At 67.7% G+C, this 332,587-nt stretch carries 298 protein-coding genes, 3 pseudogenes, 3 CRISPR repeat arrays and 1 riboswitch (1 of these 305 only partly in view); of the genes and pseudogenes, 199 read left to right on the top strand and 102 right to left on the bottom strand.

All coding sequences use genetic code 11. From position 1 onward, the window contains the following. Both QH168_RS25370 and QH168_RS25365 read left to right on the top strand, forming a co-directional pair. Positions 1 to 190: pseudogene (locus QH168_RS25370) on the top strand (serine hydroxymethyltransferase); the annotation flags it as partial. 81 nt (positions 191 to 271) lie between these two features. After that, a complete protein-coding gene (locus tag QH168_RS25365; protein ID WP_432421163.1) occupies positions 272 to 1,264 on the top strand; it encodes a methylenetetrahydrofolate reductase in 993 nt (330 codons plus the stop codon). 81 nt (positions 1,265 to 1,345) lie between these two features. On the opposite strand, the gene QH168_RS25360 is transcribed toward QH168_RS25365, so the two are convergent. After that, entirely contained in the window at positions 1,346 to 2,767 is a 1,422-nt protein-coding gene (locus QH168_RS25360; RefSeq protein ID WP_280468276.1) for a short-chain fatty acyl-CoA regulator family protein, read from the bottom strand. A gap of 154 nt (positions 2,768 to 2,921) precedes the next feature. On the opposite strand from QH168_RS25360, the gene prpD reads away from it, so the two are divergent. The 15 genes from prpD (at position 2,922) to QH168_RS25285 (ending at position 20,709) form a co-directional block, all read left to right on the top strand. Continuing rightward, on the top strand, positions 2,922 to 4,424 hold the full coding sequence (prpD, locus tag QH168_RS25355; protein ID WP_280468275.1) for a 2-methylcitrate dehydratase PrpD: 1,503 nt from the start codon (positions 2,922 to 2,924) through the stop codon (positions 4,422 to 4,424). Then, entirely contained in the window at positions 4,424 to 5,338 is a 915-nt protein-coding gene (prpB, locus tag QH168_RS25350; RefSeq protein WP_280468273.1) for a methylisocitrate lyase, read from the top strand. Before prpD ends, prpB begins: the two co-directional genes overlap by 1 nt. After that, positions 5,338 to 6,462, top strand: coding sequence for a bifunctional 2-methylcitrate synthase/citrate synthase (locus QH168_RS25345; RefSeq protein WP_280468271.1), 1,125 nt, complete (start codon positions 5,338 to 5,340; stop codon positions 6,460 to 6,462). Before prpB ends, QH168_RS25345 begins: the two co-directional genes overlap by 1 nt. A gap of 904 nt (positions 6,463 to 7,366) precedes the next feature. Further along, a complete protein-coding gene (locus tag QH168_RS25340) occupies positions 7,367 to 9,634 on the top strand; it encodes a bifunctional SulP family inorganic anion transporter/carbonic anhydrase (protein WP_280468270.1) in 2,268 nt (755 codons plus the stop codon). A 150-nt stretch (positions 9,635 to 9,784) separates the two neighbouring features. Next, positions 9,785 to 10,216 (top strand): TIGR02611 family protein, encoded by a 432-nt coding sequence (locus QH168_RS25335; protein WP_280468268.1) that lies wholly within the window; start codon positions 9,785 to 9,787, stop codon positions 10,214 to 10,216. After that, on the top strand, positions 10,213 to 10,950 hold the full coding sequence (locus tag QH168_RS25330; protein WP_280468267.1) for a (2Fe-2S)-binding protein: 738 nt from the start codon (positions 10,213 to 10,215) through the stop codon (positions 10,948 to 10,950). Before QH168_RS25335 ends, QH168_RS25330 begins: the two co-directional genes overlap by 4 nt. Positions 10,951 to 11,208: 258 nt before the next feature. Further along, positions 11,209 to 13,278 (top strand): threonine--tRNA ligase, encoded by a 2,070-nt coding sequence (gene thrS, locus QH168_RS25325; protein WP_280468265.1) that lies wholly within the window; start codon positions 11,209 to 11,211, stop codon positions 13,276 to 13,278. Beyond that, entirely contained in the window at positions 13,275 to 13,856 is a 582-nt protein-coding gene (locus QH168_RS25320) for an HIT family protein (RefSeq protein WP_280468263.1), read from the top strand. The genes thrS and QH168_RS25320 overlap by 4 nt, the downstream gene beginning before the upstream one ends. 4 nt (positions 13,857 to 13,860) lie before the next feature. Beyond that, positions 13,861 to 14,547 (top strand): phosphatidylinositol phosphate synthase, encoded by a 687-nt coding sequence (pgsA, locus tag QH168_RS25315; protein ID WP_280468261.1) that lies wholly within the window; start codon positions 13,861 to 13,863, stop codon positions 14,545 to 14,547. Next, entirely contained in the window at positions 14,544 to 15,566 is a 1,023-nt protein-coding gene (locus tag QH168_RS25310; protein WP_280468259.1) for a phosphatidylinositol mannoside acyltransferase, read from the top strand. The genes pgsA and QH168_RS25310 overlap by 4 nt, the downstream gene beginning before the upstream one ends. Then, positions 15,563 to 16,687 carry a glycosyltransferase family 4 protein gene (locus QH168_RS25305; protein ID WP_280468257.1) on the top strand — a complete coding sequence of 375 codons (1,125 nt, stop codon included), beginning with the start codon at positions 15,563 to 15,565 and terminating at the stop codon, positions 16,685 to 16,687. The genes QH168_RS25310 and QH168_RS25305 overlap by 4 nt, the downstream gene beginning before the upstream one ends. Continuing rightward, positions 16,687 to 17,730, top strand: a complete 1,044-nt coding sequence (locus QH168_RS25300) for an NUDIX hydrolase (protein ID WP_280468332.1) — start codon at positions 16,687 to 16,689, stop codon at positions 17,728 to 17,730. The genes QH168_RS25305 and QH168_RS25300 overlap by 1 nt, the downstream gene beginning before the upstream one ends. Before the next feature lie 374 nt (positions 17,731 to 18,104). Continuing rightward, positions 18,105 to 19,043 (top strand): pyridoxal 5'-phosphate synthase lyase subunit PdxS, encoded by a 939-nt coding sequence (pdxS, locus tag QH168_RS25295; RefSeq protein WP_280468255.1) that lies wholly within the window; start codon positions 18,105 to 18,107, stop codon positions 19,041 to 19,043. A 155-nt stretch (positions 19,044 to 19,198) separates the two neighbouring features. Further along, positions 19,199 to 19,672, top strand: coding sequence for a hypothetical protein (locus QH168_RS25290; protein WP_280468253.1), 474 nt, complete (start codon positions 19,199 to 19,201; stop codon positions 19,670 to 19,672). A gap of 215 nt (positions 19,673 to 19,887) precedes the next feature. Continuing rightward, complete coding sequence (locus QH168_RS25285) at positions 19,888 to 20,709, top strand: acyl-CoA thioesterase (RefSeq protein WP_280468251.1); 822 nt, start codon at positions 19,888 to 19,890, stop codon at positions 20,707 to 20,709. Between the two features lie 16 nt (positions 20,710 to 20,725). On the opposite strand, the gene QH168_RS25280 is transcribed toward QH168_RS25285, so the two are convergent. Then, positions 20,726 to 22,528: an APC family permease gene (locus tag QH168_RS25280; protein ID WP_280468250.1), complete on the bottom strand. Its 1,803-nt coding sequence runs from the start codon at positions 22,526 to 22,528 to the stop codon at positions 20,726 to 20,728. 106 nt (positions 22,529 to 22,634) lie between these two features. Here QH168_RS25280 and pdxT point away from each other — a divergent pair, with 106 nt between their 5' ends. Together pdxT and QH168_RS25270 are read left to right on the top strand one after the other, a co-directional pair. Then, entirely contained in the window at positions 22,635 to 23,288 is a 654-nt protein-coding gene (pdxT, locus tag QH168_RS25275; RefSeq protein ID WP_280468248.1) for a pyridoxal 5'-phosphate synthase glutaminase subunit PdxT, read from the top strand. 314 nt (positions 23,289 to 23,602) lie between these two features. Next, a complete protein-coding gene (locus tag QH168_RS25270; protein ID WP_163827055.1) occupies positions 23,603 to 24,355 on the top strand; it encodes a YebC/PmpR family DNA-binding transcriptional regulator in 753 nt (250 codons plus the stop codon). On the opposite strand, the gene QH168_RS25265 is transcribed toward QH168_RS25270, so the two are convergent. From QH168_RS25265 to QH168_RS25255, 3 genes are all read right to left on the bottom strand, one after another. Beyond that, positions 24,352 to 24,858 (bottom strand): SRPBCC family protein, encoded by a 507-nt coding sequence (locus QH168_RS25265; protein ID WP_280468245.1) that lies wholly within the window; start codon positions 24,856 to 24,858, stop codon positions 24,352 to 24,354. The two genes, QH168_RS25270 and QH168_RS25265, sit on opposite strands and share 4 nt — an antisense overlap. Next, positions 24,855 to 25,214, bottom strand: a complete 360-nt coding sequence (locus QH168_RS25260) for a metalloregulator ArsR/SmtB family transcription factor (RefSeq protein WP_280468243.1) — start codon at positions 25,212 to 25,214, stop codon at positions 24,855 to 24,857. Before QH168_RS25260 ends, QH168_RS25265 begins: the two co-directional genes overlap by 4 nt. Positions 25,215 to 25,327: 113 nt before the next feature. After that, a complete protein-coding gene (locus QH168_RS25255; protein WP_280468242.1) occupies positions 25,328 to 25,534 on the bottom strand; it encodes a DUF5988 family protein in 207 nt (68 codons plus the stop codon). Between the two features lie 146 nt (positions 25,535 to 25,680). Between QH168_RS25255 and QH168_RS25250 the strand changes: the two genes are divergently transcribed. Next, complete coding sequence (locus tag QH168_RS25250; RefSeq protein WP_280468240.1) at positions 25,681 to 26,193, top strand: O-acetyl-ADP-ribose deacetylase; 513 nt, start codon at positions 25,681 to 25,683, stop codon at positions 26,191 to 26,193. Between the two features lie 14 nt (positions 26,194 to 26,207). Here the strand turns inward: QH168_RS25250 and QH168_RS25245 are convergent, their stop codons facing one another. Next, entirely contained in the window at positions 26,208 to 27,407 is a 1,200-nt protein-coding gene (locus tag QH168_RS25245) for an MFS transporter (protein ID WP_280468238.1), read from the bottom strand. 108 nt (positions 27,408 to 27,515) lie between these two features. Between QH168_RS25245 and QH168_RS25240 the strand changes: the two genes are divergently transcribed. Beyond that, entirely contained in the window at positions 27,516 to 28,436 is a 921-nt protein-coding gene (locus tag QH168_RS25240) for a LysR family transcriptional regulator (protein ID WP_280468237.1), read from the top strand. Between the two features lie 154 nt (positions 28,437 to 28,590). Then, positions 28,591 to 29,454 carry a 3-hydroxyacyl-CoA dehydrogenase gene (locus tag QH168_RS25235; protein ID WP_280468235.1) on the top strand — a complete coding sequence of 288 codons (864 nt, stop codon included), beginning with the start codon at positions 28,591 to 28,593 and terminating at the stop codon, positions 29,452 to 29,454. A gap of 63 nt (positions 29,455 to 29,517) precedes the next feature. Here the strand turns inward: QH168_RS25235 and QH168_RS25230 are convergent, their stop codons facing one another. After that, positions 29,518 to 31,404: a vWA domain-containing protein gene (locus tag QH168_RS25230; protein WP_280468233.1), complete on the bottom strand. Its 1,887-nt coding sequence runs from the start codon at positions 31,402 to 31,404 to the stop codon at positions 29,518 to 29,520. A 214-nt stretch (positions 31,405 to 31,618) separates the two neighbouring features. Here QH168_RS25230 and ruvC point away from each other — a divergent pair, with 214 nt between their 5' ends. From ruvC to ruvB, 3 genes are read left to right on the top strand one after another with little or no spacing between them, the layout of a single operon-like run. After that, positions 31,619 to 32,188 (top strand): crossover junction endodeoxyribonuclease RuvC, encoded by a 570-nt coding sequence (ruvC, locus tag QH168_RS25225; RefSeq protein ID WP_280468231.1) that lies wholly within the window; start codon positions 31,619 to 31,621, stop codon positions 32,186 to 32,188. Beyond that, positions 32,185 to 32,790 (top strand): Holliday junction branch migration protein RuvA, encoded by a 606-nt coding sequence (gene ruvA / locus QH168_RS25220; RefSeq protein ID WP_280468230.1) that lies wholly within the window; start codon positions 32,185 to 32,187, stop codon positions 32,788 to 32,790. The genes ruvC and ruvA overlap by 4 nt, the downstream gene beginning before the upstream one ends. A gap of 6 nt (positions 32,791 to 32,796) precedes the next feature. Next, a complete protein-coding gene (gene ruvB, locus QH168_RS25215) occupies positions 32,797 to 33,882 on the top strand; it encodes a Holliday junction branch migration DNA helicase RuvB (protein WP_280468227.1) in 1,086 nt (361 codons plus the stop codon). Positions 33,883 to 33,909: 27 nt separating this feature from the next. Here the strand turns inward: ruvB and QH168_RS25210 are convergent, their stop codons facing one another. Next, entirely contained in the window at positions 33,910 to 34,575 is a 666-nt protein-coding gene (locus QH168_RS25210; protein WP_280468225.1) for a TetR/AcrR family transcriptional regulator, read from the bottom strand. Between the two features lie 36 nt (positions 34,576 to 34,611). Here QH168_RS25210 and QH168_RS25205 point away from each other — a divergent pair, with 36 nt between their 5' ends. The 18 genes from QH168_RS25205 to cas2e all read left to right on the top strand — a co-directional run bounded on the left by QH168_RS25205 (position 34,612) and on the right by cas2e (position 56,844). Beyond that, positions 34,612 to 36,102 carry a flavin-containing monooxygenase gene (locus QH168_RS25205; RefSeq protein ID WP_280468224.1) on the top strand — a complete coding sequence of 497 codons (1,491 nt, stop codon included), beginning with the start codon at positions 34,612 to 34,614 and terminating at the stop codon, positions 36,100 to 36,102. 182 nt (positions 36,103 to 36,284) lie between these two features. Then, on the top strand, positions 36,285 to 36,641 hold the full coding sequence (gene yajC / locus QH168_RS25200) for a preprotein translocase subunit YajC (RefSeq protein ID WP_280468223.1): 357 nt from the start codon (positions 36,285 to 36,287) through the stop codon (positions 36,639 to 36,641). A gap of 110 nt (positions 36,642 to 36,751) precedes the next feature. Next, positions 36,752 to 38,491, top strand: coding sequence for a protein translocase subunit SecD (secD, locus tag QH168_RS25195; protein ID WP_280468221.1), 1,740 nt, complete (start codon positions 36,752 to 36,754; stop codon positions 38,489 to 38,491). After that, complete coding sequence (secF, locus tag QH168_RS25190; RefSeq protein ID WP_280468219.1) at positions 38,488 to 39,684, top strand: protein translocase subunit SecF; 1,197 nt, start codon at positions 38,488 to 38,490, stop codon at positions 39,682 to 39,684. Before secD ends, secF begins: the two co-directional genes overlap by 4 nt. 18 nt (positions 39,685 to 39,702) lie before the next feature. Next, positions 39,703 to 41,424: an ABC transporter substrate-binding protein gene (locus QH168_RS25185; protein WP_280468217.1), complete on the top strand. Its 1,722-nt coding sequence runs from the start codon at positions 39,703 to 39,705 to the stop codon at positions 41,422 to 41,424. Between the two features lie 37 nt (positions 41,425 to 41,461). Continuing rightward, on the top strand, positions 41,462 to 42,034 hold the full coding sequence (locus QH168_RS25180) for an adenine phosphoribosyltransferase (protein WP_280468216.1): 573 nt from the start codon (positions 41,462 to 41,464) through the stop codon (positions 42,032 to 42,034). Positions 42,035 to 42,125: 91 nt separating this feature from the next. Further along, positions 42,126 to 42,520: a CRISPR direct-repeat array (repeat unit 29 nt; unit sequence GTGCTCCCCGCGCATGCGGGGATGAGCCT). Positions 42,521 to 42,772: 252 nt separating this feature from the next. Next, the gene (locus tag QH168_RS25175; RefSeq protein ID WP_280468215.1) at positions 42,773 to 43,657 is read left to right on the top strand and encodes a hypothetical protein; all 885 of its coding nucleotides are present in this window, start codon (positions 42,773 to 42,775) and stop codon (positions 43,655 to 43,657) included. 160 nt (positions 43,658 to 43,817) lie between these two features. After that, positions 43,818 to 44,089: direct repeats of the CRISPR family, unit length 28 nt; unit sequence GTGCTCCCCGCGCATGCGGGGATGAGCC. Positions 44,090 to 44,285: 196 nt separating this feature from the next. Then, a complete protein-coding gene (locus QH168_RS25170; protein ID WP_280468213.1) occupies positions 44,286 to 44,744 on the top strand; it encodes a MarR family winged helix-turn-helix transcriptional regulator in 459 nt (152 codons plus the stop codon). After that, positions 44,741 to 45,979, top strand: a complete 1,239-nt coding sequence (locus QH168_RS25165; protein ID WP_280468211.1) for an epoxide hydrolase family protein — start codon at positions 44,741 to 44,743, stop codon at positions 45,977 to 45,979. The genes QH168_RS25170 and QH168_RS25165 overlap by 4 nt, the downstream gene beginning before the upstream one ends. A 263-nt stretch (positions 45,980 to 46,242) precedes the next feature. Then, positions 46,243 to 46,461: a phosphoribosyltransferase family protein gene (locus QH168_RS25160; protein WP_432421167.1), complete on the top strand. Its 219-nt coding sequence runs from the start codon at positions 46,243 to 46,245 to the stop codon at positions 46,459 to 46,461. A gap of 1,318 nt (positions 46,462 to 47,779) precedes the next feature. Then, positions 47,780 to 50,644, top strand: coding sequence for a CRISPR-associated helicase Cas3' (gene cas3, locus QH168_RS25155; RefSeq protein WP_280468209.1), 2,865 nt, complete (start codon positions 47,780 to 47,782; stop codon positions 50,642 to 50,644). Beyond that, on the top strand, positions 50,644 to 52,299 hold the full coding sequence (casA, locus tag QH168_RS25150) for a type I-E CRISPR-associated protein Cse1/CasA (RefSeq protein ID WP_280468207.1): 1,656 nt from the start codon (positions 50,644 to 50,646) through the stop codon (positions 52,297 to 52,299). Before cas3 ends, casA begins: the two co-directional genes overlap by 1 nt. Continuing rightward, positions 52,296 to 52,946, top strand: a complete 651-nt coding sequence (casB, locus tag QH168_RS25145; RefSeq protein WP_280468206.1) for a type I-E CRISPR-associated protein Cse2/CasB — start codon at positions 52,296 to 52,298, stop codon at positions 52,944 to 52,946. The genes casA and casB overlap by 4 nt, the downstream gene beginning before the upstream one ends. Before the next feature lie 27 nt (positions 52,947 to 52,973). After that, a complete protein-coding gene (gene cas7e / locus QH168_RS25140) occupies positions 52,974 to 54,095 on the top strand; it encodes a type I-E CRISPR-associated protein Cas7/Cse4/CasC (protein ID WP_280468204.1) in 1,122 nt (373 codons plus the stop codon). Then, positions 54,092 to 54,820, top strand: coding sequence for a type I-E CRISPR-associated protein Cas5/CasD (gene cas5e / locus QH168_RS25135; RefSeq protein ID WP_280468203.1), 729 nt, complete (start codon positions 54,092 to 54,094; stop codon positions 54,818 to 54,820). Before cas7e ends, cas5e begins: the two co-directional genes overlap by 4 nt. 1 nt (position 54,821) lies before the next feature. Beyond that, positions 54,822 to 55,505 (top strand): type I-E CRISPR-associated protein Cas6/Cse3/CasE, encoded by a 684-nt coding sequence (gene cas6e, locus QH168_RS25130; protein ID WP_280468201.1) that lies wholly within the window; start codon positions 54,822 to 54,824, stop codon positions 55,503 to 55,505. Beyond that, positions 55,502 to 56,452 (top strand): type I-E CRISPR-associated endonuclease Cas1e, encoded by a 951-nt coding sequence (cas1e, locus tag QH168_RS25125; protein WP_280468199.1) that lies wholly within the window; start codon positions 55,502 to 55,504, stop codon positions 56,450 to 56,452. The genes cas6e and cas1e overlap by 4 nt, the downstream gene beginning before the upstream one ends. Then, positions 56,449 to 56,844: a type I-E CRISPR-associated endoribonuclease Cas2e gene (cas2e, locus tag QH168_RS25120; RefSeq protein WP_280468198.1), complete on the top strand. Its 396-nt coding sequence runs from the start codon at positions 56,449 to 56,451 to the stop codon at positions 56,842 to 56,844. The genes cas1e and cas2e overlap by 4 nt, the downstream gene beginning before the upstream one ends. Before the next feature lie 581 nt (positions 56,845 to 57,425). Here the strand turns inward: cas2e and QH168_RS25115 are convergent. Next, entirely contained in the window at positions 57,426 to 57,629 is a 204-nt protein-coding gene (locus QH168_RS25115) for a cold-shock protein (RefSeq protein ID WP_280468196.1), read from the bottom strand. Between the two features lie 549 nt (positions 57,630 to 58,178). Further along, positions 58,179 to 58,939: a CRISPR direct-repeat array (repeat unit 28 nt; unit sequence GTGCTCCCCGCGCCTGCGGGGATGATCC). Positions 58,940 to 59,106: 167 nt separating this feature from the next. Next, positions 59,107 to 60,462 (bottom strand): cation:dicarboxylate symporter family transporter, encoded by a 1,356-nt coding sequence (locus QH168_RS25110; RefSeq protein ID WP_280468195.1) that lies wholly within the window; start codon positions 60,460 to 60,462, stop codon positions 59,107 to 59,109. A gap of 126 nt (positions 60,463 to 60,588) precedes the next feature. Here QH168_RS25110 and QH168_RS25105 point away from each other — a divergent pair, with 126 nt between their 5' ends. From QH168_RS25105 to QH168_RS25095, 3 genes are all read left to right on the top strand, one after another. Further along, positions 60,589 to 62,142 (top strand): sensor histidine kinase, encoded by a 1,554-nt coding sequence (locus QH168_RS25105; RefSeq protein ID WP_280468193.1) that lies wholly within the window; start codon positions 60,589 to 60,591, stop codon positions 62,140 to 62,142. Continuing rightward, complete coding sequence (locus QH168_RS25100; protein ID WP_280468191.1) at positions 62,139 to 62,837, top strand: response regulator; 699 nt, start codon at positions 62,139 to 62,141, stop codon at positions 62,835 to 62,837. Before QH168_RS25105 ends, QH168_RS25100 begins: the two co-directional genes overlap by 4 nt. A 195-nt stretch (positions 62,838 to 63,032) precedes the next feature. After that, positions 63,033 to 64,103 (top strand): hypothetical protein, encoded by a 1,071-nt coding sequence (locus QH168_RS25095; protein WP_280468189.1) that lies wholly within the window; start codon positions 63,033 to 63,035, stop codon positions 64,101 to 64,103. A gap of 49 nt (positions 64,104 to 64,152) precedes the next feature. Here QH168_RS25095 and QH168_RS25090 read toward each other — a convergent pair whose 3' ends face one another. Further along, positions 64,153 to 64,506 carry an MmcQ/YjbR family DNA-binding protein gene (locus QH168_RS25090; RefSeq protein WP_280468187.1) on the bottom strand — a complete coding sequence of 118 codons (354 nt, stop codon included), beginning with the start codon at positions 64,504 to 64,506 and terminating at the stop codon, positions 64,153 to 64,155. Here QH168_RS25090 and QH168_RS25085 point away from each other — a divergent pair. The 23 genes from QH168_RS25085 to QH168_RS24975 all read left to right on the top strand — a co-directional run bounded on the left by QH168_RS25085 (position 64,491) and on the right by QH168_RS24975 (position 89,058). Next, on the top strand, positions 64,491 to 65,936 hold the full coding sequence (locus tag QH168_RS25085) for an MFS transporter (protein ID WP_280468185.1): 1,446 nt from the start codon (positions 64,491 to 64,493) through the stop codon (positions 65,934 to 65,936). The two genes, QH168_RS25090 and QH168_RS25085, sit on opposite strands and share 16 nt — an antisense overlap. A gap of 5 nt (positions 65,937 to 65,941) precedes the next feature. Further along, entirely contained in the window at positions 65,942 to 66,163 is a 222-nt protein-coding gene (locus tag QH168_RS25080) for a hypothetical protein (RefSeq protein ID WP_280468183.1), read from the top strand. 157 nt (positions 66,164 to 66,320) lie between these two features. Continuing rightward, positions 66,321 to 67,268 carry a hypothetical protein gene (locus QH168_RS25075; protein ID WP_280468182.1) on the top strand — a complete coding sequence of 316 codons (948 nt, stop codon included), beginning with the start codon at positions 66,321 to 66,323 and terminating at the stop codon, positions 67,266 to 67,268. Positions 67,269 to 67,295: 27 nt separating this feature from the next. After that, positions 67,296 to 68,609 (top strand): adenylosuccinate synthetase, encoded by a 1,314-nt coding sequence (locus tag QH168_RS25070; RefSeq protein ID WP_280468180.1) that lies wholly within the window; start codon positions 67,296 to 67,298, stop codon positions 68,607 to 68,609. 55 nt (positions 68,610 to 68,664) lie between these two features. Continuing rightward, entirely contained in the window at positions 68,665 to 69,288 is a 624-nt protein-coding gene (locus tag QH168_RS25065; protein WP_280468178.1) for an NUDIX hydrolase, read from the top strand. 263 nt (positions 69,289 to 69,551) lie between these two features. Next, positions 69,552 to 71,969, top strand: a complete 2,418-nt coding sequence (locus QH168_RS25060) for a RelA/SpoT family protein (protein WP_280468176.1) — start codon at positions 69,552 to 69,554, stop codon at positions 71,967 to 71,969. Between the two features lie 260 nt (positions 71,970 to 72,229). Next, positions 72,230 to 73,918, top strand: coding sequence for a cutinase family protein (locus QH168_RS25055; RefSeq protein WP_280468174.1), 1,689 nt, complete (start codon positions 72,230 to 72,232; stop codon positions 73,916 to 73,918). 57 nt (positions 73,919 to 73,975) lie between these two features. Next, positions 73,976 to 74,887: a hypothetical protein gene (locus tag QH168_RS25050; protein WP_280468171.1), complete on the top strand. Its 912-nt coding sequence runs from the start codon at positions 73,976 to 73,978 to the stop codon at positions 74,885 to 74,887. A 15-nt stretch (positions 74,888 to 74,902) separates the two neighbouring features. Further along, a complete protein-coding gene (locus QH168_RS25045) occupies positions 74,903 to 75,778 on the top strand; it encodes a MinD/ParA family ATP-binding protein (protein WP_280468169.1) in 876 nt (291 codons plus the stop codon). Next, positions 75,775 to 76,416 (top strand): hypothetical protein, encoded by a 642-nt coding sequence (locus tag QH168_RS25040; RefSeq protein WP_280468167.1) that lies wholly within the window; start codon positions 75,775 to 75,777, stop codon positions 76,414 to 76,416. Before QH168_RS25045 ends, QH168_RS25040 begins: the two co-directional genes overlap by 4 nt. Further along, positions 76,413 to 76,862 carry a hypothetical protein gene (locus QH168_RS25035; protein ID WP_280468165.1) on the top strand — a complete coding sequence of 150 codons (450 nt, stop codon included), beginning with the start codon at positions 76,413 to 76,415 and terminating at the stop codon, positions 76,860 to 76,862. The genes QH168_RS25040 and QH168_RS25035 overlap by 4 nt, the downstream gene beginning before the upstream one ends. 61 nt (positions 76,863 to 76,923) lie before the next feature. Further along, positions 76,924 to 77,220, top strand: coding sequence for a hypothetical protein (locus QH168_RS25030; protein ID WP_014351788.1), 297 nt, complete (start codon positions 76,924 to 76,926; stop codon positions 77,218 to 77,220). Positions 77,221 to 77,228: 8 nt separating this feature from the next. Continuing rightward, positions 77,229 to 77,498, top strand: coding sequence for a hypothetical protein (locus QH168_RS25025; protein WP_163825035.1), 270 nt, complete (start codon positions 77,229 to 77,231; stop codon positions 77,496 to 77,498). Between the two features lie 68 nt (positions 77,499 to 77,566). Continuing rightward, positions 77,567 to 78,178 (top strand): hypothetical protein, encoded by a 612-nt coding sequence (locus QH168_RS25020; protein ID WP_280468162.1) that lies wholly within the window; start codon positions 77,567 to 77,569, stop codon positions 78,176 to 78,178. After that, positions 78,175 to 78,996 carry a hypothetical protein gene (locus tag QH168_RS25015; protein ID WP_280468161.1) on the top strand — a complete coding sequence of 274 codons (822 nt, stop codon included), beginning with the start codon at positions 78,175 to 78,177 and terminating at the stop codon, positions 78,994 to 78,996. Before QH168_RS25020 ends, QH168_RS25015 begins: the two co-directional genes overlap by 4 nt. 113 nt (positions 78,997 to 79,109) lie before the next feature. Then, positions 79,110 to 80,573, top strand: a complete 1,464-nt coding sequence (locus QH168_RS25010) for a hypothetical protein (protein ID WP_280468159.1) — start codon at positions 79,110 to 79,112, stop codon at positions 80,571 to 80,573. Continuing rightward, positions 80,570 to 82,060, top strand: a complete 1,491-nt coding sequence (locus QH168_RS25005; protein ID WP_280468157.1) for an SCO6880 family protein — start codon at positions 80,570 to 80,572, stop codon at positions 82,058 to 82,060. The genes QH168_RS25010 and QH168_RS25005 overlap by 4 nt, the downstream gene beginning before the upstream one ends. Before the next feature lie 7 nt (positions 82,061 to 82,067). Continuing rightward, a complete protein-coding gene (locus QH168_RS25000) occupies positions 82,068 to 84,191 on the top strand; it encodes a hypothetical protein (RefSeq protein WP_280468156.1) in 2,124 nt (707 codons plus the stop codon). Then, a complete protein-coding gene (locus QH168_RS24995) occupies positions 84,188 to 84,496 on the top strand; it encodes a transposase (protein ID WP_280468154.1) in 309 nt (102 codons plus the stop codon). The genes QH168_RS25000 and QH168_RS24995 overlap by 4 nt, the downstream gene beginning before the upstream one ends. A 16-nt stretch (positions 84,497 to 84,512) precedes the next feature. After that, positions 84,513 to 86,198: a peptidoglycan DD-metalloendopeptidase family protein gene (locus tag QH168_RS24990; protein ID WP_280468152.1), complete on the top strand. Its 1,686-nt coding sequence runs from the start codon at positions 84,513 to 84,515 to the stop codon at positions 86,196 to 86,198. Beyond that, a complete protein-coding gene (locus QH168_RS24985; RefSeq protein WP_280468150.1) occupies positions 86,195 to 86,803 on the top strand; it encodes a hypothetical protein in 609 nt (202 codons plus the stop codon). The genes QH168_RS24990 and QH168_RS24985 overlap by 4 nt, the downstream gene beginning before the upstream one ends. 36 nt (positions 86,804 to 86,839) lie before the next feature. After that, on the top strand, positions 86,840 to 88,675 hold the full coding sequence (locus QH168_RS24980; RefSeq protein WP_280468148.1) for a type IV secretory system conjugative DNA transfer family protein: 1,836 nt from the start codon (positions 86,840 to 86,842) through the stop codon (positions 88,673 to 88,675). Then, positions 88,672 to 89,058, top strand: a complete 387-nt coding sequence (locus tag QH168_RS24975) for a DUF4913 domain-containing protein (protein WP_280468147.1) — start codon at positions 88,672 to 88,674, stop codon at positions 89,056 to 89,058. Before QH168_RS24980 ends, QH168_RS24975 begins: the two co-directional genes overlap by 4 nt. 68 nt (positions 89,059 to 89,126) lie before the next feature. Here the strand turns inward: QH168_RS24975 and QH168_RS24970 are convergent, their stop codons facing one another. Further along, positions 89,127 to 89,729 carry a hypothetical protein gene (locus tag QH168_RS24970; RefSeq protein ID WP_280468146.1) on the bottom strand — a complete coding sequence of 201 codons (603 nt, stop codon included), beginning with the start codon at positions 89,727 to 89,729 and terminating at the stop codon, positions 89,127 to 89,129. Positions 89,730 to 90,134: 405 nt separating this feature from the next. After that, positions 90,135 to 91,013, bottom strand: a complete 879-nt coding sequence (locus QH168_RS24965; RefSeq protein ID WP_280468145.1) for a peptidylprolyl isomerase — start codon at positions 91,011 to 91,013, stop codon at positions 90,135 to 90,137. 199 nt (positions 91,014 to 91,212) lie between these two features. Between QH168_RS24965 and hisS the strand changes: the two genes are divergently transcribed. From hisS to QH168_RS24950, 3 genes and pseudogenes are all read left to right on the top strand, one after another. Next, complete coding sequence (gene hisS / locus QH168_RS24960) at positions 91,213 to 92,490, top strand: histidine--tRNA ligase (protein WP_280468144.1); 1,278 nt, start codon at positions 91,213 to 91,215, stop codon at positions 92,488 to 92,490. Between the two features lie 45 nt (positions 92,491 to 92,535). Continuing rightward, positions 92,536 to 93,186: a hypothetical protein gene (locus QH168_RS24955; RefSeq protein WP_280468142.1), complete on the top strand. Its 651-nt coding sequence runs from the start codon at positions 92,536 to 92,538 to the stop codon at positions 93,184 to 93,186. A gap of 10 nt (positions 93,187 to 93,196) precedes the next feature. After that, positions 93,197 to 93,613: pseudogene (locus QH168_RS24950) on the top strand (malate dehydrogenase); the annotation flags it as partial. Positions 93,614 to 93,626: 13 nt separating this feature from the next. Here QH168_RS24950 and QH168_RS24945 read toward each other — a convergent pair. The 4 genes from QH168_RS24945 to QH168_RS24930 all read right to left on the bottom strand — a co-directional run bounded on the left by QH168_RS24945 (position 93,627) and on the right by QH168_RS24930 (position 98,850). Further along, the gene (locus QH168_RS24945) at positions 93,627 to 94,664 is read right to left on the bottom strand and encodes a 2-oxoacid:ferredoxin oxidoreductase subunit beta (RefSeq protein WP_432421166.1); all 1,038 of its coding nucleotides are present in this window, start codon (positions 94,662 to 94,664) and stop codon (positions 93,627 to 93,629) included. Between the two features lie 38 nt (positions 94,665 to 94,702). Further along, positions 94,703 to 96,670: a 2-oxoacid:acceptor oxidoreductase subunit alpha gene (locus QH168_RS24940; protein WP_280468140.1), complete on the bottom strand. Its 1,968-nt coding sequence runs from the start codon at positions 96,668 to 96,670 to the stop codon at positions 94,703 to 94,705. Between the two features lie 130 nt (positions 96,671 to 96,800). Next, positions 96,801 to 97,817 (bottom strand): Rv2578c family radical SAM protein, encoded by a 1,017-nt coding sequence (locus tag QH168_RS24935; protein WP_280468139.1) that lies wholly within the window; start codon positions 97,815 to 97,817, stop codon positions 96,801 to 96,803. A gap of 31 nt (positions 97,818 to 97,848) precedes the next feature. Continuing rightward, complete coding sequence (locus QH168_RS24930; RefSeq protein WP_280468137.1) at positions 97,849 to 98,850, bottom strand: NAD-dependent epimerase/dehydratase family protein; 1,002 nt, start codon at positions 98,848 to 98,850, stop codon at positions 97,849 to 97,851. 219 nt (positions 98,851 to 99,069) lie between these two features. On the opposite strand from QH168_RS24930, the gene QH168_RS24925 reads away from it, so the two are divergent. Both QH168_RS24925 and QH168_RS24920 read left to right on the top strand, forming a co-directional pair. Then, positions 99,070 to 99,399, top strand: a complete 330-nt coding sequence (locus tag QH168_RS24925; protein ID WP_280468135.1) for a type VII secretion target — start codon at positions 99,070 to 99,072, stop codon at positions 99,397 to 99,399. Next, positions 99,396 to 101,069, top strand: coding sequence for a hypothetical protein (locus QH168_RS24920; RefSeq protein ID WP_280468133.1), 1,674 nt, complete (start codon positions 99,396 to 99,398; stop codon positions 101,067 to 101,069). Before QH168_RS24925 ends, QH168_RS24920 begins: the two co-directional genes overlap by 4 nt. Before the next feature lie 88 nt (positions 101,070 to 101,157). Here QH168_RS24920 and ypfJ read toward each other — a convergent pair whose 3' ends face one another. Next, entirely contained in the window at positions 101,158 to 102,078 is a 921-nt protein-coding gene (gene ypfJ / locus QH168_RS24915) for a KPN_02809 family neutral zinc metallopeptidase (RefSeq protein ID WP_280468132.1), read from the bottom strand. Between the two features lie 141 nt (positions 102,079 to 102,219). Here ypfJ and aspS point away from each other — a divergent pair, with 141 nt between their 5' ends. Then, positions 102,220 to 104,034 (top strand): aspartate--tRNA ligase, encoded by a 1,815-nt coding sequence (aspS, locus tag QH168_RS24910; RefSeq protein ID WP_280468130.1) that lies wholly within the window; start codon positions 102,220 to 102,222, stop codon positions 104,032 to 104,034. 51 nt (positions 104,035 to 104,085) lie between these two features. Here the strand turns inward: aspS and QH168_RS24905 are convergent, their stop codons facing one another. Beyond that, positions 104,086 to 105,030 (bottom strand): hypothetical protein, encoded by a 945-nt coding sequence (locus tag QH168_RS24905; RefSeq protein WP_280468128.1) that lies wholly within the window; start codon positions 105,028 to 105,030, stop codon positions 104,086 to 104,088. A gap of 192 nt (positions 105,031 to 105,222) precedes the next feature. Between QH168_RS24905 and QH168_RS24900 the strand changes: the two genes are divergently transcribed. Continuing rightward, on the top strand, positions 105,223 to 106,392 hold the full coding sequence (locus QH168_RS24900; RefSeq protein WP_280468127.1) for a phosphotransferase family protein: 1,170 nt from the start codon (positions 105,223 to 105,225) through the stop codon (positions 106,390 to 106,392). A 164-nt stretch (positions 106,393 to 106,556) separates the two neighbouring features. Here QH168_RS24900 and QH168_RS24895 read toward each other — a convergent pair whose 3' ends face one another. Continuing rightward, complete coding sequence (locus QH168_RS24895) at positions 106,557 to 108,215, bottom strand: alkaline phosphatase D family protein (RefSeq protein ID WP_432421162.1); 1,659 nt, start codon at positions 108,213 to 108,215, stop codon at positions 106,557 to 106,559. A 169-nt stretch (positions 108,216 to 108,384) separates the two neighbouring features. Here QH168_RS24895 and QH168_RS24890 point away from each other — a divergent pair, with 169 nt between their 5' ends. The 5 genes from QH168_RS24890 (at position 108,385) to QH168_RS24870 (ending at position 115,398) form a co-directional block, all read left to right on the top strand. Beyond that, on the top strand, positions 108,385 to 109,740 hold the full coding sequence (locus tag QH168_RS24890) for a replication-associated recombination protein A (protein ID WP_280468126.1): 1,356 nt from the start codon (positions 108,385 to 108,387) through the stop codon (positions 109,738 to 109,740). Positions 109,741 to 109,819: 79 nt separating this feature from the next. Next, positions 109,820 to 112,486, top strand: a complete 2,667-nt coding sequence (gene alaS / locus QH168_RS24885; RefSeq protein ID WP_280468124.1) for an alanine--tRNA ligase — start codon at positions 109,820 to 109,822, stop codon at positions 112,484 to 112,486. Next, positions 112,486 to 113,043 (top strand): Holliday junction resolvase RuvX, encoded by a 558-nt coding sequence (ruvX, locus tag QH168_RS24880; protein ID WP_280468122.1) that lies wholly within the window; start codon positions 112,486 to 112,488, stop codon positions 113,041 to 113,043. The genes alaS and ruvX overlap by 1 nt, the downstream gene beginning before the upstream one ends. Next, entirely contained in the window at positions 113,040 to 114,575 is a 1,536-nt protein-coding gene (locus QH168_RS24875) for an endolytic transglycosylase MltG (RefSeq protein WP_280468121.1), read from the top strand. Before ruvX ends, QH168_RS24875 begins: the two co-directional genes overlap by 4 nt. Continuing rightward, entirely contained in the window at positions 114,565 to 115,398 is an 834-nt protein-coding gene (locus tag QH168_RS24870) for a shikimate dehydrogenase (RefSeq protein ID WP_280468119.1), read from the top strand. The genes QH168_RS24875 and QH168_RS24870 overlap by 11 nt, the downstream gene beginning before the upstream one ends. 124 nt (positions 115,399 to 115,522) lie before the next feature. On the opposite strand, the gene trpB is transcribed toward QH168_RS24870, so the two are convergent. Continuing rightward, positions 115,523 to 116,764, bottom strand: coding sequence for a tryptophan synthase subunit beta (trpB, locus tag QH168_RS24865; protein ID WP_280468117.1), 1,242 nt, complete (start codon positions 116,762 to 116,764; stop codon positions 115,523 to 115,525). A gap of 183 nt (positions 116,765 to 116,947) precedes the next feature. Here trpB and QH168_RS24860 point away from each other — a divergent pair, with 183 nt between their 5' ends. Next, positions 116,948 to 117,415, top strand: coding sequence for a B-4DMT family transporter (locus QH168_RS24860; protein ID WP_280468115.1), 468 nt, complete (start codon positions 116,948 to 116,950; stop codon positions 117,413 to 117,415). Between the two features lie 32 nt (positions 117,416 to 117,447). Here QH168_RS24860 and aroB read toward each other — a convergent pair whose 3' ends face one another. The 6 genes and pseudogenes from aroB to QH168_RS24830 all read right to left on the bottom strand — a co-directional run bounded on the left by aroB (position 117,448) and on the right by QH168_RS24830 (position 124,340). Continuing rightward, positions 117,448 to 118,572, bottom strand: coding sequence for a 3-dehydroquinate synthase (gene aroB, locus QH168_RS24855; protein WP_280468113.1), 1,125 nt, complete (start codon positions 118,570 to 118,572; stop codon positions 117,448 to 117,450). A gap of 338 nt (positions 118,573 to 118,910) precedes the next feature. Beyond that, positions 118,911 to 119,432, bottom strand: a pseudogene (locus QH168_RS24850) (shikimate kinase); the annotation flags it as partial. Continuing rightward, positions 119,429 to 120,646, bottom strand: a complete 1,218-nt coding sequence (aroC, locus tag QH168_RS24845) for a chorismate synthase (protein ID WP_280468328.1) — start codon at positions 120,644 to 120,646, stop codon at positions 119,429 to 119,431. The gene aroC and the pseudogene QH168_RS24850, both read right to left, overlap by 4 nt. 96 nt (positions 120,647 to 120,742) lie before the next feature. After that, positions 120,743 to 121,261: an A24 family peptidase gene (locus tag QH168_RS24840; RefSeq protein ID WP_280468111.1), complete on the bottom strand. Its 519-nt coding sequence runs from the start codon at positions 121,259 to 121,261 to the stop codon at positions 120,743 to 120,745. A gap of 156 nt (positions 121,262 to 121,417) precedes the next feature. Further along, entirely contained in the window at positions 121,418 to 122,074 is a 657-nt protein-coding gene (locus tag QH168_RS24835) for a TetR family transcriptional regulator (protein ID WP_280468109.1), read from the bottom strand. Positions 122,075 to 122,096: 22 nt separating this feature from the next. Beyond that, complete coding sequence (locus QH168_RS24830; RefSeq protein ID WP_280468107.1) at positions 122,097 to 124,340, bottom strand: MMPL family transporter; 2,244 nt, start codon at positions 124,338 to 124,340, stop codon at positions 122,097 to 122,099. 101 nt (positions 124,341 to 124,441) lie between these two features. On the opposite strand from QH168_RS24830, the gene QH168_RS24825 reads away from it, so the two are divergent. From QH168_RS24825 to QH168_RS24810, 4 genes are read left to right on the top strand one after another with little or no spacing between them, the layout of a single operon-like run. Then, the gene (locus QH168_RS24825) at positions 124,442 to 125,569 is read left to right on the top strand and encodes a M24 family metallopeptidase (protein ID WP_280468106.1); all 1,128 of its coding nucleotides are present in this window, start codon (positions 124,442 to 124,444) and stop codon (positions 125,567 to 125,569) included. 35 nt (positions 125,570 to 125,604) lie between these two features. Beyond that, positions 125,605 to 126,168 carry an elongation factor P gene (efp, locus tag QH168_RS24820; RefSeq protein ID WP_280468104.1) on the top strand — a complete coding sequence of 188 codons (564 nt, stop codon included), beginning with the start codon at positions 125,605 to 125,607 and terminating at the stop codon, positions 126,166 to 126,168. 7 nt (positions 126,169 to 126,175) lie between these two features. Then, entirely contained in the window at positions 126,176 to 126,685 is a 510-nt protein-coding gene (nusB, locus tag QH168_RS24815; RefSeq protein ID WP_280468102.1) for a transcription antitermination factor NusB, read from the top strand. Beyond that, a complete protein-coding gene (locus tag QH168_RS24810; protein ID WP_280468100.1) occupies positions 126,685 to 126,942 on the top strand; it encodes a YciI family protein in 258 nt (85 codons plus the stop codon). The genes nusB and QH168_RS24810 overlap by 1 nt, the downstream gene beginning before the upstream one ends. Here QH168_RS24810 and QH168_RS24805 read toward each other — a convergent pair. Next, entirely contained in the window at positions 126,918 to 128,381 is a 1,464-nt protein-coding gene (locus QH168_RS24805) for a serpin family protein (protein WP_280468099.1), read from the bottom strand. The two genes, QH168_RS24810 and QH168_RS24805, sit on opposite strands and share 25 nt — an antisense overlap. Before the next feature lie 339 nt (positions 128,382 to 128,720). On the opposite strand from QH168_RS24805, the gene QH168_RS24800 reads away from it, so the two are divergent. Continuing rightward, a complete protein-coding gene (locus QH168_RS24800) occupies positions 128,721 to 129,251 on the top strand; it encodes a DUF4334 domain-containing protein (RefSeq protein ID WP_280468097.1) in 531 nt (176 codons plus the stop codon). 119 nt (positions 129,252 to 129,370) lie between these two features. Here the strand turns inward: QH168_RS24800 and QH168_RS24795 are convergent, their stop codons facing one another. Then, positions 129,371 to 130,351 (bottom strand): quinone oxidoreductase family protein, encoded by a 981-nt coding sequence (locus tag QH168_RS24795; RefSeq protein ID WP_280468096.1) that lies wholly within the window; start codon positions 130,349 to 130,351, stop codon positions 129,371 to 129,373. 84 nt (positions 130,352 to 130,435) lie between these two features. Between QH168_RS24795 and QH168_RS24790 the strand changes: the two genes are divergently transcribed. Next, the gene (locus tag QH168_RS24790) at positions 130,436 to 131,026 is read left to right on the top strand and encodes a TetR/AcrR family transcriptional regulator (RefSeq protein ID WP_280468095.1); all 591 of its coding nucleotides are present in this window, start codon (positions 130,436 to 130,438) and stop codon (positions 131,024 to 131,026) included. Between the two features lie 21 nt (positions 131,027 to 131,047). Here QH168_RS24790 and QH168_RS24785 read toward each other — a convergent pair whose 3' ends face one another. Beyond that, positions 131,048 to 131,761 carry an HD domain-containing protein gene (locus QH168_RS24785; RefSeq protein WP_280468094.1) on the bottom strand — a complete coding sequence of 238 codons (714 nt, stop codon included), beginning with the start codon at positions 131,759 to 131,761 and terminating at the stop codon, positions 131,048 to 131,050. Between the two features lie 73 nt (positions 131,762 to 131,834). Continuing rightward, positions 131,835 to 132,461 carry an alpha-ketoglutarate-dependent dioxygenase AlkB gene (locus tag QH168_RS24780; RefSeq protein WP_280468092.1) on the bottom strand — a complete coding sequence of 209 codons (627 nt, stop codon included), beginning with the start codon at positions 132,459 to 132,461 and terminating at the stop codon, positions 131,835 to 131,837. A 125-nt stretch (positions 132,462 to 132,586) separates the two neighbouring features. Here QH168_RS24780 and cycA point away from each other — a divergent pair, with 125 nt between their 5' ends. The 16 genes from cycA to QH168_RS24700 all read left to right on the top strand — a co-directional run bounded on the left by cycA (position 132,587) and on the right by QH168_RS24700 (position 151,746). Further along, on the top strand, positions 132,587 to 134,062 hold the full coding sequence (gene cycA, locus QH168_RS24775) for a D-serine/D-alanine/glycine transporter (RefSeq protein WP_280468091.1): 1,476 nt from the start codon (positions 132,587 to 132,589) through the stop codon (positions 134,060 to 134,062). Between the two features lie 227 nt (positions 134,063 to 134,289). Next, on the top strand, positions 134,290 to 134,967 hold the full coding sequence (gene pyrR / locus QH168_RS24770; protein WP_280468089.1) for a bifunctional pyr operon transcriptional regulator/uracil phosphoribosyltransferase PyrR: 678 nt from the start codon (positions 134,290 to 134,292) through the stop codon (positions 134,965 to 134,967). Beyond that, positions 134,964 to 135,920 (top strand): aspartate carbamoyltransferase catalytic subunit, encoded by a 957-nt coding sequence (locus tag QH168_RS24765; RefSeq protein ID WP_280468087.1) that lies wholly within the window; start codon positions 134,964 to 134,966, stop codon positions 135,918 to 135,920. The genes pyrR and QH168_RS24765 overlap by 4 nt, the downstream gene beginning before the upstream one ends. A gap of 70 nt (positions 135,921 to 135,990) precedes the next feature. Continuing rightward, positions 135,991 to 137,313: a dihydroorotase gene (locus QH168_RS24760; protein ID WP_280468085.1), complete on the top strand. Its 1,323-nt coding sequence runs from the start codon at positions 135,991 to 135,993 to the stop codon at positions 137,311 to 137,313. Continuing rightward, positions 137,313 to 137,810 carry a transporter gene (locus tag QH168_RS24755; protein ID WP_280468083.1) on the top strand — a complete coding sequence of 166 codons (498 nt, stop codon included), beginning with the start codon at positions 137,313 to 137,315 and terminating at the stop codon, positions 137,808 to 137,810. Before QH168_RS24760 ends, QH168_RS24755 begins: the two co-directional genes overlap by 1 nt. Beyond that, a complete protein-coding gene (gene carA / locus QH168_RS24750) occupies positions 137,807 to 138,928 on the top strand; it encodes a glutamine-hydrolyzing carbamoyl-phosphate synthase small subunit (protein ID WP_280468082.1) in 1,122 nt (373 codons plus the stop codon). The genes QH168_RS24755 and carA overlap by 4 nt, the downstream gene beginning before the upstream one ends. After that, entirely contained in the window at positions 138,928 to 142,269 is a 3,342-nt protein-coding gene (gene carB, locus QH168_RS24745) for a carbamoyl-phosphate synthase large subunit (protein WP_280468080.1), read from the top strand. The genes carA and carB overlap by 1 nt, the downstream gene beginning before the upstream one ends. 29 nt (positions 142,270 to 142,298) lie before the next feature. Then, the gene (gene pyrF / locus QH168_RS24740) at positions 142,299 to 143,123 is read left to right on the top strand and encodes an orotidine-5'-phosphate decarboxylase (RefSeq protein WP_280468078.1); all 825 of its coding nucleotides are present in this window, start codon (positions 142,299 to 142,301) and stop codon (positions 143,121 to 143,123) included. Between the two features lie 876 nt (positions 143,124 to 143,999). Next, entirely contained in the window at positions 144,000 to 144,320 is a 321-nt protein-coding gene (gene mihF / locus QH168_RS24735; protein ID WP_163825081.1) for an integration host factor, actinobacterial type, read from the top strand. Between the two features lie 21 nt (positions 144,321 to 144,341). Then, positions 144,342 to 144,914: a guanylate kinase gene (gene gmk / locus QH168_RS24730; protein ID WP_280468076.1), complete on the top strand. Its 573-nt coding sequence runs from the start codon at positions 144,342 to 144,344 to the stop codon at positions 144,912 to 144,914. A gap of 47 nt (positions 144,915 to 144,961) precedes the next feature. Further along, positions 144,962 to 145,243 (top strand): DNA-directed RNA polymerase subunit omega, encoded by a 282-nt coding sequence (gene rpoZ, locus QH168_RS24725; protein ID WP_280468075.1) that lies wholly within the window; start codon positions 144,962 to 144,964, stop codon positions 145,241 to 145,243. An 85-nt stretch (positions 145,244 to 145,328) separates the two neighbouring features. Continuing rightward, the gene (gene coaBC, locus QH168_RS24720; RefSeq protein WP_280468074.1) at positions 145,329 to 146,552 is read left to right on the top strand and encodes a bifunctional phosphopantothenoylcysteine decarboxylase/phosphopantothenate--cysteine ligase CoaBC; all 1,224 of its coding nucleotides are present in this window, start codon (positions 145,329 to 145,331) and stop codon (positions 146,550 to 146,552) included. Between the two features lie 327 nt (positions 146,553 to 146,879). Beyond that, on the top strand, positions 146,880 to 148,091 hold the full coding sequence (gene metK / locus QH168_RS24715) for a methionine adenosyltransferase (RefSeq protein ID WP_280468072.1): 1,212 nt from the start codon (positions 146,880 to 146,882) through the stop codon (positions 148,089 to 148,091). Between the two features lie 73 nt (positions 148,092 to 148,164). Then, a complete protein-coding gene (locus tag QH168_RS24710) occupies positions 148,165 to 150,309 on the top strand; it encodes a primosomal protein N' (RefSeq protein WP_280468326.1) in 2,145 nt (714 codons plus the stop codon). A gap of 124 nt (positions 150,310 to 150,433) precedes the next feature. Beyond that, on the top strand, positions 150,434 to 151,042 hold the full coding sequence (locus QH168_RS24705) for a TetR/AcrR family transcriptional regulator (RefSeq protein ID WP_280468071.1): 609 nt from the start codon (positions 150,434 to 150,436) through the stop codon (positions 151,040 to 151,042). Further along, entirely contained in the window at positions 151,039 to 151,746 is a 708-nt protein-coding gene (locus tag QH168_RS24700) for a YqeB family protein (protein ID WP_280468069.1), read from the top strand. The genes QH168_RS24705 and QH168_RS24700 overlap by 4 nt, the downstream gene beginning before the upstream one ends. 35 nt (positions 151,747 to 151,781) lie before the next feature. Here the strand turns inward: QH168_RS24700 and QH168_RS24695 are convergent, their stop codons facing one another. Next, a complete protein-coding gene (locus QH168_RS24695; RefSeq protein WP_280468068.1) occupies positions 151,782 to 152,630 on the bottom strand; it encodes an SDR family oxidoreductase in 849 nt (282 codons plus the stop codon). A 72-nt stretch (positions 152,631 to 152,702) separates the two neighbouring features. Between QH168_RS24695 and QH168_RS24690 the strand changes: the two genes are divergently transcribed. The 7 genes from QH168_RS24690 (at position 152,703) to QH168_RS24660 (ending at position 159,220) form a co-directional block, all read left to right on the top strand. Then, positions 152,703 to 153,281, top strand: a complete 579-nt coding sequence (locus QH168_RS24690; protein WP_280468066.1) for a TetR/AcrR family transcriptional regulator — start codon at positions 152,703 to 152,705, stop codon at positions 153,279 to 153,281. 149 nt (positions 153,282 to 153,430) lie between these two features. Next, entirely contained in the window at positions 153,431 to 154,078 is a 648-nt protein-coding gene (locus tag QH168_RS24685; RefSeq protein WP_280468065.1) for a PadR family transcriptional regulator, read from the top strand. A 62-nt stretch (positions 154,079 to 154,140) separates the two neighbouring features. Further along, positions 154,141 to 155,166, top strand: coding sequence for an esterase/lipase family protein (locus QH168_RS24680; RefSeq protein WP_280468064.1), 1,026 nt, complete (start codon positions 154,141 to 154,143; stop codon positions 155,164 to 155,166). A gap of 152 nt (positions 155,167 to 155,318) precedes the next feature. Further along, positions 155,319 to 155,861, top strand: a complete 543-nt coding sequence (gene def, locus QH168_RS24675) for a peptide deformylase (RefSeq protein WP_280468063.1) — start codon at positions 155,319 to 155,321, stop codon at positions 155,859 to 155,861. Beyond that, entirely contained in the window at positions 155,861 to 156,784 is a 924-nt protein-coding gene (gene fmt, locus QH168_RS24670; RefSeq protein WP_280468062.1) for a methionyl-tRNA formyltransferase, read from the top strand. The genes def and fmt overlap by 1 nt, the downstream gene beginning before the upstream one ends. Positions 156,785 to 157,272: 488 nt before the next feature. Further along, positions 157,273 to 158,601, top strand: a complete 1,329-nt coding sequence (locus QH168_RS24665; RefSeq protein ID WP_280468324.1) for an RsmB/NOP family class I SAM-dependent RNA methyltransferase — start codon at positions 157,273 to 157,275, stop codon at positions 158,599 to 158,601. 271 nt (positions 158,602 to 158,872) lie between these two features. After that, a complete protein-coding gene (locus QH168_RS24660) occupies positions 158,873 to 159,220 on the top strand; it encodes an MmcQ/YjbR family DNA-binding protein (RefSeq protein ID WP_280468060.1) in 348 nt (115 codons plus the stop codon). 22 nt (positions 159,221 to 159,242) lie between these two features. Here the strand turns inward: QH168_RS24660 and QH168_RS24655 are convergent, their stop codons facing one another. Together QH168_RS24655 and QH168_RS24650 are read right to left on the bottom strand one after the other, a co-directional pair. After that, positions 159,243 to 160,160 carry an RNA polymerase sigma factor SigF gene (locus QH168_RS24655; RefSeq protein WP_280468058.1) on the bottom strand — a complete coding sequence of 306 codons (918 nt, stop codon included), beginning with the start codon at positions 160,158 to 160,160 and terminating at the stop codon, positions 159,243 to 159,245. Then, positions 160,160 to 160,582, bottom strand: coding sequence for an ATP-binding protein (locus QH168_RS24650; RefSeq protein ID WP_280468056.1), 423 nt, complete (start codon positions 160,580 to 160,582; stop codon positions 160,160 to 160,162). Before QH168_RS24650 ends, QH168_RS24655 begins: the two co-directional genes overlap by 1 nt. Before the next feature lie 128 nt (positions 160,583 to 160,710). On the opposite strand from QH168_RS24650, the gene rpe reads away from it, so the two are divergent. Then, positions 160,711 to 161,367: a ribulose-phosphate 3-epimerase gene (rpe, locus tag QH168_RS24645; RefSeq protein WP_280468322.1), complete on the top strand. Its 657-nt coding sequence runs from the start codon at positions 160,711 to 160,713 to the stop codon at positions 161,365 to 161,367. Between the two features lie 13 nt (positions 161,368 to 161,380). Here the strand turns inward: rpe and QH168_RS24640 are convergent, their stop codons facing one another. Then, positions 161,381 to 161,875 (bottom strand): hypothetical protein, encoded by a 495-nt coding sequence (locus QH168_RS24640; protein ID WP_280468055.1) that lies wholly within the window; start codon positions 161,873 to 161,875, stop codon positions 161,381 to 161,383. Between the two features lie 143 nt (positions 161,876 to 162,018). Continuing rightward, the gene (locus tag QH168_RS24635; protein ID WP_280468053.1) at positions 162,019 to 162,504 is read right to left on the bottom strand and encodes a hypothetical protein; all 486 of its coding nucleotides are present in this window, start codon (positions 162,502 to 162,504) and stop codon (positions 162,019 to 162,021) included. A gap of 849 nt (positions 162,505 to 163,353) precedes the next feature. Here QH168_RS24635 and QH168_RS24630 point away from each other — a divergent pair. From QH168_RS24630 to QH168_RS24615, 4 genes are all read left to right on the top strand, one after another. Further along, positions 163,354 to 163,977: a riboflavin synthase gene (locus QH168_RS24630; protein WP_280468052.1), complete on the top strand. Its 624-nt coding sequence runs from the start codon at positions 163,354 to 163,356 to the stop codon at positions 163,975 to 163,977. A gap of 95 nt (positions 163,978 to 164,072) precedes the next feature. Then, positions 164,073 to 165,317, top strand: coding sequence for a bifunctional 3,4-dihydroxy-2-butanone-4-phosphate synthase/GTP cyclohydrolase II (locus QH168_RS24625; RefSeq protein ID WP_280468051.1), 1,245 nt, complete (start codon positions 164,073 to 164,075; stop codon positions 165,315 to 165,317). Positions 165,318 to 165,345: 28 nt separating this feature from the next. Continuing rightward, a complete protein-coding gene (gene ribH, locus QH168_RS24620; protein WP_280468050.1) occupies positions 165,346 to 165,825 on the top strand; it encodes a 6,7-dimethyl-8-ribityllumazine synthase in 480 nt (159 codons plus the stop codon). Positions 165,826 to 165,827: 2 nt separating this feature from the next. Then, complete coding sequence (locus tag QH168_RS24615) at positions 165,828 to 166,337, top strand: PH domain-containing protein (RefSeq protein ID WP_280468048.1); 510 nt, start codon at positions 165,828 to 165,830, stop codon at positions 166,335 to 166,337. Positions 166,338 to 166,473: 136 nt separating this feature from the next. Here the strand turns inward: QH168_RS24615 and QH168_RS24610 are convergent, their stop codons facing one another. Next, positions 166,474 to 168,423, bottom strand: a complete 1,950-nt coding sequence (locus tag QH168_RS24610) for a gamma-glutamyltransferase family protein (RefSeq protein WP_280468047.1) — start codon at positions 168,421 to 168,423, stop codon at positions 166,474 to 166,476. 192 nt (positions 168,424 to 168,615) lie between these two features. On the opposite strand from QH168_RS24610, the gene QH168_RS24605 reads away from it, so the two are divergent. The 8 genes from QH168_RS24605 (at position 168,616) to tpiA (ending at position 177,899) form a co-directional block, all read left to right on the top strand. Further along, positions 168,616 to 169,422: an NmrA family NAD(P)-binding protein gene (locus QH168_RS24605; RefSeq protein WP_280468046.1), complete on the top strand. Its 807-nt coding sequence runs from the start codon at positions 168,616 to 168,618 to the stop codon at positions 169,420 to 169,422. 107 nt (positions 169,423 to 169,529) lie between these two features. After that, on the top strand, positions 169,530 to 171,572 hold the full coding sequence (uvrC, locus tag QH168_RS24600; RefSeq protein WP_280468045.1) for an excinuclease ABC subunit UvrC: 2,043 nt from the start codon (positions 169,530 to 169,532) through the stop codon (positions 171,570 to 171,572). A 90-nt stretch (positions 171,573 to 171,662) separates the two neighbouring features. Continuing rightward, positions 171,663 to 172,616, top strand: coding sequence for an RNase adapter RapZ (gene rapZ / locus QH168_RS24595; RefSeq protein WP_280468044.1), 954 nt, complete (start codon positions 171,663 to 171,665; stop codon positions 172,614 to 172,616). Further along, the gene (locus QH168_RS24590; RefSeq protein ID WP_280468043.1) at positions 172,613 to 173,659 is read left to right on the top strand and encodes a gluconeogenesis factor YvcK family protein; all 1,047 of its coding nucleotides are present in this window, start codon (positions 172,613 to 172,615) and stop codon (positions 173,657 to 173,659) included. Before rapZ ends, QH168_RS24590 begins: the two co-directional genes overlap by 4 nt. Continuing rightward, positions 173,650 to 174,633, top strand: coding sequence for a DNA-binding protein WhiA (gene whiA / locus QH168_RS24585; protein WP_163825106.1), 984 nt, complete (start codon positions 173,650 to 173,652; stop codon positions 174,631 to 174,633). Before QH168_RS24590 ends, whiA begins: the two co-directional genes overlap by 10 nt. Before the next feature lie 217 nt (positions 174,634 to 174,850). Continuing rightward, positions 174,851 to 175,867, top strand: a complete 1,017-nt coding sequence (gene gap / locus QH168_RS24580; RefSeq protein ID WP_280468042.1) for a type I glyceraldehyde-3-phosphate dehydrogenase — start codon at positions 174,851 to 174,853, stop codon at positions 175,865 to 175,867. Positions 175,868 to 175,872: 5 nt separating this feature from the next. Continuing rightward, positions 175,873 to 177,114, top strand: coding sequence for a phosphoglycerate kinase (locus tag QH168_RS24575; protein ID WP_280468041.1), 1,242 nt, complete (start codon positions 175,873 to 175,875; stop codon positions 177,112 to 177,114). Next, positions 177,114 to 177,899 carry a triose-phosphate isomerase gene (tpiA, locus tag QH168_RS24570; protein ID WP_280468040.1) on the top strand — a complete coding sequence of 262 codons (786 nt, stop codon included), beginning with the start codon at positions 177,114 to 177,116 and terminating at the stop codon, positions 177,897 to 177,899. The genes QH168_RS24575 and tpiA overlap by 1 nt, the downstream gene beginning before the upstream one ends. 222 nt (positions 177,900 to 178,121) lie before the next feature. Here the strand turns inward: tpiA and QH168_RS24565 are convergent, their stop codons facing one another. Further along, positions 178,122 to 178,919 carry an META domain-containing protein gene (locus QH168_RS24565; RefSeq protein WP_280468039.1) on the bottom strand — a complete coding sequence of 266 codons (798 nt, stop codon included), beginning with the start codon at positions 178,917 to 178,919 and terminating at the stop codon, positions 178,122 to 178,124. 233 nt (positions 178,920 to 179,152) lie between these two features. Here QH168_RS24565 and QH168_RS24560 point away from each other — a divergent pair, with 233 nt between their 5' ends. The 3 genes from QH168_RS24560 (at position 179,153) to secG (ending at position 181,739) form a co-directional block, all read left to right on the top strand. Continuing rightward, the gene (locus QH168_RS24560; RefSeq protein WP_280468038.1) at positions 179,153 to 179,725 is read left to right on the top strand and encodes a hypothetical protein; all 573 of its coding nucleotides are present in this window, start codon (positions 179,153 to 179,155) and stop codon (positions 179,723 to 179,725) included. A gap of 138 nt (positions 179,726 to 179,863) precedes the next feature. Then, positions 179,864 to 181,462, top strand: a complete 1,599-nt coding sequence (locus QH168_RS24555; RefSeq protein WP_280468036.1) for an MFS transporter — start codon at positions 179,864 to 179,866, stop codon at positions 181,460 to 181,462. A 43-nt stretch (positions 181,463 to 181,505) separates the two neighbouring features. Next, positions 181,506 to 181,739 (top strand): preprotein translocase subunit SecG, encoded by a 234-nt coding sequence (gene secG, locus QH168_RS24550; protein WP_280468034.1) that lies wholly within the window; start codon positions 181,506 to 181,508, stop codon positions 181,737 to 181,739. A gap of 432 nt (positions 181,740 to 182,171) precedes the next feature. On the opposite strand, the gene QH168_RS24545 is transcribed toward secG, so the two are convergent. Next, positions 182,172 to 182,816 (bottom strand): formylglycine-generating enzyme family protein, encoded by a 645-nt coding sequence (locus QH168_RS24545; protein WP_280468320.1) that lies wholly within the window; start codon positions 182,814 to 182,816, stop codon positions 182,172 to 182,174. A gap of 85 nt (positions 182,817 to 182,901) precedes the next feature. Further along, positions 182,902 to 183,756 carry an SDR family NAD(P)-dependent oxidoreductase gene (locus tag QH168_RS24540; RefSeq protein ID WP_280468032.1) on the bottom strand — a complete coding sequence of 285 codons (855 nt, stop codon included), beginning with the start codon at positions 183,754 to 183,756 and terminating at the stop codon, positions 182,902 to 182,904. A 54-nt stretch (positions 183,757 to 183,810) separates the two neighbouring features. On the opposite strand from QH168_RS24540, the gene QH168_RS24535 reads away from it, so the two are divergent. Beyond that, the gene (locus QH168_RS24535) at positions 183,811 to 184,812 is read left to right on the top strand and encodes an alpha/beta fold hydrolase (RefSeq protein ID WP_280468031.1); all 1,002 of its coding nucleotides are present in this window, start codon (positions 183,811 to 183,813) and stop codon (positions 184,810 to 184,812) included. 183 nt (positions 184,813 to 184,995) lie between these two features. On the opposite strand, the gene QH168_RS24530 is transcribed toward QH168_RS24535, so the two are convergent. Continuing rightward, the gene (locus tag QH168_RS24530) at positions 184,996 to 186,213 is read right to left on the bottom strand and encodes an erythromycin esterase family protein (protein WP_280468030.1); all 1,218 of its coding nucleotides are present in this window, start codon (positions 186,211 to 186,213) and stop codon (positions 184,996 to 184,998) included. 114 nt (positions 186,214 to 186,327) lie between these two features. Between QH168_RS24530 and QH168_RS24525 the strand changes: the two genes are divergently transcribed. After that, complete coding sequence (locus tag QH168_RS24525) at positions 186,328 to 187,062, top strand: MerR family transcriptional regulator (RefSeq protein WP_280468318.1); 735 nt, start codon at positions 186,328 to 186,330, stop codon at positions 187,060 to 187,062. A gap of 231 nt (positions 187,063 to 187,293) precedes the next feature. Then, positions 187,294 to 187,962, top strand: coding sequence for a molybdopterin-dependent oxidoreductase (locus tag QH168_RS24520; protein WP_280468029.1), 669 nt, complete (start codon positions 187,294 to 187,296; stop codon positions 187,960 to 187,962). Between the two features lie 254 nt (positions 187,963 to 188,216). On the opposite strand, the gene QH168_RS24515 is transcribed toward QH168_RS24520, so the two are convergent. Next, positions 188,217 to 188,690, bottom strand: coding sequence for a hypothetical protein (locus QH168_RS24515; protein WP_280468028.1), 474 nt, complete (start codon positions 188,688 to 188,690; stop codon positions 188,217 to 188,219). Between the two features lie 187 nt (positions 188,691 to 188,877). After that, complete coding sequence (locus tag QH168_RS24510) at positions 188,878 to 191,169, bottom strand: thiamine pyrophosphate-dependent enzyme (RefSeq protein WP_280468026.1); 2,292 nt, start codon at positions 191,167 to 191,169, stop codon at positions 188,878 to 188,880. Positions 191,170 to 191,489: 320 nt separating this feature from the next. Here QH168_RS24510 and QH168_RS24505 point away from each other — a divergent pair, with 320 nt between their 5' ends. Further along, entirely contained in the window at positions 191,490 to 191,954 is a 465-nt protein-coding gene (locus QH168_RS24505) for an aminoacyl-tRNA deacylase (RefSeq protein WP_280468025.1), read from the top strand. A gap of 112 nt (positions 191,955 to 192,066) precedes the next feature. Here QH168_RS24505 and QH168_RS24500 read toward each other — a convergent pair whose 3' ends face one another. The 6 genes from QH168_RS24500 to tkt form a co-directional block, all read right to left on the bottom strand. Beyond that, positions 192,067 to 192,648 (bottom strand): hypothetical protein, encoded by a 582-nt coding sequence (locus tag QH168_RS24500; protein ID WP_280468024.1) that lies wholly within the window; start codon positions 192,646 to 192,648, stop codon positions 192,067 to 192,069. A 116-nt stretch (positions 192,649 to 192,764) separates the two neighbouring features. Next, positions 192,765 to 193,520, bottom strand: coding sequence for a 6-phosphogluconolactonase (gene pgl, locus QH168_RS24495; RefSeq protein ID WP_280468022.1), 756 nt, complete (start codon positions 193,518 to 193,520; stop codon positions 192,765 to 192,767). Then, positions 193,513 to 194,421 carry a glucose-6-phosphate dehydrogenase assembly protein OpcA gene (gene opcA, locus QH168_RS24490; RefSeq protein WP_280468021.1) on the bottom strand — a complete coding sequence of 303 codons (909 nt, stop codon included), beginning with the start codon at positions 194,419 to 194,421 and terminating at the stop codon, positions 193,513 to 193,515. Before opcA ends, pgl begins: the two co-directional genes overlap by 8 nt. Further along, entirely contained in the window at positions 194,418 to 195,983 is a 1,566-nt protein-coding gene (zwf, locus tag QH168_RS24485; RefSeq protein WP_280468020.1) for a glucose-6-phosphate dehydrogenase, read from the bottom strand. Before zwf ends, opcA begins: the two co-directional genes overlap by 4 nt. Positions 195,984 to 195,988: 5 nt before the next feature. Then, positions 195,989 to 197,119 carry a transaldolase gene (gene tal / locus QH168_RS24480; RefSeq protein ID WP_280468018.1) on the bottom strand — a complete coding sequence of 377 codons (1,131 nt, stop codon included), beginning with the start codon at positions 197,117 to 197,119 and terminating at the stop codon, positions 195,989 to 195,991. A 6-nt stretch (positions 197,120 to 197,125) separates the two neighbouring features. Continuing rightward, a complete protein-coding gene (tkt, locus tag QH168_RS24475) occupies positions 197,126 to 199,267 on the bottom strand; it encodes a transketolase (protein ID WP_280468017.1) in 2,142 nt (713 codons plus the stop codon). A gap of 469 nt (positions 199,268 to 199,736) precedes the next feature. On the opposite strand from tkt, the gene QH168_RS24470 reads away from it, so the two are divergent. Then, a complete protein-coding gene (locus QH168_RS24470) occupies positions 199,737 to 200,726 on the top strand; it encodes a heme o synthase (protein WP_280468016.1) in 990 nt (329 codons plus the stop codon). Positions 200,727 to 200,868: 142 nt separating this feature from the next. On the opposite strand, the gene QH168_RS24465 is transcribed toward QH168_RS24470, so the two are convergent. Then, positions 200,869 to 201,834, bottom strand: a complete 966-nt coding sequence (locus QH168_RS24465; protein ID WP_280468015.1) for a quinone oxidoreductase family protein — start codon at positions 201,832 to 201,834, stop codon at positions 200,869 to 200,871. A gap of 82 nt (positions 201,835 to 201,916) precedes the next feature. Between QH168_RS24465 and QH168_RS24460 the strand changes: the two genes are divergently transcribed. From QH168_RS24460 to QH168_RS24445, 4 genes are all read left to right on the top strand, one after another. Next, complete coding sequence (locus QH168_RS24460; protein ID WP_280468013.1) at positions 201,917 to 202,267, top strand: hypothetical protein; 351 nt, start codon at positions 201,917 to 201,919, stop codon at positions 202,265 to 202,267. A 149-nt stretch (positions 202,268 to 202,416) separates the two neighbouring features. Further along, positions 202,417 to 203,652 carry a PucR family transcriptional regulator gene (locus tag QH168_RS24455; protein WP_280468012.1) on the top strand — a complete coding sequence of 412 codons (1,236 nt, stop codon included), beginning with the start codon at positions 202,417 to 202,419 and terminating at the stop codon, positions 203,650 to 203,652. A 128-nt stretch (positions 203,653 to 203,780) separates the two neighbouring features. Further along, the gene (locus QH168_RS24450; RefSeq protein WP_280468011.1) at positions 203,781 to 204,251 is read left to right on the top strand and encodes a MarR family winged helix-turn-helix transcriptional regulator; all 471 of its coding nucleotides are present in this window, start codon (positions 203,781 to 203,783) and stop codon (positions 204,249 to 204,251) included. Further along, complete coding sequence (locus QH168_RS24445; protein ID WP_280468010.1) at positions 204,248 to 204,664, top strand: organic hydroperoxide resistance protein; 417 nt, start codon at positions 204,248 to 204,250, stop codon at positions 204,662 to 204,664. Before QH168_RS24450 ends, QH168_RS24445 begins: the two co-directional genes overlap by 4 nt. A gap of 28 nt (positions 204,665 to 204,692) precedes the next feature. Here the strand turns inward: QH168_RS24445 and QH168_RS24440 are convergent, their stop codons facing one another. From QH168_RS24440 to mptB, 4 genes are all read right to left on the bottom strand, one after another. After that, positions 204,693 to 205,670 carry a COX15/CtaA family protein gene (locus QH168_RS24440; protein ID WP_280468008.1) on the bottom strand — a complete coding sequence of 326 codons (978 nt, stop codon included), beginning with the start codon at positions 205,668 to 205,670 and terminating at the stop codon, positions 204,693 to 204,695. A 127-nt stretch (positions 205,671 to 205,797) separates the two neighbouring features. Continuing rightward, entirely contained in the window at positions 205,798 to 206,589 is a 792-nt protein-coding gene (locus tag QH168_RS24435) for an ABC transporter permease (protein WP_280468006.1), read from the bottom strand. Further along, entirely contained in the window at positions 206,586 to 207,518 is a 933-nt protein-coding gene (locus tag QH168_RS24430; RefSeq protein WP_280468004.1) for an ABC transporter ATP-binding protein, read from the bottom strand. Before QH168_RS24430 ends, QH168_RS24435 begins: the two co-directional genes overlap by 4 nt. Next, complete coding sequence (mptB, locus tag QH168_RS24425) at positions 207,515 to 209,197, bottom strand: polyprenol phosphomannose-dependent alpha 1,6 mannosyltransferase MptB (RefSeq protein ID WP_280468002.1); 1,683 nt, start codon at positions 209,195 to 209,197, stop codon at positions 207,515 to 207,517. Before mptB ends, QH168_RS24430 begins: the two co-directional genes overlap by 4 nt. 418 nt (positions 209,198 to 209,615) lie before the next feature. Here mptB and QH168_RS24420 point away from each other — a divergent pair, with 418 nt between their 5' ends. The 7 genes from QH168_RS24420 to QH168_RS24390 are packed head-to-tail and all read left to right on the top strand — an operon-like array spanning position 209,616 to position 216,030. Further along, positions 209,616 to 210,449, top strand: coding sequence for a helix-turn-helix transcriptional regulator (locus QH168_RS24420; RefSeq protein ID WP_280468000.1), 834 nt, complete (start codon positions 209,616 to 209,618; stop codon positions 210,447 to 210,449). Further along, positions 210,446 to 211,882 carry a Fe-S cluster assembly protein SufB gene (gene sufB, locus QH168_RS24415; protein ID WP_280467998.1) on the top strand — a complete coding sequence of 479 codons (1,437 nt, stop codon included), beginning with the start codon at positions 210,446 to 210,448 and terminating at the stop codon, positions 211,880 to 211,882. Before QH168_RS24420 ends, sufB begins: the two co-directional genes overlap by 4 nt. Next, positions 211,882 to 213,093: a Fe-S cluster assembly protein SufD gene (gene sufD, locus QH168_RS24410; protein ID WP_280467997.1), complete on the top strand. Its 1,212-nt coding sequence runs from the start codon at positions 211,882 to 211,884 to the stop codon at positions 213,091 to 213,093. Before sufB ends, sufD begins: the two co-directional genes overlap by 1 nt. 36 nt (positions 213,094 to 213,129) lie before the next feature. After that, positions 213,130 to 213,903, top strand: a complete 774-nt coding sequence (sufC, locus tag QH168_RS24405) for a Fe-S cluster assembly ATPase SufC (protein ID WP_163823830.1) — start codon at positions 213,130 to 213,132, stop codon at positions 213,901 to 213,903. A gap of 1 nt (position 213,904) precedes the next feature. Beyond that, positions 213,905 to 215,158: a cysteine desulfurase gene (locus tag QH168_RS24400; RefSeq protein WP_280467994.1), complete on the top strand. Its 1,254-nt coding sequence runs from the start codon at positions 213,905 to 213,907 to the stop codon at positions 215,156 to 215,158. A 3-nt stretch (positions 215,159 to 215,161) separates the two neighbouring features. Beyond that, the gene (sufU, locus tag QH168_RS24395; protein ID WP_280467992.1) at positions 215,162 to 215,656 is read left to right on the top strand and encodes a Fe-S cluster assembly sulfur transfer protein SufU; all 495 of its coding nucleotides are present in this window, start codon (positions 215,162 to 215,164) and stop codon (positions 215,654 to 215,656) included. Further along, positions 215,653 to 216,030 (top strand): metal-sulfur cluster assembly factor, encoded by a 378-nt coding sequence (locus tag QH168_RS24390; RefSeq protein ID WP_280467991.1) that lies wholly within the window; start codon positions 215,653 to 215,655, stop codon positions 216,028 to 216,030. The genes sufU and QH168_RS24390 overlap by 4 nt, the downstream gene beginning before the upstream one ends. Before the next feature lie 102 nt (positions 216,031 to 216,132). Here QH168_RS24390 and QH168_RS24385 read toward each other — a convergent pair whose 3' ends face one another. Then, positions 216,133 to 217,596 carry an alpha/beta hydrolase gene (locus QH168_RS24385; protein ID WP_280467990.1) on the bottom strand — a complete coding sequence of 488 codons (1,464 nt, stop codon included), beginning with the start codon at positions 217,594 to 217,596 and terminating at the stop codon, positions 216,133 to 216,135. A 6-nt stretch (positions 217,597 to 217,602) separates the two neighbouring features. After that, positions 217,603 to 219,987: a CHAT domain-containing protein gene (locus QH168_RS24380; protein WP_280468317.1), complete on the bottom strand. Its 2,385-nt coding sequence runs from the start codon at positions 219,985 to 219,987 to the stop codon at positions 217,603 to 217,605. A gap of 550 nt (positions 219,988 to 220,537) precedes the next feature. Between QH168_RS24380 and QH168_RS24375 the strand changes: the two genes are divergently transcribed. The 8 genes from QH168_RS24375 to QH168_RS24340 all read left to right on the top strand — a co-directional run bounded on the left by QH168_RS24375 (position 220,538) and on the right by QH168_RS24340 (position 228,868). After that, positions 220,538 to 222,127: an ATP-binding protein gene (locus tag QH168_RS24375; RefSeq protein WP_280467988.1), complete on the top strand. Its 1,590-nt coding sequence runs from the start codon at positions 220,538 to 220,540 to the stop codon at positions 222,125 to 222,127. Next, positions 222,127 to 222,561 carry a roadblock/LC7 domain-containing protein gene (locus tag QH168_RS24370; protein ID WP_280467987.1) on the top strand — a complete coding sequence of 145 codons (435 nt, stop codon included), beginning with the start codon at positions 222,127 to 222,129 and terminating at the stop codon, positions 222,559 to 222,561. Before QH168_RS24375 ends, QH168_RS24370 begins: the two co-directional genes overlap by 1 nt. Continuing rightward, on the top strand, positions 222,558 to 222,905 hold the full coding sequence (locus QH168_RS24365; RefSeq protein WP_280467986.1) for a DUF742 domain-containing protein: 348 nt from the start codon (positions 222,558 to 222,560) through the stop codon (positions 222,903 to 222,905). Before QH168_RS24370 ends, QH168_RS24365 begins: the two co-directional genes overlap by 4 nt. Next, positions 222,880 to 223,485 (top strand): GTP-binding protein, encoded by a 606-nt coding sequence (locus QH168_RS24360; protein WP_280467984.1) that lies wholly within the window; start codon positions 222,880 to 222,882, stop codon positions 223,483 to 223,485. Before QH168_RS24365 ends, QH168_RS24360 begins: the two co-directional genes overlap by 26 nt. Beyond that, the gene (locus tag QH168_RS24355; protein WP_280467983.1) at positions 223,482 to 224,750 is read left to right on the top strand and encodes a cytochrome P450; all 1,269 of its coding nucleotides are present in this window, start codon (positions 223,482 to 223,484) and stop codon (positions 224,748 to 224,750) included. Before QH168_RS24360 ends, QH168_RS24355 begins: the two co-directional genes overlap by 4 nt. Positions 224,751 to 224,760: 10 nt before the next feature. After that, on the top strand, positions 224,761 to 225,993 hold the full coding sequence (locus QH168_RS24350; RefSeq protein WP_280467981.1) for a cytochrome P450 family protein: 1,233 nt from the start codon (positions 224,761 to 224,763) through the stop codon (positions 225,991 to 225,993). 14 nt (positions 225,994 to 226,007) lie between these two features. Next, a complete protein-coding gene (locus QH168_RS24345; RefSeq protein ID WP_280467979.1) occupies positions 226,008 to 227,276 on the top strand; it encodes a cytochrome P450 in 1,269 nt (422 codons plus the stop codon). A gap of 341 nt (positions 227,277 to 227,617) precedes the next feature. Then, positions 227,618 to 228,868: a cytochrome P450 gene (locus QH168_RS24340; protein ID WP_280468316.1), complete on the top strand. Its 1,251-nt coding sequence runs from the start codon at positions 227,618 to 227,620 to the stop codon at positions 228,866 to 228,868. A 103-nt stretch (positions 228,869 to 228,971) separates the two neighbouring features. Here QH168_RS24340 and QH168_RS24335 read toward each other — a convergent pair whose 3' ends face one another. Further along, a complete protein-coding gene (locus QH168_RS24335) occupies positions 228,972 to 230,561 on the bottom strand; it encodes an ABC transporter permease (protein ID WP_280467978.1) in 1,590 nt (529 codons plus the stop codon). After that, entirely contained in the window at positions 230,558 to 231,469 is a 912-nt protein-coding gene (locus QH168_RS24330) for an ABC transporter ATP-binding protein (RefSeq protein WP_280467977.1), read from the bottom strand. Before QH168_RS24330 ends, QH168_RS24335 begins: the two co-directional genes overlap by 4 nt. A 125-nt stretch (positions 231,470 to 231,594) precedes the next feature. Between QH168_RS24330 and QH168_RS24325 the strand changes: the two genes are divergently transcribed. After that, positions 231,595 to 232,641 carry an alpha/beta hydrolase gene (locus QH168_RS24325; protein WP_280467976.1) on the top strand — a complete coding sequence of 349 codons (1,047 nt, stop codon included), beginning with the start codon at positions 231,595 to 231,597 and terminating at the stop codon, positions 232,639 to 232,641. A gap of 10 nt (positions 232,642 to 232,651) precedes the next feature. On the opposite strand, the gene QH168_RS24320 is transcribed toward QH168_RS24325, so the two are convergent. After that, the gene (locus QH168_RS24320) at positions 232,652 to 233,629 is read right to left on the bottom strand and encodes a helix-turn-helix transcriptional regulator (RefSeq protein ID WP_280467974.1); all 978 of its coding nucleotides are present in this window, start codon (positions 233,627 to 233,629) and stop codon (positions 232,652 to 232,654) included. 61 nt (positions 233,630 to 233,690) lie between these two features. Between QH168_RS24320 and QH168_RS24315 the strand changes: the two genes are divergently transcribed. Beyond that, positions 233,691 to 235,952, top strand: coding sequence for an excinuclease ABC subunit UvrA (locus tag QH168_RS24315; RefSeq protein WP_280467973.1), 2,262 nt, complete (start codon positions 233,691 to 233,693; stop codon positions 235,950 to 235,952). Between the two features lie 84 nt (positions 235,953 to 236,036). On the opposite strand, the gene QH168_RS24310 is transcribed toward QH168_RS24315, so the two are convergent. The 8 genes from QH168_RS24310 to QH168_RS24275 all read right to left on the bottom strand — a co-directional run bounded on the left by QH168_RS24310 (position 236,037) and on the right by QH168_RS24275 (position 244,637). Next, entirely contained in the window at positions 236,037 to 236,897 is an 861-nt protein-coding gene (locus tag QH168_RS24310) for a universal stress protein (RefSeq protein ID WP_280467972.1), read from the bottom strand. Positions 236,898 to 236,907: 10 nt separating this feature from the next. After that, entirely contained in the window at positions 236,908 to 237,906 is a 999-nt protein-coding gene (locus QH168_RS24305; protein WP_280467969.1) for an Acg family FMN-binding oxidoreductase, read from the bottom strand. 87 nt (positions 237,907 to 237,993) lie between these two features. Further along, on the bottom strand, positions 237,994 to 238,719 hold the full coding sequence (locus tag QH168_RS24300) for a hypothetical protein (RefSeq protein WP_280467967.1): 726 nt from the start codon (positions 238,717 to 238,719) through the stop codon (positions 237,994 to 237,996). A 128-nt stretch (positions 238,720 to 238,847) separates the two neighbouring features. Continuing rightward, positions 238,848 to 239,612: a L,D-transpeptidase gene (locus QH168_RS24295; RefSeq protein ID WP_280467965.1), complete on the bottom strand. Its 765-nt coding sequence runs from the start codon at positions 239,610 to 239,612 to the stop codon at positions 238,848 to 238,850. Between the two features lie 104 nt (positions 239,613 to 239,716). Continuing rightward, on the bottom strand, positions 239,717 to 241,828 hold the full coding sequence (locus tag QH168_RS24290; protein ID WP_280467963.1) for an amylo-alpha-1,6-glucosidase: 2,112 nt from the start codon (positions 241,826 to 241,828) through the stop codon (positions 239,717 to 239,719). Next, positions 241,825 to 243,033 (bottom strand): glycosyltransferase family 4 protein, encoded by a 1,209-nt coding sequence (locus QH168_RS24285; RefSeq protein WP_280468315.1) that lies wholly within the window; start codon positions 243,031 to 243,033, stop codon positions 241,825 to 241,827. The genes QH168_RS24290 and QH168_RS24285 overlap by 4 nt, the downstream gene beginning before the upstream one ends. A gap of 240 nt (positions 243,034 to 243,273) precedes the next feature. Next, entirely contained in the window at positions 243,274 to 243,576 is a 303-nt protein-coding gene (locus tag QH168_RS24280; RefSeq protein WP_280467961.1) for a hypothetical protein, read from the bottom strand. Positions 243,577 to 243,977: 401 nt separating this feature from the next. Then, entirely contained in the window at positions 243,978 to 244,637 is a 660-nt protein-coding gene (locus QH168_RS24275) for a cyclodeaminase/cyclohydrolase family protein (RefSeq protein ID WP_280467959.1), read from the bottom strand. Positions 244,638 to 244,745: 108 nt separating this feature from the next. Between QH168_RS24275 and QH168_RS24270 the strand changes: the two genes are divergently transcribed. Continuing rightward, positions 244,746 to 245,786, top strand: coding sequence for an LLM class F420-dependent oxidoreductase (locus QH168_RS24270; protein ID WP_280467957.1), 1,041 nt, complete (start codon positions 244,746 to 244,748; stop codon positions 245,784 to 245,786). A 95-nt stretch (positions 245,787 to 245,881) separates the two neighbouring features. On the opposite strand, the gene QH168_RS24265 is transcribed toward QH168_RS24270, so the two are convergent. The 7 genes from QH168_RS24265 to mftR all read right to left on the bottom strand — a co-directional run bounded on the left by QH168_RS24265 (position 245,882) and on the right by mftR (position 251,672). Further along, complete coding sequence (locus QH168_RS24265) at positions 245,882 to 246,220, bottom strand: STAS domain-containing protein (RefSeq protein ID WP_280468314.1); 339 nt, start codon at positions 246,218 to 246,220, stop codon at positions 245,882 to 245,884. A gap of 85 nt (positions 246,221 to 246,305) precedes the next feature. Continuing rightward, on the bottom strand, positions 246,306 to 248,591 hold the full coding sequence (locus tag QH168_RS24260; protein WP_280467955.1) for a SpoIIE family protein phosphatase: 2,286 nt from the start codon (positions 248,589 to 248,591) through the stop codon (positions 246,306 to 246,308). A 16-nt stretch (positions 248,592 to 248,607) separates the two neighbouring features. Next, complete coding sequence (locus QH168_RS24255) at positions 248,608 to 249,234, bottom strand: SpoIIE family protein phosphatase (protein ID WP_280467953.1); 627 nt, start codon at positions 249,232 to 249,234, stop codon at positions 248,608 to 248,610. After that, positions 249,227 to 249,607 (bottom strand): ATP-binding protein, encoded by a 381-nt coding sequence (locus QH168_RS24250; protein ID WP_175583227.1) that lies wholly within the window; start codon positions 249,605 to 249,607, stop codon positions 249,227 to 249,229. The genes QH168_RS24255 and QH168_RS24250 overlap by 8 nt, the downstream gene beginning before the upstream one ends. Positions 249,608 to 249,629: 22 nt before the next feature. After that, a complete protein-coding gene (locus tag QH168_RS24245) occupies positions 249,630 to 250,016 on the bottom strand; it encodes an STAS domain-containing protein (RefSeq protein ID WP_163823856.1) in 387 nt (128 codons plus the stop codon). A gap of 10 nt (positions 250,017 to 250,026) precedes the next feature. Beyond that, positions 250,027 to 250,920 (bottom strand): STAS domain-containing protein, encoded by an 894-nt coding sequence (locus QH168_RS24240; protein ID WP_138458732.1) that lies wholly within the window; start codon positions 250,918 to 250,920, stop codon positions 250,027 to 250,029. 86 nt (positions 250,921 to 251,006) lie between these two features. Next, positions 251,007 to 251,672, bottom strand: coding sequence for a mycofactocin system transcriptional regulator (mftR, locus tag QH168_RS24235; protein ID WP_280467950.1), 666 nt, complete (start codon positions 251,670 to 251,672; stop codon positions 251,007 to 251,009). A gap of 65 nt (positions 251,673 to 251,737) precedes the next feature. On the opposite strand from mftR, the gene mftE reads away from it, so the two are divergent. Together mftE and mftD are read left to right on the top strand one after the other, a co-directional pair. Further along, positions 251,738 to 252,436: a mycofactocin biosynthesis peptidyl-dipeptidase MftE gene (gene mftE, locus QH168_RS24230; protein WP_280467948.1), complete on the top strand. Its 699-nt coding sequence runs from the start codon at positions 251,738 to 251,740 to the stop codon at positions 252,434 to 252,436. Further along, positions 252,433 to 253,668, top strand: a complete 1,236-nt coding sequence (gene mftD, locus QH168_RS24225) for a pre-mycofactocin synthase MftD (RefSeq protein ID WP_280467947.1) — start codon at positions 252,433 to 252,435, stop codon at positions 253,666 to 253,668. The genes mftE and mftD overlap by 4 nt, the downstream gene beginning before the upstream one ends. Here mftD and QH168_RS24220 read toward each other — a convergent pair. Both QH168_RS24220 and QH168_RS24215 read right to left on the bottom strand, forming a co-directional pair. After that, entirely contained in the window at positions 253,649 to 253,867 is a 219-nt protein-coding gene (locus QH168_RS24220; protein ID WP_280467946.1) for a hypothetical protein, read from the bottom strand. The two genes, mftD and QH168_RS24220, sit on opposite strands and share 20 nt — an antisense overlap. A 37-nt stretch (positions 253,868 to 253,904) precedes the next feature. Next, on the bottom strand, positions 253,905 to 254,798 hold the full coding sequence (locus tag QH168_RS24215) for an NAD(P)-dependent oxidoreductase (protein WP_280467945.1): 894 nt from the start codon (positions 254,796 to 254,798) through the stop codon (positions 253,905 to 253,907). 138 nt (positions 254,799 to 254,936) lie between these two features. Between QH168_RS24215 and QH168_RS24210 the strand changes: the two genes are divergently transcribed. Continuing rightward, entirely contained in the window at positions 254,937 to 255,506 is a 570-nt protein-coding gene (locus QH168_RS24210) for a TetR/AcrR family transcriptional regulator (RefSeq protein WP_280467944.1), read from the top strand. 25 nt (positions 255,507 to 255,531) lie between these two features. On the opposite strand, the gene QH168_RS24205 is transcribed toward QH168_RS24210, so the two are convergent. After that, positions 255,532 to 256,062: a MarR family winged helix-turn-helix transcriptional regulator gene (locus QH168_RS24205; RefSeq protein ID WP_280467943.1), complete on the bottom strand. Its 531-nt coding sequence runs from the start codon at positions 256,060 to 256,062 to the stop codon at positions 255,532 to 255,534. 248 nt (positions 256,063 to 256,310) lie between these two features. Here QH168_RS24205 and QH168_RS24200 point away from each other — a divergent pair, with 248 nt between their 5' ends. Beyond that, positions 256,311 to 257,990 carry a fumarate hydratase gene (locus tag QH168_RS24200; RefSeq protein ID WP_280467942.1) on the top strand — a complete coding sequence of 560 codons (1,680 nt, stop codon included), beginning with the start codon at positions 256,311 to 256,313 and terminating at the stop codon, positions 257,988 to 257,990. Positions 257,991 to 258,397: 407 nt separating this feature from the next. Then, entirely contained in the window at positions 258,398 to 258,859 is a 462-nt protein-coding gene (locus QH168_RS24195; RefSeq protein ID WP_432421165.1) for a M15 family metallopeptidase, read from the top strand. 203 nt (positions 258,860 to 259,062) lie between these two features. Here the strand turns inward: QH168_RS24195 and QH168_RS24190 are convergent, their stop codons facing one another. From QH168_RS24190 to QH168_RS24180, 3 genes are all read right to left on the bottom strand, one after another. Then, positions 259,063 to 260,802, bottom strand: coding sequence for a diflavin oxidoreductase (locus QH168_RS24190; RefSeq protein ID WP_280467941.1), 1,740 nt, complete (start codon positions 260,800 to 260,802; stop codon positions 259,063 to 259,065). A gap of 7 nt (positions 260,803 to 260,809) precedes the next feature. After that, positions 260,810 to 266,224 carry a glutamate synthase-related protein gene (locus QH168_RS24185; protein WP_280467940.1) on the bottom strand — a complete coding sequence of 1,805 codons (5,415 nt, stop codon included), beginning with the start codon at positions 266,222 to 266,224 and terminating at the stop codon, positions 260,810 to 260,812. Between the two features lie 204 nt (positions 266,225 to 266,428). Further along, complete coding sequence (locus tag QH168_RS24180) at positions 266,429 to 267,073, bottom strand: TetR/AcrR family transcriptional regulator (protein WP_280467932.1); 645 nt, start codon at positions 267,071 to 267,073, stop codon at positions 266,429 to 266,431. Between the two features lie 76 nt (positions 267,074 to 267,149). On the opposite strand from QH168_RS24180, the gene QH168_RS24175 reads away from it, so the two are divergent. From QH168_RS24175 to QH168_RS24165, 3 genes are read left to right on the top strand one after another with little or no spacing between them, the layout of a single operon-like run. Then, a complete protein-coding gene (locus QH168_RS24175) occupies positions 267,150 to 267,530 on the top strand; it encodes a DUF1761 family protein (protein ID WP_280467930.1) in 381 nt (126 codons plus the stop codon). A 22-nt stretch (positions 267,531 to 267,552) separates the two neighbouring features. After that, positions 267,553 to 267,840, top strand: a complete 288-nt coding sequence (locus QH168_RS24170) for a DUF1905 domain-containing protein (protein WP_280467928.1) — start codon at positions 267,553 to 267,555, stop codon at positions 267,838 to 267,840. Positions 267,841 to 267,880: 40 nt separating this feature from the next. Further along, positions 267,881 to 268,360 carry an ankyrin repeat domain-containing protein gene (locus QH168_RS24165; RefSeq protein WP_280467926.1) on the top strand — a complete coding sequence of 160 codons (480 nt, stop codon included), beginning with the start codon at positions 267,881 to 267,883 and terminating at the stop codon, positions 268,358 to 268,360. A gap of 59 nt (positions 268,361 to 268,419) precedes the next feature. On the opposite strand, the gene rox is transcribed toward QH168_RS24165, so the two are convergent. The 4 genes from rox to QH168_RS24145 all read right to left on the bottom strand — a co-directional run bounded on the left by rox (position 268,420) and on the right by QH168_RS24145 (position 272,321). After that, the gene (rox, locus tag QH168_RS24160) at positions 268,420 to 269,847 is read right to left on the bottom strand and encodes a rifampin monooxygenase (protein ID WP_280467924.1); all 1,428 of its coding nucleotides are present in this window, start codon (positions 269,845 to 269,847) and stop codon (positions 268,420 to 268,422) included. A gap of 472 nt (positions 269,848 to 270,319) precedes the next feature. Continuing rightward, positions 270,320 to 270,784: a pyridoxamine 5'-phosphate oxidase family protein gene (locus QH168_RS24155; protein ID WP_280467922.1), complete on the bottom strand. Its 465-nt coding sequence runs from the start codon at positions 270,782 to 270,784 to the stop codon at positions 270,320 to 270,322. A gap of 65 nt (positions 270,785 to 270,849) precedes the next feature. After that, on the bottom strand, positions 270,850 to 271,500 hold the full coding sequence (locus QH168_RS24150; RefSeq protein ID WP_280467921.1) for an HD domain-containing protein: 651 nt from the start codon (positions 271,498 to 271,500) through the stop codon (positions 270,850 to 270,852). Then, positions 271,497 to 272,321 carry a hypothetical protein gene (locus tag QH168_RS24145; RefSeq protein WP_280467919.1) on the bottom strand — a complete coding sequence of 275 codons (825 nt, stop codon included), beginning with the start codon at positions 272,319 to 272,321 and terminating at the stop codon, positions 271,497 to 271,499. The genes QH168_RS24150 and QH168_RS24145 overlap by 4 nt, the downstream gene beginning before the upstream one ends. 977 nt (positions 272,322 to 273,298) lie before the next feature. On the opposite strand from QH168_RS24145, the gene QH168_RS24140 reads away from it, so the two are divergent. From QH168_RS24140 to QH168_RS24130, 3 genes are all read left to right on the top strand, one after another. Next, entirely contained in the window at positions 273,299 to 273,478 is a 180-nt protein-coding gene (locus QH168_RS24140) for a hypothetical protein (RefSeq protein WP_280467918.1), read from the top strand. Positions 273,479 to 273,589: 111 nt separating this feature from the next. Continuing rightward, complete coding sequence (locus tag QH168_RS24135; RefSeq protein WP_280467917.1) at positions 273,590 to 274,429, top strand: SAM-dependent methyltransferase; 840 nt, start codon at positions 273,590 to 273,592, stop codon at positions 274,427 to 274,429. A 349-nt stretch (positions 274,430 to 274,778) separates the two neighbouring features. Continuing rightward, on the top strand, positions 274,779 to 276,134 hold the full coding sequence (locus QH168_RS24130) for a cytochrome P450 (RefSeq protein ID WP_280467915.1): 1,356 nt from the start codon (positions 274,779 to 274,781) through the stop codon (positions 276,132 to 276,134). Between the two features lie 78 nt (positions 276,135 to 276,212). On the opposite strand, the gene QH168_RS24125 is transcribed toward QH168_RS24130, so the two are convergent. After that, entirely contained in the window at positions 276,213 to 277,949 is a 1,737-nt protein-coding gene (locus tag QH168_RS24125) for an ABC transporter ATP-binding protein (RefSeq protein ID WP_280467913.1), read from the bottom strand. Then, positions 277,946 to 279,763: an ABC transporter ATP-binding protein gene (locus tag QH168_RS24120; RefSeq protein ID WP_280467912.1), complete on the bottom strand. Its 1,818-nt coding sequence runs from the start codon at positions 279,761 to 279,763 to the stop codon at positions 277,946 to 277,948. Before QH168_RS24120 ends, QH168_RS24125 begins: the two co-directional genes overlap by 4 nt. Before the next feature lie 183 nt (positions 279,764 to 279,946). Further along, positions 279,947 to 280,043, top strand: a riboswitch (TPP riboswitch). Between QH168_RS24120 and QH168_RS24115 the strand changes: the two genes are divergently transcribed. The 4 genes from QH168_RS24115 (at position 280,037) to QH168_RS24100 (ending at position 283,355) form a co-directional block, all read left to right on the top strand. Then, positions 280,037 to 280,741 carry a TenA family protein gene (locus tag QH168_RS24115; RefSeq protein WP_280467910.1) on the top strand — a complete coding sequence of 235 codons (705 nt, stop codon included), beginning with the start codon at positions 280,037 to 280,039 and terminating at the stop codon, positions 280,739 to 280,741. It overlaps the preceding riboswitch by 7 nt. Then, positions 280,738 to 281,754, top strand: a complete 1,017-nt coding sequence (locus QH168_RS24110) for an ABC transporter substrate-binding protein (RefSeq protein WP_280467908.1) — start codon at positions 280,738 to 280,740, stop codon at positions 281,752 to 281,754. The genes QH168_RS24115 and QH168_RS24110 overlap by 4 nt, the downstream gene beginning before the upstream one ends. Continuing rightward, positions 281,732 to 282,550: an ABC transporter permease gene (locus QH168_RS24105; RefSeq protein ID WP_280467907.1), complete on the top strand. Its 819-nt coding sequence runs from the start codon at positions 281,732 to 281,734 to the stop codon at positions 282,548 to 282,550. Before QH168_RS24110 ends, QH168_RS24105 begins: the two co-directional genes overlap by 23 nt. Further along, positions 282,543 to 283,355 carry an ABC transporter ATP-binding protein gene (locus QH168_RS24100; RefSeq protein WP_432421161.1) on the top strand — a complete coding sequence of 271 codons (813 nt, stop codon included), beginning with the start codon at positions 282,543 to 282,545 and terminating at the stop codon, positions 283,353 to 283,355. The genes QH168_RS24105 and QH168_RS24100 overlap by 8 nt, the downstream gene beginning before the upstream one ends. 242 nt (positions 283,356 to 283,597) lie before the next feature. On the opposite strand, the gene QH168_RS24095 is transcribed toward QH168_RS24100, so the two are convergent. The 4 genes from QH168_RS24095 to QH168_RS24080 all read right to left on the bottom strand — a co-directional run bounded on the left by QH168_RS24095 (position 283,598) and on the right by QH168_RS24080 (position 292,146). Next, on the bottom strand, positions 283,598 to 287,938 hold the full coding sequence (locus QH168_RS24095) for an SbcC/MukB-like Walker B domain-containing protein (protein ID WP_280467906.1): 4,341 nt from the start codon (positions 287,936 to 287,938) through the stop codon (positions 283,598 to 283,600). After that, the gene (locus QH168_RS24090; protein ID WP_280467905.1) at positions 287,939 to 289,384 is read right to left on the bottom strand and encodes a TIGR02678 family protein; all 1,446 of its coding nucleotides are present in this window, start codon (positions 289,382 to 289,384) and stop codon (positions 287,939 to 287,941) included. It abuts the gene before it with no gap. Beyond that, positions 289,381 to 290,958 carry a TIGR02677 family protein gene (locus tag QH168_RS24085; RefSeq protein WP_280467904.1) on the bottom strand — a complete coding sequence of 526 codons (1,578 nt, stop codon included), beginning with the start codon at positions 290,956 to 290,958 and terminating at the stop codon, positions 289,381 to 289,383. Before QH168_RS24085 ends, QH168_RS24090 begins: the two co-directional genes overlap by 4 nt. Before the next feature lie 90 nt (positions 290,959 to 291,048). After that, positions 291,049 to 292,146, bottom strand: a complete 1,098-nt coding sequence (locus QH168_RS24080) for an XRE family transcriptional regulator (RefSeq protein ID WP_348537614.1) — start codon at positions 292,144 to 292,146, stop codon at positions 291,049 to 291,051. A 345-nt stretch (positions 292,147 to 292,491) separates the two neighbouring features. Between QH168_RS24080 and QH168_RS24075 the strand changes: the two genes are divergently transcribed. Beyond that, the gene (locus QH168_RS24075; RefSeq protein WP_280467901.1) at positions 292,492 to 292,797 is read left to right on the top strand and encodes a hypothetical protein; all 306 of its coding nucleotides are present in this window, start codon (positions 292,492 to 292,494) and stop codon (positions 292,795 to 292,797) included. A gap of 69 nt (positions 292,798 to 292,866) precedes the next feature. Here the strand turns inward: QH168_RS24075 and QH168_RS24070 are convergent, their stop codons facing one another. Next, positions 292,867 to 293,760 (bottom strand): PAC2 family protein, encoded by an 894-nt coding sequence (locus QH168_RS24070; protein WP_280467899.1) that lies wholly within the window; start codon positions 293,758 to 293,760, stop codon positions 292,867 to 292,869. Positions 293,761 to 293,938: 178 nt separating this feature from the next. Between QH168_RS24070 and metH the strand changes: the two genes are divergently transcribed. The 10 genes from metH to QH168_RS24020 all read left to right on the top strand — a co-directional run bounded on the left by metH (position 293,939) and on the right by QH168_RS24020 (position 306,721). Further along, positions 293,939 to 297,535, top strand: coding sequence for a methionine synthase (metH, locus tag QH168_RS24065; protein ID WP_280467897.1), 3,597 nt, complete (start codon positions 293,939 to 293,941; stop codon positions 297,533 to 297,535). Positions 297,536 to 297,990: 455 nt separating this feature from the next. After that, complete coding sequence (locus QH168_RS24060; RefSeq protein ID WP_280467895.1) at positions 297,991 to 299,646, top strand: serine/threonine-protein kinase; 1,656 nt, start codon at positions 297,991 to 297,993, stop codon at positions 299,644 to 299,646. A 22-nt stretch (positions 299,647 to 299,668) separates the two neighbouring features. Beyond that, positions 299,669 to 300,355, top strand: coding sequence for an HAD family hydrolase (locus tag QH168_RS24055; RefSeq protein ID WP_348537613.1), 687 nt, complete (start codon positions 299,669 to 299,671; stop codon positions 300,353 to 300,355). 140 nt (positions 300,356 to 300,495) lie between these two features. Continuing rightward, entirely contained in the window at positions 300,496 to 301,356 is an 861-nt protein-coding gene (locus tag QH168_RS24050; protein ID WP_280467893.1) for a HalD/BesD family halogenase, read from the top strand. A 30-nt stretch (positions 301,357 to 301,386) separates the two neighbouring features. Continuing rightward, a complete protein-coding gene (locus tag QH168_RS24045) occupies positions 301,387 to 302,190 on the top strand; it encodes a class I SAM-dependent methyltransferase (RefSeq protein WP_280467891.1) in 804 nt (267 codons plus the stop codon). A 26-nt stretch (positions 302,191 to 302,216) separates the two neighbouring features. After that, on the top strand, positions 302,217 to 304,031 hold the full coding sequence (locus tag QH168_RS24040; RefSeq protein ID WP_280467889.1) for a choline/carnitine O-acyltransferase: 1,815 nt from the start codon (positions 302,217 to 302,219) through the stop codon (positions 304,029 to 304,031). A gap of 92 nt (positions 304,032 to 304,123) precedes the next feature. Beyond that, the gene (locus QH168_RS24035; protein ID WP_280467888.1) at positions 304,124 to 304,387 is read left to right on the top strand and encodes a phosphoribosyl-ATP diphosphatase; all 264 of its coding nucleotides are present in this window, start codon (positions 304,124 to 304,126) and stop codon (positions 304,385 to 304,387) included. Positions 304,388 to 304,435: 48 nt separating this feature from the next. After that, complete coding sequence (gene hisG, locus QH168_RS24030; RefSeq protein ID WP_280467886.1) at positions 304,436 to 305,287, top strand: ATP phosphoribosyltransferase; 852 nt, start codon at positions 304,436 to 304,438, stop codon at positions 305,285 to 305,287. A gap of 121 nt (positions 305,288 to 305,408) precedes the next feature. Continuing rightward, positions 305,409 to 305,543 carry a hypothetical protein gene (locus QH168_RS24025; RefSeq protein WP_280467884.1) on the top strand — a complete coding sequence of 45 codons (135 nt, stop codon included), beginning with the start codon at positions 305,409 to 305,411 and terminating at the stop codon, positions 305,541 to 305,543. After that, the gene (locus QH168_RS24020) at positions 305,543 to 306,721 is read left to right on the top strand and encodes a YeiH family protein (protein ID WP_280467883.1); all 1,179 of its coding nucleotides are present in this window, start codon (positions 305,543 to 305,545) and stop codon (positions 306,719 to 306,721) included. Before QH168_RS24025 ends, QH168_RS24020 begins: the two co-directional genes overlap by 1 nt. Positions 306,722 to 306,780: 59 nt before the next feature. Here the strand turns inward: QH168_RS24020 and QH168_RS24015 are convergent, their stop codons facing one another. Continuing rightward, on the bottom strand, positions 306,781 to 307,638 hold the full coding sequence (locus QH168_RS24015; protein WP_280467881.1) for a RecB family exonuclease: 858 nt from the start codon (positions 307,636 to 307,638) through the stop codon (positions 306,781 to 306,783). Between the two features lie 102 nt (positions 307,639 to 307,740). Between QH168_RS24015 and QH168_RS24010 the strand changes: the two genes are divergently transcribed. Beyond that, positions 307,741 to 308,574, top strand: coding sequence for a tRNA (adenine-N1)-methyltransferase (locus QH168_RS24010; protein WP_280467879.1), 834 nt, complete (start codon positions 307,741 to 307,743; stop codon positions 308,572 to 308,574). A 27-nt stretch (positions 308,575 to 308,601) separates the two neighbouring features. Here the strand turns inward: QH168_RS24010 and QH168_RS24005 are convergent, their stop codons facing one another. After that, a complete protein-coding gene (locus QH168_RS24005; RefSeq protein WP_280467878.1) occupies positions 308,602 to 309,123 on the bottom strand; it encodes a hypothetical protein in 522 nt (173 codons plus the stop codon). 179 nt (positions 309,124 to 309,302) lie between these two features. Between QH168_RS24005 and arc the strand changes: the two genes are divergently transcribed. Next, complete coding sequence (gene arc / locus QH168_RS24000) at positions 309,303 to 311,063, top strand: proteasome ATPase (protein WP_280467876.1); 1,761 nt, start codon at positions 309,303 to 309,305, stop codon at positions 311,061 to 311,063. Positions 311,064 to 311,726: 663 nt separating this feature from the next. Here the strand turns inward: arc and QH168_RS23995 are convergent. Next, positions 311,727 to 312,278 (bottom strand): TetR family transcriptional regulator, encoded by a 552-nt coding sequence (locus QH168_RS23995; protein WP_280467875.1) that lies wholly within the window; start codon positions 312,276 to 312,278, stop codon positions 311,727 to 311,729. 67 nt (positions 312,279 to 312,345) lie between these two features. Continuing rightward, positions 312,346 to 312,879, bottom strand: coding sequence for a hypothetical protein (locus QH168_RS23990; protein ID WP_280467873.1), 534 nt, complete (start codon positions 312,877 to 312,879; stop codon positions 312,346 to 312,348). A 60-nt stretch (positions 312,880 to 312,939) separates the two neighbouring features. Between QH168_RS23990 and QH168_RS23985 the strand changes: the two genes are divergently transcribed. The 4 genes from QH168_RS23985 (at position 312,940) to QH168_RS23970 (ending at position 315,154) form a co-directional block, all read left to right on the top strand. Continuing rightward, complete coding sequence (locus QH168_RS23985) at positions 312,940 to 313,332, top strand: PPOX class F420-dependent oxidoreductase (RefSeq protein WP_280467871.1); 393 nt, start codon at positions 312,940 to 312,942, stop codon at positions 313,330 to 313,332. A gap of 140 nt (positions 313,333 to 313,472) precedes the next feature. After that, a complete protein-coding gene (locus tag QH168_RS23980) occupies positions 313,473 to 313,829 on the top strand; it encodes an arsenate reductase family protein (protein ID WP_280467869.1) in 357 nt (118 codons plus the stop codon). Between the two features lie 250 nt (positions 313,830 to 314,079). Further along, positions 314,080 to 314,394, top strand: a complete 315-nt coding sequence (locus tag QH168_RS23975; RefSeq protein ID WP_280237036.1) for a hypothetical protein — start codon at positions 314,080 to 314,082, stop codon at positions 314,392 to 314,394. 82 nt (positions 314,395 to 314,476) lie between these two features. Continuing rightward, positions 314,477 to 315,154 carry a TIGR00266 family protein gene (locus QH168_RS23970; RefSeq protein ID WP_280237035.1) on the top strand — a complete coding sequence of 226 codons (678 nt, stop codon included), beginning with the start codon at positions 314,477 to 314,479 and terminating at the stop codon, positions 315,152 to 315,154. A gap of 79 nt (positions 315,155 to 315,233) precedes the next feature. Here QH168_RS23970 and QH168_RS23965 read toward each other — a convergent pair whose 3' ends face one another. After that, the gene (locus QH168_RS23965; RefSeq protein ID WP_280237034.1) at positions 315,234 to 315,557 is read right to left on the bottom strand and encodes a hypothetical protein; all 324 of its coding nucleotides are present in this window, start codon (positions 315,555 to 315,557) and stop codon (positions 315,234 to 315,236) included. Between the two features lie 153 nt (positions 315,558 to 315,710). After that, complete coding sequence (locus QH168_RS23960; RefSeq protein ID WP_280468304.1) at positions 315,711 to 316,211, bottom strand: NUDIX hydrolase; 501 nt, start codon at positions 316,209 to 316,211, stop codon at positions 315,711 to 315,713. Between the two features lie 64 nt (positions 316,212 to 316,275). Between QH168_RS23960 and QH168_RS23955 the strand changes: the two genes are divergently transcribed. Beyond that, positions 316,276 to 316,656 carry a nitroreductase family deazaflavin-dependent oxidoreductase gene (locus QH168_RS23955; protein WP_280237033.1) on the top strand — a complete coding sequence of 127 codons (381 nt, stop codon included), beginning with the start codon at positions 316,276 to 316,278 and terminating at the stop codon, positions 316,654 to 316,656. Positions 316,657 to 316,989: 333 nt separating this feature from the next. On the opposite strand, the gene QH168_RS23950 is transcribed toward QH168_RS23955, so the two are convergent. Both QH168_RS23950 and QH168_RS23945 read right to left on the bottom strand, forming a co-directional pair. Continuing rightward, on the bottom strand, positions 316,990 to 317,625 hold the full coding sequence (locus tag QH168_RS23950; RefSeq protein WP_280237032.1) for a slipin family protein: 636 nt from the start codon (positions 317,623 to 317,625) through the stop codon (positions 316,990 to 316,992). Positions 317,626 to 318,022: 397 nt separating this feature from the next. Further along, positions 318,023 to 319,141, bottom strand: a complete 1,119-nt coding sequence (locus QH168_RS23945; RefSeq protein WP_280237031.1) for a helix-turn-helix transcriptional regulator — start codon at positions 319,139 to 319,141, stop codon at positions 318,023 to 318,025. Between the two features lie 235 nt (positions 319,142 to 319,376). On the opposite strand from QH168_RS23945, the gene QH168_RS23940 reads away from it, so the two are divergent. From QH168_RS23940 to QH168_RS23925, 4 genes are all read left to right on the top strand, one after another. Beyond that, positions 319,377 to 319,709 carry a hypothetical protein gene (locus tag QH168_RS23940; RefSeq protein WP_280237030.1) on the top strand — a complete coding sequence of 111 codons (333 nt, stop codon included), beginning with the start codon at positions 319,377 to 319,379 and terminating at the stop codon, positions 319,707 to 319,709. Next, entirely contained in the window at positions 319,706 to 319,858 is a 153-nt protein-coding gene (locus QH168_RS23935) for a hypothetical protein (protein WP_280237029.1), read from the top strand. The genes QH168_RS23940 and QH168_RS23935 overlap by 4 nt, the downstream gene beginning before the upstream one ends. An 11-nt stretch (positions 319,859 to 319,869) precedes the next feature. Next, positions 319,870 to 320,463 carry a PadR family transcriptional regulator gene (locus tag QH168_RS23930; protein WP_280237028.1) on the top strand — a complete coding sequence of 198 codons (594 nt, stop codon included), beginning with the start codon at positions 319,870 to 319,872 and terminating at the stop codon, positions 320,461 to 320,463. A gap of 288 nt (positions 320,464 to 320,751) precedes the next feature. Then, positions 320,752 to 321,567 (top strand): aminoglycoside phosphotransferase family protein, encoded by an 816-nt coding sequence (locus QH168_RS23925; protein WP_280237027.1) that lies wholly within the window; start codon positions 320,752 to 320,754, stop codon positions 321,565 to 321,567. Positions 321,568 to 321,832: 265 nt separating this feature from the next. Here QH168_RS23925 and yidC read toward each other — a convergent pair whose 3' ends face one another. Continuing rightward, positions 321,833 to 322,720, bottom strand: coding sequence for a membrane protein insertase YidC (yidC, locus tag QH168_RS23920; RefSeq protein WP_280237026.1), 888 nt, complete (start codon positions 322,718 to 322,720; stop codon positions 321,833 to 321,835). 96 nt (positions 322,721 to 322,816) lie between these two features. After that, on the bottom strand, positions 322,817 to 323,110 hold the full coding sequence (locus QH168_RS23915; RefSeq protein WP_280237025.1) for a DUF6412 domain-containing protein: 294 nt from the start codon (positions 323,108 to 323,110) through the stop codon (positions 322,817 to 322,819). A 465-nt stretch (positions 323,111 to 323,575) separates the two neighbouring features. Here QH168_RS23915 and QH168_RS23910 point away from each other — a divergent pair, with 465 nt between their 5' ends. Continuing rightward, positions 323,576 to 324,076 carry a CGNR zinc finger domain-containing protein gene (locus QH168_RS23910; RefSeq protein WP_280237024.1) on the top strand — a complete coding sequence of 167 codons (501 nt, stop codon included), beginning with the start codon at positions 323,576 to 323,578 and terminating at the stop codon, positions 324,074 to 324,076. 7 nt (positions 324,077 to 324,083) lie between these two features. Here QH168_RS23910 and QH168_RS23905 read toward each other — a convergent pair whose 3' ends face one another. Beyond that, positions 324,084 to 325,271, bottom strand: coding sequence for a DUF418 domain-containing protein (locus QH168_RS23905; RefSeq protein ID WP_280237022.1), 1,188 nt, complete (start codon positions 325,269 to 325,271; stop codon positions 324,084 to 324,086). 101 nt (positions 325,272 to 325,372) lie between these two features. On the opposite strand from QH168_RS23905, the gene dop reads away from it, so the two are divergent. The 7 genes from dop to QH168_RS23870 form a co-directional block, all read left to right on the top strand. Further along, positions 325,373 to 326,872 carry a depupylase/deamidase Dop gene (dop, locus tag QH168_RS23900; protein WP_280237021.1) on the top strand — a complete coding sequence of 500 codons (1,500 nt, stop codon included), beginning with the start codon at positions 325,373 to 325,375 and terminating at the stop codon, positions 326,870 to 326,872. A gap of 179 nt (positions 326,873 to 327,051) precedes the next feature. Then, a complete protein-coding gene (locus tag QH168_RS23895) occupies positions 327,052 to 327,246 on the top strand; it encodes a ubiquitin-like protein Pup (protein WP_014351559.1) in 195 nt (64 codons plus the stop codon). Continuing rightward, positions 327,243 to 328,097: a proteasome subunit beta gene (gene prcB, locus QH168_RS23890; RefSeq protein ID WP_280237020.1), complete on the top strand. Its 855-nt coding sequence runs from the start codon at positions 327,243 to 327,245 to the stop codon at positions 328,095 to 328,097. The genes QH168_RS23895 and prcB overlap by 4 nt, the downstream gene beginning before the upstream one ends. Positions 328,098 to 328,134: 37 nt before the next feature. Next, positions 328,135 to 328,920, top strand: coding sequence for a proteasome subunit alpha (prcA, locus tag QH168_RS23885; protein ID WP_280237019.1), 786 nt, complete (start codon positions 328,135 to 328,137; stop codon positions 328,918 to 328,920). Between the two features lie 288 nt (positions 328,921 to 329,208). After that, entirely contained in the window at positions 329,209 to 330,567 is a 1,359-nt protein-coding gene (pafA, locus tag QH168_RS23880; RefSeq protein WP_193364722.1) for a Pup--protein ligase, read from the top strand. Between the two features lie 125 nt (positions 330,568 to 330,692). Beyond that, positions 330,693 to 331,688, top strand: coding sequence for a helix-turn-helix transcriptional regulator (locus QH168_RS23875; RefSeq protein ID WP_280237018.1), 996 nt, complete (start codon positions 330,693 to 330,695; stop codon positions 331,686 to 331,688). Positions 331,689 to 331,833: 145 nt separating this feature from the next. Beyond that, positions 331,834 to 332,587: the 5' portion of a helix-turn-helix transcriptional regulator gene (locus QH168_RS23870; RefSeq protein ID WP_280237017.1), read on the top strand. 221 nt of this gene lie beyond the right edge of the window; the window shows 754 of its 975 coding nt (coding positions 1-754); its start codon is at positions 331,834 to 331,836; its stop codon lies beyond the right edge, outside the window.

The following is a 332,587-nucleotide window of genomic DNA, read 5'->3' as shown; positions in this document are numbered from 1 at the left end:
GGGTCTGCGGATCGGTACCGCTGCCCTGGCCACGCGTGGTTTCGGTGACAGCGAGTTCACCGAGGTCGCCGATATCATCGGCACCGCGCTGGCGGGTGGTTCCGATGTCGAGACACTGCGTGGCCGGGTCCGCAAACTGGCCAACGACCTGCCCCTGTACCAAGGCCTCGAAGACTGGAAATTCGTCTGATCGGCCATAGGCCCCGAGGCGCCTGCTGCGGGCAGGCGCCTACCGGCGACCCCGGTACGACGCGTGGCTAGGAGAGTAGCGATGACAAGGAACGGTTCGGAGCGAACCTATTGCGGTGAAACCGGCGCCACCGCAGGACATTCGGTGGTCCAGAGCCTGCGAACACATGCCGGTGCTGGCGCGGGGGTGCCGTTCTCGGTGGAGTTCAACCCGCCGCGGGACAGCGCAGGGGAGGCGCGGTTGTGGCGGGCGGTGCGCGAATTCGAGCGCATGCATCCGGCATTCGTCTCGATGACCTACGGTGCGGGCGGCTCGACGAAGGATCGCACGGTCCGCGTCACCGGTGATCTGGCGCGGGAGACGACGCTGCTGCCGGTGGCACATCTGACCGCTGTGGGACACAGCGTGGCGGAGCTGCGGTCGCTGGTGGGCGCCTACGCTGATTCCGGGATCCGAAATCTGCTGGTGCTGCGCGGTGATCCGCCGGGGGATCCGCTGGGGCCGTGGTCGAAGCACCCCGAGGGGGTGGACTATGCCGAGGAACTGGTGCGGATCGTGCGGGATCTCGGTGACTTCCACGTCGGGGTCGCCTCCTTCCCGCAGGGCCATCATCGTTCACCGGACCTGGATCACGACACGCGGTTCCTGGTGGCGAAACTCCGTGCGGGCGCCGAATATTCGATCACGCAGATGTTCTTCGAGGTCGAGCACTATCTGCGGTTGCGGGACCGGGTCGGTGCGCTGGATCCGGTGCAGGGCGCCAAGCCCATCATCCCGGAGCTGATGCCGATCACCTCGCTGCGGACGGTGGCGCGGGCCGAAGAACTCTGCGGCCGAGCCCTGCCCGAACCGGTCGTGGCGCGTCTACAACGTGCCGCGGGCCGCGGGCCGGAGCCGGATCAGGCGGCGGTACGTGCCGAGGGCATCGCGATCGCCACGGAGATGGCCGAACGTCTCATTCGCGAAGGCGCGCCGTGCTTGCACTTCATCACCCTGAACTTCGCCAAGGCGACCGGTGAGGTGCTGACCAATCTGGGTTACGGGGTGAGCGAGGCGCCGCTGCCGGTGCGGTGATCGCGACGACATCGGGTTCGTGGCCATTGGTCGTATCTGCGGCAGTCGCCACGAACCCGTCGTCGGTGCGCCGCGCGGGGATCAGGTCCGGTCGGCGGGTGTGTAGGGGATATTGGCGGCCAGATTGCCGTCGACCCGGATAGCCCGGCCCAGCTGCGGGAACGCTCGTTGTGCGCAGTCGGGGCGTTCACACACCTTGCACCCGGCGCCGATCGGTACCGCCGTGGCATCGTCGTGCAACGGCAGCCCACGCGAATACACCAGCTTTTCCGCGTAGGCGATATCGCAGCCGAGACCGATCGCGAAATCGCGTTTGGCGGAGAGGAATCCGGGCGTGCTCTCCTCGGTGGTGCGGGCCATCCACAGATATTTTCGGCCGTCGGGCATCTGGGCGATCTGGGTGCGGATGCGGCCCGGTGTGGCGAAGGCATCGTGCACCACCCACAGCGGGCAGCTGCCACCGACTCGGGAGAAGTGAAAAGCCGTGGCGGACTGGCGTTTGGAGATATTGCCCGCCCGGTCGATGCGGACGAAGAAGAACGGCACACCACGCTGCCCGGCCCGCTGCATCGTGGACAGCCGATGGCAGACGGTCTCGAAACCGACCTCGAACATCGACGACAGCAATTCGATGTCGTAGCGCAGCTCTTCGGCCGCGCTGCGGAATCGGGTGTAGGGCAGGATGAGCGCGCCGGCGAAGTAGTTGGCCAGACCGATGCGCAGCAGGGCACGGGATTCGGCGGGCATGCTCACCCCGGCGGTGATGGCCTCGATGGTGTGGTCGTGGGTGAGGAAGGCCAGCTGCGTGGCGAGCTGGAAGGCGCGCTGGCCTGCCGAGAGCCTGCGGGCGAGCACGATATGGCGTGCGACGGGATCGTAGGCGCGTTTGGGGCCGGGATCGGTCGGATCGTCGGAGCGGATGGTGGTGGTGATGCCGTGCCGCTCGTGCAGCAGCTTGGTCAGTTGCAGATCCAATCCGCCGATACTGAGCCGATTTTCGGTGAACATCGCCTCGGCGGCGCGATCGAGTTCGGGAATGTGGTTGCGGCGATCGTAGAAGAAATCGCGCACATCCTCATACGGCGTCGCGGCCGATGCTCCCGATGCCGGGGTTTCCAGACCGGCGGAGATCTGCTCGATCTGCTGGGTCGCGCTGCGCAGTTTGCGGTGCAGGCTCAGCAGCAGGTGTGCGGCGGCGGGCACCCGCGCCGTGAGGTCCTCGAGTTCGGCATTGCTGATGCTCGCGGCGTCGGGATCGTCGACGACGACGTCGTGCAGGTCGGCCAGCAGCCGCGCGTCGGTATCGGTGGCGAAGAAGCCCATGTCCAGGTCGAAGGTGGCATTGAGCTTGAGCAGCACCTGCACGGTGAGCGGGCGCTGATCGTTCTCGAGCTGGTTGATATAGCTCACCGATAGCCCGAGCAGCTTCGCCATCGCGGTCTGCGACAGCCCGCGACCCGCACGCAGCGTCCGTAGCCGCGCGCCCGCGTACATCTTCTGCATGACCCGAATCTAACACCCCGACCTTCCACAACTTTCACAAATTTGCCGGGATTGTTTGACAAATTTCGGCATTTGCAAACCATTTTGCCTGTTGGTCGAGCTGTGTAACGTGCGAAAAGACCGGTGAATATTCGACGCCTTGGAGGCCTCCGCTGTGAAGAATCATCTCGTCCGCACGCACCGTTCTGCCGAGGATTTCCCCCGTGCGGAGCATCTGGCGTGGCGTATCGCCGAGGTTGCCGCCGACGCGGTGGAGGTGCCGGTCGACACCGAGGAGATGATCGTCAACCGGATCATCGACAACGCCGCAGTCGCGGCCGCATCGATCACCCGTCGTCCGGTCGCCAATGCCCGCGCCCAGGCGCTGGCGCACCCCTACGGTCCCGGCGCGGCCGTGTTCGGTGTGCCCGGCCGGTTCTCGCCGGAGTGGGCCGCGTGGGCCAACGGTGTCGCGGTGCGCGAGCTGGACTTCCACGACACCTTCCTCGCCGCCGAATACTCCCACCCGGGTGACAACATCCCCTCGATCCTGGCCGCCGCGCAGCACACCGGTCGCACCGGCCCCGATCTGATCCGTGGCCTGGCCACCGGCTATGAGATCCAGGTGGACCTGGTGCGCGCGATCTGCCTGCACGAGCACAAGATCGACCATGTCGCACATCTCGGCCCGTCCGCCGCCGCCGGTATCGGCACCCTCCTCGGGCTGGACGCCGAGATCATCTATCAGGCGATCGGCCAGGCGCTGCACACCACCACCGCCACCCGGCAGTCCCGCAAGGGCGAGATCTCCAGCTGGAAGGCCTATGCTCCGGCCTTCGCGGGGAAGATGGCGGTGGAAGCCGTGGACCGCGCCCTGCGCGGAGAAGGTGCGCCCTCGCCCATCTGGGAGGGTGAGGACGGCGTCATCGCCTGGCTGCTCGGCGGCCCGGAGGCCGAATACTCCGTGCCGCTGCCCGGCCCGGGTGAGCCCAAGCGCGGCATCCTCGACACCTACACCAAGGAGCATTCGGCCGAGTACCAGAGCCAGGCCCCGATCGACCTGGCCCGGCGCATGCGCGACCGGATCGGCGATCTCGATCAGATCGCCTCGATCGTCCTGCACACCAGCCACCACACGCACTACGTGATCGGCACCGGCTCGGGCGACCCGCAGAAGTTCGATCCGCACGCCTCGCGCGAAACCCTCGACCATTCGGTGATGTACATCTTCGCCGTCGCCTTGCAGGACGGCACCTGGCACCACGAACGCTCCTACGCCCCCGAGCGGGCACAGCGCCCCGACACCGTGGCACTGTGGCGCAAGATCTCCACCGCCGAAGACCCCGAGTGGACCCGCCGCTATCACTCGACCGATCCGAACGAGAAGGCTTTCGGCGCCCGCGCCGAGGTCACCCTGAAGAGCGGTGAGGTGATCGTCGACGAACTCGCCGTCGCTGACGCGCATCCGCTCGGTGCGCGTCCGTTCGCGCGGGATCAGTACGTCGCGAAGTTCCGCACCCTGGCCGAGGGCGTCATCGATCCGGCCGAGCAGGATCGTTTCCTCGACGTAGCGCAGCGCACCCCGCAGCTGTCCGCCGACGAACTCGGACAGCTGAACTTCACCGTCTCCGACGAGGTGCTCGCCCGCACCCCGCAGCTGTCGAAGGGCCTGTTCTGATGACCGGCCTGCTGGCGGCCGCCACCTCGGCCGCGGACAAGCGCGCGGCCTTCCGCGCCGGGCTGAACTCCGGCCGCATCCAGCGGTTCCCCGGTGCGTTCAACCCGCTGGTGGCCAGATTGATCCAGGAGATCGGGTTCGAGGGCGTCTACGTCTCGGGGGCCGTCGTCTCGGCCGACCTCGCCCTGCCCGATATCGGGCTCACCACGCTCACCGAGGTGTCCGAGCGGGGCGCCCAGATCGCCCGCGTGAGCGACCTTCCCGTGCTCATCGACGCCGATACCGGATTCGGTGAACCGATGAGCGCGGCCCGCACGGTGACCATCCTCGAGGACGCCGGGATCGCGGGCTGCCATCTCGAGGACCAGGTGAACCCGAAACGGTGCGGACATCTCGACGGCAAAGCGGTGGTGCCGACGGCGGAAATGGTGCGCAGGCTGCGGGCGGCGGTCTCGGCCCGCCGCGACCCGAACTTCGTGATCTGCGCGCGCACCGATGCCGCCGGTATCGAGGGTATCGACGCGGCCATCGAGCGGGCGAAAGCCTATGTCGACGCGGGCGCGGACCTGATCTTCACCGAAGCCCTGTACACCGCCGCGGAATTCGAGAAGTTCCGTGCCGCCGTCGATATCCCGCTGCTGGCGAATATGACCGAGTTCGGCAAATCCGAGCTGATCGAGGCGGCCACCTTGGAGTCCATCGGCTACAACGCCGTGATCTACCCGGTGTCGACGCTGCGGCTGGCCATGTACGCCGCCGAAACGGGTCTGCGGGAGATCTACGAGAAAGGCACACAGTCCGGTCTGCTCGATCGGATGCAGCCGCGCAGCCGCCTCTACGAACTGCTCCGGTACCAGCACTACAACGAGTTCGATTCCGCCATATTCGATTTCACGCTCGGAAGGGATCAGTGATGAGCGAGATCGCCGTACCGACCATCTACAAGGGCCTGGCCGGGGTCGTCGTCGATACCACCGCGATCTCCAAGGTGGTCCCGGAGACGAACTCCCTGACCTACCGCGGTTACGCGGTGCAGGACCTGGCCGCGAACTGTGGCTTCGAGGAGGTGGCCTACCTGCTCTGGTACGGCGAACTCCCCGACAACGCTCAGCTCGAGCAGTTCACCCAGCGTGAGCGGGCCTCGCGCCGGGCCAACCGGTCGCTGCTGTCGTTGATCGCGAAGCTGCCCGACAACTGCCATCCGATGGACGTCGTGCGCACCGCCATCAGCTATCTCGGCGCCGAGGACCCCACCGAGGACGACAACACGCCGAAGGCCAACCTCGCCAAATCCATGCGCATGCTGGCCGTGCTGCCCACGATCGTGGCCGCCGATCACCGGCGCAGGCACGGCCTCGACCCGATCGAGCCGCATTCGCACCTCGGGTACGCCGAGAACTTCCTGAACATGTGCTTCGGCAAGGTGCCGGCGCCGGAACTGGTGAAAGCGTTCGAGGTCTCGCTGATCCTCTACGCCGAGCACAGTTTCAACGCCTCCACTTTCGCCGCGCGGGTCGTGACCTCGACCCTGTCCGATATCTACAGCGCGGTCACTGCCGCCATCGGCGCGCTCAAGGGCCCGCTGCACGGCGGCGCGAACGAGGCCGTCATGCACGACATGATCGAGATCGGCGATCCCGCACTGGCCGAGCAGTGGTTACGCAACAAGCTCGCCAAGAAGGAGAAGGTGATGGGTTTCGGTCACCGGGTCTACAAGAACGGTGACTCCCGGGTGCCGACCATGAAGCAGGCATTCCTCGATATCGCCGCCGCCACCGACGGCGACAAGTGGGTGCGGATGTACGAGATCCTCGAGCGAACCATGAACGAGGCCACCGGTATCGAACCCAATCTCGATTTCCCGACCGGGCCCGCCTACTATCTGCTCGGATTCGATATCGAGGTGTTCACCCCGATCTTCGTGATGAGCCGGATCACCGGCTGGACCGCCCACATCATCGAACAGGGTGAGGCCAATGCGTTGATCCGGCCGCTGAGCGAATACGTCGGCGTGCCACAGCGCGCCGTCGTCGCCTGACCGGCAGACGGCACTTCCCGGAACGGCCCGCACCACTGGTGCGGGCCGTCTCCCGTTTCGGCACGGCCCCGCCGTCGATGCCGAGACCGCAGAGGGCCCGCTTGTCGTTGTGGCGCTGTGCGCCAACCTTTCCCATAGCTGGAAAGCTAAGACTGTGGTCTGTGTCACAGTTTGATAGCGGTTGTCATCTTCGGGACTCAAAGGCTTTTCGGGAGCTTTGGTAAGTCTTTACTATTGATCTGTTCCGCGTTGCCCAGGCGTCACCGTCGGCACGGCGAGTCCGTGCCACCGCCCCGCCCGCGCTCGATCTCGATGCCAGTGCATGTTCCACCGATGAACCGGATCGGCTCCCACCGGACCGGCGAAGGAGAAATATGTCGACCGACACCGATCCCGCATCACGGACCTCGTCACACCTCGGCCACCATGTCCGGCCGCCTCGCCCCGCCTGTCGGGATGTTCCTGACCAGGTGAATCGCACCGCAGCGCAGGGTTTTCGGAGGGTCGCCCAGGCGGCGGGCATCCGGCGCGTGCGCCTCGTCGCGATGCTGTCGAACATTGCGAGATGACCGCCATTCGGCTCGTCCTGTCGCGCTCGGCGTGTGAATGGCGGCAGGGCTCGGCGTCCTCACTCGGATCTGCTCGGGGTCATGTGCCGCGAACGGTGACTGGACGCGTCATGTGTTGTGAATCACGCACCCGTCTGATTGTGGCGCTGCGTACGAAATGTCCGCTTCTCAGGCTTTGCTAAGTCTTTACCAATATCATTGTTGTGGTTTAAATCTCGGTCCGCCGCCGTACCGAGAGCCTCTTCACCGCGAGATGCCGGTTCGCGGTCCTTGCCCGACTGGACATGTTGATCGTCAACCGACCTCGGCGTTTGCCGAGTCGGCGAAGGAGAACAATGGCTACCAAGATCGATCCGAACCCCCCGCTCTCGCCGCCAGGCGATCCGGTCGGATCCACCTCCCTGTCCGAACGAATGTCGTCGATCCTGCGCTACGATCTGCCTGCTTCGATCGTGGTCTTCCTGGTCGCTCTGCCGCTGTCACTCGGTATCGCGATCGCCTCCGGTGCGCCTGTCGCCGCCGGTCTCATCGCCGCCGTGATCGGTGGTGTCGTCGCCGGAGCCCTCGGCGGTTCCGCCCTCCAGGTGAGCGGCCCCGCCGCCGGTCTCACCGTCATCGTCGCCGAATCCATCAACCAGTTCGGCTGGCGCGTCACCGGTTTCATCGTCGTCGCGGCCGGTGTGTTACAGATCCTGTTCGGCCTGAGCCGAATTGCCCGTGCCGCCCTGGCCGTCGCGCCCGTTGTGGTGCATGCGATGCTCGCCGGTATCGGTGTCACCATCGCGTTGCAGCAGGTTCATGTGCTGCTCGGCGGTGATTCGGAGAGCTCGGCCTGGGCCAACATCACCTCACTGCCCGCCCAGCTGGGGTCGCTGCACATCGGCGGCGCCTTCGTCGGCCTGGTCGTCATCGCGGTCATGCTCGGCTGGAAGTACATGCCCGAACGCGTCCGAGTGGTGCCCGGCCCGCTGGTGGCGATCCTGCTGGCCACCGTGCTCTCCCTGGTCCTGCCCACCGATGTGCAGCGCATCGAGCTGAACGGCTCGCTGTTCGACGCGATCGGGTTGCCCGCGCTGCCGAACAGTGACTGGGCCGGTGTCGCGCTGATGATCCTCACCTTCGCGCTGATCGCCAGCGTGGAAAGCCTGCTGTCGGCGGTCGCGATCGATAAGATGCATACCGGTCCGCGGGCCAACTTCGACCGGGAGATGATCGGTCAGGGTTCGGCCAACGTGGTGTCGGGTCTGCTCGGCGGTCTGCCGGTCACCGGCGTCATCGTGCGCAGCTCGACCAATGTGGTGGCCGGTGCCCGCAGCCGGGCTTCGGCAGTCCTGCACGGTGTCTGGGTGCTGTTGTTCTCGGTCGCGCTGGTCGGTCTGGTGCAGCAGATCCCGATGGCGGCGCTGGCCGGACTGCTGATCGTGATCGGTGTGCAGCTGGTCAAGACGGCGCACATCAAGCTGGCGCACCGCACCGGCGATCTGATCGTCTACGCGGTCACCCTCGCCGGGGTGGTGTTCCTCAACCTGCTCGAAGGCGTGCTGATCGGTCTGGCACTGGCGTTCGCGCTGCTGCTGTGGCGCATCGTGCGCGTCACCGTCGACGCCAAGCCGCTGGCGGGCAGCGACCGGTGGCTGGTGAGCATCGACGGATCGTGCACCTTCCTCGCACTGCCGAAGTTGTCGACCACCTTCGCCAAGGTTCCCGCCGGAGTGGACGTCACCGTCGAGATGACCGTCGACTTCCTCGATCACGCCGCCTACGAGGCCATCATCGACTGGGCCCGCCAGCACGAAGCCAACGGTGGCACCGTCGATTTCGTGGAGATCGGCTCGGCGCGGATGGAAGCCGCGACCAGCGCACCGCCCGCCCGCAGCTTCGGGCGCGTCGTCCTCGACGATGTGCTCGGCCCGTGGCGGGTGAGCGACCGGGACGAGAAGAAAGGCAGCGACGATATCGACGATCCGATCGTCAGCGGTATCGCCGCCTACCACCGCGGCCACGCGCATCTGGTGCGTCCGCATCTGGACGAACTGCGTGACCGGCAGGACCCGGATTCGTTCTTCCTGACCTGCTCGGACTCGCGAATCGTGCCCAACATCATCACCAACAGCGGTCCGGGCGACCTGTTCACCGTGCGCAATGTGGGCAACCTCGTCCCCGAGCACGGCGATCCGTCGGTGGAATCGGCGCTGGTGTTCGCGCTCCAGAACCTCAGCGTGCGCTCGGTGGTGGTGTGCGGTCACTCCTCCTGCGGCGCGATGACGGCGCTGCACTCCGGGCAACCGTGCGGGCCCGAAATCGACGGCTGGCTCGAGCACGCCAGGCCCAGCCTCGACCGGTTCCGTGGCGACCATCCGGTGCGCCGGGCGGCAGCCGCCGCCGGGTTCGGTGAGGTGGACCAGCTCAGCATGGTCAATGTCGCCGTGCAGCTCGAGCATCTGCATCAGCATCCGGTGGTGAGCCGCGCGGTCGCCGAACGCGGGGTGACGGTGTCGGGGCTGTTCTTCGATATCGCCAGTGCGCGGGTGATCGAGGTCAGCGTGGACGGGATCGCCCATATCGACGAGTCCGGCCGCCGCGTCGCGGCCCAGTTGGTGTGATCGGCCCACGGCACGACCATCAGGAGTTCCCGCCCCGCCACCAGGTGGGGCGGGAACTCGGAAACACCGGCGGCCGCGGCCTTCGGTGGCCGCGGCCATCCGCGGTTCATCGATAGGCTCGTCCGCCGCCGCACCTCTAGTCTGGGTGGTGTGAGCATCGAGCTGGACAAGCAGCCGTCCGCCAAGCCGAACTCCTGGCGCGCCTTCCGGGACCGGGTGTCCGCGCGCCCTACCCTGAACCTCGTCTACCGGATCGGGGTGGCGCTGGTCGGGACCGCCGTGCTCGTCGTCGGCATCGTCGCGATTCCCTATCCCGGACCGGGCTGGGCGATGGTGTTCGCCGGTCTCGGCATCCTGGCCACCGAATTCTCCTGGGCGCGCCGTGCCCTCGGATGGTTGCGGGACCGATACCGGCAGGTCATGGCCTGGTACGGCGGGCGGGGAACGGTCTTCAAAGCATTGGCCGCACTGGCCACCGCCGCGCTGGTCGTGGCAACACTGTGGGTTCTCGGCACATTCGGATTGATCGGCGGCTGGATCGGAGTCGAGTGGCAATGGTTGCGCAGTCCCCTGATGTCGTGAACACGGTCCCGGGCCGAACACTCACCGACCCGGACTGGCTGACGGCGCGGATCGCCGAGATGGGCGAGTCATGGGGGACCGGTTCACCGCGAATCGGCGGCACTCTGTGGTGGTGCATGGTGGCCTCGGCCCTGGTCGAACCGATCGCGCGCGCCTACGCGGCGCAGCTGCCCGCACCCTCGGCCGAACTCGACCGCATCGCCTGCGAGGTCCGCCCGGACGGCGGGGTCGACCGGATCGTGTTCGGAGCGGTTGCGGACGACGAGCCCACCGGCGAAACCCGGTCGGTCGACCCCGACGGCGATGCGTGCTCATGTACCGACACCGCCGAGCGCGCCGTGGACGAGGCGGTGCGGGACGGCAGGACCGAGGAGCCCGGCAACGGTGCGACCCCGGCGGGCACCGCGCTCCAGGAAACACTCACGGCGGTGATAGCGCAGGTGGCGGCCGTGTCCGGGGCGCGACCGGCCGCGCTGTGGGCGGTGGTCGCGGACGCGATCGGCAATCGGGCCATCGATGCGGGTGCCCCGGCGGCCGGTACCCGGTTGGCCACCGATATCGGCGGTCGGCTCCCGTCGCCGCGGTTCACCGAGATCGGCGCCAGAACGTTCGTTCGCCGCATCTCCTGCTGCCTGGTCTACGAAGTGCCCGGATGCCAGATGTGCACCTCCTGCCCGAAGCGTCCGGCCGCCGAACGGGAGCGGCTGCTCACCGAGCTGGCCGCGCGGGCCTGATCACCGGCCCTGCGACGGGAGCGGGCGCCGATACCGGCGACTCCGATCGGCGGACGGGTTCCGGCTCGGCTCGCCGCCCCGGTCCGTCGACACATGGGCACGCTCGTCCCGATAGCATGGTCGCGGCCGGGTTCCGTCCGGCCAGAGATCGACGGAGCAGCCGTCACCAGCCGGGATGAACCCGGACCGAGGCGCTGCTGCCCGACAACCGGAGCGAGCCGGAAGGACCCGGCCGCGAAAACCAAGGAGAGCGCCGCCGTGACCACCACAGCACCCCTCAGCCCAGCCGCCCTCGTCCGGGTGCCGGCCGGGACTACGGCGGGTGCCGCGGTGCGGGAGGCGGGCCTGCCAACCAAGGGGCCGGAGACCATCGTCGTCGTCCGTGACGCCGCGGGCGACCTCAAGGATCTGTCGTGGACCCCGGACGTCGACGTCGAGGTGACCGCGGTCGCCGCCAACACCGAGGCCGGACGCAGCGTCATCCGGCATTCGGCCGCCCATGTGCTGGCCCAGGCCGTGCAGCAGGAGTTCCCGGAGGCCAAGCTCGGCATCGGTCCGCCGATCAAGGACGGCTTCTACTACGACTTCCGCGTCGACAAGCCGTTCACCCCGGAGGATCTGGCCAAGCTGGAATCCAGGATGAAGAAGATCATCAAAGGCGCGCAACGGTTTTCGCGCCGGGTGGTCGAGGTCGAGGACGCGCGGGTCGAACTGGCGAACGAGCCGTTCAAACTGGAGCTGATCAGCGATAAGTCCGGTATCGACGATCCAGAGGTGATGGAGGTCGGCGGTAAAGAGCTGACCATCTACGACAATCTCGATCCGCGCTCGGGCGAGCGGGTCTGGGGGGATCTGTGCCGCGGCCCGCATATCCCCACCACCAAGTTCATCCCGGCGTTCAAACTCACCCGCAGTTCCGCCGCCTACTGGCGTGGTGATCAGAACCGCGAGGATTTGCAGCGGGTGTACGGCACCGCCTGGGAATCGACCGAGGCGCTCGACGAGCATATGCATCTGCTGGCCGAGGCCGAACGCCGTGACCACCGCAAGCTCGGCCTCGAGCTGGACCTGTTCAGCTTCCCCGACGAACTGGGCTCCGGCCTGCCGGTCTTCCACCCCAAGGGCGGCATCATCCGCAAGGAACTCGAGGAGTACTCCCGGCGCAGGCATGTGGCGGCCGGTTACGAGTTCGTCAACACCCCGCACATCACCAAGGGCCACCTGTTCGAGGTCTCCGGTCACCTCGACTGGTACCGCGACGGCATGTTCCCGGCCATGCACCTGGACGCCGAATACAACGAGGACGGCACCGTCCGCAAACCCGGCCAGGATTATTACGTCAAGCCGATGAACTGCCCGATGCACAACCTGATCTTCCGGTCCCGCGGCCGGTCGTATCGGGAGCTGCCGCTGCGGCTGTTCGAATTCGGCTCGGTGTACCGGTACGAGAAGTCCGGTGTGGTGCACGGTCTGACCCGCGTGCGCGGTATGACCCAGGACGACGCGCACATCTACTGCACCAAGGAGCAGATGCACGCGGAGCTGACCGACACCCTGCACTTCGTGCTCGGTCTGCTCGCCGATTACGGCCTCGACGATTTCTACCTGGAGCTGTCCACCAAGGACCCGGAGAAGTTCGTCGGCTCCGACGAGATCTGGGAGGAGGCCACCGAGACCCTGTCGAAGGTGGCCGCGGCCTCCGGCCTGGACCTGGTGCCCGATCCGGGCGGCGCCGCGTTCTACGGGCCGAAGATCTCGGTGCAGGCCAAGGACGCGCTCGGGCGGACCTGGCAGATGTCGACCATCCAGCTCGATTTCAACCTGCCCGAACGCTTCGACCTCGAATACACCGCCTCCGACGGCACCAAACAGCGTCCGGTGATGATCCACCGCGCCCTGTTCGGCTCCATCGAGCGGTTCTTCGGTGTGCTCACCGAGCATTACGCGGGCGCGTTCCCGGCCTGGCTGTCGCCGGTCCAGGTGGTCGGCATCCCGGTCGCGGAGGCATTCGCACCGCATCTGGACCGGGTGATCGAGCTGCTGCACGAGGCCGGGGTGCGCGCGCATGTGGATCGCAGCGACGACCGCATGCAGAAGAAGATCTTCAACAACACTGCCCAGAAGGTGCCGTTCATGCTGCTGGCCGGTGAGCGTGATGTCAACGCCGATGCGGTCAGCTTCCGGTTCCGCGACGGCACCCAGGTCAACGGGGTGCCGGTGGCCGACGCGGTGGCGACCATCGCGGACTGGATCGCCCGCCGCGACAACGCCTCACCGACCGCGGAGGGCTTCGAGATCCTGCCCGCGGGTGGCGGTGAGCGTCGATGAGCGATAGCGGCGCCGCCGCGCTCCGCGGTACCGACAACGGCGGCGATATCGTCGATCACGGTCCGGGCGAGCCGGACCGGCTACAGCGCCTGTGGACGCCCTACCGGATGTCCTATATCGCCGAGGCGGCCACCGCGCCGCCCAAGGACGCGACCGGCCATCCCTTCACCGATATCCCGAAAATGGCCGATGAGGACGGGCTGGTGATCGCCCGCGGTGAACTCGTGTACGCGGTGCTCAACCTGTACCCGTACAACCCCGGTCACATGATGGTGGTCCCATACCGTCGCGTGGCCGATCTGGAAGACCTCACCGACGCCGAGAGCGCCGAACTGATGGCGTTCACCCAGCAGGCCATCCGGGTGATGAAGCGGGTGTCACGGCCGCACGGATTCAATGTCGGGCTCAATCTCGGTGGCGTCGCGGGCGGTTCGCTGGCCGATCACCTGCACCAGCACATCGTGCCGCGCTGGGGTGGTGACGCCAACTTCATCACCGTGGTCGGCGGGGTGAAGGTGATGCCCCAATTGCTCAGGGAGACCAGGGCGCTGCTCGCGGCGGCCTGGGACGAGGTGTAGATCGGTGCTCAGCATCTTCGGTCGCGCGACGTTCGCCAAAGCCACGGCGCCGCTCGGCAGGGCACTGGTGCGCACCGGCCTCACCCCCGATGCGATGACCCTCATCGGGACCACCGCCTCGATCGCCGCGGCGGTCACGCTGTTCCCGTCCGGTCACCTGTTCTGGGGCACCATGGTGATCTGGCTGTTCGTCATGTTCGACATGCTCGACGGCGCGATGGCACGGGCCCGCGGCGGCGGCACGAAGTACGGCGCCGTACTCGACGCCACCTGCGATCGCCTCGCCGACGGCGCGATCTTCGGTGGTCTGGCCTGGTGGGCGGTCTATCACGAGCACAGCAAGCCGCTGCTGTTCGCTACCCTGGTCGTGCTGGTGACCTCGCAGGTGATCTCGTATGCGAAGGCACGAGCCGAAGCCAGCGGACTCTCGGCCGACGGTGGTCTGATCGAACGCCCGGACCGGCTGGTGATCGTGCTGGTCGGCGCCGGACTCACCGGCATCGGCGGATACTGGGGGATCGAATGGCTGACCTGGGCGGTGCACGTCGCGATGTGGATCCTCGCGGTGCTCAGCATCGTGACGGTGTTCCAGCGGGTGCTCGCGGTGCGCAGTTCGCCGGGCGCGCGCGACATCATCCCGATGGCACGTCCGCAGGAGCCGACGGCGGACTCGACGGATCGGTCGTCATGACCGCGGCCGCCATCCGGCCCTCGGCCGAGCATCCCGACGACACTCTCGCCGCCCGGATCAGGGGCGGTCTCAGCGACCGTGCCTATGGTGCGGGTTGGCGGCTGGTGCGGGCGCTGCCGGAGCGGACCGCGCGCCGACTGTTCGACTGGGGCGCCGACCGCGCGGTACGCGGTGGCGGCCCGCCACAACTGCGCCGAAACCTCGCGCGCGTGCTCGCCATGGCACCCGAAGCGGTGCCCGACGATCTGATCCGCGCGAGTATGCGCTCCTATGCCCGCTACTGGCGTGAGGCGTTCCGCCTGCCGACCATGGACCATGCGGCGCTGGCGGCCTCGGGTCGGATGCCGGTCGGCGGCCTCACCCATGTGGACGCCGCGCTCGACGCCGGCCGCGGACTGATCCTGGTGCTGCCGCATTCCGGGAACTGGGATATGGCGGGCATGTGGCTGGTGCAGAACTACGGCACCTTCACCACCGTGGCCGAGCGGCTGAAACCGGAATCGTTGTTCGAACGATTCGTCGCCTACCGGGAAAGCCTCGGCTTCGAGGTGTTCCCGCTGACCGGTGGCGAACAGCCGCCGTTTCCGCAGCTGGCGGCGCGACTGCGGGAGAACAAGATCATCTGCCTGATGGGTGAACGTGATCTGACCGGCAAGGGGGTGCCGGTGGACTTCTTCGGCGAACGCACCTGGATGCCCGCAGGGGCGGCGAAACTGGCGATCGAGACCGGTGCCGCGCTGCTGCCGGTGCACGCCTGGTTCACCGTCGACGAGTCCGGGCAGGAGGCCTGGGGCCTGGAAGCCGGTGCACCGCTGGATGTCTCGGGCGGTATCGGACCGGCCACCCAGGCGCTGGCCGATCGTTTCGCGGCCAATATCGCGGCTCACCCTGCGGACTGGCACATGCTGCAACCGCTGTGGGAGAACGATCTGTCGGAGCAGCGCCGCGCCAGAATCGCGGCCGCGCAAGCGGATCCGGACGAACCGGGCACGCCTGACGGGGGAGACGCGAAGCGATGAAGATCGGCATGATCTGCCCGTATTCGTTCGACGTACCCGGCGGTGTGCAGGCACATGTGGTAGAGCTGGCGCGGGTCATGATCGAGCGCGGACACAAGGTGAGCGTCCTCGCACCCGCCTCCGATTCGACCCCGCTGCCGGAGTTCGTCGTCTCGGCGGGTCGCGCGGTGGCCATCCCGTACAACGGTTCGGTCGCGCGGTTGTCGTTCGGGCCGACGGCCTATACCCGCATCCGCCGCTGGATCGACGGCAACGATTTCGACGTGCTGCACATCCACGAGCCGAACGCGCCGAGCCTGTCCATGCTCGCGCTCAAGATCGCCGAAGGCCCGATCGTGGCGACCTTCCACACCTCGACCACGAAATCGTTGGTGCTCAGCACCTTTCAGGGGGTGTTGCGGCCGTATCACGAGAAGATCAGTGGCCGGATCGCCGTCTCGGAGCTGGCGCGGCGCTGGCAGGTCGAGGCGCTGGGCTCGGACGCGGTGGAGATTCCCAACGGGGTCGACGTCCCGGCCTTCGCGCGTGCGCCCATGCTCGACGGCTATCCGCGCCGGGGCAGGACGGTTCTGTTCCTCGGTCGTTACGACGAACCGCGTAAGGGGATGGAAGTGCTGCTCGGCGCCCTGCCCGAGCTGGTGCGCAAGCATCCGGAGATCGAGATCCTGATCGTCGGCCGCGGCGATGAGGAGCGGCTGCGCCGGGAGGCCGGCCCACACGCCGGGCATCTGCGGTTCCTCGGCCAGGTCTCCGATGCGGAGAAGGCCTCGGCGATGCGCAGCGCCGACGTCTACGTGGCGCCGAATCTGGGTGGGGAGAGTTTCGGCATCATCCTGATCGAGGCCATGGCCGCGGGCACCGCCGTGGTCGCCAGTGAACTCGACGCGTTCCGCCGGGTGTTGCGCGACGGTCTGGCGGGTCTGCTGGTGCCCGTGGGCGATGCCACGGCGCTGGCCACGGCGCTCGACACCGTGCTCACCGATGACGCCCGGCGCGCGGAACTGGTGCGGGCGGCGACGCAGGTCGTCGGCGAATACGACTGGCCGGTGGTGGCCGAACAGATTCTGCGGGTGTACGAGACGGTGACCGTCGGCGACGTCCGGGTGCGGGCAGCCGGATGATCACCTTCTCCGCGACGACCGTTCTCGTTCTCGCCCTGATCGCCGCGGTGATCGTGGCCATCGGCCTGTGGGCCTATTCCACCGCCAACCGGCTCGACCGGCTGCATGTGCGGTCGGATCAGTCCTGGCAGGCGCTCGACGGCGCATTGGCGCGGCGCGCGGTGGTGGCGCGGGCGGTGTCGATGGCGATCGCGGGCCCCGTCTCCGATCCGGTGCTCACCGAGCACGCCAAACAGCTGGCCACACTGGCCGACCGCGCCGAACGCGCGGGCCGCGCCGACCGGGAGACGGTGGAGAACCAGCTCTCGGCGGTCCTGTCGGCGGTCGATATCGGACAGCTGCGCCCGCAACTGGTGGCCGAATTGGCCGACGCCGAGGCCAGAGTGCTGATCGCGCGCCGGTTCCACAACGACGCGGTACGCGACACCCTCGCGCTGCGCACCCGGCGCCCGGTGCGGATCCTGCACCTGGGCGGTACCGCACCGCTGCCCACCTATTTCGAGATCACCGAACGCGCCACTCCGGCCGCCGCGACCGGACTCGAGGTCGACACCATCCGCACCTCGGCCCGGGTGGTGTTGATCGATGAACAGGACCGTGTGCTGCTCATGCGTGGCAACGATCCGAAGGTGCCCGAGGTCTCGTTCTGGTTCACCGTCGGCGGCGGCGTGGAACCGGGGGAGAGTCTGCGTGCGGCGGCAGTGCGTGAGGTGTACGAGGAAACCGGGTACACCGCCGATCCGGCGGCGCTGCGCGGGCCGATCTGGCGGCGGGTGGCGGTGTTCCCGTTCAACGGTGAACTCATCCGCTCCGAGGAACTGTTCTTCGCGCTGCGGATACCGCAATTCGATCCACGCCCGGCCAACCTCACCTATATCGAGCGGCGTTCGATCACCGGGCACCGCTGGTGCTCCGCGGCCGAGATCACCGCACTCGACGCCGCCGGTGAGACCGTGTACCCCTACCACCTCGACGAACTCATCGCCGAAGCCGCCGCGGCGGCGGTCGCGGCCACCGACCCCGAGGTGCGTTCCATCCGCTGACCGATGGCTCGTACTGCGCTCTGCTTTGTTATCTGACTTTGCTATGAAACGATATGCAACGAGGTTGGTCGAATCACATTGCTATTCCCTCGATCGCTAGAATTTGTTCCCCGCGTGAGCGGGGATGATCCCTGGGCAACGTTGCGGGTAAGCAACCCGATGTGACTATCGCCTCTGTGCTCGTTGGGTCGGCCGGGTCTTTCAGGCTGGCCCAACGAGTGCACAACAAGTCGCTCGGAACCGGTCCAGTGCACACGGTGTCCGAGGAACGCGCTGGTCGTGGGAAGGCCAGTCGTCTCCAACTGGCTATCAATGGCACATCGGGGCACGCCTAGAATCGTGTCGTTCCATCGCTGACGATCGCATAGGCGCACATGACACAGGAGTTTGCCGTGACAACGCCCGAGACCACCAAGACCACCGAGGCGACCCGTGAGGCGGGTACCGCCCGCGTGAAGCGCGGTATGGCCGAAATGCTCAAGGGCGGGGTGATCATGGACGTCGTCACCCCGGAGCAGGCCAAGATCGCCGAGGACGCGGGCGCGGTCGCTGTGATGGCGCTCGAGCGGGTGCCCGCCGATATCCGCGCCCAGGGTGGGGTGTCCCGGATGAGCGATCCGGACATGATCGACGGCATCATCTCCGCGGTGTCGATCCCGGTGATGGCCAAGGCCCGCATCGGCCACTTCGTGGAGGCGCAGATCTTGCAGAGCCTCGGCGTCGACTACATCGACGAATCCGAGGTGCTGACCCCCGCCGACTACACCAACCACATCGAGAAGTGGAACTTCACCGTTCCCTTCGTCTGTGGCGCCACCAACCTCGGTGAGGCCCTGCGCCGCATCACCGAGGGCGCGGCCATGATCCGCTCCAAGGGTGAGGCCGGCACCGGTGACGTCTCCAACGCCACCACCCATATGCGTCAGATCCGCCAGGAGATCCGCAAGCTGTCGTCGCTGCCCGCCGACGAACTGTTCGTGGCCGCCAAGGAACTCCAGGCGCCCTACGAGCTGGTGCGAGAGGTCGCCGAAACCGGCAAGCTGCCGGTCGTGCTGTTCACTGCCGGTGGTATCGCGACCCCGGCCGACGCCGCGATGATGATGCAGCTCGGCGCCGAGGGCGTCTTCGTCGGCTCCGGCATCTTCAAGTCCGGCAACCCGGCCCAGCGCGCCGCCGCCATCGTCAAGGCCACCACCTTCTACGACGATCCCGATGTGCTGGCCAAGGTGTCGCGTGGTCTCGGTGAGGCCATGGTCGGCATCAATGTCGAGGACATCGCACAGCCGCATCGCCTGGCCGAACGCGGTTGGTGAACCTGCGTCCGTGATCGGGGCGGCAGTCGGCTGCCGCCCCGCCGGAACGCATATCGATCCTGCTGCCGGTATCGGCCGGATCCTTCGGTGTCGTGGTACTTTCCGAGTCTCGGTGAACCCGGTCTCGGAGTTCCACGACGCAGGGGGAAGCACAGATGAACCTTCACCGGACCGGCCTTCTCGCGATCGTCGTCCTGGCCGTCGCGCTGACGCTCGGCCCGACCGGCCCGGCCGCCGCCGATGACGAACGTCCACCACTCCCGACCGCCGAAGAGCTGTCCGATCAGCTCAGCACCGGGCTCGATCCGGTGGCTCGGGCGTGGGCGTGGGTCCACCCGGTCCGCAACGAGCACAAGCTCATGTTCGTCCAGGGCGCACAAGCCGATCCTGATCTGCCCTACCAGTTGGCGCAGATAGTGCACGAGGCGGGAGTGCGGTTGCGGGTCGTCGAGGTGGACCCGGATCCCTTCGGCGACGCGATCTACGCGACGGCGGATCTCACCATCAACGGCGTGAACAGCCCGGCCGACATCCCGTTCGTGGTCGACGACGGTACGTGGAAGGTTCAGCTGCTCTGGGCCTGCACCATGGTGTCGATGCTCGGTGAACAGTCTCCCGCCTGCGCCTGACATCGGCGCGATCGCCCATTCCGGGCCCATACGGCTCGGGGCCGCAGCGTGGTGCCCTCCTCGGCCCCGCGGGACGCCCCCTGCCGGACCCACCCCGACTGCGTGCGAACATAGAGATCCCGTCGGGGACCGGCCGGTACGTAGTTGCCGCTCGATCGCCCGCACGGTTGCGCAGTACTCACACGACCGGCCAGTGGCGCGGAGAGGCGGAGAAGTTGGCGACCATCGAAGAAGCGCTGGAGATCGATCGGCTCGAGCGAGATATCTTCCGGGGAGCCTCGCCCAAGACCCAGCTGCGGCGAACCTTCGGCGGACAGGTCGCGGGCCAGGCGCTGGTCTCGGCCGTGCGCACGGTGGACCCGCGGTTCCAGGTGCATTCGCTGCACGGCTACTTCCTGCGTCCGGGCAACCCCGACCAGCCCACCGTGTACCTGGTCGAACGCATCCGCGACGGCCGCTCCTTCTGCACCCGCCGGGTCACCGGCGTCCAGGACGGCGCCGCCATCTTCACCATGTCGGCGTCGTTCCACGTCGGTGACGAAGGCCCGAGCCACCAGGACGAGATGCCCGTGGTGCAGGCACCGGACGAACTGCCCGATGCGAAGACCACCATGAGCCCCGAACGGCTGTGGGCGATGCGGGAATGGGAGCACTGGGATATCCGGCCCGTCCCGCAGGAGTCGGTCACCCAGCGGCCGGGCGTGGTGTCGCCGCAGCAGGTGTGGTTCCGCTACCGGCACCCGCTGCCCGACGATCCGCTGTTCCACGTGTGCACCCTCGCCTATATGAGCGATATGACGCTGCTCGGTTCGTCCAAGGTCACCCACCCCGACGAACCCACCCAGGATGCCTCGCTCGATCACGCGATGTGGTTCCTGCGCCCGTTCCGCGCCGACGACTGGCTGCTCTACGACCAGTCCTCACCATCGGCGGGTTTCGGCCGCGCCCTCACCGGCGGAAAGATCTTCAACCGGGCGGGCGAACTGGTGGCCTCCGTGGTGCAGGAAGGGCTGATCCGCACCCCACGCGAGAAGTAGGGCCCCGCCGCGGAATTCAGACCGCCTGGACCCGGAGATGGCAGACGACGGTGTCGTCCATCCGTCGCAGGGTGCGTTCGAGTTCATCGCTGCGATGGCTCGGCAGCACCCGATCCCAGCCGGTGGGCGGGTCTACCTCGGCGACGACCACGATCTTGCGCCGATCCGGGAACGTCTGCCGTAGGTAGTGGGCGACCGCGCCGCCGACGGTCGCGTCCCGGTCGGGGAGCAGGACCAGTGGGACGTCGGGATGCCAGTCGTCCCAGGCGGCGGTGAATTCGTCGGCGCGTTCGTCGTCCAGGCAGACGTGTACCGCCACCACCTCACTCCCCAACGACAACGCCGTCGACAAGGCCTCGCAGGTGAGCCCGGATACCTCCGCGACGGGCACCACGACGACGGTGTCATGCGGTCGCGGGGGAGGCGGTACGGCGTCGGCGCGGCGATGGGTGCCGATCAGCCGATACGCGCGTCGCACCCGCCGCATCCCGAAAACCAGTGCGGTCAGTACGACCACGATCAACCACGCGCCCTCCCGGAACTTCATCGCCGTCGTGACGAGGGCGGCCACACCGGTGGCCGCGGCGCCGAACCCGTTGAGCGCCAACCGCAGCCGTCGGCGATCGGCCTGCGGTGTCGTCCACCAGTGGCGCACCATGCCCACCTGGGCGAGCGTGAAGCCGACGAATACGCCGATCGCGAACAGCGGCACCAGTGCGTTCATATTGCCGCGGGCGGCGATCAGCAGCACCGCCGCGCAGACCCCGAGGGCGAGCACACCGTAGCGGTATACCCGGCGCGGTGAACTCACCGCGAATCGGTGCGGCAGGCAGTTGTCATCGGCCAGCAGGCGCGTCAAGGTCGGCAGCCCTCCGTAGGAGGTGTTCGCGGCCAGCGCCAGCAGTACCACCGTGGCGAATTGCACGATGTAGTAGCCGATTCCGTGACCCAACGCCGCCTCGGTCAGCTGGGACAGCACGGTGGTGCCCGCCACGGGATGCAGCGCGAACTTCTCGATCAGCAGCGCGAGCCCGATCAACATCGTGCCGAGCAGCGCACCCAGGGCGACCTCCGCGCGCTGCGCCCGCCGAATTCCGGGTGCGCGGAAACTCGGCACGGCGTTGGCGATCGCCTCCACCCCGGTCAGCGCCGCGCAGCCGCTGGAAAAGGCCTTGAGCAGCAACAGGACTCCGACCGTCTGCACATCGGTCACCGTCGCCGCGGCGGTGGTGACGCTCGCGGGTTCGGTGCGCAGCAGACCGGCGACGATCACCGTGCAGATACCGGCCACGAACACGATCGTCGGCGCCATGAACACCCGCGCGCTGTGGGCGATGCCGAGCAGATTCACCGCCGTGATGCCGAGCAGCACCGCAAGGCACAACCGCACCGTATAGCCGTGCAGCGCCGGGAACGCCGAGGTCAGTGCCGCCACACCGGCCGCGATGGATACCGCGACATTCAGCACGTAATCCACGATCAGCGAGGCCGCCGCCACCAGCGCCGCCCGATCACCCAGCTGTGCCTTGGCCACCGCGTACGCGCCGCCGCCGTTCGGGAACACCGCGATGACCTGCCGATAGGAGGCGATCAGCAGCGCAAGCAGCACGGTGATCGTCAGCGTCACCGGCAGCGTCATCCCGAGCCCCGCCGCCCCGGCCGCCGCCAGCACCAGCACGATGGCCTCCGGACCGTAGGACACCGACGCCATCGCATCCAAGGAGAGCCCGGACAAACCCGTCGGGACGGTCAGTCCCCGGTCCGACGCGGCGCCGCCCGCGCGGGTCACCGGCTTCGATGACGGCAACACAGTAGTCATGTCAGTGAGTGTCGGTCCGGGCGTGCCGATCACCGGCAGGCCTTGACGCAATGTTGACGGCCACCGTGAGCGGGCCCACAGCCGCGCGCCTCGTAAGCTCTGCGGGGTGAACGGTTCAGCGGTCGCCGCGCCCGCGGCGCAGACCTTCGCGCGCGAGAGCGCGCAGCCGACCATCGGTGTGCTGGCCCTCCAGGGCGATGTGCGCGAACATGTGTCGGCGCTGGAGCGCTGTGGTGCGCGCCCGGTGCTGGTGCGTCGGGTCGAAGAACTCGCCGCCGTCGACGGGCTGGTGCTGCCCGGCGGTGAGTCCACCGCCATCAGCAAACTGCTCCAGGTGTTCGAGCTGCTGGAACCGCTGCGCGCCCGGCTGCGCGACGGACTGCCCGCCTTCGGATCGTGCGCGGGGATGATCCTGCTCGCCGACGAAGTGCTCGACACCCGCCCCGACGCCGAGCATCTGTCCGGTATCGATATGACGGTGCGCCGCAATGCCTTCGGCCGTCAGGTCGATTCGTTCGAAACCGATCTCGCGTTCGCCGGCCTCGACGACGGCCCGGTCCGCGCGGTGTTCATCCGGGCGCCCTGGGTGGAGCGCGTCGGCGACGGTGTCGAGGTGCTGGCGCGGGTGCCGAGTGGTCCCGCCGAGGGCCGGATCGTCGCCGTGCGTCAGCGCAATGTGCTCGCGACCTCGTTCCATCCCGAAGTCACCGGCGATCTGCGGGTGCACCGCTTGTTCGTCGATCTGGTCCGCGCCGCCTGACCGGTCGGAGACGCCAGCGCGGCGTCACCAGGTAGATCCTGGGCCAGGCAAATCGGTCACTGCCTGACCCGGTCGAGGGCCGGAGAACGGTGCGGCATCACCACGTAGGCAGAGCCGGACAGATCGGCCGCCGCGTGATCCGGGCGACGAATCGGCGGCGACGTCGACGGCCCGGTCGCGCTCGAAACCGGGCTATTCGGGCCCGCCCGCCCATGCCCGATGCGACCGCCGAGTAGTCTGGACGAGTTGTCCGCCCCGGCCCCGCCGGTACCGCAGACGACCACACGTGCCATCGACCTGAAGGAAGTAGGGGAATGAGCGGCCACTCCAAATGGGCCACCACCAAGCACAAGAAGGCGGCGATCGACGCGAAGCGCGGCAAGCTCTTCGCCAAGTTGATCAAGAACATCGAGGTGGCGGCCCGGACCGGTGGCGGTGACCCGGATGGCAACCCGACCCTGTACGACGCCATCCAGAAGGCGAAGAAGTCGTCGGTCCCCAACGACAACATCGAGCGCGCCCGTAAGCGCGGCGGTGGCGAGGAAGCCGGTGGCGCCGACTGGCAGACCATCATGTACGAGGGCTACGGCCCCAATGGTGTCGCTGTGCTGATCGAATGCCTCACCGACAACCGCAACCGCGCCGCCGGTGAAGTGCGTGTCGCGATGACCCGCAACGGCGGCAATATGGCCGATCCGGGTTCGGTGTCGTACCTGTTCCACCGCAAGGGCGTCGTGACCCTGGACAAGAACGGTCTGTCCGAGGACGACGTGCTGATGGCCGTGCTCGACGCCGGTGCCGAAGAGGTCAACGACCTCGGCGAGGCCTTCGAGATCATCAGCGAGCCCGGCGATCTGATCGCGGTGCGTTCGGCATTGCAGTCCGCCGGTATCGACTACGACTCCGCCGAGTCCGGTTTCCAGCCCTCGGTCAGCGTCGCGGTCGACGCCGACGGTGCCCGCAAGGTCTTCAAACTGGTCGACGCCCTCGAAGACAGCGACGACGTGCAGAACGTCTACACCAATGTCGACGTCTCCGACGAGGTGCTCGCCGAACTGGACGACTAACTGTCCAACTGCTGTTCGTAGTACTGCTTCATCGCGGGGTAGTAGTCGTCGAAGTCGGGGTGGTCGGTGTTCGCACGGGCCGCCCCGAGCAGGTCCAGGTAGTACTCCCAGCCCGGGCCGACCTGCGGGGCCTGGGCGATTTCGTCCTCGGTGCGCAGATGATGGGTGAAGCGGAGTTCGGTGGTATCGCCGGTTTCGGTGAGGACCACGTCCAGGAACCAGGACCCGGCCTCGTCTTCGGCGGAGATGCCGAGGTGGCGGGGCGGATCGCAGGCGTCGATCCGCATATCCATCCACGGCTGCTCGTCTTCGAAGACCATCTGCACCTGGACGGTCGCGCCCACCCGTGCCTCGCCCTTCCACGGGCCGAACCAGCGGGCGGTGCGGTCGGAGTCGGTGATGCTCGCCCAGACGTCCTCGATCGGGGCGCGGTAGGTGCGGGTCAGGACCAGATCGCGGCCCGTCTGTGCGGGGAACAGTCGTCCGGTGGGCCGGGGTGTCATGCGAGGTTCTCCTCTGTCGTCGGGGGCTGTGCGGACCGGCGCTCACGCCTGGTCCGGTAGACCTCGGTGTCGAGTGCGTCGAGGTGGTGTTCCCAGATGGCGGGCCGGGCGAATCCGGCCAGCCATTCGGTGAGCGCTTCGAGTGGCGTGGTGTCGAGCCGGTAGTAGCGCTGTCTGCCGACGAGTTCGTCGCGCACCAGCCCGCTCGCGCGTAGGACGCGCAGATGCCTGCTGATCGCCGGTCTGCTGATGGTGAACTGCCCGGCGATCTCACCGGCGGTGAGCCGGGTGCCGCGCAGCATCTCCAGGATGTCCCGGCGGATCGGATCAGCGATCGCGCTCGCTACCTCGTCCACAGCAAAAGTGTAACCATGTGGTTACGCGTTTGTCGATCGTTCGACCCGACGAATCGAGCAGGGGAGTGGGCGGCGGCCCTATCGGCGCCGCCGCCCGAAGGGATGCGGGTGGGTCACTCCGCGATTTCGGTGCGATCGCTCCAGGCGTAGACCGGCAGTCGGCCCTCGGGCGTGTCCTGCTCTCGTCCGGTGGTCTTGAAATGTTCGTAACCACCTTTGAACGGGATCTTCAGCTCGAACCCCGGCGGAGTGATCGGCACGATACGTGCGGGCAGGTCCTGCGGCCCGCCCTCGAGGACAGCCTTGGCGCCATTGCTCATGCTCGGATGGTAGAAGCGCGAGCGGCCCGAGTGCGGGACATTCGCCACCGGTATGCGCATCGGTTTGCCAACGATATGCCCGGCTGCATCGGGATCACCCGGGAAACCGGGTGGCGACGCCGCGGTCTGCCGGTGAGAATCGAGGCATGGTCGAGCTGCTGTTCGTGCGCGGAGACATCACCGAACAGGACGTCGACGCGGTGGTGAACGCCGCGAATTCCTCGCTGCTCGGTGGCGGGGGAGTCGACGGTGCGATCCACCGGCGGGGCGGTCCGGCGATCCTGGCCGCCTGCCGCGAACTGCGCGCCGCCCACTACGGCAAGGGTCTGCCGACAGGTCATGCGGTGGCCACGACGGCGGGTGACCTTCCGGCCCGCTGGGTCATCCACACCGTCGGGCCGGTCTGGTCGGCCGGTGACGACCGTTCCGCCCTGCTGGCCTCCTGCTACCGCGAATCCCTTCGGGTGGCCGATGAACTGGGCGCGGCCACCGTCGCGTTCCCGGCGATCTCGACCGGCATCTTCGGCTGGCCGATCGACGATGGCGCCCGTATCGCTGTCGAAACGGTGCGTAGCACCAGCACATCGGTGCGGGTGGCTCGCTTCGTGTTGTTCGACGAGCGCGCCTTCACCGCCTTCGCCGCCCACGCCCCGAGCTGATCCCGCCCGCGCACTCATCGCCGCGGCGCCCGGCCCGCCGCCGCGATCGGCAACGCCACGGCGGCCGCCGCGATCGCGCCCCACAGCAGCGGTCGCAGGCCTGCGGAGTCGATGACGATGCCACCGGCGAACGCGCCGAGGGCGATACTGCCGGTGAACACCCCCGCGTACAGGCCTGTCGCCTGCTCACGGTGCTCCGGTGCGGCCTGGCTCACCCAGAGCTGACCGCAGACCGACAGGCCGCCGTAGGCGAGCCCCCATACCGTCATCGCGACCACCGCGCCGACGACCGACACAGCGAGCGTGAGCACCAGCAGGGCCACGGTGACACCGCCGACCAGGACGAGCAACGTGATCCTGGCGCGGCGTGCCGCACCCGCGCCCGCCGCGAAGTTCCCGACCAGCCCACAGACGCCGTAGACCAGCAGCAGGGCCGATACCGCCGAAGCGTCGAGCCCGGCGAGATCCTCGAGCGTGGGACGCACATAGGTGTAGGCGGCGAAATGGGCGGTGACGACGAAGGCGACCGCGGCGAGTCCCGTGCGGACCGCGGGGATCCGCCACAGCCGCGGCGGTTCGCCGCCCGCTCGACCGGCGCCAGCCTGCCGGGGCAACCGCGGGAGCATGAGGACCAACGCCACACTCAACGCCAGCGCGGTCGCGGTGAGCAGAGCGAACGCGCTGCGCCAGCCCGCGAGTTCACCGACGAAAGTCCCCGCGGGGACACCGAGCACCGAGGCCGCCGCGACTCCGCCGACGACGATGGACACCGCCGTCGCGCCATGTCGTTCCCGCACCAGGCGAGGTACGACGGCCGCCGCAAGGGCCCATACCGCGCCCATCCCGATCCCGACGATCACCCGGCCCAGCGCGAGCAGGGTGAAGCCCTGGGCCAGCGCGGTCATCAGGTTTCCGACCGCGAGCACCACTGTGGCCGCCGAGAGCACGGTCCGTCGGTCGATCGCACCGATCAGTCGCACGACCAACGGAGCGGTGACCGCGGTGACGATGCCGGTGATGGCGAGGCTGAACCCGGTGCTGCCCGCCGAGATACCCAGCCCCTGCGACATCGGAGTCAGCACGCCGACCGGCAGCATCTCGGAGGTGACCACCACGAAGGTGGCCATGGTGAGCACGGCGACCGCGGGCCAGCCGCCGCGGGGGGTCACCGGATCGTCGGTGACGGTGGTGCGGATTCGATTCGCAATGGTCATGCATCCAGTCAACGAGGCGGCGCAGGGCGGAACAACGACGATCAGCTCATCGTTCGATCAGCTGAGTTCATCGGAATCGGTTCGATGAACGGCCGAGAGGAACCGTGCATGCCGGAACTGCCCCTGCGCGAGATCGAGACGCTGCTCGTACTCGCCGACGAGCTGCATTTCGGTCGGACCGCCGACCGGCTGCGGGTATCGCAGAGCCGGGTCAGCCAACTGGTGGCGGCACTCGAACGCAAGATCGGGGCCCGGCTGGTCGATCGGACCAGCCGCCGGGTTGCGCTGACCGCCTTCGGACTCGAGTTCGTCCGTTCGGTCGGGCCGCGATATCAGGAGCTGGTCGACGCCGTCGACACCGAGCGGGTCCGTGCCAGGCAGGGCGTAGCCGATCAGCTGCGGCTCGGTTTTCAGGGCACCGCCTACGAAACGGTGACCTGCGCGTTCGGTCGGTTCCGCACCGAACATCCCGACATATCGCTGACCGTGCGGGAGCTACCGCTCGGCGACCCGTTCGGCGCGTTGCGCGCCAGAACCGTCGACGCCGCGGTGGTCCTGCTGCCGGTTCGGGAGCCGGATCTGACCGTCGGATACGCGTTCCCGCCCGAATCGCGGCTGCTGGCCGTCGGTGTGGAACACGTACTGGCCCAACGGGAAAGGATCGACGCCGAGGAATTGGCCCGCGCCGATCTCATCGCCATCGCCGGTGACGCACCCGGCTACTGGCAGCAGGCGCACACACCGGCCTTCACCCCGCTCGGCCGGGTCGTTTCGTCCAGCGTCGAGGTCGCCACCGTCCAGGAGGCGCTGGCGCTCGCGGCCGCCGGGCAGCACGCGATGCTGGTGTGCGCGCCGACAGCACAACGCAACCGGCGCACCGATATCCGCTACCTACCGGTCGACGGACTCGACGAGGACTCACAGCTGGCCCTGGTGTGGCGCGGTGCGCGACCGGAGCCCAGGCTCCGGCGGCTCGCGGCATTGCTGGCCGAGGTGTTCGACGACGGCGGGCAGCGGTCGGTCGCCTGATTGTCGGCCGGGCGCGGTGTCTCGCCGGTGCATACGCTCGGTCGACGCGGTCGACCCCTGCTAGTAGCGTGCTGGGGGATCGGCTTTTTCGTTCGGAACTCCATTGCCGACGCCCGCGCGGGGCGTCCGGTGTCCGCCAGGGAAAGGCAGGGTTATGACCGGAACCATCGGTAAGGTCACCGTGCTCGGCACGGGTGTGCTCGGTTCGCAGATCGCCTTCCAGACCGCCTACAGCGGCTTCGACGTGGTCGCCTACGACATCGACGACGCCGCTCTGGAGAAGGCGACGTCCAGATTCGACGGTCTGGTGCAGACCTATCGGGAGGAGGTACCCGGCGCGGCCGACGGCAAGGCCGAACAGGGTCGCGCACGGATCCGGCTCTCCGCCGATCTGGCCGACGCGGTGCGCGAAGCGGATCTGGTGATCGAGGCGATCCCCGAGGTCTTGCAGATCAAGATCGATACCTACACCGAGCTGGGCAAACTGGCCCCACCCGAGACCATCTTCGCGACCAACTCCTCCACACTTCTGCCCAGCGATATGAAAGACGCGACCGGACGGCCGGACAAGTTCCTCGCACTGCACTTCGCCAACCGCGTCTGGGCCTTCAATACCGCCGAGGTGATGGGCACCGCCGATACCGATCCGCAGGTGTTCGCCACGGTGGTGCAGTTCGCGAAGGACATCGGCATGGTGCCGATCGAACTGCACAAGGAGAAGGCGGGCTATGTGCTGAACTCGCTGCTCGTGCCGTTCCTGAACGCCGCGGGTGAGCTGGTCGCCGACGGCTACGCCGAACCAGAGACCGTCGACAAGACGTGGAAGATCGCCACCGGCGCGCCCATGGGGCCGTTCCAGATCTTCGACATCATCGGGCTCACCACCCCGTACAACATCTCCGTACACGGCGACGAGGCCGCCCAGCGCTTCGCCGCGTTCCTGAAGGAGAACTACATCGACAAGGGCAAACTCGGCATAGCCACCGGCGAAGGGTTCTACAAGTACCCGAGCAAATGATCACGGCCCGTGCCCGGCGCGTCGGCCTCATCGCGGAATGAGACCGACGCACCGGGGCTCGGCTCAGCGTGTCCCGCGTCGGCGGATCAGCACGACGAGAATGCCGAGGGCGGCCACCACGCATACCCCGAGCGCGCTCGCGACCCACACCACCGGCGATATTCCGTCATCGTCGCCGGAATCCGCGGCGGCGACCGTCTGATCACCGCCGGGGCGATCGACCGGCTTGTCGTTGCCGAACGTTTCACCCGAGGCCTCCCGGTACTGCGGTCCGGGTTCCGGCTCGCCGCTGACATCGAGTTCCAGCTCGATCGGCACGCCCGCGGCTCGGCCCTCGCCTGCCGCGGGGCTCAATTTCACCGCGATGTAATACCAACCGGCCACGGCCTGTTTCGCGATATCGCCGTTGGCCTCGCGATTCAGATAGCGGATCGGCGCGGTCGCCAACGCGGGATCATTGGTCGGCAATGTCTTCTCCTGCCCACCGTAAGAGGTGGTGTCGGAGTCCAGTTCCTCCCGGTAGGGCGCGTAGAGCGTGGTCGCGATATTGGAGATGTTCTCGGATCCACGACCGGGCGTCTCGGCGAACCGCACCCGGTAGGCCAGCGCCTGACCCCAGTCCAGTTTCACCCGGTAGAAGACGAATTCACCGCGCTGCAAGGTATCGGTGTACCGGCCGGATTCGGGCAGGGTCGCCGCGACATTGAACGATCCGCCGCCGGTCACCGGCACCACCGGACCATCCTGGGCGGTGAACGTGACCGGCGTCGGATCGGCGGCCGCGCCGGGATCGGTCACCGCGGGCTCGATACCGACCGAGATCTCGATCGGCAGCTGCGCCGGTGCGTTATCGGCGACATGGGCCCATTCCAGGGTGAAGTAGTACCGGCCGCCGCCGGTGCATTCGGCAGTGCCCGGGCTGTCGGACTCCGGTTTCGTCGCACCCTCCCACACCGTGCCGACCGTCAACGCGACACCATCGGCCGATCGGGTGGCCAGCTCGTTCTCGTAGACATGGCAGTCGTGCCCATCGGCGCCGAAGACGCGCAGATCGAGCCGGTTGTTCGCGAACAGGGCCTCACCGCCGCGCGGGAACGAGACGGTGCCACTGAAATACGCTGTCGCGCCCTCGGGTACGTCCACCGCGTAGTAGCGGGGCTTCTCCCGCCCGAGCACATCCAGATACTGGCCGGGCTCGGCGACCGGCGCGTCCCGGTAACCGTCGGTGCCCTCGATCGGGATGCCAGCGGCGGCGTAGTTGCGCAATGCGGTGGCACTCACCCGTGGCAGCACCTGCTCGAGAGTTTCGCCGTCGACGGCGTCGGTGTAGGTGCCGCCGGTGCTCTGCGCAATACAGGTGAGCTGAGCTCGGGAGGGATCGTCGACCCCGAAACCGATGGCGTGCACGACGAGATCGGTGCCCTGCGCCTCGAGTTCACGCGCGACCTCACACGGGTCGGGCGGCGTGCAGGTGTCGAGGCCGTCGGAGACCAGGACGATCGACTTGGGCCCCTCGTCGGGCAGCGCGTCGTTGGCGGTACGCAGCGAGGTACCGATCGGGGTGTAACCGCGTGGCGCGATCTGATCGACCGCCGACGTCAGCGCGGATTTGTCGATGGCCTCGGCGGGTTCGAGCACCCGGACATCGCGACAGCCCGCATCCTTCTCCGCATCCGAATTGCCGGTCTCGGTGCCGTAGACCGTCAGGCCGACGCGAGAGGCGTCGGGCGCCGAGGCGACGAAGGTCCGCACCGCGGTCTTCGCGGCGTCCATCTTGGTTCCACCGCTGGGATCGGGCGCGAGCATCGACCCGGACGCGTCGAGCACCAGCATCGTCGGCGCGTACTGGGTTTGTTGCGGGGATTGCTGGGCGAGGGCGGGTGTGGCTACGGGAACCAAGCCGATCATCCCGGCCGCCGCCAAGCCGGTGACCTTTGTCAAAAACGACACGCTGTTCCAACTCCATTCACTACATGTACTGCCACCGCATGTCATGACATGCGGCGCACGGGACCCTACGTCACCTCTAGGGTTGGGGCCAGGTGTGGGAATCGCTCTACCGGCGGTCGCGGGGTCGCCGGGTGGATCCGTGTCGCTGGAACCGTCACCGCCGCACGTCCACTAGACTTCGAACAACTGTTCGCGTGTCCGAAGGGGTGTTTCCGTGCGGGTGATGGGTGTCGACCCCGGGCTCACGCGATGCGGGCTCAGCATGGTCGACGGCGGTGTCGGCCGGAAGGTCACCGCACTCGACGTCGACGTCGTCCGCACTCCAGCGGATATGGATCTGGCGCTGCGGCTGATGCGGGTCGCCGACGCTGCCGAGCACTGGATGGACACCCACCGCCCCGGCGCGGTGGCGATCGAGCGGGTCTTCGCCCAGCACAACGTGCGCACCGCGATGGGGACGGCACAGGCGGGCGGGGTGATCGCCCTGGCCGCCGCGCGCCGCGGTATCCCGGTCGCCTTCCACACCCCCAGTGAGGTGAAGGCGGCCGTCACCGGCAACGGCGCCGCGGACAAAGCCCAGGTGACGGCAATGGTCACCCGCATTCTCGGGCTTCAGGTCGCCCCCAAACCGGCCGACGCCGCCGACGCGCTCGCCCTCGCCATCTGTCATTGTTGGCGTGCGCCCCTGCTGGCCCGCATGGCCCGCGCCGAAGCCAAGGCCGAGCAGGCACGTAAGCAGTACGCCGAGAAGCTGGATCGACAACGGAAGGCGGTGCGCCGGTGATCGCGTCGGTACGCGGTGAGGTGCTCGAGATCGCGCTCGACCATGTGGTGGTCGAGGCGGCGGGCGTCGGATACCGGCTCAACGCCACCCCGGCCACCCTGTCCGGGCTCACCCGCGGTGAACAGGCGCGGCTGTACACGGCGATGATCGTGCGCGAGGACTCGATGACGCTGTACGGCTTCGCCGATACCGAGGCGCGCGATCTGTTCGGCCTGCTGCAAACCGTCTCGGGGGTGGGCCCCCGGCTGGCCATGGCCGTGCTCGCGGTGCTCGAACCCGAAGCGCTACGCAAGGCACTGGCGGAAAGCAATGTCGCCGCCCTCACCCGAGTACCCGGCATCGGTAAACGCGGCGCCGAACGCATGGTTGTCGAACTGCGCGACAAGGTGAATCTGGTTCCGGTGCAATCCGGTCCGCCCGGCAGTGCGCCCGCTGCCGTCGTCACGCCGGTGCGCGATCAGGTGGTCGAAGCACTCACCGGGCTCGGATTCCCGCTCAAACAAGCCGAACAGGCCGTCGACACCGTCCTGGCCGATGATCCGGCCGCCACCACCTCGATCGCCCTGCGCGCCGCGCTCGGCCTGCTGGGCAAGAACCGGTAGCCGCGCATGGACCACGACGAGTACGACAACGACGAATCCCCGGTCAGCGCACACTATTCCAGCGCCGACGGCGATATCGAGACCAGCCTGCGCCCGAAATCGCTCGACGATTTCATCGGCCAACCCCGAGTGCGCGAACAACTCGCGCTGGTCCTGCGCGGTGCGCGCGGGCGTGGTGGCACCCCCGACCACATCCTGCTGTCCGGCCCGCCGGGCCTCGGCAAAACCAGTATGGCGATGATCATCGCCGCCGAACTCGGCACCGCCCTGCGCATCACCTCCGGCCCCGCACTGGAACGCGCCGGTGACCTGGCCGCCATGCTGAGCAATCTGGTCGACGGCGATGTCCTGTTCATCGATGAGATCCACCGGATGGCACGGCCCGCCGAGGAGATGCTGTATCTGGCGATGGAGGACTTCCGGGTCGACGTCGTGGTCGGCAAGGGTCCGGGCGCCACCTCGATCCCGCTGGATATCGCGCCCTTCACCCTGGTCGGCGCCACCACCCGTTCCGGTGCGCTGACCGGTCCGCTGCGCGACCGCTTCGGTTTCACCGGCCATATGGATTTCTACGAACCGAGTGAACTGCTCGGCATCCTGTTGCGATCGGCGCGCATCCTCGGCGTCGATATCGACCATGACGCCGCCGCCGAGATCGCCGGACGTTCCCGCGGCACCCCGCGCATCGCCAACCGGCTGCTGCGCCGGGTCCGCGATTACGCCGAGGTCCGCGCCGACGGTCATATCACCCGGCCGATCGCCGCCGCCGCGCTCCAGGTGTACGACGTCGACGCCCTCGGCCTCGACCGGCTCGACCGCGCCGTGCTCGGCGCGCTGGTCCGCGGTTTCGGCGGCGGACCGGTCGGGGTGTCGACGCTCGCGGTCGCGGTGGGGGAGGAGGCCGCCACCGTCGAAGAGGTGTGCGAACCGTTCCTGGTCCGGGCGGGCATGGTGGCCCGCACCCCGCGCGGCCGCGTCGCGACCGCCACCGCATGGGAACATCTCGGCCTGGTCCCGCCGCCCGACCTGGTGTTCGGGTCGATCGAGGTCCGTGGCCGCGAACCGCATCCGACCCTCGACCTGTTCGACTGAGTCGCCGACCCGCCACCACGGCCCGGATCAGGGTTTACGCACGCCCTCGATCAACAGTCGGCGGATGGCCTCGTTCAACGCGGTGATGGCGGCCTCGTCCATATCGCGCAACCCGTGCACCACACCGGCCATCAACATGCCGGTCACCGCACGCGCGGTGTTCACGGTGTCGAGGTCCTCGCGCAGATAGCCCAGTTCGACGCCGTGCTCCAGATAGCCAGCGGTCAGCGAATCGGCGGTGTCGAGCAGGCCGTACAGGCGTTCGGTCAGCTCGTCATCGATTCCGGTGGCATGGAACAGCAGCAACTGCGCCACCCGGCGGTCCTCGATCAGGATGTGGGTCAGCGCGACGCCGATGCGGTCGATCTGCTCGCGGTACTCGTCGAGGCTGGTGGCGGCGTCGGGAGCGTTGTCGGTGCCGAGCGCTTCGATGATCCTTGCGGCCAGATCGTCGATGACATGGTCGATGATGTCGCGCTTATTGCTGAAGTACCGGTAGAAGGTGCCGTGGCCGATCCCCAGATGACCGGCGATATCGGCGATGCCGGTCGCGTGGTAGCCCTTCTCGGCGAAGCATACGAAGGCGGTATCGATGATCTCTCGGCGCAGTTCGGCCTTGCGCCGCTCGGCCCGGGTGGATGGCTTCGTCACATCTGCGATGATACTGTCGTCACAAACGGAATGATGTGTCATTCCGGTGAGTCGGTGCACAAATTCAGGAGGTTCGACGTGGCGCCTCAGTACGACGCGATCGTGGTCGGTGCGGGTTTCGGCGGGATGGGAGCGGGCATCGAGCTCGACCGGCTCGGCCTGAGCAATTTCGTCATTCTGGAACGCGAGGACGATCTCGGCGGCACCTGGCATGTGAACCGCTATCCCGGTCTGGCCGTCGATATCGCCTCGGTGACCTACTCCTATTCCTTCGAACCCAACCCGTACTGGTCGCGGCTGTTCGCGCCGGGCGCGGAGCTGAAGAAGTACGCCGAGCACGTCGCCGATAAATACGGTCTACGTCGCCGGATGCGCTTCGGCACCGTCGTCGACGGTGCGCGATGGGACGAAGAGCAGCAGCAGTGGGTCGTTTCCGTCGCCGGGGGTGAGACCCTCACCAGCCGCTATCTGCTCGCCGCCACCGGCTTTCTGTCCCAGCCGTACACCCCGCCGTTCCCCGGTATCGAATCCTTCGCGGGCACGATCATCCACACCACCGCATGGGACGACGAGGTCGATCTCACCGATCGCAAGGCCGCCGTCATCGGTACCGGCGCCACCGGCGTGCAGCTGGTCCCCGAGGTTGCCAAGAAGGTCCGCGAGCTGACCGTCTTCCAGCGCACCCCGATCTGGGTGGTGCCGAAGGTCGACGCGCCGATTCCGGCGCCGGTCCAGAAACTGTTCGCCTCCGCACCGGTCACACAGAAGGCCGCGCGCCTGGTCAACACCAGCATGCTCGAGGCATTGATGGTGGTCGGCGTACTGCACTTCAAGCAGGCCAAACTCATGAACAAGGGTGCGGCGCTGCTGGCCAAGGCGCATCTGCGCGCCCAGGTCCACGATCCCGAAACCCGCAAACAGCTCACTCCGCACTACGACTTCGGCTGTAAGCGACCCACCTTCTCCAACCACTACTTCAAGACCTTCAACGAACCGCATGTGCGGTTGGAGACCAACTCGATCGAGCGGATCGAACCCGACGGCATCGTCACCGCCGACGGGCACAAGACCGAGATCGACATCCTCATCCTGGCCACCGGGTTCAACCTGTGGGATGTGAACTTCCCGGCCATCGAGATCATCGGCCGCGACGGGGTGAACCTCGGAAAGTTCTGGCGCGACAACCGATTCCAGGCCTACGAGGGCATCACCGTGCCCAAGTTCCCCAACTTCCTCAGCCTCAACAGCCCCTACTCCTACAGCGGGCTGTCCTACTTCACCACCATCGAAGCGCAGATGAAACATATGGGCAGGCTGTTCGCCGAACTGTTCCGGCGCGGCGAGACCACCTTCGAGGTGACCGAACGCGCCAACACCGAGTTCCTGGACCGGGTGACCAGCAAACTCGATGATTCGGTGTTCTACGGTGGCGACTGCTCGACAGCGCGCAGCTACTACTTCAACCAGCACGGTGAGGCGGCCCTCCTGCGCCCGACCAGCACCATCAACGCGCACCGGGAAGCGGTGAGCTTCCCGCTCGACGACTACAGCTACGGCCGCAGCGCCTGATATTTCCACACCAGGGCCCCGCCGCCGACGTTTCGGGCGCGGGGCCCGCTGCCGCGCGCTACCGTGCAGGACGGCCCGCATGTCCCTCCGGGGTGTGCGGGTGTGGTGCCGGTGACCCGAGCTGGCAGACTGTGTGAGTACCTGTCCATTCCCACCCCACAGACTAGGGACTGACTTCGACGATGGAACTGCTGTTTCCGCTGCTGCTGGTAGCCCTGCTCGTACCGATGTTCCTCGGCGTCCGCCGCCAGAAGCGGGAAGCCGAGAAGGTCGCCACGATGCAGGAAGGCCTGAAGGTCGGCGACCAGGTCATCACCACGTCGGGTCTGTACGGCACCGTGGTCGAGGCCGATGAAACGACCGTCGACCTCGAGATCGCCGAGGAGGTCGTCACCACCTGGCTGCGTCAGGCGATCCGTGAGGTTCGCATCGAGGACGAGGCCGATGAGACGACCGGTGACACCGAGGTCGACGAGACGCCCGGTACCGCCACCGAGGAATCCGCCGAGCAGACCGAAACCCGGCTGACGAAGGACTGACCGTCCGCGTACGCGCCGGATGCCCACCTGCGGACCACCGCACGGCACCCGGCGTCATCGGCGTGTGCCCGCCTGTTCCACCTCGACTTCCGCCTAGGAGATGACCAACTGTGCCACCTTCCCAGGGATCGGCGCATCCGTTCAGATTGCTCGGTGTCTACGCCGCGCTGCTGGCCGTGATCTACGCGCTGGTGTTCTTCACCGGTGACAAATCCCCGACACCGAAGCTCGGCATCGACCTACAGGGTGGCACCCGGGTCACGCTGACCGCTCGCACCCCCGACGGCAGCAAACCGAGCCAGGACAGCCTGAAGCAGGCCCAGGGCATCATCGAGAACCGTGTCAACGGTCTCGGTGTCTCGGGATCCGAGGTCGTCATCGATGGCGACAATCTGGTGATCACCGTGCCCGGTGACGACAGTCAGCAGGCGCGTTCGCTGGCCACCACCGCCAAGCTTTACATCCGGCCGGTCGTACAGTCCGCGCCCGCCACGAACGGCGCCCAGGCCCCGCAGCCGGGCACGGGCACCCAGCCGCCGGTGCCCGGTACGCCGGGACAGGTACCCGGTGGGGTCCCGGGTCAGGTGCCCACGCCCGACGGTGTCGCGCCGACCGGTCAGGCTCCGGCCCCGCAGAACCGGGTGTTCCCGGCGCAGGCGCCGACCGAACCCGCGCCGCCACCGGCCGACGACGCCGATCTCACGCCGCAGGAACAGGCGCAGCAGGAAATCGCGAACGCGAAGAACACCAGGCAGAGCGAGGATCCGGCCACATTGCAGGCCGCGATGGCGGCCATGGATTGCACCAAGCCCGACCCGCTGGCCGGTAATGACGATCCGGCCAAACCGCTGGTCACCTGCTCGACCGAGGGCACCGAGGTGTTCCTGCTCGCGCCGAGCCGAATCGACGGCCAGGAGATCAAGGACGCCACCTCCGGTCTGAACCAGCAGCAGGCTCGCCACGAGGTGACCCTCGAGTTCAAGTCCAGTGGTAGCGACGCCTGGGCCGACCTCACCGGTGAGTACGCCCAGAAGCAGATGGACGCCAGCCGCGGACGGGTCGCGTTCGTGCTCGACTCGCAGGTGGTCAGCGCACCGGTCGTGCAGCAGGGCCCGCAGACCGGTGGCAGCACCCAGATCTCGGGCAACTTCACCGCCTCGAGCGCCAAGGAACTGGCCAACACCCTGAAGTACGGCTCGCTGCCGCTGTCGTTCCAGACCTCGGAGGCCGAAACCGTCTCCGCGACGCTCGGCCTGTCCTCGCTGCGCGCGGGTCTGATCGCCGGTGCGATCGGCATGATCGTGGTGCTGCTGTACTGCCTGCTCTATTACCGGATGCTCGGTTTCCTGGCCGGGCTGTCGCTGGTCGCGGCCGGTGTCGCCGTCTACGGTCTGATCGTGCTGCTCGGCCGCTGGATCGGGTTCACCCTCGACCTGGCCGGTATCGCGGGTCTGATCATCGGTATCGGTATGACCGCCGACTCGTTCGTGGTGTTCTTCGAACGCATCAAGGACGAGATGCGGGAGGGCCGCAGTTTCCGTTCGGCGGTGCCACGCGGTTGGGCCCGTGCCCAGCGCACCAACCTCTCGGGTAAGACGGTCAGCCTGATCGCCGCCGTCGTGCTCTACATCCTGGCCGCCGGGCAGGTCAAGGGCTTCGCCTTCACCCTCGGCCTCACCACCGTGCTCGACGTGATCGTGCTCTACCTGGTCACCGCACCGCTGATGATGCTGGCCGCGCGCTCGCCGTTCTGGGCGAAGCCGTCGGTGAACGGTCTCGGTGTGATGCAACAGATAGCCAGGGAACGCGGCGCGGGCGGACCGGCGCTGGTGAAGGAGACCGCACGATGAGCACTTCGAGCCCGACCCTGGAGCCGGACGCCCCCAACCGTTCGCGGGCGCCGCAGCACGGCTTCTTCGAACGTCTCTACACCGGTACCGGTGGTTTCGAGATCGTCGGCCGCCGCCGGTTCTTCTACATGCTGAGCGCGACCTTCCTGCTGCTGTCGATCCTGAGCATCGCCGTGCGCGGGTTCACCCTCGGCATCGATTTCGCCGGTGGTTCGCGCATCCAGCTGCCCGCGACCGATACCGCGACGACCCAGCAGGTCGAGGACGTCTACACCGAGACACTCGGCCATGAGCCGGTCACGGTGCAGAAGGTCGGTTCCGGTGATTCCGCGACCATCCAGGTCCGTTCCGAGACCCTCGACCTCGAGCAGACCGCCGCATTGCAGACCGCCCTGTTCGACGAGTTCCAGCCGAAGAACGCCGAGGGCGAGGTGACGCGCAACGCGATCAGCATCGCCGAGATCAGCGAGACCTGGGGCAGTCAGATCACCAGACAGGCGGTGATCGCGCTGCTGGTCTTCGTCGTGTTGACGATGATCTATATCGCGATCCGCTTCGAACGGGATATGTCGATCGCGGCGATCGCCTCGCTGTTCTTCAACCTGGTCGTCACCGCGGGTATCTATTCGCTGGTCGGATTCGAGGTCACCCCGGCCGCGGTGATCGGCCTGCTGACCATCCTCGGCTTCGTGCTCTACGACAACGTCGTGGTGTTCGACAAAGTGGAGGAGAACACCCGCGGCGTCCTGCATCTGACCAGACGCACCTACGCCGAACAGGCGAACCTCGCCGCCAACCAGACCCTCATGCGTTCGATCAACACCACCGTGATCGGCATCCTGCCGATCATCGGCATGCTGGTCATCGCGGTCTGGCTGCTCGGCGTCGGCACGCTGAAGGATCTGGCGCTGGTGCAGCTGGTCGGCATGATCGTCGGCGCGTACTCGTCGATCTTCTTCGCCGTGCCGGTGCTGGTGTCGATCAAGGAACGTTGGGGCCCGGTGGCCGCGCACACCAAGAAGGTGCTGGCCAAGCGGTCCGGCGCGGCAGGAGCCAAGGCCGCCGCCGCGGGCGAGCGTCGCGCGGGCACAGCTGCCGGTCGCGAGGCCTCCGCTCCACCGCGCCGCACCCGCGACACCGGCCCGCGCCCCGGCGCCCGCCCGAGCGGAAAACGACACCGTAAGAGCCACTGACGACAGGGGGTTCGGTTCATGCGACAGCCGCGAGGTTTCGCGTATCGTCTGCTCGCGACCGCGGCCGCCGCGGCGGTGGTGGCCGGACTTGCGGCCGGATGTTCGAGTGAGAGTCAGGTTCCGTCCATCGGGTTCGCCGTCGACGCGGCCGTCGCCAGCTACAACGGCGGCAGCACGCCCGGCGCGAGCACCGGCGCCACCGCGGTGTTCGGGCGGGTCCTGACCGGCTTCTTCTACACCGGCCCCGATGGTCAACAGATCGCCGACACCGATGTGGGCACGGCCAAGGAGGTGCCGGGGGAGTCCCAGACCATCCAGTACCGGCTCAATCCCGACGGTGTGTACTCCGATGGCGTACCCACCTCGTGCGATGACCTGATCCTGGCCTGGGCCGCGCGCAGCGGCCGGTTCACCCGCCCCGGCGACGGTGGCCCGCTGCCGCTGTTCGACGCCGCGAGCACGGCCGGTTACGAGGACATCGAGCGGGTGGAATGCCTGCCCGGTTCCAAGGACGCCACGGTCGTGTTCCGGCCCGACCGGCGCTATCTCGAATGGCGGAATCTGTTCACCGCCGGTGAGCTGATGCCCGCCCATATCGCCGCGCGTGCGGCCGATGTGCCGAATGTGGTGTCGGTGATGCAGTCCGGTGATCCGAACGCCATTCAGCGGCTGGCCGATTTCTGGAACAGCGGTTGGGCGCTGGCGCCGGGTGAGCTGGATGTGAGCCGGTTCCCGTCGTCGGGGCCGTACCGGATCGAATCGTTCACCGAGGACGAGGGCCTGGTTCTGGTGGCCAACGAACGCTGGTGGGGCAATAAGCCCGAAACCGGCCGGGTGGTGGTATGGCCCAAGACGACCGACCTCGCGGCCAAGGTGAGTGAGGGCGCTGTGAGCGTCGTCGATATCGGCACCGGCTCGGTCGGCGACCTCGATCTCGGTGGTTTCTCCGTCCAGCAGCTGCCGGGACGCGGCGCCGAGCAATTGGTGCTGTCCACCGGCGGTGTGCTCTCCTCCGTCGAAGCCCGACGCGCCTTCGCCCTGTGCATACCGCGCCAGGCCCTGTTCGACGAGATCGGCAAGGTACCGGAGGCCCCCGAATCCGGTCTCGGTTCCGGTCCGCTGAACTCCCGTACCGTCCAACAGGATTCGCTCTACTATCCGGCCGTCACCGGAGCCGCGGAATCCTTCCGCAACGCCGACATCACCGGATCGAAAGCGGCCCTCGCGGCAGCGGGCGTACCGGAATTGACCATCCGGGTCGGCTATCAGGCCCCCGACGATCGCCGTGCCCGAACCATCGCGAAAATCGCCGAATCCTGCAAACCCGCAGGTATCACCGTCGTCGACGCGGGCGCACCCGATTTCCGTCCCGCACAGCTCGCCGCGGGCGCGGTAGATGCCGTGCTGGCCGGTACCGCGAGCGTCCCCGGCCCCGCCGGTTCGATGGACGGCGTGGCCGCGACCAGCGCGTTGCGGACCGGTAGCGGGCTGAATTTCGGGCGATTCGGTAACGGCCGTTACGATGCGATCACCGATCAGCTTGCGGCCGACGACAACTCGACCGCACGGCTGAATCTGCTCACCGAGGCCGAGAACCTGCTGTGGGCGCAGATGCCGAGCATTCCGTTGTTCGCCACGCCGCGCACCATCGCCTTCGGCAGCGGTTTGCAGAACGGCATCGCGGCCCCCACCCAGGCGGGTACCGGTTGGAACATGGACCGGTGGGTACTGAAGCGGTGACAAGGTGTGTGGGTGATGTGACTATGGAGAGGTGTCGATGAGCAAGCACGCGGCGATCGAATCCGACGACGCAGTCGCCGAGCGGACAAGTAAGGCCGCAGCGGTCGTCCACCAGCTGACCCGCTGGCGCGAAGACTTCCCCGAACCCGGCGTCCGCTTCGCCGACCTCACCCCCGTCTTCGCCGACCCCGAAGGCTTCCGCACCGTCATCGACTGCCTGGCCGCCAGCGCCCCCGACGCCGACCTCGTCGCCGCCGTGGACGCCCGCGGTTTCCTCCTCGGCGCAGGCGTAGCCGCCACCCTCGGCACCGGCGTCCTCGCCGTCCGCAAAGCAGGCAAACTCCCACCCCCCGTCGTCACCCGCGAATACGACCTCGAATACGGCAAAGCCGCCCTCGAAATCCCCGCCGACGGCATCTCCCTCATCGGCCGCCGAGTCCTCCTCCTGGACGACGTCCTCGCCACCGGCGGCACCCTCTCCGCCGCCGCCGACCTCTTCGCCCAAGCAGGCGCCGAAATCGTCGCCGCGGCAGTGGTGTTGGAGTTGGAGGCGCTGGGCGGGCGGAAGCGCCAGGGGGAGTACCCGTTGACGGCGATCGTCACTGTTTGATCCGTGCGGTCGGTCGTCAGCGGGTTGGCGGGTTGCTTCGAAAGTGAATGAGAATCGGGTTACTCGTGGGTAGAGTGCCTGGTCGGGAAGTGTGCTCCCCGCGCATGCGGGGATGAGCCTTCAGCGCCGCGAGTTCGCGGGCTCAGCAGTGCGTGCTCCCCGCGCATGCGGGGATGAGCCTCCGCGTACCGATACAGCCGATACTCACGCTGCGTGCTCCCCGCGCATGCGGGGATGAGCCGTTGTAGCCTTCGAGGTCGTCGAGTTGGCGGGCGTGCTCCCCGCGCATGCGGGGATGAGCCGTCGGTCGATCAGATTCCAGGCCTCTCGCACCCGTGCTCCCCGCGTATGCGGGGATGAGCCGTCGGCGTGCGCGCATCGCCTGGTCGAGCAGATGTGCTCCCCGCGCATGCGGGGATGAGCCGATCTACGATCGGCCCCGCGACCCCTACGCTTAGTGCTCCCCGCGCGGGCGGGGATGAGCTGTGATGCTGGTGCAGCAGTAGTGTTTCCACCCCCGCCTATTCGGATCTCTGGCGGCGTTCGGGGCATCACTGGGGATAGCTGATTCTGATCGTGAACCTTGATGGCACCTGGTCGCAAATCTCGAGACCAGGGGTAGGCGTGTGGGGTCCAGGGACGAGAAAAGTTGCGCTGAGCTTGTCCAGGGGCGGTTGGCTGATGCCCCATCGCCGATGGTGAAATCATTGGGAGACGAGTCCTGACAGAATCGCCGCTATGAGCGTCATCCGTACCACCCCGCCGCGGCCGCTCGACGTCGCCACGGCCCTTCCTGCACTTGGCTCGCTGGCACGCCCGGCGCTGCGGTTACATCCCCGCCCCGGTTCTCCGTCGCCGCACGACAGTTCGGTCGGAGGTCCGCTGCTGTGGCCTGCGGAACACCCCTGGCCGTACTGCGACAAATGGCACGAGGGCCCGGTCTCTCCTCTGCTGCCGGTGGCTCAGCTGTATGTGCGCGATGTGCCGTTGCTGCGACCGCCCGGACGAGCTGACCTGCTCCAGGTGCTGTGGTGTCCCTTCGAGCATCCGCCGGAGTACAAGCCTCCGACCGAGCTGTTCTGGCGAACCGCCGCTGAGGTCACCCACGTCCTCGCCACGCCGCCCGCGCCGTCCGAGGTCGAATATGGCTATATGCCGGAGCCGTGTGTGCTCGCGCCGGAGCAGATCACCGAGTACCCCGACTTTTTGGAATTGAGCGAGCAACTGCGACAGCAGCTGGCGGACCGGAGCACATGGCAGGCGGCTGGCGCCGTGGTGGACGATTCCTATGCGATGGCCTGGGAGGAGTTCTACATCAACGAGTTGTCCATCGCTCCCGGCTGGAAGGTCGGTGGCTGGCCCCGGTGGGGTCTCACCGATCCCATCGCCCGGTTCTGTGTCGACTGTGGCGCCGCGATGAGCCCCCTGTTGACGATCGCCTCGAACGAATGGGACGCCAGCACCGCCAGTAGCTGGGCCCCACACGAGGATCGAGCCATCGCCGCGCTCGGTCACGCCAGCGTGGCGAACCCTCCCAAGGTTCAGGTTTCCAGAGGCAACCAGCTGCAACTCTACGTCTGCTCGAAGGTTCCGTACCATTCACACACCGACCTGATCCAGTGAGCCACTTGGGTCTCGCGGGGCCGGAAGGGCCAGTGGGAGTAGCCCTTGACGGCGATCGTCACTGTTTGATCCGTGCGGTCGGTCGTCAGCGGGGTTGCCGGGTGCTTCGAAAGTGAATGAGAATCGGGTTACTCGTGGGTAGAGTGCCTGGTCAGGAAGTGTGCTCCCCGCGCATGCGGGGATGAGCCGCTGGAGGCGTGGCGGCAGTTGCGTGCTCTCGGGTGCTCCCCGCGCATGCGGGGATGAGCCGAGGACACCCAGGTGCATGAAGTGATGCCTCATGTGCTCCCCGCGCATGCGGGGATGAGCCTGGCTGGCTGCTGTCGCCTGGGCGCTGGAGTTGGTGCTCCCCGCGCATGCGGGGATGAGCCGCACCGCGTTGTCGAACGCAAGCGCGATAGCCTGTGCTCCCCGCGCATGCGGGGATGAGCCGTAGTCGCGGACGATGGCGCCGAACGCGTCGTCGTGCTCCCCGTGTACACGGGGCTGGTCTCGCTCCAGCCTGTGGCGCGACTCGATGTCGCGAGTGCCTTGGGCGTGTGCGGGGAAAGACCCTACTAGAACTTCAGTAGCCCTACCTGTGGCCTTCGGTCCGTCATCTTGCATCGAATATTGATATAGTCCCCGGATGGATGCAGCCAATTCCATAGAGCGGCTAACTCTGTCGATCGAGAATTTCAACTCATTGTTCATCCGTCTTCCGTCCTCGGGGCGGTTGAACTTCTCCGCGCTTTCGGTGCTGCACACTCTGTCGAGGGTGGGGACGTGTCGGCTGAGCGACCTGGTGAAGACGGAGCAGATCAAGCAACCAGCGCTCACCTCGGCGGTGGCGAAGCTGGAGCGGGACGGCCTCATCGAACGCACGCCCGACCCGTGTGACAGGCGGGCCTCGATGTTGTCTCTCACGGCCGAGGGCCGGGCGCTGGTATCCCGACGTCATGCCGACCGTGTGGAGCGGCTGCGCAGTCTCATCGATCGGCTCCCGCCTGCTGACCGCACGCGGCTGTTGGGCATCGCGGGGGTCCTCGATCGGATCGTTCAGCTCTCCGACGAGCAAGACAACAACGTTGAAGGGAGCGAACCGTGAGCACCGGCGGGAACGTACTGCCGCAGACACCGATCGCCATCGAGGATCGAGTGCTCGAAGACCTGCGATCGCGGCTGCGTGCCACGATCTGGCCGGATGACAGCGGAAACGACGACGGAAGCTACGGTGTCCCGAGGGCGCTCCTCCAGGAGCTGGTGGAGTACTGGGCCGAGGGGTACGACTGGCGAGCCGCCGAACGAGCGATGAACGCCTACGAGCACTACCTCGTCGATGTGTCTGGTACTCGCGTCCACTTCATGCGCAAGCCGGGCGTCGGACCCGATCCGACACCGCTGATCCTCAGTCATGGGTGGCCCTGGACCTTCTGGCACTGGTCGAAAGTCATTGACCGGCTGGCAGATCCGGCTGCGTTCGGCGGAGACCCCACGGACGCTTTCGAAGTGATCGCCCCGTCACTGCCGGGCTTCGGCTATTCGACGCCCACCCGGCCGGACATGAACTTCTGGAAGATCGCGGACGTCTGGCACGAACTGATGACCGAGACTCTCGGCCATACCCGCTACGCCGCAGCAGGTTGCGACGTCGGCGCCCTCGTCACCGGGCAACTCGGCCACAAGTATGCCGACGAGTTGTACGGCATCCACATCGGGTCAGCCCTGAAACTCGACTTCTTCACCGGCGACCGCGCCTGGGACTTCTCCGGCGGCCGACCCATTCCACCCGACCTACCGGATGACCTGCGGCAGCGCCTGATCGAAATCGAGCGACGATTCGCCGTACATCTCGCCGCCCACGTCCTCGCGCCGAGCACCCTCGGCTACGGATTGGCCGACTCCCCTGCCGGCATGCTGGCCTGGATCCTCGAACGATGGATGAAATGGTCCGACAACGGCGGAGACATCTACACCGTCTTCACCCGCGACGACCTACTCACCCACGCGACGATCTACTGGACCGGCAACGCCATCACCAGCTCGATCCGCACCTACGCCAACAACAACCGGTACCCCTGGACCCCCTCACACAACCGAACCCCTGTCGTAGAGGCACCAACCGGCATCACCTTCGTCGACTACGAAAACCCACCCGGAATCAACACCTCGGAAGAACGCATCGAATCCTTCCTATCCAGCGACCGAGCTCCTTGGTACAACCACATCAACATCACCGCCCACCCCGTCGGGGGCCATTTCATCCCCTGGGAGATCCCGGAGCGATGGACCACAGACCTGGTTCGGACCTTCACATCACCTCCCACCTCTCGACCGGCGTAGACACCACCACTCGAACGCACCGTCAGCCCCGACAGCAGTCGGCGCGGCTCAGTTCCAAGGTCACCCGGGCCGAGTGATCTCTAGGCGCACGATGGCCGTTGAACACCGGCGCAGATTTCACGCTCCCCGCGCCCGCGGGGAATGACCCGGCTACCTGGCGGATCTGGCCGGTATGGACGTGTGCTCCCGCGCACGTGGGGATGAGCCGGAGAAGGTCGTAGAGCCCCGGGTTCAGCGGTCTAAATGAGAATGGCCCCGCACCGCTGGTTCGGGGCCATTGCCGACGGCATCTCCTTGGTCGGCCACGAGTCCTGCTCCTCGACGACTTCCTCGCTACCGGCGGCACCCTCTCGGCCGCAGCTGATCTCTTCGTCCAAGCGGGCGTCGAAATCGTGGCTGCGGCTGTGGTGTTGGAGTTGGAGGCGCTGGGTGGCGGAAACGTCAGGGGGAGTATCCGTTTGACGGCGATCGCCACTGTTTGATCTGCGCGGCCGGTCGTCAGCAGGGGCTGCCGGGTCGCTTCGGAAGTGAATGAGAATCGGTTACTACGTGGGTAGAGTGCCTGGTCAGGAAGTGTGTTCCCCGCGCGTGCGGGGATGAGCCGCCCGGCATTGCGCGCTCCCGCCAACTGGGAGCGTGTTCCCCGCGCGTGCGGGGATGAGCCGACGATCGTGCCCGGCCTGCGGAACTACAAGCTGTGTTCCCCTCGTGCGTGCGGGGATGAGCCCCAGGGGTCGTTGGCCGCGCACTTGGCCAGGACGTGTTCCCCGTGTGTACGGGGATGAGCCGCGGCAGATGGACTTCCTCTCGCCGAAGATCATGTGCTCCCCGCGTACGCGGGGATGATCCGTCCACCGGAAGCCCGCCCAAGGTGTCGATGACGTGCTCCCCGCGTAGGCGGGATGGTCCGGCCGTCGAGGTGCCGCGATCGATGCGATAGTGTGCTCCCCGCGTGGGCGGGGATGGTCTTCAATGGGAGGCAAGCCAGCGTTCGTCGTAAGTGCTCCCCGCGTGGGCGGGGATGAGCCGCTGTACCTGCGGTACGGATAAAGATGCTCCCCGCGTTTGCGGGGATGGTACGTGGATGATCTATGTCCTGCCCCGCTCTGTGGGGCAGGACATAGACATGACTGCCTTGGTTGGCGTTGAATCAGTTGAAGGTAAACTGTATCTGCGTTAGGGACTGCGCAGGCGATCGACGATTGCCCTACTTGCTCTGTGCGGCTAAGGATGATAAAACCATGCAACTTGCTGCGCCGGAACGGAACAGGAGCGCGATGCCAAACGATCGATGTCCGAAGGCAGGTGCTGTTCCTGGCCCCTCGGTCAGTGTGCGCGCCTTGGCTATCTCGATGTTCGCTATGTCGGCCGGTGTTGTGGCGGGAATCAGTTCTGGGCTTTGTGCATGGGCCCTGATTTCGCCCGTCGGGCCCGTCTGGGTGGCGATCGTTGGCGGCGTCACATCGGCGGTGAGTGCGTTCGTTGTCGTAGCGACATCCACTGCGTGCAAGCTTCGGCAGTTGGTGGTGTGAGGAGCGTGACAGGCTGTGGGCCCGGCGGTCGACACGGTCGCTGACCAGTGCGGTGATCACGTCTTCGGGGCGCGGTAGGTCGGCGCGGCTTGATCTGGGTGTGCGCCGAGAGGCGGTAGGAAAAACCTAAAGTTTGGGGTTTAAATTCAGCTTCCATGGGGTACCGTGCTGAGGGTCCTTCCGGCACAGGATATTTCTTCACTCGACAATCTGGCGGCACTCACAGCGTTCGCGCTCTGGCGACTCGCATGACGCTCGAGGAGCATCGATGGCACTGAGTTCGTCTGCTCGATCTGTGTGGGCCAAGTCCCCCGATGAGGAGGGCGCTTGGCTGCCGTTGTGGCAGCACATGGATGACTCGGCGATGATTGCCGGGGGCTTGTTCGATCGGTGGCTGGCGCCGAGTGTCGTGGGGATGCTGGCTGCGGAGTTCGGTGGGGATCGCGCGGCTGCCCGGTGCGCCGTGTGCTTCCTGGCGGGTGTACACGACCTGGGAAAAGCTATTCCTGCCTTTGCAATTCAGCATGGTGGTCTCGCACAGCGGATGCGTGAACATGGTCTGTACATGCCGAACACCCGGTATGAATTGCCCGAACGAGCCGAAGCGCATCACACGGTGGCGGGGCATCATCTGCTGATCAGATGGTTGTCCCAGCATGGGTGGGGACGTAAGAACGCTCTGGCCTGGGGTGTCGTTCTCGGCGGACATCACGGCGTTCCACCTGAACAGGATGTTCCGGCGCTGCCTGCCAGCTACCCGAAGCTGTTCGGTGAGGGGCAGTGGGTGCAGGTTCAGCGGGAACTTGCCGACCGCGTGGCGGAGCAGACCGGTGTCCTCGAGTATCTGGATCAGTGGCGGGACCACGCGTTGTCGATTCGGTTCCAGGTCATCGTGACGGGGATTGTCATCATGGCCGACTGGATTGCCAGCAATCAGGATCTACTGCCCTACCTGACCGGTCCCTTGCCCGAAGCTGTACGTGAGGATCGCCGGGCGGCGGTCGCTCTGGATCGGCTCGCCCTGCCGGTTCCCTGGTCACCGAACGATATTCCTGATGACGTCGACATATTGCTGCGCTCCCGGTTCACCCTCCCGGACGGTGCGGCACCGCGACCGGTTCAGATAGCGGCCTGCGAGATCGCCCGGCGGATGCCCGAGCCGGGTTTGCTGGTCATCGAAGCGCCGATGGGTGAGGGGAAGACGGAAGCTGCGTTGGCCGCTGCCGAAATCCTCGCCGATCGTTGGGGCGCAGGCGGATTGATGATCGCGCTCCCGACCCAAGCCACCAGCGACGCCATGTTCGGCCGGGTCGTCGATTGGCTCGACGCATTGGGCGCCGGTGGGCAGCAGGTCGGAGGTGCGATCACGCTCGGGCACGGTAAGGCGCGATTCAACCGGGTCTTCCAAGGCTTTGTCCGTGCTGGCAGATTCGGTTCGGCTGAAATCGGTTGTGACGATGAGAAAGTCGAAGGCGCGCGTGGTCGCCGTCGGGCACCGAATTCGGTGATCGCTCACTCATGGATGGTCGGCCGGAAGAAGGGCCAGCTGGCGAACTTCTCGATCGGCACCATCGATCAACTGCTGTTCGCGGGTTTGAAGGCCCGGCATCTGATGCTTCGGCATCTTGCGCTCGCGGGCAAAGTCGTGGTGATCGACGAAGTCCACGCCTACGACGCGTACATGAACTCGTACCTGACGAAGGTCTTGACGTGGCTGGGCGCATACGGTGTCCCCGTCGTCGCGTTGTCGGCCACGCTGCCCGCCGATCGTCGGCAGGCGCTGATGGACGCGTATCGGCGCGGGGTCGATCGTGACGCCGACCGTGTGGTGCTCAGTACCGTCGGCTATCCGATCGTCTCGTGGACCGAACCCGATACGGTCCACGCGCGCGTGGTGGAACCATCAGGGCGATCGATCAACGTTCGGGTCGAAGCGCTGGGCGGGGCCGTGGACAACGATCTGCCCGAGCTGACCTCGCTGTTGCGCGATGCTCTGTCCGAGGGCGGCTGTGCGGTGGTGGTTCGCAACACCGTGCGCAGGGTGCTCGAGACCGCGGCAGCACTGGAAGCGGAGTTTCCCGGGGCGGTGACCGTCGCCCACGCGCGGTTCACCGCGGCGGACCGTGCACGCAACGATCTCGGGCTGCTCGACCGATTCGGCGCGCCTGCACGGGCTACCACCCGCCCGGACAAACACATCGTGGTGGCTTCGCAGGTTGTCGAACAGTCGCTCGACGTGGACTTCGATCTCCTGATCACCGATCTGGCTCCGATCGATCTCATCTTGCAACGTATGGGCCGCCTACACCGTCATGAACGCGGCACCGACCAGTCCGAGCGCAAACCCAAGGTGCGGTCGGCGCGAGTGGTGATCGCCGGGGTCGAATTCGGTGATGGCGCACCGAAACTGGAGAAGGCAGCCGCGCGACACATCTACGGGGAGTATGAACTGCTGCGATCCGCCGCAGTGCTGCTACCTCACCTCGGAGCGTCGGTGACGCTGCCCGACGCGATCGCACCGCTCGTCCAGCGGGCGTACGGCAACAGCCCGGTCGGCCCCAACGATTGGCAGCCGACCATTGATGAGTCCCGGCAACGTTGGTCGGAGAAGGCGCAGCGGCGCGCCGAAAAGGCCGACGTGCATCAGATCCGCCCACCGGCGCGGCCGGGCCGCACGATCATCGGCTGGCTCTCGGCGAATGTCGGCGACACCGACGACGAATCCCAGGGCCAGGGCCAGGTTCGCGACGGCGCACCGAGTTTGGAGGTGGCGTTGATAGAGGAGTACCAGGGCGAATGGTTCACGCCGTCCTGGCTGTCGGACGGTGACGGTGGACGTCGGGTGCCGCGGGACGCCGCGCCATCCGACGGCCTCGCACAGATCATCGCCTCCTGCGCGTTACGGCTACCGCTCGAGTTCAGCAACGCGGACGCGGAGCAGGCGCTGTGGGCGGCGACCCCGGAGGAATGGGAGTTCTCGCCGATCTATCAGCTGCCGGTGCTGGTCGTGGACCGAGCGGGCAACGGCATGATCGGTGACCGACCGATCCGTTATACGCGGCACCGCGGACTGGACTCGAATCCGGATGCCGATGAACACCCATGCACCGCGAAAACCGGATCGGGGGAGTGATGACGCACAACGGATACAACCTTCTGGACGATCCCTGGATCGCCGTGCTCGGCACAGACGGCTGCGAGCGCGAATTGTCCATCCTGGAGGTCTTCGAGCAGTCGCCAAAATTGAACACCATCAGTGGCGAGGTTCCTACGCAGGCTTTCGCCATTACCCGGTTGCTTCTCGCCGTCCTGCACCGTGCACTCGAAGGGCCAGCTCATAGCGGTGACTGGAAGCAACTGTGGGTCGCGGGCTCGCTACCGATGGATCGGATTCGGGACTACGCCGACCGGGTGCGGCCGCGGTTCGATCTGTTCGACCCCGCGCGTCCGTTCTTCCAGGTGGCCGATCTGCGGACCTCGAAAGGAGAGGTCTCGAGCTTGGAGAAGATCGTCGCCGATGTGCCCAACGGTGAGCCGCTGTTCGCCACCCGCTCGATGAACAACCTGCGTCGCATCGACGCATCGGAGGCCGCGCGCTGGCTGGTGCACGCGCACGCCTTCGACCCGTCCGGCATCAAATCGGGCGCAGTGGGTGATCCGACGGTGAAGAAGGGGAAGGGCTACCCGATCGGCACCGGATGGTCCGGCCAAATCGGTGGAGTGCTTCCACACGGTGCGAATCTGCGTGAAACGTTGCTGCTGAACCTCATCGGCAATGAAGACAACATGTACGTCACCCTGGGCGGCGACGAAGACTTCCCGCCCTGGGAGCGGGAGCCCGACACCGCACAGTGGGTCGAACGCGGGCCTCGCGGCGCGATCGACCTCTACACCTGGCAGACCAGGCGGGTCCGGCTGATCGGCGACCGCACGGGTGTCACCGGAGTCGTGCTCGCCAATGGCGACAAGATCCAGCCGCAGAACCGTCATGGTCTCGACCCGCACACCTGCTGGCGGTACAGCGAACCGCAGACGAAGAAGCTGAAGACGACCGTCTACATGCCGCTGACCCACGATCCGGAACGCACGGTCTGGCGCGGGCTGGCGGCGATGCTTCCCGCCGGAGCCTGGAAGTGGCAGAGCAAATCGCGCCGTCCCCCGGAACGGCGAGCACCCGCCGTACTCCAATGGATCGCCGATCTGTGCTCGGACGGTGTTCTGCCGGATAGCTATCAAGCACACATTCGCGTAGTCGGCGCGGAATACGGCTCGCAGAGCGCCACGTTCGCGGAGATCATCGACGATGCGCTGCCGGTGAAAGTCGTGCTGCTGCGCACCGACCATCCCGCGGCCGGACAAACAGCGATCAATGCGGTTGCCGATGCTGAAGAATGCGCCCGGATCGTCTGGGCTCTCGCTGAGGATCTTGTCCAAGCGGGCGGGGCGGGACCGGATTCCGGGGCGGGTGACCGCGCCCGAGAGCGCGTGTACGCGGTGCTCGACGCACCCTACAGGGCATGGCTGGCGGCACTCGGTCCGGAATCCGATCTGGACGAGGTCCGCAGCGCGTGGCAGCGGATCGCGCGGAAGGCGATTCGTCCGATCATCGACGAACTTCTTGCCGCCGCGCCGCCCAGCGCGTGGCGGGGCAGGGATGTGCGGGGGCGGCACGTGAACGTCCCGCTGGCCGACGCGTGGGCCAGCGGTGCGCTGTTCAAGGCACTGCCGCTGTCGTTCGAGCGGTCGACCGACACCGTAGAAGAATCTTCGAAGGAGGTATCGGCGTGAGCACTACGAGATCGGACACCCGAACCGAGGCGACCGGTAGGCGCCTGGGACCGCTGGGGAAAGCGTTGAGCCCGCGGCTGAGTCAGCTGCAACGTAACTATCTACACCAATCCTCAACGGCCCGAGCGGAATTGGCGAAGCTTCGTCGTGGACTCGGTAAACCGGCCGGGAGCGTTCCCGAAATCTGGGAGCTGACCATCGGTGCGGCCTCGGACGCGATGATCGAGCGGGAACCCTCCCGGTATTTCGACGAGGACCTGACGACATCGGAGCAGGCGGCCCACGCGGCGCTGACGCTGTACGCCGCCCATCAGCAGTCGCGGACGGAACCGATGCACGTGCCGACAGTGACATTCGGTCGTGCGGTGCGGCAATTGGCCGATCACGACAGTCGCAGCAAGGAGGCTGTCGTCGCTCGATTCATGGCGACCGCGACCGCCGAATCAATCGACGAACTCCTCGTGCATGTCCGCGGTTTGATCAAGCAGATGCGTTCGGCGCGAATCGGTTTCGACTACGCGATGTTCGCCGACGATATCGATGGCCTGCTCCGTCCCGCTCGGGCACAGAGCGTTCGCCTCGCCTGGGGGCGAGCTTTTCACCGGCAAGAGCGGACAACCGAATCCAACGCCGACGACATCGACTGACCACACGACCCCGAAGCGGAGATGATCATGACCCGAACCCTGATCGACATCCATATCCTGCAAACCGTCCCGCCGAGCAACCTCAACCGCGATGACACCGGTAGTCCCAAGACCGCCGTCTACGGCGGTGTCCGCCGGGCACGTGTGTCGAGTCAGGCATGGAAGCGGGCGACCCGGGTGGCGTTCGATGATGTACTGGACCGCTCCGAACTCGGGGTCCGCACGCGTCGCGTGGTGGAGGTCCTCGCCGGTGAGATCGCGAGTCGCGCCTCCGAGCTGAGCGAATCGGCCAACGATCTGGCGATAAAGGTCATGGATGCTGTTGGCATCAAGGTGAAGCCGCCGAAGAAGGACCTGACCGAGGAGGCAGGCTATCTGGTGTTCCTCAGCCGGAACCAGATCACCGCTCTGGCGGAAGCGGCCATCGCTGCGGCGGGTGCGGACGACATCGCGGCGGCATTGCGTGAAGCCAAGGTGAAAGACTTGGCCAATCGGGCGCATTCGGTGGACGTCGCGCTGTTCGGCCGAATGGTCGCCGACCAGGTGGATCTGAATGTCGACGCGGCGGTGCAGGTGGCACATGCCATCAGCGTTCATCCGGTAGAAACCGAATTCGACTACTTCACCGCGGTGGACGACGCCATCGGTGACGACGAGACCGGTGCCGGAATGATCGGGACCGTCGAATTCAACTCGGCCACGCTGTACCGCTACGCGACGATCGACGTCGACCGGCTGCAAGACAACCTCGGTGACGCCGAGGCCACGCGGCGAGCCGTGGAAGCGTTCATCAGCAGTTTCGTCCGTTCGATGCCGACCGGCAAACAGAACACCTTCGCCAACCGCACTCTGCCCGAAGCGGTCATCGTCCTCGTTCGGGATTCTCAGCCGATCAATCTCGTCGGCGCATTCGAATCGCCGGTGCGGGAGTCGAACACCGTCGGAAGAGTCAAGCGCGCGGTCGACGTGCTGTTGGAAGAGGCCAAGGAAATCGAACGTGCCTATGGTGAGACCCCGGCGCACGGCTGGGTGACCCGCGTCGGATCAGATACCGAACTGCTTCGTGAACTGGGCGCCGATGTGCCGTTCGCGGAACTCGTCACCGAGGTGGGGGAGACGGTCCGTGATCGACTCGGTGACGGCTCGTGAGCGTCGTCGCATTCCGGTTGGCGGGGCCACTGCAATCGTGGGGGGTGAGCAGCAGATTCGTTCGGCGCGACACCGGCACAGTTCCGAGTAAGAGCGGGATCATCGGTATGGTCGCCGCGGCGAAGGGACTGCACCGCACCGACCCGCTGGACAAGGAGCTGCTGGATCTACGGTTGGGTGTCCGCATCGATCAGCCCGGTCAGCTGGTACGAGATTTCCAGACGGAGCAGCGTCCGAAGCGTGCCGCGGATGGTTCGCTGACCTGGACTTCGCTACCGCTGTCCTACCGGTACTACCTTGCGGACGCGGTGTTTCTGGCGGTGTTGGAGGGGCCGCAGGAAGTGGTGACCGCGATCGATGCGGCCGTCCGAAACCCTGAGTTCCCGCTGTACCTCGGGCGCCGGTCGTGTCCTCCGGCAGGGCCCATCGCGCTCGGCGTGTTCGATAGGGACCTCGAAAGCGCCCTCGCGGCGCTGCCCTGGCAGGCAGGGAAGCGGTGGCGGCGTCGGGCCACGCAGGCAAAGGTGACGCTGGAGACGGTTCGTGATCCGAAGCCGGGTGAGGCAGGTGTCGAGACAGTGCGTGACCTGCCCGTGAGTTTCGATCCGAATCGGCGCGCGTATTCGTGGCGCAGCGTCGTCCGTGCACCGGCCGTGGTCGAGAACCCCGACGGGCGAGCCGATACCGACGGCGAGCACGACCCGATGTCTGCGCTGGGAGCGTGAGATGTTTCTGACCAGGATGCAGATCAATCCGCGCCGACGCGGCGCGCGCCTGCTGCTCTCCTCGCCCCAGGCGATGCACGCGGCGGTGTGTGCCGGATTCGCCGATGCGGGGCCCACCGAGGAGGGCCGCATTCTGTGGCGAGTCGATACCTACGCAACCCATCGGGTGTTCCTCTACGTGGCGAGCCCAGAGAAGCCCGATTTCACACACATCACCGAACAGGCGGGCTGGCCGACCACCGAAACCTGGGACACCCTCCCCTACGATCGCCTGCTCGAAGGGCTGCGTACCGGGCAGCGCTGGCAGTTCCGATTGACCGCCAACCCGGTGCGCTCCGGCCGCCGCGAGGGGTGGGCGGAGACCAAGCCGATGGGTCACGTGACCGTCGCACAACAGGAACAGTGGTTGCTGTCGCGTGCTGAACGGTGTGGGTTTCGCGTACTGCCGAGAGTTGCCCCGAATGCCCAGGACGGCGAGCTGGAACTGCGCATCATCGACAGGGGCGTGCGCCGTTTTCAGCGCGGCGGAAGCCAGGTGACCATCTCTACCGCGACCTACGAGGGAGTGCTCGAGATCATCGACACCGCTGCCGCGCAGCACACGCTCACCCACGGGGTCGGCCGGGCCAAATCGTACGGGTGCGGACTGCTCACGTTGGCTCGGCAGGCCGCTCCATCGCCATGAGCACCATCGGTCGGCGGACCACTGAATCGAAAGAGCTGGTTCGCATTTCGGACCGCATCTCGTTTCTCTATCTCGAACGGTGTGTGGTCAACCGGGACAGCAACGCGATCACAGCGACCGACGAGCGCGGCACCGTCCACGTTCCGGCCGCGTCGGTCGGGGTGTTGCTGCTCGGTCCGGGAACGACGATCACCCATCAGGCGATCGTGCTCATGTCCGACAGCGGCTCGACCGTCGTGTGGGTCGGCGAGCGTGGAGTTCGGTACTACGCGCATGGTGTGAGCCTGGCGCGATCGTCTCGTCTGCTCGAGGCGCAGGCGGCGGCGGTGACCGATCCACGGGCGCGGCTACGCGTCGCTCGGGCGATGTACGGGATGCGCTTTCCCGGCGACGTCGTCTCCGGGCTGACCATGCAGCAATTGCGTGGCCGGGAAGGCGCACGAGTACGCAATCTGTACCGCGAGCACTCGGAGCGAACCGGGGTCGAGTGGAAACGTCGGCAATACGATATCGATGACTGGGAATCCGGGGAGCCGGTGAACCAAGCGCTCTCGGCCGCGAACTCATCCCTGTACGGCATCGTGCATTCGGTGATCGTCGCACTCGGCTGCACGCCCGCGCTCGGGTTCGTGCACACCGGACATCACCGTTCGTTCGTCTATGACATCGCAGACCTGTACAAGGCGGAGCTGACGATCCCGATCGCATTCGATCTGGCCGCCGAAGAGGCCGACGACATCGGCGCGGCTGCGCGTCGGGCGGTGCGGGATGCCGTATACGACGGCAAACTCCTCGCCCGGTGCGCGCGGGACGTGCAGCGATTGCTTCGCGATGAAACCGGATACAACACAGTTGATTTCGACGAACTCGAATTCGACGTGATCTCTTTGTGGGACGAACGCGAAGGGCAGGTGTCGGGCGGTGTCGGATACGGAGACGAGTTTTGACCATCATCGTGCTGACCGCCGTGCCACCCGGCCTGCGCGGGCATCTGACGCGCTGGCTGCTCGAAATCAGTCCAGGCGTGTTCGTCGGCCTCGTCTCCGTCCGCGTCCGGGAACTCATGTGGGAACGGATAGTCGAGTTCGTCGCCGAAGGCCGTGCACTCATGGTCTACGCCGCCCGCAACGAACAACGCCTCGCCTTCAAGGTCCACGGCCACGACTGGGACCCCGTCGACCACGACGGTGTGGTGCTCATGCGCCGCCGAACCGTGCCCGATTACGTCCCCGCCAGCCGCCCCCACGCTCCCGCCGATCGGACACAGAACAGTGCCGAACACCAATCCGACACAGTCTGGCGTCGCCGCTCGGCCCGCCGGAAGTTCCGGCCGAAGTAGTTGAGCGAAATCGGCACTGATGAATTCTCGGGCGTGTCGTCGAGAAATGCGCAGGTCAAGAGTGTTCCCCACGCACGTGGGGATGAGCCGGCGCACAACGAAGCCGAAGAAGCCGCCAAAACGTGTTCCCCACGCACGTGGGGATGAGCCGTGATGGTGGACATCGTCGCCTCCAGCAGGAAGGTGCTCCCCACGCACGGGGGGATGAGCCGCGCAGCACCCAGCGCACCGCGCAAGATCGTGCGTGCTCCCCACGCATGTGGGGATGAGCCGATAACATCGAACCCGGCAACCGGTGGTGCCTTCGACCGGAGGAAACCGAGACTTTCCTGAACGCCAGTGCGCCGCACCCGGCAATGGCCTACGTCGGTGCACATCACCCCATCCAGGTCGAACTCACCTTCGACCGAGCCGGGTAGAGGCGTCGTCAGCACCTCATGACCCGAGTGCGGGCGAATAGTCCTGGGGCGCAATCGTTTGCCCCATCGACAGTGTTCGGCACCGCGGCGCGGGTGGTGCTGGCGGAACGAGAAAGGCTCCGCACCGGGGAGGTGCGGAGCCTTTCTACAAGTCGCGCTTGATCAGATGGCGCGGACGTCCTGAGCCTGCGGGCCCTTCTGGCCCTGGCCGACCTCGAACTCTACGCGCTGACCCTCGTCGAGGGACTTGAAACCTGAGCCGCCGATGGCGGAGTAGTGCACGAAGACGTCAGGGCCGCCTCCGTCTTGGGCGATGAAGCCGAAGCCCTTTTCGCCGTTGAACCACTTGACAGTGCCTTGAGCCATGTTTTGTATTACTTCATTTCTTGTCGGTGAGCCGTGCAAATCACTGCGATGAGCACAATCTCGCCATCCACTATGTCATGGATCGGAGGATGTGGACACTCCGATTGCGCATAGGGCGGTCGGAGGGGCCTGCCCACTGCTGTATCTGCGGTGAAAACCTTGAGTTCGTCCGACGGTCCTGTTGCCCCAGTATCTGGCGCTGACCGTTGATCTCGGGCACGACACCGCCCGCCGGACGCCCTGGATATGGCTGCGCCGAAAATCGTGATGTAACAGTCGTCACAGTCGATTCGACCGCATGGGTGCACCATGCGTTTTCGTCCGTGAATCCCCCCAGGCCAGGAGTCCCCGATATACCCACCACCGCAACAGGCCCGTCGCCCGGGCTCTGGCCGCCGCCGTATTTCGGGTCTCTGTCCGCCCCATCCTGGCACTGGAGCGAGCATCCCCAACGTAACCGCCACACTGATGCGCGTTCTACCGCCATCGGTCGCAAACGAAAGTGAATGGGAATCCGGTTACTGATCGGTAGACTGCCTGGTCAAGAAGTGTGCTCCCCGCGCCTGCGGGGATGATCCCTTTGTCCAGCTGCCCGAGGGCCGCCCCGGACCGTGCTCCCCGCGCCTGCGGGGATGATCCCAGGCCGAGGGCGAGCGCACGGCCATCGCCGCCGTGCTCCCCGCGCCTGCGGGGATGATCCCCGCCGCCCCCGCTGGATGTGGTGTCTGCCGAGGTGCTCCCCGCGCCTGCGGGGATGATCCCCCGAGAATTGCCGCGGGCCCGGTGGCGGTGGAGTGCTCCCCGCGCCTGCGGGGATGATCCGACGGGTAACAAACCAGGTGATGAATTCCAGCTGTGCTCCCCGCGCCTGCGGGGATGATCCAGTACCGGTATTCGTACTCGGCAATCGCGCCCTGTGCTCCCCGCGCCTGCGGGGATGATCCCAAAGGCGCGCAACTTCAGCATCTACCCGGCGGGTGCTCCCCGCGCCTGCGGGGATGATCCTCAGTGTCTACGACGTCGACGAGAATGCCATCCGTGCTCCCCGCGCCTGCGGGGATGATCCGTTCGTCGACGATCGCGAGGCGCTCCAAGGCCAGTGCTCCCCGCGCCTGCGGGGATGATCCGCGGATACGTGATGCGCGGCATGTGAAATCCCCGTGCTCCCCGCGCCTGCGGGGATGATCCGTACTACCGGCGCTTCTCGCTGGTGTACCGCCCGTTCTCCCCGCGCCTGCGGGGATGATCCGGACTCGACGGTCTGACCGGCGAGGATCAGGCCGTGCTCCCCGCGCAGGCGGGGATGATCTCGTGAAGATTGCTGACGGACGATCAGTCGGCCCGTGCTCCCTGCTGGGCAGAGCTATCCGACTCAGCTAGTCGGTGGCTCGGACCCGAGCGATCGCCGGTGGCGAGTGGTGCGTGCCACCGGCGACAGCCAAGTTGTGTCTTGTTGGTACAGAAAAGCTTCGGCCTTCTATGCCCGAACCAACTTCTTCCGCTCCTCCTCAGCAGCCCGCACACCCCCATGCTCGTTCCCCATCCCCTCCTCATCGAACGGAATCTCGCGATCGAGCACCGCTCGCACCCGCGCGGGATCCGAAGTCCCCGTCCATGTGCCGATGAGCAGCGTCGCGACCGCGTTTCCGGAGAAGTTGGTCAGGGCGCGGGCTTCGGACATGAAGCGGTCGATGCCGACGATGAGGCCTACGCCGTCGAGGAGTTCGGGGCGGTGGCTTTGCAGGCCTCCGGCGAGGGTGGCCAGGCCTGCGCCGGTGACGCCTGCTGCGCCTTTGGAGGCGATGATCATGAACAGGAGCAGGCCGAGTTGCTCGGTGAGGGTGAGGGGTTGGCCCATGGCGTCGGCGATGAAGATGGAGGCCATGGTGAGGTAGATGGCGGTGCCGTCGAGGTTGAACGAGTATCCGGTGGGGACGACGACGCCGACGGTGGCGCGGTCGACGCCGATGTGTTCCATTTTCGCGATCAGCCGCGGCAGGGCCGATTCCGAGGATGAGGTGGCGACGATGAGCAGATATTCGCGTGCCAGGTAGCGGCACAGTTTGAGTACCGACACCCGTGCGACCAGTCGCAGTAGCAGGCCGAGGATGCCGAAGACGAAGACCACGCAGGTCAGGTAGAAGGCGATCATCAGGGTTGCCAGTTGGGCGACCGCCGACAATCCGGTTTTGCCGACCACGTTCGCGATCGCGCCGAACGCACCGATGGGGGCCAACCACAGAATCATCGACAGGATGCGGAACACGAGCTTCTGGATGAGTGCGATGCCGCGCAGGATCGGTTCACCGGTCGATCCCATCGCCTGGACGGCGAATCCGACCAGCAGGGCGACGAACAGCGTCTGCAACACATTGCCCGCTGTCAGCGCCGACAGCAGCGATGTCGGGATGATGCCGTGGATGAAATCCCAAGTGCCGCCCGCACTGTGCGCCTGATCGGCGTATTGCGCGCCCGAGCCCGCTGTTTCGGACAGATCCAATCCCGAGCCCGGGTCGAGCAGATTACCGACGACCAACCCGATGCCGAGGGCGACCGTCGACATCACCAGGAAGTACCCCAGCGCCAGTCCGCCGACCTTGCCGACGGTCGCGGCCGCCCGTACCGAGCCGATGCCGAGCACGATGGTGCAGAAGATCACCGGCGTGATCATCATCTTGATCAGATCGACGAACATCGTGCCCAAGGGGGCCAATGCCTGTGCGGTGCCGGGGGCGAGCCAGCCGACGAGGATGCCCGCGGCGACCGCGGCGATGACGGCGAGGTACAGCCAGTGGGCGCGGTCGCGCTTGGCTCGCCTGGTGGTGACGGTCATGGTGATCCTCCGAGTGCGGCGGGTGGAGCTGGGGTGATGTGGGTCATAGCCCGCATGCAGAATGATGACGTCCGAAGTGACGCCGGTCACTGTTTGGTGCATTAAGTTCAGTGAAGGAAATCTCGGGTGCGACGACGAAAGCTGTCACTGGCCGCGCAGCTGTTCCTGCTCCAGCTCGTGCTGCTGGTGCTGGTGATCGGCCTCGGCGCGATCGCCGCGATCGCCGATGCGCGCGGCGACAGCGATCGGACCGCGACCCGCGAGGTCAGCGCTGTCGCTGTCGGCCTGGCCGCCGCGCCGTCGACCTCGGCGGCTGTGCGCTCGGCGGATCCGACGGCGCTGCTCCAGCCGGTCACCGAGTCGGTCCGGCAGACCACGGGCATGGACTTCATCGTGGTGATGGCGCCCGACCGCACCCGGTTCACCCACACCGATCCGGCCCGGATCGGGCAACCGTTCAGCGGCACGATCGACCGCGCGTTGGCGGGGGAGGTCTTCGCCGAAACGTTCACCGGAACCCTCGGCCCGTCCATCCGTGCGGTGGCACCGGTCTATGCCGAGGGCCGGGTGGTGGCACTGGTGTCGGCGGGGGTGACCAGGGCCAGGATCGGTGAACATTTCGCGGCGCAACTGCCCGCGATCGCCGTGGTGAGCGTGGCGGGCCTGGTGGTGGCGGCGGGTGGGTCACTGCTGGTGAGTCGTCGGCTGCGACGGCAAACCCATGGGATGGCACCGGCCGAACTGCGTGCGCTCTATGAGCAGCACGACGCGGTGCTGCGTTCGATTCATGAGGGGCTGCTGGTGTTCGGGCGTGGCGGCGGTGAGGCGGATGTCGTCAACGACGAGGCTCGGCGTTTGTTGGATCTGCCCGACGGGCCGGTAGTGCGATCCCAGCTGCCGGTGTCGCTGCGCGGGCTCGGCGAGTCGATGGTGCGGGATGAAACCCATGTGGCCGGTGATCGGGTGCTGCTGGTGAATCAGGATGTGGTGCGGTGGCGGGGCGACCCGATCGGCACCGTGCTCACTGTCCGCGATCACACCGAACTGCGTGCGGTGCTCGGTGAACTCGAATCCATACGCGGATTCGCCGAGGCGCTGCGCGCCCAGGCGCACGAATCGGCGAACCGGCTGCACACCGTCGTCACCATGGTCGAACTCGGAAAGCACCGTGAGGCAGTGGCATTCGCTACCGCGGAACTGGAGTTGTCGCAGGCGCTGATCGACAGATTGCTGTCCGCGGTGAGTGATCCGGTGCTCGCCGCACTGCTGCTGGGGAAGGTGAACCGCGCCGCCGAGCGGGGCGTGGAGCTGACGATCTCGGAAGACACCGCCCTCGCTTCGACGGCGCCGCTGTCCGCGCACGAAGCGGTCACCGTGGTGGGGAATCTGATCGACAATGCCATCGACGCGGCAGCCGCCGAACGAGACGGGTGGGTGGAAGTGGCCGTATGCCATCGCGATTCGGCCCTGCGCGTCCGGGTGGCCGATAGCGGGCCCGGTATGTCGCCGGAACTGTTCGCCCGCGCCGCCGAACGCGGATATTCGACGAAGACCGATCACTACGGTCTCGGGCTCGCGCTCGTGCACCGCGTAGTCGTCCAGTACGGCGGCACGGTCGGCACCGAGACCGCCCCGGAGGGCGCGGTGACCGTCGTGCTGCCACTCGAGGAGCGACCGTGATCCGGGTATTGATCGTCGAGGACGAGCCGCTGATCGCCGAAGCTCATCGCGTCTATCTCGAGCGGCTGCCCGGATTCAGCGCCGCCGGGATGGTCCATACGGGCCGGGATGCCATGCGCCAGATCGCGGCGGCAGCGGTGGAGGGAGCGCCGATCGACCTGGTCCTGCTCGATATCGGTCTGCCCGATATCAGCGGTCTCGACGTCGCCGTCGCGCTGGGCGCCCTCACCCCGCGGCCCGATGTCATCGCGATCACCTCCGCCAGGGATCTGGGTGTGGTGCGCGCGGCCGTGGCCAACGGCGTCATCCTGTATCTGCTGAAACCGTTCGGCTTCACCGCATTTCGCGACAAATTGGAAAGCTATCGTGACTATCGCGGCGCGTTGTCCGGTGATACGGCCGCCGCATCGCAGCAGGAGATCGACCAGGCGTTGGCGGCACTGCGCACCGCCGACCATCGGGCCACCATTCCGAAAGGGTTGTCGCCGCAGACCTTGGACGAGATCATCCGTGTGGTTCGCTGCGCACCGGACGGAATCACGGCCGCCGACACCGCGGCCGCGGTCGGCGTCTCCCGCGTCACCGCGTGGCGCTACCTCGAAAAACTGGCCGACGACGGTGTCCTGATCCGAGAGTCCGACTACGGACGGGCCGGGCGACCCCGGACTCGCTACGGTTGGCGGCCTCGCGGCTGAATGCCACCGAGAGCGGCCGCCGCGGGATACCGTAGCGACCGTATCGCGCCGGTGCATCGGGCGCTGATCGGCCACTTTTGCGTTTTGGTGTCGCGTTTTCCGGTTTGCGGCAGGAATGGCCGGATGCGGTTGTGACCATCGGTGTCACGGTCGAGGCTGGCTACATATCTATTTCGGAGAATCCTTGGGAGCAGTATGACCGACAGTGCTATCCAGTCGCCGACCGCCGAAGATCCGTTGGATCAGGCCTACCGGCGGCTGCGCAGTGCCGGTCAGCGGGTGGCATTCGAGCTGCCAGGAGGGTCGGGATGGGCGACCAGCCACCGGGCGATGACCGAAGTGCTGGATGAGGCATCGTTGGTCAAGAACGCGCCGTATCGGACGAACTTGCGCGAGGGCCTCAGCGCAGCCGACCGGCCGATGCGGGCACTCACCGATCTCGAGCATTTACGCAGCCGGGACGGCGCCGACCATCGCAGGCTACGCAGGACCATCAACAAGGCGTTCACTCCCGCCCGGATCGCGGCCTTGCAGCCGCGCATCGACGAAATCGCCACCGAGCTGATGGACAATTTTCCGGCCGGTGAGACCGTCGATCTCGTGGCGTACTTCACGACGCCGCTGCCGATCCGGGTGAGCTGCGAACTGTTCGGCATCCCGCAGGCCGATCAGTGGTGGATCAAGACCTGGACGATGACGATCCTGTCCGAGACCAGTACCGGTGAGCAGGCGCGGACGGCGATGCAGTCGATGATCGCCTATCTCGCCGAACTACTCGACCGAAAGCGCCGTGCCCCGGGCGACGATATGACCTCTGCGCTGGCGGCCGACCGATCCGGCGACCTCACCGACGAGGAATTGGTCGACATGCTGCGGGTGGTGATCGTGGCAGGCCATGAGACCGCCGTGCGTCTGCTCGGCAGTGCGGTGATCATGTTGTCGGCGCATCCCGAGCAGTTGGCGACGGCGCGGTGGGAGAACCGCTGGGCCGATGTGGTGGAGGAGACGCTGTGGCACGAGTCGTCGGACGCTGACGTCTTCGATATCGGGCGGGACGACCGAGACCAGCCGGTCTTCGGTCGCGGACCGCATATCTGCCTCGGTGCGCCGCTGGCCCGGCTGGAGGCTCGGGTGGCGTTGGCGGCGCTGTACGGTCGCTTTCCCGGACTCGAACTCGGTTGTGCGCGGGAGGATATCGAGTATATTCCGCAGCTCACCACGGCCAAGCCGGTGGCGCTTCCGGTGCGGCTCGCGTCGGTGATCTGACGAAGCGGCCCGATCAGCGATCCTGGTGCACGGCGGCATCGGTACGTCATCAATCGAGCTGTGCGGAAAGCTTTTTCGGTGCCACCCGTCGGTAGCCGTCGCGGATGATCGCGTCGATCTCGCCCCAGTCCGGGTCGATGTCGAGGCGCACGCCGATCCATCCGCGGTGGCCCACGTAGGGCGGGATGAAGAATCGTTCGGGTTCGGCATCGACCAGCTCGTCCTGGACGCCGTCGGGTGCCGGGCACCACAGGGCGGGGCCGGGGGAGTGGTGGCCGCCGTCGACGTAGCTGGTGAACACGGTTTTGGCGCGCACGAAGAACGACGGTGAGCCGTGGCTGAGCCGTTCGCTGCTCTCCGGCAGGCGCAGGCAGATCGCCCGGACATGTGTCAACGGGTCCATATGCGCAGTGTAGGGGTGGTGGAGGTCGGCCGCACCGACATCGATGGGGCCGGAGCGTCGGCGGTTCACGACTTCGGGATGGCGGCGATCAGTCCGTCGATGACGTCAATGTCGCCCTGCCCGCGATCGACGCCGCGCTCGACTTCTCACCGTCGGGGCTGAGCTGGGTGATCAATGCGTTCATGGTGCCGTTCGCCGGTCTGATGCTGCTCGGTGGTCGCCTCGGCGATCTCACCGGCCGCCGCACCCTGCTACTCGGCGGCCTGGTGGTATTCGCGATCGCGAGCGCCTGGGGCGGCGCCGCGCAGCACGGCTGGGAGCTGCTGGCCGCGCGCGCCGGGCAGGGCATCGCCGCGGCGGTGCTGGCCCCGATGTCGCTGGCATTGGCGACCGCCGAGTTCGAGGAGGGCCCGGCGCGGGCCAAGGCTATGGCGGTCTGGGGCGGCGCGGCTGCGGCGGGCGGTGCGGTCGGTGTGGTGTTGAGCGGACTGCTCACCGACCATCTGGGCTGGCGGTGGGTGATGTGGGTGAACCTGATCTTCGTCGCGGCGGCGATCGTCGCGGTGGTGCGCGCGGTACCGGATGTGTCGCCGGTACGCCGCGATCCGGTGGACGTGCTCGGCGCGGCGCTGGTCACCTTCGGAACGACGGCGCTGGTCATGGCGGTGATCTCGACCGAACACCATGCCTGGATCTCCGGGCCGGTGCTCGGCTGGTCGGTGGCCGGTGTGCTCGCGCTGGCGGTGTTCGGTCTGGTGGAATCGCGTGCCGCGGCGCCGCTGGTCCCGCTGGGCTTCCTGCGGCGTCGCTCGCTCATCGGTGCCACGGTCTTCGGGTTCCTGCTGGTATCTGCGCAGATCGCCAGCTTCTACTTCGTGTCCCAGTTCTTGCAGCGCGTGCTCGGCTATACCCCCACGCAGACGGGGCTTGCGTTCCTGCCGTTCTGTGCCGGTGTGGTGGTCGGGCTGCGGCTGGCCATGGTCGCGACGCAGAAGGTGGGCCCGCGTCCGGTCATCCTGTGCGGCGGGCTGTGCGGGGCGCTCGGTCTGCTGTGGTTCGGCATGTCCGACCCCGAGACGACCTTCCTGACCGGCATTCTCGGACCGTCGCTGGTCGGCAGCATCGGCATCGGTGCGTCGATGGTCGCCATGGGCGTCGCCGCGGTCGGTGGCGTACCCGCCGAACAGGCCGGTCTCGCCTCCGGAATCCTCAACAGCGCACGGCAGTTGGGTGGCGCGTTCGGCTTGGCGGTACTGGTCACCATCGCCTCGAACATCATCGGCGACGCGACCACTCCGGCGGCGCTGACCGAGGGCTACACCACCGCACTGTGCATCGGCGCGGGTCTGCTCGCCCTCGGTGCGGTGGTCGCCACCGCCATCCTGCCTGCCGCGGTGCGGAAGGAAGAACGGGTGCCCGTCGCGGAGTGATCGCGATGATCGGGTGGCGGCACTGCTCGGGCCGGGGCCGCTACGTCCAGATCGCTCGTCGGCTCGACTCCGTGCGCCGGGTGGACCGGATCGTGGTGCTCGAGCACGGTCGGGTCGACGCGACGGGCACGCATGAGGAACTGCTCGAGCGCAGCGCGGTGTACCGGCGACTGCTCGGCGAACAAGTGGATGCGGTGACCGATCGGGATTCCGTGCCCGCGCGGTGATGTCGAACGAGATCCCGCCGGTGGAACGAGGGTTCGCCGGTGGGATCTCGGCAGACCGGACCGGTTGTCGTGGTGTGTATCTCTGCTCGGACGTCCTTGACGGTGCTTGTTTTGGTTATCTAGACTAAAACGAGTCCGAGGGAGAGGAACGATCGACATGGGATACGGACACTGGGATGACACGGCCTACCGTGCGGCCAAGACCTACCGCGCCCGGCGGGGGGTGGACGACTTCGGTTACACCGCCGAGATGCGCGCCGAACCGCATGAGAACTGGTGCGCGCATCCGCTGCTCGACCCGTTGGGCGTCGGCGTGCGGGAATGCCGCGATTCGGGTGAGCACGCGAATTCGCTGCCCATCGCGGTGCTGTTCGACGTCACCGGGTCGATGGGCCGGGTGCCGCGGATCATGCAGGCCAAGCTCGGCACCCTGCACGGCCTGCTGACCGCACGCGGCTACGCCGATGATCCGCAGATCCTGTTCGGCGCCATCGGCGACGCCGACACCGACCGGGTGCCGTTGCAGATGGGGCAGTTCGAATCGGACAACCGGATGGACGAGCAGCTGCGCGCGATCTTCCTGGAAGGCGGAGGCGGCGGCCAGAAATCCGAAAGCTACGAGCTGGCCGCGTATTTCATGGCGCGACACGTCGCCACCGACGCCTGGGACAAGCGCGGTAAGCGCGGCTATCTGTTCATCATCGGCGACGAGCTGAACAAACCGCGCCTGGCCGCACGCCATGTTCGCGGTGTCATCGGTGATCCGGTGCGCCAGGACATCTCGGTCGCATCGATCTACCGGGAGCTGGCGCAGCGGTGGCACATCCACTACATCCTGCCGAATCAGTCCAACTACTACCGGGATCCAGAGATTGCCGAGCATTGGCGCGGTCTGCTCGGGCAGCGCTTCATGAAGCTCGACGATCCCGGCGCGGTCTGCGAACTCATCGCCTTGACCATCGGGATGGCCGAGAACCGGGTCGATGTCGAGACCGGCCTCGCTGATCTGCGCGACGTCGGGTCGGTCGCCGAGGCCGATGCCGTCGGTAAGGCCCTCGATCCGGGAGCGCGGCGGATACGTGCCCTGCCGCGTGGATCGAAATAGCGCGGCGCACAGCGGAGGAGGGTGGCGATGGAGCGGGATCACCTCATCGTGATCGATCTGGGATTCGGTGACGCGGGCAAGGGCGCGACGGTCGATTGGCTGTGCTCGCCGGAGGCGGCGCTCGACGTCGCCGCCGTGGTGCGGTTCAACGGGGGCGCGCAGGCCGCGCACAACGTCGTCGCTCACGGCCGCCACCACACCTTCGCCCAGTTCGGTTCCGGAACCTTCTCCGGTGTGCCGACGCTGCTGTCGGAGCACATGCTGGTCGAGCCGATCGCGCTTGCCGCCGAGGCCGAAACGCTGGCGCGGCTCGGGATCGCCGACCCGCTCGCCCTGCTGGCCGTCGATTCGCGGGCGCTGCTCACCACGCCCATCCATATCGCGGCCAACCGTGCCCGCGAGGACGCGAGGGGTTCCTCGCGGCACGGTTCCTGCGGTCGCGGCATCGGCGAAACCGCGTGGTACGCATTCGGACACGACGCACCGACGGTCGCGGACTGCCTGCGCCCCGGCGTGCTCAGCGACAAACTGCACCGGCTTGCCGCGCACTACGCCTCGATCATCGAGCCGAGCGGTCACCGATACGAGCCGATCGAGGCGCTGGTGCAGATGTATCGCGAGTTCGCCGCGGCGGTACGCATCGTCGACGATGGGGAACTCGCCCGGCTGGCAGGGCGCGGTCGCCTGATCTTCGAAGGCGCGCAGGGCGTGCTGCTCGACGAATGGCGTGGCTTCCATCCGCACACCACCTGGTCAACGGTCGAACCGCGCAACGCACGGGCCATGCTGGCCGGGATCGGCGCCACCGGATCGGTCCTCGGCGTCACCCGCACCTACAGCACCCGGCACGGCGCCGGACCGCTGCCCACCGAGGACGCCGGGCTCGCGATCCGGGAACCTCACAATGGATACGGCCCCTATCAGGGCGGATTCCGGCTCGGACACCTCGATCCGATCCTGCTCCGATACGCGGTGACGGTGAGCGGCGGGATCGACGGCCTGGTCCTCACCCATCTGGACGCCCCGGGCACCGAACACCTGGCGAGCGCCTACCGCGTCGGCGACGAGCTGATCACCGAGCTGCCGCCGGGCCGATGGCAGGACCTCGACCATCAGCGTCGACTCACCGAGTTGCTCGCTCGGGCCGAACCGGTACTCACCGAGATCCCTGGTGACCGCATCGCGTGGCTCGAACAGCACCTCGGTACCCGGGTCGTGCTGACCTCGGACGGACCGGACCGCGCCGACCGGACTCCGCACGCGGTATGGCATCGGACGTTCCAGGTCGACCGTATCCCGTACTCGGCCGCGACCGGCTGGCGATCGGCGGGCGTGGCATAGGGCCGCCCGCGCACGGCGTCCCGCGAACGGGCGGTGGTAGGCGAGGATGGTCGACGTGGAGCAGTCGGCGGTGTCGGTGGATGTGGTCACTTTGCGGTGCTGGGGCGATGACGAGGGGGTGCGGGTCGGCATCGCCGCGCGCGACTTCGAACCGTTCCTCGGTGAGCTGGCCCTGCCCGGTGTGCTACTGGGTCGGGGCGAGCGACTGGTCGAGGCGGCGCATCGGGCCGTGCGCACCAAACTCGGCGTACCGGAGGCGGCGATCAGCGCGGCCGGTCAGCTGATCACCTTCGACGAACCCCACCGCGATCCACGCGGACCGACCCTGTCCATCGCCATGTGGGCGATCGTCACACCGCACGACGGACCAGCGGAATGGGTCGAGTTCGACGCGATACCGGCGCTCGCCTTCGACCACAACCGCATCGTCACCGAGAGTCGGACGCTGCTGGCGCGGATGCTGTGGAAGGACGTCGCGTTCACCCGCGCGCTGGCCGGGGTCGAGTTCCCCGCCACCAGGGCGGTCGAACTGACCACCGGGCTCGGCGGCGCCCGCCCCGATCCGGCCAATCTCAACCGCACCCTCGCCACGGTTCCTGGATTGACCAGGACTGCCGAGCGCAGGCGGATCAAACCGACCGGACGCCCCGCCGTCATCTGGGCATTCGACCAGGAGTGAGTTGTCCCGAGTAGCGTGCCGCCGGAGCGCTGCTCGGAACGCCGCCGCGCGCCCGGTGAGCTGCGCCTCGAGTGATCGTGTCCATGGTCACCATGGGGGAAGGAGTGGGCCCGGTTCGGCGTTGTCTATCGGTACGAAAGTGCCAGAAAATGGGTGGAGCAACCTGTTGTCGGACGGTGTGCTGGAGCGGGGGCTAGAGTTGATGGTCCGGGAGGTTGCGGTGGTCGGATGAGGTCCCGGCCACAGCGTGGAGAGGTGGTGGCATGACTCAGCATCTGGGCGAGGCGAACGTCGAGCAATCGGCTGCCTCGCGGCCCGGCGGTGCGCCGGCCACCTCGTCCGATGGTGCTGCGGCTCAGCCCGCACGGCCCGCGACCCCTGGACCCAACCCCGAAGTGGTGCGCCAAGGCGGCCCGGCGGCGGTGCCGACGTCGGCGTCGCGGCGGGTGCGGGCGCGGCTGGCCCGCCGGATGACCGGCCAGCGTGGCATCGCGGCGGTCAAGCCGGTGCTCGAGCCGCTGGCCACGGTGCATCGCGAGCTGTATCCGAAGGCGAACCTGACGCTGTTGCAGCGCGCCTTCGACGTCGCCGACGAGCGCCACTCCAAGCAGTTCCGCAAATCCGGCGACCCCTACATCACCCATCCGCTCGCGGTGGCCAACATTCTGGCCGAGCTCGGCATGGACACCACCACCCTGGTGGCGGCGCTGTTGCACGACACCGTGGAGGACACCGGCTACTCCCTCGAGCAGCTCACCGCCGATTTCGGCGCCGAGGTGGCGCATCTGGTCGACGGTGTCACCAAACTGGACAAGGTCAATCTCGGCGCGGCCGCCGAGGCCGAGACCATCCGCAAGATGATCATCGCCATGGCCCGCGATCCCCGTGTGCTGGTGATCAAGGTGGCCGACCGGCTGCACAACATGCGCACCATGCGGTTCCTGCCGCCGGAGAAGCAGGCCAAGAAGGCCAAGGAAACCCTCGAGGTGATCGCGCCGCTGGCCCATCGCCTCGGTATGGCCACCGTCAAATGGGAGCTGGAGGACCTGGCCTTCGCCATCCTGCATCCCAAGAAGTACGACGAGATCGTGCGCCTGGTGGCCGACCGCGCGCCCTCACGTGACACCTATCTGGCGAAGGTGCGCGCCGAGATCGTCAATACCCTGGCCGCCAGCCGGATCAACGCCATCGTCGAGGGCAGGCCCAAGCATTACTGGTCGATCTACCAGAAGATGATCGTCAAGGGTAAGGACTTCGACGACATCCACGATCTGGTCGGCATCCGCATCCTCTGCGATGAGGTGCGCGACTGCTACGCGGCCGTCGGTGTCGTGCATTCGCTGTGGCAGCCGATGGCCGGGCGGTTCAAGGACTACATCGCCCAGCCGCGCTACGGCGTCTACCAATCGCTGCACACCACCGTCGTCGGCCCGGACGGCAAGCCGCTCGAGGTGCAGATCCGCACCCAGGACATGCACCGCACCGCCGAATTCGGTATCGCGGCGCACTGGCGATACAAGGAGACCCGCGGTAAGCACTCCAGCGATACCGCCGAGGTCGACGATATGGCGTGGATGCGCCAGTTGCTCGACTGGCAGCGTGAGGCCGCCGACCCCGCCGAATTCCTCGAATCGCTGCGCTTCGACCTCAAGGCGCCGGAGATCTTCGTGTTCACCCCCAAGGGTGATGTGATCACGCTGCCGCAGAAGTCCACCCCGGTGGACTTCGCCTACGCCGTGCACACCGAGGTCGGCCACCGCTGCATCGGCGCCCGGGTCAACGGGCGGCTGGTCGCACTGGAACGCCAGCTGGAGAACGGTGAGGTCGTCGAGGTGTTCACCTCGAAGGCACAGAACGCCGGACCGAGCCGCGACTGGCAGGGCTTCGTCGTCTCGCCGCGAGCCAAGGCCAAGATCCGCCAGTGGTTCGCCAAGGAACGTCGCGAAGAGGCGCTCGAGAGCGGTAAAGAGCAGATCAACAAGGAAGTCCGCCGCGTCGGACTGCCACTGCAACGGCTCATGAATGTCGACGCCATGAACGCCGTCGCCAAGGAGCTGCACTACACCGATATCTCGGCGCTCTACACCGCCGTCGGCGAACACCAGGTCTCCGCCCATCACGTCGTCCAGCGCCTGATGGCGCAGCTCGGCGGCATCGGCGATGTGGAAAACGAACTCGCCGAACGGTCGACGCCATCGACCACGCCGGCGCGTCAACGCGTCTCCGGCGACGCCGGTGTGCTGATCCCCGGCGCCGAGGGCACGGTGGCCAAACTGGCCAAATGTTGTACGCCGGTGCCCGGCGACGAGATCATGGGCTTCGTGACCCGCGGTGGCGCGGTGAGCGTGCACCGGGTCGACTGCACCAATGCCGGATCGTTGCAGGCGCAGTCCGAACGCATCATCGACGTGGAGTGGGCGCCATCGCCGTCGTCGGTGTTCCTGGTCGCCATCCAGATCGAGGCGCTCGACCGCACCAGGCTGCTCTCCGATGTCACCAAGGTGCTCGCCGACGAGAAGGTCAACATCCTGTCCGCCTCGGTGGCCACCCACGGCGACCGGGTGGCGATCAGCAAGTTCACCTTCGAGATGGGCGATCCGAAACATCTGGGGCACATCCTCAACGTCGTGCGCAATGTCGAGGGCGTCTACGACGTCTACCGGGTCACCTCCGCGGCCTGACGCAGTCATCGCACGGCCGCGGCCGACCGCGGTTCGGCAGGCGTGGTCCGGGCCGTCGAGATGTCATGGGGGCTTGGCAGGCCTCCCGGCGAGTTCGGAAACTTTGGCACAGGTCCAATTCGGCGCGCCGTGGCGTATCCGGACCCGTGCGGTGGGTCCTGTAAAGTTTCCACCGCTTCAGCGGTGATAGCCGGAATCTGTTACGGTCTATTGCGTTTCACGACGCTGGGTTACTGCTGCAACACGGATTGCGGGTCGCTATGGCTGGATGCACGGCACGATTGTCGGGGGTGCTGATCGCACTCACCGTCGCTGTGTCGACCGCTACCGCCGGTACGGTCGCGAGTGGTACGGCATCGGCGCAGGCCCCCGATCTCACGGGCCCGTCGACGAATTTGCCGATCAGTAGCTGTCCCGCGCTGTACGCGTTGGGAATTCAGGGCACCGGACAGTCGTCTCCGGACGCCGCACCCACCACCGACACCGGAATGCTGTCGACGGTCTTCCTGCCGATGATGGCCAAAGCGCCAGATCACGGACTTGTCGATCGCGCTTATGTGCCTTATGAATCCGGCTTCGGCGGCGCCACCGGTGGTGGGGTCGTACCGTATTCGGAATCGGTAGCCGGAGGGTTGTCGAGGCTGCGCACCATGGCGACATCCGTGGCCGAGCGCTGCCCGGACACCAGATTCGGGATCGTCGGCTACTCCCAGGGCGCGCACGTCGCGTCGATCTTCGCCCAAGAGGTCGGCCAGGGCACCGGTGTGCTGCCCGCCGAAAAGATCGCCGCGGTCGCGCTGTTCGCCGACCCGACCCGCAACCCCGGCGCACCGCTGTTCCCCGGCGCGCCGGGCAAGGCCACACCCGATGCCGTGCCCGGGACCGAGGGTGGCGAGCTGGCCGAGATCGTCGCCCTGCCGCAGGTGCCAGCGAGCGGCGGCGGCATCGGTCCCGAACGCGACAAGGCCGAGAACTTCGGCGCGCTCACCGGCCGGGTGGCCAGTTTCTGCGCGGCAGGCGATCTCGCCTGCGACGCCCCCGGGGGCGCACCGATCCTGAAGACGGTCGCGAATATCGCGGGCCAGGCCAAACTCAGCGGCGGCGATCCCATCGCCTCGCTGATCTCGGTTGCGCAGGCGCTCGCCTACACCTCGATCAAAACCGCCACCACGGTGGTCAACGAGGATGTACAGGGCAATACGCTGGCGAATCTATCCCTCTCGCCGAAGAAATCGATCTCCCAGCGCCTGGCCGATGCCGCCGATCCACGCACCCCGCTCGATATCCCGGCCGCGCTGCGCGCCTTGCTGAAGGTCGGGATGATCGGACTCAACGCGGTCGTCACCGTGGTGCGGTCGGTGTTGAACCCGGCCGCGATCGCCGATATGGCCACGGCCGGGCTGTCGAATCCGCCCGCCGCGCTGCTGATGCTCGGCACCAAACTGATCGGCGCCATCCCGCAGCTCATGCCGCCAACCACCGGCGTCCGGCTGGTGAACCAGGCCTTCGACGCGGTGGTGCAGAACATCACCGACAACAAAGAACTGCTCGATACCACCACGTGGGTGCGGTATTGGGATACGGTGCAACGTCACAACGCCTACGGCACCGCCACCGTATCGGCCAACGGTGACGCGCCGACGAAGTTCGTCGCCGACTGGTTCGCCGCCGTCGCCCGGGATCTGGCCGGTACCTTCGGTTCCGGCGCCACGCCGCAGGCGGGTCCGGATACCGCGCGGGGCGCCCCTGTGGCTCCGGCACCGGGATTCGCCGTGCCCGGCTCCGGCGCGTCGCCTTCACCTGAGGAATCCGGTACGGGACAATTTCCGTTTGGGACAGGAGTCGACGGCGCCTCCTTTGGCGGCGCGACTGCGGACCGAACCATCGAACCGATCGCGACGACCGACCGACCCGACACACCCGCCAGCTACCCGTTCTCCACGAACTGATCGCCGAGAGGGTTCGACGATGCGATACCACGTGCCCCGATCTGCGGGAATGGGGGAATGTTGAAGTCGTACAAACAGCTCGATCGTTGGTACGGCGCGCTCGAGCCGGAGACCGGCGCGAGCGACCCGGCGCGCCCCGCCGCGGACAGCGCGCCGATCGCCGACGAGGACGACGGCCCCGCGAGGTACCCCGACTACATCCACGACGACGAGCCGGTCGACCCTCCCGACCCGCCCGTGCGGCGTAGCGAATTCACCGGCGGCTGGTCGGATTGGGTGGCCGATCGAGCGCCCGGACCCGACGACGACTACACCCCGCGCGACGGTGAGGTGGTCCGTTTCCCCTGGCCCGACGACGAACGCCCGGAGATCGCCGAACCCGTCCGGCTCCGTACACCGCGCGAACTGCGCGCCGCCGGTAAGCGTCCCGCCGCCGGACGCGGCCGTGCGCTCGCCGTACTGATCGCCACGGTGCTGCTGCTGGTCGCCGCCGCGGCCGGTGTGCTCTACCTGCTGGGCGGCTCGGGCGATCGGCACGCCGGTGAGGCGACTGCGGTGCAGTTCACCGCGGGCAGCTCCGATTCCGCCGCCGGTGCGGTGGACCGGTGCCCGACCGAACGCGGCGACGAGGTCGTACGCGGTGCGGACGCGGGCGGCACCGGCTCGGGACCCGACGCGATCCTGCGGTTCCAATACGCCTACTACGTGGACCGATCCGCGGTGCTGGCCTGGGAAGTGGTGGCGCCCGGCGCGGCCGTGCCGCCGGTGTCGGTGATCCAGCGCGGCATCGACAGCGTCGCCGAGGGCACCACGCACTGCGTGCGCGTCGTGACCCTCGATCAGGGGCGCTATTCGGTCGAGGTCACCGAGTACCGGCCCGACGGGCAACCGGCCACCTACAGCAAGCAGACGGTCACCACCGCGGTGATCGACGGCCAGACCCTCATCACGGGTATCACGGCCGGATAGAGGGAGAGCAGAGCGATGGGAGACGACTGGAGCCGCTGGCTCGACGACGCGCCGGAAGGCGACGCGCCGTCGGACCGCTCCGGGCGCACGAAGGCTCCGGTGGTGCGGTTGCGCGGTGAGCGCGGCGCCACGCGTGGCGGTCGAGGGGGGCACCGGCCGATATTGGTCGTCGGCGGTTGCGGCGGCGCCGGAACCACCACCACAGCATTGGGGCTGGCAGGTGAACTCGCCCTGTCGGGCACCCAGACCGTCGCGGTCGACGCCACCGCGGCGGGCAGCGATCTCGGTCTGCGTGGGGCCGATGAGCATCTGCATCCGATCAGCTTGCAGTCGTGGCTGTACGGGCGCGGCGGCGACGAACCGGCGCCGCTGAAGGAATGTCTGTCGCGGTCGACGTCCGGGTTCGGGTTGCTGTGGCGCGATGCGGCGCCGCTGCGCAGGCGTGCGAGTTATCTCACGGTCGGGCGCGCGGTCGACGACGCGGGCTACACCCCGGTCTACGACGGTGGCCATCCGATTGCCGGACGTCAGCTGCGGCCGCTGCTCGACGATGCGGAAGTCGCTCTGGTACTTGCCATTCCGGCCCGCACCGATGCCGCCAACCGGCTGCGGGTGACGCTGGAATGGCTCGACGACGAGTTCGGTGACACCGTCGACGGTCCGGGCAGCGGCATCGTCGGTGACACCACCATCGTCATCTCGCATCAGCAGCCCGGCGTCGATTCGCGGGTTGCCGACCATTTGCGCGAGCATCTGTCCGGGTGGGTCCGCGATATCGTCGAGATCCCCTACGACGCGCATCTGGCGCGCGGTGAACTCGTCCGGCACATCTCGTTGGACGAGCAGACGCGCCGAGCCTATGGGCGCCTGCTCGCCGGGGTGGCATCATGACCGCCGCCATGAATCTTCGCCGCCGCAGTCCCGAGCCCGCACCCGCCGGGGTGATCGCCCCACCGGAGTCCCGGCGCGCCCCCATCTGGGACCGCCCGGTGCCGGGCGCCGGGCGTGCACCGCTGGTGTGGTTGCTCGGCGTGCACGGCGGCGCGGGAGCCAGTAGCCTCGCGCACGTGCTTGCGCCCGCGGCGGATTCGGGCCGCCGCTGGCCCGGCGTCTTCGACCGCGAATCGCCCTTCGTCGTCCTGGTGGCCAGGGAGACCATTGCCGGTCTGACCCGCGCCCATGATCTGTTGCGTCAGCATCACGCGGGCTTCGCCGGACCGTCCGAGGTGCTCGGCCTGGTCACCGTGGCGGCGCGACCCGGCCGGATGCCCGCCGAGATCCGCCGCTACCGCGAGGTCGTCGGATCGCTGGCCGGACGGTTGTGGCAGGTGCCGTGGTATGAGGAATGGACTCTCGTCGAACCGGAGAAGCTGCCGGTGTGGGCGCCGGGGGTGGAGCCGCCGCTGAAGAAGCGCAGGATCGATCCGCTCGACGAAGTTCCGCTCGAGCTGCGCGATCTCGGCGCCGAGATCGTCGCGGCGGCGCGGGAGAGCATTGCGGACGAGGCGAACGAGGAGGGGGTGTCATGAGTACGACGATGGTGCTGCACGAGGGCGCACAGGCGATCCTGGCACAGATCGGGAACCCGACACCGGAGGCGCCGCCCGCACCGGATGCGGGTCTTCAGGTCGGCCGATGGGGGTTCTGGGTCCTGCTGGTGGTACTTCCCCTGGCGGCCATCGGCGTGGTGGTCTTCGTGGTCATGCGGGTATCGAACTCCGACCGGCGCAGGTCCGGCGGGCCGAACATCGCACCGGGATGGGCAGCGCCGGGGCAGCAGCACGCGGGAAATCCATACGGCCCCCAGCCCGTTCCGCCGACCGGCGCACCGGGAGGGCACCCGCAGGCCGGACAAGGCTGGAATCAGCAGGGCGCGCAGTACGCGCCGGGCTCCTTGGATCACAACGGCGCGCCACCGCAGCCGGGATGGGGACCGCAGGGGCAGCCACCCGTCACACATCCGCCGGGGCGCTGATGAGCGAACCGCAGGCGATGCCGTCGATCTCCAACCCTCCACCCATCGAGAAAGGCACCCGATGAGCACGATCCTCCTCGCCGTGCAGGACACATACGGCACCGTTCTCGCCCAGGTGGGCAATCCGACACCCGAGGCGCCTCCCGGGTCGGAGAAGATCTTGCAGCTGGTGCGCTATCTGACCTGGTTCGTCCTGCTGTCGGGCATCTGCGGCATCACCTACGCGGGCGGTAAGTTCGCCTGGGAGAAGTGGACCGGCGGTGGTCTCGAATCGCCGAAGATGGTCGCGGGCGCCATGATCGGCGGTGTGGTTGCCACCAGCGCGGGCACCATCATGAACGCCGTCATCGGCACGTGAGGTCGACGATGTCGAGTGTGCGGGCCATGGAAATGCTGGCCTACAAACAGATGCCTGCCGAAGTCGTCGAGCCGATCATGCAGTTGCTGAATTGGCTGCTGTGGTTCGTGCTGATCGGATGCCTGGCCTGGATGATCGTCTCGGCGGGCAAGCTGTGGATCGCGTTCCGCGGCGACCTGGCGATGAACGACTCCTCGCACGGCGTACTCATGAGCCTGCTCGGCGCGGGGGTGGCCAGTACGGCCTCCGGAATCGCGCTGGCATTCCTGCCTGCATGAGTCGACGGCATCGAAGCGAGAACCACGACCCGATGAACTCCACAGTGTGTGCGTCCCCGTGCAGGCAGGTGCGATGGCGCGATGCGCGCGGCCCGGTCGCGGGCGCCTTCGCCGTGACCTTGATGCTCGCCGCCGGATGCGGTGGCGGGCAGACCGGGCCGGATCTGTCCGCCGCACCATCCCAGGTGCGGTGGGAGCCGTTCCAGGGTGTCGCGTTACCGCATGCCGACCAAGGGCCCGCGCGCGAATCCGATGGCGCCGCCACGGGTTTCGACCATTCGCCGCCCGGCGCGGCGCTGGCCGCGATCACCCATGCGGTCCGGCTGTCGGTGGCCACCGACAGCCAATGGCCGAAGGTGGTCGCCGAGGAAGTGGTGCCGGGCCCGGCCAAGGACGAATGGGTGGTGAGCCGGGTGTTGCTGTCCATCACCGGACCGGCGGCGCCGGAATACGCCCCGCGGCTGCTCGGCTACAAGATCACCGGATACACCGATGAACGTTCCGCCGTGGACGTCTACACCGAGTATTCGGACAGCTCGAAGGCGGTGAACCACACCGTCGTCGAATGGTTGGACGAGGACTGGAGGTTACGTCTGCCCGACCCGGACTCGACCGCGCGACCGGTCGAGGACATCGACGAATTACCCGGCGACATCGTAATATTGGAGGCCCCACAGTGAGCGAGAAGAAGGAGTCGTACGCGCGCGACCGCGTCTCCTTCGGTCTCGTCGCGTCCGCTGCGGTGCTCACCCTCATCGTGATCGTCGGCATCCTGGTCTATGTCGGTGGTGACGACGAACCCGGTGCGCAGGCAGGCGGTGCGTCGATCGTCGACGGGCCGGCCGCCGAAGGCTTCGCCGAACCGGACGCCGATATCTTCGGACGCCGCGTCGACATACCCAACAACCCTGCGGGACAGCCACTTCCGCAGGACCCCGAGGGGCAGGCCACGCCGTCGGACCCCGACTGGCTGACGGCGGCCCCCGCGGGGACCAGACAGCCACGCGGCTGGCAGCGGGTCTACGGCGCGTCGGTCCCGTTCTCCACCTCCGACGGGCCGACACGTATCGAAGACGGCCTGGCCGTCGGATATTCGCATACGCCGCAGGGCGCGGTGCTGGCCGCGGCGCAGATCACCTACCGGCTCAACGCGCGTCCGGCCGACCGTGATCTCTACGTCCGGCAGGTGCGGGTCTCCGCACAGCAGATCGCGGCCTACGATCGCGCGCTCGAGGCCGACCGGTTGCCGCAACAGCAGCCGGAGAACGTGACCAAATACTTCGTCGCCTCGGACGCGTTCAAGATCGACGATTATGCCGACGATATGGCAATCGTGCGCCTGGCCACGCGCGCTCAGGTGGTGGACGGCAAACAGTTGTGGGTGGCCATGCGGATGATCATGGTGTGGGACGCGGGTGACTGGCGGCTGAAGCCGACCACCTCGCAGAACCCGCCCGCGGAATACATCGAATCGTTGCAGGGGTGGACGGCATGGTGACCGCGACGGACACGCAGAGCACTGATACGGCAGTACGACGATGGGAAGCTCACGAGGGTGGCAGGCGAACAGCTGGACCGGACCGATTCCCCGCACGACAACGAGGGGTTGACATGGTGAGGCGAATTGTCACGATCTTCGCGGTCATCTTCACGGTGATGATCGCGACGCCGACGGTGGCCTACGGCCAGACCTACGGCTTCGACGAGGCGTGCAACGAAATCCACAACACCCTCGACAATGTCGGCATCCCCGGTGTGTCCATCGGTGATGCCGCCTCGGCGGTGTGCAAGGCGGGCAATGCGGCGTCGCACCCCGGCCAAGCCGCCACCGCGGTGAAGGACAAGGCCTGGGATTCGACCTTCGGCAAGGTCGTCGACTCCTTGATGAACGGCCTCGGTGAGGCGATCATCCTCGCATTGACCTTCTGGATGAAGGTGCCCAACGAGGCGGTCAGCGATTCCGGTTCGCTGTTCACCAAGATCAACGACTACACCTATCAGGTGCAGATCCTGTTGCTCATCGCCTCGGTGATGATCTCCGGACTCAGATTGGCCGAAGCCAGACGCGGCGCCGTCATGAACGAGGCGGCCGAATCGTTCCGCATGTTCGCGCGCGTGGTGTTCAGCTCATGGATGCTCGGTGCGGTGATCGTGGCCGGAACCATCGCCTCCGACCGGTTCGCCGAATGGATCATCACCGACTCCACGAACGGCAATGCCAAGAACCTGGCCGAGCTGATGGTGAAAACCAGTAAGCTACAAGCCTTCTCGCCTGGTCTGGTGCTGATCATCGCGATCGTCGGATTGCTCGGCGCGCTGGCCCAGATCGTGCTCGCCATCGTCCGGCAGGGTCTGCTGGTGATCGCGGCCGGTGTGCTGCCACTGGCGGCCGCCGCCTCGGGAATGAATACCGGCAAGCAGTCGTATCAGAAGCTGGTGGGCTGGATCATCGCCTTCATGCTGTGGAAACCGGTCGCCGCGATCGTCTACATGATCGCCTTCACCACCGCGGGCCACGTCGACGAGCTGACCAGCACCTCCGGGTTGCCCGATGCCGAACAGGCACAGCGCATGCTGGTCTCGATCGTGCTGCTGTGCAGCGTCGCGTTCGTACTGCCCGCCCTGATGCGCCTGGTGACCCCGGCCGTCGCGATCGTGGGCAGTGGTGGTTCCGGTCTGACGGCGACCGGTGGCACGCTGCTGGCCGCGGCCGGTATCGGTGCGCTGGCGGGCACGAAGGCCGTCGGCGTCAAGAGCACCGCGGCACCGGGATCGGCGGGTTATGTCAGCGGTGCGGGCAGTCCGCCGCCGGGTGGCGGCGGACGCGGTGGCGGCGCACCACGACCGGCTCCGCCCCCGCGCGGCGGCGGCGGTGGCGAACCACCACGAGCCTCCGGCGGGCCCGCAGGAGCGGCCGGGGTACCGTCCGGTGCGGCCGCCGCGGCCGGACGGATCGGGGCGGCACGAGCCGCGACGGCCGGGATGAGCCGGGCAGACCAAGCCATGGGTGACGTCGCGGGCGACCGCTGGGCCAACCGCGCACCCGACCTCGGTAGGAGCACCATTCCGCGATGACGAGCACAGACACCTACGAGCGCCGTTCCTACGGCCTGTGGCAGAAACCGCGCAGTGCCGGACTTTTCGGTCTGCGCTGGGAAGAGACCGTGCTCGGTTTCGTCGTCGTGATCACCGCGCTGATCACCGCGATGGTCGGCGGCTTCCAATGGGGGCTGATCGTGGGTGGCTTCGGCGTCGCGGTGATGGTTCCACTGGTGTGGCGGACGGGGGGCCGCTCCGGCTACGAGACGGGATTGATGATGTTCAACTGGATGCGTTCACGCAATCGCGGCGAGCATGTGTACCGCGGCGGCCGATTCTCCCGGATTCCGGGCGGGGTCACCCGGCTGCCGGGGCTGCTGGCTCCGTCGAAGCTGTACGAGGGCATCGACGCCGGCGGCTACAGCTTCGGCATGATCCACCTGCCGCAGTTCGCCCAGTACACCGTGGTGTTGCGGGCCTGGCCGCAAGGACATGAGGCGGTCGACCAGCCGGTGATCGACCGCTGGGTCTCGGCATGGGGCACGTTCCTCGCCTCGGTGGGCCAGACCAGCGATATCGTCGCCGTCGTGCCCGTCATCGATACGGTGCCGGAAACCGGAAACCGGCTGCTCACCGAGGTTTCCACGATCACACGGCCGGAGGCGCCGGAGCTGGCCCAGCAGGTGATGTACGAGCTGGCCACCGAATTGCCGCAGGAGCGGGTGCAATTGCTGCCGCGCGTGGCGATCACCTTCAAGGCCACCACCGCCGAGCGGCGTAAGAACCCGGCCGAGGAGGCGGTGGAGATCGGGCGCAGGCTGCCGGGCATCTGCGCCGCGCTCGCCGAGGCGGGTGTGCGGGCCCAGCCGATGGCGGCCGATGAGGTGATCTCGTTCATCCGGCGCAGCTACGATCCGGCCGCCCAGGCCGATCTCGAGGTCGCCGCCGGTGATCCGGAAGGCCACGGCCTGGACTGGGCCGACGCGGGCCCCATCTCGCACGACGAGAAATGGGATCACTTCGTGCACGACGGCGGCCGCTCGGTCACCTGGGAGATGGACGCGGCGCCGGAGGGCGCCGTGGACGAACGGGTATTGCAGCGTCTACTCGCGCCGAATCCCGAAGTGCCACGTAAGCGTATCGCCATCGTGTACCGTCCGCATTCAGCCGCCGACGCCGCCGAGATCGTCGATGACGACTTCAAGAACGCGCTGGTGGCTCAGCAGAGCGAACGCGGAGTCGTCTCCGCGTCGGCGACACTGCGGGTCGGCGCCACCCAGCAGGCCCGTGAGGAGCAGGCGCGTGGCCACGGCGTGACCCGCTTCGGGGCGCTGGTGACCATCACCGAGCCCCTGCGCGGCGATCTGCCGCGGATCGAGGCGATCACCCGCGACCTGTCCACACAGGCGCGGTTGAAGATCCGGCGGTGCTACCGCTACCAGGCGGCGGCCTTCGCGGCCTCACTCGGCTGCGGAGTGATCCTGCCCGAACACGCGACGATTCCGAAAGCACTTGCGGGGTGAGCGATTGATGGCACGCGAGCACGAGCCACCCGTACGGGAGCGCGAGGAGACCACCCGCCGCACTCGGCGGACCGAATCCGACCACGACGAATGGGCGCGGCCCGAGCGTCGGCGCGATTCCACCAGGGAGGAACCCGCCAGGGACCGCCGCACCCCACGTACGGGCGGCCAACGTCCGCGCACCGGTGGGCCGCGCGCCGACGGTGAGCGCTCGCGTACCGATACGCCGAGAACCGATCCGGCAGCGGGCGCCACGTCCGCCACCGGCCGCGGCGGCCGTACCCGGCCCGAACGCACCGAGCCGCACCGGGCCCGCCCGGTGAAATTCGACAAGGCCGCCGACCGCGCGATGCGCACGCCGAAACAGGACCGTGCGGCCCAGCGGGCCAAGGCCAGGGCCGAGCGGCGACAACAGTCCGGGCCACCACTGCTCGATGACGAGACCCGCGCCCGGCTGGAGATGATCAGCCGCGAGCAGTCCGGGCTGCGCGCGGCGTGGGCCACCTTCCGCGTCCGCACCGATGACATCCGCCGCCGCAACTATGCCGCGCGCGCCGAACAGACCTTCGAGGACGGATTCGACCGTCAGGTCGCCGAACTCACCGACCGCGGCTACGCGGGCGCGGGCGGCGGCCGGATGAACGTGGTGGGCCGCCCGGTCGAGTATCGCGCCACCACCGCCCAGGTCGCCGGTCTGTGGCCGTGGTCGGTCGGCGCGGGCGCACCGCTGATCGGTACCCCGCTCGGCTCGCATCTGCACACCGGGGCACCGGTGTGCTTCGATCCGATGAACTGGTTCATGCGCGGCAGTTTCATCACCGCGCCAAGCCTGTTCGTGCTCGGGCTCAACGGTTTCGGTAAATCCTCGCTGGTGCGCCGGATCGTGCTCGGCGGTATCGCCCAGGGCATCACGCCGCTGATCCTGGCCGACGTCAAACCCGACTATCGCAAGATGGTGGAGATGGTCGGCGGTCAGGTGATCGATCTCGGTTACGGGCACGGCAAGCTCAATCCGCTGGCCGCGGGCGTCCTCGGTGCGGTGGTGCCGCAGCTGGATCATCTGCCCGCACTGCAATTACAGGTGCTCCAGGATCTGCGTGCCCGCCAGGTGACACTGATCGCGGGCCTGGTGGAGCTGGTCCGCGGCGCTCGGGTACGCGATTTCGAGGAGACCCTGATCTCCACCGCATTGCGCATCCTGTACCGGCCGGGGAGCGGATTCACCCCCGACCAGCCGCCCATCATGGACGATCTGCTCGAGGTGATCGTCGCGGGCGGCGAGGAGATGATGCTGGACGCGGGCGCCGACAATACCGCCGAATACCAGGTAGCGATCAAGAACCTGCGCCGGTCGTTGCGCGCACTCACCCAGGGCCCGTTCGGCGCGGTGTTCAACGGCCAGACCTCGGTGCCCATCGACACCGAATCGGTCGCCGTCTGCATCGATGTCTCGCATATCCCGCAGGGCGACAAGAAACTCAAGGCCGCGGTGATGCTGGCCTGCTGGGCGGATGGTTTCGCGGCGGTCGAGGCCGCTCATACGCTCACCGACGCGGGGATGGCGCCGCAACGCTACTTCCAGGTGGTGATGGACGAGCTGTGGCAGGTGCTCGGCCTCGGCGACTTCATGGTCGACCGCGTCGACGAACTGACCCGTCTGCAACGTGGTATCGCCACCGCGCTGATCATGATCAGCCACACCATCAAGGATCTCCAGTCGCTGGGTTCGGAAGCGGCCATCGCCAAGGCCCTCGGTTTCTTGGAACGCGCGCGCGCCAAGATCTTCGGCGCATTGCCCGCCGAGGAGATCAAACGGCTCGACAGCACGATCCCGTTCACCTCTGCCGAGGAGGAGATGGTCACCGGCTGGTCGGCGCCGCAGGCGCTCACCGGTGAGGCGCTCAAACCGGGTCAGGTGCGGCCCTCACCGCCCGGTACCGGCAAATTCCTGCTCAAGATCGGTGAGGACCGCCGCCCGGGTATCCCGTTCCACATGGAATTCACGCTGTCGGAGAAGGAAAGCGGGATCCACGACACCAATCAACGGTTCGACGAGTTCAACCGGGTGCCGGGCTCCTCGGGTGGCGCCGACCCCGGCGGTTCGGATTCGGCGGGCGGGAGCGCCGCATGATGCCGCACCGTTCCTATCGCAAGGTATCGCCGGAGGTGCGCGACGCCGCTGTCGAGCAGGTCATCGCGCTCACCGACAAGTTGCGCAGCGAGTCCGAGGCGTGCCGGGTGGTGGCCGAACAGATCGGGGTGCACACCAATTCGGTGCGCAACTGGGTGCGTGCCGCCGAGGGGACGGGACTCGAGCGGATGGACGCGGTGGCGCTGCGGCGCAAGGTCGCCCTCTTACAGCAGCAGCTGGCCGCGGCGGCGGAGATGAACCGGGCCTTGGCCGACACCCTCAACGAAGCCCGGCGCCGCACGTGAACCCTGCGAGGGTGTCATGAACGTGCGCTCCGTGCTCGCGCTGGTCGTCGGCGCGATGCTCGGGCTGATGATGCTGGTGGTGGTGATCGTGCTGCCGTCGGTGGACGATCCGTGCGAGGGTGGTTCCGTCCTCGGCCCCACCCAGACCGTGCTGCCCCCGCTGGGCGGCTACGCGCCCGGCGATCCGCGGGCCGCGGGCGCCGCACCCTCGGCGACCACATCGGCAAGCCCTGCCGCCCAGGCGAATCCGGCGATCACCGCGACGCCGTCGCTGGCCGCTGGCGTGGGGTCGCTGCGTCGCACACTGCCACTGGCCACCGGCACCTACAGCGTGTCCGATGTCTTCGGTTCCCGCGGCGGCGGGCACAAGGGCGTCGATATGGCGGCCGCCGATGGCACCCCCATCTTCTCGGTCGGTGATGGCCGGGTGGTGGCCGCGGGCCCGGCCTCCGGGTTCGGCAACTGGATCGTCGTCGATTCCGTCGACACCAATGGCCGCGCGTATTCGGCGGTGTACGGGCATATGTGGGACAGCGGGGTGCTCGTGCGGGTCGGTGAAACCGTCCGCGCGGGTCAGCACATCGGTTACGTCGGGTCGGCCGGTGAATCCAGCGGCCCGCATCTGCATTTCGAGGTCGTGCCGGGCGGACGGTTCACCGGTGGTCGTCAGATCGATCCGATGCCGTGGCTCGAGGGCGCACCCACCCCGGACGTCGGTGGCGCGCAGGCCTTCTCCACCGATCCGCAGTGCGTGCGCGGATTCGGCAGCGCCGGTGGCGCACTGGCCGACGGAAAGGTGCCGCCGGAACTCGAGATCTGGTATCGCCGTGCGGGTTCGATCTGCCCGGAAGTCACTCCGTCGCTGCTCGCGGCGCAGGGCAGACAGGAATCCGGTTACCGTCGCGGCGCCACCTCACCCGCGGGCGCACAGGGTCTGGCACAGTTCCTGCCGGGGACCGCGGCGAGTATCAATCCCGATGACGGGCAACCGTATGTGATCGACGCCGACGGCAACGGCGTGGCCAGCGTCTGGGACGACGGTGACGCCATCGTCGGCCAGGGCCGCTATATGTGCGCCATCGCGCACAAGATCTCCGGCTGGATGTCCGAAGGCCGGGTACAGGGCGATCTCGTCTCATTGACGCTGGCCGCCTACAACGCGGGCGAGGGCGCGGTGCTGGCCTCCGGCGGTATGCCGAATCAGGTTGCCGCCCACTACTCCGAGACCCACCCCTACGTCGCGAACATCCTGGCGATGGAACCGCAGTACCGCGCGCCAGGTTCACTGGGCCGGTTCACACCGGGTGAGGGCAGCGGTGGCAGCCAGGTCGTCGAAGCGGCACACGATTGGCTCGGCACACCGTATGTGTGGGGTGGTGGCGGTCCACAAGGGCCGACCGGCGGCGGGCTCGACGGCCCCGGCCTCACCGCCGCCGCCGTCTTCGCCGCGTCCTCCGGCGCGATCACCTTGCCGCGCACCGCGGAACAGCAGTGGGAGGCGGGGGTCGAGGTGTCGTTGAACGCGATCGCACCCGGTGACCTCGTGTTCAGCGAATTCGGTCCGCGAGGTCCCGCCCAGGTCGGCGTCTACACCGGTGACGGGCAGATGATCCGCTCCGCGCCCGGCGCGGACGCGCGGTCCGCGGGTGGGGTCGCCGAGGCGCCCGTTCCCGGCGACGCGCGAGCGAGGAGAGTGCTGTGAACACGCGTGCGGTAGTGCCGAACCGGCGGCGCGGGCGGTTAGCCTGGAAGAACAGGGTATCGGCGTACGCGAAACTGGTGGTGGTGCTGGTGACGGGCATCGCGATGCTGAGCGCGGCCTGCGGTCGCGAACAGGAACAGGCGGGTCCGGGCGACGGTCCCGCCACCTCGACGACCCGTCGGCTGGAAGCGGTTCCGGCGCCCGACCCGGTAACCCCCGAAGGCGTCGCGGTCGCGGCACTGCGGGAGATCTACACCTGGAAACCGGTCGGTGAGGATCAGGGCGACTCGCTCCTGCGGGCACGGAAATGGCTCGGGCCCAGCTTGATCCGTGTCGTCGACGGTTCGGCCGCCGATGATGGCACGCCGGGACCGACGCTGCGCTGGTCGGAATGGTCGAGCGCCGGCGCGCGGATCGATGCGTTCACCTTCGCGTCGGGGGAGAAGGCTCCGGCCGGCGCGGATCCGAATGTGCAGCAGTTCAAGATCGGTATCGAGCAGACCGCCGTCTATCCGGACGGGCGCGAGGAACATCTCCCGCCCGCCACCGTCATCGCCACTGTCGTCCGCACACCGGACGGCTGGCGGCTCGACGGGTATCGGTGACAACGCTTTCCACACGGGAACAATCAGGAGGCAGGTATGGCGAAAAAGAAACCGGTGAAGGATCCGGCTGCTGTCGGACCCGACGCCTCCCTCATCCTGATCTATGCGGCCGGCGCGATCCTCGCGACACTGTGGCTCGCCCTGCATCTGGGCAATATGCTCGCGGTGACCCGCCAGGACATCCCGGTGAACCCGATCGAGATCGTCGCCGATCTCATCCGCGGCAATCTGCAATGGCCGCGGGCGTCGACGGTGATCGTGCTGCTCGTCATCGCGACGGCGGTCGGGATCGTGGTCTTCCGGCGCCGCATGAAGGCCCAACGCAGCAAGGGCAGGCTCGGCGTCGACGATAAGGCCGATGTGATGGGCAACGGCGGCGCCATCGCCTCGCTCACCGAAGCCGGTGTGCGGGAGAAGGCCAAACAACTCGGTGTCCGCCTCGGCTACGACGACGCACCCGGCGTCCCGATCGGCATCGGCGTCGCCGACGGTGTGATGCTGTACGGCTCCTATGAGGATCTGCACCTCGACATCTGGGGTCCGCGCCAGGGCAAATCGACCTCCCGCGTCATTCCGGCCATCCTCACCGCCATCGGCCCGGTGCTGGCCACCTCGAACAAACGCGATGTGGTCGACGCGACCCGCGATGTGCGCGAAGCCAAGGGCAGCCCGACCTTCGTGTTCGACCCGCAGGGCGTGGCGGGCGAGGAGCCGACGTGGTACTGGGATCCGCTGGCCTGGGTCGATGCCAGACATGAGGGCTGCGAGATGCGGGCCGCCCGGCTTGCCGGTCATTTCGCCGACGGGGACGACGGTTCCGATGCCAAGACGGACGCGTTCTTCGATCCCGAGGCCGAGGACCTGCTCGCCGGCTTGTTCCTGGCCGCCGCGGTCGGCAACCGTCCGATCACGCAGGTGTGGGAATGGGTCACCGATCCGGGTGATACCGAGCCGATCGTCTTGCTGCGTAACTCCGGTCACGACTACACGGCGTCGGGTCTGTCGTCGCAGTACAACGCCGACCAGCGCACGCGAAGCGGAATCTTCGGTACCGCGAAGAAAATGACCCGCTGCCTCAAATTGACCAATGTGCATCCCTGGATCACACCCGGACCGGATCGGAGGCAGTTCGACGAACTGGATTTCATCGATCGCAACGGCACGCTGTACAGCCTCTCGCTGGAAGGGCGTGGTTCCGCCTCCCCCTTGGTGAGTGCGCTCACCGAGGCGGTCATCGATGTGGCGATGCGCAAGGCGTCGAGGTCGGCGGGTGGGCGGTTGCCGATCCCGCTGCTGGCCGTGCTGGATGAGGCGGCCAATGTCGTGCGCTGGAAGGATCTGCCCAAGCAGTACAGCCATTTCGGTTCGCGCGGCATCGTCGTGATGACCGTATTGCAGTCCTGGGCGCAGGGCGTGCGCTGTTGGGGCGATGCCGGGATGAACGCGCTGTGGTCGGCGGCCAATATCAAGGTGCTCGGCAGCGGTGTCGACGATACGAACTTCCTGCGGGAACGGTCCGAAGCGATCGGCGAGCATTCCGCGATCTCCGCCTCGGTGTCGGAATCCAAAGGCGGCAAGAGCTATTCGCGTTCACTCGGCTCCTCGAAGACGTTCACGGTTCAGGCGTTGGCGACGCTGCCGCGCGGTCGCGTCATCGTCTTCCCCTCGGGCGCGCCGCCGGTCCTGGTGCGCACGGTTCCCTGGTGGGAGGGCGAATACGCTGACGAGGTGAAGAACTCGATCGTGCAGCATGATCCACAGCGAAAGACGCTGATCACCGACCTGATCGGCTCGCCATCGCTGGTGAAGGGGACCCCACCACCCGAACAGGGTGATGGGCACGGCAAGATCGAGGAGGTCCGGCCGCTGTGAGCGAGAATCAACAAGACGGTCTGATCTATTCGGGTGTGGTCGATTTCGTCGAGAACTACCTGAGTGTGGTGTACCGCAGGCAGGTCAGCGACCTCAGCGATACGGTGTGGTGCCCGGAGTGGTGGCAACATGCCGAGGCGGTCGCTCGGCTCGATGCCCTGTGGCGGGCGTGGGAGCATTTTCGTCAGGATCCGGCGACCGGCATCAGCGTATGGTTCCTCGACCACGCCGATAAACACATGGCCAAGCTGTTCGACCCCAAGGGGCCGTTCAAATATTGCAGTGTTCGAAACGGTCACAAGGACATGCTCGTGCCCTTGCCCTTGACCACACCCGATGACCGATTCTTCAGCAATCCCACGGAGCAGGACTTCCGTTCCTGAATCGGTCGGTACATACGACAACGCCCGCTGGATCACCAGCGGGCGTTGGTCGTTGCTGCGGAGTTCGGTCAGCGGGTGCGTTCCAGTCCGCGGATCAGCTCCTCTTCCCTTGCCCTGGTCACCGCGGGCGCGTATTCGGGGCGGGTGCGGACGGCTTCGATAGGGGGTTTCGCCTGGCCTACCTCGACGAGCATGCGCACCGCGGCGAGTTCGGGTGCCACGCCGATCTTCGCCAGGTGCGCGGCGAGCGCCGTCCGGCGTTCCACCGAGTCGTACCGGATGGCGGGCTGAGCGGCCGCCGCCACCTGCCCGGCCTGGCCGGTGAACGAGAACCGGTCCTTCTCCAGGGAGACGCCCCGGCTCGGCGCTGCCTCGCGCTGTATCGCGACGGTGGCCACCTTCTCGGGTGCCGCCATCGTCTTCTCCGGCGCGGCGCGGGAAACCATCTGCGCCAGTTCGATATTGCGCGGATCCTTGGACTTGGATTCGCGGGCCTCGCGGACCTGCATCTCGCGGGCTTCTTTGATCCTGGCCTCGGTGATCTTGGCCCTGGCCTCGGCTTCCTTCTGACCGCGTTCGCGGGTCTTCAACGCGACCAGGGTCGCGATCTGCAACATGGTTTTCATCATGGCCGCGGTTTCCCGGCCGATATCGTCCAGTTCCTCGGACATGGCTGCTCCCGATGCTGCGGTGATCCCTATGGATGATTGTGGTGCTTCGTCATGAACGCCGCTTCATATGTCATCGACTTCTTACGTCATCGATACAACCGCCATGCGAACGGTACTCGCCCGGCGATGTCGTGCGTTGCCGGTACGAACACCGGGAGGCGCGTAGCCGACTTCACTACGCGCACTCCGTATTACGAGATTACCCGAGAACACCCTGGCACGGCCCTACGAGCGTGCCGCCCCTGAGCATATATCGCACATTTCCGACATGGAACGAAACTCGCCGGATGATCTTCGGCCCGTGAGCGGCGAAACCGGAGGATGACAGTGCGCGACGGTATCGCCGCCGGACAGGTCGGGCCCGGTACCGCGCTGCGATACCGGGCCCGATCCGACGGCGCCGGGTCAGTCGATGGCGACCGTGTTCAGCGTCACCGGCAGGTTCGGCTTACCGTCACCGGGGCCGTTGGACTCGTCCTGTCCGGCCTGGGCGATCTTGTCCAGGGTGGCGAGGCCACCCTCGTCGATGGTGCCGAAGATGGTGTAGTTCGGCGGCAGCTGGGAATCGCCGTAGACCAGGAAGAACTGGCTACCGTTGGTGCCGGGCCCGGCGTTGGCCATGGCGATGACACCGCGCTTGTAGGCGATGGGCTCCTGGAGACCGGGGTCGGTCGGCGCGTACTGATCGGTGGGGTACTCGTTGTCGAACTGGTAGCCCGGACCACCCATACCGGTACCGGTCGGATCACCGCACTGGAGGACCTCGAGGCCGGGGCCCTGGGTGAGGCGATGGCAGCTGGTGCCGTCGAAGAAGCCCTGCCCGGCCAGGCTGGCGAAACTGTTCACCGTGCACGGCGATTCGGCGTTGTTGAGGGTCAGGCCGATCGGACCCTGGCTGGTGTCCACGCTGATGCTCAGGGTGGCATTGTCACCGGAGGTCTGGATGCCGTCGGTGCGCGGTTTCTGCGCGGGCTTGTCGGCGGGCTTCTGGCTGTCGGGGTATGCGCAGCCGACCGTCGCCGGTTTGGCCTGCGCGGGCGGCGGCGGCGCGGGGATCGGGGTGCTCGACAGCGATGCGTCCGGCGTTTCGGAGGCGGTGTTCTCACTGTCGTCACCACGCGTCAGGAAATACACGCCGGTCACCGCCGCGACCGCGACGACGACGCCGAGCGCCGACATGGCGATGGTGAGTTGCTTGCGCTTGCGCGCCCGCGCGGCCCGGTTGGCCAGCTGGCGCTCCAGCTTGCGTTTCGCTGCCGCTCGACGCTGTTCGTTGCTCGGCACTACCACGTTCCTCCCGTGCGGCGGCCGGACTCGAGGACCGGCCGTGCGCTGTTCTTCGCTATGGCTTTCTGCACCACGCGGGTGTCGGTTTCGGCTAAGAGTGTGCCATCTCTTCCTGAGACCACCCCGGCACCGGCCGCGACCCGCCAGGAACAACCGGTTGGACGCGAGGCCCTGTGGTGAGGGAAACTGGACCATCGTGACCAAGACCAGCAGCTTCTCCGCCCCGAAGGGGGTACCGGACTACGTGCCACCCGGCTCGGCCGAGTTCGTCGCGGTGCGCGACGGCCTGATCCGCGCCGCCCGCCTCGCCGGGTACGGGCATATCGAGCTGCCGATCTTCGAGGACACCGAACTGTTCGCCCGCGGTGTCGGCGAATCGACCGATGTGGTGAGCAAGGAGATGTTCACCTTCTCCGACCGCAGTGACCGCAGCGTCACCTTGCGGCCCGAGGGCACCGCCGGAGTCATGCGCGCGGTCATCGAGCACGGGCTCGACCGCGGCCAGCTGCCGGTCAAGCTGTGCTATTCCGGCCCGTTCTTCCGCTACGAGCGGCCGCAGGCCGGGCGCTACCGCCAGTTGCAGCAGGTGGGTATCGAGGCCATCGGTGTGGACGATCCCGCGCTTGATGCCGAGGTCATCGCCGTGGCCGACGCCGGTTTCCGCGGTCTCGGCCTCGACGGTTTCCGACTCGAGATCACCTCCCTCGGCGATGAGACGTGTCGCCCGCAATACCGCGAGCTGCTCCAGGAGTTCCTGCTCGGCCTGCCGCTGGACGAGGACACCCGCCGCCGCGCCCAGATCAACCCGCTGCGCGTACTCGACGACAAACGCCCGCAGGTGCGTGAGATGACGGCGAACGCGCCGCTGATGATCGATCACCTGTCGGAGTCGGCGAAGACGCACTTCGAGCAGGTACTCGGCCACCTCGACGCCCTCGGCGTGCCGTACGTGGTCAACCCACGCATGGTGCGCGGTCTGGACTACTACACCAAGACCACCTTCGAATTCGTCCACGACGGCCTCGGCGCCCAGTCCGGTATCGGTGGCGGCGGCCGCTACGACGGTCTGATGGCCGAACTCGGCGGTCAGGCGCTGTCGGGGATCGGTTTCGGTCTCGGTGTCGACCGCACGGTGCTCGCACTGGCGGCGGAAGGCAAGACGGCGGGCGATCCGGCCCGCTGCGAGGTCTTCGGCGTGCCACTGGGAGAGGCCGCGACACAGCGCATGGTGGTGTTGGCCGCGCAATTGCGTGCCGCGGGCGTACGGGTCGATCTGGCCTACGGCGGGCGCGGGGTGAAGGGCGCGATGAAGGCGGCCGACCGTTCCGGCGCGAGATTCACCCTGGTGCTCGGCGACCGCGATCTGGCCGAGCACACCATCGGGCTCAAGAACATGGGCACCGGTGACCAGCGGCAGATCCCGCTGGGCGAGGTGGTCGGCGCGGTAACCGCCGCGCTGCACCGCCCGGAGTAGTACGGTGCCGGGGAAATATCCCGCCGTGAGGACGAATGCGTAACCGTGACCGATGCAACGCCCGGATCGGGCGAACCTGATCCGCCGATCGGGCTCGACCTGGTCGCCCCCGAGGTATACGCGCCGATGCTGCGGCGCCTGACCCTGGCCGCGCTCGGTGTCGGGATCGGCGCCGCGCTGCTGGCGGCGGTCTGGGTGAGCTGGCCGATCGCCGTACTCATCGGGCTGGTGGTCGGCGCGCCGACGGTCGGCTACGCGCTGGCGCTGCGGCGACGGCGGATGTGGCTGAGCGGAAACAGCATTCACGCGCGCAGGCTGTTCGGTGAGCGGGTGGTCTCGCTGGCGGCGGCGACCGGAGTCGAGATGCTGGTCTATCCGGCGCGGCTGAGCCGGGTGGTGCTGCGGGTGACGGCCGGGCCCGACGTGCAGATCGTGCCGCTGGCGATGTACACCGACGCCGGTAGCGGGCGCGAACTGCATCTGCTCGGACTGCGCAAACTGGCCGACGCGCTGGCCGCGAGCCAGCTGGCCGCCGCCGTCGCGGTCTCCGGGGTGCTGGTCCAGCAACTGCGCGCCGAGGCGCGTGATGCGGGGCTGGCGGAGCGTCCGCTGTACCGGGCCGTCGCGCTGGTGCGGGCCAAGGACTTCGTCTCACCGGTCGTGTTGACCGACAAAGAAGTAGCCGAACTGAGCTGACTGTCTGTTATCGGCCACCCGGTACCCGGATCTCACCCACGCCACCGTCGCCGGACGCGCGGCGCTGGAGCTGGTCGATCAGGCCTGGGTGCGCACCGACTTCCTGCCGACGGTCCAGCAGCGCGGCACCGCCATCATCGAAGCCCGCGGCGCCGCCTCGGCGGCCAGCGCGGCCAGCGCCGCGATCGACCACATCCGCGACTGGGCGCGCGGCACCTCGGGTGAGTGGGTGTCGATGGCGGTGCCGTTCAACGGCTCCTACGGCGTCCCCGAGGGCCTGATCAGCTCGTTCCCGGTGACCTGCGCGGACGGCGGATACACGATCGTGCCCGGACTCGGGATCGACGAGGTCTCCCGTGCGCGCATCGACGCGTCGGTGGCCGAACGCGATGCGGTCATCGATCTGGGATTCGCCACATCGATGTGATCACGCGATCGGGTCAGCCGACCGTCCAGGTTTCGGTGCCGGTCAGCAACTCCTGTAGATCGGTGCGGCGATGCTGTTTCGCGGCGACGGCCTGTGCGCGTACCGCGTCGTCGTAGGTGGGGCGCGAGACGTCACGGAAGATCCCGGTGACGACATGATCGAGATTCTGGTCCGACAACCGCGACAGGGCGTAGGCGTACTCGGGGACGTCCGAGCGCGCGTCGTGCACGATGATCTCACTGTCGGCGACCTGGTCGGTGCGGGCGATCGCGAGTGCGAAACCGTCCCGCACCACGGCGAATTCGCCATCGGCGCCGAAAACGATCGGCTGCCCCTCCCGCAACGGGATCAGGCGGGACGCGCTGTCGCCGCGGCGCAACACATCGAACGATCCGTCGTTGAAGATCGGGCAGTCCTGCAATATCTCGACGAACGAGGTACCGCGATGCGCGGCCGCCGCCCGCAAGACCTCGGTGAGCCCGGCGCGATCGGAATCCAGCGCACGTGCGGCGAAGGTGGCCTCGGCACCCAACGCCACCGACAGAGTGTTGAACGGATGATCCACCGAACCCATGGGCGTCGATTTGGTGACCTTGCCCGGCTCGGAGGTCGGTGAGTACTGCCCCTTGGTGAGTCCGTAGATCCGGTTGTTGAACAGCAGGATGGTCATGTTGACATTGCGACGCAGTGCATGGATGAGGTGGTTGCCGCCGATGGACAGCGCGTCACCGTCGCCGGTCACCACCCAGACCGACAGATCCGGCCGGGTCACCGCCAGTCCGGTCGCGAGGGCGGGGGCGCGGCCATGGATGGAGTGGATGCCGTAGGCGTCGAGGTAGTACGGGAAACGGCTCGAGCAGCCGATCCCGGAGACGAACATCAGGTTCTCCTTGCGCAACCCGAGTTCGGCGAGGAATCCACGCACGGTGGCCAGGATGACGTAGTCGCCGCAGCCGGGGCACCAGCGCACTTCTTGATCGGAGGCGAAATCCTTGGCGCGTCGCGGGGAATCCGAGCGCGGGACCGCCGCGGTGCCCGAGGCCTCCGGCATGCCGAGGAAGGCGGCGGGGTCGGTGGCGTCGATGATGGTCATGAGCGGCCCCCGGGTGTGCGATAGGTGGCCCGCGCCCTGGCGGCGAAGGCTTTGTCCTGTTCCATCTCGTCGATGGACCCGTCGAGTGCGGCGTCGATGACGCCGACGAGTTCCTGCGCGGAGAACGCGGTCCCGGCGATCTTGGTCCACGGGCGCACATCGACGAGGTAGCGGGCCCGCAGCAGCGCCGCGAGCTGGCCGCCGTTCATCTCCGGCGCGACCACGGTCGGGTATCTGCGCAGGGCCTCACCCAGGCCGGGCGGCAGTGGGTCGAGATGGCGTAGATGCAGATGGGCGACCGGCACACCGCGGCGGCGCGCACGGCGGCAGGCTTCACCGATCGGACCATAGGAGCTGCCCCAGCCCACCAGCAGCAGTTCCGCGCGGCCGTCGGGATCGTCGACCTCGACTTCGGGGACGGTGATCGCGTCGATCTTGGCCCGGCGCAGCCGCACCATGAGTTCGTGATTGGCCGGATCGTAGGAGATCTCGCCGCTGCCGTCGGATTTCTCCAATCCGCCGATGCGATGGGCCAGCCCGGGGGTGCCCGGCACCGCGAGCGGACGGGCCAGGGTGTCCGGGTCGCGGGCATACGGCTGGAAGGGTGCGTCACCGGAGGGTTCGGTGGCGAAGGCGGGGTCGATGGGTGTCAGCTCGTCGACGCGCGGAATCGCCCACGGCTCCGACCCGTTGGCGATCGAACCGTCCGACAGCAGCAGGACCGGGGTGCGGTAGGTGAGGGCGATACGTGCCGCCTCGATCGCGGTGTCGAAACAATCGGCCGGTGAGCGCGGGGCGAGGACCGCGACCGGTGATTCGCCGTTGCGGCCGTAGAGGGCCTGGAAGAGGTCGGCCTGTTCGGTTTTGGTCGGCAGGCCGGTGGACGGACCGCCGCGCTGCACATCGATGACCACCAGGGGAAGCTCGGTCATCACCGCGAGACCGATGGTCTCGCTCTTCAACGACAGCCCGGGCCCCGATGTGCTGGTGACGCCGAGAGCACCACCCAGGGCGGCGCCGAGTGCGGCGCCGATTCCGGCGATCTCGTCCTCTGCCTGAAATGTGGTGACGTCGAAATCCTTGTGCTTGCTCAGTTCGTGCAGGATGTCGGAGGCCGGGGTGATCGGATACGAGCCGAGGAACACCGGCAGACCCGCCAGCTGCCCCGCGGTGATCAGGCCGTAGGCAAGGGCGGTGTTGCCGGTGATCTGGCGGTAGGTGCCGGGCGCGAGGGCGGCCCGCGCCACCGTGTAGGTGGTCGCGAAGGTCTCGGTGGTCTCGCCGTAATTCCATCCGGCGTGGAAGGCCAGGATATTGGCCTCGGCGACGGCGGGGGAGTCGGCGAACTTGTCACGCATGAATCGTTCGGTGCCGCCGAGTTCGCGCCCGTACATCCAGGACAGCAGGCCGAGTGCGAACATGTTCTTGGCGCGCTGGGCGGCCTTCTTGCCGACCTCGGCGGATTCGGTGGCGGCCAGCGTCAGCGAACTCATCGGCACCGGATGCACCACGAAATCGGTGAGGGTGTCGTCGGTGCGTGGATCGTCAGTGTAGCCGACGCGGGTCAGGTTGCGGGTGGTGAACTCGTCGGTGTCGATGATGACGGTGCCGCCGCGCGGTAGGTCGGCGAGGTTGGCCTTCAATGCCGCCGGGTTCATCGCGACCAGGACATCGGGTTGATCGCCCGCGGTGAGGATGTCGTGGTCGGCGATCTGGATCTGGAACGACGACACCCCGGGCAGGGTGCCCTGTGGTGCGCGGATCTCGGCGGGAAAATTGGGCTGGGTGGCGAGGTCGTTACCGAAGGCGGCCGCCTCATGGGTGAAGCGGTCGCCGGTGAGTTGCATACCGTCGCCGGAATCACCGGCGAATCGGATCACCACCCGATCCACCGCGGTCGCGGCGAGGCGCTGGCGCGCGCCGGAATCGCCCACCCGGTCGGCGCTGTCGTGCTGCGAAACCATGTGCCTGCTTCACTTCCTGTCGAAGAGAGCTGCCCCTGGCCAACCTACTCCGCTCGACGGGTGACCTGCGCGGAAAGCGCCCGGATCGTGGGCGCGTCGCACAGCTTGCGCTCATGCGAACTCGCGGGGATCAGGCGAACAGGGCCAATTGCGGATCGACCGTCGCGGGAGCCTCCGCGACCACCTCGGACTGTTCCCGCGCCTCGCGTTTCAGACGGTGCCGCTCCAACAGCGGATCGATTCGCCCGCGTAACCAGCTGGAGTATTCGGGCGTGACGTAGGCCCCGCGCCCATAGAGCTGACGGTAGCGACGCAGCAGCGCCGGATGGGTCTCGGCCAGCCAGCCCAGGAACCAGCCGCGGGTACTGCCGCGCAGATGCATGGGAAACGCGACCACACTGTGCGCGCCTGCTTGCGCGATGGCGGCGAACAGTTCGTCGAGCTGGCCGCTGCCGTCGGTGAGATACGGAATCACCGGCGCCACCATCACATCCACCTCGAAACCGGCGTCGGCGAGTGCCCGCACCAGCTCCAGCCTGGCCTTCGGCGACGGTGTGCCGGGCTCGACACTGCGGTGCAGGTCGGGATCGAGCATGGCCAGCGATACCCCGATGTGCACCGGGACCTCGCGGGCCGCCAAGGTGAGCAGCGGGAGATCGCGGCGCAGCAGCGTGCCCTTGGTGAGGATGGAGAAGGGGGTACCGGAGTCGGTGAGTGCGCGAATGATGCCGGGCATCAGCCGGTATCGGCCCTCCGCGCGTTGATAGGGATCGGTATTCGTACCGAGGGCCACGGTGTCGCGCTGCCAGCTGCGGCGTGCCAGTTCGCGCCGCAGTACCGCCGCGATGTTGGTCTTCACCACGATCTGATTGTCGAAATCGGTTCCGGCATCCAGATCCAGGTACTCGTGGGTGCCGCGGGCGAAGCAGTACCGGCAGGCGTGCGAACAACCGCGCATCGGGTTGATCGTCCATCGGAACGGCAGGCTCGCGCCCTCCGGCATCTTGTTCAGCGCGCTCTTACAGAGCACTTCGTGGAAGGTGATGCCATCGAATTCGGGTGTCTGCACAGTGCGGACGAAGCCTGCCCGGTCCAGGCCGGGCAGCGCGCCGTCGTCGGCGTCCAGGGTCTGGCTTTGCCACCGCACCCAGCTAGTCGAACATGCGTTCTAACAGCTGTCAAGCGATCCGGCGCGATTGCGATGCGGCGCCCGTCGGGTCGGCGAAGAATGTCACAAGATCGCGCACCGTCTCCGCCAGTGGCCGTGGCCGATAGCCCAGTTCGCGCGTGGCCTTGCCGTGGTCGACGATCGGCGCCGACACCAGCGCGCCGATGGCCGCCTTCGACACGATATCGGTGCCCAGGCGCTTGCCGATCGGTTCGAGCACCGGCATGAGACCCGAGATCACCTTGGGAGAGATGACGAACCGCGGACCCTTCTTGCCGCCGAGCGTGGCCGCGGTGCGGCAGACGTCGAGCATCGAGGTCATCTCGCCGCCGAGTAGATAGTTCTCGCCCGTCCCGCCCTTTTCGCCCGCCAGGATGAGCCCTTCGGCCACATCGCGCACGTCGACCAGGTCGAATCCGCCGCCGATCATCGCGGGAACCCGGCCGAGGGAGGCGTCGCGCAGGGTGCGGTTGATCCGCGAGAGCGGGGTGCTCAGATCGCGCGGGCCGTAGACGCCGGTCGGATTGCACAGCACCGCGTCCAGGCCCTGGTCGATGACGGTGCGCAGTTCGATCTCGCCCTGCCATTTGGAGCGGTCGTAGACCGGCAGTTCCGGATCGGTCGAGCGCGCCGAGGTCTCGTCGATGCTGCCACCGCAGGTGTACTGGTCGAAGGCGTGGATGGAGCTGGCGTGCACCATCCGCCGCGCGCCGGTGGCGAGGGCGGCTTCGGCGACCACTCGCACGCCTTCGGTGTTCACCCGCCAGGCCAGATCGTTCTTCTCGGCCAGGGTGATGACCGCGACCAGGTGGTAGACGATCTCGGCGCCGTCGAGGGCCGACCGCATGGATTCCGGGTCGAGGACGTCCGCGGACACCCAGGTGACGCCCTCGGGCGCCGGTTGTTGCGGCACGACCCGGTCGATCGCCGTGATCTCGTGTCCGCGATCGGCGAGCAGGGGGAGCAGATTCGTGCCAAGGTACCCGGCTGCGCCGGTCACTGCGACCTTCATGGGACATGAGAATATAGAACTTGTTCTAAATTGCAACACGTTACAGTTTCGCGCCGCGTGGGTACGAAGGGTCGAGAGATGTCGGCGCCGTCGGCTATATTGGGCCGCAACCGAAGCGGCCGTGCCGTCGGGCGAACTCGACCTGTAGGGGCAGACGGGCGGACGTTCGAACAACGCGATGACGACACCGATGTGTGATGAGGATTGGGGGGCAGCTCGATGAGTGATGTCTCGGTAGAAACCGAAGGGCTCCGCGCGTTCGGGGCCACGAACGCCGCGATCGCGGGCGATATCGCCGGGGCGGGCAATATGGACGTGGTCGCCAGCGTCTCCGCGATGACTCCGGTATTCGGGCTGATCGGCGCCGACTATCTGCTGTCGTTCGCGGCCGCGCAGGTGCTACAGGCGCGCGATATCAACGATCTGTCCGACAAGTACTCGAAGCTGTCGCAGGCCGCGTTCAGCTCGGCCGCCAATTACGACGTCACCGATCTCGGCAATGCCGCAGATCTCGGCAAGGTCGCCGGTGAGATCGGTGGTGCGCTGTGAAGCCGCTGGACACTTCGGGCGCGTCCGGCGTCATCGCGCCCGAAGCGAATCAATCCGTGGTCGAGCAGGCGCTCGACCAGGCCGCCGCTGCCGCCCAACAGGCTTCGGCCGTACCCGTCGAGCAGCAGGCGATCCTCGATCTGCCGATGCCGCAGCTGCCCGCCGATCTCCCGCCCATCGAGCCCCCGGAATTCGTGCTGGCCCAGAAGATCACCGATGACGGCCCGGGAATGAGCGCCGCACCGGTCGGCATGCCGGGCCTGTCCGGTCTCGGCGGGCCTTCCGCGTCCGCGCCGGAAGACATCCTCGCCGGACTTCCGCCGGAGGCTTCCGCACTGGTCGGTGACGCTGGAGCGGTGATCAGCCAGGCGGCCGCGCCGATGCTGGAGGCCGCGCAGGGCGTACTCGGCCAGGCCGGTGGCGCGCTCGGCGCACCCTCCGCGGCGAGCGCCGCATCGACCGCGGCGGGTGCGGCGGCCACTCCGGCGGCGGCTGCGGCCGCGCTGCCCGCCGATCCGGTCGGCGCGTTGATGAGTGGTCTCGCGCTGCCCGCGCTGCCCGGTATCGACATGCTGTTCAAGCCGATCCTCGACCTGCTCGGCAGTTTCGGTACCGGCGTCATGGGCGCATTCGATCCCACCGCGGTGCTGAGCCAGTCCTCCAAGGTCATCGAGATGGCCATGCAGGTGGGCAAGGGCAGCCTCAGCGCGGTCGAACAGGTCTGGCAGAGCGATGCCGCCACCACCGCCCAGGACGCGGGCCAGAAAGCCAACAGCGAAGGCGTCGAGACCAGCCAGCGCGGTATCGACATCTCCGAACTCACCCAGCGCGCTGCCGCGGTGGTGCAGCAGGGCAACGCGCAGCTCACCACGATCGCCACCTCGTTCGCGAGTCAGGCCGTCGCGCTGGCCCCGGTGATCATGACCCCGCCCGCGCAGGCGTCGCTGGTGGCCACGGCCACCGAGCATCTCGGTCAAGCGGTCGGCGTCGTCAACGCCACCCGCGGTGATCTGATGGGTAAGACCGCCGAGTTGAACGGCCTGGTGAGCCAGCTGGTCGGGCAGAACGGGCCCGCACCCGCCGAGATCGCGCAGGCGGTCATGCAGAATGTCGGCGAACCGCTCATGTCGCAGGCGGAGGAGGTCGCGACCAGCGCGGCCGGATTCGATTCCGGCACCGGAACCGGCGCGGGCGGTGCATCCACCACGGCGGCCAGTTACGGCAGCGGTGGTGCCAGCGGTACCGGCGGCGGCGCCGGAGCGTTCGGAACGGGCGGCTTCGGCCGTGCGGGCGGCAGCGGCGGCTCGATGGGCCGCGGCGGCGCCGGTGGCGTGACGGGTATCCCGGCCCTGCCGGGTACCTCGGGGACGCCGGGTGGCGTCGCACTTCCCGGTGGCATGCGGGCCCCGGTCGCGGGTATGCCGATGGGCGCGGGTCTGGGAACCACACCCGCCTCCAGCTCCGGGTTCATGGGTGCCCCCGGTGCCGCAGGCGCCGCGGGCCAGCGCAACAACAACGAGGACGAGCATTCGCGCGCCGTCGACCCGTACCGCAGCCGCACCGGCAACGACGATCTCACCGGCCCGCTGGGCGAATCCACCCCCGAGGTGATCGGCGCGACCAGCACCGACGAGGGCGACGGGTCCGATTACTACCAGGACCAGTTCTAGGCTCTCCGGCTCCGGCAACAACAGCGGCCTCGCACCGAATCGGGTGCGAGGCCGCTGTTTTCGTCGCTCTACCGGCTCGAACTCCCGCTCAGCTGGCGCTCGGATTGTCCAGATCGCGCGCGGAATAGGTATCGCACGCCTGGACCTGCCCGGTCCGATATCCGGCGAGGAACCACTTCTGCCGCTGATCGGATGAGCCGTGCGTCCACGCCTCCGGATTGACCCGCCCCTGCGCCGCGCGCTGGATCCGGTCGTCACCGACCGCCGACGCCGCCGACAGCGCGTCGCGGATATCGGCATCGGTCAGCTGTTGCAGGAACGGTCGCCCGTCGCCGCCGGGGGCGGGCATCTTGTCGGCGTAATGCGCCCAGATCCCGGCGTAGCAATCGGCCTGCAACTCGGTGCGCACCGCCCCCGACTCGGGGCCGCGCGGATCGCGCTGGGCGCGCCCGATATCGCCGAGCAGGGTCTGGATGTGATGGCCGACCTCATGTGCGACCACGTATTCCTGCGCCAGCGGTCCGCCGCTGGAGCCGAACCGGTCCACCAGCTCCTGGAAGAAGCTCACATCGAAGTAGGCGGTCTGATCGGCCGGGCAGTAGAAGGGGCCGACCGCGCTGGTGGCATTGCCGCAGCCGGTGGACACCGCACCGGAGAACAACACCAGTTTCGGCTCCACATAGTCGACGCCGGTCTGTTTCGGCAGTTCGACCGCCCAGACCGCGTCGAGGCTCTGTGCGGTGAGCACCACCCGGCAGTCGACGTACCGGTTGGCATCCGCGGCGGTCCGGCAGTGCTCGGGGGTGCCGGAGGCGGGCTGCGACTGCACGTCCTGCGCGCCGGTGAACTGACCGAGCACCGAACCGGGGTCGCCGCCGAGCAGCAGCGTCAACACCAGCACGATGAGGCCGCCCGCGCCGCCGCCGAGTGCCAATTTGCCGCCCATACCCGGCCCGCCGCCGGACGATGCCCGATCGGGGTCGATCTGCAAGCCCTCGTTGAAGGTCATGAGAATCCCTATCTGTGACGTGTCCCGGTACAGCTTCGCACGCGCCGAGGCGATATCGGTTTCCGCTCGGCGAATGTGTCTCACTACGATGGCTTGCACCGGGAGGGCGTTTCCGGTGCCACATTCGTCGAAAGGAACATCGTGCTGCGCACCCACTTGGCTGGTTCGCTGCGAAGCGAGCACGCCGGTCAGACCGTCACCCTCAGCGGCTGGGTGGCCCGGCGGCGTGACCACGGTGGCGTGATCTTCATCGATCTGCGCGACGCGTCCGGAGTGGCGCAGGCGGTGTTCCGTGAGGGTGAGGCCGCCGAACAGGCGCATCGCCTGCGCGCGGAATACTGCGTCAAGGTCACCGGCGTGGTCGAGCAGCGTCCCGCGGGCAACGAGAACCCCGATCTGCCCACCGGCGCCATCGAGGTGAACGTCAAAGAACTGGAGGTGCTCAACGAGAGCGCCCCGCTGCCGTTCCAGCTCGACGAGCAGCCCGGCGAAGAGGCTCGGCTGACCCATCGGTACCTGGACCTGCGCCGTGAGGGCCCGGCCCATGCCATCCGGTTGCGGTCCAAGGTCAACGCCGCCGCGCGCCATGTGCTGGCCCGCCATGAATTCGTGGAGGTGGAGACCCCCACGCTGACGCGGTCGACCCCGGAGGGTGCCCGCGACTTCCTGGTGCCCGCGCGGTTGCAGCCCGGCAACTTCTACGCCCTGCCGCAGAGCCCGCAGCTGTTCAAACAGCTGCTCATGGTCGGTGGTATCGAGCGCTACTACCAGATCGCGCGCTGCTACCGCGATGAGGACTTCCGCGCCGACCGGCAGCCCGAGTTCACTCAGCTCGACATCGAGATGAGCTTCATCCGCCAGGAGGACGTGATCCTGCTGGCCGAGGAGATCCTGGTGGCGCTGTGGGAACTCATCGGCTACGAGATCCCCACGCCGATCCCGCATATGACCTACCACGAGGCGATGCGCCGGTTCGGCAGCGATAAGCCCGACCTGCGCTTCGGCGTGGAGATCACCGAGTGCACGGAGTTCTTCTCCGACACGCCGTTCCGGGTGTTCCAGGCGCCGTATGTCGGCGCGGTCGTGATGCCGGGCGGTGCGAGTCAGCCGCGTCGTCAGCTCGACGCCTGGCAGGAGTGGGCCAAGCAGCGCGGTGCCAAGGGTCTGGCGTACGTGCTGATCGACGACGACGGTGTGCTCGGCGGACCGGTCGCGAAGAACCTCAGCGAGACCGAACGAGCCACCCTCGCCGACCACGTCGGCGCCAAGCCGGGTGACTGTGTGTTCTTCGCCGCGGGCGCGCCCAAGGCGCAGCGGGCGCTGCTCGGCGCCGCGCGTGGCGAGATCGCGCGCAAGGTCGGCCTGATCGATGAGAACGCGTGGGCGTTCGTCTGGATCGTGGACGCGCCGATGTTCGAGCCCGCCGCCGAGGCGACCGCGAGCGGCGATGTGGCGCTGGGTTATTCGGCGTGGACGGCGGTGCATCACGCGTTCACCTCGCCGAAGCCGGAGTCGATGGACACCTTCGACACCGATCCGGGATCGGCGCTGGCCTACGCCTACGACATCGTCTGCAACGGTAACGAGATCGGTGGCGGCAGTATTCGTATCCATCGCCGTGACGTGCAGGAACGCGTTTTCGAGGTGATGGGTATCAGCCAGGAGGAGGCGCAGGAGAAGTTCGGATTCCTGTTGGACGCCTTCGCCTTCGGCGCACCGCCGCACGGTGGTATCGCCTTCGGTTGGGATCGGATCACCGCGCTGCTGGCCGGACTGGATTCGATCCGCGAGGTGATCGCCTTCCCGAAGACCGGCGGCGGTGTCGACCCGCTGACCGATGCGCCCGCGCCCATCACCGCGCAGCAGCGTAAGGAAGCCGGGCTCGACGCCAAGCCGGAAGTCAAGGGCGTGACCGAGGTTTCGGGCGTCGGGGTGGCCGAAACCGCCACGAGCTAGCGACGGACCTCACGAACGGCCGGTCCGGGAGGACCGGCCGTTCGTTGTCTCTCAGATCGCCGCCACCTGCCCACCGGTCATGGTGCGGTAGGCGTAGGTCACCGCGATGGTCGCCACCGGACCGGCCACCAGCAAGCCGAAACCACAGGCCAGTAGGCCGAGTAGCGCGACGACCATGACCGTCAGCGTGAGCAGCAGCACCGGCACCGCATTGGCGATCACCAGCTTGACGCTCGAGGTGATGGCCTCGATCGGGCCCTGGTCCTGATCGACCACGAAATGCAGCGAGAACATGCATGCCATGCCGACGGCGATACCGGGCAGCAGGCACAGTGTGGAGGCGATGCAGGTCGCCAGGAAGGCCAGCACGGCGGTCAGCAGCACGTTACCGGCGTTGCCGATATGAAAGTACGAGCCGAAAGTCGCTGGATAGCCGTTGGTTTCGTAGAGGGCGCCACGGACCATCGCGGCCTGGAGCAGCCACAGTCCGACCATCACCGCGAGGAAGATGAACAGCACCGTCAGCGCCGAACGCGGTGCGAGCAGCTGTACCACCGCGACGAACAGCAGATAGATCACCAGGCCGAGCGCGCTCACCGCCAACCACGGGCCGGGATTTCGGCGAAATTTCTCCCAGCCGTAACTGAGCGCATGGCCCACGTCGAGCGGGCTCGGGACGCCGGTGCCACTCTGACTCTGGTACCCGTAGGTCGCCGGTCGCGGGGACGGTCCGGTGCCGGGCGGACCATAGCTCGGCTGTGCTTGCGCGCCGCTGGGCGGCGGCGCCGGTTGGGCCGGCTCGTTGCCGTACTGGGCGGCGCCGGGGCCCTCGAACTGCGGGTATCCTGCGGCGCCCGGCATTTCGTGGCGGCCGTGGCCCGACGGACCGGACGGATAGGGCGCGGACGGATCGCCGCCGGGGCCCTGCCCCGTTCCGCCGCCCGGCGCGGGCTTGTCGCCGGACGGTTGCGGCGCGGCGGATGGTGTGTCGGTCACGGTGATCGACCTTTCGGGTCAGCTGGTTTGCGGTGTGGCGCACGGTAGTTGACGACCAGGAAACAGCACGGCTGCCATCGTCTCAAGTGATCGGCGCCCACTACCAGACCGACGCGCAGACACGCCGAGCGACGCGGAAAGGTTGCGCAACCGCTCGCTAGAAGTGACCCGATGCGAGTACTTTGATCTGTGATGACCGCACTATTGGCCGAACGCGCCACCGAAGTCGTGTCCGCAGCACAACAGTTGCTCACCAAGCGCATGGGTGCTCCGGTGAAGCTGAGCGATCCCATCGAACTCAGCGGCAGTGGTAGGACGACGGTCCTACGCGTGCGTGTTGCCGAGAACGCCTTCTCGCTACCTCGGACGCTGATCCTCAAACAGGTGCGCGGCACCGCGCCGATGCCACGCAACGCGGGCATCACACCCGGCGTCGCCAGCATCGACTCCGCGTTCCTCCGGGAGGCGGTGTCCTACCAGTTCACGACCGCGCTGAGCCGCGAACAGCGGCCCGGCGCCTATCTCATCGCGCACAGCCTGCCCGACCGGCTGCTCGTGCTCAGCGACCTCGGCGAGAACACCCGACTCACCAGCGTGCTGCAATCGGGCGCCGAACCGGCCACCCAGAACGCCATGATGGCGTTCGCGCAGGCCCTCGGCCGCATGCACGCCGCGACGGTGGGCCGGGAAGCCGATTTCGTCGCGCTGCTGCGCCGGGTCGATGTGGCCCACCGCATCGACGGTATCGCCCAGCAGGCCGAGGCTGCCGTCGCCGAGGTACCCGGGTTGCTGCGCCGGGAACTCGGGGTCGACGTGCCCGAGGAGCTGGCCACCAGGATCGTGCACGCCGCCCGCCTGTTCTCCGGTGGACGGTTCCGTGCGTTCAGCCCGTCGGACCTGTGCCCGGACAACGTCATCCTCAACGATGAGGGCGCCCGCATCCTCGACTACGAGTGGGGCGGCTTCCGTGACGCCACCCTCGATATCGCCTACGCTCTTGTCTCGTTCCCCGGCTGCCTGTGCGATGTGGAACTCTCGCGCGAGCGCGCCGCCCATATGGTCGAGGCCTGGCGCGCCGAGGTGGTCGGTGTGTGGCCCGCCCTCGCCGAGGACACCCTGCTCGCCGAGAAGATCCTGGAAGCGCGCCTGATCTGGGTCTGGCTGTCCACCTACTGGTTCCTGCCCGCCGATCACACCCGCATCGCCGCCGCCCGCGAACACGGACTGTCGGTGCCGCGTTCGGAGGCGCTGATCAATCGCTGGGCCGCGCTCGCCGAGGACGCACGCGTCACCGGTGACGATGTGATCGGTGATTTCGCGGAGGGGATGACGGCCGTGCTCGTGGAGCGCTGGGCGGAGTAGTAGCCGGTCCGGCTCGCCGGATCCCCCGCTGGCGCGGAACCGGAGTCCCGACCTGACGAGTCCGAGTACCGCCGAGGTGCCCGGCCGTCGGCGCGAGGACCCGAGCGCCGCGAGAAGGCCCGTCTCGACAATCGAGTCCAGCGACAGTGCGCCGCCCGGAACTATCAGGCGGGCGCGGGTCGTGGCTCGACCCGCCCGCCCGTCCGCACCGCGAACGACGCGCCGTGACGAAACCCGGTGCCGGGATCGGCGACGTCGAACACGTAGAACCAGTCCATCTGCGTCTGCGCGGCGGTGACATCGAGCACCCCGAATCCGTGCGAATCCAGCTCGACGTAGCGCAGGTGCCGGTTGACGCCCTTGATCGCCTCCTCCACCGGAACCGTTGCGGTCCGCGGCGGCGCCTGCATGAACTCACCCACGCTGGACGAGGTCACCGACGGCACCACGAACTCCGCGCCGATGCTCGGCCCGGCCGGGTCGGCGGCGTTCACCGGGAGATCCGCCGCCCAGGATGAATGGATATCGCCGGTCAGGAACACCACATCGGATACGCCGTGCTCGGTGATGGCCCGATACAGCCGCGCCCGGTCGGCGGTGTAGCCGTCCCACTGGTCGGCGTTGGCGGGCAGGCCCGACTGCGGGATACCCATCGTCCGGGTGAGCGCGGCGGTGGTGTTCGGATCCAGCGGCGGAAACACCAGCGGCGCGATCATCACCGAATTGCCCACCAGCTTCCAGGTTGCCGTCGACGACGCCAGTCCCGCGGTGAGCCACTCCATCTGGGCTTGTCCGGTCATGGTGCGTGCCGGGTTGTCCACCTCACGCCAGCCCGCACCCGGCTTCACCTCCTGATCGCGGTAGCTGCGCAGATCCAGCATCGACAGCTCGGCCAGGGTGCCGAACCGCAACCGCCGATAGATCCGCACATCAGTACCCGAACTCGACGCCCGCACGGGCATCCACTCCAGATAGGCCCGCGCGGAGGCGGCCTTGCGGTCGGCCCACGGTCCCTGGGTGGCGGGATCGTGCTTGCTGGAACCACCGGACCACGAATTGTCCGCGGACTCGTGGTCGTCCCAGGTGCAGATGAACGGCACCAGCGCGTGCAGCCGCTGGAGGTCGGGATCGGTTTTGTACTGGGCGTGCCGGATGCGGTAGTCGGCGAGGGTGACGATCTCGGTGGCCGGATCGTGCGGGCGCACCGATCCGGTACGGCCGCCGTATTCGCCGCGCCCGTATTCGTACAGGTAATCGCCCAGATGCAGGATGGCGTCGAGGTCGGCGCGGTCGGCCAGATGACGGTAGGCGCCGAAGAATCCGGCCTCCCAGTTCGCGCACGACACCACACCGAAGCGCAGCCGGTCCGGGGCGGCGTCGAGGTCGGGCGCGGTCCGGGTGCGCCCGATCGGCGATATCTGATCGAGCGCGGTGAATCGGTAGAAGTACACACAGCCCGGCGCCAGTCCGCCGACGTCGATCTTCACCGTGTGGTCGGCGGCCGCGGTGGCCGTGGTCGAGCCGGAGGCGGTGATGGAGGCGAAATCCTCGTCGGCGGCCACCTCCCAGCGCACCGTCGCGGGCGCGCCGCTGCCCGAGCCGGGGGCGGCGTCGTCGGCGACGGTGACGCGCGTCCAGATGATCACGCCGTCGGGCAGTGGATCACCGGAGGCGACGCCGTGCCGGAACACCGGCGAACCCGCACGCGCGGGGGCCGCGAACGCGATACTCGCACCGGCCGCGGCGACCGCCCCGCCCATGAGTACCGCGCGTCGCCGCACCGCGGCAGTATCTGAAACGACCACGTTTTCAGCCACGATCATTGATCACAGTCGATCGGCTCGGCACTCGCAAATCGACCTGCCGCGCGCCGCGCGACGCACCTGGCGGGCGTGTCGGACCCGGCCGGTAGCGTCAGCGGCAAATGAGCGAGCCAATGATGAACCCGGCCGAGCGGTTGCCCGCGACGCCGAGCGCCGGTGAGGTGGCGGTATGAGCGACGGACTGTTCGACGTGCCGGATGCGGCGCTTCCTGGAACCGGCGCACCCGACGCCCACACCACCTTCCACGGTCCCGGTGCTACGGCCCCGCTGGCCGTGCGGATGCGCCCCGCCACCTTGGACGAGGTCGTCGGCCAGCAGCATCTGCTCGGCCCCGGCTCACCACTACGCAGGCTGATCGAGGGCTCGGGAGCGGCGTCGGTGCTGCTGTACGGCCCGCCGGGCACCGGAAAGACCACGCTCGCCTCGCTGATCTCTCAGGCGACCGGGCGCCGGTTCGAAGCGCTGTCGGCGCTGTCGGCGGGTGTCAAGGAAGTGCGCGCGGTCATCGATATCGCGCGCAGGCGGCTGACCGCCGGTGAGCAGACGGTGCTGTTCATCGACGAGGTGCACCGCTTCTCCAAAACTCAGCAGGACGCGTTGCTGGCCGCGGTGGAGAACCGGATCGTGCTGCTGGTGGGCGCGACCACGGAGAACCCCTCGTTCTCGGTGGTGTCCCCGCTGCTGTCGCGGTCGCTGGTGCTGCAACTGCGTTCGCTGACCGAGGACGACATCCGCACCGTGCTCGGCCGCGCCATCGCCGATCCGCGCGGGCTCGACGAACAGTTCACCGTCACCGAGGCCGCGCTCGACCACATCGTGCGCATCGCGGGCGGCGATGCCAGGCGCGCGCTCACCGCGCTGGAGGCGTCGGCGGAATCCTCACTCGACGGCACCGTCGACGTCGATCTGGTGGAGGCCAGCGTCGACAAGGCGGCCGTCCGCTACGACCGCGCCGGTGATCAGCACTACGACGTGATCAGCGCCTTCATCAAATCCATTCGCGGCTCCGATGTGGATGCCGCACTGCACTACCTGGCCAGGATGCTGAGCGCGGGGGAGGACCCGCGATTCATCGCCCGCCGGTTGATGATCCACGCCAGCGAGGACATCGGCATGGCCGACCCGACGGCGCTACAAACCGCCACCGCCGCCGCGCAGGTGGTGCAGCTGGTCGGGCTGCCCGAATGCCGACTGGCCCTGGCGCAGGCCACCATCCATCTGGCGACCGCACCCAAATCGGGTGCGGTGGTCGCGGCGATCGGCGCCGCCATGACCGATGTGTCGGCGGGTAAGGCCGGTGCGGTGCCGCCGCATCTGCGCGACGGCCATTACGCGGGCGCCGCCCAGCTGGGCCACGCCAGGGGCTACCGCTATCCGCACAACGATCCGGGGGGCGTGCTCGCCCAGCAGTATCCGCCCGACGAACTCGTCGGCGTCGACTACTACCACCCGACCGATCACGGCCATGAGCGCGCCGTCGGGCCGCGGGTGGACAAGTTGCGTCGCATCGTGCGCGGTGAATGACGCCCGCCGCGCACGGGTGTGACGTGCACGGTCGACTCGATGAAAAACCGGGTGCACCGCACCGGTAGGCTGGATATTTGTGCAGACCCACGAGATCCGACGGCGATTCCTGGACCATTTCGTGCGCGCCGGGCATACCGAGGTGCCCAGTGCCTCGTTGATCCTCGACGACCCGAACCTGCTGTTCGTCAACGCGGGCATGGTCCAGTTCAAGCCGTACTTCCTCGGCCAGGAGACCCCGCCGTTCGCGCGGGCGACGAGCGTGCAGAAATGCGTGCGCACCGGCGATATCGAAGAAGTGGGCATCACCACCCGGCACAACACCTTCTTCCAGATGGCGGGCAACTTCTCCTTCGGTGACTACTTCAAGGAAGGTGCGATCACCTTCGCGTGGGAGCTGATCACCACACCGCAGGAGCAGGGCGGGTACGGATTCGATCCCGAACGCATCTGGGTCACCGCCTACGAGTCCGATCCCGAGGCCGCCGAGATCTGGCGCCGGGTCGCGGGCATTCCCGAGGAGCGGATCCAGTTCCGCGACGGCAAGGACAACTACTGGGATATGGGTGTGCCGGGTCCGGGCGGCCCGTGTTCGGAGATCTACTACGACCGCGGCCCCGAGCATGGCAAGGACGGCGGCCCGGTCGCCGACGAGGACCGTTACCTCGAGATCTGGAACCTGGTTTTCATGCAGGACATCCGCGGTGAGCTGAGCCCCAAGCTCGGTCACCCGCCGGTGGGTGTGCTGCCGAAGAAGAACATCGACACCGGTATGGGCGTGGAGCGGATCGCGCTGCTGCTCCAGGGCGTCGACAACGTCTACGAAACCGATCTGCTGCGCCCGATCATCGATAAGGCCGAGGCGCTGACCGGCCGCTCCTACGGGGTCGAGCACGCCGACGATGTGCGCTTCCGGGTGATCGCCGACCATGCGCGCACCGCGGCCATGCTGATCGCCGACGGCGTCAACCCCGGCAACGACGGCCGCGGCTACGTGCTGCGCCGGCTGCTGCGGCGCATCGTGCGCTCGGCGCGGTTGCTCGGCGCGGACCAGCCGGTCATGAGCGAGTTCATGAAGGTCGTCAGCGAGCTGATGTCGCCGTCGTATCCGGAGCTGGCCACCGATTACGGCCGCATCGAGACCGTCGCGGCGGGCGAGGAAACTGCCTTCCTGAAGACGTTGAACACCGGTTCGAAGCTGTTCGACGACACCGCCGATTCGGTGAAGGCCGCCGGTGGCAAGACGATCGCCGGTTCGGACGCGTTCACCCTGCACGACACCTACGGTTTCCCGATCGACCTCACCCTGGAGATGGCCGCCGAGGCCGGGCTCTCGGTCGACGAGGAGGGCTTCCGCTCGCTGATGGCCGAACAGCGCCGTCGCGCCAAGGAAGACGCCCAGGCCCGTAAGCACGCGCACGCCGATCTGTCGGTGTACAAGGAACTGGTCGACCGTGGCGCCACCGAGTTCACCGGCTTCGACGAGCTGACCTCCGAGGCGCATGTGCTCGCGCTGATCGCCGACGGCGTCCGGGTGCCGACTGCCACCGCTGGCCACGATGTCGAGGTGATCCTGGACCGCAGCCCGCTCTACGCCGAGTCCGGTGGCCAGATCGCCGACCGCGGCACCATCACCGCGTCGGGGTTGAAGCTGCGGGTCAACGACGTGCAGAAGATCGCCAAGAAGGTGTGGGTGCACAAGTGCACCGTGGAGCAGGGCCAGATCACCGAGGGCGATGTGGTGCTCGCCCAGGCCGATCCGGCCTGGCGTCGCGGCGCGACCCAGGGCCATTCGGGCACCCATATGGTGCACGCCGCGTTGCGGCAGGTGCTCGGCCCCAACGCCGTGCAGGCCGGTTCGCTGAACAAGCCGGGGTACCTGCGTTTCGACTTCAACTGGCAGGGGCAGCTCTCCGAACAGCAGAAGGCCGATATCGAGGCCGTCTCCAACGACGGTGTCGGCGCCGACTACCCGGTGAACACCTTCGTCACCGATCTGCCCAAGGCCAAGCAGATGGGCGCGCTCGCGCTCTTCGGTGAGAACTACGGCGACCAGGTGCGCGTGGTGGAGATCGGTGGACCGTTCTCCATGGAGCTGTGCGGTGGCACCCATGTGCAGCATTCCTCGCAGATCGGTCCGATCACCCTGCTCGGTGAGGCGTCGGTCGGTTCCGGTGTACGGCGCGTGGAAGCGTTCGTCGGCCTGGATTCCTACCGGTACCTGGCCAAGGAACGCGCGCTGCTCGCCGGTGTGGCGTCCTCGCTGAAGGTGCCCTCCGAGGAGGTTCCCGCCCGCGTCGAACAGCTGGTGGAGCGGTTGAAGGTGGCCGAGAAGGAACTCGAGCGCACCAAGATCGCCGCCGTGCTCGCCTCCGCGGGCACCCTTGCCGACGGCGCCGAACGCATCGGTGGGCTGCTGCTGGTGGCCGCTGCCGCACCCGAGGGCGTCGCAGCGGGTGATCTACGCACCCTCGCCACCGATATCCGCGGCCGCCTCGGCAGCAACCCGGCCGTGGTGGTGCTGCTCGGCAATACCGACGGCAAGGTGCCGTTCGTCGTCACGGTGAACACACCGGCTCAGGAACTCGGCTTCAAGGCGGGTGATCTGGTCGCGAGCTTCGGCCCGAGTATCTCCGGCCGCGGTGGCGGCAAACCGGAGATGGCCCAGGGCGCGGGCTCGGATCCCTCGGGGATCGCGGCCGGTCTGGCCGCGGTCCGGGCTCGGGTGGCCGAACTCGTCGGCTGATGGGGGAATCCGTGAGCGCCGCTCACCCGGGCGATCGGCCCGATCCCGCCACCGACCCGGGGCGGGGCAGGCGGATCGCCATCGACGTCGGCAGTGTGCGCATCGGAGTCGCCTCCAGTGACCCCGATGGCATCCTCGCCACGCCGGTGGAAACCGTGCCGAGAGCCACACCGAATCCGCGCACGGCCGGGCCGGGGCCCGACATCACCAGAATTGCCGAGATTGTGCGGGAGTACGAAGCCGTCGAAATCGTCGTCGGCTTGCCGCGCACGTTACGCGGGGAAAAGGGCACGGCCGCTACGCTGGCAATCGCGTTCGCCGATCGTTTGCGGCCGGTCGTCGCCCCGGTGCCTATACGACTTTCCGACGAACGTTTGACTACGGTGTCAGCTGCACGTGCATTGCGGGACAGCGGAGTTCGTGCACGCGGTCAGCGGCAGGTGATCGACCAAGCCGCTGCCGTGTCGATCCTGCAGGGATGGTTGGACGAACGGAGTTCGGTGTTGAAGTCGGTCGGAGAAGCGGTACATCGCGCGTCGTCCGGAGATGATGCATGACCGATCGGTGGGCGCGGGCCGAGGAACGCTACCGTCAGCGGGAAGCCGACCGGCGATATCGCCGCGACGACGCGGCGTGGGGGCGGGACAGTCGTGCGGGCGCGGGGGGTGCGGACAGCGCCACCGATGACGAGTGGGATTACCTCGAAGACGACGACACCACCGTCATCCCCCGATACACCGACGACGAGTTCGATGAACCCGAACTCGAACCGGAGCCCGAGCCCGAACCGGCACCGGCCCGGCGTGCCGCCTCGACACGCACCAAGAGCGGCGCCCGGACCCGGCCGCGCTCGGAAGCCGCCGAATCGCGACGCGGCGGGCGGCAACGTCCAGGATCGCGGTCCAAGAAGCGGACGCGGGTGGCTTCACGTAAGGCCGCCGAACGTAAACGTCGCCGCCGCACCATGCTGCTGATCGGTGCCGTCTTCGCGGTGCTGTTCCTCGGCGCGGCGGGTTTCGCCGGTATGAAGCTGATGGACGGCTATGCCCCCGCCGAGGATTTCGCCGGACCTGCCGGGCCGCCGGTGATCGTGCGCGTGCATCAGGGGGAGACCGCATTGCAGATCGCCGATGCGATGGCCGAGAAGGGCGTCGTCGCGAGCAGCGCCGCGTTCTACGAGGCCGCGGTGCGGAACACGAACATGAACTCGGTGCAGCCCGGGTATTACGCCATCCCGAGCCGCAGCCCGGCCGCCGAGGCGGTGACGGCGCTCGTGCAGCCCGAATCACGGGTGGGCGCGCTCGTCATCTCCGAGGGCAGGCAGCTGCACGATCAGCACGATGTGAACACCGGCTCACGCCATGAAGGCATCTACACGAAGATCGCCGAGGCCAGCTGCATCGGTACCGGACCCGAGCGCAAGTGCGTCACCTACGAACAGCTCGCGGCCGCGGGTGCCGGCATGGACCTGGCGGCACTCGGTGTACCGGAATGGGCGATGGACGCGGTGCGTCAGGTGCCCGACCGGGCGCGCCAGCTCGAAGGTCTGATCGCCGCGGGGAGCTTGGATTTCGATCCGAGCGGTTCGCCGGAGCAGATTCTGAAGGAACTGGTCAGCACGAGCGCGGCACTCTACGAGTCCACCGGCCTGCTGCAATCCGGCGCCGAATCCGGCCTGACGCCCTACGAGTCGCTGATCGCGGCCTCACTGGTCGAACGCGAAGCGCGGCCCGACGATATGGGCAAGGTCGCGCGAGTGATCGTGAATCGGTTGAAGGTCGATCAGCCACTGCAATTCGACTCCACCGTGAACTACGCCCTCGACACCACCGAGCTGGCCACCACCGACGCCGACCGTGCACAGGTCACACCGTGGAACACCTACGCCATGTCCGGGCTGCCCGCCACACCCATCGCCTCGCCGTCGACGGCGGCACTGCGCGCGGTGGAACAACCCGAACCCGGTCCGTGGCTGTACTTCGTGACGATCGATCAGCAGGGCACCACCTTGTTCACCCAGAGCTATGCCGAACATCTGCGCAATATCGACCGCGCCATGGAGAGCGGGATCCTCGACAGTGGCCGCTGAGTCCTCCGCCATCGAGGTGCGCAAGGCTGCGGTGCTCGGTAGCCCGATCGCGCATTCGCGGTCGCCGCAACTGCATCTGGCCGCCTATCGTGCGCTCGGATTGCCCTGGACCTACGAGCGCATCGAATGCACGGCCGAGCAGTTGCCCGGTCTGGTCGACGGACTCGGTCCCGAATGGGTGGGACTGTCGGTCACCATGCCCGGCAAGGAAGCCGCGCTCGCTTATGCGACCGAACGCACCGAGCGCGCGGAACTGGTGGGCTCGGCCAACACCCTTGTCCGCGTCGACGGCGGCTGGCGCGCGGACTGCACCGATGTCGACGGCGTGCTCGGCGCGCTGCGCGGCGGTGGCGTCAGCACCCTGTCGGAGGCCGTGGTGCTCGGCGCGGGCGGTACCGCTCGTCCGGCGCTGCTCGCCCTGGCGGAACTGGGCGCGCGGACGGTGACGATCGTGGCCCGCGATGCCGGGCGGGCCGCGAGTGCGGTGGATCTCGCGCATCGGCTGGGATTGACGGCCTCGGTCGTCGGCTTCGATCCCGCCGCGGTGGGTGCCGCCGCAGCCCGCTCGGGCGCGGCGGTCAGTACCGTCCCGTCCGCCGCCGCGGCTGCCGTGGCCGCCGCGGTCGCCGCCGCACCGGTGGTGCTGGACGCGATCTACAACCCGTGGCCGACGCCGTTGGCCGAGGCCGTCGCCGCCGCGGGCCATACGGTGGTCAGCGGTCTGGACATGCTCATCAACCAGGCCTACGGGCAGGTCGAGCAGTTCACCGGGCACCCGGCGCCGCGCGCGGAAATGGCTGCGGCGCTCGAACTCTCGCGCTGAACTGTCCCGCCGCGCCCGGCTCCCGTCGCACCATGCTGATCAGCGGCTCCCCCTCGCGTCCGCGCTGGTGCTCCAGGTCGAGCCGTTCCATGCTCGCGTGGCAGCGGTGCCGATACCGCGGCCCTCAGTGGTCGAGGCCGAGTCGTTCGGCGGCGATGGCGAGATCCTTGTCGCCGCTGCCCGACAGACACAGCACGACCAGCGTGCCCGGCGCCAGCTCACCGCGTTCGGCCCGTTCCATCAGATGTCCCACCGCATGGGCGGATTCGAGGGCCGCGAGCAATCCCTCGGTGCGGCTGAGCGCACGCATACCGCGTAGCGCGACGATGTCGGTGGCGGTGCGGATACTCGCTCGTCCGGTATCGCGCAGATGGCTGAGTTCAGGGCCGACGCCCGGATAGTCGAGTCCGGCCGCGATGCTGTGGGTGCGACGGATCTGGCCGTCGGAGTCCTGGAGCAGATAGCTGAACGTGCCATCCATCTCGCCGGTGGTTCCCGCGGTCAGGGTGGCGGCGTGCTCACCGCTGGATACACCGCGGCCCGCCGCCTCGACGCCGACCAGTTCGACCTCGGGATCGGCGGCGAAGGGATGGAACAGTCCGAGGGCGTTGCTGCCGCCGCCGACACAGGCGAGCACGAGGTCGGGCAGCCTGCCCTCGGCCCGGAGGATGCCGTCGCGTGTCTCGGCGCCGATCACCGTCTGGTAGTCGCGCACCATCTGGGGGTAGGGCGCGGGTCCTACCACCGTGCCGAGCAGCAGATGGGTGCTGGGCAGACTGGCGACCCAGTCGCGGACCGAGGCGCTGATCGCGTCCTTGACCCGGCGGCTGCCGGTATCGACCGTCCGCACCTCGGCGCCGAGCAGTCGCATCCGGGCCACCGGGGCGGGCTGGCGGCGGATGTCCTCGTCGCCCATGTAGATCACGCATTCCAGGCCGAGCATCGAGCACACGGTGGCCACCGCGACGCCGTGCTGTCCGGCGCCCGTTTCGGCCACGATCCTCGTCTTGCCCATGCGGACCGCGAGCAGTGCCTGACCCAATGCGTTGTTGATCTTGTGCGAGCCGGTGTAGGCCATGTCCTCGCGTTTGAGATAGACCCGAAGGCCGGGAACTCCCAGTGTCGCGGCGAAGCGGGGGACCTGATGCAGCCGGGTCGGGCGTCCCATGCGGTCGCGGAGCAGGGTGGTGAGCCGGTCGGTGAACGTCGGATCGGTGCGGGCCATGCGGTAGGCCTTTTCGAGCGCGAGCAGCGCGGGCATGAGGCCTTCGGGGACATAGCGTCCGCCGAATGCGCCGAACCGGCCGTTCTCGTCGGGGTATACGCCGTATCGATAGATCGGCTCCACACCGAGATCGAGAACCATCCGCGCCTTCGCCTCCGTCGTCGAGAACCGACCAGGAAGTCTCTACCAGTGATGCGACCGGCTCACCATGGTTGGGAAACGTGGCAGTGAATGGCGGGTGAGGGATGCGGGGGATTTCGACGCGGACAACTCTGTAACGGGTTCTAGTTTTGCGCGAGGGGGTCGGGGGTTATGGTGGTCGGCATGACAGCTTGGGTGTTGCGGGCCACAGTGCTCGGTGCGCTGGTCGTGGCCCTGCGGGTCCTGCTGGGATTCGGCATGGTGAACTGGCCGACGCAGGGCTCCTGGATGCGGCTGCTGTGCCTCGCGGTGATCATCGCCGTCGTGGTCGGCTGGGGCTTTCTCGACGGCCGCCGCGATCGGGCCGCGCACCCGGATGCCGACGGCGGCGCCGATCTGACCATTCCGTGGCTGAAAGCCGCGGTGGCCGGTGGACTCGGCAGCGGACTGGTGTCGTGGGTACTGGATCTGGTGCCGCGTTTCTCGCTCGGCGACAACGGCCTGCTGTTCGAGATGACCGCGGGCGCGTCGTTCATCGTGCTGCTGATCTTCATCCCCGGACTGGCCGGAATCGCGATCGGCCGGCGGGTCGGCGGCAAGAACGGCGCGGCCACGGCCGGTTCACACCAGCCGGTGGCCGCGGCATCCTGAGGTGATTTGGGACTAGCCCGGGATCGTCACCGCTACAGCAGGATCGCCCCGCCCGAACCCGGCTCCGGATCACGGGCGATGGCCGAGTACGCGGCGGCCAGCAGCGTCGGATCGGGTCCTTCGAGCCTGCCGGGCTTGGCCAGACCGTCGAGGACCACGAAACGCAGTACGCCCGAACGGGTCTTCTTATCGGTCTGCATCGACTCGAGCAGTTGCGGCAGGGCGTCCGCGTCGTAGGTGGTGGGCAGGCCGACACTGGCCAGCACCGTGCGGTGCCGGTCGGCGGTGGCGTCATCGAGGCGACCGGCCAGGCGACCGAGTTCGGCGGCGAACACCAGACCCACCGACACCGCGGCGCCGTGACGCCAGCGGTAGCGCTCGCGGCGCTCGATCGCATGACCGAGGGTGTGGCCGTAGTTCAGGATCTCGCGCAGCGCCGCTTCCTTGAGGTCGGCGGCCACCACCTCCGCCTTGACCGCGATGGCGCGGCGGATCAGTTCCGGCAGCACCTCGCCGGTGGGGTCGAGCGCGGCCTTCGGATCGGCTTCGACCAGGTCGAGGATCACCGGGTCGGCGATGAAACCGGCCTTGATGATCTCGGCCATACCCGCGACGATCTCGTTGTGCGGCACCGTCTCCAAGGTCGCCAGATCGACGAGCACCGCGGCGGGTTCATGGAAGCAGCCGACCAGGTTCTTGCCCGCTTCGGTATTGATACCGGTCTTCCCACCGACGGCGGCGTCCACCATGGCCAGCAGGGTGGTGGGCACATGCACGATCTTCACCCCGCGCATCCAGGTGGCGGCCACGAAACCGGCCAGGTCGGTGGCCGCGCCGCCGCCGAGGCTGACGATGACGTCGTTACGGGTCAACCCGATCCGGCCGAGCACCTCCCAGCAGAAACCGGCGACGGCCAGATCCTTCCCGGCTTCGGCGTCGGGGATCTCGATGCGGTGCGCGTCGATCCCGGTGTCGGCCAGCGCCTTGCGCACGGCTTCGGCCGTTTCGGCCAGCGGCGGCTGATGGAAGATCGCGACGGTGCGCACACCGGAGCCGCTGCCGGTGACCGACTCGACGAGTTCGCCGAGCAATCCGCGGCCGATGATCACCGGATACGGGTCGGCGGTGCGGACCTGGATGCGACTCGGCTCTGTCACGTGCTCTGCTCCGATTCTGTGCGTTCCTGTTGTGTACGTGCGCGGGCACGAGCCCGGCGAGCTCTGGCTCGGCGTGACCGGCCATTGGCGGATGCGCTCGCGGTCGTACCGTTCTGGCTCGCCGTGGCGTTGCCGGACTGTCCGGTGGTGGTCGTCCCGGTCTGCTCGGCCGTGCCGTTCTGCCCGTTCGCGGCGGACTGCGCGGCCTTACGGGCCGCGGCCCGTGCCCTGGACCTGCGCCGTGCCCTGGATCTGTTGCTGCCCTGCGGGTTGGTGGCGCGGGGCGTCCGGTTCTGTGGTTCGGCGGTATCGGCACCGGCCGGTCGCACCGACTCCAGTGACAGTTTGCCGAGGATCATCTTCACCACCCGGCCGGGGCTGCGCCCGTCGGTGCGCACCCGGACGGTTGCGACCTCCCGGTACAGCGGCCGACGTCGCCGCATCAGTTCCCGGTACTTCGCCCCGGGATCGACGCCGTTGAGCAGTGGACGCGCGGTGCTGGTTCCGGTGCGCCGAAGTCCCTCGGCCACACTGATTTCCAGATACACCACGGTTCGGTCGCGCAGCAGTGCCCTGGTGTTCTCCGAGAGCACCGCGCCGCCGCCGAGCGACACCACACCGGGTTCGTCGAGGACGGCGCGGCGCACCACGCGCTCCTCGATCCTGCGGAACTCCTCCTCGCCATCGGTGGCGAAGATATCGGCGATGCTGCGCCCGGTCTCGTGTTCGATGCCCGCGTCGGTGTCGTACAGCTCGACCCCGAGTTCGCGAGCGAGCTTACGGCCGATCGTCGATTTGCCCGCCCCCGGAGGTCCGACCAGCACCACGCGCGGCGCGCGCGGGTCGGCCTGGGAAGTCATCGCGCCCGACTGTCCGCGTCGGTCGGCGCCACATGCGGACGGGTGCTGATGCGCTTGACGTAGCTGGTGATGTTGTCGGTGATCTCGGCGATCGAATCGCCGCCGAACTTCTCCAGCGCCGCCTGCGCGACCACCAGCGCCACCATCGATTCGGCCACCACACCCGCGGCGGGCACTGCGCACACATCGGAGCGCTGATGGATCGCCACGGCTTCCTCGCCGCTGCTCATATCGACGGTCGACAGTGCACGGGGCACCGTCGAGATCGGCTTCATCGCGGCGCGCACCCGCAGCGCCTCGCCATTGGTCATACCGCCTTCGAGGCCACCGGCGCGGTTGGTGGAGCGCAGTACGCCGTCGGGGCCGGGGCGCATCTCGTCGTGCGCCTGGCTGCCGCGGCGGCGCGCGGTCTCGAAACCGTCACCCACCTCGACACCCTTGATTGCCTGAATGCCCATGAGCGCGGCGGCCAATCGGGAGTCGAGACGGTTCTCGCCGCTGGTGAACGAGCCGAGGCCGACCGGAAGTCCCTCGACCACGACCTCGACCACACCGCCGAGGGTGTCGCCGTCCTTCTTGGCCGCCTCGATCTCGGCGATCATGGCCGCTTCGGCGTCGGCGTCGAAGGCACGCACCGGGCTCGCGTCGATCGCGGCCAGATCGGTGGCGGTGGGGGTGTGGCCGGTGGTGTTGGCGGCGCCGCCGATCGAGATCACATGCGAGACGACCTCCACCCCGAACGCCTGCCGCAGGAACGCCCGCGCCACCGTGCCAGCCGCGACCCGTGCCGCGGTCTCGCGGGCACTGGCCCGCTCCAGGACCGGGCGGGCGTCGTCGAAGCCGTACTTGAGCATGCCCGAGTAATCGGCATGACCGGGGCGTGGCCGGGTCAGCGGGGCATTGCGGGCCAGATCGGCCAGCTCGTCCGGATCGACCGGATCGGCGGACATGACGGTGGTCCACTTGGGCCATTCGGAGTTGGCCACCTCGATGGCGACCGGGCCACCCATGGTGCGCCCGTGGCGCACACCGCCGACGAGGGTGACCTTGTCGGCCTCGAACTTCATCCGGGCGCCGCGCCCGTACCCGAGGCGTCGGCGCGCCAACTGTGCGGAGATCTCGTCCGATGTCACCTCGACCCCGGCCACCATCCCCTCGACGATGGCGACGAGAGCGGGACCATGGGATTCTCCAGCAGTTATCCAGCGCAGCACGCCGTCCATCTTTCCATGGGAACGCTCCCGGCCGGGAAACCGGTCCATCGTGATCAGCGGCACGCTCCCCGCCCGAGCACAACGGTTGCCGCGCGGTCACCCGAACACCACTGCCAGCAGCGTCGCCAGGCACATCGACGGACCGTGCGGCACGGTGACCGGGGCCGCGCCGACCGGTGGGGTCGGTGCGCGGATGTGCCGCCACGGTCTGCGGCTCCGCAGCGACGCCGCGGCCGGTGCCGATATCGACGGGCCGGTCGACGCCGCAATGAGCGCGCCGATGCCCGCGAGTGCGGTCAACGCGGGAGCCCCCACCGCGGCCCAGACCCATGCCTGCCCGCCGCTCATCCCCGCTGCTGCCCCGAGCCCGACAGCGAGTTTGACGTCACCCGCGCCGAATGCCACCGGTGAGATCAGGTGCACCACGAGATAGGCGAGGGTGAGCAGCGCCGCACCCGCGGCCGCAGCCGATGTCCGGCCCGTAGCCACCGCATAAAGGAAGATGACGACAGCGCCGGGCCCGGTGAGCGCATCGGGGAGCCGACGAGACCGGATATCGCTGACACTCAACGCGATACACCACGCACCCAGCGCGAACAGCGCACATATCTCCATACGTCGACAGTGCCGGTTCTGCCTTCGGTCGACAGCCCCTGATCGCACGGATGTGGATAACCGTCCCGGCTGTGAACGCCGACCGATTCACATATGGCCACCGTGCTGTCCTGCCCCGTCGGCCACCTCACCGCACGACGTCGAGGTGTGCCCGATTCAGAAGGTGAGTCCCGCTCCCAGTCGATCGAGTGCCTCATCGAATATCGGAATGACATCGAGGTCGGGGTTCTCGGTCCACCGGCGCATGAACCCGAGCGCGATACCGACGATGGCGCCGGTGAACCAGGTGATCTGCGGATCGTCGGCGCTGCGCCCGGAGCGTTGTGCCACCTGGTCGGCGATCGCGCGTTCCAGGGTCAGGAGGTTGGTGAGCGTTGCCCCGCGCAGGCCGGGTTCTTCCAGCATCAGCCTGGTCCGTCGCCTGCCGAGTTCGAAATCTGCCTCCGTCATCTCGGCGGTGACCGCGCGGAAGGCGGCGCGCAGCGATTCGATGACGGTCGACTCGGCGGGCTGTTCGGCGATCTTGGTGAACAAGACATTGTCGAACTCGTCGGAGATCACCAGATCTTCTTTGGTGGGGAAATAGCGATACACGGTGCTCGGCGCGACCTCGGCCGCCGCGGCGACGGCTTCCACCGGGGTGGCGTCGTATCCATTGGCCTCGAACAGCGTCATGGCGTGACGCTGGATGGCCGCGGCGGTGCGGGCCTTCTTGAGTTCACGGAGCCCGACGGCTGGTTTCGCTCGGCCCGTCGTCGGCCCGGAAGGCTCTGCGGCAGCCGCGGATTGCTGATCTCGAACCGACGAACTCACCGTGTACCCCTACTCCCTGTGCTCATTTCCGCGGATGCGCCTGCTTCGATTCTGCTACAGCGGTCTCGGCTGCGGCCGGTATGCCGAGCGACGCCGCCGGTGCGCGGTGCGATGCGGCGGGCTCGCCGGTCGCGAGGTCGTCGAGCCGACGGCCCTCCACGTCGACCTCCGGCAGGACGCGATCGAGCCATCCGGGCAGCCACCAGCCGCGCGTGCCCAGCAGCGACATCGTCGCCGGCACGAGCGTCATCCGGACGATGAACGCATCGAAGAGCACGGCGACCGCGAGCGAGAATCCGAACGACTGCACCATGGGCGTCGCCGAGAACAGGAATCCGGCGAAAACGCTGATCATGATGATCGCCGCTGCCGTGACGACGCGGGCGCCCGCGGCGAATCCGTCGATGATCGCGGCATCGGTGCTCTCTCCGCGCAGGTGTTCCTCACGCATCCGGGTCACCAGGAACACCTGGTAGTCCATCGCAAGTCCGAACACCATGCCGATCAGCACCACCGGCAGCAGATTGACGATGAGCCCGGAGGAGTGCACGCCGAGCAGATCGGTGAACCAGCCCCACTGGAACACCGCGACCACCATGCCGAAGGTGGCTCCGACGCTGAGCAGGAATCCCGCGGCCGCCACCAGGGGCACCAGTACGGAGCGGAAGACCAGGATCAGCAGCACGAAGGCCAGTCCGCCGACCAGCGCGAGGTAGGGCAGCAGGGCGGCGAGCAGCTTCGCCGAGGAGTCGATATCGATCGCCGTCTGGCCGGTGACCATCACTCTGGCGTCATCCGGCAGTGCAGTGCCGCTGGTCTCGGTGCGGATGGCGTCGAGAAGATCCTCGGTGGCGGCATCGGCCGGGCCGTGCTCGGGCACGACCGCGAACAAGGCGGTGCCGCCGGAGGCGTCGAACAGTGGTGGCGCAACCGCCACCACACCGTCGATGCCGTCGATGATGGTGCGCACCCTGGTGGCCGCCGCGGCGGCGTCACCGTCGGTGCCCGCGTCGACGACCACGGTGAGCGGACCGTTGACACCGGGGCCGAACCCGTCGGCGATCAGGTCGTAGGCCTTGCGCTGTGTGGTGTCGGCGGGCGCGGTGCCGTCGTCGGGAAAGCCGAGTCGCAGGTCCATCGCGGGCACCGCGGCGAGCAGCAGAATCGCTGTCGCGCCGAGCAGGACCGCGAGCCGGTGCGTGACCATGAATCCTGCCCACCGCCTACCCATCGGCATCCGCACGGGCCGCGCGTCGCGGCGGCGCGCCCGGACTCGCACCAACCGTGCACCTGCCGAGCCCATCAGCGCGGGCAGCAGCGTCAATGCCGCGACCACCGCCATGGCGACGGTGAACGCGGCCGCCAGACCGACCTGGGTGAGTGCGGGAATCCCGACCACCGACAGTCCGGCCAGCGCGATGACCACGGTGAGCCCGGCGAACAGCACCGCCGAACCGGCGCGGCCGACCGCCTGGCCCGCCGCCTCCGGCAGGTCGTATCCGTCCGCCGCGAGCTGGCGGTAGCGCAGGATGATGAACAGCGAATAGTCGATCGCGACCGCGATGCCCAGCATCAACGCCAGCGCCGAGGTATCGGAATTCAGATCGGTGAATCCGCTCGCCGCGGTGATCCCCGCCAGTCCGACCGTGAGCGCCGCGGCCGCCACCACCAGCGGTAGTCCGGCCGCGAGCAGTGATCCGAGGGTGATCAGCAGGACCATGGCGGCGACCAGCACACCGATCCCCTCACCGGCCCCCTCGTCCGGGGCGGACGCCGCGTCCCCGCCCGCTTCCGCGGTCCATCCGGCCTCGCGTGCGGTGGTCAGCGCCTCGGCGACAGCGTCGCGATCGGCCTCGGCGAGTTCTTCCCTGCCGACCCGATAGGACACCTCGAGCAGGCCGGTCCGCCCGTCGGGGGCCACCGCGTCCGCACCGAGTTCGCTCACCTGCGCGACATGTGGGCCCGCGCCGAGCCGGTCCCGGACCTGGTCGATCACCTCCGGCGCATCGCCGAGCCGGGCGCCTTCGGGAGCGACCAGCACGACGCGCGCTACCGCGCCGTTCGCGGCGACGCCGGGGAACCGCTGCGTCATCACATCGATCGCCCGTTGCGATTCGGTACCGGGCACCGTGAACGAATCCGAGGTCGGCCCGGACAGCACGCCCGCGCCCACCACCGCCCCCACGAGCACCGCGAGCCACACCGCCACGACCATGCCGCGGCGGCGGAAGCTCGCGACTCCCAACCGATAGAGCAGCACTGACATAGGAGACACCACCTATTTGAGAGTGAACTGTTAAATCGGAGTGTACTCCTAAAACGTGTTCGGGTGTCGGGCGCACCGGAGGACGGCGGTAGTTTTGACCCATGTCTGCTGATGCTGCGGGGCTGCGGCCCGACTACGCGGTGCGCCGGGGTGCGCTGCGGAGTCTGCTGGTGGAGAACGAGATCGACGGATTACTGGTCACCGACCTGATCAACATCAGGTACCTGACCGGCTTCACCGGTTCGAACGCCGCGCTGCTGGTGTCGTCATGGGACTCCCGCGATGCCGAGGAACGCACCGTCATCGGCACCGACGGCCGCTACCGCACCCAGGTCGCCGAACAGGTGCCGGACCTGCGTGCCGAGATCGTGCGTGCCAGCACCCGCCGGGTCGTCGAACTCGCGGGGGAGTGGCAGATCGGCCGGGTCGGCTACGAGAGCCACGTGGTCACCGTCGACGAGCACCGGGGCTTCGAGGAACTCGGCACCGGCCTCGAACTGGTCGCCACGCCCGGGCTGGTGGAACAGTTGCGCATGGTCAAGGACGCCTATGAGGTGGACCGATTGCGCGCGGCCTGCGCGGTCGGCGACGCGGCGCTGGCGACCCTGCTCGAACGGGGTGCGCTGCGTCCGGGGCGCACCGAACGCGAGGTCGCCCGCGATCTGGAATGGGCAATGTTCGAACACGGCGGTGAGGCCGTGGCCTTCGAGACCATCGTCGCCGCCGGTGCGAATTCCGCTGTCCCGCATCACCGTCCGACCGATGCGGTGCTGGCCGCCGGTGATTTCGTCAAACTCGACTTCGGGGCCGTGGTCGGCGGCTATCACTCCGATATGACCCGCACCCTGGTGCTCGGGTCGCCGAGCGACTGGCAGCGTGAGGTCTACGCACTGGTGCAGGAATCGCAGCGGGCCGGTCGGGAAGCGTTGCGGCCCGGTGTGCCGGTCGCCGACGTGGACGCCGCGGCCCGCGCGGTGATCGACGCCGCAGGCCACGGCGCGCTGTTCGTGCACGGGCTCGGGCACGGCGTCGGGCTGCGTATCCATGAAGCGCCCGGAATCGCGAAAACCGGCACGGGTACACTGCTGTCTGGCGTGGCGGTGACCGTCGAACCAGGTGTGTACTTTCCCGGCCGCGGCGGGGTCCGGATCGAGGACACGCTCGTGGTGCGCGAAGGGGGCCCGGAACTGCTCACCCACACCACCAAAGACCTGACCGTCGTCGACTGACGCCGGTCGCCGAGAACCGAGGAGATCCGAAGACAGTGGCGGACACCAGCGACTTCAAGAACGGCCTCGTGCTGAAGATCGACAATCAGCTCCAGCAGATCGTCGAGTTCCAGCACGTCAAGCCGGGCAAGGGCCCCGCGTTCGTGCGGACCAAGCTGAAGAACGTGGTCTCCGGCAAGGTCGTCGACAAGACCTTCAACGCTGGTGTGAAAGTGGAGACCGCGACCGTCGACCGTCGCGATATGACCTACCTGTACCACGACGGCTCCGATTACATCTTCATGGACGGCGAGACCTACGACCAGATCCACCTGGGCGAGGACACCGTCGGCAAGGCCGGTGGCTTCCTGCTGGAGAACATGGGCGTCCAGATCGCCATGCACGAGGGTGAGGCGCTGTTCATCGAACTCCCGGTCTCCATCGAGGTCGCGGTCACCCACACCGAGCCCGGCTTGCAGGGCGATCGCTCCAGCGCGGGCACCAAGCCCGCCACCATCGAGACCGGCGCCGAGGTGCAGGTCCCGCTGTTCATCAATGTCGGCGACAAGCTCAAGATCGACACCCGCGACGGCAGCTACATCAGCCGCGTCAACTCCTGACGCGCGGATGGCGGACCAGCCCGCGGAGAAGAAACCCGCATTCAAAAAACTCGGCGCACGCCATAAGGCGCGGCGCCGCGCGGTGGATCTGCTGTTCGAAGCGGAGGCCCGCGATATCGATCCCGCCGATCTGATCGACGAGCGGATCGAACTGTCCGCCAGCGATCAGGCGGTCGCCCCGGTGCACGCCTATACCCGCACCCTGGTCGAGGGCGTCGCCGACGACCTCGACCGCGTCGACGGCACCATCGAGTCGTATTTGCAGGACTGGACGCTGTCGCGACTGCCTGCCGTGGATCGCGCCATTCTGCGGATCGCGGTGTGGGAGCTGTTCCACGCCAACGACGTGCCCCCCGTGGTGGCGGTCGACGAGGCGGTGGAACTGGCCAAGGAACTGTCCACCGACGACTCACCGTCATTCGTCAACGGCGTGCTCGGCCAGGTGGTGCTGGTGGCGCCGCAGGTGCGCGCGGCCGCCGCGGCTACCCGCGCGCCCCGCCCCGACCTGGAACAGTGATGCACAAGTACCTGGTCATGGTCATGCGCACGCCCCGGTTCGACCCCGCCGTGGTCGAACCGCACAAACGTTTCCTCGCGCAACTGCGCGAGAAGGGCATGCTGCAAGAGACCGGCCGTTTCACCGACGGCACCGGCGGGGCCTACATCGTGCTGGCCGAATCGCTCGAGCAGGCGCGCGAGATCGTGTTCACCGACCCGGTGCACACCACCGGCGCCTCGGAGGTCACGGTCTACGAATGGGAGATCACCGGCTGACGATCACGCAGCCGATGGAATGCGTCCACCCGGTCCCGGTCCCGAACAAGAGGTTTCGGGGCCGGGACCGAGTCGTCTACGGCTCGCGTGCTGGCGGATCGGGCGCGGGCGGCGGCTCGCGCAGCCATGGCGGGAGTGGTGGCGGTGGGGGGTGGCTGTGCCGGGAAATGTTGGCGAGGCGGCTGTGTGCGTGAAGGTCCCGGTCCCGGTGCGACCGGTCGGGGGCGGCGAAGTTCGCCAGGGGGAAACTCGGCGGTCCGCTCGGGTTCGGTGCGCGCCGGTGGTTCCGGTGGGCGGGTGGCGATCCAGCCAGCCACGATCGCGAGGCCGGTCGGGCGGTGGACCGCAAGGAAGCCGAAGGGGCGGTCGAAGGTGGCGGTGTAGACCCTGATGCGGTGTTCGGTCGGCGGTGGGGGCATACCGCTGACATCCATGCTGATCGCGGTGACCGCGGCCGCCTCGAAACCGTCACGCAGAAAACGGGCCAGGACGTCCTGTGCGCCCTGCGCGACCGATAAGGGGGCCGGTGAGATTCCCGGAAAGTGGTCGCCGTCGGTCTGCGCGGTGGTCAAACCGAAGAGCGCAGCCAAGTTCGGCGCGCACAGATCGTGTGTCGATCGAACGTCGAACGGCGGCAGTGTCAGTCGTAGTTGATCCCGGTTCCGTAGCGAAATCTGCTCGCGCACCGTCAGCCCCGGACCGTCGGTGCCGGAGGGGAGTTGCGTACGCACCTCGATGGTCTCGGCGAGCGCTTCCAGTCCGGTGGTCAGGATCTCACCGGGGGTACCGGCGCCCTGGAGCAGATGCACGTCGACGTCGCCGCGGCCCTCGACGACGATGCGCGTCACCGGTTGCCGCCCGTCCAGCAGCGCGACGCACCGCTGCGCGCCGGTGGTCCGCGACAGCGCGGGCAAGGTCATGCCCTGCCAGGGACCGGATTCGGGGACCATGGTCGTCTCGTGGAATGCGTTGCGCCAGCTGGTCCGGGCCAGTAGCGCGGTGGCGAGGACGAGCATCGTGTCGTCGGTGACCTGTAGCGGGAACCGCTTGATCAGTCCGTCGGTGTACTGATCCGCCCATGCGTCGAGCGCCGCCTGATCGGTGATCAGATCCACCGTGCCGCGCGGTAGCCCGGCGAGCCAATCGCTGTTGAGCGGCAGCGTCCGCTGCACCCACACACCGAGCGCCGCCGACAGATCGCGGGCGTATCGCATCGTGTCGATCAACTCGAGAGCGGCGGAATGCGCTGTCTCCGCGGGCATGCCGATCGCAGCCTCGAGTTCGGTACGCGCTGGCCCGTCGGCCGCCGCGGCCAGCAGCCCGAGCAGCGGCCACAATCCGGCCCCGGAGACGACGAAATCCCCGGCACCGGCCACCTCGCACCACCGGCGGGTGAGCTGATTGGCGGCATCGACCTGAGGTTCGAGCACAGTCCGCATGCGCCCACCCTAGCGACGGTGCGGCGCGACGTCGGGTGAATCCTTCGCGGCGGTGTGCCCGAAGTCGAATGCCCAACGTATGAAAGCGAATCCGTCATGTCCGCGCTCCCGCCGGGTGGGTGTACTGGAAACCCGGCGGCAGCGCGAACAGGAACCGCGAACGGCTCGGATCGAGAACGTGGCACCCGGCCGGGGAGGTCGGTCCGCGCTCTCGGTGTCGATCGTGCATCCTCAACCGCACTCGAGGTCAACTCGGCCACCGATGCGACCGGAATTCTCGCCGGAATGAGAGACAGATAGAATTTCTCTCGCAACATTTCCACGGTGAGGAGTCGGGCGATGACCGAACATCAGCGCACGGTATTGAACGGACGCTGCACGCCGGAGCGGGCGTGGGCGGTGTTCGACGATCTGCCCGCCGTCCGCGTGGCCGAGGTGACCACCGGACGCTGGCGCGGCAGCGAGGTGGACACCGGGCATCCCTGGGCGGGTGTGCTCGTGGAATCCGGTTGGTATGGCAAACAATTCGACAGTGCGGATGCGGTGCATCCGCTGCTGTTCTCCGATGAGAAGGGTTCGATCTTCGCGGTCGATCCGCGTCGGGTTCCGCTGGGGCTCGCCGGGCGCGTCCCCACCGCCTGGTTGCGTCCGGTGCGCAACAACCTCCGAATTCTCTCGCCCGCACTGCGCACCACGAAGCCGACCGCCCGGCTGCGCGATATCGACTACCGCGGCGTCGTCAGCGCCGCCATGGTCTACGACCATCTGCCGATCATCGATCATTTCCGTCGCCTCGACGAGGACACCCTGCTCGGGGTCATGGATATGCGCGGACTGGCCGAACCGTACTTTTTCCTGCTGGAGCGCTGACCGGGGCAGATGCGCCGTAGGGACGCGGGAGGATGCGGTCGGCGGCTCGATGAGTCGGCGAGGCCGATGGTGCCGCCCGGCCCCTGGTATGCCCGCGCTGCCCGGGAACAGGCAGCTGATCAGGCCGGGTGATCCGATCCGGGGCGGAGGATGATCTTGCCGAGCGGTGTACGCGATTCGACCAGCTGATGGGCTTGGTCGGCCTGCTCGAGGGGCAGTGTCTGCTCGACGGCCGGTGCCAGTGACGGCACGCGGTCGAGAATCGCGCCACGGGAGGCGGCGACCCGCGCCAGCCAGGCGGGCCCGGCACAACCGGTGAAGGTGAGGCCGCGCGGGAGCAGGTCGGCGGCCGACACCTCGGCGGGTGCACCGGACAGCCAGCCGTAACCGAGTATCCGCCCGCGGCCGGGAGTCGTGGCATCGAGCAGTTCGAGGGTGGAGCTTCCGCCGATGGAATCGAACACGACGTCGACGGTGGCCGGTCCGAGACGTTCACGCAGGGTGTTCGTCCACCGCGGCTCCCGGTGATCGATCACCTCGTCGGCGCCCAGCTCGCGGGCCCGTTGCGCCTTGGTGGATCCGCCTGCGGTGGCGATCACCCGTGCCGCCCCGAAATCCTTCGCCAGCTGGACCAGATAGCTGCCGACGCCCGTCGCGCCCGCCTCGACGAGGATGGTCTCGGTGCCGGTCAGCCCGGCAGCCTCCAACAGTGTGATCGCGACCGAACCGCTCATGACCGCCGCCGCGGCCTCGTCCGCCGCGATCCCCTCGGGGATGGGCGTGGCGGAATCGGCGGGTGCGCAGACGAACTCGGCGTACGATCCGGTGCCCGTCGTATCGACCACCACCCGGCGCCCGACCAGTCCGGGATCGACTCCGGCGCCCACTTCGACCACCGCACCCGCCGCCTGGAATCCGAACACCACCGGCGGTGCGGCGGCCATCGGGAAAACGCCGGAGCGCAGCAGCGTTTCGGGGTACAGCACGGGCACGGCCTCGGTGCGGATCATGACGTCGCCCGCGTGTGGTCGTGGCGCGGGAACCTCGCGAGCGACCAGTACCTCGGGTCCGCCGATGCCGGTCATTACGATTGCTTGCATCAGAACTCCATAAGTTGACTGACGGTCCAATTGTCAATCCCGACGATATGGACCGACGGTCAACTTGTCAATGAAAGTGGTGCGATGATCGACCGCCGTCCGAAGGAACGCGCGGATGCCGCGCGCAACCGGCGCGCGATCCTGGAGGCGACCGCCGCCTTGCTCGCCGAGCACGGCGCCGAGGCGATCACGATGGACCGCGTCGCCGCGGCGGCGGGTGTCGGCAAGGGGACCATCTTCCACCGCTTCGGCAACCGGGCCGGGCTACTGCACGAGATGGTGGCCGACAGCGCGCTCACCCTGATGAATGCCGTCAAGGAGGGCCCGCCGCCGCTGGGTCCCGGCGCGCCTGCGGGGGAGCGGCTCGTCGCATTCTTCGAGGCGATGGCGTGGCTGGTGATCAATAATCTCGAGCTGATGGCCGTCTACCGGACCGAGCCGCCGCATCCGAGAACCGCCGAGTTCCACCAGTTCTGGTTCGAGCACATCACCGCCTTACTGCGGGAGGCGCGGCCCGACCTGGATGCCGAGATCGTCGGGCGCCTGCTGCTGGACAGCCTGGCCGGTCAGACCGTGCCCGACCTGGTCCGATCGGGTGAGACCGATCGGGTGCTGTCGGCGGTGCGCGCGCTGATGGAATCGGTGTTGCAGGTTCGTGAGGCGCCGAGCCAGTAGGTGCTGCGGTGTCTGGCCAGGTCAGTGTGGTGCGAGGATGGCGTCGAAGCGTTGGTCGGCCAGGTCGAGTTGTTCGAGGATGTGCACTTTGACGTGTTCGGCCAGCGGTGTGTCCGCGCGCAGGACCAGGTCGCGGTAGACGTCGGTGAGTGGCCGGTATTTGGTGGCGAGTTTGTGCAGGACCGGGCCGGTGGCGTACAGGATGCCCACGCCGTTGTCGGTGAAGTCCGACAGTTTCACCACCCGCGCCCATGGTGCGCGTTCGAGTTCGGTCGTGACGTGTTCGCGGTACTGTTCGTGCCGGTCGCGGGTGGGGTCGGGCGCCGGATTCGTCACCGTCGCAACGATATCGGCGACGCGTTCACCGAAGCGGTCGGCCAGTTCGGCCAGCGCGGCGGAGGTCGTCGGCCCGGATCGGGTTCCGGCCAGCTCGGTGGGATGATCCTCGACCGTATCGTGGAGCAGGCCCGCGATGATCACCTCGGCGTCACGCACCTCGTAATGGCTGGCGATGCGGATCGCCACGCGCAGTAGGTGATTGATATACGGTTCGCGACCGTAGCGGTCGTCGTGGTGTAGTTCGGTGGCCAGCTCGAGTGCCGCGCCGATCTTGTCGGACTCGGGTAGCTCCGCTGTTTCCAGCCGGAACCGGCCGCGCAGCCCCTCTTCGCCGTAGACATCGCTGATCGTGTGCAGCGGCATGACCGCCAGCACCCCCGCCCCAGGATCGTTCATCCACCAAATGTAGCGGTGCGGTCCGACATACTGCTGTGGTCGCCGCCACGTTTCGGGCAGAAAACCGCAGACCTCAGCGCACGTTGCGGGGGCGGAGCTGAATGCTGATGCGCGGGCCGACCGGCCTACGCGTCTTGGGGACCGCGTGCTCCCAGGTGCGCTGACAGGACCCGCCCATGACGAACAGATCTCCGTGACCCGGATGGAAACGCAGGCTCTCGCCGCCGCCTCGTGGCCGCAACAGCAGTGGTCGTGGAGCGCCGAGCGACACGATGGCGACCATGGTGTCGTACTCGGCGCCGCGCCCGATGGTGTCACCGTGCCAGGCGACGCTGTCGCGGCCATCGCGGTAATAGCACAGTCCGGCCGTGCGGAACGGCTCGCCGAGTTCGGGCCCGTAGTGCTCGCTGAGCGCCTCGCGCGCCTCGACGAGTACCGGATCCGGTAGTGGATCGGCCTCGCCGTAGAAGTGGAGTAGCCGGGGCACGTCGACGACCCGGTCGTACATCGGGCGCCGTTCGGCGTGCCACGGTACGACGCCCGCCAGCTGTTCGAACAGCTCATCGGCTCCGCTCAGCCAGCCGGGCAGTTGATCCACCCAGGCGCCGTGCGTCAACCGGGTGCGGCGTACCTGCGCGAGGGGCGCCAGCCGGGTCTCGCCCAACCCGTCGAGCAGCGATCCCTGTAGCGGCATGGTCATGAGGTCGATCATATCGGCATTCGAACATATGTGCTAGTAGTTCGGATGCTTACGCTATCCGGCGGGCCCTCGTCCGTTGCCGGATGGTCGAATGGGCCCTCGCGCTTGTTTTCGGAGGGAGCTATATGGCTGTGCTGGAGAGCGACGGCGGTTCGCAGGACGAGGGGAATCCGACGGGGCAACCCGGCGGGCCGGGCCACCTCAGCCGACAGCTGGCCAATCGGCATATCCAGCTGATCGCCATCGGCGGCGCCATCGGCACCGGCTTGTTCATGGGCTCGGGCAAGACGATCTCGCTGGCCGGACCCTCGGTGATCCTCGTCTACATGATCATCGGGTTCTTCCTGTTCTTCGTCATGCGGGCCATGGGCGAGCTGCTGCTGTCGAACTCGGAGTACAAGTCGTTCAGTGATTTCGCCGGTGATCTGCTCGGTCCGTGGGCGGGATTCTTCACCGGATGGACCTACTGGTTCTGCTGGGTCGTCACCGGCATCGCCGATGTGGTCGCGATCGCCGGGTACGTCGCGTACTGGTGGCCGGAGCTGCCGCTGTGGATTCCGGCGCTGATCTGCATCGCGGTGCTGCTGGTACTGAATCTGCCGACGGTGCGCGCGTTCGGTGAGACCGAATTCTGGTTCGCGTTGATCAAGGTGGTCGCCATCGGCGCGCTGATCGTCACCGGTCTGGTGATGGTGCTGACCGGTTTCACCGGTGACAGCGGAAGCACGGCATCACTGGCCAATCTGTGGAACGACGGCGGATTCTTCCCGATGGGCCCGATGGGTTTCGTGGCCGGATTCCAGATCGCGGTATTCGCCTTCGTCGGCATCGAACTGGTCGGCACGACCGCCGCCGAGGCCAAGGACCCGGAACGGACCCTGCCGCGTGCGGTGAACTCGATTCCGGTGCGCGTGCTGCTGTTCTATGTGGGCGCACTGATCGTCATCTGCGCGGTGACGCCGTGGCGGGAGGTCTCGGCCGACGAGAGCCCGTTCGTGGCGATGTTCACCCTGGCCGGGCTCGGCATCGCGGCGAGCGTGGTCAACTTCGTGGTGCTGACCAGCGCGACCTCCAGTGCCAACTCGGGCATCTACTCCACCTCGCGCATGGTCTACGGTCTGGCCGGTGACGGCGACGCGCCCGCGGTGTTCGGCAAACTGTCGCGCAGGCACGTACCCGCCAACGCGTTGCGCTTCTCCTGCGCCTTCCTGATGATCGGCGTGGTGCTGCTCTATGCGGGGCAGTCGATCGTGGAGGCGTTCACGGTGGTGACCACCATCTCGTCGCTGTGCTTCATGTTCGTGTGGACGATGATCCTGGCCAGCTACCTCGCCTACCGCCGCCGTCGTCCACAGCTGCACGCCGCCTCGAAGTTCAAGATGCCCGGCGGTGTCCCGATGGTGTGGGCGGTCCTCGCGTTCTTCGCGTTCCTGGTCTGGGCGCTGACCCAGGAGTCCGACACGCTGCAAGCGCTGCTGGTCACGCCGATCTGGTTCGCGGTTCTCGCACTCGCCTACCTCGTGGTCCGGCGCCGCCCGCACCACAAAGCTCTGCGCGAACAGCATCGTGAGAAGGTCCTCGCCGAAACCTCGGCGCTGTAAGAACCGGCGCGTACTGTGCGCTACGGGTGTCCCGTCGCCATGAGCGATCCCGAGGCGGGCAGCGTCGTCGCGGCTCGGCAATGACGGCGCCGTAGCGCTCGTGTCCTCGCTCACAACCTCTCGACCCTGCCCTCACCTGGTGAAAAGCCGCCCCGCCGGGCTGATAGGCTGCTCGGCGTAAGACATCCTTTAACGGACCGTCCGGTGAGGCGGGGAAGGAGGTCGGCATGGCTGTGCCCGAAGAACGGGCAGCCGCGTCGGGCGCTGCCGAGGCCGAGTCGTCGGCGGGTAGCGGCGATGCGACGGGGAGTGTCTCTCCCTCGGAACGTCACACACCGGAATGGGTGGCCGCCGGACGGGAACTGTTGTCTCCCTCCGATGTCGGCCGCACCATCGCGCGTATCGCGCATCAGATCATCGAGAAGACCGCCCTCGACTCCGGCGATCCCGCCGCACCACGTGTGGTGTTGATCGGCATCCCGACCCGCGGCACCACCCTCGCGGCCCGGCTCGCGGACAAGATCGACGAATTCTCCGGTGTCCGCCCCGCACTCGGGTCGCTGGACATCACCCTCTACCGCGACGACCTGCGCAGCAAACCGCATCGCCCGCTCGAACGCACCTCCGTCCCCGAAGGCGGGATCGAGGACGCGCTGGTCGTGCTCGTCGACGATGTGCTGTTCTCCGGCCGCACCGTCCGCTCCGCCCTCGACGGCCTCCGCGACCTCGGCCGTCCCCGCGCCGTGCAGCTCGCGGTCCTGGTCGACCGCGGCCACCGCGAACTGCCGATCCGAGCCGACTTCGTCGGCAAGAACGTGCCGACCGCTCGCACCGAGGACATCTCGGTCCTGCTCACCGAGCACGACGGCCACGACGGTGTGTACCTGCACCAGGAGGAAGCGTGAGGCATCTACTGACGGTCGCCGACCTGCATCGCGAGGCCGCCACCGAACTGCTGGACGAGGCCGAACGTTTCGAGCAGGCGCTGCTCGGCCGTGAGGTCCGCAAACTGCCCACCCTGCGCGGTCGCACCGTGATGACGGTGTTCTTCGAGAACTCCACCCGCACCCGGGTGTCGTTCGAGGTCGCGGGCAAATGGATGAGCGCCGATGTGATCAACGTCAGCGCGAGCAGTTCCTCGGTCGCCAAGGGCGAATCCCTGCGCGATACCGCACTCACCCTGCACGCCGCGGGCGCCGATGCGCTGATCGTGCGCCATCCGGCCTCCGGCGCCGCACATCAGATCGCGCGCTGGTTCGAGGACTGGGCGCCGAATTCCGGTGGTGCGGTTCCCGCGGTCATCAATGCCGGTGACGGCACCCACCAGCACCCCACCCAGGCGCTGCTCGACGCGCTGACCCTGCGCCAGCGGCTGGGCACCATCGAGGGCAAGCGCGTGGTCATCGTCGGCGATATCCTGCACAGCCGGGTCGCCCGATCCAATGCCTTCCTGTTGGCGACCCTCGGCGCCGAGGTGGTGCTGGTGGCGCCACGCACCCTGTTGCCGATCGGCGTGGACAGTTGGCCGGTGCGGGTCTCGCACAGCCTCGACGCGGAGCTGCCCGGCGCCGACGCGGTGCTGATGCTGCGGGTACAGGCCGAACGGATGAACGGCGGCTTCTTCCCGTCGGCGCGCGAGTACGCGGTGAACTACGGCCTGTCCGAGCGCAGGCTCGCACTGCTGGACGAGGACGCGGTGGTGCTGCATCCCGGCCCGATGCTGCGCGGTATGGAAATCGCGTCGTCGGTGGCGGATTCGCCGCGGGCCGCGGTGCTGCAACAGGTGACGAACGGAGTGCATATGCGAATGGCGGTGCTGTTCCGGCTGCTGGTCGGTACTCAGGAGGTGGCGGCATGAGCGGTCAGCGTCCGGAGAAGGCGGCGTGCGTCACCGCGGCGGGCGCCCGATCATGCCAGGAGGTCGCAGCGTGAGCGACTCGGTACTGCTCAAAGGCGTGCTCGTCTACGGCGAGGGCGAGCCGGTGGACGTTCTGGTCGCCGAGGGTGAGATCCGCGAGATCGCGACCGACCTCGGTGTGGTCGACGGCGCCGAGATCATCGACGGCGCGGGACAGATCCTGCTGCCGGGTTTCGTCGACCTGCACACCCATCTGCGCGAACCGGGACGGGAGGACACCGAGACCATCGAATCCGGTTCCGCCGCGGCCGCATTGGGTGGCTACACCGCGGTCTTCGCGATGGCCAACACCAACCCGGTGGCCGATTCGCATGTGGTGACCGACCATGTGTGGCGACGCGGTCAGGAAGTCGGCCTGGTCGATGTGTACCCGGTCGGCGCGGTCACGGTGGGACTGGCGGGCAAACAGCTCGCCGAGATGGGCACCATGGCCGCAGGGATCGGCGCGGTGCGCATGTTCTCCGATGACGGCCACTGCGTCTACGACCCGCTCATCATGCGTCGCGCACTGGAATACGCGAACTCGCTGGGTGTACTGATCGCCCAGCATGCAGAGGAACCGCGGCTGACGGTCGGCGCCGTGGCACACGAAGGCCCCACCGCGGCCCGGCTCGGCCTGGCCGGGTGGCCGCGGGCCGCCGAGGAATCCATCGTCGCCCGTGACGCCCTGCTCGCCCGCGATGCGGGCGCGCGCGTCCACATCTGCCACGCCTCGACAGCGGGCACCGTGGAACTGCTGAAATGGGCCAAGGCGCAGGGCATCTCGATCACCGCCGAGGTCACGCCGCATCATCTGCTGCTCGACGATTCGCGGTTGGAGAGCTACGACGCGGTATTCAAGGTGAACCCGCCGCTGCGCGAACCCGCCGATGTGGCGGCGCTGCGGCAGGCGCTGGCCGAGGGCATCGTCGACTGTGTGGCCACCGACCACGCACCGCACGCCGAACAGGACAAATGTTGCGAGTTCGCGGCTGCGCGGCCGGGCATGCTCGGGTTGGAGACGGCGCTGTCGATCGTGGCGGGCACCATGGTGCGGTCCGGCCTGCTGGACTGGCGCGGAGTCGCGCGGGTGATGAGTGAACGGCCCGCCGAGATCGTCGGCCTCGACTCGCACGGCAGGCCGATCGCCGTGGGCGAACCCGCCAACCTCGTCCTGGTCGACCCGGAGGCCACCTGGACCGTCCGGTCCAAGGAACTGGCCAGCATCTCCGACAACACGCCGTACGAGACCATGACGCTGCGCGGTCGCGTCACCACCACGATGTTGCGCGGCCGGATCACCGCCCGCGACGGTGCGGCGGCGCCCTCGGTGCGGGCCGGGGGCGAGGCGTAATGGAACGGACACTGTGGGTGGTCGGCCTGCTCCTGCTGTGGGCGGCGTTGATCTACCTGATGTATCGGGGCTGGCGGAACCGGGCGGCGCGGCAGACCGAACGGATCGGCGAACTGCCACCGGTACCGCCGGAGCTGGGCGCACAGGTCCTGGAACCGACCACCGGCCTCTATCTCGGCAGCACCATGGCGCCGAGCTGGCAGGACCGGATCGCGGTCGGCGACCTGGGCTTTCGGGCCACGGCCGAACTCACCAGATTCGAGCGGGGCATCCTGCTCGAACGGGACGGCGCGGCGGCGATCTGGATCCCCCAGGAATCCATCACGGCGGTGCGTACCGAACGCGGCCACGCGGGCAAGGTGATGACAGAAGATGGTGTGCTGGTGATTCGCTGGACACTGCCGACCGGAACCGAGATAGACACCGGTTTCCGAGGTGACGACAAGACGGTGTATCCGGCGTGGGCACGGGTGACGACGGGAGACGACGAGGGATGAGCGGACACAACGAAGCGGCACTGGTGCTGGAGGACGGCCGGGTTTTCCGCGGTACGGCCTACGGCGCCGTGGGCGAGACACTCGGTGAGGCGGTGTTCTGCACCGCGATGACCGGATACCAGGAAACCCTCACCGACCCCAGCTATCACCGCCAGATCGTGGTGGCCACGGCCCCGCAGATCGGCAACACCGGCTGGAACGACGAGGACGACGAGTCCGGCAAGATCTGGGTCGCCGGGTACGCGGTGCGCGATCCGGCGCGCCGCGCCTCCAATTGGCGCGCCACCCACACCCTGCCCGAGGAACTGGACCGGCAGCACGTCGTCGGCATCGCGGGCATCGACACCCGCGCGGTGGTGCGGCATCTGCGCACCCGCGGTTCGATGAAGGCCGGCATCTTCAGCGGTGACGCCGTCGCCGCCACCGTCGACGAACTGGTGGCCAGGGTCAACGGTCAGCCGTCCATGCTCGGCGCCGATCTGGCCGAGGAGGTCAGCACCGACGGGCTCTACACCATCGAACCCGGCGGCGACCACCGCTTCACCGTGGTCGCGGTCGATCTCGGCATCAAGACCAACACCCCGCGCATGTTCGCCGAACGCGGTATGCGGGTGCATGTGGTGCCCTCGGGCACCTCGCTCGACCAGATCCGGGAACTGAAGCCCGACGGTGTGTTCCTGTCCAACGGTCCGGGCGATCCGGCCACCCAGGACGGTGCGGTGGAACTCACCCGCGGCATCCTCGGTGCGGGGCTGCCCCTGTTCGGCATCTGCTTCGGCAACCAGATCCTCGGCCGGGCGCTGGGCCGCGGCACCTACAAGATGAAGTTCGGCCACCGCGGCATCAACATCCCGGTCGTCGAACACGAGACCGGCCGCATCTCGATCACCGCGCAGAACCACGGCTTCGCCCTCGAAGGTGAACAGGGTGAGCAGTTCGACACCCCGTTCGGCAAGGCTGAGGTCAGCCACGTCTGCGCCAATGACGGCACCGTCGAGGGTGTGCGGCTGGTCGACGGCCGCGCGTTCTCCGTGCAATACCACCCCGAAGCCGCCGCCGGCCCCCATGACGCCGCGTACTTGTTCGACCGTTTCGCCGGTCTGATGGAAGGAGCCTGATGCCTCGCCGCACCGATCTGAACCACATTCTGGTGATCGGCTCGGGCCCGATCGTCATCGGTCAGGCCTGCGAGTTCGACTACTCCGGCACCCAGGCGTGCCGGGTGCTGCGGGCCGAGGGCCTGCGGGTCTCGCTGGTGAACTCCAATCCGGCCACGATCATGACCGATCCGGAGTTCGCCGACTCCACCTACGTGGAGCCGATCACCCCGGAGTTCGTCGAGAAGGTCATCGCCAAGGAACGTCCCGACGCCATCCTCGCCACCCTCGGCGGGCAGACCGCGCTCAACACCGCCGTCGCCCTGCACGAGCGCGGTGTGCTGGAGAAGTACGACGTCGAGCTGATCGGCGCCGACTTCGAGGCCATCCAGCGCGGTGAGGACCGGCAGAAGTTCAAGGACATCGTCGCGAAGGTCGGCGGCGAGAGCGCTCGCTCGCGGGTCTGTTTCACCATGGACGAGGTGCGCGAGACCGTCGCCGAGCTGGGCTTCCCGGTGGTCGTGCGGCCCTCGTTCACCATGGGTGGCCTCGGCTCCGGTATGGCCTACAACGACGAGGATCTCGACCGCATCGCCGGTGGCGGTCTGGCCGCATCGCCGACCGCGAACGTCCTGATCGAGGAGTCGATCCTCGGCTGGAAGGAATACGAACTCGAGCTGATGCGCGACGGCCGCGACAATGTCGTGATCGTCTGCTCCATCGAGAATGTCGACCCGATGGGCGTGCACACCGGTGATTCGGTCACCGTCGCCCCGGCCATGACGCTGACCGACCGCGAATACCAGAAGATGCGCGATCTCGGTATCGCGATCCTGCGTGAGGTCGGTGTCGACACCGGCGGCTGCAATATCCAGTTCGCGGTGGATCCGCGCGACGGCCGGCTGATCGTCATCGAGATGAACCCGCGGGTGTCGCGCTCCTCGGCGCTGGCCTCGAAGGCCACCGGATTCCCGATCGCCAAGATCGCGGCCAAACTGGCCATCGGCTACACGCTCGACGAGATCGTCAACGACATCACCAAGGAAACCCCGGCCTGTTTCGAGCCGACCCTCGACTACGTCGTGGTGAAGGCGCCGCGGTTCGCGTTCGAGAAGTTCCCCGGCGCCGACGCCACCTTGACCACCACCATGAAGTCGGTGGGTGAGGCGATGTCGCTGGGTCGCAACTTCGCCGAGGCGCTCGGCAAGGTGCTGCGTTCGCTGGAAACCAAGTCCACCGGATTCTGGACCACCGACGACGGCGAGTGGGCGCCCGCCTCCGACACTCCCGAAGCGATCCAGACCGCGATCACCGCCATCCTCGACGACCTGCGCGTCCCCACCGAGGGCCGCATCTACCAGGTGGAGCGGGCGCTGCGGCTGGGCGCGAGCATCGACGACGTCGCCGCGGCCTCCGGGATCGACCCCTGGTTCGTCGCCGAGGTCGCTGGCCTGGTCGAGCTGCGTCAGGAACTGCTCGACGCGCCCGTACTGGACGAGTCGCTGCTGCGCCGGGCCAAGCACTACGGTCTGTCCGATCGTCAGATCGCCGCGCTGCGTCCGGAACTGGCCGGGGAGAGCGGTGTGCGCGCGCTGCGGCACCGGCTCGGGGTGCGGCCGGTGTTCAAGACCGTCGACACCTGCGCGGCCGAGTTCGAGGCCAAGACCCCGTACCACTATTCGACCTATGAACTCGATCCCGCCGCGGAGTCCGAGGTCGCGCCGCAGCCAGAACGCGACAAGGTGCTCATCCTCGGTTCCGGCCCGAACCGGATCGGTCAGGGCATCGAGTTCGACTACTCGTGTGTGCACGCGGCGCAGACGCTGTCGCAGGCCGGGTACGAGACGGTGATGGTCAACTGCAACCCGGAAACCGTCTCCACCGACTACGACACCGCCGATCGTCTCTACTTCGAACCGCTCACCTTCGAAGACGTGCTCGAGATCTATCACGCGGAGTCCGAATCGGGCACCGTCGCCGGCGTCATCGTGCAGCTCGGCGGCCAGACCCCGCTCGGGTTGGCGCAGCGGCTCACCGACGCGGGCGTTCCCGTGGTCGGCACCAGCGCCGCCGCCATCGACCTGGCCGAGGACCGCGGCGAATTCGGTGACGTCCTGGTCGCGGCCGGGCTGCCCGCACCGAAGTACGGCACCGCCACTACCGTCGAACAGGCCAAGAAGATCGCGGCCGGGATCGGCTATCCGGTACTGGTCCGGCCGTCGTATGTGCTCGGCGGTCGCGGTATGGAGATCGTCTACGACGAGACCTCGCTCGAGGGCTACATCTCCCGCGCCACCGAACTGAACCCGGAGCATCCGGTCCTGGTGGACCGCTTCCTGGAAGACGCCATCGAGATCGACGTCGACGCGCTCTGCGACGGCGAGGAGGTCTACCTCGGCGGCGTGATGGAGCACATCGAGGAAGCCGGTATCCACTCCGGCGACTCCGCGTGCGCGCTGCCGCCGATCACCCTCGGCCGCAGTGATATCGAAGCCGTGCGCCGCTCCACCGTCGCGCTGGCCAAGGGCATCGGCGTCAAGGGCCTGCTCAATGTGCAGTACGCGCTCAAGGACGATGTGCTCTACGTGCTCGAGGCCAACCCGCGCGCCAGCCGCACCGTGCCGTTCGTCTCCAAGGCCACCGCCGTGCCACTGGCCAAGGCCGCCGCGCGGATCATGCTCGGCACCACCATCGCCGAACTCCGCAAGGAGGGCATGCTGCCCGGTGAGGGCGACGGCGGGCACGTCGCACTGGATGCGCCGGTCGCGGTGAAGGAGGCCGTACTGCCGTTCCACCGGTTCCGCAAGGCCGACGGCAGCGGTGTGGATTCGCTTCTCTCGCCGGAGATGAAGTCGACCGGTGAGGTCATGGGCATCGACGCCGATTTCGGCACCGCCTTCGCCAAGAGCCAGGCCGCGGCCTACGGTTCGCTGCCCACCGAGGGCACCGTGTTCGTCTCCATCGCCAACCGCGACAAGCGCGCAATGGTGTTCCCGGTCAAACGGCTCAACGATCTGGGCTTCCGCATCCTGGCCACCGAGGGCACCGCGGAGATGTTGCGCCGCAACGGCATTCCCTGCGAACGGGTGCGTAAGCATTCCGAGGACGGTCCGGCCGACGAGCCGACCATCGTCGAGCAGATCCGCGACGGCGAGGTCGATATGGTGTTCAACACCCCCTACGGCAACTCCGGCCCGCGCGTCGACGGTTACGAGATCCGCAGCGCGGCAGTGGGTGTGAACATTCCGTGCATCACCACGGTGCAGGGTGCGGCCGCCGCCGTACAGGGCATCGAGGCCAGCATCAACGGTGGTATCGGAGTGCGGTCGCTGCAAGAACTGCACGCCGTACTGCGCGGGTGAGCCACGATCAGGAGAACGGAGCGGGATCGGTGAAGACTTTCGGCGACCGGCTACAGCACGCCATGCGGCATTTCGGGCCGCTGTGTGTCGGCATCGATCCGCATCCGGCCCTGTTGACCCAGTGGGGCCTGACCGATGATGTGGACGGACTGGAAGCGTTCGCCGAGATCTGCGTCGAGGCCTTCGACGGCTGCGTCGCACTGGTCAAACCCCAGGTGGCGTTCTTCGAGGTATACGGCGCGGGCGGGGTCGGAGTGCTCGAACGCACCATCGAGGTGCTGCGCGACTCCGGCACCCTTGTGCTGGCCGATGCCAAACGTGGCGATATCGGCTCGACCATGGACGCCTACGCCCGTGCCTGGCTCGGTGACGGTCCACTCGGCTCGGATGCGGTGACGGTCTCGCCGTATCTGGGCTTCGGCTCGCTGAACCCGGCGCTAGAGCTGGCGCAGGCCAATCATCGCGGGGTGTTCGTCCTCGCCGCGACCTCGAACCCGGAAGGCGCCGAGGTGCAGCGCGTCACCGCCGACGACGGCCGCACCATCGCGCAGGCGATGGTCGACGCCGCCGCGGCCCGCAATGCCGGTGCGGACTTCGGTTCGGTGGGCGTCGTCGTCGGCGCCACCCTCACCGAGGCACCGGACCTGAGTTCGCTCAACGGGCCGATCCTGATGCCGGGTGTCGGCGCCCAGGGTGGGGGAGCGGATTCGATCCGGGCCCTCGTTCCCGACCATCTGCTGCACGGTGTGGTGCCCAACGTTTCCCGCGAGGTGTTGCGCGAGGGCCCGTCGGTGCCCGCGCTGCGCGCTCGCCTCGCCGCGCTCCAGGAGGATTTCGCCTTCCTGCGGGGCTAGCCCGCGGCAGTGATACACGATCGCCGCGCCGTCCGCGGCGATTCTCCCCGGGTGTCTCATGCGCGACGCATCGGCCGTGGTGCTGGTATCGGCGTCGCGGCGATGGGATGCTGTGGAGGTTGTCGGGGGATCGTCGGCGGGGCAACGACCGGCGGTTCACCCCACAGCACCTCGCACTCGCGGGGGACATCAGGTCCGGCCCGCCCACCCCTCGGGCCGGGCCTGATTCGTGTCCGTGCCGGGTCCACGTCCGAGCGTCGATCCGCGGATTCGCGCCGTATGCGCGTACCGGTGCCCTGAGCGCCCGCTGAAACACGGTCTGGTCAGTTGGTGGGGGAATGCCGGATCAGGCCGTGTCGCTCCCCGTAGACGCGTCCACCGGCCTTTGCGGCACTGTCCAGGCCGTTCGGATGTCCTCCGGCGATGCCACGGTGCGAGCTTTCGCCTGTCCGGCGCGGAGGCGCCTGCCGATGTGCCGCTCGTCGGTCCGCGCGCGGCCGGTGCTTGGCACGCGGTGCACCCGATACGCGACACGCGTGTGATTCATGGGGCGACACGCAGAAATTTTCGAGAAAGTTCCTGGTCGGGCGGTTTTGAGTTTGCCAGCGCCGCGCGCGACTGTGTGGCAACTAGCCCGCTAATTCGTTCCATGTACGAAAACGCCCTGCTTGCAGGCGGTTTCGGGTATTCGAACCGGTGTTCGGGAGGGTGGGCGAGCCGGGTCGGGCATTGTCTCCGGCGTCCCCTACGGCATCGTCGAATCATGCGCTGACCTGGGGGGTGGGTTCGCAATCGGCAGGAGTCGTGGGTACGGTCGCTGTCACTGCCGGGTTATCGGGCAGTAGTTGATGCAATGAACGATGAGACGGAGGAACCGTGGCCCTTCCCCAGCTGACTGACGAGCAGCGCGCCGCTGCTTTGGAGAAGGCGGCTGCCGCTCGCCGCGCTCGGGCGGAGCTCAAGGAGCGCTTGAAGCGTGGCGGCACCGACCTGAAGAAGGTCCTCGCCGACGCCGAGACCGATGAGATCATCGGCAAGATGAAGGTGTCCGCCCTGCTGGAAGCCCTGCCCAAGGTCGGCAAGGTCAAGGCGGCGGAGATCATGACCGAGCTGGAGATCGCTCCTACCCGCCGTCTGCGCGGTCTGGGCGATCGGCAGCGCAAGGCCCTGCTGGCCAAGTTCGACCTCGGCGCCTGACAACCGCCGGTGGTCGAACACATGACGAAGGGTCGGCTGGTCGTTCTGGTCGGCCCCTCGGCCGTGGGGAAGTCCACCGTGGTGCGTTGCGTTCGTGAACGTCTACCGCACCTGGTGTTCAGCGTGTCGGCCACGACCCGGGCCCCACGGCCCGGGGAGGTCGACGGCCGTGACTACCGATTCGTCACCCGGGCCGATTTCGACGCGATGATCGAGGCCGGGGATCTGCTCGAATGGGCCGATATCCACGGCGGACTACAACGCTCCGGCACCCCGGCCGCACCGGTACGCGAGGCATTGGCCAAGGGCCTGCCCGTGCTGGTGGAGGTCGACCTGGAAGGCGCCCGTTCGGTGCGCGAGGCGATGCCCGAGGCGCTGCTGGTCTTCCTGGCGCCACCGAGCTGGGATGAACTGGTCTCCCGGCTGCGCTCGCGCGGCACCGAATCGCCGGAGGTCATCGAGCGCCGACTGGAGACCGCGCGGACCGAATTGGCCGCCTGTGACGAGTTCGACATCGTCATCGTGAACGACGAGGTGACCAGCGCCTGCGAGCAGTTGGTATCGTTGTTCGTTAGCACAAATTCGAGTTCGTGACATCAGTCCGCGACAACATCGGTCAACACACCGCAGGAGCCCCCCTAGTGAGCAGTACGGACACCCTTTCCGCGCCCGCCTACGACACTCCGATCGGCCTCACCAACCCGCCGATCGATGAGCTGCTGGAGCGGACCTCGTCCAAGTACGCCCTGGTCATCTACGCCGCCAAGCGGGCGCGCCAGATCAACGACTACTACAACCAGCTCGGCGACGGAATCCTCGAATACGTCGGCCCGCTGGTCGAGCCCGTCGCGCAGGAGAAGCCGCTGTCGGTGGCCATGCGTGAGATCCACTCCGACCTGCTCGAGCACACCGAAGGCGAGTGACCTCGTCCCGGTGAGCCCGGTGCGTGTCATCGCAGCTCGCCGGGTACACCGGGTGCCGGTGTCGGCGCACAACACAGGAGGCGCAATGGCCACACGGGTCGTTGTCGGGGTCGGCGGGGGCATCGCCGCCTACAAGGCGTGCTCGTTGGTGCGCCGCTTCACCGAAACCGGACACGAGGTCCGGGTCATTCCTACCGAATCGGCGCTGCAATTCGTCGGCAAGGCCACCTTCGAGGCGCTCTCGGGCAACCCGGTGCACACCGGGGTCTTCGCCGATGTGCCCGAGGTACCGCATGTGCGGCTCGGTCAGGAAGCCGATCTCGTCGTCATCGCACCGGCGACCGCCGATCTGATGGCGCGCGCCGCCACCGGGCGCGCCGACGATCTGCTCACCGCCACCCTGCTCACCGCGCGATGTCCCATCCTCTTCGCGCCCGCGATGCACACCGAGATGTGGGAGCATCCGGCCACCGTCGCCAATGTCGCCACCCTGCGAGCGCACGGCGCCAACGTCATGGAACCGGCCTCGGGTCGGCTCACCGGCACCGATACCGGTCCGGGACGGCTGCCCGAGCCCGAGGAAATCTTCGGCCTGGCGACGCTGCTGCTCGAGCGGGCCGACGCCGTACCTCGTGATCTCGAGGGCCGCCGGGTGGTCATCACCGCCGGAGGTACCAGAGAACCGCTGGATCCGGTGCGCTTCCTCGGCAACCGCAGCTCCGGTAAACAGGGGTACGCGCTGGCCAGGGTGGCCGCCCAACGGGGTGCGCACGTCACGCTCATCGCGGGCAACACGATCGAAATGGCTGCCCCCGCGGCCGTCGATCTGGTGCACATCACCACCGCCGACCAGCTCAAATCCGCTGTCGACAAGCATGCGGCGGGTGCGGACGCGGTGATCATGGCGGCGGCGGTGGCCGATTTCCGGCCGACCAATGTCGCGGCCGCCAAGATCAAGAAGGGCGCCGGCGAACCCGACACCATCGCGCTGACCAAGAACGACGACATCCTCGCCGGTCTGGTCCAGGCCCGCCGCGACGGGCAGCTGTCCGGCACCGCGATCGTCGGATTCGCCGCCGAAACCGGCGACGAGCACGGCGATGTGCTCACCCACGCGCGCGCCAAACTGGCCCGCAAGGGGTGCGATCTGCTGGTCGTGAACGCGGTCGGTGAGGGCAAGGCCTTCGAGGTCGACACCAACGACGGCTGGCTGCTCGGCGCCGACGGCACCGAACAGTCGCTCGACCACGGGTCGAAGGCGCTGTTGGCGAGCCGGGTGCTCGATGCGCTCGGACCGCTGCTGAGCTGAGCCGACGAGGCCGACACCGTGGCTACCGGCTCCGAGATACGTTGCGCGAGCGGCGTAATCACGTCAAGTCGATGCGCGAGAGCGTAGCGGCGGCGTCTAATGGGAGCGGGTAATACAACGATGCCATCGACGGTCGGGTCCGCGGTCGAGGACAGCAGACCGATGCGTCGGTGGTTTGGAATAGTCTGGGATCAGGATTGCGCCCGGGCGTGGCAACGTTGTCGTGGAACCGAAGGGTGCCGCCGAACGTAGGCAGCACGGCAGCGGCAGTGCGGCGCCAGGGTCGCAGACCGACAAGAGCAACCCGTTGAGGGAGAGGGAACAACTGTGCGCACGACCGGCAGTCGGCTATTCACCAGTGAGTCCGTGACCGAGGGTCATCCGGACAAGATCTGTGACGCCATCAGCGATTCCATCCTCGACGCGTTGCTGGCGGAAGATCCGCGCAGCCGGGTCGCGGTGGAAACCCTGGTGACCACCGGGCAGGTGCACGTCGCCGGTGAGGTCACCACCGAGGCGTACGCGGACATCCCGCGCATCGTCCGGGAGAAGGTCCTCGAGATCGGATACGACTCCTCGGCAAAGGGTTTCGACGGCAATTCCTGCGGTGTGAACATCGCGATCGGTGCGCAATCGCCGGATATCGCGCAGGGCGTCGACACCTCGCACGAGGCCCGCGTCGGCGGTTCCGACGACGAGATCGAACAGCAGGGCGCCGGTGACCAGGGCCTGATGTTCGGCTACGCCACCACCGACACCCCCGAGCTGATGCCGTTGCCGATCGCGCTGGCGCACCGGCTCTCGCGTCGGCTCACCGAGGTCCGTAAGTCGGGTGTGCTGCCGTACCTGCGGCCCGACGGCAAGACCCAGGTCACCATCGAATACGAAGGTGATCGTCCGGTGCGGCTGGACACCGTGGTCATTTCCACCCAGCACGCCGCCGATATCGATCTGGACAACCTGCTCGCCCCCGATATCCGCGAGAAGGTCGTCGACTCGGTGCTCGCCGATCTGTCGCTGCCCAGTCTCGATGTCGCCGATGTGCGGTTGCTGGTCAACCCCACCGGCAAGTTCGTGCTCGGCGGTCCGATGGGTGATGCGGGGCTGACCGGCCGCAAGATCATCGTCGACACCTACGGCGGTATGGCACGGCACGGTGGTGGCGCGTTCTCCGGTAAGGATCCGTCGAAGGTCGACCGTTCGGCCGCCTACGCCATGCGTTGGGTCGCCAAGAACGTGGTCGCGGCGGGCCTGTCGGACCGGGTCGAGGTACAGGTCGCCTACGCCATCGGTAAGGCGGCGCCGGTCGGCCTGTTCGTGGAGACCTTCGGCACCGAGAAGGTCGACCCGGCGCGGATCGCCAGCGCCATCACCGAGGTCTTCGACCTGCGCCCCGGTGCGATCATCCGCGATCTGGACCTGCTGCGCCCGATCTACGCGCCGACCGCCGCGTACGGCCACTTCGGCCGCACCGATATCGATCTGCCCTGGGAGCACACCGACCGCGCCGATAAGCTGCGCGCCGCCGCGGGCCTGTAGGTTCCGCGCCCGGGTGAACGAACTCGCGGCTCACGACACCCCCGGCGACGCCCCGTCGCCGGGGGTGTCGGCTGTGTCGGGGCCCGCCGCGGCGCTATCGCATCCGATCGCACGGGTGCTCCCGCTGCTGACCCCCGCCCATCTGGACCGCGATTTCGACTATCTCGTACCCCCCGAACTCGACGGGATCGCCGCGCCCGGCGTGCGGGTACGCATCCGCTTCGCCGGTCGCCTGGTCGACGGCTACCTGCTCGAACGGCTCACCCGAAGCGAGCATTCGGGAAAGTTGGTGCCGCTGGAGCGGGTCGTCTCGGCCGAACGTGTCCTGACGCCCGAGATCCTGCGCCTCATCACCTCCGTCGCCGCCCGCTACGCCGGTACCCGCGCCGACGTTCTGCGGCTGGCCATACCACCGCGACACGCACGGACCGAGAACGGTACGACCGCAAAGGGCAAGGCGAAGAAATCGGCCGCGGGCGAGGAATGCGCTGCGGGCGAGGAAGATTCGCAGGCCACAGTTGCGGAGGGGGTGAAGGATCCCGATCCTGCGGACAGCGATCCGTCTGCGGATGCGACGCCGGTAGATCTGCTGTCGCACACCGGAATCGATCCCGCACGATGGGGCCGCTATCTGCATGGCGGGAGCTTCCTCGAAGCGCTGACGCAGGACAAAGGTGTGCGGGCGGCGTGGCAGGCGTTGCCGGGGGAGCAGTGGGCGGCACGGTTGGCGGAGCTGGCGGCGATCGTCGTCGCCCGGGGACGCAGTGTGGTGCTGATGGTGCCCGATCAACGCGATCTGGATCGAGTGCTGGCCGAATGCGAGCGGCTGGTGGGGGACAGGGCAGTGGGATTGTCGGCGGGTCTCGGGCCCGCGGCACGCTATCGGCGCTGGCTGGCGGTGCTGCGTGGGACGGCGCGGGTGGTTGTCGGTACCCGCAGCGCGGTGTTCGCGCCTGCCAACGACCTCGGCCTGATCGCCATCTGGGACGACGGTGACGATACCTACGCCGAGCCGCGCGCCCCGTATCCGCACGCCAGAGAAGTGGCGATGCTGCGTGCCCATGAGACCGGGGCGGCATTCGTGGCAGGCGGCTTCGCGCGGACCGCCGAAATCCAGGCGGTCGTGGACTCGGGATGGGCGCACGATCTGGTCGCCGACCGCTCGACACTGCGCTCGGCCATGCCGCGGATCAGCGCACCGGGCGACACCGATATCGCCCTGGAACGCGACCCGGTCGCCCGCGCGGTACGGATACCGGGCGCGGCCTTCGCCGCGGCCCGCGCCGCGCTGAAAGAAGGCGCCGCCGTACTGGTCCAGGTGCCGCGACGCGGCTATGTACCGTCGCTGGCCTGCGGGAAATGTCGTACACCGGCGCGCTGCCGACACTGCAATGGTCCACTCGCCCTGCCCGAGAGCCCTCGACGTGGCGCCGCCGAACCACCCGACGTCGCACACAGCCCCAGCTGCCGCTGGTGCGGCCGGACCGAGGCGGGTTTCCGTTGTCCCGCATGCGGTTCGCGGGCCCTGCGCGCGGTGGTGATCGGCGCGGCCCGCACCGCGGAGGAACTCGGCCGGGCCTTCCCCGGTGTACCGATCCGTGGTTCCGGTGGTGGCGCGGTGCTCGACACGGCCGAACCCGGCCCGCAGGTGGTCGTCGCGACTGTCGGTGCGGAGCCCGTCCTGCCCGGCGGCTACGGCGTCGCGCTGCTCCTCGACGGCTGGGCGCTGCTCGGCCGCGCCGATCTGCGCGCATCCGAGGACGCGCTGCGACGCTGGATGACCGCCGCCGCGCTGGTCCGCGCGCACGGCCAGGTGCTGGTGATGGCCGAACCATCGCTACCGACGGTCCAGGCGCTCATCCGCTGGGATCCGATCGGCCACGCCAGAGCCGAGGTCGACAGCCGCGCCGAGGTCGGCTTCCCGCCCGCGGTGCGCATGGCCGCCGTCGACGGGACCTCCGAGGCCATCACCGAACTCCTCGCCGCCGCCACCCTCCCGGAATCGGCCGATCTCCTCGGGCCCGTCCCGTTGCCGCCCCTGGCCCGCAAGCCCTTCACCGGCGATTCGCCCGCCGAGGTGGAACGCATGCTGCTGCGCACTCCCCGCCGCGATGCCGCCGCCCTGGCCCGAGCCCTCACCGCCGCACAAGCTTTCCGCAGCGCTCAGCGCTCCGACGCTCCGCTTCGCGTCCAGATCGACCCGGTCGATATCGGCTGACCTCCGACTCGACGGCGACGGTGAGTCTGCGGCGTCGGCCCGGACAGCTCTGATCGGCCGGTGAGAAGACCGTCGACAGCTGCTATTCATTAACTGGCCGATTAGTTAATGATAGAGTCGGATCATGGCCCGTACCGTCGACCCGCAACGCACTGCCGAGCGCAGGCGTGCGATCACTCTCGCCGCCGCGGAGCTGTTCGCGACCCACGGTTTCGAGCGCACGACGGCGGCGCAGATCGCGGCGGCGGCCGGGCTGAGTTCGGGCAGCGTGTTCTATTACTTCCAGGACAAGGCCGCGGTCTTCCGGTCGATCTTCGAGCTGTCGATTCCCGAGCATGCGGAACTCGTGCGGCGGCATATCGATCGAACCGATTGCCTCGGTGCCATTCTCGATATCGCCGAGGCGCTGGTGGCCGACGCGCTGGACGCCGACGCGCCTGGCCTCATGTTCGAATTGCTGCGGCGGCTCGGCCACGATCCGGAATTGGCCGACATGGTCCTCGAGGACGCCCGGCTCAGCGCCGAGGCCTTGACTACCTTGCTCGAACGGGGCGTCGCGACCGGGCAGTTCGACCCGGGCTTTCCCGCCGACGAGACCGCTCGGTGGATTCTGGCCGTCGTCGACGCCGCTTTCCTGAACGCCGACCCGGCCGACCCGGACCGGGATCCACGCCCGCTGGTGCGCGCGACGGTATCGCGACTGCTGCGCCCGACCCGAATGGAGGACCGGTGAAAACCGAGCCTGTTGTCCTGCGTTTTTCCTATCTGTGGTTGGTGGTGTTCGGTGTCGCGGGCGCCGCGCTCGGCGGTGGAATCGGGTTCGCCCTGCCCGTGGTAGGGCGCTGGATGGTGGATCTGTTGGGCGAGGTGCCCGGCCCGGTGGAGGTGGCGATGACCGTGCCGCCGGTGTGGCTGGTACCGATTCTCACCGTCGTCGGGATCATCGGCGGCGCGGTGATATTCGAGATCGCGCGCGGTGAGAGCCTGGCCCTGACCGTCGACACCGATCATGTCGAACTGTCCAGGGACGGCCGCGACAAGTACGTGGCACGTGAACACGTGGCATCGGTCTTCCGTGAGGACGCCGACCTGGTACTCATCGACCGTGACCGGCGTCCCCTGGCTCGGTTCAAGGCCGACGATCTGCGCGGCCGCGATATCGCCCGCGCCTTCCGTGCGCACGGCTATCCATGGCTCGACGACAACGACCCGATGGCCGGCGAGTACATCCGCTGGATCGACGGCAGGCCCGAGACCGGCGCCGATCTCGATGCGGTGCTGCGCGGCCGCCGCCGGGCCATGGACGACGACGACCGCACCGCCATCGAGGAATTCGACGAAAAGCTGCTCGCCCTCGGCATCGACGTGCGAGACCGCAAGGGGGAGCAGCAGATCCGGCTACTGAGCGAGGACCGGGGAGATGTCGGTGGCCGGTGAGTCGACCATCGATCAATCACCGATGGGCAGCACCGTCAGCGGAACGGCGCGATATGGTCGGCGGCCCATGCCGCGAAGGTACGTGCCGGGCGGCCGAGTACCCGGTGCACATCGGAGCTGATCCGCAGTTCGTCCTCGGTCGGCGTACCGAGAATGTCCAGGGTGGTCTCCACCACGGGTTCGGGCATGAACTCCAGCATCTGGTCCTTGGCCTGCGCCCGGGTCTGCTCGACGAATCCGATCGGTGCACCGAGTGCGGTGGCCAGCGAGGCGGCTCGTTGCCGTGGCGTGTTCGATTCCGGTCCGGTGAGCGTATAGACCTGCCCGGCGTGGGCGTCGGACAGTAGCGCCGCCGCGGCGACTTCGGCGATATCGCGCGGGTCGATGGTCGGCAGGCCGATATCGCCGAATGGTGCGGCGACCGTGCGGGATCCGCGTACCGAGGGAATCCAGGCGAAGGCATTGGAGTGGAAAGCGCCGGGCCGCAGAATGGTCCATTCCAGTCCCGACTGCCGCACCGCTTCGTCGAAGGCGCGACCGATATCGCCGTGCGAGGCCGAGTCCGGGCGGGTGACCACGCCCTGCGACGAGAGCAGCACCACCCGGCGGACGCCACCGGCCTCGGCGATATCGAGGATGTCGGTCGGACGCATCAGATGCGCGCTCATCCCGGTGTCGTGCAGGAACAGTGCCTCGGCACCGTCGAGGGCCGGTCGCAGGCTTTCCGGGTCGGTCACATCCGCCTGATGTGTGCGCACACCCCGCGGGACCGAATCGGGCGCGACGGTGCGCGATACGGCCGTCACCTCCGCGCCCGCCGCCGCCAGGGTACCCACCAGCGGCGTGCCGACATTTCCGGTTGCTCCGGTTACCACGATCATCATCGAATCCTTAAGTTAGTTGACTGACTAACACGACGGTAGTGGATATGCCGCGAGCTGTCTACAGTTAGTTGTATGACTGACTCAGTGCGTGCGATGAAGGCGGGCAAGCGGGAGCGGTTGGTCGAGGCCGCCGTCCAGGTCTTCTACGAGCGCGGTGTGGAGAAAACCACCATCGCCGACATTGCCAAGGTGGCCGAGGTGCCGGTGGGCAATGTGTACTACTACTTCAAAACCAAGGATCAGCTGATCGAAGCGGCGGTCGCCGCGCATCGGGACCAGCTGGCGCGACTACTCGAGGAACTCGATCGCCTCGACAGCCCGCAGGCGCGGCTGCGTGGTCTGATCGCGGGATGGGTCGATCTGCGCGATCAGGCGGCGCAGTTCGGCTGCCCGTTCGGCACGCTCGCCTCCGAGATGGACAAGCGCCCCGAGGTGCTGGACGCGGAGATCGCCGCGACCATGCGCGTCCTCGTGGACTGGGCGCGGCAGCAGTTCGAAGCGATGGGGCGAGCGGATGCGGATGAACTCGGTGTCGCGCTCATCGCGGCGTATCAGGGAATATCGCTGCTCACCAACACTTTTCGTGATCCGGGTCTGATGGCGGCGGAGGGGGAGCGGTTGGCGCGCTGGATCGATTCGCTGGCGAGCTGAGGCCGCGGCGGTCCGCCGGCGTGGCGCCCGTTTCGTGTGGGACGTCACGCCGATGGTGCCGGGCCTTTTCGGAGAGGGGCTTGTCATGGATAGATTGCCGATATATCGTCGATAGTGTTCAGTAAGTACGAAGCCTGAGGAGGCTCGACATGGAAAACACAGAAATGCATCGAGAGCATGGACGTCACGGTGGTCGCCAACGGCCCGGATTCGACGAATGCGGGCCGCGCCGCGGCCAGTTCCGTCGCGGTGGCCGGCACGGATTCGGTCCCGAGTTCGGGCCGGGTTTCGGCCCGGGTTTCGGTCCCGGATTCGGCCGCGGACGTGGTCGGGGCGGGCGGGGTAGGCGCGGCGATGTCCGCGCGGCCATCTTGCTGCTGCTGACCGAACGTCCGATGCACGGCTACGAACTCATCCAGCAGATCCGCGAACGCAGTGACGATCTGTGGCGCCCGAGTCCCGGATCCATCTACCCCGCGCTGGCGCAACTGGAGGACGAGGGGCTGGTGCTCATCGAGAAGGTCGCCGGTCGCAAGACCGCGAAACTCACCGAATCCGGCACCGCCTACGTCGAGGAGCATCGTGATGAACTCGGCGATCCGTGGGCCGATGTCAAACAGGACGTCGGAGCCCAGGCGATCGACCTGCGCGGACTGGTCGGACAGCTCATGGGCGCGGTCGCACAGGTCGCTGCGGCTGGCACGCCGGAGCAGGCGGCCAAGGCAGCCGATGTGCTCAACGACGCCCGCCGTTCGCTCTATCGAATCCTGGCCGACGACGAGACCCCCGAAAAATAACGGGGTGGTGAATACCCAGCCCTGGGCGGGCTTTTCGCGCGGAGAGGGTAGATCATTGTGATATGGAACAAGCACGCGGTTTGTGGGGTCGGGGAACATCACAATGGGGCCGGGCCGTCCTGGCCGGCGTCGCGGCGGCGGTCGTGCTCATCGGTGCGGCGACGGCGCAATCCGGGTCGGCGCGGGCCCAGCCACCCGGATACCAGCCGCCGCTGGTGCCGTCCGGGTGGGCGCCGCCGCAACCGGACCATCTGGCCGCCGCGCTCTATATGAAGACGCATCCGAACTCCGTCCCCGAACACACCAACGATTTCGGCTGTACACCGTCGCCCACGCATCCGCGTCCGGTCGTGCTGGCGCACGGCACCGATGCCAGCGCCTACTCCGACTGGTCGGCCATCGCGCCCATGCTCGCCGCCGAGGGGTACTGCGTTTTCGCGCTCAACTACGGCGGTAAGCCCGGCGCCACCAGCTTCGGCACCGAGGACCTGCGCCTGAGTGCCTACCAGATCGGTGCTTTCGTCGACGACGTCCTCGCCGCCACCGGTGCCGAGAAGGTGGACCTGGTCGGCTTCTCCCAGGGCGCGAACGTGACCCGCTACTACATCAACAAGCTCGGCGGCGCCAGGAACGTCGGCCGCTGGGTCGGGCTGGCCTCGCCCAGCTATGGCGGGGTGATGTACGGGCTGGTGCCCATCGCCCAGGCCATTCCCGGCGTGCTCGAGGTGTTCGCGCAGGTGACGTCGCTGGCGGCGGTGCAGCAGGCGCAGGGCTCACCGATCATGCTGGAACTGAACGCGGGCGGCGACACCGTGCCCGGCGTGCACTACGTGACCATCGGTAGCCGCGTCGACGAGATGATCCAGCCCTTCGAGAACATCGCCCTGCACGGCCCCGGCGCCGAGAACGTGGTGATCCAGGACCGCTGCCCGGCGAACCTCACCGGTCACTTCCACATGGTCTACGACCCGTTCGTGATGCAGCTGTTGCTGGAAGCTCTCGATCCGGCAACAGCGCCGTCGCCGGTCTGCGAACCCGTGCAACTCGGCACCGGCATCCCGCAGGTCGTCATCGGCGGCAATATCTGATGCGGCGGGCGGCCGGACGGAGGGCTCGACACCCCGCCCGGACCGCACCGGATTTGTACCAGTAATCGCTGCCGGTATCCGGGATCTCCGGCCCGCCCGGCGTGCTCTCTAGAATGGGGCGACCGCATTTCCTCCGTCCTCCGGGAGCCGCCGTGACCATTCAGCCCGTTCGCCTGTTCGGCGACCCCATCCTGCGAGCCCGCGCGACGGAGGTCACCGAATTCGATCGTGAACTGCGGCAGCTGGTCACCGACCTGATCGAGACCATGCACGACGACGGTGGGGTCGGGATGGCCGCGCCGCAGATCGGTGTCGGATTGCGGGTGTTCGTCTACGACACCGGCGATGCGGCCGGTCATCTGGTGAACCCCACCTGGACGGTGCTGGACGAACAGGAGCAGATCGGACCGGAGGGCTGCCTGTCGATCCCCGGACTGCGCTACGACACCCGCCGCGCGCTGCGCGTGCGCGCCTCCGGCGTGGATATGACCGGCGCCGCCGTCGAGTTCGAGGCCGAGGGCCTGCTGGCGCGCTGCGTACAGCACGAAACCGATCACCTCGACGGTGTGCTGTTCATCGACCGGCTCGAGCCCGCCGACCGTAAGGACGCCATGCGCTCGATCCGGGAATCGGACTGGTTCGCCGCGGGAATCACCGTGCGCCCCAGCCGTTCGGTCGCCGAGCGGGGGCGTTGATGCGCATCGTGTTCGCGGGCACACCCGAACCCGCGGTGCCGTCGCTGCGACGGTTCATCGACTCCGAACGGCATGAGGTGGTGGCGGTCATCACCCGGCCCGACGCCGTCGCCGGACGCGGCCGCAAGGTCACCCGATCGCCGGTCGGCACATTGGCCGACGAACACGGTATCCCGGTGCTCACCCCCGCGCGTCCCGCCGACCCCGAATTCGTCGCCCAGCTCACGGATCTGGCGCCGGACTGCTGTCCGGTGGTAGCCTACGGCGCGCTGCTGCCGCAGCAGGTGCTCGACATTCCGCGGTTCGGCTGGATCAATCTGCATTTCTCGCTGCTGCCCGCCTGGCGTGGCGCGGCGCCGGTGCAGGCGGCCATCGATGCGGGCGACGAGTTCACCGGTGCCTCGACCTTCCAGATCGAGGCCGGGCTCGATACCGGTCCGGTCTTCGGTGTGGTGACCGAACGCATCGCCGTCACCGATACCGCCGGTGCGCTGCTGGAGCGGCTCGCCGACAGCGGCGCGGCACTGCTGGAGAAGACCCTCGACGGCGTGGAAGACGCGACGCTGCACGCGGTTCCACAATCCACCGACGGGGTGTCCTACGCGCCGAAACTGTCGGTGGAAGCGGCCCGGGTGCGCTGGGATCAGCCCGCCCTCGCCGTCAGTCGTCGCATTCGCGCCGTCACACCCGCACCCGGCGCGTGGACCGTGGTCGCGGGCAACCGGCTCAAGCTCGGGCCGGTCGAGTTGGTCGAAGAAGAACTGCCGGAAGGGCGTATCGAGGTGCGCAAGACCGGCGTCTACGTGGGCACGGCGACCACCGCCGTCCGCCTGAATCAGGTGCAGCCACAGGGTAAGCGGATGATGTCCGCGCTGGACTGGGCGCGCGGCGCCCGCCTCGAACCGGATGCGGTGGTCGAATGAGCGGCAGAGAACGCGACGGCGACGGTTCGGGTCGGGCCGATCGGCGAGGTGATTCGTCGCCACGATCGGCTCGTGGCGAACGTCCGTCGGAGCAGGTGAAGGGTTCCGGCTTCGACCGCCGAGCCGGGGCGTCCGCGAGCGGCGACCGTCGTGGACCCGGCGGCGCCGGACGCGGCGGTAGCGGTGGCACAGGTCGCGGTCGCGGCGGGAAGCGGGAGAACACCGGCGGGCGGCGCGACGATCGCGGCCGTGGCTCGGGCGAGGGTGGTCGTGACGACCGCCGGGACCGGGATGAGCGATCGTCTCGCCGTTCGGCCGGGGAGCGCGACACCGCCGGGTACGGCCCACGGTCGAGTGGATCCGGCCGTGGGGCCGGTAGCGGTCGGGGTGCGGCCAAGGGTGGGGATCGCGGCGGCCGTCGTGCGGCGACACCTGCCCGTGGAGCCACAGCCGGTGGGCGAGCGCAGGATCGGCGTCGGGGCAATTCGATCGATCCGGCGCGGGAGGTCGCGCTGGAGACCTTGCGTGCGGTAAGGGAACGCGATGCGTACGCCAATCTCGTGCTGCCCGGTCTACTGCGCGAACGCCGCCTCGAGGGTCGGGACGCGGCGCTGGCCACCGAACTCGGCTATGGCGCCTGCCGGGCGCAGGGTGTGCTGGACGCGGTGATCGTCGAATGCGCCGGACGCGATATCGCCGATATCGACGGCCCACTGCTGGATATCCTGCGGCTCGGCGTGTACCAGTTGCTGCGCACCCGGATCGGCGCCCATGCGGCCGTCGACACCTCGGTCGCGTTGGCGCGTGCCGAATTCGGTACGGGCAAAGCCGGTTTCGTGAACGCGGTGCTGCGCCGCGCGGGGGAGCGCGATGCGGCCGAATGGGTGGAGCTACTCGCCCCGCGCGATCCGGTGGGGCATCTGGCTTTCGAGTACGCGCATCCGACCTGGATCGCGCAAGCCTTCGCCGATGCGCTCGGCGCCGAGGCGGCCGAACTGCGGGATGCCCTCGCCGCGGACGACGCCCGCCCATCGGTGCATCTGGTTGCCCGGCCCGGCGATATCACCGCCGGAGAATTGGCCCTGGTCACCGGTGGTGAGGAGGGGCGCTGGTCGCCGTACGCGGTGTACCTGGACGGCGGTGATCCGGGCAAGCTGGAGCCGGTGCGCGCAGGTATGGCGGCCGTACAGGACGAGGGCAGCCAGCTGGTCGCGCTCGCACTGACCCGCGCCCCACTCGACGGACCGGACAACGGCCGCTGGCTCGATCTGTGCGCGGGCCCCGGTGGTAAGACGGCTCTGCTCGGTGCGCTGGCCGATATCGATCGTTTCCACATCGACGCGGTGGAGCCCGCCGAACATCGCGCCGAGCTGGTCCGCAAGGCGACCGCGGGACTTCCGGTGCAGGTCCACATCGCCGACGGCCGCGACAGCGGACTGGCCCCCGGCTACGATCGCATCCTGGTCGACGCGCCGTGTACCGGACTCGGCGCCCTGCGCCGCCGTCCGGAAGCCCGATGGCGTCGCACTCCCGCCGACGTCTCCGACCTGGTGGTCCTGCAACGCGAACTGCTCTCCGCCGCATGGGATCTGCTGCGTCCGGGCGGTGTGGTGGTCTACTCGACCTGTTCGCCGCACCTGCCGGAAACGGTGGCGGTGGTTGCCGACGCCGTCCGCCGCACCGGCGCCGAACAGCTCGACGCGCGCGCCTACGTCCCCGGTGTCCCCGACCTGGGCCCCGGCCCCGGCGCGCAGCTCTGGCCGCATCGGCACGGGACGGACGCAATGTTCCTGGCAGTGCTGCGGAAGCCGCGGTAGTCGAGCGAACATCCCATGAAATGGCGTGGGGCCGGTGCGCACTCCAGCACCGGCCGATACGCCTCGGAATGTCGGCGGCGTGATTGCCGCGGCCGCAGCCGGGCGGTCCCAGCGGCACCCACCAGGTCGGGCGATCGACGTCAGCCATGTGCGGACCGGTGTCGACCTACCACGGCGACGACGGTGGTGGACCGGCATACCGCGCCGCGGTCAGACGGTTCGTGCGACATTCGTCCAAGCCGGTCTCCACGCGCGGGTGCAGACTCGACTCATGGCGATCGATTGGGCGGGTGTAGTGGCATTGGCGACGGAGCTGCCGGGCGTCGAGGAATCGACCTGGTGGCGTACGCCGGGGCTGAAGGTGGGCAAGAAGGGGTTCGCCCGGTTGCGCGTGGAAGCGGAGGGCGGGCTGGTGTTGCTGTGCGACGCGGATGAGAAGCAGGCCCTGCTGGCGTCGGGCGATCCGGCCTATTACACGACGCCGCACTATGACGGGCACCCCTACATCCTCATCGATCTCGACCGGGTCGAGGTCGCGCAGCTGCGCGAGCTGCTGGATGCGGCCTGGTGGTTGTCGGCGCCGGCGAGACTGCGCAAGGAACGTGAACGCACCGGCTGAACCGGGCGCCACGCCCCCCGGGCTATTCGCGTGAGGACTGTTCGCGCAGGCGGGCAAGGGTTTTCGCGAGGATGCGGGAGACGTGCATCTGCGAGATCCCCATCTGCTGCGCGATCTGGGTCTGGGTCATGGATTCGAAGAATCGCATGGTGAGGATGCGGCGTTCGCGTTCAGGCAGGCCGTCCAGCAGCGGACGGATGGCGACGTATTCCTCCACCCGATCGAACTGGGATTCCTCCTCGCCGAGGGTGTCGAGCAGCGACGCATCGGTATCGCGGCCGACGGAGGCGGCGTCGATGGAGGTGGGCTGATAGGCGTTGCCCGCGATGACGGCCTGGGTGACCTCATCCGGATCGACGTCGAGTTCGGCGGCGATCTCCTTGGCGGTGGGTGAGCGGCCGAGCGTCTGGGACAGCGAGTCGACCGCGGCGCCGATCCGCAGATGGGTTTCCTTGACCCGGCGCGGCACCCGCATCGCCCAGGTGTTGTCGCGGAAGTAGCGGCGGACCTCGCCCATGATGGTCGGTACGGCGAAGGACAGGAAGTTCGAACCGCGTTCGACGTCGAACCGGTCGACGGCGTGCACCAGTCCGACGCGCGCGACCTGGGTGAGATCGTCGAACGGTTCACCGCGTCCGCTGAACTTGCGGGCGATGTGGTCGGCGAGCGGGATGCACCGGTTGATCAGTTGATCGCGCAGGGTGGTGTGGGCGTCGGTGCCGGTGTCGGTGGCGGCGAGCCGGGTGAACAGTTCGGCGACATCGTCGTAGCCGGATACCTGCGTCGTCCCGGTGGCGCTGTCCTGTTCGTCGTCGTCGGCGGCCTGGTCGGCGTCGGTGGCAGCCGAGTCGGTGCCGTCGGCGGGCTGTTCGGCGTGGTCGGGCGTCTCGGGGGCACCGTCATTGTCTGCGGGTTCGAGCACGGCGTCCTCGTCGGCCACTACGCCTTCCCTCGGACGCGACGGAACTCGACCGTCGTCGGGTATCCGGAGGCGGCCGGATCGAACGGGTCCTGCGTGGCTTCGACCGAATCGGTGAGGGTGCGCAGCACATGCCAGCCGAAGCTGCGCTGGTCGGGCAGTCCTTCGTCGGCGGCGATGCCCGATACGTGTACCCGGAGTTCGAGGTCACCGACGGTGAACCGGCAGTGCAGGCTGGTCTCGGGTGCGGCGATCGCGATGAGGGTCGAGCACACCTCGTCGACGGCGAGCCGGATATCGGCCACCTCGTCCAGGGTGAAATCGCTGAGCAGGACCAGCGTTTCGGCGAGCCCGCGCACGATCGGCAGCTGGCTGACCGATGCCGCGACCCGAATTTCCACCGGGGTGCTGTAGAGCCCCTGTTCCGCCGAAATGTTGATCACGCCATGAGGCTACCCACTCGGGGCCCCGGCAACCCAACCAACGCTGTGACCCGCCCCGCAGTGCGGCGGTCCTACGGTTAAACTGCCGCGTTGTGTCCACGCCGACGTTCTCCCGCCCCGAGTCCCCGATGATCGCTCCGTCGATCCTGTCCGCCGATTTCGCTCATCTCGCGGACGAGGCGAATGCCGTGTCCACTGCCGACTGGCTGCATGTCGATGTGATGGACGCGCATTTCGTGCCGAATCTGACGCTGGGCCTTCCGGTGGTGGAGAGCCTGTTGAAGGCCACCGATATTCCGCTGGACTGCCATCTGATGATCGAGGATCCGGGCCGGTGGGCGCCGCCGTATGCGGAGGCGGGCGCCTATAACGTGACCTTCCACGCCGAGGCCACCGACGATCCGATCGCGGTGGCGCGCGATATCCGGGCCGCGGGCGCCAAGGCCGGTTTGTCGGTGAAGCCGAACACTCCGATCGAGCCGTATCTGGAGATCCTGCGCGATTTCGACACGCTGCTGGTGATGAGCGTCGAGCCGGGGTTCGGCGGACAGTCGTTCATCGCCCATGTCCTGGACAAGGCGCGTACGGTGCGTCGGCTGGTGGATTCGGGTGAGTTGCGCTTGGTGGTGGAGATCGATGGCGGTATCAATGCCGACACCATCGAGCAGGCCGCCGAGGCCGGTATCGATTGTTTCGTCGCCGGTTCGGCGGTCTACAACACCGCTGATCCCGGCGCCACTGTGGAGACGCTGCGCAGGCAGGCCGCCACGGTGTGGGCGCGCTGAGTCGCCGGACGAGCTACCGGGCCGCCGCGCGCAGGTCCTGTATCAGGCGGGGTGTGCGCCACTGGTGCACCGTGGTGAGCCATCGACGTGGGGGATAGGAGAGTCGGACGTGGAAGTAGTTGAGGTACTCCACGACGCCGAAGCCCCATACGGCCACCGCGAGCAGAGCGGGTCCGAGCCGATCGGGCCACCACGCCACGATTCCGGCGAGTCCAGCGGCGAGTAGTGCGATATCGGTGATGCGGAATCCGCGATAGATGCGGGCCAGGGTGCGCGGCATCGGTGGGCGGCCGATCCAGGTGCGCGCCGACAGCCAGTAGCCGCCACCTTGCACCAGGATCATGAGCAGCGGGATCAGCGCCGACCACAGCGCCTTCTGCTCGCCGGGTTCGTTCAGACGCGCGGCCAAGGTGAAGGCGACCATGACGAACACTGCTGCTGCGGCGAGCTCTCCCAGCCCGAGGGTGAGGTATTTCCGCCCCAGCTCGGCCGCCCGGTCATCTACCACGCGGTCACCCTACCGAGCGGGTGCATCGGAGGTGCTGGGTCGGTTGTGCCGCTCGGGTGGCGTGATCGGGACAATCGTGGTGCACCGGGGTCGGGCAGCCGCGCCGGTGCGACGCGTGCAGCGTCGCATCGGGCGACGGTGAATCAGCGGCGCGCAGTCCGATCCTGGATGTTCCGGTGAGTGCCGAGTGTCCGGATGGCGTCGATGACGGCGCTTTGCGGTGGTCGGTCGGTACCGCTTTCGGGTGCTTGCACCCAGGTGCGGTAGCCGGTGCGTTCGTCGTCGGGGGAGGGCAGCACGATATGGCTGCCCGCGGCGGCGACGGTGGCGTAGAGGCGGAACAGTTCGGCGGATTCGGCGGCGCTGAGGCTGTCGGGGCGGGCGGGGCCGGTGAGGAAGGTCCAGCGTAGGGCGCGTGGGTGGGCGACCACGGGTCCGGCCATCCCGGCCGGACGCAGTCGTTGTTGTACTCGTTCGCCGAGTTCGGCGGGCATGGTGATGGCGCCGTAGCGGGCACCGATTTTCAGGAGTATGCGTCGTGAGGTGGGGTCGATGGTTGCAGGGAATTGGAATTCGCGCCGATAGGTGACGCAACGGTTTTCCAGTGTGAAATCGACGAGCGTGGTCACGCCGCACCCCCGGTGGTGTGGTTGTCGCTGGTGGATGTGTGCTGATCGACGGGCTCGGTGTCCGCGCCGATCTCGATTCTGTCCACGGTGATCTTTCGGCTTCCTGGAGTGGTGGACTTGCGTTGGTGTTGCGTTGGCGCCGTCGCGCGATCGGCCTCGTGGTGTTCCCTGCCGCAGACTGCACTATCGAGTCGAAAAAGGCTGGTGCACAAGGATTTACCGCGTGCTCCTGCCCGGTTGGCCGGTAGGTGGGTTGCGAGGTGTCACGTGTGGCGTGCCGAGATCGAACTGCCGTGTAGGACTCTGCCGTCCGTGGTCACTCTGCCGCACCGAAATGCTGGTGCTGTTGAACGGTGGGAGTCGGCTACATAACGATTTTGCGTCAATATTCGGGTCGGCGCAAGCGATTGCGGAAATCCATGTTTCGGCGATGTCTCGTCCGGGCATCGACTGTACGAGCCGCGGATGACATTCTTCTGTGCGGTTCGGAAAATGTCGTCGAACAAAGGCTACGGACCGGCCGAACGGTATTTTTCTGAATGCTGGCAAAGAATTGTCGTGGCGAAAATTATCAAGCCCCGTTCGGGTGGCCCGACACCGCCGGATGGTCGGATTCGGCGGCGCGTCACGGTCTCGATGCCCGCTCCGGCCCCAGGTGAAGATTTCTGGAAACGGATCGCCTCCGCTATCGGGGATGCGACGCGGCCGCCCGGACGTGGCGCGGCCGCGCTCGAGCGGCCCGGTGACGCTCATTAGGCTTCAGTCACGAGTACGACACGGCCATCGGGAATACCGGTCCGGGTCACGACCGTTCCGCAACCGGAAGACCACACGCGACAGGGAGTCAGCATGTTCACAGGCATCGTCGAGGAGCTGGGCGAGATCGTCGCCACCGAGCAGCTGGCCGACGCCGCGCGGTTGACGATCCGGGGTGAACTGGTGACCTCCGATGCCGGGCACGGCGACTCGATCGCCGTCAACGGTGTCTGCCTGACCGTCGTCGAGGTGGTCGACGGTGATTCCTTCACCGTCGACGTGATGGCCGAAACCCTGAACCGGTCCAGCATCGGCGGCCTGACCTCCGGTGCGAAGGTCAACCTCGAACGTGCCGCCGCACTCGACAGCCGCCTGGGCGGCCACCTCGTCCAGGGCCATGTCGACGGCACCGGCACCGTGCTCTCGCGGACCCCCTCGGACAACTGGGAGGTCGTGCGGATCTCGCTGCCCGACGCCATCGCCAAGTATGTGGTCGAGAAGGGCTCCATCACCGTCGACGGCATCTCCCTGACCGTCTCCGGGCTCGGCCTGTCCGACACCCCCGCCGCCGACGGCAACCGCGACTGGTTCGAGGTCTCGCTCATCCCGACCACCCTGTCGATGACCAACCTCGGCACCGCCGCGCCGGGCACCCTGGTCAACCTGGAGGTCGACGTGATCGCCAAGTACGTCGAACGCCTCCAGCAGCGCGGCTGACCACACCGCCCACCAGGCGGGCCACTGCCTCCGGAGCGACACTTCGCACCCAGTAGTGTGGGGTGGCACCTTATTCGAGATGGAGCACAACAGACGTGACCAGGTTCGACAGCATCGAGCGCGCAGTCGCCGATATCGCCGCCGGTAAGGCGGTCGTCGTCGTCGACGACGAGGACCGGGAGAACGAGGGCGACCTCATCTTCGCGGCCGAAAAGGCCACCCCGGAGCTGATGGCCTTCATGATCCGCTACACGTCCGGGTATATCTGTGTGCCCCTCACCGGTGAGGACTGCGACCGACTCGGCCTGCCGCCGATGTACGCACTCAACCAGGACAAGCACGGCACCGCCTACACGGTGTCGGTCGACGCCAAGGAAGGCGTGAGCACCGGCATCTCCGGCGCGGACCGGGCGACCACCATCCGCCTGCTGGCCGACGCCGAGGCCAAGGCCGACGATTTCACCCGCCCAGGGCATGTGGTGCCATTGCGCGCCAAGGACGGCGGCGTCCTGCGCAGGCCGGGCCACACCGAGGCCGCGGTCGATCTCTCACGCATGGCGGGGCTGCGTCCGGCCGGTGTGATCTGCGAGATCGTCAGCCAGAAGGACGACGGGCATATGGCCCGCACCGAGGAACTGCGGGTCTTCGCCGATGAGCACGAACTCGCGCTGATCTCCATCGCCGATATGATCGCCTGGCGGCGCAAGCACGAAAAGCATGTGGTGCGGGTGGCCGAAGCGCGCATCCCCACCGTGCACGGCGAATTCACCGCGGTCGGCTACCAGAGCATCTACGACGAGGTCGAACACGTGGCGCTGGTGCGCGGCGACATCCTCGACGGCGACGATGTGCTGGTCCGGGTGCATTCGGAATGCCTGACCGGTGACGTGTTCGGTTCGCTGCGCTGCGACTGCGGTCCGCAGCTCGACGCCGCGTTGGAGATGGTGGCCGCCGAGGGACGCGGCGTCGTGCTCTACATGCGCGGGCACGAGGGACGCGGCATCGGGCTGATGCACAAGTTGCAGGCCTACCAGCTCCAGGATTCCGGCCACGACACCGTGGACGCGAACATCGAACTCGGATTGCCCGCCGACGCCCGTGATTACGGCACCGGGGCGCAGATCCTGGTCGACCTCGGCATCCGCTCGATGCGGCTGCTGACCAACAATCCGGCCAAGCGCGTCGGCTTGGACGGGTACGGGCTCCGGGTCACCGAGCGGGTGCCCATGCCGGTGCGTGCCAACGCCGAGAACCTGCGGTACCTGCGCACCAAACGCGACCGCATGGGACACGATCTGATCGGTCTCGACGATCTGGATCTGGGAGAGACCGCGCAGTGAATCCGGGCGGACGGAAAGGCGAGAACCGATGAGCGGTACCGGCGTACCCACCTTCGCGCTCGAGGATGCCAAAGAGCTGAAGCTCGGTATCGTCGCCTCGCGCTGGCACACCCAGATCTGCGACACCCTGGTCGCCAATGCCGAGCGCGTGGCGAAGGAAGCCGGTGTCCGCGAGGTGACCGTGGTGCGCTGCGCGGGCGCGATGGAACTGCCGGTGGTGGCGCAGGAACTGGCCCGTACCCACGATGCGGTCGTGGCGCTCGGCGTGGTGATCCGTGGTGACACACCGCATTTCGAGTACGTCTGCGATGCGGTCACCTCCGGCTTGACCAGGGTCTCGCTCGACGAGGGCACCCCGGTCGCCAATGGTGTGCTCACCACCAACAACGAGAAGCAGGCGCTGGACCGGGCCGGGCTGCCCGGTTCCACGGAGGACAAGGGCGAACAGGCCTGCGCCGCCGCCCTCGACGCCGCGCTGACCCTGCGCTCGCTGCGCGGGTCGAACTGACGATGCCCGTCGTCCGGATCTGGCGTAGGAACGCGGGCCCGGCCCCGGCCGGATCGGCCACCGAACAACCCGTCTGGGATCTCGAAGTACGTCCGCGCCGGGCCCGGCGGACCGCGGTGGTGGTCGCGGTGGTGCTGGTGATCGCCTTCACCGCCGCCGGAGTCTTCCTACGTGTCGGCTCCACCGGTGTGCATTTCCGGGTGCTCGATCAGTTCGCCATGGCGGGGATCGGTGTGCTCGGCGCGTGCGCGGTGCTGCTGCTCACCCGCCCACGGGTGCGGGTCGGGCCCAAGGGTGTCGTCGTCCGCAATATCCTCGGCGACAACGAGTTCCCGTGGAAGTACGTGCGCGGAGTCTCTTTCCCGGACCGTAAATCCTGGGCGCGGCTGGAACTCGTCGACGACGACTATGTGCCGATGTTGGCCATCCGCTCCAATGACAAGGAATACGCCGCCGATGCACTCGAACGGCTGCGTGAGCTGGGCGCGAAGTACACCGGTTCCGTCAACTGAGTGCTGCGCACATTCCTTTGGGCAGCTCGACCTCGAGCCGATTCGAGGTCCGGTCACCCCGAGCACATCTGCGGCTGACCTCACCACATCGATGACAAGGGCCGCCCGATTCTCGACACCGGGCGGCCCGTGCACATCATCGCGTGTCGCCGAGGACCTCACCCTCCCGGCGCGGGTCCGCACCGCCGATCCAACCGTCACCATCGCGGCGCACCACACTCAGCCCGCTGGTCTGCGGCGCCACCGATACCTCGTGCCCGAGTTCACGCAGCCGCACGATCAGCGGATCGTGCGCACCGTCGTCACTGGTGTCGATGGCGGGATGTTCGCCGCCCACGCCGGTGACGGGGGTATTGGCCGAGCCGAAGGCCACCGCCGAGATGGCCTGCTGCGGGTCGAGGCCCCAATCCAGCATGCCCACCAGTGTTTTGACCACGAACTGGATGATCACCGAACCGCCCGGTGAACCCGCGACATGGGTGAGTTCGCCGCGCGTACCATCGGGGCCGTCGGCGAACACCAGGGTCGGGCTCATCGAGCTGCGCGGCCGCTTACCGGGCTCCACCCGGTTGGCCACCGGAACACCGTCCTCACCGATCGGTTCGGCCGAGAAGTCGGTCATCTGATTGTTCAGCACGAACCCGTCGACCATGTGGAACGAGCCGAACGCCGATTCCACCGTGGTGGTCATGGCCGCGGCGTTGCCGTAGGAGTCCACGATCGAGATCTGGCTGGTGCCGTGCTCGGGCGGCTGCGGTCCGACACCGACCGGGACCGGACCGAAATCGCCGGGCTGGGCGACGCCCATGCTGCGGCCCGGATCGATCAGGGCGGCGCGGCCCTTCAGGTATTCGGGGTTGACGAGCGTCTCGGGAGAATTGCCCGGCAGCGGCACGAAATCGGTATCGGCGACGTACTTGTTGCGGTCGGCGTAGGCCAGCCGTTCCGCCTCGGAGATCAGGTGCACCGCTTCGGCTTTCGGCTTACCGCCATTGCGGTCGACATTGTCCGGGCCGATCGCGGCCAGATCGAAGTTCGACAGGATGCCGAGCGTGGCGGCGACGGTGATACCGCCCGAGGACGGCGCTGGCATCCCGCAGATCTCGTGCGCGCGGTAGTCGGTGCACAGCGCCGTGCGCTTCTTGGCCTGGTAGTTCGCCAGATCCTCGGTGGTGAGGACGCTGGGGGTGCGACCGCCGGAACCGGCGGTGGCGGCGTCGACCAGATCGCGGGCGATGGGCCCGGTGTAGAAGGCATCGGCGCCATCGGTGGCGATCGCGTTCAACGTCTTGGACATCGCGGGATTGGTGAGCACCATGCCCGCGGGCTTGGGGGAGCCGTCCGGCTCGAGGAAATACGACTTCGCGTTCTCGTCCACCGCGAGGTTCGGCGCGGACTCGGCGATCTGACCGGCCAGGCGCGGGCTGATCTCGAAACCCCGATCGGCCAGCGACACGGCAGGGTCGAACAGATCAGCCCACGGTGTCTTGCCGTGGTCGCGATGGGTGAGTTCGAGCATGCGCAGCACGCCGGGTACACCGATGGCCCGGCCGCTGGCCCGTGCGTCCGGTTTCGGTTCGGTGCGATCGGTGTCGCTGACCCAGCGCAGGTAGTTCTCGGTGGCGGCCGCCGGTGCGGTTTCGCGGCCGTCGTAGGCCTGCACCGACTTGCTCGCGGCGTCGTAGTAGACCAGGAACGCGCCGCCGCCGATACCGGATGCCTGCGGTTCGACGAGCCCGAGCACCGTCTGCGCGGTGATCAGCGCATCGGCCGCGGTGCCGCCGTCGCGCAGAACCTCGCAGGCCGCCTGGGTGGCCAGCGGGTTCGCCGTCGACACCGCGTAGGTGGCGGTGCGCACCGGCGTCATATCGCTGCGGTACCCGGAGGAGATCTCGGGATTGGTGCTGATGTTCTGCGTGGTGGCCGCGCCGCCCGCGGTGGCGGGTGCTGCGGTGATCGGCGTGCCGTTGGGGGTGGTCGTGCACGCCGCGGTGTCGTCGGATTCCTCCGAACAACCGGCGGCCAAGGAGATCACGAGAGCCGCAACCACGGCGGCTCCCGTCCGAATCTGTCGCGCGCGCGTCATGAACGGAGACCTTATCCGCTGTTGCCGACGGACGTCCCGCTATCGGGAAGGCCCTCGACGGTCGCGGTGGGTTCGCCCCGCCCGGAGGCCGCTGCGACGACGATCGGATGCGCTTGACCTGCGCCTGAACCGCGCCATTTGACCTCAACTTTGGTTGAGTTAATAGCGTCGGGCCCGGAAAGGAGTTCTACTGTGACGATATTGGTAACGGGCGCAACGGGAAACACCGGACGACATGTGGTGGCGGAGCTGCTACGCAGAGGTCGGCAGGTGCGCGCACTCACCCGAGACCCGCAGCGTGCCGCCGCAGTACTGCCCGCGGGCGCGGAAGTGGTGACCGGCGGTCACACCGCACCGGAGACCCTCGACGCCGCACTCGACGGTGCGACCGGGTTGCACATCACGGTCACCGCCGGGGTCGCCGAGACCGGACCCGAGCTGGTCCGCCGCGCGGTGCGCGCGGGCGTCGAACGGATCACCATTCTGTGGGGCGGGCATGTCGGACCCGCCGAGACCGCCGTCGCGGAATCGGGTGTGGTCTGGACTCGGCTCGAACCGCAGGAATTCATGTCCAATGCCCTCGCCTGGGCGGAGACGATCCGCGCCGACGGTGTGGTTCGCGAGCCGTTCGATCTCCCGAGCGCTGTCGTCCACGAAGCGGATCTCGGGGCGGTGGCCGCCCTCGCCCTGACCGAGGACGGGCATGCGGGCCGGGCCTACAACCTTTCGGGACCGCAGGCGCTGACCACGAGGCAGCGGGTTGCGATGCTGGCCGAGACGATCGGTCGCGACATCGCTTTCGAGCAGATCAGCAGGCAGCACGCCATCGACCGGCTGACCGCCGCCGGGGTATCGCTCGCCGATGCGGAGTACGTGATCGGTTGGCACGCCGATCCGCCCGAGTCGGCTCGCACCCCGGATGGCGTGCTCGAACAGGTGCTCGGCCGACCCGCCAGGACATTCGCCGAATGGCTGACCGAGCACAAGGATCGCTTCTGAGATCGGAGGGTCCCGTCTCCGGGCTGCCGGGCCCGGAGATATGCCTTCGCCCATCGGGCGACGCTCCCACGGCGGGGTTTGTCGGACCGCGTCGATAGGCTGGGTGCGTGGCAGATCCCGCGACGTACCGGCCGAAGCCGGGCACGATTCCCGTCGAACCCGGTGTGTACAAGTTCCGGGATTCCTACCGTCGCGTCATCTACGTCGGCAAAGCCAAGAGTCTGCGTTCCCGGCTGAACTCCTACTTCGCCGACGTCGCCTCACTGCACCCGCGCACTCGCCAGATGGTGACCACCGCGGCGAGTGTCGAGTGGACCGTGGTGTCCACCGAGGTCGAGGCGCTCCAGCTGGAATACAACTGGATCAAGGAGTTCGATCCGCGATTCAATGTCCGCTACCGCGACGACAAGTCGTATCCGGTGCTGGCGGTCACGCTGAACGAAGAGTATCCGCGGCTGTTCGTCTACCGCGGCGCGCGCAAGAAAGGGGTGCGCTACTTCGGGCCCTATGCCCACGCCTGGGCGATCCGGGAAACCTTGGATCTGCTGCTGCGGGTATTCCCCGCGCGTACCTGCTCGAACGGAGTGTTCAAGCGGCACAGCCAGATCGGACGCCCCTGTCTGCTCGGCTATATCGACAAATGCTCGGCGCCGTGCGTCGGCCGGGTCACCGCCGAACAGCACCGGCGCATCGTCGAGGACTTCTGCGACTTCCTGGCCGGGCGCACCGACCGAATGGTCCGTGAGCTGGAACGGCGGATGCACGAGGCCGCCACCGACCTCGACTTCGAAACCGCCGCTCGGCTGCGCGACGATGTGCAGGCGCTGCGACGGGCCCTGGAGAAACAGGCCGTGGTGCTCGGCACCGGCACCGACGCCGATGTGATCGCCTTCGCCACCGACGAGCTCGAGGTGGCGGTGCAGATCTTCCATGTGCGCGACGGCCGGGTGCGCGGTCAACGCGGCTGGGTGGTCGACAAATCCGGTGACGCCGTCGACGTCCCCGAGGCCGGTGGCGAGATGGGGGCGCTGGTCGAGCAGTTCCTCACCCAGTTCTACGGCGAGCAGGCCGCCGTCGCCGCCCAGGGCGCCGAGGAACAGTCGGCCACCGTGGTACCGCGCGAGGTGCTGGTCCCCGATCTTCCGGCCGATGTGGAGCAGGTGCAGCAGTGGCTGTCACAACTGCGGGGTTCGGCGGTGCAGGTGCGGGTGCCGCGCCGCGGCGACAAGAAGGCGCTGGCCGAGACCGTACAGCGCAACGCACAGGAGGCGCTGGCCCAGCACAAACTCCGCCGGGCCGGTGATCTGACCTCGAGATCGGCTGCCCTGCAAGACATTCAGGACGCGCTCGATCTCGACACCGCGCCGCTGCGCATCGAATGTGTGGACATCAGTCATGTGCAGGGCACTGATGTGGTGGCCTCGCTGGTGGTGTTCGAAGACGGACTACCGCGCAAATCCGAATATCGGCACTACACGATCAAGGAAGCCGCGGGCGAGGGCCGCTCCGATGACGTCGGCAGCATCGCCGAGGTCACCAGGCGCCGGTTCGGCCGGTTGCGCCGTGAACGCGACGCCGCCGAACGCGTCGAACTCGATACTCCCGTCTCCGTCGAGGCCGCCGCGCACACCCCGGCGGAGCTCGATGAGGCCGACGACGCGCCCACCTCGCTGCCCGGTATCGATCCGGCGACCGGCAAACCACGCCGGTTCGCCTACCCGCCGAACCTGTACGTCGTCGACGGTGGCGCACCGCAGGTCGCGGCGGCCGCCGAGGTGCTCGACGAACTCGGCATCACCGATGTCGCGGTGATCGGCCTGGCCAAACGCCTCGAGGAAGTGTGGGTGCCCGGCGAACCGGACCCGGTGATCATGCCGCGCACCAGCGAAGCGCTCTACCTGCTGCAACGGGTGCGTGATGAGGCCCACCGGTTCGCCATCACCTTCCACCGCAGCAAACGCTCCCGCCGGATGACGGCCTCCGCGCTGGACTCGGTGCGCGGGCTGGGTGCGGCCCGGCGAACGGCGCTGGTCACGCACTTCGGCTCGGTCGCCAAATTGAAGGAGGCGACGGTCGAGGAGATCACCGAGGTACCGGGGATCGGGGTGGCGACGGCACAGGCGGTGCTGGCCGCGTTGCGCGGAGATTAGCCGAGTTCGCGTACGTTGTGTGTCTGCGCCGGATACCGAATCCGGTGCGAGATGATCGAGAGGCACCCGAGACAACAGATCCGGTGGTACATGACACGCGTCGAATCGAACAGCAGCGGCCGTGCCCCCGGGCCCGCCGCAGCGCGCGGCGGGCCCGCCGGTGCGCAGGTAGAGGTCGTCCTGGTGACCGGCCTGTCCGGAGCGGGCCGCGGGACCGCGGCGAAGGTGCTCGAGGACCTCGGCTGGTACGTCACCGATAATCTGCCGCCCGAGCTGATCGGGCGCATGGTGGAACTCGGCGCCGCCGCCGATCCGCCGATCCGACGGTTGGCCCTGGTCATGGACGTGCGCAGCCGCTTCTTCACCGGCGATCTCTCGGTGGTCACCGAACAGTTGCGTGAGCGCGGGGTGCGTACCAGGGTGCTGTTCCTGGAGGCCTCCGACGATGTGCTGATCCGCCGGTTCGGGTTCGCCAGACGGCGTCATCCATTGCAGAGCGAGAGCGCCGACGGCACCTTGTCGGCGGGAATCGCGGCCGAGCGCATCCGGCTCTCGGCGGTGAAGGCCGCCGCCGATCTGGTCATCGACACCACCGAACTGTCCATCCATCAACTGCACCGCAAGCTCGAGGAGGCCTACGGCGGCGGCGCCTCGGCCGCCTTGCAGTTGACGGTGCAGTCGTTCGGTTTCAAGTACGGGGTACCGCTGGACGCGGACATGGTGTTGGATGTGCGTTTTCTGCCCAATCCACACTGGATACCAGAACTGCGGGAACATTCTGGACAGGAGTCGGTGGTCAGCGAGTACGTGCTGTCCCGGTCGGGTGCGGACGACTATCTGCGTACCTGCCACCACCTGCTCGACCTGGTCACGAACGGTTACCGCCAAGAGGGGAAGCGATACATGACGGTGGCAGTGGGGTGCACCGGCGGCAGGCACCGGAGCGTGGCGATCGCCGAAGCGCTGGGCGAATCGATGCGAACCGCCTCCGACGGAGCGGTCGATGTGGTGCGTGTGGTCCATCGGGATCTGGGGCGCGAATGACGGGCTGGGACGCCAATCCCGCCATCGTCGCACTCGGTGGTGGGCACGGTCTGTACGCGACGTTGACGGCGATACGGCGGCTGACCACGCGGATCTGCGCCGTGGTCACCGTCGCCGACGACGGTGGTTCCTCCGGCCGATTACGTGCCGAACTCGGGGTGCCACCGCCCGGTGACCTACGCATGGCGCTGGCCGCGCTGGCCGCCGACAGTGACGGTGTGTGGACGCGCACGGTGCAGCATCGCTTCGGTGGCACCGGCGCGCTGGCCGGGCATTCGGTGGGCAACCTGATCCTGGCCGGGCTCACCGAAGTCCTCGGCGATCCAGTGGCCGCCCTCGACCAGGTGGCGGCGCTGCTCGGGGTGACGGGGCGGGTGCTGCCCATGTCTCCGATCGCCCTCGATATCGAAGCCGACGTCTCCGGGCTCGAAGCCGATCCGCGCGTGAGCCGGTGTATCCGGGGCCAGGTGGCGGTGGCGACGACACCGGGCAAGGTGCGCCGGGTGCGGTTGATCCCCTCCGATCCGCCCGCGAGTCCGGAGGCCACCTCGGCCATCGAACACGCCGATGTGGTGGTGCTCGGCCCGGGTTCCTGGTTCACCAGCGTGATCCCGCACGTGCTCGTCCCCGAACTGCACGAGGCGCTGGTCTACACCAGGGCGCGCAAGGTGCTCGTGCTGAATCTGGCCGCTGAGCCGGGGGAGACCGCAGGATTCTCCGCCGAACGCCATTTGCATGTATTGTCCCAGCACGCACCGGATTTCGCGGTCGACGATGTTCTGGTCGATTCCGGGTGCGTGCCCGAGGGTAGGGAGCGCGAACATGTGGCAAGAGCGGCCGAACAGTTGCGAGCGCGGGTAGTCTTTTCCGATGTCGCCGACGCGGGAACGGACCGGCACCATCCCGGAAAGCTTGCCGCCGCACTGGATCGACTGATCCGGGAACCTCGGCCGCAAATGTCAGGGCTTCGAGTCGAAGGACGGCACATGGGTCAGGATGTGCGGTCCGGGTTGGGTGGAAAGGAGCGCGTCTCGTGGCGATGACTGCCGAAGTGAAGGACGAGCTGAGCAGGCTCGCGGTGTCCCAGGTGAGCTCGCGCAAGGCGGAACTGTCCGCCCTGCTGCGCTTCGCCGGTGGACTGCACATCGTCGGCGGGCGGGTGATCGTCGAGGCCGAGGTGGATATGGGCTCCATCGCGCGCAGGCTACGGCGGGAAATCTTCGAACTCTACGGATACGGCTCCGACGTGCACGTTCTCGGTGCGGGCGGACTGCGAAAGACCTCGCGCTACGTGGTGCGGGTGTCCAAGGAGGGCGAGGCACTGGCGCGTCAGACCGGCCTGCTCGATGTGCGTGGCCGTCCGGTGCGCGGACTGCCGGCGCAAGTGGTCGGCGGCAGTGTCGGTGACGCCGAAGCCGCTTGGCGCGGTGCGTTTCTCGCACACGGCTCGCTCACCGAACCCGGTCGTTCCTCGGCGCTCGAAGTGAGCTGCCCCGGCCCCGAGGCGGCGCTGGCGCTGGTGGGTGCGGCGCGGCGGCTCGGCATCTCGGCCAAGGCCCGTGAAGTGCGCGGCACCGACCGGGTGGTGGTGCGCGACGGTGAGGCCATCGGCGCCCTGCTCACCAGGATGGGTGCGCAGGACACCCGGCTCACCTGGGAAGAGCGCCGGATGCGCAGAGAAGTCCGTGCCACCGCGAACCGACTCGCCAACTTCGATGACGCCAACCTGCGCCGTTCGGCCCGCGCCGCCGTCGCCGCCGCCGCCAGGGTGGAGCGTGCGCTCGACATCCTGGCCGACGATGTGCCCGATCATCTGGCCGCCGCGGGCAAACTGCGCGTACAGCATCGGCAGGCCTCGCTCGAGGAGCTGGGCCAGCTGGCCGATCCGCCGATGACCAAAGACGCTGTGGCCGGACGTATCCGGCGGCTGCTGTCCATGGCCGATCGCCGGGCCAAGGAATTGGGCGTACCCGATACCGAGTCGGCGGTCACCGCGGAATTGCTCGACGAAGCCTGAGCCGGGGGTCGGTCGGCGCGCTCGGCCCGGTGCAGTCGTCATACCGGATCGGTGACGGCTGCCCGGAGTGTGCCGGGCTTCCCGTCCTGCTCGAGGCGAGGAAGACGCGCACCACCGCCCGGCTGGCAATCGTGAGGTGCGTGTCTGTGAGGTTGCGGCCGGGCACTAGGGTAGGTGGCGACGGAATGAATCCGCTGGAAAGCTGAGGAGCGATAACGTGACTGTCCGGGTAGGCATCAACGGCTTCGGTCGTATCGGCCGTAACTTCTTCAGGGCGGTCGAGGCGCAGAAGGCGCTCGGCACCACCGACATCGAGATCGTCGCGGTCAACGACCTCACCGACATCAACACCCTGGCGACGCTGCTGAAGTACGACTCGATCCTGGGCCGGTTGCCCCAGGACGTGTCCGTCGACGGCGACACCATCGTGGTCGGCGACCAGCGGATCAAGGCGCTGGCCATCAAGGAGGGCCCCTCGGCCCTGCCGTGGGGCGAGCTCGGCGTGGACATCGTCGTCGAGTCCACCGGCATCTTCACCGACGCCGCCAAGGCCAAGGGCCACCTGGCCGCCGGCGCCAAGAAGGTCATCATCTCCGCGCCCGCCTCCGGTGAGGACATCACCATCGTGATGGGCGTCAACGACGACAAGTACGACGGCAGCCAGAACATCATCTCCAACGCCTCGTGCACCACGAACTGCCTCGGCCCGCTGGCCAAGGTGCTCAACGACGAGTTCGGCATCGTCCAGGGCCTGATGACCACGATCCACGCGTACACCCAGGACCAGAACCTCCAGGACGCGCCGCACAAGGATCTGCGTCGCGCCCGCGCCGCCGCCCTCAACATCGTGCCCACCGGCACCGGCGCCGCCAAGGCCATCGGCCTGGTGCTGCCCGAACTCCAGGGCAAGCTCGACGGCTACGCGCTGCGCGTTCCGGTCCCCACCGGCTCGGTCACCGACCTCACCGCGACCCTGGCCAAGCCTGCCTCCATCGAGGAGATCAACGCGGCGTTCAAGGCTGCCGCGGAGGGCCCGCTGAAGGGCATCCTGAAGTACAACGTGGACCCGATCGTGTCCAGCGACATCGTCACCGACCCGCACTCGTCGATCTACGACGCGCCGCTGACCAAGGTCATCGACAACCAGGTGAAGGTCGTGTCCTGGTACGACAACGAGTGGGGCTACTCCAACCGTCTGGCCGACCTCATCGGCGTCGTCGGCAAGTCGCTCTGACGCAGATGGCTGTCAAGACACTCGCAGATCTGCTGAACGAGGGTGTCGAGGGTCGGGGCGTGCTCGTGCGCTCCGACCTGAACGTCCCCCTCGACGACAACGGCCAGATCACCGACGCAGGCCGCATCCTGGCCTCGGTGCCCACGATCAAGGCGCTGGTCGAGGCCGGCGCCAAGGTGGTCGTCACCGCGCATCTGGGCCGCCCCAAGGGTGAGCCGGACCCGAAACTGTCGCTGGCGCCGGTCGCCGCGCGCCTGGCCGACGAACTGGGTCGTAATGTCCAGCTCGCCGGTGATGTGGTGGGCCAGGACGCGCTCGCGCGTTCGGAGGGCCTCACCGACGGTGATGTGCTCCTGCTGGAGAACATCCGCTTCGATCCGCGCGAGACCAGCAAGGACGATGCGCAGCGGGCCGCGCTGGCCGCCGCGCTGGTCGAGCTGGTCGGCGACGATGGCGCGTTCGTCTCCGACGGCTTCGGTGTGGTGCACCGCAAGCAGGCCTCGGTGTACGACGTGGCGAAGGTGCTGCCGCATTACGCGGGCACACTGGTCGCCGCCGAGGTCGAGGTGCTGGCCAAGCTCGGAGGCGGGCTGGGCGACGACAACGCGGCCCCCGAACGGCCGTACGCGGTCGTGCTCGGCGGGTCCAAGGTCTCCGACAAGCTCGCGGTGATCGAGGCGCTGGCCCCCAAGGTCGACACCCTGGTCATCGGTGGCGGCATGTGCTTCACCTTCCTCGCCGCCCAGGGCCTGTCGGTGGGTTCCTCGCTGTTGCAGGAGGAGATGATCGACACCTGCAAACAGCTGCTGGAACGTTTCGCCGACGTCATCCACCTGCCGCGCGACATCGTGGCGGCGGACAAGTTCGCCGCGGATGCCGACATCAAGATCGTGCCGGTCAACGAGATCCCCGACGGCTGGATGGGCCTGGACATCGGCCCGGAGTCGGTGGACCGGTTCGCGGCGCTGCTGACCGAGGCGAAGACGGTGTTCTGGAACGGCCCGATGGGTGTGTTCGAGTTCGAGAACTTCGCCGCCGGTACCCGCGGTGTCGCCGAGGCCATCGTGACCGCGACCGGTAAGGGCGCGTTCACCGTCGTCGGTGGTGGCGATTCGGCCGCCGCCGTGCGCACACTGGGCCTGCCCGAGGACGGTTTCTCGCATATCTCGACCGGTGGCGGTGCGTCGCTGGAGTACCTCGAGGGCAAGGAACTCCCCGGCATCAGTGTGCTGGAGGAGGACGCGTAATGGCTCGCACACCGCTCATCGCGGGCAACTGGAAGATGAACCTCAATCACCTCGAGGCCATCGCTCTGGTGCAGAAGATCGCATTCGCCCTGCCGGACAAGTACTTCGACAAGGTCGATGTCACCGTCGTCCCGCCGTTCACCGATATCCGCAGCGTGCAGACCCTCATCGAGGGTGACAAACTGCGGATCACCTTCGGCGCGCAGGACGTGTCCGTGCACGACGAAGGCGCATACACCGGTGAGATCAGCGCATCCATGCTGGCCAAGCTCGGCTGCACCTATGTGGTCGTCGGGCACTCCGAGCGTCGGCAGTACCACAACGAGGACGATGCGATCGTGCTCGCGAAGGCCAAGCAGGCGCTGAAGTACGGGATCACCCCGATCGTGTGCATCGGTGAGGGTCTCAACGTCCGCGAGGCGAAGACCCACGTCGAGTACAACCTCGAGCAGTTGCGCGGTTCGCTCAAAGGTCTGACGGCCGAGGAGATCTCGAAGATCGTCATCGCCTACGAGCCGGTGTGGGCCATCGGCACCGGTAAGGTCGCCACTCCCGCCGACGCGCAGGAAGTGTGCGGCGCCATCCGTGGCGAACTGGCCCAACTGGCCTCACCCGAGGTCGCGGCCTCGGTGCGGGTGCTCTACGGCGGTTCGGTGAACGCCAAGAACGTCGGCGAATTGGTCTCGCAGACCGATATCGACGGCGCCCTCGTCGGCGGCGCTTCCCTCAAGGGCGACGAGTTCGCCACCCTGTCGGCCATCGCCGCTGGTGGTCCGCTGCCCTGATCGGGTGAATATCGATGAGGCCCACCGGGATCGGTATCCCGGTGGGCCTCAGTCGTTCTCGGCCGACCTCGGTTGTGGATGTCGCATGCCGCGATCGTCGTGGCTCAGTACAGGCGCGAGCAAACCCTCTGTTCTGGACCGGCTGTCAGCGGGTGGTTCGCGCTGAGCCCGGTGGCGTGGTGAATGGTTGGCGCCCCGTCGAGGTCGGGGCGACGGGTGCGGCTACTGGGCGCGCAGGATCAGGCCGTGGCCATTGGGGTTGCGGACAGTGAGTTCGTCGGAGTCGACGGTGGCCTGGGCGGTGCCGTCGAGGGCGGTCAGGACGGCTTGTTCGACCTCCATGACCTCGGGCGCGCACATCATCTTGGTGGTGGCGACGGTGAAGGCGATATCGGCGCCGTTCGGGGTCTCGGTGATGGCGGCCTGGCCGGTCATGCGGTTGCATCCGGCGAAGCCGGTGAGGGAGCCGTCCTCGGCGATGGTGAAGGTGGGCTGGAGTTCGTCGATCTGCTGCGAGCGGGTCTGGGCGTCGGGGGTGAGTATCGCGGTGACGACCCAGGGAGTGCCGCGCAGTGGGCGGTCGGGCAGCAGGACTTTCTTGTCCATCATGACCACCGTGGTGTTGTTGCCCTCGAGGGTGAGCCGCGCGTCGTCGAGGCGCCAGGTGGGGGAGGCATCGAGCAGGTCGCTGAGCCATTGATCGGCGCCCATCTTGTCGCCGGGACAGGCCATGAGCGTGCTGGCCAGACCCGACACCGTGAGGGTGTCGCCGTCGAGGGTGACGGCGCCGTTGTGGGTATTGCAGCCCGCGGACGCGGAGACCCGGTCGTCGGCGAAAGTGAGTGTCAGCGGGCCGCCGCCGGGAATGGGGGTGCCCTCGACCTCGGTGGAGATGTAGGTGTGCCCCATCGGCGTCGGCGCGGGACCGGCCGGTTCCGAATCGTCGTCGTTCGAGCAGGCTGTCGCGGCCGCGAGGGTGAGCAGCAGCGCCGCTGCGAACCGGATCAGGTTTGCCGACATGTTGCGATCCTACCGGCGGGTGGTCGGCCGGTTGCGGATTCGCATTCGGGGGCGCCGTCGGCTCGGCCACTCCGTCGGCGGGTGCTTCGCTCACGTCGGCGGACCGAAAATCAGGTGACGCACAGGACTACTCGGACGTACCGTGTGTTTTCTGTCCGACGGCGGGCAGGAAGGGGAGGAACAGTGTCTGCGGATTCGATGTCCATACTGTGCCGCGTCGGGGACGATCGCTGATGCGACTGTGGACGCTGCAAGCCCCGGAAGTCGTTGCCGCGGTGCGTGACACCGGTGTCTACCGTGCCGAGTGGGATCGCGTGCTGGTGAACTGGCGACCCGCCTATCGCGCCATGGTCGCCGAAATGGAGCATCGGAGGATCCCCTGTCACGGCGCCGCGCCGGTGTGGTGCTGGCCCGGTCGCGCATTACGGCGCGGACGCACCCGTGACACCGCGAACCTGCTGCTCGGGCTCGATCAATGGGCGCATGGCGTGCATCTGATGAAGCTCGATGTCCCTGCCGCATCCACCATGACCACCTCCTACGCCCGATGGAACGACTACCTCGGCGTGACGATGGAATTGCTCCGGGCCGCGGACCGCAACGACGGCCCCGCCTTCCCACCCGACCGCGCGCCCATGGACTGGAGCGCCACCCTCGAATCCGAATACGACAACGCCCAGATCGTGATCCCCGAACTGCGCCGCGAATGGGTGATCCGCACCCGCTACTACGCACCCGACGCCGAGACCGCCGCCCGCATCGCCGCCGACCCCGACCTCACACCCGCGCCTGCTGCGGTGCGTTGACGACGGACTGCTACTCGTACAGGCGCCGACCCGGGCATCGCACCCACTGCCGTGCATCGACTGTGGTACCGCTGCTCGCATCGCGGCGGCTTGGGTGATCACTCAGGTCCCATCGCAGCCCCGACTAGGCTGACCCGAGTGACCTCCGCCGCGCCGAAACCGCCTTCCACCTGGGCGCCGCTGCGTAATCGGGTGTATCGGGCGTTGTGGATCGCGCAGTTGGTGTCGAATCTGGGCACCTGGATGCAGACGGTGGGGGCGCAGTGGATTCTGGTCGATCAGCCGAATGCGGCGGCGTTGGTGGCGTTCGTGCAGACGGCGACCACGTTGCCGGTGATGCTGCTGTCGATTCCGTCGGGTGTGATCGCGGATCTGGTGGATCGGCGCAGATTGCTGCTCGGTGCGCAGACCACCATGGCGCTGCTGGCGGCCACACTCGCGGTGACGACGGCCACCGGGCACACCACACCGGCGGTCCTGCTGACCCTGCTGTTCCTGCTGGGCTGCGGTCAGGCGCTCACCGCGCCCGCCTGGCAGGCGATCCAGCCCGAACTGGTGCCGCGCGAACAGATTCCGTCGGTGGCCGCACTCGGCAGTATGAGCATGAACATCGGGCGCGCGGTGGGTCCGGCGATCGCGGGTGTGCTGGTGTCGTTGTCCGGGCCGACGCTGGTGTTCACTCTCAACGCGCTGTCCTTCGGTGCCATCGTCGCCGCGCTGATCCTGTGGCGGCGCCCGCCTGCCGACCGGTCGCTGCCCAGCGAACGCCCACTGGCCGCCTTACAGGCGGGTACCCGGTTCATCCGCGCCGCACCGGCGATCCGGCGGGTGCTGCTGCGCTCGATTCTGTTCATCGCCCCCGGTAGCGCGCTGTGGGCATTGCTGCCGGTCGTCGCGCGCGACGGCCTCGGCCTCGGCTCGTCGGGATACGGCCTGATGCTCGGCGCACTCGGGGTCGGCGCGGTGCTCGGCGCGTTCGCGCTGTCGCGGGTGCGTGCACTGCTCACCCCGACCCGGCAGCTGGGAATCGCGGCGGTGATATTCGGCGTGGCGACCGTGGGCGCTGCGCTGCTGGATGCGGTGATACCGGTCCTATTGCTGCTGGTATGCGCGGGTTTCGCCTGGTTGCTCGCCCTGTCCACCATGAACGCGACGATGCAGCTGCTGTTGCCCGGATGGGTGCGGGCGCGTGGGCTGTCGGTGTACATGCTGGTGTTCATGGGCGGTCAGGCCATCGGCTCGCTGGTGTGGGGCCTGGTGGCGGGCGCGTTCGGGGTGGTGACGGCGCTGCTGGCCGCGGCTGCGCTGCTCGGCTGCTGCGCGCTGAGCACCCTGTGGCTGCCGATCCGCCACGACGCCGACGCGCTCGATCTCACGCCGTCGGCGTTCTGGCCGGAACCGCAGCTGGTGGAGGAACCCTCACCGGCCGACGGGCCGGTCATGGTGCTCCGCCCCTACGATGTGCCGCCAGAACAGGTCGAGGAATTCCTGGCGGCGATGGTGTTCGTCGGCCGGTCCAGGCAGCGCACCGGCGCCATGGAATGGCGGCTCTACCGTGACGTCGGCGTAGTCGACCGGTACGTGGAGGCGTTCGTGGTGCGGTCCTGGTCGGAGCATATGCAGCAGCATCAGGTGCGGCTGACCGCGCAGGATCAGCTCAGGGAAAGCGCCGTCGCCCGGTTCGCCAGCGGTGACGAGACCACGATCACCCACCTGGTCGCGGTGGCCCCGCGCTGACCTGATTCGGTCGCATCCGCCCCGTCCGCATAGACTGTCGGCCATGCGGATGTTCCTGGATATCCTCCTGATCATCACCAGCGTGCTGCTGGTGCTGCTGGTGCTGCTGCACCGCGCCAAGGGTGGAGGTCTGTCCAGCCTGTTCGGCGGAGGTGTGCAGTCCAGCCTGTCCGGCTCGACGGTCGTGGAGAAGAACCTGACCCGCGTCACCATCTTCGCCGGAGCCATCTGGCTGATCGCCATCCTCGGCATCGGCCTGGAGATCAAGTACTCCTGATCGGCCCTGGCGGTTCACGCTGACACCCGGCCGTCGCCATCCCGATAGCGCTGGCCCACCGCCATCGAGTCGTCCGGCCGCGCGTCGGCACCCAGCCGTCCGCCGCGCCGATTCTGCGGCTTGCTACGGACAGTCAGCGCAAGTTGCCCCAGCTGCCAGCTCCGAATCGTCGACCTGGCACCCACGCCGCCGGACTGTGCCTGGCCGGATCTCGCCCCCATGATCCACGGGTGGTCGATACGGTGTCCGAGACGACCACCGCCACATCCTGGGCCCCGCCCGATCGCGAGCGTCCCGTCATCACCTGCATGAACCTCGATGATCGGATCGAGTCGGCGGCGGCCGGTTGCCCGGAGCCGGTCGGCGGCACTGAGTGGCGAACCCGTCAGCGCTGTTCGGCCACCTGCGATGACGCGAGCCCATCGTCGGCGATCAGCGCACGACCGAACGCGCGATGCGGAAACCGACATCGTCCAGACGCAGCGTGGGATGGCTACGCCGCCGGACCGAGGCGCGGCAGCTCCAGTGTTCATCGAACCACCCGCCGCCGCGCAGCACCCGATAGCTGCCGTACACGTCCGGGTCGTACAGGTCCCAGCACCATTCCCAGACCGTGCCGAGCAGGTCGTGCAGCCCCCACGCATTAGGCTGCTTTGTCCCCACCTCGTGTACGTGGTCTGCGGAATTTCCTCGATACCAGGCGATCTCGTCGAGTTCGCCGTAGCGGGGGCCGGCGGTGCCCGCCCGGCACGCGTGCTCCCACTCGGCCTCGGTCGGCAATCGATACCCGTCGGCCGTCGTGAGCCATTCGACCTCGTCGTCGGCATCGACACGGTAGGCGGGCGTCATCCCGGCGTGTTCGGACAGGACGTTGCAGAAACGAATCGCCTCGATCCACGAAACGCTGTCAGCGGGCAACCGGTCGCCTCCGACGTCCGCCCGATGGCCGGTGACGTCGGCATACAACGATCGAGTGACCGGCACGACGGCCAGCTGATACGCGCCGACCTCGACCGACCAGCTGCGCTGCGTCCGCCGATCCGACAACCGCACCTGCCCCGGCGGTATCTCGATCAACTCGACCCCCGGACGAGTCCTCACAACGGTCGACCCTACTGACTCCGGAGTCGGGGGCGCACCGAGGCTGGTGGTCGCTGCGTGATCAGTGCTCCTCGACGCGCGGTACGCGACCGTCGATATCGGTGAATCCGTACTCCTCGGCGAGGTCGGCAACACGCCACGGGCGACCCGTGCGGCGCTGCCGGTCGGGGTCGGCGGCCAGCGCCGCGACCGCCCGGCCCGGGAAACGCGGTGTCTCGGCGGTGTTGAGGTCGAAGGTACCCACGCCGGGCAATGTGACCACCCGGTTGCCGTCGGCGTCGGCGGGAACCATTTGCAGCAGCTCGGTATTCACGATGCCCGGCCACAGCGATACCACCGTGACGCCCGCCTCCGCGATTTCCTCGGCCATATCCGCGGTCATCCGATCCACCGCGGCCTTGGCGACGCCGTAGACGACATTGTGCCGATGCCGACCGGCGCCGGGTGAGGAGATATTGACGATCAGCCCCTGAGTCTCCCGCAGCAGCGGTGCGGCGAACACACTCGCCGCGTAATGCGAGCGCACGCCGATATCGAAGCTCTCGTCCCAGGCCGAAGGCGGCACCTCCCAGAAGGGTTTGCCCAACCAGGGGACCGAGGCGGGGGAGTTGTAGACATTGTTCACCAGCACATCGAGCCTGCCCTGCTCATCGCGCACCCTCTCGAACAGGCGCCGCACCGCGTCGTCGTCGCGGTGATCGCAGATATAGGGGATGCCGGTGCCGCCGAGCGCGTCGATCTCGGTGGCGGTCTCGTGCACTGTGCCGGGCAGGTGTCCGGGCGTGGTGGTCCGTCCGGTGACGTACACCGTCGCACCCGCCGCACCGAGTTCGAGCGCGATGCCCTTGCCGATACCACGACTGGCTCCGGTGACCACCGCGACGCGGCCGGTCAGTACTGGAGGTATTCCGCTCACGATCCCGGGACATTACCGTGAAACTGAAACGTGTTCCACTCCTGGGAGGTAGTCATGGAAGTGACCCATCGGTTCGTCGCGGCGAACGGTGTGCGGCTGCACGTCGCCGAGCAGGGGGAGGGGTACCCGGTGGTGTTCTGCCACGGCTTCCCGCACACCTGGTTCGTCTGGCATCACCAGATGGCAGCCGTGGCGCAGGCCGGGTTCCGCGCTGTGGCGCCGGATATGCGTGGATACGGGCGCAGCGATGTTCCCGGCGAGGTGGACGCCTACACGAACGAGGCGGTGATCGGTGATCTGCTCGCCCTCCTCGACGATCTCGGCGCGGAACAGGCGGTCTTCGTCGGCCTGGATTTCGGTGCCGCACTGCTGTGGGAACTGGCGTTGCGGGCGCCGCAGCGGGTGCGCGGTCTGGTGATCCTGAACAACCCGTTCACACCGCGCCCGCCACGCATGCCCTCGCAGCTGTGGGCGCGGATGGCGGAGAAGCACTTCCTGCACCTGGAGTATTTTCGGGAGCCCGGTATCGCCGATGCCGCGCTGGCGGCTCGTCCGCGGGAATTCCTGTCCCGGGTGTACTACGCGCTCAGCGGCGACTACCACTACCTCGACACCTGGCGGAACCCGCCGGGCATCGGCTACCTCGATGCGCTCCCGGAAGCGCCCCCGCTGCCGTGGACCTGGCTGTCGACCGACGAATTCGACACTCTCGCCACCGAATTCGAACGCACCGGCTTCGCTGGTGGGCTGAGCTGGTACCGCGCCATCGACCGCAACTGGGAACTCACCGCCGATTACGCCGGTGTCGCCGTGACCGTCCCGGTGTATTTCGTCTACGGCGAGAACGACCCCGATATGGAGGGTTTCAGCGGCCGCGACCCGCTCGATACCATGCGCGCCCATGTCACCGATCTCCGCACGGTCGAAAAGATCGACGGCGCGGGGCATCTCGTGCAGTTGGAGCGTGCCGAAGCGGTGAACACCTTCCTGCTCGGGAGTGTCGCGCACCTGGGTGTGGTGGGGGCGTTCGCCGGGAATCGGGTGGATTCGGTGTAGGCGACCCCGCGGAACTGCTCGGGTGGGGTGGCCGGGCCGCGCCGTATCGTCAGGCGTGACCGTTGACTACGGGTGCACACCACGGCCCAGCGGCGCGCACTCGGGTGTCGAGCGCGCTCCGGCCGGGCCGTCGAGGGGTGTGCAGGTTCATCAGCATGGTGCGTTTGCCGACATCGGATGCCGCTACCAGTACTGGACCCGTGTCCCGTCGGTGTCCGCGATAAAAATGACCGCGTCGGCGCCGTCGAGATCTGCCGGGGCCAGCGGGATGTGACCGGGGACGATCGGTGCGCCCGCGCCGATCGATGGGTCGAGTGCGGTGCGTGGGGCCGGTGCCGGGAACAGCGCGCGGCGGGTGGTCGCCTCCGCGAGCACTCCTTGGAGGGTGTCCGGCTCGCTGTGTGGGTTGGCGTCGGTCGCGACGAATGCATAGCGCGCGCCGAGGGTGAGTCGGACCAGCGCACCGGCGCTACCCCAACCGACTTCGTCCGCGCCGATCGTCATCGTGGACACCGCGGGCTGGAGGTGGACGTTGTGCGCGAACACCAGACTCGGCCCTCGGTGCTGCTCCGCGGCGATGATCGCGTGCAGGTTCTCGGCCATCATCTCGGCGCGCACGCTGAGCAGTTGTGCGATGCGGTCGGGCGCGGAACTCGCCATGGCAGCGTGATAGCGCAGCAGGCCCTGCGCTGTGCGCGCGTGAGCGAGGGCGCGGTCGTAGCCGGTCGGGTCCTCGCGGCGAAGGCCGGGTGCGGCGCGACGCAGTGCACTGGCGAGGTCGTCGGCGACGATGCGCAGGTCGCGAGCACGATCCGAGGCGCCGATGGAGGCCGTCGGATCGTAGAGCGCTGCCTGGTCGGTCCAGTCGGCGTCGTCGCCGAGCAATGCCTCCAGATCGCGCACCGATGCCGGGCGCTGGGCCGCGGGCAGGTAGTCGGCGACCATGCGGAGTGCTGGTCGCGGGCTCGGTATATCGGATTGATCGCCCGGCGAGTCGAAACCGTAGAAACGCACCCGATCCTGCAGAGCGCGCCCGGCATTGTGTTCGCGGAGCCATGCGACGAGTTCGCGGTTGCCGGGGACGGCGCCGAAGCTGTGGCTGAACCCGGTCGCCAGCACCGTATCGATCTCACCGGCACCTCCGTTCACGTAATCGTCGACCACGGAGGCGGCGAAGAAGTCGGTCTCCAGCACGATCGACCGGAACCCGCGCTCGACCAGGTATCCGAGGATTTCGTTGCGTAGCAGTGGGAACGCGGCGATTCCATGGGTCGGTTCGCCGAGTGCGAGCACGGTCAGCGGCTCGGTGCGCGCGGCGAGCAGTTCATCGATGACCCGGCCCAGGGTCTGCGTGTCGTCGAGTTGGCGGCCGATCTCGCGCAAGGATGTGGCAGTGGACATGCAAAGACCTCTCTCGGAAGGAACTACCTTCGACAGTATCGTTGAAGGTTCGAGTGAAACTTCCACGAGAATCACCTGCCTTTCGTGGCCGAAAGCTTCAAACGGAGGTGCGCGCTGCGACCCATCGACCTCGCCCGTGAACACGGATTGTCCGCCCAGGCGGTCCGCAACTATGACGAGGCGGGCGTCCTCCCGCCGACCGACCGCAGCGAGACCGGATACCGCCGCTACACCCCACTGCACGCGCAGGCTCTGCGCGCCTTCCTCGCCTTGCGCGGTGGGCACGGCCATCAGCGGGCCATAGCCATCATGCGCGCGACCCACCGTGGCGACACCGACTCCGCCTATCGGCTCATCGACGCCGCACACGTCGCGCTGCTCGCCGAACGCGACACCCGCACCGAGGTCGCCGCGGCCCTCGGCGCCCTCTCGGTCGCGACACCGTCTGCTTCCGGCCGGCCGCTGACCGTCGGCGAACTCGCGCGCCGCATCGGCGTGCACCCGGCGACGTTGCGCACCTGGGAGGCCGAGGGCATCCTGCGCCCCGAACGCGATCGGGCGACGGGCTATCGCGTGTACGGACCCGACTGCGTGCGTGACGCCGAGATCGCACGTCAATTGCGGCAGGGCGGATATCAGCTGTCGCAGGTGGCCCAGTTTCTCGATCAGCTGCGCGAGGCGGGAGGTGCGCAAGCGCTGGCCGTCTTCCTCGACGCATGGCAGGACCGGCTGTCTCGCCGCAGCCGCAATCTTCTCGCGGGCGCGGCTCAGCTCGACAGCTACCTCGTCATGCTCGAGTCCGCCCAGTCGGGTTTCCCGGCTGTCGAAGGAGCCGATCGCCGTCAGTAGATTCCCGGGTCGTGCCTGTGCACGGCAGTGGGGGCGGTGCCACGACCACTACAGGCGGTAGGTGCGCGGCGGTGGCACCACCGCTGTTCACGGCGAGTGAGCAGCGACGGCACCGACTCATCGAACTCTCTGGCCGTCGACCACCATCGACGGCTCGGAGCTGCTCGACGGCCCGTTGATCACGGAGTAGTCTTCCTATCATATACGGCACCGTATGGATGGAGCATCGACATGACACTTCCCCCGGGCCAACGCGCCGTCGACGGATTTCCGCGCTTCGGTACCCACCTCCACCACCCACCGCCGGATATCCCCGCCGACCCCGTGATCGAGATCGCCGGACCTCTCACCGAGCCGATTACTCTGCCCGTGGCCGACCTGGAAACCCTTCCACGGCACGAGGTGCGCGCCGACTTCCATTGCGTCGCAGGCTGGTCGGCCACCGACCTGCGGTGGGAAGGTGTCTCCTTCGCGACCATCTATCGCACGCTCGTCCAACCGCTGCTCGAGCCGGGAGCGTCGATCAGCCACGTCGTATTCGAAGGCCTCGACGGCTTCCGATCCATCGTGCTCCTCGACGATGCCACCGCCGCCGACGTCCTCATCGCCGACCACCTCGACGGCCACCCCCTCGACAGCGACCACGGCGCCCCCGTCCGCTTGGTCAGCCCCCACCAATACGGCTTCATCAACACAAAACACCTCTGCCGCATCGAATTCCACACCACCGAACCCCCCATCCCCGACCGCTGGTCCCCCCTCGCCGCACATCCACGGGCAAGAGTCTGGGAAGAGGAGCGCCAGCGCTATCTCCCCGGCCGCGTGGTGCGCCCGATCTACCGGTCGCTGATCGGGCCGATCCGCAGACTCAGTGCCCGAGGTAGTCGCGAATCGCACTGATTTCGTAGCGGCATCGATAGCCCTCCCGCCACGTCCCCCTGCTGCCGTCCCCATCAACGCGCACCGTGACACGAGCGCGCGTTCGACGTCCAACGTCGACGTGTCGGCGAGTGGCACCTGACAGCGTGGGCTACTCGCGAAATGCCGCAGCCAGGTACCACTCGACGGAGTTGGGGGCGTCGAGGATTCGATGTGTTGGTTGACGAATGTCGGCGGGTACGCGCGGGTCGGATGGTGTCGATTGCTGGCGCCGGTCAGTGGTATTCGCTCGCCAGATCGGTGTAGTCGAGCCAGTGGGGCGTCGGCTGTCCCTCGAGGTAGGCGGTGAAACGGTCGAGTAGGTACTGCCAGCGTGGGCCTACCTCGGTGGTTTGTACCGGGGGTACGTGGCGGCGGACGAGCTCGAGGTTGGTGACCACGCCGACCTGGCTCAGCCGTAGCTCCAGGCCGCTGCCGTTCACGCGGGCGAGCAGCTCGTTCGGGGCAGTGCAGCGTTCGATGTGCACCTTCAACGGTCCCGGTATCGGACCGTCGAGAGGGTCGATGACGAGATCGGTGCCCGTACCCGTGACAGCGCCGAACCAGCGCACGATCTGACGGGGTTCGGTGCAGGCCGCCCACACCTCGAGCACCGGGTGACGGAAAGAGCGTAGATAGTGCAGAAGTACCAGGTCGTCGGGGTGATCGTGCTCCGGTCGTACCTCGCCGAGCATCGATATCGTCGTCATGGGCGTACCTCCTGCGGTTCGCTGTCCTTGTTCAGGGTATTTCCCGCGTGCCGGGTGCGAATCCCGAATCGGCGCAATCGGATAGGTCCGGATACCGTGCGGTGGACCGCACCCGAGTCGGCCAGGGGTGCCGCCGAACCTCGGTAGGCACGGGGTCTGTTCGGTGACGCGGATGCCTGGGTGCTGATCAGCGGGGTTGTGCGGTCCCGCCGGTGACGAGGCGGATGGCCGCAGCCTCGATCGCCGGTTCGGACAGCAGGACCGTCGTGGCGGCGGGGCCGAGGGGAACGAAACTATCGGCGCTGGTGACTCTGGCCAGCTGCCCGGTGAATCCGGCATCGACCAGCGCGGTGACCACCGATTCCGAGACACCACCGCTGCGGCGGGTCTCATCGGCGACGAGGACGCGGCCGGTTTCGGCGTGATGGAGCAGGTCGTCGAGGGGGAGCGGGGTCAGCCAGCGCAGATCGAGCACACGGGCGTCGATCCCGCGTGCGGCGAGCCGACGGGCCACGCGCAAGCTCATCGGCACCCCATTGCCGAAGGTGACGATGGTGAGGTCGGTGCCATCGCCGTAGATCCTGGCCCGGCCGATCGGCGCATGCTCGGCGGGGGTGGCCGGTGCCAGCCACCCCTCGTCATCGGGTTCGTGCAGGTCACGGGTGTGGTACAGGGCGATCGGCTCGACGATCACGCATACTCGCCCGTCCACCCGAGCGGCGGATACGCAAGTGCGCAACAGTGCGGCGGCATCGTCGGCGCGTGCGGGCACGGCGACGACGAGACCGGGGATATCGCGCAGCGCGGCCAGGGAATTGTCATTGTGGAAATGACCGCCGAAACCCTTCTGATACGCCAGCCCCGCGATGCGCACCACCATCGGATTGCGGTAGCGCCCCTCGGAGAAGAACGGCAATGTCGCCGCCTCGCCGCGCAGTTGATCGAGCGCGTTGTGCACGTAGGCCAGGTACTGGATCTCGGGAATCGGCACGAACCCGGCGAGGCCCGCACCCAGCGCCGTACCCAGCACGCTCTGCTCGTCCAGCAAGGTGTCGAACACCCGCCGCGCACCGAATTCCTTGCCCAATCCCTTCGTGACCCCGTACACCCCGCCCTTGCGGCCCACATCCTCACCGAACACGAGAACGTCGCGATCGCGCGCCAACAATGCACGCAGCGTCTGGTTGATGCTCTGTGCCAGCGTGACCGGAACCGGTTCGGGTGCACTCGACGACCCGGAACCGTGCGACCAGCTTTGCCGCCCAACGGTTTCCGGCAGACCGGCCGGGGACGCGGACGATCCGGTGAGCGAGTTCGTGTCGGCGACGGGTCCGGGGGACGAAGAGCGTGTGCCCCGCAGGACATCGGCCCGCACGCGGTCTGGATTCGCCGGAGCAAGCGAGGCCGTCACCTCCTCCGCCGAGGTGAGTTTCGGTGCGTCCGAGAGCTGCTCTGCCACCTCGGCGACACGCTCGCCGATCGCGTCGTACCGAGCCAGAACCTCCTGCGGGGTACAGACTCCGGCGGTGATCAACAGGTGAGCGGTCGCGGCGACCGGATCGCGGGACAGATCGGTGGCGATCGCGGAAGCATCCCGGTAGGCCGATTCGACATCCGAACCGGCATGGCCGAGGAGGCGGACCGTGCGCAGCCGCAGCAACGCCGGAGCGCGGTGGGCGCGCACCCACCGCACGGCGTCGGACGCGGCGGCGAGGGCGTCGAGCAGATCGCAGCCGTCGGCGGTGAAATAACGCAGGCCGGGCCGCCGACCGTACGCGGTGGCGATCCAATCGGGTGGGGTCGGCACACTGATCCCGATACCGTTGTCCTCGCAGACGAACAGGATCGGCATCGGTACGCCGAGATGCGCGGTATGGACGGCGGTATTGATCGCGCCCGTCGCGGTGGAATGATTGGCGGACGCGTCACCGAAGGTGCACAGCACCACCGCGTCCGGCGGCCATTCCCGAGGTACCCCGAGCCGCACACCACGATCGAGGGCGAACGCCAACCCCACCGCCCGCGGCAGATGCGAGGCGATGGTGGACGTCTGCGGAATGATCCCCGCGGCCTTGCTCCCGAACACCTTGTGCCGACCGCCGGAAATCGGATCAGCTGCCGCCGCAACAACACCCAGCAGCACCGCACGCACCGGATCCAGCCCACCGACCTGCCGTTCCCGCTGGACGAACAGCGCCCCCGACCGGTAATGCAGCAACGCCGGATCACCCACCCGCGTCGCCGCCGCGAGCACCACATTCCCCTCATGCCCCGACGACCCGATGCTGTAGAAACCCCGCCCCGCCCGCCCCAACCGCCGCGCCGCCAGATCCAACTGCCGGCTCGTCACCTGGGATTCGAAGAGTTCGAGACACACCGCCCCACTCACCCCGGCCGCCACCAGCACATCGGATCGCCGGGCAGCACCCGCCGCCGCCACAGCCGCACGGAACCGCCGATCGAGCTGCTGCTCACTCATCACGGGCGCTCGCGGACCCAGAACATGCCCGCCAGCCTACGACCCATGGACGTCCGGTCCGCCACGCCGCGCTGACCACTCCGGTGAACCTCACGGTGACATTCGCCGAGTTGCGGAGCCGGTTACCGCGCCGATACCGACGTCCCCTACCTCGGGCGGGCGTCGTTCGGGGCTGCCTCGGTCGGGCTGGACGAGAGTATTATTCTCCCTGTTCAAGCCGCCCCACGACGCGGAAGTGACCTGCCGGAGGGCAGGGCTGTCCGGCGGTCGGTTCCGCTAGTGGTCGTCGACTGGTCCGCACCCGGTGGAAGGCAACGATCATGGGCATCGCAGCGAGCATGCGTGAGTATCTCGACGAACAGCACGTCACCTATGACGTGAGCGAGCACGACAGAACCCCTACCTCGGCAAGAACCGCGCAGGTCAGCCATATACGCGGTCGAGAGCTCGCGAAAGGGGTCGTGCTGAAGAAGAACGGTGATTACATGCTGGCCGTGCTTCCGGCGAATCGGCTCCTCGACCTGGTCGAAGCCGGTTCGGTCGTCGGCGAATCGGTACGGCTCGCCTCCGAGGACGAGGCCGCCGCACTGTTCCCGGACTGCGCGACCGGCGCCATCCCGGTGATGGCGGAGCCGTATCGGGTGCCCTGCGTGGTCGACGACCACCTCGGCAACCGGGACGACATCTACTTCGAAGGCGGCGACCACGGCACCCTCGTCCATATGGCGGGCGCGGAGTTCGACCGGCTGATGTCGCACTTCCCTCACGGCAACCTCACCCTGTAGACCAGACCCGCGCAGATGCGGGCGAGGTGAAGCTGAGTGCCGAGGATCGGGCGTGCGGGCACCCGCGTGGCGGCATGGTGCCTGTGCGGAGCCCGCACGCCCTGGCACGGAATCAGTCCTCGTGCAGCTCCAGGCGCACGCCGAACTCCTCGATCAGAACACGGGCCTGCTCGTCGGTCGCGAGCACAAAGATGCTTTCGCCCGACTGCTCTTGTTCGACGGCCAGGAAGGTTCTGCCATTGCCTGGGTCGAGTCTGGACATCTGGTCCCAGATGCCCATCTGGTCCATTCCGTCCCCATCGTGCCGCATCAACCATTCGAAGACCTCGCCATTGCAGACGAATCGCAGCACATCAAGCTCGTCCGAGTCGGTGGTCAAGGTGACATCACCAATGGTCATGGCGCCACCGCTGCACGTCGCCGCGTCTTCCAACATGCTGGCGTAGGCGCTTTCCAGATCCTCGACACCTTCGGCGTACACCGAGATCGCCACTCCGAAATCGGTCAATGCGTAGGACAACTCCTCGTTGTCCAGCTCCTCGTGCTGCCGGTCGACGGCGTCGGCGAGAACTTCTTGTGCGGTGTCGTGAGAGATCATGCCGAGCGAGACCAGTCGCTCGGCCAGGTTGGCAAATGTCGGCGCGTGTGTAGCTGTCACATCCGCACTTCTACGGTGCAGATGTAGCCATCGCAAGCAGGGCACTCCCCACGAACGGCAATCCGGCTCTGCGGTACCGACCTGCGGGTGAACCGCATATCGACTGGTTACGGGCGGGCCTCCGCGAGCCGTATCGAAAGCCGGAACAGCGATCAGCGCAGCGATGCTGCTGCGGCGCGGTCTAGCAACCAGGTCGTCGACTCCGAGCCCGAAGCGCCCGCCGCCGGGATATCGACCGGTTCCGCGCCGGAGATGGCGGCCGCCACCGCATCGGCCTTGGCTCCACCACCGACCACCAGCACGACGTGGCGGGCATGGCGGATGGCGGGCAGCGTGAGGGTGACCCGTACCGGTGGCGGCTTGGGGGAGTGGGTCACCGCGACGACGAGTTCGTGTTCTTCGCGCACCGCGTCGGTATCGGGGAACAGCGAATTGATATGGCCCTCAACGCCCATACCGAGCAGATGTAGATCGAAAGCGCCGTGTTCGGCCACGTGGGCGTGTACGGCGGCGGAATACTCGGCGGCCGCGGCCACCGGGTCGGGGTATTCACCGTCGGAGGTCGCCACCGGGTGCACACGGTGCGGGTCGACGGGCACATGGTCGAGCAGGGCCTCGCGGGCCTGGAGTTCGTTGCGTTCCGGATCGCCCGCGGGAACGAAACGTTCGTCGCCCCAGAACACGTCGAGGCGCGACCAATCGATGTCGCCGGGGGCCTCGCGGACCTTTTTCAGCAGGTCGATTCCGGTGCCGCCGCCGGTGAGCACCACCGAGGCCGAACCGCGTGCGGACTGCGCGGCGACCACCACGCCGACGAAACGTTTGGCCGCCGCGGCGACCAACGCATCGGTATCGGGATGCACCTCGACGGTATCGCCGGGGAATTCCGAATCGGTGGTGCTAGTCATAGGTCACCCTTTCGATACCGGCCAGTGCCTCGGCATAGATGTCGTCGGCGTCGAGTCGACGCAGCTCCTCGGCGAGGCAATCCCGAGCCTCTCTGCGCGCCAAAGCGATCCGCTGATCCGGCTCACCGGTGCGGGTGAGCGTGGCGGTGACACCGGTCTGCGGGCGGGTGATACCGATCGACACTGTCGGCCGATGCATCTGCACCTCCAACGCACCGGTGCGTCGATACACCGGGCAATCCAGCCGTCCGGCCAGCCAGCCCGCGAGGATATCGAGCGCCGGTTCGTCGCGCAGACCCGATACCGTCACCGATTCGACCGGTTCGAACGGCGGTTCGTCCATGGCGGCCGCCAGCAGCGCCCGCCAATAGGTGATCCGGCTCCACGCCAGATCGGTATCACCGGTGGCGTAGGAGTCGAGCCGCTTTTTGATGGTGGCCTGCGGGTCGGCGGCGAAGGTGGCGTCGGTGATCCGCCGCGTGGCCAACCTGCCCACCGAATCCTTGGACGGGACCTCCGGCGCGCCGCGCGGCCACCACGCCACCACCGGCGTATCCGGCAACAGGAACGGAATGACCACGCTGCTCTCATGATTGATGAGCTGACCCTGCAACCGCAGCACGATCACCTCGGCCGCGCCCGCATCCCCGCCGACACGGATCTGCGCGTCCAGCCGGGTCTCGGCGTCACGGTCGCCGCGGGCCAGCACGACCACCCGGCAGGGATGTTCGCGGCTGGCCTCGTTGGCGGCGTCGATCGCGTCCTCGGCCTCGGAACTGTCGAGCGTGCACACCACAAGGGTGAGCACCCGACCCATGGTGATGACGCCATTGCTCTCGCGCAGGAGCACCAGCCTTTTGGTGACCTCGCCGGTGGTGGTGCCCGGCATATCGACGATCATGGCCGCCGCCATTCCCGGCCGGTGCGGGCCAGCATCTCGTCGGCGGATTCCGGCCCCCAGGTACCGGCCTCGTACGGTTCGGGTTTGCCGACCGCCGCCCAATGGTCGAGTACCGGATCGAGGATGCTCCAGGACAATTCGACCTCCGCGTTCACCGGGAACAGCGATGGAACTCCGAGCAGCACATCGAGGATCAACCGTTCATATGCCTCGGGGGAGGACTCGGTGAACGCTTCGCCGTAACTGAAATCCATATTGACATCGCGCACCTCCATCCCCGAACCCGGAACTTTGGAACCGAACCGCATGGTGATGCCCTCATCCGGCTGGATCCGCATCACGATGGCGTTCTGGCCCAGTTCCTCGGTCATGGTCTGATCGAAGGGCAGATGCGGCGCCCGTTTGAACACCACCGCGATCTCGGTGACCCTGCGGCCCAAGCGTTTACCGGTGCGCAGATAGAACGGCACACCCGCCCAACGCCGGGTGTTGACCTCCAACGTCAGCGCGGCATAGGTCTCGGTGCGCGAATCGGGATCGAAGCCCTCCTCGTCGAGCAGGCCGACCACCTGCTCACCGCCCTGCCAACCCGCCGCGTACTGGCCGCGCGCCGTGGTCTCGTCCAGCGGTTCGACCAGCGTGGTGGCCGAGAGGACCTTGATCTTCTCCATCTGCAACTGGTTGGGCGCGAAGCTGATCGGCTCCTCCATCGCGGTGAGCGCGAGCAGTTGGAGCAGATGGTTCTGGATGACGTCACGGGCGGCGCCGATACCGTCGTAGTATCCGGCGCGGCCACCGAGGCCGATGTCCTCGGCCATGGTGATCTGCACATGATCGACGTAGTTGGCGTTCCAGATCGGATCGTACAACTGGTTGGCGAAGCGCAGCGCTAGAATGTTCTGCACCGTCTCCTTGCCGAGATAGTGGTCGATGCGAAACACCGTCTCCTCCGGGAAGACCCGGTTGACCAGTGCGTTGAGTTCGCGTGCGCTGTCCAGATCGTGCCCGAACGGCTTCTCGATCACCACCCGCCGCCAGGGCGTGCGGCCGTGCGCCTGCGCGGGTTTGGCCAGCCCGTGCACGGAGAGCTGATCGAGCACCACCGGGAACATGGCCGGTGGAATCGACAGGTAGAAGGCGTGATTGCCGCCGGTACCGCGTTCGGCGTCCAATGCCGCCAGCGTCGAGGCGAGTTGGGCGAAGGCCCCGTCGTCCTCGAAGGAGCCCTGGACGAAACGGATGCCTTCGGCGAGGTGATCCCACACCTCCTGCCGGAACGGGGTGCGCGCGTGCGCCCGCACCGCCTCCAGCACGATTTCGGCGAAATCGGCGTCGCCCATATCCCGGCGGGCGAAACCGACCAGCGCGAAACCCGGGGGCAGCAGCCCCCGGTTCGCCAGATCGTAGATGGCAGGCATGAGCTTCTTCCGGGACAGATCTCCGGTGACGCCGAAGATCACCATGCTGCACGGTCCCGCGATCCGCGGTACCCGCTTGTCCCGTCCGTCGCGCAGTGGGTTACGCCACCCGGTCGTGGTCGCTGCGTGCCCGGTACCGGCCATCTGGGTCAGTTACCCCCGGCCGCGGACAGTTCCTGTGCGGTGGCCGAAAGCAGTTCCTCCCACGACTTCTCGAATTTGTCGACGCCCTCGCGTTCGAGCACCGCGAACACATCGTCGAGGTCGATGCCGACCGCCGTCAGCTTGTCGAACACCTCCTGCGCCGCCGCGGCGGTACCGGAGACGGCGTCACCACGGATCACGCCGTGATCGGCCACCGCCTCCAGAGTCTTCTCCGGCAGGGTGTTCACCGTGTTCGGCGCCACCAGCTCGGTGACGTACAGCGTGTCGGAGTACTCCGGGTTCTTCACCCCGGTCGACGCCCACAGCGGCCGCTGCCGGTTGCCGCCCATGGCCGCGAGATGGGTGAACGTCGAGGTGTGCGCGCCGCCGTCGAAGACGTCCTGGTACTCGGCGTAGGCGAGCCTGGCGTTGGCCACACCGGCCTGACCACGCAGGGCCAGCGCCTCGGGCGAGCCGATCGCCTCGAGCCGCTTATCGATCTCGGTGTCCACCCGGGACACGAAGAACGAGGCCACCGAATGGATGTAGGCCAGATCGTGGCCCGCGGTGCGCGCCTTGCGCAGGCCGTCGAGGTAGGCGCCCATCACCGAGCGATACCGGGCGACCGAGAAGATCAGCGTGACATTGACGCTGATGCCCTCGGCGATCACCGCGGTGATCGCGGGCAGACCTTCCTCGGTGGCCGGAATCTTGATGAACAGATTGGGCCGGTCGACGATCTTCCACAGCTCGACCGCCTGCGCCGTGGTCTTCTCCGCGTCGAAGGCCAGCCGCGGATCGACCTCGATGGAGACCCGGCCGTCCACCCCACCGGTCTCCTCGAACACCCCGGCCAGCACATCGCAGGCCGCGCGGACGTCGTCGGTGGTGATGGTGCGGATCGCCGCGTCGGCGTCGGCGCCCTGCGCGGCCAGCGCCGCGACCTGGGCGTCGTAGGCGTGACCCGTGCTCAACGCACCATGGAAGATGGTCGGGTTGGTGGTCACCCCGACCACGCCGCGGGTCGCGATGAGTTCCGCGAGATTGCCGGAATTGATCCGGTCGCGGGACAGATCGTCGAGCCAGACCGACACTCCCGCCGCGCTGAGAGCGGCGACGTTCTCGTTCTGTGCCATGAGCACTTATCCCTTCACGTTGCTGAGCGTGCGCTGGGCTGCGGCGACGACGGCCTCTGGCGTGAAGCCGAACTCGCGGAACAGGGTCTTGTAGTCGGCGGAGGCGCCGAAATGCTCGATGGAGACGATCTCGCCCGCGTCACCGGCGAACCGGTGCCACGGCATCGCGATACCGGCCTCGACGGTCACCCTCGCGGCGACCGAGGGCGGCAGCACCTCGTCGCGGTAGGCCTTGTCCTGCGCGTCGAACCACTCCACACACGGCATCGAGACCACGCGGGTACCGATACCCTGCTCCTCCAGCGTAGTGCGCGCCTCGACGGCGAGCTGGAGTTCGGAACCGGTGGCGATCAGGATCACCTGCGGGACACCGGTGGAGGCCTCGGCCAGGATGTAGCCGCCCTTCGATACGCCCTCGTAGCTGGTGCCCTCCTGAACCGGCAGGTTCTGCCGGGTCAGCGCCAGCGCCGACGGACCGTCCTGATGCGGCAGCTCCGACACCGAGAAGTGCGAGCTGTGCTCGCTGCTGTCGCGCTCGAGGATGGTGCGCCAGGCGTAGGTGGTCTCGTTGGCGTCGCCGGGGCGGACCACGTTCAGGCCCGGAATGGCGCGCAGCGCGGCCAGATGCTCGATCGGCTGATGGGTGGGGCCGTCCTCGCCGAGGCCGATGGAATCGTGGGTCCAGACGTAGGTGACGGGCAACCGCATCAGCGCGGCCAGCCGCACCGCCGGACGCATGTAATCGCTGAACACCAGGAAGGTGCCGCCGTAGGGGCGGGTCGGGCCGTGCAGCGCGATGCCGTTGAGGATCGAGCCCATGGCGTGCTCGCGGACACCGAAGTGCAGTGTGCGACCGTACGGGTTGGCCTTCCACATACCGGTGGAGATCGCCTCGGGACCGAAGCTCGCCACATCCGGCATGGTGGTGTTGTTGGATTCGGCGAGGTCGGCCGAACCGCCCCACAGCTCCGGCAGCACCGGCGCCAGCGCGGCCAGCACCTTGCCCGAGGCCTTACGGGTGGCCACACCCGCCGGATCGGCCTCGTAGGTGGGCAGATTCGCGGTCCAGCCCGCGGGCAGTGCTCGCTCGACGAGACGATCGAACAGAGCCTTGTTGTCCGGGTTGGCCTGCGCCCACGCATCGAAGCGCTGCTGCCAGTCCTTGTGCGCCTGCTGACCGCGCTCGACCGCCTTGCGGGTGTGCGCGATGACGGCGTCGTCGACCTGGAAGCTGCGCTCCGGATCGAAACCGAGGATCTTCTTGGTGGCGGCCACCTCGTCGCCGCCGAGCGCGGCACCGTGCGAGGCGCCGGTGTTCATCTTGGTGGGCGCCGGGTAGCCGATGACGGTGCGCAGCACGATGATCGACGGCTTACCGGTCTCGGCCTTGGCGGCCTCGATGGCGGCCTCGATCGCCACGACGTCCTCGCCGCCCTCGACGGTCTGCACATGCCAGCCATAGGCGGCGTAGCGGGCGGCGACGTCCTCGGTGAAGGCGATGGTGGTGTCGTCCTCGATGGAGATCTTGTTGTCGTCGTAGATCACCACCAGGTTGCCGAGCTGCTGGGTGCCCGCCAGCGAGGATGCCTCGGAGGTGACACCCTCCTCGAGGTCGCCGTCGGAGGCGACGACGTAGATGAAGTGATCGAACGGGCTGGCGCCGGGCGCGGCCTCCGGATCGAACAGGCCGCGCTCACGGCGGGCGGCCATCGCCATACCCACGGCGGAGGCCAGACCCTGGCCGAGCGGGCCGGTGGTGATCTCGACGCCGTCGGTGTGGCGGAACTCGGGGTGGCCCGGGGTCAGCGAGCCCCACTTGCGCAGGTTCTTCAGGTCGTCGAGTTCGAGCCCGAAACCGGCCAGGTACAGCTGGATGTACTGGGTGAGGCTGGAATGTCCACAGGAGAGTACGAAGCGGTCACGGCCGACCCAGCTCGGATCGCTCGGGTCGTGGGTCATGACCCGCTGGTAGAGCACATAGGCCAGCGGCGCGAGGCTCATCGCGGTACCGGGGTGACCGTTACCCGCGTTCTGGACCGCGTCGGCGGCCAGCACCCGGATCGTGTCGACCGCCTTGGTGTCCAGGTCCGTCCAGTCGGCCGGATGGTTCGGCTGGGTGAGGGCGCGGATGTCGTCTGTCACTGACACGACCGGGGTTCTCCTGACATTGGTTTCGTCGACGATGGCGGATGGGCGGTGGCATGACCTACGGCAGCGCCGAAAAGCGCGTGCCGGATGTAGCTACCACCCTAGATGTGCCCACGACCGGACGCGCATGAACCCGGGGGAAAATCCCCCGCTCGACGGTGTGGCGGCTGCCCGCGCCGGTCCGTGACCGGATACCCGCGACGCGCCCGGCTATGCGTTGCATCCGGCCCCGCGCTGCTCACGGCGTATGTGTCCGTCGCCACGAATACCCGGCCGCAGCCGTGAACCCCCGCTGTTCACACCGGGTGCGGGCGGTTACCCGCGGGTGAACGGATGCTCGCCCGGGCAGGGGGCGCGGGTCGGTGCGCTGCGGGTGTGGGTCTACCATCGTCTGTAGTAGTGGCCGCGCCGCAGCTGCGCGCTGCTCGTTCCACAGCCGGATGCGATGCACAGCGTGCGAGGAGAAACAGTGCGGATCGGTCAACAGCCGGGGGTCGGCGGCGCGCACGATTCCTCGCCGGCCCTGGCGGATCGGGTCACCGGTGACGGCCCGGTAGCGAAAATTCTGCGCCGGCCGCTGGCCTATATCGCGCTGACCAAACCGCGCGTCATCGAGCTGCTGTTGGTCGCCACCATCCCGACCATGCTCCTCGCCGATCGCGGTCAGGTCGACATCCGGCTCATCTTGGCCACGTTGTTCGGCGGCTGGATGGGCGCGGCGAGCGCGAATACCCTCAACTGTGTCGCCGACGCCGATATCGACAAGGTGATGAAGCGGACGGCGAAGCGCCCGCTGGCCCGCGATGCGGTGCCGACCTCGCACGCGTTCGTCTTCGGCGTCGTGCTCGGTATCGGTTCGTTCGCCTGGCTGTGGTGGCAGGCCAACCTGCTCAGTGGCGTGCTCGTGGTCGCGACGATCCTGTTCTACGTCTTCGTCTACACCCTCGGCCTCAAACGCCGCACCGCACAGAATGTGGTGTGGGGCGGCGCCGCCGGATGTATGCCGGCACTGGTCGGCTGGTCGGCGGTCACCGGAACCATCGGCTGGCCCGCGATCGCCCTGTTCGGCGTGATCTTCTTCTGGACTCCGCCGCACACCTGGGCGCTGGCCATGCGCTACAAGGAGGACTACCGCGCAGCCGGTGTGCCGATGCTTCCGGTGGTGGCCACCGAGCAGACCGTCACCAAACAGATCGTCATCTACACCTGGCTGACCGTGCTCACCACCCTGGCGCTGGTCCCGGCGACCGGCGTGATCTACGCGGCCGTCGCACTGGTCGCCGGTGCCTGGTTCCTGCTGATGGCCCACCAGTTGTATGCGGGTGTGCGGCGCGGTGAGTCGGTGAAGCCGCTGCGGCTGTTCCTCCAGTCCAACAACTACCTGGCGGTGGTGTTCTGCGGCCTGGCCATCGACTCGGTGCTCGGGTGGACCACCATCGGTGAGGTCCTGTTCGGCTGAGCCGAGGCGTGCTCGCGGAGACGCCCTATGTAGCAGTCGAGGCGTACGAGGACGGCTCGATACAGCTGTCCGACGAGAGGCGATCGACGGGCTGACCCGCTTCGTCTATCGCGGCCTCACGGGACGCGACTACTGAACCGGCTCAGGGCAGCAACACGAGGGAGCCAGTGGTCTTGCGGCCCTCCAGATCGCGGTGCGCTCGCGCGGCTTCGGCCAGCGGATAGGTGGCGCCCACCCGTATCGCCAACGCGCCTTCGGCAATCGCTTCCAGTACATCACCGGCCCGCCACAGCAATTCGGCGCGGTCTCGGGTGTAGTGCGCGAGCGTGGGCCGGGTGAGGAACAGCGAACCGCCGGAATTGAGCCGTTGTGGATCGAACGGCGGTACCGGACCACTGGCGGCGCCGAACAGCGCCAGCGTTCCGCGGATGCGCAAGGACGCGAGACTGGCGTCGAAGGTGTCGGCGCCGACGCCGTCGTAGACCGCCGACACCCCGACGCCGTCAGTCAGTGCGCGGACCCGCTCGGCCAGATCGTCGCCGTAGCGCAGCACCTCCGCGGCCCCCGCCGCACGCGAGAGCACCTCCTTCTCCTCGGAGGACACCGTGGTGATCACCCGGACCCCGCGCGCCGCGGCCATCTGGGTCAGCAACAGGCCCACCCCGCCCGCGCCCGCGTGCACGAGCACCGTCTCGCCGGGTTCGGGCCGGTAGATCGACTCGATCAGATAGTGCGCGGTCATGCCTTGCAGCAGCGCCGAGGCGGCGACGGGCGGGTCGACCCCGTCGGGCACCGCGACGGCGACGGCCTCGTCGACGGCCACCAGCGGTGCGTAACTACTCGGTGCGTTGGCCCACGCGACTCGATCACCCGGTCGGAAATCGGTGACCTCCGCACCCACTTCGGCCACCACGCCGGTGCCCTCGGCGCCGGGGATGTAGGGAACCGGCTGCTTGTAGGTGCCGGTGCGGATATAGGTGTCGATGAAGTTGACGCCGATCGCGTCGGTATCGACCAGCAGCTGGCCGGGCCCGATCTGCGGGTCGGGCACCTCGGCGTAGGTCAGGACCTCGGGACCGCCGTGCTCGGAAACCTGGATGGCGCGCATGGCTCCAGTTCTACACCGCGACCACCCCGATCCGGCCGACCGCGGGGGTGGAGCTTTTCTTACCCGTCGGTAAACTACGGGCATGAGTGCTGATGTCGCCACCGTAACCGCGCAGGTGCCGAGTTCCGTTGTGGATTCGGTGCAGAAGTTCGTCGCCGACCACGGCGGATCCGCGACCGCCGTCCTCCAGCCGATCGGCCGCATGGGTGTGCGCGTCACCCTCGTCGGCTCGGACGGGATTCTCGGCGATCGCGTCGTCGCCGACCTCGATATCGCGAAGGCGCTGGTCGAGCGGGTCGACGGGCTGAGCGAGGCCGACGAATGGGATCGCGCGCTGACCTCGATCGTCACCCCGCGGGCCGGCCACTGGGCCAAGATGGCGGGCTGGGTCGCCCGGCAGACCCGTTTCCCCAAGGCGCGCAACGAGCGATAGCGAGACCGCACCGGTCTGTGCGCCGTCACAGGCGCACGGCCGGATCGCTGGTTGATTTCACAATCCAGCCGCTTACCCCTACTGGCCGGTAACTATCCGGGATACCGTGATCATTCCGCGATCAAACCTCCGGGCCAGAAGGAATCGATATGACGGTCGTCGACTCGACTCGCCCGCGCCGGACCGTTTCCGGTCCCTCGATTACCACCCATCTGCGCGATGTCACCTCGCTCTCGCGCCGGATGGTCGGGCACTTCGTCGAGAATGTCGCGCCCTGCGGGACACTGCCCGGCGACGCGCTCCAGGGCGATGTCACCGCCGTGACGCGGGTCTGCCTCGAACTCACCCTGTCCGTGCTCGACGGACGCAGTCTGCCCGAGCAGATCGAGCAGGTGAGTGACGCCGCCGCCGAATGGGCGCGCGAGGGCATCCCCATCGACACCATCAACCACGCCATCCACGAGGGCTTCAAACTCGGGCTCGACGCGCTGCTGGCCAACGCCTCGCCGGCGGACTTCGCCGATCTGGTGACCACTGTGCGGCGACTGCTGGAAATCCTGGACACCATCACCACCACGGTGTCGATGGCCTATGTGCGTGAATATCGTGCCGTCGTCAGTGAGCATCACACCGCGGTGCACACGCTGACCTCGGCACTGCTCGGCGGGCACAGCACCTCGACCATGGCCAGGGAATGCGGTATCGAGATCGTCGCCTCGTATGCCGTAGTGGCGCTGGCTATTGCGCCGCATGCGGACGAGGCGGCGCCGGAGGTGGACGGCAAGATCGTCGCGCGACGTAAGCTGCGGCGGATCCAGGCCGAGCTGGCGACCCGCTGTGGGGATCGGGCGTTGTCGCTGCTGAGCGTCGACGGTGGGACGGTGTTGCTGCCGTCGGCCGATTTCGACGACGACGCGCTGGACGAGTTGATCGCCGGGTTGTCGGCGGCGGCGCGGGTGCCGATCACCGCGACCGTTGTCCCGGCCGCGCCCGCCGATATCCCGGCCGCCTCCGAACAGGCCCATGAGCTGCTCGATACCGTGCAGCGGATTTCGGGTCTCGGCGGATTGCACCGCTTCAACGACCTCGCGCTCGAATTCCAGATCACCCGACCGGGCCCCGCGCGCGAATACCTCAGCGGCATCCTCGATCCGCTGGATGAGCATCCCGAGTTGCTGGACACCCTGCGTCAGCACATCGCCAACAATTTCAACCGGCAGCGCACGGCCCGGCTGATGCATATGCACACCAACACCCTCGACTACCGCCTCAAGCGAGTCAGGATGCTGACCGGTTTCGACCCGACGCAACCGTCCGGGCTCTGGTATCTCACCTCCGCGCTGGTGGCCCGCAGCTATCGCGGCTCGTCGGCCGACTCCGCCTGATACACCGCCTCGGCCCGCGGCGAGGTCGAGGGCCGAGGCGTTCCATGTCCATGGAGTCGAGCGTCACAGGCACATTGGTTGTGCACAACTGAATTGCTCACTACCGTTCTGAGTGGAGGTGGTGACCGATGACGGAATCGGACGAACTCGCACTCGACCGGCAGGTGTGCTTCGCGCTGTATTCGGCCTCTCGGGCCGTGACCAGGCTGTACCGGCCGCTGCTGGACGAACTTGGCCTGACCTATCCGCAGTATCTGGTGCTGCTGGTGCTGTGGGAGCGCGGCGAGGTGACCGTCAAGGATCTGGGCGCGGCCCTCGAACTGGATTCGGGAACACTGTCGCCGCTGCTCAAACGGCTCGAATCGGCCGGACTGGTGCTGCGCAGGCGCGCGGCGGGCGATGAGCGCTCGGTGCTGGTCGAGGCCACCGTCGAGGGACAGGCGTTGCGCGAGCGGGCCAGGTCGGTCCCGCACCGGATCGGCTGTGCGACCGGCCTGTCCGGCGTCGAACTCGACGAATTCCGCACACAACTCCGCGCCATCACCGCCTTCATCGACAACCAGCATCTGGTGCTGGACGACACCGAGGAGAACGCATGACCATCCTGTACACCGCTGAAGCCACCGCCACCGGAGCCGGACGCGGCGGCCACGTCCGCTCGACCGATACCGCCCTGGATCTGGACCTGAGCATCCCGAAGGAACTCGGTGGCGCGGGCGGCGCCGGCACCAACCCCGAGCAGTTGTTCGCGGCGGGCTTCGCGGCCTGCTTCCACAGTGCCTTGCAGGTGGTCGCGCGGCGGGAGAAAGTGGCGCTGAACGGCACCTCGGTGACCGGCGCCGTCGGCATCGGCCCGGACGGCGCGGGCTACGGACTGTCGGTCGCGCTGACCGTCGACCTGCCGGGCGTGGCGCGGGAGCAGGGTGAAGCACTGATCGCCGCCGCCCATCAGGTGTGCCCGTACTCGAACGCCACCCGCGGCAATATCGACGTCCAGCTCACCCTGGCCTGAGGCTGGACGCGGCGGCGAACCGGGCGGATCAGGCGGTCGAGACGGCCGGTGCGTCGGTGACGGATGCGGGGACGGGTTCCCTGGTGCGCAGCGAGGCCCACAGTGCGGCGGTCGCCGCCGTGCACGCGGCGGCGCCGCCCACATGGATGGCGACGAGAGCGGCGGGCACGTCGGTGAAGTACTGCACGACACCCACGAGCGATTGGGTGGCGACCAGACCGAGTAGGACCCACATCCGGGTGCGCACCGGTTTCGGTGCGCCGACCGCGAGGAGGCCGAACGCCAGGCCGATCAGTAGGGCCAGATAGCCGACCAGCAGCTGTGAATGCAGATGCACCAGGGTCACGATCTCGACTTCGAGCCGGGCGACCGGCCGATCGATGCTCTTGTCCCCGGCGTGCGGACCTGCCGCGGTGACCAGTGTGCCCGCGATCAACACTCCGGCGAGCGCGAGCCCGCTCAGGACCGTCAGCCAGCGCAGCGGGGCGGGTGCGCGAACGGTTTCCACACCATCGTCCGGTTCGCTGATCTTGGCGTACATGACCACCGCGAGCCACACCATCAGCATCGACGCCACCAGGTGTACGGCCACGGTCCACCACAGCAGACCGGTACGCACCGTGATACCGCCGATGATGGCCTGCACGACGGTGCCCGCGGGCATCAGCCACGCGTAGATCAGCACCTCGCGCCTGCGTCGCGCCCTGACCACCGCCAGCACGATGAGCGCGGCGAACAGTGTCACCACGAAGGCGAGCAGCCGGTTGCCGAACTCGACGGTCTGATGCAGGACCGGCACCTCGGACACGCCCACCGGGGTGAAGCTGCCGGGGAAGCATTGCGGCCAGGTCGGGCAGCCGAGGCCGGACGCGGTGACGCGCACGATGGCGCCCGTCACCGCGATACCGGCCTGCGAGGCGATGACGCCCGCGGCAATCAGGAGCTGGCCGCGCTGGGACAGCAGCGGCAGGCGGTCGACGAGACGCAGGAATGCGCGATACAGCACGTCACGATGGTAGCGGTACCGGGTTTCCGGCCCGCAGGCGGACTACTACAAGATGTCGTTTGATAGAGGTTCCGACGTGATGACGCGGTGGCCCCAACACCGGATCAGCAGTGGCCGCAGCGTCGGATCACTGGAACCGGAAGAACCTGGTGGCGAGGAACCCACAGATCAGACCCCATGCGGCGAGTACACCCACACCGAACCAGTCGATGCTGTTGCGCAGTGCGTCCTCCAGCGTCACGGCCATCGCGCCCGAGGGGATCAGCCGTGCGAGCACGCTCACCGCGGTCGGTAGATCATCGGAGGCGAACACCACCGTGGCCACGCCGAGCATGACGAACCACAGCACATTCGCCAGCGCCAGCACCACCTCGGCCTTGAGCGTGCCGCCGAGCAGCAGACCCATGGCGGCGAAGGTGGCCGTGCCCAAGGCGATCACCACCGCGCCCAGCAGCAGCCCGGCCGGTTCGGGCCGCCAGCCCAGCGCGGCGCCGATCAGGCCGAGCAGCACCGCCTGCAACACCACCACGATCAACACCGCGGCGCTCTTGCCCGCCACGATGCCCCATCTCGGCAGCGCCGTCGCACCCAGACGTTTGAGCGCGCCGTAACGGCGATCGAAGCCGACCGCGATCGCCTGCCCGGTGAACGCGGTGGACATGACCGCGACCATCATCACCGCCGGCACGATCTGATCGACCCGGTCGGTGCCGAGATCGCCGAACGGCAGCAGGCTCAACCCGATCAACAGGGTGATCGGGATCAGCATGGTGAGCAGCAGCTGTTCCCCGTTGCGCAGCAACAGGATCAGTTCGAGGCGGGTCTGCGCGGCCAGCATGGTGGCGCGCGCGTTCGGACGCGGCGCGGGGGAGAATGTGCCCGCCGGGAAACGGTTGGTGGTGAGATCGGGTTTGGTCATCCGCGCAGATCCCGTCCGGTCAGTTCCAGGAAGACGTCCTCGAGGCGGCGCTGATCGATGCGGATATCGGTGGCGAGCACATTCACCCGCGCGCACCACGCCGTCACCGTGGCCAGTACCTGCGGGTCGATCTCACCTTCCACCAGATACGCGCCCGGACTGGTCTCGCGCGGCGCGAAACCTTCCGGCAGGGCCGATTTCAGCAGTTCCAGATCGAGCTTGGGTGGCGCGGAGAACCGCAACTGTCCGGCGGCGCCGTGCGCGGTGACCTCGGCGGGCGTGCCCGCGGCGACGATCCGGCCGTGGTCGATGATCACCAGCTGGTCGGCCAGCTCCTCGGCCTCATCCATCATGTGCGTGGTGAGCACCACGGTCACGCCGTCGCGGCGCAGCGCGTCGATCAACTCCCACACCATGATCCGGGCCTGGGCGTCCAGACCGGCGGTCGGTTCGTCGAGGAAGACGATCTCCGGCCGCCCCACCAGCGCGCAGGCCAGCGACAGCCGCTGCTGCTGACCGCCGGACAGTCTGCGGTACGGGGTACGGCGGTTGTCGTCGAGACCGAGGGTGCGCAGCAGCCAGGCCGGGTCGAGCGGATCGGCGGAGTAGGAGGCCACCAGGTCGAGCATTTCCCCGGCCCTGGCGCCGGGGTAGGCGCCGCCGCCCTGCAACATCACCCCGATGCGCGGACGCAGCCGGTCGGAATCGGCGATCGGGTCCAGACCGAGCACCCGCACCGAACCGGCGTCGGGCGTGACGAAACCCTCGCACATCTCGACGGTGGTGGTCTTGCCCGCACCGTTGGGTCCGAGCAGCGCGAGCACCTGGGCGCGTTCGACGTCGAATCCGATCCCGTCGACCGCCGTGGTGTCGCCGTAGCGCTTGACGACGCCGTCGACGCGCACGGCGGGTCCGGAGGCTTCGGTCACGATGTCACACCGTAAGCCGTGGCCGCCTGTGACCGAGCCGACACCCCTGTCCGGGCCCGCCAGGGCAGGGCATTGCGCGTCACCACGATGAACAGCACGCACACGATGGTGGTGGCGATGGCGGCGCCGACGATCTGGAAGACCTCCATATCGGCCCCGCGCGGCATCTGCAACACACTGACCACCGCCGACAACGCCACCGCGGGCACACGGAACACCGGTCGCGTCGCCCACGCCGCCAGCGGCACGATCGCCCACAGCAGATACCAGGGCTGCACCACCGGGAACAGCAGCACGATGGCGCCCATCGAGACGCCGAGCGCGCCGACCGGATGCAATCGGCCGGTGCCTGTCGCCACCAGCATGCGCACGGTGATGAAGGCGGCCGCCAATGCGGCGATCGGGCGGGTGATGCTCAGCAATGCGGTGGTGTGATCGCCGAGGCCGAGCAGCACCCCGCCGAATCCGGTGACGATGCCGAGCGCGGTGGGCAGTGACATCCAGCTGCGCACCGCGTTCGCCACGCTCAACGTCTGCGTCCAGCCGAATCCGAGACCACTGGCCAGGCTGACGAACAATGTTGTCGCCACGGCTATCACCCCGAGTATCGCGGCAGCGGTCAGCAATTGTCTGAATCCACCGCCCCAGCGTCTGGCCAAGGCCATGCCGACGAACCCGAGCGCTATCAATGAGGTGATCTTCACCGACGACGACAGCGAGATGACCACCGCGCCGCCGATGAGCAGGGCGTAGGCCCGTCCGTCGAACGGATGGGTGTCCTCGATGGCGCGCAGGGTCAACTCGACGCCCGCCAGCATCAGCCCGAGCATGAGTGCGTCGTTGTGCACCCCGCCGACCAGGTGGAACAGCACCAGCGGATTCGCCGCGCCGAGCCACAACGCGCTGACCGGTGCGACACCGCAGCGCACCGACAGTCGCGGCAGCGCCCAGACGATCAGCGCGACACCGGCCAGTGCGAGCACCCGATGCACCCAGACCCCGGCGATGATGTTGTCGCCGGTGATCGTGGCGATGCCGCGACCCATCCACAGGAACAGCGGACCGTACGGGGCCGGGGTGTCGCGCCAGATGGTCGGCACATTGTTGGTGAGCACATTGTCGATGCCGAGCCCGGCGACCGGCCCCTCTTTATAGGGGTCGATGCCGCGGGCGGCGATCTCGCTCTGCGCGAGATAGGAGTAGACGTCGTTGCTGAACAGCGGTGGCGCGACGCTGAGCGGGATGATCCACAGCAGCAGCGTGCGATCCATCTGCGAGCGGGTCAGCCGGTGGATGGGGGAGCCGCCGATCCCGCCCACCGCGAACCGGCCGAGCAACAGCCAGGCCAGCACCACGATCACGGTGCCGACCATGCACATCGCCAGCGAGCCGGTGTGCGCACGGGCGAAGATACCGAGCACCCGCACGCCGGAGGTCGGGTTCTGGTGCACCGGCTGCGCACCGATGCCGAGGGCGCTGATGGCCATGAGGACGGTGCCGGTGGCGCCGAGCAACCGGATGCGATCCAGCTGCACCGTTTCCTTGCGGTCGAGTCCCGGCACCGCGGATTCGTCGCGGTGCAGCACCGCGATGCTGTGATCCGCGGCCGGTGCGTCCAGACCGAGTGCCCGGCGCCCCAGCGTCAGTGTCTTGCGCCGCGCGCCCTCCAGTACCGCCACGACAGGCAAGCCTAGCGGGCACCACCGGGCGCGGTTTCGCCGTCGGCCCGAGCGAATGAGCAGGTCCGCCCGGCAGCGTTTCGGGTGCGGTGCGCATGGCTAACTCTCAGCATTCGGACCCCTCCGTGCGGGTAGGGGGACAGCCGGAATCCGGTCGCTGTGGTCCGCGCCGCGACTGCCGCGAGGTGCTGCTGTACCCGGCGGCAGCGGGTGAACGTGGTGGTGACAGTGGGGCGGCATCAGGGGCCGAGGGTGATTTGCTTCACCTTTCGCCACCGTTCACCGACTCGCGACCTGGGATTTCATCGCGAAGCCACCAGGTGAGACGGCTACCGGGCGCACATCGCGCCGAACCGCTCCCTCCGAGGTCAGGGCACCCTTATTAGATTTCGGGAACGAATTCCGCCACACTGATGTTGTGAAAACCGTGGGTTTGCCGAACGCCGATGAAAGGGCTGGTCACCGGGCCGGTACCGCATCGAGTGCTGCGCCCGCGACCTCCGGTGAAGGCCATACCAGGGCGGCCATCGTGCAGCTGCTGCTGGAGGAGGGGCCGATCACCGCTACCGCGATCGGCGCCCGGCTCGGCCTCACCCCCGCCGGTGTGCGGCGCCACCTCGACGCTCTCATCGATTCCGGTCAGGCGCGGGCGAGCCGCTCGGCGCCGTGGCAGCAGAAGGGGCGTGGCCGTCCGGCCAAGCAGTACCAACTCACCGCCGCGGGCCGTGGCCGTCTCGGCCATGCCTACGACGATCTGGCGGGCGCCGCCATCCGTCAGCTCGGCGAGATCGGCGGCGAGAAGGCCATCACCGAGTTCGCCCGCAAACGGGCCAGGACTATCGTGGCCGGGATCGATCCGGTGCGCGAGCACACCCAGGCGGACACCGAGGCCAAGGCCGAGGAGATCGCCGAGGCGTTCACCGACGCCGGATTCGCCGCGACCACCCGCAAGGTGGGCACCGGCGTGCAGATCTGCCAGCATCACTGCCCGGTCGCGCACGTCGCCGAAGAGTTCCCGCAGCTGTGCCAGGCCGAACTCGAGGCGTTCCGGGAACTGCTCGGAACGCACGTACAGCGATTGGCCACCATCGCCAACGGCGACTGCGCGTGCACGACGCACGTCCCGCTGATGGTGCTGACCCCGGGCGAGGCGCACGCCGAACCCGGCATGGAACCGAATAGAGCCTCTCCATCAGCCGTTGCACAGCCCGCAACGGTAGGAACGATCGACTCCGGAAGGAGTGCCGAATGACGACGACCACCGACCAGGTGCAACCGCTCACTCAGGAAGAGACCATCGCGTCGCTGGGTAAATACGGTTACGGCTGGGCCGATTCGGACGCCGCGGGTGCCAGTGCGCAACGAGGCCTGTCCGAGGCTGTCGTCCGCGACATCTCGGCCAAGAAGAACGAGACGCCCTGGATGCTCGAGCAGCGGCTCAAGGCGTTGCGCATCTTCGACCGTAAGCCGATGCCGCACTGGGGCTCCAACCTCGACGGCATCGACTTCGACAACATCAAGTACTTCGTGCGCTCCTCGGAGAAGCAGGCCGAGAGCTGGGAAGACCTGCCCGAAGACATCAAGAACACCTACGACAAGCTCGGCATCCCGGAGGCGGAGAAGCAGCGCCTGGTCGCCGGTGTGGCCGCGCAGTACGAGTCCGAGGTGGTCTACCACTCCATCCGCGAGGATCTGGAGAAGCAGGGCGTCATCTTCCTCGATACCGATACCGGTCTGCGTGAGCACCCGGAGATCTTCGAGCAGTACTTCGGCTCGGTGATCCCGGCCGGTGACAACAAGTTCTCCGCGCTGAACACCGCGGTCTGGTCGGGCGGTTCGTTCATCTACGTGCCGCCGGGCGTGCACGTCGACATTCCGTTGCAGGCCTACTTCCGCATCAACACCGAGAACATGGGCCAGTTCGAGCGCACGCTGATCATCGTCGACGAGGGCGCATACGTGCACTATGTCGAGGGCTGCACCGCGCCGATCTACAAGTCCGACTCGCTGCACTCCGCGGTGGTGGAGATCATCGTGAAGAAGGGCGGCCGCTGCCGCTACACCACCATCCAGAACTGGTCGAACAACGTCTACAACCTGGTCACCAAGCGGGCCAAGGCCGAGGCGGGCGCCACCATGGAGTGGATCGACGGCAATATCGGCTCCAAGGTCACCATGAAGTACCCGGCGGTCTGGATGACCGGCGAGCACGCCAAGGGCGAGGTGCTCTCGGTGGCCTTCGCCGGTGAGGGCCAGCACCAGGACACCGGTGCGAAGATGCTGCATCTGGCGCCGCACACCTCATCGACCATCGTGTCGAAGTCGGTGGCGCGCGGTGGCGGCCGGGCCTCCTACCGCGGCCTGGTGCAGGTCAACAAGGGTGCGCACGGGTCGAAGTCGACGGTGAAATGTGATGCGCTGCTGGTCGATACGATCAGCCGCTCCGACACCTACCCCTACGTCGACATCCGCGAGGACGACGTGACCATGGGCCATGAGGCCACGGTCTCGAAGGTCTCGGAAGACCAGCTGTTCTACCTGATGAGCCGCGGCCTGACCGAGGACGAGGCCATGGCCATGGTGGTGCGCGGCTTCGTCGAGCCCATCGCCAAGGAACTGCCGATGGAATACGCATTGGAACTGAACCGGCTCATCGAGCTGCAAATGGAAGGAGCCGTCGGCTGATGGCGACAGGTGTGGTGGGCGCGGTCGAGGGCGAGAACCCTTCGACCAAGCCGATTCAGAACCCGGGCGCCGGAGCCGCGATCAACAAGGGCGAGGTCTTCACCTCGTTCGACGTCGACGCTTTCGAGGTGCCCTCGGGTCGCGACGAGGAGTGGCGGTTCACCCCGCTGCGCCGCCTGCGTGGCCTGCATGACGGTACCGCCGTGCGTGACGGCGCGGCCGTTGTCGAGGTGAGTTCGGTCGACGGCGTGGACGTGGAGACCGTGGAGCGCACCGACGCCCGGCTCGGTCAGGCCGGAGTGCCAGCGGATCGTGTTGCGGCCCAGGCGTACTCGGGTTTCGAGACGGCCACGATCGTATCCGTCGGTGCGGAGACCGAGGTCGCCGAACCGACCGTGATCACGGTCACCGGCCCCGGCGAGGGGAAGACCGCCTACGGCCATCTTCAGATCCGCCTCGGCAACTTCGCCGTCGCCACCGTGGTCATCGACCAGCGGGGCAGCGGAACCTACGCGGAGAACGTGGAGTTCGTGCTCGGTGACAGCGCCAAGCTGACGGTCGTCGCGGTGCAGGATTGGGCCGATGACGCCGTCAACGCGACCGCGCACCACGCCAATCTCGGCCGCGATGCCACGCTGCGTCATATCGCGGTCACTCTCGGCGGCGATCTGGTGCGGCTCACCGGCACCGTGAAGTACGACGGTCCCGGCGGCGACGCCGAGTTGCTCGGCCTCTACTTCGCCGATGCGGGCCAGCACTTCGAGCAGCGTCTGCTGGTGGATCACTCCCAGCCGAACTGCAAGTCGAACGTCCTCTACAAGGGCGCGCTGCAAGGTGATCCGCAGTCGCCCAAGGGCGATGCCCGCACGGTCTGGGTCGGCGATGTGCTGATCCGCGCGGCCGCCGAGGGCACCGACACCTTCGAGGTCAACCGCAATCTGGTGCTCACCGACGGTGCGCGCGCCGACTCGGTGCCGAACCTGGAGATCGAGACCGGCGAGATCGCCGGTGCGGGCCATGCCAGCGCCACCGGCCGTTTCGATGACGAGCAGCTGTTCTACCTGCGCTCTCGCGGTATCCCGGAGGATGTCGCGCGGCGTCTGGTGGTGCGCGGCTTCTTCCACGAGATCATCCAGAAGATCGCGGTCCACGAGATCCGGGAGCGGCTGGAGTCGGCCATCGAGGCCGAACTCGCCGCGATCGGCGTCTGACCCGAACCACTCACTCCACGAAGGAATTCGAACTCCATGACCACCCTGGAAATCAAGGACCTGCACGCCGAGGTCGCCAACCCCGACGAGACCGGCGAGCCCATCAAGATCCTCAAGGGCGTGAACCTGACGGTGCGCTCGGGCGAGACGCACGCGATCATGGGCCCCAACGGTTCCGGCAAGTCCACCCTGTCCTACGCCATCGCCGGTCACCCCAAGTACACGGTGACCTCCGGTTCGATCACCCTCGACGGTGAAGACGTGCTGGAGATGTCGGTGGACGAGCGCGCGCGGGCCGGTCTGTTCCTGGCCATGCAGTACCCGGTCGAGGTGCCGGGCGTCTCGATGTCGAACTTCCTGCGGACCGCCGCCACCGCCGTGCGCGGTGAGGCCCCGAAGCTGCGGCACTGGGTCAAGGAAGTCAAGGAGTCGATGAGCGAGCTCGAGATCGACGCCGCCTTCGCCGACCGCAGCGTCAACGAGGGCTTCTCCGGTGGTGAGAAGAAGCGGCACGAGATCCTGCAACTGGGTCTGCTCAAGCCGAAGATCGCGATCCTGGACGAGACCGACTCCGGCCTCGACGTGGACGCGCTGCGCATCGTGTCCGAGGGTGTGAACCGCTACAAGGAGCGCGAGAACGGTGGCGTGCTGCTGATCACCCACTACACCCGCATCCTGCGCTACATCCAGCCGGAGTTCGTGCATGTGTTCGTCGGCGGTCGTATCGTCGCCGAGGGCGGCGCCGAACTCGCCGAGGAACTCGACGCCAACGGCTACGTCCGCTTCACCTCCGCGACCGCTGGAGCCTGAGATGACCGCTACGGTCCGCACCCTCGACGTGGCCCGGGTCCGGGCCGATTTCCCGATCCTGAACCGTACGGTCCGGGACGGGAAACCGTTGGTGTACCTGGACTCCGGCGCCACCTCGCAGCGTCCGCTCGCGGTGCTCGACGCCGAACGCGAGTTCCTCGTCACGGCCAATTCGGCGGTGCACCGTGGTGCGCATCAGCTCTCCGAAGAGGCCACCGACGCCTATGAGGGCGCCCGCGCCGATATCGCCCGGTTCGTCGGGGTGGACGCGGGTGAGATCGTGTTCACCAAGAACGCGACCGAATCGCTGAACCTGGTCACCAACGCCTTCGGCGACGACCGCTTCCCCCACCACGTGGGGCCGGGCGACGAGATCGTCATCACCGAGCTGGAGCATCACGCGAATCTGGTGCCGTGGCAGGAGCTGTCGCGCCGTACGGGTGCGACGCTGAAGTGGTACGGCGTCACCGAGGACGGGCGTATCGACCTCGATTCGCTGGAGCTGACCCCGGCCACGAAGGTGGTCGCCTTCACCCATCAGTCCAATGTCACCGGTGCGGTCGCCCCGGTCGCGGAACTCGTGCGCCGGGCGCGGGCCGTCGGTGCCCTCGTGGTGCTCGACGCGTGCCAGTCGGTGCCGCATATGCCGGTCGACTTCCATGCACTCGATGTGGATTACGCCGCGTTCTCCGGGCACAAGATGCTCGGCCCGTCCGGTGTCGGTGTGCTGTACGGCAAGCGGGCGCTGCTGGAGCAGACCCCGCCCTACATCACCGGCGGCTCGATGATCGAGACCGTCACCATGGAACGCAGCACCTACGCGCCGCCGCCGCAGCGGTTCGAGGCCGGTGTGCCGATGACCTCGCAGGTCATCGGGCTGGCCGCCGCCGTGCGATATCTGGATGCCATCGGCATGGAAGCCGTCGCCGCCCATGAGCACACGCTGGTGGAGGCGGCCTTGGCCGGACTCGGCGAGGTCGAGGGTGTGCGGATCGTCGGCCCCACCGAGAATGTGGACCGCGGTGGCGCGGTGGCGTTCGTGGTGGAGGGCATCCACGCCCATGACGTCGGCCAGATCCTCGACGATCAGGGCGTCGCGATCCGCGTCGGCCACCATTGCGCCTGGCCGCTGCACCGTCGCTTCGGTATCGCGGCCACCGCGCGCGCCTCGTTCGCGGTCTACAACACCGTCGACGAGGTGGACAAACTGGTCGCCGCCGTGCGGAAGGCGCAGAGCTTCTTCGGGGTTGGATAAGTCATGCGCATGGAGCAGATGTACCAGGAAGTGATCCTGGACCATTACAAACACCCGCATCACCGCGGGCTGCGGGAGCCGTTCGGCGCCGAAGTGCACCACGTGAACCCCACCTGCGGCGACGAGGTGACCCTGCGCGTCCAGCTGGACGACAACGGTGACGTGGCCGATGTGTCCTATGAGGGGCAGGGTTGTTCGATCAGTCAGGCCGCCACCTCGATCCTCACCGATCAGGTGATCGGGCTGCCGATCCAGCAGGCGCTGAAGGTGGTCGACTCCTACAACGAGATGATCTCCAGCCGCGGCACGGTCGACGGCGACGAGGACATGATCGGCGACGGTATCGCGCTGGCGGGCGTGGCCAAATATCCGGCGCGGGTCAAATGCGCGTTGCTCGGCTGGATGGCGTTCAAGGACGCGGTGGTCCGCATCACCTCCGCCGAGGACGCGAAGCGGACAATGGGCAGTGATCCGTCCACGAATGGGGAAACGTCATGAGTGAAACACCGGCCACCGAAGCCGCCGCGCCGGTCGAGGCGGAACTCTCGGCCGAGGAGATCAAACATCTCGAGGATCTCGAGGAGGCGATGCGTGATGTCGTCGACCCAGAACTCGGCATCAATGTCGTGGACCTCGGCCTGGTCTACGGCATGCAGGTGGATCAGGACAATGTCGCCACCCTCGATATGACCCTCACCTCGGCGGCGTGTCCGCTGACCGATGTCATCGAGGATCAGTCCCGCAATGCGCTGGTGCGCAGCGGTCTGGTGGAGGACCTGAAGATCAACTGGGTCTGGATGCCGCCGTGGGGCCCGGACAAGATCACCGAGGACGGTCGCGAACAGTTGCGCGCCCTCGGCTTCACTGTCTGACCGGGATTCGATTCCTTCCGACGTGACCACCGCGATCACTCGCGGTGGTCACAGTCGTTTCCGCACCTCGAGGGCGCTGTTCGGTCGTATCGCCTCGCGCGTTCACCCGGTGCGTAGCCAGCGCACCAGCGATTCGGTCAGCGCCGGATGATCGAAATAGCCGAAGTGGTCCACCGCGGCGGTGGCATCGACGGCCAGGTGATCGGTGACCGGCAGGGGATGGGTGCCGTCGAGTGCGAGCGCACCGGCGGTCGGCACGATGAGGTCGTTGTCGGCGCGACCGAAGACCAGATCGACGCCGCCGTCTCCGGCGATGCGCAGCAGCGAGGAACCCGCCGGTGGTTCGTAGTTCGCGCCGACGGTGAAATAGCGTGCGCCGGTGGGGTGTCGGCCGGTGAGCTGTTCGGTCAGGAACGGCTGGGCCGGGTTCATCGACATGAGTCCGTCGAGGCCCTCGGCCACACCCGCCGCGATCTGTTTCACCAGCGCCAGCACGATATCGAGGGCATCGGTGACGCCATTGTCCGGCACCAGCTGCAACAGCGAGGTGAACCGGTCGAGCAGCTGTTCGTGTTTGCCCACATCGGCCAGGGCCGTTCCCGCGTTCGGCGTACCGACCAACACGATCTTGCCCACCGAGAGGGTGTCCGCGGCGGCCGCCAGATCCGGTCGCTCGGTCAACACTCGTCCGACCAGCCCGCCGCGTGAATGGCAGACGATGTCGACGTCGAGGCGGGCGTCCCGCGCGCGCAGATGGTCGGTGAGCCAGGCGATATTGTCGACCGGCGTCTTCGACACCGTCGGATGATCGAAGGCGATGATCCGCCCTTCATAGGCGGCGTGCAGCTCGCGCATGGTTTCGACGGGAAGCGCACCGAAGGCCCCGTGCGTCGAACTGATCGTGCCGTGCAGCAGCAACAGGGTCCGGCCCATTTCCATATGTGCCAGCGCCTCGGCGCTCAACTCGGCGCCGGGCACGCGGTAATCATCCGAGCCAACCGAGCGCAAACGATGCGGATGCCGCCTGTTCTCGACGAATTCGGCGAACCGCGCACCGACCCAGCCCGCGCCTTCGCGCACCAACCGGAACACCAGCACCTTCAGTAGCTTGGTGCCGATCGCACCGGTCAGACCGCGATGCGCACCCGGTGCCTCGGCGGTGGGCATGACCGCGCGCGGAATCCGGTAGGTCAGCAGGCCCGGCGTCACCTCGGGAAAATGCCAGGTGAGCGCGCCGTCCTCGGAGGCGTACAACACCACCTGGCACCAGCCGTTGCCGGGATCGGCGACCTGCATGACGATATCGTCGGGTCCGCCCGCCGCCCTGGTTCCGCTCGATTCGGTGCGCTCGCGCGGTTCGCGGATCTCGATGGTGAGGTCTTCCTCGATATCGTTGAGCGCCAACGCCGCCACCAGCGCCTCGGTGGTCTGTTCGGCGGCGCGAGTGCCCGATCCGGCCGCTTCGTGCACCGTCGCCCGTCCGGCCAGACCGGGGGTGCGCAGGGTGATCCGCCGGTGCACTTCGACCGCGCGGCCGTCCTCGTCGAGCGGGAACTCCTCGGGCATATGCCGCTACCTTTCCGGTGAACTGTTGCGCCGCAGTGTAAGTCGTGGATGGCCGAAGGCCAGATAGCCGAGGTGGGTCGGCGTGATGTGCTCGGGGTCGGCCGCCACCCGGTCCCTGGTGTACTCGGCGCGGGCCCGGCGCAGCAGCTCGGCGACCGGAATCGGCGGATCGGCGAATGCGCCGTCGTAGAAGCGGGCGGCGAGCTCGGCGGCGACCGTATCGTCGATCGTCCACAGCGGGGCGACGACGCCGATCGCGCCGGTGCGCAGCAGCGCCGTCGCAAACCCGGCGTAACTGCCGAGGATCGACTGACCCGCACCGACCGAACAGGCGTTCAGGTAGACGAACGGCGTGCTGGAGGCATTGCGCAGCCCGCGCACCGCGAGGGCGGTGAGAAACGACGCCGCGAAACCATCGGCCCGCGGCTCCAACAGGACCAGACCGTCCTCCTGAACCGCCTCGTCGAAGGTGCCGTGCAGCGCGACATGCAGCAGATCGACCGGAATTCGGCCCTCCAGACAGGCGATGACCTGCTCCCGAAACGGCGGCAGCGTGGTGATCGGCCCGTACCGCTCGTTGAACCGGGCGGCCTCCGCGATGGCTGCGGGCAGCCGCGGAAAGTTCCTGACCCCTTCGTAGTCGGCGGTCAGCACTGCCTGCGCGATGATCGGATGGTCGCGTCGCGGACTCGGCCGCGGGCCCTCGGGGGAAAACGGCCACCGCGACATCGCCAGATGAGCGCCGAGGAACGGCGCCGCGCCCGCATAGCGGGTGTGCAGCGGCGGGTCGAGGACCGCGAGTTCCCACGGCACGAACGCCTCCTCGGTCAACCACAGCACCGCCGGAGCCTCGGTGCGATCGCGCACGAGTTCACGCAGCACCGCCTGGATTCCGATCGGCAGCGCCGAGGCCACCAGCACGCCGTACCCGCGCAGGTTGTCGAAGATCCCGACCCCGCGAAACGCCTCCGATTTGACCAGGCGGCGAGTGTAGGTGGCGTAATCGCGTGCACTGTGGTCGATCCGGCTGCGGCGCAGGCTGTCCGGAATGGCGATCTGGCCGCTGAGTGCGTAGGCGTCCCAGACGTAGGTGTCGGGTTCATCGGCCCGATAGACCACGACCACCAGATCGGGCGGCCGCTCATCGAGCAGCAATTCGAGATCGAGCAGCTGACGCGGCGGCGGAGGCGGCGGTGGCTGGGTGGCCAGCCTGGCCGCGGTGGCCACCACGATGAGGGTGCGCGCGGCCAGCCCGATGATGCGTCCCTGCCTGCGGATGATCAGCCGGAGCGTGCGTTCCGGCGTCAGCGACGGATCGGTCAGCGCGCGCATGATCAGGGTGTGGCGCGGATACGGCGCATCGAGCGTCACCCGCACACGGATATGCGGATCACCGGCGATGACCAGCGATTTCGGATCGACCAGCACTTCGATGTCGACCTCGAACTCCGGTTCCGACGAGTACACGTGCACCCGACCCGACACCATCGTCGCCATATCGAAGGTCTCCGACAGACCGACGGTGACCTGGAATGGTTCGTTGGCGACCACGACGTCGGGTGCTTCCAATCGTGGATAGGAAACGTGGTCCCGGATCGCCTCGGCCGGTGCGCCTTGTTCCGGCGTCAGATCATCGACGGACTGGGCGAGGTCTATCTGCTCCTCGGGGTCGACCAGATGCTCATGATGTCCTTCGTCCGCCGACACATCCCGCCCCCGCCGCGGTAGGCCGCGCAGGCGAAACCGCAGGCGGTCGCGGAGTCGGCCGTGTCGCTCAGCGGACACCGGCGGCGCGGCGCGAAGCCGGCGGCGCCGACGTTCGCGGCGCCCGAGCTCCGGCGGTGGTCGCATGGCCGGCGGTGGTGGCGGCGGCTGTGCCGGTGGGAGCCGTGGCTCGCCCCATCCCGGTTGCGGTCGACCCGATCCCTGTTGCGGCTGGCTCTTCCCGCCGGCGGACCATCTCGTGGACGGTCCGATCGCGGGGTATCCGCCCGTGTGTTGCTGTCCGGCGCCGCTGTTCGGCTGTGCCGGGGACTGTGGCTCGGGATCCGGGCGTGCGGCCGCATCGGGCTCCGATGAGCGCGGCCAGAGTTCCGACTGTCCGGCGACCGCACGGGCCAGCGCGGCCCGGAACGCCGGATCCTGTCGGGCCACCGACTCCAGGACCTGGCGTGCCGCAGCGCGCGTGGTCTCGGAGGGGCTGCCGCTCGAGCGGGTTTCCCAGAGGAGCCGATCGATGGCGGGGTCGCGGCCGAGTCGGCTGTCCACGACGTTCGCGACCAGCGTCGACACGGTGTCGAGTGTCCAGCCGCTCAGCTCACCCACCCGCAGCCGGGCGCGGGCCTGCCAGCCGATCGCGTGGGCGATCAGCAGGTCGACCACGACATCCATGTCCACGCGGACTCCTCCTGTCCTGCCGCGTATCAGGTCACCGCGCCACCGGTCGATAGGACTGAGGAAAGTCTGGCAGAAACGAGCACCGATTCGCAGCTTTCGCCCGGCATCGTCGCGAACCCGGTACACGGTACGGATGCGGACGGGAATTCACACACCGACCGTCCGGTCCGATATCGGCGCTACCGCCGTTGACGTGCGAGAACGGGATCGCCTCCGCCGCAACGGATCGCGTTCTGTGAGCCCGCCTTGCCAGTTCGGCAGAGAGTTCGCGGCAATGCTGCTAGGGTGGGCGAGTCGTCGGGTTCCGAGCTGCCGGGGCAGGGTTGGCCCGTTGGCTCGGCGGTCGATCGAAGTGCTTGTCCGGCGGTTGCTTTCGGGCAGCTGTCGAGGGTTTTCGACGCTCTGCCGGGTGCCCGACGCACAACCTCATCCGGCCAGAGGTGCAGTCATGGTCGGGCGTCACGAGGAAGGCGAAACGAAGCGCTGTGGCAGCAGGCTGTGGCATCTTGTGGCGCTCCCTCGAGCCCCGTCAACGAGAGAGCTGATGAATCTGAATATCGCCGTGCTGGTTCCGTGGATCGTGGCTCCTGCTCTAGTCCTCGCGGTGGCCTGGTACGCGGTGCGGGCGGTTCGGGAGCAGCGGACCCGGGTCGACGCGCTGGAGCGAGACCTCGGCATCCGCGAGGAGATCCTCGAGCGGTTCGCCACCACCACGCTACCGTCGCTGACCGAATCGGTCCGTAGGCATGAGCAGCCCGCGAATGTCGTCGAAGTCCCGGAGGGGCTGGAGGATTCGCGGTTCGCGCAGGTCATGCGCTGGGTTTCCGAACGCATCACCGAGGACCTGCGCGGAATCCAGGCCGAGACCAGGGAAGCCACGGTCCGCGACGCCGAAGAGCAGACCCATCGCGCGATCACCACCGCCGAGTCCACCGTGCGCGCCGACGAGGCGGCCAAACGGGAGAAGGCCGAAAGCGCCGCCCGCGAGGCCACCAGTGCCGCGGTGCGGTCGTTCGGTACCTCCGTGGTCAGCCTCGGCGCCGATGTGAGCCAGGTGGTCAGCGCCGCGCTGCGCGAGCATCGCGACGACGCGGTCTACGAAACGCTCATCCGTATCGACCACACCGTCCAGCAGATGATCCGGCAGGCGCAGTCCTATGTGATCGTCTGTGGCGGTCTGCCCGGCCGCCGCTGGCCCGCGCAGTCGCTCACCGATGTGGTCGGCGGCGCCACCGGCCGCGTCCGCGACTTCCTCCGGGTGCGTTCGGGACAGCTCGACCGCGTGGTGATCAGCCGTTCGGTGGAGCCGCTGGTGCACACCCTCGCCGCGCTGATCGATAACGCGCTGCGCTACTCGCCGCCCACTTCGTATGTGGACGTCAGCTTCCAGGAAGGCCACCACGGCGTCACCGTGATCGTCGACGACGCCGGTGTGCGCATGAACGCCGAACAGATGGAAGAGGCCAGGCAGGTACTGGCGCACGAACGTTCGGTCGACATCCATCAGCTCGGCCCGGCCCCCAAGGTCGGCTTCCCCGGTATCGCGGCGCTGGCCCGACGCTACGGATTCACCGTCTACATCGACGGACCCAACGCCTACGGCGGTATGCGCGCCATGGTGTACATCCCGGAGACCTTGCTGGTCAGTCCGCGAGCACCGCAGGCAGCCGATGCCGCACCGCCCGCACCGGCCGGTATGTCGTCGGTGCCGGCGCCCATGCCGTCCGGGCCCGCCGCCGCCGTCCTGCACGGCGAATCGGCTCCGACCACCACGCGGGTCAGGGAACCCGCACCGCTGGCCGCCGTCACCAGCATGACCGTGGCGAATGCCGGATCCACCGCGGGGAGCGGTCCGGTCGAATCGCCGATCCGAACCGCGACGACGGGGGGCAATGCGTTGACCGGGGTGTCCGATTTCCCAGACACCGAAGACCGTCCGACGATGACCGATGTCACCACGGGTGGCCTGCCCAAACGTCGCCGCCGCGCGGTCGCGGTGGTTCCGCCGGTCGGGCAGCGCAGCCCGAATGCCGAACCCGGCCAGGCCCGACCCGAAATCGCCGCCGCTTGGCACAGCGGCTCCAAGAGCGGCCGCGCAGCCGCAACCGACGACACCGAAGGGATGACATCCTGATGGGCTCACCGAGAACTGTTGTCTCCGACAGCACCAACAAGCTCGGCTGGTTACTCGAGGACCTCGAGATCCCCGGCGTCCGCTTCGCGGTTCTGCTGTCCGACGACGGGCTGCGGATCGCGCACTCCAGCGGAGTCACCAAGGACGACGCCGAGCGCTTCGCCGCCGCCGCGTCCGGTCTCAGCTCCCTCGGCAAGGCGCTCGGCGAGTTCTGCGGTGGCGTTCAGAACGGCGTGCGGCAGAACATGACCGAGTACGACCAGGGCATGATCCTGATCACCGCGGCGGGTGAGGGCGCACTGCTCGGGGTGTCCACCACCACCGATATCGATGTGGGCCTCATCGCGCACCGGATGAACGAGCTGGCAGGCCGAGTGGGCCATGAACTCGGCAGCCAGCCGCGCGGGAGCGTTGACGGCGGCGAAATGCCATGAGTGGGCCGCGGCGTGACCCCGACCTGGTTCGCGCGTACGTGCGGACCAGGGGACGCTCGCGTCCGACCCGTGAATTGGACCTGGTCACCCTCGTTCTCGCCATCAAGACCCCGGGGCCGGGAACCAGCCCCGATGCGCGGCGGGTGGCCGGAGTCTGCGCCCGAGGCGCCCTGTCGATCGCCGAAATAGCCGCCTATCTCGACCTGCCGCCCTCGGTGGTCAAGATCATTGCCGCCGACCTCCTCGACACCGAACACCTCGCCATACCCACCCCGGCCGAATCACTGCCGGAGATAGCTCTGCTCCAGGAGGTTCTCAATGGGCTCCGTGCTCTCCCGGCCTGACCGCACCGTCGATTATGTGCCGGAGACCGTGACCCGATCGGTGAAACTGCTCGTCGCCGGAAGTTTCGGCGTCGGCAAGACCACCTTCGTCAGCAGCATTTCCGAGATCAAGCCACTACGCACCGAGGAGACCATCACCCAGGCCAGCGTCGGCATCGACGATATGGCCGGTCTGTCGGGGAAATCGCAGACCACGGTGGCGATGGACTTCGGCCGCATCACGCTCAATCCCGAACTGGCGCTGTACCTGTTCGGTACTCCGGGCCAGCAGCGGTTCGTCCCGCTGTGGGAGGAGCTGGCCCGCGGTGCGCTCGGTGCGTTGGTGCTGGTCGACACCCGCCGGATCGAGAAGGCCGACGAGGTGCTGTCGGTGCTCGAGGAACGCGGTGTGCCGTACGCGGTGGGCGTCAACGAGTTCGAAGGCGCCGACCGTTTCCCGCTCTCCGAGGTCCGCGACGCGCTGGACCTCACGCCGGACACGCCACTGACCGCGCTGGACGCGCGTGATCGCGGTACCTGCCTGCGTTCGTTGATCATGCTCGTCGAATACCTGTTCCACCGACTGGAGTCTCGTCTTTGACAACCCATCACCCCGTCACCACACCACTATCGCCCACCGGAGGTTGCCCGGTCGCGCACGGATCACCGATCGACAGCGAGGGCCCACGGGTGTCGCTGTACACCGAGGAGTTCTCCGACGATCCGCATCGCGCCTACCGCGAGATGCGTAAGCGCTTCGGTTCGCTGGTGCCGATCGATCTGGCGCCCGATGTGCCCGCCACCCTGGTGATCGGCTATCAGGAGGCGGTGCGGATCCTCAACGATCCCGACCATTTCCCGGCCGATCCGCGCACGTGGCAGACGAGCATACCGCCGGATTCGCCGGTCAAGCCGATGATGGAGTGGTACCCGAACGCGCTGCGCAACAGCGGTACCGTGCACGCCCGCTATCGGTCCGCCTATGTCGAGGGTATCGACAAGATCGATCTGAACGCGCTCAACGCCACCGTCGAGAAGATCGCGATACCGTTGATCAACACCTTCTGTGAAGAAGGTTCGGCGGATCTGGTCACCCAGTACGCGTTCCCGCTGGTGTTCGAGGTGCTGAACCAGTTGGTCGGCTGCTCGCCGGAGCTGGGGCGGCGTATCGCCGCCGGGATGGCCGCCCTGTTCGACACCGTGAACGCCGAATGGGGGATGACCCACCTCAGCGAAGCGCTGATGGAACTCATCCAGCTCAAGCGATCCCAGCCCGGCGACGATGTCACTTCGGTACTGGTGGCGCATCCGTCCAATCTGGACGACGAGGAACTGCTGGCCAACCTGATCAGCTTCTACGGCGCGGGGATCGAACCGCAGCAGAATCTGATCCTCAACACCCTGCTGCTGATGCTCACCGACGACCGGTTCGGCGGCGAGATGCTCGGCGGCAGCCTGTCCACCCGTGACGCGCTCGACGACGTGCTGTTCAACGATCCGCCGATGGCGAACTACTGCACCACCTATCCACGTCAGCCGATCCTGATCGACAATGCCTGGCTGCCCGCACATCAGCCGGTGGTGATCAGCCTCGCGGGCTGCAATACCGATCCGGGGATCCGTGGCGGTGACCGCACCGGCAACCGGTCGCATCTGGCGTGGAGCATCGGGCCGCACGCGTGCCCGGCGCAGTCGGTGGCGCTGGTGGTGGTGCAGGAGGCCATCGACCAGCTCCTGGACGCGCTGCCCGAGATGGAATTGGCGCGTCCGATGGCGGAATTGTCCTGGCGGCCAGGGCCGTTCCACCGTGCGCTGACCTCCTTGCCGGTGACCTTCCCCGAATCTCCTCCGTTGAACATTGCGTAAGGATCCTGCGATGGAGCGCGAATCAATTGTCCTCGACATGGCGGGAGCCGATACCCACGGCGAGGCCGCGCGGCTTCGTGCGCGTGGTCCCGCGGCGCTGGTGGAATTGCCCAGCGGTGTGCCCGCCTGGTCGGTGACCGACGCCGGCACGCTCAAGAGCCTGTTGGCCGATCCCCGGGTGTCCAAGGATCCTCGGCAGCATTGGACGGCGTTCATCAACGGCGAGATCACCCAGGAGTGGCCGCTGTTCCCGTGGGTGGGCGTGGACAACATGTTCACCGCCTATGGCAAGGATCATCGACGGTTGCGCAGGCTGGTGTCGTGGGCGTTCACCGCCCGTCGCACCGCGGCGCTGCGGCCGCGGATCGAACAGATCACCACCGAATTGCTCGACGAGCTGGCCGCCCTGCCCGCTGGCGAGGTAGTCGATCTGCGGGAGCATTTCGCCTATCCGGTGCCCATCCGGGTCATCACCGAACTGCTCGGGGTGCCGGAGGCGTTGAACGCGGGCATGCACACCTGCGTCGACCGGGTCTTCGACACCACGACCGATCAGGAAGCGGCGGTGGCCAACTATGTCGAGATGTACGGGTTGGTCACCGAATTGGTCACCTATCGGCGCATCAACCCGGGCGAGGACGTCACCAGTGCCCTGATCGCCGTGCGGGACGAGGAGGACGGTTCGCAGTTGACCGAGAAGGAACTCGTGGACACGCTGATGCTCGTCATCAACGCCGGTCACGAGACCACGGTCAACCTGCTGGATCAGGCCATCGTCGCACTGCTGACCCATCCCGAACAGCGCGCGGCCGTGACGTCCGGACAGCTGCCATGGAGCGATGTGATCGAGGAGACCCTGCGTTACGAGGCGCCGGTCGCACATCTTCCGCTGCGGTATGCCGTGGACGACATCGAACTCGACGGCGGTGTGCGCATTGCCAAGGGGGAAGCGATCCTCGCCTCCTATGCGGCGGCAAGCCGCGATCCCAAGGTGCATGGTGAGACCGCCGATGTCTTCGACCTCGCCCGCACGAACAAGGAGCATGTGGCCTTCGGCTACGGCGCGCACCACTGCGTGGGCGCACCGCTGGCCCGCATGGAGGGCGAGTTGGCCCTGCCCGCACTGTTCGCCAGGTTCCCCGAGCTGCGGCTCGCGGTGGACCCGGCCGAGCTGCAACCGGTGGTCAGTTTCGTGTCCAACGGCCATCAGCACTTACCGGTGTACCTGAGCGCGGAGCGGTAACAGCGAATTTGTCGATGAATCTCCACGGGGCGACGCACCAGATGAACGCGTCCACCGGTTCCTGCCCGGTTCCGCACGGGTCGCCGCTCGAGGCCGAAGGGCCGCGATTCTCGTTGTATTCGGCGGAGTTCGCGGCCGATCCGCATCGGGCCTATCGCGAGATGCGTGCGCGTTACGGGGCTCTGGTGCCGGTCGAGTTGTCGCCGGGCATCCATGCGACGCTGGTGATCGGCTACCACACGGCGGTCCGTATCCTCAACGATCCCGAGCACTTTCCGGCCGACCCGCGGTTGTGGCAGAAGAACATTCCGCTCGACTGCCCGGTGCTGCCGATGCTGGAATTCCGCACCACCGCGCTGCGCACCACCGGCGCCGAACACACCCGGTATCGCTCGGCGAACACCGCGGCCCTGGGTGGGGTCGATATGCACGGCCTGCACGCCACCGTCGAGAAGATCGCGATCTCGCTGATCAACTCGTTCTGTGCGGACGGCAGCGTCGACCTCATCGGCCAGTACGCCTTCCCGCTCACCTTCGCGGTGCTCAACGAGATCCTCGGGTGCCCACCCGATATCGGGCATCGGGTCGCCACCGGTATGGCGGCGATCTTCGAAGGCATCGACGCCGACACCGGTAACGCGATGCTGGAAGAGGCGCTGGCCGAGCTGACCGCACGCAAACGCCGGACGCCGGGCGATGACGTGACCACCCGCCTGCTGCACCATCAGACCCGCCTGTCGGATGAGGAAATGGTGCAGCAACTGGTGGTGCTGTACGGGGCGGGGATCGAACCGCTCCAGAACCTGACGGTCAATACGCTGCGGTTGATGCTCACCGACGACCGCTTCGCGGGCAGCGTCCTCGACGGCAGCCTGTCCACCCGCGACGCCCTCGACGAGGTGCTGTTCACCGATCCGCCGATGGCGAATTTCTGTAGCACCTATCCGCGCCAGCCCACGATGATCGACGGCGTCTGGTTGCCCGCGCATCAGCCGGTGGTGATCAGCATGACCGGATGCAACAACGATCCGGCGATCAACAACGGACAGTACGCCGACAATCGCTCACATCTGGCCTTCAGTGCCGGACCGCACACCTGTCCGGCGCAGTCGGTGGCCTATCTGGTGGCCTGCGATGCCATCGACCAACTGTTGGACGCCCTGCCGGAACTGAGCTTGGCGGTGCCCGCCGAACAGCTCACCTGGCGGCCGGGTCCGTTCCATCGCTCGCTGTCGGCGCTGCCCGCGGTCTTCCCGAAATCCCCACCACTGCAAGCGGACTGAACACGCCGGTTCCCGCGTTCGCCCGCCCGGTCGCTTCGGTGCCGGTACAGTCGGGCAGCGAACAGCAGCACGGGCACCGGGAGTTGCCCGTCCTATGGGGGCGGAGGGTTATCCGATCGCCTGCTCTCCGTGCGAGGAGAGCGGCGCGGCGAGTCCGTGGCGCCGCCCGATCGTGAGCGGTCGGGCCGTCGCGCGGGTCTCGCAGATCGTTATTCGTGGGTTCGGCCCTCGGGCGCCGCGGCGCGTCCTTGGCTACCCACCCGGCAGACGATGACGAATCAGTGGCCCGGAGCTGTCCGGTCGCGTCCGCCGAGGTCAGACCTGGAGTTCGAATCTTGACCATGCACCATCTCGCCGAATCCGGCCGATCCTGTCCCGTCGCGCACGCGATGCCGATGGATACCGAGGGTCCTCGTATCTCACTCTATGCGGCCGAATTCGCCGCCGATCCGCACCGCGCCTACCGGGAGATGCGTGAACGCTACGGCGCGCTCGTCCCGGTGGACCTGGCGCCCGGTGTACCGGCCACCCTCGTCATCGGCTACCGCACCGCGGTGCGAATCCTCAACGACCCGGACCACTTTCCCGCCGATCCACGGGTATGGCAGAAGGATATTCCCGCGGATTGTCCGGTGCTGCCGCTGCTGGAATGGCGGCCGCAGGCGTTGCGCAGTACCGGCGTCGAGCACGCCCGCTACCGGCAGGCCTACACCGCCGCCATCAACGGGGTCGATCTGCACACCCTGCACAGCACGGTCGAGAAGATCGCCATCCCGCTGATCAACTCGTTCTGCGAGTCCGGCAGCGCCGAGCTGATCGGACAGTACGCGTTCCCGCTGACCTTCGCCGTGCTCAACGAGATCCTGGGCTTTCCCACCGAACTCGGACAGCGGGTGGCCACCGGGATGCAGGCCATCTTCGACGGTATCGACGCCGAACGGGGCAACGCGATGATCACCGAGGCGGTGCTGGAACTGGTCACCGCCAAGCGTGCGGCGCCCGGCGACGATATCGCCTCCCGGCTGCTGCATCATCCGGCGGCACTGACCGAGGAGGAGATGATCCACCAGCTGGTCACGCTCTACGGCGCGGGGATCGAACCGCAGCAGAATCTGATCGTGAACACCGTGCTGCTGATGCTGACCGACGACCGGTTCGGCGGCAGTGTGCTCGGCGGTAGTCTGTCCACTCGGGACGCGCTCGACGAGGTGCTGTTCACCGATCCGCCGATGGCGAACTTCTGTGTGAGCTATCCGCGTCAGCCGATTCTCATCGACGGGGTGTGGCTGCCCGCCCACCAGCCTGTCGTGATCAGCATGGCCGGGTGCAACAACGATCCCGAGGTCGGCATCGGCCACTATGTCGACAACCGATCGCATCTGTCGTGGAGTGCGGGACCGCATGCGTGCCCGGCGAAATCGGTGGCGTATCTGGTGGTGCAGGACGCGATCGATCAGCTGTTGGATGTGTTGCCGGAGATGCGGCTGGCCGTCGCGCCGGATCAGCTGACCTGGCGGCCCGGCCCGTTCCACCGGGCGTTGGCCGCCATGCCGGTGGTGTTTCCGCCGTCGCCGCCCTTGACCGTCGGGTGAGAGTTCGGGCCGCTTCCCGCGTGTACCGGGAAGCGGCCCGAAACACATTGTGCTGTCTGTAGATCCCTCGCACCGGCAGTGGCCGGTACACCGGATCGCGCTGTCAGTTGGTCTGCACGTCCCGGTGCCGGAATCCGAAGGCGCCCGCCGCGCACAACGCCACCGCGACCACGGCCGTGATGAGCACGGGCATCGGCGCGAAATCCACGGCCGGGACCAGCGGGATGTTGTCGAACGGCGAGATGCTCATCAGCCAGCTCGGGAATTTCAGCGTCGACCCGAACATCAGCACCACGAAACAGAAGGCGAGCGCGATCCACGCCCCCGAGGCGGCCAGCGGCACGAAACCGAAGAGCACCAGCGTGATACCGCCGAGCACCCACACCGCGGGCAGATAGGTCAGCGACGCGCCGAGCAGAGGGAGCAGCTGGGACATGTCCCCGGCGATGATGCCGTACATCAACCCCATGCCGAGCCCGCCGAGGGCCAGCACCACCGCCGATCCGGCCAGCATGATGACCGCATGCCCGGCCAGCCAGCGCAGCCGGGGCAGACCGGTGGACAGCAGCGGTTCGATGCGCCCCGCCGATTCCTCCGCGCGTGGTCGCAGGCCCGAGGAGATCGTGAACGCGGAGCCGATGAGCGCGAGCAGTCCGGCCGCCATGGCGTAGAAGGCGTCGGTCAGGCTGCCCACGTCCTGGCCGAGCACCTCGGCGAGGTCGACGTCGCCGAGCAGATCGCTCACATCGTCGCCGATCGACCCGAACGCAAGGCCCGCCGCCAGCATGCCGATCGACCAGCCGATCAACGAACCGCGTTGCAGATGCCAGGCCAGCCCGAACGCGCTGCGCAACGATTCGCCCGCCCGCGCCGGGCCCGGACGCGGTGGCAGCACACCGGCGCCGAAATCGCGGTGATCGAGCACCTGCCGCGCCGCCACCGTCACTGCGACCGCCACCACAAGCGACAACAGCACAGGCCACCAGATCTCACCGTCATAGGGCCGCATGGCCTGGCCCCAGCCCAGCGGCGACAGCCACGACAGCACACCGTTGCCCACATCGCCGACCGCGCGCAGCACATACGACACCGCGATCGCCGCACCGGTGATGCCGTAGACGGTGCGGGTGCTCTCGGTGAGCTGGGCCGCCAGCAGCGCGATCGCCATGAACACCAGGCCCGCGCAGGTGGCGCCGACGCCGAGGGCGATCGATCCGGCCGCCGGTAGCCCGTAGGAGATCAGGCTCAGCGCCACTGCGGCGCCGAACACCAGATCGGCCAGCACCGTAACGACGGTCGCCGCGGTGAAACCGGCGTGCCGGCCGACGACACCGGAGCGGATGAGTTCATCGCGGCCGGTCTCCTCATTGGCGCGGGTGTGGCGGCCCACCAGGAACATGCTCATCAATCCGGCCACGATCATGCCGAACGCGCTGGCCTGGAAGGCGACCTGGCCGCCGATGGTGTCGAGCACCCGCGGCGGGCCCGCCATGGCGATCATGGCGGCGTTGCCTTCCATGCTGGCGGCGACCCGATCCAGGTCGGCCTGGTTCGGATAGGCGAGATCGACGCCGACCGCCTGCGAGTAGTAGACGAACATGCCGCCGAGGATCCAGCAGATCAGTGCGATCCGTTCGCGGCGCAGGAAGAAGCGGGTGAGCGTCCCGGTCCCGGTGAGGGTGGTCGTGGTCATGATTCCTGCACCCCCGAGGCGGCGAGTTCATCGCCGTAATGCCGCAGGAACAGCTCCTCGAGGGTCGGTGGCTGGCTGGTCAGGGTGCGGATGCCGAATCCGGAGAGATGGCTGATCGCCGGGTCCAGATCGACGGTGTCGACCTGGAATCGGGCCCGGTTGCCCTCCACCACCAGATCGTGGACTCCGGTCAGTTCGTCGAGTCCGGTCGGCGGGCGGACGGTCTCGCAGGAGATGGAGGTCCTGGTCAGATGGCGCAGATCGGCGAGGCTGCCGGATTCGATCGCCTTACCGTGCCGGATGATGGTCACCCGATCGCACAGCGCCTCGACCTGGGCCAGGATATGGCTGGACAGCAGCACCGTGCGGCCCTCGTTCTTGATCTCATCGATGCACTCCTGGAAGACCGCCTCCATGAGCGGATCGAGCCCGGAGGTCGGTTCGTCCAACATCAGCAGCTCCACATCGGAGGACAGCGCCGCCACCAGCGCCACCTTCTGCCGATTGCCCTTGGAGTAGGTGCGGCCCTTCTTCGTCGGGTCGAGGTCGAAACGCTCCAGCAGTTCGGCACGGCGCTTCTCGTCGAGGCCGCCGCGCAGTGTGCCGAGCAGATCGATCACCTCACCGCCGCTGAGGTTCGGCCACAGGTTCACATCGCCGGGGACGTAGGCCAGGCGCCGATGTAGTTCGGCGGTCTGCTCCCACGGGTCTCCGTCGAGTAGTCGGACGGTGCCGCTGTCGGCGCGGAGCAGGCCGAGCAGCACCCGGATGGTGGTCGACTTCCCGGCGCCGTTGGGGCCGAGGAAGCCGTGCACCTCACCGGTGGTGACCTGTAGGTCGAGTCCGTCCAGCGCGCGGGTCCGGCCGAAGGTTTTGACCAGGTTCGACATATCGATTGCCGCAGACATCTCTCAACGGTATTCGACCAGCTCGGGCGCCGAGTGATCGTTGCCACAATTTGAGAGCCGCGGTTAACTTACCGTATAGTAAGTTAACGCGTTGCCGAGGTTGAAAGGCGTTGAGGGGCACACACATGGTTTCGCTTGTGGGGGATCTGCCGCGCGCTGCGCGCAACGTCTGGGCACTGTCGTTCGGCGACGGTATCGAGCCGTACGCGCCGACACCGTCCACCGTCGTCTACGACGAACCGCACCGCTGCCTGCGCCGGTTCGACCGCGCCGAACCGTCCGCGCACCGCCCGGTGCTGCTGGTGCCGCCGCTCGCGGTCACCCCCGCATGCTTCGATCTGCGCGACGGGCAGAGCTTCGTGCGGTTCCTGCTGGACACCGGCAGACAGCCCTATGTCATCGACTACGGCGAGATGACCTACGCCGACCGCGATCTCGGGCTCGAGGAATGGACTCACGATATCGTCCCGACCGCCATCCGGCGGGTCAGCCAAGAGCATGACGGCGCCGCGGTGGAGGTCATCGGCTGGTCGCTCGGTGGCATTCTCGCGGTGCTGGCCGGGGCCGGGCACGCGGATCTGCCGATCGCCTCCATCACCGCCATCGCCCCGCCGTTCGACCAGCGCGACACCCTCACCGTGGCGCCGCTGCGTCTGCTCGGCGCGGTGACCGGCGGGCGTGAGGTCGACCTCGCGACCCGGGTGTTCGGCGGAATTCCCAGCTACATCGTGCGCACCGGGTTCCGGGTGCAGGCCTTCCAGCGCGAACTCACCCGCCCGCTGTTCGTGGCCCGCAATATTCTCGACGAGGACGCACTGGCCCGCATGGAGGCCATCGACCGGTTCATGGCGATGATGCCCGGCTATCCGGGCCGCCTCTATCGGCAGATCCACCGGTCGTTCATCCTGCGCAACGAACTGGTCACCGGCACCATCCGCTTACGCTCGGATCTGGTGGTGGAGACCGCGAAGCTCACCTGTCCGGTGCTGATCCTCGGCAGCCGCACCGATCTGGTGGTCCCGGCCGCTGCCGCGCGGGCCGGACAGGATGTGCTCACCGGCGCGGCCGAGGTGCGGTTCGAGGAGGTTCCGGGCGGTCACCTCGGCATTCTGGCCGGGCCCACCGCCCGCGAAACCACCTGGCGCGTTATCGACGAATTCCTGTCCCGCTGATCGAACCCGCTCAGGGCGGTCCGGCCGCGTGCTGTAGCCGCTCGCCCAGTTCGCGACACCGATCGCGGAACTCGGCCGGTTCCTCGATGACGAAATCGGCTCCGGTGAGCGCGAGTTGGAGCACCAGCCATTCGAACGAGTCCACCCGCGTGATCACTCGGGATCGGTCCGCCGACAGCGTCTCGATATCGCAGTCCTGGAATTTCAGGGCATCGCGGATGGTCGCGGCGGACGCGTCGACGGTGGCGACCGCGCGATATCGGCGGGCGGTGAGCCCGGCACGGAGATAGGCGATACCGGATTCGGCGGGTAGCGGTCGCGGCGTGAAACGGGCGCCCGTGGTCGCCGCCTCGGTGATCCGGTCGATGCGGAAGGTGCGCCAATCGGCGCGATCGAGATCCCAGGCCAGCAGATACCAGCGCAGATGCAGGTTGACCTGCCGGTACGGCTCGACCCGACGCACCGAGCGCGCCCCGGTCTTGTCCGCGTAGTCGAAGCGGACACGTTCATGTCCGGCGGCCGCCGCGCCGAGCAGTGACAGCAATTCGGCCTCGACCGACGGTGCGGTGAGCGGGGCCGCCTCGAGCGAACTGCGGACGGCCTCGGCGCGCAGCCGCAACCGGGTGGGCAGGAACTGGTCGATCTTGCCGAAGGCGCGGTCGGCGGCAGCACCGATATCGGTGCGTGCGGTGCCGGATACCTCGTCGGGGGTGGTGGCGCCCAACAGGGCCAGCGCGATGAGTGTGGCCACGGCTTCGTCGTCGTCGAGGACCAGCGGTGGCAGGGTGCGGCCCGCGGCCAGGCGGTAGTAGCCCGTCGGGCCGGGCTGGGTGAGAACGGGATAGCCGTAGGCGCGCAGGCGGTCGACGTCGCGGCGCAGGGTGCGCGGGCTGATCGCCAGGCGCGCCGACAGATCTCGGCCGCTGAAACGTCGGCCGGTTTGCAGAGTGGCCAGCAGTTCCAGCATCCGGCCGGTGGTGTCGGACATACCTCGATTCTGCCCCGAATTGCGGTCAGGATCCGGCCGCATCTGGTCCTACGGTCGAGTGATGACTTCCTCTGACACCGGCCCGGTGCGTTCGATCCGCATCAGGGCGGCGCGTACCCACAATCTGCGCAGTATCGATATCGACGTGCCACGTGGGCGGCTGGTGGTCTTCGCCGGAGTCTCCGGCTCCGGTAAATCCTCGCTGGTGTTCGACACCATCGCCGCCGAGGCGGGCTACCAGCTCAACGAGACCTACCCGCCGTTTGTCCGCAACCGGCTACCGCGCTGGCACCGCCCGCAGGTGGATTCGATCGACGGGTTGTCGCCGGTGGTGGTGATCGATCAGAAGCGCCTCGGCGGTAACGCACGGTCCACCGTCGGGACCATCACCGACGCCTACACCTATCTGCGCCTGCTGTTCTCGCGGGTGAGTGAACCGTATGTGGGGGAGTCGAACCACTTCTCGTTCAACGATCCGGCGGGTATGTGCCCGGCGTGCGCCGGATTGGGACAGACCCTCACCACCGATGTCGACCGCGTGCTCGATCTGGACCGATCCCTCGAGCAGGGCGCGATCCTGTTGCCCGGCTTCGGCAATGGCAAACACTGGTATCGGCAGTACGCGGATATCGGCACCTTCGATCCGCAGACACCGCTGCGGGACTGGACCCCCGAGGAACGGACGGCGCTGCTGTACGGCGGCGCGGCGGCCGCCCGGCTCGGCACCCGGCCGCCGAAGGACTACGAGGGCGTCATCGAACGATTCGAGCGGGTCTATCTGCACACCTCCGATGAGATGTCGGAGCGTAAACAAGCGGTGGTGCAACGCTTCACCCGCACCGCGCAGTGCGGCGCCTGCGGCGGTGACCGGCTGAACGAGGCGGCGCGCACCGCGCGGGTGCTCGGGCAGACGATCGCCGAACTGGGCCGCAGGGAAGTGGGGGAGCTGGCCGATATCGTCACCGGGGTCCGGGAGCCGAAGGTGGCGCCGGTGGTGGCGGCACTGCGCGACCGGCTCCTCGCACTGCGCACCATCGGCCTGGGTTACCTGACCCTGTCACGGCCGACGCTCACCCTCTCCGGTGGAGAATCGCAGCGGATCAAGACGGTACGTCATCTGGGCAGCAGCCTCACCGAGATGCTCTACGTCTTCGACGAACCGACCATCGGACTGCATCCGCACGATGTGCGGTCGATGACCACCTTGTTGAAACAGTTGCGGGACAAGGGCAATGCGGTGCTGGTGGTCGAGCACGATCCCGATGTCATGCGGATCGCGGATCAGATCATCGAGATCGGGCCCGGCGCCGGTGTCGACGGCGGACGCGTGGTGTTCCAGGGCGATTTCGCCGAGCTGCGGCACGCCGACACCCCGACCGGGCGCGGGCTGCGTGCGGATCGCGCACCGCGCCCGCCGCGGACGGCGACCGGGAAGATCCGGATCGAGAACGCCACCCGCAACAACCTCACCGGCATCGACGTCGACATCCCGACCGGAGTTCTCACCGTACTCACCGGTGTCGCGGGCTCCGGCAAGTCGAGTCTGGCCGCCGAGCTGGCGGCTCAGCATCCGGCCACCATCGTCGACCAGCGTCCGGTGAGTACCAACCGGCGCTCGACCCCGATCACCTACACCGGCATCGCACCGGCGGTCCGGCAGCTGTTCGCCCGCCACAACGCCGTCCCCGCCGCGCTGTTCAGCGCCAACTCCGCCGGTGCCTGTCCGGCGTGCAAGGGCCTCGGCGTGATCTACACCGATCTGGCCTTCATGGACGGTCAGGAGATGGTCTGCGAAACCTGCGGTGGACGCCGCTTCACCGAGGAGGTGCTCGGCTATCGGGTCGACGGCCTATCGATCGCCGATATCGACGATCTCACCGTCGCCGAGGCCTTGCGTCGCCTGACCGCACCGGCGATCACGGCGGCGCTCGGCCATATCGCCGAGGTCGGCCTCGGCTATCTGCGCCTGGGCCAATCGTTGAGCACACTGTCCGGCGGTGAATGCCAGCGCTTGAAGATCGCCAAGGAACTCGCCGCCCGCGCCGACCACACCCTCTACATCCTCGACGAGCCGACCACCGGCCTGCACCTGTCCGATATCGATACCCTGCTCGGAGTGCTGGACGCCCTGGTCGGCAAGGGCGACACCGTGGTGGTGATCGAACACAACCTGGAGGTCATCCGGCGCGCCGATCGGGTGATCGACCTGGGACCAGGTCCCGGCCGGCACGGCGGACGCGTCGTCTACGAGGGAACTCCCGAACAACTCGGGGCGTGCGCCGAGTCGGCCACCGGCCGCGCGCTGCGCGAGATGACGCGCTGAACCGGTGACCCGTCCGGTTCGGCGAGGGCACACCCCCATCGGTGGACTCCGGCGCGGCGATTGCGCTGTGCCGTAGTGCGGCGTTCAAGGCCGGGCGCGGGCGATGATCACCGGACAGTCGGTGGCGTGCAGCACCGCCTGACTGACCGAGCCGAGAGTCATGCCGACGAAACCGCCGTGCCCGTGACTACCGACCACGAGGAGCTGAGCCCGCGCGCAGGTGCTGAGCAGCAATCGCGCGGGACGATCCTCGGCGACGACCCGGCGCACCGGGACCTCGGGATACCGAGCGCGCAACGGCGCCAACGTCTCCGAGAGCCGGGCCTCGGCCTCGGCCGCCAGTTCGGCCCGCGAGAGATACCGGTAGAACTCCGACCAGGCCAGCACCGCGACCAGTTCGGCGCCGCGTCGTGCTGCCTGGTCGAAGGCGATGTCGAGGGCGCGGACACTGGTGGGGGAGCAGTCGGTGCCGACCACCACGGGGCCATCGGTGCGTTCGGGTGATTCGGTGATGATCGCGACCGGGCAGTGGGCGTGCCGGGCCAGCGACGTGCTCACCGAACCGAGCAGGCCGCGCCGCAATGCCCCGAGACCGCGGCTACCGACGACCAGCAACCTGGCCGAGGTCGAACGATCGCGCAGCAGTGGGACCGGCGCCGCTTCCCGCACGAACGTCTCGATCTCGATATCGCCGATCGGGGCGGCCGCAGCACGCGCGGCGGCACCGGCGTCGGTGAGTGCGTCCTGCCCGGCTTTGCGATAGGTTTCGGCGTCGATCGGTGCGTATCCGAGGGTGGGGCCCACATCGATCGGCACCCCGATCGCGTACACGATGTGCAGCGGGCAGCCGTGCCTGGCGGCGTCGGCGGCCGCCCACCGCACCGCGCCCATGGCCGAAGAAGATCCATCGGCCCCGACGACGACCGGCGCGCCCGTGGCGGTCATGACGTGGCCGTCAGCGCGCGGTCCGGTCGACCGAGAAGAACTCGGCGACCTGCCGCCGCGGGGTGGGCGGCTGTTCCGGCCCGTCGGGTGCGGCGCCGACACGCACCACCACCTGCGGCACACAGGGCCGGGGAATCAGCCCGGCGATGATGCGCCTGCTCGACGGCAGCTCGGTGATGTGGGTCAACGAACAGGTAGCCAGCCCGGCCGCGGTGAATTCCAGCAACGCCGCCGAGAGCGCTTCACCGGTGCGCAGCCAGTGCAGCGGTGTGTCGTCGGCGGAACTGAGCACCGCCAGCTCGGCGCGATCGTCGAGATCACCGCGGCGCAGTGAGCGCGGCCCGGCCGGGAAATCCCGTCCGACACCGACCTGGGACAGCTCCGCGTTCGAGGCCAGCGCGGTGGCGGGTATGCCCTCCAGATTGGCGGTATTACCGGCCCACCAATGCAATTCGTTCTGATAGTGCGGATCGTGGCGACGCAGCGCCGAGGATTGTTCCGAGGCGGCGGCCAGCCGCGGACGTACCGAACTCTCGAGCAGATCGAATTCGATCTCATAGGCCGAGAGCAGCGTGCGCACGGCCGCGCTGTAGTGGTCCCAGCGCGGTGGTGCGAGCATCGGCAGCCGGTCGGTATGGCGCCGATCGATCGCGCGGGCGAGCGCGAGCAGCCGATTCGGTGGGTCCGGCCACGGCCGGAATTCGAGTACGGCCAGATGATCACGGTGGGCGGGATCGGGTAGCCGGGTGATGTCGGTATGCCAGCCGCGGGCCGCGAATGCGGTACTCACATGGTGCAGCATCGCTCCGCAGCTGATCACCAGCTGTCTGGCCTGCGGATCGGCCGAATGCAACCGGCGCTCGCCGTCACCGTAGAGATGCAGCCTGGTTCCGTCGAACACCCAACGCCAGGGCTGGGTGTTGTGCACCGACGGCGCCCGGCAGGCCAGCCGCAGCGCGGCCAGTACCGTCGGATGCTCGGGGACCCGAACTTCGTCGATGTTGGTCATATCTGCGAGTGTGCCCCTCCCGCAGGCGGCTGACCAGGGTCGTCGGTCGCATGTCCGATGACCGTGTGGCCCTGTGCCGGGCGTCCGTCACAGGACGGGACTGATCCCGGTGATCAGGGTGCGCCCGCCGACCTCGGCGGTCGTGACGAGCTGAGCGTTGTAGGTGGTCGGCGCGGCCTGCGGGCGGTGCTCGGTGATGACGACGGTGTACTGGCCGACGAACGCGCCCGGACTGATGGTGAGGCAGTGGGTGGTTCCGACGGGCACGGAATCGATGCCGCGCTGGATATCGGGCGCAGACGGGACCGCCGCGCCGGGAGCAACGACGGTGCGCGCCTGCTCACCGGATCGGGCGACGTAGAAGGCGTGCTGGAACGCGAAGATGGCGGCGGGCCCGGAATCGTCACCACCGGCCGCATTGCCCTGAATCCGGTTGCCCACCCGCTCCGCCGCACACGCGGCGGGGACGGCGGCAGGCGCGGGGACGGTGATATCGGTCCGCGGCTGTGCGGACGCGGAATCCGAACCCGAGCCACCGAACTGGACATGGGCGGCCACCAGCAGCGCACCACCGCCGAGCAGGGCGAGCACCGGCGCGATCCACCGCCGTCGACCACGTGGCTCGATCGGCTCACGGCGGCCGACCCGGCGCGGTGTGTCCGCGCCCGGAGGTGCGGGCCGACCGGGCGCGATCTTGGTGGGAGCGGGCAGCGACGACATCCATTCCGCCCACTCGCCCACATAATCCGCGGTCGATCCGCTACCGCTGTCCTCGGCCGGTTCCTCGCCGCGCGCAGTATCCCGTCGATCCATAACGCCCCCACCTTCGTCAGGTTCTTCCGTCAGGTTCCCCCTATTTGTACTGGACCGACGGTCGAATGGACGCTCACGACACCCCGCCCGGCCGGGTCAGCAGACCGACCGGGGGTGTGGCGCGGTGATCACCAGAACACGTTGACCGGGTCGCCGATGCCGACGTTCTCGTAGTACCAGGCCGCGTCGCCGGGGGCGAGATTGATGCAGCCGTGGCTGACGTTGGCATAGCCCTGTGAATCGACCGACCACGGCGCCGAATGCACGAACACACCGCCCCAGGTGAGCCGCACACCGTATTCACCGTCGATCAGATATCCCTCGGGGGAATCCAACGGGATGCCGATGGTGCGCGAATCGAAGACGATATGCCGGAACTTCTCCAGCACCGGGAAGGTGCCGGTCGGTGTCTCCCAGCCGGGCTTACCCATCGAGGCCGGCATCTGCCGGACCACCTGACCGCCGATGCTGACGGTGAAGGTGTGCGCCGACATGTTCGCATCGGCGACGACCCCGGCATTGGTGACGAACTCGGTGCGAGCCTCGCCGATGCGCACGCCGATGGTGGTGTCGGCGGGCAGATATCCGGTCGGCGTCCAGATCAGTTGTCTGGCGCCGGTCCAGGAGAAGGTGCCGGTCAAGGGCTGATCGGCCGTGATCACCACCGATTCCTCGGCGGTCGCCCGATCCGCGACATCGGCCGCGAATCGGATGGTCACCGGATGGGCGATACCGACCATCCGGCCATCGGAGGGCGTGATGGAAGCGACCGCACCGACACCCGCGCCCGGCGGGGATCGGTCGATCGACATGGTGTGCGCCGCGCCCGACCCGACCATGAACAATGCCATGATCGCGGTCGCCAGAAACAGGTGCCGAACTACGCTCCGCATGGCTCCACCCCTTCGAGACGGTGTGGTGGGCAGATGACCATTCTAGGCGCGCATGATCAACTACGGCGCAGAGCGTTGTCTGCTCGTTACGTGACCGAATGCGGCTACTCGGTCACCAACTGCCAATCGTCGGGCAGTCCGTGCACATGGATTTCCGATCCCTCGGCGTGCAGGGTGACCGTCGCGGGTCCGAGGCGCATATCCGTCAGGGCGAGCTTGCCCCATCGACGGGGTAGTCGCGGGGTGACGGTGAGCCGCCGGTTCGGGACACACGGCGCGAGCCCGAGGAACGAGCGCACCAGCAGCAGCGGCGCCGCACTGGCCCACGCCTGCGGCGAACAGGAGGTCGGATACGGAATCGGGGAGCGGAACTCGCTGCGGCCGAACCCGCAGAACAACTCGGGCAGCCGCCCACCGAATTCGGCGGCGGCATCGAGCAGACCGGTGGTGAGCCGTTCGGCCAGCTCACTGGCGCCGGGAATGTGGCGGTAGCGCTGGAGCCCGGCCACCGCGATGGCGGTGTCATGCGGCCACACCGAACCGTTGTGATAGCTCATCGGGTTGTAGGCGCCCATGGTGGCCGCCAGCGTGCGCAACCCGAAACCGGAATCCATCGAGGCGTCGGCGAGCTTATCGATCAATTCGGCGGCGCGTTCATCGGCGACGATGCCCGACCACAGACATTGGGCGGCATTGCTGGTCAGGGCGTCGACCTGATGTTTGTGCCCGTCCAGCGCGATCGCGTACCACCCGTTCTTGGCGACCCAGAACGCCTCGTCGAATCTGGTCTTGAGGTCCTCGGCCTGGCCGCGCAGCCGCACCGCGGTCTCGGTGTCGCCGAAATGGTCGGCCAGCTCGGCCCTGGCCAGCCGGGCCGCGTACGCATAGCCCTGCACCTCGCTCAGCGCGATGGACGGTTCGGCGAGGTGACCGCTGGCATCGTTGATCGCGTCGAAACTGTCCTTCCAGCCCTGATTGGTGAGCCCGCGGTCGGTTTTGCGGCGGTACTCGACGAAACCGTCACCGTCGGCGTCGCCGTATTCGTCGATCCAGGCGAGCGCGGCGTCGGCGGCGGGCAGCAGCTCGCGGATCACCGACTCCTCCGCGCCCCAGCGCCAGCATTCGGCCAGCAGCATCACGAACAGCGGGGTCGCGTCGATCGAGCCGTAATACACCTCGCCGCCGAGCACCTGCCCGCCCGCGGGGCCGTGCCGCATCTCGTGCATGATCCGGCCCGGCTCCTCCTCGGTGATCGGCTCGACCTTGGTGCCCTGGAGTTTGGCCAGCTGCCGCAGGGTGCCGACAGCCAGCGCGGAATCCAGTGGCAGCGCCATCCACGAGGTGAGCAGGCTGTCGCGGCCGAACAGGGTCATGAACCAGGGCGCACCAGCGGCCACGTAGGCGGGCGAGCCATCACCACGGCCGTCGATCCGCAAGGCGCCCAGATCGCTTTCGGTGCGTTGCAACACCTGAGTGAGCCGGGCATCGCTGGCGGTGAGGTCGGTCGCGGTGGCCCGCCAGGCCTTGAGCCTGCTGATCGGACTGTCCTCATCGTCACCGAAGGCCATCTGCACCCGCCGATGCGCCACCACCGGCTGGGCCAGGATCTCGGTCTTCCACTGACCGTGTGCGGGCACCACCACCTGCCAGGTGACCGTCCCCGGCAGCATCACCGGATCGCCGGTGGCGCTGATGGTGAGGCCGCGGCCGGGATCGGTGTGGTCGATCAGATGCAGTTCACCGTCGACGGATTGGGCCTCGGCGCTGCCGAGATGTTTACGGCCCTCCTTGACCGCGAACAGATCGGCGAAATCGGCGTCGGCGAACAGGGTCACGGTGATCGCGGTGTCCTCGTGACCGAGGTTCTGCACGATGATCGCTTCTTTGAGCCCCTGCCCGATCATCCGCTTGCGCACCACCAGCACGGTGCTGTCGGCGATGCCCTGACGCGGCTGCTTGCGCATGATGAAGCGCGCCTTGAACGCCTCGGGGGTGAGGACCGTGAGTTGTTCGGCCGCTTGGCCGTCCAACCGCAGCTCCCACCGCGAGATCACCCTGGCATCGCGATAGAACAGGCCCTGCGAGGTACCCGAATGGATATCGCCGAGTTGATCGGAGAGGCAGAACGTGCTCGCCTCGACGAGGGTGATGGTCCCCCCGCCGCCGTTGACGGCGGCGGGCTGACCGGAATTGAGGACCCTGGGGGGCTCACTCATGCTCGACTCCAAGCCGGTGTCGTGCCGTTGTCCGCGCGCAGGCCGAGCAGGCCGCTGCGGCGGAGCTCGACGGTGGTCAATTCATCTGCCGGGCGGTGGGATTCGTCCCACGCTTCGAGTATGCGGTAATAGGCCGCCTCATAGCCCGCACCCAGCTGATCGACACCGAAAAGTTCTTCGACCCGCCTGCGGCACGCATACGGATCGAGTTCACCGGCACGTGCGATGGCGGCGGGCAACTCGGCCGGATCGTCGCAGATGATGCCGGTGACGCCGTCGACGACGACCTCCTCCACCGCGCCGCCGCGCAACGCCACCACCGGGGTGCCGCAGGCCATGGCCTCGATCATCACGATGCCGAAGGGCTCTTCCCAGCGAATCGGGAACAGCAGGCAGCGCGCCGAGGCGAGCAGTTGCCGTTTGGCGACCGCGTCGGCCTCACCGAAGACATGATCGCGTTCGGTCAGCAGGGGTTCGATCTCCTGCGCGAAATACGCCTTCTCCGGCGGCTCATTGCATTTACCGGCCAGGATCAACGGTATTCCGGCCTCGTGGGCGGCGTGCAACGCCAGATGCGGCCCCTTATAGGAGGCGTAGCGGCCCAGGAACAGCGCGTAATCCTTCTTCTCCACCTGGAAGGGCCATTCGCTGGGACGCAATGCGTTGTGCACCCGGGCGATCCAGTTGAACGTCGGCGCCAGCGCGCGCTGGCGATCACTGATCGCGACCAAGCGGGTGTGTTCGTCGAGCGCGCCGTAGTAATCGCACATATCGCCGTCCACCGGGCCGTGCACGGTGACTGCGGTCGGTATGCCGAGCGCCTCGTAGGCGGGCGCGTTGAGCGGCCCGGCGAAGGTGTGGTCGTGGATGATGTCGATCGGCCTGCTGCGGGCCAGACCCTCGATGATGCGGCGGACCTTGAGCGCGTTGACCACCTCGGGGAACGGATCGCCGAGCCGGTCGGCCTGGATGCGATCCCAGACCGGGACGAATTCGGCTGCGGTGCCCGGCTTTCCGGCGCCGAGCAGGGTGACCTGGTGGCCGCGCGCGACGAGCGTGTCGGCGAGTTCGGCGACCACGGCCTCCACCCCGCCGTACCCGGCGGGCGGGACATCGAAGTACGGGGGAGCGACGAGAACGATGCTCAGCGGCCGGTGGCGGGAAGCGCCGTTGCGCGCGTCGCTGCCGGGTTTTCGGCCGAGCAGGTCGGCATCGGAATCGGTGTCCTCGTGGGTGAATATGGTGCTCAACGCAATCCTCCTCAGCGGTGGCCGTGGCACGCGCGTGGCGTACCCGTCGGCCGATGGGTGGAGCTGATCACGAACCATTCGGTGTCATCAGGGCAACGAATGTCCTCGGCGCCGACGATGTCCGGCGCGATAGGGCAGCAGCGCACTGCTGCACGGACGACTCAGCGGTGTCCGACGCGGCATCGTGGATGTGCGCTACACGGCGCCTGCCCCCGCCCGATCCAGGGCGAGCGTGAACGCCGCACGGCCGGTGGCCGTCGCGTTCAGCGTGTACCTGGCCCGTCGGAGAACCAGGCAATCGGGTGAGCAGTAGCGGTGGATGTCATGGGCGCGGCGTGCCTGACCGACGGTCAGCTCGCCGGGATCGGCCGAGCAGTCCGCGATATTGGAAACGACCTGGCGCACCGTGATGACGTCGATCCTGGTCGCCTGTTCCGCCGCGCGGTCCAGTGCGTCAGGTGCGAGCGCCGGTAGCGCCGTGATGTACCCGATCCTCACCGTTACCTCCTGCATGTCGAGCTCGAGCTATCAGTTCCGGCGACCGTATGGCCGCCGATCACGCTGGTGACTCGTGGTGACGCAAAAGCAGGTGAAGCATGAAAATGGTTCGTGAAGTGATGTGTATCACGAAACCGCCGCCCAGTGTACGCGCACTCAGTTACCTACTCGGCAGTTCGCCCGTCGAAGCCGGATTCTGGCGCGACCGGGTGCTGGAATACGGCATCTACTGGCACTTGTGGTGCGGGGCCCCGAGTTTCATGCGGCCCGAACTCGAGGCGCTACCGGATCGTAATGGCGGTTTTAAGCCGTGCTGGCTATGTGTCGGCTATCTATTCGGTGGGTGGTCCGAACGCGAGAAGGCCCGGCCGCCATGGGCGACCGGGCCGGTGCGGGGGCGCTCAGCCGCGCACGGCGTGCAGCACGTCGGCGTGCAGGGCGTCGGCGCGGGCGGTGATCGTCTCGATCCGGCCGAGCGTCACGGCGAACGGAGCGGCCTCGGTGGGCGGCAGGGAACCGACGTTGATCTCGATATTGAGCCGCGAACTCGTCGCCGCCGCGCGGGCGGCATCGGCGGCCGCGCCGATATCGGTCACGACATTGGGATTGCCGATCGGCAGCAGTTCCGCGGCCAGCGACAGGACCTCGTCGGCCTCGTCGACCACAGCGGCCGGTACACGGGCCGCCTCCAGCAGCGCCGCAGTGATCGCGGCGGCGCGGGCTTCGGTCTCCTCCGCGGTGGTCTTGGCCAGCTTGTAGGCCGCACCCACCGCGGTGAAGGCGGCGGCGTCGGCATCGGCGAGGGCGAGTGCCCGCAACCTGGCCGCGTCGGCGGCCTCGATGATCCGATCCACCACCGGCCGGTGCTCGGCGTCCTTGGCCCTGGTGGTGTAGCGGGCGACCATCGCGACCAGTGCCGCGCCCTGGGCGGCGTGCAGCGCGGCCACCGCGCCACCTCCCGGTGCGGGCACCTTGGCCGCCAGATCGGCCAGATATCCGGCGACGGTGGCGTCGGCGAAGCTCGGCGCGAGATCCGGATGCGAGGTGGTCGGCTGCGACACGGCGGTGTGGCCTTTCGTTCTGAGGCGAGAGCGGGGCGTCCTCACGCTACCGCGATCCGGGTGTGGCCGGTCGCGGGTGGTCACTCGGCCGTGGCTATGTTGAGTGCTATGCGGATCGGATTGAGCATCAATTATTCGGGGGGCTTCAAGGAGGTGGCGGCCGAGGTCGCCGATCTCGAGCGGGCGGGCCTCGACATCGTGTTCGTCCCCGAGGCGTACTCGTTCGACGCGGTGAGCGCCCTCGGGTACCTGGCCGCCAAGACCGAGCGCATCCAGCTCGCCTCGGGGATCTTGCAGCTCTACACCCGCACCCCGAGCCTGACCGCGATGACCGCCGCCGGTCTCGACTTCGTCTCCGATGGCCGGTTCGTCCTCGGACTCGGCGCGTCCGGCCCGCAGGTGATCGAGGGCTTCCACGGTGTGCCCTACGACGCGCCCATCGGCCGCACCAGGGAACTGGTGGAGATCTGCCGCAAGGTGTGGCGCCGCGAACGCCTCGAATACGACGGCAAGTACTACCAGATCCCGCTGCCCGCCGAGCGTGGCACCGGTCTGGGTAAACCGCTGAAGCTGATCAACCATCCGGTGCGCGAACGCATTCCGGTGCTGCTGGCCGCGCTCGGCCCGAAGAACGTGCAGCTGGCGGCGGAGATCGCCGAGGGCTGGCAGCCGATCTTCTTCCTGCCCGAACAGGCCGAGAAGGTGTGGGGCGAGGCGCTGGCCGCCGGTCGGGCGCACCGCGATCCGGCACTCGGCGACCTCGACGTCTACGCGGGTCCGGCGCTGGCCATCGGCGAGAATGTCACGCCGCTACTGGAATTCGTGAAACCGCATCTGGCCCTCTACATCGGCGGTATGGGCGCCAAGGGCAAGAACTTCTATCACACCCTTGCCACCAAGTACGGCTACGGCGCCGAGGCCGACCGTATCCAGGAGCTGTACCTCGCCGGGAAGAAGGAAGAGGCCGCCAAGGTCGTCCCGGACGAGCTGGTGCGCGATATCTCGCTGGTCGGTCCGGCGAGCTTCGTGAAAGAACGCGTCGCCGCCTTCGCCGAGGCCGGTGTCACGGTGCTCAATGTGGTCCCGATGGCCGCGACGCCCGCCGAACGCGTCGGTCTGATCGAGCAGCTGCGCGAACTCTGCGACTGAGATAGCGCCGGAGTCGCCCACCCGGACGGTCCGGCACCGCAACAGACGGGCCCCGCATCACCGCCTCGGTGGTGTGGGGCCCGTCTGTCGGTGGTCTAGTTGCCGCGCAGCCCGGCCAGGGCCGCCTCCAGCGTGGTGTGCAGGGCGAAGACCTGGTCGAGGCTGGTCATCTTGAGCTGACGGCTGGTGGCGGGGCCATCGGCCACCACGGCGATCGCGGTGGTCTCACCCGCCCGCTGATGTGCCGCGACGAGGGCCGCCATACCCGCCGACGCCAGGAAGGTGACCGCGGTCAGATCGATGATCAGACCCGCGGGCTCGTTGCCGAGGGCGGCGTCGATCGCGTTCTCCAGGGCGGGTGCCGTGGCCAGGTCGACCTCCCCGGTCACCGTGAGCACGGTCGCCCCGTCGCGGGTGGCGACGGTGGTCGTCATCGTGTCGGTGAGGGGGTACGCGTCTCCGGAAGTGTTTGTCACATCATCACAATCTGCCATGTTCCGGGCGATCCTGCCGAATCTGTCACCCGGATACCTGTTTGTTCGTACCGCGCAGCGGGTTGGCCACGGGGAAAGCGATCGCCGGTAGGGTCACCGACATTCGCACCCGCGTGCCGGGGCCGCTGTGGTCGATGTCGAGCTCTTCGGTGAGCGCGCGCATCATATCCAGTCCACGGCCACGGTACCCGCGATCGGCCGACTGTGGTTTCCAGTCGCCGGAGTCCGCGACTCGTATCGCCACCGTCTCGGTATCGCATTCGGCGCTCAGTTCGACCCGGCCCGGTTCGCTGTCGCGGTAGGCGTGCTCGATGCTGTTACTGCACGCCTCGTTCGCCGCGGCGACCAGATCCGCGGCCAGATCGTGCGGTACGGCCGCCGCGGTCAGCCACTCCATCAGGGTGCGCCGCAGGGTGGAGAGCTGATCGGCGCGGGCGGGCACGGTGAGCCGCAGCGGCGCCGGTGGCTGCCGGTAGACGACCATGGCGACGTCGTCGTCGTAGCCACCGGCCGGACGCAGCCGCGACAGCACCGCGTCGGCGACCTCACGCGGCAGCCGCGCATGGGTCTCGGCCAGCACGTGCGCGATCTGGTCGAAGCCGTCGAAGATGTCGACACCGCGCTGTTCGACCAGCCCGTCGGTGAACAACACCAGCGTCGATCCGGGCGGCAGCGGTGTGGTCGCCTCCGGGCGGCGCGGCATATCGAAGGTCGCCAGCGGTACCGCCCGGCCACCTTCCAGCATCCGGCCGGTCACGCCGACATCGGCGAGGATGGGCGGCATATGGCCCGCGTTGCTGTAGCGGACCAGGCCACGGATCGGATCGAGCACCGCGGCGCAGACGGTGGTGCACATGGCGCCGGGAATCCGGGCGGCGACGGTATCGAGTTCGGCCAGCAATTGCGCCGGACCGGCGCCACGCAACAGCAGCGCCCGCGCCGCGGTGCGCAGCTGGCCCATCACCACCGCCGCCGACAGACCACGCCCGACGCAGTCGCCGACGACCACACCGATCGTCCCGTCGTTCAACGGCACCACGTCGTACCAGTCGCCGCCGATCTCCAACGGTGGCAGCGCGGGCTCGTAGTGCACCGAGAACCGTGGCGGCAGCTCGATCGGGCCGAGCATGGCGCGTTGCAGGGTGAGTGAGGTGGCGCGGGCCTGGTCGAAGTTGCGTGCCCGCTGCACGGCAAGGCTGAGATGGCCGATGAGCAGTGAGAACAGCGTCCAATCGGCCGCGTCGACGACCCGCGGGGCGGCGAAGCGCAGCCACAGGGCCGCGTCGGCGGTCTCGCCGAGCGGCGCGACGATCCCTTCGGCGCGGTCGGCGCCCTCCGGCACCGCGATCAGGCTGCGGCCGGGCCGCAGCCTGGCCCGTTCCAGCAGCTCCCGCGTCTCGGGCGCGAGTACCTGCGCCGTTCGCGGTTCCTCGACGATCTCGGATTCCGCATCCACCGGCGCACCGGAGACATAGACCTCGGGCGTGCCCTGCCGGGTGGCCCAGACCGCCACCACCGCGGTTTCCGCGTCGACGGTGCGTCGCAGTTCGTCGAGCCCGACCTCGAGCACCTCGGCCACACTGATCGCCGAGGCGACGGCATTGGCGAGCCGGGAGGCGGCCTGATCGCGGGCCTGGGCATCGTGTTCGGCGGTGACGTCGCGGATGGTGCCGACGAAGATCCGTTCGTTGCCCTCGGGTTTGACCAGCGTGCTCGTACTCACCGCGAGCCAGCGGTCGCGGCCGTCGCGATGCCGGATCTGGGTGACGAAGCGCAGCGCGGCGGTGCCGAGATCGGGGTAGCGCGGGCCCTCCGGGATCGACCACGGATGCGGCAGCGCATAGGGCACATCGGTAGCGCCGTAGCCGGTCAATTCGCCGAATGCGGAGTTGATCTCGATGATGGTGCCGCGTGCGTCGGCCACGAAGAACCCGTCCTGTAACGACTCCACCAGCGCGGTGCGGAACTCGTCGCGGCCCGCGAGATCGTCGGCGCGGGTGCGTTGCTGTTCGTAGCGGCGGGTGCCGTCGAGATAGCCGCGGGTGGCGACGTCGAGGGTGATGAGGGTCTGCAACAGGAACTCCAGCGCCGACTCCTCCAGCGCAGTCGTGCCCGGCCCGCCGGATTCGGCCTGCACCTGTGTGACGACCCGGTAGTGGTTCTCGGTGAGGTCGAGCAGACTGATGCCCTCGACCAGGGCTCGTCTGCCCAGCTCATGGCCTTCGGCCAGGCCGTCGTGCGCGGGGGAGCGCAGATGGCGCCGCAATGCGGCGGCGTAATCGTCGAGAAAGGCGGACAGGACCGTGCTCATCGTCGGCACCCACCGCTCATGAGATTCCGTTCGTCCCGCGCACCCTGGCCGCGAGCACCAGGGCGTCGTCGGTGTCTTTGGCGTGATGATCCAGCAGCGTCGCGGTGATGTCGGCGGCCGGTTTGGACAGATCGATATCCGCACCGGAATCGATGACCACACCATCGGTGGACATCAGCAGTAGATCACCGGGGCGTACCGCCACCGTCTGCGGTTGCAGATGTGCCGGTAGCCGATAGCCGACGATCCCGCCGGTCTGGAGCACCGTCGCGCTGATCGACGGTCCTGTGGGACCGGCGGTGAGCAATTGGGAATCGACATTGCCGACCCCGAGCCATTGCACCGACTCCGCGCCGAACAGTGCCAGCGAGACCGCGGCGCCCCGCGTATCGGCCATCGCCCGGTGACACAGCACCATCAGCACGTCCAACGGTTCGGCGCGATTGTCGGCCAGTACCCGTGCGGCCCGGTCGACCGCCGTCGCGGCGGCTTCACCGTGGCCGAGGCCGTCGAGGACGGCGAACAGCGCGGTCCCGGAACCGGTGTCGAGCACTGCGCAGCGATCGCCGGAGATCTGCTGTCCGGGCAGGGCACGACCGGCAACGGCCCATTCGATCCGGCCGATGTACCCGTCATCATGCACCGTTGGGTACCCACTTCCACATCTCCACCAACGTGCCGCGATCGGGGCCGGAATCGACCGTGAGTCTGTCCATGAGCCGCTTGGCCCCTGGTAATCCGAGGCCGAGGCCGAGCCCGGTCGAATAGCCGTCTTCCATGGCACGGGCGATATCGCGGATACCCGGCCCCTTGTCGCTGGCTTGCACCACCAGCGCCTGACGGCCTTCACGTTCGTCGACGAGTAATCGGATCTCGCCGCTGCCCGCATAGCTGGTGATATTGCGGGCCACCTCGGAGATGGCGGTGGAGATCATGGTGCGGTCGGTGAGGGAGAAGCCGAGTTGTTCGGCCAGTTCACGTCCGGCCTGACGCGCGGTGACGATGTCGTTCGACATTTTCACCGCGATGACTCTGTCCTCAGCGGCCACGGTCACGACCATCTCGCCGCCGGGCAGGGACATTGCTGTTCAACCAGGCCAGGCCCTCTTCCAGGTCGAGGGCGGTGTGCATGTCCTCGAAGGTGAGGCCGAGCTGGACCATGGCGAACGCGACTTCGGGTTGCAGTCCGACGATGACGGTCTGGGCGCCACGCAGCTGCGTCATATGCGCGATGGTCCGCAACGATCTCGCGGCGAACGAGTCCATCACGTCGATGGCCGTCACGTCGACGATGATGCCATGCGCCCGGTACTTGCTGACCTGTGTCATCAGGTCGTCCTGGAGACGTTCGGTATCGGCATCGGTCAGCGCGGACTGCACCGACGCGATGAGATATGTGCCCTGTTTGAGGATGGGAACCGGCATGAGCTGCTGATCAGCGCCCGCTGCGTTCGGAGACGCGCGAGATCTCGTAGCCGAGTAACCGCTCGGCCTCCTCGATACCGCCTTGCAGGTCACCGACCGCGTTCATCTTGGACAGATCGAGTCCGATGGTGACCAGGGTGAGCGCGATATCCGAGGACAGGCCGGTGATGATCACATTGGCGCCCATCAGCCCGGAGGCGTCGACGGTCTGCACCAGGTGGTTGGCGACCGTCTGGTCGATCTCCGGCACACCAGTGATGTCGATGACCACCACCTTGGCGCGGTTGGCGCGGATCGCGCGCAGCAGCTGCTCGGTGAGCTGGCGGGCGCGCTGGCTGTCGAGCACGCCGATGATCGGCAGGATGAGCAGCTGCTCGCGCACCTGCAACACCGGCGTCGACAGCTCGCGGATGGCCTCCTGCTGTTGGCGGATGACGCGCTCGCGCTCCTGGACGAACGACACGCCCACGGTGTTGGCGATGCGGTTGGCCGCGGGTTCGTAGGCGTCGAGGACGTCGTTGAGCAGTTCGAAGTTCGACTGGTACTTCTCGAACAGCGAGCGGGCGAGCACGTCACGCAGCAGCAGCACGATGCCGAGGATCTCGTCGGTTTCGACGCCTCTCGGGATGATGCGCTCGGACAGATCGCGCGCGTAGGCCTGGAGCGCTTCGACGCTACCGGTCTCGAGCACCTCGACGTAGTTGTCGAAGATCGAGGTGGCCTCGGAGAAGATCTCCTCCGGCGTCATCGCGGTGAGCAGGCGGGCGTCGGTGATGCGGCGCGCCCATTCTTCCCGCAGCACGGTGCGGTTCTGGCGCAGGTGCTCGACCAGCTGCGGAAGCAGATTGTCGACCGGTCCTGCGGCCAGTGAGTCCGCCGAAAGGCTCATGGACACCTCGGACATGGAAACTCGTGCCCCTTTCGACGGGTACGACTGGTCTGACCCACGGGTCTGGGTGACGCTCGGCTGCGTGCCGATATCGAGCCTAGTCATACCCCAGAGGTGTTGCCGTCGAAACCACCAGGTCGGGCTGTGCGTCCGTGGCGCCGGTCACCTCCGCGTTCGCGCGGGGTGGCGAAGCCGTGTTCCAGGGCGCCGAGCACCTCGTCCAGATAGACGGTGAGATCGGTATCGGCGCGGGTCAGCCAGGCGTCGAAGGCGGCGCGCGCGGCGGCGAGGGTGGCGCGTCCGACGGCCAGCGGGATCAGCGCGTCCTCGGGTTGGCCGAGGCGGCTCGCGGCGAAGGCGGCGACGGTGCGCTCCCAGGCGTCGTAGTGCGCGCCCGCGGTGGCGGCGAGGGCGGGCACGGTGGCGACCAGTTGCATACGAGTGCGTAGTTCCGGCACGTCTTCGGCGCGGTAGCGGTTGGCGTTGACCACCACCTGGCGGACGGCGGTCATCATCGGGATGTCGGGGTCGACGGTGGCGAAGTCGGCGCGCAGGGCCGCGACCTCGTCGTCGAACTGGTACCAGAGCACCTCGGCCTTGCTGGGGAAGTAGCGGAAGAAGGTGCGGCCGCTGACGCCCGCCGCCGCGGCGATCTGCTCGACGGTGGTGTCATCGAAGCCCTGTTCGCTGAACAGCCGCATGGCGATGAGTTCGAGCGCGCGTTTGCTGGTGCCGCGTGGGCGCCCGCGGGTGCTGTGTGCCGTCACGGCTATTGATTATGCGGCCGAGCGGCCTATTGATTATGTCAGTGAGTGACGTTAATGTCGGCGACATGATGGCGGATCTCACATGGCCCGAGGCGGGCGAATATGTCGCCGCGGGTGTGATCGTGGCCGTGCCGGTCGGTTCGACCGAACAGCACGGCCCGCATCTGCCGTTGTCCACCGATACCGATATCGCCCGCGCGCTGTGTGCCGGATTGGCCGCCGAACGCTCGGATGTGCTTGTCGCGCCTGCCATTCCGTACGGATCCAGCGGGGAGCACGCGGGGTTTCCCGGCACGCTGTCCATCGGCGCCGCCGCGCTGGAGCTGGTGATCGTCGAGCTGTGCCGTTCGGCCACCGAGAGTTTCGAGCGGATCGTGCTCGTCAACGGGCACGGCGGCAATGTCGAGCCGTTGCGCCGCGCGGTCGCGCTGCTGCGCACCGAATCCCGCGATGTGCGCCTGTTCCTGCCGCGCTACGACGGCGATCCGCACGCTGGCCGCACCGAGACCGCGCTCCAACTGGCGCTCGAACCCGGCCGGGTCCGCACCGAGCGCGCCGAAGCCGGCGATATCCGGCCGCTACCGCAGATCCTGCCGCTGCTGCGGGCCGGGGGAGTGCGCGCGGTGAGCCCCAACGGTGTGCTCGGTGATCCGGTGGGCGCGACCGCTGCGGAGGGCGCCGCCCTGCTCGCCGAGCTGACCGCACAACTGACCGATCAGACCCGGCTGTGGTGGCCGGAGAATCCCGAAAGGATCCAGCCATGAACCCGTGGTTCGAAACCGTCGCCGAAGCGCAGCGGCGCGCGAAGAAACGTCTCCCGAAATCGGTGTACGGCGCGCTGATCGCCGGTTCCGAACGCGGCCAGACCATCGAGGACAATCAGACCGCGTTCACCGAACTGGGTTTCGCACCGCACGTCGCCGGGCCGATCGGTGCGCGCGATCAGTCGACCACCGTGCTGGGACAACAGATCTCGATGCCGGTGCTGATCTCGCCGACCGGCGTGCAGGCCGTGCACCCCGACGGTGAGGTCGCCGTGGCTCGAGCCGCCGCCGCGCGGGGGACCGCCATGGGTCTGTCATCGTTCGCGAGCAAACCGATCGAAGAGGTGATCGCGGCCAATCCGGCCACCTTCTTCCAGCTGTACTGGTGTGGCAGCAAGGACGAGATCTCCGCGCGGATGGCACGGGCGAAGGCCGCGGGCGCGGTCGGGCTGATCCTGACGCTGGACTGGTCGTTCTCGCACGGGCGCGACTGGGGCAGCCCCGTGATCCCGGAATCGCTGAATCTGCGCACCATGATGAAGTTCGCCCCGCAGACCATGATCAAGCCCCGCTGGCTGACCACCTACGTGCGATCGGGCAAGCTGCCCGATCTCACCGCGCCGAATATGGCGGTGGGCGATGCCCCGGCACCGGGGTTCTTCGGGGCGTACGGCGAATGGATGGGCACCCCGGCCCCCGACTGGGCCGATGTGGCATGGATCTGCGAACAGTGGGACGGCCCGGTGATGCTCAAGGGCGTGATGCGCGTCGACGACGCCCACCGCGCCGTGGACGCGGGCGTGGCCGCCATCTCGGTGTCCAACCACGGCGGCAACAACCTCGACGGCACCCCCGCCGCCATCCGCGCGCTGCCGGTGCTCGCCGACGCGGTGGGTTCGGAGATCGAGATCCTGCTCGACGGTGGCATCCGGCGTGGCAGCGATGTGGTCAAGGCCGTCGCCCTCGGCGCCCGCGCCGTGATGATCGGGCGCGCCTACCTGTGGGGTCTGGCCGCCAACGGGCAGGCGGGTGTGGAGAACGTGCTCGACATCCTGCGCGGCGGCATCGATTCGGCGCTGCTGGGCCTGCGCAAGACCAGCATCACCGAGCTGGACCGCGGCGATATCGTCGTACCCGCGGGATTCGAACGGGCGCTGGGTGTTCCGGCCGCACCTGCTCCGGCCGCATCGACGGAGCAGGCGCAGTCCGCGGCTACCGCCGGAGCGCGGTAGCCGAATCGCGGGCGGGTACCGGCAGCTCGAAGATGCTGGCGAAGCTCTCCTCGCCGTACCCGTCCGCGAACCGCTCCGGTGTGACGCCGCCGCTCGCGGTGAGCAGGGCGGCAGCGTGCAGGAATCCGGTCAGCGCCACGTATCCGGCGCCGAGTAGCGCCAGATCGTGTGTTTCGGCGGCGCCCGGATCGTCGCCCACGTATCAGACCGGGGCCGCGGACCATCACCGCTGGTGTTCAGACATCGGCGGGCACCGATCGCAGCGCGGCGGCCACACTGGCGATGCCGTCGGCGCCGTGCCCGGCCGATTCCGCGCGGGCCAGCAGCGCCCGGATCAGCTCGGGCAGGCCGGGATGGATGTGCTGATCGGCGCCGGAGGCGACCAGATGGTCGATCGCCGCCGCGTGCACCGCGACCGTGCCGTCGTCGTTCGGATACACGCCCGCCGCGATCTGATCGGCGTGCTCGATCATCAGTGAGCCGATGAACGGGAGATGTCCGGTCGCCACCTGTGCGAAGGCGGCGGGTTCGATATCGGCGGCGTCGGTCAGCGCGACCGCGTGATAGAAGCCCGCCAGCGCGCCCCACGCCATCGCGAACAATGCGGTGTCGTACACGGCCGCCAGGCCCGGGTCCGTCCCGAGATGGACGGCATTGCCCAGACTCGCAAGCACGGACCGGTGGGTGTCGAAGGCGTCGGTGGCGCCGCTGAAGACGAACAGTGCGTCCCGCTGCCCGACCCGTTTGGTGCCGCTCATGGCCGCGCCGTCGAGATATCCGGCGCCCGCCGCGGCCGCTCGTGCCGCCAGGTCTCGGCCTTCCTGCGGTGTGCCCGAGGTCAGGTTCACCAGGACCCGGCCACGCAACTGCTCGACATGCGGTGCGAGCACCGCCCGCACGGTGTCGTAATCCGGCAGGCAGACCACCACGACCGGGGCCGAGCCGATGGCGTCGGCCACCGAGTCCGCCCGGATCGCGCCACGGGCGACCAGGGGTTCGGCGGCGGCAGCGGTGCGGTTCCAGACGGCCGTGCGCTGATCGGCGGCGCGGAAGGCCTCGGCGAGCCGGGTCCCCAACTGCCCCAGGCCGATGACCGAGACGTCGGCGGCGTACTTGTCGTTCCCGGACACGTGATCTCCCATTCCTCGGGTTCGGCGCCCGACGATGCGGGCAACAGAACGTTACGTAACGTTCTGTTGAGCAGTATCGGCCGTGGAGTGGGTGCGCGTCAAGAACGTAACGTTTCGTTTCGGTGCTAGGGTCCGGTCGTGTCCGATGCACCGACCCCCCGAGCGGCCCGCTCCAGGTCCGCGATCCTGCGCGCCGCTGTCGACCTGTGCGCCGAACACGGCTTCGCCGCCGTCACGATGGAGGCGATCGCGGCACGAGCCGAGGTGGGCAAGCCGACGGTGTACCGCTGGTGGCGATCCAAAAGCGCGGTGCTGCTCGACGCGCTGCTCGAGATCTGGGCGGCCCCGGTGGTGCCGCTACCGGCATCCGGCGACGGTGATGTGGTCGCCGATCTGCGTCGCTGGCTCTACGGGTTCGTCGACACTTTCAACGATCCGACCCTGCGTCCGGTCGTCATCGGCGTGCTCGGCGCGGCCCAGCTCGACCCGGAACTCAAAGCGTCCATCCGAGAACGGGTGCACACACCGCTGCGCGCCGACAACCAGACCCGCATCGTCGCCGCCCAGCGCGCGGGACAGCTGCCCGACGTCGACCCCGAACTACTGGAGGATTCGCTGGTCGCGCCGCTGTGGTACCGCCTGCTGGTGAGCGACGAACCCATCGACCGCGCCTACGCGGACGCCGTACTCGCCGCCGCACTGCGCTGAGCCATTCGTGCATCGCGGTGAGCGCTCAGCTGGCCGCCGAATCGCGCACCGGCGCGGACGAGCTGCCCGCCGGCGCGGACACCGACGCCCCGTTGCCGGTCGCCGCGCGATGGTGGGCGAGCAGGGTGTCGTAGATATCGGCCAGTGCCGTGAGCTGTTCGCGGTCGAGGAGGTCGATCATGTGCTTGCGCACGCTGAGCACATGGGCGGGTGCCGCCGTATCGAGCGCGTCGATACCGCGCTGGGTGAGGCAGGCGGCGGTGCGCCGGGCGTCGTCGGGGATGGGCTGGCGGGCGACCAGTCCGCGCCGTTCCATCCGGGTGATCTGATGCGAGAGCCTGCTCTGCGACCATTCGAGCTTGGCCGCCAGGTCGGCGAAGGTCAGGCATTGTTGCGGGTCTTCGGCGAGATAGGCCAGTACCGAGTATTCGACATAGGTGAGATCGGATTCCCGGGTCGAATCGCGGCCGACGGCGGCGGCGATCAGATCGCGGGTCCGGACGAATCCCAGCCAGGCCCGCATCTCGACGTCATCGAGCCAGTGGGGGTCGGTCACGTTCGTGCTCCAATTTTCGGATCGGATCAGGTGCCGCGCGCCCGGAGCCCCGCGCGATACCTGCTGGAACGACAGGTAGCACCCCTGGGGTTGAACGTGCAACCTTTTGTGGCGCATCCCAGTGTCACGGCTTCTGGATAGGGTTGCCTAACCGCAGGTGCGCCCCCGATCGGTCGTTAGGCTCGCTGTGCTTCAGTCCAGCCCTGACTGTTGCCGAGCCCGACACTTGCCCGAAGGAGTGCGCTTCAGTGACCGCCGCGCCGGACTTCCGCTACTCAGACCTGCTGCCGATCGGCGCCGACGACACCCCGTACCGGTTGCTCACCACCGAAGGCGTCAGCACGTTCGAGCAGAACGGCCGCACCTTCCTACAGGTGGAGCCGGAGACCCTGCGGATGCTCACCGCCGAGGCGATGCACGACATCAGCCACTATCTGCGGCCCGCGCATCTTGCCCAGCTGCGCAAGATCATCGACGACCCGGAGTCCAGCGGCAACGACCGCTTCGTGGCGCTCGATCTGCTCAAGAACGTCAATATCTCGGCGGGTGGCATCCTGCCGATGTGCCAGGACACCGGTACCGCGATCGTCATGGGCAAGAAGTCCGAGGGCGTGCTGACCGGAGTCGACGACGCCGAATGGATCAGCCGCGGCGTATTCGATGCCTACACGAAGCTGAATCTGCGTTATTCGCAGCTGGCCCCGCTCACCATGTGGGACGAGAAGAACACCGGCTCCAACCTGCCCGCGCAGATCGAGCTGTACTCCAACCCCGGTGATCCGGCGAATCCGGTCTACAAGTTCCTGTTCATGGCCAAGGGTGGCGGTTCGGCGAACAAGTCGTTCCTGTACCAGGAGACCAAGGCCATCCTGAACCCCACGCGGATGCTGGAGTTCCTCGACGAGAAGATCCGCTCGCTGGGCACCGCCGCCTGCCCGCCGTACCACCTGGCCGTGGTCATCGGTGGCACCAGCGCCGAATTCGCTTTGAAGACGGCGAAATACGCGTCCGCGCACTATCTGGACAATCTGCCCACCGAGGGCTCGATGACGGGGCACGCCTTCCGCGACCTCGAACTCGAGGAAGAGGTCTTCCAGCTCACCCGCGAATTCGGTATCGGCGCACAGTTCGGCGGTAAGTACTTCTGCCATGACGTGCGCGTGGTCCGTCTGCCCCGTCACGGCGCGTCCTGTCCGGTCGCCATCGCCGTGTCCTGTTCGGCCGACCGCCAGGCGCTGGCCAAGATAACCAAGGATGGCGTGTTCCTGGAGCAGCTGGAAACCGAACCGGCCCAGTACCTGCCGGAGCAGACCGACGCCATCCTCGGTGGCGACGTGGTGCGGATCGACCTGAACCGGCCGATGTCGGAGATTCGCGCCGAGCTGTCGAAATACCCGGTCAAGACCCGGCTTTCGCTCACCGGCCCGCTGGTGGTGGCCCGTGATATCGCGCACGCCAAGATCAAGGAGCGCCTCGACGCGGGTGAGCCGATGCCGGAGTACCTGCGCGATATGGCCGTCTACTATGCCGGTCCGGCCAAGACTCCCGAGGGCTACGCCTCCGGTTCCTTCGGGCCGACCACCGCGGGCCGGATGGACTCCTATGTCGATCAGTTCCAGGCGTCGGGTGGCTCGTTCGTCATGCTGGCCAAGGGTAATCGCTCGGTGCAGGTGACCAATGCGTGCAAGGAGCACGGCGGGTTCTACCTCGGCTCGATCGGCGGTCCCGCCGCTCGGCTCGCCCTCGACTGCATCAAGAACGTCGAGGTGCTCGAGTACCCCGAGCTGGGCATGGAAGCGGTCTGGAAGATCGAGGTCGAGGATTTCCCGGCCTTCATCGTCGTCGACGACAAGGGCAACGACTTCTTCGCCGAGACCCAGAAGCCGATCGCGCTGCGGGTGCGCACCCGTTCCAAGGAACGCGTCTGAGCGACGTGTCCCGAGGTCGGGCGAGTCATAGGTTGTGCACATGATGGGGATGACCTGTGGAAAGCCAGCGTGCTGAGCGGAATCGTCTGTGCGGCAGTAGGTTCGCATCGGCTACCCGTCGGCATCGGTGGTGGTCAACGGGCTTGACCGCACCGGTGCCGAAAACCGTTGCCGCTTGCCGAATGTGATCCACAACACGGGGATAAGGTTGTGGACAGCTGTCGTGTCACATTGTTGTCCCAGGTCACGTCGGTGCCGGTGTGACCCGGGACGCTCGGCGCGTCGCGCTACTATCCACCGCTATGTGGTCACCGAGGAAAGCGCGCGGCACAGCTGAGGTCGCCCGGTCGAAACGGATCGCCGCCGCGGTCGTCATGGCGGCGGCGCCGCTGGCAGCGCCGCTGGTCATGGCGCCCGCCGCGCAGGCCGCGCCCACCGCCGACCCCGCGACACCCTCGGGAGCTGCCCTGGTCTGGCCCATCGCGGCGGCAGGTACCGAGGGCTTGAATCCGCTGCTGGCGCTCGCCTACAGCATGGCCGCCGACGAGGCACACGCGGCGGGCGTGCCGCTATCGATCACCTCCGGCTACCGCACCCACGCCGAACAGCAAGCCCTGTGGGACGAGGGCGTACGCACCTACGGCAGCCCCGCCGAGGCCCGCCGCTGGGTACTGCCGCCGAACGAATCCACCCACGTCACCGGCCAGGCCGTCGATGTCGGTCCGATCGAGGGCGCGCGCTGGCTCGAGGCCAACGGCAACCGCTGGGGGCTGTGCCGGACCTTCGACAACGAATGGTGGCACTTCGAGCTGGCCACCTTCCCCGGTACCGCGTGCCCACCCCGCGTACCGGATGCCAGCGTGCGCTGACCGGGCGAACAGTCGGCCTACTGCTCGTCGTCGGGCAGGGACGCGAGGATCGCCTCCCACGCCTGATCCAGATGCGGTACGACGCGGATCGATGCGCCGGGCGCGGGCAGCACCCGGTAGCGCTCGGTGGTGAGAGCGCCTCGGCCACTCTCCGCGCTCCGGCGCCGATCGGCCGGGCCGGGCAGTGTTCGCAGCGGCGGCCGTCAGTACACATCGCGGACGTATCGTTTCTCGCGCTTGAGCGTGTTCACGTACTCGTCGGCCGCGTCGGCGTCGAGCCCGCCGTGCTCGATGACGATGTCGTGCAAGGCCCGATCGACATCCTTGGCCATCCGCGACGCATCACCGCAGACATAGAAATGACCGCCCTCCTCGAGCCAGGCGAACAGATCCCTACCGTGCTCACGCATCCGCGTCTGCACATAGACCTTGGCGCTCTGATCGCGGGAGAACGCGAGATCGAGCCGGTCGAGCAGACCGCTGGCATGCCAGGCGGTGAGTTCGTCCTCGTAGACGTAGTCATGGGCCCGATGCTGATCGCCGAAGAACAACCAGTTGCGTCCACCCGCCCCGCGCTGCTCCCGCTCCTGGAGGAACGCGCGAAACGGCGCGATACCGGTGCCGGGCCCGACCATGATCATCGGCGCGTCGTCGTCACCGGGCACCCGGAACGATTTGTTGGGTTGCAGGAAGATCTCGGCGCTGTCGCAGCGATCGGCGAGGAAGGTCGAGCAGACGCCGCCGCGTGCCCGACCGGCGCTGTGATAGCGCACCCCGGCGACGGTCAGATGGATGTGTTCGGGATGGGCCAGCGCACTGGAGGAGATCGAATAGGCCCGGTGCTGAAGCGGTTTGAGCAGTCCGATGAACTCCTCGAGGCTCAATGCGTCACCGCCGATGCGGAGGATGTCGAGCACATCCTTGCCGTAGCGCCAGCGGTCCAGCGCCTCCTTCACCCCGCCGCGCAGCACATGGGAGAGTTCCTCGTGCTCGGCGCGGCTCTCGACCTCGCCGATCAGGTCCTTCGACGGCGTGCTGATCTCGTACCGGTGGCCGAGCAGCTCACCCAGCGGTTCACCGTCGACGAGGGTGTCGGGGGAGACGCGGAAATGCTCGGCGATCGCCGCGACGAGCGCCGGATCGTTGTCCGGCAGCACGGCGAGGGCATCGCCCGCCTGATAGGCGATGCCGCTGTCGGCGAGCGCGAACTCGTAGTGCCGGATCTCCTTGGCCGAACCCGCACCCGACAGCAGCCGATTCACCGGCAGCTGCGCGCGGAACGGATTCTTGCGGGTCCATCCCGACCGTGCGACCGTGCTCGGCGGCGGGGTACCCGGCGTACCGCTGGCGCCCGCGAGGGTGACCAGGGTGCCGACCGCATTGCGCACCCATTCGGCGGCCTGGGTCTCGTAGTCGATATCGCAGTCGGCACGGCCGACGATGCGATGTGCGCCGAGCTGCTCGAGCCGGGTGTCGATCAGCTTGCCTGCCTGGCAGAACCCGTCGTAGCCGGTGTCGCCGAGCGCGAGCACACCGTACGCGACGCTCTCGAGCCGCGGCGCGGTCGAAGCCGACAGAGCCTCCCAGAACAGTTCGGCATTGTCGGGCATCTCGCCCTCACCGTAGGTGGAGGTGATGATGAGCACGTAACGCAGACCGGCGAATTCGTCGAGGGTGATCTCATCGAGTCCGTTCACCGTCGCGTCGAAGCCCTGCGCCTTCGCCGCGGCCGCCGCATCACCGGCGACGCTTTCGGCATTACCGGTCTGGGTGCCGTAGAGGATCCGCAGCGCCGGTCGCGGCGCCACGGTATCGGTGTTCGCGGGCGGCGGTGACGCCAGGTTCATGGCCATCCGGGAATGCAGGCCCGCGAGGAAACCGGCGAGCCAGGCGCGCTGATCCTCGTTGAACGGTGCGTCTTCGGGAATGTAGGCGATCTTCATGGGCTCTTCACGTGGTCTGGAGGGTCGGGCCGGAGACGGCGACGACCGGGATGGCCTGATGGGCGAACAACTCTTCGAACGAGGGCAGGCGACCGATCCGGTCGACGTTCTTGGCGCTCTGGAACAGGATCCAGCCGTAGGTGCCAGGACTGTCCATCGAACGCACATTGCGTCTGCTCAGCGCCTGTTTGTAATCGGTGAGCCGCTTGTTGGCGATGAGGACGGCGAGGTCCTCGTCGTCGAAACCGTCGATCGCTTCGCGCGCGTACTTCTGGAGCTTCTGGATGAGGAAGAAATCCTCGGTGAGGATCAGATTGCGCACCGCGGTACCGATGCGCGGGTCTTGCACATCGGTCACATCCGGCATCCGCGACAGCGCGAGCTGCTGGGCCATGTTCAGGACCGTGTAGGTGTTGAGCAGGGCATACATCTCGTCAGTGTCGGTATCGCCGTATCCGGGCACCGATCCGCCGAGCACGGTGCGCTGTTCGCGATAGGAGATCTTGAATTTGCGCACCTGATGGCCCGCGAGCGCGGCCGCGAGTTCATCCAGCAGCTCCTTGCGGGTCTTCGCGGCCAGGATCGCGTCGGCGTCCTGATATTGGAGCAGCGCGCTCGGCATCGCGTACACCAGGTGCGTGCGCGTGGTATCCCAATCATCGAGCAGCGCACGGCCTTTCACCGAGCCGGTAGCGTCGGTATGCCATTCCAGCAGCGTGCGCGCGGCCACCTCGTGGAAGGGTGCTTCGGTGATCGGCAGCACGCGCACCGAATCAGCGCTGACCTTGGCGGGCAGTTCTCCCGCCGGATCGTACTGGTAGAGGAATCCGCCGCTCATACCGGTCGCGACGCCCTTGCCGAATCCGCCGATATTGAGCACGGCGCCATTGGTCATGTATTCGCACAGGAATTCACCCACGCCCTCGACCACGGCGCTCGCACCGGAATTGCGGACGGCGAACCGGTCACCGGCCTCACCCTCCACGAACAACCGCCCGCCCGAGGCGCCGAACAGCGCGAAATTGCCGACCAGGACATTGCCGCCCGGTGCGTCGGAACCGCCGCCCGGCGACCGCACCGCGATGGTGCCGCCGCAGGCGCCCTTGCCGACGCCGTCGTTGCAGGTGCCGGTGTGGGTGAGCGTGAGGCCGTCGTTGCAGAAGACGCCGTAGCTCTGACCCGCCGAACCGGTGGTGGTGATCCGCACGCTGTCGGGCAGCAGATAGCGACGGCCGCGATCGTCGGTGGCCACCGCGGGTCCGTCGGCGTGCTCATGGTTGAGCATTCGTTCGATATCGATGGCGAGCTGACCGCCGACGCTCTTGTCCCGGTTGGTCAGTGCCACCGGCTCCAGCGCGACACCGGCGAAATCGAGCCGGTCTCCGAACGCGTCGTCGACCGCATAATCCTTCTCCATGTAGATCGGGTCGGCGACCACGAACTCCTCGGCGACGGCGAGCATGCGCCGCAGATCGAGGGTGCCGATACCGGCCGGATGGTCGAGCAATTGCAACAGGTCGCTGCGTCCGCGCGCCTCGCGCAATGAGCGCAGGCCGAGCGTCGCCAGGATCTCGCGCACCTCATGTGAGATGTTCAGCAGATACTGGGCCAGCGCGCGCGGATCGCCTTCGAACACTTCGGCATTGGTGGTGAGCCCGGCGGGACATTTGATATTGCAGTTCTTCGCCATCACGCACTTGAGCATCATGAGCGCGGTGGTGCCGAATTCGAAGCCGTCGGCGCCGAGCAGCGCTGATTTCACCACATCGCTCGCGGTCTGATGCGCGCCCGAACAGCGCAGGCTCACCTTCTGCCGGATACCGTTCGCGCACAGCGCCTGATGCACCTCGGCGACGCCGATCTCCGCCGATCGGCCCGCGTACTTGAGGCTGGTCACCGCCGCCGCCCCGGTTCCGCCGGTGTTTCCGGCGACATTGATGACATCGGCCCCGGCCTTCGCCACGCCCACCGCGATGGTGCCGATGCCTTCCGAGGAGACCAGCTTCACGATCACCCGCACCCTGGCCGCCTTGCAGTCGTGGATGAGCTGGGCGAGATCCTCGATCGAATACGTATCGTGATGCGGTGGGGGAGAGACGAGTTCGACACCGGGGGTGCCGCCGCGGGCGGCCGCGATCTCCACGGTCACCTTCGGCGCGGGCAACTGCCCACCCTCACCGGGTTTGGCGCCCTGCCCGATCTTGATCTCCAGCTCCCGCAGCATCGGATCGGCGAGATAACCCGCCCACACCCCGAACCGGCCGGAGGCGAACTGTTTGATCCGCGAACCGCGGATGGTGCCGTAGCGGGTGATGTGCTCGCCGCCCTCACCACAGTTCGACATGCCGCCGACCATATTGGTGCCGTGTGCCACCGCTTCGTGTGCGGCAGCGACCAACGCGCCGTGGCTCATCGCGCCCGAGGCCAGCGTGCGGGTGATCTCGCTGGCCGGTTGCACCCGGGCCAGCGGTATCGATGCCGGTGCGGTCCTGATGCTGCCCAGATACTGCTCGGCCTCGCCGGTGGCCCGCACGCGCAGCGCACCGTCGGCGAGGTGGATGTCGCCGATTTCGTCACCGAACCGCTCCCGCAGCGAGACGGCGAGCGCGTCGAGCCGTTCGGGTCCGTGGGTCAGGCGCAGGACGAAAAGCTCGTCGTCCCGGATGCAGGTCAGACCGCGCACCTGGAAACAGTTGTTGCCGAACCGCGCGAATTGCCCCATCTCCATACGGAATTCCTCGGCGGTGTGCACGAAGTTCACATCGGCGGGCAGGGCGAGCACATCGCGCAGCGCTGCGGGGCGCCGCGTGCGTTCGGCGTTCATCGCGCGGACGAAGGTGCGGTAGCCGGGCGTGATATCGAAACTGTCGATGGCGCGCGGGGACAACTCGTCGAAGCTGGTATTGCTGTAGGCGGTGTCGTCGAGACCGAACGCGCCCTCGAGCTGGTTGATCGGCAGCAGCCGCAGATACGCGGCGTCGGCCATATCCGGGTTGTCGGGGCGGGCCGTATCGTCGAAGGAAATCGACTCCTCGGTCATATCGACGAATCCGCGCACCGCCGTGGTGCCGTAGGAATGGCCCGCGCCCTCGGCCCGCTCCTTGAACAGGCCGAGCAGCGGAATGTCCTTCTCGCCCGTCACCTCGAGCGCGCGGGCGTGCCAATCGGCGACGGCGGCGGCGAGGGTGGGGAAACCGACACCCGCGACCGGCGAGACGACATTCGGAAAGTACCGGCGCAGCACCGGATCACCGGTATCCAGATAGTTGGGTTCGAAGAACTCGCCACCGATATAGCTCTCCGCGGTACACAGACCGACCCGGCCCATCGTCTTCATCAGCGACTTCTCGGCCGCCTTGGCGAAATGCGCGAACGCGGTGTCGGCATCGCTGCCGTACTTCTCCTCCGCGCGCATCTGCACCGCGAGCGGATACACCGCCGACGCGCCGAACCCGAGCACGGTGGCAATGTGATGGGAGGAGCACAGCTGCCCGCTCTCCGCGATCACCGATACCCGCAGCCGCAGACCTTCCTCGATCAGCCGCTGATTGATCGCCGACACCACGATGATGAGCGGCATGGCCGCGCGCTCGCGGGAGACGTGCCGATCGGTGATCACCGCGATCCCACCGGTCTCGCGGGCGAAGGCCTCCACTTCGTCGCACAATTCGTCGATCGCGTGCACGAGCGCCTCGGCGTTACCGCGCGGATCACCGATATCGACCCGGTAGCGCATACCGAACCGCCGCACCGGCGTATGTTCCTGCGCGCGGATCTGGAGCATGTCGAGATGGGTGAGGATCGGCGACCGCACCACGATCTGCGGCGCGGGCTTCGCGCCGCTGTTCGGCTTCGCGCCCAGCGCCACCCGCAGCGTCATCCCGTCGGCTTCGCGGATACTGTCCAGCGGCGGATTCGTCACCTGCGCGAACCGCTGCGAGAAGTATTTCGCGACCCCGCCCTCCTGGTTGGACAGGGCGTTGATCGCCGCGCCGTACCCCATGGCGGAGATCTTCTCCTGCCCGGTGGCCAGCATCGGGTCCATCAGGAATTTGAAGCTCTCCTGATTGAGCGAGTACGCGACATAGCGTTGAGGGCGGTCCAGATCGCCGTCATAGCGTGCGGGCGAGCCCTGCTCGGCGGGCGGAATCGGCGGCAGATCGGCGAGATTCACTCGTGCTTCGGCCAGCATCGCCGGATAGTCGTGGCGGGCCGCCAGCATCTCCAGCGCTTCGGTGGTGGTGTAGGACCGGCGTTCGGCATGGTCGTAACAGAGCATGCCGCCCGCTTCGATCCGGCCGCGCCGGACCACCTCGTCCGGCGGGAAGTACACCTGCCCGGCCTCCGACATCACCCCGAGGTATTCGGCGGTCTCCACCGTGCGCAGCGGACGCAGGCCGAGCCGGTCGAGCCGCGCGCCGATGATGGTGCCGTCACCGAAGATGAGCGCGGCCGGGCCGTCGTTCTTCTCCTCGTACAGGCTGAAGTACTCGAGCATGGCCGTCACCTGCGGCGACAGCGTCGTATCGTTCTCCCAGGCGGGCGGCATCATGGCGACCACCGCAGTGACCAGGTCCAGATCATCTTCCAGGACGCGGTTCTGCAATGTCTGGTCCAGCCGGCAGCTGTCGGACTGACCGAGCGGACGGACGATCGCGCGATTGCGGGCGCGGGCGATGGCGTTTTCCGACAGCCGGTTCTTCTTGTCGGTGTTCAGTTCGCCGTTGTGGGCCATCAGCCGGAACGGTTGCGCCATGGTGGCATTGGGCGCGGTATTGGTCGAGAACCTGGTGTGGAAGAACATCGAATGCACTTCCATCCGCGGATCGGCCAGATCGCGGAAGTACGGCACCACTTCGTTCGAGTTGAGCCTGCCCTTGAGCACCTGGGTGCGGGCGCTGAGCGAGAGCGGATACATGCCCTGGAGTTCGGGCCTGGTGTAGGCGACGACCTCGATCGCCAGCAGCGCGTCGTGGATCGCACGGTCGGATTCGGCGAGGAACACCCACTGCCGGATGGGGAGCTGATACCGCACCGCCGCGGGGCGGATCACGGAATCGTCCACCGGGACATCGCGCGTGCACAGGATCTCGAAATCCTGCGCCCGTAGCGCCGCCTCGATCACCGTCTCGGCCTCGGCGTGGAACGCGGGATCGGTGGGCAGGAAGAAATTGCCCACCCCGAACTGCCCGAGCCGCAGCTCGCGCCCGGTGAGTTCGGAGAAGAAACGCAGCGAGAGATCGAGGTTCACGCCCGCGCCGTCACCGACACCCTCCGACGACATCCCGCCGCGATGCGGCACCGCGCACAACGCCTCATGCAGTTTGCGGATGACCTCGTGCGTCTGCACGCCGTCCTTACGGGTCAAGAACCCGACGCCGCAGCTGCTCTTCTCCTGATCCGGGTCATACAGCCCCTTCAACCGACGCTCTCTCTCACCAGCGTCGCGAACGACGCACCCAGCGTGTGACTGTGGGTTTCTCGTCCGTTGAGCGAACCCGCCCGGACCCCCGCGGATCGCGCGTGGTCGGGCCGATGGGGCGGCGAATATCGCCCACCGCAAACTTAGCGAAGCCTAGCCTAAGGTGACTTCGCTGAATAGTTGCAGGGACTTACATCACACCCGTCACCCGGTCGGCTCCTCTGTGGTCGAACCCTGGTGATGGGCGGCCAGGAACAGGTCGATCGCCGCGTCGACGGTGTCGGTGGGCGTGGCTGTGGCATCGAGCATCCGGGCATTCAGCGGGGCGCCGACGATCAACCAGGTGAGTTGTTCCGCGGCTGCCTCCGGGTCGGGGATGCGTAGCAGGCCGCGGGCGTCGAGGGTCTCGAGTGTTGTGGCGAGGTCGCCGATGTTTCTGATCCAGCTCTTGTGTAGATAGGTTGCCCCGACCTCGGGCTGGCGGGCGGCCTCGGCGGTGACCAGTCGGCGCATCTCCACCACGGTGGGGGAGAGCACGCCCGCCAGCAGGGTTCGTGCCCAGGCGAGCAGGCCCTCACGGACATCCTCGGCGGCCTCGAGTCGTTCGAGGGCGGGCCGCATGGCATGACGTCCCGCGTTCGCCCACTGCGCCACGACGGCGGAGAACAGCTCGGTTTTCGACGGGTGTTCGCGGTAGAGCGAAGCTTTGGAAATCCCTGCCCGCGCGGCGACTTCGTCCATGGTCGATCCCGCGAATCCGCGCTCCAGGAATACCTCACGGGCGACGGCCAGCAATTCGGTGCCCGACTTACCGGGCGGTCGGCCGCGACGCCCACCTACATTGTTCATATCGCCTACTTTAGTACTTGACAGTACCAAAGTCGCTCCCTAGATTGAGTACTGCACCGTACTGAAGGAGTTGACCATGGTCGTTGCAGGTGTCGTCGTCGCGGCGATCGTCTCGTTCGTCCTCAGCGCGGTGCTGTACGCGGCGCCCCCGATCGCCGCGCTGGTGTCACGGACCAGCACTCCGCGTCCCGGGCTCGGCCTGCCGGTGCAGATGGCGTTCGTGCTGTTACGTGGTCTGCTCGCGGCCGCGGTGCTGGCCGCGCTGCTCATTGCCGGTGATCGCCACGGAGTCGCCGCCGGAGCGGCCCTCGGCGCGATCGTGGCGATACTTCCGGTGACCATCCTCACCGGCGCCATCGTCCACGAGAACGTGCCGATTCCGACCGCCCTGGTGCATATGACCGACTGGGTCCTCAAACTGGTCGTCAGCGGTGTAGTGCTCGGACTGTTCCTCTGACCCCACCCGACGGGAGCCTCCCATGTCCACCACGCAAGGACCGATCGACATCACCTTCACCGCCGTCCTCGGAAAAGTCAGGGAGGGCGACACATGGACCTGCGTGCAACTCCCGGACTCGGCACAGATCTTCGGCACCCGAGGCCTGGTCAAGGTCACCGGAACCGTGGACGGCGTCGCGTTCACCTCATCCTTCATGGCACTCGGCGACGGCACCCACAAACTCCCCGTCGCCGCCGCCATCCGCCGCCGCATCGGAAAGACCGATGGCGACGAGGTCACCATCCGGCTGACCGAACGTTTGAACTGAGTCGATCTGCACGAAAGCCGGGGTGCGGCATACTGATGCGGTGCTCGATGCGGAACGGTTCGATCTCGTTATGACTGTTGTCCGTGGCACCGTCGACGACGTGCGGCGCGCCCACGAAGCCGGTGTCGACCTGGCGAAGATCACCACGCCCGCAGGGACGCTACTCAGCTGGGCCGCAGAGTGGGGTAGGACCGAGATCGTCGCCTACTTGCTCGCCCAGGGCATCGAAGCGGAGCCGATTGCGCTGTCGAAGGCCGCGGGGAAGGGCCATGCCAAGACCGTGCGGTTGTTGCTCGACCATGGCATGAACCCAGATCTGCCAACCGGTTGGCCACCGCTGTGCGTAGCCGCCGACCGTGGTTCGCCCGAGTGCGTCCGAGCCCTCCTGCAAGCGGGAGCGCGGGTCGAGGTTCGGATGGGGCCGCAGGCCGACCGCTGGAGCGGAAAAACGCCGAGAGAGCTGGCCATGATGCGTCCAACGGAAAACACCGCGGAGATACTCCGGTTGCTCGACCAGTAGATCGCTTTCGACGGCAGCCGATCCACGCACGGCGCCGAACTCGAACGAGTCGGGTGGAATCAGTTGGCGGGCTTGCCGAACCAGCGGGTGAGATGGTCGTCGAGGTCGGGCTGGTGTTCGCCGAGCCAGGCGACGTGGCCGTCGGGGCGTAGCAGGACGGCCGGGGCATCCAGTGCCGCATCGGGGTCGGTGATGAGGTCGACTCGGTCAGGCCAGGCCTCGACGGTCAGGCGTTCAGTGCGGTCGAGAAGTAGGCCGCGGCCGTGATGTAGCCGGTCGTAGAGGTGGCCCTGTTTGAGGTCGATATCGGGTAGGCGGCGGCCGAGCAGGTCGGGGCCGGGGCCGAAATCGTAGCGGACGTCGATCGCGGTGATCTTCTCGATCAGGTATCGGTTCACCTCGTCGAAGGCCATCAGTTCGGTGATCAACTTACGCACGGCCCGCGCGCCGGGCTCGGTGGACAGCAGTTCCGTTTGGGCGCGGGTGTTGTCCAGTACGTCGGCGGCGACCGGATGACGTTCGGTCTGGTAGGTGTCCAGCAAGGTGCCCGGTGCCCAGCCGCGGACCTGTGCCGCCAGCTTCCAGCCGAGGTTGACCGCGTCCTGAACGCCCAGGTTGAGGCCCTGACCACCGATGGGCGGGTGGATATGCGCCGCATCACCGGCCAGTAGCACCCGGCCGACCCGATAGCGCTCGGCCAGCCGGGTGGCGTTACCGAAGCGGGACATCCAGCGCGGGGAGTGCACGCCGAAATCGGTTCCGAAGGTAGCGCGTAACTGCTGTGCGAAATCCTCCAGGGTGGGAGGTCGGGTGCGGTCCTCACTGACGTCCGCGGCCGGGACCACGACGCTGTAGATCCCTTCACCGAAGGGCCGGATACCGAATCGCCTATCGGTCTCGCCGAGTTCGGCCATCGTGGCAGCGATTTCGGCCTGCGAGACACCCACTTCCATCTCGCCCATCAGCGTGTCGTTTCGGGCGGGCTCGCCGGGGAACCCGACGCCGAGCAGTGCGCGCACCGTACTCCGCGCGCCGTCACAGCCGACGAGGTAACGCGACCGCAGCTGTTGCCCGTCGGCCAGCTCGACGGTCACCCCGTCGTCGTCCTGCTCGAAACCGTCCACCGCACAACCGCGCCGGACCTGCGCACCCAATGCGACCGCGTGTTCTTCGAGCACATGCTCGATGACCGGTTTCGGGATGCCGAGCAGATAGGAGTATCCGGAATCGAGGCCCGCGGGCGCGGGTGCGGGGATGGCGGCGAAGATGCCGCCCACCGGACGCCGCCTTCCGCGTTCGAGAAGCCGATCCAAGAGCCCGCGCATCGCCATCAACTCGAGACTGCGCATATGCAGACTGACGATGCGCACGAACGACACGGGCTCGGTGTCCTTCTCCACGACGAGCACCCGCACATCGTGCAGCCGCAGTTCGGCGGCCAGCATCGCACCGGTCGGCCCGCACCCGGCAATGATCACATCGAACATGAACCACCCATTCGCGCGTAATTCTCGGTCACCCGGTCGCCACGCCTGTCCGTCGCCGGGTGCTGCCTCGCTGATTTCTGAATTTCCGCAGGTTCTGGCATCCACCGCATACTGTGCGGAATCCCCGGTTCGCCCGCAAGCGAAATATGTCGAAGGGAAGGCTCGCCGAGTCGGTCCGGGGCCGGAGATCAACGCACCGGTCGCCAGCGCCTCGCGATAGATCTGCCCGCTGGGACCGTCGGATTCCCGGTGGTCGAGCCAGCGCCGCGTCCGAGTTCTCGGCCCGGGCGATCGTCCAGACCGGCGATACAGCCGTCGAGCGACATCGACAGGTACAGCCGAATCGGATTGCTCATGCCCGGCCTCCAGCTCTCTTCGATGATCTCCTCGCGGGCCGGTGCGGGAGTGTCGAAAGAGGGCGGCAGGCGACGCATCGTTCGGGTGAGTTGTCGATGGCGCTGCGCTGTTGAATTCAGCGTCCTGGAATGACCCGGCGCGGATCGCCGCGATAGTTCTCCTCGTCGAACAGCACCCACTCGTCGACCGCTATTTCATACAACCGCGACGCACCCTCCGGCATGGCCGCCACCACCGGAGCGGCCCGCGGCCAACGAGCGGCGAACGCCCGCGCCCGATCATCCACTCCTGTGCCGGGTAGTTCGCGCGCATGCCCGGAGAAAGACACACCGCGTGCGACCTGCCCGAGTTCCCGCACAGGAATATCGATGATCGCGCCCGCCACCAACGGATTGCGGCGGATATTGCGGGAATGCTCCCGATCCTGCCGCGACAGAAACCACAACCGGTCCGGACGGAACTCCACGATGTACCAGACACTGCACACCCGAGGACCACCGCTTTCGTCAATTGTGGACAGCTGCATCAACTTTCCACCGGAGACATATTCCTCAAGAATCGCCCGTTCATCCACGCGCATGCCCTGCTTTCAGAGTCGGTAGTGCCTGGTCCGCCGTGTCAACGACAGGGGCCGAACTATTTTCCTCACCGACCCGATGATGCGCGGTTCGGCCGTTCGGCGGCGGCCGGGGTGCCGAACTTCCTGGCGAACTCGTCCCACCACGCGGTCGGCGGTACGGTCAGCGCCGCCTCGGCCAGTGCCTTACCCGTCGCGGTGGTGATCAGGGGGATCATGCTGCGAATGAATCGATCCATCGATGCCGCACCGCGCCCGGCTTCCTGATATTCACGAGCGGTGATCAACAGATCCAGCTTGTCGGCATCCCGCGAGCAGAGCGCTTCGACACTGGCGCCGGGCTGTTTGGCGGATTCGTGTTCGGCTACCGCCGAGCGGATACGCTCGGCCAGTTCCTCTGGCAGACCTGCGGTTTGATCGGCCACAACCTCACCGGCCGGGACCTGGGTGACGTACGCCTTGCCCGACGCTTGTACGTCACCGTAACGAGTTTCCGGGATGTCGTGGAATATGCCGAGCACCGCCGCGCGCTCCGGGTCGCCGCCCTCCGCCACCGCGAGCGCGAACGCCAGCACTGCCACCCGCCACGAATGCGCCGCAACGGATTCACCATCGGTGATCCCGGCACGCAACCATCCAGCCCTGGGGAGCGACTTCAAGTAGCCGAGTTCGTAGGCGAAGGTGATCGTTTCAGCTGCGCTGTCGGCGTCAATGCTCATTCCGGACTCCCAACGAGATAGTGGACCTGTTCCAAGAGCTGCCGCGCACGCGCGGTGAGGCTGTCACCTGAGGTGACCTCATCGACAGTAGTAGAGATGACCGAAGCCCATCTCGGATGTGTGACCAATGGTCGTCGTGCGCGAGCGAGCGTCCACAACGTATGGGCGCACAACTCCCGATATGGTGCACTGATCACGCCGGACAGAAGCGACGGCAGCAGCAACTCTCCAGACCAGCCGTCGCATTTCGGCCTGATCATATCGGCGTCGGAGGTCCACAGCGCGTTGTATTCACCCACCCAATACGCCCAGTATCGGAGATTCGCCAGCACGCAGTCGGGATCGTTCATTCCTTCGGCAACGAACCGATACAGAGATTCTGGTTCACCGACGCTGGCCGATCGAATAGCGGCTGAGCGCGCTACCGCCCACTCCGGTGACCATTGTCGGAGATCGGCTGCGGTGACCTGTTTTTTGATCTGTTCGGCAGCCCAGTTATCTGGTGAGTTGTGCGCGGCGTCGTGGGAAGCGACGAGAAAAACTGCCTGCCGCCGCAACATTGCGCTTTGGTCGTCTGCACCTGTGGATTCAGCCAGCGTTCGCAGAATGCTGACGGCGTCGGCGCGTTGACCGGAAGGGATATGTAGGCCTACAGGCATCTCGGCCAATTGGCGAGGAACTACACCTGTCAGCGGCCACATAAGCATCTCGGTAGTGGCCCTGTCCGGCACGGTGAGGCCCAACGGATGCCGTCTCGGGTCACGTTCATCCAGGCCGGACAAGATTTCATCGACGGATAGAGCAGTCTCGAACGCAGCCACAGCCTCCGAGCTAGCACCCAGCGTCAAGAGTGTACGGCTCAACTGCCTCAACCGAGAGAACGGCAACCGTATCAAAGGATTCCGCCCCTGCTCCCAGGCCCCAACAGTCTTAACCCCCACATCCAGCGATCCGGCCAGTGACTCTTGGCTGAGTTCGAGTTGCCTCCTGATCGCAGCGAGTACGGCACCCGAGACACGTCCGTCCAGGGCGCCCCCATCGGCGATGGGTGTGCTGTGAGTTTCAAGCGCCATTCAAGCCTCTCATCTGGCCGAAAGTCCCATTCGTGATGAGTCCCGATATCGCTGGCCGCGGCATACCGTCGGGTGGAGCCGAGAACAACAGAAGCCAGTCCGGTCCAGCATCGCATTGGCGTCGGCTCGACGTCATCTGATCGCGAAACGAGTGACGAAAGCTGATACCGCAAGCCCGCGTTGGCGATCCAGGACCACACGAGCAGCGGACCATGCTCGAACCAGACAGAGAGGCAGAAATGGACTGGATTATGGATGGCGATGATCCAGATGTCGAGACGCCACAGATGGTGTACCACGCGCGGTTGAGCTTAGCCAGCGCGCCGGGATTCCGCTGCCGTTGTCGGCCGAGGGTATTGCCGAGTGCAAAGGACGCTTGTGCTCCAACCACGGGCAAGGTGCACAGCGATGAATAAAGGGCCGCAAAGGCTTCCGGTCCGAGTACCGGCCAGCCGAGCTATGCACGACACACTCCAGACCTGGCACAGCCGTGATCGAAACCTGATACAGCGCACGCTCGACGGGCTCCGGGCGCTCGATGACCGGGCGGGTTGTCGTGTCGATGTTCCGATACGTAGCTACGCGCACGCGCACCAGGTGATGGCTGTCCATGCCGATCACCACGGTTGTCCCCGCTACACCGTGGCCATGGAGTACGCACAGCAGGTCCGGACGTGAACTCGATGATCGGCGCGCGGGCTTCCCCTCGATGCGATGAACCGGACGTGCACCTTTCGGTGAATCTGTATGGCGTCCGCATGGACTTCGCGGCCTGTCTGACGGCCGCGCTGATCTTCGTGCAGGAGTGGCAGATTCGCCACCACCCCAACGCAGTGGCCGTGATCCACGGCAGCGCAGCAGGGTTGGCCCGGCTACCCGCCGAACGCCTCTACCTCGAACCCTGACGCACCCGATCACCTCGCAAGGAGCCGTCTGCTGTGTCGGCCGCCGAGAGGCGGTGCTGCCGCCGCAGAGCTGATCGCGGCAGCCATCCCCACCACACGCATTGAGGAGACATGACCACACCCACACCCCTCACCGGAGTCCGCGACCCGGTCGGCCTGGACACCACCCGAGCGAGCATCGCCCGCGTCTACGACTTCAGTCTCGGTGGCAAGGACAATTACGATGTCGACCGTGCGGCGTTCGAGATGATTCTGCGTATCGCGCCTCGGCAGCGCGACGTGTCCAGGATGAATCGGCGGTGGCTGCATCGAGTCGTCCGGTATCTGGCGGGTGAGGTCGGGATCGACCAGTTCCTCGATATCGGCGCTGGTCTGCCCACGGTGGGCAACACTCACGAGGTCGTGCAGAGCACGAATCCGGAGGCCGTGGTCGTCTATGTCGATAACGATCCGGTGTGCAACGCGCACGGTCGGGTGCTGCTCGAGCAGAACGAGTACACCCACTTCGTTGCCGCGGATCTGCTCGAGCCGGACACGCTGCTCGCCAACGACGAGATCATTCGGTACCTCGACCGGGCCAGGCCGATCGGGCTGATCATGTGCGGCATCCTGCACCACGTGGACGACGCCCTCGATCCTGCCGCGATCATGCGCCAGTACATCGACGCTCTTCCGGTCGGGTCGTACGTGGGCCTCACCCACTTCTGGAACCCGAACGACGGCTCGCAACTCGCCGACCTCGCTATCCGGGTCGAACGACAGTTCGTCGAGAGGGGACTCGGGTCGGGCTGGTACCGCACCACGGACCAGATCGCCGCCTACTTCGGTGATCTGGAGATGGTGGAACCCGGAATGGTGGAACTCGACGACTGGTGGCCGATGGGACCGCAGGTCCGCGAGCGGCATCCCGAGGAGCGACTGATGCTCGGCGGACTCGCACGGAGGAACTGATGCCCTCGTCAAGGGCGACGGATCCCCGTCCGTTGTGGTCGCTGGCACCGACCTCGACAGCCGGCAGGTCGTGGAGAGCTTTCCAGGGATGGGGAATTGTGTTCTTTTGCCTGGAATGCTATCTGCTGTCTCGTACGGCTTGCATTTCCGGAAGCTTTGTCCACCAATGTGAATCACGCGCACGCGTTCGCAACGCGGCGCCCCGAGACGGCTGTCGACGCCGGTGCCCGCGACCGCGATCTCTTCCGGTGGCGGAATCTCGGATCTCGTTTATGCTTCTCGGCTAAACCGACTGGTCGGTTGGGCCAATGCTTGGTGTCGGTAGGTGAGAAAGGTCCGCGCATACGCCATGACCACGCTTCAGCAGACGAAAATATCCTCGGCACCCCCACCTGTGGTCTCCGGGAAACAGCCGCTCGTCGGTCATCTGCCCGAGTTCCTCCTGGCTCCGGAGCGGGTGCTCTGGCGGGGGCAGCGCCAGCACGGCAATATCTTTCAGCTCGCGATGCCGGGCGCCGATGTGGTCGTGCTGCTCGGCAAGCGCAACAGTGATTTCTTCTTCAAGGAGACCGACAAGCGCCTGTCGATCTCGGACGCCTATCCGTTCTTCACGCGCATGTTCGGCCCGGAGTTCTATTTCATGGGCGGTGTCGAACAATGGAAGAAGCAGCGGGAAGTGGTGCTTCCCCGGTTCCAGGGCGCGCAGATCGCCGACTACGTCCGGGTCATGGACCAGGAGGCCGCCCGGTTCGTCGAATCGCTTGGCGAGCACGGCGAGTTCGATCTGACCGAGGAGTTCGGTCCCCTGGTCATGCGTATCGCGGCCCACGCTTTTCTGGGGCCCGCGATCGCCGATGATCTGGTGGCCGGAGATTTCTTCGAGGAATTCCGCAAATTCAGTATGGGGATGGGCTTTTTCCTTCCCGACTGGCTGCCCCTCCCGCGCACCGTCAGGAGCAATCGCGCCCGCGACCGGCTCCAGCAATCGCTCGGTGACATGATCGGTGAGCGGCGGCGCGCTCCGCTGGACCCGCCGGATTTCTTGCAGAGTCTGGTCGAATCCAGGTACGCGGACGGCACCCGCGTGCCCGACGATGTGCTGATCAATTTCGTGCTCTTGTTCTGCTGGGCGGGGCACGAGACCACCACCGGCCATGTGGCTTGGGCCTTGGCCGATCTCATCGAACATCCCTCGGAACTACGTCGCGTGCGGGCCGAAGCCGAGCGATTGCTGGCCGCCGACCGGGTGGACCTGGCGGGCGTCAGGGGCATGCAGTTCACCTACGACTGCCTGCACGAAACCGAGCGACTGCATCCGGTGGCCTATATCCTCGCCCGGCAGGCACAGCAAGAACTGGACATCGACGGCTATACGATCCCGCGCGGCGCGTTCGTCTTCACCAGCCCGGCCATCAGCCACCGACTCCGGGAAGCCTTTCCGGAAGCGACCGAGGCGTATTGGCCGGACCGGTATTCCCAACCCGGTGGAAAATCGGCGCGGGGTTCGCTCATCGGTTTCGGTGCGGGTGCCCACCGTTGCCTCGGCACGCATTTCGCGCATCTGGAAATGCTGATCATCGTGGCGCGTCTGGTCGCGGAATTCGAATTGGAGCTGGTGCACGGGATGCCGAAGCCGGTTTCCGGTGCGGGTGTCACCAAATGGCCCGCTGGCCCGTGCACCGTGCGGTACCGACGACGCCGCTGACCGGACCGACCAAAAATCCCCCGGGGCGGCAGCGCATGCCGCCGCCCCAGGGGATTTCGGTATGGCTACGAAGCGACCTCAGCCCCGTGCGGCGGTGAGCCGCCACCCGGCCGCCCGGGTGCGTTCGGACCAGAACGCCGCATACCGCCCACCGGCTTCGAGCAGCTCGTCGTGCGTACCGCGTTCCACGATCCCGCCCTCATCGAGGAAGAGGATCTGGTCGGCGTGGCGGATGGTGGGCAGGCGATGGGCAACCACGAGCACCGTCTTGCCCTGGGTGAGTTCGCGGATACCGCGCACCACGGCGGCCTCGTTCTGCGGGTCCAGGGCGCTGGTCGCCTCGTCGAGGAGCACCACGGGGGCGTTCTTGAGCAGGGCCCGCGCGATCGAGATACGTTGACGCTCGCCGCCCGACAATGCGGTGCCGCCCTCGCCGACCCTGGTGTCCCACCCCTCGGGGAGCCGCGCGGCGATCTCGTCGACCCGCGCGGTGCGGGCGGCCTGGAGCACTTCCTCGTCGGTGGCATCGGGACGGCCCACGCGGATGTTGTCCAGGACCGTCTGATCGAACAGGTACACGTCCTGGAAGACGAGCGAGACCTGATTCAGCAGTGACTCCGAGGTCAGCTCGCGTACGTCGCGGTCGCCGAGCGCGATACGGCCGCGGTCCGCGTCGTAGAACCGGGCGGCCAGTCGCAGCACCGTGGTCTTGCCCGCACCGCTCGGTCCGACGATCGCGGTGGTGGTCCCGGCGGGGGCTTCGAACGACACGCCGTTCAACACGGTGTTGTCGGCCCGATAGCCGAAGGTGACATCGTCGAACCGGATGCCGGAGTCGGCCGGTTCCGTGGGCTCCGCGGGCTCGGCGACCACCGGGGTGTCGAGGAACTTGTTGATCTTGTTCACCGCGACCATGGCGCGACGGATGGCGGTCGACAGTTCGGCGGCCTGATTGAGCGGCTCGACGAACCGGGAGCTGACGGCGATCAACGCGATCGCGACCGGCACCGAGATATCGCCCGACGTCGACAGCGAGATCACCAGCCACACCAGCGGAATGAACGTCAGCTGCACCACGAAGGAGAAGATCACCAGTCCGGGCACCGACGCCCAGATGGAGCGCGTGGTGGCGCGGCCCTGTTCGCGCAGCGCCGCCCGCAGCGACTCGGTGCCGGAGTCGTCGGCACCGAAAGCGCGCAGCACCGGCTGCGCCTGAGCGAACTCGATGACGCGGGAGTTGGCCTCGGCGGCAGCTTGATGCTGGCCCACGGTGGCGTGCGCGTAGAGCGATCCGCCCCATTTGTTCACGAAGTAGAGCACCGGCGCGCTCGCCACCATCGCCAGCGAGATCCGCCAGTCGATGAACAGCATGCCGACGGCGACGGTCGCGGGCACCAGCACGGCGGTGACCAGCGGGGTGAGCAGATGCGCGAACACGCCCATCACCTCACGCGTGCTGGAGGTGATCAAACGCGAGGCCTGACCCGAGGTGGACGGACCGAAAGCGCCGAGCGGCATGGCACCCAGATGATCGCCGAGGCGCATCTGCAAATGCCGCATCAGCGCGACGCCGATGCGCAGGCCGATCTGCGCTTGCAGGAAACTCGCGACGGCGACCACCAGATAGGCGGCCACGATTCCGGCGAGCCACCAGCCCGCGCGGTCGAGACGATCCGCGAACACGTCCTCGAGCAGGGGCGCGAGCAAAACGTAGGCGATGCCCTGCGCGATCGAGAGCACGATCAGCGCCGTGCCGTAGCGGGGGAGCAGTGGCCGGTGCTCTTCGGGCACCAGGCGGGTGATCTGGCCGATCATCGTGCAGCTCCCTCGATTTCGCCGAGATCACGGACCGCGGCCTCATTCGCGTCCCACAGCCCGCGGTAGGTGCCGCCCGCCGCGAGCAATTCGTCATGTGTGCCCTGCTCGACCAGCTTGCCGTCCTCGAGGACGAGCAGTTCGTCGACGCCGGTGATGGTGTGCAGGCGATGCGCGATCACCAGCACGGTGCGTCCGGCCACGAGTTCGGCCAGGGCGTCCTGGATCGCGGCCTCCGATTCCGGATCGGCGAACGCGGTCGCTTCGTCGAGCACCAGGATCGGTGCATCGGCCAGCAGCGCTCGGGCGATCGAGAGTCGTTGCGCCTCACCGCCGGACAGCCGGGCGTCCTCGCCGATCACGGAGTCGTAGCCGCGCGGGAGTGCCAGGATGCGTTCGTGGATCTGGGCGGCTCGCGCGACGCGCTCGATCTCCTCGTCGCTGGCGGCGGGCCGTGCCAGCGCCAGGTTCGCGCGCACCGTGTCGTGCAGCAGGCGCACATCCTGGAACACGAACGACACCTGGCGGTACAGGTCTTCCTGTGGCATCGAGCGGATATCGCGGCCACCGATGGTGACGCGTCCGCGCGTGACGTCGTGGAAGCGCGGTAGCAGTTTCGCCATGGTCGACTTGCCGGAACCGCTCGGCCCGACCAGCGCCGTGATGGTGCCAGGACGCAGCGTCGCCGTGACGCCCTTCAGCACATCGTGGCCCTCGTGGTAGCCGAACTGCACATCCTCGAATCGGACCGTTCCCGGCTCCACGGCTTCGGTCGTGGTCGCGTCGATCTGCTCCAGCTCCGCGACCTGCCACTGCTCGTACAGTCGCAGGCACGCCGCGTCGGCCTGGCGCAGCGACTGCGCCGAATAGCCGACCGTGAGCACCGTCGTGCCGAGCCCGAGACCGAGCAGCAGGAACGGCAGCAGATCGATCGCGGACATACCGCCCGAGATCAGTGGCAGGCCCACGGCGAGCACCACCACCATGAGGAACACCGGATTGAGCAGCAGACCGGCCGCCGCCTCGATCCGCGTCATCGGCGTTGCCCACGCCTTGAAATAGTCGGCGAATCCCTCCACCGCCTCCCGGTAGCGCACGTGGGCGCGACGGGCCTGGCCGAACGCGCGCACCACCTGGATGCCGTCGACGAATTCGACCGTCGCCGACTCCGAGCGCTTCTCCCACTCGGTGTATTCGCGCATCTTCTCGTCGTAGTTGCGGCCCATCATCGCTCCGAGCGCCACCCCGTACAGGGCCAGCGGCGCCAGCAGTGCGAGCGCGAGCCGCCAGTCCACCAGGAACAGGTAGCCGAGCGTCAGGATGGGCGTCACGATCGCCGCGGTGAACTCCATCTGCGCGTGCGCGACCAGATAGTGGATGGCCTCCACATCGTCCTGGAGGAGTTTTTTGACCTCACCCGAGGTGCGGGCCCCGAACCAGCCGAGTGGCACCCGGCGCAGCTTGTCGGCCAGCGACTGCCGCAGATGCAGCTGGTTGTCGGCGTCGATGACGTGGGTCCACAGCAGCGCGCCGGAATACAGCATGCCGCGCAGGCCGAGCAGGATCAGCGCCACCAGCACCGGCTGCCACACATCGGTGGTGTCGCCGTCGAGGAGCCGCCGAGCGGCCTCGACGATCAGCACGAACGGCAGCACCGCGCACACCGCGGAGACGAACACGATCGCGCTGGCGATCGCCAGCCGCCCGCGCACCGGCGCGAGCACCGCGTTGCGCGCCGTCTTCTCGGCTTGTCTGGCCTGTTTCGGGTCGGCGACCGTCTCGGGACGGTCGCCGGTCAGGCTGTCTTCGGGCACAGAGGAACCCCTACGCATCGTTCGGGCGGGTAGTCACGGGCAGTCTATCCAGTTCGCTCGAATGCAGGAAAGCCTTGCCTAATGATGGAGTTCTACTGTGACACGCGGCACTTCCCGAACCGCGCGCGGCGGTCGAGCCCGGATGTAGGTCCCCTTCGTCCGGATAGGCACTGCTATGGTCGGTCGTCGGACACGGGGTGCTTCGCTACCGCGAGGCTGAGAACACACCCGGCGAACCTGTTCAGGTAATGCTGACGAAGGGATGTCACGGCGTTGCACGCCCCTACGACGAATACGGGTCGGTTCACCGACCAACTCTGGGACCGGACGAAGGTTCTCCGGGTCGCGATCGACGACCTGGAATTCCTGCGGCGACTCGGCGACGGCACCCTGCCGCCCGAGGTGTTCCGCACCTACATCGAACAGGATTCGCTGTATCTGACCGGGTACTCGAAGGCGCTGGCCATTCTGGCGTCGAAAGCGCCCGATCCGCAGACCGCCGCGTTCTGGGCGAACTCGTCGGCCACCGCCGCCGCCGTGGAATCGGCCATGCACGACGAGTTGCTCACCGGGGGCGCGCTGCCGCCGCGCGAGGGTGCGCCGGAGCATTCGCAGACGTGTCTGGCCTATGTGTCGTATCTGATCGCCACGGCCGCCACCGAGCCGTACGCGGTGGGGGCGGCCGCGGCGCTGCCCTGCTTCTGGATCTATGCCGAGGTGGGTCGCGATCTGGCCGAGAGCGCCGCGCAGGTGGTCGCCGCCGACCCGGACCACCCGTACGCGCGGTGGGTCACCACCTATGGCGCCGAGGACTTCCAGAAATCCGCCGCCACGGCCCGCTCGCTGGTGGACGCGGCCGCCGAGTCGGCGACCGGCCGTGAGCGGGAGGCGATGGCCGCGGCATTCACCCTCGCCACCCGGTACGAGTTGATGTTCTGGGACACCGCCCTGCATCCGCAGCCCTGGCCCGCCGGATGAACGGCCTACGCCGCGCGCTCGCGGTCGTCGTCGCCGCTGTCGCCACGGTGTCGACGCTCACCGCCTGCGGATCGGGTGGCTCCGACGAGACGATCCGCTTCGCGCTGGACTGGACGCCCAACACCAACCACTCCGGGCTCTACGTCGCGATGCAGCGGGGCTTCTTCGCCGAAGCGGGCCTCGACGTGCAGATTCTGCCGTACAACAACACCGCGGTCGACACCGTGATCGATGCCGGGAACGCGGAATTCGGTATCAGCACACATAATTCGTCCACTTTCGCCCGTGCGGCGGGCGCACGCACGAAATCGGTGCTCGCACCGCTCCAGCATTGGGCGACCGGCATCGGCGTGCGCGCCGACCGTGCCGATATCGCGAGCCCGAAGGACTTGGACGGCAAGACCTACGCGGGGTTCGGCGACCCGGGCGAGAAAGAAGCGCTGCAACAAGTCATTCGGAACGATGGCGGCACCGGCGATTTCACCTCGGTGATGCTGGGATCGTCGGCGTACGAGGCGGTGTACTCCGGTAACGCCGACTTCACCGTCTCCTATCTGGCGTGGGAAGGCATCGAGGCCGAGCACCACGGCACGCCCATGAAGTACTTCCGCTACACCGATTTCGGGTTCCCCGACGCGTACGCCATCGTCATCGACGCCAATGAGGACTGGCTCGCCGCGAACCCCGACCGCGCGCGACAGTTCGTGCAGGCACTGCAACGCGGCTACCAGTTCGCCGCCGACAACCCCGACGCGGCGGCGCAGGACCTGATCGACGCCAATCCGGGCGCGTTCAACGACGAGTCGTTGGTCTTCGAGAGTCAGCGGATGCTGGCCGAGCAGTTCATGAAGGACGCCGACGGCCGAGTGGGCGGCCAGACCTCGGCGCAGTGGGCGGCCAACTCCGGATTCCTGTATCGCGGCGGCCTGCTGAACGGGCCCGATGGTGCACCGCTGGCCACCGAACCCGACTGGTCGAGCTATTTCACCAATGAATACCTCACCACCCCGTGACATCGCCGTAGACGGGCCGGTCCGCTCCGGTGGCATCCGGTGGGCCGTACCGTCGGTCGTGACGGTGGCGGTGCTGGTCGCCGTCTGGCAGATCTACGTCACCACCAGCGGCGTCCGCCCGCAGGTGCTGCCTTCGCCGCTGCGGGTACTGCGACAGGGGTGGGCGCATCGTGACGAGATCGGCACCCACGCCGCCGCCACCTTGCAGGTGACGCTGATCGGATTCGCGGTCTCACTGACGCTGGCCTGGACGCTGGCGATCATCGTGGACTTCTCCCCGTGGTTGCGGCGCGCGTTCGTGCCGCTGTTCGTGGCCTCGCAGACCGTGCCGATCGTGGCGATCGCGCCGTTGATGATCATCTGGTTCGGGTTCGGGCTGCTGCCGAAGATCCTGGTGGTGTCGCTGGTGACCTTCTTCCCGATGGCGATCGGCCTGATCGAAGGGTTCGCTGCCGCCGACCGGGAGGCGGGCGCGCTGTTGCGGAGCATGGGTGCCTCGCGGGTGCAGGTGTTCCGGTACGTGCGGTTGCCCTCGGCGGTGCCGCGATTCTTCACCGCGCTGCGGATCGGGATCACCTACGCGGTGGTGGGTGCGGTGTTCGCCGAGTATGTCGGCGCCAGTGAGGGCCTCGGCATCTACATGAGCTTGCAGAAGAATTCGTTCCGCACCGACCTGGTGCTGGCGGCGGTGCTGGTGACCGCGCTGCTGAGCATCGTACTGTATCTGGCGACGTTCGTGATCGAACGCCTGATCGCGCCATGGGCGCTCGCGGAGAACAGGGGCGGCCGTGGTTGACGACCGGCTCGTCGTGGACGGGCTCAGGAAGTCCTTTCCCGGGCACGGGCGGCGTAGCCCGGATCTCGCAGTGCTGGGCGGGGTCTCGTTCACGGTCGGATCGGGTGAGTTCGTGAGCGTCATCGGGCCGAGCGGATGCGGGAAGAGCACCGTGTTCAACATGCTCGCCGGACTCGAATCCCCCGATGCGGGCGCCGTCCACTTCCACGCCACCGCTGACAACAGCCCGGCCGCGCACTGCGCCTATATGCCGCAGAAGGACCTGCTGTTCCCCTGGCGGACCATCCTCGACAACACCATGCTCGGCTTACAGGTGCAGGGCGTGCCCAAGTCGCAGGCCCGCCGCCGCGCTCGCGAGCTGTTCCCGGTGTTCGGATTGGCCGGGTTCGAGAACGCCAGGCCCGCGCAGCTGTCGGGTGGTATGCGGCAGCGGGCCGCGCTGCTGCGGACCGTCGTCCAGGAACGTGACGTGCTGCTGCTGGACGAACCCTTCGGCGCGCTCGACTCGTTGACCCGCACCGAGATGCAGTCCTGGTTGCAGCAGGTGTGGCAGCGGTACCGGTGGACGGTCCTGATGATCACCCACGACATCCGCGAGGCCGTCTACCTGTCCGACCGCGTGATCGTGCTGTCGGCCCGCCCCGCCACCGTGCGCCACGAAGTGCGCGTCGACCTCCCACGACCACGCGACCTGTCGACGATCACCGCACCCGAATTCGTCGCGCTGGAGCAGGAACTCCTCGAAATCCTGCACGAGGAATCGCGCCGGGCGTTCGCCGAACAGAAGACCCACACACCGTCATGAGCGGGTATCCGCTGTCTGACACCAGGTAGGTCGAGGTGGTGCCGTTGGGCGGTGAACGCAGGCGATCGCATGCTGCGCGCGTTTACGCCATGTGGTGCGAGCATCTGTCTCGCGGATCACCGATGGCGTGCACCGGAAATCCGCACCCAACCCGATCGTCCGTCTGGCGCGAGTAGGCGTTCCCCACTCGGAATCGGCAGCGGACCGAGCGCTGTCGGCCGAGTAAGCAACTCCGGTGCCGCTCAGCCCACCGATTCCAATGCGAGCCCGCCGTGGATCGAATGGGGTAAGCGGCGGCGGTTGGGGGAGTGCAGGGCGGTGGTGAGGTCGGTGCCGTCGTGTTCGGCCAGCAGGTCGCCGGTGTCCCAGACCAGCAGGGTGGCGCTGACGGTGTTCTCGGCGGTGGAGTGGGCGAGATCGTAGTGGGCGCAGGCGGGGACGTGGGGGTAGGTGATCCAGAGGTCGTAGCCGGTCATGAACAGATCGAGGTCGAATTGCACGCTGAGGCCGAGTAGTTCGCTGCGGCCGTTGTCGTCGACACCGGCGAACGCCTCGTCGAGGGCGAGCAGCCGGGGCGCCTGCGGGTCGGCGGAATCGAGCATGACGTGGGCGGCGGCGAACAGCGGCAGATGCAGGGAGACCGACTGTTCACCGCCCGAGAGGGCGCTGTGGCGGGCGACGGTCAGCCGGTCCTCGGAGCCGTCACCGGAGATCAGGGTGAACGAGAACACCCGCCAGGTGCGGTAATCCAGGGTGGCGGCGAGGATTTCGGGATAGGAGCGTTCCGGATGGGCAGCGCGGGCGGCGCGGATCTCGGCGGCGAAATGGGCCCGGATGGCGGCCAGATCCTCGGCGCCGAGTGCGGCGGTGTCGCGGTCGAGCAGTTTGCACATCGCCCGCGCGGCCTCGGACAAGCCGTCGGCCAGCAGCCAGTGCACGCCGATGGTGTTACCCGAGGACATGCGCCGCTGTTTCATCTCGGCACTCATCCGGCCGATCAGATCGCGGGCATCGCTGGTGCGTTCGTGGATCTGCTGGGCGAGGCCGGTCAGCAGGGCGTCTTCGAGAATGCGGCGTTCGGCGTCGGTGAGTAGTAGCTCCTGATCGCGGCGCGCGGCATCGACCCGATGCGCGAAATCCGCGAGCGCGGCCACACCGTGGTCGTCGTGGACGCGCACCACGGTGAGCCCGTCGGCGGCGTCCCAGTGCACGCGATAGTCGCGGCCCGAAGCCGCCAGCGCGGCATCGAATTCCTGAAGTGCCGTGGTGACCGCGCTGCGGGTGGATTTACGGCCCGCTTCGGTGGCCCGCACCGATTCCGTGGCGGTGCGCAGTTCGGCGAAGAGTTCGGCCACCTCGTCGGGCAGCACCCGCGGCTCGGATTCCGGTCCGGCCGAGGCGATCCGATACAGCAGCTGATCCGGCGTGGACCAGGCGGCATCGCTGCTCGGCCAACGACATTCGGTATTCGCGCCCAGCAGCGCGAGCAGATCGGGCTGCGCGTAAGGCGCCAGTGCGCGCACATCGGCGAGCACTTCGGTCAGCGCGGTGCCCAGCGACTCGTGCGCGGTGCGGTAGGCGGCCTCCGCGTCGCCGACCGCTTCGATGGCGGTATTGGCGGCCTTGCGTGCCGCCTTCTGCTCGGCCCGCGCCGCGTCGATGCGCTCGCGGGCCTGCTCCAGGTCCCGATCGATATCGGCGGCGCTGGCACCGAGCGATTCGCGCAGTGTCTCCAGTTTGCGGGACTGCTCCTCGAACCCGGCGCGCGCGGCTTCGGCCTCCTCGGCGAACGCCTCGGCGAGATCGCGCGCCTCGGCATGCCGGTCGCCCGCCTCGCGTTCGCGTTCCCGATCGCGCTCGTGTTCGGTGCGCAGACGCAGCAGCCCGGTGCCGGTGTTCTCGAAATGCCGGATCGCGGCGGCGAGGGCATCGATCTCACGCGGGTCGCGTGGGGTCCGGTGGGCGGCGGCGGCCGTGCGCACCGCCTTCTCCGCGGCCGACACCTGCGTCACCGCGTGGTCGAGATCGGCCTCGGCCTGGGTCGCGGCCTCGGTCTTGGACCGCAGCATGCCCGCGCATTCGGCGACCGCACGCAGGGCGGCGGTCACACCGGTGGGGCGCGGCAGCGCTTTGGCGGCGGCGCCGATCCGAGTCAACCGGTCGGCGGCGTCGCGTTCGTCGTCGGCGGCGGCCTGCTGTGCGGCGGTGGCGGTGCCGATCGCCTGATCCAGTTCCGCGATCCGCAGTTCCCGGCGGCGTGCACGTGCGGTGGCGCCGATGAACTCGGCATGCGGTTTGCGGTGCCGACCGAGTTGTACGCCGATCCGGAAATGGCCGGAGGTGCAGACCGCCCCGCCCGATCCGACTCCGGTCTGCGAACCCGTGTGCATGGGATCAGTTGCACCCGTGGTGGTCGGTATGTGGCTGTCGAGCGCAGACCTCTCGGCTCGGCCGTCGCCGGATGCCCGAGGTCCGCCGTCGCCGCTCGAGGCGAACCCGGCAGTGTGCGCGATATCGGATCCCGAGTCCACCACTGCGATCGAGGCCAGCACCGCGGCGACATCCGTGTGGGGCACCGCGAGTTCCGCCGATCCCTCCTCCACGACGAGCACATCGGCGAGAGTGCGGCCGGTCGGGCGCGCATCGACGGGCAGCGGGACGAGGTAGGCCTCGGAGTCGTGGTCGGCGGGGCGGTCGGCGTCGGCGCAGATCCACGCGTCGAGCAGACCGGCCGCGGCCAGCGCCGCTTCGATACCCGCAGCGTCCTCGGCGGGGACATCGTCGGCGAAACAGACGAGCTGCCAGAGGGGACCGCCCGGCCGATCGGCGCGGGAGTCGGTCCGGGTGGGGGAGGGCGGTGGGGCATCGTCGCGCTGTGCGGCGACCTGCGTCTGTTCGGCAGCAAGTTCGCGGAGCTGCTGATCGGCCGCCGCCACGCGGGCCTTGGCCTCCTGGCGGCGGGTGCGCAGTGCGTCCAGCAGCGGTTCGGCGTGTTCGGCGAGGATTTCCGGCAGACCGGCGACCTCATCGATGCCGGTCCGCGCGAGCGCCGTCTCCAGCGCGTCGACGATCTCGTTCCCCTCGGCGCCGTACACCTCGCGATGCGTCGACCACCAGTGCCGCAGCGCGGCACTCGCTTCGCCGCGCGCGACACCGACCGCGGCCTCCGCACCGGCGATCTCGGCGGCCGCCGCATCGCGGGCGGTGCGGGCGCGATCGGCGAGGCGTTCGGCCCTGCTCCGCTCGGCGGAGGCGGTATCGAGCAGGCCGAGTGCCTGACGCACCGCGCGCACATCGGCATCGCGTTCCTCGGCATGGCCGCGCACCGCGACCGTCAGCTGCTCGGCCCGCGACATATCCGGCAGTGGAGCCCATGTGATGCCAGCTTCTTCGGCGGCCGCGCGCAATTCGTCCTCACCGCGGGCGAGCGCCGCCGCGGTGGTGGCGACGGCCGCCGCGGCACGTTCGGCCTCCTGCGCGCGTTGATCGAGCGTTTGGGCGGCCTTGACCGACTTGTCACGATGCGCGCTGGCGGAGGTCTCCAACCGGCGGACCGCGTCGGCGAGATCGTCGAGCTGCTGTTTGCCCTCATAGGCGCTGGAGCGTTGCAAGGTCTCCCGGTCGGCGATGGCCTGTTCGTAGGCGCGATCGGCGTCATCGGCGCGCGCCTCGGCCGCGGTGCGTTCACCCTCGCGACGCTCCCGCAGCGCCGTCGCCGCGAACAACGCGGTGCTCGCATGCGTGACGGCGTCCAGCCGGGCGGCCACCTGCTCGACATCGGTCTTGGCCTGTATCGCAAGATATTTGCGGTACACGGCCACGAAGTCCCTGGTTGCGCTGTCGGCCTCGACCAGTCCGGCGAGTGTGCGCCCGACCTCCTCCATATCGCTGAACGAGCGGGCGGCGTCCATGATCAGCTGATCGTCGAGCGGCCGCAATCCGTCGGTCAACGCCTGGGAGAGCCCGCGCGGATCGAGGTTCTTGGCCAGCTGCGGGCGGCGCAGGGTGAGGATGAGGTTGATGAGCTGGTCGTAGCGTTGAGTGCCGAGGCCGAACATACGGGCGTCGATCGCGGCCCGGTACTCCACCGGACGATCGACGATGGCGTCCGAGCCGATCTGCTCGGCCAGCTGTTTGCGGGTGAACGGCCGATCGTCGGGCCCGAGCAGGGAGAAATCGACGCCCACCCGACCGTCGGCGACGAAGTACCAGCGCGTCACCTTGTCCGAGGAGCGTGTGGCCCGCATACCGATCCCGACCGTCACCACCTCCGGATCGTCCCAGCGGCCGCGCGCGAACTCCATCCACACATAGGAGTAGGCCGAATCCTGTTTGCGATACAGCAGATTCGACTTCATGGTGCGTTCTTCACCGGCGAACGGGTTGAGCCGCCGCGGCTCGATCCGGCCGTCGAGCACGAATGGGAACAGCACCTCGAGCGCCTTGGTCTTACCGGAACCGTTGGGTCCGCGCAGCACCAACCTGCCGTCGGCGAAACAGAACTCCTGATCGCGGTAGTCCCACAGGTTCACGATCCCCGCGCGGGTCGGCACGAACCGCACCCCGCCATGAATGAGCGACATCTACTCGGCTCCTTCCCTACCGGCCGTGTCCAGCACGGGTTCCGGGTGACGTCGGTCGTCGGTGGTGGCTGCGTCCTCGTCGGCGGCCCCGAAGGTTTCCGCAGCGGTGACGAACAGCTCGGCCGATTTCTTCGCGCGCACCGTCACCACAGCCCCTCGGTAGCGTGCCAACGCGGGTAGCACCAGCAGCCCGTCGGGCACGCAGACCACCAACCGGAGCCGTTCGAGCAATGCGACGACCTCGGCGGTGAGCCCAGGCACGTCGGCCTGCCACTGGGCAGCGAAGGTCGCGCCGTAGCGGTCGGCGAGCGCGCGGACGGTGTCATCGATCCAGGCGGTGTCGAGGAACGGGTAGTCGGGAACCGGGTCCGGTTCGGCCGCGGTCTCCTCGAATCCGATTGGTACCGAATCGAGTTCGCTCAGAGGTTCGAAGACCGACGACTGCGGGATCGCGGCGTCCAACTCGTCGGCCAGCGCCGACTCGGACTCGGGGTCGCCCGTGCGGCGCAGCACCGGATCGTCGATATCGAGGACCCGGTCGGCGATCTCACCCGCGAGCAGCAACCCGACCTGCGCGAGCGTCCCGGTACCTGGGAACCGGACATCGGACAACCGTCCGGAGGTATCGATCAACGCGACACCCTCCGCGCGGCGTTCGGCCCGCAGACCGGTGAACAGCTCCACCTCGGCGATGAGCCGATCCTGGGTCAGCAGCGGCGATTCGTCGGGCCCGAGATCGGCGGCATACACCACAGGCCGCTCGACCAGCGCCCGTCGCACCGAACGCGCCGCCACCGCATGACGGGTCGATGCCGGGCCGGGGCCGTCGGATTCTCCGAGCAACCCGTGCACGCTGTGCAGATGCTGCAATGCTCGGGGCGGCCGGAACAGGGCGAACACCACGGCGCGATCGATATCGTAGAGCGCCTCACCCGCGGTCGGGTCCGAGGCCCAGCCGCTGGCATCGCCGTCGGCCAAGGTGAGCGCCCCACGCGTCGCCAGCCACCCGACCGCGTCGACGAAGCCATCACGGTCGGCGGCCCGGTCGGTCGCCAGATCGAGTCCGTCCAACTGCGCGGTGTACACCGACACCTGATCGGCCAGCTCGGACAGGGTGATCTGATCACCGGCCCGCCCCAGCGCCGCCAGAGCCAGCGCCAGATACGCATAGCGGCGGCGGTCGAAGACCCGGTCTGCGGTGGTGCGGGCGGGTCGGCTCGCATCCAGCCGGTCCAGCACCGGAAATACCCTGGCCGTGGTCTCGGTGACCTCCAGCCGGTACCCGAACAACTCCGCGAGATCCTCGCGCAGCTCGGTGGCCCAGCGCCGCACCAGCGCAAGCGCGATGCGATCCGGATAGGTGCGGGTGACCAGGTGATTGGCCAGCATCACGCGCGCCGCGCGCTGATAGTTGTCGAGCGCGAGCGCATCGATACGCCTGCTCATACCCGGCTCCCCTCGGCGTCGGTCGCGCCATTGCGCGCCGAGGCCCGGGTGGTCTGGCGGACCTCCAGTTTGCGATTGTTCAGATGCAGCATCCCCGCGGCCGTGCGGACCACGGTGGAACCGCTGTGCGGTGACACGGTGAGCGTGACACCGCTGTCGGACCCGCTGGTACCGCCGACCCGCCCGCTGACCGGCACCCACGCGGTCGAGGCGGCGTCGAGCAGCCGCAGCAGCACCTCGGTCTCGCGTGGATCGAGCACCCGATCGTGCACATCGGCCCCCGCCAGCGATCGGGCGGCCGCGGCGCGTTCGCGCTGGGCCGCCAGTTGGGCTTCCCGCAACCGCCGAATACCCGCGTCATTGCGATGGATCCGGGCGGGCGCACCGGCCGACGGTGGTCGCCCGGTCTCGGCGAGGGTGCGCGAGATCTCCAATGGTGGTGCCTCCCACCAGGACCGGATCGCGGGCACGATATCGGCGTCGGGATGTTCGGTGGCCAGATGCCGCGGGCGGCCGAGCCCGAATACGGCATCGAAGAGGGCGTGCGCGCTGTCGGCGGTCGGTGCGGCGGTGAACCAGGCCGCCAGATGTCGCAGCGCCGACTCCCGGCTCACCCCGCCCCTGCGCGTCTCGGTGACCCGCCGCAACAACGACAGCACCGCCGCGATCGCGCTCATGGTCGCCTCACGCAGCCGTTCGGCCTCGGTGCTCGCACCCGCGGCGTCCTCCGGCGGCACGAACCAGGTGCGCAGACCGTCCCAGCGGGCACGCCAATCCGCCCGTCGCCGAGCCGGACTCAACAACACCCGCTCATCGCAGCCCGCGGCGCGTTCGATCAGCTCATCGATACCGGTGTCCTCGACGGCGAGGATCGCGGCGGCCAGCCGCGGCGCGAACCGGGCCAGATCGAGGCCGAATTCGCGCATATGCGCGAGCAGCGCGTCCTTGTGGGCGAGGAAAGCCTCCGGGGTGATCTCGGTCGTACGCACCAGATCGCCCAGCGACAGATAGAACTGCGCCGCGTGCCCGGCCATATCGGTGAGCGCGATATCGAGCCTGCGCAGGGTGCGGTAGACCCGCTCGGCGTCGGCGCCGCGGTTGGCCTCGGCGAGGGCGTGCAGATCGGCCAGCAGCTCAGGCAGTACCAGCCGCGGCAGCGACACATCATCGAGCCGGGCTTCCAACACTCCGGCGACGGCGCGATAGGCCTGGAACCCGGCCTGGGCGAACTGGTAGACGAAATGCCGGTTGCGGTATTCGGCCAGGGTCGCCGCGCGGGAGCCGTCATAGCTGCGTTCGAGCACACCCCAGCGGTGCAGCTGATCGAGCAGCGGGCCGATCTCCGCCGCGGTGAGCACCGTGGCGGCGGTACCGGCCGGTTCTGCGGCATCGATCCAGGTGGCGACGTCGTCGGCGTGCAACAACACCACATAGGCGGCCCGCGCCCGATCGAAGGCGTCGAGAACGCGCAGGTAGTCGGCGCGCTTGTCGGCGGTGGCGAACGAGAACAGCCGAAGACGCTCGTCCCGGAACGCGGGTTCGGTGCTCGGGGAGCCGTCGGCGGAATCGGTCACCGGGAACAGGGTAATAGCGGGCCGGTCGCTACCGGCACGATGAACCCCCGTTCGGCGTGGCCGCGTCCGGTATGCCCGCGTTCGCCCGGCTCACTCGGGCGACAGCGCGCGCAGCTGATCGAGGTAGGTGCGGGTGCGCGGATCGCCGGGGAAACGTTCGATGATCTCGCGGGCGACCTCACCGGCGATCCACATCAGCGAGGGCAGCGAGCGCCGTTTCCCGGAGAAGGCGCGCACGCCCTCATGGACGGCCAGTTCCAGATCGCGCTGCCGCACCGCCACCACCGCGAGGGTCAGATGCGCCTCCGACACCCGCATCGGATTGCGCAGCGAACCATCGGGGCGGGTGGCGTCCTCGATGACCTGCCTGGCATAGGTTTCGGCCAGTTTGTCCTCACCGGCGACCCGGCAGCAATCCATCGCGTAGAAGTCGAACTTCTGCGGATCCACCACGAAATGATTATCGAGATCGACCGGATGGTCGAGCCGCTCCAGAATGGCCCGTCCCGCAGACAATGCCGCGTCCACTTCCCGGCGATCACCGATCCTGGCCCATGCCTTGGCCCGCTGCGCGGCCAGCTGCACACCCACCCCGAACGAACCGCAGCCCGTGAGGTCCGGATCCGCCGCCTCGATGGCGCCGCGATAATTGCCCTGCGTCAGGGCGAACCAGGCCGCCATTTCCGCACTCCAGCCGACGATTTCGGGATTATCGGCCTCGTGGCCGAGTGAACGGGCCGCGCGGCGGGTGGCCTCGGCGGTGGTGCGGCGGCCGAGGTCGTAGTCGACACAGCCCACCAGCAACGCCACCCACCCCGCCAGTTCCAGCACCTCACGGTGCTGCGACAGGGTGAGCCTGCCGTCGAGCAGCGAGGTGATCCGGCGCAACCAGTTGGTGCCCTCGACGTGCAACTCGTGCGGATCCGTATAGGGGTATTCACAACACAGCCGCTCGGCGGTGATCCTGATGGCCTCAAGCGTGGCCGGGGAAACGTCCGACATGCGAAGGCGGCCGATGAATTCCAGTGTGTCCATACCGGTCGCGGCCAGCAGTTCGTCATCGCGATTGGGTCGCGACTTCGGAAAGAACGCCGCGGTGACGGTGTCGAAGGCGGCGGCGATGATGGGGGCGTAGAACTCGTCGGGTCGGGACTCGCCCGATTCCCACCGCCGCCAATTACGCAGCAAGGTACTGTCTGTCGGCAGGTTGTGGGATGACTTGGCGCGCATCGCGCGGACGGCGTCTGCTTGTGACCACCCTCTCGCGTCGCGCTCCGAGCGCATCCGGACAGCCCAGACGGGTCGATCGTCAGCAGCGGCCACGTCTGTAGTATCGCACCAGTTAACTTTCGGTGCACCGGATAGGGCACCTAGATGTCACTGGGTTGACATCTGCTTTCGCCGCAGAAGATCGGACATGCTCTAGATGGGCCGATGTTGGTCCGGCCCAGCGCAACACCCCCGCATCCGCGGGGAGAGATCCCGGAGGCGCACTGCTCCCCGTCACGGCGGGGGAAGATCCAGGAGGTACGGGTGGAAGCGTTGATCTATGGATATCTGCGTGACGATCTCGCCGAGGGCCACGGCGACGAGCTGGAAGCCGCGCTACGCGGCCTCGCTCGCGCCGCGGGGCTCTGCTTCGCCGCGACATTCCATGAATCGACCGCGGGTGACGGCACGGCGTTCGCCGAACTCACCCAGGAACTGAAACGAGCCGACGCCCACCACGTGGTGGTGCCATCGCTCGATCACCTTGCCGGTCAGACGATTCCGCGGGACATGCTGCTCGCGAAGCTGGCCAGCGATGCGGAGGCCAAGGTCTGGACGCTGCACACCTGAGCCCCCGCCCGGCGCGCCCACCCCGAAATCGATTGTCGCGGTGGACCGCCCGTGGTAGCGGGGCCGCGATCAGCGGCCGAAGCCACCGGGCCCGCGTCGGCGCAGATACTTCTCGAACTCCGCGGCGATGGCATCGCCATCGATCTTGGCCATGGTCTCGTTGAGATCGCTCGCGGCGTCACCACGCTCCTCGAGGGAGCGCACGTAGTCGCTGATCTCCTCGTCGTTGACCGTCATCTCGTTGACCGTCGACTCCCACTCCTCGGCCTGCGCGGGCAGCTCCCGCAGCGGCACCTCGATATCGAGGACGTCCTCGACCCGGTGCAGCAGCGCGATCGTGGCCTTGGGATTGGGCGGCTGCGACACGTAATGCGGAACCGCCGCCCAGAACGACACCGCTGGCACGCCCGCCTTCACACACTGATCCTGTAAGACGCCGGTGATACCGGTGGGGCCCTCGTAGCGGGTCTGTTCGAGACTGAACCGCTCGGCCGCCTCCTTGTTGTAGGCGGAGCCGGTCACCGGCACCGGACGGGTGTGCGGGGTATCGGCCAGCAACGCGCCGAGGATCACCACGGTCTGCACCTCGAGCTGGTCGATGAGTTCCAGCAGATCCGCACAGAACCGGCGCCAGCGCATATTGGGTTCGATCCCGCGCAGCAACACCACATCGCGATCACTGCCCGGCGGTGAGCACACTGTCAGCACCGTGGCGGGCCAGACGATCTCCCTGGTCACCCCATCCACCTGACGCACCATCGGCCGATTGACCTGGTAGTCGTAATAGTCCTCGGAATCGAGTTCGGCCAGCGGTCTGGCATCCCAGATCAGTTCGAGATGTTCGACCGCGCCGCTGGCAGCGTCGCCCGCATCGTTCCAGCCCTCGAAGGCGGCGACGAGCACCGGATTCCGCAACGGCGGCAGTTCCGGGCCGGGCGAGGCCGGAGATTCACTCGAGTTCACCCGAGCCAGCCTACGACCAGAGCCGATTCGCCGCGTCCGCGACGCGGTATTCGCCGGTGCGTGTCGGGCCGTCACGCCGTTGCTCGTCACGCCCGGCGTGACGCTCGCGCTGTGGCCGGGCGCACGGTGATGAGGCGTACCGGAAAGATACGTCGTACGCGCCCACTACCCTGGGTGCATGTCTGCGTCCAGCTCCACCGCCTTCGATACCACGCTTCTCGACACGCTCGCGCGCCGTGTCGTCATCGGCGACGGTGCGATGGGCACGATGTTGCAGGCCGCCGATCTCACCCTTGACGATTTCCGCGGCCTCGAAGGCTGCAACGAAATCCTCAACGACACCCGCCCGGACGTGCTGCGCGCCATCCACCGCGCCTACTTCGAGGCCGGGGCCGACGCGGTGGAAACCAACACCTTCGGCTGCAATCTGCCCAACCTCGCCGATTACGACATCGCCGACCGGATCCGGGACCTCTCGGAGAAGGGCACCCGGCTGGCCAGGGACGTCGCCGACGAGATGGGTCCCGGTGCGGACGGCTCGGCCCGGTTCGTCCTCGGGTCGATGGGGCCGGGCACGAAGCTGCCGACGCTGGGCCACGCACCCTACGAGGCGCTGCGCGATGCCTACACCGAGGCCGCCCTCGGCATGCTCGACGGCGGCGCCGACGCCATCCTGGTCGAGACCTGCCAGGACCTGCTCCAGGTAAAGGCCGCGGTCACCGGCAGCAGGCGCGCCATGGAGCGGGCGGGACGTCGGATTCCGATCATCACCCACGTCACCGTCGAGACCACCGGCACCATGCTGGTCGGCAGCGAGATCGGTGCGGCCTTGACAGCGCTCGAACCGCTGGGCATCGACATGATCGGCCTGAACTGCGCGACCGGCCCGGACGAGATGAGCGAACATCTGCGGCATCTGTCGCGGCACGCCCGCATCCCGGTGTCGGTGATGCCGAACGCGGGTCTGCCGGTGCTCGGGGCCAAGGGCGCGGAGTATCCGCTCACGCCCGAGGAACTGGCGGTGGCGCTGTCGGGGTTCGTCTCCGAATTCGGCCTGGCGTTGGTGGGCGGCTGCTGTGGCACGACGCCCGAGCACATCCGCCAGGTGACCGAGGCGGTGCGCGAGATCGAGCCGAGCTTGCCGCCGATCACGGCGCGCCGCACCCCCGTGCACGAGCCAGCGGTGTCGAGCATGTACACGGCGGTGCCGTTCGAGCAGGACGCCAGCGTCATGATGATCGGCGAGCGGACCAATGCCAACGGTTCCAAGGCGTTCCGTGAGGCCATGCTGGCCGGTGACTGGCAGAAATGCCTCGATATCGCCAAGGACCAGACCCGCGACGGCGCGCACATGCTCGACCTGTGCATCGACTACGTCGGCCGCGACGGCACCGCCGATATGAGCGAGCTGGCCAGCCGGTTGGCGACGGCGTCGACCTTGCCGATCATGCTCGACTCCACCGAGCCGCCGGTCCTCCAGGCCGGGCTCGAGCATCTGGGCGGACGATGCGCGGTCAACTCGGTGAACTACGAGGACGGCGACGGCCCCGATTCGCGGTATCAGCAGATCATGCGGCTGGTCGCCGAGCACGGCGCGGCGGTGGTCGCGCTGACCATCGATGAGGAGGGCCAGGCCCGCACGGCCGAGACCAAGGTCGCCATCGCCGAACGCCTGATCGCCGATATCACCGGCACCTGGGGGCTGGCCGAATCCGACATCATCGTCGACACCTTGACCTTCACCCTCGGCACCGGTCAGGAGGAATCGCGGCGCGACGGTCTGGAGACCATCGAGGCGATCCGCGAACTCAAGCGCCGCCACCCCGATGTGCAGACCACCCTCGGCCTGTCCAATATCTCGTTCGGTCTGAACCCGGCCGCCCGGCAGGTGTTGAACTCGGTGTTCATGCACGAATGCGTGCAGGCCGGGCTCGACAGCGCCATCGTGCACGCCTCCAAGATCTTGCCGATCGCGCGGATCCCGGAGGAACAGCGCGAGACGGCGCTGGATCTGGTCTACGACCGGCGCCGCGAGGGCTACGACCCGCTCCAGAAGCTGATGCAGCTGTTCGAAGGCGTGTCGGCCTCGTCGTCGAAGGCCTCCCGCGCCGAGGAACTGGCCGCGTTGCCGCTGTTCGAACGGCTGGAACGGCGCATCGTCGACGGTGAGAAGGCCGGGATGGAAGCCGACCTGGACGCGGCCATGCAGGAGGTGCCGCCGCTGCGGATCATCAACGAGACGCTGCTGGCGGGGATGAAGACCGTGGGCGAGCTGTTCGGGTCCGGTCAGATGCAGTTGCCGTTCGTCCTGCAATCGGCCGAGGTGATGAAGACCGCCGTCGCCTATCTGGAACCGCATATGGAGGCCACCGACGATTCCGGTAAGGGCCGGATCGTGCTGGCCACCGTCAAGGGCGATGTGCACGACATCGGTAAGAACCTGGTCGACATCATCCTGTCCAACAACGGCTACGAAGTGGTCAATCTCGGTATCAAACAACCGATTTCGACCATCATGGACGCCGCGGTGGACAAGAAGGCCGACGTCATCGGCATGTCCGGGCTGCTGGTGAAGTCGACGGTGGTGATGAAGGAGAACCTCGAGGAGATCAACGCCAAGGGCATGGCCGAGCAGTTCCCGGTGCTGCTCGGCGGCGCGGCGCTGACCCGCTCCTATGTGGAGAACGACCTCACCGACGTCTACGAGGGCGATGTGCACTACGCGCGCGACGCCTTCGAGGGTCTGCGCCTGATGGACGACATCATGTCCCGCAAACGCGGCGGCGGCCCCGATCCGGACAGCCCCGAGGCCATCGCCGAGCGGGAACGGGCCGCCGAACGCAAGGCCCGCCACGACCGCTCCAAGCGGATCGCCGCCGAACGCAAGGCCGCCGAAGCGCCGGTCGTGGTGCCGCAACGTTCGGATGTGGCCGCGGATCTGCCGGTGCCGACCCCCCCGTTCTGGGGCACCCGCGTGGTCAAAGGTCTGGCACTGCACGAATACTCGGGGCTGCTCGATGAGCGGGCGCTGTTCCTCGGCCAGTGGGGTCTGCGCGGGCAGCGCGGCGGCGAGGGGCCCAGCTATGAGGAGCTGGTCGAATCGGAGGGCCGTCCGCGGCTGCGCGCATGGTTGGATCGGCTGTCCACCGAGGGCGTCTTGCAGCATGCGGCGGTCGTGTACGGGTATTTCCCGGCGATCTCCGAAGGCGATGACGTAATCGTGCTGACCGAACCCGATCCCGCTGCACCGCAACGGTATCGGTTCACTTTCCCGCGTCAGCAGCGCGACCGTTTCCTGTGCATCGCCGATTTCATCCGCTCCCGTGCACGCGCCGTGGAGACCGGTCAGGTGGATGTGCTGCCGTTCCAGCTGGTCACCATGGGTCAGCCGATCGCGGATTTCGCCAATGAGCTGTTCGCCGCCGACAACTATCGCGATTATCTGGAAGTCCACGGCATCGGTGTCCAGCTCACCGAGGCGCTCGCCGAATACTGGCATCGCCGAGTGCGTGAGGAATTGGTGCTGGAGGGACATGCGGTCGCCGACTCCGATCCGGACGACGTCCAGGACTACTTCAAGCTCGGCTATCGCGGCGCCCGTTACTCGTTCGGTTACGGCGCCTGCCCCGATCTCGAAGACCGCGCCAAGCTCGTCGATCTGCTCGAGGCGGGCCGGATCGGCGTGACGCTGTCGGAAGAACTGCAACTGCATCCCGAACAGTCCACCGACGCGTTCGTGCTGCTGCACCCGGAGGCGAAGTACTTCAACGCCTGAGCGCGGGCACCCGGACGAGATTCCGGGTGCCACCTCCGTGCGGACGTGGCGTCCACCCCGCAGCGGCCGGACGTCGGATGCTTCGGTGCGGAACTCGGGCCGGTGGCACCGAAGTGCCAAGCTGTGACGGTTCTCACGGATAATTGTCGGCCGATGGGGTAAATGTGGCTGCCGGGATTCGCGCACCGCGATGACCAGGCCGTTTCCGAATCGGTCGAGCCGAGTTCGGGCTCATCGCGGTGCCGGTTCGGCGTGAGAACGCCGCGACACCCGTCCGCCGCACCGAGGACGCCGCCCGAACCAGCGGCGCTGCTGGAACCTGTCGGACGCTTATGCCATTGTCGGAGGGTGGCAACTGCATCCGGGGCAGTCGGCGGATGCGTTTCATCCTGTGGCTCACCGGTGCACACACATTCGGCGTGTAGGAACTCCAGGGCCCACCTGGACCGCGCGGAATGCACGAGGACTCGGCGGGAAAGCAGGAGGGGCACAACCTCATGACGGCGGATCGGTTGATCGCTGGACGGTATCGGCTCACGGATCCGATCGGTACCGGCGCCATGGGGGTGGTGTGGCGAGCCACCGACGTCCGATTGCAGCGCACCGTCGCCATCAAACAGGTGCTGCTCGGCCCCGGCCTCACCCCTGAGGCCGCACTCGAGGCCAAACTGCGCGCCAAACGTGAAGGCCGGATCGCGGCCAGGCTGCATCATCCCCATGCGATCACCGTCTTCGACGTCGTCGAGGAAGACGGTCAGCCCTGGCTGATCATGGAATACATGGACGCGCCGAGCCTGGCCGCGAAACTGTCCGGCGGGCGCACCCTGCCATCGACGGAGGTCGCGAAGATCGGCGCGCAGGCCGCCGCCGCGCTGGCCGCCGCGCACGACGCCGGGATCGTGCACCGCGATGTGAAACCCGCCAATCTGCTCGTCGCCGACGACGGCACGGTCAAGATCACCGATTTCGGGATCTCCCGCGCCGTCGGCGATGTCACCGTCACCGCCACCGGCTTCCTCGCGGGCACACCCGCCTATCTCGCGCCCGAGGTGGCGCGCGGTGAGAATCCCGAACCCGCCTCGGATGTGTTCGCACTCGGCTCGACGCTGTATGCGGCGGTGCAGGGCAGTCCGCCCTTCGGCGAGGGCGACAATCCGCTGGCCGTCCTGCATGCGGTGGCGCGCGGCCAGGTGCGTCCGCCGTCGAAGGCGGGCGATCTCGGTCCGGTGCTGATGCGGTTGCTGTCGGCCACCGTCGAGGAACGCCCGACCATGCACGAGGCCAGGCGCGCGTTGGAAGACGTTGCGGCGGGCCGTAGCCCACGGATGGGCGCCCCCGCCGCGACGAAGATCCTGCCGCAGCCCTCGCCCGAAGCAGCCGACATCTCGGCCGAGGCCACGCGCGCCGTGCCGCGCCCGCCTGCCGTTCCCCTCGGACCCACGCCCCGCCCGGCCATGAATCCCGCCACCGGTACCGCCCCCGGTGCGCCGATGCCCGCCGCCGCGGGCAGTGCCGGTCGCGGCCGCATGGTCGCGATCGTGGCCGCCACGGCGGTCGGTGTCCTCGTCCTGGCGGGTCTGATCGCCGCCGCGATGAACGGAGGCGGTGAACCCTCGGCGGCCGGTGTCGGATCACCGTCGGTGACGACGGCGCAGCCCTCGGTCGACCCGCTCGGCCCCGGCGATGCGGGCGCGGGGGAGTCCGGCGATGACGAGGCCCCCACCGCCACATCCACCGCCGCCAGTTCGACGATCTCCAGCTCGACGACCGCCTCGACCACCTCCGCCGCGCCGACCAGTGTCGGACCGCCGACCCCTGACCAGGTTGCCCAGTTCGTGAGCGGCTATTACGGCATGCTGCCGGGCAATGCCGCCGGTGCGTGGTACCAGCTGGCGCCCGCGTACCAGGTGCAGACCGGCTACAGCGATTACATCCAGTTCTGGTCCGGTATCAGCGCCCTGACCGTGCACAGCGTCACACCCAATGGTGACACCGGGGCGACTGTGTCCATGACCTATACCCTGAAGGACGGTTCGACCTCCACCGAGAACCGGTGGATTCAGGTGGCCGCGGAGAACGGGCGGCTGCTGATCGCCAATTCGGGGCTGTAGGGGACGACAAGGGAGCGAACGAGTGAACACGCGGCTGGCCGGCGTGCTGTGGGATATGGACGGCACGCTGCTGGATTCGGAGAAGCTGTGGGATATCGCGGTGCGCGATCTCGCGGTCGAACTCGGCTCGCGGATGACCGACGAGATCCGCCGTTCCCTCATTGGCGCCTCCGGCCCCAACGCGTTGCGCATCGTGTTCACCGGTCTCGGTCTCGACCCGGAACCCGAGGCGATGCGCGCCGCGGGTGGCTTCCTCGAACGCCGGGTCACCGAGTTGATGGCCCAACCCATTCCGTGGCGTCCCGGCGCGAAGGACGCGCTGGCGATGGTCCGGGCCGCCGGGCTGCCGAGCGCCCTGGTGACCAACACCAAGCGTTCGCTCGCCGAATTCGGGCTCGACACTCTCGGGCGCGAATACTTCGACGCGTCGGTCTGCGGTGACGAGGTGCCGCACGGCAAACCCGATCCCGGTGTCTATCTGCGCGCGGCCGAACTGCTCGGACTCGATCCGAAAGTCTGTGTGGCGATCGAGGACTCGCCGACCGGTGCGGCCGCCGCCGAGGCGGCGGGCTGTGCGGTGCTCGTGGTGCCCTGTGAGATCGCGGTCCCCGAAGCACCCACCCGTTCCCAGCGCGATTCGCTCGTCGCGCTGTCGGTGGCGGATCTGCACGATGTGCTGCGCACGCGATACCCGTGGGATCACGCCTGAGCGGCGCCGCCGCTGATTCGGACATTTGCCCTGGTCGAACTACCTTGCCGCACAACAATACCGAGCGGTTCGTGACGATTGTCACCGCCTATCTCAGGAAAACCCGGGCGTGTCGGGAATAGTCCGATAACAATGTCGCTATGGCAGCGACGGTAGCCCTGGACGAGATCGTCGACACCACTCGCTTTCCGATCACCGACCCCGACAGCGCAGGCTTGCGCGCGGCGGTGGCGGCGGCGCGCGCAGATCTGGCGCAGGACGGATGCACCGTACTGCGCGAATTCATCCGGCCCGAGCTGCATGAGCGGCTGCGGTCCCAAGGTGAGCAGATGGCGCCGCACGCGCACTATCAGGTGGAGCGGGTCAATGCCTACAACATCCCGCTCGATACCGAACTGCCCGAAGATCATCCGGGCCGCATCGTGCTCGAGCGCGGTAACGCCTTCGTCCCGCGCGACCGCATCCCCACCGACGCGCTGATCCAGCAGCTCTACGTGAGCCAGCAGTTCCAACGCTTCATCGCCGACTGCTTCGAACTGCCCGGACTGCACGAATTCGCCGATCCACTCGCCGGTCTGGTGCTCAACGTCGTCGCACCCGGCATGTCGCATCCGTGGCATTTCGACACCAACGAGTACACCGTCAGCATGCTCACGCAGGCGCCGGAGGCGGGCGGTGTCTTCGAATACTGCCCCGGCATCCGCTCACCGCACGCGGAGAACCTCGACGATGTGCGCGCGGTGCTGAACGGATCGAGTGAGGGGCTGATTCAGCGGCTCGAGCTGCGCCCCGGCGATCTGCAACTGTTCCAGGGTCGTTACTCCCTGCATCGGGTCTCCCCGGTGAACGGCCGAACCCAACGGCATACGGCGATCTTCGCCTACAGCGACCGACCCGGTGTCATCGGCACCGTGGAACGCACCCGCCAGCTCTTCGGGCGGGTGCTGTCGGATCATCATGCCGCGGCCGACGCCGTCCGTGGCGACCGGCTACTCGACTGAGCAGCACAGTTCGACCCGAGAGGAACCATCGTGTCCGTGCCTATGCACACCACCGGGAAAGCCTCCTTCGACGACATCTACGACCGCCCCGATCCGCGCGAGTACTACGCGCGCATGGCCGAATTGGATTACTGCATCCCGCAACTGGCGAAGCCGCATTTCGAGCAGCAGCTCGCCGAATACCACGCGGCCACCGGGGTCGAGGCGCCGACGGTCCTCGACATCGGCTGCTCCTACGGCGTCAACGCGGCCCTGCTGCGACTGGACACGACCATCGACGACCTGGGGGAGCACTACCGCGGCGCCGACGATCCCGCCGAGCTGATCGCCAGGGACCGCGCCAGGCTCGCCGCCGAAGATGTCCGCCCCGAGGTCCGGTTCGTCGGCATGGACGCCGCCCGCCCCGCCCTCGCCTACGCCGAGGCCGCGGGCCTACTACACGACACCGTGCACGCGGACCTGGAAGCCACCGACCCCACCGACGAACAGCGCGCGGTGCTGGCCGCCGCCGATCTGGTGATCTCGACCGGATGTATCGGCTACGTCACCGAGAAGACCCTGCTGCGGGTCGCCACCGCCCACCCCGAACGCAGGCCGTGGATGGCACACTTCGTCTTGCGTATGTACGGCTTCGACGCGATCGAGGGTGAGCTTGCGGCCCTCGGCTACCGCACCGAGCAGCTGCCAGGCGATTTCGCCCAGCGCCGCTTCGCCTCGGATGCCGAACAGGCGCAGGTGTTGAATACTCTGTCCGCCAACGGAATCGATCCGACCGACCGGGAAGACAGCGGCTGGCTCTACGCCAATCTCTACATCTCCCGCCCCGCCGCCTGACACATACCGACACCGAGGAATCCGACTTGACCGAACGCACGTTTGCCGCCGAGGACCAGCTGCCCCGGGTACCGCTACCGACCCTGGAGGACAGCTGTAGCCGTTTCCTGGAGTGGTGCACGCCGCTGCTGACCGCCGAAGAACTCGCCGCCACCGAGTCCGCCGTCGCCGATCTGCTGCGCCCCGACGGACCGGGCCGGAGCCTGGACACCGCACTGCGCGACTACGACGCCACCCCCGGCGTCGGCAGCTGGCTCGACGAGTTCTGGCCGTCGCGGTATCTGGGTCGGCGCGACCGGATCGCGCTCAACGCCAACTTCTTCTTCCTGTTCCGCGACGACACCACCCTCGCGGCCTCCACCAGCGCCGGTCAGGTGGAGCGGGCGGCGGGGATCGTCGCCGCGGCCGTCGATTACAAGCTCGCCCTGGACCGGGAGGAGATTCCGCCGGTCACCCAGCGCGGTCAGCAGCTGTCGATGTGGCAGAACAAATACCTGTTCTCCGAGACCCGGATCCCCGGCGTGGAGCAGGACACGGTGCGCGTGCCCTACAGCCCCGAATGGCCGGGCCCGTCCGACGCCCGCCATATCGTGGTCTTCCACCGGGGCAGCATGTTCCGGATGGAGGTCATCGGAGCCGATGGCGCACCGCACGGCTTCGAGGACCTGACCGACGGCCTGCGCGCCGTGCTCAAGGCCGGATCGAAGTACGCCGCCACCGATACCGCGGTCGGCCATCTGACCACCTTGCCGCGTGCGGACTGGGCGCGCAGCCGGGCCGATCTGCTCGCCGATCCGCACAATGCCGCCGCGCTCGACACCATCGAGACGGCGCTGTTCTGCGTATGCCTCGAGGATTTCGCGCCGCGCGATGAAACCCAGGCCTGCGACATCCTGCTGCACGGTGACAGCGCCAACCGGTGGTTCGACAAATCGGTGTCGTTCATCGTCTTCGCCGACGGTCAGGCGGGCATCAATGTCGAGCACTGCGGTCTGGACGGCACCACCATCCTGTCGTTCGTCGACACCCTGCTCGAGACCACCGCCGCCGAACACGGCGAACGGTCCGGCGCCCGCCCGCAGGGGCTGCCGGTGGTGGAGCCGATCGAGTTCCGGCTCAGCGCGCAGCAGCGCGGTGAGATCGGCGCGGCCGGTGCGGCATTCGCCCACTACGCCGCCGAGAACGCCACCACCACGGTGTCGTTCGACGATTTCGGGACCGCGAAGGCCAAACAGCTCGGGATCTCCCCGGACGCCTTCGCCCAACTGAGCTATCAGCTGGCCCACCGGCGCAGCAAGGGCATCACCGGCGCCACCTACGAGTCCATCGCCACCCGGCAGTATCGCAACGGGCGCACCGAGGCGATGCGGGTGATCACCCCGGAGATGGTGGCGTTCGTCGACGCCATGCAGGACGAGTCCGCCGATGCCGATACCCGCCTCGCCGCGGCCCGCGCGGCCGCCGCCGCGCATGTGGCGCGGGCCAAACAATGCCAGACCGGTGCGGCGCCGGAGCAGCATCTGTGGGAGCTGGAGTGGATCCAGCGCCGCCGCGGCGCCGAGCTGGGCGTGACCGAGCCGATCGCGCTCTACACCAGCCCCGGCTGGACGATCATGCGTGACGACTACCTGAGCACCAGCTCGGCGCCGTCGGTCAACATCCGGTACTTCGGTTTCGGCTCCACCAGCCCCCGCTGCATCGGCGTGGCCTATGTGCTGCTGCCCGATCGCTGGAATCTGTACCTGGCCACCCCCGCGCCGGTCGCCGACCAGATGCACGCCTTCGCCGGGCACCTGCGCACCGCCGTCGCCGACCTGGAAACGCTGCTCGCGCCGCGGTGACGGGCGGATCGAGTGGTGTCCGGCGGGCCGAGTGCCGGGCGGACACCACTCGACCGGAAACGGTTTGCGGGGGTCTGAAACAATGGCAACCCGTGAAGACTTTCGAGGGCCTGTTCGCCGAGCTCCAGGATCGTGCCGTCACCCGCCCCGAGGGGTCGGGGACGGTGGCCGCGCTGGACGCGGGCGTGCATACCCAGGGCAAGAAGGTGCTCGAAGAGGCCGGTGAGGTGTGGCTGGCCGCCGAGCACGAGAGCGACGAATCGCTCGCCGAGGAGATCTCACAGCTGCTGTACTGGGTGCAGGTGCTGATGGTGGGCCGTGGGCTGCGGCTCGAGGACGTCTACCGACATCTGTGACGTCCGCTCGAATCCGCAGTCGTTCTCCCTCCCGAAAGGACCCCTCCCATGCTGCGCGTCGCAGTCCCCAACAAAGGCGCACTCTCCGAATCGGCCGTATCGATCCTGTCCGAGGCCGGCTACCGTAAGCGCACCGATTCCCGCGATCTGACCGTCCTCGATCTGTCCAACCAGGTGGAGTTCTTCTTCCTGCGGCCCAAGGACATCGCCATCTACGTGGGCTCGGGTGAACTCGATCTCGGCATCACCGGCCGCGATCTCGCACTCGATTCCGCGGCACCGGTGATCGAGCGTCTCGGTCTCGGATTCGGCGGCTCCACCTTCCGGTACGCGGCCCCCGCCGGGCGCGACTGGACCGTCGAGGATCTCGCCGACAAGCGCATCGCCACCTCCTACCCGAATCTGGTGCTGTCGGATCTCGCCAAGCGCGGTATCGAGGCCGAGGTCATCCGGCTCGACGGCGCGGTGGAGATCTCCATTCAGCTCGGCGTCGCCGACGCCATCGCGGACGTGGTCGGCTCCGGCCGCACCCTGCGTCAGCACAATCTGATCGCCTTCGGTGATTCGCTGTGCGATTCGGAGGGCGTGCTGATCGAGCGCGAGGGCTCCGACCGCGACGACAAGGCTCGTAATCAGCTCATCGACCGGGTCAAGGGCGTCGTATTCGCCCAGCAGTACCTGATGCTCGACTACGACTGCCCCAAAACCCTGCTCGAGCAGGCCGCCCAGATCACCCCCGGCCTGGAATCGCCCACCGTATCGCCGTTGACCGACCCCGACTGGGTGGCGGTGCGCGCCCTCGTACCGCGCAAGCTGGGCAACTCGGTGATGGATCAGCTCGCCGACCTGGGCGCCAAAGCGATCCTCGCCACCGATATCCGGTCCTGCCGAGCCTTCTGAGTGGTGCACCGAACCCCGGTCCAGGGCCGGGGTTCGCCTCACCGTGAGTTCAACCCGTGTGCCGGACACCCCGGCGTTGCTACTTTGCGGCCCTCGATGAGGAACGCAAGGAGCCATCCCCGTGTCGCACACACCACCCGACGGTCGTTCGGGCCGCGGTATCCGCTGGAATGAGGACTGGTCGGCCACCGTGGTCGGTCTCGTCCTGCTCGGCCTGGTCCTGACCGGGCTGATCCCGGACTGGCTGGTGCCGTGATGGCCGGACCCGAATCCGCAGCGCCGCACCCCACCGGCGCTGATACCGCCGAAACCGGCCGCCCGGTGCGGTCGGAGACCGAGGCGCTGCGTCCGGTCGCGGTGGGTACGCCCGCCGCCGTGGCGGGCGGCGTGGCGGTGGTACTGCTGCTCGGGGCGCTGGCCCGGTACTTCGAGACACACGTGCCCGACTGGACCGCCGATACACCGCTGCGTCGGGTGGCGAAGACGATCGAATACCCGGTGTACGCCATCGCGCTCGGCCTGCTCGGCAATGTGGCGCTCACGAAACTGGGCCTGCGTGAGCGGCTTTCGGTCGGATTCCGCACCGAGTTCTTCATCAAGACCGGGGTGGTGCTGCTCGGCGCCTCGATCAACCTGAAGGTGCTGGCGACAGCGGCGGGACCCGCGATCGCGCAAGCATTGCTGCTCATCACCGCGGTGTTCGGCTTCGCCTGGTGGCTGGGCGGTCGCCTCGGCCTCGACGACAAGCTGCGGGCGCTGCTGGCCTCGGCGGTATCGATCTGCGGGGTCAGCGCCGCGATCGCCGCGGCGGGAGCGGTACAGGCGAAACGGGAGCAGATCGCCTACGCGGCCTCGCTGGTGATCATCTTCGCGTTGCCGTCGATCTTCCTGCTGCCCTGGCTGGCCGGACTGTTCGGGCTGCCGGACGCGGTGGCCGGTGCGTGGATCGGCGGCAATATCGACACCACGGCGGCCGTCGCGGCCTCGGGGGCGATCGCCGGTGAGCAGACCTTGCAGATCGCGGCGATCGTCAAGACGACGCAGAACGCGCTCATCGGAGGCGTCGCCATCGCCTTGACCGCCTACTTCACCCTGCGGGTGGAGCGCGCAAAGGGAGCCGCGCTGCCGTCGGTGCGCGAATTCTGGGACCGCTTCCCGAAATTCGTGCTCGGCTTCGTCGCCGCCTCGATCATCGGCACCCTGTACGTGCAGGCCGTGGACGCGACCACCGGCGCCGCGCATATCGCCACCGTCAACGATCTGCGCACCTGGTTCCTGATCCTGGCCTTCGTCTCGATCGGTCTGGAATTCTCGTTGCGTGGGCTGCGTGCCGCCGGTGCACGTCCGGTGATCGTCTTCGGCGCCGCGGCCGGAGTGAACCTCGTTGTCGGTCTTGGGCTTTCGGTGCTGCTGTTCCACAACTTCACCCCGTAGACCGGGTGGTATCAGTCCGAGACCGATTCGGCGAAGGTCTGCTCCGGTGATTCGGGAACCTACGGCCAACCCGGATACGGCGGTGGCGTACCGCCGTATTCGGGGCACAGGTGCTTGAAATCGCAGTACCCGCACAGCCAGCTGGTGCTGGGCGGGAAGTTCCCGGTGCTGCCCGCTTCCCGGATGGCCTGCCACAGTGCCGCGAGCGTCCGCTCGAAGCGGGTGAGTTCCTCCTCGTCGGGGGTGTAGGTGAGGATCTGCTCATCGGCGAGGTAGATCAGCCGCAGCTGGGCCGGGACCACACCACGGGTGCGCAGCATGACCAGTGCGTAGAACTTCAGCTGGAACAGCGCCTTGGTCTCGTGTTCGACCCGTGGCGCACGTCCGGTCTTGTAATCGACCACCCGCAGCTCACCGGTGGGCGCCACATCGATCCGGTCGACGAATCCGCGCAGCAGCACGCCGTCGGGCAGCTCGACCTCGACGCGGGACTCGCACGACTCGGGATCGAATCCGGTCGGATCCTCCAGCCGGTAGTAGGCACGCACCAGGCCGCGAACCTCCTCGAGGAATGGCTCGAGCCCGTCGTCGGCGACCAGATCGGCGATCTCGGGGCGTTCGGCGAGCACCCGCTCCCATGCGGGACCGGCCAGCGACTCGGCGCGGTCGGGTGATCGCTGTGCCGCGGGCAGGACGTAGAGATCCTCGAGCACCGCGTGGACCACCGTGCCGCGTACCGCGTGCCGTCCGGGCGGTTCCGGTATCCGATCGATCGCGCGCAGACGGTACTTGAGCGGGCACTGCTTGAAATCCATTGCTCGCGAAGGCGACAGCGCCGGACGTGACCGCTGCGGCACCGGATCGGAGCCGGGCGCCGAATCGGCCTCGGGAGGGGGCGTGGTCGCGGGTGCTGGCATACCTGGCAGGCTATCCGGCGGCACCGACACGGTGCCGATGGACGACCAGCCCACCATGCCGGGTTACGGCGACGACAGTGACATTTCGCGGAACGGAGATACATGACGGCCAGACGGACCGGGCCATTCACCATCGGTGACCGGGTGCAGCTGACCGATGCCAAGGGCAGGTTGTACACCGTGCTCCTGGAGCCGGGCAAGGAGTTCCACACCCATCGCGGCGGGATCAAGCACGACGATCTGATCGGCACCGACGAGGGCACCGTGGTGACCTCGACCAACGGCACCCCGTATCTGGCGCTGCGCCCGCTGCTGGTCGACTATGTGCTGTCGATGCCGCGCGGCGCGGCCGTGATCTACCCGAAGGACGCCGCCCAGATCGTGCACGAGGGCGATATGTTCCCCGGCGCGCGCGTCCTGGAGGCCGGTGCGGGCTCCGGTGCGCTCACCTGCTCGCTGCTGCGGGCCGTCGGACCCGAGGGTGAGGTGGTGTCCTACGAAATCCGCGACGACCACGCCGAGCACGCCGTACGCAATGTGGAGACCTTCTTCGGCGAACGTCCGGCGAACTGGTCGCTGACCGTCGGTGATGTCGCGAACTACGACGGTCCGCCCGTCGATCGCGTGGTGCTCGACATGCTCGCACCCTGGGACGCACTGCCCGCGGTGGCGAAGGCGCTGGTGCCGGGCGGTGTGCTGATCGTCTACGTGGCGACGGTGACGCAGCTGTCCAAGATCGTCGAAACGCTGCGCGAGCAACAATGCTGGACCGAACCGCGGTCCTGGGAATCGATGGTGCGCGGCTGGCATGTCGTCGGGCTGGCGGTGCGGCCCGAGCACCGGATGCAGGGCCATACCGCGTTCCTGGTCAGTGCCCGCAGACTGGCCGAGGGCACGGTGACCCCGAAGCCCCAGCGCCGGCCCTCGAAGGGCTGAACACTGGGGCCGCGGACCTCGATCGGATCAGGCGGGGACGCAGGGCGCCTGCGCGAAGCCGAGCAGCATACAGCCGCTCGCATCCGACAGCTTCCAGGTGCCGTCGACGTTCTCCCAGGTCAACGGCATGGCCGGGGCGGCGCCGTTCGGGGAGGAGATGACGACCTGCGCGGTGGCGGTGGTGCCCTCGGTGGTCACATCGGTGACGCCGAAGGTGAGCTCGCCGTAGCCCGCCAGCGCGGCGTTCATCTGGTCGATGTTGGCGGTGCGCTGTTCGCCGTTGACGATCAGCTTGGTCTTCTCGGCGGTGGGAACCGCGGGGTCGGCCAGGCTGTCGAGCACACCCTGGAGCGCCTCGGGGGTGGGGGCTTCGCCCGTGCTCTCGGCGCCGGTGGTGGCGGCGGCAGCGGCGCTGGTGGTAACGCTGGTGCTGGTCGCGGCGCTGTCGCTGCTGTCGTCATCGGAACCGCAGGCGGTCATGCCGAGCGACAGGGCGACGGCGGCGGCAGCGGCTACGGAGAAGCGCAGTGCCCTCACGGGAAGGAGCATGACTGGCAACCTTTCGGCTAGTCGGTGAGCGGGCTCACCGGTAATGTGTTAGGGCAGGCTAACATGGTCGTTCCGGCCGACGAGCGCTGCCTAGATGTGATCACCACGAAACCATGTCGGACAGCGAGAACGGTTCGCGCCCGGTAGCGTTGATAGACCGGGACTGGGAGGAGCAGCACATGAGCCCCATCGAGAATTCGGATTCGGCGGCCTGGAGAGAGCTCGAGGCGGTGCGCGCCGAAGCGGCTGCACTCCGGAGGCAACTCGCGGATTCACCGGATCGTTCACGGGAATTGGAAGCCCGCATCGATTCGCTGACTATTCGCAATACGAAGCTGATGGACACCCTCAAAGAGGCGCGCCAGCAATTGGTCGCGTTGCGTGAGGAAGTCGATCGGCTCGGTCAGCCGCCGAGTGGTTACGGCGTCCTGATCGGCGCCTACGACGATCAGACCGTCGACGTGTTCACCTCCGGCCGCAAGATGCGGTTGACGTGTTCGCCCAATATCGACACCGACACCCTCGAGTACGGCCAGTCCGTACGGCTGAACGAGGCGCTGACGGTGGTCGAGGCCGGACATTTCGACGCGGTCGGTGAGATCGGCACGTTGCGTGAGATCCTCGACGACGGCCGCCGTGCCCTCGTGGTCGGCCATGCCGACGAGGAGCGCGTCGTCTGGCTGTCGGGCCCGCTGGCCAAGGTCGCCGAGGTCGACGACCTCGACGATCCGGACGCACCGATCCGCAGGCTGCGTCCCGGTGATTCACTGCTGGTCGACACCAAGGCCGGGTTCGCCTTCGAGCGCATCCCCAAGGCCGAGGTCGAGGACCTGGTGCTGGAGGAAGTGCCCGATGTCGATTACAACGACATCGGTGGTCTCGGCCGTCAGATCGAGCAGATCCGCGACGCCGTCGAGCTGCCCTTCCTGCACAAGGATCTGTTCCGCGAGTACGCGCTGCGCCCACCCAAGGGTGTGCTGCTCTACGGTCCGCCGGGCTGCGGTAAGACGCTCATCGCCAAGGCGGTGGCCAATTCCCTGGCCAAGAAGATCGCCGAGGCCCGCGGTGAGGATGCCAAGGAGGCCAAGTCCTTCTTCCTCAACATCAAGGGCCCGGAGCTGCTGAACAAGTTCGTCGGTGAGACCGAGCGCCATATTCGGATCATCTTCCAGCGTGCGCGGGAGAAGGCATCCGAAGGTACGCCGGTGATCGTGTTCTTCGATGAGATGGACTCGATCTTCCGCACCCGCGGATCGGGTGTGTCCTCGGATGTGGAGACCACGGTCGTCCCGCAGCTGTTGAGCGAGATCGACGGTGTCGAGGGCCTGGAGAACGTGATCGTGATCGGCGCCTCCAACCGCGAGGACATGATCGATCCCGCGATCCTGCGTCCGGGGCGTCTGGACGTCAAGATCAAGATCGAGCGGCCGGACGCGGAATCGGCGCAGGACATCTTCTCCAAGTACCTCACCGAGCAGCTGCCCCTGCACGTCGACGATCTGGACGAGTTCAACGGCGACAAGGGCGCCTGCATCCGCGCGATGATCGAGCGGGTGGTGGACCGGATGTACGCCGAGAGCGAGGACAACCGCTTCCTGGAGGTCACCTACGCCAACGGTGACAAGGAAGTCCTGTACTTCAAGGACTTCAACTCCGGCGCCATGATCCAGAACATCGTGGACCGCTCCAAGAAGTACGCCATCAAGGCGGTGCTCGACACCGGCAATCCGGGGCTGCGCATCCAGCATCTCTACGATTCGATCGTGGACGAGTTCTCCGAGAACGAGGACCTGCCCAACACCACGAATCCCGATGACTGGGCACGTATCTCGGGTAAGAAGGGCGAACGGATCGTCTACATCCGCACCTTGGTCACCGGCAAGAACGCCAGTGCCAGCCGCGCGATCGACACCGAGTCGAATACCGGTCAGTACCTGTAGATCTGGTTCGAGCCGAGGCCGCGCTTCCTGTGGGAGCGCGGCCTCGGTGTGTGACGGCCCGTCCGCACCCGTCGGCGTCGACGCACTCGGTGAGAATGCCGGTGTCGATCGTCTGCCGCGACTACGTGAGGCGCGGCTCCTCGGGTGCTGTGATGTACAACACTGGGCGATTGTCCAGCTATAACCGCAGGCGGATGGCGGCTGCGCGGCCCGGTCGATGGAGGGCTCAGTATCTCGGTTGGCGAAACCGGGCACGCGGAAAATCTGAATCGTTCATGCTTCAGATAGCGGGCGCAGCGGGGTTGCGCCCGATCGAGATGAAGGAGTCATCATGTCCGGTTCCGCGTCGGATTTCCTGGCCGAAGTGCTGATCAAGACGATCCTGGAGCTGCTGTCCAGCGGTAGCGCGGGATAGTTTCCGCGTCCTCGGCGAGCCGGCAGGGGTCACGTTCTACGAGGGCGTGGCCCCTGTCGGCTGTCCTCGCTTCGTGAACGAGGTCCCTACGCCGTGAGGGGGATCGCATCAACTGTCGAGGAGTAGGCCCGGCTGGCATTTCGGACCAGCGTTGGCATGAACAGCTCGTAACTCGCTCAGCCATGGGCGTTTTGGTGTGTTGCCGCGCGGAGGCTCGAACGATGTCGACCTCGATCGTCCGAGTGTGCTCAGAGGAGGCGACGCACGGCTTCGACGATCGCGCGCCGGCGGTCGTCGGCGCTCTCGGCCTCGGCGGCGGGCATGCTGGTGACATTGCTCGGGTTCCATGCAAGAGCAATGCTCAGGACGAAGGTCAGCAGCGCTGCGGGGGAGAAGTCGGAGCCCACGCCGCTCTTCTTCTGCACTGCGGCAAGCGCCTCCAGCTTGGCCGCGCGCGTCGGCGACGTGCCGGCGAGGTCCCGGTCGGCGCGCTCCAGGCGGTGCCAGGTGGCCAGTCGGATGACCTCGGGGTGCTGCTGGCAGTAGTCGAAGATCCGTCCCGCGTATTCGGGCAGGTCGTCGGGGGTGAAGGGGACCGAGTCCAGGCCGTGGGTGACGTGGGCGTCGAGGACAGCGTCGAAGAGTTGCTCTTTGCTACAGAAATAGACATAGATGAGGTTCTTGTTGGCCGCCGCCGTCTTGGCGATCCGGTCCACCCGGGCTCCGGCGATTCCGTATGTGGCGAACTCGTCGGTGGCGGCCTGGAGGATGCGGGCCTTGGTGGCGTCGGCTCGGGACATATCGGCCATCGTAATCGGGACTAACCAGTTAGTTGCGCCCTCGCGGGCGGCCCGCCGATCCGCCGTGTCAGCCGATCCCGAAGACGGCGAAGGCCGCGTCCGCCGCGAAGAGCAGCACCGTGCACCACAGGACGATCCCGGCCATCAGCCAGCCGATCAGCCGCCAGCGGGGGATGCCGAGGGCGGCACCGAGCAGGGCTGAGCCCCAGGTGCCGAAGAGGGCGGGTCCCGCGATACCGAAGCCGATCACGCCGTACCGGTCGAGGACTCGCCGTGCCCGTCGCCCCGCGCCGCCGGAGAGGCGGGCGTCGTCGGGTGTCGCTGCGAGAGCGGCATCGACGGCGACCGCGCCGTTCGCCGAACCGGCTGGCACGGCGGCCGAATTCCAGCGGACACGCCAGGATTTCCAGTACACCCGGACGCGTTCCATGGCGAATACCGCGAAGACGACGCAGCATGCCGCCCCCAGTAGTACCGCGAGCAGCGCGACCGGGCCAGGTAGGGAGAGCGAGAGGCCGATGGGGACCGCGGGGGTGCCGAGCGCGAAGCCCGCGAGCAGGGTCCAGGCGAATCGCCCCATACGGATTCCCTTCAGCTGCATCGTGCGCACCGCTGGCTGCGCCCACGACGACCAACTTAACTAACTGGTTAGAATATTGCCATGGAACACATCGACACGGTGCTGAGCGAGTTGGCGGCCGGTAAGTATCTGCTCCTCACCACATTTCGCCGGGACGGTAGGGCGGTCGCCACCCCGGTCTGGGTGATGCGCGACGGCCAGGCGCTGGCGGTGTGGAGCGCAGCGGACACCGGCAAGGTGAAGCGGATCCGCAACGGGGGCCGGGTGACGGTCGCCTCCTGCGACTGGCGCGGCACACCGCTCGGCGCCTCGGTGCCCGGATTCGCCGAAGTGCTGGCGCCGGACGCGAGTGCGCACTTCACCGTTCTGATGAAACGCAAGTACGGGCTGGTCGCGCGGGTCGGGCTGCTGGGCAGCAGGCTACGCGGGGGCTCCGAGCGCATGGCGGGCATTCGGATCCGACTGGACGGGTAAGCGAGCCCTGCTCGACCGCGGTCCAGGTCGCGCTCTGGAAGTGTTCGAACCCGCGGGAACCGTGGTCGGTGCTGTGGCCGGAGTGGATGCACCTGTCACCGAGCCCCGAGGCGACCCACCCCGCGGATTAGGCTGTGGCCATGACCGAGATCTGGCACAACCCGCGATGCAGTAAGAGTCGTGCGGCGCTCGCGCACCTGGAGGAGGGCGGCGCCGAGTACACGGTGCGCCGGTATCTGGACGATCCGCCGACCGCCGACGAATTACGTGCGGTGCTCGCGAAGCTCGGTGCCGAGCCGTGGGATATCACCCGCACCGGCGAACCGGTCGCCAAGGAACTCGGGATCTCGGGCTGGGGCCGGACCGCCGCCGAACGGGAGCGCTGGATCGAGGCGTTGGCGGCCAATCCGGCGTTGATTCAGCGGCCCATCGTGTTCACCGCCGGTGGTGCGGCGGTCGTTGCTCGTGACGAGGAGTCGCTGCGGTCGCTGGATTGATGCCGGTGGCTGATCTTCTTCCGGCGTCGAGGTGAGATGGCTGGCGTCAGTGCAGTTCGTAGTGCTTCATGAGGTGTGACGCCTCGATTGCTGCGGCGATGCCATAAGGCGAATGAGCTGTAACAACGGCCGATCGATGTGTGATGTAGATCATGTCATCGCGGATCGGGAAGGTCTCGATCCGTAGCCGAATCGAGCGTGGGCCTGCAACGGGTCGGGGCGTCGAGCCCCACGCCGGTGGGAGGTTGTCATGCACTCGATCGTCAAGAAACTCGCCGTCAGCGCATCTGCCGCGGCACTCATCGGGGCGGCGGGCGTCCTCGGCGCCGCACCCGCCCAGGCGCAACCGGGCGCGTTCTGTTCGGTCAATCCGGTCGCGGGCACGGCGGCCTACTCGCAGTGCGGTGGGCCGGTCTGGCATCAAGTCCGGGTGACCTGCTGGGCGTGGTGGTCATGGTTCAGCAGCTACGAGCGGTGGGGCAATCCGGCATTCGGCGCGCAACAGTCCTGGACCAGTTGCGATCTGCCGTTCTCCATGCAGACCTGGCAGGTGATCGTGCACTGATCCGCATACGCCGCGATGACGATGCCGTATCGGCCTCGAGGGTGATGACCTGCGGTGATCGGGGCCGGTAGGGTCGGCGGACATGAAGGTACAGTTGCGCCACAGTCCGGCCTCCGCCGTCGCCAGATGTTTCCTCGCGGGCAATGAGCCGATGCGGGTCGAAAGCGGTGCCATGGTGGCGCATTCGGCGGGTGTCACGTTGCAGGCCAAGGCCGAAGGCGGCATCTTCGCCGGTATCAAACGGTCGATGCTGGCGGGTGAATCGTTCTTCATCTCCACCTTCACCGCGCCACCGCAGGGCGGCTGGGTGGATGTGGCCCCCTCGCTGCCCGGTGACATGCTGCCGTTGACCATCCAACCCGACCGCCCCTTCTTCATCAGCCGCGGCGGCTGGATCGCCAATTCCCATGGCGTGCAGGTGGAAAGCAAATGGGGCGGGTTTGCGAACCTGTTCGGCGGTGAGGGCGGTTTCGGTCTGCGGGCGCACGGCGAAGGGGAGGTGGTCGTTGGCGTGTTCGGCGCGATCGACGTCATCGACCTGCAACCCGGCGAACCGATCACCATCGACACCGGACACGTCGTCGCCTACGACCTGGCCATGAACTTCACCATCCGCCGTGCCGTGTCCGGTCGATCGATTCAGTCGCTGAAATCCGGTGAGGGACTGGTGTTCGACTTCACCGGGCCGGGGCGAGTGCTGCTACAGACGCGTAATCCGAGCGCATTCGCGGCCTGGTCGGCGTCGGTGTCCTCGGGCTAGACGCCGATCCGTGTCAGCGCGGTGGTCGAGCCACGCTCGGTACGAGGCGGCAGCGACCCGCGCCGACGATGCCGAGCCGTCACGGCAAGCCGCACACCCGATTCAACTCGGTGGTGTACGGGTCGAGGTCGGTGACAGTGTCATCCACCAACGCGTTGGCGTAGGCGCTGATGACGGTCTTCTCCTCGCCCTGGGCAACAAGGGCCAGACCGTTCAGCCTGTCGGACAAGGCCGTCGCTGTCGGCGCGTCCATGGCGCCGCCGCTCGTGTCGATCGCGGTGTTGATCCACTCGATAGCCGTGGTGCACTGCGGGGACACGGCGTGTGCCGGTGCCGCGGGGATGAAGAGTAGTGATCCAGTGGCAGCAGTGAGCACAGCGGTGAAGAACGTCGACTTGATCATGGTTTCCTCTCGGAGCAAAGTCCCGATCTTATGGCCGCGCTACCGAATCGACAAAAGATGATCAGCGCACGTCTCGGCGCCGTTGGGGCAGGTGGTCGATCCGGTCACCGGTGAGTCGGTGGACCCCGCCGAACAAACCATTGGTGGCGCTGTTCAGCTGAGGATTGCCCGCATCAGATGGCGAGTATCCGGTACGAACTGCCAAGTGGGGTCGGCCAAGTGTTCGCGCAGGGTCTGTTCGGGCCACCACCAGCCATCGGCGATCTCTTCCGGTTGGTGGCGGATCGGTCCGTCGTAGCGCAGCTCGTAGGCGAACACATGGCAGCGCATCGGTCGTCCGGCCCATTCGCCGTCCCACGTGGCGCGGGCCAGGGGAGTGAGTTCCGTGGCTGCGGTGATGCCCAGTTCCTCGGCGAGTTCGCGGACAGCGGTCTGCCGCGGTGTTTCCCCCGGTGCCATCACACCGCCGGCAATACAGTCGTGCATGCCCGCGAACACCATCTTGGTGTCGGTGCGGCGATGCACGTAGATCGAGTGCCCGTCACCGGAGCGGACCAGCACGCCCGCGCTGGCATGCCAGAGTCCGTCACGGTAGACGATGGCGCGGTCCTCGACGCCGATCGCGCGACCGGCGCTGTCGTAGACGGCGATCATCTCCGAAGACACCGAGCGAGAGTAACGTGTCCGGCGTAGATCGCTCGACGAAGGGATCGGCTCGATGGCGCTGCCGCGCGCACTGGGGAAATTCAATCGGCAGGTCACCAACCCGGTGATCTCGATGTTCGCCGGGCGCGCGCCCGGAATGGGCATCGTCGTACACAAGGGCCGCAACTCCGGGCGCGGCTATCGGACCCCGGTGCTGGTCTTCGCCGACGGCCACGAATACCGCATCGCCCTCACCTACGGCCGCGAGGTGGACTGGGTGAAGAACGTTCTGGCGGCAGGCGATTTCACGGTGGAAACGCACGGGCAGACCGTGGCACTCACCGATCCTCTGGTCCGCCACGACGCCGCCGCCAACTGGGCGCCGCCGGTGATCCGGCAGGCGCTGGTGGGGATGTCGGCGCCCTATTTCCTCGAGGCGAGGACCGTCGACTGATCGGGGTGCGTCCTCGGCGGAGAGGACATGCCCTGCTGTCGGACCGACCGGGCCGAATTCTCGTCGGGCGGGTCATCTCGGCGCCGAGGACCGGCCGCGGTCGGTGAGCGCGGGCCCACCCTGTCCGGCGGTCCCTGTAGCCCGTGGAGAACACGCTCACCGGTGACTCGAGTTGGCGCCCGACCTGTCCATCGATGTGGCTACCCACCAGGTGAGTTGGTTGAGCAGTACCGCCGCGGCGGCGCTGGCTTCGGGTTCGCCGTCGGACCCGCTCGCCGATCCGGACAGCACGGCGGTCCTCCGACCGCGAGGAGCAGGAGGACCGCCGAACCGTCAGTTGTTTTCGCGCGGATCGAGCACGACCTGGGTGCCCGGCGCTGCCGCCACCTGGAGCGTGCGCAGCCGCAGCAGCGCGGGGTGCTCCTCCAGCAGACGTGCCGTATTGGCCAGCGACCGCAGCGCGGCGGCTTCGGCGCGAGCCCGTTCCAGATCGGCGCGTCCACGTTCCTTGGCCAGTACCGTCTCCAGTGCCGCCTTGCGCAGTTCACCGGGCAGCATGAGGTCGCGAGCGCGCAGGCCCGCGACTTCGATACCGAGGCCCGCGGTGGCGGCGGTGATCGGCGCGAGTTCGGTGGTGAGCAGGCCGCGATCGGCGATCAGCGCGTCGAGCGGATGGGCGGCGACGACGTCGCGGACGGCGTCCTGCACGGCCGCGTACAGCACCGTCTCGGAGTTCTGCGCGCCCGTCGTGAACGCGACCGGATCCACGACCTGCCAGTTCACCGCGAAACTCGCGCGCAGTGAGAGTCCGTCGGAGGTGAGCAGTTCCTGTCCGGTGACGTGCATCAGCCGCGGCCGCATATCGACCTCGACCAGCGTGCAGCGCTTGCCGTCGTAGCGGTGGCGACCGGGTTCGAGCACCCGCTCCAGGGTGCCGTCGCGATAGAGCAGCGTCCGCTGCCATGCCATGACCGTCGTATACATCGTTTCTCACTCCCTCCCGGAGTCTGTGTCGCGGCGAGCCTCCCGGCAGCTGGATGCCACCCCACCCGATCCCGGCGACGTGGCGGGAGCGTCCTCCGGCCGCAGCCGAAGAGCCCGCAGGACCACGCCACCGCAGCGGACCGGGTGGGGGACACCGTAGGAGGGAATCGAACCCATCAGACGTAGAGTCTGAGCCACCAAAGGCACGATCGAGCCGACACGGGGAACGCGCTCCGGAGATTCCGGTGCGCCCCTTGCTCTCTCGCACTGGGTACGGTACGGAACCCGTGGTGCGCTGGCGAATGAATTTCGGCGGGGTGCGCACATCCGCGTCGGCCCGGCCGTTGCGGCAGCGAGCCCGACACCACGTCGATACCGGGCTTCAGCTCTCGACGATGGCTTCCACTTCGGCCACACGTCGTCGCAGGCGCATCGAGTTCAGCTCGGTGGCGTCGGCACGGACCGTGTCCAGAGTTTCCCGAGCGATGTCCGCTTGGTGTCCGCGCGCATAGGCTTCCGCGAGCCAGGAACGGTAGAGGGTCGCCTCCCGCTTCCGGCTCACTGGATATCGCTCGATGGCTGGGACGAGCAGCGCCTCGGCTTCGGCGATATCGCCCAACTGAACCGCGCAGCGGGCTCGCATGATGTCGACCTCGTCGCGGTTGAGCCAGTAGACCCAGTCGGGTTCGTCATCGTCCGGCGATCGGCGGTCGTACTCGTCGTCGACGGTGTCGAGCGCGCGGCGCGCGGCCTCGGAGTCGCCTGCCTTCGCCGCCGCCCAGGCCACACGCTCACCCAGCAGCGCTCGCACCGCCGGTGGTGCGTCCGCCGCCGCGCCGTGCAATGCGGTGCGGGCGAGTAGTCCGGCGTCGCGAGCACCGCCGGTATTCGTCATCTGATAGGTCAGTGTCGAGAGCAGCTGACCGGCGAGCGGCCGATCGCCCGCTTCGGTCGCCGCCGCCAGGCCTTCGAGATAGGTGTGCTGTGCCTCCACGTAGCGTCCGGCGTCGGAGTACACCCATCCGGCGATCTGAGACAGTTCGCCGACGACACGTTGCAGACGCCGTCTGGTGTGCGTGGAGTGTGTGCCGTCGCGGACCACCGCACGCGCCGCGTCCAGATCGCAGCGCACCACCGGATGCAACGCCGCGCCGCCCACCACATCATCCAAGCGACGCAATGCCACCACGCGCCGCTCCATCTCGGCGGCCAGCCCCGCGCCCACCCGCCGCCCCGGTGCCAGATGCTCGGTGAAGGGTGAATCCGTCACCAGCCATTCATGCGCGATGCGCAGCGGATCGCCCGGTGTTGCGCCCCGCATATCAGGCAGTACCCGCGTATACGCCTGCCTGATCTCGTCGCTGAGCCGCCGTTGTCCGCGTTCGATCTGCGATAGATAGGCGGCGCTCCAATGTGTGCGCCGGGCGAACTCACGCAGCCCGATCCCGGCGGCTTCCCGCGCAGCACGGAGGTCGGCACCAGTGTCGAACTCCTCGCCCATCGCGCGCCCCTCTCGGTCGCTTCGTCGCTGTGCACGGATTGCGAACAACATGCTGACACCCTGCAACCACCGTAAGCGGTCGAGGCTCGAAAAGATCGGCCTACCTTGAGTTTCACGCACATTGCGTCGGCGATTCCGGGACCGCGAACCAAGCCGCGATACCGACCGGTGCAGTGGCTCCAGCGGTAGCGAATTCATCCGGTACGGCCCGGCAAGGGTCAAGGCAGGGGGTTTCATGAACGATCGATCGAACGCGCTCGGGCTCGTCCGGAGGGAGGGACTCGACTGCTCGGATCGTGTGCGGGCGGTGCTGTCGGATCTCGCCGAGCGTCACGGTTATCGGCTCGTGTTCACGGTGGAATTGTCGACCGTCAGTGATCTGGTATCGAATCTCGTGATCGCACAGCACATCACAGAGCACGATGCGGTGGCGGTGATCGTTCCGTCCTTCGGGCATACCGACGGCCTGCGGGAGCTGATCATCGAGAACGCAGCGCTGGTCACGCCGATTCGGGTCTACCCGCGCGGCCACCGCTGGCATGGCCTGGAGGTAGGTGCACAGTCGTGACGGTGTGGGATGTCGCCCTTGTGCTCCTGGTGGTCGCGCTGTTGGCGGTGACCGGTGCGGTGGTGTGGTGGCCGGTGGGTGGGCCGCCCGAACGAACGGGTGGGCGTCGGGTGTGGGCGCGCTGTGTGGTGCGCGGACGGAAGAACTGAGGGCGACGGCGATGCGAGTGCGTCCGACTGCGCTGGCGTGGATCGACCCCGACGTCAGCGTCGAATTCGAGGCCGAGGCGATACAGGTCCGGCGGTTGGCGCGGCGTCTGGGCTACGACCTGATCTGGCCGGACGACAGGGCGTTCCTGCCGTTGCCGGAGCAGGTGCGCGCCGCCGATGTCGATGCGGTGATCACTCTCTACGGCGCCTTGCATCGCATGTCCGACGAGGGGCTGATCCGGCCGGTGCGTACCGAACAAGACGGGGCGCTTCCCGCTCGCACGGTCTACGAGATCACCGGCGAAGGGCACCGGGAACTACAAGCCCTACGCGATGAAGCGTTCACCGAAGTCGACATCCGCCCCGACCCGGTCGATCTCGCACTGGCGGTCAGCGATGATCTCGATCGCGAACTGCTGCGTGGGTACCTCGAAGACCGCCTCGCCGCACTGCGGGCGCGGCGTTCCCGGATCGAACACCAGCCCGACCGACGCTGGCCCGACCAGAACACCGCCGATGACCTCATCGTCGAACACGCCACCATGCGGATTCAAGCCGAAATCGACTGGCACGAGAAGGTACTCACCAACATCGACAAACTTTGACCCGGCGTCCTCGGATTCGAGGCATCCGCGGAAAGACTTGTGTCCCTGGAGAATTGAGTTCAGAGTGCTTTGGAGCCAAGGGGGCACTGGCTGATCTGAATGGTCGTTCGCTGCCCTATGAGGCCGGGATGGTTTGGGTCGGCGGCCATGCGGGTGGAGCTTGCGCGTAGAGACCGCGCCGGATGCGCTTACAGTCGGGTTGTGATCGAGATTCCCGATGATTTCGCCCGCGAGACCGTTCTTCGAGAGGGAGATCCAGGCCGGGCGTGGATATCGAGACTTCCGGGTGTGGTCGATGAACTGTTACAGCGGTGGGACTGCGTGCCCGACGGGTCGGTGCTGCACGGATGTATCGGAGTCGTTGTGCCGGTGCGACACACCGACTTACCTCCCTCCGTCATCAAGGTGTCGTTCCCGCATCCGGGCAACGTGTACGAACCGGACGCGTTCAGTGTCTGGAACGGTTGCGGAGCGGTGCACCTCTACGACCGCGACGACGAACATTTCGCCATGCTGCTGGAACGGGCGGGGCGCGGGACACTGGCCGATGTGACCGACTTCGACCAGGCCGTCAGCACGCTGGGCCAGTTGTCTCAACGCCTCGCTGTCGACGCACCGGAGGGATTGCCGAGACTCAGCGATCTGGTCGCCGAATGGGAAGGTGAGATCCTCACCACCGCAGCCGAACTCGGTGATCCGCTGCCACGCCGAGCCCTGGATGCGGCCATAGCGACTCTGCGGGAGCTCGGCCCAGACCAATCCGACACCCTGGTGCACGGCGACCTCCACGACGCCAATGTCCTGGCGGGTGAACGGGAACCCTGGCTGGCGATCGACCCGAAAGGCTATGTCGGTGACCGGGCCTACGACACGATCACTGTGATCCGCAGTATCCGCTTCGCGCATCTGCTGTTCGGGCCGAATCCCGAACAGGGGCTTTTACGCGGTCTGGACCTGTTCTGCGAGTCAGCGGGCATCGACCGCGACCGGGCCCGCCGCTGGGCGCAGGTCCGCGCGATCAAGGCCGCGCTCTGGGGACGCCAACATGACGACCCGGACTGGGTGATCCAAGCCACCGACCAGCTCGTCGACATTCTCACATAGCGCCGCAGGTGATCGAACCGCACCCGGCCGACCCGACCTCCACCAACCAGCACACCGGATTCTCTGGATTCGAACATCGACGGCGTCGGGAACGAAGTGGGCGATGCCGGTGGAGACGAGCATCACGGCCAGTCCGTCCGCCGAACCGCGTGCCGCCGCGCCGAGTTCGCCCTGGTGCGACGGTGCGCGGTCGGCGGGACACGAACTGATGCAAGTGGCCGGTGTGCGTCACCAGGTCGGCGGCACGCGCACGTGCCCGGTCGGATCAGCGTGTGCGACGAGGACGCGCACCGGGCTTCGGGCCGGTGCGTTTGTCGGCAACTGCCTGCACCACGCACTCCGCCGAAACCCGCTGCGCCGCTTCCTGATCGATTCTGCGATAGATGATGTGCTGCTGGGCGAAGGTCCACGCGTTGTTGGTGACGAAGTACAGCAGCACCGCGATCGGCAGCACCGTGCCACCGATCAAGGCACCGACGGGGAACACCCACAGCGACAAGGTGCGCATGAACGGCAGCCCGGTCGACTCCTGCCGGGACAGGGCCGTGCGCGCGGTGAAGTGGGTGGCGATGGCCGCGATCACCGCGAGCGTGAGGGTGACGACGGCCGTGACCGCGCCGGGATGGCCGGTCAGTGTCGCCGACAGGGGCACGCCGGACAGGTCGGCGTCGAGGAACGACCGCACGTCGGCGGCATCGAAGACGTAATTCGGGGTGAGCGCGTTCTGTTCGGCCGACATGGGTGCCGCCGTCGCCGTGAACGGCAGATGCGCAGCGGCAACGGTGCGGTCGAAGGAGCGCAGGACATGGAACAGGCCGAGGAAGACGAAGGCCTGGCCGAGCAGCGGCAGACAACCGGCGAACGGTCGCACGCCGTTGGCGCGATAGAGCTGTTGGGTTTCGGTCGCCTGCGCTCGGCGATCATCCGGATGCTTCTTTCTGATCGCGTCGAGTTCGGGTTGCAGGCAGCGAATTGCGGCTTGGCTGCGGGCCTGTCGGAGAAAGACGGGGAACAATGCCGCCCGCAGCGTCATGACGAGCAGGATCACCGCCGCGATCCAGGCGAGCGAACCGGACGAACCGACAACCGCGGCGGTCGCGGTGTGCCACAACGACAGTGCGGCGGACACGGGATAGTAGATGACATCGAGCATGCCGGAGGCACCCCTGACTGAGTGATGCGCGCATCGGGCGCGCGAATGGGCCGGGTCAGCGAGAACGCCGACGCACCGCCCGGACGCGGACGGTCGTCAGACGTACGCGTACCCCGGTGCTCGAGGCCGCGGGCGGCCCGCGGCGTCCGGATTGCTCTGGCGCAGATAGGAACCCCGGCGCCTGCGTTGCGCGGCCTGCGGCGGACCGGCCGTGCCGACCGGCACCGGAACCAGACGCAGTGAAGGCGCCGCCACCAGCGCGACGACCAGCACCACCGCCACGGTGCCGAAGATGGTCGCGGGTTCACCGGCAGGCGCGGTGAGCAGCACGAGCGCGGGCAGCAGGGCGGCCAGTACCGCACCCATCGTCAGCTGCGCTCGCGTGAACATGCCTCGACGATACCGCTTTCGGTGTGTGCTCCGCCGGTGGCTCATCGACCCGCGGCGAAACCGGTCGAGCAGGTCGACAGCCAGGGGAGCGGGGAAGTCGAGACCGCGGACGGGGTAGTCACGGTGCCGGAGAGGACGCGGAATCGGATCGATCAGAATCCGAGCGGATCGGCCGACTCGCACCGGTCGTGACCGCGTTCGACTCCGAGGCCCGGCGACGCGGCGGCCGGGTGAACCGGCAGGTGCAGCTCGGCTCGGGCGGGCGCGCCGGTGTGCGTGACCGGGCCGCTCTCGAGTCCGCTACCGCCCGGCGTCGCGACGATCGTGCCGTCGACGCAGACGAGCCACTGTCCGCAGACGCATCGGAGATAGCGGACGGCGCCATGGGTGGATACGGCCTCTGGCTTCGGCCAGGAGCAGGAAGGGCAGGTAGCGGGCATGGACCAAGCCTGATGTAATGGTCTTATGCATTTCAACCCTTACGGTGGCGCGGCCGCTCAGCTCGCCGTTCTGCTGGTCAACGCACCGCCCGATCAGGATCTGCGTGAACTGCTCGCCGAGGCCGATTACAAGCCGCTCACCCCGCTCAGCGAACGGCAGATCGCCGAACTTCGCGGCTGGATCGCCCGTCTCGACGAGGTCTTCACCGCGCCGTCGGTGGAGCTGTTGAACGCATTGCTCGCCGAGACGACCAGTGAGCCCTATATCTCCACCCACGACGGCCGGGCCCCACACCTGCACTACTCGCGGATGGACGCGCCGGTGGACGAGCGGGTCAAGGCCTACACCGCCGCCGGTCTGGCCGAACTGTTCTGCGCGGACCCCACCCGGATCGGTCGCTGCGCGCGCCCCGGCTGCGGCACCGTCTACGTCGACACCTCCCGCAACGGTCGCCGCCGGTTCTGCTCGACCCGCTGTTCGAACCGCGTCCACGTGGCCGACCATCGCAACCGCCGCTCGGCGTGATCGGCCGCTATTCGCCCGCGAGCCGCCGGTAGCTGGCATTCCACAACCATTCCACCGGCCCCCGGTCGAAGCGGCGCAGCCACAGGTGGGCGAAACCGACGATGACGACCGTGACGACGAGATACACCGCGACCGTGAACGGCACCCTGGCATCGGGAGCCACCCGCGCGGCCAGGCCGAGGCCCCAGCCGTAGCAGATGATCGAAGCGACCAGATTCTGGAGGATGTAACAGCTCAACGCCATGCGCCCGACCTCGGTGAGCCGGGCACCGGCGAACCCGGTGCGTGAGCGGTGCAAATAGAAGTGCGCCACCAGGGCGAGAATGCCGAGCGAGACGAACGGTGCGATGCCATAGCGGGTGATCAGCACGGCGTCACCACCGACACCGACGCCGAGCAGCAGGTCCAGGGGCGCGGCGATACCGAATCCGATGATCATCAGCCGCTTGCGCAGCCGCGCGCCCTCCGGTGCGAACACACCCGCCCGGAACAGCCGCGCGCCGAGCAGGAACAGTGCGATCGACATCGGGAAGATGACGATCGCCTCCAATCGGAAGGTGAGGGCGTTATCGATGCGGAACAGCACCAGATCCCAGAAGGAACCGTCGGCGTACGGGTTGGGGTCGAGGTGCCGCGGTTCGGACGTGGAACCCCCGCCGTCATCGGCGACCATCGCGACGGCCACCAGGGTCAGCATCGCCAGGTGGATACTCGCGGCCACGATCAGCCAGCGCCGTTGGGCGCGGGGCGAGGTGGCCAGCACGAAGGCGACGACCAGGCCGGTGATCGCGTACCCCATCAGCACATCGAATTCGGCGATGAGCAGGAAGTTCAGCAGACCGTCGAGCAACAGCAGACCCGCCCGGATCGGGTACTTGCCCGGCCAGCGCCGTCCCGCGCGTTGCGCCGAGGCCTGCTGGATGGCCAGCCCGATGCCGAACATGATCGTCAGCAGGCCCAGATACTTGCCCTGCGCGAACTGTTGCAGAACCCGTTCGGTCCAGCCCCAGCCGTCGGCGGCTGGATCCCCGAGCCTGCTGATATAGCCGATGATCCCCTCCGGATCGGTGAGGATCCAGATATTGGTGCCGAGGGTGCCGAGGATCGCGATCCCGCGGAGCACGTCCAGTGCGATGAGTCGCGGCGGGCGGGGAGCCGGTGCCGCCGAGGTGGTCGTGGCCAGCGATTCGGTCATGTTCCGACTATCGCGCGGGTGGGGGTGCGCGCGGGTCCTCCGTAAGTACCACCGTCGGTATGACATCCGAACAGTCGGTCGCGTCGCCTACGCTCGTGCACATGCAGCGCATCATCGGAATCGAGGTCGAATACGGCATCTCGACCCCCACCGAGCCGTCGGCCAACCCGATCCTCACCTCCACCCAGGCGGTGCTGGCCTACGCCGCCGCCGAAGGCGTGCCGCGGGCCAAGCGAACCCGATGGGATTACGAGGTCGAATCACCGCTGCGCGATGCGCGCGGCTTCGACCTGAGCCGGATGAACGGTCCAGCGCCGGTGATCGACGCCGACGAGGTGGGCGCGGCGAACATGATCCTCACCAATGGTGCCCGGCTCTACGTCGACCACGCGCACCCCGAATACTCCGCGCCCGAGGTCACCGATCCGCTGGATGCGGTGATCTGGGACAAGGCGGGTGAGCGGGTCATGGAGGCCGCGGCGCGGCATGCGTCGAGCGTGCCGGGCGCGCCACGGTTGCAGCTGTACAAGAACAACGTCGACGGCAAGGGCGCCTCCTACGGCACCCACGAGAACTATCTGATGAACCGCGACACGCCGTTCAACGCCATCATCGTCGGGCTCACCCCGTTCTTCGTCTCCCGGCAGGTGATCTGCGGGTCCGGGCGGGTGGGCATCGGCCAATCCGGCGACCACGCCGGATTCCAGCTGTCGCAGCGTTCGGACTACATCGAGGTCGAGGTCGGCCTGGAGACCACGCTCAAGCGCGGCATCATCAACACCCGCGACGAACCGCACGCCGACGCCGACAAATACCGCAGGCTGCACGTCATCATCGGCGACGCCAACCTCGCCGAGATGTCGACCTATCTCAAGGTCGGCACCACCGCGCTGGTGCTGGACCTGATCGAATCCGGCGAGGATCTGTCGGATCTGCAACTGGCCCGCCCGGTCACCGCCGTGCACACCATCAGCCACGACCCCACCCTGCGCGCCACCGTCGCGCTGGCCGACGGCCGCGAGATCACCGGTCTGGCCTTGCAGCGGCTCTACCACGAGCGGGTCGCCAAATTCCTCGACCGCGAGGGCAACGACGATCCGCGCGTGATCGACGTGATGGACAACTGGGCGATGGTGCTCGACCTGCTCGAGCGTGATCCGATGGAATGCGCCCATCTGCTGGACTGGCCCGCCAAACTGCGTCTGCTCGAGGGCATGCGCAACCGTGAGGGGCTGAGCTGGGCCGCGCCGAAACTGCATCTGATGGATCTCCAGTACTCGGACGTGCGGCTGGACAAGGGCCTGTACAACCGGCTCGTCGCCCGCGGCTCGATGAAGCGGCTGGTCAGCGAACAGCAGGTGCTCGACGCGATGACCAAACCCCCCACCGACACCCGCGCCTACTTCCGCGGTGAATGCCTGCGCCGGTTCGGCGCCGATATCGCGGCCGCGAGCTGGGATTCGGTCATCTTCGATCTCGGCGGTGATTCGCTGGTCCGCATCCCGACGCTGGAACCGCGACGCGGCACCAAGGCGCACGTCGGCAAGCTGCTCGACGGTGTCGATACCGCCGCCGAACTGGTCGAACAGCTCACCACCTAGGTCGGTGACCGGTCCGCCGCAGCACACGCGGGGCCGGTGTCAGGTCACGACACTCACCGAATCCGACAACGTGTCGGTGCGTCTGGGTAGTGTTGAAGAACGAGCACGCACATTGCGCACGGCCGGGCCGGTGCTCACCCAGGGTCCGGACGTGGTGAAACAACAGGAGGTCGGCTGCCATGGCACAAGAGCAGACCAAACGCGCCGGGGGCGGCGACGAGGACGAGGGCCCGGAGGGCGTCGACGCCGCCGGTCAGGAGCGGCGCGAAAAGCTCGCGGAAGACACCGACGACCTGCTCGACGAGATCGATGATGTGCTCGAGGAGAACGCCGAGGACTTCGTCCGCGCCTACGTGCAGAAAGGCGGCCAGTGACCTCAGGTGACCCCTTGCGTCTCCACCCGGGGTACGCCCTGTCATCCTTTTCCGAACATCTGCGCATGCACGCACCCGATCTGTTGCCCAGCAACGGATTCGCCGCGATGAACACCGCCGCCGGAAACCCCGGCGGCGGTGCACGCGATATCGCGCCGCACGGCACGACGATCGTCGCGGTCACCTTCCGCGGCGGCGTGCTCATCGCGGGCGACCGGCGCGCCACCCAGGGCAACCTGCTGGCCAGCCGGGATATGGAGAAGGTCTACATCACCGACACCTATTCGGCGGCCGGTATCGCGGGTACCGCGGGCATGGCCGTGGAGATGGTGCGGTTGTTCGCGGTGGAACTCGAGCACTACGAGAAGATCGAAGGCGTCCCGCTGACCTTCGACGGCAAGGCCAACAAGCTGTCGAAAATGGTGCGCGACAATCTGCCAGCGGCCCTCCAGGGGCTGGCGGTGGTTCCCGTGCTGGTCGGCTACGACCAGGAGGCGACCGATCCCGACAAGGTCGGTCGGATCATCTCCTATGACGTGGTCGGCGGGCAGAGTGAGGAGCGATTCGGTTACGCGGCAGTGGGTTCGGGCTCGAACTTCGCCAAATCGTCGCTGAAGAAGCTCTACGCCAAGGGAATCGACGAAGAACGGGCGTTGCGTATCGCGGTGGAGTCGCTGTTCGACGCCGCCGACGACGACACCGCCACCGGCGGCCCCGATCTGGTGCGCGGCATCTATCCCACGGCGATCGTCATCAACGATGACGGTGCGCTCGAGGTGACCGATACCAGGCTCGCCGAGATCGCCCGCGGCATCGTCGCCGACCGGGAGGCAGCGCAGGAGGCCCGATGACGGTCCTCCCGCATGACACAGCAAGGAGTGCCAGCGAATGACGCTGCCGTACTACGCGTCGGCCGAGCAGATCATGCGCGACAAGACCGAGCTCGCGCGCAAGGGCATCGCCCGGGGTCGCAGTGTCGTAGTCCTCGTCTACGACAAGGGCGTGGTGTTCGTCGCCGAGAATCCTTCGGCGACGCTGCACAAGGTGAGCGAACTCTACGACCGGATCGGCTTCGCGGCCGTCGGTAAATACAACGAGTTCGAGAACCTGCGCCGCGGCGGAATCCTGCAAGCCGATCTGCGCGGCTACCAATACGGTCGCCGCGATGTCACCGGCCGGGCGTTGGCCAATGCCTACGCTCAGTCGCTCGGCTCGATCTTCACCGACCAGCTCAAACCCTTCGAGGTCGAGATCTGCGTCGCCGAGGTGGCCTATCCGGAACAGGATCGCAGCGCGGTGCTGTACCGGATCACCTTCGACGGCTCGATCGTCGACGAACGCGAATACGTGGTCATGGGTGGCACCACCGAACCCATCGTCACCGCGTTGAAGGCGTCCTACGAACCCGGCCTGGATCTGGCGAGCGCTATCGGCGTCGCGGTCAAGGCCTTGCAAGCCGGGCTGCCCGAGGGCGATAAGGACAAGCGGGTGCTCGGCGTCGCCTCCCTCGAGGTCGCCACGCTGGAGCAGGCGCGGCCCCGTCGGGCGTTCCGACGGATCGGACCGGCGGTTTTGGAGCGATTGCTCGATACCTCGGCAGCCGGCGCGGGCACCGAAGCCGAAGCGGAAGCACAGGCGGAGGCCGCCGGCGACGGCGAGGACGGCAAGAAGTAGAAGCAGCCCATTCGGGTCGTATGCGGCGCTAGCCCCGTCGCATACGACCCGAATTCGGCTCGGGGCCCGGTCGCACGGACGGAGCGAGGACCGGATACGACGCGCCCCTCGGGGCGTTATGTCGATACGTCGAGTTGCTGTGTGGATGCTGTGCGGCCATCCACCAAAAATTTCTCGCCCGCGCGGCCTCACCGACGAACGATTGCCGTCCGAATCGTTGCCAACCCGTATACATACGGGTTCTCCGATCCCCGCGCACGGGCTGGTCATGGCTGTAATGTCGATAGTGTGCAGCGACGAATCATGGGGATCGAGACCGAATTCGGTGTGACGTGCACCTTCCACGGACACCGCAGGCTCAGCCCCGACGAGGTGGCCCGGTATCTGTTCCGCCGGGTGGTGTCCTGGGGTCGCAGTTCCAACGTGTTCCTCCGCAACGGCGCCCGGTTGTACCTCGACGTAGGCTCACACCCGGAATACGCCACCGCGGAATGCGACAACCTGGCCCAGCTGGTCACTCATGACCGGGCCGGTGAGCGGGTGCTCGAGGAACTGCTCATCGACGCAGAACAGCGACTCGCCGAAGAAGGTATCGGCGGGGATATCTACCTGTTCAAGAACAACACCGACTCGGCGGGCAACTCCTACGGCTGCCATGAGAACTTCCTCGTGGTCCGCGCGGGCGAATTCTCCCGGATCTCCGATGTACTGCTGCCGTTCCTGGTGACCAGGCAGCTGATCTGCGGTGCGGGCAAGGTGCTGCAAACGCCGAAGGCGGCCACCTTCTGCCTGTCGCAGCGGGCCGAACACATCTGGGAGGGCGTCTCCTCGGCGACCACCAGGTCGCGGCCGATCATCAACACCCGCGACGAACCGCACGCCGACGCCGAGAAGTATCGCCGTCTGCACGTGATCGTCGGTGATTCGAACATGTCCGAGACCACCACCATGCTCAAGGTCGGCACGGCCTCGCTGGTGCTGGAGATGATCGAGGCGGGCGTGTCCTTCCGCGATTTCGCGCTCGACAATCCGATCCGCGCCATCCGCGAGGTCAGCCACGACCTCACCGGACGCCGCCCGGTCCGGCTGGCGGGCGGGCGCCAGGCCAGTGCCCTCGAGATCCAGCGCGAGTACTATGCGCGCGCTGTCGAACATCTGCGCAACCGTGATCGGGACCCGCAGGTCGACCAGGTGGTCGACCTGTGGGGCCGCACCCTCGACGCGGTGGAGGCGCAGGACTTCGCGAAGGTCGACACCGAGGTCGACTGGGTGATCAAGCGCAAACTGTTCCAGCGCTATCAGGACCGCTACAACATGGAGCTGTCCGATCCCAAGATCGCCCAGCTCGATCTGGCCTACCACGACATCAAACGTGGTCGCGGCGTATTCGACCTGCTCCAGCGCAAGGGTCTGGCCAAACGGGTCACCGAGGACGACGCGGTCGACGCCGCGGTGGAAACACCTCCGCAGACCACCCGCGCCAAACTGCGCGGCGATTTCATCACCGCCGCCCAGGAGGCCGGACGCGACTTCACCGTCGACTGGGTGCACCTGAAGCTCAACGATCAGGCCCAGCGCACGGTGCTGTGCAAGGACCCGTTCCGCTCGGTCGACGAACGGGTCGACCGGCTCATCGCCTCGATGTAGCGCGCACTCGCCGACGGCGTCCGACGCCGTCGGCGAGATGAGTTTCGACTCACCCGCCACCCGGCCGATCCGATTACCCGTGCGCCGCCGCAACATCACCGCACGCGGCGCATTACCCTGTTCGAGTGGCGATATCCAAGGTCGAGCGGTTGATGAATCTGGTCATCGCCCTGCTGTCGACCCGGCAGTTCCTCACCGCCGAGCGGATCAGGGACAGCGTCGCGGGGTACGAGGACTCGGCCAGCGACGAAGCGTTCAGCCGGATGTTCGAACGCGATAAGAACGAACTCCGCGATCTCGGCATCCCGCTGGAGGTGGGGTCGGTCAGCCGGTTCTCCACGGTCGAGGGCTACCGGATCAACCGTGACGCCTACGAGCTCCCCGATATCGACCTGACCAGCTCGGAAGCGGCGGCCGTCGCCGTCGCCGTGCAGATGTGGGAATCGCCGGAGCTGGCCGCGGCCGCCGAAGGGGCGCTGCTCAAACTGCGTGCGGCGGGCATCCACGTGGAAACCGAAGCGGGCCTGGCGTCGGTGCCCGCGGTGCCCGCGCGGACCCGCGGATCCGAACCGGTACTCGGCAAACTGCTGGCCGCCGTGGACGCCGGACAAGCGGTGCGGTTCGAGCATCGCGGCGCCGTCAACGCGCCCTATCTCATGCGTGATGTGGAGCCGTGGGGTGTGGTGACCCATCACGGCCGCTGGTATCTGGTCGGCCACGACCGCGAACGCCACGCCATCCGCACCTTCCGGCTCTCCCGCATCGGCGAGGAGATCACCCCGTACGGTCCGCGCAACGCGGTGCGCAAACCCGACGACGTCGACCTGCGCGAGATCGTCACCAGGGTGACCGGCACCGCCCCGGTTTCCGGTTCGGCGACGATCTGGGTGGCCGAAGGCCGCGGCCGCGAGCTGCGCCGACTGGGCGTCGCCGGTGGGGCGCGGACCATCGGCGGGCGCGCGGGCACCGTCATCGAGGTTCCGGTGCGATCCCGCGACTGGATCGCGCGGCTGATCACCGGACTCGGCCCCGACGCGGTGGTACTCGCTCCCCGTGATCTGCGCGAGGACGTCGTGGCGCGGCTGCGGTCGGTGTTCGACCATACGGAGGTCACGGCATGAGGGCGGTTGCGGCAGGAGACGGCGGCATGCGCCACGGCCGACAACGTCCGATCCTGCTCGGAGGTGACCGCACGATGGGGTGTCGCCCGCAGGAGGCGGCGCGTATCACCATGGCGGGCGTCCGATCAGGCCAGGAGGAACCAGCATGAGCAGCCGGTTGTCGGTGCGGCTGTCGCGGCTGCTGAACATGGTCCCGTACCTGATGGCCCATCCCGGGATCAGCGCCGCCGAAGCCGCCGCCGATCTCGGTGTGACCACCAAACAGCTGATGAGCGATCTGAATCAGCTGTGGATGTGCGGTCTGCCCGGATACGGGCCCGGTGATCTGATCGACCTGTCGTTCTCCGAGGAGAGCATCGACGTCACCTTCTCCGCCGGTATCGATCGCCCGCTGCGCCTGACCTCCACCGAGGCCACCGCCCTGCTGGTGGCCTTGCGCTCGATCGTCGACACACCAGGCATGGTCGACCCGAGCGCCGCCCATTCCGCGATCGCCAAGATCGAATCCGCCATCTCCGGTGCCGCCCTCGAGGCCACCGACAGGCCGCGGCCGGTGGAGGCGCCCGCGGTAGCGACCGTGCGCGCGGCGCTGGCGGCCAGGCACGCGTTGCGGCTGGTGTACTACTCGGCCAGCCGCGATGTGGTCTCCGAACGCCTCGTCGACCCGATCCGGATCGTGCTCGTCGACAACAACAGCTACTTGCAGGCCTGGTGCCGCGAGGCCGAGGGTGTGCGCCTGTTCCGGTTCGACCGGATCGAGGCGGCCACCGAACTGGACGAACCGGCCAGTCCGCCCAGCGAGGCCACCGACGCCGATGCCGCGCTCGACCTGTTCCAGGACGATCCGGCCCTGCCGCTGGCGCGGTTGCGGATCCGCGACGATTACGGCTGGGTCCTCG

The organism is Nocardia cyriacigeorgica, assembly GCF_029868385.1.
GTDB classification, from domain to species: domain Bacteria; phylum Actinomycetota; class Actinomycetes; order Mycobacteriales; family Mycobacteriaceae; genus Nocardia; species Nocardia cyriacigeorgica_F.
Note: the sequence above shows the minus strand (reverse complement) of the source record. Positions and strands in the feature narration are given on the sequence as shown.

Excerpts from the sequence above, each read along its gene's own strand:
- QH168_RS24310 (WP_280467972.1), bottom strand. The coding sequence starts at position 236,897 with ATGACCGCCACGGGCGCGCCGGTCGTCGTCGGGGCCGATGGATCTTCT.
- QH168_RS24240 (WP_138458732.1), bottom strand. The coding sequence starts at position 250,920 with ATGTCCGAGGTGTCCATGAGCCTTTCGGCGGACTCACTGGCCGCAGGA.
- carB (WP_280468080.1), top strand. The coding sequence starts at position 138,928 with ATGCCTCGCCGCACCGATCTGAACCACATTCTGGTGATCGGCTCGGGC.
- secG (WP_280468034.1), top strand. The coding sequence starts at position 181,506 with ATGCGGATGTTCCTGGATATCCTCCTGATCATCACCAGCGTGCTGCTG.
- QH168_RS24465 (WP_280468015.1), bottom strand. The coding sequence starts at position 201,834 with ATGCGCGCCATCCAGGTTTCCGAGCACGGCGGTCCCGAGGTCCTGACC.
- QH168_RS24130 (WP_280467915.1), top strand. The coding sequence starts at position 274,779 with ATGACCACGCTTCAGCAGACGAAAATATCCTCGGCACCCCCACCTGTG.
- QH168_RS25255 (WP_280468242.1), bottom strand. The coding sequence starts at position 25,534 with ATGAGCAATGGCGCCAAGGCTGTCCTCGAGGGCGGGCCGCAGGACCTG.
- QH168_RS24370 (WP_280467987.1), top strand. The coding sequence starts at position 222,127 with ATGGGCTCACCGAGAACTGTTGTCTCCGACAGCACCAACAAGCTCGGC.
- QH168_RS24335 (WP_280467978.1), bottom strand. The coding sequence starts at position 230,561 with ATGACCACGACCACCCTCACCGGGACCGGGACGCTCACCCGCTTCTTC.
- QH168_RS23975 (WP_280237036.1), top strand. The coding sequence starts at position 314,080 with ATGCACTCGATCGTCAAGAAACTCGCCGTCAGCGCATCTGCCGCGGCA.
- QH168_RS25305 (WP_280468257.1), top strand. The coding sequence starts at position 15,563 with ATGAAGATCGGCATGATCTGCCCGTATTCGTTCGACGTACCCGGCGGT.
- rapZ (WP_280468044.1), top strand. The coding sequence starts at position 171,663 with ATGACACGCGTCGAATCGAACAGCAGCGGCCGTGCCCCCGGGCCCGCC.
- rox (WP_280467924.1), bottom strand. The coding sequence starts at position 269,847 with ATGTTCGATGTGATCATTGCCGGGTGCGGGCCGACCGGTGCGATGCTG.
- QH168_RS24390 (WP_280467991.1), top strand. The coding sequence starts at position 215,653 with ATGAGTGAAACACCGGCCACCGAAGCCGCCGCGCCGGTCGAGGCGGAA.
- QH168_RS24400 (WP_280467994.1), top strand. The coding sequence starts at position 213,905 with ATGACCGCTACGGTCCGCACCCTCGACGTGGCCCGGGTCCGGGCCGAT.
- QH168_RS24445 (WP_280468010.1), top strand. The coding sequence starts at position 204,248 with ATGACCATCCTGTACACCGCTGAAGCCACCGCCACCGGAGCCGGACGC.
- QH168_RS24660 (WP_280468060.1), top strand. The coding sequence starts at position 158,873 with ATGGCGATCGATTGGGCGGGTGTAGTGGCATTGGCGACGGAGCTGCCG.
- sufB (WP_280467998.1), top strand. The coding sequence starts at position 210,446 with ATGACGACGACCACCGACCAGGTGCAACCGCTCACTCAGGAAGAGACC.
- prcA (WP_280237019.1), top strand. The coding sequence starts at position 328,135 with ATGACGCTGCCGTACTACGCGTCGGCCGAGCAGATCATGCGCGACAAG.
- trpB (WP_280468117.1), bottom strand. The coding sequence starts at position 116,764 with ATGGTTCTCGATCTCGGTGTGGAGCCGATCTATCGATACGGCGTATAC.
- QH168_RS24705 (WP_280468071.1), top strand. The coding sequence starts at position 150,434 with ATGGCCCGTACCGTCGACCCGCAACGCACTGCCGAGCGCAGGCGTGCG.
- QH168_RS24630 (WP_280468052.1), top strand. The coding sequence starts at position 163,354 with ATGTTCACAGGCATCGTCGAGGAGCTGGGCGAGATCGTCGCCACCGAG.
- QH168_RS25270 (WP_163827055.1), top strand. The coding sequence starts at position 23,603 with ATGAGCGGCCACTCCAAATGGGCCACCACCAAGCACAAGAAGGCGGCG.
- QH168_RS24450 (WP_280468011.1), top strand. The coding sequence starts at position 203,781 with ATGACGGAATCGGACGAACTCGCACTCGACCGGCAGGTGTGCTTCGCG.
- secF (WP_280468219.1), top strand. The coding sequence starts at position 38,488 with ATGAGCACTTCGAGCCCGACCCTGGAGCCGGACGCCCCCAACCGTTCG.
- QH168_RS24680 (WP_280468064.1), top strand. The coding sequence starts at position 154,141 with ATGGAACAAGCACGCGGTTTGTGGGGTCGGGGAACATCACAATGGGGC.
- QH168_RS24940 (WP_280468140.1), bottom strand. The coding sequence starts at position 96,670 with ATGGTTTCGCAGCACGACAGCGCCGACCGGGTGGGCGATTCCGGCGCG.
- QH168_RS24840 (WP_280468111.1), bottom strand. The coding sequence starts at position 121,261 with ATGGAGATATGTGCGCTGTTCGCGCTGGGTGCGTGGTGTATCGCGTTG.
- QH168_RS24380 (WP_280468317.1), bottom strand. The coding sequence starts at position 219,987 with ATGGATGTCGTGGTCGACCTGCTGATCGCCCACGCGATCGGCTGGCAG.
- QH168_RS25340 (WP_280468270.1), top strand. The coding sequence starts at position 7,367 with ATGGCTACCAAGATCGATCCGAACCCCCCGCTCTCGCCGCCAGGCGAT.
- QH168_RS24315 (WP_280467973.1), top strand. The coding sequence starts at position 233,691 with ATGACTTCCTCTGACACCGGCCCGGTGCGTTCGATCCGCATCAGGGCG.
- QH168_RS25070 (WP_280468180.1), top strand. The coding sequence starts at position 67,296 with ATGGAGCGGGATCACCTCATCGTGATCGATCTGGGATTCGGTGACGCG.
- QH168_RS25280 (WP_280468250.1), bottom strand. The coding sequence starts at position 22,528 with ATGACTACTGTGTTGCCGTCATCGAAGCCGGTGACCCGCGCGGGCGGC.
- QH168_RS24325 (WP_280467976.1), top strand. The coding sequence starts at position 231,595 with ATGGTTTCGCTTGTGGGGGATCTGCCGCGCGCTGCGCGCAACGTCTGG.
- QH168_RS24170 (WP_280467928.1), top strand. The coding sequence starts at position 267,553 with ATGTCCACCACGCAAGGACCGATCGACATCACCTTCACCGCCGTCCTC.
- QH168_RS23990 (WP_280467873.1), bottom strand. The coding sequence starts at position 312,879 with ATGCAGCTGAAGGGAATCCGTATGGGGCGATTCGCCTGGACCCTGCTC.
- QH168_RS24515 (WP_280468028.1), bottom strand. The coding sequence starts at position 188,690 with ATGACGACGATATCGATGCTCGGCGAGGTACGACCGGAGCACGATCAC.
- QH168_RS24345 (WP_280467979.1), top strand. The coding sequence starts at position 226,008 with ATGAATCTCCACGGGGCGACGCACCAGATGAACGCGTCCACCGGTTCC.
- carA (WP_280468082.1), top strand. The coding sequence starts at position 137,807 with ATGAGCGGACACAACGAAGCGGCACTGGTGCTGGAGGACGGCCGGGTT.
- QH168_RS24050 (WP_280467893.1), top strand. The coding sequence starts at position 300,496 with ATGGCAGCGACGGTAGCCCTGGACGAGATCGTCGACACCACTCGCTTT.
- QH168_RS24010 (WP_280467879.1), top strand. The coding sequence starts at position 307,741 with ATGACGGCCAGACGGACCGGGCCATTCACCATCGGTGACCGGGTGCAG.
- rpe (WP_280468322.1), top strand. The coding sequence starts at position 160,711 with ATGATCGCTCCGTCGATCCTGTCCGCCGATTTCGCTCATCTCGCGGAC.
- dop (WP_280237021.1), top strand. The coding sequence starts at position 325,373 with ATGCAGCGCATCATCGGAATCGAGGTCGAATACGGCATCTCGACCCCC.
- QH168_RS25055 (WP_280468174.1), top strand. The coding sequence starts at position 72,230 with ATGGCTGGATGCACGGCACGATTGTCGGGGGTGCTGATCGCACTCACC.
- QH168_RS24375 (WP_280467988.1), top strand. The coding sequence starts at position 220,538 with ATGAATCTGAATATCGCCGTGCTGGTTCCGTGGATCGTGGCTCCTGCT.
- fmt (WP_280468062.1), top strand. The coding sequence starts at position 155,861 with ATGCGCATCGTGTTCGCGGGCACACCCGAACCCGCGGTGCCGTCGCTG.
- QH168_RS25090 (WP_280468187.1), bottom strand. The coding sequence starts at position 64,506 with ATGGACCCGTTGACACATGTCCGGGCGATCTGCCTGCGCCTGCCGGAG.
- QH168_RS25040 (WP_280468167.1), top strand. The coding sequence starts at position 75,775 with ATGACCGCCGCCATGAATCTTCGCCGCCGCAGTCCCGAGCCCGCACCC.
- QH168_RS24695 (WP_280468068.1), bottom strand. The coding sequence starts at position 152,630 with ATGATGATCGTGGTAACCGGAGCAACCGGAAATGTCGGCACGCCGCTG.
- QH168_RS25010 (WP_280468159.1), top strand. The coding sequence starts at position 79,110 with ATGGTGAGGCGAATTGTCACGATCTTCGCGGTCATCTTCACGGTGATG.
- QH168_RS24875 (WP_280468121.1), top strand. The coding sequence starts at position 113,040 with ATGACCGATCGGTGGGCGCGGGCCGAGGAACGCTACCGTCAGCGGGAA.
- QH168_RS24455 (WP_280468012.1), top strand. The coding sequence starts at position 202,417 with ATGACGGTCGTCGACTCGACTCGCCCGCGCCGGACCGTTTCCGGTCCC.
- QH168_RS24510 (WP_280468026.1), bottom strand. The coding sequence starts at position 191,169 with ATGAGTGAGCAGCAGCTCGATCGGCGGTTCCGTGCGGCTGTGGCGGCG.
- QH168_RS24125 (WP_280467913.1), bottom strand. The coding sequence starts at position 277,949 with ATGATCGGCCAGATCACCCGCCTGGTGCCCGAAGAGCACCGGCCACTG.
- tal (WP_280468018.1), bottom strand. The coding sequence starts at position 197,119 with ATGGCACAGAACGAGAACGTCGCCGCTCTCAGCGCGGCGGGAGTGTCG.
- QH168_RS23965 (WP_280237034.1), bottom strand. The coding sequence starts at position 315,557 with ATGATCAAGTCGACGTTCTTCACCGCTGTGCTCACTGCTGCCACTGGA.
- QH168_RS23895 (WP_014351559.1), top strand. The coding sequence starts at position 327,052 with ATGGCACAAGAGCAGACCAAACGCGCCGGGGGCGGCGACGAGGACGAG.
- QH168_RS24295 (WP_280467965.1), bottom strand. The coding sequence starts at position 239,612 with ATGCGGAGCGTAGTTCGGCACCTGTTTCTGGCGACCGCGATCATGGCA.
- QH168_RS25360 (WP_280468276.1), bottom strand. The coding sequence starts at position 2,767 with ATGCAGAAGATGTACGCGGGCGCGCGGCTACGGACGCTGCGTGCGGGT.
- gmk (WP_280468076.1), top strand. The coding sequence starts at position 144,342 with ATGACGAAGGGTCGGCTGGTCGTTCTGGTCGGCCCCTCGGCCGTGGGG.
- QH168_RS23955 (WP_280237033.1), top strand. The coding sequence starts at position 316,276 with ATGGCGCTGCCGCGCGCACTGGGGAAATTCAATCGGCAGGTCACCAAC.
- QH168_RS25095 (WP_280468189.1), top strand. The coding sequence starts at position 63,033 with ATGACCGACAGTGCTATCCAGTCGCCGACCGCCGAAGATCCGTTGGAT.
- QH168_RS24340 (WP_280468316.1), top strand. The coding sequence starts at position 227,618 with ATGCACCATCTCGCCGAATCCGGCCGATCCTGTCCCGTCGCGCACGCG.
- QH168_RS24105 (WP_280467907.1), top strand. The coding sequence starts at position 281,732 with ATGAATACCTCACCACCCCGTGACATCGCCGTAGACGGGCCGGTCCGC.
- QH168_RS25250 (WP_280468240.1), top strand. The coding sequence starts at position 25,681 with ATGGTCGAGCTGCTGTTCGTGCGCGGAGACATCACCGAACAGGACGTC.
- hisG (WP_280467886.1), top strand. The coding sequence starts at position 304,436 with ATGCTGCGCGTCGCAGTCCCCAACAAAGGCGCACTCTCCGAATCGGCC.
- QH168_RS23905 (WP_280237022.1), bottom strand. The coding sequence starts at position 325,271 with ATGACCGAATCGCTGGCCACGACCACCTCGGCGGCACCGGCTCCCCGC.
- QH168_RS24890 (WP_280468126.1), top strand. The coding sequence starts at position 108,385 with ATGAGCGACGGACTGTTCGACGTGCCGGATGCGGCGCTTCCTGGAACC.
- QH168_RS24690 (WP_280468066.1), top strand. The coding sequence starts at position 152,703 with ATGACTGACTCAGTGCGTGCGATGAAGGCGGGCAAGCGGGAGCGGTTG.
- QH168_RS25265 (WP_280468245.1), bottom strand. The coding sequence starts at position 24,858 with ATGACACCCCGGCCCACCGGACGACTGTTCCCCGCACAGACGGGCCGC.
- QH168_RS24945 (WP_432421166.1), bottom strand. The coding sequence starts at position 94,664 with ATGCCGGAGGCCTCGGGCACCGCGGCGGTCCCGCGCTCGGATTCCCCG.
- QH168_RS24350 (WP_280467981.1), top strand. The coding sequence starts at position 224,761 with ATGGAGCGCGAATCAATTGTCCTCGACATGGCGGGAGCCGATACCCAC.
- QH168_RS25000 (WP_280468156.1), top strand. The coding sequence starts at position 82,068 with ATGGCACGCGAGCACGAGCCACCCGTACGGGAGCGCGAGGAGACCACC.
- mftE (WP_280467948.1), top strand. The coding sequence starts at position 251,738 with ATGATGGCGGATCTCACATGGCCCGAGGCGGGCGAATATGTCGCCGCG.
- QH168_RS25240 (WP_280468237.1), top strand. The coding sequence starts at position 27,516 with ATGCCGGAACTGCCCCTGCGCGAGATCGAGACGCTGCTCGTACTCGCC.
- QH168_RS24785 (WP_280468094.1), bottom strand. The coding sequence starts at position 131,761 with ATGAACGATCCTGGGGCGGGGGTGCTGGCGGTCATGCCGCTGCACACG.
- nusB (WP_280468102.1), top strand. The coding sequence starts at position 126,176 with ATGGCGGACCAGCCCGCGGAGAAGAAACCCGCATTCAAAAAACTCGGC.
- QH168_RS24590 (WP_280468043.1), top strand. The coding sequence starts at position 172,613 with ATGACGGGCTGGGACGCCAATCCCGCCATCGTCGCACTCGGTGGTGGG.
- arc (WP_280467876.1), top strand. The coding sequence starts at position 309,303 with ATGAGCCCCATCGAGAATTCGGATTCGGCGGCCTGGAGAGAGCTCGAG.
- QH168_RS24110 (WP_280467908.1), top strand. The coding sequence starts at position 280,738 with ATGAACGGCCTACGCCGCGCGCTCGCGGTCGTCGTCGCCGCTGTCGCC.
- QH168_RS24005 (WP_280467878.1), bottom strand. The coding sequence starts at position 309,123 with ATGCTCCTTCCCGTGAGGGCACTGCGCTTCTCCGTAGCCGCTGCCGCC.
- QH168_RS24860 (WP_280468115.1), top strand. The coding sequence starts at position 116,948 with ATGACAGCTTGGGTGTTGCGGGCCACAGTGCTCGGTGCGCTGGTCGTG.
- QH168_RS25175 (WP_280468215.1), top strand. The coding sequence starts at position 42,773 with ATGAGCGTCATCCGTACCACCCCGCCGCGGCCGCTCGACGTCGCCACG.
- QH168_RS24305 (WP_280467969.1), bottom strand. The coding sequence starts at position 237,906 with ATGACCAACATCGACGAAGTTCGGGTCCCCGAGCATCCGACGGTACTG.
- QH168_RS24330 (WP_280467977.1), bottom strand. The coding sequence starts at position 231,469 with ATGTCTGCGGCAATCGATATGTCGAACCTGGTCAAAACCTTCGGCCGG.
- QH168_RS25320 (WP_280468263.1), top strand. The coding sequence starts at position 13,275 with ATGAGCGATAGCGGCGCCGCCGCGCTCCGCGGTACCGACAACGGCGGC.
- QH168_RS25115 (WP_280468196.1), bottom strand. The coding sequence starts at position 57,629 with ATGGCTCAAGGCACTGTCAAGTGGTTCAACGGCGAAAAGGGCTTCGGC.
- QH168_RS24615 (WP_280468048.1), top strand. The coding sequence starts at position 165,828 with ATGCCCGTCGTCCGGATCTGGCGTAGGAACGCGGGCCCGGCCCCGGCC.
- zwf (WP_280468020.1), bottom strand. The coding sequence starts at position 195,983 with ATGGCCGGTACCGGGCACGCAGCGACCACGACCGGGTGGCGTAACCCA.
- QH168_RS25170 (WP_280468213.1), top strand. The coding sequence starts at position 44,286 with ATGGATGCAGCCAATTCCATAGAGCGGCTAACTCTGTCGATCGAGAAT.
- sufU (WP_280467992.1), top strand. The coding sequence starts at position 215,162 with ATGCGCATGGAGCAGATGTACCAGGAAGTGATCCTGGACCATTACAAA.
- sufC (WP_163823830.1), top strand. The coding sequence starts at position 213,130 with ATGACCACCCTGGAAATCAAGGACCTGCACGCCGAGGTCGCCAACCCC.
- QH168_RS24290 (WP_280467963.1), bottom strand. The coding sequence starts at position 241,828 with ATGAGTGAGCCCCCCAGGGTCCTCAATTCCGGTCAGCCCGCCGCCGTC.
- QH168_RS24990 (WP_280468152.1), top strand. The coding sequence starts at position 84,513 with ATGAACGTGCGCTCCGTGCTCGCGCTGGTCGTCGGCGCGATGCTCGGG.
- QH168_RS23945 (WP_280237031.1), bottom strand. The coding sequence starts at position 319,141 with ATGGGCGAGGAGTTCGACACTGGTGCCGACCTCCGTGCTGCGCGGGAA.
- pyrR (WP_280468089.1), top strand. The coding sequence starts at position 134,290 with ATGGCTGTGCCCGAAGAACGGGCAGCCGCGTCGGGCGCTGCCGAGGCC.
- QH168_RS25025 (WP_163825035.1), top strand. The coding sequence starts at position 77,229 with ATGTCGAGTGTGCGGGCCATGGAAATGCTGGCCTACAAACAGATGCCT.
- coaBC (WP_280468074.1), top strand. The coding sequence starts at position 145,329 with ATGGCCACACGGGTCGTTGTCGGGGTCGGCGGGGGCATCGCCGCCTAC.
- yidC (WP_280237026.1), bottom strand. The coding sequence starts at position 322,720 with ATGCTCGATGTCATCTACTATCCCGTGTCCGCCGCACTGTCGTTGTGG.
- prpB (WP_280468273.1), top strand. The coding sequence starts at position 4,424 with ATGACCGGCCTGCTGGCGGCCGCCACCTCGGCCGCGGACAAGCGCGCG.
- QH168_RS25075 (WP_280468182.1), top strand. The coding sequence starts at position 66,321 with ATGGGATACGGACACTGGGATGACACGGCCTACCGTGCGGCCAAGACC.
- QH168_RS23985 (WP_280467871.1), top strand. The coding sequence starts at position 312,940 with ATGGAACACATCGACACGGTGCTGAGCGAGTTGGCGGCCGGTAAGTAT.
- QH168_RS24610 (WP_280468047.1), bottom strand. The coding sequence starts at position 168,423 with ATGACGCGCGCGCGACAGATTCGGACGGGAGCCGCCGTGGTTGCGGCT.
- QH168_RS24435 (WP_280468006.1), bottom strand. The coding sequence starts at position 206,589 with ATGACCAAACCCGATCTCACCACCAACCGTTTCCCGGCGGGCACATTC.
- QH168_RS25060 (WP_280468176.1), top strand. The coding sequence starts at position 69,552 with ATGACTCAGCATCTGGGCGAGGCGAACGTCGAGCAATCGGCTGCCTCG.
- QH168_RS24135 (WP_280467917.1), top strand. The coding sequence starts at position 273,590 with ATGACCACACCCACACCCCTCACCGGAGTCCGCGACCCGGTCGGCCTG.
- pdxS (WP_280468255.1), top strand. The coding sequence starts at position 18,105 with ATGACACAGGAGTTTGCCGTGACAACGCCCGAGACCACCAAGACCACC.
- QH168_RS25365 (WP_432421163.1), top strand. The coding sequence starts at position 272 with ATGACAAGGAACGGTTCGGAGCGAACCTATTGCGGTGAAACCGGCGCC.
- QH168_RS25235 (WP_280468235.1), top strand. The coding sequence starts at position 28,591 with ATGACCGGAACCATCGGTAAGGTCACCGTGCTCGGCACGGGTGTGCTC.
- cas3 (WP_280468209.1), top strand. The coding sequence starts at position 47,780 with ATGGCACTGAGTTCGTCTGCTCGATCTGTGTGGGCCAAGTCCCCCGAT.
- ypfJ (WP_280468132.1), bottom strand. The coding sequence starts at position 102,078 with ATGACCTTCAACGAGGGCTTGCAGATCGACCCCGATCGGGCATCGTCC.
- QH168_RS25030 (WP_014351788.1), top strand. The coding sequence starts at position 76,924 with ATGAGCACGATCCTCCTCGCCGTGCAGGACACATACGGCACCGTTCTC.
- QH168_RS24250 (WP_175583227.1), bottom strand. The coding sequence starts at position 249,607 with ATGTCGAACGACATCGTCACCGCGCGTCAGGCCGGACGTGAACTGGCC.
- sufD (WP_280467997.1), top strand. The coding sequence starts at position 211,882 with ATGGCGACAGGTGTGGTGGGCGCGGTCGAGGGCGAGAACCCTTCGACC.
- QH168_RS24060 (WP_280467895.1), top strand. The coding sequence starts at position 297,991 with ATGCACGAGGACTCGGCGGGAAAGCAGGAGGGGCACAACCTCATGACG.
- QH168_RS24095 (WP_280467906.1), bottom strand. The coding sequence starts at position 287,938 with ATGTCGCTCATTCATGGCGGGGTGCGGTTCGTGCCGACCCGCGCGGGG.
- QH168_RS23915 (WP_280237025.1), bottom strand. The coding sequence starts at position 323,110 with ATGTTCACGCGAGCGCAGCTGACGATGGGTGCGGTACTGGCCGCCCTG.
- ribH (WP_280468050.1), top strand. The coding sequence starts at position 165,346 with ATGAGCGGTACCGGCGTACCCACCTTCGCGCTCGAGGATGCCAAAGAG.
- QH168_RS24195 (WP_432421165.1), top strand. The coding sequence starts at position 258,398 with ATGGCGCCCGCCGCGCAGGCCGCGCCCACCGCCGACCCCGCGACACCC.
- ruvX (WP_280468122.1), top strand. The coding sequence starts at position 112,486 with ATGGGGGAATCCGTGAGCGCCGCTCACCCGGGCGATCGGCCCGATCCC.
- QH168_RS24825 (WP_280468106.1), top strand. The coding sequence starts at position 124,442 with ATGTCTGCTGATGCTGCGGGGCTGCGGCCCGACTACGCGGTGCGCCGG.
- QH168_RS25290 (WP_280468253.1), top strand. The coding sequence starts at position 19,199 with ATGAACCTTCACCGGACCGGCCTTCTCGCGATCGTCGTCCTGGCCGTC.
- QH168_RS24020 (WP_280467883.1), top strand. The coding sequence starts at position 305,543 with ATGGCCGGACCCGAATCCGCAGCGCCGCACCCCACCGGCGCTGATACC.
- QH168_RS24150 (WP_280467921.1), bottom strand. The coding sequence starts at position 271,500 with ATGAGCATTGACGCCGACAGCGCAGCTGAAACGATCACCTTCGCCTAC.
- cas1e (WP_280468199.1), top strand. The coding sequence starts at position 55,502 with ATGAGCACCATCGGTCGGCGGACCACTGAATCGAAAGAGCTGGTTCGC.
- QH168_RS24265 (WP_280468314.1), bottom strand. The coding sequence starts at position 246,220 with ATGACGACCACCGTCGCCACCCGCGACGGGGCGACCGTGCTCACGGTG.
- casA (WP_280468207.1), top strand. The coding sequence starts at position 50,644 with ATGACGCACAACGGATACAACCTTCTGGACGATCCCTGGATCGCCGTG.
- QH168_RS23940 (WP_280237030.1), top strand. The coding sequence starts at position 319,377 with ATGAACGATCGATCGAACGCGCTCGGGCTCGTCCGGAGGGAGGGACTC.
- tpiA (WP_280468040.1), top strand. The coding sequence starts at position 177,114 with ATGGCTCGCACACCGCTCATCGCGGGCAACTGGAAGATGAACCTCAAT.
- QH168_RS24995 (WP_280468154.1), top strand. The coding sequence starts at position 84,188 with ATGATGCCGCACCGTTCCTATCGCAAGGTATCGCCGGAGGTGCGCGAC.
- QH168_RS23910 (WP_280237024.1), top strand. The coding sequence starts at position 323,576 with ATGCATTTCAACCCTTACGGTGGCGCGGCCGCTCAGCTCGCCGTTCTG.
- cas7e (WP_280468204.1), top strand. The coding sequence starts at position 52,974 with ATGACCCGAACCCTGATCGACATCCATATCCTGCAAACCGTCCCGCCG.
- QH168_RS23980 (WP_280467869.1), top strand. The coding sequence starts at position 313,473 with ATGACCGAGATCTGGCACAACCCGCGATGCAGTAAGAGTCGTGCGGCG.
- QH168_RS24260 (WP_280467955.1), bottom strand. The coding sequence starts at position 248,591 with ATGAGCACGGTCCTGTCCGCCTTTCTCGACGATTACGCCGCCGCATTG.
- QH168_RS24190 (WP_280467941.1), bottom strand. The coding sequence starts at position 260,802 with ATGAAGATCGCCTACATTCCCGAAGACGCACCGTTCAACGAGGATCAG.
- QH168_RS24970 (WP_280468146.1), bottom strand. The coding sequence starts at position 89,729 with ATGTCCGAGGAACTGGACGATATCGGCCGGGAAACCGCGGCCATGATG.
- QH168_RS25045 (WP_280468169.1), top strand. The coding sequence starts at position 74,903 with ATGGGAGACGACTGGAGCCGCTGGCTCGACGACGCGCCGGAAGGCGAC.
- QH168_RS24800 (WP_280468097.1), top strand. The coding sequence starts at position 128,721 with ATGACCGAACATCAGCGCACGGTATTGAACGGACGCTGCACGCCGGAG.
- QH168_RS24015 (WP_280467881.1), bottom strand. The coding sequence starts at position 307,638 with ATGCCAGCACCCGCGACCACGCCCCCTCCCGAGGCCGATTCGGCGCCC.
- QH168_RS24520 (WP_280468029.1), top strand. The coding sequence starts at position 187,294 with ATGACACTTCCCCCGGGCCAACGCGCCGTCGACGGATTTCCGCGCTTC.
- QH168_RS24685 (WP_280468065.1), top strand. The coding sequence starts at position 153,431 with ATGGAAAACACAGAAATGCATCGAGAGCATGGACGTCACGGTGGTCGC.
- QH168_RS24565 (WP_280468039.1), bottom strand. The coding sequence starts at position 178,919 with ATGTCGGCAAACCTGATCCGGTTCGCAGCGGCGCTGCTGCTCACCCTC.
- QH168_RS25345 (WP_280468271.1), top strand. The coding sequence starts at position 5,338 with ATGAGCGAGATCGCCGTACCGACCATCTACAAGGGCCTGGCCGGGGTC.
- QH168_RS24810 (WP_280468100.1), top strand. The coding sequence starts at position 126,685 with ATGCACAAGTACCTGGTCATGGTCATGCGCACGCCCCGGTTCGACCCC.
- QH168_RS25180 (WP_280468216.1), top strand. The coding sequence starts at position 41,462 with ATGAGCAAGCACGCGGCGATCGAATCCGACGACGCAGTCGCCGAGCGG.
- QH168_RS23930 (WP_280237028.1), top strand. The coding sequence starts at position 319,870 with ATGCGAGTGCGTCCGACTGCGCTGGCGTGGATCGACCCCGACGTCAGC.
- QH168_RS24755 (WP_280468083.1), top strand. The coding sequence starts at position 137,313 with ATGGAACGGACACTGTGGGTGGTCGGCCTGCTCCTGCTGTGGGCGGCG.
- QH168_RS23960 (WP_280468304.1), bottom strand. The coding sequence starts at position 316,211 with ATGATCGCCGTCTACGACAGCGCCGGTCGCGCGATCGGCGTCGAGGAC.
- QH168_RS25245 (WP_280468238.1), bottom strand. The coding sequence starts at position 27,407 with ATGACCATTGCGAATCGAATCCGCACCACCGTCACCGACGATCCGGTG.
- QH168_RS24780 (WP_280468092.1), bottom strand. The coding sequence starts at position 132,461 with ATGACCATGCCGCTACAGGGATCGCTGCTCGACGGGTTGGGCGAGACC.
- QH168_RS25110 (WP_280468195.1), bottom strand. The coding sequence starts at position 60,462 with ATGACCGTCACCACCAGGCGAGCCAAGCGCGACCGCGCCCACTGGCTG.
- QH168_RS24245 (WP_163823856.1), bottom strand. The coding sequence starts at position 250,016 with ATGCCGGTTCCCATCCTCAAACAGGGCACATATCTCATCGCGTCGGTG.
- QH168_RS24180 (WP_280467932.1), bottom strand. The coding sequence starts at position 267,073 with ATGAACAATGTAGGTGGGCGTCGCGGCCGACCGCCCGGTAAGTCGGGC.
- QH168_RS25050 (WP_280468171.1), top strand. The coding sequence starts at position 73,976 with ATGTTGAAGTCGTACAAACAGCTCGATCGTTGGTACGGCGCGCTCGAG.
- QH168_RS25210 (WP_280468225.1), bottom strand. The coding sequence starts at position 34,575 with ATGACACATCATTCCGTTTGTGACGACAGTATCATCGCAGATGTGACG.
- cycA (WP_280468091.1), top strand. The coding sequence starts at position 132,587 with ATGGCTGTGCTGGAGAGCGACGGCGGTTCGCAGGACGAGGGGAATCCG.
- mftD (WP_280467947.1), top strand. The coding sequence starts at position 252,433 with ATGAACCCGTGGTTCGAAACCGTCGCCGAAGCGCAGCGGCGCGCGAAG.
- QH168_RS24805 (WP_280468099.1), bottom strand. The coding sequence starts at position 128,381 with ATGCGGACTGTGCTCGAACCTCAGGTCGATGCCGCCAATCAGCTCACC.
- QH168_RS24830 (WP_280468107.1), bottom strand. The coding sequence starts at position 124,340 with ATGTCAGTGCTGCTCTATCGGTTGGGAGTCGCGAGCTTCCGCCGCCGC.
- QH168_RS25310 (WP_280468259.1), top strand. The coding sequence starts at position 14,544 with ATGACCGCGGCCGCCATCCGGCCCTCGGCCGAGCATCCCGACGACACT.
- QH168_RS24360 (WP_280467984.1), top strand. The coding sequence starts at position 222,880 with ATGGGCTCCGTGCTCTCCCGGCCTGACCGCACCGTCGATTATGTGCCG.
- QH168_RS24795 (WP_280468096.1), bottom strand. The coding sequence starts at position 130,351 with ATGCAAGCAATCGTAATGACCGGCATCGGCGGACCCGAGGTACTGGTC.
- QH168_RS25185 (WP_280468217.1), top strand. The coding sequence starts at position 39,703 with ATGCGACAGCCGCGAGGTTTCGCGTATCGTCTGCTCGCGACCGCGGCC.
- QH168_RS23995 (WP_280467875.1), bottom strand. The coding sequence starts at position 312,278 with ATGTCCCGAGCCGACGCCACCAAGGCCCGCATCCTCCAGGCCGCCACC.
- QH168_RS24090 (WP_280467905.1), bottom strand. The coding sequence starts at position 289,384 with ATGAGCAGGCGTATCGATGCGCTCGCGCTCGACAACTATCAGCGCGCG.
- QH168_RS24575 (WP_280468041.1), top strand. The coding sequence starts at position 175,873 with ATGGCTGTCAAGACACTCGCAGATCTGCTGAACGAGGGTGTCGAGGGT.
- QH168_RS24155 (WP_280467922.1), bottom strand. The coding sequence starts at position 270,784 with ATGCGCGTGGATGAACGGGCGATTCTTGAGGAATATGTCTCCGGTGGA.
- cas6e (WP_280468201.1), top strand. The coding sequence starts at position 54,822 with ATGTTTCTGACCAGGATGCAGATCAATCCGCGCCGACGCGGCGCGCGC.
- QH168_RS24900 (WP_280468127.1), top strand. The coding sequence starts at position 105,223 with ATGACCGCACTATTGGCCGAACGCGCCACCGAAGTCGTGTCCGCAGCA.
- QH168_RS25035 (WP_280468165.1), top strand. The coding sequence starts at position 76,413 with ATGAGTACGACGATGGTGCTGCACGAGGGCGCACAGGCGATCCTGGCA.
- QH168_RS24535 (WP_280468031.1), top strand. The coding sequence starts at position 183,811 with ATGGAAGTGACCCATCGGTTCGTCGCGGCGAACGGTGTGCGGCTGCAC.
- QH168_RS24530 (WP_280468030.1), bottom strand. The coding sequence starts at position 186,213 with ATGTCCACTGCCACATCCTTGCGCGAGATCGGCCGCCAACTCGACGAC.
- QH168_RS24270 (WP_280467957.1), top strand. The coding sequence starts at position 244,746 with ATGCGGATCGGATTGAGCATCAATTATTCGGGGGGCTTCAAGGAGGTG.
- QH168_RS25080 (WP_280468183.1), top strand. The coding sequence starts at position 65,942 with ATGATCGGGTGGCGGCACTGCTCGGGCCGGGGCCGCTACGTCCAGATC.
- QH168_RS24895 (WP_432421162.1), bottom strand. The coding sequence starts at position 108,215 with ATGATCGTGGCTGAAAACGTGGTCGTTTCAGATACTGCCGCGGTGCGG.
- QH168_RS24980 (WP_280468148.1), top strand. The coding sequence starts at position 86,840 with ATGGCGAAAAAGAAACCGGTGAAGGATCCGGCTGCTGTCGGACCCGAC.
- QH168_RS24460 (WP_280468013.1), top strand. The coding sequence starts at position 201,917 with ATGAGTGCTGATGTCGCCACCGTAACCGCGCAGGTGCCGAGTTCCGTT.
- QH168_RS24300 (WP_280467967.1), bottom strand. The coding sequence starts at position 238,719 with ATGGATCGACGGGATACTGCGCGCGGCGAGGAACCGGCCGAGGACAGC.
- pgl (WP_280468022.1), bottom strand. The coding sequence starts at position 193,520 with ATGACTAGCACCACCGATTCGGAATTCCCCGGCGATACCGTCGAGGTG.
- QH168_RS24365 (WP_280467986.1), top strand. The coding sequence starts at position 222,558 with ATGAGTGGGCCGCGGCGTGACCCCGACCTGGTTCGCGCGTACGTGCGG.
- metH (WP_280467897.1), top strand. The coding sequence starts at position 293,939 with ATGTCTGCGTCCAGCTCCACCGCCTTCGATACCACGCTTCTCGACACG.
- opcA (WP_280468021.1), bottom strand. The coding sequence starts at position 194,421 with ATGATCGTCGATATGCCGGGCACCACCACCGGCGAGGTCACCAAAAGG.
- QH168_RS24320 (WP_280467974.1), bottom strand. The coding sequence starts at position 233,629 with ATGTCCGACACCACCGGCCGGATGCTGGAACTGCTGGCCACTCTGCAA.
- QH168_RS24505 (WP_280468025.1), top strand. The coding sequence starts at position 191,490 with ATGGGCATCGCAGCGAGCATGCGTGAGTATCTCGACGAACAGCACGTC.
- QH168_RS24790 (WP_280468095.1), top strand. The coding sequence starts at position 130,436 with ATGATCGACCGCCGTCCGAAGGAACGCGCGGATGCCGCGCGCAACCGG.
- QH168_RS24925 (WP_280468135.1), top strand. The coding sequence starts at position 99,070 with ATGAGTGATGTCTCGGTAGAAACCGAAGGGCTCCGCGCGTTCGGGGCC.
- QH168_RS23970 (WP_280237035.1), top strand. The coding sequence starts at position 314,477 with ATGAAGGTACAGTTGCGCCACAGTCCGGCCTCCGCCGTCGCCAGATGT.
- yajC (WP_280468223.1), top strand. The coding sequence starts at position 36,285 with ATGGAACTGCTGTTTCCGCTGCTGCTGGTAGCCCTGCTCGTACCGATG.
- QH168_RS24930 (WP_280468137.1), bottom strand. The coding sequence starts at position 98,850 with ATGAAGGTCGCAGTGACCGGCGCAGCCGGGTACCTTGGCACGAATCTG.
- ruvB (WP_280468227.1), top strand. The coding sequence starts at position 32,797 with ATGGACCACGACGAGTACGACAACGACGAATCCCCGGTCAGCGCACAC.
- QH168_RS24385 (WP_280467990.1), bottom strand. The coding sequence starts at position 217,596 with ATGCCCGAGGAGTTCCCGCTCGACGAGGACGGCCGCGCGGTCGAAGTG.
- QH168_RS23950 (WP_280237032.1), bottom strand. The coding sequence starts at position 317,625 with ATGGCATGGCAGCGGACGCTGCTCTATCGCGACGGCACCCTGGAGCGG.
- QH168_RS25005 (WP_280468157.1), top strand. The coding sequence starts at position 80,570 with ATGACGAGCACAGACACCTACGAGCGCCGTTCCTACGGCCTGTGGCAG.
- QH168_RS24175 (WP_280467930.1), top strand. The coding sequence starts at position 267,150 with ATGGTCGTTGCAGGTGTCGTCGTCGCGGCGATCGTCTCGTTCGTCCTC.
- QH168_RS24560 (WP_280468038.1), top strand. The coding sequence starts at position 179,153 with ATGCGACTGTGGACGCTGCAAGCCCCGGAAGTCGTTGCCGCGGTGCGT.